General features: G+C 66.1%; 410 protein-coding genes, 5 tRNA genes and 5 pseudogenes (1 of these 420 cut by a window edge). 177 read left to right on the forward strand and 243 right to left on the reverse strand.

All coding sequences use genetic code 11. The annotated features are described in order from the left end of the window. The 5 genes from DB459_RS08210 to DB459_RS08230 all read right to left on the reverse strand — a co-directional run. Positions 1-256 carry the 5' portion of a F0F1 ATP synthase subunit epsilon gene (locus DB459_RS08210; protein WP_253712384.1) on the reverse strand. 155 nt of this gene lie to the left of the window's left edge, so 256 of the gene's 411 nt are visible here — the first part of the coding sequence; its start codon is at positions 254-256; its stop codon lies beyond the left edge, outside the window. Positions 257-270: 14 nt separating this feature from the next. After that, positions 271-1,698 (reverse strand): F0F1 ATP synthase subunit beta, encoded by a 1,428-nt coding sequence (gene atpD, locus DB459_RS08215; RefSeq protein WP_253712385.1) that lies wholly within the window; start codon positions 1,696-1,698, stop codon positions 271-273. Positions 1,699-1,759: 61 nt separating this feature from the next. Then, on the reverse strand, positions 1,760-2,635 hold the full coding sequence (locus DB459_RS08220) for a F0F1 ATP synthase subunit gamma (protein WP_253712386.1): 876 nt from the start codon (positions 2,633-2,635) through the stop codon (positions 1,760-1,762). A gap of 101 nt (positions 2,636-2,736) precedes the next feature. Beyond that, positions 2,737-4,266, reverse strand: a complete 1,530-nt coding sequence (atpA, locus tag DB459_RS08225) for a F0F1 ATP synthase subunit alpha (protein ID WP_253712387.1) — start codon at positions 4,264-4,266, stop codon at positions 2,737-2,739. Then, positions 4,266-4,826: a F0F1 ATP synthase subunit delta gene (locus DB459_RS08230; protein WP_253712388.1), complete on the reverse strand. Its 561-nt coding sequence runs from the start codon at positions 4,824-4,826 to the stop codon at positions 4,266-4,268. The genes atpA and DB459_RS08230 overlap by 1 nt, the downstream gene beginning before the upstream one ends. Positions 4,827-5,589: 763 nt before the next feature. Here DB459_RS08230 and DB459_RS08235 point away from each other — a divergent pair. Continuing rightward, the gene (locus tag DB459_RS08235) at positions 5,590-6,039 is read left to right on the forward strand and encodes a septal ring lytic transglycosylase RlpA family protein (RefSeq protein WP_253712389.1); all 450 of its coding nucleotides are present in this window, start codon (positions 5,590-5,592) and stop codon (positions 6,037-6,039) included. Between the two features lie 214 nt (positions 6,040-6,253). Here DB459_RS08235 and DB459_RS08240 read toward each other — a convergent pair whose 3' ends face one another. Further along, positions 6,254-8,443 (reverse strand): primosomal protein N', encoded by a 2,190-nt coding sequence (locus DB459_RS08240; RefSeq protein ID WP_253712390.1) that lies wholly within the window; start codon positions 8,441-8,443, stop codon positions 6,254-6,256. 248 nt (positions 8,444-8,691) lie between these two features. Here DB459_RS08240 and DB459_RS08245 point away from each other — a divergent pair, with 248 nt between their 5' ends. Together DB459_RS08245 and DB459_RS08250 are read left to right on the forward strand one after the other, a co-directional pair. Further along, positions 8,692-9,594, forward strand: coding sequence for a tyrosine recombinase XerC (locus tag DB459_RS08245; RefSeq protein ID WP_371926965.1), 903 nt, complete (start codon positions 8,692-8,694; stop codon positions 9,592-9,594). A gap of 104 nt (positions 9,595-9,698) precedes the next feature. Beyond that, entirely contained in the window at positions 9,699-10,289 is a 591-nt protein-coding gene (locus DB459_RS08250; RefSeq protein ID WP_253712392.1) for a DUF4337 domain-containing protein, read from the forward strand. 142 nt (positions 10,290-10,431) lie between these two features. On the opposite strand, the gene DB459_RS08255 is transcribed toward DB459_RS08250, so the two are convergent. From DB459_RS08255 to DB459_RS08305, 11 genes are all read right to left on the reverse strand, one after another. Continuing rightward, the gene (locus DB459_RS08255) at positions 10,432-11,007 is read right to left on the reverse strand and encodes a hypothetical protein (RefSeq protein WP_253712393.1); all 576 of its coding nucleotides are present in this window, start codon (positions 11,005-11,007) and stop codon (positions 10,432-10,434) included. A 150-nt stretch (positions 11,008-11,157) separates the two neighbouring features. Continuing rightward, complete coding sequence (gene lpdA / locus DB459_RS08260) at positions 11,158-12,561, reverse strand: dihydrolipoyl dehydrogenase (protein WP_253712394.1); 1,404 nt, start codon at positions 12,559-12,561, stop codon at positions 11,158-11,160. A 38-nt stretch (positions 12,562-12,599) separates the two neighbouring features. Further along, positions 12,600-13,346, reverse strand: coding sequence for an SDR family oxidoreductase (locus DB459_RS08265; RefSeq protein ID WP_253712395.1), 747 nt, complete (start codon positions 13,344-13,346; stop codon positions 12,600-12,602). A gap of 20 nt (positions 13,347-13,366) precedes the next feature. Further along, positions 13,367-14,590 carry a 2-oxoglutarate dehydrogenase complex dihydrolipoyllysine-residue succinyltransferase gene (gene odhB, locus DB459_RS08270; protein WP_253712396.1) on the reverse strand — a complete coding sequence of 408 codons (1,224 nt, stop codon included), beginning with the start codon at positions 14,588-14,590 and terminating at the stop codon, positions 13,367-13,369. A gap of 158 nt (positions 14,591-14,748) precedes the next feature. Next, positions 14,749-17,700 carry a 2-oxoglutarate dehydrogenase E1 component gene (locus tag DB459_RS08275; protein WP_253712397.1) on the reverse strand — a complete coding sequence of 984 codons (2,952 nt, stop codon included), beginning with the start codon at positions 17,698-17,700 and terminating at the stop codon, positions 14,749-14,751. A gap of 310 nt (positions 17,701-18,010) precedes the next feature. Beyond that, positions 18,011-18,895 (reverse strand): succinate--CoA ligase subunit alpha, encoded by an 885-nt coding sequence (gene sucD / locus DB459_RS08280; RefSeq protein WP_253712398.1) that lies wholly within the window; start codon positions 18,893-18,895, stop codon positions 18,011-18,013. A gap of 4 nt (positions 18,896-18,899) precedes the next feature. After that, positions 18,900-20,096 (reverse strand): ADP-forming succinate--CoA ligase subunit beta, encoded by a 1,197-nt coding sequence (sucC, locus tag DB459_RS08285; protein WP_253712399.1) that lies wholly within the window; start codon positions 20,094-20,096, stop codon positions 18,900-18,902. Positions 20,097-20,212: 116 nt separating this feature from the next. After that, complete coding sequence (gene mdh / locus DB459_RS08290) at positions 20,213-21,178, reverse strand: malate dehydrogenase (protein WP_253712400.1); 966 nt, start codon at positions 21,176-21,178, stop codon at positions 20,213-20,215. A 238-nt stretch (positions 21,179-21,416) separates the two neighbouring features. After that, positions 21,417-22,607 (reverse strand): cell division protein ZapE, encoded by a 1,191-nt coding sequence (gene zapE, locus DB459_RS08295; RefSeq protein ID WP_253712401.1) that lies wholly within the window; start codon positions 22,605-22,607, stop codon positions 21,417-21,419. Between the two features lie 193 nt (positions 22,608-22,800). After that, positions 22,801-23,337: an RNA 2',3'-cyclic phosphodiesterase gene (thpR, locus tag DB459_RS08300; RefSeq protein WP_253712402.1), complete on the reverse strand. Its 537-nt coding sequence runs from the start codon at positions 23,335-23,337 to the stop codon at positions 22,801-22,803. Positions 23,338-23,856: 519 nt separating this feature from the next. Continuing rightward, a complete protein-coding gene (locus DB459_RS08305) occupies positions 23,857-24,567 on the reverse strand; it encodes an arylesterase (RefSeq protein WP_253712403.1) in 711 nt (236 codons plus the stop codon). Here DB459_RS08305 and DB459_RS08310 point away from each other — a divergent pair. The 4 genes from DB459_RS08310 (at position 24,566) to DB459_RS08325 (ending at position 29,797) form a co-directional block, all read left to right on the forward strand. Continuing rightward, entirely contained in the window at positions 24,566-25,345 is a 780-nt protein-coding gene (locus DB459_RS08310) for an ABC transporter ATP-binding protein (protein WP_253712404.1), read from the forward strand. The two genes, DB459_RS08305 and DB459_RS08310, sit on opposite strands and share 2 nt — an antisense overlap. A gap of 7 nt (positions 25,346-25,352) precedes the next feature. After that, a complete protein-coding gene (locus tag DB459_RS08315) occupies positions 25,353-27,947 on the forward strand; it encodes an ABC transporter permease (protein WP_253712405.1) in 2,595 nt (864 codons plus the stop codon). Between the two features lie 326 nt (positions 27,948-28,273). Then, positions 28,274-29,065 (forward strand): Bax inhibitor-1/YccA family protein, encoded by a 792-nt coding sequence (locus tag DB459_RS08320; protein ID WP_253712406.1) that lies wholly within the window; start codon positions 28,274-28,276, stop codon positions 29,063-29,065. A 177-nt stretch (positions 29,066-29,242) separates the two neighbouring features. Then, entirely contained in the window at positions 29,243-29,797 is a 555-nt protein-coding gene (locus DB459_RS08325) for a GNAT family N-acetyltransferase (RefSeq protein WP_253712407.1), read from the forward strand. A gap of 8 nt (positions 29,798-29,805) precedes the next feature. Here the strand turns inward: DB459_RS08325 and DB459_RS08330 are convergent, their stop codons facing one another. Then, positions 29,806-30,168 carry a DUF2794 domain-containing protein gene (locus DB459_RS08330; RefSeq protein WP_253712408.1) on the reverse strand — a complete coding sequence of 121 codons (363 nt, stop codon included), beginning with the start codon at positions 30,166-30,168 and terminating at the stop codon, positions 29,806-29,808. Positions 30,169-30,689: 521 nt separating this feature from the next. Between DB459_RS08330 and DB459_RS08335 the strand changes: the two genes are divergently transcribed. Further along, positions 30,690-32,312 (forward strand): mucoidy inhibitor MuiA family protein, encoded by a 1,623-nt coding sequence (locus tag DB459_RS08335; RefSeq protein WP_253712409.1) that lies wholly within the window; start codon positions 30,690-30,692, stop codon positions 32,310-32,312. 51 nt (positions 32,313-32,363) lie between these two features. Here the strand turns inward: DB459_RS08335 and DB459_RS08340 are convergent, their stop codons facing one another. After that, positions 32,364-33,119 carry a DUF1223 domain-containing protein gene (locus DB459_RS08340; RefSeq protein WP_371926966.1) on the reverse strand — a complete coding sequence of 252 codons (756 nt, stop codon included), beginning with the start codon at positions 33,117-33,119 and terminating at the stop codon, positions 32,364-32,366. A gap of 128 nt (positions 33,120-33,247) precedes the next feature. Then, entirely contained in the window at positions 33,248-35,965 is a 2,718-nt protein-coding gene (acnA, locus tag DB459_RS08345; RefSeq protein WP_253712410.1) for an aconitate hydratase AcnA, read from the reverse strand. A gap of 504 nt (positions 35,966-36,469) precedes the next feature. Here acnA and ccmA point away from each other — a divergent pair. From ccmA to trxA (DB459_RS08425), 16 genes are all read left to right on the forward strand, one after another. Further along, on the forward strand, positions 36,470-37,072 hold the full coding sequence (gene ccmA, locus DB459_RS08350) for a heme ABC exporter ATP-binding protein CcmA (RefSeq protein ID WP_253713474.1): 603 nt from the start codon (positions 36,470-36,472) through the stop codon (positions 37,070-37,072). Further along, positions 37,069-37,728 carry a heme exporter protein CcmB gene (gene ccmB / locus DB459_RS08355; protein WP_253712411.1) on the forward strand — a complete coding sequence of 220 codons (660 nt, stop codon included), beginning with the start codon at positions 37,069-37,071 and terminating at the stop codon, positions 37,726-37,728. The genes ccmA and ccmB overlap by 4 nt, the downstream gene beginning before the upstream one ends. Positions 37,729-37,896: 168 nt before the next feature. Next, positions 37,897-39,000, forward strand: coding sequence for an amidohydrolase family protein (locus DB459_RS08360; RefSeq protein ID WP_253712412.1), 1,104 nt, complete (start codon positions 37,897-37,899; stop codon positions 38,998-39,000). Positions 39,001-39,042: 42 nt separating this feature from the next. Next, a complete protein-coding gene (locus DB459_RS08365; RefSeq protein ID WP_253712413.1) occupies positions 39,043-39,774 on the forward strand; it encodes a heme ABC transporter permease in 732 nt (243 codons plus the stop codon). A gap of 5 nt (positions 39,775-39,779) precedes the next feature. After that, positions 39,780-39,953, forward strand: a complete 174-nt coding sequence (ccmD, locus tag DB459_RS08370; protein WP_253713475.1) for a heme exporter protein CcmD — start codon at positions 39,780-39,782, stop codon at positions 39,951-39,953. Next, positions 39,950-40,549 (forward strand): DsbE family thiol:disulfide interchange protein, encoded by a 600-nt coding sequence (locus DB459_RS08375; protein ID WP_253712414.1) that lies wholly within the window; start codon positions 39,950-39,952, stop codon positions 40,547-40,549. Before ccmD ends, DB459_RS08375 begins: the two co-directional genes overlap by 4 nt. Positions 40,550-40,733: 184 nt before the next feature. Continuing rightward, positions 40,734-41,096, forward strand: coding sequence for a helix-hairpin-helix domain-containing protein (locus DB459_RS08380; protein ID WP_253712415.1), 363 nt, complete (start codon positions 40,734-40,736; stop codon positions 41,094-41,096). Positions 41,097-41,323: 227 nt separating this feature from the next. After that, positions 41,324-42,142 carry a CoA transferase subunit A gene (locus DB459_RS08385; RefSeq protein WP_253713476.1) on the forward strand — a complete coding sequence of 273 codons (819 nt, stop codon included), beginning with the start codon at positions 41,324-41,326 and terminating at the stop codon, positions 42,140-42,142. A 1-nt stretch (position 42,143) separates the two neighbouring features. Then, positions 42,144-42,908, forward strand: coding sequence for a CoA-transferase (locus tag DB459_RS08390; protein ID WP_253712416.1), 765 nt, complete (start codon positions 42,144-42,146; stop codon positions 42,906-42,908). 300 nt (positions 42,909-43,208) lie between these two features. After that, complete coding sequence (locus tag DB459_RS08395; protein WP_253712417.1) at positions 43,209-45,737, forward strand: PAS domain-containing sensor histidine kinase; 2,529 nt, start codon at positions 43,209-43,211, stop codon at positions 45,735-45,737. Beyond that, on the forward strand, positions 45,734-47,245 hold the full coding sequence (tsaE, locus tag DB459_RS08400) for a tRNA (adenosine(37)-N6)-threonylcarbamoyltransferase complex ATPase subunit type 1 TsaE (RefSeq protein ID WP_253712418.1): 1,512 nt from the start codon (positions 45,734-45,736) through the stop codon (positions 47,243-47,245). Before DB459_RS08395 ends, tsaE begins: the two co-directional genes overlap by 4 nt. A gap of 81 nt (positions 47,246-47,326) precedes the next feature. Next, positions 47,327-47,641 (forward strand): PilZ domain-containing protein, encoded by a 315-nt coding sequence (locus DB459_RS08405; RefSeq protein WP_253712419.1) that lies wholly within the window; start codon positions 47,327-47,329, stop codon positions 47,639-47,641. Positions 47,642-47,804: 163 nt separating this feature from the next. Next, entirely contained in the window at positions 47,805-48,527 is a 723-nt protein-coding gene (locus tag DB459_RS08410) for a nucleotidyltransferase family protein (RefSeq protein ID WP_253712420.1), read from the forward strand. Between the two features lie 162 nt (positions 48,528-48,689). Beyond that, entirely contained in the window at positions 48,690-51,875 is a 3,186-nt protein-coding gene (addB, locus tag DB459_RS08415; RefSeq protein WP_253712421.1) for a double-strand break repair protein AddB, read from the forward strand. Continuing rightward, on the forward strand, positions 51,872-55,360 hold the full coding sequence (gene addA / locus DB459_RS08420) for a double-strand break repair helicase AddA (protein ID WP_253712422.1): 3,489 nt from the start codon (positions 51,872-51,874) through the stop codon (positions 55,358-55,360). Before addB ends, addA begins: the two co-directional genes overlap by 4 nt. 106 nt (positions 55,361-55,466) lie before the next feature. Beyond that, complete coding sequence (trxA, locus tag DB459_RS08425) at positions 55,467-55,787, forward strand: thioredoxin (RefSeq protein WP_253712423.1); 321 nt, start codon at positions 55,467-55,469, stop codon at positions 55,785-55,787. An 80-nt stretch (positions 55,788-55,867) separates the two neighbouring features. Here trxA (DB459_RS08425) and DB459_RS08430 read toward each other — a convergent pair whose 3' ends face one another. The 11 genes from DB459_RS08430 to aroA all read right to left on the reverse strand — a co-directional run bounded on the left by DB459_RS08430 (position 55,868) and on the right by aroA (position 67,422). Beyond that, positions 55,868-57,112: a folylpolyglutamate synthase/dihydrofolate synthase family protein gene (locus DB459_RS08430; protein WP_371926967.1), complete on the reverse strand. Its 1,245-nt coding sequence runs from the start codon at positions 57,110-57,112 to the stop codon at positions 55,868-55,870. 92 nt (positions 57,113-57,204) lie between these two features. Continuing rightward, positions 57,205-58,107, reverse strand: coding sequence for an acetyl-CoA carboxylase, carboxyltransferase subunit beta (gene accD, locus DB459_RS08435; protein WP_253712425.1), 903 nt, complete (start codon positions 58,105-58,107; stop codon positions 57,205-57,207). Between the two features lie 60 nt (positions 58,108-58,167). After that, positions 58,168-59,007, reverse strand: a complete 840-nt coding sequence (gene trpA, locus DB459_RS08440) for a tryptophan synthase subunit alpha (RefSeq protein ID WP_253712426.1) — start codon at positions 59,005-59,007, stop codon at positions 58,168-58,170. Then, positions 59,004-60,218 (reverse strand): tryptophan synthase subunit beta, encoded by a 1,215-nt coding sequence (trpB, locus tag DB459_RS08445; RefSeq protein ID WP_253712427.1) that lies wholly within the window; start codon positions 60,216-60,218, stop codon positions 59,004-59,006. Before trpB ends, trpA begins: the two co-directional genes overlap by 4 nt. 7 nt (positions 60,219-60,225) lie before the next feature. Continuing rightward, entirely contained in the window at positions 60,226-60,906 is a 681-nt protein-coding gene (locus DB459_RS08450; RefSeq protein ID WP_253712428.1) for a phosphoribosylanthranilate isomerase, read from the reverse strand. A 138-nt stretch (positions 60,907-61,044) separates the two neighbouring features. After that, positions 61,045-61,410, reverse strand: coding sequence for a lipopolysaccharide assembly LapA domain-containing protein (locus DB459_RS08455; RefSeq protein WP_253712429.1), 366 nt, complete (start codon positions 61,408-61,410; stop codon positions 61,045-61,047). Between the two features lie 88 nt (positions 61,411-61,498). Beyond that, entirely contained in the window at positions 61,499-61,822 is a 324-nt protein-coding gene (locus DB459_RS08460; protein WP_253712430.1) for an integration host factor subunit beta, read from the reverse strand. A 184-nt stretch (positions 61,823-62,006) separates the two neighbouring features. Further along, a complete protein-coding gene (sppA, locus tag DB459_RS08465; protein ID WP_253712431.1) occupies positions 62,007-62,987 on the reverse strand; it encodes a signal peptide peptidase SppA in 981 nt (326 codons plus the stop codon). Between the two features lie 386 nt (positions 62,988-63,373). Continuing rightward, positions 63,374-65,083, reverse strand: a complete 1,710-nt coding sequence (gene rpsA, locus DB459_RS08470; RefSeq protein WP_253712432.1) for a 30S ribosomal protein S1 — start codon at positions 65,081-65,083, stop codon at positions 63,374-63,376. 366 nt (positions 65,084-65,449) lie between these two features. Next, on the reverse strand, positions 65,450-66,088 hold the full coding sequence (gene cmk / locus DB459_RS08475) for a (d)CMP kinase (RefSeq protein WP_253712433.1): 639 nt from the start codon (positions 66,086-66,088) through the stop codon (positions 65,450-65,452). Then, a complete protein-coding gene (gene aroA / locus DB459_RS08480; protein ID WP_253712434.1) occupies positions 66,085-67,422 on the reverse strand; it encodes a 3-phosphoshikimate 1-carboxyvinyltransferase in 1,338 nt (445 codons plus the stop codon). Before aroA ends, cmk begins: the two co-directional genes overlap by 4 nt. 204 nt (positions 67,423-67,626) lie before the next feature. Between aroA and DB459_RS08485 the strand changes: the two genes are divergently transcribed. From DB459_RS08485 to DB459_RS08530, 10 genes are all read left to right on the forward strand, one after another. After that, on the forward strand, positions 67,627-68,025 hold the full coding sequence (locus DB459_RS08485) for a TIGR02300 family protein (protein ID WP_253712435.1): 399 nt from the start codon (positions 67,627-67,629) through the stop codon (positions 68,023-68,025). 64 nt (positions 68,026-68,089) lie between these two features. Then, positions 68,090-68,165, forward strand: a tRNA-Ala gene (locus tag DB459_RS08490). 82 nt (positions 68,166-68,247) lie between these two features. Further along, complete coding sequence (locus DB459_RS08495; RefSeq protein WP_253712436.1) at positions 68,248-68,523, forward strand: GIY-YIG nuclease family protein; 276 nt, start codon at positions 68,248-68,250, stop codon at positions 68,521-68,523. Between the two features lie 123 nt (positions 68,524-68,646). Beyond that, the gene (locus DB459_RS08500; protein ID WP_253712437.1) at positions 68,647-69,855 is read left to right on the forward strand and encodes a CaiB/BaiF CoA-transferase family protein; all 1,209 of its coding nucleotides are present in this window, start codon (positions 68,647-68,649) and stop codon (positions 69,853-69,855) included. Between the two features lie 308 nt (positions 69,856-70,163). Beyond that, positions 70,164-71,495, forward strand: coding sequence for a sn-glycerol-3-phosphate ABC transporter substrate-binding protein UgpB (gene ugpB / locus DB459_RS08505; RefSeq protein WP_253713477.1), 1,332 nt, complete (start codon positions 70,164-70,166; stop codon positions 71,493-71,495). A gap of 29 nt (positions 71,496-71,524) precedes the next feature. Beyond that, a complete protein-coding gene (gene ugpA / locus DB459_RS08510; RefSeq protein ID WP_253712438.1) occupies positions 71,525-72,406 on the forward strand; it encodes a sn-glycerol-3-phosphate ABC transporter permease UgpA in 882 nt (293 codons plus the stop codon). 50 nt (positions 72,407-72,456) lie between these two features. Continuing rightward, positions 72,457-73,305 carry a sn-glycerol-3-phosphate ABC transporter permease UgpE gene (gene ugpE / locus DB459_RS08515; protein ID WP_253712439.1) on the forward strand — a complete coding sequence of 283 codons (849 nt, stop codon included), beginning with the start codon at positions 72,457-72,459 and terminating at the stop codon, positions 73,303-73,305. 1 nt (position 73,306) lies between these two features. Further along, positions 73,307-74,395, forward strand: a complete 1,089-nt coding sequence (locus DB459_RS08520; protein WP_253712440.1) for a sn-glycerol-3-phosphate import ATP-binding protein UgpC — start codon at positions 73,307-73,309, stop codon at positions 74,393-74,395. Between the two features lie 140 nt (positions 74,396-74,535). Continuing rightward, positions 74,536-74,961: an Hsp20 family protein gene (locus DB459_RS08525; protein ID WP_253712441.1), complete on the forward strand. Its 426-nt coding sequence runs from the start codon at positions 74,536-74,538 to the stop codon at positions 74,959-74,961. Positions 74,962-75,012: 51 nt separating this feature from the next. Then, positions 75,013-75,279, forward strand: coding sequence for a DUF1150 domain-containing protein (locus DB459_RS08530; RefSeq protein WP_253712442.1), 267 nt, complete (start codon positions 75,013-75,015; stop codon positions 75,277-75,279). 171 nt (positions 75,280-75,450) lie between these two features. Here the strand turns inward: DB459_RS08530 and ptsN are convergent, their stop codons facing one another. From ptsN to DB459_RS08570, 8 genes are all read right to left on the reverse strand, one after another. Next, positions 75,451-75,912, reverse strand: a complete 462-nt coding sequence (gene ptsN / locus DB459_RS08535; RefSeq protein WP_253712443.1) for a PTS IIA-like nitrogen regulatory protein PtsN — start codon at positions 75,910-75,912, stop codon at positions 75,451-75,453. A 304-nt stretch (positions 75,913-76,216) separates the two neighbouring features. Beyond that, complete coding sequence (gene hpf / locus DB459_RS08540; protein WP_253712444.1) at positions 76,217-76,813, reverse strand: ribosome hibernation-promoting factor, HPF/YfiA family; 597 nt, start codon at positions 76,811-76,813, stop codon at positions 76,217-76,219. A gap of 182 nt (positions 76,814-76,995) precedes the next feature. Beyond that, on the reverse strand, positions 76,996-78,666 hold the full coding sequence (rpoN, locus tag DB459_RS08545) for an RNA polymerase factor sigma-54 (protein ID WP_253712445.1): 1,671 nt from the start codon (positions 78,664-78,666) through the stop codon (positions 76,996-76,998). Between the two features lie 480 nt (positions 78,667-79,146). Further along, positions 79,147-80,094 (reverse strand): LPS export ABC transporter ATP-binding protein, encoded by a 948-nt coding sequence (gene lptB / locus DB459_RS08550; RefSeq protein WP_253712446.1) that lies wholly within the window; start codon positions 80,092-80,094, stop codon positions 79,147-79,149. A 194-nt stretch (positions 80,095-80,288) separates the two neighbouring features. Next, positions 80,289-81,023 carry an LptA/OstA family protein gene (locus DB459_RS08555; protein ID WP_253712447.1) on the reverse strand — a complete coding sequence of 245 codons (735 nt, stop codon included), beginning with the start codon at positions 81,021-81,023 and terminating at the stop codon, positions 80,289-80,291. 8 nt (positions 81,024-81,031) lie between these two features. Beyond that, positions 81,032-81,784: an LPS export ABC transporter periplasmic protein LptC gene (gene lptC / locus DB459_RS08560; RefSeq protein WP_253713478.1), complete on the reverse strand. Its 753-nt coding sequence runs from the start codon at positions 81,782-81,784 to the stop codon at positions 81,032-81,034. Positions 81,785-82,235: 451 nt separating this feature from the next. Then, positions 82,236-82,850: a ribonuclease D gene (locus DB459_RS08565; protein WP_253712448.1), complete on the reverse strand. Its 615-nt coding sequence runs from the start codon at positions 82,848-82,850 to the stop codon at positions 82,236-82,238. Positions 82,851-83,071: 221 nt separating this feature from the next. After that, a tRNA-Leu gene (locus DB459_RS08570) sits at positions 83,072-83,156 on the reverse strand. A gap of 224 nt (positions 83,157-83,380) precedes the next feature. On the opposite strand from DB459_RS08570, the gene DB459_RS08575 reads away from it, so the two are divergent. After that, complete coding sequence (locus tag DB459_RS08575; protein WP_253712449.1) at positions 83,381-84,400, forward strand: complex I NDUFA9 subunit family protein; 1,020 nt, start codon at positions 83,381-83,383, stop codon at positions 84,398-84,400. 136 nt (positions 84,401-84,536) lie between these two features. Here DB459_RS08575 and DB459_RS08580 read toward each other — a convergent pair whose 3' ends face one another. After that, positions 84,537-85,343 (reverse strand): undecaprenyl-diphosphate phosphatase, encoded by an 807-nt coding sequence (locus tag DB459_RS08580; protein WP_253712450.1) that lies wholly within the window; start codon positions 85,341-85,343, stop codon positions 84,537-84,539. A 252-nt stretch (positions 85,344-85,595) separates the two neighbouring features. Here DB459_RS08580 and DB459_RS08585 point away from each other — a divergent pair, with 252 nt between their 5' ends. Both DB459_RS08585 and queG read left to right on the forward strand, forming a co-directional pair. After that, positions 85,596-86,288, forward strand: a complete 693-nt coding sequence (locus DB459_RS08585; protein WP_253712451.1) for a glutathione S-transferase family protein — start codon at positions 85,596-85,598, stop codon at positions 86,286-86,288. After that, positions 86,237-87,427 carry a tRNA epoxyqueuosine(34) reductase QueG gene (queG, locus tag DB459_RS08590; protein WP_253713479.1) on the forward strand — a complete coding sequence of 397 codons (1,191 nt, stop codon included), beginning with the start codon at positions 86,237-86,239 and terminating at the stop codon, positions 87,425-87,427. The genes DB459_RS08585 and queG overlap by 52 nt, the downstream gene beginning before the upstream one ends. A 32-nt stretch (positions 87,428-87,459) precedes the next feature. On the opposite strand, the gene DB459_RS08595 is transcribed toward queG, so the two are convergent. Next, positions 87,460-88,254, reverse strand: coding sequence for a carboxylesterase (locus DB459_RS08595; protein ID WP_253712452.1), 795 nt, complete (start codon positions 88,252-88,254; stop codon positions 87,460-87,462). A gap of 255 nt (positions 88,255-88,509) precedes the next feature. On the opposite strand from DB459_RS08595, the gene infC reads away from it, so the two are divergent. The 6 genes from infC to DB459_RS08625 all read left to right on the forward strand — a co-directional run bounded on the left by infC (position 88,510) and on the right by DB459_RS08625 (position 94,850). After that, the gene (infC, locus tag DB459_RS08600; protein WP_253713480.1) at positions 88,510-89,049 is read left to right on the forward strand and encodes a translation initiation factor IF-3; all 540 of its coding nucleotides are present in this window, start codon (positions 88,510-88,512) and stop codon (positions 89,047-89,049) included. Between the two features lie 341 nt (positions 89,050-89,390). Next, positions 89,391-89,591 carry a 50S ribosomal protein L35 gene (rpmI, locus tag DB459_RS08605; protein WP_253712453.1) on the forward strand — a complete coding sequence of 67 codons (201 nt, stop codon included), beginning with the start codon at positions 89,391-89,393 and terminating at the stop codon, positions 89,589-89,591. 62 nt (positions 89,592-89,653) lie between these two features. Further along, positions 89,654-90,013: a 50S ribosomal protein L20 gene (gene rplT / locus DB459_RS08610; protein ID WP_211968734.1), complete on the forward strand. Its 360-nt coding sequence runs from the start codon at positions 89,654-89,656 to the stop codon at positions 90,011-90,013. 126 nt (positions 90,014-90,139) lie between these two features. Then, a complete protein-coding gene (gene pheS / locus DB459_RS08615) occupies positions 90,140-91,222 on the forward strand; it encodes a phenylalanine--tRNA ligase subunit alpha (RefSeq protein ID WP_253712454.1) in 1,083 nt (360 codons plus the stop codon). Continuing rightward, complete coding sequence (gene pheT, locus DB459_RS08620) at positions 91,219-93,639, forward strand: phenylalanine--tRNA ligase subunit beta (RefSeq protein ID WP_253712455.1); 2,421 nt, start codon at positions 91,219-91,221, stop codon at positions 93,637-93,639. The genes pheS and pheT overlap by 4 nt, the downstream gene beginning before the upstream one ends. 260 nt (positions 93,640-93,899) lie before the next feature. Further along, positions 93,900-94,850: an MBL fold metallo-hydrolase gene (locus tag DB459_RS08625; protein ID WP_253712456.1), complete on the forward strand. Its 951-nt coding sequence runs from the start codon at positions 93,900-93,902 to the stop codon at positions 94,848-94,850. A gap of 124 nt (positions 94,851-94,974) precedes the next feature. Here the strand turns inward: DB459_RS08625 and DB459_RS08630 are convergent, their stop codons facing one another. Beyond that, positions 94,975-96,405, reverse strand: a complete 1,431-nt coding sequence (locus DB459_RS08630; RefSeq protein ID WP_253712457.1) for an FAD-dependent oxidoreductase — start codon at positions 96,403-96,405, stop codon at positions 94,975-94,977. Between the two features lie 273 nt (positions 96,406-96,678). Here DB459_RS08630 and DB459_RS08635 point away from each other — a divergent pair, with 273 nt between their 5' ends. Beyond that, positions 96,679-97,557 carry a YiiX/YebB-like N1pC/P60 family cysteine hydrolase gene (locus tag DB459_RS08635; protein WP_253712458.1) on the forward strand — a complete coding sequence of 293 codons (879 nt, stop codon included), beginning with the start codon at positions 96,679-96,681 and terminating at the stop codon, positions 97,555-97,557. A 151-nt stretch (positions 97,558-97,708) separates the two neighbouring features. Then, the gene (locus tag DB459_RS08640) at positions 97,709-98,461 is read left to right on the forward strand and encodes a sulfate transporter family protein (RefSeq protein WP_253712459.1); all 753 of its coding nucleotides are present in this window, start codon (positions 97,709-97,711) and stop codon (positions 98,459-98,461) included. A 21-nt stretch (positions 98,462-98,482) separates the two neighbouring features. Here the strand turns inward: DB459_RS08640 and nth are convergent, their stop codons facing one another. Beyond that, positions 98,483-99,268 (reverse strand): endonuclease III, encoded by a 786-nt coding sequence (gene nth, locus DB459_RS08645; RefSeq protein WP_371926968.1) that lies wholly within the window; start codon positions 99,266-99,268, stop codon positions 98,483-98,485. 22 nt (positions 99,269-99,290) lie between these two features. On the opposite strand from nth, the gene DB459_RS08650 reads away from it, so the two are divergent. Beyond that, the gene (locus DB459_RS08650) at positions 99,291-99,827 is read left to right on the forward strand and encodes a DUF2244 domain-containing protein (protein ID WP_253712461.1); all 537 of its coding nucleotides are present in this window, start codon (positions 99,291-99,293) and stop codon (positions 99,825-99,827) included. Between the two features lie 53 nt (positions 99,828-99,880). Further along, positions 99,881-100,780, forward strand: a complete 900-nt coding sequence (locus DB459_RS08655) for a methylated-DNA--[protein]-cysteine S-methyltransferase (protein ID WP_253712462.1) — start codon at positions 99,881-99,883, stop codon at positions 100,778-100,780. A gap of 108 nt (positions 100,781-100,888) precedes the next feature. Here the strand turns inward: DB459_RS08655 and DB459_RS08660 are convergent, their stop codons facing one another. The 9 genes from DB459_RS08660 to DB459_RS08700 form a co-directional block, all read right to left on the reverse strand. Continuing rightward, positions 100,889-101,512, reverse strand: coding sequence for a 2,3-bisphosphoglycerate-dependent phosphoglycerate mutase (locus DB459_RS08660; RefSeq protein ID WP_253712463.1), 624 nt, complete (start codon positions 101,510-101,512; stop codon positions 100,889-100,891). A 58-nt stretch (positions 101,513-101,570) separates the two neighbouring features. After that, complete coding sequence (gene dapB / locus DB459_RS08665) at positions 101,571-102,386, reverse strand: 4-hydroxy-tetrahydrodipicolinate reductase (RefSeq protein ID WP_253712464.1); 816 nt, start codon at positions 102,384-102,386, stop codon at positions 101,571-101,573. Positions 102,387-102,576: 190 nt separating this feature from the next. After that, positions 102,577-102,882, reverse strand: coding sequence for a DUF1330 domain-containing protein (locus tag DB459_RS08670; protein ID WP_253712465.1), 306 nt, complete (start codon positions 102,880-102,882; stop codon positions 102,577-102,579). Positions 102,883-102,912: 30 nt separating this feature from the next. After that, complete coding sequence (gene pyrF / locus DB459_RS08675) at positions 102,913-103,632, reverse strand: orotidine-5'-phosphate decarboxylase (RefSeq protein WP_253712466.1); 720 nt, start codon at positions 103,630-103,632, stop codon at positions 102,913-102,915. 77 nt (positions 103,633-103,709) lie between these two features. Next, the gene (locus tag DB459_RS08680; protein WP_253713481.1) at positions 103,710-104,291 is read right to left on the reverse strand and encodes an NADPH-dependent FMN reductase; all 582 of its coding nucleotides are present in this window, start codon (positions 104,289-104,291) and stop codon (positions 103,710-103,712) included. Positions 104,292-104,374: 83 nt separating this feature from the next. Continuing rightward, on the reverse strand, positions 104,375-104,977 hold the full coding sequence (locus tag DB459_RS08685) for a class I SAM-dependent methyltransferase (protein WP_253713482.1): 603 nt from the start codon (positions 104,975-104,977) through the stop codon (positions 104,375-104,377). 93 nt (positions 104,978-105,070) lie between these two features. Further along, positions 105,071-106,201 carry a molecular chaperone DnaJ gene (dnaJ, locus tag DB459_RS08690; RefSeq protein ID WP_253712467.1) on the reverse strand — a complete coding sequence of 377 codons (1,131 nt, stop codon included), beginning with the start codon at positions 106,199-106,201 and terminating at the stop codon, positions 105,071-105,073. Positions 106,202-106,359: 158 nt separating this feature from the next. Further along, positions 106,360-108,255 carry a molecular chaperone DnaK gene (dnaK, locus tag DB459_RS08695; protein ID WP_253712468.1) on the reverse strand — a complete coding sequence of 632 codons (1,896 nt, stop codon included), beginning with the start codon at positions 108,253-108,255 and terminating at the stop codon, positions 106,360-106,362. A gap of 172 nt (positions 108,256-108,427) precedes the next feature. Beyond that, positions 108,428-109,741 carry a glycosyltransferase family 87 protein gene (locus tag DB459_RS08700; RefSeq protein WP_253712469.1) on the reverse strand — a complete coding sequence of 438 codons (1,314 nt, stop codon included), beginning with the start codon at positions 109,739-109,741 and terminating at the stop codon, positions 108,428-108,430. A 194-nt stretch (positions 109,742-109,935) separates the two neighbouring features. Between DB459_RS08700 and DB459_RS08705 the strand changes: the two genes are divergently transcribed. Further along, positions 109,936-110,877 (forward strand): hypothetical protein, encoded by a 942-nt coding sequence (locus tag DB459_RS08705; protein WP_253712470.1) that lies wholly within the window; start codon positions 109,936-109,938, stop codon positions 110,875-110,877. Positions 110,878-110,889: 12 nt separating this feature from the next. Here DB459_RS08705 and DB459_RS08710 read toward each other — a convergent pair whose 3' ends face one another. Then, entirely contained in the window at positions 110,890-112,398 is a 1,509-nt protein-coding gene (locus DB459_RS08710; RefSeq protein ID WP_253712471.1) for a hypothetical protein, read from the reverse strand. A 258-nt stretch (positions 112,399-112,656) separates the two neighbouring features. On the opposite strand from DB459_RS08710, the gene pncA reads away from it, so the two are divergent. Beyond that, positions 112,657-113,382 carry a bifunctional nicotinamidase/pyrazinamidase gene (gene pncA / locus DB459_RS08715; RefSeq protein ID WP_253712472.1) on the forward strand — a complete coding sequence of 242 codons (726 nt, stop codon included), beginning with the start codon at positions 112,657-112,659 and terminating at the stop codon, positions 113,380-113,382. A gap of 86 nt (positions 113,383-113,468) precedes the next feature. On the opposite strand, the gene grpE is transcribed toward pncA, so the two are convergent. Continuing rightward, complete coding sequence (gene grpE, locus DB459_RS08720) at positions 113,469-114,083, reverse strand: nucleotide exchange factor GrpE (protein WP_253712473.1); 615 nt, start codon at positions 114,081-114,083, stop codon at positions 113,469-113,471. Positions 114,084-114,362: 279 nt separating this feature from the next. After that, positions 114,363-115,445 carry a heat-inducible transcriptional repressor HrcA gene (gene hrcA, locus DB459_RS08725; protein WP_253712474.1) on the reverse strand — a complete coding sequence of 361 codons (1,083 nt, stop codon included), beginning with the start codon at positions 115,443-115,445 and terminating at the stop codon, positions 114,363-114,365. A 179-nt stretch (positions 115,446-115,624) separates the two neighbouring features. On the opposite strand from hrcA, the gene rph reads away from it, so the two are divergent. From rph to hemW, 3 genes are all read left to right on the forward strand, one after another. Further along, positions 115,625-116,338, forward strand: a complete 714-nt coding sequence (gene rph, locus DB459_RS08730; protein ID WP_253712475.1) for a ribonuclease PH — start codon at positions 115,625-115,627, stop codon at positions 116,336-116,338. Between the two features lie 99 nt (positions 116,339-116,437). Continuing rightward, on the forward strand, positions 116,438-117,088 hold the full coding sequence (rdgB, locus tag DB459_RS08735) for an RdgB/HAM1 family non-canonical purine NTP pyrophosphatase (protein ID WP_253712476.1): 651 nt from the start codon (positions 116,438-116,440) through the stop codon (positions 117,086-117,088). Next, positions 117,078-118,232 carry a radical SAM family heme chaperone HemW gene (gene hemW, locus DB459_RS08740; protein ID WP_253712477.1) on the forward strand — a complete coding sequence of 385 codons (1,155 nt, stop codon included), beginning with the start codon at positions 117,078-117,080 and terminating at the stop codon, positions 118,230-118,232. Before rdgB ends, hemW begins: the two co-directional genes overlap by 11 nt. Before the next feature lie 99 nt (positions 118,233-118,331). On the opposite strand, the gene DB459_RS08745 is transcribed toward hemW, so the two are convergent. Next, positions 118,332-119,537: a penicillin-binding protein activator gene (locus DB459_RS08745; protein WP_253712478.1), complete on the reverse strand. Its 1,206-nt coding sequence runs from the start codon at positions 119,535-119,537 to the stop codon at positions 118,332-118,334. Positions 119,538-119,831: 294 nt separating this feature from the next. On the opposite strand from DB459_RS08745, the gene rsmI reads away from it, so the two are divergent. The 4 genes from rsmI to DB459_RS08765 all read left to right on the forward strand — a co-directional run bounded on the left by rsmI (position 119,832) and on the right by DB459_RS08765 (position 123,277). Next, on the forward strand, positions 119,832-120,806 hold the full coding sequence (rsmI, locus tag DB459_RS08750; protein WP_253712479.1) for a 16S rRNA (cytidine(1402)-2'-O)-methyltransferase: 975 nt from the start codon (positions 119,832-119,834) through the stop codon (positions 120,804-120,806). Further along, a complete protein-coding gene (locus tag DB459_RS08755) occupies positions 120,781-121,206 on the forward strand; it encodes a YraN family protein (protein ID WP_371926894.1) in 426 nt (141 codons plus the stop codon). Before rsmI ends, DB459_RS08755 begins: the two co-directional genes overlap by 26 nt. A 61-nt stretch (positions 121,207-121,267) precedes the next feature. Further along, a complete protein-coding gene (gene gshB, locus DB459_RS08760) occupies positions 121,268-122,209 on the forward strand; it encodes a glutathione synthase (protein ID WP_253712480.1) in 942 nt (313 codons plus the stop codon). Positions 122,210-122,434: 225 nt separating this feature from the next. Then, positions 122,435-123,277 carry a hypothetical protein gene (locus DB459_RS08765; RefSeq protein WP_253712481.1) on the forward strand — a complete coding sequence of 281 codons (843 nt, stop codon included), beginning with the start codon at positions 122,435-122,437 and terminating at the stop codon, positions 123,275-123,277. Positions 123,278-123,382: 105 nt separating this feature from the next. Here the strand turns inward: DB459_RS08765 and DB459_RS08770 are convergent, their stop codons facing one another. From DB459_RS08770 to coxB, 5 genes are all read right to left on the reverse strand, one after another. Next, positions 123,383-123,757 (reverse strand): cytochrome C oxidase subunit IV family protein, encoded by a 375-nt coding sequence (locus tag DB459_RS08770; RefSeq protein ID WP_253712482.1) that lies wholly within the window; start codon positions 123,755-123,757, stop codon positions 123,383-123,385. An 8-nt stretch (positions 123,758-123,765) separates the two neighbouring features. Further along, complete coding sequence (locus DB459_RS08775) at positions 123,766-124,470, reverse strand: heme-copper oxidase subunit III family protein (RefSeq protein ID WP_371926969.1); 705 nt, start codon at positions 124,468-124,470, stop codon at positions 123,766-123,768. Positions 124,471-124,499: 29 nt separating this feature from the next. Further along, positions 124,500-125,204 (reverse strand): cytochrome c oxidase subunit 3, encoded by a 705-nt coding sequence (locus DB459_RS08780; protein ID WP_253712484.1) that lies wholly within the window; start codon positions 125,202-125,204, stop codon positions 124,500-124,502. After that, entirely contained in the window at positions 125,201-126,973 is a 1,773-nt protein-coding gene (ctaD, locus tag DB459_RS08785) for a cytochrome c oxidase subunit I (RefSeq protein WP_253712485.1), read from the reverse strand. The genes DB459_RS08780 and ctaD overlap by 4 nt, the downstream gene beginning before the upstream one ends. A gap of 83 nt (positions 126,974-127,056) precedes the next feature. Continuing rightward, positions 127,057-127,890, reverse strand: coding sequence for a cytochrome c oxidase subunit II (gene coxB / locus DB459_RS08790; RefSeq protein WP_253712486.1), 834 nt, complete (start codon positions 127,888-127,890; stop codon positions 127,057-127,059). On the opposite strand from coxB, the gene DB459_RS08795 reads away from it, so the two are divergent. The 5 genes from DB459_RS08795 (at position 127,878) to DB459_RS08815 (ending at position 134,807) form a co-directional block, all read left to right on the forward strand. Further along, on the forward strand, positions 127,878-128,213 hold the full coding sequence (locus DB459_RS08795) for a hypothetical protein (RefSeq protein ID WP_253712487.1): 336 nt from the start codon (positions 127,878-127,880) through the stop codon (positions 128,211-128,213). The two genes, coxB and DB459_RS08795, sit on opposite strands and share 13 nt — an antisense overlap. 330 nt (positions 128,214-128,543) lie before the next feature. Next, positions 128,544-129,443 (forward strand): DUF2189 domain-containing protein, encoded by a 900-nt coding sequence (locus DB459_RS08800; RefSeq protein WP_253712488.1) that lies wholly within the window; start codon positions 128,544-128,546, stop codon positions 129,441-129,443. A 179-nt stretch (positions 129,444-129,622) separates the two neighbouring features. Then, positions 129,623-131,164: a YifB family Mg chelatase-like AAA ATPase gene (locus DB459_RS08805; protein WP_253712489.1), complete on the forward strand. Its 1,542-nt coding sequence runs from the start codon at positions 129,623-129,625 to the stop codon at positions 131,162-131,164. A 202-nt stretch (positions 131,165-131,366) separates the two neighbouring features. Next, positions 131,367-133,640 carry an ATP-binding protein gene (locus DB459_RS08810; RefSeq protein WP_253712490.1) on the forward strand — a complete coding sequence of 758 codons (2,274 nt, stop codon included), beginning with the start codon at positions 131,367-131,369 and terminating at the stop codon, positions 133,638-133,640. Positions 133,641-133,895: 255 nt separating this feature from the next. After that, positions 133,896-134,807 (forward strand): GNAT family N-acetyltransferase, encoded by a 912-nt coding sequence (locus tag DB459_RS08815; protein WP_253713484.1) that lies wholly within the window; start codon positions 133,896-133,898, stop codon positions 134,805-134,807. 73 nt (positions 134,808-134,880) lie between these two features. Here the strand turns inward: DB459_RS08815 and coaA are convergent, their stop codons facing one another. From coaA to hisB, 7 genes are all read right to left on the reverse strand, one after another. Further along, positions 134,881-135,828 (reverse strand): type I pantothenate kinase, encoded by a 948-nt coding sequence (gene coaA, locus DB459_RS08820; RefSeq protein WP_253712491.1) that lies wholly within the window; start codon positions 135,826-135,828, stop codon positions 134,881-134,883. A gap of 19 nt (positions 135,829-135,847) precedes the next feature. Beyond that, positions 135,848-136,171 (reverse strand): phosphoribosyl-ATP diphosphatase, encoded by a 324-nt coding sequence (locus DB459_RS08825; protein WP_253712492.1) that lies wholly within the window; start codon positions 136,169-136,171, stop codon positions 135,848-135,850. 268 nt (positions 136,172-136,439) lie between these two features. Then, positions 136,440-137,216, reverse strand: a complete 777-nt coding sequence (hisF, locus tag DB459_RS08830) for an imidazole glycerol phosphate synthase subunit HisF (protein WP_253712493.1) — start codon at positions 137,214-137,216, stop codon at positions 136,440-136,442. Between the two features lie 2 nt (positions 137,217-137,218). After that, the gene (hisA, locus tag DB459_RS08835; RefSeq protein WP_253712494.1) at positions 137,219-137,968 is read right to left on the reverse strand and encodes a 1-(5-phosphoribosyl)-5-[(5-phosphoribosylamino)methylideneamino]imidazole-4-carboxamide isomerase; all 750 of its coding nucleotides are present in this window, start codon (positions 137,966-137,968) and stop codon (positions 137,219-137,221) included. Continuing rightward, positions 137,956-138,606 carry an imidazole glycerol phosphate synthase subunit HisH gene (gene hisH, locus DB459_RS08840; RefSeq protein WP_253712495.1) on the reverse strand — a complete coding sequence of 217 codons (651 nt, stop codon included), beginning with the start codon at positions 138,604-138,606 and terminating at the stop codon, positions 137,956-137,958. Before hisH ends, hisA begins: the two co-directional genes overlap by 13 nt. Beyond that, positions 138,603-139,109: a DUF2628 domain-containing protein gene (locus tag DB459_RS08845; protein ID WP_253712496.1), complete on the reverse strand. Its 507-nt coding sequence runs from the start codon at positions 139,107-139,109 to the stop codon at positions 138,603-138,605. Before DB459_RS08845 ends, hisH begins: the two co-directional genes overlap by 4 nt. A gap of 170 nt (positions 139,110-139,279) precedes the next feature. Beyond that, positions 139,280-139,873 (reverse strand): imidazoleglycerol-phosphate dehydratase HisB, encoded by a 594-nt coding sequence (hisB, locus tag DB459_RS08850; RefSeq protein ID WP_253712497.1) that lies wholly within the window; start codon positions 139,871-139,873, stop codon positions 139,280-139,282. 246 nt (positions 139,874-140,119) lie between these two features. On the opposite strand from hisB, the gene hslV reads away from it, so the two are divergent. Both hslV and hslU read left to right on the forward strand, forming a co-directional pair. After that, complete coding sequence (gene hslV, locus DB459_RS08855) at positions 140,120-140,683, forward strand: ATP-dependent protease subunit HslV (RefSeq protein ID WP_253712498.1); 564 nt, start codon at positions 140,120-140,122, stop codon at positions 140,681-140,683. Between the two features lie 46 nt (positions 140,684-140,729). After that, positions 140,730-142,034 carry an ATP-dependent protease ATPase subunit HslU gene (gene hslU / locus DB459_RS08860; RefSeq protein ID WP_253712499.1) on the forward strand — a complete coding sequence of 435 codons (1,305 nt, stop codon included), beginning with the start codon at positions 140,730-140,732 and terminating at the stop codon, positions 142,032-142,034. A 426-nt stretch (positions 142,035-142,460) separates the two neighbouring features. Here the strand turns inward: hslU and DB459_RS08865 are convergent, their stop codons facing one another. Genes DB459_RS08865 through DB459_RS08880 form a run of 4 tightly spaced genes read right to left on the reverse strand, consistent with a single transcriptional unit; the run spans position 142,461 to position 146,489 of the window. Beyond that, positions 142,461-143,459, reverse strand: coding sequence for an aldo/keto reductase (locus DB459_RS08865; protein WP_253712500.1), 999 nt, complete (start codon positions 143,457-143,459; stop codon positions 142,461-142,463). 42 nt (positions 143,460-143,501) lie between these two features. Continuing rightward, positions 143,502-144,098: a Smr/MutS family protein gene (locus tag DB459_RS08870; RefSeq protein WP_253712501.1), complete on the reverse strand. Its 597-nt coding sequence runs from the start codon at positions 144,096-144,098 to the stop codon at positions 143,502-143,504. Next, complete coding sequence (locus DB459_RS08875; RefSeq protein ID WP_253713485.1) at positions 144,095-145,756, reverse strand: murein transglycosylase A; 1,662 nt, start codon at positions 145,754-145,756, stop codon at positions 144,095-144,097. Before DB459_RS08875 ends, DB459_RS08870 begins: the two co-directional genes overlap by 4 nt. A 31-nt stretch (positions 145,757-145,787) precedes the next feature. Further along, on the reverse strand, positions 145,788-146,489 hold the full coding sequence (locus DB459_RS08880; RefSeq protein WP_253712502.1) for a Tim44/TimA family putative adaptor protein: 702 nt from the start codon (positions 146,487-146,489) through the stop codon (positions 145,788-145,790). Positions 146,490-147,207: 718 nt separating this feature from the next. Between DB459_RS08880 and secB the strand changes: the two genes are divergently transcribed. Next, positions 147,208-147,693 (forward strand): protein-export chaperone SecB, encoded by a 486-nt coding sequence (gene secB, locus DB459_RS08885; protein ID WP_253712503.1) that lies wholly within the window; start codon positions 147,208-147,210, stop codon positions 147,691-147,693. A 212-nt stretch (positions 147,694-147,905) separates the two neighbouring features. On the opposite strand, the gene dnaQ is transcribed toward secB, so the two are convergent. The 4 genes from dnaQ to DB459_RS08905 all read right to left on the reverse strand — a co-directional run bounded on the left by dnaQ (position 147,906) and on the right by DB459_RS08905 (position 150,726). Further along, positions 147,906-148,598 (reverse strand): DNA polymerase III subunit epsilon, encoded by a 693-nt coding sequence (dnaQ, locus tag DB459_RS08890; protein WP_253712504.1) that lies wholly within the window; start codon positions 148,596-148,598, stop codon positions 147,906-147,908. A 68-nt stretch (positions 148,599-148,666) separates the two neighbouring features. Next, complete coding sequence (gene coaE, locus DB459_RS08895) at positions 148,667-149,266, reverse strand: dephospho-CoA kinase (protein ID WP_253712505.1); 600 nt, start codon at positions 149,264-149,266, stop codon at positions 148,667-148,669. Positions 149,267-149,276: 10 nt separating this feature from the next. Then, a complete protein-coding gene (locus tag DB459_RS08900) occupies positions 149,277-149,885 on the reverse strand; it encodes a Maf family protein (RefSeq protein WP_253712506.1) in 609 nt (202 codons plus the stop codon). 4 nt (positions 149,886-149,889) lie between these two features. Next, on the reverse strand, positions 149,890-150,726 hold the full coding sequence (locus DB459_RS08905) for a pyruvate, water dikinase regulatory protein (protein ID WP_253712507.1): 837 nt from the start codon (positions 150,724-150,726) through the stop codon (positions 149,890-149,892). A 368-nt stretch (positions 150,727-151,094) separates the two neighbouring features. Here DB459_RS08905 and hemE point away from each other — a divergent pair, with 368 nt between their 5' ends. The 4 genes from hemE (at position 151,095) to ltrA (ending at position 155,983) form a co-directional block, all read left to right on the forward strand. Beyond that, the gene (hemE, locus tag DB459_RS08910; RefSeq protein WP_253712508.1) at positions 151,095-152,129 is read left to right on the forward strand and encodes a uroporphyrinogen decarboxylase; all 1,035 of its coding nucleotides are present in this window, start codon (positions 151,095-151,097) and stop codon (positions 152,127-152,129) included. A gap of 52 nt (positions 152,130-152,181) precedes the next feature. Continuing rightward, complete coding sequence (gene hemJ, locus DB459_RS08915; protein WP_253712509.1) at positions 152,182-152,604, forward strand: protoporphyrinogen oxidase HemJ; 423 nt, start codon at positions 152,182-152,184, stop codon at positions 152,602-152,604. Positions 152,605-152,888: 284 nt separating this feature from the next. Beyond that, positions 152,889-154,154 (forward strand): transcription termination factor Rho, encoded by a 1,266-nt coding sequence (gene rho, locus DB459_RS08920; protein ID WP_253712510.1) that lies wholly within the window; start codon positions 152,889-152,891, stop codon positions 154,152-154,154. Between the two features lie 449 nt (positions 154,155-154,603). Then, entirely contained in the window at positions 154,604-155,983 is a 1,380-nt protein-coding gene (gene ltrA, locus DB459_RS08925) for a group II intron reverse transcriptase/maturase (RefSeq protein ID WP_253711515.1), read from the forward strand. 335 nt (positions 155,984-156,318) lie between these two features. On the opposite strand, the gene DB459_RS08930 is transcribed toward ltrA, so the two are convergent. Further along, the gene (locus tag DB459_RS08930) at positions 156,319-158,361 is read right to left on the reverse strand and encodes a thioredoxin domain-containing protein (RefSeq protein WP_253712511.1); all 2,043 of its coding nucleotides are present in this window, start codon (positions 158,359-158,361) and stop codon (positions 156,319-156,321) included. A 125-nt stretch (positions 158,362-158,486) separates the two neighbouring features. Between DB459_RS08930 and mnmE the strand changes: the two genes are divergently transcribed. The 5 genes from mnmE to DB459_RS08955 all read left to right on the forward strand — a co-directional run bounded on the left by mnmE (position 158,487) and on the right by DB459_RS08955 (position 164,576). After that, complete coding sequence (gene mnmE / locus DB459_RS08935) at positions 158,487-159,803, forward strand: tRNA uridine-5-carboxymethylaminomethyl(34) synthesis GTPase MnmE (protein ID WP_253712512.1); 1,317 nt, start codon at positions 158,487-158,489, stop codon at positions 159,801-159,803. A 385-nt stretch (positions 159,804-160,188) separates the two neighbouring features. Continuing rightward, positions 160,189-162,060, forward strand: a complete 1,872-nt coding sequence (mnmG, locus tag DB459_RS08940) for a tRNA uridine-5-carboxymethylaminomethyl(34) synthesis enzyme MnmG (protein ID WP_371926895.1) — start codon at positions 160,189-160,191, stop codon at positions 162,058-162,060. Further along, positions 162,057-162,707: a 16S rRNA (guanine(527)-N(7))-methyltransferase RsmG gene (gene rsmG, locus DB459_RS08945; RefSeq protein ID WP_253712514.1), complete on the forward strand. Its 651-nt coding sequence runs from the start codon at positions 162,057-162,059 to the stop codon at positions 162,705-162,707. The genes mnmG and rsmG overlap by 4 nt, the downstream gene beginning before the upstream one ends. Before the next feature lie 35 nt (positions 162,708-162,742). Continuing rightward, a complete protein-coding gene (locus DB459_RS08950; protein ID WP_253712515.1) occupies positions 162,743-163,594 on the forward strand; it encodes a ParA family protein in 852 nt (283 codons plus the stop codon). 100 nt (positions 163,595-163,694) lie between these two features. Continuing rightward, on the forward strand, positions 163,695-164,576 hold the full coding sequence (locus tag DB459_RS08955; protein WP_253712516.1) for a ParB/RepB/Spo0J family partition protein: 882 nt from the start codon (positions 163,695-163,697) through the stop codon (positions 164,574-164,576). A 56-nt stretch (positions 164,577-164,632) separates the two neighbouring features. Here the strand turns inward: DB459_RS08955 and holA are convergent, their stop codons facing one another. The 4 genes from holA to DB459_RS08975 all read right to left on the reverse strand — a co-directional run bounded on the left by holA (position 164,633) and on the right by DB459_RS08975 (position 171,051). Continuing rightward, positions 164,633-165,661, reverse strand: coding sequence for a DNA polymerase III subunit delta (gene holA, locus DB459_RS08960; RefSeq protein WP_253712517.1), 1,029 nt, complete (start codon positions 165,659-165,661; stop codon positions 164,633-164,635). 17 nt (positions 165,662-165,678) lie between these two features. Continuing rightward, complete coding sequence (gene lptE / locus DB459_RS08965; RefSeq protein ID WP_371926896.1) at positions 165,679-166,275, reverse strand: LPS assembly lipoprotein LptE; 597 nt, start codon at positions 166,273-166,275, stop codon at positions 165,679-165,681. After that, the gene (gene leuS, locus DB459_RS08970; protein ID WP_253712518.1) at positions 166,262-168,901 is read right to left on the reverse strand and encodes a leucine--tRNA ligase; all 2,640 of its coding nucleotides are present in this window, start codon (positions 168,899-168,901) and stop codon (positions 166,262-166,264) included. The genes lptE and leuS overlap by 14 nt, the downstream gene beginning before the upstream one ends. A gap of 479 nt (positions 168,902-169,380) precedes the next feature. Further along, a complete protein-coding gene (locus DB459_RS08975) occupies positions 169,381-171,051 on the reverse strand; it encodes a diguanylate cyclase domain-containing protein (RefSeq protein ID WP_253712519.1) in 1,671 nt (556 codons plus the stop codon). A 122-nt stretch (positions 171,052-171,173) separates the two neighbouring features. Here DB459_RS08975 and DB459_RS08980 point away from each other — a divergent pair, with 122 nt between their 5' ends. Next, entirely contained in the window at positions 171,174-171,881 is a 708-nt protein-coding gene (locus tag DB459_RS08980; RefSeq protein ID WP_253712520.1) for a YggS family pyridoxal phosphate-dependent enzyme, read from the forward strand. Between the two features lie 35 nt (positions 171,882-171,916). Here the strand turns inward: DB459_RS08980 and DB459_RS08985 are convergent, their stop codons facing one another. Then, positions 171,917-172,480: a L,D-transpeptidase gene (locus DB459_RS08985; RefSeq protein WP_253712521.1), complete on the reverse strand. Its 564-nt coding sequence runs from the start codon at positions 172,478-172,480 to the stop codon at positions 171,917-171,919. Between the two features lie 87 nt (positions 172,481-172,567). Here DB459_RS08985 and DB459_RS08990 point away from each other — a divergent pair, with 87 nt between their 5' ends. Then, complete coding sequence (locus DB459_RS08990) at positions 172,568-173,254, forward strand: response regulator transcription factor (protein WP_253712522.1); 687 nt, start codon at positions 172,568-172,570, stop codon at positions 173,252-173,254. Positions 173,255-173,314: 60 nt separating this feature from the next. After that, the gene (locus DB459_RS08995; protein WP_253712523.1) at positions 173,315-173,761 is read left to right on the forward strand and encodes a cyclic nucleotide-binding domain-containing protein; all 447 of its coding nucleotides are present in this window, start codon (positions 173,315-173,317) and stop codon (positions 173,759-173,761) included. Between the two features lie 58 nt (positions 173,762-173,819). Here the strand turns inward: DB459_RS08995 and DB459_RS09000 are convergent, their stop codons facing one another. Continuing rightward, entirely contained in the window at positions 173,820-174,635 is an 816-nt protein-coding gene (locus DB459_RS09000; RefSeq protein ID WP_253712524.1) for an exodeoxyribonuclease III, read from the reverse strand. Positions 174,636-174,716: 81 nt separating this feature from the next. Then, the gene (locus DB459_RS09005; protein ID WP_253712525.1) at positions 174,717-175,466 is read right to left on the reverse strand and encodes an outer membrane lipoprotein carrier protein LolA; all 750 of its coding nucleotides are present in this window, start codon (positions 175,464-175,466) and stop codon (positions 174,717-174,719) included. On the opposite strand from DB459_RS09005, the gene DB459_RS09010 reads away from it, so the two are divergent. Further along, positions 175,465-175,668, forward strand: a complete 204-nt coding sequence (locus DB459_RS09010) for a hypothetical protein (RefSeq protein ID WP_253712526.1) — start codon at positions 175,465-175,467, stop codon at positions 175,666-175,668. The two genes, DB459_RS09005 and DB459_RS09010, sit on opposite strands and share 2 nt — an antisense overlap. A gap of 105 nt (positions 175,669-175,773) precedes the next feature. Here DB459_RS09010 and DB459_RS09015 read toward each other — a convergent pair whose 3' ends face one another. From DB459_RS09015 to tesB, 9 genes are all read right to left on the reverse strand, one after another. Continuing rightward, on the reverse strand, positions 175,774-178,254 hold the full coding sequence (locus DB459_RS09015; RefSeq protein ID WP_253712527.1) for a DNA translocase FtsK 4TM domain-containing protein: 2,481 nt from the start codon (positions 178,252-178,254) through the stop codon (positions 175,774-175,776). Between the two features lie 5 nt (positions 178,255-178,259). Next, the gene (locus tag DB459_RS09020) at positions 178,260-179,465 is read right to left on the reverse strand and encodes an aminotransferase class I/II-fold pyridoxal phosphate-dependent enzyme (protein WP_253712528.1); all 1,206 of its coding nucleotides are present in this window, start codon (positions 179,463-179,465) and stop codon (positions 178,260-178,262) included. Between the two features lie 156 nt (positions 179,466-179,621). Beyond that, positions 179,622-180,524 (reverse strand): DUF3658 domain-containing protein, encoded by a 903-nt coding sequence (locus DB459_RS09025; protein ID WP_253712529.1) that lies wholly within the window; start codon positions 180,522-180,524, stop codon positions 179,622-179,624. Next, entirely contained in the window at positions 180,521-181,402 is an 882-nt protein-coding gene (locus tag DB459_RS09030; protein WP_253712530.1) for a DUF3658 domain-containing protein, read from the reverse strand. Before DB459_RS09030 ends, DB459_RS09025 begins: the two co-directional genes overlap by 4 nt. 225 nt (positions 181,403-181,627) lie before the next feature. Next, complete coding sequence (locus tag DB459_RS09035; protein WP_253712531.1) at positions 181,628-183,067, reverse strand: ammonium transporter; 1,440 nt, start codon at positions 183,065-183,067, stop codon at positions 181,628-181,630. A gap of 36 nt (positions 183,068-183,103) precedes the next feature. Next, entirely contained in the window at positions 183,104-183,442 is a 339-nt protein-coding gene (locus tag DB459_RS09040) for a P-II family nitrogen regulator (RefSeq protein ID WP_253712532.1), read from the reverse strand. Positions 183,443-183,799: 357 nt separating this feature from the next. Beyond that, entirely contained in the window at positions 183,800-185,116 is a 1,317-nt protein-coding gene (locus DB459_RS09045; protein WP_371926897.1) for an ammonium transporter, read from the reverse strand. Positions 185,117-185,183: 67 nt separating this feature from the next. After that, positions 185,184-185,522 carry a P-II family nitrogen regulator gene (locus DB459_RS09050; protein ID WP_253712533.1) on the reverse strand — a complete coding sequence of 113 codons (339 nt, stop codon included), beginning with the start codon at positions 185,520-185,522 and terminating at the stop codon, positions 185,184-185,186. A gap of 194 nt (positions 185,523-185,716) precedes the next feature. Then, the gene (gene tesB / locus DB459_RS09055; RefSeq protein WP_253712534.1) at positions 185,717-186,577 is read right to left on the reverse strand and encodes an acyl-CoA thioesterase II; all 861 of its coding nucleotides are present in this window, start codon (positions 186,575-186,577) and stop codon (positions 185,717-185,719) included. 202 nt (positions 186,578-186,779) lie between these two features. Here tesB and DB459_RS09060 point away from each other — a divergent pair, with 202 nt between their 5' ends. After that, entirely contained in the window at positions 186,780-188,036 is a 1,257-nt protein-coding gene (locus DB459_RS09060) for a ubiquinone biosynthesis hydroxylase (protein ID WP_253712535.1), read from the forward strand. A 44-nt stretch (positions 188,037-188,080) separates the two neighbouring features. On the opposite strand, the gene DB459_RS09065 is transcribed toward DB459_RS09060, so the two are convergent. The 3 genes from DB459_RS09065 to trxA (DB459_RS09075) form a co-directional block, all read right to left on the reverse strand. After that, positions 188,081-188,275: a Trm112 family protein gene (locus DB459_RS09065; protein WP_253712536.1), complete on the reverse strand. Its 195-nt coding sequence runs from the start codon at positions 188,273-188,275 to the stop codon at positions 188,081-188,083. A gap of 80 nt (positions 188,276-188,355) precedes the next feature. Continuing rightward, a complete protein-coding gene (locus DB459_RS09070) occupies positions 188,356-189,030 on the reverse strand; it encodes an LON peptidase substrate-binding domain-containing protein (protein WP_253712537.1) in 675 nt (224 codons plus the stop codon). Between the two features lie 41 nt (positions 189,031-189,071). Beyond that, positions 189,072-189,974: a thioredoxin gene (trxA, locus tag DB459_RS09075; protein WP_253712538.1), complete on the reverse strand. Its 903-nt coding sequence runs from the start codon at positions 189,972-189,974 to the stop codon at positions 189,072-189,074. 522 nt (positions 189,975-190,496) lie between these two features. On the opposite strand from trxA (DB459_RS09075), the gene DB459_RS09080 reads away from it, so the two are divergent. The 3 genes and pseudogenes from DB459_RS09080 to DB459_RS09090 form a co-directional block, all read left to right on the forward strand. Further along, positions 190,497-190,571: transfer RNA gene (locus tag DB459_RS09080), tRNA-Gly, on the forward strand. Positions 190,572-190,668: 97 nt separating this feature from the next. Then, positions 190,669-191,145 carry a DUF6653 family protein gene (locus DB459_RS09085; RefSeq protein WP_253712539.1) on the forward strand — a complete coding sequence of 159 codons (477 nt, stop codon included), beginning with the start codon at positions 190,669-190,671 and terminating at the stop codon, positions 191,143-191,145. A gap of 228 nt (positions 191,146-191,373) precedes the next feature. Further along, positions 191,374-191,747: pseudogene (locus DB459_RS09090) on the forward strand (IS3 family transposase); the annotation flags it as partial. Here DB459_RS09090 and DB459_RS09095 read toward each other — a convergent pair. From DB459_RS09095 to DB459_RS09125, 7 genes are all read right to left on the reverse strand, one after another. Continuing rightward, positions 191,725-192,393: a GntR family transcriptional regulator gene (locus tag DB459_RS09095; RefSeq protein ID WP_253712540.1), complete on the reverse strand. Its 669-nt coding sequence runs from the start codon at positions 192,391-192,393 to the stop codon at positions 191,725-191,727. The pseudogene DB459_RS09090 and the gene DB459_RS09095 overlap by 23 nt on opposite strands. A gap of 311 nt (positions 192,394-192,704) precedes the next feature. Then, positions 192,705-193,667 (reverse strand): dihydrodipicolinate synthase family protein, encoded by a 963-nt coding sequence (locus tag DB459_RS09100; protein WP_253713488.1) that lies wholly within the window; start codon positions 193,665-193,667, stop codon positions 192,705-192,707. A gap of 67 nt (positions 193,668-193,734) precedes the next feature. After that, positions 193,735-194,790: a branched-chain amino acid ABC transporter permease gene (locus DB459_RS09105; protein ID WP_371926898.1), complete on the reverse strand. Its 1,056-nt coding sequence runs from the start codon at positions 194,788-194,790 to the stop codon at positions 193,735-193,737. 11 nt (positions 194,791-194,801) lie between these two features. After that, entirely contained in the window at positions 194,802-195,707 is a 906-nt protein-coding gene (locus DB459_RS09110; protein WP_253712541.1) for a branched-chain amino acid ABC transporter permease, read from the reverse strand. An 88-nt stretch (positions 195,708-195,795) separates the two neighbouring features. Continuing rightward, positions 195,796-197,022, reverse strand: a complete 1,227-nt coding sequence (locus DB459_RS09115) for an ABC transporter substrate-binding protein (RefSeq protein ID WP_253712542.1) — start codon at positions 197,020-197,022, stop codon at positions 195,796-195,798. Positions 197,023-197,047: 25 nt separating this feature from the next. After that, positions 197,048-197,758 carry an ABC transporter ATP-binding protein gene (locus DB459_RS09120; RefSeq protein WP_253712543.1) on the reverse strand — a complete coding sequence of 237 codons (711 nt, stop codon included), beginning with the start codon at positions 197,756-197,758 and terminating at the stop codon, positions 197,048-197,050. Then, entirely contained in the window at positions 197,751-198,503 is a 753-nt protein-coding gene (locus DB459_RS09125; RefSeq protein WP_253712544.1) for an ABC transporter ATP-binding protein, read from the reverse strand. The genes DB459_RS09120 and DB459_RS09125 overlap by 8 nt, the downstream gene beginning before the upstream one ends. A 421-nt stretch (positions 198,504-198,924) precedes the next feature. On the opposite strand from DB459_RS09125, the gene DB459_RS09130 reads away from it, so the two are divergent. Then, a complete protein-coding gene (locus DB459_RS09130; protein WP_253712545.1) occupies positions 198,925-199,071 on the forward strand; it encodes a hypothetical protein in 147 nt (48 codons plus the stop codon). 76 nt (positions 199,072-199,147) lie between these two features. Here DB459_RS09130 and DB459_RS09135 read toward each other — a convergent pair whose 3' ends face one another. Continuing rightward, complete coding sequence (locus DB459_RS09135; protein ID WP_253712546.1) at positions 199,148-200,032, reverse strand: LysR family transcriptional regulator; 885 nt, start codon at positions 200,030-200,032, stop codon at positions 199,148-199,150. Positions 200,033-200,244: 212 nt separating this feature from the next. Here DB459_RS09135 and DB459_RS09140 point away from each other — a divergent pair, with 212 nt between their 5' ends. Next, complete coding sequence (locus DB459_RS09140) at positions 200,245-201,393, forward strand: MFS transporter (RefSeq protein ID WP_253712547.1); 1,149 nt, start codon at positions 200,245-200,247, stop codon at positions 201,391-201,393. Positions 201,394-201,495: 102 nt separating this feature from the next. Here the strand turns inward: DB459_RS09140 and DB459_RS09145 are convergent, their stop codons facing one another. Beyond that, positions 201,496-201,975 (reverse strand): Lrp/AsnC family transcriptional regulator, encoded by a 480-nt coding sequence (locus DB459_RS09145; protein ID WP_253712548.1) that lies wholly within the window; start codon positions 201,973-201,975, stop codon positions 201,496-201,498. 139 nt (positions 201,976-202,114) lie between these two features. Between DB459_RS09145 and alr the strand changes: the two genes are divergently transcribed. Continuing rightward, complete coding sequence (alr, locus tag DB459_RS09150; RefSeq protein WP_371926899.1) at positions 202,115-203,251, forward strand: alanine racemase; 1,137 nt, start codon at positions 202,115-202,117, stop codon at positions 203,249-203,251. A 9-nt stretch (positions 203,252-203,260) separates the two neighbouring features. After that, complete coding sequence (locus DB459_RS09155; RefSeq protein ID WP_253712549.1) at positions 203,261-204,532, forward strand: D-amino acid dehydrogenase; 1,272 nt, start codon at positions 203,261-203,263, stop codon at positions 204,530-204,532. A 352-nt stretch (positions 204,533-204,884) separates the two neighbouring features. Here DB459_RS09155 and DB459_RS09160 read toward each other — a convergent pair whose 3' ends face one another. Beyond that, positions 204,885-205,349 (reverse strand): Lrp/AsnC family transcriptional regulator, encoded by a 465-nt coding sequence (locus tag DB459_RS09160; protein WP_253712550.1) that lies wholly within the window; start codon positions 205,347-205,349, stop codon positions 204,885-204,887. 151 nt (positions 205,350-205,500) lie between these two features. On the opposite strand from DB459_RS09160, the gene DB459_RS09165 reads away from it, so the two are divergent. Continuing rightward, complete coding sequence (locus DB459_RS09165) at positions 205,501-206,520, forward strand: 1-aminocyclopropane-1-carboxylate deaminase (protein ID WP_253712551.1); 1,020 nt, start codon at positions 205,501-205,503, stop codon at positions 206,518-206,520. Between the two features lie 305 nt (positions 206,521-206,825). Here DB459_RS09165 and DB459_RS09170 read toward each other — a convergent pair whose 3' ends face one another. Genes DB459_RS09170 through DB459_RS09200 form a run of 7 tightly spaced genes read right to left on the reverse strand, consistent with a single transcriptional unit; the run spans position 206,826 to position 214,792 of the window. Further along, the gene (locus DB459_RS09170; protein ID WP_253712552.1) at positions 206,826-207,977 is read right to left on the reverse strand and encodes a M20 family metallopeptidase; all 1,152 of its coding nucleotides are present in this window, start codon (positions 207,975-207,977) and stop codon (positions 206,826-206,828) included. Continuing rightward, entirely contained in the window at positions 207,974-209,422 is a 1,449-nt protein-coding gene (locus DB459_RS09175) for a M20 family metallopeptidase (RefSeq protein ID WP_253712553.1), read from the reverse strand. Before DB459_RS09175 ends, DB459_RS09170 begins: the two co-directional genes overlap by 4 nt. Further along, on the reverse strand, positions 209,419-210,396 hold the full coding sequence (locus DB459_RS09180) for an ABC transporter ATP-binding protein (RefSeq protein ID WP_253712554.1): 978 nt from the start codon (positions 210,394-210,396) through the stop codon (positions 209,419-209,421). Before DB459_RS09180 ends, DB459_RS09175 begins: the two co-directional genes overlap by 4 nt. Further along, a complete protein-coding gene (locus tag DB459_RS09185) occupies positions 210,393-211,373 on the reverse strand; it encodes an ABC transporter ATP-binding protein (RefSeq protein WP_253712555.1) in 981 nt (326 codons plus the stop codon). The genes DB459_RS09180 and DB459_RS09185 overlap by 4 nt, the downstream gene beginning before the upstream one ends. A 6-nt stretch (positions 211,374-211,379) precedes the next feature. Then, entirely contained in the window at positions 211,380-212,288 is a 909-nt protein-coding gene (locus DB459_RS09190) for an ABC transporter permease (protein ID WP_253712556.1), read from the reverse strand. After that, on the reverse strand, positions 212,285-213,202 hold the full coding sequence (locus DB459_RS09195; protein WP_253712557.1) for an ABC transporter permease: 918 nt from the start codon (positions 213,200-213,202) through the stop codon (positions 212,285-212,287). Before DB459_RS09195 ends, DB459_RS09190 begins: the two co-directional genes overlap by 4 nt. A gap of 60 nt (positions 213,203-213,262) precedes the next feature. Beyond that, positions 213,263-214,792 (reverse strand): ABC transporter substrate-binding protein, encoded by a 1,530-nt coding sequence (locus tag DB459_RS09200; protein WP_253712558.1) that lies wholly within the window; start codon positions 214,790-214,792, stop codon positions 213,263-213,265. A gap of 109 nt (positions 214,793-214,901) precedes the next feature. Here DB459_RS09200 and DB459_RS09205 point away from each other — a divergent pair, with 109 nt between their 5' ends. Beyond that, positions 214,902-215,837, forward strand: a complete 936-nt coding sequence (locus DB459_RS09205; protein ID WP_253712559.1) for a LysR family transcriptional regulator — start codon at positions 214,902-214,904, stop codon at positions 215,835-215,837. A gap of 3 nt (positions 215,838-215,840) precedes the next feature. Here DB459_RS09205 and DB459_RS09210 read toward each other — a convergent pair whose 3' ends face one another. After that, entirely contained in the window at positions 215,841-217,187 is a 1,347-nt protein-coding gene (locus DB459_RS09210; RefSeq protein ID WP_253712560.1) for an MATE family efflux transporter, read from the reverse strand. Between the two features lie 697 nt (positions 217,188-217,884). Here DB459_RS09210 and DB459_RS09215 point away from each other — a divergent pair. Continuing rightward, positions 217,885-218,550, forward strand: coding sequence for a glutathione S-transferase family protein (locus DB459_RS09215; RefSeq protein ID WP_253712561.1), 666 nt, complete (start codon positions 217,885-217,887; stop codon positions 218,548-218,550). A 62-nt stretch (positions 218,551-218,612) separates the two neighbouring features. Here the strand turns inward: DB459_RS09215 and ggt are convergent, their stop codons facing one another. Further along, positions 218,613-220,307, reverse strand: a complete 1,695-nt coding sequence (ggt, locus tag DB459_RS09220) for a gamma-glutamyltransferase (protein ID WP_371926970.1) — start codon at positions 220,305-220,307, stop codon at positions 218,613-218,615. Positions 220,308-220,588: 281 nt separating this feature from the next. Between ggt and DB459_RS09225 the strand changes: the two genes are divergently transcribed. Beyond that, complete coding sequence (locus DB459_RS09225) at positions 220,589-221,980, forward strand: MFS transporter (protein ID WP_253712563.1); 1,392 nt, start codon at positions 220,589-220,591, stop codon at positions 221,978-221,980. A 223-nt stretch (positions 221,981-222,203) separates the two neighbouring features. Here the strand turns inward: DB459_RS09225 and purH are convergent, their stop codons facing one another. The 3 genes from purH to DB459_RS09240 all read right to left on the reverse strand — a co-directional run bounded on the left by purH (position 222,204) and on the right by DB459_RS09240 (position 227,250). Beyond that, entirely contained in the window at positions 222,204-223,796 is a 1,593-nt protein-coding gene (purH, locus tag DB459_RS09230) for a bifunctional phosphoribosylaminoimidazolecarboxamide formyltransferase/IMP cyclohydrolase (protein WP_253712564.1), read from the reverse strand. Positions 223,797-224,013: 217 nt separating this feature from the next. Then, positions 224,014-225,768 carry a heparinase II/III family protein gene (locus tag DB459_RS09235; protein WP_253712565.1) on the reverse strand — a complete coding sequence of 585 codons (1,755 nt, stop codon included), beginning with the start codon at positions 225,766-225,768 and terminating at the stop codon, positions 224,014-224,016. 120 nt (positions 225,769-225,888) lie between these two features. Then, a complete protein-coding gene (locus DB459_RS09240; protein ID WP_253712566.1) occupies positions 225,889-227,250 on the reverse strand; it encodes an RsmB/NOP family class I SAM-dependent RNA methyltransferase in 1,362 nt (453 codons plus the stop codon). Between the two features lie 281 nt (positions 227,251-227,531). Here DB459_RS09240 and DB459_RS09245 point away from each other — a divergent pair, with 281 nt between their 5' ends. Next, on the forward strand, positions 227,532-227,756 hold the full coding sequence (locus tag DB459_RS09245) for a DUF1674 domain-containing protein (protein WP_253712567.1): 225 nt from the start codon (positions 227,532-227,534) through the stop codon (positions 227,754-227,756). A 165-nt stretch (positions 227,757-227,921) separates the two neighbouring features. Next, positions 227,922-228,473: a thermonuclease family protein gene (locus tag DB459_RS09250; protein ID WP_253712568.1), complete on the forward strand. Its 552-nt coding sequence runs from the start codon at positions 227,922-227,924 to the stop codon at positions 228,471-228,473. 186 nt (positions 228,474-228,659) lie between these two features. On the opposite strand, the gene DB459_RS09255 is transcribed toward DB459_RS09250, so the two are convergent. Next, the gene (locus DB459_RS09255) at positions 228,660-229,178 is read right to left on the reverse strand and encodes a L,D-transpeptidase (RefSeq protein ID WP_253712569.1); all 519 of its coding nucleotides are present in this window, start codon (positions 229,176-229,178) and stop codon (positions 228,660-228,662) included. Between the two features lie 446 nt (positions 229,179-229,624). After that, complete coding sequence (acs, locus tag DB459_RS09260) at positions 229,625-231,568, reverse strand: acetate--CoA ligase (protein WP_253712570.1); 1,944 nt, start codon at positions 231,566-231,568, stop codon at positions 229,625-229,627. 237 nt (positions 231,569-231,805) lie between these two features. On the opposite strand from acs, the gene DB459_RS09265 reads away from it, so the two are divergent. Continuing rightward, positions 231,806-232,057: a hypothetical protein gene (locus DB459_RS09265; protein ID WP_253712571.1), complete on the forward strand. Its 252-nt coding sequence runs from the start codon at positions 231,806-231,808 to the stop codon at positions 232,055-232,057. Positions 232,058-232,151: 94 nt separating this feature from the next. Here DB459_RS09265 and DB459_RS09270 read toward each other — a convergent pair whose 3' ends face one another. Genes DB459_RS09270 through tsaD form a run of 4 tightly spaced genes read right to left on the reverse strand, consistent with a single transcriptional unit; the run spans position 232,152 to position 235,319 of the window. After that, the gene (locus DB459_RS09270) at positions 232,152-232,832 is read right to left on the reverse strand and encodes a methyltransferase (protein ID WP_253712572.1); all 681 of its coding nucleotides are present in this window, start codon (positions 232,830-232,832) and stop codon (positions 232,152-232,154) included. Next, positions 232,829-233,242 (reverse strand): EVE domain-containing protein, encoded by a 414-nt coding sequence (locus DB459_RS09275; RefSeq protein ID WP_253712573.1) that lies wholly within the window; start codon positions 233,240-233,242, stop codon positions 232,829-232,831. Before DB459_RS09275 ends, DB459_RS09270 begins: the two co-directional genes overlap by 4 nt. A 9-nt stretch (positions 233,243-233,251) precedes the next feature. Next, positions 233,252-234,250 carry an NAD(P)H-dependent glycerol-3-phosphate dehydrogenase gene (locus tag DB459_RS09280; RefSeq protein WP_371926900.1) on the reverse strand — a complete coding sequence of 333 codons (999 nt, stop codon included), beginning with the start codon at positions 234,248-234,250 and terminating at the stop codon, positions 233,252-233,254. Position 234,251: 1 nt separating this feature from the next. Beyond that, positions 234,252-235,319 (reverse strand): tRNA (adenosine(37)-N6)-threonylcarbamoyltransferase complex transferase subunit TsaD, encoded by a 1,068-nt coding sequence (gene tsaD, locus DB459_RS09285; RefSeq protein WP_253713491.1) that lies wholly within the window; start codon positions 235,317-235,319, stop codon positions 234,252-234,254. A gap of 296 nt (positions 235,320-235,615) precedes the next feature. Here tsaD and hemC point away from each other — a divergent pair, with 296 nt between their 5' ends. The 7 genes and pseudogenes from hemC to DB459_RS27545 form a co-directional block, all read left to right on the forward strand. Next, positions 235,616-236,563, forward strand: coding sequence for a hydroxymethylbilane synthase (gene hemC, locus DB459_RS09290; protein WP_253712575.1), 948 nt, complete (start codon positions 235,616-235,618; stop codon positions 236,561-236,563). Positions 236,564-236,565: 2 nt separating this feature from the next. After that, positions 236,566-237,315 (forward strand): uroporphyrinogen-III synthase, encoded by a 750-nt coding sequence (locus DB459_RS09295; RefSeq protein WP_253712576.1) that lies wholly within the window; start codon positions 236,566-236,568, stop codon positions 237,313-237,315. 234 nt (positions 237,316-237,549) lie between these two features. Then, entirely contained in the window at positions 237,550-238,794 is a 1,245-nt protein-coding gene (locus DB459_RS09300; RefSeq protein WP_253712577.1) for a COG4223 family protein, read from the forward strand. A gap of 9 nt (positions 238,795-238,803) precedes the next feature. Next, positions 238,804-240,555 (forward strand): heme biosynthesis protein HemY, encoded by a 1,752-nt coding sequence (locus tag DB459_RS09305; protein WP_253712578.1) that lies wholly within the window; start codon positions 238,804-238,806, stop codon positions 240,553-240,555. An 84-nt stretch (positions 240,556-240,639) separates the two neighbouring features. Next, a tRNA-Thr gene (locus tag DB459_RS09310) sits at positions 240,640-240,715 on the forward strand. A gap of 168 nt (positions 240,716-240,883) precedes the next feature. Beyond that, positions 240,884-241,198 (forward strand): annotated as a pseudogene (locus tag DB459_RS09315) (trans-aconitate 2-methyltransferase); the annotation flags it as partial. 107 nt (positions 241,199-241,305) lie between these two features. Then, a pseudogene (locus DB459_RS27545) lies at positions 241,306-241,536 on the forward strand (hypothetical protein); the annotation flags it as partial. A 25-nt stretch (positions 241,537-241,561) separates the two neighbouring features. Here DB459_RS27545 and DB459_RS09320 read toward each other — a convergent pair. After that, positions 241,562-241,942, reverse strand: a complete 381-nt coding sequence (locus tag DB459_RS09320; RefSeq protein ID WP_253712579.1) for a hypothetical protein — start codon at positions 241,940-241,942, stop codon at positions 241,562-241,564. Positions 241,943-242,764: 822 nt separating this feature from the next. On the opposite strand from DB459_RS09320, the gene DB459_RS09325 reads away from it, so the two are divergent. Next, positions 242,765-244,981 (forward strand): autotransporter outer membrane beta-barrel domain-containing protein, encoded by a 2,217-nt coding sequence (locus DB459_RS09325; protein ID WP_253712580.1) that lies wholly within the window; start codon positions 242,765-242,767, stop codon positions 244,979-244,981. Positions 244,982-246,630: 1,649 nt separating this feature from the next. Continuing rightward, the gene (locus DB459_RS09330; protein WP_253713492.1) at positions 246,631-247,251 is read left to right on the forward strand and encodes a trans-aconitate 2-methyltransferase; all 621 of its coding nucleotides are present in this window, start codon (positions 246,631-246,633) and stop codon (positions 247,249-247,251) included. Positions 247,252-247,274: 23 nt separating this feature from the next. On the opposite strand, the gene DB459_RS09335 is transcribed toward DB459_RS09330, so the two are convergent. Continuing rightward, the gene (locus DB459_RS09335; RefSeq protein ID WP_371926901.1) at positions 247,275-248,264 is read right to left on the reverse strand and encodes a DMT family transporter; all 990 of its coding nucleotides are present in this window, start codon (positions 248,262-248,264) and stop codon (positions 247,275-247,277) included. A gap of 362 nt (positions 248,265-248,626) precedes the next feature. Here DB459_RS09335 and DB459_RS09340 point away from each other — a divergent pair, with 362 nt between their 5' ends. From DB459_RS09340 to DB459_RS09350, 3 genes are all read left to right on the forward strand, one after another. Continuing rightward, positions 248,627-249,106 (forward strand): TerB family tellurite resistance protein, encoded by a 480-nt coding sequence (locus tag DB459_RS09340; protein WP_253713494.1) that lies wholly within the window; start codon positions 248,627-248,629, stop codon positions 249,104-249,106. A gap of 8 nt (positions 249,107-249,114) precedes the next feature. Then, positions 249,115-249,978, forward strand: coding sequence for an SDR family oxidoreductase (locus DB459_RS09345; RefSeq protein ID WP_253712581.1), 864 nt, complete (start codon positions 249,115-249,117; stop codon positions 249,976-249,978). A gap of 212 nt (positions 249,979-250,190) precedes the next feature. Beyond that, positions 250,191-250,934 carry a glutamine amidotransferase gene (locus tag DB459_RS09350; protein WP_253712582.1) on the forward strand — a complete coding sequence of 248 codons (744 nt, stop codon included), beginning with the start codon at positions 250,191-250,193 and terminating at the stop codon, positions 250,932-250,934. Between the two features lie 95 nt (positions 250,935-251,029). Here the strand turns inward: DB459_RS09350 and DB459_RS09355 are convergent. Next, positions 251,030-251,105, reverse strand: a tRNA-Ala gene (locus tag DB459_RS09355). Positions 251,106-251,386: 281 nt separating this feature from the next. Between DB459_RS09355 and DB459_RS09360 the strand changes: the two genes are divergently transcribed. Genes DB459_RS09360 through DB459_RS09370 form a run of 3 tightly spaced genes read left to right on the forward strand, consistent with a single transcriptional unit; the run spans position 251,387 to position 252,931 of the window. Beyond that, positions 251,387-251,677, forward strand: coding sequence for a YggT family protein (locus tag DB459_RS09360; protein ID WP_253712583.1), 291 nt, complete (start codon positions 251,387-251,389; stop codon positions 251,675-251,677). A gap of 39 nt (positions 251,678-251,716) precedes the next feature. Beyond that, entirely contained in the window at positions 251,717-252,037 is a 321-nt protein-coding gene (locus tag DB459_RS09365; RefSeq protein WP_253712584.1) for a DUF167 family protein, read from the forward strand. 9 nt (positions 252,038-252,046) lie between these two features. Continuing rightward, a complete protein-coding gene (locus DB459_RS09370) occupies positions 252,047-252,931 on the forward strand; it encodes a bifunctional methylenetetrahydrofolate dehydrogenase/methenyltetrahydrofolate cyclohydrolase (protein ID WP_253712585.1) in 885 nt (294 codons plus the stop codon). Positions 252,932-252,951: 20 nt separating this feature from the next. On the opposite strand, the gene DB459_RS09375 is transcribed toward DB459_RS09370, so the two are convergent. The 6 genes and pseudogenes from DB459_RS09375 to DB459_RS09400 all read right to left on the reverse strand — a co-directional run bounded on the left by DB459_RS09375 (position 252,952) and on the right by DB459_RS09400 (position 261,334). Next, the gene (locus tag DB459_RS09375; protein WP_256519326.1) at positions 252,952-254,448 is read right to left on the reverse strand and encodes a M20 family peptidase; all 1,497 of its coding nucleotides are present in this window, start codon (positions 254,446-254,448) and stop codon (positions 252,952-252,954) included. Between the two features lie 89 nt (positions 254,449-254,537). Further along, positions 254,538-255,047 (reverse strand): GNAT family N-acetyltransferase, encoded by a 510-nt coding sequence (locus tag DB459_RS09380; RefSeq protein ID WP_253712586.1) that lies wholly within the window; start codon positions 255,045-255,047, stop codon positions 254,538-254,540. Positions 255,048-255,947: 900 nt separating this feature from the next. Next, positions 255,948-257,195, reverse strand: coding sequence for an NAD(P)/FAD-dependent oxidoreductase (locus tag DB459_RS09385; RefSeq protein WP_253712587.1), 1,248 nt, complete (start codon positions 257,193-257,195; stop codon positions 255,948-255,950). Positions 257,196-257,213: 18 nt separating this feature from the next. Further along, entirely contained in the window at positions 257,214-259,043 is a 1,830-nt protein-coding gene (gene typA / locus DB459_RS09390) for a translational GTPase TypA (RefSeq protein ID WP_253712588.1), read from the reverse strand. A 441-nt stretch (positions 259,044-259,484) separates the two neighbouring features. Beyond that, a pseudogene (locus DB459_RS09395) lies at positions 259,485-259,697 on the reverse strand (radical SAM protein); the annotation flags it as partial. Between the two features lie 206 nt (positions 259,698-259,903). Continuing rightward, positions 259,904-261,334, reverse strand: coding sequence for a TAXI family TRAP transporter solute-binding subunit (locus DB459_RS09400; protein ID WP_253712589.1), 1,431 nt, complete (start codon positions 261,332-261,334; stop codon positions 259,904-259,906). 178 nt (positions 261,335-261,512) lie between these two features. On the opposite strand from DB459_RS09400, the gene DB459_RS09405 reads away from it, so the two are divergent. After that, positions 261,513-261,809: a 4a-hydroxytetrahydrobiopterin dehydratase gene (locus DB459_RS09405; RefSeq protein ID WP_253712590.1), complete on the forward strand. Its 297-nt coding sequence runs from the start codon at positions 261,513-261,515 to the stop codon at positions 261,807-261,809. 110 nt (positions 261,810-261,919) lie between these two features. After that, positions 261,920-262,345 carry a YkvA family protein gene (locus tag DB459_RS09410; RefSeq protein WP_253712591.1) on the forward strand — a complete coding sequence of 142 codons (426 nt, stop codon included), beginning with the start codon at positions 261,920-261,922 and terminating at the stop codon, positions 262,343-262,345. Positions 262,346-262,445: 100 nt separating this feature from the next. On the opposite strand, the gene DB459_RS09415 is transcribed toward DB459_RS09410, so the two are convergent. Next, positions 262,446-263,420, reverse strand: a complete 975-nt coding sequence (locus DB459_RS09415; RefSeq protein ID WP_253712592.1) for an NADPH:quinone oxidoreductase family protein — start codon at positions 263,418-263,420, stop codon at positions 262,446-262,448. A gap of 381 nt (positions 263,421-263,801) precedes the next feature. Between DB459_RS09415 and DB459_RS09420 the strand changes: the two genes are divergently transcribed. The 5 genes from DB459_RS09420 to DB459_RS09440 all read left to right on the forward strand — a co-directional run bounded on the left by DB459_RS09420 (position 263,802) and on the right by DB459_RS09440 (position 268,447). Further along, complete coding sequence (locus DB459_RS09420; protein ID WP_253713496.1) at positions 263,802-264,365, forward strand: invasion associated locus B family protein; 564 nt, start codon at positions 263,802-263,804, stop codon at positions 264,363-264,365. 265 nt (positions 264,366-264,630) lie between these two features. Next, complete coding sequence (gene rlmN, locus DB459_RS09425; protein ID WP_253713497.1) at positions 264,631-265,809, forward strand: 23S rRNA (adenine(2503)-C(2))-methyltransferase RlmN; 1,179 nt, start codon at positions 264,631-264,633, stop codon at positions 265,807-265,809. A 12-nt stretch (positions 265,810-265,821) separates the two neighbouring features. Further along, on the forward strand, positions 265,822-266,277 hold the full coding sequence (locus DB459_RS09430) for a hypothetical protein (RefSeq protein WP_253712593.1): 456 nt from the start codon (positions 265,822-265,824) through the stop codon (positions 266,275-266,277). Continuing rightward, the gene (locus DB459_RS09435) at positions 266,274-267,041 is read left to right on the forward strand and encodes a phosphatase PAP2 family protein (protein ID WP_253712594.1); all 768 of its coding nucleotides are present in this window, start codon (positions 266,274-266,276) and stop codon (positions 267,039-267,041) included. Before DB459_RS09430 ends, DB459_RS09435 begins: the two co-directional genes overlap by 4 nt. A 176-nt stretch (positions 267,042-267,217) precedes the next feature. Next, positions 267,218-268,447, forward strand: a complete 1,230-nt coding sequence (locus DB459_RS09440) for an argininosuccinate synthase (RefSeq protein WP_253712595.1) — start codon at positions 267,218-267,220, stop codon at positions 268,445-268,447. A gap of 111 nt (positions 268,448-268,558) precedes the next feature. On the opposite strand, the gene DB459_RS27550 is transcribed toward DB459_RS09440, so the two are convergent. Continuing rightward, positions 268,559-269,791, reverse strand: a complete 1,233-nt coding sequence (locus DB459_RS27550; RefSeq protein WP_371926902.1) for an OmpA family protein — start codon at positions 269,789-269,791, stop codon at positions 268,559-268,561. Between the two features lie 410 nt (positions 269,792-270,201). On the opposite strand from DB459_RS27550, the gene DB459_RS27555 reads away from it, so the two are divergent. Beyond that, entirely contained in the window at positions 270,202-270,519 is a 318-nt protein-coding gene (locus DB459_RS27555) for a hypothetical protein (RefSeq protein WP_371926903.1), read from the forward strand. A 382-nt stretch (positions 270,520-270,901) separates the two neighbouring features. Here DB459_RS27555 and DB459_RS09450 read toward each other — a convergent pair whose 3' ends face one another. The 7 genes from DB459_RS09450 to DB459_RS09480 all read right to left on the reverse strand — a co-directional run bounded on the left by DB459_RS09450 (position 270,902) and on the right by DB459_RS09480 (position 277,075). Next, positions 270,902-271,141: a hypothetical protein gene (locus tag DB459_RS09450; protein WP_253712597.1), complete on the reverse strand. Its 240-nt coding sequence runs from the start codon at positions 271,139-271,141 to the stop codon at positions 270,902-270,904. A 370-nt stretch (positions 271,142-271,511) separates the two neighbouring features. Continuing rightward, a complete protein-coding gene (locus tag DB459_RS09455) occupies positions 271,512-272,294 on the reverse strand; it encodes a succinate dehydrogenase iron-sulfur subunit (RefSeq protein ID WP_253712598.1) in 783 nt (260 codons plus the stop codon). A gap of 71 nt (positions 272,295-272,365) precedes the next feature. Beyond that, the gene (gene sdhA, locus DB459_RS09460) at positions 272,366-274,204 is read right to left on the reverse strand and encodes a succinate dehydrogenase flavoprotein subunit (protein ID WP_253712599.1); all 1,839 of its coding nucleotides are present in this window, start codon (positions 274,202-274,204) and stop codon (positions 272,366-272,368) included. Positions 274,205-274,207: 3 nt separating this feature from the next. Then, positions 274,208-274,582, reverse strand: a complete 375-nt coding sequence (sdhD, locus tag DB459_RS09465; protein ID WP_253713498.1) for a succinate dehydrogenase, hydrophobic membrane anchor protein — start codon at positions 274,580-274,582, stop codon at positions 274,208-274,210. Between the two features lie 20 nt (positions 274,583-274,602). After that, complete coding sequence (gene sdhC / locus DB459_RS09470; RefSeq protein ID WP_253712600.1) at positions 274,603-274,998, reverse strand: succinate dehydrogenase, cytochrome b556 subunit; 396 nt, start codon at positions 274,996-274,998, stop codon at positions 274,603-274,605. A gap of 287 nt (positions 274,999-275,285) precedes the next feature. Continuing rightward, positions 275,286-276,806, reverse strand: coding sequence for a malonyl-CoA synthase (locus DB459_RS09475; RefSeq protein WP_253712601.1), 1,521 nt, complete (start codon positions 276,804-276,806; stop codon positions 275,286-275,288). Beyond that, positions 276,803-277,075, reverse strand: a complete 273-nt coding sequence (locus DB459_RS09480; RefSeq protein WP_253712602.1) for a hypothetical protein — start codon at positions 277,073-277,075, stop codon at positions 276,803-276,805. The genes DB459_RS09475 and DB459_RS09480 overlap by 4 nt, the downstream gene beginning before the upstream one ends. 2 nt (positions 277,076-277,077) lie before the next feature. On the opposite strand from DB459_RS09480, the gene DB459_RS09485 reads away from it, so the two are divergent. The 6 genes from DB459_RS09485 (at position 277,078) to DB459_RS09510 (ending at position 284,619) form a co-directional block, all read left to right on the forward strand. Beyond that, positions 277,078-277,266, forward strand: coding sequence for a hypothetical protein (locus DB459_RS09485; protein WP_253712603.1), 189 nt, complete (start codon positions 277,078-277,080; stop codon positions 277,264-277,266). A 563-nt stretch (positions 277,267-277,829) separates the two neighbouring features. After that, positions 277,830-278,471 carry a cytochrome b/b6 domain-containing protein gene (locus DB459_RS09490; RefSeq protein WP_371926906.1) on the forward strand — a complete coding sequence of 214 codons (642 nt, stop codon included), beginning with the start codon at positions 277,830-277,832 and terminating at the stop codon, positions 278,469-278,471. 12 nt (positions 278,472-278,483) lie between these two features. Continuing rightward, positions 278,484-279,263 (forward strand): molybdopterin-dependent oxidoreductase, encoded by a 780-nt coding sequence (locus DB459_RS09495; RefSeq protein ID WP_253712604.1) that lies wholly within the window; start codon positions 278,484-278,486, stop codon positions 279,261-279,263. Between the two features lie 100 nt (positions 279,264-279,363). Beyond that, positions 279,364-279,903 carry a superoxide dismutase family protein gene (locus DB459_RS09500; RefSeq protein WP_253712605.1) on the forward strand — a complete coding sequence of 180 codons (540 nt, stop codon included), beginning with the start codon at positions 279,364-279,366 and terminating at the stop codon, positions 279,901-279,903. Between the two features lie 345 nt (positions 279,904-280,248). Then, positions 280,249-281,442 carry an efflux RND transporter periplasmic adaptor subunit gene (locus DB459_RS09505; protein ID WP_253713500.1) on the forward strand — a complete coding sequence of 398 codons (1,194 nt, stop codon included), beginning with the start codon at positions 280,249-280,251 and terminating at the stop codon, positions 281,440-281,442. A gap of 9 nt (positions 281,443-281,451) precedes the next feature. Further along, the gene (locus tag DB459_RS09510) at positions 281,452-284,619 is read left to right on the forward strand and encodes a multidrug efflux RND transporter permease subunit (protein ID WP_253712606.1); all 3,168 of its coding nucleotides are present in this window, start codon (positions 281,452-281,454) and stop codon (positions 284,617-284,619) included. A 37-nt stretch (positions 284,620-284,656) separates the two neighbouring features. On the opposite strand, the gene DB459_RS09515 is transcribed toward DB459_RS09510, so the two are convergent. Together DB459_RS09515 and DB459_RS09520 are read right to left on the reverse strand one after the other, a co-directional pair. Then, positions 284,657-284,812 carry a hypothetical protein gene (locus DB459_RS09515; protein ID WP_371926907.1) on the reverse strand — a complete coding sequence of 52 codons (156 nt, stop codon included), beginning with the start codon at positions 284,810-284,812 and terminating at the stop codon, positions 284,657-284,659. 82 nt (positions 284,813-284,894) lie between these two features. Then, on the reverse strand, positions 284,895-286,013 hold the full coding sequence (locus DB459_RS09520; protein WP_253712607.1) for a YbfB/YjiJ family MFS transporter: 1,119 nt from the start codon (positions 286,011-286,013) through the stop codon (positions 284,895-284,897). Positions 286,014-286,329: 316 nt separating this feature from the next. On the opposite strand from DB459_RS09520, the gene leuB reads away from it, so the two are divergent. Next, entirely contained in the window at positions 286,330-287,442 is a 1,113-nt protein-coding gene (gene leuB, locus DB459_RS09525) for a 3-isopropylmalate dehydrogenase (protein ID WP_253712608.1), read from the forward strand. Positions 287,443-287,528: 86 nt separating this feature from the next. Here the strand turns inward: leuB and DB459_RS09530 are convergent, their stop codons facing one another. Further along, positions 287,529-287,885 (reverse strand): hypothetical protein, encoded by a 357-nt coding sequence (locus tag DB459_RS09530; RefSeq protein WP_253712609.1) that lies wholly within the window; start codon positions 287,883-287,885, stop codon positions 287,529-287,531. Between the two features lie 196 nt (positions 287,886-288,081). After that, positions 288,082-288,960, reverse strand: a complete 879-nt coding sequence (locus DB459_RS09535) for a hypothetical protein (RefSeq protein WP_253712610.1) — start codon at positions 288,958-288,960, stop codon at positions 288,082-288,084. A gap of 110 nt (positions 288,961-289,070) precedes the next feature. Between DB459_RS09535 and DB459_RS09540 the strand changes: the two genes are divergently transcribed. Then, positions 289,071-290,105: an aspartate-semialdehyde dehydrogenase gene (locus tag DB459_RS09540; RefSeq protein WP_253712611.1), complete on the forward strand. Its 1,035-nt coding sequence runs from the start codon at positions 289,071-289,073 to the stop codon at positions 290,103-290,105. A 159-nt stretch (positions 290,106-290,264) separates the two neighbouring features. Here DB459_RS09540 and DB459_RS09545 read toward each other — a convergent pair whose 3' ends face one another. Further along, entirely contained in the window at positions 290,265-290,492 is a 228-nt protein-coding gene (locus tag DB459_RS09545) for a hypothetical protein (protein ID WP_253712612.1), read from the reverse strand. Position 290,493: 1 nt separating this feature from the next. After that, positions 290,494-291,159, reverse strand: coding sequence for a carbonic anhydrase (locus DB459_RS09550; RefSeq protein ID WP_253712613.1), 666 nt, complete (start codon positions 291,157-291,159; stop codon positions 290,494-290,496). A gap of 114 nt (positions 291,160-291,273) precedes the next feature. Between DB459_RS09550 and DB459_RS09555 the strand changes: the two genes are divergently transcribed. Further along, entirely contained in the window at positions 291,274-292,152 is an 879-nt protein-coding gene (locus tag DB459_RS09555) for a CoA ester lyase (protein WP_253712614.1), read from the forward strand. 119 nt (positions 292,153-292,271) lie between these two features. Here the strand turns inward: DB459_RS09555 and DB459_RS09560 are convergent, their stop codons facing one another. After that, the gene (locus DB459_RS09560; RefSeq protein ID WP_253712615.1) at positions 292,272-292,970 is read right to left on the reverse strand and encodes an SIMPL domain-containing protein; all 699 of its coding nucleotides are present in this window, start codon (positions 292,968-292,970) and stop codon (positions 292,272-292,274) included. A gap of 8 nt (positions 292,971-292,978) precedes the next feature. After that, positions 292,979-293,755, reverse strand: coding sequence for a GyrI-like domain-containing protein (locus tag DB459_RS09565; RefSeq protein WP_253712616.1), 777 nt, complete (start codon positions 293,753-293,755; stop codon positions 292,979-292,981). Positions 293,756-293,981: 226 nt separating this feature from the next. Here DB459_RS09565 and dapF point away from each other — a divergent pair, with 226 nt between their 5' ends. Both dapF and mtaB read left to right on the forward strand, forming a co-directional pair. After that, positions 293,982-294,842, forward strand: coding sequence for a diaminopimelate epimerase (gene dapF, locus DB459_RS09570; RefSeq protein WP_253712617.1), 861 nt, complete (start codon positions 293,982-293,984; stop codon positions 294,840-294,842). 61 nt (positions 294,843-294,903) lie between these two features. Further along, a complete protein-coding gene (gene mtaB / locus DB459_RS09575) occupies positions 294,904-296,172 on the forward strand; it encodes a tRNA (N(6)-L-threonylcarbamoyladenosine(37)-C(2))-methylthiotransferase MtaB (RefSeq protein WP_253712618.1) in 1,269 nt (422 codons plus the stop codon). Between the two features lie 80 nt (positions 296,173-296,252). On the opposite strand, the gene DB459_RS09580 is transcribed toward mtaB, so the two are convergent. Next, positions 296,253-296,969, reverse strand: a complete 717-nt coding sequence (locus DB459_RS09580; protein ID WP_253712619.1) for an RluA family pseudouridine synthase — start codon at positions 296,967-296,969, stop codon at positions 296,253-296,255. A gap of 99 nt (positions 296,970-297,068) precedes the next feature. Here DB459_RS09580 and ftsY point away from each other — a divergent pair, with 99 nt between their 5' ends. The 3 genes from ftsY (at position 297,069) to DB459_RS09595 (ending at position 300,017) form a co-directional block, all read left to right on the forward strand. Beyond that, complete coding sequence (gene ftsY, locus DB459_RS09585) at positions 297,069-298,013, forward strand: signal recognition particle-docking protein FtsY (RefSeq protein ID WP_253712620.1); 945 nt, start codon at positions 297,069-297,071, stop codon at positions 298,011-298,013. Between the two features lie 48 nt (positions 298,014-298,061). Then, positions 298,062-298,685, forward strand: a complete 624-nt coding sequence (locus DB459_RS09590) for a septation protein A (protein ID WP_253712621.1) — start codon at positions 298,062-298,064, stop codon at positions 298,683-298,685. An 81-nt stretch (positions 298,686-298,766) separates the two neighbouring features. Further along, entirely contained in the window at positions 298,767-300,017 is a 1,251-nt protein-coding gene (locus tag DB459_RS09595; protein ID WP_253712622.1) for an aminopeptidase, read from the forward strand. 70 nt (positions 300,018-300,087) lie between these two features. On the opposite strand, the gene DB459_RS09600 is transcribed toward DB459_RS09595, so the two are convergent. The 3 genes from DB459_RS09600 to DB459_RS09610 form a co-directional block, all read right to left on the reverse strand. Further along, complete coding sequence (locus tag DB459_RS09600; RefSeq protein WP_253712623.1) at positions 300,088-300,465, reverse strand: rhodanese-like domain-containing protein; 378 nt, start codon at positions 300,463-300,465, stop codon at positions 300,088-300,090. 112 nt (positions 300,466-300,577) lie between these two features. Then, the gene (locus DB459_RS09605) at positions 300,578-301,207 is read right to left on the reverse strand and encodes a class GN sortase (protein WP_253712624.1); all 630 of its coding nucleotides are present in this window, start codon (positions 301,205-301,207) and stop codon (positions 300,578-300,580) included. A 4-nt stretch (positions 301,208-301,211) separates the two neighbouring features. After that, positions 301,212-303,443 carry a marine proteobacterial sortase target protein gene (locus DB459_RS09610; RefSeq protein ID WP_253712625.1) on the reverse strand — a complete coding sequence of 744 codons (2,232 nt, stop codon included), beginning with the start codon at positions 303,441-303,443 and terminating at the stop codon, positions 301,212-301,214. Positions 303,444-303,620: 177 nt separating this feature from the next. Between DB459_RS09610 and DB459_RS09615 the strand changes: the two genes are divergently transcribed. Then, a complete protein-coding gene (locus DB459_RS09615; RefSeq protein WP_253712626.1) occupies positions 303,621-304,382 on the forward strand; it encodes a helix-turn-helix transcriptional regulator in 762 nt (253 codons plus the stop codon). Positions 304,383-304,486: 104 nt separating this feature from the next. Then, the gene (locus DB459_RS09620) at positions 304,487-306,211 is read left to right on the forward strand and encodes a methyl-accepting chemotaxis protein (protein ID WP_253712627.1); all 1,725 of its coding nucleotides are present in this window, start codon (positions 304,487-304,489) and stop codon (positions 306,209-306,211) included. Positions 306,212-306,265: 54 nt separating this feature from the next. On the opposite strand, the gene DB459_RS09625 is transcribed toward DB459_RS09620, so the two are convergent. Both DB459_RS09625 and DB459_RS09630 read right to left on the reverse strand, forming a co-directional pair. Then, the gene (locus DB459_RS09625) at positions 306,266-307,282 is read right to left on the reverse strand and encodes a DUF3592 domain-containing protein (protein WP_253712628.1); all 1,017 of its coding nucleotides are present in this window, start codon (positions 307,280-307,282) and stop codon (positions 306,266-306,268) included. Between the two features lie 34 nt (positions 307,283-307,316). Then, on the reverse strand, positions 307,317-307,475 hold the full coding sequence (locus tag DB459_RS09630; RefSeq protein WP_253712629.1) for a hypothetical protein: 159 nt from the start codon (positions 307,473-307,475) through the stop codon (positions 307,317-307,319). 409 nt (positions 307,476-307,884) lie between these two features. Between DB459_RS09630 and ppk2 the strand changes: the two genes are divergently transcribed. Further along, positions 307,885-308,862 carry a polyphosphate kinase 2 gene (gene ppk2, locus DB459_RS09635; RefSeq protein ID WP_371926971.1) on the forward strand — a complete coding sequence of 326 codons (978 nt, stop codon included), beginning with the start codon at positions 307,885-307,887 and terminating at the stop codon, positions 308,860-308,862. Positions 308,863-308,889: 27 nt separating this feature from the next. On the opposite strand, the gene DB459_RS09640 is transcribed toward ppk2, so the two are convergent. The 5 genes from DB459_RS09640 to ubiE form a co-directional block, all read right to left on the reverse strand. After that, positions 308,890-309,102 (reverse strand): PDZ domain-containing protein, encoded by a 213-nt coding sequence (locus tag DB459_RS09640; RefSeq protein ID WP_253712631.1) that lies wholly within the window; start codon positions 309,100-309,102, stop codon positions 308,890-308,892. After that, positions 309,099-309,554 carry a dUTP diphosphatase gene (gene dut, locus DB459_RS09645; protein WP_253712632.1) on the reverse strand — a complete coding sequence of 152 codons (456 nt, stop codon included), beginning with the start codon at positions 309,552-309,554 and terminating at the stop codon, positions 309,099-309,101. Before dut ends, DB459_RS09640 begins: the two co-directional genes overlap by 4 nt. Before the next feature lie 44 nt (positions 309,555-309,598). Further along, positions 309,599-311,023 carry a bifunctional phosphopantothenoylcysteine decarboxylase/phosphopantothenate--cysteine ligase CoaBC gene (gene coaBC / locus DB459_RS09650; protein ID WP_253712633.1) on the reverse strand — a complete coding sequence of 475 codons (1,425 nt, stop codon included), beginning with the start codon at positions 311,021-311,023 and terminating at the stop codon, positions 309,599-309,601. Positions 311,024-311,316: 293 nt separating this feature from the next. Beyond that, a complete protein-coding gene (gene ubiB / locus DB459_RS09655; protein WP_253712634.1) occupies positions 311,317-312,885 on the reverse strand; it encodes a 2-polyprenylphenol 6-hydroxylase in 1,569 nt (522 codons plus the stop codon). Further along, positions 312,882-313,643, reverse strand: coding sequence for a bifunctional demethylmenaquinone methyltransferase/2-methoxy-6-polyprenyl-1,4-benzoquinol methylase UbiE (ubiE, locus tag DB459_RS09660; protein ID WP_253712635.1), 762 nt, complete (start codon positions 313,641-313,643; stop codon positions 312,882-312,884). Before ubiE ends, ubiB begins: the two co-directional genes overlap by 4 nt. Before the next feature lie 156 nt (positions 313,644-313,799). Between ubiE and mutM the strand changes: the two genes are divergently transcribed. After that, positions 313,800-314,681 (forward strand): bifunctional DNA-formamidopyrimidine glycosylase/DNA-(apurinic or apyrimidinic site) lyase, encoded by an 882-nt coding sequence (mutM, locus tag DB459_RS09665; protein ID WP_253712636.1) that lies wholly within the window; start codon positions 313,800-313,802, stop codon positions 314,679-314,681. 64 nt (positions 314,682-314,745) lie between these two features. Here mutM and DB459_RS09670 read toward each other — a convergent pair whose 3' ends face one another. Further along, positions 314,746-316,137, reverse strand: a complete 1,392-nt coding sequence (locus DB459_RS09670) for a serine protease (protein WP_253712637.1) — start codon at positions 316,135-316,137, stop codon at positions 314,746-314,748. 126 nt (positions 316,138-316,263) lie between these two features. Between DB459_RS09670 and DB459_RS09675 the strand changes: the two genes are divergently transcribed. Further along, the gene (locus tag DB459_RS09675; RefSeq protein ID WP_253713501.1) at positions 316,264-317,064 is read left to right on the forward strand and encodes a molybdopterin-synthase adenylyltransferase MoeB; all 801 of its coding nucleotides are present in this window, start codon (positions 316,264-316,266) and stop codon (positions 317,062-317,064) included. Between the two features lie 109 nt (positions 317,065-317,173). Here DB459_RS09675 and DB459_RS09680 read toward each other — a convergent pair whose 3' ends face one another. Next, positions 317,174-318,175, reverse strand: coding sequence for a D-glycerate dehydrogenase (locus DB459_RS09680; protein ID WP_253712638.1), 1,002 nt, complete (start codon positions 318,173-318,175; stop codon positions 317,174-317,176). 355 nt (positions 318,176-318,530) lie between these two features. Here DB459_RS09680 and DB459_RS09685 point away from each other — a divergent pair, with 355 nt between their 5' ends. Beyond that, positions 318,531-319,001: an SH3 domain-containing protein gene (locus tag DB459_RS09685; protein WP_253713502.1), complete on the forward strand. Its 471-nt coding sequence runs from the start codon at positions 318,531-318,533 to the stop codon at positions 318,999-319,001. A gap of 127 nt (positions 319,002-319,128) precedes the next feature. Here DB459_RS09685 and irrA read toward each other — a convergent pair whose 3' ends face one another. Then, complete coding sequence (gene irrA, locus DB459_RS09690) at positions 319,129-319,614, reverse strand: iron response transcriptional regulator IrrA (protein WP_305884156.1); 486 nt, start codon at positions 319,612-319,614, stop codon at positions 319,129-319,131. A 305-nt stretch (positions 319,615-319,919) separates the two neighbouring features. On the opposite strand from irrA, the gene fabA reads away from it, so the two are divergent. The 3 genes from fabA to fabI all read left to right on the forward strand — a co-directional run bounded on the left by fabA (position 319,920) and on the right by fabI (position 322,590). Further along, on the forward strand, positions 319,920-320,444 hold the full coding sequence (gene fabA / locus DB459_RS09695) for a 3-hydroxyacyl-[acyl-carrier-protein] dehydratase FabA (protein ID WP_253712639.1): 525 nt from the start codon (positions 319,920-319,922) through the stop codon (positions 320,442-320,444). Between the two features lie 75 nt (positions 320,445-320,519). After that, positions 320,520-321,743, forward strand: a complete 1,224-nt coding sequence (gene fabB, locus DB459_RS09700; protein WP_253712640.1) for a beta-ketoacyl-ACP synthase I — start codon at positions 320,520-320,522, stop codon at positions 321,741-321,743. 43 nt (positions 321,744-321,786) lie between these two features. Then, the gene (gene fabI, locus DB459_RS09705; protein WP_253712641.1) at positions 321,787-322,590 is read left to right on the forward strand and encodes an enoyl-ACP reductase FabI; all 804 of its coding nucleotides are present in this window, start codon (positions 321,787-321,789) and stop codon (positions 322,588-322,590) included. A 369-nt stretch (positions 322,591-322,959) separates the two neighbouring features. Here the strand turns inward: fabI and pnp are convergent, their stop codons facing one another. The 8 genes from pnp to rimP form a co-directional block, all read right to left on the reverse strand. Next, the gene (gene pnp / locus DB459_RS09710; protein ID WP_253712642.1) at positions 322,960-325,119 is read right to left on the reverse strand and encodes a polyribonucleotide nucleotidyltransferase; all 2,160 of its coding nucleotides are present in this window, start codon (positions 325,117-325,119) and stop codon (positions 322,960-322,962) included. Between the two features lie 314 nt (positions 325,120-325,433). Then, complete coding sequence (gene rpsO / locus DB459_RS09715) at positions 325,434-325,703, reverse strand: 30S ribosomal protein S15 (protein ID WP_253712643.1); 270 nt, start codon at positions 325,701-325,703, stop codon at positions 325,434-325,436. 2 nt (positions 325,704-325,705) lie between these two features. After that, complete coding sequence (gene truB, locus DB459_RS09720) at positions 325,706-326,785, reverse strand: tRNA pseudouridine(55) synthase TruB (RefSeq protein WP_253712644.1); 1,080 nt, start codon at positions 326,783-326,785, stop codon at positions 325,706-325,708. Beyond that, on the reverse strand, positions 326,782-327,204 hold the full coding sequence (gene rbfA / locus DB459_RS09725; protein WP_253712645.1) for a 30S ribosome-binding factor RbfA: 423 nt from the start codon (positions 327,202-327,204) through the stop codon (positions 326,782-326,784). The genes truB and rbfA overlap by 4 nt, the downstream gene beginning before the upstream one ends. A gap of 328 nt (positions 327,205-327,532) precedes the next feature. Beyond that, positions 327,533-330,214 carry a translation initiation factor IF-2 gene (gene infB / locus DB459_RS09730; protein ID WP_253712646.1) on the reverse strand — a complete coding sequence of 894 codons (2,682 nt, stop codon included), beginning with the start codon at positions 330,212-330,214 and terminating at the stop codon, positions 327,533-327,535. Positions 330,215-330,301: 87 nt separating this feature from the next. Further along, positions 330,302-331,072 carry an RNA-binding protein gene (locus tag DB459_RS09735; protein WP_253712647.1) on the reverse strand — a complete coding sequence of 257 codons (771 nt, stop codon included), beginning with the start codon at positions 331,070-331,072 and terminating at the stop codon, positions 330,302-330,304. A 15-nt stretch (positions 331,073-331,087) separates the two neighbouring features. Further along, entirely contained in the window at positions 331,088-332,707 is a 1,620-nt protein-coding gene (nusA, locus tag DB459_RS09740) for a transcription termination factor NusA (RefSeq protein WP_253712648.1), read from the reverse strand. 12 nt (positions 332,708-332,719) lie between these two features. Further along, on the reverse strand, positions 332,720-333,442 hold the full coding sequence (gene rimP / locus DB459_RS09745; RefSeq protein ID WP_253712649.1) for a ribosome maturation factor RimP: 723 nt from the start codon (positions 333,440-333,442) through the stop codon (positions 332,720-332,722). Positions 333,443-333,934: 492 nt separating this feature from the next. On the opposite strand from rimP, the gene DB459_RS09750 reads away from it, so the two are divergent. Beyond that, complete coding sequence (locus tag DB459_RS09750) at positions 333,935-335,038, forward strand: DUF2336 domain-containing protein (protein ID WP_253712650.1); 1,104 nt, start codon at positions 333,935-333,937, stop codon at positions 335,036-335,038. 171 nt (positions 335,039-335,209) lie between these two features. Here the strand turns inward: DB459_RS09750 and trmB are convergent, their stop codons facing one another. The 15 genes from trmB to murJ form a co-directional block, all read right to left on the reverse strand. Beyond that, positions 335,210-335,917 (reverse strand): tRNA (guanosine(46)-N7)-methyltransferase TrmB, encoded by a 708-nt coding sequence (trmB, locus tag DB459_RS09755; RefSeq protein ID WP_371926911.1) that lies wholly within the window; start codon positions 335,915-335,917, stop codon positions 335,210-335,212. Between the two features lie 108 nt (positions 335,918-336,025). Beyond that, a complete protein-coding gene (locus DB459_RS09760; protein ID WP_253712652.1) occupies positions 336,026-336,439 on the reverse strand; it encodes a helix-turn-helix domain-containing protein in 414 nt (137 codons plus the stop codon). Positions 336,440-336,731: 292 nt separating this feature from the next. Further along, positions 336,732-338,342, reverse strand: a complete 1,611-nt coding sequence (gene lnt, locus DB459_RS09765) for an apolipoprotein N-acyltransferase (protein WP_371926972.1) — start codon at positions 338,340-338,342, stop codon at positions 336,732-336,734. Between the two features lie 5 nt (positions 338,343-338,347). Continuing rightward, the gene (locus DB459_RS09770) at positions 338,348-339,445 is read right to left on the reverse strand and encodes a hemolysin family protein (protein WP_371926973.1); all 1,098 of its coding nucleotides are present in this window, start codon (positions 339,443-339,445) and stop codon (positions 338,348-338,350) included. Positions 339,446-339,454: 9 nt separating this feature from the next. Continuing rightward, the gene (ybeY, locus tag DB459_RS09775) at positions 339,455-339,961 is read right to left on the reverse strand and encodes an rRNA maturation RNase YbeY (RefSeq protein WP_253712654.1); all 507 of its coding nucleotides are present in this window, start codon (positions 339,959-339,961) and stop codon (positions 339,455-339,457) included. A gap of 32 nt (positions 339,962-339,993) precedes the next feature. Further along, the gene (locus tag DB459_RS09780; protein WP_253712655.1) at positions 339,994-341,040 is read right to left on the reverse strand and encodes a PhoH family protein; all 1,047 of its coding nucleotides are present in this window, start codon (positions 341,038-341,040) and stop codon (positions 339,994-339,996) included. Between the two features lie 5 nt (positions 341,041-341,045). Beyond that, entirely contained in the window at positions 341,046-342,452 is a 1,407-nt protein-coding gene (gene miaB / locus DB459_RS09785; RefSeq protein ID WP_253712656.1) for a tRNA (N6-isopentenyl adenosine(37)-C2)-methylthiotransferase MiaB, read from the reverse strand. Positions 342,453-342,608: 156 nt separating this feature from the next. Continuing rightward, entirely contained in the window at positions 342,609-343,310 is a 702-nt protein-coding gene (locus DB459_RS09790) for an HAD family hydrolase (protein ID WP_371926974.1), read from the reverse strand. Beyond that, a complete protein-coding gene (locus DB459_RS09795; protein WP_253712658.1) occupies positions 343,307-343,762 on the reverse strand; it encodes a Fur family transcriptional regulator in 456 nt (151 codons plus the stop codon). Before DB459_RS09795 ends, DB459_RS09790 begins: the two co-directional genes overlap by 4 nt. Positions 343,763-343,883: 121 nt before the next feature. Then, positions 343,884-344,369: a ribosomal protein S18-alanine N-acetyltransferase gene (rimI, locus tag DB459_RS09800; protein ID WP_253712659.1), complete on the reverse strand. Its 486-nt coding sequence runs from the start codon at positions 344,367-344,369 to the stop codon at positions 343,884-343,886. 6 nt (positions 344,370-344,375) lie between these two features. Then, positions 344,376-345,059 carry a tRNA (adenosine(37)-N6)-threonylcarbamoyltransferase complex dimerization subunit type 1 TsaB gene (gene tsaB / locus DB459_RS09805; RefSeq protein ID WP_253712660.1) on the reverse strand — a complete coding sequence of 228 codons (684 nt, stop codon included), beginning with the start codon at positions 345,057-345,059 and terminating at the stop codon, positions 344,376-344,378. A 125-nt stretch (positions 345,060-345,184) separates the two neighbouring features. Beyond that, positions 345,185-345,745 (reverse strand): NifU family protein, encoded by a 561-nt coding sequence (locus DB459_RS09810; protein ID WP_253712661.1) that lies wholly within the window; start codon positions 345,743-345,745, stop codon positions 345,185-345,187. A gap of 201 nt (positions 345,746-345,946) precedes the next feature. Further along, positions 345,947-346,438, reverse strand: a complete 492-nt coding sequence (locus DB459_RS09815) for a universal stress protein (protein WP_253712662.1) — start codon at positions 346,436-346,438, stop codon at positions 345,947-345,949. A gap of 355 nt (positions 346,439-346,793) precedes the next feature. Then, positions 346,794-347,834, reverse strand: coding sequence for a tryptophan--tRNA ligase (trpS, locus tag DB459_RS09820; RefSeq protein WP_253712663.1), 1,041 nt, complete (start codon positions 347,832-347,834; stop codon positions 346,794-346,796). 374 nt (positions 347,835-348,208) lie between these two features. Further along, entirely contained in the window at positions 348,209-349,747 is a 1,539-nt protein-coding gene (gene murJ / locus DB459_RS09825) for a murein biosynthesis integral membrane protein MurJ (RefSeq protein ID WP_253712664.1), read from the reverse strand. 332 nt (positions 349,748-350,079) lie between these two features. On the opposite strand from murJ, the gene DB459_RS09830 reads away from it, so the two are divergent. Then, a complete protein-coding gene (locus DB459_RS09830) occupies positions 350,080-351,081 on the forward strand; it encodes an adenosine kinase (RefSeq protein ID WP_253712665.1) in 1,002 nt (333 codons plus the stop codon). A gap of 542 nt (positions 351,082-351,623) precedes the next feature. Here the strand turns inward: DB459_RS09830 and DB459_RS09835 are convergent. Continuing rightward, entirely contained in the window at positions 351,624-352,823 is a 1,200-nt protein-coding gene (locus tag DB459_RS09835; protein ID WP_253712666.1) for a serine hydrolase, read from the reverse strand. Between the two features lie 425 nt (positions 352,824-353,248). Here DB459_RS09835 and DB459_RS09840 point away from each other — a divergent pair, with 425 nt between their 5' ends. The 4 genes from DB459_RS09840 to DB459_RS09855 all read left to right on the forward strand — a co-directional run bounded on the left by DB459_RS09840 (position 353,249) and on the right by DB459_RS09855 (position 355,324). Further along, on the forward strand, positions 353,249-353,521 hold the full coding sequence (locus tag DB459_RS09840) for a hypothetical protein (protein ID WP_253712667.1): 273 nt from the start codon (positions 353,249-353,251) through the stop codon (positions 353,519-353,521). Positions 353,522-353,582: 61 nt separating this feature from the next. Further along, entirely contained in the window at positions 353,583-354,020 is a 438-nt protein-coding gene (locus tag DB459_RS09845) for a hypothetical protein (protein ID WP_253712668.1), read from the forward strand. A 101-nt stretch (positions 354,021-354,121) separates the two neighbouring features. Further along, positions 354,122-354,514 (forward strand): hypothetical protein, encoded by a 393-nt coding sequence (locus DB459_RS09850; protein ID WP_253712669.1) that lies wholly within the window; start codon positions 354,122-354,124, stop codon positions 354,512-354,514. Positions 354,515-354,892: 378 nt separating this feature from the next. Further along, positions 354,893-355,324 carry a hypothetical protein gene (locus DB459_RS09855; protein WP_253712670.1) on the forward strand — a complete coding sequence of 144 codons (432 nt, stop codon included), beginning with the start codon at positions 354,893-354,895 and terminating at the stop codon, positions 355,322-355,324. A 158-nt stretch (positions 355,325-355,482) separates the two neighbouring features. Here the strand turns inward: DB459_RS09855 and leuC are convergent, their stop codons facing one another. After that, positions 355,483-356,907 (reverse strand): 3-isopropylmalate dehydratase large subunit, encoded by a 1,425-nt coding sequence (gene leuC / locus DB459_RS09860; protein ID WP_253712671.1) that lies wholly within the window; start codon positions 356,905-356,907, stop codon positions 355,483-355,485. A 72-nt stretch (positions 356,908-356,979) separates the two neighbouring features. Beyond that, positions 356,980-357,105, reverse strand: coding sequence for a hypothetical protein (locus tag DB459_RS27355; protein WP_256519332.1), 126 nt, complete (start codon positions 357,103-357,105; stop codon positions 356,980-356,982). On the opposite strand from DB459_RS27355, the gene DB459_RS09865 reads away from it, so the two are divergent. Further along, a complete protein-coding gene (locus DB459_RS09865; RefSeq protein WP_253712672.1) occupies positions 357,097-357,282 on the forward strand; it encodes a hypothetical protein in 186 nt (61 codons plus the stop codon). The genes DB459_RS27355 and DB459_RS09865 overlap by 9 nt on opposite strands. A 24-nt stretch (positions 357,283-357,306) precedes the next feature. Here the strand turns inward: DB459_RS09865 and rplS are convergent, their stop codons facing one another. The 5 genes from rplS to ffh all read right to left on the reverse strand — a co-directional run bounded on the left by rplS (position 357,307) and on the right by ffh (position 361,243). Then, complete coding sequence (rplS, locus tag DB459_RS09870) at positions 357,307-357,687, reverse strand: 50S ribosomal protein L19 (RefSeq protein WP_253712673.1); 381 nt, start codon at positions 357,685-357,687, stop codon at positions 357,307-357,309. A gap of 97 nt (positions 357,688-357,784) precedes the next feature. Then, complete coding sequence (trmD, locus tag DB459_RS09875; RefSeq protein ID WP_253712674.1) at positions 357,785-358,537, reverse strand: tRNA (guanosine(37)-N1)-methyltransferase TrmD; 753 nt, start codon at positions 358,535-358,537, stop codon at positions 357,785-357,787. Positions 358,538-358,586: 49 nt separating this feature from the next. After that, on the reverse strand, positions 358,587-359,114 hold the full coding sequence (gene rimM / locus DB459_RS09880; protein ID WP_253712675.1) for a ribosome maturation factor RimM: 528 nt from the start codon (positions 359,112-359,114) through the stop codon (positions 358,587-358,589). A gap of 220 nt (positions 359,115-359,334) precedes the next feature. After that, complete coding sequence (rpsP, locus tag DB459_RS09885; RefSeq protein ID WP_253712676.1) at positions 359,335-359,652, reverse strand: 30S ribosomal protein S16; 318 nt, start codon at positions 359,650-359,652, stop codon at positions 359,335-359,337. A 55-nt stretch (positions 359,653-359,707) separates the two neighbouring features. Continuing rightward, positions 359,708-361,243: a signal recognition particle protein gene (gene ffh, locus DB459_RS09890; protein ID WP_253712677.1), complete on the reverse strand. Its 1,536-nt coding sequence runs from the start codon at positions 361,241-361,243 to the stop codon at positions 359,708-359,710. A gap of 321 nt (positions 361,244-361,564) precedes the next feature. On the opposite strand from ffh, the gene DB459_RS09895 reads away from it, so the two are divergent. Then, positions 361,565-361,810, forward strand: a complete 246-nt coding sequence (locus DB459_RS09895) for a hypothetical protein (RefSeq protein ID WP_253712678.1) — start codon at positions 361,565-361,567, stop codon at positions 361,808-361,810. A gap of 876 nt (positions 361,811-362,686) precedes the next feature. Here the strand turns inward: DB459_RS09895 and leuD are convergent. Next, on the reverse strand, positions 362,687-363,292 hold the full coding sequence (gene leuD / locus DB459_RS09900; protein WP_253712679.1) for a 3-isopropylmalate dehydratase small subunit: 606 nt from the start codon (positions 363,290-363,292) through the stop codon (positions 362,687-362,689). Between the two features lie 111 nt (positions 363,293-363,403). Beyond that, a complete protein-coding gene (locus tag DB459_RS09905) occupies positions 363,404-363,802 on the reverse strand; it encodes a metallopeptidase family protein (protein WP_253712680.1) in 399 nt (132 codons plus the stop codon). A gap of 109 nt (positions 363,803-363,911) precedes the next feature. On the opposite strand from DB459_RS09905, the gene DB459_RS09910 reads away from it, so the two are divergent. Further along, positions 363,912-364,211 (forward strand): hypothetical protein, encoded by a 300-nt coding sequence (locus tag DB459_RS09910; RefSeq protein ID WP_253712681.1) that lies wholly within the window; start codon positions 363,912-363,914, stop codon positions 364,209-364,211. Positions 364,212-364,226: 15 nt separating this feature from the next. Here DB459_RS09910 and DB459_RS09915 read toward each other — a convergent pair whose 3' ends face one another. From DB459_RS09915 to DB459_RS09935, 5 genes and pseudogenes are all read right to left on the reverse strand, one after another. After that, positions 364,227-365,399, reverse strand: a complete 1,173-nt coding sequence (locus DB459_RS09915) for an acetate/propionate family kinase (RefSeq protein ID WP_253712682.1) — start codon at positions 365,397-365,399, stop codon at positions 364,227-364,229. A 4-nt stretch (positions 365,400-365,403) separates the two neighbouring features. Next, a pseudogene (locus tag DB459_RS09920) lies at positions 365,404-367,802 on the reverse strand (phosphoketolase). Positions 367,803-368,060: 258 nt separating this feature from the next. Further along, on the reverse strand, positions 368,061-368,978 hold the full coding sequence (locus DB459_RS09925) for a pirin family protein (RefSeq protein ID WP_253712683.1): 918 nt from the start codon (positions 368,976-368,978) through the stop codon (positions 368,061-368,063). Between the two features lie 151 nt (positions 368,979-369,129). Then, positions 369,130-369,846: an exonuclease domain-containing protein gene (locus DB459_RS09930; protein WP_253712684.1), complete on the reverse strand. Its 717-nt coding sequence runs from the start codon at positions 369,844-369,846 to the stop codon at positions 369,130-369,132. Positions 369,847-369,978: 132 nt separating this feature from the next. Beyond that, positions 369,979-370,383, reverse strand: coding sequence for a YccF domain-containing protein (locus DB459_RS09935; protein ID WP_253712685.1), 405 nt, complete (start codon positions 370,381-370,383; stop codon positions 369,979-369,981). 386 nt (positions 370,384-370,769) lie between these two features. Between DB459_RS09935 and DB459_RS09940 the strand changes: the two genes are divergently transcribed. Further along, on the forward strand, positions 370,770-371,090 hold the full coding sequence (locus DB459_RS09940; RefSeq protein WP_253712686.1) for a hypothetical protein: 321 nt from the start codon (positions 370,770-370,772) through the stop codon (positions 371,088-371,090). Between the two features lie 114 nt (positions 371,091-371,204). Here the strand turns inward: DB459_RS09940 and DB459_RS09945 are convergent, their stop codons facing one another. Next, on the reverse strand, positions 371,205-372,497 hold the full coding sequence (locus DB459_RS09945) for an adenylate/guanylate cyclase domain-containing protein (RefSeq protein ID WP_253712687.1): 1,293 nt from the start codon (positions 372,495-372,497) through the stop codon (positions 371,205-371,207). 429 nt (positions 372,498-372,926) lie between these two features. After that, entirely contained in the window at positions 372,927-373,586 is a 660-nt protein-coding gene (locus DB459_RS09950) for an MBL fold metallo-hydrolase (RefSeq protein WP_253712688.1), read from the reverse strand. A gap of 73 nt (positions 373,587-373,659) precedes the next feature. Between DB459_RS09950 and DB459_RS09955 the strand changes: the two genes are divergently transcribed. Then, the gene (locus tag DB459_RS09955) at positions 373,660-374,139 is read left to right on the forward strand and encodes an MmcB family DNA repair protein (RefSeq protein ID WP_253712689.1); all 480 of its coding nucleotides are present in this window, start codon (positions 373,660-373,662) and stop codon (positions 374,137-374,139) included. 23 nt (positions 374,140-374,162) lie between these two features. Here the strand turns inward: DB459_RS09955 and DB459_RS09960 are convergent, their stop codons facing one another. From DB459_RS09960 to DB459_RS09975, 4 genes are all read right to left on the reverse strand, one after another. Continuing rightward, the gene (locus DB459_RS09960; RefSeq protein ID WP_253712690.1) at positions 374,163-374,810 is read right to left on the reverse strand and encodes a biliverdin-producing heme oxygenase; all 648 of its coding nucleotides are present in this window, start codon (positions 374,808-374,810) and stop codon (positions 374,163-374,165) included. Between the two features lie 36 nt (positions 374,811-374,846). After that, positions 374,847-375,050, reverse strand: a complete 204-nt coding sequence (locus tag DB459_RS09965; protein WP_253712691.1) for a hypothetical protein — start codon at positions 375,048-375,050, stop codon at positions 374,847-374,849. Positions 375,051-375,255: 205 nt separating this feature from the next. Then, on the reverse strand, positions 375,256-375,810 hold the full coding sequence (locus tag DB459_RS09970) for an ActR/PrrA/RegA family redox response regulator transcription factor (protein ID WP_253712692.1): 555 nt from the start codon (positions 375,808-375,810) through the stop codon (positions 375,256-375,258). A 98-nt stretch (positions 375,811-375,908) separates the two neighbouring features. Then, the gene (locus DB459_RS09975; protein ID WP_253712693.1) at positions 375,909-377,231 is read right to left on the reverse strand and encodes an ActS/PrrB/RegB family redox-sensitive histidine kinase; all 1,323 of its coding nucleotides are present in this window, start codon (positions 377,229-377,231) and stop codon (positions 375,909-375,911) included. 172 nt (positions 377,232-377,403) lie between these two features. Between DB459_RS09975 and DB459_RS09980 the strand changes: the two genes are divergently transcribed. From DB459_RS09980 to DB459_RS09995, 4 genes are all read left to right on the forward strand, one after another. Beyond that, positions 377,404-378,150: an ABC transporter ATP-binding protein gene (locus DB459_RS09980; RefSeq protein ID WP_253712694.1), complete on the forward strand. Its 747-nt coding sequence runs from the start codon at positions 377,404-377,406 to the stop codon at positions 378,148-378,150. Continuing rightward, entirely contained in the window at positions 378,147-378,965 is an 819-nt protein-coding gene (locus tag DB459_RS09985; protein WP_253712695.1) for an ABC transporter permease, read from the forward strand. Before DB459_RS09980 ends, DB459_RS09985 begins: the two co-directional genes overlap by 4 nt. 149 nt (positions 378,966-379,114) lie before the next feature. Beyond that, positions 379,115-380,443, forward strand: a complete 1,329-nt coding sequence (locus DB459_RS09990; protein WP_253713505.1) for a polyhydroxyalkanoate depolymerase — start codon at positions 379,115-379,117, stop codon at positions 380,441-380,443. 233 nt (positions 380,444-380,676) lie between these two features. Then, positions 380,677-381,516 carry a M48 family metallopeptidase gene (locus DB459_RS09995; RefSeq protein ID WP_253712696.1) on the forward strand — a complete coding sequence of 280 codons (840 nt, stop codon included), beginning with the start codon at positions 380,677-380,679 and terminating at the stop codon, positions 381,514-381,516. 156 nt (positions 381,517-381,672) lie between these two features. Here the strand turns inward: DB459_RS09995 and DB459_RS10000 are convergent, their stop codons facing one another. The 3 genes from DB459_RS10000 to DB459_RS10010 all read right to left on the reverse strand — a co-directional run bounded on the left by DB459_RS10000 (position 381,673) and on the right by DB459_RS10010 (position 387,429). Continuing rightward, positions 381,673-383,892 (reverse strand): transglycosylase domain-containing protein, encoded by a 2,220-nt coding sequence (locus DB459_RS10000; protein ID WP_253712697.1) that lies wholly within the window; start codon positions 383,890-383,892, stop codon positions 381,673-381,675. Positions 383,893-384,068: 176 nt separating this feature from the next. Next, complete coding sequence (locus DB459_RS10005) at positions 384,069-384,431, reverse strand: DUF1304 domain-containing protein (RefSeq protein ID WP_253712698.1); 363 nt, start codon at positions 384,429-384,431, stop codon at positions 384,069-384,071. A gap of 208 nt (positions 384,432-384,639) precedes the next feature. Then, on the reverse strand, positions 384,640-387,429 hold the full coding sequence (locus tag DB459_RS10010) for a [protein-PII] uridylyltransferase (protein ID WP_253713506.1): 2,790 nt from the start codon (positions 387,427-387,429) through the stop codon (positions 384,640-384,642). 204 nt (positions 387,430-387,633) lie between these two features. Here DB459_RS10010 and DB459_RS10015 point away from each other — a divergent pair, with 204 nt between their 5' ends. Beyond that, positions 387,634-388,143, forward strand: a complete 510-nt coding sequence (locus DB459_RS10015) for an OsmC family protein (RefSeq protein WP_253712699.1) — start codon at positions 387,634-387,636, stop codon at positions 388,141-388,143. A gap of 96 nt (positions 388,144-388,239) precedes the next feature. Here the strand turns inward: DB459_RS10015 and mutS are convergent, their stop codons facing one another. After that, a complete protein-coding gene (gene mutS, locus DB459_RS10020; protein WP_253712700.1) occupies positions 388,240-390,981 on the reverse strand; it encodes a DNA mismatch repair protein MutS in 2,742 nt (913 codons plus the stop codon). Between the two features lie 187 nt (positions 390,982-391,168). On the opposite strand from mutS, the gene pcaF reads away from it, so the two are divergent. Further along, the gene (pcaF, locus tag DB459_RS10025; protein WP_253712701.1) at positions 391,169-392,377 is read left to right on the forward strand and encodes a 3-oxoadipyl-CoA thiolase; all 1,209 of its coding nucleotides are present in this window, start codon (positions 391,169-391,171) and stop codon (positions 392,375-392,377) included. A 267-nt stretch (positions 392,378-392,644) separates the two neighbouring features. Here the strand turns inward: pcaF and DB459_RS10030 are convergent, their stop codons facing one another. The 4 genes from DB459_RS10030 to DB459_RS10045 all read right to left on the reverse strand — a co-directional run bounded on the left by DB459_RS10030 (position 392,645) and on the right by DB459_RS10045 (position 397,054). Next, a complete protein-coding gene (locus DB459_RS10030; RefSeq protein WP_253713507.1) occupies positions 392,645-394,156 on the reverse strand; it encodes an MDR family MFS transporter in 1,512 nt (503 codons plus the stop codon). A 47-nt stretch (positions 394,157-394,203) separates the two neighbouring features. Next, positions 394,204-395,358 carry an HlyD family secretion protein gene (locus DB459_RS10035; protein WP_253712702.1) on the reverse strand — a complete coding sequence of 385 codons (1,155 nt, stop codon included), beginning with the start codon at positions 395,356-395,358 and terminating at the stop codon, positions 394,204-394,206. Next, positions 395,351-395,824 carry a MarR family winged helix-turn-helix transcriptional regulator gene (locus tag DB459_RS10040; protein ID WP_253712703.1) on the reverse strand — a complete coding sequence of 158 codons (474 nt, stop codon included), beginning with the start codon at positions 395,822-395,824 and terminating at the stop codon, positions 395,351-395,353. The genes DB459_RS10035 and DB459_RS10040 overlap by 8 nt, the downstream gene beginning before the upstream one ends. 132 nt (positions 395,825-395,956) lie before the next feature. Beyond that, the gene (locus DB459_RS10045) at positions 395,957-397,054 is read right to left on the reverse strand and encodes a patatin-like phospholipase family protein (protein ID WP_253712704.1); all 1,098 of its coding nucleotides are present in this window, start codon (positions 397,052-397,054) and stop codon (positions 395,957-395,959) included. A 206-nt stretch (positions 397,055-397,260) separates the two neighbouring features. Between DB459_RS10045 and DB459_RS10050 the strand changes: the two genes are divergently transcribed. The 3 genes from DB459_RS10050 to ispG are packed head-to-tail and all read left to right on the forward strand — an operon-like array spanning position 397,261 to position 400,013. After that, on the forward strand, positions 397,261-397,752 hold the full coding sequence (locus tag DB459_RS10050; protein WP_253712705.1) for a Fur family transcriptional regulator: 492 nt from the start codon (positions 397,261-397,263) through the stop codon (positions 397,750-397,752). 26 nt (positions 397,753-397,778) lie between these two features. After that, entirely contained in the window at positions 397,779-398,723 is a 945-nt protein-coding gene (locus DB459_RS10055) for a DMT family transporter (protein WP_253712706.1), read from the forward strand. 12 nt (positions 398,724-398,735) lie between these two features. Continuing rightward, positions 398,736-400,013: a flavodoxin-dependent (E)-4-hydroxy-3-methylbut-2-enyl-diphosphate synthase gene (gene ispG, locus DB459_RS10060; RefSeq protein ID WP_253712707.1), complete on the forward strand. Its 1,278-nt coding sequence runs from the start codon at positions 398,736-398,738 to the stop codon at positions 400,011-400,013. Positions 400,014-400,110: 97 nt separating this feature from the next. Here the strand turns inward: ispG and DB459_RS10065 are convergent, their stop codons facing one another. From DB459_RS10065 to DB459_RS10075, 3 genes are all read right to left on the reverse strand, one after another. Further along, complete coding sequence (locus DB459_RS10065) at positions 400,111-401,718, reverse strand: Na+/H+ antiporter (protein WP_253712708.1); 1,608 nt, start codon at positions 401,716-401,718, stop codon at positions 400,111-400,113. 76 nt (positions 401,719-401,794) lie between these two features. Next, entirely contained in the window at positions 401,795-402,475 is a 681-nt protein-coding gene (locus tag DB459_RS10070; RefSeq protein WP_253712709.1) for a DUF1345 domain-containing protein, read from the reverse strand. A 19-nt stretch (positions 402,476-402,494) separates the two neighbouring features. Beyond that, entirely contained in the window at positions 402,495-403,421 is a 927-nt protein-coding gene (locus DB459_RS10075) for a polyprenyl synthetase family protein (RefSeq protein WP_253712710.1), read from the reverse strand. 146 nt (positions 403,422-403,567) lie between these two features. On the opposite strand from DB459_RS10075, the gene mtgA reads away from it, so the two are divergent. The 3 genes from mtgA (at position 403,568) to DB459_RS10090 (ending at position 405,369) form a co-directional block, all read left to right on the forward strand. Continuing rightward, positions 403,568-404,230, forward strand: a complete 663-nt coding sequence (mtgA, locus tag DB459_RS10080) for a monofunctional biosynthetic peptidoglycan transglycosylase (RefSeq protein WP_253712711.1) — start codon at positions 403,568-403,570, stop codon at positions 404,228-404,230. A 210-nt stretch (positions 404,231-404,440) separates the two neighbouring features. Further along, positions 404,441-404,626 carry a 50S ribosomal protein L32 gene (gene rpmF, locus DB459_RS10085; RefSeq protein ID WP_253712712.1) on the forward strand — a complete coding sequence of 62 codons (186 nt, stop codon included), beginning with the start codon at positions 404,441-404,443 and terminating at the stop codon, positions 404,624-404,626. A 125-nt stretch (positions 404,627-404,751) separates the two neighbouring features. Next, positions 404,752-405,369, forward strand: a complete 618-nt coding sequence (locus DB459_RS10090) for a hypothetical protein (RefSeq protein ID WP_253712713.1) — start codon at positions 404,752-404,754, stop codon at positions 405,367-405,369. Between the two features lie 35 nt (positions 405,370-405,404). Here DB459_RS10090 and DB459_RS10095 read toward each other — a convergent pair whose 3' ends face one another. Next, positions 405,405-405,695 (reverse strand): hypothetical protein, encoded by a 291-nt coding sequence (locus DB459_RS10095; RefSeq protein ID WP_253712714.1) that lies wholly within the window; start codon positions 405,693-405,695, stop codon positions 405,405-405,407. 251 nt (positions 405,696-405,946) lie between these two features. Between DB459_RS10095 and DB459_RS10100 the strand changes: the two genes are divergently transcribed. Beyond that, positions 405,947-407,668 (forward strand): bifunctional diguanylate cyclase/phosphodiesterase, encoded by a 1,722-nt coding sequence (locus DB459_RS10100; protein WP_253712715.1) that lies wholly within the window; start codon positions 405,947-405,949, stop codon positions 407,666-407,668. Positions 407,669-408,124: 456 nt separating this feature from the next. Here the strand turns inward: DB459_RS10100 and phaR are convergent, their stop codons facing one another. Next, positions 408,125-408,736, reverse strand: a complete 612-nt coding sequence (gene phaR / locus DB459_RS10105; RefSeq protein WP_253712716.1) for a polyhydroxyalkanoate synthesis repressor PhaR — start codon at positions 408,734-408,736, stop codon at positions 408,125-408,127. 345 nt (positions 408,737-409,081) lie between these two features. Here phaR and DB459_RS10110 point away from each other — a divergent pair, with 345 nt between their 5' ends. From DB459_RS10110 to DB459_RS10120, 3 genes are all read left to right on the forward strand, one after another. Continuing rightward, positions 409,082-410,257 carry an acetyl-CoA C-acetyltransferase gene (locus DB459_RS10110; RefSeq protein ID WP_253712717.1) on the forward strand — a complete coding sequence of 392 codons (1,176 nt, stop codon included), beginning with the start codon at positions 409,082-409,084 and terminating at the stop codon, positions 410,255-410,257. A 191-nt stretch (positions 410,258-410,448) separates the two neighbouring features. Continuing rightward, positions 410,449-411,174 (forward strand): acetoacetyl-CoA reductase, encoded by a 726-nt coding sequence (gene phbB / locus DB459_RS10115; protein WP_253712718.1) that lies wholly within the window; start codon positions 410,449-410,451, stop codon positions 411,172-411,174. Positions 411,175-411,265: 91 nt separating this feature from the next. After that, a complete protein-coding gene (locus DB459_RS10120) occupies positions 411,266-412,147 on the forward strand; it encodes a DMT family transporter (protein ID WP_253712719.1) in 882 nt (293 codons plus the stop codon). A gap of 406 nt (positions 412,148-412,553) precedes the next feature. Here DB459_RS10120 and DB459_RS10125 read toward each other — a convergent pair whose 3' ends face one another. Both DB459_RS10125 and gloB read right to left on the reverse strand, forming a co-directional pair. Further along, the gene (locus DB459_RS10125) at positions 412,554-412,979 is read right to left on the reverse strand and encodes a cupin domain-containing protein (RefSeq protein WP_253712720.1); all 426 of its coding nucleotides are present in this window, start codon (positions 412,977-412,979) and stop codon (positions 412,554-412,556) included. 4 nt (positions 412,980-412,983) lie between these two features. Then, positions 412,984-413,751 carry a hydroxyacylglutathione hydrolase gene (gene gloB, locus DB459_RS10130; RefSeq protein ID WP_253712721.1) on the reverse strand — a complete coding sequence of 256 codons (768 nt, stop codon included), beginning with the start codon at positions 413,749-413,751 and terminating at the stop codon, positions 412,984-412,986. A gap of 535 nt (positions 413,752-414,286) precedes the next feature. Here gloB and DB459_RS10135 point away from each other — a divergent pair. Next, entirely contained in the window at positions 414,287-415,057 is a 771-nt protein-coding gene (locus DB459_RS10135; protein WP_253713508.1) for a class I SAM-dependent methyltransferase, read from the forward strand. A gap of 110 nt (positions 415,058-415,167) precedes the next feature. Here the strand turns inward: DB459_RS10135 and DB459_RS10140 are convergent, their stop codons facing one another. From DB459_RS10140 to DB459_RS10160, 5 genes are all read right to left on the reverse strand, one after another. Beyond that, positions 415,168-415,914, reverse strand: coding sequence for a DUF4167 domain-containing protein (locus DB459_RS10140; RefSeq protein ID WP_253712722.1), 747 nt, complete (start codon positions 415,912-415,914; stop codon positions 415,168-415,170). An 829-nt stretch (positions 415,915-416,743) separates the two neighbouring features. Beyond that, entirely contained in the window at positions 416,744-417,631 is an 888-nt protein-coding gene (gene prmC, locus DB459_RS10145; RefSeq protein ID WP_253712723.1) for a peptide chain release factor N(5)-glutamine methyltransferase, read from the reverse strand. Continuing rightward, positions 417,628-418,707 carry a peptide chain release factor 1 gene (prfA, locus tag DB459_RS10150; protein WP_253712724.1) on the reverse strand — a complete coding sequence of 360 codons (1,080 nt, stop codon included), beginning with the start codon at positions 418,705-418,707 and terminating at the stop codon, positions 417,628-417,630. The genes prmC and prfA overlap by 4 nt, the downstream gene beginning before the upstream one ends. Positions 418,708-418,734: 27 nt before the next feature. Further along, the gene (ptsP, locus tag DB459_RS10155; protein WP_253712725.1) at positions 418,735-421,002 is read right to left on the reverse strand and encodes a phosphoenolpyruvate--protein phosphotransferase; all 2,268 of its coding nucleotides are present in this window, start codon (positions 421,000-421,002) and stop codon (positions 418,735-418,737) included. Between the two features lie 511 nt (positions 421,003-421,513). Beyond that, positions 421,514-422,812: an aspartate kinase gene (locus DB459_RS10160; RefSeq protein WP_253712726.1), complete on the reverse strand. Its 1,299-nt coding sequence runs from the start codon at positions 422,810-422,812 to the stop codon at positions 421,514-421,516. A gap of 188 nt (positions 422,813-423,000) precedes the next feature. Here DB459_RS10160 and DB459_RS10165 point away from each other — a divergent pair, with 188 nt between their 5' ends. Both DB459_RS10165 and ubiG read left to right on the forward strand, forming a co-directional pair. Then, positions 423,001-423,468, forward strand: a complete 468-nt coding sequence (locus tag DB459_RS10165) for a PH domain-containing protein (RefSeq protein WP_253712727.1) — start codon at positions 423,001-423,003, stop codon at positions 423,466-423,468. 113 nt (positions 423,469-423,581) lie between these two features. Further along, positions 423,582-424,346, forward strand: a complete 765-nt coding sequence (gene ubiG / locus DB459_RS10170) for a bifunctional 2-polyprenyl-6-hydroxyphenol methylase/3-demethylubiquinol 3-O-methyltransferase UbiG (RefSeq protein WP_253712728.1) — start codon at positions 423,582-423,584, stop codon at positions 424,344-424,346. Positions 424,347-424,501: 155 nt separating this feature from the next. Here ubiG and DB459_RS10175 read toward each other — a convergent pair whose 3' ends face one another. Both DB459_RS10175 and DB459_RS10180 read right to left on the reverse strand, forming a co-directional pair. Then, complete coding sequence (locus tag DB459_RS10175) at positions 424,502-424,987, reverse strand: peroxiredoxin (RefSeq protein ID WP_253712729.1); 486 nt, start codon at positions 424,985-424,987, stop codon at positions 424,502-424,504. A gap of 174 nt (positions 424,988-425,161) precedes the next feature. Then, a complete protein-coding gene (locus tag DB459_RS10180; protein WP_253712730.1) occupies positions 425,162-426,004 on the reverse strand; it encodes a protein-disulfide reductase DsbD domain-containing protein in 843 nt (280 codons plus the stop codon). A gap of 362 nt (positions 426,005-426,366) precedes the next feature. On the opposite strand from DB459_RS10180, the gene DB459_RS10185 reads away from it, so the two are divergent. Beyond that, the gene (locus tag DB459_RS10185; protein ID WP_253712731.1) at positions 426,367-427,029 is read left to right on the forward strand and encodes a YqgE/AlgH family protein; all 663 of its coding nucleotides are present in this window, start codon (positions 426,367-426,369) and stop codon (positions 427,027-427,029) included. Between the two features lie 66 nt (positions 427,030-427,095). Here DB459_RS10185 and DB459_RS10190 read toward each other — a convergent pair whose 3' ends face one another. Then, positions 427,096-429,972 (reverse strand): EAL domain-containing protein, encoded by a 2,877-nt coding sequence (locus DB459_RS10190; protein WP_253712732.1) that lies wholly within the window; start codon positions 429,970-429,972, stop codon positions 427,096-427,098. 240 nt (positions 429,973-430,212) lie between these two features. After that, the gene (locus tag DB459_RS10195) at positions 430,213-431,211 is read right to left on the reverse strand and encodes an NAD(P)H-quinone oxidoreductase (protein WP_253712733.1); all 999 of its coding nucleotides are present in this window, start codon (positions 431,209-431,211) and stop codon (positions 430,213-430,215) included. Positions 431,212-431,457: 246 nt separating this feature from the next. Here DB459_RS10195 and DB459_RS10200 point away from each other — a divergent pair, with 246 nt between their 5' ends. Together DB459_RS10200 and DB459_RS10205 are read left to right on the forward strand one after the other, a co-directional pair. Then, entirely contained in the window at positions 431,458-431,649 is a 192-nt protein-coding gene (locus tag DB459_RS10200) for a DUF1192 domain-containing protein (protein ID WP_253712734.1), read from the forward strand. A gap of 373 nt (positions 431,650-432,022) precedes the next feature. Next, positions 432,023-432,535: a DUF1465 family protein gene (locus tag DB459_RS10205; RefSeq protein WP_253712735.1), complete on the forward strand. Its 513-nt coding sequence runs from the start codon at positions 432,023-432,025 to the stop codon at positions 432,533-432,535. Between the two features lie 164 nt (positions 432,536-432,699). Here the strand turns inward: DB459_RS10205 and rpmE are convergent, their stop codons facing one another. Beyond that, positions 432,700-432,921 (reverse strand): 50S ribosomal protein L31, encoded by a 222-nt coding sequence (gene rpmE / locus DB459_RS10210; RefSeq protein WP_253712736.1) that lies wholly within the window; start codon positions 432,919-432,921, stop codon positions 432,700-432,702. A gap of 218 nt (positions 432,922-433,139) precedes the next feature. Here rpmE and DB459_RS10215 point away from each other — a divergent pair, with 218 nt between their 5' ends. Beyond that, the gene (locus DB459_RS10215; protein ID WP_253712737.1) at positions 433,140-434,960 is read left to right on the forward strand and encodes an ABC transporter transmembrane domain-containing protein; all 1,821 of its coding nucleotides are present in this window, start codon (positions 433,140-433,142) and stop codon (positions 434,958-434,960) included. A gap of 17 nt (positions 434,961-434,977) precedes the next feature. On the opposite strand, the gene DB459_RS10220 is transcribed toward DB459_RS10215, so the two are convergent. From DB459_RS10220 to DB459_RS10230, 3 genes are read right to left on the reverse strand one after another with little or no spacing between them, the layout of a single operon-like run. Further along, positions 434,978-435,436 (reverse strand): GNAT family N-acetyltransferase, encoded by a 459-nt coding sequence (locus tag DB459_RS10220; protein WP_253712738.1) that lies wholly within the window; start codon positions 435,434-435,436, stop codon positions 434,978-434,980. Beyond that, positions 435,436-436,461 (reverse strand): peptidoglycan -binding protein, encoded by a 1,026-nt coding sequence (locus DB459_RS10225; protein ID WP_253712739.1) that lies wholly within the window; start codon positions 436,459-436,461, stop codon positions 435,436-435,438. Before DB459_RS10225 ends, DB459_RS10220 begins: the two co-directional genes overlap by 1 nt. 10 nt (positions 436,462-436,471) lie before the next feature. Beyond that, a complete protein-coding gene (locus DB459_RS10230; RefSeq protein ID WP_253712740.1) occupies positions 436,472-437,482 on the reverse strand; it encodes a flagellar motor protein MotA in 1,011 nt (336 codons plus the stop codon). Between the two features lie 545 nt (positions 437,483-438,027). Here DB459_RS10230 and DB459_RS10235 point away from each other — a divergent pair. The 5 genes from DB459_RS10235 to DB459_RS10255 all read left to right on the forward strand — a co-directional run bounded on the left by DB459_RS10235 (position 438,028) and on the right by DB459_RS10255 (position 443,054). After that, positions 438,028-439,020, forward strand: a complete 993-nt coding sequence (locus DB459_RS10235) for an ABC transporter ATP-binding protein (protein ID WP_253712741.1) — start codon at positions 438,028-438,030, stop codon at positions 439,018-439,020. A gap of 157 nt (positions 439,021-439,177) precedes the next feature. Beyond that, on the forward strand, positions 439,178-440,470 hold the full coding sequence (locus DB459_RS10240) for a PotD/PotF family extracellular solute-binding protein (protein ID WP_253712742.1): 1,293 nt from the start codon (positions 439,178-439,180) through the stop codon (positions 440,468-440,470). 78 nt (positions 440,471-440,548) lie between these two features. Beyond that, positions 440,549-441,436 carry an ABC transporter permease gene (locus DB459_RS10245; RefSeq protein ID WP_253712743.1) on the forward strand — a complete coding sequence of 296 codons (888 nt, stop codon included), beginning with the start codon at positions 440,549-440,551 and terminating at the stop codon, positions 441,434-441,436. 5 nt (positions 441,437-441,441) lie between these two features. Further along, entirely contained in the window at positions 441,442-442,326 is an 885-nt protein-coding gene (locus DB459_RS10250; RefSeq protein ID WP_253712744.1) for an ABC transporter permease, read from the forward strand. Further along, entirely contained in the window at positions 442,323-443,054 is a 732-nt protein-coding gene (locus DB459_RS10255) for an aspartate/glutamate racemase family protein (RefSeq protein WP_253712745.1), read from the forward strand. Before DB459_RS10250 ends, DB459_RS10255 begins: the two co-directional genes overlap by 4 nt. Positions 443,055-443,366: 312 nt before the next feature. On the opposite strand, the gene DB459_RS10260 is transcribed toward DB459_RS10255, so the two are convergent. From DB459_RS10260 to tkt, 7 genes are all read right to left on the reverse strand, one after another. Further along, positions 443,367-444,158: an inositol monophosphatase family protein gene (locus DB459_RS10260; protein WP_253712746.1), complete on the reverse strand. Its 792-nt coding sequence runs from the start codon at positions 444,156-444,158 to the stop codon at positions 443,367-443,369. A gap of 458 nt (positions 444,159-444,616) precedes the next feature. Then, positions 444,617-445,786 (reverse strand): tetratricopeptide repeat protein, encoded by a 1,170-nt coding sequence (locus DB459_RS10265; RefSeq protein WP_253712747.1) that lies wholly within the window; start codon positions 445,784-445,786, stop codon positions 444,617-444,619. Next, positions 445,783-446,481 (reverse strand): thiamine phosphate synthase, encoded by a 699-nt coding sequence (locus DB459_RS10270; protein WP_253712748.1) that lies wholly within the window; start codon positions 446,479-446,481, stop codon positions 445,783-445,785. The genes DB459_RS10265 and DB459_RS10270 overlap by 4 nt, the downstream gene beginning before the upstream one ends. Further along, positions 446,478-447,506 (reverse strand): class I fructose-bisphosphate aldolase, encoded by a 1,029-nt coding sequence (locus DB459_RS10275; RefSeq protein WP_253712749.1) that lies wholly within the window; start codon positions 447,504-447,506, stop codon positions 446,478-446,480. Before DB459_RS10275 ends, DB459_RS10270 begins: the two co-directional genes overlap by 4 nt. A 185-nt stretch (positions 447,507-447,691) precedes the next feature. Beyond that, a complete protein-coding gene (gene pgk, locus DB459_RS10280; protein WP_253712750.1) occupies positions 447,692-448,888 on the reverse strand; it encodes a phosphoglycerate kinase in 1,197 nt (398 codons plus the stop codon). Between the two features lie 235 nt (positions 448,889-449,123). After that, positions 449,124-450,131 carry a type I glyceraldehyde-3-phosphate dehydrogenase gene (gap, locus tag DB459_RS10285; RefSeq protein ID WP_253712751.1) on the reverse strand — a complete coding sequence of 336 codons (1,008 nt, stop codon included), beginning with the start codon at positions 450,129-450,131 and terminating at the stop codon, positions 449,124-449,126. A gap of 146 nt (positions 450,132-450,277) precedes the next feature. Then, positions 450,278-452,275, reverse strand: coding sequence for a transketolase (tkt, locus tag DB459_RS10290; protein WP_253712752.1), 1,998 nt, complete (start codon positions 452,273-452,275; stop codon positions 450,278-450,280). Positions 452,276-452,616 lie beyond the last annotated feature (341 nt).

Raw genomic sequence — 452,616 nt, forward strand, 5'->3', positions numbered from 1 at the left:
CGATCGAGGTCGCGGTCTCGGTCAGCACCGTCAGCCCCTTGTCGGAGACTTCGGCGGTACCGCCGAGCACGATGATCTTCTCGTGCTTGCCGTTCACCGTGACGGTCAGGATGCCGGGCCGCACGCTGGCAACCAGCGGCGAGTGTCCGGCGAGCACGCCGAAATCACCCTCCAGCCCGGGAACGTCGACCTGCTCGACCTCTCCCGAATAGGCGATCTTTTCCGGCGATACGAGGTCGAAGTGGAACGTGGCCATGATGCGCCTTCGCCTTACGCCGCTTCCGCGAGCTTCTTGCCCTTCTCGACGGCTTCTTCGATGGTGCCGACCATGTAGAAGGCTGCCTCCGGCAGGTGATCATACTTGCCGTCGCACAGGCCCTTGAAGCCCTTGATGGTGTCGGCGAGGTCGACGAACTTGCCCGGCGAGCCGGTGAAGATTTCGGCGACGTGGAACGGCTGCGACAGGAAACGCTCGATTTTGCGGGCGCGCGCCACGGTCAGCTTGTCCTCTTCGGACAGCTCGTCCATGCCGAGAATGGCGATGATGTCCTGCAGCGCCTTGTAGCGCTGGAGAATCTGCTGGACCAGACGGGCCACCGCATAGTGCTCCTCACCGACGATCATCGGGGAGAGCATGCGCGAGGTCGAGTCGAGCGGGTCCACCGCCGGATAGATGCCCTTTTCCGAGATGGCGCGGTTGAGCACCGTGGTGGCGTCGAGGTGGGCGAAGGAGGTCGCGGGCGCCGGGTCGGTGAGGTCGTCCGCCGGCACGTAGATCGCCTGCACCGAGGTGATCGAGCCCTTGGTGGTGGTGGTGATGCGCTCCTGCAGCGCGCCCATGTCGGTGGCCAGCGTCGGCTGATAGCCCACCGCCGAGGGGATGCGGCCGAGCAGCGCCGACACTTCCGAACCCGCCTGGGTGAAGCGGAAGATGTTGTCGACGAAGAACAGCACGTCCTGGCCCTGATCGCGGAAGTGCTCGGCGACGGTGAGGCCGGACAGGCCGACGCGGGCGCGGGCGCCCGGCGGTTCGTTCATCTGGCCGTAGACCAGCGCGCACTTGGAGCCCTGGCCGCCGCCCTTCTTGTTGACGCCCGATTCGATGAACTCGTGATAGAGGTCGTTGCCCTCGCGGGTGCGCTCGCCGACGCCGGCGAACACCGAATACCCGCCGTGAGCCTTGGCGACGTTGTTGATCAGTTCCTGGATCAGCACGGTCTTGCCGACGCCGGCGCCGCCGAACAGGCCGATCTTGCCGCCCTTGGCGTAAGGCGCCAGGAGGTCGACGACCTTGATGCCGGTGACGAGGATCTCGGCCTCGGTCGACTGCTCGGTATAGGCCGGAGCCGGCTGGTGGATGGCGCGCTTGCCTTCGGAGGCGATCGGGCCGCCCTCGTCCACCGGGTCGCCGACCACGTTCATGATGCGGCCGAGGGTACCCTCACCGACCGGCACCGAAATCGGCACGCCGGTGTCGGTCACTTCCTGGCCGCGCACCAGACCTTCGGTGGTGTCCATGGCGATGGTACGCACCGTCGATTCGCCGAGATGCTGGGCGACTTCCAGCACCAGCCGCGAACCGCCGTTGGTGGTTTCCAGCGAATTCAGAATGGCGGGCAGTTGGCCTTCGAACTGCACGTCCACGACGGCGCCGATGACCTGGGTGATACGACCGACCTGATTGGCGGGCTGGGCCATGGAAACTCTCTCCTCGAAGTCTGAAAATCGGGTGTCTTGTGTCGTTTGCTCGTGATGCCGGTCACACCGCCTCGGCGCCGGAGATGATCTCGATCAGTTCCTTCGTGATCATCGCCTGGCGGGTGCGGTTGTAGATCAGCGTCTGCTTGCGGATCATTTCGCCGGCATTGCGGGTGGCGTTGTCCATGGCGCTCATCTGCGCGCCGTAGAACGAAGCGTTGTTCTCGAGCAGCGCGCGGAAGACCTGCACGGCGACATTGCGCGGCAGAAGGCGCGTCAGGATCTCTTCCTCGCTCGGCTCGTAATCGTAGACCGCGGCGGCGACGGCGTCGCCGGCGGCCTCGATCTGCAGCGGGATGATCTGCTGGGCGGTCGGGATCTGGGCGATCACCGAGCGAAAGCGCGAGTAGAACAGGGTGCAGACGTCGAATTCGCCGGCATCGAACAGCGCGAGGACCTTCTTGGCGATGTCCTCGGCGTTCTTGAAGCCGAGCTGGCGCACGCTGCGCAGTTCGACGTGCTCGATGATCTGCTTCTCGAACAGGCGCCGCAGCTGCTCGTAGCCCTTGCGGCCGACGCAGAAGATCTTGACCGTCTTGCCCTGGGCGATCAGCGCCAGGGCGTGATCGCGGGCGAGACGCACGATCGAGGAGTTGAAGGCGCCGGACAGGCCGCGCTCGCCGGTGCAGACCAGCAGCAGGTGGACGTTGTCGCGGCCGGTGCCGGCCAATAGCGCCGGCGCCGTGCCCGAGCCGTTCGCCGCCGCGGCGATGCTGCCGATCATCTTATCCATGCGCTCGGCGAAGGGGCGCGCGGCCTCGGCGGCGGTCTGGGCGCGGCGCAACTTGGACGCCGCCACCATCTGCATCGCCTTGGTGATCTTCTGCGTCGCCTTGGTCGAGGCGATGCGGACCCGCATGTCCTTGAGTGAAGCCATTCTGCGTCTACCCCTGCGGTCGCCCGATGCGCGAACCGCGAACCCCGGTTTGGCCCGGCCGGCATGATGCCGGCCGTGACCGTCTATTCAGGCGAAATGCCTCAGGCGAAGGTCTTGGTGAAGCCGTCGACCACGCCCTTGAGCTTGGCCGCGGCGTCGTCCGACAGGTCGCGGGTGTCACGGATGGTGTTGAGGAGGTCGGCGTGCTTGCCGCGCAGCAGCGACAGCAGGCCGTCCTCGAAGTCGCGCACCTTGGTGACCGGGATGCCGTCGAGATAGCCGTTGACGCCGGCATAGATCACCGCGACCTGCTCTTCCATCTTCAGTGGCGAGAACTGCGGCTGCTTGAGGAGTTCGGTCAGGCGCGAACCGCGGCTGAGCAGGCGCTGGGTGGCGGCGTCGAGGTCGGAGCCGAACTGGGCGAAGGCCGCCATCTCGCGGTACTGGGCCAGCTCGCCCTTGATCTTGCCGGCGACCTTCTTCATCGCCTTGGTCTGCGCCGAGGAGCCGACGCGCGACACCGACAGACCGACGTTCACCGCCGGGCGGATGCCCTGATAGAACAGGTCGGTCTCGAGGAAGATCTGACCGTCGGTGATCGAGATCACGTTGGTCGGAATGTAGGCCGAGACGTCGTTGGCCTGGGTTTCGATCACCGGCAGCGCGGTGAGCGAACCGGCACCCGCGGTGTCGTTCATCTTGGCGGCGCGCTCGAGCAGGCGCGAATGCAGATAGAAGACGTCGCCCGGATAGGCTTCGCGGCCCGGCGGACGGCGCAGCAGCAGCGACATCTGGCGGTAGGCGACGGCCTGCTTGGAGAGGTCGTCATAGATGATCACGGCGTGCATGCCGTTGTCGCGGAAGTACTCGCCCATGGTGCAGCCTGTGAACGGGGCGAGGTACTGCATCGGCGCCGGGTCCGAGGCGGTGGCGGCGACGATGATGGAGTATTCCAGCGCGCCCTGCTCTTCGAGCACCTTGACGAACTGGGCGACGGTCGAGCGCTTCTGGCCGATCGCGACATAGACGCAGTAGAGCTTGATCTTCTCGTCCGGCTGCGCGTTGAGCGGCTTCTGGTTGAGAATGGTGTCGAGGGCGATCGCGGTCTTGCCGGTCTGGCGGTCGCCGATGATCAGCTCGCGCTGGCCGCGGCCGACCGGGATCAGCGCGTCGATGGCCTTGAGGCCGGTCGCCATCGGCTCGTGCACCGACTTGCGCGGAATGATGCCGGGCGCCTTGACGTCGACGCGCTTGCGCTCGGTCGCCTGGATCGGGCCCTTGCCGTCGATCGGATTGCCGAGGGCGTCGACGACGCGGCCGAGCAGGCCCTTGCCGACGGGAGCGTCGACAATGGCGCGGGTGCGCTTGACGGTCTGGCCTTCCTTGATCTCGCGGTCGGCGCCGAAGATCACGATGCCGACATTGTCGGTTTCGAGATTGAGCGCCATGCCGCGCGTGCCGTTCTCGAACTCGACCATCTCGCCGGCCTGGACGTTGTCGAGGCCGTAGACGCGGGCGATGCCGTCACCGACGCTCAGCACCTGGCCGACTTCCGTGACCTCGGCTTCCTGGCCGAAATTCTTGATCTGGTTCTTGAGAATTGCGGAAATTTCCGCGGCGCGGATGTCCATCAGCCTGCCTCTTTCATCGCGTGCTTGATCGAGTTGAGTTTGGTGCGAAGCGAACTGTCGACCATGCGGCTGCCGAGCTTGACGATAAGCCCGCCGATGATCGAGGGATCGACTTTCACGTTGAGCGAGACATCCTTGCCGGTCGCCGTCTTGAGCGCGGCGCGCAGGGTGTCGAGATTCTTGTCACTGAGCGGTTCGGCGACGGTGACGTCGGCCGAGGCCTCGCCGCGGAAGCGCGCCACCAGGACGTTGAAGGCGCGGATCACGTCGCGGACGACGAACAGGCGGCGGTTTGCGGTGAGCACGCCGAGAAACTTGGCGCCGGTGCCGGAGATGCCGACCTTGTCGAGCACCGCGTTGAGCGCCCGGGCCTGCGCATCGGCGGTGAATACCGGACTGCGCACCAGGCGGGCGAGGTCGGGGCTTTCGGCGATCAGCGCATCGAACTTGTCGAGATCCGCCTTGATGGCATCGATCGACCGCTCGTCGCGGGCAAGTTCGAAAAGGGCAGTCGCATAACGACCGGAGACACCTGAAACGGACTGATCTTCTGCTGCCACGAATGCGCTCTATCTGGCTGTCGGATGGCCAAGCCCAAAGATCGTCGCCACGCGGGTGGCAGGCGATCAAAGTCCTTGGAATTCAAGCTGGACTTTTGTTTTCGGGACGACAGGCGTGCGCCGCCGCCGCTAAAAATCGCGGTTTGCTAACATACGCGACGCGCAGGCGCAACATGACGAGGCCCTGCTGCGACCATTGTCGCGCGGGCCAAAAACCGGCCGCAGCGATACCGCGACGCGCGTCGCGACAGCCCCGGCCACGCCGTTGTGACGGTACGCCGTAACGCAGGGCCGCCCGCCTCGCCGACCGAGCGAAGCGACGGGCCGCCCTCCCTCGGCCGCGCGTTCCCGTCGAGGGCGAGGGACCCGGCTCCACCCACGGCGAACTGCCGGATCACAGCCAAGTACCGAGGTACCGCAAACGGCTTCCCTGCTCCCGCGTGGCGCAATAGTGCATTGCCGCCACCGCATAGCTGGCCCGCCGACCGTCCCCGCCACTTCATCTTGCGGGTGGCTAACGAAATCTTAGCGCCCAAGTCGAGGCGCGGATCTCAACGTTAAAAATTCGTTAAATAGAAGTATTTTTAAAGTTAACCAGATTTGGCCCAGGTTAGCCAAGTCATCCCGCGAGATTAGGGAACAAGATCCTGCGCCGCGTTTCCGCCTCATTGTCCGGTGCACGGTCCTGCCCATCCAAGCCGACCGGCTATAGCCAGGACGGAGACAAAAATACCTTCCATTTACGCTACATAGGGACAAGTTGATGAATTTAAACGTGAACTTTGCGCCGTGGCGCGCCACGACGGGACGCAAGGTCGTGACCGCAGCCATCGCTATTTCGGTCCTCGCCGCCGGCGTCTCGACCGCCTCTGCCCGCTCCCGTCACCATCATCATTCCAACTGGCGCAACGCCAACGCGTCGATTTCCTTGAGCCATGGCTTCTCCGGCATGGCCTCCTTCTACGGCAACGAATCCGGCTCCCGGACCGCTTCGGGCCAGCGCTTCAACCAGAACGCCCTGACCGCCGCCCACCGCAGCCTGCCCTTCGGCACCCGCGTCAAGGTGACCCATGCCGGGCGTAGCGTTGTCGTGACCATCAATGACCGTGGCCCGTTCGTGCGTGGCCGGGTTCTGGACCTCTCCACCGCCGCCGCGCGCGCCGTGGGACTGACTGGCCGCGGCGTCGGCATGGTCTACGCCGAAGTCCAGTAAGCTTCGGTCCAGAACGCTTCGCGGCTTCCATCGCTGAGAAGCCGAACTCGAAAAGCTGAAGTCGAACGAGGTCGGGCGACACCCTCGCCAGCGATCGCGCTGATGGCTGTCCCGATCCGCCCGGTGCGATCAGGGCGGCCGCCGGCGTTTGGGCGTGCCGGCATCGGCCCGCGCGGCACCGCAGCTCACGGTTCGAGACGGGACACGACCCGCCTCAGACGAAACTCTGGGGGTCGACATCGACCTCGAGCTTGAGGGTGCCGGTGACCTTGGGCACGTCCGTCAGCCAGTCCCGCAGATAGGCCGAGAGATCGTAGCTGCGCGTCGTTTTCACCAGCAGGCGAAAGCGGTAGCGGCCCTTGATCACCGCCAGCGGCGCTTCCGCCGGCCCCAGCACCAGCACTCCCTCGGCGGTCGGCGCCAGCGCCGCCAGCCGTCGGGCATAGCCTTCCGCGATCGGCCGATCGCCCGCCGAGACAATCAGGCTGGCGAGGCGGCCGAACGGCGGGTAGCCGGTGCGCTCGCGGGCCTCGATCTCACTGTCGTAGAAGGCCTCGCGGTCGCAGGCCACCAGCGCCTTCATCACCGGATGTTCGGGCTGGTGGGTCTGCAGATAGCCGATGCCGCGGCCCTGCTCGCGGCCGGCGCGACCGATCACCTGGTTGAGGAGCTGGAAGGTGCGCTCGGCGGCGCGGGGGTCGCCGTTGCCGAGGCCGAGATCGGCGTCGATGACGCCGACGAGATTGAGGCGCGGGAAGTGATGGCCCTTGGCCACGAGCTGGGTGCCAATGATCAGATCGACCCGGCCCTCGGCGATCTCGGTGAGCTCCGCGCGCATGGCTTCGATCGAGGTGATGAGGTCGCTCGACAGCACCATGCTGCGGGCCTCCGGAAACAACGCCGCGGCCTCTTCCTGCAGCCGCTCGACCCCGGGGCCGATGGCGGCGAGGCTCTCCTCGGCGCCGCAATGGGGGCAGAGCCGCGGCCGCGGCATCGAGAAGCCGCAGTGATGGCAGACGAGGCGCTGGCGAAAGCGGTGATCGACCAGCCAGGCGTCGCAGATGTTGCAGGAGAAGCGATGGCCGCAGGCCCGGCACAGGGTCAGCGGAGCATAACCGCGACGGTTGAGAAAGAGCAGCGCCTGCTCGCGTCGCTCGATGGCGTTGCGCACCGCCTCGGCCAGAGGCGGGGAAATGAAACGGCCGCGCGCCGGCCCCGCGCGCCGCAGATCGATGGCCTCGATATGGGGCATGTGCTGGCCGCCGAACCGCGCCGGCAACGCGATCCGCTTGTAACGACCCTTGCGGGCATTGACCTCGGTCTCCACCGAGGGCGTCGCCGAGGCCAGCACCACCGGGATTTTGGCGATATGGCCGCGCACCACCGCCATGTCACGGGCGTGATAATGGGCGCCGTCGTCCTGCTTGTAGGCCTGGTCGTGCTCCTCGTCGACGACGATCAGGCCGAGATCGGCATAGGGCAGGAACAGGGCCGAGCGCGCGCCGATCACCGTCTTTGCCTCGCCGGCGGCGATCGCCGCCCAGTTGCGGGCGCGGTTGCGCGGCGTCAGTTCCGAATGCCATTCCAGCGGCCGGACGCCGAAGCGGGCGGCGAAGCGGTCGAGGAACTGACCGGTGAGCGCGATTTCCGGCACCAGGATCAGTGCCTGGCGGCCGCGGCGCACGGTCTCCGCCACCGCCTCGAAATAGACCTCGGTCTTGCCCGAGCCGGTGACGCCGTCGAGCAGGGCGACCTGGAACGCATCCGCGCCGGCCAGCGCGCGCAGCGCCGCCGCCGCCGCCTGCTGGACCGGCGTGAAGTCGGGAACGGCGAAATCCGGGTCCGGCGCCGGCGGCGACGGAGGTTTCGGCATCACCTCCACGGTGAGCGTGCCCTCGTCGACGAGGCCGTCGACCACCCCCGCGGATACGCCGGCTTCGCGCGCGGCCTCGGATTTGGCGTGCAGCAATCCGTCGGACAGCACCTCGATCAGCCGGCGCCGTGCCGCGGTCAATCGTTGCGGCGGCTCGCCGACGAGACGTACGCCGAGGCGGGCGCGTTCCGGGCCGAGATGCTCACCCATGCGCAGTGCCATGCGCAGTACCATGCCGCGGGCCGACAAGGTGTAATTGGCGACCCAGTCGACGAAATTGCGCAGTTCGCCGCGCAGCGGCGGCACATCGTATTTGTCGGCGACATCCTTGAGGCGGTTATGCAGCCGCGGATCGGGATTGGCATTCTCGGCCCACACCACCGCCATGGTGGCCCGGGCGCCGAGCGGCACCGCGACGACGTCGCCCGGCGACAGTTCCATCCCTGACGGCACGCGATAGGAATATGTCTGGTCCAGCGCCACCGGAACCAGGACATCGACGACGCGGGAAGCTGGGCGGGGTGGCGTCAAGGGGCGACTCGGGCGGTAGACATCCTGACCCTATTACATCATCGGCAGCCGCGGTTAAGGCGCCCGGCACAGCTTTTCACGCCACGGGCGAGGCGCCTTAACCAAGGCTGAACCGCCGCGGCCGATGATGGCGCGATCGTTGGCGGGGAAGGATCATGGCGAACCACGGGACAAAGCCAAAACAGGAGGCGCAACAGTCGGCCGAGGCTGTCCTGCTGCCCTGCGCCGGCGCCGATCTCGTCGCCGAGATGACCCGCTGGCTCGGCCATCTGCGCGCCGAACGGCGGCTGTCGCCCAAGACGCTCGAAGCCTATGCCCGCGACCTGCGCCAGTTCGTGCTCTTTCTCGGACAGCACTGGGCGCAAAAGGTAACGCTGGCGCGCTTCGCAGGACTGGAAGCCTCCGATGTGCGCTCCTTCATGGCGGCCCGGCGCGCCGAGGAGGTCGCCGGCCGTTCGCTGATGCGGGCGCTGGCGGGGCTGCGCTCTTTCGCCCGTTTTCTCGAGCGCGAGGGCAAGGGCCGCGTCGGGGCGCTGGCCGCGATCCGCGCGCCGAAGGTCGCCAAGAGCCTGCCCAAACCGCTGCAAATGACCGCGGCCAAACGCATCGTCGACGCCGACCTGCGCGCCGGCGAGGACCGCGAGCCGTGGATTCTCGCCCGTGACGCCGCGGTGCTGGCGCTGCTCTACGGCTCGGGCCTGCGCATTTCCGAAGCGCTCGGCCTCAAGCGCCGCGACGTGCCGGCGCCGGGCGAGGGCGACGTGCTGGTAGTCACCGGCAAGGGCAACAAGACCCGCATGGTGCCGGTGCTGCAGAACGTGCTGCAGCTGATCACCGATTATGTCGCGGTCTGTCCCTATCACCTCGCCCCTGAACAGCCCATCTTCGTCGGCGCCAAGGGCGGGCCCTTGAGCCCGCGCATCATCCAGCTGGCGATGGCGAGCCTGCGCGGCGCGCTCGGACTGCCGGACAGCGCCACGCCCCACGCGCTGCGCCATTCCTTCGCTACCCATCTCCTGGCGCGCGGCGGCGACCTGCGCGCGATCCAGGAATTGCTCGGCCACGCCTCGCTCTCGACCACTCAGATCTACACCGGGGTCGATGCCGAACGACTGATGGACGTCTACCGCTCCGCCCATCCCCGATCATGACGGCTGCTTGACGGCTCGGCGCGACGGTATTTGGCGCTTGCGGACTGGGCGGCGGTTACGGCAAACAGGCGCGCGGAACTCGAACCGGGCGGAGGGAATCGACCATGAGCGCGCATGAAAGTATCGAGCACGCCGAGCATGCCGAGCATGCATCCAGCGAGAACAAGAAGATCGCCCTCCTGATCTCGGTGATCGCGCTCTGCCTCGCGCTATCGGAAACCCTGGGCAAGGGCGCCCAGACCGAATCCATCGGCAAGAATGTCGAAGCGGCCAATCTGTGGTCGTTCTTCCAGGCCAAGACGATCCGCCGCACCGCGGTCCAGACCGCCGCGGAGAGCCTGAAGATCACCGTGCCCGGGATCAGCGACGAGGCCCAGAAGGCGGCGGCGCTCAAGCAGGTCGAGGACTGGCAGAAGACTGCGGCGCGCTACCGCTCGGAGCCGGAGACCAACGAAGGCAGCGAGCAGCTCGCCGAGCGCGCCAAGCATGCCGAGCACGAGCGCGACCTGGCGCTTGCCAAATATCACCACTTCGAGCTCGCTTCGGGCGCCTTCCAGATCGCCATCGTCCTCGCCTCGGCGACCATCATCACCGGCATGCTGGCGCTGGCCTGGATCTCGGGCCTTCTGGCGCTCGGCGGCGTCGCCTTCACCGCACTCGGCCTGTTCGCGCCCCATGCGGTGCATTTGATGTGAGGCGATGGCGCCCGAGGGTGCGATGACGCAGACCGGCGCGGCGCGCACTTGCGGACGACCATAAACCGGGCGACGACAACATCGGGTGTGCTGCGCACTGACATCTCTGCGCGCCGCAGCTCGAAGGATGAGCAGGAACTCGTCAGTCCACCGCGGACTGCTTCGTCGATGTCGCCTGAACCCGCCGGCGGAAGCGCTGCACCAGCTTGAGCCAATGTGACCGCGCTGTCGGACGCAACGCCCTCGCCATCGCGCGCAGATGGGCGATGTAAGGGTCGGCCAGACGATGGGCGGCATCGCGCCAGCCGATCACCAGCTCGTAGCCGCGGCGAAACCAGTCGAGCTGCAGCAACTTGTCGCGGGTGACGTCGAAGGCGAAGGCGGTGATCGCGGCGCCGATGATCTTGGCCGCGGCCAGCACGATCAACGCCAGCAGCCAGTGACCATAGGCCAGCGGCCACAGCGCCAGCAATTCGAGACCGAAATAGATCGCCGCCGGGATCAGGAAGACCACCAGCGTCGCCGTCGGCGACAGATGATCGATGGCAGCGGCGATCTGCTGCTTGAGGCGGCGCCAGGGAATGATGTCGACGATCCAGCGGATCGCCGGCACCAGATGGTCCCACAGCCACTGCTCCAGCAGGAAGAGCAGCGCGAGCAGGAACCAGAGCGGCCTCAGCAGGCGGTGCATGGTCGTCCTCGGCCCCGGCTCAGCCATTCAGTTCACCTGCTCTCTCGGCTGCGCCAATTGGCGCCAACCCGTCGATCATCAGCGCCCGATCAACCCAATTCGCTGATGCCCCCAGGGTTCGCCCCCGGCCCGGAACCGCCATCGTGACGGAACTCCGTGCCGTGCGCCAGCTCACACTTACATATGAATGGCGCGCTTGCCGACCGACAGCGCCGCTTCCTTGATCGCCTCGGAACGGGTCGGATGGGCGTGACAGGTGCGGGCCAGATCCTCCGCCGAACCGCCGAACTCCATCAGCACCGCCGCCTCGTGGATCATTTCGCCCGCCTCGCGGCCGACGATGTGAACGCCGAGCACCCGGTCGGTCCTGGCGTCGGCCAGGATTTTCACCATGCCATCGGTGGTCTGGTTGACCTTGGAACGGCCGTTGGCGGTAAAGGGAAACTTGCCGACGGTATAGGCGATGCCGGCGGCCTTGAGGTCTTCCTCGGTCTTGCCCACCGAGGCGACCTCCGGCGTGGTGTAGACCACACCCGGAATGACGTCGTAATTGACGTGGCCGGACTGGCCCGCGAGAATCTCGGCGACCGCGACCCCCTCGTCCTCGGCCTTGTGCGCCAGCATCGGACCCGCGATCACATCGCCGATGGCATAGACGCCGGGCACCGTGGTGGCGAAATGCGCGTCGGTCTGGATCCGGCCGCGATTGTCGAGGGCGACGCCGGCCTCCTTGAGACCGAGCCCGTCGGTAAAGGGCACGCGGCCGACGGCGACCAGCACGACATCGGCTTCCAGCGTCTCCGCCCCGCCGCCAGCGGCGGATTCGATCTGCGCCTTGAGCTTCTTGCCCGAGGCATCGACCGCCGTCACCTTGGCGCCGAGCTTGAAGGCGATACCCTGCTTCTCAAGGATGCGCTGGAACTGGCGGACGATCTCGCCATCCATGCCCGGCAGGATGCGATCCAGGAATTCCACCACGGTGACCTGCGCGCCGAGGCGCCGCCACACCGAGCCGAGCTCGAGGCCGATGACACCGGCGCCGATCACGACCAGCTTCTCCGGCACCTTGTCGAGCGATAGCGCACCCGTCGAGGAGACGATGCGCTTCTCGTCGATCTCGATGCCCTTGAGGCGGGTGACGTCGGAGCCCGAGGCGATGACGATGTTCTTCGTCTCGAAGATTTCGGTCTTGCCGTCGGCCGCCTTGACCTCGACCCGGCCGGTGCCGAGCACCTTGCCGGTGCCGCGCAGCACATCGATCTTGTTCTTCTTCATCAGGAAATCGACGCCCTTGACGTTGCCGTCGATGCCTTCCTGCTTGAACTTCATCATCGCCGGCAGGTCGAGCTTGGGCGTGGGAACGCCGATGCCCATCTTGGCGAAGGAATGCTCGGCTTCCTCGAACAGTTCCGACGCGTGCAGCAGCGCCTTGGACGGCATGCAGCCGACATTGAGGCAGGTGCCCCCGAGCGTCGGCTTCTTCTCGACCACGGCGACCTTCATCCCAAGCTGCGCCGCGCGGATAGCGCCGACATAGCCCCCCGGGCCGGTGCCAATGACAATCAGATCGTAGCTCGCCATGAGTGCTCCTGTTCGGGACTTGAAGTGCCGCGGCTTCTTCAGCGGCCGCCGGACACGTCGAGGATGGAAGATGTGACGTAGGACGCATCGTCGGACATCAGCCAGACGATGGCATTGGCAATTTCATCCGCGGTGCCGACGCGCTGCATCGGCACGTTCTTGGCGAGGCGGAAGGCGCGGTCGGGCTCCCCGCCGCTGGCGTGAATGTCGGTATCGATCAGGCCAGGCCGCACCGCCGTGACGCGGATACCCTCGGCGGCGACCTCGTAGCCGAGGCCGAGGGTGAAGGTGTCGATCGCCGCCTTGGAGGCGGCGTAGTCGACATAGGTGTTGGGCGAGCCGAGCTTGGCCGCCACCGACGACAGGTTGACGATGACGCCGCCCTTGCCGCCGTGGCGGGTCGACATCCGCTTCACCGCCTCGCGGGCGCAGAGCATGCTCCCGGTGACGTTGACGGTCATGATGCGGGCGATGCGCGCCGCGCTCATGTCTTCCACCCGCGCCGAGACGTCGACGACCCCGGCATTGTTGACCAGCGCGCCGAGCTCGCCGAAGCCGTCCGCGGCCTTGAACAGGCCGAGGATGTCGGCTTCGGAAGCGACGTCGCAACGGGTCGCCATCGCCGCGCCGCCGGCGGACGTGATGGTGGAGACCACCTCCTGCGCCGCTTCGGCGTTGCTGGCGTAGCCGATCAGGACACGCCAGCCGCGCTTGGCGGCGAGCAGGGCGGTGGCGCGGCCGATGCCGCGGCTGCCTCCGGTAATGACGGCAACGCGATCGCTCATGACCTAACCCCTGCGCGCGATCAGAGATCGAGGACGAGGCGCGCCGGATCTTCCAGCGTCTCCTTGATGCGGACGAGGAAGGTGACCGCCTCCTTGCCGTCGATGACGCGGTGGTCATAGGACAGCGCGAGATACATCATCGGCCGGACCTCGATCTTGCCGCCGACCACCACGGGCCGCTCCTGGATCTTGTGCATGCCCAGAATGCCGGACTGCGGCGCGTTGAGGATCGGCGTCGACATCAGCGAACCGTAGACGCCGCCGTTGGAGATGGTGAAGGTGCCGCCCTGCATCTCCTCGATCTTGAGCTGGCCGTCGCGGGCGCGGCGACCGAACTCGGAGATCGACTTCTCGATTTCGGCAATCGACTTGACGTCGCAGTCGCGCACCACCGGCACGACGAGGCCCTTGTCGGTGCCGACCGCAACCCCGAGGTGATAGTAGTTCTTGTAGATCAGGTCGGTGCCATCGATCTCGGCATTCACCGCCGGCACGTCCTTGAGCGCCTGAACGCAGGCGCGGGCGAAGAAGCCCATGAAGCCGAGCTTCACGCCGTGCTTCTTCTCGAACACGTCCTTGTACTGGCTGCGCAGCGCCATCAGGTGGCTCATGTCGACCTCGTTGAAGGTCGTGAGCATGGCGGCGGTGTTCTGCACATCCTTGAGGCGGCGGGCGATGGTCTGGCGCAGACGCGTCATCTTCACCCGCTCCTCGCGGGCGGCGTCGTCGGCCGGCGACGGCGCCCGCACCTGGACGGCGGCGGCCGGCTGGCTGACCGGGGTCGGCGCGGCGGCGGCCTTCTCGATGGCGGCCAGCATGTCACCCTTGGTGACGCGGCCATCCTTGCCCGAGCCCGGCACGGTTGCGGCATCGATGCCGCTTTCGGCCGACAGTTTCCGCACCGACGGCGCCAGCGTCGCATCGGTCGGCGCGAGTTTCGGCGCAGCGGCGGCGACTGACGCGGCCGCAGGCTTGGCGGCGGGCGCCGCGGCGGCCGGCTTGGCGGCGGCGCCGTCCGAGATCTGGCCGAGCAGCGCGCCGACCGCGACGGTCTCGCCGTCCTTGGCGACGATCTCGCCGAGCGTGCCGGCAGCCGGCGCCGGCACCTCGATGGTGACCTTGTCGGTCTCCAGCTCCACCAGCGGCTCGTCGACGGCGACGGCCTCGCCCTGCTTCTTGAACCAGCGCCCGATCGTCGCCTCGGTGACGGATTCGCCGAGCGTGGGGACACGAATTTCGGTCATGATGTTTTCCCTTTTGCGCCGACGCCTGTCGCGGCGCGGCGTTCTAGATCTCTGACTTGAAGCGAACGGCCGGAGACCCGGCCCGGAAAATAATCTGGTGATGCAGCCGGCCGCGCCGCGAGCACTTCGCCCACGGCACGGCCGTCGTCAGACATTCGTCAGTTCAGCGCCTCGTCGAGCAGCGCCTTGAGCTGGGCGAGATGCTTGGACATCAGACCGGTGGCGGTCGCCGCCGAGGCGGCACGGCCCGCATAACGCGGACGCCGGCTGGCGGCGCCAATCTGGTTGAGCACCCACTCGAGATACGGCTCGATGAAGTGCCAGCTGCCCATGTTGCGCGGCTCTTCCTGGCACCACACCATCTCCGCCGTCTTGAAGCGGCCGAGCTCGTGGACCAGGGTCTTCATCGGCACCGGATAGAGCTGCTCGAGGCGCAGCAGATAGACGTCGTTGACGCCGCGCTTCTCGCGCTCCTCGAGCAGGTCGTAGTAGACCTTGCCCGAGCACAGCACGACACGACGGATCTTGTCGTCGGCGACCAGCTTGATCTCGCCGCCCTTCTCCGCATCGTCATGCAGCACGCGATGGAACGAGGTGCCGAGCGAGAGTTCGTCGAGGGTCGACACCGCGCGCTTGTGGCGCAGCAGCGACTTCGGCGTCATCAGGATCAGCGGCTTGCGGATCTCGCGCTTGAGCTGCCGGCGCAGGATGTGGAAGTAGTTCGCCGGCGTGGTGCAGTTGGCGACCTGCATGTTGTCTTCGGCGCAGAGCTGCAGAAAGCGCTCCAGGCGCGCCGACGAATGCTCCGGCCCCTGACCCTCGTAGCCGTGGGGCAGCAGGCAGACGAGGCCGGACATGCGCAGCCACTTGCGTTCGCCCGAGGAGATGAACTGGTCGAACACCACCTGGGCGCCGTTGGCGAAGTCGCCGAACTGGGCTTCCCAGACCGTCAACGCGTTCGGCTCGGCGAGCGAATAGCCGTATTCGTAGCCGAGCACCGCCTCTTCCGACAGCAGCGAGTTGATGACCTCGTAGCGGCCCTGCTTCTCGGAGAGATGGTTGAACGGCGTGTAGCGGCTCTCGTCTTCCTGGTCGTAGAGCACCGAATGGCGCTGCGAGAAGGTGCCGCGCTCGCAGTCCTGGCCGGACAGGCGAACGCGGAAGCCGTCTTCCATCAGCGAGCAGAACGACAGCGCCTCGGCGGTCGCCCAGTCGATCCCCTGGCCGGTCTCGATGGCCCTGGCGCGGTTGTCGAGAAAGCGCTGCGCGGTGCGGTGGACGCGGAAGCCCTCGGGCACCTTGGTGATCTTGCGGCCGATCTCCTTGAGCAGCGGCGCATCGACCCCGGTGACCCCGCGGCGCGGATCCTCGTCGACGTCGGCGATCTTGAAGCCGGCCCACTTGCCGTCGAGCCAGTCCGCCTTGTTCGGCTTGTAGCCGGCGCCGGCCTCGAACTCGGCGTCGAGGCGCGCCCGCCAGTCGGCCTTGGCCTTATCGACCTCGCCTTCGGTGACGACGCCGTCGGCGACGAGGCGCTTGGTGTAGATCTCCAGCGTCGACGGGTGCGAGGCGATCTTCTTGTACATCACCGGCTGGGTGAACGAGGGCTCGTCGCCTTCGTTGTGGCCGTGCCGGCGATAGCAGAACATGTCGATGACCACCGGCTTGTGGAACTTCTGCCGGTACTCGATCGCGACCTTGGCGGCGAACACCACCGCCTCGGGATCGTCGCCGTTGACGTGGAAGATCGGCGCATCGATCATCTTCGCCACGTCGGACGGATAGGGCGAAGAGCGCGAATAGCGCGGATAGGTGGTGAAGCCGATCTGGTTGTTGACGATGAAGTGCAGCGAACCGCCGGTGCGGTAGCCCTTCAGATCCGACAGGCCGAAACATTCGGCGACCACGCCCTGGCCGGCGAAGGCGGCATCGCCGTGCATCAGCAGCGGCAGCACCGAGGTGCGCTGATCCGGCGGATCGCCGTGCTGGTCCTGCTTGGCGCGGACCTTGCCCAGCACCACCGGATCGACGATCTCGAGATGCGACGGGTTCGCGGTCAGCGACAGGTGGACCTTGTTGTTGTCGAACTCGCGGTCGGACGAAGCGCCGAGGTGGTACTTCACGTCGCCGGAGCCCTCGACCTCGTCGGGATTGGCCGAGCCGCCCTTGAACTCGTGGAACAGCGCCCGGTGCGGCTTGGCCATCACCTGGGTCAGCACGTTGAGGCGACCGCGGTGCGGCATGCCGACCACGATCTCCTTCACGCCGAGATTGCCGCCGCGCTTGATGATCTGCTCGAGCGCCGGAATCAGCGATTCGCCGCCGTCGAGGCCGAAGCGCTTGGTGCCGGTGAATTTGAGGTCGCAGAACTTCTCGAAGCCCTCGGTCTCGATCAGCTTCATCAGGATGGCGCGCCGGCCCTCGCGGGTGAAGCTGATTTCCTTGTCCGGCCCCTCGATGCGCTCCTGGATCCAGGCCTTCTGCGCCGGATTGGAGATGTGCATGAACTCGACGCCGAGCGTCTGGCAGTAGGTGCGCTGGCAGATCGCGACGATCTCGCGCAGGGTGCCGAATTCAAGGCCGAGCACGTGGTCGAGGAAGATCTTGCGGTCCCAGTCGGCGTCGGTGAAGCCGTAGGACCGCGCGTCGAGTTCCTCATGGTCCTTCTGGCCCTCGATGCCCAGCGGGTCGAGATTGGCATGGAAGTGGCCGCGCATGCGGTAGGCGCGGATCAGCATCAGGGCGCGAATCGAATCGCGCGTCGCCTGCTGCACGGCTGATGCCGTCAGTTCGCCGCCGCTGGCCTGGGCCTTGGCCTGCAACTTGGCGCCGAGCACCTTCTCGGCCTGGGGCCAGTTGCCGTCGAGGGCGGAGGTCAATTCGTCGCTGGGCGCGACCGGCCAGTTCGCCTTCTCCCACGACGGGCCCTGGGCATTACGGGCGACGTCCGCCGGCTGGTCTTTCAGGCTCTTGAAAAATTCCCGCCACTCGGCATCGACCGATGCCGGATCCTTCTCGTAGCGGCCATAGATCTCGTCGATATAGGCGGCGTTGCCACCGTAGAGAAACGAAGTGAGGGCGAAAGCGGCGTTCGCGTCCTGGCGAGACATAATCGCGTCCTGGGTTCTTTTGTTGTCGCGCGGGAGTACTGGCGGCAAATACCCGGCCGACGAAACCGGCCGAGTCCGTGGCGCCTCCTTTAACCCATTTAGGTCAAACTTACGCGTCGAAAAGCACCTAGAGTTGAATCCAAATTCACGGCAATGTGGATCGGGATTCCAGTGCCAACATCTTGATCGGCAAAGCTTTCCTAAATCGTCCGACAAAAAAATGAGCCCCGGACGAGATCCGGGGCTCTGCTTGAATTTCAGACTTGTGACAGGGCCTCACCAGCCCGGTCCTGGCATGCCAACCGGCCGTTCAGCGGCGCAGCAGTTCCGCCAGCGTCTTGCCAAGGCGCGCCGGCGACGGCGAGACCTTGACGCCCGCCTCTTCCATCGCCGCGATCTTGGAACCGGCATCGCCCTTGCCGCCGGCGATGATGGCGCCGGCATGGCCCATGCGGCGCCCCGGAGGGGCGGTGCGGCCGGCGATGAAACCGACCATCGGTTTCTTGCGGCCGCGCTTGGCCTCGTCCTTGAGGAACTGGGCCGCATCCTCCTCGGCCGAACCGCCGATCTCGCCGATCATGACGATCGATTCGGTCTTGGGATCGGCCAGGAACATCTCGAGCACGTCGATGAACTCGGTGCCCTTGACCGGATCGCCGCCGATACCCACCGCCGAGGTCTGGCCGAGGCCCTCCTGGGAGGTCTGGAACACCGCCTCGTAGGTCAGGGTGCCGGAGCGCGACACAATGCCGACGGTGCCGGGCCGGAAGATATTGGCCGGCATGATGCCGATCTTGCATTCGCCGGCGGTGACGACGCCCGGGCAGTTCGGGCCGATCAGGCGCGACTTCGAACCCGACAGGGCGCGCTTGACCCGCACCATGTCGAGCACCGGGATGCCCTCGGTGATGCAGACGATCAGCGGGATCTCGGCATCGATGGCCTCGCAGATCGCATCCGCAGCGCCCGGCGGCGGCACATAGATCACCGAGGCGTCGGCGCCGGTCCTGGCCCTGGCTTCGGCCACGGTGTCGAACACCGGCAGGCCGAGATGGGTCGAGCCGCCCTTGCCCGGCGAGGTACCGCCGACCAGTTTGGTGCCGTAAGCCAGCGCCGCCTCGGAATGGAAGGTGCCATTCTTGCCGGTGAAGCCCTGGGTAATGACCTTGGTATTCTTGTCGATCAGGACGGACATCGGCTTACTTCCCCTTCACGGCGTTGACGATCTTCTGGGCGGCATCGTCGAGATCGTCGGCCGGCAGCACGTTGAGACCGGATTCGCTGATGATCTTCTTGCCTTCCGCGACATTGGTGCCCTCGAGGCGCACCACCAGCGGCACCTTGAGGCCGACCGCCTTGACCGCGGCGATGACGCCGCGGGCGATCACGTCGCACTTCATGATGCCGCCGAAGATGTTGACCAGGATGCCCTTCACGTTCGGATCGGCGGTGATGATCTTGAACGCCGCAGTCACCTTCTCCTCGGAAGCGCCGCCGCCGACATCGAGGAAGTTAGCCGGGCTCTCGCCGTAGAGCTTGATGATGTCGAGGGTGGCCATGGCGAGGCCGGCGCCGTTGACCATGCAGCCGATGGTGCCCTCAAGCGCGATATAGGCGAGGTCATATTTCGACGCCTCGATCTCCTTGGCGTCCTCCTCGGTGGTGTCGCGCAGCGCGACCACGTCCGCGTGGCGGTAGAGCGAGTTGGAGTCGAACGACACCTTGGCATCGAGGCAGCGCAGCTGGCCCTGCTTGGTGATGATCAGCGGGTTGATTTCCAGCATCGCCATGTCCTTGGCGACGAAGGCGTTATAGAGCTGGGTGATGAGCTGCTCGGCCTGCTTGGCGAGATCGCCCTTGAGCCCCAGCGCCTGGGCCGCGGTGCGGCCGTGATGCGGCATCACGCCGGTGGCCGGGTCGACCGAGAAGGAGACGATCTTCTCGGGCGTCTTGTGCGCCACTTCCTCGATGTCCATGCCGCCTTCGGTCGAGACCACGAAGGCGATCCGCGAAGTCTCGCGGTCGACCAGCGCCGAGAGATAGAGCTCCTTCTCGATGTCGGAGCCCTCTTCGATGTAGAGGCGGTTGACCTGCTTGCCGGCCGGGCCGGTCTGCACCGTGACGAGGGTCGCGCCCAGCATCTGCTTGGCGAAGGTCGTGACCTCGTCGACCGATTTGGCGAGGCGGACGCCGCCCTTGTCGCCGGCACTCGCTTCCTTGAACTTGCCCTTGCCACGGCCACCGGCGTGGATCTGGCTCTTCACCACCCACAGCGGACCGCCGAGTTCCTGCGCCGCGGCCTCGGCCTCCTCGGCCTTGAAGATCGGCACGCCACGTGACACCGGCACACCGAATTCCTTCAGCAGTGCCTTGGCCTGGTATTCGTGAATGTTCATCGTGAACCTCTGGTGGGATCAAACCGTGCGGCGGACCGCGGCGAAGGGCGTTGGAGCATGATCCGGTGCGCGATGGCTGTTCGACTGGAAGCTATCGCGCTCCGGAACGGGACCTCTTACTTCAGGAGATCCGGCGCGATCTTGCGGCAGGCGTCGACCAGGCCCTGAACCGAGGCGACCGACTTGTCGAAGGCCTCGCGATCCTTGCCGCCGAGTTCGATCTCGACGATGCGCTCGACGCCCTTGGCGCCGATCACCACCGGCACGCCGACATACATGTCCTTGACGCCGTATTCGCCGGAAAGATGCGCGGCGCAGGGCAGCACGCGCTTCTTGTCGCGCAGATAGCTCTCGGCCATCGCGATGGCGGAGGCGGCCGGCGCGTAGAAAGCCGAGCCGGTCTTGAGCAGGTTGACGATCTCCGCGCCGCCGTTGCGGGTGCGATCGACGATCTCGTCGATGCGGGCCTGAGAGGTCCAGCCCATCTTGACGAGGTCCGGCAGCGGGATGCCGGCCACGGTGGAATAGCGCACCAGCGGCACCATGGTATCACCGTGACCGCCGAGCACGAAGGCGGTAACGTCCTCGACCGAGACATTGAACTCGTCGGCGAGGAAGTAGCGAAAGCGCGCCGAGTCGAGCACGCCGGCCATGCCGACGACCTTCTTGGCCGGCAGGCCCGAGGCCTTCTGCAGCGCCCAGACCATGGCATCGAGCGGATTGGTGATGCAGATGACGAAGGCGTTCGGAGCGTACTTCTTGATGCCGGCGCCGACCTGCTCCATGACCTTGAGGTTGATGCTGAGGAGGTCGTCGCGGCTCATGCCCGGCTTGCGCGGCACGCCGGCGGTGACGATCACGACGTCAGCGCCGTCGATCGCCTCATAGGCGTTGGCGCCGACCAGGCGGGCGTCGAAGCCATCCACCGGCGACGACTGGGCAATATCGAGCGCCTTGCCCTGGGGCACGCCCTCGGCGATGTCGAACAACACCACGTCGCCCAGTTCCTTGAGCCCGACGAGGTGCGCGAGCGTACCGCCGATCTGACCGGAGCCAATCAAAGCAATCTTGTTGCGTGCCATGGGAAACTGTCCTTTGAGACCAGGATGAGGGGGGACGTCTTGCGGGCGCCCTGGAGGAAATCTGGCAGAGGCTGTTAGCTCTTTCGCCGCACCCGTTCAAGTCGACGCCGCCGCGCCACGCCTCGTCCATTCGGCGATAGCCTCGCGCCCCGCCTGAGACGGGGGCCTGGCCGCGCGGAGATCCGACAAGCCCCGGCGCGTGCCTGAAAACTGGTCAGTTGCGCCTGGATACGCCGGATCAGGTTTCGACCAGACCTGTGCTGGCGCCGCTGGCGGCGGAATCGACGCTGCGGCCGTGAGGCAGTGCCAGATAGGATTCCGAGCCCATTTCGATCAGGCGGGACGAGGTCCGCTTGAATTCATTGGCCTCGACACCTTCGGTGGCGCGATAGAGCGACACCGGATCGGCTGCAGCCGAGGCGAGCAGCTTGACGCCGTTATCGTAAAGCGTGTCGATCAGAGTGATGAAGCGCTTGGCAGCGTTGCGGTCCGCATAATCCATCGCCGGCACATGATCGAGCACGATGGTGTGATACTCGTGGGCGAGGCGCAGATAATCGGACGCCGCGAGCGGCTCTTCGCACAACTGTGCGAAGGAGAACCGCGCCACCCCGTGCGCCGCGCGTGGAACACGCAGCCGCCGGCCCTTGACGAGAAAATCATGCGGCTCGCCGTGGGCGCCGCCGGTCAGCCGCAGGAAGGCCTTGTCCAAGCCGATCTCGGCCTCCGCGTCGTCCGGCACCAGCCAGCATCTGGCGCCGGCGAGTTTCTCCAGGCGGAAATCAGTGCGGGCGTCGAGGCGCAGCACCTCCATATGATTCTTGATCTGCGCAATGAACGGCAAGAACAAAGCGCGGTTGAGACCGCCTTTGTAGAGATCGTCCGGCGCCACGTTCGAGGTCGCGACCACCACGGTGCCGAGCGCGAACAGCCGCTCGAACAGGCGACCGAGGATCATGGCATCGGCGATGTCGGTGACATGGAATTCGTCGAAGCAGAGCAGCCATGCCTCATCGAAAATGGTCTGGGCGGCGAGCCGGACCGGATCGGCCTCTTCGATCTCGCCGGCGACGATCTTCTGGCGAAAACCGTAGATCCGCTCGTGGACGTCGGCCATGAATTCGTGAAAATGGGCGCGGCGCTTGTGACTGACATTGCTGCCCTCGAAGAACAGGTCCATCAGCATGGTCTTGCCGCGGCCGACCTCGCCGTGAATATAAAGCCCGCGCAGCGGTGTCGCGGCTTTCTTGTCGCCGAACAGCCGGCCGAGGAAGCCGTTCCTGGCGCCGGGCCGATAGTCGGAGAGCCGTGCCTCGAGCGCTGTATAGGCTTCGACGATCTGCGCCTGGGCCGGGTCGGCCTCGATCTCACCACTACGGACGAGCGACTGATAACGCGCGCGGAACGAAACGTCGGAGGCAGAGACCATCGCAGCGGCAAGCCCTTCTGGGCAGTGAGGGGGCGGACGGAGCAGAGCGGGCGCCAATTGCCCGACCGACCGGAGGACTGGCCGCTAACGGCCAAAAATTTGTCAAAGATGCAAGGGGAAAAGCCGCAGCCGCGCCATGCGCGGCGACCTTATCGGCCGCGCCGCGGGGCCTGCACGACCGGCCGAATGCGGTTCAGGGGCTCAGGGCGTAGGTATCCTCGATCACATAGGGGCCGCCGCCCACCGACGAGCGCGACGAGAACAGCACGAAGCGCGAGGCGGTGAAGACCCGAGTCGGGAAATAGCCGCGCACCGACAGATAGTCGGCGACGTCCTGGTTCGAGGAGTCGCGCAAGCGCGCGAGCGTCACGTGCGGCGTGAATTTGCGGCCCTCGGGATCGAGCCCGAACCGCTGCATCAGCCGCTCGAGCTCCGCCTGCAATTCCATCAGGGGACGGCTCGGCACCACGGATGCGACCACGGCGCGGGGCTTCTTGCCGCCGAACGACGCCAATCCCTGCAGGGCGACTTCGAACGGCCTGCGGTTGACGCGGAAGAGAGTCGAGGCGATCTCGTTCGCCACCATGCCATCGATGTCGCCGATGAAGCGCAGCGTGACGTGGTAATTTTCCGGATCGATCCAGCGGGCCCCTGGCAGGCCGCCTCGCAAACTCGACAGCGTCTGTCCGATCTCGGCGGGAATTTCCAGTCCGGTAAATAGACGCGGCATCACGAAAACCCTCGATGCAGAGGCTGGTGACGAATCACTCGCACCTCCTTTCTAACGCAGCTCGATGACAGAGCGAAGGGCGGCCACCATCACGTCGCGCGGATCGGGCGAGTCAGTCTTTCGGCGCGGCAGGGCTGCCCATGAAACAGGCTTGGCGCGCCGGATTTGCCGCCAATCCTCGGCACGCAAATCACAGTCATGCGAGTGGTCCGATTCCAACATCGCCATCCCGTCCCGGCCGGCGCCCGTGCGAGTGTCAGAATTAAGGGACCGCTAGTGTCCCGTCTCCGAATTACCGCTTCGTTTGCCTCACCCGCGCACGGTCATTCGGAGACATCGGGACACTAGCAAAATCAAAAAGCTAGTGTGGCTTATGCGGTGGATCTGCCGTTCGTTTCAGCATCGCAGCGAATTCTTCAAACGCGCGTCGGATCCAAAACCGCATTACAATCATAATGATGCGAGTGTCCCTTCGTTTCCAGCGTGCGTGGAAGCGCCTGCTGCAAAGGGATACGAACGTTAGAACCGGGACGCGAGGAGCGCCTCGACGCTGGGCATGATCCGGCCGACGATGACGTCGACGCCGGCGGCGGTTGGATGCAGCCCGTCGGGCTGAGTGAGTTTCGCATCGCCGGCGACACCGTCGAGAAAGAACGGATAGAGCGGCACATCGTGGGCCTTGGCGAGTTCGGGATAAATCGCATCGAATTTGCCGACATAGTCGGGACCGAGATTGCGCGGCGCGTACATCCCGCACAGCATCACCGCGATCCCGCGCTGCTGGAGGCGGGTGATGATCTCGTCGAGGGCGGCGCGCGTCACGCTCGGATCGACGCCGCGCAGGGCATCGTTGGCGCCGAGTTCGACCAGCACGGCGCGCGTGCCGTCGGGGATCGACCAGTCGAGCCGGTCGCGGCCGCCGGAGGCGGTGTCGCCGGACACCCCGGCGTTGATGATGTCAACCGCTATCCCCTTGTCTGCAAGGGATTTTTTCAATCGCTCCGGGAATGCCGCCGCCGCCGGCAGACCGTAGCCTGCGGTCAGGGAATCACCCAGTACCGCCAGCCTGAACGGCGCGCTTGCATCGGCGCGGGCCGCCGTCGCTGCCAACATGGGTCCAAAACCCGCCATCAAGACTCCCGACAACAGGGCCAGCGCCATCACGCTTGCGCGAAGCGCCCGTCGCGGCCACTCGACCCGGCCGGCGAAACTCCCATATGACAGTTCCATGGACAAACTCACCCAAGACAATCTCGCCCAAGACGAACGCAGCCCAGACGTCGACCGCACCACACCTCCAGGCAGCTCCGACCCGATCGTCGTCGCTGGCGTCAATCTTTCCCTCGGCGAGGGCGCCGCGCGGGTCCACATCCTCAAGGATGTGAATCTGCGGATTGGCGCGGGTGAAGCGGTCGGACTGATCGGCGCATCCGGCTCTGGCAAGTCGACGCTGCTCATGGTCATGGCTGGACTGGAGCGACCCGATAGTGGCGAAGTGGTGGTTGGCGGAGTGGCTTTCAATGGTCTCGACGAGGACGGGCTGGCCAGGTTCCGCGGCCGTCATGTCGGTATCGTCTTCCAGGCCTTCCATCTGATCCCGACGATGACGGCGCTGGAAAACGTCGCGGTGCCGCTCGAACTCGCCGGCGCAAGCGACGCCTTCGGCCGCGCCGCAGCCGAGCTTGAGGCGGTCGGGCTCGGCGAACGCCAGCATCACTATCCGGCGCAATTATCCGGCGGCGAACAGCAGCGCGTGGCACTGGCCCGCGCACTCGCCCCCGCCCCGGCGATCCTCGTCGCCGATGAGCCGACCGGCAATCTCGACGAGACCACCGGCAAGCAGATCATGGACCTCTTGTTCGCCAAGCACCGCGAGCGGGGCATGACGCTGGTGCTGGTGACCCATGACGCGGCGCTGGCCCGGCGCTGCAACCGCGTGGTGCGCCTGCGCTCGGGGCGGATCGACAGCACTGCCGCCCATCACCCCACCGAGACGGTGGCTCCATGAGGGTTCCATGAGTATTGCCCTCGATGGCGCAAAGCCGTCGCGCACCGCGCCGGACAAGCGACTGGGCGGCCTTTCGCTACGCTATGCCATGCGTGAATTGCGTGGCGGGCTTTCGGGCTTCTACGTGTTCATCGCCTGCATCGCGCTCGGCGTGATGGCCATTGCCGGCGTCGGCTCGGTGGCGGCGAGCCTGCATGACGGCCTCTCCCGCGAAGGCCGCACGCTGCTCGGCGGCGACATCGCCTTCGCCCTGATCCAGCGTGAGGCAAACGAAGCCGAGCGCGCCTTTCTCGACGCCCACGGCGCGGTATCGGCGGCGGCGACCCTGCGCGCCATGGTGAAGGGGCCGAGCGGCGAATTCGCCCTGGTGGAAGCCAAGGCGGTGGACGACCGCTATCCGCTGCTCGGCAAGGTCGTCCTCGCGCCCGATCAGCCGATTGCCGCCGCGCTCGCAGCCCATGACGGCGCCTTCGGTGCCGTAGCCGACCCGGTTCTGCTCTCACGGCTCGATCTCAAGGTCGGCGACCGCATCAGCATGGGCGCCACATCGCTCGTCATCAAGGCGGCCCTCGAAACCGAGCCCGACCGGCTCGCGGGCGGCGTCGGCTTCGGCCCGCGACTTCTGATCAGCCAGGACGCGCTGCGGGCAACGGGACTGCTTCAGCCCGGCAGCCTGGTGCGCTGGACCTATCGGCTGCGGCTGCCGGACGCGCAGAGCGACGACCGCGCCGAAGCGGCAGTGATCGACGCGGCCCGGGCACAACTGCCCGAAGCCGGCTGGGAGATCCGCAGCCGGAGCAACGCCTCGCCGCAACTGGAGCGCAGCATCACGCGCTTCACCCAATTCCTCACTCTGGTCGGTCTCGCCGCGCTGCTGGTCGGCGGCGTCGGCGTCGCCAATGCGGTGAAGAGCCATATCGACGGCCGGCGCGAGGCCGTGGCGACGCTCAAGAGCCTGGGCGCCACCGGACGCGAGGTCTTCACCATCTACCTTGTCCAGGTGCTGCTGCTCGCCGCCGTCGGCGCGGCCATCGGGCTGCTGCTTGGCGCGGCGCTCCCATTCGTTCTGGTCGCGCTGTTCGGATCGCTTCTGCCGCTGCCCGTCGTGCCGGCGCTGCACCCCACGGCGCTGCTGCTGGCGCTGCTCTACGGCCTGCTGACGGCATTGGCTTTTGGCCTGTGGCCACTCGGACGCGTGCACGACATCCCGGTGGCGAGCCTGTTCCGGGATGCGATCGATGCCGACCGAGCGGGCTACTGGCCGCGGCGCCGTTATCTTGTGCTGACCGCGGCCGTCGTCGCCCTGCTCGTCGCGGTGGTGATCGGGCTCGCTTATGACCGGCTGATCGCGGCGATCTTCGTCGCCGCCGCCGTCGTCGTTTTCGCCCTGCTGCGCATCGTCGCCGCCGCGGTAATGGCGCTGGCGCGCGCCCTGCCGCGACCGCGCGGCACCATGCTGCGGCTCGCCGTCGGCAACATCTACCGTCCCGGGGCGCTGACCCCGACGGTGGTGCTGTCGCTGGGTCTCGGGCTGTCGGTGCTGGTCACCATTACCCAGATCGACGGCAACCTGCGCCGCCAGTTCCTGGCGGCGCTGCCGGACAAGGCGCCATCGTTCTTCTTCCTCGACATCCCGGCAAAGGAGGCCGACCGCTTCGCCGCCTTCGTCCAGGCCGCGGTGCCCGACGGGCACGTGGAGCGGGTGCCGATGCTGCGTGGCCGGATCACGGCGGCGCACGGCGTCCGCGCCGAGGACATCAAGCCGTCGAGCAGCGCCGAATGGGCCCTGCAGGGCGACCGAGGCATTACCTATGCGTATGACGTGCCGAAAGGGTCGACGGTGGTGGAAGGACAATGGTGGAGCCGCGACGATGACGGGCCGCCGCTGGTCTCCATGGAGAAGAAGGTGGCCGACGGCCTCGGGCTGAAGCTCGGCGACACCGTCACGGTCAACGTGCTCGGCCGCGACATCACCGCCACCGTCGCCAACCTGCGCAGCGTCGATTGGCAGAGTCTCGGCATCAACTTCGTGCTGGTCTTCACGCCGAAGACTTTCGCCGGCGCGCCCCACACCCATCTCGCAACGCTGACCGAGGAGCACCCGAACGCCGCAACCGACGCCGCGGTGGTACGCGCCGTCGCCACCCGTTTTCCCATGGTCACCAGCATCCGGGTGCGCGAAGCGCTCAAGACCGTCGGCGCGCTGGTGGAGAACCTCGTGCTGGCAATGCGCGGCGCCAGCGCCATCACTCTGGTCGCGGCCATCCTGGTGCTGGCCGGAGCGCTGGCGGCCGGCCACCGCCACCGGGTCTACGACGCCGTCATCCTCAAGACGCTCGGGGCGACGCGGCTGCGGCTGATCGGCGGCTATGCCCTCGAATACCTGCTGATCGGTCTTGCCACCGCGGCTTTCGGTATCGCCGCAGGCAGCGTCGCGGCCTGGCTGATCGTCACCCGGCTGATGACACTGGGGTTCGTCTGGCAGGGCCCCAGCGCCGCCGCCGTGGCGTTTGCCGCGCTCGTGGTCACCGTCGGCCTCGGACTGGTCGGCACCCTGATTGCCCTGAATCAGAAACCGGCGGCGGTGTTGCGCAACCTGTAAGGGGAACCGAGGCGTAAGCTTGGTGTAAGCTTTGCGATCTTCGCGCGCAGTTAACGAAGGATGTGCGGAAGGCGGTTTTGTCGCAGCTTTAGGCTCGCTGCAAGGGAATGCGAACGTTAGAACCGGGACACTAGCGACATTCGGCCGCGCGTGGACGGTTGCGGCGGATGTGGTAGTTTCCCACATATCAAGTGAGCCAGATGCCATCCTGGCGGCCCGATTTGCACATTGCTTACGCAAATTTAACGCCGCCGACGATGCATAAGGGATAGTTTTCACGCCGGCCTTGCCCAAATCAGGTGCCGGACAACAACGAGGTTTCGACCATGTCGGACTTGGACCGCAATTACTCCTCGCCGTTCGGCCGGGTCGCCGGGCGTGTGGACACCGCGGCTGTAGACGCCGGACTGCGCGCCTACATGCTGAAGATCTACAATTACATGACGATCGGCCTGGCGATCACCGGGTTCGCCGCGCTGGGCGTCTACATGGCCGCCGTCACCACCGACGCCGGCGCCGCCGCCGCACGGATCGGCAACGCCTACCTGACGCCATTCGGCGTGGCGATGTTCGTCAGCCCGCTGAAGTGGCTCTTCATCCTGGCGCCGCTGGTCATGGTGTTCGTGATCTCCTTCGGCGTGCAGCGGCTGCGGCCCGCGACCGCGCAGATGCTGTTCTGGGCCTTCTCGGCGCTGATGGGCATTTCGCTGTCGTCGATCTTCCTGGTGTACACGCACAGCTCGATCGTGCGGGTGTTCTTCATCACCGCAGCCTCCTTCGGCGCGCTGAGCCTGTTCGGCTACACCACCAAGCGTGACATGACCGGCATGGGCTCGTTCCTGCTGATGGGCCTGTTCGGCATCATCATCGCGAGCCTGGTGAATCTGTTCGTTGCCTCGACGGCGCTGCAGTTCGTGGTCTCGGTCGCGGGCGTGCTGGTGTTCGCCGGCCTGACCGCCTGGGACACCCAGCGCCTGAAGAATGAGTACATCTACGGTTATGCCCGCGCCGGCGGCGACGCGGCGGAGCGGGCAGCGATCACCGGAGCGCTGTCGCTCTACCTGAACTTCATCAACCTGTTCACGCTGCTGCTGCAGCTGCTCGGGCAGCGCGACTGAAGCTGACGGCATCGCCGATCGATCAAGCCCCGGCTTTCAGCCGGGGCTTTTTCGTTGAGCGGCCTTGTTCCCCTCGCCCGCTCACGCGGGGCGCCGCGTCCCGCAGTTGACGCCAGTCGCGGCAAACCGAATTACAAGGTGACATTTGAGGACCGCCCGCTCTAAACTTGCGGAACCATGATCGAGCCGCCCTTCTCCGTGGACATCCGTCCTACGACCCCTGCCGACCTCCCCGCCATCACCGCCGTTTATGGCGAAGCTGTCCGCACCGGCACGGCGACCTTCGAGCTCGACCCGCCGGATCTCGCCGAGATGACGGCCCGATTCGATGTCCTGATGCGCGGCGGGTTCCCTTATTTCGTCGCGGTCTCGAATGGCGCGATTGCCGGCTATGCCTATGCCGGCTCCTATCGGGCTCGGCCGGCCTACCGTTTCACCGTGGAGGATTCGATCTATCTGGCGCCGTGGGCGCAGCGGCGCGGCATCGGCTCGAAGCTGCTGACTCGCCTGGTCGACGAGGCAACCACCCGCGGCTTTCGCCAGATGATCGCGGTGATCGGAGACTCCGCCAATGCCGGTTCGATCGGCCTGCACACCCGCGCCGGCTTCGCCATGACCGGCACCTTTTACGCCGCCGGCTTCAAGTTCGGCCGCTGGCTGGATTCGGTGCTGATGCAGCGCGAACTCGGCGACGGCGGCAACTCGGTGCCCGAAGAGTTATCCGCTGGCTGAATGCAGCCTTAAACCACCGACAGCTTGCGGTCGATCACAAGCAGCACACGGTCGAGATCATGGCCGCGGCGCAGGATGTGCCCGCCGGCGGTGATGACGCTATAGGCGCCCTGCTTGCGCGCCAGCTTGGGGGCCTTCTCGATACGGTAAATTGGCACTTCCGAAGCCCGCCGGAAAATCGAGAACACCGCACGATCCTTGAGGAAGTCGATGGCGTAGTCGCGCCATTCGCCCTCGGCCACCATACGGCCATACAGGTTGAGGATGCGGTTGAGCTCGAAGCGGTTGAAGGTGACACGGCTGGCCGGCGGCGACGCGCGCTCCGGCCCGCGAATCTCTCCGGGCTCAAGATCTCCCGAAATCACCTCCATCTGGCGCCTCCTGTCATCGGCACGACATGATCGGTCCACGGCCTGTCCGGCGCAAGCCTGATCGACGCCGGAAATCTTCGGAAACACCACCGCTCATCGCTGCGGCATGTCGATACGAATCGCCTGTCCGATTCACGAACACGTCAGGGAAATCATGAAAGAGCCCAAATTCGGCCAAGCCCGCGCCGCCCTCACTGGGGATAAGAAGCTACTGCGTTGGCCCGGTCCCTTCGGCACCGGATTCCTCAGCCCCCAGCCCCCCGGGGCAGTCGGGACCGGGCCTGACGCAGGAAGACGTGACGATACTTCAGGCCGACGCAAGTCGGCCTTTACTTTTTTCGGTCGTATTTTTCCTTCTTTGCCCTCGACACCGCGACCAAACGTCCCAATTCGGTTGCGATGCGGAACCTGGGCCCTTCAGCCGCCGCAATGTGGAACCTACTCTCCTGCCCGCTAACGCGGCCAGGGAGTAGATGATGAAGCGATCAACGGGTTCCGTAGTGATTCTCGGGTCGGCATTGATGGCCGCATGTCCGGCATTCGCCGGTGACGTCGCGGCAACGTCCCGCATCGACACCGTCACGGTTTACCCCGACGGCGCGAGCGTCGGCCGCATTGCCCATGTCGATCTGCCGGCAGGGGCCAGCGCCATCGTCCTCCGCGGCCTCGCCTCCGCCATCGATCCGAACTCGATCCGGGTGGAAGGCGCCGCCCAATCCGCCCTGACCATCGGCGCCGTCGATCTGCGGACCGTACCGGCCGATCCCGATGCCGCCGCCAATCCGGAGCTGGAGAAGCAGCTGAAGGCCCTTCAGGCCGAGCGCGACGGCATTCAGGTTCGGCTGCAGGCGCTCGAAGCCAAGAAGGCCTCGATCACCACCTTCGCCCAGGCGAGCCCTGAAAAACTCGGCCCGGGCACGGCGCCGCTTCCCCTCGAGCAGTGGCAGGGCGTCTGGGACAAGATCGGTGATGCCCTCGCCGAGGTCGGCAAGGCGCTCGCAGAGCGGACTCACGAGATCGCCGAGATCGATCGCAAAATCGGGGCGCTGGAACAGGCGCGTGGCCGGGCGCCGCGGCCAGGCGCGCCGCTGCGCGACCTCGTCATCGCGGTGGAGGCGGCGGCCGCCACCACCGGCGACCTGCACATCACCTATCGGGTGATCGGCGCGAGCTGGCAGCCGCTCTACGACGCCCGTCTCGACACCGGTTCGAAGGACGCCAAGCCCTCGCTGACCTTCGTGCGCCGCGCCCGCATCACCCAGCGCACCGGCGAGGACTGGAGCGACGTCGCCCTGTCGGTCTCCACGGTGCGCGCCAGCCGCGGCACCGCCGCGCCTGATCCCCAGCCGCTTCTCGTCAATCTCTATGAACCGATCGAAGTGCCCCGCCCGGCGCCGCTGGCGCGCGCGCCGGCCGCGGCAATGTCGGAGCGCCAGTACGACGGCGGCGGCCCGCCGCCCGCGGCCAAGGCCGCCCAGGCGATCGAACAGGTCGCCGAACTCGAGGCCGGCACTTTCCAGGCGAGCTTCAAGGTGCCGGGCAAGGTCAGCGTCGCCCAGGACGGCACCGCCAAGGCCGTCGCGCTGTCGTCCCGCAGCAGCGAGCCCACTCTCGCAGTCAAGACCGTGCCAGCCGCGGACGAGACCGCCTATATCGAAGCCGCCTTCGTCAACGACGAGGACGCGCCGCTGCTGCCGGGTGAAGTGACGCTGACGCGCGACGGCACCTATGTCGGCCGCGGCCGGTTGAAGCTGATCGCGCCTGGCGATCGCGTCGAACTCGGTTTCGGCGCCGACGACAAGGTCAAGGTCAGCCGCGTCACTGTGAAGAAGCGCGAGGCCGACGGCAGCTGGGTCAACAACACCCGCACCGACCAGCGCGAATTCAAGACGGTGATCCGCAACCTGCATGCGACGCCGCTGCGTATCACCGTGTTTGATTCCCTGCCGGTGTCGGAACACGCATCGATCACGGTGGAGCAATTGCCGGCGACGACGGTGCCCACCGACAAGAGCGTCGCCGACCGGCGGGGGGTGATGGCGTGGACCTACGATTACGCGCCCGGCGAACAGAAGGAGATTCGTCTTGCCTATCGCCTGAAATGGCCGGCGGACCGCGATCTCGTCTTCAAGGCGCAGCAGTGACGGTCGAGCGCGCGCAACGAACGAAGGGAGTTCGCGATCTCTGACGCGGGCTCAGTGCAGCGTGGTGAAGGCGGCGCCGAGCATCGGCCCCGGATTGTCGCGGCTGCCGTCCTGAACATAGACCACTGCGGCATCGACGCCGGCGGCCTTGATGTTCTCCAGCGGCACCGACCAGGTGCCGGGCGTGCCCGTCCAGTCGCCGACCTTGAGCCAGCTGCGCACGACGTTGTGATAGGTCACTTCGCGGCCGCGATTTTCGCCGCGGCCAATCAGGATCGGCACTGCGCGCGCTACCGCACAGACCCAAACCTCGCCGTGACCGGTCCGGCCATGTCCAGCGGCTACCGAGACGTTGAGCTGACGATCGGACTGGCGGACGGTGACCGGGACCGACATCACTTCGCCGTCGCTGCGCGTGCGCAATGCGGCGGCCTCAATGCCGGCCAGATCGCTGCCGAGCACATGCATCGCGCCGTTCACCACGACCTGGGGCGTGTAGACCTCGCGGTCGCCCCGCATGCGCGAATAGGCGCGCTGCCGCGCCGAGAAGCGGGAGTCGGCGAGGGTGTCCTTCCAGCCGAGATAATCCCAGTAATCGATTGGCAGGCTGAGCGCGATGATCGACGGATCCTTGGCGAGATCGCCAAGGACCTTGTCGGCGGCGGGGCAGGACGAACAGCCCTGGGAGGTGAACAGTTCGACCACAGCGCGCGGATCGGCCAACGCCCGGGTGGTCAGCGCCAGCAGCAGACAGGCTGCGGCCGCTGTCACCCAGCGCTGGGGGCGATGCTCCGTCACGCCAACGATCATCCGAACTGCTGACGCGGCACGCGCCCTCTCCGTGGAAACCTGCCCTGATGCGCGAAGGCGGCCTGTCTTAGGCCGCCTTCCGTTCACCTGCCACTCACTTCGCAGTGAGGCCTGGTCCCGAAGCGTCAGGCCGCCAGCTGGCGGATGACGTATTGCAGGATGCCGCCGTTGCGGAAGTATTCGAGTTCGTCGAGGGTATCGATCCGGCACAACAGCGGCACCCGCTTGAGCGAACCGTCACTGGAGACGATCTCGGCCGAGAGCATCTGGCGCGGCTTGAGGTCGCCCTGAAGGCCACGGATGGTGACCTGCTCGTCGCCCTTCAAGCCCAGCGACTGGCAGCTCGTTCCCTCCTCGAAGGTCAGCGGCAGCACGCCCATGCCGACAAGGTTGGAACGGTGGATGCGCTCGAAGCTCTGGCAGATCACGGCGCGGACGCCGAGCAGACGGGTGCCCTTGGCGGCCCAGTCACGCGACGAGCCATTGCCGTATTCAGCGCCGGCGAACACCACCAGCGGCACCTTCTCCTCCTGATACTTCATGGCGGCGTCGTAGATCGTCATCTGCTCGCCGTCGGGCCAGTGCTTGGTGAGGCCGCCCTCGGGCACGTTGCCGCCCGCATCCTTGAGCATCTGGTTCTTGATGCGGATGTTGGCGAAGGTGCCGCGCATCATCACCTCGTGATTGCCGCGCCGGGTGCCGTACTGGTTGAAGTCGGCCGGCCGCACCTGATGCTCCGACAGATACTTGCCGGCAGGCGAGGTCAATTTGATCGAACCGGCGGGCGAGATGTGGTCGGTGGTGATCTTGTCGCCGAAGATCGCCAGGACGCGCGCATCGACGATGTCGGTGATCGCCTCCGGCTCCTTCTTCATGCCCTCGAAGTAGGGCGGGTTCTGCACATAGGTCGAGCTCATGTTCCAGCGATAGGTCTCGCTGGCCGTGGTCTTGATCTTGCGCCAGTTGGTGTCGCCCTTGAAGACGTCGGCATAGCGCTGCTTGAAGATCTTCGAGGTCACGAACTTCTTGATGAAGGCGTTGATCTCCTTGGTGGTCGGCCAGATGTCCTTGAGGTAGACCGGCTTGCCGTCCTTGCCGGTGCCGATCGGCTCCTTCGACAGGTCCTTGGTGACCGTGCCGGCCAGCGCATGGGCCACCACCAGCGGCGGCGAGGCGAGATAGTTCGCCTGCACGTCGGGTGAGACGCGGCCTTCGAAATTGCGGTTGCCCGACAGCACCGCCGCGGCGACGATGCCGTTGTCGTTGATGGTCTTCGAGATCTCTTCCGGCAGCGGGCCGGAATTGCCGATGCAGGTGGTGCAGCCGAAGCCGACGAGGTTGAAGCCGACCTTGTCGAGATCCTTCTGCAGGCCCGAATTGGCGAGATATTCGGCGACCACCTGGCTGCCCGGCGCGAGCGAGGTCTTCACCCACGGCTTGGCGGTGAGGCCCTTGGCCGCGGCGTTGCGCGCCAGCAGGCCGGCGCCGATCAGCACGCTCGGATTGGAGGTGTTGGTGCAGGAGGTGATCGCGGCGATCACAACGTCGCCGTGGCCGATATCGAAGTTGCGGCCGTCCACCGCATAGCGATGGTCGGCGTCATCACCCTTCTTGTACTCGGCGGCGAGCGCGGCGGCGAAGCCTTCCGCCACCGCCGGCAGCGCGACGCGGCCTTCGGGCCGCTTCGGCCCGGCCATCGAGGGCACCACGTCGCCGAGATTGAGCGTGAGCGTCTCGGTGAAGACGGGATCCTCGGTCTTGGCCGTGCGGAACAAGCCCTGGGCCTTGGCGTATTTCTCCACCAGCGCCACCCGCGCCGAGGCGCGACCGGAGATCTTCAGGTAGTCGATGGTTTCGGCGTCCACCGGGAAGAAACCGCAGGTCGCGCCGTATTCCGGCGCCATGTTGCCGATGGTCGCCTTGTCGGCCACCGAGAGATGATCGAGGCCCGGGCCGAAGAATTCGACGAATTTGCCGACCACGCCCTTTTTGCGGAGCATCTGCGTGACGGTGAGCACGAGGTCGGTGGCGGTGACGCCTTCGTTGAGCGAGCCGACGAGCTTGAAGCCGATCACTTCGGGCAACAGCATCGACAGCGGCTGGCCGAGCATCGCCGCCTCGGCCTCGATGCCGCCGACGCCCCAGCCGAGCACGGCAAGACCGTTGACCATGGTGGTGTGGGAGTCGGTGCCGACCAGGGTGTCCGGATAGGCGACCTCGAAGGTGCCGGTCTTCCGGCCGATGGTCATCTTCTGCTTCTTGGTCCACACCGTCTGCGCCAGGTATTCGAGATTGACCTGGTGGCAGATGCCGGTGCCGGGCGGCACCACCGAGAAGTTCGAGAAGGCGCTCTGGCCCCACTTCAGGAACTCGTAGCGTTCCTGGTTCTGCTTGTATTCCTCGGCGACGTTCTTGCCGAAGGCCTGCTTGTTGCCGAAGAAATTGACGATCACCGAGTGATCAATGACGAGATCGACCGGCACCAGCGGGTTGATCTTCTCAGCATCCCCGCCAAGCGCCTGCATGGCGTTGCGCATCGCCGCGAGATCGACCACGGCCGGCACGCCGGTGAAGTCCTGCATCAGCACCCGCGCCGGACGGAAGGCGACCTCATGCTCGAGTTTGCGCTTCTTCAGCCACTTCGCCACCGCCTGGATGTCTTCCTTGGTGACGCTGCGGCCATCTTCGTTGCGCAGCAGATTCTCCAGCAGCACCTTCATGGAGAACGGCAGTCGCGAAATGCCCTTCAGACCATTCTTCTCCGCGGTGGGAAGGCTGTAATAGACATAGGTCTTGGCGCCGACCTTGAGGGTCTTGCGGCATTTGAAGCTGTCGAGCGACATGAGGGAAAAATCCTGCGTGGACGGTGAGCCCCGAAGAGGGAGTATTAAAGTACCGCTATGCAGCGCGCGGCGGCAAGTCTCGCAGAGCACAAACGCAGCACTTCGGCCGCGTTTATAATCGTTTTGAACTGGCCGCCAAGGCCTTCGCGGAACAGCACTAAGTCTGACCCGGGGCCCGCCGCGGAACGGCATGAAAATGCACGGATCCGGCGGCCAGCAATGCCGGAGAGCGAGCGGCAACGCAATTGCCTACAGGGGGCTTGCCGCGAAGGGCGTAGGCAATTGCGAGACGCCACACTAGCATCATTATGATTCTAGTGCGGTTTTGGATCTGACGCGCGTACAGAGCGCGCGCTCCAATGCTGATACGAGCGTCAGATCCACCGCGCGAGGCCGGCAGGGCGCGGGTGCTCCGCCTCTATCTTTTTGATCGTGCGTGATCTTTAACGCGTGGGCGGGACCGGGGGCGAATCGGCGCCCCGAAAGCGGAGCGTGGGCGAGATCATGCGGTTGAGCGGCGTCGGCCTGACCTGCATACGCGGCGGGCGCCAGGTCTTTGCCGGCCTGGACGTGGCGGTGAACGCCGGCGAGGCCCTCGCCGTCACCGGCCGCAACGGCGCCGGCAAATCGTCGCTGCTGCGAATTGTCGCCGGCCTGCTGGTCCCCGCCGCAGGCGGCATCGCGCTCGAGGGCGGCGACGACGAACTCACGGTGGCGGAGCAGGCCCACTATCTCGGCCATCGCGACGCGCTCAAGCCGGCGCTTACGGTGGCGGAAAATCTGCGGTTCTGGCGCGACTTTCTCGGCGGCACCGCCACCGATGTCGACGCCTGTCTTGCCGCCTGCGGGCTCGGCCATGCCGCGGCGCTGCCAGCCGCCTACCTCTCCGCCGGCCAGAAGCGACGGCTGTCGATGGCCCGGCTGATCGCGGTCCGCCGCCCGCTCTGGCTGCTCGACGAGCCGACCTCGGCGCTCGATGTCGACGGCCAGGCGCTGGTGGCGCGGCTGATGGCCGATCACCTCGCCTCCGGCGGCCTGATCGTCGCCGCCACCCATCTGCCGCTCGGAATCGCCGCAGGCGAGATGCGGATCGGAGGCGAGGCATGATCGCACTGATCCGCCGCGACCTCGCCATTGCCCTGCGCGCCGGCGGCGGTGCGCTGATCGGCGTGCTGTTCTTTCTCACGGTGGTGGTGCTGATGCCATTCGCCGTTGGGCCGGACCTCGCGCTGCTCAAGCGGCTCGGCCCGGCGATCCTGTGGCTCGGCGCGCTGCTCGCGAGCCTGCTGACGCTCGACCGGCTGTTCACGGCCGATCACGAGGACGGCTCCCTCGACCTCATCGTCATGAGCCGCCGTTCGCTCGAACTCGCCTGCCTCGCCAAGGCCTGCGCCCACTGGCTCGCCGCCGGACTGCCGCTGATCGTGGCGACCCCGGTGCTCGGGCTGCTGCTCAATCTCGACGGATCGACCACCGCGACGGTGGCGCTGACACTTCTCATCGGCACACCGGCGCTGACCCTGACCGGCATGATCGGCGCGGCGCTGGCGGTGACGCTGCGGCGCGGCGGCCTGCTGCTCTCGGTGCTGGTGCTGCCGCTGTCGATTCCGGTGCTGATCTTCGGCGTCGCCGCCTGCAACGCGGTGGTCACCGACGGCGTCGCTCCCGCGGCGCCATTGTCGATCCTGGCGGCGCTGACGCTGGCGGGACTTGTGGTCGGGCCACTCGCCGCCGCCGCAGCGCTGCGACAGGGGCTCGATTGATCCTGAAGCGAAACTGAAACGTCAATGGCGGCGAAGCAGCCGCCATTGACGCCTGCCCGGGCGTGCCGCAAAAACACCCGACTATCCTGCTGATTGCTGATCGCGATAAGTTTTCCCTTCCCCCCAAGAAGCCCTTCCCTGAAACGGCACAGCGGCAGAGTAACCACGATGAAGCTTTTCGAACGGGACATTGCAGGCAGCGCCTGCCGTTGCTGCGTCAGCCGCCGCAGCCTGCTCAAGGGGGCCGGCGCCGTGACCGCCACCCTGGCCGCCACCGCGGCCCTGCCCGGCATCGCTTCGAGCCAGTCCGCGACGGAACAGAGCCCTGCAGCGGAGAAGCCGACACCGTTCCGGATCGACGTGCATCATCATCTGGTGCCGCCCGACTACGTCGGCGCGATCCACGGCAAACTGCCGCCGCTGCCAGCGCCGAGCGCCAACTGGACGCTCGCCAAGAGCCTCGACGACATGGATACCGCCGGCGTGCAGACCGCGATGCTGTCGGTCACGACGCCGGGCCTGTGGCTCGGCGACGCCACCTCGAGCGCCAGGCTCGCCCGTGCCTGCAACGAATATGCGGCAAAGCTGATCGGCGACAACAAGGGCCGCTTCGGCTCATTTGCCGCGGTACCGCTGCCCGCGGCCGACGCCACCCTCGCCGAGATCGCCTATGCGCTCGACACGCTGAAGCTGGACGGCATCGCCGTCTTCACGAGCTATGAGGGCAAATGGCTCGGCGACGCCGTCTTCGTGCCGGTGTTCGACGAGCTCAACCGCCGCAAGGCCGTGGTCTGCGTGCATCCGACCACCGCCGCCTGCTGCGGCAACCTCATTCCCTACATCCCCGACAACGTCATCGAGTTCGGCACCGACACCACCCGCACCATCGCCAGCCTGGTGTTTTCCGGCGCCGCGGACCGCTGGCCGGACATCAAGTTCATCTTCTCCCATGCCGGCGGCACCATGCCCTTCCTGATCGAGCGCTTCGAATTCCTGGCGCGCATGCCCCAGGCAGCGAAAATGCTGCCGAACGGCGTCCGCGCACCGCTGCAGCGATTCTATTATGATACGGCGCAGGCCTCGAACCCGGCGGCGATGGGCGCGTTACGCAAGCTGGTGCAGCCGAGCCAGATCGTGTTCGGCACCGATTTTCCGTTCCGTACCGGCGCAGAGCACGTCACCAATCTGGCCCATTGCGGTTTCGGAGCCACCGATCTGCACCGCATCGAGCGGGACAACGCGCTCGGCCTGCTGCCCCGGCTCCGGGTTTGACCGCACTGACATTACCCGTCCTCCTGTGATAAGGCCGCCGCCATGGCCCTGATCGACCTCGCCAACCCGACCCGCTTTCTGGCACTGACCCGGCGCCTGATGCCCTGGCTCGTCGCCGCCACCGCGATCGTTCTCGCCGGCGGCCTCGTTCTATCGGCGCAGGCGCCCGACGATTATCAGCAGGGCGCCACCGTCAAGATCATGTTCATCCACGTGCCCAATGCCTGGCTGTCGATGTTCGTCTGGGGGGTGATGAGCGTCGCCGCGCTCGGCACGCTGGTGTGGCGCCACCCGCTGGCTGACGTCGCCGCCAAGGCCGCGGCGCCGCTTGGCGCGGCCTTTACCTTCCTGGCGCTGGTCACCGGTTCGCTGTGGGGCCGGCCGATGTGGGGCACCTATTGGGAATGGGATGCCCGCCTGACCTCGGTGCTGATCCTGTTCCTGATGTATCTCGGTATCATGGCGCTGTGGCGCGCGGTCGAGGATCCTTCACGCGCCGCGCGCGCCGTTGCGGTGCTGACCCTGGTCGGCGCCATCAACCTGCCGATCATCAAGTTCTCCGTGAACTGGTGGAACACGCTGCACCAGGGCGCCTCGGTGGTCCGCATGGGCGGCCCGACGCTCGACAGAGCCTTTCTCGTTCCGCTGCTGGTGATGGCCGTCGGCTTCACCTTGCTGTTCGTGACCCTCCACGTCGCCGCCATGCGCAATGAGATCCTGCGCCGGCGGGTGCGCAGCCTGCAGATGCTGCAGGCCAGCCGGCAACCGGCCTGAGGCGCATCGTGCTCGGACCCTACGCCTCCTTCATCGTCAGCTCCTATGCCGTGGCCGCCATCGTGGTCGCCGCCCTGGTCATCTGGGTGATCGCCGACTATCGCCGTCAGAAGACGGTGCTGGCCGATCTCGAAGCCAAGGGCATCACCCGCCGCTCCGGAACAGAGGTCGCGCCATGAGCGAATCGCAAGAGCCGCGCCGGCGCAGCCTGCTGGTGGCACTGCCGCTGGTCGCTTTCGCCGCGCTCGCCGCGGTGTTCTGGTTTCGCCTCGGCTCCGGCGATCCGTCGCGGATTCCCTCGGCGCTGATCGGCCATCCGGCGCCGGCGACGGCGCTGCCCGCACTCGCCGAGCTCACCAGCGACGGAGGCGCCGTGCCCGGTCTCGATCCGGCGCGTCTCAAGGGCAAGGTCAGCATCGTCAACGTCTGGGCGTCGTGGTGCGTGCCCTGCCATGACGAGGCGCCGCTGCTGCTCGAACTCGGCAAGGACGCCGGCCTGCGCGCCCGCGGCCTGCAATTCGTCGGCATCAACTACAAGGACGCGGCCGACAATGCCCGCCGCTTCCTCGGCCGCTACGGCAATCCTTTCGACGCCGTCGGCGTCGACGCCAACGGCCGCGCGGCGATCGAATGGGGTGTCTATGGCGTGCCGGAGACCTTCATCGTCGGTCGCGACGGCACCATCGTCTACAAGCTGGTCGGTCCGATCACCGCGGACAATGTCGGCACCGTGCTCAAGCCCGAGATCGTCAAGGCGCTCGGCGCCGGAAGCTGAATTTTCCTGCTGCTGAGCCGTCGAATTATTTCGCGCGTTTAGCTGGCGTTCATTTGCCGGCCATGGCGCCGCCCCAAATCGGCAGCTAGCTTGGCTCCGCCGCCAGATGGCGGATCGCTTCGGGCGAATTTCAGGGCAATTCGATTCGCTCGTTCCTAATTGGTCTCCAGGAGGGACAACTCGAATGCGTCATTTCACGCTTGCAGCATTCACCGCGCTCGGCCTCATGGTCGCCTCGCCGCTGATGGCCCAGACCCCGGCGCCGACGACACCATCGACCTCGAAGATGGCGCCTGCCGCAACCACCAAGATGGCGCCCGCTGAATCCAAGATGGCGCCCGCAGCCAAGACCGAGCTGCTCGACATCAACACCGCGACCGCCGATCAGCTCGACGCACTGCCCGGCATCGGCAAGGCCTATTCCGCCGCGATCATCAAGGGCCGACCCTACAAGGGCAAGGACGAACTGGTGCAGAAGAAGATCCTGCCGCAGAAGACCTACGACGCAGTCAAGGACAAGATCATCGCCAAGCAGTCGAAGAGCTGAGAGACGGCGGTCGCCACCGATTTTTCAAGCCGCCCTCGATCGCACCGGCCGCCCCGCCGGTGCGATTTTCTTTGATCGATCACGGCAGGCGTTTTTTCATGGCGCCTTCCCGGCCGCGGCGCCTTGACCCCTGGTCGACTTGGCGAAATCATCGCGCCCTCGATCGCATCGAATGCCATCCCTCGGCCGAACGGGCGCGCCAGTCGTCCGCGGCAACGGAGAACGCCATGGGCGAGATCGTCTCGCTGGAACGTCTTGCGGCGCAGGTGCGCCCCGGCATGAAGCTCGCCGTCCCGGCGGACTATGCCGGCGTCGCCATGACCGCCACCGCCGCCATCGTCGCCGCCCGCCCCGCCAACCTTCACCTCGTCGGCGTTCCGGTCACCGGCATGCAGGGCGACATGCTGATTGGCGAAAACCTCGTCGGCACGCTCGAGAGCAGCGCGGTCACTCTCGGCGAAGCCGGCGGCGCGCCGCGTTTCGTCGACGCCGTGCGCCACGGCGCCCTGCGGCTGATGGACGCCACCTGCCCGGCGGTGCATGCCGGCCTCACCGCGGCGCAGAAGGGCGTGCCCTTCATGCCGATCCGCGGCATCATCGGCAGCGATCTGCTCAAGACCCGCACCGACTGGAAGATCATCGACAATCCTTTCGCCGACAACGATCCGATCGTGGTGGTGCCGGCGATCCAGCCCGACATTGCGCTCTTCCATGCCCCGGAAGCCGACCGCTTCGGCAACGTCCGCATCGGCCGCCGGCGCGAACTCGCCACCATGGCCTATGCCGCCAAGGCGACGCTGGTGACCGTGGAGCGGATCAGCGACACGTCGCTGCTGCACGGCGAGGATTCCGCCGCCGGCGTGCTGCCTTCGCTCTATGTCGCCAGCATCGCGGTGGCGCCACGCGGCGCCTGGCCGATCGGGCTGTGGGGCGCCTATCCGGCCGATTCCGCCGAGATCGCGCGCTACGCCGCCATGGCACGCACGGCCGAAGGCTTCGCCGCCTATATGGACGGCTTCGCCCGGCGCTTGCACGAGGCCGCCTGAGATGTCGTCCGCCGCCACCGACTACTCGCGCCGCGAACTCCTGATCGCGACCATCGCCGACCTGCTCGACGGCATCCGCCATGTCGCGGTCGGCGCCTCCTCGCCCATTCCCGCCGCCGGCGCCATGCTGCTGCGCGCCCGCAACGAAGCGCGCGGCCGCGAGCAGGTGCGCATCTCGATTCTCGGCTCGCAGGAGCACAACTTCTTCACCAATGGCGGGGTCGAACTGTTCGACTGCGCCGCCCAGGGCCGGGTCGACGCCTTCTTTCTCGGCGGCGGCCAGATCGACGGTGCGGCCAACATCAACCTGATCGGCACCGGCACCTATCCCAACAACGAGGTCCGCTGGCCGGGCTGCTTCGGCTCGGCGTTTCTTTATTTCGTGGTGCCGCGGGTCATCCTGTTTCGCGAGGAGCATTCGCCGCGGGTCCTGGTCGACAAGGTCGATTACGTCAGCGCGCCAGGGACCAGCGAGCCCGGCATCACGCGCTCGGGCGGTCCCCACGCCCTGCTCACCTCGCTGGCGCTGTTCGATTTCGACAAGGCCCGCCGCCGCTTCAGCCTGCGGTCCGTCCATCGCGGCGTGACCGCGGCCGAGGTCCGGCGCCAGACCGGCTTCGAATACGACGAGCCGGCCAGCGTGCCACAGACCCCCGCTCCCGACGCCGCCACGCTCGCGCTGCTCCGCGGCCGGGTCACCGGGGAACTCGCCGAAACCTATCCGCAATTCGCCGAAACCCTGCGCGGCGACAGCCGCGCCGCGTAAAGCGAAGCGCGCCAGACCGCTTGCGTCGGGCAGGCCCGATCCGACGCACGACGCCGCTGCGGGGAACCAGCGTGGCCAAATTGACTCAACCGTATCCCGTTCACGATCTGGACTCTTACAGCTGGAGTCGGCGTGGGGGTATTGTGAACCGATTCGCGAGGGGCGGAGCGGACGCCCGTCGCGGCGTGATCAGTCATTATCTCCGCGCCAGTGCGCGCGGAGTTGCGAAATTCGACGCCGGATCATGGACCTGTGGCCGCCCGCCCGCGGCCAAGGCGGTGATTGCGGCAGGGGCAAGTCATGTCGGGCGTGGTCAGGGCGATACGTCGGACCTGGATGTCGGGGACATCGCTGGTGCGCGGGCGAGCGCCGTCATACGCCGTGAGAGCGCTCGCCGCCTTCACGCTGGCCGGCCTGACCGAAGCCCACGCCGAGACGGCGCTCGGCGAGCAGGTCGACAGCTTTCTCGGCCTGACCCAGCAGGAGCTTGCGGCGCTGGCCCTGACGCTGGGCGTGCTCGGCTTCTCGGTGGTCGCGACCATCGCCTTGATGCGCACCCGGCTGCAGGCGGCGAAGGTCGAAAAGCGGCTGCGCGCCGATGTCCGGGCGCTGCAGGGCGACAATGACCGACTGCGCGCATTATTGTTCACCGAACCGCAGGTGCTGATCTCCTGGCCGGCCGCCGCATCGCGCCCCGAGATCAGCGGCGATCTCGCGCTGCTGCTGCCGCCAGCAGCGCAGCAACAACCGCAGCGGGTGCTGGCCTTCGGCACCTGGCTGGCGCCCGATCCGGCCCTACGCATGGACCGCGCGGTGGACGCGCTGCGTGCCGACGGCACCCCCTTTGCGCTGCACTTCGCCACGTCGGCCGGTCGCGCCGTCGAGGCGATCGGACGCGCCATCGGCGGCCAGGCCATCATCCGCATCCGCGAACTCGGCGGCGTCCGCCGCGAGCTGGCGGAGACGACCCAGCGCTACAAGAACCTGCAGGAGGAGACCGAGATCCTGCGCGGCTTTGCGGCGGCGCTGCCCTGGCCGGTCTGGGCGCGGCGGGCCGACGGATCGCTGGTGTTCGCCAATGCCGCCTATGCCCATGCCGCCGAAGCCGCGGACATTTCCGAAGCCGTGGTGCGCAACGTCGAACTGCTCGACAGCGGCGACCGCCAGGACATGGCGCGGGCGCTGACCGAGACCGGCCGCTTTGCGGCGCGGTTGCCGATCGTGATCAGCGGCGAGCGCCGCATCTTCGACGTCCGCGCCTTTGCCGTCGGCGGCGGCAGCGCCGGCGCGGCGATCGACGCCAGCGAGGCCGCGGCGCTCAAGGCGGCGCTGACGCGCATGGCGGAGGACCATCGCCGCACCCTCGACCAGCTCTCCTCGGGAGTCGCGGTGTTCGATGCCCGGCGCCGCCTCGCCTTCTACAACGATTCCTATCGGCGGCTCTGGGGCCTCGATCAGACCTTCCTCGATTCCAACCCCGACGATTCCAGCGTGCTCGACCGGCTGCGGGCGACGCGCAAGATCCCCGAGCAGCCGGATTTCCGGCAATGGAAGGCCAAGCTGCACGAGGCCTATCGCGCGGTCGAGCCGGCCAAGGACGTCTGGTATCTGCCCGACGGCCGCGCCGTGAGCGTCGCCACCACGCCCAATCCCGAAGGCGGCGTCACCTATATCTTCGACGACGTCTCCGAGCGCTACAATCTGGCGCGGCAATATGACGGCCTGATCCGAGTCCAGCGCGAGACTCTCGACAATCTCGCCGAGGCGGTGGCGGTGTTCGGCAGCGACGGCCGCGCCAGCCTGTTCAATCCCACCTTCGTCAAGATGTGGAAGTTGTCGCCGGAGGCGATGCAGCAGCGCCCCCACATCGACACCGTCGAAGGCTGGTGCCGGCCGCTGTTCGATGACGCCGCCGCCTGGCAGCGCATCCGCAGCGCGGTGACGGCGATCGACGACCGCCGTCCTGTGCCGCTGAACCTCGAACGCAGGGACGGCAGTGTGCTCGACTGCATGGCGATGCCGCTGCCCGACGGCGCCACGATGCTGACCTTCCAGGACGTCACCGACACCGTCAATGTCGAGCGCGCCCTGCGCGAACGCAACGAGGCGCTGGAAGCCGCCGACCAGATGAAGGTGGATTTCGTCCACCACGTCTCCTACGAGCTGCGCTCGCCGCTGACCACCATCATCGGCTTCGCGCATTTCCTCAGCGACCCGGCGACCGGCCCGCTGACGCAAAAGCAGGACGAGTATCTCGGCTACATCACCAGCTCGACCAACGCGCTGCTGGCGATCATCAACAACATCCTCGACCTCGCCACCATCGATGCCGGCGCGATGACGCTCAATCTCGGTCCGGTCGACATCCGCAAGGCGATCGAGTCCGCCGCCGAAGGCATCCAGGACCGCCTCGCCCGCGATCACATTCGCCTCGCCATCGATGCCGCCCCTGGCATCGGCAGCTTCGTCGCCGATGAGCGCCGTGTCGTCCAGGTGCTCTACAATCTCCTCGCCAACTCGGTCGGTTTCGCCCCCCAGGACAGCACCATCACCATCGCCGCGCGCCGCAGCGACGACAGGATCAGCTTCAGCGTGACCGACTCCGGGCCCGGCATCCCGCCCGACGTTCGCGACAAGGTGTTCGACTGGTTCGAGAGCCACGCCAACGGCTCGCGCCATCGCGGCGCCGGGCTCGGCCTGTCGCTGGTGCGCTCCTTCGTCGAATTGCACGGCGGCAGGGTGCGGGTCGACAGCGTCGTCGGCAATGGTACCGTGGTCACCTGCGACTTCCCGCTCGACCAGGTCGCGCAGCGCACCGCCGCCGAATGACCCTGACCCTCGCCCTCGGCAACGAGACCGCCACCGCCCAGCTGATGGCGGACCTCGCGCTGCTGATCGGCCCCGGCGACGTGATCGCGCTGCGTGGTGATCTCGGCGCCGGCAAGACCGCAGCGGCAAGGGCGCTGATCCGCTATCTCGCCGGCGACGACGAACTCGAGGTGCCGAGCCCGACCTTCACCCTCGCCCAGAGCTACGACCTGCCGCCCTATCCGGTGCTCCACACCGACCTCTACCGTATCGGCGATCCCGGCGAACTGGAGGAAATCGGGCTGGCGCCGCTGCCAGACGGGGCGCTGGTGCTGATCGAGTGGCCGGAACGCGCCGGCGCGCTCCTGCCGGCGGACCGCATCGACATCGAACTGACCCATCGCCCGGCGCTGGGAGCGAGCGCGCGCGCTGCCGCGATCACCGGCCACGGCAAGGGCATCGAGAAGGTCGAACGCCTCGCCGCGTTGCGCGAATTCCTCGAACAGACCGGTTTCATGGCGGCGCAGCGCCGGCGCATGGCGGGCGACGCGTCGACGCGCAGCTACGCCCGCCTGATCCGCGACGACGACTGCCATATCCTGATGAATTCGCCCAGGCGGCCCGACGGCCCGGCGATCTACCACGGCAAGTCCTACAGCGCCGCAGTCCACCTCGCCGAGGATGTCACGCCGTTCGTCGCCGTGGCGGACGCCCTGCGCCATGCCGGCATCTCAGCCCCGACGGTCTCCTATGCCGATCTCGACTGCGGCTTCCTCATCACCGAGGACTTCGGCACCGAGGGCGTGCTCGAAGGCTCGCCGCCGACGCCCATCGTCGCGCGTTACGAAGCCGCCACCGACCTCCTGGTCAAACTGCATGGCGAGCCGCGGCCGGCGCGGCTGCCGCTGACGGCACAACGGGACTACGTCATCCCGCCGTTCGACATCGACGCCATGCTGATCGAGATCAGCCTGATGCTCGACTGGTACCTGCCGGACCGCGGTGTCGCCATCGACGACGAACAGCGCCGGCGCTTTATGACGCTATGGCGCGGCGTGCTGGCAAGAATCGTGGCGCTGCCGCCGACCTGGATGCTGCGCGACTACCATTCGCCCAACCTGATCTGGCTGGCGGAGCGCAGCGGCACCGACCGGGTCGGCGTCATCGACTTCCAGGACACGGTGATGGGACCGCCGGCCTATGACCTCGTCTCGCTGCTGCAGGACGCGCGGGTGGACGTGCCGGAGCCGCTCGAAATCGCGCTGCTGACGCGCTACGCCAAACTGCGCCGCGCCGCCGATGCCGCTTTCGATCCCGCCGGCTTCGCCGCGAGCTATGCCACCATGTCGGCCCAGCGCAACACGCGCCTGCTCGGCACCTTCGCCCGCCTCAACCGGCGCGATGGCAAGCCGCACTACCTCAAGCATCAGCCGCGCATCTGGACCTACCTGCAGCGCGCCCTGGCGCACCCCTCGCTCGCCGACCTCAGGGCCTGGTTCGCCGCCCAGGTGCCGCCACCGGCGGCCTGAGCGGTTTACCCCCGGTTCACGACTTGCCGCCTAGACTGCGCGCCGGTTTGGCCTTCAAGAACATTGACCGGAGCAGCCACCATGGCAGCGGAGCGCCGCAGCGGCGAACGGGTGGTTTTCGAGCGCGGCTTCGCCGCGATCATGATGGGGATCGACGGCACCTGGCGCCGCAACTGCGTCATGGAGGACGTGTCGGAAACCGGCGCCAAACTCACGGTCGAGGGCTCGGTCGAAGGCCTCAACCTGAAGGAATTCTTCCTGCTGCTGTCGTCGACCGGCCTCGCCTATCGTCGCTGCGAATTGTCCTGGGTGAATGGCGACCAGATCGGCGTCACCTTCCTCAAGCAGGTCGACAAGAAAAAGAAAGCCGGCCGCCGCGCCAGCACCGAGGCCTGACCGAAGTCGCGCCCAAGGCGGACCTTCCGCTGTCGCATCCTCGTCATCATCGGATGGTTATCCGATGCCACCGACGCCGATCGTCGCCGGGCGGGCACGAGAGCTGTACCTGCCGCGCCGCGATGCTAGAATTATCCTATCATCATTCGAGAATCACCGCCCGATGCCCGTGACGCCGACCACCGCCATGATCCTTGCCGCCGGCTTCGGCCAGCGCATGCGCCCGCTGACCGATCACCTGCCCAAGCCGCTGGTTCCGGTCGCCGGCAAGCCGCTGCTCGACCACGCCCTCGACCGTGTCGCCGCTGCCGGCGTCCCCACCGCGGTGGTCAATGTCCATTATCTTGCCGACCAGATCATCGCTCACGTCGCCGGCCGCGCACATCCACGCGTGGAGATTTCGGACGAGCGCAACCAGATCCTCGGCACCGGCGGCGGCGTGGTCAAGGCGCTGCCGCTGCTCGGCGATGCGCCGTTCTTCCACATCAACTCCGATACCCTGTGGATCGACGGCGTCCGCCCCAACCTGTCGCGCCTCGCCGAAGCCTTCGATCCGGCGCGGATGGACATCCTGCTCCTGCTGGCACCGACCGCCGCCAGCATCGGTTACAGCGGCAGCGGCGATTACGCCATGGCGCCGGACGGCGCGCTGCGCCGGCGCAAGGAGAACCAGGTGGTGCCCTTCGTCTATGCCGGCGCCGCGATCATGACCCCGTCGATCTTCAGGGAAGCGCCCGCCGGCGAATTCTCGCTGACGAAGATCTTCGACGCCGTCAACGAGCGCGAACGGCTGTTCGGGCTGCGCCTCGACGGCACCTGGATGCATGTCGGCACGCCCGATGCCATTGCTGCCGCCGAGGACGCCTATCTCGCCAGCGTCGCCTGAAGGTTCCCGGCCGGCTCCCTGCGCCTGGTGAAGCGCCCCACGAGGGGTCCGCAGCCTGGCGGCGAAATGGTTGCAAAAAACGCGTCGTAGTTTGCCGGCGGATGCGCTAACCGTGCGATGATCGCAAGCGGCCTCGAATCGGCCGTTAGCACTTGGATCTGCATGCACGTCTTCAATGTTCCCGCCTCGGTGCCTTTCCTGCCCTGCGTCATCGCGGCGCTGGTGGACGGCCGCCTGGTCGCGGGCTTCGAAGCCCGCAGCGATCCCGCCCGCCTCGCCGACGTCACGCTCTATCTGCCGACGCGGCGCTCGGGGCGAATGGCACGCGAGGTGTTTCTCGACGTGCTCGGCGGCGACGCCGCGGTGCTGCCGCGCATCCTCGCGCTCGGCGACATCGACGAGGACGAACTCGCCTTCGCCGATGCCGCCATGGGCGCGACTGCGCTCGATCTGCCGCCGTCGCTCGGCGGCCTGGAGCGGCGGCTGGTGCTGGCGCGCCTGATCGACGCCTGGGCCAGGCGAATCGCGCCGAAGACCGCCGCCGAGGCGCCGCTCGTCGTCGGCGGCCCGGCCTCGACACTGCAGCTCGCCGACGATCTGGCGCGGCTGATGGACGACATGACGACGCGCCAGGTGCCGTGGGACGCCCTCGCCTCCCTGGTGCCGGAAAATCTCGACGTCTACTGGCAGCAGACGCTGCAATTCCTGCGTCTCGCCGCCGATGTCTGGCCGGCGGTCCTCGACGAGCAACAGAAGATCGAGCCGGCCCGGCGCCGCGACCTGCTGATCGAAGCCGAATCTCGCCGGCTCGCGGCGCGCCACCCCGGTCCGGTGATCGCGGCCGGCTCCACCGGCTCGATGCCGGCCACCGCCAGGCTGCTCGAGGTCGTGGCCCGGCTGCCCAATGGTGCGGTGGTGCTGCCCGGCCTCGACACCGATCTCGACGCCGCCGCCTGGCGGCTGATCGGCTCCCGCGCAAAACCCGCAGGACGGCCGCCGGCCGGCCCGGCCACGCCGGGCGATGACGACGGCGCGCCGGCGCCCGGCCATCCCCAGTTCGCGCTCCACAATCTTCTCGCCCGATTCGGCATCGAGCGTCGCGACGTGGTGCCGCTCGCTCTCCCGGCCGCGCACGGCCGCGAGCTGCTGGCCTCGGAAGCGCTGCGCCCGTCCGCTGCCACCGGACTGTGGCACCAGCGCCTGAGCGACCCCGCAGTTGCCCGCGCGATCGGCCTGGGCATGAGCCGCATCGCGGTCGTGGCGGCGCCGACCGCCGAAATCGAGGCGCTGGCGATTGCGGTTGCGATGCGCGAAGCCATCGAACAGCCGTCCATGACCGTGGCGCTGGTGACGCCCGACCGGGCGCTCGCCCGCCGTGTCATGGCCAGCCTCGATCGCTGGAAGCTCGCCTATGACGATTCCGGCGGCGATGCGCTGACCGACACCGCCGCCGGCCGCTTCGCCCGGCTCTGCGCGCTCGCTGCCGCCGATGGCCTTGCCCCGGCGACGTTGCTGGCGCTGCTCAAGCATCCCCTGTTCCGGCTCGGCCGCCGCGACGGCAGCTTCGCCCGTGCCATTGCCGGCCTCGAACGCGTGCTGCTGCGGGGCACGCGGCCGCAGTCCGGCAGCGCCGGCCTCAAACGGGATTTCGAGATCTTCCGCGGCGAATTCGACAAGATGCGCGGCGGCGTGCCGTCACTGCTGCACCGGGGTGAGCCGCGCAGCAAGATCGAAATCGAGATCCTGCCGCTGATCGCCGAGCTGATCGAACGTCTCGGCCGCGCCTTTGCGCCGCTCGAGCGCCTCGGCGACGGCAAGCCTCATGACCTGACCGAATTTGCAGCCGCCCACCGCGCGGTGCTCAACGCGCTCGGCACCGATGCCGACGACGAGATCGTCACCTTCGGCGACGCCGACGGGCTCGCCCTGGCCCAGGGCTTCGACGACCTCGACGCCGCCGGAGGCCTGAGCGGCGTCGTCCTCACCCTCGCCGATTATCCCGATGTCTTCCGCACCGCCTTCGGCGACCGAATCGTGCGGCGGCCGATCACCGCGGCGGCGCGGCTGCGGATCTTCGGCCCGCTGGAAGCACGCCTGACGACGAGCGAGCGCGTCATTCTCGGCGGCCTCGTCGAGGGCGTCTGGCCGCCGGAGCCGCGCATCGACCCCTGGCTGAACCGGCCGATGCGCCACCAGCTCGGTCTCGACCTGCCGGAGCGGCGCATCGGCCTGTCCGCCCACGACTTCGCCCAACTGCTCGGGGCGCCGGAGGTGGTGCTGACCCACGCCGCCAAGGTCGGCGGCGCGCCGGCCGTCGCCTCGCGCTTCCTGCACCGTCTCGAAGCGGTCGCCGGGGAGGCCCATTTTGCCGTGGCGCTGGCCCGCGGCGGTCGTTATCTCGCCTGTGCCGAGGCTCTCGACCGTCCCGCGCAAGTGGTTCCGATCGCCCAGCCGGCGCCGCGTCCGCCGCGCCACGCCCGGCCGCAGCGTCTCTCGGTCACCGAGATCGAGGACTGGCTGCGCGATCCCTACACGATCTACGCGCGGCGCATCCTCGATCTGCAGGCGCTCGATCCGGTGGACATGCCGCTGTCGGCGGCTGACCGCGGCTCTGCGATCCACAACGCCATCGCCGAATTCACGCAAGCCTTTCCCGACCGCCTGCCGGCCGACCCCGCGGCGGCGCTGCGCGCCATCGGCGCGCGGCATTTCGCCCCGCTGATGGACCAGCCGGAGGCGCGGGCGCTATGGTGGCCCCGCTTCCTGCGCATCGCCCATTGGCTCGGCCAATGGGAACGCGAGCGGCGCCAGGGCGTCGCCGAGATCCTCACCGAGATTCAGGGCGGCTTCGTTATTGCGCTGGACCAGGGCCGCAGCTTCCGTCTCAGCGCCCGCGCCGACCGCATCGAGCGCCGCAACGACGGCCGCTACGCCATTCTCGACTACAAGACCGGGATTCCACCGACCGGCAAGCAGGTGCGCATGGGGCTGTCGCCGCAGCTGACGCTGGAAGCGGCGATCCTGCGCGAGGGCGGCTTCGCCGGCATCGACGCCGGCGCCAGCGTCGGCGAGCTGACTTACGTCCGGCTCAACGGCAACAATCCGCCGGGCAAGGAGTGCAGGCTGGAACTGACGCGCGATGCACGAACCGAGCCGCCGCTGTCGCCGGACGAGGCCGCCATCGAGGCTCGCGCCAAGCTGGAGGCGCTGATCCGCGCCTTCGAGGACGAGAACCAGCCCTACAAATCGCTGGTGCTGTCGATGTGGTCGACCCGCTACGGCGATTACGATGCCCTGGCGCGGATCAAGGAATGGTCCGGCGAAGGCGGCACGGGAGAGGCGCCATGAGCTCCGCGCGCAAGATCCCCGACGACGTGCGCGATCGGCAGACCCGCGCCTCCGCTCCGACTGCCTCGGTCTTCGTTTCCGCCAATGCCGGGTCGGGCAAGACCCATGTGCTGGTGCAGCGCGTGGTGCGGCTGCTGCTCGCCGGCGTCGCGCCGGAAAAGATCCTCTGCATCACCTTCACCAAGGCCGCCGCCGCCAACATGGCCGAGCGGGTCTTCACCACGCTCGGGCACTGGATCACCCTCGACGACGCCGCGCTCGATGCCGCGCTCAGGGACACCGCGGTGACCCCCACGGCGGCGATGCGCCGCCGCGCCCGCGAATTGTTCGCCTGCGCCCTCGAAACGCCGGGCGGTCTCAAGGTCCAGACCATTCACGCCCTGTGCACGCGGCTGCTGCAGCAGTTTCCGTTCGAGGCCAATGTCCCGGCGCGCTTTGCCGTGCTCGACGACCGCGACCAGAATGAACTGATGGAGCGCGCCAGCCTCAAGGTGCTGCTCGCCGCGGCGGCCGCGCCGGACAGCAGCGTCGGCCGGGCGCTCGCCACCGCCATGAGCGGCGCCGCCGACGTCACCTTCCGCGACGTGGTGCGCGAGGCGGTGCTCAGCCGCGATCACTTCCAGGCCTGGACCAGCGCGGCGGTCACCGTCGAAACCGCCCAGGCGCAGCTCGCCCAGGTCCTCGACCTTGCCCCCGACGACAGCATCGCCGCCGTCGAACACGAGATCGTCGAAGGTCCCCATCTGGCCCGCGCCGACTGGCGTGCGGTCATCGAGGAGTTCGCGCAGGGTGGCAAGACCGATGCCGGCCAGGCAGAGCGGCTGTCGGAAGCCCTCGCCTCGAGCGGCGCCGAACAGATCGAAGCCTATCTCGGCCTGTTCTTCACCCAGCAGGGCGGCGAGCGCAAATCGCTGATCAGCAGGAAGCTCACGGACGAGGCGCCCGGCCTTGCCGAACGGCTGGCGCGCGAGGCCACCCGCCTCGCGGTCCTGGTGCCGCGCCGCCGCGCCGCTCAGGTCCGCGAGCGCACCTCGGCGCTGCTCGTCATCGCCAGCGCCGTCGCCGCCAATTATCGCGGCGAAAAGGAGGCGCGCGGCCTGCTCGATTACGATGACCTGATCGACAGAACGCTGGCGATGCTGGGACGCACGCCGGCGAGCTGGGTGCATTTCAAGCTCGACCAGGGCATCGATCATGTGCTGATCGACGAGGCCCAGGACACCAGCCCGCGGCAATGGGACATCATCGAACATCTGGTGTCGGAATTCACCTCCGGCAGCGGCGCGCGGCCCGATCGCCTGGTGCGAACCGTGTTCGCGGTGGGCGACGAGAAGCAGTCGATCTTCTCGTTCCAGGGCGCTGCGCCGCGCGAATTCGACCTGCGCCGCAGAGGATTCCAGCAGCGCTTCACCGCCGCCGAGCTGCCGTTCGACGCGCTGTCCTTCACCTACTCCTTCCGCTCGGGCCACGGCGTGCTGCATGCGGTGGAACGCACCTTCCGCGACCAGGCGATCTATCGCAGCATCACCTCCGACACGGAGGGCATGCCGCCACATCTGGCGCTCGCCGATGCCGCGCCGTCGACGGTGGAATTGTGGGAGTTGGAGCAGCCCAATCAGGGCCAGGATCTCGAAGGCTGGCGCGCGCCGTTCGACGCGGTGTCGCAGACGAGTCCCGAGGTGCGGCTCGCGCAGCGCATCCGCCAGCGCATCGCCAGCCTGGTTACCTCGGAAACCGCCATCGGCCCGGCGGGACGGCGGCGGCGCCTGCGCTATGGCGACATCCTGATCCTGGTGCGCCGGCGCGGCGCCACCTTCAACGCCATCATCCAGAGTCTGAAGCAGGGCCGCATTCCGGTCGCCGGCGCCGATCGGCTCAAGCTGACCGAGCACATCGCGGTGGTCGACCTGATGCATCTCGCCGATGCGCTGCTGTTCGCCGGCGACGATCTCGCCCTCGCCGTGGCGCTCAAGGGCCCGCTGTTCGGCCTCTCCGAAGACGACCTGTTCCGCATCGCTCACGGCAGACGCGGCAGCTTGCGCGACGCGCTGCATCAGCACGCGGCCGAGGACGCCCACTTCGCCGCGGCATGGTCGCGGCTGCAGGCCTGCGAGGCGCGCGCGCGCGAATTGGCGCCTTTCAGCTTCTATGCCTGGCTGCTCGGCGGCGATGGCGGCCGGGCCCGCATGCTGGCCCGGCTCGGCCCCGAAGCCAACGATGCCCTCGATGAATTCCTCGAACTGGCGCTCGCCTTCGAAAGCCGCGGCCCGGCCTCGCTGCAGGGCTTCATGGCCTGGCTGCGCGCCGCCGACACCGAAATCAAGCGCGACATGGAAATCTCCCGCGACGAAGTCCGGGTGATGACCGTGCACGGCGCCAAGGGCCTGGAAGCGCCGGTGGTGTTTCTCGCCGACACCACGTCGTCGCCCACCGACAGCCAGCGCCTCAGCCTGGTGCGGCTGCCGCCGCGCCCCGGCCTGCCGCGCGGCTGCGTGGTATGGGCCGGACGCAAGGCCGACGATCCGCCGGCGGTGGCGACGGCCCGCGCCGCCATGGTGGCGGACACCGAGGACGAATATCGCCGCCTGCTGTATGTGGCGATGACCCGCGCCGCCGATCGTCTCATCGTCGGCGGCTGCCAGCCGGGCAACCGCAATGAGGTGCGGGCGAATTCCTGGTACGACCTGATCCGCAAGGGGCTCGACGGCAGCGAACTGAAGCTCGCGACCGAGAGGACGCCGTTCGGCGACGTGCGTTGCTACAGCCATGGCGACGCCGCCGCGCTGCCGGCTCCCGCCGCGCTCGAGGCGGCCGCAGCAGCGCCTGAGCTCCCCGGCTGGTTGCGCCAGGCAGCCAGACGCGAAAGCGCCGAGCTGATCGCGCTGCAGCCTTCCCATGGCGGCGACGACGACAATGCCGCCGCCACGGTGAAATCCGGCGAGGCCGCCGAGAGCCGCCGCCGCGCGCAACGGCGCGGCGTGCTCGTCCATCGCCTGCTGCAGTCGCTGCCCGAGATCGACGCGTCACAGCGCACTGATGCGGCGCAGCGCTATCTGATGCGCCGGGCCGCCGACTGGAGCGAGGCCGAGCGCAGCGCCCTGCTCGGCGAAGTGCTGACTTTGATCGGCGCGGCGCCGTTCGCCGCGGTGTTCGGCCCGGCGAGCCGCGCCGAGGTCGCCATCGTCGGACGTCTCACCCGCAGCGGACGGCCGGCGGCACTGGTCAGCGGCCAGATCGATCGCCTGGTTGAGACCGACGGCGAGATCCTGATCGTCGACTTCAAGACCAATCACGCCCCGCCGCGCCGCCTTGCCGATTGTCCGCCGGCCTATCGCCGCCAGCTTGCGCTCTACCGTGCGGTGCTGTCGCGCCTGCAACCGCGCAAGCGCGTCCGGGCCGCGCTGATTTGGACGGAAACCACTGAAATCATGGAGATTCCTGGCCATGAGCTGGATGCGGAGCTGGCCAGCATCACCGCGGCGTGACCGGGGTCGACGCCACCTTGACCCCACCCCGGCCGGTTCATAGGTTCGCTAGTGAGAGTGCGGCGCGAATCTCCGCGCCCCCCAAATTCAGGCAAAGAGGCACGTGATGTCGGTCGGCAAGGTATCGGACGCCAATTTCGAATCGGAGGTCCTCAAGGCGTCGGGGCCCGTCGTGGTCGACTTCTGGGCCGAGTGGTGCGGCCCCTGCCGCATGATCGCGCCGGCACTCGACGAGATCGCCGGCGCCATGGGCGAGAAGGTGAAGATCGTCAAGCTCAACGTCGATGAGAATCCGCAGACCGCCTCGAAATACGGTGTGATGTCGATCCCGACCCTGATGATCTTCAAGGGTGGCGAACTCGCCTCCCGCCAGGTCGGCGCGGCGCCGAAGGCCAAGCTGCAGCAGTGGATCAGCGCCGCGGTCTGACGCGACCAGCGACGACCCAATCGAACCGGCCGGCGCAAGCCGGCCGTTGTCGTTTCAGCGGCGGATGTCCGTGAGCGCGATCAGCGCGGCGGCGTGCCGTTGGCCTCGAGCACCGCGCCGGCGAGATAAAGCGAGCCGGTGATGAGGATACGCGGCGCGATCTCATAGGCGAGACGGGCGATCGTCGACAGCGCCGCCGCCACCGACGGCGCCGTCTCCACCCGCATGCCGAGCGACCGGGCGGCATCCGCCAACGCCTCGACCGGCATCGCCTTGTCCTGGTCGGGCACCGGCACCGCGATGATATGGCGCGTCAGCCCGGCAAAGTTGCCGAGGAAGCCGCGGGCGTCCTTGTTGCCCATCATGCCGGCGATCACGACCAGCGGCCGCGACACCCGCTCCTCGAGGTCGCCGATGGCGGCAGCGACCACCCGGCCGCCGTCGACATTGTGGCCGCCGTCGAGCCAGATCTCGGCATCCGGCGGCGCTACCGCGAGCAGGGCACCCGAGGTCAGCCGCTGCATCCGCGCCGGCCATTCGGCGCGGGCGATGCCGGTCTCGAAGGCCGACTGCTCGATACGGAAGGCGTCGGTGGCCCGCAGCGCGGCGATCGCCAGCCCGGCATTGTCGAACTGATGGCGGCCGAACAGCCGCGGCGCGGACAGATCGAGCAGGCCGCGCTCGTCGTGATAGACCAGACGTCCATGCTCGACATCGACGTGCCAATGCTGGCCGGCCATGTGCAACGGTGCGCCGGCACGGCGCGCCGCCAGTTCGATCACCGCCTCGGCCTCGGCCGGCTGCGCCGCCGATACCACCGGCACCCGCCGCTTGATGATGCCGGCCTTCTCGCCGGCGATGGCCGCGAGCGTGTCCCCGAGAAAGTCCTGATGATCGATGCTGACGGGGGCGATGACGCTCACCGCCGGCTGATCGATCACATTGGTGGCGTCGAGCCGGCCGCCGAGGCCGACTTCGAGCAGCACCGCGTCGGCCGGATGCGAGGCGAACAGCGTCAGCGCCGCCGCCGTTTCCATCTCGAACACCGTGATCGGGGCGCCGGCATTGACCGCCTCGCATTCGGCCAGCACCGCGCGCAACGCGTCGTCGCTCGTCAATTCGCCGCCGCCGACGCGGCCGAGGCGAAAACGTTCGTTGATGCGCACGAGATGCGGCGAGGTGTAGGTGTGAACGGCGAGCCCCGCGGCCTCGAGAATGGCGCGCAGATAGGCCACGGTCGATCCCTTGCCGTTGGTGCCGGCGACATGGATGACCGGCGGCAGCCGCCGCTCGGGATGGCCGAGGGCGTCGAGGATCCGCAGCATGCGGTCGAGCGTCAGGTCGATGCGCTTGGGATGCAGCGCAGAGAGCCGCGCGAGAATGTCGTCGAGGGGCGCCGGCACCGCCGCTCGCGCGGTCACGAGGCCGGCGCGGCGGCCGCAATGGCCGCATTCCGCCCGGAATTCTCCACCGCCGGCGTCTTCATCAGCAGTCGGCACAGCCGCGCCAGGGTCGACCGCAGCTGGTGACGGTGGACCACCATGTCGACCATGCCGTGATCCTTGAGATATTCGGCGCGCTGGAAGCCCTCGGGCAGCTTCTCGCGGATCGTCTGCTCGATGACCCGGGCGCCGGCGAAGCCGATCAGGGCGCCGGGCTCGGCGATCTGGACGTCGCCGAGCATGGCGTAGGACGCCGTGACGCCGCCGGTGGTCGGATTGGTCAGCACGACGATGTAGGGCAGTCGCGCCTCGCGCAGCATCTGCACCGCGACCGTGGTGCGCGGCAGCTGCATCAGCGAGAGGATGCCTTCCTGCATGCGGGCACCGCCGGACGCGGCGAAGACGATGCACGGCGATTTCTTTTCGACCGCGAGTTCAAGACCCTTGATGATGGCCTCGCCGGCCGCCATGCCGAGCGAACCGCCCATGAAATCGAAGTCCTGGACCACGACCACCGTCGGCGAGCCTTCCAGCCTGCCGAAACCGACTTTCACCGAATCGTTGAGGCCGGTCTTGGCGCGGGCGTCCTTGAGACGATCGACATATTTGCGCTCGTCGCGGAACTTGAGCGGATCGACCGCGACCTCCGGCAACGCAACGTCGAACCAGGTCTCGTTGTCGAAGACCGATTTGAGCCGCGCCACCGCGCCCATGCGCATGTGGTAGTTCGAGCCGGGAATGACGAACTGGTTGCTCTCGACGTCCTTGTAGAACACCAGCTGCCCGGAATCCGGGCACTTGATCCAGAGATTCTCCGGCGTCTCCCGCCGCAGAATGCTGCGGATCTTGGGACGGACGACGTTGGTGATCCAGTTCATGTAAACGAGCTCCTTAGCCGCTTATGTGCGTCCGGCCCGGCGGGCCGGCAAGGGGGCCTTTCAAGCCTTGTTGGTCTTGGCGACGCCGTGCACGCCCTCGGCCAGCGCCCGGGCGAGAGTAGTGACGGCATCGAGCGTGGCCGCCGTCGCGCGGCCCTCGCCATCCAGCGAGCCGCGCAGCGCATCGACCAGCGCCGAGCCGACCACGACGCCGTCGGCGTGACCGGCGATGGCCGCGGCCGCCTCCGGCGTACGGATGCCGAAGCCGACACAGACCGGCAGGGCAGTGTGGCGCTTGATGCGGTCCACCGCCGCGCTCACCGCCTTGCTGTCGGCGCTGGCGCTGCCGGTGATGCCGGTGATCGAGACGTAATAGACGAAGCCCGAGGTATTCGTGAGCACCGCGGGCAGGCGCTTGTCGTCGGTCGTCGGGGTGGCGAGGCGAATGAAGTTGAGCCCGGCCCTGAGCGCCGGACGGCACAATTCGTCATCCTCTTCCGGCGGCAGGTCGACGATGATCAGGCCATCGACGCCGGCCGCCTTGGCGTCGACGAGGAAGCGCTCGACCCCGTAGATATAGATCGGATTGTAATAGCCCATCAGGACCAGCGGCGTGACGTCGTCGCCGGCGCGGAACTGGCGCACCAGGCCGAGCGTCTTCGCCAGCGTCGTGCCGGCCTTGAGCGCGCGCAGGCCGGCGGCCTGGATCGCCGGTCCATCGGCCATGGGATCGGTGAAGGGCATGCCGACCTCGATCACGTCGGCGCCGGCCTTCGGCAGCGCCTTGATGATCTCCAGCGATGTCGCGAGGTCTGGGTCACCGCACATCACGAAGGTGACGAAGGCGGCGCGGCCCTCGTTCTTGAGGGCCTCGAAACGGACGTCGATACGGGTGCTCACTTGCGGCCTTTCAGGATTTCGGCGACCTGCGGGATGTCCTTGTCGCCGCGGCCGGAGAGATTGACGACCATCAGGTGATCCTTCGGCCGCGTCGGCGCGAGTTCCATGACCTTGGCGATGGCATGGGCGGGCTCGAGCGCCGGAATGATGCCCTCGAGCTTGGACAGCAGCTGGAAGGCCGCGAGCGCTTCCTCGTCGGTCGCCGATAGATAGGTGACGCGCCCGGTCTCGTGCAGCCAGGAATGCTCGGGGCCGATGCCGGGATAATCGAGGCCGGCGGAGATCGAATGGGCGTCCTGGATCTGGCCGTCGGCGTCCATCAGAAGATAGGTGCGGTTGCCGTGCAGCACGCCCGGCCGGCCACCCGACAGCGAGGCCGCATGCAGCCCCGACAGGCCGTGGCCGGCGGCCTCGACGCCGAAGATCTCGACCGAGGGATCGTCGAGGAAGGGGTGGAACAGCCCCATGGCATTGGAGCCGCCGCCGATGCAGGCGACGAGGGAATCCGGCAGACGGCCTTCCGCCTCCTGCATCTGCACCCGCGTTTCCTCGCCGATCACCGACTGGAAGTCGCGCACCATCATCGGATAGGGATGCGGCCCCGCGACGGTACCGATGCAGTAGAAGGTGTTGTGCACATTGGTCACCCAGTCGCGCAGCGCCTCGTTCATGGCGTCCTTGAGGGTGCGCGTGCCGGACTGCACCGGAATGACGGTCGCGCCCAGCATCTGCATGCGGAAGACGTTGGGCATCTGCCGTTCGACGTCGACCGCGCCCATATAGACGACGCATTCGAGGCCGAAGCGCGCGCACAGCGTCGCGGTGGCGACGCCGTGCTGGCCGGCGCCGGTCTCGGCGATGATGCGCTTCTTGCCCATGCGGCGCGCGACCATGATCTGGCCGAGCACGTTGTTCACCTTGTGGGAGCCGGTGTGGTTGAGCTCCTCGCGCTTGAAATAAACCTTGGCGCCGCCGAGATGTTCGGTCAGCCGCTCGGCGAAATAGAGCGGCGAAGGCCGGCCGACATAATGCTTGAGATAGCCGTCCATCTCGCGCTGGAACGCCGGATCGGCCTTGGCTTCGGCATAGGCCCGCTCGAGATCGAGGATCAGCGGCATCAGGGTTTCGGCGACGAAGCGACCGCCGAACGGGCCGAAATGGCCGCGCTCGTCGGGGCCGCTGCGATAGGAATTGGGTTTCGGCAGGCTCATACGCGGCTCACGGTTTGGGAGACATCGGATCTGATGCGGGGTGCGGTGCGGCCGCACGGGCGGCCCGAATGAAATCACGGATCAGCGCCGGATCCTTGACGCCGGGCGCGCGCTCGACTCCCGAGGAGACGTCGACGCCCTTCGCCCTGGTGACGCGCAGCGCCTCGGCGACATTGCCGGCATCGAGTCCGCCGGACAGCATGAAATTCAGCGCCGGATCGAGCCCTTCCAAGAGGTGCCAGTCGAAGGGCGTGCCGAGGCCGCCGGGCCGGGTCGCCTCCTTCGGAGCGCGCGCATCGAACAGGATGCGGTCCGCCACCGCGGCGTAGCCGGCGACGGCGGCGAGATCGGCCCGCTCCGCCACCGGGATGGCCTTCATCACCGGCAGGCCGAAGCGCTGCTTGATGTCGCGCAGCCGCGCCGCGCTCTCGCCGCCGTGGAGCTGCAGCAGCTGCGGCTGCAGCGCGTCGACGATATTGCCGAGCGTGGCATCGTCGGCATCGACGCTCAGCGCCACTTTCAGCGCCCGCTTGCGCACCTGGCGGCCGAGATCGCGGGCAAGCCCGAGACCGACATGGCGCGGCGACTTTTCGAAGAACACGAAGCCCACCATGTCCGCGCCGGCCTCGAGCGCCGTTTCCAGCGTCTCGGCGGTGCTGAGGCCGCAGATTTTGACGAGCAGGGGCATTGCGAGCGTTGAACTCTCCCGGCGCATTCCGCCGGGTCCGGATCGGGGGTTTGGGGGCCGGCGGGTTCTACAACGTTGCGGCGGCGTTGTCTCGCCGGATCGCCGCCGGCCGGGCACCGGCGCAGGCCGGCCAGATCGTCAGGACGCGGGGGAGCGGCCGTCGTGCAGCAGTGCCGGAACCGGGCTTTCGGCGCCACCGGGGGCCCGGCTCAGCCGCAGCTCAGCGAGTTGGGCCCGGGCGTCCCGGGCCTCGGCTTCGTAGTGGCGGGCCGCCCGGCGATAGCGGCCCTGGCGCAGCCAGGTGGCGAGGCCGCCCGCCGCCACCCCGAGAATGGCGACCAGAATGATGATCACGAACAGCGGCAGGGTGACTGCGAGCGTGGGCGTGACGCTGTTGAACGGATCGAAGGAGAGGGTCACCAGATGGCGGTTGGCCACTGCGAAGATGATGAAGATCACCGCCAGCGGAATCCAGATCAGGGCGTTGATGATCTTCCGAAACATGATTCTTCACACCGCTGTGCGACGCCCAGGCTCCATTGAGCTCGGCCCCACACCGAAAAATCCGCGGCGCGACCCGCGCCGCAGCACTTCAGGCGGCGGATTCCGACGAGGCCGGCTCCGCCTCGCCATCGGCACCGCGATTGAGCCGCTCGCGCATTTCCTTGCCGGTCTTGAAGAACGGGACGCTCTTCTGGTCGACCGGGACATGCTCGCCCGTGCGCGGGTTTCGGCCTGCGCGCGCAGGGCGGTGCTTGACCGAAAATGCGCCGAAACCGCGCAATTCGACGCGATCGCCGCGCGCCAGCGCTGCGACGATTTCGTCGAGGATCGCGTTCACAATGTTCTCCACGTCCCTCTGATAGAGGTGCGGATTGTGCTCGGCGATTCGCTGAACGAGTTCGGATTTAATCATCGGCAGCGGGGTCCGTGAGAGGTGCGAGCTGTCATTTCCGTGAAAACACGAGGGACTGTCAAGACGTTAATTCTAGGCGCAAGGCGCGGAAATCGCGTGACAAATGCTCTGAAAAACGCCAGAGCACGCGAAATTCAGCCCAACACAACCGGCCAAATCCGGATTCAGCACATGCATCGTCGCCTCACTGCGCCGTCGCCGGCTGCCAGAGCGCGAGCATGCCGTCCAGGGCGGCACGATCGACCGCCTCGACCAGCCCGGTCCGCTCGAGCCGCTCCGCCCAGCTGCCCAGCCCGACCGCTTCCAGGCTGAGCGCGGCGGCGCTGCGCAGGAAAGTGAGGTCGCCGAGGCGGGGATGAAGCTTGTAGTCGCGCACCGGCAGCTCCGATGATATCTTCTTCTCGGCAACGAGCCACGCCACCGCGGTCTTCTCGTCGCCGATCTGATCGATCAGCTTGAGGCCGATCGCCTGGTGCCCGGTGAAAACGCGACCGTCGGCGACGGTCTGCAGGGTGTCGTCGTCCATCTTGCGGCGCTCCTTCACCAGGCCGCGAAACCAGGCATAGGAATCCTTGACCAGCATCTCCAGCGCGGCGCGCGCCTCGGGACTGGTGGGCTCATAGCCGTTAGGTGCGGCCTTCAGCGGCGAGGACTTCACCTCCTCCACCTTGACGCCGACCGTCTTCAGCAGGTCGGTCACATTGGGATACTGAAACAGCACGCCGATCGAACCGACCAGCGAGCTCTGCTGGGCGATGATGTGGTCCGAGGCGAGCGCGGCGATGTAGCCGCCCGAGGCGGCGAGCCCCTCGACCACCACCACCAGCGGCTTCTTCGCCTTCAGCCGCACCAGGGCGTCGTAGAGCTGTTCGGAGCCGGCGGTGGTCCCACCCGGCGAATTGATATGGACGATGACCGCAGCCGCCGACGACTTCTCGAGACGCTCGAGAGCGGCGACCCGATCACGATCGCTGCGAATCAGTCCCTCGATATTGATCCGGGCGATCGAGTGACGCGTCGAGAGCGCGGCGCGGCCGCCGGGCGTCGCCACCAGCGCAACGATGACGACGGCCGCAACGGCGAACAGCGTCGCCGCGACACGCCAGAACGTGAGCTTGCGGCGCAAGCGGCGCCGATCGACGATGGCGTCGGATTCAAATGACATCGGGGTCTCCTGCCCGGCACGGTGACGTCGCGGCGGGGATTGAAGGGTCGTAACCGGAACCGTTCAATTGCAAGCCAATATGAAAAAACGATGGTGGCGGGTGACTTATCGGCAATGCCGGCCGCTCGGCAAGGCTGTAGGCCGACCCGGTACCAAACCAGCGCGCTGCGGCGCGGCGAGACCGGCGCAGAGTGACGCTGAACGCCGTGGCGGGCAATGGGTCAACCGCTAGTGTATCGGACGCTGGGCAGAATTTCTCCAATTCTCGCTCTCAGCGAGAAATAATCCATCATCACAGCCGTTTTTTTGAACCGGACCTGAAATAAAGAGGGCTCCGGCAAACCGCCGGAGCCCTCGAACCGTCGGACGGGGGAACCCCGCGCCGCTTACTTCTCGCCGCTGCGCTGCTTGAGCGCGGTGCCGAGAATGTCGCCCAGCGTGGCGCCCGAATCGGACGAGCCGTACTGCGCGATCGCTTCCTTCTCCTCGGCCACTTCCAGCGCCTTGATCGACACCTGGACCTTGCGGGCCTTCTTGTCGAACTGGATGACGCGGGCATCGACCTTCTCGCCGACGGCGAAACGTTCCGGGCGCTGCTCGGAGCGGTCGCGAGCGAGCTCGGAACGCTTGATGAAGGTGGCGAAGTCGGTGCCGACGATCTGCACGTCGATGCCGCCTTCCTTGACGTCGAGCACTTCGCAGGTCACGACGGCACCCTTCTTGACGTCACCCGGCTCGGCGAAGGGATCGCCTTCGAGCTGCTTGATGCCGAGCGAAATACGCTCCTTCTCGACATCGACGTCGAGCACCACGGCCTTGACCATGTCGCCCTTCTTGTAGTTGTCGATGACCTGCTCGCCCGGCAGCTTCCAGTCGAGATCCGACAGGTGCACCATGCCGTCGACGTCGCCGTCGAGACCCAGGAACAGACCGAACTCGGTCTTGTTCTTGACCTCGCCCTCGACGGTCGAACCCGTCGGATACTTCTCGACGAAGGTCTCCCACGGATTGCGCATGGTCTGCTTGAGACCGAGCGAAATGCGGCGCTTGGTGGCGTCCACCTCGAGCACCTGAACCTCGACTTCCTGGGAGGTCGAGACGATCTTGCCGGGGTGCATGTTCTTCTTGGTCCACGACATCTCCGAGACGTGGATCAGGCCTTCGATGCCCGGCTCCAGCTCCACGAAGGCGCCGTAGTCGGTGATGTTGGTGACGCGACCGGTGAAGCGTGCGCTGACCGGATACTTGGCCTCGATGCCCTGCCACGGATCGTCCAGCAGCTGCTTCATGCCGAGCGAGATGCGATGGGTCTCGTGGTTGATCTTGATGATCTTGACCTTGACGGTCTGGCCGATGCTGAGCACCTCGGTCGGGTGATTGACCCGGCGCCAGGCGATATCGGTCACGTGCAGCAGGCCGTCGATGCCGCCGAGGTCGACGAACGCACCGTAATCGGTGATGTTCTTGACGACGCCGTCGATGACCTGACCTTCTTCGAGGTTCTGCACCAGCTCCTGACGCTGTTCGGCGCGGGTCTCTTCCAGCACCGTGCGACGCGACACCACGATGTTGCCGCGGCGGCGGTCCATCTTCAGGATCTGGAAGGGCTGCGAGTTGTTCATCAGCGGGCCGACGTCGCGGATCGGGCGAATGTCGACCTGCGAGCGCGGCAGGAAGGCCACGGCGCCGTCGAGATCGACGGTGAAGCCACCCTTGACCTGGTTGAAGATCACGCCGGTGACCTTCTCGTTGTTCTGGAACGCCTTCTCAAGCTTGCCCCAGCTCTCTTCGCGGCGCGCCTTGTCGCGCGACAGCACGGCCTCGCCGAGCGCATTCTCGATCCGGTCGAGGAACACCTCGACCTCGTCGCCGACCTTCAGGGTGCTTTCGCGGCCGGGGCCGGCGAATTCGCGAAGGGCAACGCGGCCTTCGGTCTTCAAGCCGACGTCGATGACGGCCATGTCCTTCTCGATCGCGACGACCTTGCCCTTGACGACGCTGCTTTCCTGCAGGCCGGTGCCGCCGAAGGACTCGTCGAGCATCGCGGCGAAATCATCGCGCGAGGGATTGTAAGAGCTGGTGGTGGTGGAAGCCATTTGTTCTCCAGATGCGGGTCTTGCCGGCAGTTCGGGTTTCGGGCGCATCGCGCGCGCAGGGCCAGGGTCCGCAAAAACCTTGGCGACCGCCCCGCAGCACGGCGGCGGAGGAGCCGCCGGACGAGATGCGGAACGGGCCGGCTGAATGCCTGCGCGTTCAATGCGATTGCTAAAGTTTCGCGATTGCTAAAGTTTCATCCGGGAGTTCAGGCGAACCGCGCCCAAAAGCCGATCACCCTAAGACCGAGGGGAGACCGATCGAGGGGGCCATCAGGCCGTTCAATCAGTCAGGCCGTTCAATCAAGAGAGCCAGTGCCATCGCGCCAGAGACCGTGAGCGGGCATTCCTCCAACATCGGCCAGGGCGTCAGACCCCGGACCGGCCCGCTCGGACGGCCTCGACAATTGCGATGGCGGCCCGGACGCCGCCTTCTATATCCAAATGGCTATTATCCAGCAAGTGCGCATCCTCCGCCCGCTTCAGGGGCGCCGTGGCGCGGTCGCTGTCGCGGGCGTCCCGCCGCAGGATGTCGGCGAGCACCTCGGCCTCATTGGCCGCCTCGCCCCGCTCCAGCGCCTCCAGGGTCCGGCGCCTCGCCCGCACCTCCGCATCGGCCACCACGAAGATCTTCACGTCGGCCTCGGGGCAGATCACCGTGCCGATGTCGCGGCCGTCAAGGACCGCACCGGGCGGCTGGGCGGCAAAGCGGCGCTGGAACTGGAGCAGCGCGGCCCGCACCCGGGGCAGGGCCGAGACCACCGAGGCGGCGTCGCCGACCCGCTGGCTCTTGAGCGCCGGATCGTCAAAGGCGGCGGGATCGAGATCTTCGGCGGCGGCAGCCGCCCGATCCTCGTCATTGAGGTCGGCGCCGGCTTCAAGCAACGCCCGGGCGACCGCGCGGTAGATCACGCCGGTATCGAGATGGTGGAAGCGGTAATGGGCGGCGAGTCGCCTGGCGAGGGTCCCCTTGCCCGAGGCGGCGGGCCCGTCGATGGCGATGATCATGACAGATCCGCCCCCAGGCGCTGCATCATCGGCACGAAATCCGGGAAGCTGGTGGCGATGAAGCTGGAATCATCGATTCCCACCGGCTTCTGCGCCGCCAGCCCCATGACCAGGGCCGACATGGCGATGCGATGATCCATATGGGTCTTCACCACGCCGCCGCCGGCGACCGCGCCACGGCCTTCGACGATGAGGTCGTCGCCCTCGATCTCGACCGCGACGCCGTTGAGGCGAAGCATGTCGGCGGTCGCAGCCAACCGGTCGGATTCCTTGACCCGCAATTCATGCAGGCCGCGCATCACCGTACGCCCCTCGGCGAAGGCCGCCGCCACCGCCAGCACCAGATATTCGTCGATCATCGCGGGGGCACGCTCCGGCGGCACGGTGACGCCGCGCAGGCCGGTGGCGCGCACCCGCAGATCGGCCATGGGCTCACCGGCATCGCCGCCGCGCGGCGTTTCCTCGATCACCGCGCCCATTTCGCGCAGGGTGGCGAACAGTCCGGTGCGCAGCGGATTGGTCATCACTTCGGTGAGCAGGACCTCGGAGCCGGGCACGATCAGTGCCGCCACCAACGGAAAGGCCGCCGACGACGGGTCGGCCGGGACCACCACCGGGGCGCCAGCCAATTCCGGCTGGCCGGTGAGGGCGATGCGCCGGCCATGGGTGCCGGACGGCGTCGACACCACCTCGGCGCCGAACTGCCGCAGCATGCGCTCGGTATGATCGCGGCTCGCCTCGGGCTCGATCACCGTGGTGATTCCCGGCGCCGCGAGTCCAGCCAGCAGCACCGCCGACTTGATCTGGGCCGAGGCCACCGGGCTCTGATAGGTAATCGGCAACGGCTCGCGCGCGCCCTGCAGGGTGAGTGGCAGCCGGCCCCCCTCGGCCATCTGCAGCGCCCTGGCGCCCATCAACTCCAGCGGCTCGAGGATGCGGCGCATCGGCCGCTTGCGCAGGCTGGCATCGCCGTCGAAGGTCGCGGTGATCGGGCAACCCGCAACAGCGCCCATCACCAGCCGGCAGCCGGTGCCGGAATTGCCGAAATCAAGCGGCTCCGCGGGCGCGGCAAGGCCGCCGACCCCGACGCCGTCGACCGCCCAGGCGCCGTCCTCCAGCCGCGTCACCGTGGCGCCGAGCGCCCGCATAGCCTTGGCGGTGTTGAGCACATCCTCGCCTTCGAGCAGGCCGGAGATCCGGGTCCGGCCGACCGCCAGCGCGCCGAGAATCAGGGCGCGGTGGGAGATCGACTTGTCGCCCGGTACCCGGGCGGTGCCGTTCAGGGCGGCTCCCCGGCGCGACTGCAGCGGGCGCGGCGCGGCGGAATGTGTCAAGATGGAGGCCTTTCTGCTGACCCGATGGTTCGGCGCGGACATGCGCCCGGCACCCGACTTTGTGCTCCGACGCGGCGCGCTCCGTATCACGGCGGGACCGCCGCGTCACGATCCGCGCGGGCCATGACACATCCCGCTATTGACAGCGGTCCTGTGACTCGCCAAGTGAAGCACCGAATTTCCAGGACAATCCAGGACCGCGACGTGGCCAAATCCGAGCTCGGAACCAAACGCATCTGTCCGACCACGGGCAAGAAGTTCTACGACCTGAACAAGAACCCCGTGATCTCGCCCTATACCGGAGAAGTCGTGCCGATCGCGCCGGTGGCGCCGTCGCGCGTCCGCAGCGACGCTGCCCGCGCCCCGTCGGACGAACTGGCGCCGGAGGCCGCGGAGCTCGAGACCGTCTCGCTCGAGGAAGCCGACGCCGAGGAATCGACCGGGAAGGTGGCCGCGGCGCTGCCCGAATCCGAGGACGATATCGAGATCGACGACACCCTCGATGACGAAGAGGACGATTCGACCTTCATTCCCGATGAGGAAGAAGGGGACGAAGACGTCACCGACATCATCGGCGACGTTTCCGGCGACGAAGAGACTTGAGATTACTTCGGAAGTGTGAAACACACTCGCCGCGCGCCGGCTGATTTCGTCGGCGTCCCACTTCGGGGCCATAGCTCAGCTGGGAGAGCGCTTGCATGGCATGCAAGAGGTCGGCGGTTCGATCCCGCCTGGCTCCACCACGCTTCGCCTTCGGCTGCGTGGCACCGCCACGCAGCCGAAGGCGAAGCGTGCCCGGCATAGCCCGAAGGGCGACGACGGGCGATGTGGTACGTCTACATCATTCGCAGCATTAATTTCCCTGAACAGGAATATATCGGGGCGACCACCGACCTGAAGCGCCGCGTGTCCGATCACAACGTCGGAAAATCCACGCACACGAACAAATTCAAGCCGTGGAAACTGATCTGGTATTGCGCTTTCCCGGATAAGACCCAAGCGCTGGCGTTCGAGAAATATCTCAAGTCGCACTCCGGGCGGGCATTCGCCAAGAAGCGGCTGACCGCGCTGCCCGCTCCCTCCCCCTCGATCCAGCCCTGAGGCTTCGGCCTCGCCCGAACCACGCATGAGCGGCATTGCGCCATGATCGAAATCGGCTGGCTCGCCCACGCCGCGGGCGATAAAGCCTGATCCTCATGACATTCGCCAATCGGGATGGACGGTATGACTGAACAAGCTGCGGCCGGCGCGGGGGCCATGGCCGGCCTGCGCGTGATCGATCTCACACGGGTGCTGGGCGGCCCCTATTGCACCCAGCTGCTCGCCGACCACGGCGCCGACGTCATCAAGGTCGAGCCGCCCGCCGGCGACGAGGTTCGCGAATGGGGACCTCCCTTCCACGACGGCGACGCCGCCTACTTCATCGGCATCAACCGCAACAAGCGCTCGATCGGCCTCGATCTCGCCTCGCCCGGCGGCCGCGAGGTGTTGATGAAGATGCTCGAGGGCGCCGACGTGCTGATCGAGAATTTCAAGCCCGGCACGCTCGACAAGTGGGGCATCGGCCATGACGTGCTCCGCGCCAGATTCCCGCGCCTGATCCACTGCCGCATTTCCGGCTTCGGCGCCGACGGCCCGCGCGGCGGCAATCCGGGCTACGACGCCATCATCCAGGCAATGACCGGCATGATCGCCGCCACCGGCTCGCCGGAGAGCGGCCCGATGCGCATCGGCGTGCCGCTGGTCGATATCTCGACCGGCCTGTTCGCGACCGTCGGCATCCTGATGGCGCTGGCCGAACGCCAGCGCTCCGGACTCGGCCAGTTCCTCGAGACCACGCTGTTCGAGACCGGGCTCGCCATCATGCATCCGCATACGGCGAACTACTTCCTGCACGGCAAGCCGCCGTCGCTGACCGGCAACGAGCACCCCAATCTCGCGCCCTACGCCATCTTCGCCGCGCGCGATGGCAAGATCTTCACCGGCGTCGGCAACGACGGCACCTTCCGCAAGCTGTGCAAGGAGATCGGCAAGCCCGAGCTCGCCGACGATCCGCGCTTCGCCCGCAACCGCGACCGCGTCCTCAACCGCGCCGCGCTACGCACCGAACTGGAAGCGGTGTTCAGCCAGTTCGACGCCGTGCCGCTGTGCGACCGCCTGTTGTCGGCCGGGCTGCCCGCGGGCCCCGTGCAGTCGATCGACAAGGCGCTGCAGAGCGACCATGCCACCTATCGCGGCGATGTCCTCGAAAAGGACTGGTACAAGGGCGTCGCTTCGCCGATCCGCTTCTCGCGCAGCGAGGCGAGCCTGCGCCGCACCCCGCCGAAATTCGGCGAGCATGCCGCGGAGGTGCTCGGCGAATTCGGCTATTCCGAAGGCGACATTGCCGATCTCGTCGCCAAGGGCGCGGTCTGCCCCGAACGCCGGCGCTGAACGACACGCCGAAACGCTCCAGGCCTTTTGCCCCGCCATTCGCCGGCCCGATCGGGTGGTTCGATTCCAACATTCGCATCCCGCTTCTGCAGGCGTGTTTGCAAATGTTGGAATCGAAGGACCACTCGCATGATCAACTTGCTGGTGGAGCTAAGGATTTGACATTCGCTCCACCAGACCGGCGAATTTCCGCTTTGCGTTCAAGACGCCCCGCCCTTACCATCCGTCATCGAACTGTCGCGAAAGCTCGCAATAAGCGGCGCTTCGCAGGGCGGAGCAGGGGGAAACACGTCATGTCAAAGCGCCGGATGTCCAAGCGCCGGATCGGCCTCGGCCTCACCACATCGATCGTCGTGGCTCTGGCTGCCGCCGCGCTGCCGGCGCCGGCCCAGGCGGTCACCGAAATCCAGTGGTGGCATGCGCTTACCGGCGCCAACAATGACGTCGTGGTCAAGCTCGCCGAAGAGTTCAACGCCTCGCAGAGCGACTACAAGATCGTCCCGGCTTACAAGGGCAGCTATCCCGACACCATGAATGCAGGCATCGCCGCGTTCCGCGCCGGCAATGCACCGCACATCCTGCAGGTGTTCGAGGTCGGCACCGCCACCATGATGGCCGCCACCGGCGCGGTGAAGCCGGTCTACAAGCTGATGCAGGAAGCCGGCGAGAAGTTCGATCCGCAAGCCTATCTGCCGGCCATCACCGGCTATTACTCGACCTCCAAGGGCGAGATGCTGTCCTTCCCGTTCAATTCCTCCTCCATGGTGATGTGGATCAACAAGGACGCGCTGAAGAAGGCCAATATCGACACGATCCCCAAGACCTGGCCCGAGGTCTTCGAGGACGCAAAGAAGCTGCATGCCGCCGGCTACACCACCTGCGGCTTCTCCACCGCCTGGGTGACCTGGGCCAATCTCGAGCAGCTCTCGGCCTGGCACAACGTGCCGCTCGCGACCAAGGCCAACGGCCTCGGCGGTTTCGACACCGAGCTGAAATTCAACGGCCCGCTGCAGATCCGTCACCTGCAGACGCTGATCGAGCTGCAGAAGGACAAGACCTACGATTATTCGGGCCGCACCAACAATGCCGAGGGGCGTTTCACCTCGGGCGAATGTCCGATCTTCCTGACCTCGTCGGGCTTCTTCGGCCAGGTCCGCGCCAATGCCAAGTTCGACTGGACCAACGCGCCGATGCCCTACTATCCGGACATGCCGGACGCGCCGCAGAATTCGATCATCGGAGGCGCCTCGCTGTGGGTGATGGGCGGCAAGTCGCCGACGGAATATCGCGGCGTCGCCAAATTCCTCGCCTTTCTGTCGGACACCGACCGCCAGGTCGCAATCCACAAGGCCTCGGGATATCTGCCGATCACCAGGGCGGCCTATGCCAAGGCCAAGGAGCTCGGCTTCTACAAGGAGGCGCCCTATCTGGAGACCCCGCTGAAGGAGCTGACCAACAAGGAGCCCACCGAGAATTCGCGCGGCCTGCGGCTCGGCAACATGGTGCAGCTCCGCGACGTCTGGGCCGAAGAGATCGAGGCGGCACTGGCGGGCAAGAAGCCGGCCAAGGACGCGCTCGACACCGCGGTGTCGCGCGGCAACCAGATGCTGCGCCAGTTCCAGCGCACCGTGGCGAAGTGATCGGCGGACACTAAGTCCGCCGCAGCATCATGGAGAAGCAGTCAGTCTTCCATTCGCGCCTGCTGCCCTGGCTGCTGCTGGCGCCGCAGCTCGTCGTCATCCTGGTCTTCTTCTATTGGCCGGCGGTCCAGGCGGTGTGGCAATCTTTCCTGCTGCAGGACGCCTTCGGCCTGTCGACGAGCTTCGTCGCCTTGGAGAATTACGCCGACCTTCTCACCCAGGACGAATATCGCGAAGCGGTGCTGCGAACCTTCGCCTTTTCGGCCGCGATCGCCGGTCTATCGCTGTCGGCGGCGCTGCTGCTGGCGGTGATGGCCGACAAGCCGCTGCGCGGCGGCGCCATCTATCGCACGCTGCTGATCTGGCCCTATGCGGTGGCGCCGGCGGTGGCCGGCGTGCTCTGGCTGTTCATGCTGCACCCCTCCCTCGGCGTGCTGTCCCGCGGACTGCGGGCGCTCGGCATCGATTGGAATCCGCTGCTCAACGGCGACCAGGCCGTGGCGCTGGTGGTGCTCGCCGCCGCCTGGAAGCAGATCTCCTACAATTTTCTGTTCTTCCTCGCCGGGCTGCAGGCGATCCCGAGGAGCGTGATGGAGGCGGCCGCCATCGACGGGGCGCGGCCGATGCGCCGGTTCTGGACCGTGACCTTTCCGCTCCTGACGCCAACGGTGTTCTTCCTGCTCGTCGTCAACATCGTCTACGCCTTCTTCGACACATTCGGCGTCATCGACGCCATGACCGGCGGCGGCCCGGCCAAGGCCACCGAGACGCTGGTCTACAAGGTCTATCTCGACGGGCTGCTCGGCAACAATCTCGGCTCGTCGGCGGCGCAGTCGGTGATCCTGATGGCCATCGTGATCGCGCTCACCGCGATCCAGTTCCGCTATGTCGAGCGCAGGGTGACCTACTGATGGCGCGGCGACGGCAACGGCAACGGCAACGGCAACGGGCAGGGTAGGTCATGGTCGAACAGGTCGGCATCCGGCGTCTCGTCGCCCATCTCGTGTTGTGGATCGGCATCGCCATCGTCGCCTTCCCGGTCTATCTCGCCATCGTCGCCTCGACCCAGGACAATGCCGCGATCGCCAACGGCCAGATGTCGCTGTTGCCCGGCAGCCATTTCATCGACAACTACGCCCGCACGCTGTTCGTCGGCACCAAGGGCTCGACCCGCGAGCCGGTCGGCCACATGCTGTTCAACTCCCTCGTCATGGCCATGGCCATCGCGCTCGGCAAGATCGCCATCTCGATCCTGTCCGCCTATGCGGTGGTGTATTTCCGCTTCGCCTTTCGCAAGGCGGTGTTCTGGCTGGTCTTCATCACGTTGATGCTGCCGGTCGAGGTGCGCATCTATCCGACCTACAAGATCGCCGCCGACCTCAACCTGCTCGACAGCTACGCCGGCCTCACTTTGCCGCTGATCGCCTCGGCGACCGCTACGCTGCTGTTCCGCCAGTTCTTCATGACCGTGCCCGACGAACTCGTGGAAGCGTCCCGGATCGACGGCGCCGGGCCATTGCGCTTCTTCTGGGACACGTTGCTGCCGCTGTCGCGCACCAGCATGGCCGCGCTGTTCGTGATCCTGTTCATCTACGGCTGGAATCAGTTTCTCTGGCCGCTGCTGATCACCACGCGCGACGACATGCAGACCGTGGTCATCGGCATCCGCAAGATGATCACCACCCAGGACGCACTCACCGAATGGCCGCTGGTGATGGCGACTGCCGTATTGGCAATGCTGCCGCCGGTGGTGGTGGTGGTGGTGATGCAGAAGCTGTTCGTGCGTGGCCTGGTGGAAAGCGAGAAGTAGAATGGCCGAGGTCGAGCTGAACGACGTGCGCAAGGTCTATGCCGGCGGCGTCGAAGCCATCAAGGGCGTCAGCCTGCAGATCGGCGACGGCCGGTTCTGCGTGCTGGTCGGCCCGTCGGGCTGCGGCAAGTCCACGCTGCTGCGAATGGTGGCAGGCCTCGAGACCGTCACCTCCGGCACCGTCGCGATCGGCGGCCGCACCGTCAACGAAATCGAGCCGGCGGACCGCGACATCGCCATGGTGTTTCAGAATTACGCGCTCTATCCGCATATGAGCGTCTACAACAACATGGCCTATGGCCTGCGCAATCGCGGCATGGCCAAGGGCGAAATCGACTCGCGGGTGCGCACTGCGGCGCAGACCCTCGACATCGAGGCGCTGCTCGCGCGCAAGCCGAAGCAGCTGTCGGGCGGCCAGCGCCAGCGCGTCGCCATGGGCCGCGCCATCGTGCGCCAGCCCAAGGTCTTCCTGTTCGACGAGCCGCTGTCGAATCTCGACGCCAAGCTGCGCATCGCCATGCGGGTGGAGATCAGCCGCCTGCAGCGCCGCCTCGGCACCACCTCGATCTATGTCACCCACGACCAGCTCGAAGCGATGACCCTCGCCGACATGCTGGTGGTGATGAATGCCGGCCAGGTCGAGCAGATCGGACCGCCGCTCGAGGTCTACCGCACCCCGGCCACCACCTTTGTCGCCGCCTTCATCGGCGCACCGCCGATGAATCTGTCACCGCTGTCGGGCGCCGAGGCCGCGGCGCTGGCGCCGGAGGCGCCCGCCGGGGCAATCCTCGGCATCCGCCCGGAGGACCTCGTCGTCACCACCGGCGCGGCACCGCAGGGCGGCGTGGCGCTCGACCTCACGGTGGATGCCATCGAGCCGGTCGGGGCGGAAACGTTCGTCTATGCCCGGCGCGGCACCGGCCAGGGTAACGACGGGGCGATCCGGGCGGATATCGATTCCGATATCGTGGTCCGCCTGCCGGGCCAGACCGCGCCGCCGCCGGGCGCGCCGCTGCGGGTCGCGGCGCTCAGGGAGAAACTTCACCTGTTCAGCCCGGACGGCCGCCGGCGGATCGATATCCGCCCGTGATTTCAATCCGGTGGAGGCGATCCGCCGGTTCTTGAACGCTATTCCGCAATGCACATATGATGGGAGCCGGTCGGCGGTTGCTGGCCGGAAGGGGTGCCATCCTGGGCCCCGTCAAAGTCGCTTCGAGAGGACTTTGTGTAATGTCTCGTGTTCCTTCGTTGTCCAGTCCGTTTCTGTTGGGATTCGACGAGATCGAGCGTGCGCTCGACCGCGTCGTCAAAGGTGCCGACGGCTACCCCCCCTACAACATCGAGCGCCTCGAACGTACCGATGGCCAGCCCGAGCGGCTGCGCATCACGCTCGCGGTGGCGGGCTTTACCCGCGACCAACTCGATGTGACCGTGGAGGAAAAGCAGCTCGTCATCCGCGGCCGCCAGCAGGACGACAAGACCCGGCAGTTCATCCATCGCGGTATCGCCGCGCGCCTGTTCCAGCGCACCTTCGTGCTGGCGGACGGGATGCAGGTGCTGAATGCGGATCTGAAGAACGGGCTGTTGTCCATCGACCTCGCCAGGCCGGAGTCTGAACGGGTCGTTAAGACAATAGCTATCAATGAACACGAATAATCTAGGAACCACAGCGGACTCGACCGCTTGTACTCTTGAGGAGTCGAGACCATGACCGAAGTCACTGTCATCCACCCCGACCAGCCCGTCTCACAGGAAGCGCTCGCCGCCATGGGTGAAGGTCATATCGCCTATGTGAAGCAGATCCGCTCCGAGGACGTCCCGCATCTGTTTCCGCAGGCGCCGCAGCTCGCGCCCGGGCTGAAGCTCTTCACCCTGCACGCCGCCGACGGCACGCCGATCATGCTGACCGACAGCCGCGAAGCCGCCGTCGCCAACGCCTGGAGCAACGAGCTCGAGGCGGTCAGCGTGCACTGAAGGTCTCTCGACGCCGCATGTTGCGTCGGCGCACGGGCGCCGACGCGCGCCGCCCTGAATGAGCACGCCCGAGCAGGCGGAGCGAAGTTCGGCGAGGCGCTCTCGAGCCATGAGGCCCGACCGTCTTCAACCCGGACTTTCAGAAAATCACACTTTCAGATTGACGAGAAGTCACGCCGCCGAGGCCGGCGGCAGCGCCAGCACCGAATAGAGCGCCTGGGCATCGGACGAAGCGCGCAACTTCTTGGCGACGTCCTGGTCGCGCAACAGTCGCGCGATACGCGCGAGCGCCTTGAGATGATCGGCTCCGGCGCCCTCGGGCGCGAGCAGCAGAAACATCAGGTCCACCGGCTGGCCGTCCATGGCCTCGAAATCGATCGGACGATCGAGCCGGGCGAACAGGCCGAACAGCTTCTCGAGCTTGGGGAGCTTGCCGTGGGGAATGGCGACGCCGTAACCCACCGCCGTGGTCCCGAGCTTCTCCCGCTGCAGCAGCACCTCGAAGACGGCGCGTTCGTTCTGGCCGGTAAGCGCGGCAGCGCGCGCTGCGAGCTCCTGCAGCGCCTGCTTTTTGCTGTTGACCTTCAACGCCGGGATAATCGCCTCGGGCGCGACCAGATCGGTAATCATCATGGGACGTTCCGAGGATCTCAGCGGGTAAGCTAGACTAGAGCGATGATCGCGCAGAGGCCAGCGACTTGCGACGTTAACGGTTCAGGTCGGCGGCACGGCGCCCGATCTCACCGGTGGGTGGCCTCGCGTCGAGCCGTCCGGTCCTGAAGGCGCCGGACCATAGGGACGGCCCGGCAAGGCGTCAATGCCGATCATGGCGCGCCGGTCCGGAACTCACTATCCGTTTTACTGCCCGTTTCGCAGCCCGCCGGTTCGCTCCTGGATGGCGACGAACGGCGTCGAACTGGCGCGGTTCTCGGCCCGTTCACGCCTTGCCGCCGTCGAGCACCGGCGGATCGATCCACCCGACATTGCCGTCGGCGCGGCGATAGATCACGTTGACGCGTCCCGTCGAACCGTGCCGGAACACGATCACCGGCGCGCCGGTGAAGTCCAGTTCCAGCACCGCCTCACTCACCGACATCGATTTCAGCGCCGTGGTCGATTCAGCGATGATCACCGGATTGAAGGCCAGGACCTCGCCTTCATTTTCCCCGCCGGGAGCTTCGATGACGTAGCTCGGCACGTCGAGCTCGACGGCCGCAGCGGCGGCATGAGCCTTGCGCGCAGAACGATCCTTGAGGCGGCTCTTGTAGCGCCGCAGCCGCTTCTCGATCTGGGACAGCGCCTGGTCGGCGCTCACATAGGCGTCGGACGCGGTCGATTCCGCCTCCAGCGTCACCCCCGAATCGAGGTGCAGGGCGCAATCGGTGCGGAAACCGAAACCGTCCTTGGACAGTGTGACGTGGCCGGAATAATTGCCGTCGAAATATTTCCGCAGAACTTCTTCGGTGCGATCACTGACCCGTCCCCGCAGGGCTTCCCCGACACTGATGCTCTTGCCCGAGACTCTGATGGTCATGCCGTGCCTCGCATTTCGTTTCCTCGCCCAGCGCGGTGGATCTGACGCTCGTATCAGCAGTGCCCGCTTTCCGAAGTTCGTACATCGGTACCGCATCTTCTCCGACGAACTTCGGACTGACGAACTTCTGAGACAGGGTAGGAGCCAGCATTCAAGCTCAGTGAGGCGGCGTCAAGCGGGGATCAGGCCGTTGCGATGTCACGCCGCGGCATCGCCGCGCCGGCAGAAATCAGCGCCTGCTTCTCGCGGCGGCGCTGCACCGACGATGGGATCCGCAGCGCCTCGCGATATTTCGCAACCGTACGCCGCGCGATGTCGACGCCCTCGGAACGAAGCTGTTCCACTATACCGTCGTCGGAGAGAACCGCCGCGGGGCTTTCGGCGTCGATCAGCAGCTTGATGCGATGCCGCACCGCTTCCGCCGAATGAGCTTCGCCGCCGTCCGCCGCGGCAATCGAAGCGGTGAAGAAATACTTCAGTTCGAAGATACCGCGATTGGTCGCCATGTATTTGTTGGCGGTGACGCGCGAGACGGTCGATTCATGCATCTGGATCGCGTCGGCAACGGCCTTCAGATTCAGCGGTCGCAGATGCGACACGCCGTGGGCAAAGAAGCCGTCCTGCTGGCGCACGATCTCGGTGGCGACTTTGAGGATCGTCCGGGCGCGCTGATCGAGGGCGCGCACCAGCCACGTCGCGTTCTGCAGGCAATCGGAGAAATAGGACTTGTCGTCGCTCTTGCGCACGCTCTTCGAGAGTTTCGTGTAGTAGCTCTGGTTGACCAGCACGCGCGGCAGCGTGTCGCTGTTGAGTTCGACCAGCCAGCCGCCGTCCGGCCCCGGCCGCACATAGACGTCCGGCACCACGGTCTGGGCCCGGCCGCCGCCGAAGCGCAGGCCCGGTTTGGGATCGAGGCGGCGGATCTCCGACACCATGTCGACGATATCCTCGTCGTCGACGCCGCAGACCTTGCGCAGCGCGGCGAAGTCGCGCTTGGCCAGGAGATCGAGATGCTCCACCAGGGCCTGCATCGCCGGGTCGTAGCGGTCGCGCTCGCGGAGCTGGATGGCGAGGCATTCGCAAAGATTGCGGGCGCAGATGCCGGGCGGATCGAAGGTCTGCAGCACCGAAACGACCTCTTCCACCTCCGCTTCCGAGGTGCCGAGGCGCTCGGCGGCCTGGCCGAGATCGGCCGGCAGGTAGCCGGCGTCATCGACGAGATCGATCAGATATTGTCCGATCAGGCGCTGGGACAGTGTCGAGAACGCGACAGCGAGTTGTTCGGCGAGATGTCCGCCCAGTGTCGTCTCGGCGGCGACGAAGGCTTCGAGGTTGTAGTCGTCGTCGCCGGAGGCGCCACCACCCCATTCGGTGTAGGTGGTCGGCGCGGCATCCTGGGCGGCGCGGGCGGCGGCCTCGCCGGGCTCTTCCGGAAAGACGTTGTCGAGACCGGTATCGAAGGTCTGCTCCATCTCGCTGCGGCTGCCGAGATCGCGGTTCATCCAGTCCTCGGCCGGCGCGGCGTCGGCGGCGCCTGCACCTGAGGCCTCGGCACTGCTGAAGCCGCCCTCGGCGAAACCAACTTCGAAATCGCCGTCGAGGCCGTCCGCGCCGGTCTCGGCGCCCGCCGCGTCGCTCCCGGCGGTAAAATCGGCATCGGCCCCCTCGCGGCTATCGGCCGGCTCGCCGTTTTCGGCCGCCCGCTCCAGCAGTGGGTTCCGTTCGAGCTCCTCCTCGACGAAGGTGGCCAGATCCAGGTTGGACAGTTGCAGCAGCTTGATGGCCTGCATCAGCTGCGGGGTCATCACCAGCGATTGGGTCTGGCGGAACTCTAATCTCTGCGACAGCGCCATTGGCGTCGGATACCGTTCATTTGGTCCGATTTTTGCTTATACGCTTCTTGCTGACGGAGTCCACGGCTTGACGAGACGAAAATTGCTGCGGTAGCGAAAATGGGTAAATCCCATTCTCCGCCGCCAGCCTCCTCGGAAGCCGGCCTGCAAACCCTACCAGGGCACTCTCGAGTTGAACGCGCCGAGTTGAAGGCGTGACGCCAGCCGCCCCGAAAACGCGGCCTTATGCCGGCTGGCGCGGCGGAGCGCGACAACCTCAACCAGCCCGCGAGGTGGATACCGGTTCGCGCGAAGAAAACGCGTCCGGAGGCAGGACGCTAGTGTCCTGTCTCCGAATGACCGCTCCATTTGCCTCATGCTCGCACGGTCATTCGGAGACATAGGGACACTAGCAAAATCAAAGTGCTAGTGTGGCTTATGTCTCGCAATTGCCTACGAGAGGGTTGCCGCGAAGGCGGTAGGCAATTGCGAGACGCCACACTAGAGGCGGAATTCCTCGCCGAGATAGAGCCGGCGGACATCGGGATCGGCGACGATCTCGTCCGGACTGCCTTCGGTCAGCACCTCGCCGGCATAGACGATGTAGGCCCGATCGGTAAGTCCGAGCGTCTCGCGCACATTGTGGTCGGTGATCAGGACGCCGATGCCGCGATTGGTGAGATGACGCACCAGATCCTGGATGTCGCCCACCGCGATCGGGTCGATACCGGCAAACGGCTCGTCGAGCAGCATGTAGTTCGGCCGGGTCGCCAGCGCCCGCGCGATTTCGACGCGGCGTCGTTCGCCGCCGGACAAGGCGATCGAAGGCGACTTGCGCAAGCGCGTGATGTTGAACTCCTCGAGCAGCGAATCGAGCTCGTGCTCGCGCCGACGACGATCGGGCTCCACCACCTCGAGAACCGCACGAATGTTGTCCTCGACATTGAGGCCGCGGAAGATCGACGCTTCCTGCGGCAGGTAGCCGATGCCGAGCCGCGCGCGCTGATACATCGGCAGCTCCGTCACGTCGTGGCCGTCGAGTTCGACACGGCCACGATCGGCCTTGATCAGCCCGGTGATCATGTAGAACACCGTGGTCTTGCCGGCGCCGTTGGGGCCGAGAATGCCGACGGCCTCGCCCCGCCGCACATAGAGACTGACGCCGCGCACCACCTGGCGCGAGCCGAAGGTCTTTTCGATACCGTGGATGGCGAGGAAGCCGCCGCGCGGCTCAGCCGGCGGCTCCGTGGTCCCGGCCGCAGCCATCCAGCGCGGCTGCTTAACCGCCTCGGCGCGCTCACGCGCAGTGACGGGAACGGCGGCGGTTGCGGTCTTGCGGAACAGCACGGTGACGCGCTCGCTGAAGGAGGTGATGTCGCCGGAACGACCGAATTGTTGCGAGCCGCGGGCCGGCCGGCTTCGACGGAACATGCGCAGCAGGTCCACCATGAGCGAAGTCGATCAGCCTTTCGCGCCGGCCGTGCAGGGATCGCTGCAGGGATAGCTACGGGTACGAATGCAACGGTGCAGGGTGAGCATATGGTGTTCAGACACCCCGAAACGAGTGCCATCGCGCACAATCCTTGTTCCCGCGCGACGACGAGGTCGAGCCCTGATACGCGCTCGGGCAGCGCCGATCAAGCTCAGCGCCGCGTCCCCTCGTTCACATCGTTGAGTTTCAAGGGCTTTCCGCTCTGGCGCGGAGCCGGCGCCGAAGGCTGTGGGGGTGAGCTGGGGAACAGGCCGCCGGCGCCGGGATTGGTCGGGGCTGACGATTTGAACATGCCCTGCACGCCCTTCTTGGCTTCGACGCGGGAAATTCCGGTGGTCATGTCGACGATCAGGGTGTCGCCGCGAAGGATGTTGTCGCCCTGCGTCAGCACGACGTTACCGGTCACGGTGATGGTGTTCGTCTTCATGTCGAACACGCCGTTGTCGCCGGTCACCGTCTGGTCCTTCTGAGTGACGATCACGCCGCCCTTGGCTTCCAGGCGCTTGATCGCCGAACTGCCCGTCGGACCCGGCGTCGCCGAGGTCATGGTCGGCTTGGGTTGCGCGGGCTGCGCGTTGGATTGCGCGCCGGAAGTGGCTGAACCGCCGGCGCCGCCTTCGTAGAAGACCACCAGGATCTTGCAGCGCATGGTGGTGTCGCCCTGCACCACCTTGACGTTGTCCTTGAAGGTCGCGGCCTTCTCCTTGTCGCGCAGCTCGAGGCTGCCGGCATCGATCTGGATCGGCTTGTCGCGGTTCTGCGAGAAGCCCTGCATGGCATTCGGCACACCCTGCACCGACCCCTGCGCGCGCACTTCGCCGCCGAGCGCGAGCCCCGTCACCGCCAGCGCCAATACCGCGCCCGTCAAGCTTCGTTGCAGTCTCATAAACATCCTCATGGCTCGCGCTTCCGGCGCGCCGGCGCCGGGCGCGGCCGCGGCTCGGCGACGCTTTCGACAACCGGCGGCGCCGCCGCGGTTTCGGCGGCACCGGCATCGCCGGCGGGCTTGGGGCCCTCGTCGAGAAACAATGTCATCGACACGCCGCCACCAAAGACGACCAGCACGCCGTTGTCGATGATGCGTAGCTTGTTGGAATTGAGCGTACCGTTGAGCAGCTTGACCGCGACCGGCTCGTCGGAGGAGACGGTACCTTTGGCGAGATCGACCTGGGCCTGGGTGAGACGCGCCTCGTAGCCGGTGGACGACTGCAGGAAGATATCCTGCTTGAGATCGAGCAACTGGGTCTTGGTGTCGAAAAACCCGACCTTCGAGTCCATGGTAACGGTGCTCTTGTCTTCCATCTGCACCTTGGCGCTCATGTCCTGCAATTCAACGTGCACCGGATCGGTGACATCCTGGGTGGCGGTCTTCGCGCGCAGGTCATAGGGGCGCTGGTCGGGCGTGAAGCCGGTGAGATGCGGCGACTGCATGGTGATCTTGGTCCCCGAGACCACCAGGTTGCCGGCGCTGAGCGGCAGTTTGGAGAGCAGCCGGAACGGATTGAAGACGGACGCGGCGACGATCAGCAGAATCGCAAGTCCCACCACGGTGGGGATGGCCCGGCGCAGGAAGCGGACGCGGGCGCTGTGACGGCTCGCGCGGGCAAAACGCCGCTCCATCCCGGCCTGATAGCTCTGCTGGTCCATCAACGTCACGGCGGCTCCGCGGCTCCAGTGCCCGCTTTGCGAAGATCCCCCGGACACAATCCCCGAAGGCAAGTCTAACCCGGCGGCCCCGGCGGTGCAGCCCTCCCACACGCCCGCTTACGCGCGTCGGATCCGAAACCGCACTAGAATCCTATTGATGCTGGTGTCCCTTTGTTTCCAACGTTCGTCGGAGCACCTGCTGCAAAGGAATACGAACGTTGGAAACCGGACACCAGTGTGGCGTCTCGCAATTGCCTACCGCCTTGGCGGCAAGCCTCTCGTAGGCAATTGCGAGACATAAGCCACACTAGCACTTTGATTTTGCTAGTGTCCCTTATGTCTCCGAATTGCCGTGCGAGCGAGAGGCAAACGAAGCGGTAATTCGGAGACGGGACACTAGGACTGTGACCGAAAGGCGGCACCACCGGCCCCGCGGCAACGGATCGCAACGTTACGAATGCGAGAAGATGTCCTGGTCGTGCCAGCCCTGCAGATCGAGCAGCGCCCGGGCCGGCAGGAAGCCGAAGCAGGCGCCGGCAAGCGCGGTGCGGTTCTCCCGCGCCAGCATCGCGTCGAGCCGCTCGCGCAGCTGATGCAGGTGGAGCACGTCGGAGGCGGCATAGGCGAGCTGGGCGTCGGTCAGCGCCGCGGCGCCCCAGTCGCTCGACTGCTGCTGCTTGGAGAGCTCGACGCCGAGCAGTTCGCGCACCAGGTCCTTGAGGCCGTGGCGATCGGTGTAGGTGCGGACAAGCCGCGACGCGATCTTGGTGCAATAGACCGGCTGCGGCATCACGCCGAAAGTGTTGAACAGCACCGCGACGTCGAAGCGGGCGTAGTGGAAGATCTTGGTGACCGCCGGATCGCCCAGCAGCTTCTTCAGGTTCGGCGCGTCGCGGTGACCGGCCGGAATCTGCACCACGTCGGCGGTGCCGTCGCCGTTGGAGAGCTGCACCACGCAGAGCCGGTCGCGGTGCGGATTGAGGCCGAGGGTCTCGGTGTCGATGGCCACCGAGGCGGTGTAGCGGCCGAGGTCGGGCAGATCGCCCCGATGCAGACGGATGGTCATGGCGTCTCGATGTATGTCGGTTGCAAATGAAATATTGGCCGCCTCGTTAGCCGAAAGCGGGCCGAATCGCACGACAATATCGCGGTCGAAGCTTAATCGGGGGTTCCCGGGGTCCGGACGACGTCCATCGGACCTGCCGTTCGGCCGACGCCTGGGGCGCCGCGAGGCGACAGTTTTACGGCCTCGACGATCGGGGAAGCATCATCTTCAAAAGAGAAAGATGGTGCCCAGGAAAGGACTCGAACCTTCACGGCTTGCACCACTGGTACCTGAAACCAGCGCGTCTACCAATTCCGCCACCTGGGCAACGGGGCGACACATAGAGGGGTTGGTTTCGCCTTGTCAACAGCGGCGACCGCAATGCCGCCCGGCCGGTGCGCGAAAGCGCGGGCAAGGGGTCGCCACACCCCGATCCCCTCTTTGCGGACCGGGCGATAGTGTGCGACACCAGCGCCGCGTGGCGCCCCTGCGCCGCCCATTGCCCTTGCCAGGAATGCGACTTCGGACTGTCCGCCGAGGAATTCACGCCGATGACCACACCCGCCGACGCCCCCCGATTCACCGCCCAAGGCTTCAATCAAGGCTTTGGCGACCAAACCCTGGAAACCCTGATCACCGTTTTCGGCGGCTCGGGCTTTCTCGGCCGGCACGTGGTGCGGGCGCTGGCCAAGCGCGGCTACCGCATCCGGGTGGCGGTGCGGCGCCCGGACCTCGCCGGCCATCTCCAGCCGCTCGGCAGGGTCGGCCAGATTCATGCCGTCCAGGCCAACCTGCGCTACCCCGAATCGGTGACCGCGGCGGTGCGCGGCAGCGCCGTGGTGATCAACCTCGTCGGGATTCTCGCCGAATCGGGCGCCCAGACCTTCAAGTCGGTCCAGGACGAAGGCGCCGCTGCCGTGGCGGCGGCAGCGAACGGCGCCGGCGCCCGGCTGATCCATGTCTCGGCGATCGGCGCCGATGCGCAATCGGCCTCGCTCTACGCCCGCAGCAAGGCGGCTGGCGAGGCCGCGATCCGCGCCGTCCTGCCCGGCAGCATCGTCTTCCGCCCGTCGGTGGTGTTCGGTCCGGAGGACCAGTTCACCAACCGCTTCGCCGCGCTGGCGCGCGTCATGCCGCTGCTGCCGCTGGTCGGCGGCGACACCAGGCTGCAGCCGGTCTTCGTCGGCGATGTCGCGGCGGCCATCGCATCGGCCGTCGATGGCAAGGCGCGTGCCGGCGCGACCTACGAACTCGGCGGGCCCGAGGTGATGACCATGCGCGAGATCATCGAACTGATCCTCGCCACCATCCATCGCGAACGGGCGCTGCTGCCGCTGCCCTTGCCGCTAGCGAAGCTGCAGGCCCTGGTCCTGCAATACGCCCCCGGCGCCCTCAAGCTGACGCCGGACCAGGTCGAACTGCTGCGCAACGACAACGTGGTGTCGGAAGCCGCCAAAGCCGCGGGCCTGACCCTCGAAGGCCTCGGCATCGTGCCGGAATCGCTCGCCGCGATCCTGCCGTCCTATCTCTGGCGCTTCCGCAAGACCGGCCAGTTCTCGCACGCGGCGTAAATCGATCGTCGTGCCCGCGCTTGCCGCCGGCATCCACGCCTCGAACATGCTTCAGCAAGCAGGACGTGACTGGCCGGGACAAGCCCGGCTGCGCCTCATGGCAATGAAGGCGCGGCGCGCGACATGAATCGCCCGCTCACTTGCCCAGCGCCAACGCGATCAGCCCGAGCGTGCCGACGGTGACGCGCCACCAGGCGAAGAAGGCGAAGCCGTTGCGGGTGACGAATTCGAGGAAGGTGCGCACCACGATCGCCGCGGTGATGAAGGACACGACGAATCCGATCGCCACGATGGCGATGTGATCGGTATTCATCTCGGCGCGGTTCTTGTAGAAATCATAGGCGAAGGCGCCGACCATGGTCGGGATCGCCAGGAAGAACGAAAACTCCGCCGACGAGCGCTTGTCGGCGCCGAACAGCATCGCCGAGACGATGCTGGCGCCCGAGCGGGAGACACCCGGAATCATCGCCGCGCATTGGGCGACGCCGATGCCGAAATACATCGGCAGCGAGAAGCTGGTGGCATCGTGGTAGCGCGGGTAGAGGTCGATCTGGTCGACCCACAGCAGCACGGCGCCGCCGACGATCAGCGAGAAGCACACGACCCAGGGATTGAACAGGTAGCTCTTGATCAGGCCGCCGGCGAGCGCGCCGATGACGGCGGCTGGCAGGAAGGCGACGAGCACGCCGATGACGAAGCGCCGGGCATCCGGATCGGTGAACATGCCGAGCGCGATGCGCCACAGCCGGCCGAAATAGATCATCAGGATGGCGAGGATGGCGCCGAGCTGAATCAGCACGGCGAAGCTCTTCCAGAAACCGCTGTCATCGAGACCGAAGAAGCGTTCGACCAGCAGCAGATGTCCGGTCGAGGAAACAGGCAGGAATTCGGTGACGCCCTCGACGATGCCGAGAAGAATCGCCCTGATCGTGTCCGACAGCATGTGATGATCCGTGGAAACCTTGGCTTCGCCCCGCGAAAAAGCCGCCCCTTGTGGCTTATTCGCTGCATCGTCGCAACGCCAAAACCGCGCCATGACGGCTTGACAGCGCACAGCATTGCGGCGACCGGAGGCCTGCGCCGCCGCTGCCGCCGAATTGGCGCCTTGCCCGCGGGGACAATGCCGTTAGTTTGGGCGGCGCTGTCATCAAACGGCCACGAACTTTTAAGCTTTTGCCGTCAACCCAGGGGCCTCATGTTCACACTGTTCCATCATCCGTTCTGTCCGCATTCGCGCTTCGTCCGGCTCGCGCTCGGCGAATACGGGCTCGACGTGCGATTGGTGGAGGAGCGGGTATGGGAACGCCGCGAGGCCTTTCTCGCCCTCAATCCGGCCGGCGCAACGCCGGTGATGATCGCCGAGGGCGCGCCGCCGATCCCGAGCGCCGCCATCATCGGCGAATACCTCGATGAGATGCACGGCGAAGGGCTCGAGGACCACCGCATGCTGCCGAAGACCCAGGCCGAGCGCATCGAGGTGCGGCGGCTGATGGCCTGGTTCAACGAGAAATTCTACGAGGAGGCGAGCGGCCCCCTGGTCACCGAGCGCATTTACAAGCGTTATATGACCGAGGAGGACGGCGGCGGGCCGCCGTCGACCGACGTGATTCGCGCGGCCAAGACCAATGTGCGCTATCATCTCGCTTATATCGGCTGGCTGGCGCGGTCGCGGAACTTCCTCGCCGGCGATACGCTCACCTACGCCGATCTCGCCGCCGCGGCGCATCTGTCGGCGATCGATTATGTCGGCGATGTGCCGTGGGCCGAAGACGAAGGCGCCAAGGCATGGTACGCGCGCATCAAGTCGAGGCCGTCATTCCGCCCGCTGCTGAGCGAGTGGCTGGCGGGCGTGCCGGCCTCGCCGACCTACGTGGATCTCGACTTCTGAGCGCGCCGGCGGCCGCGCCCTCCGCTGCCGACAGCCTGCGCGCCGCGCTGGCCCTTGAAGCCGCCGCGCTCGGCTTCGACGCCGTCGGCGTCACCGACCCCGCCGCCATCCGCGAGGCCGGGCCGCGTTTTGTCCAATTCCTCGACAGCGGCGGCCATGGCGACATGGACTGGCTCGCCCGCGAGCCGGCGCGGCGCACCGATCCGCGCGTGCTGTGGAGCGAGGTGCGCTCGATCATCATGCTCGGCGTCAATTACGGCCCCGACGAAGATCCACGCGCCGCTCTCGCCCGGCGCAGCCACGGCGCGATTTCGGTCTATGCGCGCGGCGACGACTATCACGACCTGATCAAGAAACGCCTCAAGACGCTGGCGCGCTGGCTCGTCGCCCGCGCCGGCGGCGATGTCAAAGTCTTCGTCGATACCGCCGCGGTGATGGAGAAACCGCTCGCCCATCAGGCCGGGCTCGGCTGGCAGGGCCGCCACACCAACCTGGTGTCGCGGCGCTTTGGCTCCTGGCTGTTCCTCGGCGCGATCTATACCACCCTCGAGCTGCCGCGGGACGCGGCCGAAACCGACCATTGCGGCACCTGCCGCGCCTGCCTCGACGCCTGTCCGACCGATGCCTTTCCCGCGCCCTACCGGCTCGACGCACGGCGCTGCATTTCCTACCTCACCATCGAGCACAAGGGCGCGATCCCGCGCGCCTTCCGCAAAGCCATCGGCAACCGCATCTACGGCTGCGACGATTGCCTCGCGGTCTGCCCGTGGAACAAGTTCGCGCAGCAAGGCCGCGAAGCCAGACTGGCGGCCCGCGGCGAATTGCGCGCGCCGCCGCTGGCCGAGCTCGCACGGCTCGACGACGCCGCCTTCCGCGCCCGCTTCAGGGGCTCCCCGGTCAAGCGCATCGGCCGCGCCCGCTTCCTGCGCAATGTGCTGATCGCGATCGGCAATTCCGGCGATCCCGCGCTCGTCGAGGAGGCCTTGCGGCTGCGACACGACGACGATGCGCTGGTGCGCGGCGCCGCCGCCTGGGCCCTGACGGAGCTGCTGCCGCCCGACGATTTCGCGGCGCTGGCCGCCATCGCCCGCAGCGAAGAGACCGACCCGGAGGTGCTGGCGGAGTGGACGGGCGGGTGAGCGCCCCGCAGGCAGGCGACGCCGCCGCCGCCTCAGCCCTCCGCTGCGGACAATTCCGCGACGGTGGCGAGCAGGCGGGCGATATCCTGCGGCCGTGACAGGCGATGATCGCCGTCCTGGATCATGGTGAGCACCACATCATCGCTCGGCAGCCGATGGGTGAGTTCAAAGGCATGCTGCCAGGGCACGTCGGGATCCTTCGCGCCCTGCAGGATGCGCACCGGGCAGCCGGTCTCGATGCTGCCGCCGAGCACGAGATGCTGCCGGCCGTCCTCGATCAGCGCTTTGGTGATCGGCTGCGGCGCGCCGTATTCGGACGGCCGCAACCAGACCCCGCTGGTTTCGATTTCGGCGCGGATGTCCGGCGAAAACGCCTTCCACATCAGCGCCTCGGTAAAATCCGGCGCCGGCGCGATCAGCACGAGACCCTTGAGCGGCGCGACCGCAGAGCCGCGCCGGCGCAGTTCGCGCGCCAGCAGCAGCGCGATCCAGCCGCCCATCGAGGAACCGATGACGATCTGCGGCCCGTCGCAGAAGCGCTCATAGACGGCGAGGCTTTCCTCCAGCCAGCGACCGATGGTGCCGTCGACGAAGGCGCCGCCGGACTCGCCGTGACCTGAATAGTCGAAGCGGATGCAGGCGCGCCGGTGGGCCGCGGCCCATTCATCGAGCGCCTGCGCCTTGGTGCCCTTCATGTCGGAGGCAAAACCGCCGAGCCAGAACAGGCCGGGCCCCCCACCCGCGCGCCGACGCACCGCGATGCGACGCTGCGCCGCGCCGCCGCCGACATCGATGAAAAGCGGCGCTGCGGCCTCGAATTCGCTCATGGAAGGGACCCTGCAATAAAGATCCGGATGAACCGCCGGATCTGTTGTCGTGGCCGGACAATGGCTTCGCCGGCGGGTGAATTCAACGGCGGCGGCGCTTGCGCGGCCGCGCGGCCCCCTCTATGTCAGCCGCCGCGGGGTGGTCAAATTACCTCTGATTTGACGGTTTCATGCGCGCCGCACGGATCGGCGCTTGCCCGCTTACGCTTATTCCTTCAAACTACGTTCTTCACCAACAGCATTGGAGTTGACCCCATTCGCCGCCCCAACAGAGCGCCAGCCCCCGTCCAGAAGGACGGACCGCGCACCAACGATGAAATCCGCAACGCCCAAATCCAGCTGATCGATCAGAACGGCACCAATCACGGCACGGTCGAGACCATCGTCGCGATCAGGTTGGCCGCCGAGGCCGGCATGGACCTCGTGGAGATCTCGCCGAACAACAATCCTCCCGTCTGCAAGATCATGGATTACGGGAAGTATAAGTTCCAGGCGCAGAAGAAGGCTGCCGAGGCCCGCAAGAAGCAGAAGGTCGTCGAGATCAAGGAGATCAAGCTCCGCCCGATGATCGACGAACACGACTACAGCGTGAAGATGAAGGCGATGCAGCGGTTCTTCGAAGAGGGCGACAAGGTCAAGATCACCTTGCGCTACCGGGGCCGCGAAATGGCGCACCAGGAAATCGGCACCAAGCTGCTGGACCGGGTCAAGTCGGACGTGGCCGAGCTTGCCAAGGTCGAGCAGGACGCCCGTTTCGAGGGTCGCCAGGTGGTGATGGTGCTGGCGCCGCGCTGACAGCGTCGCGTCCATCCTTGCATCCGTGGCCTCCTGCGTCGTCGGAACGAAAGCACGGCCCGTCTTGGCGGGCCGTTTTGCTGTCCGGAAGCGGCGCAAACATCCATGCCGGCCGCTTTGTCGTTGCCAATTGGCCGCCGCTCTGCCATAAGCCCAGCCTTCGCCGCCCGGCTGATCAAGGGCTGCCGTGGCGACGACCTGCCGGACTTTCGACTGGGACCTGGGCTTTCGAGCCTGTCAAAAATCGAGAAACTTCGGCAATTTCAACGCTCTAGCGAGCATTTAGACCGGCCCGCCCTCGTTTCGGGGGCGCGTTGCGTGCCGGAACTTAGGAGAGCCAAATGCCCAAGTTGAAGACCAAATCGGGCGCCAAAAAGCGCTTCAAGGTGACCGCCACAGGCAAGGTCAAGCACGCCCAGCGCGGCAAGCGTCACGGCATGATCAAGCGGACGAAGAAGCAGATCCGCCAGCTCCGCGGCACCCGCGTGCTGTTCAAGACCGACGGCGACAATATCAAGAAATACTTCCTGCCGAACGCCTGATCACACCCGCGCCGCGGCTCGCGGTGCATCTGTCACCCTGTTGAACTTCAAGGAGAACTGTCATGGCTCGCGTTAAACGCGGTGTGACGGCTCACGCCAAGCACAAGAAAGTCTACAAGGCCGCCAAGGGTTATTACGGCCGCCGCAAGAACACCATTCGCGCCGCCAAGCAGGCGGTGGAGAAGGCCGGCCAGTACGCCTTCCGTGACCGCAAGCGCAAGAAGCGCACCTTCCGCGCCCTCTGGATCCAGCGCCTCAACGCCGCCGTGCGTCCGTTCGGCCTGACCTACAGCCGATTTATCGACGGCCTCGCCAAATCGGGCGTGACTGTCGACCGCAAGGTGCTGTCGGATCTGGCCATCCACGAGCCGGCCGCCTTCCAGCTGATCGCCGAAAAGGCCAAGGCCGCGCTCGCGGCCTGAGCCTTATCGCCCGCTTTGACGAGGCCGCGACGACCGGGGTTCTGACCAGGAGCCCCGCCCCGTTCGGCCGGGCTTGAGAACGACCCCCGCCGGACGCCTTTCACCGCTTTTCCGACGGGGCTTTTGATGTCCGACACCACCACACTCCAGGCCGACCTGCTCCAGGCCGTCGCCGCCGCATCCGACGAAGCCGCTCTCGAGGCGGTGCGGGTCGGTGCGCTCGGCAAGAAGGGCTCGATCTCCGCGCTGCTCGCCACTCTCGGCAAGATGTCGCCGGACGAGCGCCGCACCCAGGGCGCCGCGATCAACGCCGTCAAGGACGCGGTCACCGCGGCGCTCGCCGAGCGCCGCGAGGTGCTGCGCGCTGCCGCCCTCGACGCCCGCCTCGCCCGCGAAACCATCGACGTCACCCTGCCGCTGCGCGATCCGCCGGCGGAGAGCGGCCGCATCCATCCGCTCAGCCAGGTCTGGGACGAACTCTCCACCATCTTCGCCGACATGGGTTTCTCGGTCGCCGAAGGGCCCGACATCGAGACCGACGACTACAACTTCACCCGGCTGAACTTCCCCGAAGGCCACCCGGCGCGGGAGATGCACGACACCTTCTTCTTCAATCCGAAGGAGGACGGCTCGCGCCTGCTGCTGCGCACCCACACCTCGCCGGTGCAGGTGCGCACCATGCTGACCCAGCAGCCGCCGATCCGGGTGATCTGCCCGGGCCGCACCTATCGCATCGATTCCGACGCCACCCACACCCCGCAATTCCACCAGGTCGAGGGGCTGGTGATCGACAAGGAGTCCCATCTCGGCCACCTCAAGTGGATCCTGCACGAATTCTGCAAGGCGTTCTTCGAAGTCGACAACGTCAACATGCGCTTCCGTCCGTCGTTCTTCCCCTTCACCGAGCCGTCGCTGGAGGTCGATATCCAGTGCCGCCGCGACAAGGGCGAGATCCGCTTCGGCGAAGGCGAGGACTGGCTGGAGATTCTCGGCTGCGGCATGGTCCATCCCAACGTGCTGCGCGCCTGCGACATCGATCCCGAGGTCTATCAGGGCTTCGCCTGGGGCATGGGGATCGACCGCATCGCCATGCTGAAATACGGCCTGCCGGACCTGCGCGCCCTGTTCGAGGCGGACGGGCGCTGGCTCGATCATTACGGCTTCAAGCCGCTTGAGATGCCCACGCTGGCTGGAGGGCTGTCGTCGTGAAATTCACCCTGTCCTGGCTCAAGGAGCATCTCGAAACCGACGAGCCGCTGGAAAAGCTCGCCGACAAGCTCACCATGATCGGGCTCGAGGTCGAAAACATCGAGGACAAGGCGAAGGCGCTCAAGTCCTTCTCCATCGCCAAGGTGATCTCCGCCGAGAAGCATCCCAACGCCGACAAGCTGCGGGTCTGCATGGTCGACACCGGTGCCGGCGCGCCGGTGCAGGTGGTGTGCGGCGCGCCCAATGCCCGCGCCGGGCTCGTCAGCGTGTTCTCGCCGCCGGGCAGCTATATTCCCGGCAAGAACATCACGCTGGGCGTCGGCACCATCCGCGGCGTCGAAAGCCGCGGCATGCTGTGCTCGGCCGCCGAACTGCAGCTGTCCGAGGACCACGACGGCATCATCGAACTGCCGGCCGACGCGCCGGTGGGCGCGTCCTATGCCGAGTGGGCCGGCCTCGGCGATCCGGTGATCGAGATCAACCTCACCCCCAACCGCCAGGACTGCACCGGCGTGCACGGCATCGCCCGCGACCTCGCGGCCGCCGGCATGGGCACGCTGAAGACGCCGCCGATCCGGCCGGTGAAGGGCGAGATTCCCTGCCCGGTGAAGGTCAAGGTCGAGGCGCCCGATCTCTGCCCCGGCTTCGCGCTGCGCCTCGTGCGCGGCGTCAGGAACGGACCCTCGCCGGAATGGCTGCAGAAGCACCTCGCCGCGATCGGCCTGCGGCCGATCAATGCGCTGGTCGACATCACCAACTTCCTGACCTTCGACCGCGCCCGGCCGCTGCACGTCTTCGACGCGGCCAAGGTCAAGGGTGATCTCGTCGTGCGCCGCGGCCGCGAGGGCGAAAGCCTTCTCGCCCTCGACGGCCGGACCTACGAACTCGATCCCGCCATCTGCGTCATCGCCGATGATGCCGGCGTCGAATCGCTCGCCGGCATCATGGGCGGCGAAGCCTCCGGCTGTTCCGAAGCGACGACCGACGTGCTGATCGAATCGGCGCTGTGGAACGAGTTCAACATCGCCCACACCGGCCGCCGGCTCGGCGTCAATTCCGACGCGCGCTACCGCTTCGAACGCGGCGTCGACCCGGCCTTCATGGTGCCGGGCCTCGACCTCGCGACCAAGCTGGTTCTCGAACTGTGCGGCGGCACCCCCTCGGAAGCGATTGTGGTCGGCAAGCAGCACGGCGACGACCGCGTGATCGATTTCCCGCTGACGGAAGTGAAGCGTCTCGCCGGCATCGACGTGCCGCTGGTCGAGGTCCGGCGGATCCTCGGCCATCTCGGCTTCATGCTCGCCGGCACCGGGCCGGTGGTGAAGATCGCGGTGCCGTCATGGCGCAGCGATGTTCACGGCAAGGCCGACCTCGTCGAGGAGATCATCCGCATCGTCGGCGTCGAACGCATTCCGATGACGCCGTTCCCGCGCGGCGACAATCCGCGCAAGCCGGTGCTCACCAGCCTGCAGCAGCGGACGCGGCGTGCCAAGCGCGCGCTGGCGACACGCGGCATGGTCGAGGCCGTGACCTGGTCGTTCATCGCCAGGAACGAGGCCGTGTTGTTCGGCGGCGGACAGCCGGAACTCACGCTCGCCAATCCGATCGCGGCCGATCTGTCCGACATGCGGCCGAGTCTGTTGCCGGGACTGATCCGCGCCGCCCAGGCCAATGCCGATCGCGGCATCGCCGATCTCGCCCTGTTCGAGGTCGGCCAGGTGTTCCGTGGCGATCGTCCGCAGGACCAGTTCATTGCCGCGAGCGGTCTGCGCCGCGGCCTCGCCAGCGCGCGCGGGGTCGGCCGCCACTGGTCCGGCACCGCGGCGGCGGACGCCTTCGACGCCAAGGGCGACGCCCTCGCCGTGCTCGCCGCCACCGGCGCGCCGATGCAGGGCCTGCAGATCGTGCCGCTCACCGAGGCGAAGCAGGCGCCCGCCTGGCTGCATCCGGGCCGCTCCGGCACGATCCAGATCGGGCCGCAGAACGTCCTCGGCTATTTCGGCGAACTGCATCCGGGTGCGCTGGAAGCGCTCGGCGCCGAAGGCCCGCTGGTCGGCTTCGAGGTGATTCTCGACCGCATTCCGGAGCCCAAGGCACGGCCGACACGCACCAAGCCGCTGCTCGATCTGTCGGCCTTCCAGCCGGTATCGCGCGACTTCGCCTTCATCGTCGATCGCGCGGTGAAGGCCGGCGACGTCGTGCGGGCGGCCCAGGGCGTCGACAAGAAGCTGATCACCAACGTCAGCGTGTTCGATCTCTACGAGGGCAAGGGCATCGAGGACGGCAAGAAGTCGATCGCCATCGCGGTGACGCTGCAGCCACGCGACAAGACCCTGACCGATCAGGAGATCGAGGCGGTGGCCGGCAAGATCGTCGCCGAGATCGTCAAGAAGACCGGCGGCGTGCTGCGCGGGTGAAGACCGAAGCCGGCGGCACGCGCCTCATCATCCGGTGAGATTTCGGTTCAGGAAGGAATTTCTGAACCGAAATCACAGGCGATCGACTGAATCGGCGGATCTGAACCACATCCCCCCTTCGGACGGCGTGCCGACGCGCCGACGCGCTGAATGGATCCGCACGGCGGGCCCTGGGGCGCTGTCGCGGCGTCGCGTTGTCGGCAGCCTTGAGACACCGGGGCAGTCCCGGGAGCACAAGACTGGCAACATGGAGACGCGCCGTGGTCGATCGTCGAGACGTCCTGAAGCTGATGGCGGCCGGTGGCGCGATCGCGCTGGCGCCTGGATCGCTCGCCTTGGCGCAGACCGGCGGCAAGCCGCGCACCCGCATCGTCTTTCTCGGCACCAAAGGCGGACCAAGGGTCGGGATCGGCGCCTCCAATCCGTCCAATGCGGTGGTGGTCAACGGCACGCCCTTTGTCATCGACTGCGGCATGGGCGTCAGCCGGCAGCTCGTCAATGCCGGCATTCCGATTCCGTCCGTCAAATATATCCTGATCACCCACCACCATTCCGACCACAACCTCGAATACGGCAATCTCGCCTACAATGCCTGGGCCGCCGGGCTGTCGACGCCGATCGAGGCCTTCGGCCCCAAGGGGCTCGAGGCCATGACGAAGGATTTCTGGCAGCTCAACAACTTCGACGTCGAGACACGAATCGCCGACGAGGGCCGGCCCGATCCGCGCAAACTGCTGATCGCGAAAGACATCGACGAGGGCGTCGTGCTGCAGACCGCCGACGTCAAGATCACGGCGTTCAGGACGCCGCATCCGCCGATCAAGGACAATTTCGCCTACAAGTTCGAGACGCCGGACGGCGTCATCGTTTTCTCCGGAGACACCGCCTACAATCCCAAGCTCGCCGAATTCGCCAAGGGCGCCGATGTCCTGGTGCATGAGGTGATGTTCGAGCCCGCGGTCGATCGCCTGGTGCTCAAGACCAGGAATGGCGCGTCGCTGAAGAAGCATTTGATGGACAGCCACACCACCACCGACAATGTCGGCCGCATCGCCGCGGCCGCCGGGGTCAAGGTGCTGGCGCTCAACCATTTCGTGCCGGGCGATGATCCGCAGGTCACCGACGAGGACTGGACCGCGGGCGTGAAGAAGCATTTCTCCGGCCGCATCGTCGTCTCCAGGGATCTGATGGAGTTACCGCTGCCGGTGTAGCAAGGCCGGCTAGTCGCCCCTCGTTTCCAACGTTCGTATCCCTTTGCAGCGAGCACGCATGGCAGGAGCCCCGCGCAGCGGGGCCTCTCGAACCGTGGGACCCAATCGTCGTCTCAGCCCGGAATTACATCCTGGGCCAGCCCAGGACCGGCGCGCGAGGGCTCTCGCGCCGTGGCGGCTTGCGCTTCGCCGGCCGCGCCGGCTTCTCCGGAGCGGCCGGTTTCAGCGCGCCGATCCTGGTCAACGCCGCTTCCGCCGCGCGCTCGCCGCTCTGCCAGGCGCCACCGATGGTGCCGAAGGCAGTCTCGTGGACGGCATCGCCGGCCAGGAACAGCGAACCCATCGGTTCCATCAGAATGCGACGGCCGGCCTGGCCGCCGGGCAGCGCCGCCGACATCGCCCCGAGCGCCCACGGCGCCGCGTTCCACCGCGTTGCCGCCGTACGCTTGACCGCGCCGGCAATGTCGCTGCCGAACAGCTTGGTCAGCCATTCGATGGCGAAAGCGATCATCGCCGCCTCGCCCTGGGCGGAGAGATCTCGCCCGAAGCCGCCGCCGATATCGAGCGAGCACACCGCGGAGCCGCCGAGATTGGCCTGGAGCAGGCCGGTGCGGTTGTCCTGGCTCTGCTCGATCAGCACGTCGTCGCGGGCAAGCCCGAGCGGATTGTTCGGCAGTTCCAGCAGCACGCGGTCGTAGCTGCCAAGGGTCAGCTTCGATGCCGCATCGACGACGCGCTTGGGCAGCTCCGGGGCGAATCTGATCTTGCCCGACAGCAACACCGCGGTAGACGCGGTGAGAACGACGGCGCGAGGCGTCACGGTGCCGGCAGGCGTCTCCACCGCGAGATCGCGACCGCCCCAGACGATGCGGGTTACCGGCGTTGACAGCGCCAGCGGCAGGCCCTCGGCGAGCTTCATCAACAATGCGCCGGTACCCTGGCGCGGCGCCACCAGACTGTCGCGGCGGTCGGCGCGGAACTGATCCGCGGCGGAGAGGTCCTTGAGGTCGCGTCCGGTTGCGGCCGGCCCCAGCAAGAACGAAGTCGCGCCGGCCCAGTCGCCGAGGTCCTTGGGCAGCAGGGCCGCGCAGGCGATATCGCCGCGGCGCCCGCCCTCCTCGATGGCGCGGCTGGCCCGCACCAGCGTGACGAGAAACTCCTCGGCTTCGGCGGCCCGGGCATTGCGGCGCCCGACCCGGACCTTCTGGCCCTGGGGTCCTGCGGCCAGTTCCATGCCGACATCGTGAGCGAGCCGCGCCAGATGCTGGGTATCGGCGTTATAGATCCAGCGCCCGCCGCGGTCGACGGCGACGCCGAAGCCGGTCATGTCGGTGAGACAGCGGCCGCCGACACGATCGCCGGCTTCGAGCACTAGCACCTTGCGCCCGGCCGCCGCGATGCGGCGCGCCGCAGCGATGCCGGCGGCGCCGGCGCCGATCACCACGATCTCGGCATCGCGCGGCAACGGCGCGGCAAACGCCCGGCCGGAACCCGGCACGCTGCCGAGGGCGGCCCCGAGCGAGGCGCGCAACAAGGCGCGGCGGCTGATGCTCATGACCGAAACCTCATGACGGAGAATTCCGGATTTTCATGGCATGATTTCCCGAGCATTTCCGCACAACCGATGGTGCGCCGATGGCGCCGTTCCACCTGCCAAAACGGCAGGCCTTCAGGAACTTGCCGTATTGACGCCGCCCCGGCAACGTTCATGCTGAAGCCCCCGTGACGTTTCCACGCCATCTGCGAACCAAATCGCAAGGGCTTTCGTCCAAGATGAAAGAGGGGCTCAAGGAAGCGGACACGACGAGCCGCCCGGGGAAGTGGCACCATGGGTTTCGTGCTTGATACCATCGGAAAGCTGATCGCCCGGTACCTCCAGAAGGAGCTGCCGGGCTACGAGCCTTTTACGCCGAGCGATCCCGAGCGGCTGCGCGGCCTGATCCAGCCGGGCGACGTCCTGCTGGTGGAAGGCAACAGCCGGATCTCCGGCATCATCAAATATCTCACCCAGTCGACCTGGTCTCACGCCGCGCTCTATGTCGGCCCGGTGGACGGCGCCGTCGAGCCGAACGGCGAGCCTCACGTGCTGATCGAAGCGCTGGTCGGCGACGGCGTCATCTCCGCGCCGCTGTCGAAATATTTTCCTTACCACACGCGGTTGTGCCGGCCTGTCGGCCTGTCGTTCGAGGATCGCACCACCGTCTGCCGCTACGCCATCAACCGCATCGGTTTCGGCTACGACACCAAGAACATCGTCGACCTGATGCGCTACCTGTTTCCCGTGCCGGTGCCGCAGCGCTGGCGGCGACGCATGTTCGCGCTGGGGTCGGGTGATCCGACCAAGATCATCTGCTCGGCATTGATCGCCCAGGCCTTCGGCGCGGTCCACTATCCGATCCTGCCGCGGATCACCGAGGCCGGCAGCCGGCAGGCGCGGCGCGAGATCCTGCACATCCGCGATTCCTCGCTCTACATGCCGCGCGATTTCGATATCTCGCCCTATTTCGCCATCCTCAAACCGACGATCGAGCGCGGCTTCGACTACAACGAGCTGCACTGGGCCGACAAACCGAAGCCGCTCGCGGAGGTAGCGGCCGAAGACGATCCCTTTCCAGCGCGAGACGACCAAGATTCGGAGGCGCCGCTGGCGCCGCAGCAACGCGGCGTGAGCACGCCAATGCCTGTTACCGACGAACCCGTGATGTGACGGCCCTGCCGCGGCATGCCGCCGCAGCCTGCTTTGCAGCCTGCCTTGGCATTCCCGTTGCGGCATCCCGCAACCGGCCTTGCGCCGCGGTTCCGCGATGGCTACCTGTCCCCGGCTGTGCCCGGGTAAGGGCGCCGACGGGAACAGGACGATGCTGAACGACGCCTTCAAGGCCCTGACGCAGATGATCTCGCCGCCGATGCGCGGCATCTTGTGGAGGTCGATCGGCCTCTCGCTGGTGCTGATCGCCGTCATCGGCATCCTCCTGCAGCGACTGATGAGCTGGCTCGCCGGCACCGGCGCCGTGTGGCTGGAAGCGACGCTCGGCCCGTCCTTCGACACCACCGTCAATGTGCTGACCTGGGTGCTGTCGATCGCCGCGTCTTTCGGCATCGTCATCGGCGCGGTCTTCCTGATGCCGGCGGTGACCTCGCTGGTGGCGAGCTTCTTCGTCGACGACATCGCCGACATCGTCGAACGCGAACACTATCCGGCGGAGCGTCCCGGCACGGCGTTGCCGGTCGGACTGGCGAGTGTCGAGGGCGTCAAGACGGCGCTGCTCACCGTGCTCGTCTATCTCGTCGCGCTGCCCTTCGTGGTGTTTGCCGGCATCGGCGTCATCGGCTTCTTCATCGCCACCGCCTGGCTGCTCGGCCGCGAGTATTTCGAGCTCGCGGCCATGCGCTTCCGCCCGCCGGCCGAGGCCAAGGCGCTGCGCCGGGAGAATGCGGCGCTGATCTTCACCGCCGGCCTGTTCATCGCCGCCTTCGTCTCGATCCCGATCGTCAATCTGGCGACGCCGCTGTTCGGCATGGCCTTCATGGTCCACGTCCACAAGCGCCTGTCGGGGCCGCGCGCCGAACTGATCGAGCCGTCACGACCGGCTTCGATCGGGCGGCGGTGAGCCGCGCGAACCGGGCCGGGCTCAGACCGCCACCGTCTTCTCCGGCCAGCGGCAAAGATCGTTGATCAGGCAGCGCTCGCACAGCGGCTTGCGGGCGACGCAGGTGTAGCGCCCGTGCAGGATCAGCCAGTGATGGGCGTGGCGCTTGAACTCCGCCGGGATCGCCCGGTCGAGCCCCAGTTCGACCTCCAGCGGCGTCTTGCCGGTGGCGAGGCCGGTGCGATTGCCGACACGAAACAGGTGCGTATCGACGGCGATCGTCGGTTCGCCGAAGGCAATGTTGAGCACCACATTCGCGGTCTTGCGCCCCACTCCCGGCAGCGCCTCGAGCGCGGCACGGTCGCGCGGCACCTCGCTGCCGTGACGGGTAATGAGCTGCTCGGACAATGCGATCACGTTCCTGGCCTTGGTGCGATAGAGGCCGATGGTCTTGATCAATTCGCGCAACCGCTCTTCGCCGAGCGCCACCATCTTCTGCGGCGTGTCGGCGATTGGGAACAGGTTGCGGGTCGCCTTGTTGACTCCGGCGTCGGTGGCCTGGGCCGAGAGCACCACCGCGACCAGCAGCGTGTAGGGATTGAGATGCTCCAGTTCCCCCTTGGGCTCCGGATTGGCGGCGCGGAAGCGGCGAAAGGCCTCTTTGATCTCGGTTTCGGTCCAGGGCCGGTACGCGGTTTTTTTCGCTTTGCCGCCCGCCACCTTGGCGCGCGCGGGCGATTTCGCGGCGCGCGCCTTGCTCGCCTTCGCCACGGCTGCGCGCGGGCGCACGGCAGGGGTGACCTTCGCAGGGTTGATCTTCTTGGCCATGGTGGAGGTATATTCGACCGCAATGGCGTCGAACACCGAAATTGACCGCGACATCGACCCGGCTGCGGCACGGCGCACCCTGCTGCTGGCGGCACGCCTGACGCCGCACCGCTCGCTCAGCCGCACCGGCTTTACGGTGTTGATGTCGTTCATTGGCCTGGTCAGCTTCGCCGCCGGCGCCGCCTTCTGCGCGATGGGCGCCTGGCCGGTGCTCGGCTTTCTCGGTCTCGACCTGCTGGTGATCGGCTGGGCGTTCCGGGTCAATTTCGCCCGCGCCCGCGCCTTCGAGGAGGTCGACGTCTCCTACGAGGAAGTGCGCGTGCGCCGGGTCGACCACCGCGGACGCAGCCTCGAATGGCGCTTCAATCCCCAGTGGGTGCGGATCGACCGCGAGGCCCATGCGGAGTTCGGCATCGAGCACCTCTACCTGGTCTCGCGCGGCGATCGCATCAGCCTCGCGAGCTTCCTCGGCGCGGACGAAAAAGAGAGCTTCTACAAGGTGTTGATCGGCGCCTTGAACGAGGCCCGGCGCGGCCCGAGCTACAATCCGGTGGTTTGACGCTGATCCGAAATCGGGTGGCGATCCGGCGCAGAGAGACTAGCTTTCCGACCATGATGAATCTTGCCCTGACCGATCACCACCCGGCACGGCCGGGCCCCCAGGACGCCGCGCTGCGCGACTACGACGCCGTTCGGCGCGCCATCGCCTTCATGTCCGAGCGCTGGCGGGTGCAGCCGCCGGTGGATGCCGTGGCGGAGGCCGCCGCCGTCACCACCGACGAGTTGCATCACCTGTTCCGCCGCTGGGCCGGCCTGACGCCAAAGGCCTTCATGCAGGCCCTCACCCTCGATCACGCCAAGACGCTGCTACGCAGCTCCGCCAGTGTCCTCGACGCGGCGCTCGATTCCGGCCTGTCCGGGCCCGGCCGGCTGCACGACCTGTTCGTCACCCATGAGGCGATGTCGCCGGGCGAATGGAAATCCGGTGGCGAGGGCATGACCCTGGCCTACGGCTTCCACCCCTCGCCGTTCGGCACCGCGGTGGTGATCGCCAGCGGCCGCGGGCTTGCCGGTCTCGCCTTCGCCGATCCGGGTGAAGAGGCGGCCGCCCTCGCCGACATGCAGCGGCGCTGGCCGCGGGCACATTACATTCAGGACGCGGCAGCGACGGGCGCGCTGGCGCGGCGCATCTTCGACCCGACCCTGTGGCGCCCCGATCAGCCGTTGCGCGTCATCCTGATCGGCACCGATTTCGAAGTGCGGGTCTGGGAGACGCTGCTGAGGATTCCCATGGGCCGGGCCACGACCTATTCGGATATCGCCCTCAGGCTGGAACGGCCGAAGGCGTCCCGCGCCGTCGGTGCCGCCGTGGGCAAGAACCCGATCTCGTTCGTGGTGCCCTGCCATCGCGTCCTCGGCAAGAGCGGCGCCCTCACCGGCTATCACTGGGGCCTGACACGCAAGCAGGCCATGCTGGGCTGGGAAGCGGGACGGGTCGGCGAACCAGGCTGACGCCGGTAGGCGGGCAGCCAAGGACCTCGCGACCAGAAACGTAGATGGCCGGGACGAGCCCGGCCACGACGAAACTCAAAGGCAGGTGCGCCCGGCAAACGGCCCGCCTCAATCGGCGAGATCGACCTTCGATGCCACCGTGGAGTCGGCGTTGAGGGTGTAGATCACCGGCGCGCCGGTGGCGAGTTCACGCTTGACGATCTGCTCGGGGGTGAGCTTCTCCAGCACCATGATCAGCGCCCGCAGCGAATTGCCGTGCGCGGAGATCAGCGTGCGCTTGCCGCGCAACACGAACGGCAGGATCTCCTGGACGTAATAGGGCAAGGCGCGCGCAAGGGTGTCCTTGAGGCTCTCGCCGCCGGGCGGCGCGATGTCATAGGAGCGGCGCCAGATGTGCACCTGCTCCTCGCCCCATTTCGCCCGGGCGTCATCCTTGTTGAGACCCGACAGTTCACCGTAATCGCGCTCGTTCAGGGCCTGGTCGGCGATCACCGGCAGCGTGCTCTGTCCGAGTTCGGCGAGCATCAGAGTGAGGGTGCGCTGGGCGCGGGTCAGCGCCGAAGTAAAGGCGATGTCGAACGACAGGCCCTGCGCCTTGAGCTTGCGGCCGGCGGCCTCGGCCTCGGCGATGCCCTTCTCGGTGAGACCGGGATCCTTCCAGCCGGTGAACAGATTCTTCAGATTCCATTCGCTCTGGCCGTGGCGCACCAGCACGAGAAGTCGATCGCTCATTCGTCGCTAATCCAGGAGTTGAGAGGTCAGAGGGTTGAGAGGTCCGAGAATTGAGTGATTAGAAGTCGGAGAGGCCGAGGACATCGGCCATGGAGTAGAAGCCCGGCGGCTTGTCCTTGGCCCACAGCGCCGCCTTGAGCGCGCCGCGGGCGAAGATCATGCGATCCTCGGAACGATGCGTCAGCTCGATACGCTCGTAGGGACCGGCGAAGATCACCGAATGATCGCCGGTGGCGGTGCCGCCGCGCAGGGTGGCGAAGCCGATATCGCCGGTCCGCCGCGGCCCGGTATGGCCGTCGCGCGAGCGCACCGAATGCTGGCTGAGATCGATGCCGCGGCCTTCGGCGGCGGCGCGACCGAGCAGAAAGGCCGTCCCCGACGGCGCATCGACCTTGGCGCGGTGATGCATCTCGACGATTTCGATGTCGAAATCATCGTCGAGGGCCTTCGCCACCCGCCGCACCAGCGCGGCGAGAAGATTGACGCCCAGGCTCATATTGCCGGACTGCACCACCTTGGCCTGCTTGGAGACGCTGCGGATCACCGCATCGTCGGAGGCCGACAAGCCCGTGGTACCGATGACATGAACGATGCCGCGCTCGGCGGCGATCGCGACGTTGGCGATGGTGGCGGCCGGGACGGTAAAATCGATGATCCCGTCGGCATTGGCCGATAGCGCCCAGAGATCGCCCGACAGCACGACGCCGCACGGCGGCAGGCCGGCGAGCACGCCGGCATCCTTGCCGATCAGCTCCGAACCGGGGGCCTCGAGAGCGCCGGCCAGCACGACCCCGGGGGTCTCACTGATGGCGCGCACCAGCGCCCGGCCCATCCGGCCGCCCGCCCCGGCAATGATCAAGCGCATATCGGCCATGAAACTGCTCAGCACTCCCGATTGGAAACCTGTGATTTCACCAAACCCCTGATTTCAGGTGCTTCTGATTCGGCGATTCCCGTTGCGGATCCGGAACTCCGGCCGGCGGGCCACAGCTCCTATTTTAGGCATCTATAGGGGATGGGTATAGGGGAAGGGGCCAGCCTTGTCAGCCGGCCCGACCGCCCCGTCAGGGCTGCGGCCCGTCATAGCCTTCGACGATGATCAGATCCGAGATGCCGTGGGGCGCACGCAGCCTGACCAGGCGCTGATAGTCCTCGGATTCGTAGCAAGCCAGGGCGGTCTCGTAGTCGGGGAACTCGAGGACGACGTTGCGGCTGCGGTGATTGCCACCTTCCTTGGCCTCGAATGAACCGCCACGGACCAGGAACCTGGCGCCGAATTTGTGAAACACCGGGCCGTTCTGGGCGACGTATTCCTTATAGCCATCGGGGTTCTGCACATCGACCCGTGCGATCCAGTAGCCCTTCGCCATGACTTTTCTCCCTTGCTGCAAGATCTGTGATCAGACCGCCCGACCGGACGCCTCGGCGATCTCGGCGACGATCGCGTCCGCGGCGGCCCGCGGGTCGGAGGCGGTAAGGATCGGTCGGGCGACCACTAGGTAATCGGCTCCCGCCGCGATGGCGCGCGCCGGGGTCATCACCCGCTTCTGGTCGCCGACCGCGCTGCCGGCGGGGCGGATGCCAGGGACGACCAGCGCCAGTCGATCGCCGACAATGCCGCGCAACCGCGCCGCCTCCTCGCCCGAGCAGACCAGCCCGTCGACGCCGATCGTCCTCGCCTGGGCCGCCCGCTTCTCGACCAGCGCCGAGACGCCGAGGCCGTAGCCGGCTTCACCGAGATCGGCATCATCGTAGGAAGTCAGCACGGTGACCGCGAGCACCTTCAGGGCGGAATCGCCGCGGCCTTCGACTGCTGCCTTCATGGTCTGCGGATAGGCATGCACGGTGACGAAGCTCGCCCCGGATCGCGCGATGCTGGCAACGCCATGGGCGACCGTGTTGCCGATGTCATGCATCTTGAGATCGGCGAACACCTTCTTGCCGGCATCGGCGAGCTTGCGGATCAATGGCAGGCCGCCGGCGAACCCGAGCTGATAGCCGATCTTGTAGAAGCTGACGCTGTCGCCGAGGCGGGCGATCATGGCTTCGGCGAGCTCGACGCTGTCGAGATCGAGACCGACGATCAGGCGGTCGCGGGGAGCAAGCGGGGCGTTCGGCATGTCACCTCTTTGGTTGGGTCGTTCGGGTCAGTTGACGTCGGCTGGCGGCTGCGGTCGCCGAGCAAGACGGCATCGGCTCACGTCATCACCTGCGCGGTCTCGACGAGCTGCCGGACGACGCCCTGCAGCGTCTCGGCGTCACGGGGGTCCTTGAGCGCGTCCATCTCGTCGAAGGCGCGATCGGCGCCGGCGAGCGCAAGCTGATGCGGAATGACATTGGCGCCGCAGCCGAGCGTGAGCACCTGGCGAAGCGCGATCAGCGCCTGCAACCCGCCGAAGCGGGTCTCCGACGCCGCGGCGATGGCGAAGGCGCGGCGGTGAAAGACGGCGAGCGGCGCCTCGCCGCGCTCGCGGACACGGCTGACCCAGTCGATGGCGTTCTTCAGCAGCGGCGGCACGGATGCGTTGTACTCGGGCGTGATGATCAGGATGCCGCGGTGGGCGCCGATCATGTGCTTGAGGTCGACCGCCGCCTTCGGCACGCCGCTCTGCGCCTCGAGATCGGCGTCGTAGATCGGCAGCGGATAATCAGCGAGCGAGATCCGCGTCACATTCACGCCGGCGAGCGTCAGCTCCTTGGTGGCGGCGGCCGCGAGGCGGACATTGAACGAGCCGGTACGCAGCGAACCCGGAATCACCAGGATCCGGGTCGCGGACAGAGGAATCGTGGAGACAGGGATCGCGGTCATCGGCTCCCGGCGTCATCATCGACGCCGGAAACGAAAACCGGACGGCGCCGAAATCAGCCCTTGCGATACACCCAGACGCGGGCGGGCGGAAGATTCATCCAGATCCGGTCGGACGCTTCGGTGTGGACGCCCGACAGCGATTTCGGAATGGGCGGCGTCACCGAATAGGTGAACTGGATGAAGGGGGCGCCCGGCTTCAGGGCGACGAAGGCATCGCGGATCAGCTTGAGGCGGGTGCGCATCGGCTTGGTCACCAGCGGCAGGCCCGATACCACCGCCGAGGCCGGCATCGTCATGACGTCCCACAGCGACGAGCGCAGGGCATAGGCATCGCCCTGGACGATGCGCGCCTGGGGATAGCGCTCGCGCAGCAGCGCGCAGAAGCTGGGATTGTATTCGACGAGAACGAGTCGCTTCTGATCGACGCCACGCTCGATCAGGGCGTTGGTGATGGCGCCGGTGCCGGGGCCGAGCTCGATCACCGGCGCGTCCGAATGGGGATCGACGTAATTCGCCATGGTCCGCGCCAGCAGCTTGCCGGACGGCATCACCGCGCCCATGTGCAGCGGCTTTTCGATCCACGAGCGAAGAAAGCGCACTTCGTCATCGAGACGCAGCGGCTTCTTCAGGACACGCGCAGACGGTTGCGAGGGCATCTCGGGACCGAACAGTTTCCGGCGGGCGGGCATTGATCAGATTTTGGTCACAAATGGGTATCGCCACCGGTCGCCCCGGTCAAGCACAAGGGATCAGGAGGCAGCCGCCCGCGAGCCAAAGAAGTCCTTGACCTTGGCGAAGAAACCGGCCGCCTCGGGCTGGGTTTCGCCCGACGACAGCTTGTCGAATTCCGCCAGAAGCTCCTTCTGCCGCTTGGACAGGTTCTGCGGCGTCTCGACCACCACCTGGACATACATGTCGCCGCTCTGGCGCGAGCGCAGCACCGGCATGCCCTTGCCGGCAATACGGAAACGCCGACCGGACTGGGTGCCGGCAGGGACCTTCACCTTGGTCCGGCCCTTGTCGATGGTCGGCACTTCGAATTCGCCGCCAAGAGCCGCCGTGATCATCGAGATCGGCACGCGGCAATGCAGATCGGCGCCGTCGCGCTGGAACAGTTCGTGGCTGGCCAGCGACAGGAAAATGTAGAGATCGCCCGACGGACCGCCGCGCACGCCGGCCTCGCCTTCGCCAGCAAGGCGAATGCGAGTGCCGTCTTCAACTCCCGGCGGAATATTGACCGACAGCGACCGCTCCCGCGCCACCCGTCCGGAGCCGGCGCAGGCGCCGCACGGATCGTCGATCACCTGACCGCGGCCCTGGCAGCCCGGGCAGGTGCGCTCGAGCGTGAAGAAGCCTTGCGCCTGACGAACCCGGCCCGCGCCGCCGCACAGGCTGCAGGCCTTGGGCTTGGTGCCGGCCTTGGCGCCGGTGCCCGAGCAGGATTCGCAGGTGACCGACACCGGGATGTGAATCTCGGCGGTCTTGCCGTGGAACGCCTCGTCGAGCGTGATCTCCATATTGTAGCGCAGGTCGGCGCCACGCTCGCGGCCACCGCCGCGGGCGCGCTGGCCGGACATGCCGAACAGGTCTTCGAAGATGTCGGAGAACGACGAGGCGAAGCCGGCGCCGAAGCCCTGGCCGCCGCCCGTGCCCTGCTCGAACGCTGCGTGGCCGAAGCGGTCATAGGCGGCGCGCTTCTGGCCGTCCTTGAGGACTTCGTAGGCTTCGTTGATTTCCTTGAAGCGGACTTCGCTGTTCTGATCTCCCGGATTGCGATCCGGGTGCCATTTCATCGCCAGCTTGCGGAAGGCGGATTTCAGACCGGCCTCGTCAATGGAGCGGTCGACTTCCAGGGTCTCGTAGTAGCAGCGTTTCGACATCTACAGTCCCGATTCCGAAATTCGCGTTCGCTTCGCTATGACCTCGCCTGCGAAGGTCGAATTCGAAAGGGCGCCCAACCGGACGAACCAGCGAGACCGGCGCGGCGCCTTTCGAAAAACCTCCCCCGCGAGGAGGAGGTTTTCGGTAGTGACGAAGATTACGCCGACTTCTTCTTATCGTCGTCGACTTCGGTAAATTCAGCGTCGACGACATCGTCCTTGGCCGCATCCTTGGGCGCGCCCTCGGACTGCTGCTGGGCGTACATCGCCTCGCCGAGCTTCATCGAAGCCTGGGCCAGGGTATTGGTCTTGGCCTTGATCGCCTCGGCATCGCCCCCCTTCAGCGCCTCCTTGAGATCGCTGACGGCATCCTCGATGGCGCGACGCTCGGTCTCGCCGATCTTGGAGCCATGCTCGGCCAGCGCCTTCTCGGTGGAATGCACCAGCGCGTCGGCATGGTTCTTGGCATCGACCGCCTCGCGGCGCTTCTTGTCCTCGGCCGCATTGGCCTCGGCATCCTTGACCATCTTCTCGATGTCGCCCTCCGACAAGCCGCCGGAGGCCTGGATGCGGATCTGCTGCTCCTTGTTGGTGGCCTTGTCCTTCGCCGAGACGTTGACGATGCCGTTGGCATCGATGTCGAAGGTCACTTCGATCTGCGGCATGCCGCGCGGAGCCGGCGGAATGCCCATCAGGTCGAACTGACCGAGCATCTTGTTGTCCGCCGCCATTTCGCGCTCGCCCTGGAAGACGCGGATGGTGACGGCGCTCTGGCTGTCCTCGGCCGTCGAGAAGGTCTGGCTCTTCTTGGTCGGGATGGTGGTGTTGCGGTCGATGATGCGGGTGAACACGCCGCCCAGCGTCTCGATACCCAGCGACAGCGGGGTGACGTCGAGCAACAGCACGTCCTTGACGTCGCCCTGCAGCACGCCGGCCTGGATCGCCGCGCCGATCGCCACCACCTCGTCGGGGTTGACGCCCTTGTGCGGCTCCTTGCCGAAGAACTGCTTCACGACTTCCTGGATCTTCGGCATGCGGGTCATGCCGCCGACCAGCACCACTTCGCTGATCTCGCCGGCGGTGAGGCCGGCATCCTTGAGCGCCTTGCGGCACGGTTCGATGGTCTTCTCGACCAGATCGTTCACCAGCGCCTCGAACTTGGCGCGGGTCAGCTTCATCGTCAGGTGCTTCGGACCGGACTGGTCGGCCGTGATGAACGGCAGGTTGATCTCGGTCTGGGTGGTCGAGGACAGCTCGATCTTGGCCTTTTCGGCAGCCTCCTTGAGGCGCTGCAGGGCGAGCTTGTCGTTGCGCAGGTTGATGCCCTGCTCCTTCTGGAATTCGTCGGCCAGATAGTTGACCAGGCGCATGTCGAAGTCTTCGCCGCCGAGGAAGGTGTCGCCGTTGGTCGACTTCACCTCGAACACGCCGTCGCCGATCTCGAGCACCGACACGTCGAAGGTGCCGCCGCCGAGGTCGTAGACCGCAATGGTGCCCTGCTTGGCCTTGTCGAGTCCGTAAGCGAGCGCGGCCGCGGTCGGCTCGTTGATGATGCGCAGCACTTCGAGGCCGGCGATCTTGCCGGCGTCCTTGGTGGCCTGGCGCTGGGCGTCGTTGAAATAGGCGGGAACGGTGATCACCGCCTGGTCGACCTTGGCGCCGAGATGCGCCTCCGCGGTCTCCTTCATCTTCTGCAGGATGAAAGCCGAGACTTGCGAGGGGGAATAGGTCTTGCCGTCGGCCTCGACCCAGGCGTCGCCGTTGCCGGCCTTGACGATCTTGTAGGGAACGAGGTCCTTGTCCTTCTCGACCATCGGGTCGTCGTAGCGGCGGCCGATCAGGCGCTTCACCGCGAAGAAGGTGCGCTCGGGGTTGGTCACCGCCTGGCGCTTGGCGGGCTGCCCGACGAGGCGTTCGCCGTCATCGGTGAAGGCGACGATCGACGGAGTGGTCCGCATGCCCTCGGCATTCTCGATGACCTTCGCCGATTTGCCGTCCATCACCGCGACACACGAGTTCGTGGTGCCGAGATCGATACCAATGACCTTTCCCATGGTCCCTTATCCTTCTCCTGCGGCAGGCTGGCCGGGCCCTGACGGCGCCCTGATCCGACCCCCCAAATTTCATCACATCTCCGCGAGACGCGGCCTCCGCCTCATATAGGAGGGGGGGTGCGCCCCGCAAGGACCGGCGCCGAGATAGGCGCCGGAGCCGAAAGGGTTTTTTTCAGGCCATTTGCGGCTCCGCCGGAGGACGGGGCGCGACATCGTCGGACCGCGGCCCGGACCCTTTCAGACGGTACGTGAGATAGGCAGCGAACAGGGGGGCGATCAAGGCCGCCCCGGGGACCCGGAAGCTCCCGAGCGCAAGCTGCAGCGCCGCCATCCAGTAGACCGCCTGGGCCAGCCGGCGGCCGATGCCGTCGAGACGGCCGGCGGCGAGGAGGGCGACGGCCGCATAGGTCAGCGGCAGCAGATCGTAATCCAAAAGGTAGGGCGAGGCGCAGACCGAGGCGGCGAAAAACTGCGCCCGCGCGAGATCGCGGTCGACCGTGCCGGCCCATCGCGCCGCCACGGCCACCGCCGCTGCGGCGGCGATCGCGATCACGCCCTGGATGGCGAGCGCCACCGACGGCGCCGCGCCGATTCCGCGCAGATTCATGTAGATGGTGGGGAAGAATGGCGTGGCGATGCCGTCCGGATCGGCCAGCACCTGGCCCTGCACCGGCAGGCCGAGTTCAATGTATTGCCGCCAGCTGTCGAGACCGAACACCATCGCCGTGACCGCGGCGAGGGCAACCATCGTGATGCTTGCGGCGACGAAGGCGCGCCATCGACCGCTGGCGAGAAGCAACACCGGAAACAACAGCCCGAGCTGCGGCTTGATCGTCAAAAGCCCGATCAGGCATCCGGCCAGCACGGGCCGCCTGTCGAGCACGGCAAAGATTGCGATCAACAGCGCGGCGAAGAGAAAGGCGCCCTGGCCGCAGATCAGGCAGAACACCGCGGCCGGCGAGACCAGCACCAGTACGACGATACGCCGGTCGGACAGATCGTGGCGCGCCACGCAGGCGAGCAGCGGCGGACCAAGCAGGCTGAAGGCGAGGAGCGCGACGAGATACGGCAGCTGCCCGAACGGCGCCGCAAGCCACATCACCGTCGGCGGATAGGACCAGTTGGGCCCGGTCAATTCCATCCCGAGCAGATCGCGCAAGGCCGCGTGATAGCTCGCGAGGTCGTACCAGCGGCCGGGATCGACGGTGAAGGCTGCGCGCCCGTACATCCACAGATTGATGAAATCGCGACCGATGATCAGCGACGAGCCATCGCGCGGATAGGGATCGCGGAAGGACAGCGTGGCAACATAGGCCACGAGCGAGACAAGGGCGAAGCCGCCGCCGAACACCAGCAGATCGCGATAGAGGCTGCGATCGGCCGGCGCCATGGCCGGCGGCAGAGGCTCCGGCGCACGACCGAGAGGCGCCAGCGCATGATTGCGCGAACGCGTCGCGGCTCTGCCGGTCGCGGTCTGATCAGCCATCCGGGCATTCCTGCCGGAAATCGGTTAAGGTCGGGTCAATCCGGCGTCACCGGGCGTTTCGCGGTAAGCGGAACGTGACGATCGGCCGCGCAAACGGAACGCTGATAGAACCGACGAATCACGGAACCGCCTCATTGCTTGCCCAGACCGATCCAGGTCGGAGGGCCCCCTCCAGATTGCCATCGAGATCCGCCATGCAATTCTTCAGGTCGTTCGCCTTGCTCGCCTCGCTCGTCATGATCAGCCCGGCCATGGCCGCCGATATGGTGTTTCCGAAAGGCGGGCGGGTCGGCGTCGTGCCGATCGATGGTCTCGTCCCCGCGACCAGTTTCCCGGGCTTTCAGGCCACGGACCAGCGGATCAAGGTCGTCGTGACCGAGCTGCCGAAGGACGCCTTCAACTCGGTGGAGACGGCTTTCAAGGCGAACGCCGAACCCGCACCCGGCCGGCCGAAACTCGAGCCGATCGAACTGCCGTCGGGCAACAAGGCCTTTTTCACCCGTGAGACCGCCGTTGACGACGGCGCCAATGTCCGCCGCTTTTCGCTGATCGTCGGTGGCCCGTCCTTCTCCGGCTACGTCGCCGCCCAGGTGCCCGAACCGTCCTCGCCGGCATTTTCCGACGAGGCCGTGCGCAACATGCTGACCTCGGTGACGCTGCGTACGAGCGTGCCGCCCGAGGAGGTCGCCGATCTCCTGCCGTTCCGCATGACCGACTTCGGCGGCTTCAAGAACGTGCGGATGCTGCCGGCCGGCAGCACGCTGGTGCTTACCGATGCGACCGACGAGGACAGCCTCGACACTGCCCCCTATATGCTGATCGGCATCATGGGGAGCGGGCCGGCCACGCCGGACGACCGCGGCCGCTTCGCCCAGCAGGTGGCGGCCTCGCTGCCCGGCCTGCGAGAAGCCCGCATCACCTCGTCCGAGCCGATGCGCATCGACGGCACGCCGGGCTACGAGACGCGGATCGATGCGGTGACCGGAAAGGACAATACGCCGGTGACGGTGGTGCAATGGCTGCGCTTCGGCTCGGGCAACTCGACGCTGCGGATCGTTGCCGGCGCCAGACGAACCGAATGGATCGCGGCCCTGTCGCGCTTCCGCGCGGTGCGCGACGGCATCCAGCCGCGCTGAAGACTTCTTGCGTCAGTCGGCGCGTTTGAGAATGTCGACATCCGCGATGGTCGCGACCAGACGATACGGCGCAAGCAGCGCCTTGACCTCTGGATCGCCGGCGACCCACTCGCCCCACTTGTCGGTGGCGTTGTCGATGAGCACCACATCCGGCGGCGTGCGCCGGAAATCCTCGATCATGTTGGCGCGCTCGCGCGCGGCATAACCGTCAAGCAGTGCCGCTCTCTCCGGGCTGGTGGCCCGCGGCCGCAGATAGCCGACGTAATCATGCACTAGCAGCGCCTGCTGCCGGGAGACCCAGGTGCCTTTGAGGGCGCGCACCAGCGGATGGCCGACGCCGGGTTCGCCGCTCAGCGCCAGCACCCTGGGATGCGGCCCGAGCTCCGCCACCATGGTCTGCAGTTCGGGCACGCGGAAGGTGACGTTGAAGGCGAGCCAGGTGGCGAAAAAGCCGAGCGCCAGCGGGACCGGCCCTGTGAGCGCGCGCACGCGATCCGCCGTCGAACGCGTCAAGATCGCCGCGACGAGCGCCAGCAGCGCCAAGGCGACCATGGGATAAGCCTGATAGGCCCAGCCCTTCCGCTGAACGAGAAAGGCCACGGCAAAGCCGCCGCTCGCTAACGCCGGAATCAGAAACAGCGGGTCTCGCCCGCCGCCAAGCTCGAGCCGCGCGGCGCTCGCCAGCATCGCGAGCATCACCAGCATCGGCGTGCCGACAAGGAGTTCGATGAGCGGACGCTTGAGCTGCAGATAGACGTCGCGCACCATCGGCAGGACGACCGTGAAATAATCCGGCAGCCAGATCAGCGTGGCGAGCGCGTACAGCACGACGAGCGCGGCGGCGAGCAGGCATTCGGGCGCAACCAGCGGCCGAACCGAGCGGCGGCAGAACACGGCAACCAGAGGTGCGGCGGCAACGCCAAGGGCGAAATGCGGCTTGAAGGACAAGGTCCAACCGGCGCCGAGCCCGGCGACGATGATCGACCACAGCGCCGGCCTTTCGCCGACCGCGCGACGGGCGGTGACCGCCAGCGCCGGCAGCAATACGATCAGCGCGATGTGCTCGCGTTGGGCGAAATTCTGCCCCGGCAGGATCAGCAGGACGGCGAGCGTGAACAGCAGCGCAGGCCAGGGACCGCCTTGCGCCCGCAGTGTCGAGCGACGCAGGATCGCCGCCACCATGGCGACGGAGGTCAGCGCGGCGAGAAAGACCAGCGCGTCCGTGACGGTTTCCGGTGCCGGGCCGAGAAGACGGGAGAGCAGGATAGCCGGCAAATAGGTGCCGACCGCCATCGGCGGATTGGTCTCGAGCACCTCGCCATAGAGGGCATGGCCGCCGAGCACCTTTTCGCCGGCGGTAAGCAGCCAGGCGACGTCGATATTGGCCGGCACCAGGAGGCGCTGCAGGACGGCGAGGACGAGCAGCCCACCGAGCGCCAGCCAGGGCGCGATACTCTGCAGCCGGTCGGCGCTCGCCGAAAACGGCGGGGTCCTGGCAGTCGTGCTGAGGTCGACGCTCATGGCGCGATCGGAGGCCTGCTTGGCGCGGCAGTCGTGAAGGGAATTCTCGGTGAAGAGATTAGGAATGCGGCGTTAACAACGCCTTGCCCCGACGCCCGAAGTTTGGGCCCTCGCTGCTTGAAGAAGATGCAGCGATCCGTCTTTACCTCGTACAACCCCACTGATTTTCTGTACCTTTCTTATGACCGGCGGCTCAGGGCCGACGCGCACGCGGCGTGATCGAGCACCAGGCGAGCCGCTTCTTTGAGGGGAATTGCCATGCTCGACAGACGACAGCTTCTCGGCACCATCGGCGCCGCCGCAGCGCTTGGCATCGCCGGTGCCGCAACCGCGACCCGGGCCTTCGCTGCGGACAAGATCAGGATCGGCGACAGCGCCGCGCTCGTCGTGGTCGATGTGCAGAACTGCTTCCTGCCCGGCGGCAGCCTCGCGGTGAAGGACGGCGATCAGGTGATTCCGGTGATCAATCGTATCGCCAAGAGCTTCGGCAACGTGGTGATGACCCAGGATTGGCACACGCCGGGCCACACCTCCTTCGCCACCAGCCATCCGGGCAAGAAGCCGTTCGACAAGATCGACCTCGCCTATGGCAAGCAGGTGCTGTGGCCGGACCATTGCGTCCAGGGCACCGACGGCGCGTCGCTCGCCAAGGACCTTTCAATCCCGCAGGCTCAACTCGTCATCCGCAAGGGCTATCACAAGGATATCGACAGCTATTCGGCCTTCACCGAGGCCGACCGCAAGACCTCGACCGGGCTCGCCGCGTATCTCAAGGCGCACAAGATCAAGCGCGTCTTCGTCACCGGGCTCGCCACCGATTTCTGCGTCGCCTGGACCGCGCTCGACGCCCGCAAGGCCGGGTTCGAGACCTACATCGTCGAGGATGCCTGCCGCGGCATCGACACCCAGGGCTCGCTCGCCAAGGCCTGGGCCGACACCGCCAGGGCCGGCGTCAAGCGCATCCAGTCGGCCGATATCGCCTGATCGGCAGCGGCGCTGCCGGTCAAACGACAACGGCGCGCAGGATGACCTGCGCGCCGTATTGTCTTGCCGGCCGGTGAAAGGGCCGCTTACGCCTTGATGTCCGTGTTCGGAGCCGACTTGGTGCCGCCCTTGGACACCCCGACCAGCGCCGGGCGCAACACGCGTTCGCCGATCATGTAACCGGCCTGCGCCACCTGCACCACGGTGCCCGCCGGCACCGACGCGTCCGGCACCTCGTACATCGCCTGCTGGAAATTGGGATCGAACTTCTCGCCGGTGGGGTCGAACTTCTTGACGCCGTTCCTTTCGAGCGTGGCATGCAGCGAGCGCTCGGTCAGTTCGACACCCTCGATCAGCGCCTTCAGTCCGGGCTCGGCATTCTCGCGCGCTGCCGCGGGCACCGCGTCGAGCGCGCGCTGCAGATTGTCGGCGATGTCGAGCACGTCACGGGCGAAGGAGGCGATGCCGTAGCTGCGGGCATCGGCCACTTCCTTCCTGGTGCGATTGCGCAGATTCTCCATCTCCGCCAGGGTCCGCAGCATCTTGTCCTTGGCGTCGGCGACTTCGCGGTTGAGCGCCTCGACCGATCCGGCCTCGGGCTCGTCCGGCATCACATATGGCTTCGGCGTCACAGGCTCGGCCGGCGCATCGCCGTCCTTGACGTGATCTTCGGAATTATTCTGGCCGTTCGCTTCGGTCATTACTCGCCTTCTTGCCTGCAATGCATCAGAAACCCAGCATGGGGGTTCAGAAATACCCTCATTCCCCAGTCCTCGAAGGGAATTTCTGAACCGCCAAACCGGACCTTGGATTTCCAGCGTCCTTCGTTTTCCGGAGACCTTCCGAATCCGAAGTTCGCTCAAGGGGTTCGCTGCGAATGAAACGGGCTTCGGAGCCGGGACCCCAGGCGGGATATCAGGATTCCTGCGGCGAAAATCAAGCTCCTGGTCGGACGGGGGGCGTTCGGGGGCCGCAAACCGTCAATTGCCCAGCATCTGGCCGACCACGCGGGCGGCATAATCCACCATGGGGATCACCCGTGCATAATTGAGCCGGGTCGGTCCGATAACGCCCAGGACGCCGACGATATGTCCGCCGCCGTCGCGATAGGGCGCGATGATGGTGGATGACCCCGACAGCGAAAACAGCTTGTTCTCCGAGCCGATGAAGATCCGCACGCCCTCGGCGCGCTCGGCGCGGCCGAGCAGATCGATCACCCCGCGCTTGGTTTCGAGGTCGTCGAACAGCAGTCGCACCCGCTCGAGGTCCTCCATGGCATGGAGATCCTCCAGGAGATTGGCGTGGCCGCGGACGATGAGATGGCGCTCCTCGCCGCCCGACCAGCTGGCGATGCCGGCCGTCACCACTTTCTGGGTGAGCTGGTCGAGTTCGCTGCGGGCCGCCTCCAGCGCGGCTTCCAGTTCCAGCCGCACCTCGGCGAGGGTCCGGCCGCGGATCCGCGCATTGAGAAAATTGGAGGCTTCGACCAGAGCCGAGGCCGGCGTGTCCCGCGGCAGGCTCAGCACCCGGTTTTCCACCTGGCCGTCCTCGGCGACCAGCACCGCCAGCGCCTGTTCCGGCTCGAGGCGAACGAATTCGATGTGTTTGAGCCGCACGTTGGTCTTGCCGGTGAGCACCACGGCGGCGGTCCGGGTCAGCCCCGACAGGCGGTGCATGGCTTCGTCCAGCGCCGCCTCGACGGTCTGGCCCTTGTTCACCGAGGCGAGCTGGGCCTCGATCGACTGCCGTTCGGCCTCGCTGAGTTCGCCCATCTGCATCAGGGCGTCGACGAAGAAGCGCAGGCCGAGTTCCGTCGGCAGCCGCCCGGCGGAAGTGTGCGGCGCATAGATCAACCCGAGCTGCTCGAGGTCCGACATCACGTTGCGGACCGAAGCCGGGGACAAAGGCAGCGTGATCAGGCGCGACACATTGCGCGAGCCGACCGGCTCGCCGGTCGCGAGATAATTTTCGACAATCTGGCGGAAGATATCGCGCGAACGCTCATTGAGCTGAGCCAGCCCCGACGGATCGATAAGATGACCGGCTGGATCATGCTGAACCACGGACCTGCTCCTCCACCACCCAATTTGTCCACTATTCCAGCCGGTTTCAAGCAGTTCGCGGTCTGGAGGGCTCAACTGGAGACATCCGCATCCGCCGACCGGCGCCCTTGCCGGCGCCACCCCCTGCCCCTAAAAGCCTCGTCAGCTCTTTTATTCCCATTTCTTTCGGAGGATACCCGATGCGGCCAAGCCGCCGTGCGCCCGATGAACTGCGTCCCGTCTCGCTGGAACGCGGCGTGGTCAAATACGCCGAAGGCTCCTGCATGGTGAAATTCGGCGACACCCATGTGCTGGTCACCGCCACCCTGGAAGAGCGCCTGCCACCCTGGCTCAAGGGCCAGGGCCGCGGCTGGGTGACCGCGGAATATGGCATGCTGCCGCGGGCGACGCTGGAGCGCACCCGCCGCGAAGCCTCCGCCGGCAAGCAGGGCGGCCGCACCGTCGAAATCCAGCGGCTGATCGGTCGCTCGCTGCGCGCCACGGTCAATCTCGAGGCGCTCGGCGAGCGCCAGATCACCATCGACTGCGACGTCATCCAGGCCGATGGGGGCACCCGCACCGCCTCGATCACCGGTGCCTGGGTGGCGCTGGCCGACTGCATCGCCTGGATGACGACCCGCAACATGATTCGCGGCGACGTGCTGCGCGACAACGTCGCGGCGGTATCCTGCGGCATTTACAACGGAACGCCGGTGCTCGACCTCGACTATGCCGAGGATTCGGAGGCGGAAACCGACGCCAATTTCGTCATGACCGGGGACGGTCGCATCATCGAGGTGCAGGGCACCGCCGAGAAGACACCTTTCACCCAGGACGAATTGCTCAAGCTTCTGGCCCTGGCCCAGAAGGGCGTCGCCCGCCTCGTCGACCTGCAGAAGATGGCGGTGGCGTAACCCTCGACAGGCGGCCGGCCTTTGGGCCGGCCATTGCCAAGTGCCGCAAGGACGGGCCGGCGAATTTGACGCCCCGGCCGTTGCGGCTAGGATTCTTTCATGTCTCGCCGAATCACCGGACGCCTGGTCATCGCGACCCACAATCCCGGCAAGCTCGCCGAAATGCGCGAATTGCTGGCGCCGCACGGCGTCGAGGCGATCTCCGCCGGCGAACTCGGCCTCCACGAGCCCGAGGAGAGCGGGACCAGTTTCCGGGCCAATGCCGCGATCAAGGCCGAGGCGGCGGCGAGGGCGGCGCAACTTCCCGCCTTCGCTGACGATTCAGGCCTCGCGGTCGACGCCCTCGGCGGCGCTCCTGGAATCTATTCGGCGCGCTGGGCCGGCGATGGCAAGGATTTCACTGCGGCCATGGCGCAGGTCGAACGCCTGCTGCAGGAACGCAGCGCGACGACGCCCGACCAGCGCAAGGCCCATTTCGTCTCGGCGCTGTGCGTCGCCTGGCCGGACGGCCATCGCGAGGAGGTCGAAGCCCACGTCGACGGCACCATCGTCTGGCCGCCGCGCGGCACCAAGGGTTTCGGCTACGACCCCTTCTTCCTGCCCGACGATCATAGCCGGACGTTCGGCGAAATGAGCAGCATGGAAAAGCACGGGCTGCCGCCGCACGGCATGGGCCTGTCCCATCGCGCCCGCGCATTTCTCAAGCTGCAGGCGAAGTGCCTTGCCCCGGAGGACGGTGATGACCGTTGATGCGCCCGCCTTCGGCGTCTATCTGCACTGGCCGTTCTGCCTGTCGAAGTGCCCCTATTGCGACTTCAACAGCCACGTGCGCCATGCGGCCATCGACCAGGCCCGTTACGTCCGCGCCTTCGCCCGCGAGATCGAGACCACCGCGGCGCGGACCGGACCGCGCACCGTCACCTCGATCTTTCTCGGCGGCGGCACGCCTTCGCTGATGGAGCCGCAGACGGTCGGCGCCATTCTCGACGCGGTCGGCCGGCACTGGACCATCGCCCGCGATGTCGAAGTAACGCTGGAAGCCAATCCGACCAGCGTCGAGGCGACGCGCTTCCGCGGCTACCGCGCCGCCGGCGTCAACCGCGTCTCGCTCGGTGTCCAGGCGCTGGACGACGCGTCGCTGAAGTCGCTCGGCCGGCTGCACACCGCCGAGGAGGCGATGGCGGCGGTCAAGATCGCGCGCGCCGCCTTCGATCGCTATTCCTTCGACCTGATCTATGCCCGTCCCGACCAGACGCCGGCGATGTGGCGCGACGAACTCGCCGCCGCCATCGGCGAGGCCGCCGAGCATCTGTCGCTCTATCAGCTCACCATCGAGCCGGACACGCCATTCTTCGGTCTGCACGCCGCCGGCAAATTGAAGACGCCGGACGAAGCGATGGCGCGAGCGCTCTACGACGTCACCCAGGACGTCTGCGCCGCGCATGGCCTGCCGGCCTATGAGATCTCCAACCACGCCCGGCCCGGCGCCGAATGCCGGCACAATCTCGTCTACTGGCGCGGCGACGAATATGCCGGCATCGGCCCTGGCGCCCATGGCCGCATCGACGTCGCCGGCCGACGTCATGCGGTGGCGACCGAGAAGCGGCCCGAGACCTGGCTGATGCGGGTGGAAGCCTCGGGTCACGGCGTCATCACCGACGACGTGCTCAACAGCGAAGAGCGCGCCGACGAATTCCTGCTGATGGGATTGCGCCTCGCCGAAGGCATTGACCCCCGGCGCTATGAAGCGCTGGCCGGCCGCTCGCTCGATCCGCGGCGCATCGCGCTGCTGAGCGACGAAGGCGCGATCACCGTCGATGCCGCCGGACGGCTGCGGGTGACCCAGTCGGGTTTTCCGGTGCTCGACGCCGTGGTGGCGGACCTCGCGGCGTAAGGCCGCCCTTGATTTGATCGTGGATCGCGGGCCCTCGTGCCGAGGGACAAACGCCGTGCAAGCTCGCCTGCATCCGGAGCCTGCGCCCGGAAAGCTCCTTTAAGTGCTGAAGCTCTTGGGCGACCCGGCCACCGCCTGACCGCCACCGGTGGCGACGCGCATCACCGCGAGGCCGCGCTCGTTGCTGCCGTCGCTCTTGAAGCGGAATAGTCCGTCGATGCCGGCGAAACCCGACGGATTGGTCAGGACGTCCGGCGCAAAGCGCTGCTTGCCTTGCGTGCGCGACAGCGCCGCGACGAGCGCCACCGCGTCATAGGCCAGCGTCGCGGTGCGCACCGGCTCGCCGCCGAAACGGCTGCGATATCGCCCCGAAAAGGCGCGGAATCCGGCCGGATCCGGCGCCGCATACAACCCGCCCTGAAGGGCGGCGCTGGCGAACACGCGCGGATTGTCCCACAACCCCGTGCCGAGCAGCTGCACCCGCTTGAGATTGGCCCCCGCCGCAACCAGAGCGTCGGAGACGCCGACCAGCGCATCGCCGTCGTCGGCCAGGAACAGCGAATCGGCATTGTCGAGCGCCTGGGCGATGTTGCGCACCGCCGTGCTGCGATCGCTACCATATTTCTCGAAGGCGACGATCCGGCCGCCGCGACGTCCGACGGCCTGCTTGAACGCGGCCTCGACCACGTTGCCATAGGCATTCTCCGGCAGCAGCGCCGCGAAGGAGCGCTTGCCGGTAGCTGCAGCATATTCGATGATGCGGTTGACGTCGGATTCCGGCAGGAAGCTGAGCAGATAGACGCCGCGGCCGGCGACGCTCGAATCCGTCGAGAAGGCGATCATCGGGATGTTGCGCGCCCGCGTCAGCTGCGCCGCGCCAGGCACCGATTGCGCGAACAGCGGGCCGAGAATGATCTCGGAGCCTTCGTCGAGAGCCTGCTGCGCTCCCTGCTGCGCCCCCGGACCGGTCCCGGCATCGTCCTTCACCAGAAGCTGGACATTGGGATTCTGAAACTCGGCGAGCGCCATCTCGGCCGCGTTCTTCATCGACTGCGCGGCCACCGCGGCATTGCCCTGGCCCGACAGCGGCAGCATCAGCCCGACCTTGACGTTGCCGGTGCCGAGTGAGCTCGGCTGCTGTGCCGGCCCGCCCAGCGCAGCGCCCTCCGGCCCCGGCGACGAGGAGGTCAGGCTGGACTGGATGCCGGAGCAGGAGGCGATCAGCGGCGATGCCAGCAGGAGCCCGAGCGCCGATCGACGGGTCGCGCCGCCGGCGGGCTTCAGCAAATCGTGCGGACCTTGCATGGCGTCTCTTTTCTTTTCCTTCGTATCTCGCATCGGCCGTCGGCTCTCGGGTCCCTGTGCCGATCAGCGCATGTCTGGTCTGCATCATCGTGCCAGGCACCGGACATGTCCCGGCAGGCCGGTTCCTCGGGGGCCCGCCTGCATGTGGCGGTCGATTGGGGCATATTGTCGTCCTTTGGTTAAACAAGGCAAAAGGATTTTGGCCCGGCGTGGCCCGCCGCTTTCGGCTCAACTGCCTGCGGCAGCACGGAAAAGCCATGCCCTTCCGGGCCCGTGATGCGCTAGATTGCGCCGATGCGTGCCCGTCCCCGCCCCTCGTCCGATCCCGCCGGCCCTCCCGCCAGCGGCAGCTTCATCCTCGCCGGCCAGGCCGTGACCGCCCCGAAAGCGGCGCCCGGCCTCTATCTGGTGGCGACCCCGATCGGCAATCTCGGCGACATCACCCTGCGCGCACTGGAAACCCTCGCCGGCGTCGATATCATCGCCTGCGAGGACACCCGCGTGACCCGCAAGCTGCTCGAGCGATTCGACATTCGCGCCAGCCTCAAAGCCTATCACGAACACAACGCCGCCGAGGCGCGGCCCGCGCTGCTCGCGGCACTGGCCGGTGGCGCCGCGATCGCGCTGGTATCTGATGCCGGCACGCCCCTGATCTCCGATCCCGGCTTCAAGCTGGTGCGCGAGGCCTGCGCCGCAGGCCACCACGTCACCACCCTGCCCGGCCCATCCTCGCTGCTCGCGGCGCTGACCCTCGCCGCCCTGCCGACCGATCGCTTTTTCTTCGAGGGGTTCCTGCCGGCGCGCGCGAGCGCGCGGCGGACCCGCCTCGGCGACCTCGCCCGCATCGCGGCAACCCTGGTGCTGTTCGAGTCCGGCCATCGCATCAAGGAAGCGCTGGCCGATCTTGCCGACATCCTCGGCCCGCGTGAGGCCGCGATCTGCCGCGAGCTGACCAAGCTGCACGAGGAGGTACGCCGCGGGCCGCTGCCCGAACTCGCCAAGACCGCCGACGCACTGGAAACCCGCGGCGAGTTCGTGGTCGTCGTCGGCCCGCCACCGCGACCCGGCGCCATGGCGCAGGACGAACTCGACGACATCCTGCGCGCCGCCCTGAGGCGCGGCAGCGTCAGGGACGCCGTCGCCGAGGCCGTCGACCTTTCGGGCCTGCCGAAGCGCGAAGTCTATGCCCGGGCCCTCGAACTCGCCAAACAGGACGGCGGCGAGCGCAACCAGGAGGCGCACAATGCGCAAGACCATGCGCAAGACTAGCCCCCCGCCCGAAGCGAAGTCCGACACCGTGGCGCCGGACCCGGCGCGGGTGATTGCCTTCCAGACCGGGATCTCCGCCGAGAGCCGCGCCGCGGCCTATCTGCTCGCCAAGGGCTACCGCATTCTCGCCCGGCGCTTCCGCACCCGCTTCGGCGAGATCGACATCGTCGCCCGACGGCGCAGCCTGCTCGCCTTCATCGAGGTCAAGGCCCGTGCCAGCCTCGACGACGCCGCCTATGCGGTAACGCCGCATCAGCGCCAGCGCATCATCGCCGCCGCCGAGATCTGGCTGATGAACCATCCCGAAGATGCCACGCTCGACTGCCGCTTCGATGCCATCCTGATCGCCCCGAAATCGCTGCCCCGCCATCTCACCGCCGCCTTCGACACCGGCGGCTGAGCCGCCTCGCAGCGCGACACCTTCACCTCAAGAGTCTCACCCGACCGACCGGACCCCGCCCATGCCCCTGACCGTCGCCGTCCAGATGGACCCCATCGCCCGCATCAATGTCCGCGGCGATTCCACCTTCGCGCTGCTGCTCGAGGCGCAGCGGCGCGGCCATCAGCTGTTCTACTACACCCCCGACAAGCTCTCGCTGCGCGGCGAGGAGGTGGTGGCGCCGCTGCAGCCGCTGACGGTGCGCGACGACACCAACGACCATTTCACCCTCGGCGAGGCGCGGCGCGAAAATCTGGCGAAGCTCGACGTCATCCTGCTGCGCCAGGATCCGCCGTTCGACCTCGCCTACATCACCACGACCCATCTGCTGGAGCGCATCCAGCCCGGAACGCTGGTCGTCAACGACCCGGCGAGCGTGCGCAACGCACCGGAGAAAGTGTTCGTGATGGAATTCGCCGAGCTGATGCCGCCGACCCTGATCTCGCGCGACATCGACGAGATCAATGCCTTCCGCGCCGAGCACGGCGACGTGGTGATGAAGCCGCTCTATGGCCATGGCGGCGCTGCAGTGTTCCGCGTCGCGCCCAAGGACATGAACTTCGGCTCGCTCTACGACATGTTCTCGGTGACGTTCCGCGAGCCCTGGGTGATCCAGCGCTTCCTGCCGGCGGTGAAGCACGGCGACAAGCGCATCATCCTGGTCGATGGCGAGTTCGCCGGTGCCATCAACCGCGTGCCGGCCGAGAACGACCTGCGCTCCAACATGGTGCGCGGCGGCGCCGCGGCGGCGACCGATCTGTCGCCCCGCGAACGCGAGATCTGCGAGCGGCTCGGCCCGGCGCTGCGCGCCCGCGGCCTGCTGTTCGTCGGCATCGACGTCATCGACGGCCATCTCACCGAGATCAACGTCACCTCGCCGACGGGAATCCGGGCCATCGCCCGGGTCGGTGGGCCGGACATCGCGGCGCGGATCTGGGACGTCATCGAGGCCAAGCGAGGCTGATCCCGCACAACCTCGCGCGCGCCTTAATCAATTGATCAGGAGATTGTGCCATCAGAGCCAGGGGGTGAGGCTGACCGCGATATTTTCCGCGACCGCGAGCCCTGCTGCCCTGCTGAAATGCCGCCGATCCGGATTATTCCGGCGACCGGTCGCCGGCGGGCAACGAACGATTTCAGACGCGACGTTCCCGCCCTTTTCGGGCAACAGGTGGGGTTTCGGTCCAACATGGCGATCGAGGTCTTCTATGGCACGGCCATTCCGCGCGACCTCGCCACGGCTGGTCTCGAATATGTCTGGACCAAATGGCGCACCCTTGCAGGCACCGGCGGGCTGAGCGTCCAGCGGCTGACCGAAGAGAGCGATCCCGCTCTGCGCGACCATTTCCATTACCTGCTGCCGGTCGGCGACGACTTCGCCTATGTCTATGTCGGCCGCACCCTGGTCGACAGCATCAAGCCGGGCACCGGGGGCACGGTGCTGACGCGCAACGACAACGATTTCGCCAAGGATTTTGCCAAGGATTTCGCCGAAGTCTACCGCCGGGTGGTGCGCGACATGGCGCCGGCCTTCGTCCGCTTCACCGGTCCGCGGGCAGGCCCCGGAACCATCTGGCAACAGGTGGCCATGCCGGTGCCACTGACCGCCGACACCACCCTCGTCGTCTGCTATTCCGAGCTCGTCAACCACCAGCTCGAGATCTATGAGCACCTGTTCCGCACCGCGCGCGATGCCATCGCCATCGCCTGTCCGATCACCAACGACGCCGGCCACGTCACCGACGGCTGGGTGCTGATGATGAATGACCGCGCCCGCGAATACCTGAAGTTCGACGGGCCGATCGGCAACCTTCGCCTGCGCGACCTCGAGGCGTTCAACGGCATCGCGTTCTGGGGGCGCATCTATGCCCCGCGCAATGCCGTGACCAGCGGCATCGTCAGCGCCCAGGATCTCGAGATCGAGATCCTGCGCTTCCCCCATGTCTTCGGCCTGCGGTTGCGACCGAGTTCGGCGGCAAGCCCGCCGCTGGCGCCGGACGCTACACCGACGGGCTACGTCGCGGCGAAATAGCTCAGGACGCCGCGACGGCCCGCCCGGCTCTCGCGCGGTGGATCTGACGCTCGTTTCTCGTAGGCAATTGCGAGGCAAATGGAGCGGTAATTCGGAGACGGGACACTAGCTCCCGGCCGCAAAGAACGTGATCCGCGACAGCAGCGTGTAGTCGGATTCGAACATCATCAGGACGGCGAAGACGACGACGAAGACCGGCGGCACCAGGATGGCATAGGCCAGCGCCAGGCGCTCCCAGGCCATGTGCATGAAGATCGCGACGATCAGCCCCGCCTTCAGCAGCATGAACAGAACAATGAGGGACCATCTCAGGTAGCCGTGAAGGCCGAAATAGTCGACGAGAAAGGAGCCCGTGCTGAGGACGAACAGCCACCCCCAGACCACGAGATAGAGCTTGATCGGGTGCTGCTGCCCTTCCGCGTGCGCCCTGGCCGGCGCTTGTACGGCGTGGCTTGCCTGATGGAGCGTGACTTCGGCCATGACGTCCCTCACCACAGATAGAAGAAGGCGAAGATGAAGACCCAGACCAGATCGACGAAATGCCAGTACAATCCGGTGATTTCGACGATCTCGTAGCGGCCCTTGCGGCTGGTGAAGAATCCCCGCCGCTGGGTGTCGAAGTCGCCGCGCCAGACCTTTCGGGCGATGATGAGAAGGAAGATGACGCCGATCGTGACGTGGGTGCCGTGAAACCCCGTGATCATGAAGAAGCACGAGCCGAACTGCTCGGCGCCGAAGGGATTGCTCCACGGCCGCACGCCTTCGCGGATCAGCTTGGTCCACTCGAACGCCTGCATGCCGACGAAGGTCGCGCCGAACGCCGCCGTCGCCAGCATCATGAGCGCGGTCTTGCCGCGATCGCGCCGATAGCCGAAGTTGACCGCCATCGCCATGGTGCCGCTGCTCGTGATCAGCACGAAGGTCATGATCGCGATCAGGATCATCGGAATGTGCCGCCCTCCGAGGTCGAGAGCGAAGACCTCGCTGGTGTCCGGCCATGGGGTCGTCGTCGACATCCGCACGGTCATGTAGGACAACAGGAAGCAGCCGAAGATGAAGGTGTCGCTGAGGAGAAAGATCCACATCATGGCCTTTCCCCAGGACACATTCTTGAATGCACGCTGATCAGACGACCAGTCGGCGACGATGGCCCGCCAGCCGGCGGGTTGAGCCGCGTCTCTCGGCGGAACCATGACGGTTTCTGCCATCGCTCGAGACCTCCTCAGGTCAGTAAATGACTGCACATCGCCAGGAAGTCGGTGGTCCATCCGGTCAGCAGGCCGAGCAGGATCACCCACACCACGAGCAAAAAGTGCCAATAGGTCGCGCACAATTCGACGCTCAGGCGCAGCTCGCGCGGCGCGGCGCCGGTCCAGGCCCTGACCGCGGTCCGGTTCAGCACCACGAGCCCGCCCAGCAGGTGAAGCCCGTGGGTCGCCGTGATCAGATAGAAGAAGGAATTGGCCGGATTGGCCGCCACGACATAACCGGCGGCGACCAGCTGCCGCCACGCCAGGAGCTGGCCGATCAGGAACACGATGGCGGCGACGTCGGCCGCCAGCACCGCGGCGAGGGTGCCGGCGTCGTCGTCCCGCCGCGCCGACTGGACCGCCAGGTGCAGGGCAAGGCTGCTCAGCACCAGCACGCCGGTGTTGAACCACAGCAGCTTGGGCACCGGCAGCGGCCGCCAGTCGATCAATTCCATCCGCATGGCATAGGCGCTGATGAACAGCGCGAACAGCGAACCGACCACGGCGAGGAAAACGCCGAGCCCGAGCTTCGCCCTGGGCACCGACGGCGATTGGCCGCCGGAGAATTCGCCGAGGGCACCCTCCTCCAGCCAGGGCTTGGCCATCAGGCGCTGGTGCGAGAGCCACCATCCCGCCACCAGCGCCACCCCCGCCATGAACACGACGACGATGGTCATGTGGCATGCCCCGCGGCGAGGCCCGTCGGCGGTTCGTTCTGCGGGATGAAGTCACGCGGGGCGCCGGGCACGCTGTAGTCGTAGGCCCAGCGATAGACCACCGGGAGTTCCTTGCCCCAGTTGCCGTGCGGCGGCGGCGTTTGCGGGGTCTGCCACTCCAGCGTGGTCGCGCCCCACGGGTTGCCGCCGGCGTCCTTGCCGTGCCTCAGGCTCCAGACCAGGTTGAACAGGAACATCAGCTGCGCCGCGCCAACGATCAGGGCGGCCACGCTCATGAAGGCATTGAGGTCGTGGGCGGAGGCCGGCACGAAGGCGGTCTCGCCGATGTCATGGTAGCGGCGCGGCACGCCCAGCAGGCCGAGATAATGCATCGGGAAGAAGATCGCGTAGGCGCCGAGGAAGGTGACCCAGAAGTGGATCCGGCCGAGCGTCTCGTCGAGCATCCGTCCCGTGATCTTCGGATACCAGTGATAGATCGCGCCGAACACCACCATGATCGGCGCGACGCCCATCACCATGTGAAAGTGCGCGACGACGAACATCGTGTCCGACAGCGGCACGTCCACCACGACGTTGCCGAGGAACAGGCCGGTGAGGCCGCCATTGACGAAGGTGATGATGAAGCCGAGCGCGAACAGCATCGGCACGGTCAGATGGATGTCGCCGCGCCACAGCGTCAGGATCCAGTTGTAGACCTTGATGGCGGTGGGCACCGCGATGATCAGCGTCGTCGTCGCGAAGAAGAAGCCGAAGCGCGGATTCATGCCGCTGACATACATGTGGTGCGCCCAGACCACGAAGCTCAGCGCGCCGATGGCGACGATCGCCCACACCATCATCCGGTAGCCGAAGATGTTCTTGCGGGCGTGGGTGCTGATCAGGTCCGAGACGATGCCGAAGGCCGGCAGCGCCACGATATAGACCTCCGGATGGCCGAAGAACCAGAACAGGTGCTGGAACAGCAGCGGACTGCCGCCGCCGTATTTCGCCTGCTGGCCCATTTCGACCAGGGACGGCATGAAGAAGCTGGTGCCGAGCAGACGATCGAACAGCAGCATCACCGAAGCGACGAACAGCGCGGGAAAGGCCAGCAGCGCCATCACCGTGGCGGTGAAGATGCCCCACACCGTCAGCGGCATGCGCATCAGGGTCATGCCGCGCGTGCGCCCCTGCAGCACGGTGACGACGTAGTTCAGACCGCCCATGGTGAAGCCGATGATGAACAGGATCAGCGAGGTCAGCATCAGGATGATGCCCATCTCCTGGCCCGGGCTGCCGGACAGGATCGCCTGCGGCGGATAGAGCGTCCATCCGGCGCCGGTCGGGCCGCCGGGCACGAAGAAGGTCGACGCCAGCACCAGCACCGCGAGCAGATAGATCCAGTAGCTCAGCATGTTGACGTAGGGGAACGCCATGTCCCGCGCGCCGACCATCAGCGGAATGAGGTAGTTGCCGAAGCCCCCCAGGAACAGCGCGGTCAAGAGATAGATCACCATGATCATGCCGTGCATGGTGATGAACTGGAGATACTGGTTGGCGTCGATGAAGGAGAAGACCCCGGGGAACCCCAGTTGCAGCCGCATCAGCCACGACAGCACCAGCGCCACCATGCCGATCGACATCGCCGTGACCGAGTACTGGATCGCGATGACTTTGGCGTCCTGGGAGAAGACGTAGCGGGTCAGCCAGCTCCTCGGATGGTAGAGCTCGACGTCGCCGACCTCGGCCGGCGGAACGGTGATGACTGCGTCGGACGGGATATCAACCATGGATCGTTCCTCCCTGGTCTCGTCGCCAGCCAGTCTTTGGCGCGCCGGTCAGCTGCTCGCAGCCGCGGCGCGCGCCGGCATGATCAGTCCCTGTCGGGCCGATAGCTCGCTTTCTGCGTGATGCGCCCGCCGGAGAGCTGCGCGAAGGTCTGCTGCTTCTCCAGCCAGGCGTGATATTGCTTGTCGTCGTCGACGATCACCCTGCTGCGCATCTGCGCATGCGCGATTCCGCAGAGTTCGGCGCACAGCACCTCGAAGGTGCCGGTGCGGGTCGGCGTGATCCAGTAATAGGTCACCGAGCCCGGGATCATGTCCATCTTGGCGCGGAATTCAGGCACGAAGAAATCGTGCAGCACGTCGATCGAGCGCAGCAGCACCTTGACCGGCTTGCCGACCGGCAGATGCAGGTCGTCATTGCTGACGACGATATCGTCCTGGCCGCGGGGATCCTGCGGATTGATCCCCATCGGGTTCTCCGCACTGATGTAGCGGACATCGGTCGTGCCGAGCCGGCCATCCTTGCCCGGCAGCCGATAGCTCCACTGCCACTGCTGGCCCATGACCTCGATGGCGGTGGCATCGGCCGGCACGCTGACGAATTCGTTCCAGACGATCAGTCCCGGCGCCAGCATCGCGGCGACGCCGAGCGCGGTGGCGACGGTGAGCCAGCCTTCGAGCCGCTTGTTTTCAGGCTCATAGGCCGCCCGGTGCCCTTCCCGGTGACGAAAGCGCAGCACGCAATAGGACATGAAGGCGACAACGGCGACGAAAACGAAGCCGGTGATCCAGAAGGTGATGATGATGGTGTTGTCGATGTACTGCCAGTTCGACGCGATCGGCGTCCACCACCACGGGCTGAGAAAATGGAACAGCACCGACGCGACCGCTACCAGGAGCAGTGTGAGTGGTACAGCCATCCCTGTTCGTCCTCGCCGTTACGGGCCGGAATGCGAATGAAGGGGCGGAGCTTGCGTCTTGTGTCGTCGGCTGTTGTCAGTCGGCTGCGTTCAATTCCGGCAAGTTCGAATCTCAAACTCGCCGCCGCTTCGTGCCTCGCCCGTTCAAGCGGTCTCGGCTGGCATCATGGTCAGGCATGATGGAAGCGCAGGTGTCGACCGCAAGTCTCATCGGAACCACGGCCTCGTTGTTTTCGAACCCGCTAATTGAAGATGAAGTCGCGCGCCGCGTCAACGGAGGAAAATCAGGCGAAGAAGATCGAATGAAAGAAAACGGGCGATGAAACCGAACGAGCAGAAGCGGATTCGGCGCGCATCCGTCGCTGCGATGGGCGCAGCAACCCCTGCGTCGCGCAGCGCTAGCGGCCGCGCAATTCACCCAACCGTGAGTGTAATTCTAGCGCAATCCTTCTAACCTTGCCAGATCGGGCTACGGCAGGTTCCGCCGGGGCTCTCGTTCGACTTGCCTGCGACTGGGCGACATGCCTGCGACGCGACTGCCGTGACCGGGCTCGGCGGCGATCTTCGCGCCGGACGATGAAGACGCGCGACGCTTCACGAGCCCGCGTCCAGCCGAGTAGCGAATTCAGATCCACGCCAATAGGAGGTCGGCCATGGCCACACCGTATTCTGACAGACTTGTGCAGAGCACGGCCAGCATCGCGGCACCTGTCATCCGTGACGTTCGACTGCGCGACCTGGGCGACGCGCTGTCCCGGGGCTGGGAAGACTTCAAGGCAGTGCCGAGTCACGCGCTCCTGCTTTGCGTAATCTATCCCGTTCTCGGCGTCGCGCTGTTCCGGCTGGTCATCGGCTATTCGGTGCTGCCGCTGCTGTTTCCTCTCGCCGCTGGCTTTGCCCTGATCGGGCCGTTTGCCGCCCTCGGCCTCTATGAACTCAGCCGTCGCCGCGAGCGCGGCGAGGAGGCTTCGGCGTGGCACGCGTTTTCGGTGCTGAGCGCGCCGTCGTTCGGGGCCATGCTCGGTCTCGGCACGCTGCTGCTGACGCTGTTCGTGATCTGGGTGGCGGCGGCGAATGCGATCTATGTCGGCCTGTTCGGCTATGCGCCGGCGGCCGGCATTCCCGATTTCGCCTCGCGCATTTTCACCACCCGCGAGGGACTGCTGCTGATCGTCGTCGGATGCGGCGTCGGTTTTCTGTTCGCCCTGGTGGCCCTGTGCATCAGCGTCGTGTCCTTCCCGATGATGCTCGACCGCCACGCCACCGTCGCCGCAGCGATCTACACTTCACTGCGCGTGGTGGCGAAAAATCCCGTCAGCATGGCGGCCTGGGGCCTGATCGTCGCCGCCCTGCTGGTCATTGGTTCGGTGCCGCTGTTCCTCGGGCTCACCGTCGTGCTGCCCGTGCTCGGGCACGCCACCTGGCATCTCTACCGCAAGGCGGTGGAGCCGGACCCCAATCCGCCGCGCGAACGCCCGCATCCGCCGAAAGGCCGCCGCTACGCCGCGGAATTTCCGATCTCCCTGCTGCCCTGGGGCCGGCATAAGCCATAACTGGCGAGGTGCGTGGCGCGGTTGGGCGCGGCGGCACCTCATTGAGGCGACAAGGCGCGCCAACCAGCGAGGCGACAAGGCGCCGGGATTTCGGCGTCGGGATTTTGTTCACGCCTTGTTCTTGAACCTGAGATTGTTTTCGGCTAGCCTTTCGCCCATTCGCGACAAACGGGGGGCGAATGGTCCAGCACGTATCCACCGTGGCCTTCGAGGGCGTCGAGGCCCGCGCCGTGGACGTGCAGGTCCATGTCGCGCCGGGCCTGCCCGGCTTTTCCATCGTCGGCCTGCCGGACAAGGCGGTGTCGGAAGCCCGCGAGCGGGTGCGGGCGGCGCTGATCGCCTCGGGCCTCGCCCTGCCGGCGCGTCGCATCACCGTCAATCTCGCCCCCGCCGACGTGCCGAAGGAAGGCAGCCATTACGATCTGCCGATTGCGCTGGGACTGATGGCGGCGATCGGCGCCATTCCGCCGGATGCCCTGAATGGCCTTGCCGTGCTCGGCGAACTCGGCCTCGACGGCTCGATTGCGCCGGTGGCCGGGGTGCTGCCCGCGGCGATCGGCGCCAACAGCCGTGACGAAGGGCTGATCTGCCCGGCGGCCTGCGGCGCCGAGGCGGCCTGGGCGAGCCCGGACACCCAGCAGATCATCGCCGCCGGCTCGCTGATCCAGCTCGCCAATCATTTCAAGGGCACCCAGGTGCTGTCGCGGCCGCAGCCGAAGATGCGCGCGGAGGCCGCCGCGACCCTCGATCTGCGCGACATCAAGGGCCAGGAAAGCGCCAAGCGCGCATTGGAGATCGCCGCCGCCGGCAATCATCACCTCCTGATGGTCGGCGCGGCGGGCGCCGGCAAGTCGATGCTGGCGGCGCGGCTGCCGTCGATCCTGCCGCCGCTGTCGCCCCAGGAATTGCTCGAGGTCTCGATGATCGCCTCGGTGGCCGGCGCCATCGAAGGCGGCGCGCTCACGACACGGCGGCCATTCCGCGCGCCCCATCATTCCGCCAGCATGGCGGCGCTGACCGGCGGCGGCACCCGCGCGCGGCCCGGCGAAGTCTCGCTCGCCCATCATGGCGTGCTGTTCCTCGACGAGTTGCCGGAGTTCGACCCGAGGGTGCTCGATTCCCTGCGCCAGCCGCTGGAGAGCGGCGAGGTCGCGGTGTCGCGCGCCAATCACCGCATCACCTATCCGGCGCGGGTGATGCTGGTCGCGGCGATGAATCCCTGCCGCTGCGGCCACGCCGCCGAGCCGGGTTACGTCTGCCGGCGCGGCCGCGTCGAGCGCTGCGTCGGCGATTACCAGGGCCGGCTGTCCGGCCCGCTGCTCGACCGCATCGACCTGCGCATCGAGGTGCCGCCGGTCACCGCCGCCGACCTGATCCTGCCGCCCCCGGTCGAGGGCTCGGCCGAGGTTGCGGCACGCGTGGCCCGCGCCCGCGCGGTGCAGGCCAGGCGCTACGAAGACGCCAAGCTGCCGCGCGTGCGCACCAATGCCGAGGCGCCGGCGGCAGTGCTCGACGACATCGCGCGGCCCGAGCCGCAGGGCCTGAAGCTTTTGCACGATGCCGCCGAACGGCTGCGGTTGTCGGCGCGCAGCTATCATCGGGTGCTGCGGGTCGCGCGCACCATCGCCGATCTCGACGGCGCCACGACCATCGGCCGGCCTCACCTCGCCGAGGCCCTGAGCTATCGCGCGCTCGGCGACGACGCCCGCAACGCGGCGTAGGCCGATCGGCCGATCGCGCGCGCTCCGCTCCTTCGCCGCCGCCGGCCCACACCAATCCTTAACCGTGTCCCCAGCTTCGGGAACCCGGGCGCGGCGTTTCAAGCACTTCGCAACATCATCGCGGCAGTCTGCGCGCGGGGAATGCGAACCCAGGCGTGCCCGAGAGCACCCGGGATCGCGGACGGCAGACGGAGACACGGGCATGCATCGGCCGAGCATCGGATTGCGACTGCGGCACTTCGCGCGGCGCCATCGCCGCCGCATCGCGGTCGCCTGCGCGTTGATGATCTTCATGGCCGCATTCGGCGCCGGCTACGGCTTCGTCGTGGGCAGCCGGCCGGAAGTCTCGGGCTACAGTGCCGTCGCCTTCGCCGTCGGCGCCAGCGCCCTGTTCGCTCTCGCCTGTTTTGCGCTCGCCCTGGTCGGCTTCCGGCTGTGGACGGCGAAGAAACGACTGCTGCTGTTGGCCGTGCACAACGAGGCGCTGGTCGACCGCAACTGGGAACTCAAGGAAGCGGAAGAGCGGGCGCGGCGCCTGTTCGAGGCCCAGAGCGATCTGATCGTCCAGCGTGATGCCGAGGGCCGCATCACCTTCGCCAACGACGCCTTCTGCCGCCTCGCGCGGAAGTCCCGGACCGAGCTCACCGGCAGCAGTTTTGTGCTCCCGGTGCTCGAACAGGGCGACGCGGCGCTCGAGCCCGACGGCGCCACGGTCCATGACCAGAGGATCGCCAGCCCGCTCGGCGCCCGCTGGATCGCCTGGCGCGAGAGTCTGGTCCGGCGCGACGCCGGCCCGGCGGAGACCCAGAGCGTCGGGCGCGATGTCACCGACCGCACCGAGACCGAACGGGCGCTCGGCGAAGCACGCGACCACGCCAATGCCGCCAACCGCGCCAAGTCGCGCTTCCTGGCCATGGCCTCCCATGAGATCCGCACGCCGCTCAACGGCATCATCGGCATGACATCGCTGCTGCTCGACACCCAGCTCAGCCCCGAACAGACCACCTATGTGCGCGCGGCCAAGACCTCCGGCGAGCAGCTGTTGCTGCTGATCGACGAACTTCTCGACTTCTCCAAGATCGAGGCCGGCAAGATCGATCTCGAGCAGCGCCCCTTCGCGCTGGCGGCCTTGATCGAGGAAGTCACCGAGCTCCTGGCGCCCCGCGCCCAGACCCGCCGGCTCGAAATCGCATCCTATGTCGACGAGCGGCTGCCGCTGCAGGTGGTCGGCGACGCCGCGCGGCTGCGCCAGGTGCTGCTCAACCTCGCCGGCAATGCCGTCAAATTCACCACCACCGGCGGCGTCGCGCTGATCGTCGAGCCCGGCATCTGGCCCGGCGAGATCAGCTTCCTGGTGCGGGACACCGGCATCGGCATCGCCCCGGAGGCGCAAGGCCGTATCTTCCGCGAATTCGAGCAGGCCGACGAAGGCACGGTTCGCAATTACGGCGGCACCGGTCTCGGCCTTGCCATCAGCGAACGCATCGTCCGCCGCATGGGCGGTCGCATCAGCCTGGAGAGCATGGTCGGCCGCGGCTCGACCTTCGAGGTCGCCATTCCACTGCCCGCGGCGCCCGATGCAAGCGCCCCGGCCTTCACCCCGCCCGACCTCGACGACAAGCCGGTGATGCTGGTCGCCTCCGAGACCATCGAAGCCGCGCTGGTGGCCCGTCGGCTCGAGCGCTGGGGCGCGCCGGTCTGCACCGTTTCCGATCTCGACGTCGCCAGGGCACTGCTGCCGGAGCGGCCCTGGCACGCCATCCTGGTCGATCACGCCTTCGGCGCCGAGACGCTGGCGGCGCTGGGCGAGGCGGCGCGCAGCCACGCCACCCATCGCATCGTCATGGTGACGCCGGCGGCGCGGCGCGAACTTCCGCTCGAAACCCTGCGGCATTTCACCGCGTACCTCGTCAAGCCGCTGCGCGCCGCTTCGCTCGCTGTCCGCCTCGCCCTGCCCCGGGCAGCGGATGCGCCGAAGCTCGTCGTCGAGGATGTCGCACACGAGCCCACCGTCACGGCCGATGACCGCCCGACCCATGACGACCCGCCGGCCGCGGCGACGGCGCAGCCCGGCATGTCGATCCTGGTCGCCGAGGACAACGAGATCAACGCGCTGTTGATGCGCTCGCTGCTGACGCGGCTCGGCCACCATCCGGTGATCACCGTCAACGGCGCCCAGGCGGTGGAATCCTGGATCGCGGCTGAGCGCGCCGGCACGCTCTATGACCTGGTGCTGATGGATGTGCAGATGCCCGAGCTCGATGGCATCGGCGCGACGCGGCGCATCCGCGAGGCCGAGCGGTCGAAGCAGCTTCGGCGCACGCCGGTGATCGCGCTGACCGCCAACACCCTGGTCGAGGACCGCTATGCCTGCTTCGAGGCCGGCATGGATGGCTTCCTGGTCAAGCCGCTCGACCGCGACAAGCTCCTGGAAGTGCTCGCCGACATGACGATGTTTCCGCATCTCGCGGCGTGACGCGGCAGCGAGGCTCCGCCTCCGGCAGAGCAGGCCTCGAAGCATGAACGGCCGGTTGCAATTTTGCGGGCGAAGGGCCGGCCCGCCCTGTCATAAATGTTTTGAACGCTCGTGATTTATGACCATCGACGGCCGGTACGAATCACGGCCGGGAGGATGGTCATGACCGGCAAAGAGCTTGCGCGCGCCGCCAAGGTCTCTTTCACCACCGCGACAACGACGCGCCCCGGCGCTGCTCCGCAGATCGCCGCCAGGATGGCGCAGGCCAATGTGGCGCAGATGATGGCCAATGCCCGCGCCGCTGCCGGCCTGCTGCTGCCGAATTTCGCCGGCGCCGCGCCGATCGAGCTCAATGACACGACGCCGCCGCTCGGCCGCATCGGTGCGCTCGAAGTCCGCCTCGCTCGCAGGAAGGGCGAGATCAAGCGCGCCCAGAAGCTGCGTTACAAGGTGTTCTACAAGGACGGCCCGGCGATCGCCGACGCCGCCACCATGCTGGCGCGGCGCGACAAGGACGCCTTCGACGCGATCTGCGACCATCTCCTGGTGATCGATCATGCCGGCAAGCCATCGCTCAGCGGCAAGCTGCCGGTGGTCGGCACCTATCGGCTGCTGCGCCAGGACGTGGCGGAGCGTCATGGCGGTTTCTACACCGACAACGAGTTCGCGATTTCGGCGCTGGTCGAGCGTCACCGCGGCGCCAGGTTCCTCGAGCTCGGCCGCTCCTGCGTGCTGCCGCCCTACCGCAACAAGCGCACCGTCGAACTTCTGTGGCACGGCATCTGGAGCTATGTCCGCCAGCACGGCTGCGACGTGATGCTCGGCTGCGCCAGTTTCGAGGGCACCGATCCCGATCGCCTGGCGCTGCCGCTGTCCTTCCTGCACCATCACGCGCGGGCACCGGAGGCCTGGCGCGCCGGCGCCCATCCCTCGCGCCGCATCGAGATGAACCGGATGCCGAAGGAGGCGGTGAATGCCAAGGCCGCGCTGCATGAGCTGCCGCCGCTGATCAAGGGCTATCTGCGGCTGGGCGCCTTCATCGGCGACGGTGCGGTGATCGATCATCAGTTCGGCACCATCGACGTGCTGATCGTGCTGCCGGTCTCGGCCATCAACAGCCGCTATATCGATCACTTCGGCGTCGACGCCAGCCGCCACGCGGCGTGAGGGCGAACGCCCGCGCTTGTCGCGCTCTCCGTCGTCGCCCGGCCCGCTTCGGCAAAGACAGGCGTCGACGGCCCTACAACCTCCGCAGCCACACCGTCTCGACGACGTGATCGGCGCCCTTCTTGAGGATGAGCTGGGCGCGGGGCCGGGTCGGGAGGATGTTCTCCTCGAGATTGACGAGATTGATGCGCGTCCAGAGCGACAGGGCCGTTCTGGTCGCCTCCTCGTCCGACAGTTCGGCGTAGCGGTTGAAATAGGACCGTGGATCGTGGAACGCGGTGTCGCGCAGTTTGAGGAAGCGCTCGACATACCACTGTCGCAGCACCGGCTCGTCGGCGTCGATATAGACCGAGAAGTCGAAGAAATCCGAGACGTAGGGCACCGCCTTGCCGTCGCGCGGCAGCGGTCCGGTCTGCAGCACGTTGAGGCCCTCGACGATGAGGATGTCGGGCCGGTCGACCACGATCTCGCCGCCGGGCACGATGTCGTAGGTGAGGTGGGAATAGACCGGAGCGGAGACCGGGCGGCGGCCCGCCTTGATGTCGCTGAGAAAGGCGAGCAGCGCCGGCAGATCATAGCTCTCGGGAAACCCCTTCTTGTCCATCAGGCCTTCGCGCTCGAGCGCGCCGTTCGGATAGAGAAAGCCGTCGGTGGTGACGAGATCGACCTTCGGCCGCGGCGACCAGCGCGCCAGCAGCGCCTGAAGCACGCGCGCGGTGGTCGATTTGCCCACCGCCACCGAACCCGCGACGCCGATGATATAGGGCATCTTGCGGTCCTCGATATGGAGGAAGCGCCGCTGCGCCGCGAACAGCCGCCGCTCGGCCTCGACATACATCGACAGCAGCCGCGACAGCGGCAGATAGATCTCCTCGACCTCCTTCAGGTCGAGGCGGTCGTGCATGGAATGCAGTGCCTCGACCTCGTGTTCGGCGAGCGTCATCGGGGTATCGTCACGCAGCATCGCCCACTGGCTGCGCGAAAACACCCGATAAGGATTGTACTCGCGATCCCGGTCCATCGTCCCCCCCCCTGAGCCGTCAGTCGCGCCGGCGCGCCGCTTTTTCTTCGAGGCCGGACATCTGCGTGCGCCGTGCCAGAACCTCTTCGACATCGCCGAGCGAGACGCCGCGCGCCTTGAGCAGCACCAGCAGGTGGAACACCGTGTCCGCCGCTTCGGCGACGAAATGGTCGCGATCGTCCTCGACCGCGGCGATCACCGCCTCCACCGCCTCCTCGCCGAATTTCTTGGCGCAATGGGTGACGCCCTTGTCGAGCAGCTTGCGGGTGTACGAACCCTCGCCGCCCGATGCCGCCCGTGCGTCCACCGTGGCGGCAAGATCATGGATGGTGAAGCGGGCCATGGCGGCTTTCGTCTCCGGTACGTGAGAGCGCTAGTGTGGCGTCTCGCAATTGCCTACCGCCTTTGCGGCCAGTCTGTCGTAGGCAATTGCGAGACATAAGCCACACTAGCGCTTTGATTTTGCTAGTGTCCTTATGTCTCCGAATTACCGTGCGAGGGTGAGGCAAATGAAGCGGTAATTCGGAGACAGGACACTAGTGTGGCGTCTCGCCATTGCCTACCGCCTTTGCGGCAAGCCTCTCGTAGGCAATGGCGAGACACCACGCTAGTCAGGGGTCGAGGCGCATCGGCAGCCCGCAGGCCGCCATGTGCTCCTTGGCCTGACGGATGGTGAATTCGCCGAAATGGAAGATCGAGGCGGCCAGCACCGCGGTGGCGTGGCCGTCACGAATGCCGGCGACCAGGTGGTCGAGATTGCCGACGCCGCCCGAGGCGATCACCGGCACGCTCACCCGGTCGGCCACGGCGCGGGTCAGGGGGATGTCGAAACCCTGGCGCGTGCCGTCACGATCCATCGAGGTCAGAAGAATCTCCCCGGCGCCGAGCGCCACGACCTCCTCGGCATAGTCCAGCGCGTCGATGCCGGTGCCGCGGCGACCGCCGTGAGTGAAGATCTCCCAGCGTGCCGGCTCGCCCTCGGCGCTGACGCGCTTGGCGTCGATCGCCACCACGATGCACTGGTCGCCGAATTTCTCCGCGGCCTCGCGGACGAAGGGCCGCCGCGCCACCGCCGCGGAATTGATCGAGACCTTGTCGGCGCCGGAGGTGAGGAGGGCGCGGATATCGTCGACGGTGCGCACGCCGCCGCCGACGGTGAGCGGCATGAAGCAGGCTTCCGCCGTCCGCCGCACCACGTCGAGCATGGTGCCGCGATTCTCGTGGGTGGCGGTGATGTCGAGGAAGCACAATTCGTCGGCGCCGGCGGCGTCATAGGCGATCGCCGCCTCGACCGGATCGCCGGCGTCGCGCAGGTCGACGAAATTGACGCCCTTGACGACTCGGCCGTCCTTGACGTCGAGACAGGGGATGACGCGAACCTTGAACATGGTCAGGCCGCCGCGTTTGCGGCGCGGATCAGCGCCATGGCCGCGGCCGGATCGAGCCGGCCGTCGTAAAGCGCGCGCCCGGTGATGGCGCCGGCGAGCTTCTTGGCCCGCGGCGCCAGCAGGGCGCGAACGTCGTCGAGCGAGGCGAGGCCGCCGGAGGCGATGACCGGCACCGAGATGGCCTCCGCCAGGGCAATGGTGGCGTCGAGATTGAGACCCTTGAGCAGGCCGTCGCGGGCAATGTCGGTGAAGACGATGGCGGCGACGCCAGCATCCTCGAAGCGGCGGGCAATGTCGAGGGCGGTGACTTCCGAGGTCTCGGCCCAGCCTTCCACGGCGACCTTGCCGTCGCGGGCGTCGAGGCCGACCGCGACCTGTCCGGGAAAGCGTTTCGCCGCCTCCTTCACCAGCGCCGGTTCGCGCACCGCCGCGGTGCCGATGATGACGCGGCTGATGCCCTTGTCGAGCCAGGCGGCAACCGTCTCGAGATCGCGGATGCCACCGCCGAGCTGGATCGGCATCTTCACCGCGGCGCGCATCGCCTCCACGGCCGCCGCGTTCATCGGCTTGCCGGCGAAGGCGCCGTCGAGGTCGACGACGTGGAGATAGGCAAAGCCCTGCTGCTCGAAGCGGCTCGCCTGGGCCGCGGGATCGGTGTTGAAGACCGTGGCCCGCGCCATGTCGCCCTGTTCGAGACGGACACAGGCGCCATTCTTGAGGTCGATGGCGGGAAACAGAATCACGGGGCCCATCTCAGGAAGTTGCCGATCAGAGCGAGGCCGAAGCGCTGGCTCTTTTCGGGGTGGAACTGGGTGCCGAAGGCGCTGTCACGGGCGACGATGGCGGTGACCGGTCCGCCGTAGTCGGCGCGCGCCACCACGTCCGCCGCATCGGCGGCATGGAGGTGATAGGAGTGCACAAAATAGGCGTGGCGGCCGTCTTCGCCGAGCGGCAGGTCGGCGAGCATGGCATGGGGCCGCGCCACGTTGAGCGTATTCCAGCCCATGTGCGGGATCTTCAGCGCCGGATCGGACGGCGCGATCTTCTCGACGTCGCCGGCGATCCAGCCGAGGCCGGCGGTGGTGACATATTCACGGCCGCGCGTCGCCATCAGCTGCATGCCGACGCAGATGCCGAAGAACGGCCTGGCCTTCTGGCGCACCGCCTCGTCCAGCGCCGCCACCATGCCGTCCAGCGCGTCGAGGCCGGCGCGACAATCGGCGAAGGCGCCAACCCCGGGCAGCACGATGCGGTCTGCCTTGGCCACCACCTCGGGATCGCTGGTGACGACGATCGATGGCGGGACGTCGAGTTCACGGGCGGCGCGCTCGAAGGCTTTCGCTGCCGAGTGCAGATTGCCTGAACCGTAATCGATAATGGCGACGCTCATCGCGACGATCCCGGCTGCGGAAACAGGCCCATGATCTCGCCGGCGCCGCCGTTCGGACCGAAGGTTTTCGACGGCGCAGCGCCGGCGCGATCGCCCGGCCGGCTATCGGCGGCCGCGACACGGCCGGCCGTCCAGCGCTCGAAGAAACGGTGCTCGGCATCGTGACGATTGCGCGCCACCACGACGTCGAGCTGACGCCAGTGGCCGCGCGACAGGGTCCAGCGCCACAGGCTGGCGGCCTCGAACCCGATCAGCACCGCGAACAGCGCCAGCACCAGGGTGCGGACCTCGTTGCTGACCGGCAGCATCGCCATGCCGACGCCGGCAAGCGTCATGACGACGAGCCAGGCGATGGACGCCAGCCAGAGACGGTGGACGACAAACCACAGCACGCCGAACACCGCCGCCCACAGATGGAAGCCGTCGCGGACGAAAACGAAGCGGTCGGCGGCGGCATTGCCGTCGCGGCCGGACAGGGGGGCATGGACTGTATAGACCGGCATTGCTCGTCTCCGGAGGACTGGTGGCGCCCTGGTCCGGGCCCCCTGTCCGTCATTTCCATCCGTTGGTTGCGCCAGGCGCGCCTGGCGCGACCGGGTGAGGGGATCAAGTCCTTGCCCGGACATCTATTTGCGGTGTTGGGCGGGCGCCAGAGCCGCGGCCGGAAAACGCTTTAGCCGCCGAGCTGACCCTTGGTCGAGGGGATTTCGCCGGCGCTGCGCGGATCAACGGCGATGGCCGCCCGCAGCGCCCGCGCCAGACCCTTGAAGCAGGATTCGGCGATATGGTGGCTGTTCTCGCCGTACAGCGTCTCCACGTGCAGCGTGATGCCCGCGTTCATCGCGAAGGCGTTGAACCATTCGCGCACCAACTCGGTATCGAATTCGCCGATCTTGTCGCGCGGAAAGGCGGCCTTGAAGACCAGCATCGGCCGGCCGGACACGTCGACGACGACGCGGGTCAGGGTCTCGTCCATGGGCATGTGGATGGCCGCGTAGCGGGTGATCCCGGCCATGCTGCCCAGCGCCTGCTTGACCGCCTGGCCGAGCGCGATGCCGACATCCTCGGTGGTGTGATGATAGTCGACATGCAGGTCGCCGTCGGCCTTGACGGCGAGGTCGATCCGCGAATGACGCGCCAGAAGGTCGAGCATATGGTCGAGAAAGCCGATGCCCGTGGCGACCTGGGACACCCCGGTTCCGTCGAGATTGACGGTCACCGCGATGTCGGTCTCCTTGGTCTTGCGCGCGATCGTGGCGGTGCGCATGAAGGGTCTCCGGCGCCTCTCCTCGGCGCATGAATGGGAGCACGATCTTCTCATAAAACCGGAAATCCGCTTCCCGGCCTGCCCCCGACGGGGAGCCTTGTAACAGGCAGACGACGCCTTCGCTACTGCGGGATGACCGGATGGCGCCTGCGTTTTTGGCTATGGTGACCGGATTTCCCGCCCGCCAGACGAAATTTGCAAGCCGGCCCTGCAATCCCTAGATCAGGGCGGTTCGAGGAACATTTCATGCAAAACACGATCCCAGACCGGGCCGGCCCCTGGCACGGCACCACCATCCTGACCGTCCGCAAGGGGGGCCGGGTCGTGGTCGGCGGCGACGGCCAGGTCTCCATCGGCCAGACCATCATCAAATCCAATGCCCGCAAGGTGCGCCGGCTCGGCAAGGGCGACGTCATCGGCGGTTTTGCCGGCGCCACCGCCGATGCCTTCACCCTGTTCGAGCGGCTCGAGAGCAAGCTCGAGCAGTATCCCGGGCAGCTCACCCGGGCGGCCGTCGAACTCGCCAAGGACTGGCGCACCGACCGCTATCTGCGCCGCCTCGAGGCCATGATGATCGTCGCCGATCGCGACGTCTCCCTGGTGCTGACCGGCACCGGCGACGTGCTGGAGCCCGAAGCCGGCATCATGGCGATCGGCTCCGGCGGCAATTACGCCCTGGCCGCGGCGCGGGCGCTGTTCGAGACCGATACCGACGCCGAGACCATCGTGCGCCGCTCGCTCGATATCGCCGCCGACATCTGCGTCTACACCAACCGCAACGTCACCCTCGAGGCGTTGACCGCGGCGTGAGCCGCATTCACTCGAGCCGCATCCAGGGCCAGGGCCGAACAGCACTATGACCGACTTCTCCCCCCGCGAAATCGTCTCCGAACTCGACCGCTACATCGTCGGCCAGACCGATGCCAAGCGCGCGGTCGCCGTCGCCCTGCGCAACCGCTGGCGCCGGCTGCAGCTCACCGGCAGCCTGCGCGAGGAGGTGCTGCCCAAGAACATCCTGATGATCGGGCCGACCGGCGTCGGCAAGACCGAGATCTCGCGGCGCCTGGCGAAGCTCGCCAACGCGCCCTTCATCAAGGTCGAGGCGACCAAATTCACCGAGGTCGGCTATGTCGGCCGCGACGTCGAGCAGATCGTCCGCGACCTCGTCGAGGTCGCCATCGCCCAGACTCGCGAGCGCAAGCGCAAGGACGTCGCGGCGCGCGCCCAGCTCGCCGCCGAGGAACGGGTGCTCGACGCCCTGGTCGGCGCCAATGCCGGCTCGGCGACGCGGGATTCCTTCCGCCGCAGGCTGCGCGCCGGGGAACTCAACGACAAGGAAATCGAGGTCGAAGTCCAGGCCGGCGGCGGCGGGCTGCCCACCTTCGAGATTCCCGGCATGCCCGGCGCCCAGATCGGCGCCATCTCGCTCGGCGACATCTTCGGCAAGATGGGCGGCCGCACCAAGACGCGGCGTTTGACCGTGGCCGATTCCCACGAGATCCTGGTCACCGAGGAATCCGACAAGCTGCTCGACACCGACAAGCTGGTGATCGAAGCGATCGCCGCGGTGGAGAACAACGGCATCGTCTTCCTCGACGAGATCGACAAGATCTGCGCCCGCGACGGCCGCGTCGGCGCCGATGTCTCGCGCGAGGGCGTCCAGCGCGACCTGCTGCCGCTGATCGAGGGCACCACGGTGACCACCAAGCACGGCGCGGTGAAAACCGATCACATCCTGTTCATCGCCTCCGGCGCCTTCCATGTCGCCAAACCCTCCGACCTGCTGCCCGAATTGCAGGGCCGGCTGCCGATCCGCGTCGAATTGCAGGCGCTGTCCCGCAACGATTTCCGCCGCATCCTCACCGAGCCGGAAGCCTCGCTGATCAAGCAGTATGTGGCGCTGTTGATGACCGAGGGCGTCTCGCTCGTCTTCACCGACGACGCCATCGACGCCCTGGCCGATGTCGCGGTGAGCGTCAACGCCAGCGTCGAGAATATCGGCGCGCGGCGATTACAGACGGTGATGGAGCGAGTGCTCGACGAGGTCTCCTTCACCGCGCCCGACCGCGCCGGCGAGACCATCACCGTCGACGCCGCTTTCGTCCAGAAGCACGTCGGCGATCTCGCCAAGAACGCCGATCTCAGCCGGTTCATTCTGTAGGAGCGCGGGCGCGCATCACGATCTGGCGGCACTGCAGTCTCGGTGGTCGTCGCTCGTCGCAGACCAGGCGACCCAATAATCCATGTCGTTGATGGCGGTGCTCGAGGCGCCATTGATGGAATGCTGACGCACCGTCCTGCCCTTCGCACCCTCGCGGAATACTGGGTCGCCCGCTTTCGCGGGCGACGACAGCAGAATGCGCGTTGGCCCCTGCGCTTACCTCCCCTTCACCGTCGTCGCCCGACTTGATCGGGCGACCCAGTACGCCGCGGCGGTGCCGTTGAAACTCCGCGCCCAACATCACCCGGCGCACAGGATCGTCCGCCTATGCGAAGGCGTAGTCATTGCGGAATTAATTCTTCGTCATGTCCGCGCTGGCGATGGCAGCTGCCACTTGCGCACCCGCGCCCTCGGCAGCGCTCACCTTCACAGATACACGCTTCCCATCTGCCCGGCGGGATAGCGCGACCCGGCGGCCGCGCCCGGCGGCACCGCCGCTGTGATCTCCGCCACCTCGTCGGCGCTCAGCTTCACGGAAAGCGCGCCGAGATTCTCGACGAAGCGCTCGCGATGCCTGGTGCCGGGGATCGGCACGATGTCGTCGCCCTGCGCCAATAGCCAGGCCAGCACCAGCTGGCTCGGCGTGCAGCGCTTGCGGTCGGCGATCGCCTTGACCCGCGCGGCGAGGGCGAGGTTGTGGGCGAGGTTGTCGCCGGAGAAGCGCGGGTGGCTCCGCCGCCGGTCGCTCTCGGCGAGTTCGGTCGGCACCGCGCCGGTCAGCACGCCGCGGCCGAGCGGCGAATAGGCGACGAAGCTGATGCCGAGCTCGCGGGTGGTCTTGAGCGTCTCCTCGGCTTCGCTGCGGTAGAGCAAGGAGTATTCGGTCTGCACCGCGGCGATCGGATGCACCTTGTGGGCGCGGCGGACGGTGTCGGGGCGCGCCTCGCTCAAGCCCAGTGCGCGCACCTTGCCCTGTTCGACGAGCCGCGCCATGGCGCCGACGGTCTCCTCGATCGGCACCCTGGGATCGACCCGGTGCTGATAGTAGAGGTCGATCACATCGGTGTTGAGGCGCTTCAGGCTGGCGTCGCAGGCCGCCATCACATATTCGGGCCGGCCGTCGACCGTGTTGGCGCCGGCCGTGCCCTGGACCTGGCCGAATTTTGTGGCGAGCACGATACGCTGCCGCCGGCTCGCGATGGCGCGGCCGAGCAGGGTCTCGTTGTGACCCCAGCCATACATGTCGGCGCTGTCGAGCAGCGTCACCCCGCGATCGATCGCGTCCTGGATCAGGGCGGTGGCCGCCGCGTCGTCGCTGGCGCCGTAGACGCCGGAGAACGACATGCAGCCGAGCCCCAGCGCCGAAACCGCAATTCCGCTGGCGCCGAGCATGCGTGTGGGCAGCGGGGTCGATGGTGAAGTCATGTCCTTGCGTCCTTCATTGCAAACCGTCGCCTCGAACACGGTTCAGCGCCGGCCGCGTCGCCGGATCCGCACATAGAGCGCTCCGGCGCCGCCGTGGCCAATATGAGCCTCCTCGAACCCGACCACGCAAGCGCGGAATTCCGGCAGGCCCAGCCATTCCGGAACCTGACGGCGAAGCACGCCGCGTTCCGCGCCGGATGCCGCGCCGCCTTTGCCGGTGATGACGAGGACGAAGCTCAGGCCCTCGTCGCTGGCGCGTTCGACGAAACTCAGGAGCGCGCGATGGGCGCGCGTCTGGGTCATGCCGTGGAGGTCGAGCCTGGCCTCGATGTCCTTCCTGCCGCGCGCCAATTGGCTGCGCTCGCGCCGGCCGAGGCTTGCCAGCGGCGGCGGTTGCGACGGGATCGGCCTCGGCGCCGGTTTCGGCGATGCAGGTTGCAGCCCAATGCTTGGCGCCGCCGGCGGCGGCGCGGCATTCTGCTGGACGTGATCTTCGACCGGTGCATGGCGCTTGCGGGCACGCTTGAGCGGCCGCGTCGTACGAGCGACGTCTTCCCACAAGGCGCGCTCTTCGGCGCTGAGCACCCGCCGGCGCCGCAGTGGCGCGGCATCGGCGATCGGTTGAGGCTTGCGGGTCATTGTCGGGGACGCCTGTCGGGGGAAGGGCGGCGCTGTGGCCGGATCGGCCCGATGAAATCCGGTGATGACGGATCCAGCTTCAGCGCGTCCGGGCGCGGCGCCGGCAGCGGCACCTCGGCGACCAGCGTCGCGGCGGAATTCGTCGCCGCGGGTGGATTTGCCCCCGGCGAACCCGACACTGCGGCCTTCGGCCTCGCCACGTCGGATTTGCCGGCAACAGCCCTGGTCACATCAGTCTTGGTAACTTCAGTCTTGGTAACGTCAGTCCCGGCGACCGCAGGCTTGCCGACGTCAGACTTGGTGACATCGGATTTGGTGACATCAGATTTGGTGAGATCGGGCCCGGCGCTGTCAGTCTTGCCGACATCAAATCTGGCGATCGCGGCCGCCGGGCGCGGTTCGGGCAGCCACACGGTATGTTCGCCGGCCCGCGGGTCCATGCTTTTTGGCACCAGCATGGTGAAGTCCGCCCCGTTCTTCAGCCGACCGGCAACCCGGCCTGCTTCCTGGCCTGCGCCGAAATAGATGTCGGCGCGCGCCGGCCCGACAATGGCCGAACCCGTGTCCTGGGCCACCATCAGGCGATGAAAGGCGCTCGGCGACTGCTCGGACTCGAGCGGCAACGCGCCGCTGATGAAGAATGGCGTGCCATAGACATGCAGCGCCTTGTCGACGGCGATGGAGCGCCCGGCCATCAAATGAACGCCTTGGGCGCCGACCGCCTCGGCATCCGCCGCGAGATCGACCTTGCGGAAGAAGACGTAGGAGCGGTTCTGCCGCCGCAGGTCCTTGGCGCCGTCGGGATTTTCCTCCATCCACTGGCGGATGCGCTGCATCGACATCTGCTCGCGGGGAATGATGTTGCGGTCGATCAGCACGCGCCCCACCGGCGTATAGGGATAGCCGTTGTGGGCGTCGTAGTTGAGGCGCGTCACCGAGCCATCCGGCATCCGCACCCGGGCAGACCCCTGGATCTGGATGAACAAAAGGTCGGTCTGATCCTTCAGCCAGCACAGTTCGAGGCCCCGTCCGGCGATGGCGCCATCCTCGATCTCGCCGCGGTCGTAATAGGGCACGAGCTTGCGCCGGCCGATCTTGCGGAACACCTGGCCCTTGTTGGGCAGGTTGGTGGAGCTCTGCGAATAGCCGCGGACGAAGAGGTTCGACGGCCGGCGGTAGATCGGCACCGTGTAGACATCGGTGCGGGTCGGCGAGCCCTCGACCTCCGGCTCGTAATAGCCGGTGACGAACCCCTGGACATCGCCGAGCTTGCTGATCCGCAGCGGCACGAAATGAGCCTCGAAGAATGCGCGCGCGGCTTCGGTGGTGGCGGGATGATGGCGACGCGCCTCCCGGCAGGGCTCGACCAGCGAGCGGCCGAGGGTCTTGGTCTCCGCCGACGCGGGATTGGCGATGATCGCGGCGCAACTGTTGCGAAACGCATTGAAGGCGGCGAGCTGATCGTCGTCCCGCCATCCGGCGACGTCGCCCCAGGCGACGGGCACGTATTGGGCATTGGGAAATTCGAACGGCAGCACTGGCGGCGCCCTGACCACGTGGCGCAGGTGACGATGGGAATAGCCGCCGGACCGACGGGCCTCGACGTCATCGCTCGCGAGCGTCAGCACCAGCGCGGCGCATGCGGCCCCCGCCACCATGCGCAGCCCGACGCGCGGAGGACGGCGCCGATCAGTGGCCGCTGTCGGTGCCAACCAGCTTCCAATTGGGGTCGCGCGAGGAGGTGTCACGGGCGAAGGTCCAGACATCGGTGACGTCGGTGACCTTGTCGGGACTGCCGTCGACCACGGCGCCGGTCTTGTCCCGTGTCACGGTCACCATCTGAGAAACGAAGCGGACGGTCACGTGTGCAATATGGTCGCGCAGCTCGGCGCCGGTCAGTTCGGCCTTGTCGATGCCGATGAAACGCGTCTCGAGCTTTTGCTCGTTGTTCTCGCGCTCGCGGATCGCCGTATCGAAACCGTCATAGACCTCCTTGGACAGGAGATCCTTGAGCGAGCGGCGATCGCCCTGGGCGAACGCAAGCACGATCATCTCGTAGGCGCTGCGGCCGCCGGCGAGGAAATGCTGGGGATCGAAGGACGGGTCGGCAGCGACGACGGCATCGAGGCCGAGGGCGAGCGGCGTGCCGGGCTCGGCCACGCCCCTCCAGCGGTCGGCCGGGGCGGGCGCCTCGGGAGCTGCTGCCGGCGCATGTTCGATCACCTTGCCGGGCAGCGGCACCACATTGCTGTTGGCACCTCCGTTGGCGATGTCCCGGGCGGCACGATCGAGCGGCGGCCGCTCGCTGCCGGTGCGCTGGCCCAGCACATTTCGCAGGCGCAGGAAGATGAACACGGCCAAAGCCAGGAAGATGATGGTGTAAATATCCACGTCACATTCGCTTTCTGATCGACTCCCGGGTCATCTCCGGTGCTGACCACCAAATCTTCGCTTCGGGCCGCCCCTCGTGTCCCGACGGGGCGGTCCGAATCAGCCCACGGCACAGCCGTGCGCTTCTGATGTAAGCACGGAAGCGGGCGAGCCAATGGCGCCTTTCGACGCGTATCCGGCCACCGGGCCTTAGGATCAAGAAGTTTTTCTAACCTCTCGTGTCCCGTCTCCGAATGACCGCGCCATTTGCCTCATGCTCGCACGGTCATTCGGCGACTTAGGGATACTAGCAAAATCAAAGTGCCAGAGCGGTGGATCTGACGCTCGTTTCAGTATTACCTGGACCAAGATTGTTCTGGCGGCGATCGCCAGACGCCCGAAAGCCGTCCTCGTTTCATCATCATATAACAAAACCATTGCAAAATCATATAGATGCATCATGGTCGGAGATCCGGCCCGCCGGCCGTGAACCTCGCTTCAGCTCGGTTGCCGGATCGCCTTGGCGAGACAGGGCCGCGGTCCTGTCCTTGTCGACAGCAGCGCCATTATGATAGCCAACCGGCCGCGACCAGGGCCATCGCCCGTGGGTGCCGCCGGGCGGGAAGGGTTTGTTGATCGTCCGGGCCGGCCTCATCCTTCGATCATCGTTAACAACTGCGCATCGTCTTCACGCGAGCCGGTCGCCACATCGCCTGAAACTGCGTCAGGAGAGATTTCCATGTCCAACGGCAACGGCGCACCGCCCGAAAACGCCCCTCCGCCGCAGCTCAACGTCCTTGCGCAGTACATCAAGGACTTCTCTTTCGAGAATCCGAATGCACCGGGCTCGCTCGCCCCGCAGCAGAATCAGCCCGCGATCAGCATCCAGATCAATGTCGGCGCCCAGAACATCGGCGAGCACGATTTCGAAGTGACGCTGTCGATCGAGGGCAAGGCCGAGAACGCCGACACCCTGCTGTTCGGTTTCGAGCTTGCTTATGCCGGCGTCTTCCGGGTCCAGAATGTACCCCAGGAAAACCTGCACCCGCTGATCATGATCGAATGTCCGCGGCTGCTGTTCCCGTTCGCCCGCGAGATCATCGCCACCGCGGTGCGCAACGGCGGCTTCCCGCCGCTGATGCTGGACCCGGTCGATTTCGTCGGCCTCTACCGCCAGAACCTCGAACGGCAGGCCGACCAGATGCGGCGCGGCACGGCGTCCTGAGCCACAGCGCGACAACAAGAGACGTCATTCAACATTCAAAGGCCCGGCGCGTGACGCGCGCCGGGCCTTTTTCTTTTTACTTCGGCTGGCTCTTCTTTGGCCGGACTTCGGACCGGTGTCCCGGCCGATCGACCTGGGGCAATTTCCGGCGAGGCGGGCACCGGTTCGCGCGAATAAACCGCGTCACGACGAACCCAGCGATCGGCGCCGGCTCAAGCGCCGAGATATTCCTTCCACAGCGCCTTGTCGCCCATTTTAGCGATGAAGGCGCGATGGGCTTCGCGATCGGCCTCGGTGACGCGCGGTGCCAGCGGCTCCGGACGTTGCCGCCGCGGACCATCGGCTTCGACCCGAATCTCGGACTGGCGGGTGTCGGCGAGAATGAGCTGCGACTGCCGGGCACCAATCAGGTCGATATAGACTTCGGCCAGCAATTCGGCGTCGAGCAGGGCGCCGTGCAGGGTGCGGTGCGAATTGTTGATCGAGTAACGCGAGCAGAGATCGTCGAGCCGATTGGACACGCCCGGATGCTTGCGGCGTGCCAGCAGCAGCGTATCGACCAGCCGCTCGCGCGGGATCGCCACGCGCTTGAGCCGCTCGAGCTCCATGTTGATGAAGCTGATGTCGAAGGAGGCATTGTGGATGACGAGCGGCGCCTCGCCGATGAAGGCAAGGAATTCATCCACGACCTCGGCGAACAGCGGCTTCTGGGCCAGAAACTCGGTCGACAGCCCGTGTACCGCAAAGGCCTCGGCGGGCATGTCCCGCTCGGGATTGATGTAGCGGTGGAAGGTCTGGCCGGTGGGCATGCGGTTGATGATCTCGATGCAACCAATTTCGACCAGCCGATCGCCGCGGAGCGGGTCGAGGCCGGTGGTTTCGGTATCGAGAACGATTTCACGCATGGTTTGCAGACCGAGCTGATCTCAAGGACAAAATCCCGGGCGCCAAGGCGGCGGGGCGGGCCATCGAATCACGGCCGGCGCCGCGGCATCTTAGCCATGGCGTAAAGAATGTCCTTGATCTGCGCCCGTACCGGGTCAAGACCGTGGGAGGTATCCACGATGAAATCGGCCCGCCGGCGCTTTTCGGCGTCGGGTATCTGCCGCCCCAGGATGGCGTCGAGCTTCTCCGCCGACATGTTCGGCCGGGCCAGGATCCGCTCGCGCTGCACCTGCGGCGACGTCGTGACCACTGCCACGGCATCCACCCGGTTCTCGCCAGCGGTTTCGAACAGCAGCGGAATATCGAGCACCGCGACCGGCGCGCCCGACCGCTCGGCCGCGTCGAGAAAGGCCTGCTGGTGGGCGCGCAGCATCGGATGCACGATTCCCTCCAGCCGCTTCATCGCCGAGCTGTCGTGAAGGACGTAGGCCGAAAGTTTCTGGCGATCGACCTTGCCATCCACGGTGGTGCCGGGAAAGGCGGCCTCGATCGCCGGCGCGGCCTCCCCTTCATAGAGAACATGCACCGTGGCATCGGCATCATAGACGGGCACGCCCGCTTCGGCGAACAGCCTGGCTGTGGTCGACTTGCCCATCCCGATCGAACCGGTCAACCCGAGCAGCAGCATTCCCGATCCTCTAAAAGGCCAGAAGCCCTGCGCCGCGCAAATACGCAAACAATGGCAGCAGGGGCAGGCCGAGAACCGTGAAGTGATCGCCCTCGACCCGATCGAACAGATGCACGCCGAGGCCTTCGAGCTGATAGGCGCCGACACTGGTGCAGACGACGTCGCCGGCAGTATCGAGATAAGCGGCAATCGCGGCTTCGCTCAGCGGCCGCATGGCGAGACGCGCCACGGCTACGTGGGAAAAACGCACTTCGTCATTGATGACCACCGCCACCGCCGAATGCAATTCGTGCACGGCACCGGCCAGTGCGGCGAGCTGCTCGGCTGCCTGGTCGCGATTCTTCGGCTTGCTGAACCGACGGGATCCGAGCGCCAGGGTCTGGTCGGCGCCGATCACGATCCGGCCGGGATGGCGAGCAGCGACCGCAAGGGCCTTTTCCTTTGCCAGCAGGGACGCGACCTCCCCCGGTGCGGATACAGCCGCGCCGTTTTCCACCGCACGCTCGTCGATATCGGCCGGAATCACCTCGAACGGAATGCCGGCATGATGCAGCAGGGTCTGGCGAGAACGGCTGCTCGAGGCGAGGATCGGTGGCCTTTCACCATACCACAAGGTCATCGTTTCAGCCCCGTTGCCGCTGGCGGTCGGCCAGCAGCTTGAGGATCGCCGCGGCGGTTTCCTCGATCGATCGGCGCGTGACGTCGAGCAGCGCCCAATTGTGCCTGGCACTGAGGCGACGGGAAAACAGCACTTCCTCGGCGACAGCCTGACGATCGGTATAGACGGCATCGTCGGTGTGGGCGCCAAGGCCCAGGAGACGGTTCTGGCGGATCTGGATCAGGCGCTCCGGCGAGGCGTGGAGACTGACGACCAGCGGCTTGTTCAGGTTTTCGAGCTGGTAGGGAATCGGGATACCCGGGACCAGCGGTACATTGGCGGTGCGCACACCGCGATTGGCGAGATAGATCGAGGTCGGCGTCTTCGAGGTGCGGGAGACGCCGACCAGTACCACATCGGCCTCTTCCAGGCCTTCAACGTGCTGCCCGTCGTCATGCATCATGGTGTAATTGAGGGCGTCGATCCGCTTGAAATATTCCGCATTGAGCGTGTGCTGGGCGCCGACCCGATGGGCCGTGGCGGTGCCGAGATAGGCTTGGAACAGCTGAAGCACCGGCCCGATGATCGACAAGCTCGGAATATTCATGTCCTTGCACTTGGTCTCGAGCCGCGACACCAGGTCTTCCTCGAGCAGCGTGAACAGCACGATGCCGGGGGATTCCTCGATCTCCGCCAACACGCGATCGAGTTGCTTCTGGCTCCGCACCAGCGGATAGACGTGCTCGACGGGGGTGACATGGGAGTATTGTGCAGCCACCGCGCGCGCCACCGTGATCAGCGTCTCGCCGGTGGAATCGGACACCATATGAAGGTGAAAATAACTGCCGGTCGCGGGCGGCATCAGGCCGGATATCCTGTGGATCGCTGTGGAGTTTCGGCGGGGGATTCGGTCAAGCGCGGCTGGCCTCGGGAAAAGGGCGGTTTTGCTTCACAGGGCTCAATATGGGAGAAGGCCCGCGAACAGGGCCGATGATAGTGGGGTCATGTGGATTTGTCTCTTGATAATCAGGCCCCAGGACGGAGCCAAGCCCCTCAAGTCATGAGACTTTCTTTCCACCGCGCAACGGGGGCGGATGCCGGGCATAAAGTCTGGCGATGTGGACGGGGGATGGAGAAGGAGTCGACGCCGTTGCGTGAGTCCAATCCACCGTCACATAACTACTAACTAGAATCTTAAAGAATGGTTTAAGAGAAGACTGGTCAGGTGCGATGACGGTGAAGAACTCGATCCTGGATGTGCTCGACGGCAAGCCGGCCGAGGTACCTCCCGTCTGGATGATGCGTCAGGCCGGTCGCTATCTGCCGGAATACCGCGAGCTGCGTGCGAAGGCCGGATCGTTTCTCGAGCTGTGCTTCACGCCGGAGATGGCAACGGAAGTGACGTTGCAGCCGGTGCGGCGGTTCGGCTTCGATGCTGCCATCCTGTTTTCCGACATTCTCGTCATTCCCCATGCCCTCGGTCAGACCGTGCGTTTCGAGGCAGGCGAGGGACCGCGGCTCGAACCTCTCGGCGATGCGGCAGCCATCGATCGGCTGCCGGAGGCAGTCGATGACGATGTGCTGTCGCCGGTGTACGAGACCGTGCGGCGGGCGAAGGCAGCGCTCGATCCGAAAGTCGCGCTGCTCGGTTTCTGCGGAGCCCCCTGGACGGTGGCAACCTACATGGTCGCTGGCCACGGCACGCCCGACCAGGCGCCGGCGCGTCTGTTGGCCTATCGTGAGCCCGAGGTGTTTCAGCGCTTGATCGACCGTCTCGTCACCTGCTCGATCACCTATCTCCACAACCAGATCCGGGCCGGCGCCGATGCGGTGCAGCTGTTCGACACCTGGGCGGGCGTGCTGCCGCCGGAGGAGTTCCGGCGCTGGTGCCTCGAGCCGGCGGCGCGTATCGCCGAGGGCCTGCGCCGTCTGGTTCCCGGTGCCCGCATCATCGGATTTCCTCGCGGTGCCGGTGCCGGTCTGGCCGATTACGTGGCGCAGGTGCCGGTCAATGCAGTGAGTGTCGACTGGGCGGTGGACAGAACCGTCATTCGCGAGCGGATCCAGCCGAAGGTGGCCATCCAGGGCAATCTCGATCCTCTCGCCCTGCTTGCTGGTGGTGATGCGCTCGATCGCAGCGTCGATGCGGTCCTCGAGGCATTTTCGGCTGGCCGTTTCATCTTCAATCTCGGCCACGGCATTCTGCCGGAAACCCCGCTGGCGCATGTCGAGCGGATGCTGGCGCGGGTGCGGGCGCTGGGCTAATAGAACCCGTGCTTCATCCCGCCGTCCGCTAAATCCATCCAAGAAAATCCCGATGTACGAATGGCTGAAGGCCCTGCACGTCATTGCCGTCATCGCCTGGATGGCGGGAATGCTGTATCTGCCGCGGCTGTTCGTCTATCACTGCGAGGCGCCGGTCGGCTCCAAGCAGTCGGAAACCTTCAAGGTGATGGAGCAGCGGCTGCTCAAGGTGATCATCAATCCGGCGATGATCGTGACCTGGGTGGTCGGGCTGTACCTCGCCTGGGCGGGGCGCTGGTATGGAGCCGGCTGGTTCCATGTGAAATTCGTGCTGGTCGTGCTGATGTCGGCCGTGCACGGCTACTACGCCTCGCGGGTCCGCGATTTCGCCCTCGACCGGAATACCAGATCTCAAAAATTATACCGCGTTATCAATGAGATACCTACTTTTCTAATGATTGGAATCGTGATCATGGTGATCGTGAAGCCGTTCTGAGGCAATCCCCGCTCTTTGCGGGGGCAGCTGCTGCCGCGCAAAGCGCCTTGCGGAACTAAAATCGGTTTTCTATATTTTGGCTATCCCACCCAAACGCAGGCGGATGTGGTCGTGATCCGGTCGGTCCATAAACCGGCCGCCGCATCAGGTTCCAGGCCCTCGACGGTCCCCATCTTCAAACCTGGCTGCCAAGACCTGCGGATTTTCCGTTTCGTGTTCTGATCCGCACGTCGTCACACCCCCCAATCGCCAGCCTCCCCTTGCTCTCCACAGGACCAATCCCAATGCGGGAAATGAAACTACAGGACCTCAAGTCCAAGACTCCAGGCGAACTCGTGTCCTTTGCGGAAGAGCTCGGAGTCGAGAATGCCAGCACCATGCGCAAGCAGGAGCTGATGTTCGCCATTCTCAAGCAGCTCGCCATCCAGGAAATCGATATCATCGGCGAAGGCGTCGTCGAGGTGCTGCCCGACGGCTTCGGCTTCCTGCGCTCGCCCGACGCCAATTACCTGCCGGGCCCGGACGATATCTATGTCTCGCCGTCGCAGATCCGCCGCTTCGGCCTGCGCACCGGCGATACCATCGAGGGCCATATTCGTTCGCCGAAGGAAGGCGAGCGCTATTTCGCCCTGCTCAAGGTCAATACCCTGAACTTCGAGGATCCGGAGAGGGCGCGGCACAAGGTCAATTTCGACAACCTGACGCCGTTGTTCCCGGACGAGCGCTTCCGTCTCGAACTCGAGGATCCGACCCGCAAGGATCTCTCCGCCCGGGTCATCGACATCGTCGCGCCGATCGGCAAGGGCCAGCGCGCACTGATCGTGGCGCCGCCGCGCACGGGTAAGACCGTGCTGATGCAGAACATCGCTCATTCGATCACGGCCAATCATCCGGAATGCTACCTGATCGTGCTGCTGATCGACGAGCGTCCGGAAGAAGTCACCGACATGCAGCGCTCGGTGAAAGGCGAGGTGGTGTCCTCGACCTTCGACGAGCCGGCGGTGCGTCACGTTCAGGTCGCCGAAATGGTGATCGAAAAGGCCAAGCGTCTCGTCGAGCATGGCCGCGACGTCGTCATCCTGCTGGATTCGATCACCCGTCTCGGCCGCGCCTACAACACCGTGGTGCCGTCCTCGGGCAAGGTGCTGACCGGCGGTGTCGATGCCAACGCGTTGCAGCGACCCAAGCGCTTCTTCGGTGCCGCGCGCAACATCGAGGAAGGCGGCTCGCTGACGATCATCGCCACGGCGCTGGTCGATACCGGAAGCCGCATGGACGAAGTGATCTTCGAAGAGTTCAAGGGCACCGGCAACTCCGAGCTGATCCTCGACCGCAAGGTGTCCGACAAGCGCACCTTCCCGGCGATCGACATCACGCGCTCCGGCACTCGCAAGGAAGAACTGCTCACCGATCCGCAGCAGCTCAAGAAGATGTATGTGCTGCGGCGCATCCTCAATCCGATGGGCACGATGGACGCCATCGACTTCCTGCTCGACAAGCTGCGCAACACCAAGAACAACGCCGAGTTCTTCGAGTCGATGAACACCTGATCGCGCCTCGTCGCGGTCTCGGATGACAAGCCGGTGTGCAGCGATGCACGCCGGCTTTTTGCTGGTGCGCCCAGCATGGGCGCCCTCTTATGGGTGCAAGTCCCATCGTGAGTTGATCACAACGAGCGAAGCGAAGCGCAACCGCATGAGGGCGACCGAGTGTGGGGAGGAAGCGTGGAGCGAAGCTGCGGGCCGATGAATAAGAAGCGGATAGAAGGCGTTGCCGACCAGGGCGAGCGGGCCAGTAATCGCGAAGCTCTCGTGATCAAGGGGAAGCGGCGTAGATCCGGCGGTCGTGCAGTGAAGGAGTGCGTTCTTACCTGGGGAGGTCTCGCCTCATGCCCGAAAGGGCGACGGTGTCGAGCCGGAGCGAGAAGTCAGCCGAGGTCGTAGTAGCCGGTGGGAAGGCTGCGAAGCCGTCCCGCAGGCGAAGGGCCGAACGAGAGGGAGTGTTCGAGGCCATGTCGATGTGGCGAGCATTGCATCAGATGCCTGCGCAAGCAGGGCGGTCCGGGGTAGGACGCGGTGAAGCCGCGTGTGGCTCGGGCAGCGATGAAGCTCGTCGCCCGCGGCATGAACCGAAGGGCACAGGGTCGGCGCTGCTTTTGGCGGCTCTGGCGAGAGAGAACCTGCAACGGGCGTGGAAGCGGGTGCGGGCCAACAAAGGCGTAGCCGGTGTGGACGGTCTGGACATTGACCAGACCGCCGCGCAGCTGCGTACGGCGTGGCCGGCGATCCGCGAGCAACTGTTGTCGGGGGCGTACCGGCCCAGTCCGGTGCGACGGGTGGCGATCCCCAAGCCCGAGGGCGGCGAGCGTGAGCTCGGCATCCCGACGGTGACGGATCGTCTGATCCAGCAGGCGCTGCTGCAAGTGCTGCAGCCCATTCTTGATCCGACCTTCAGCGAGCACAGCTACGGCTTCCGGCCGGGCCGAAGCGCGCATGACGCCGTCCTTGCGGCGCAGTCATACGTGCAATCGGGCCGCCGGATCGTGGTGGACGTCGACCTGGAAAAGTTCTTTGACCGGGTCGATCACGACATCCTCATCGACCGCCTTCAGAAACGGATCGGGGACACCGGGGTCATCCGGCTGATCCGGGCGTATCTGAACAGCGGGATCATGGGCGATGGCGTGGTCCGGAAGCGAACGATGGGGACGCCGCAAGGCGGGCCGCTATCGCCGCTGCTGGCCAACGTTCTGCTCGATGAAGTGGACAAGGCGCTGGAACGTCGGGGCCATTGCTTCGTGCGCTACGCCGACGATGCGAACGTCTACGTTCGCAGCCGCCGGGCGGGTGACCGGGTGATGGCGCTGCTTCGGCGGCTCTACGGCAAGCTGCACTTGACGGTCAACGAGACCAAAAGCACAGTGGCCAGCGTGTTTGGTCGCAAGTTCCTGGGCTACAGCCTTTGGGTAGCCCCGGGCGGCGTGATCAAACGCAAGGTCGCCGACAAGCCGCTGAGGACGTTCAAGCAGCGCATCCGGCAACTGACCTGCCGCAGTGGCGGGCGCAGCATGCAGGATGTGGTGGATCGTCTGCGGCCCTATGTCCTGGGTTGGAAGGCGTACTTCCGGCTGGCGCAAACCCCACGGGTCTGGCGAGAGCTGGACCAGTGGCTGCGTCACCGGCTGCGCGCCATCCAGCTCAAGCAGTGGAAGCGCGGTACGACCATGCACAGGGAACTGCTGGCGCTGGGAGCCAAGCCTGACGTTGCACGGCAGGTGGCGGCCAACAGCCGTCGCTGGTGGCGCAACAGCGGCATGCTCCTCAACGCCGTGCTAACCCTGAACTGGTCGGACCGGTTGGGACTGCCCCGTCTCTCATGACCTCAACTTCTCGAACCGCCCGGTGCGGACCCGCATGCCGGGTGGTGTGGCAGGGGAGCGACCCAAAAGGTCGCCCCCTATGCCGATGAAGATAGCGTTCGCCGTGATCTCCATAGACGTCTTTCGATGACGTGTGTGGTGCCGACTGCGTCGCAGCATATTCTGCTGTCGCCCTCCACGAAAGTGGAGGGCCCAGTACGGCGTGACGTCGCGATGGGCGCGCGGCAGCTGACGCAGTGCCCTTCATCGGCCTCCCGGCGTACTGGGTCGCCCGATCAAGTCGGGCGACGACGGCTGTGGGTGGGCAGCGTGGGGCCGACGAGAAGCCGGACGGTCTAGCTCTTCACGACATTGACGCGAGCAAGCTCGGCGAGCTTCTCCACCGTCGTCACCGGCAGCGAGCAGGTCTGGCCGCGGCAGACGAAAGCGGCGGCCGCGCCCGCGGCGCTCGCAAGCTTGTCGCGTACCGGATGGTCGGCCGGCAGCGCCGCTGTGTCCGGCGCATGAAGCACGATGACAGTCGCATGGGGCAGCTGTCGCGCGGCGGCGAGCAGCGCTTTTGCCCGATCGCCTGAGCCGGCAACAACGATCTCGGCGCCGGCGAGATGCAGGTCGAGGCCGTTGAGCAGCGACAGATGACCGAAGACGTTTTCAGCGGCGGCCGGCAGCAGCGCGGCGAACAGCGCGTCGCGGCGCGCCGCCCAGCGCGGATCGCCGGTCAGGACCGCAAGCCGCACCAGGTTCTGGGCGATCAGACCGTTGTGATTGGGGATGGCGTCATCGATGGTCGAATGCGGCCGCACGATCAGCCCTTCGGCGTCATCGGCGGTGAGGTAGTAGCCGCCATGATCGGGATCGGCGTAATGGGTTTCCAGTGCCTCCTGCCAGCGCACGGCCTGAGCGAGCCAATCTGATCCGCCGGTGGATTCGAACAGCGCCAGCGCGGCGCGAATCATCGCGGCATAATCGGAGGCGAGGCCGGGCCAGGTCAGGCGGCCCTCGCGCCAGGAATGTCCGACGCGATCGCCGCGGCTCATCTCGCGGACGACGAAGCGAGATGCGGCGTCAGCGAGATCCCGCCAGTGCGGCCGTTCGAAAGCATCGGCGGCGTGGACCAGCGCTGCGATCATCAACCCGTTCCAGTCGGCCAGAACCTTGTCGTCGAGGCCGGGCCGGACACGTTTGCTGCGGGCTTCCAGCAAGACGTTGCGCGACGCCGCGAGGTGCGCTTCCTTGCCCTCGGCCTGCCCGGCGCTGTTGAGACGATTGAGAATATTATGGCCCTCGAAATTGCCGTCGGGGGTGACGTCGTAGATCGCGGCAAATTCTGCGGCGTCGGGGCCGAGCAGGGCGGCGACCTCGCTCGCCGACCAGACATAGAACTTGCCTTCCTCACCTTCGGAATCGGCGTCGAGGGAAGAGGCAAAGCCGCCGCCGGGAAGCTGCATCTCGCGCATCAGCCAGCCGACTGTCTCCTCGGCGCGCCGTGCGTAAAGCGGTGTGGCGATGCGTTGCTGTTCGAGCGCCAGCAGATCCAGGATCTGGGCGTTGTCGTAGAGCATCTTTTCGAAATGCGGCACCAGCCAGCGCTCGTCGACGGAGTAGCGCGCGTAGCCGCCGCCGAGATGATCGTAGATGCCGCCTTCGCTCATCTGCGTCAGCGTCAGATTGGCGGTGGCGAAGAACCGGCTGTCGCCGCTGCGGGCGCCGGCACGCCAGAGATATTCGAGCATCGCGCATTGCGGGAATTTCGGCGCGCCGCGCAGGCCACCATGCGCAGGATCGGTGGCGCGGGCGATCGACGCCGCGCCCTTGTCGAGTTCGGCGACGCCGATATTGCCGGGATTGCTTGCCCGGGCGCGCTGGGCGAGGCGTGCCACCAGGGCGCTGCGGTTCTGCGCGATCTTGTCGGGCTCGTCGCGAAACACGCGGGCGACTTCGCGAAGCAGGTCGGTGAAGGCGGGACGGCCGAAACGCGGTTGGTCGGGAAAATAGGTGCCACCCCAGAACGGCTGGCCGTCGGGCGCGAGAAACATCGTCAGCGGCCAGCCGCCCTGCTCGCCGAGGTGATGCAGGGCACTCATATAGATCTGGTCGATGTCGGGCCGCTCCTCGCGGTCGACCTTGATGTTGACGAACAGCTCGTTCATCACCGCCGCGGTGGCTTCGTCCTCGAAGCTCTCGTGGGCCATGACGTGGCACCAGTGACAGGCGGCATAGCCGACCGACAACAGGATGGGCCTGGCGCTGCGCTGGGCTTCGGCCAGGGCGTCCGGACCCCAGGGCCACCAGTCGACCGGGTTATGGCAATGCTGGAGCAGATAGGGGCTGGTTTCGCCGGCAAGCCGGTTTGTGTGCGGTGCGGCATGATCCGTCATGAGTTTCGTCCTTTATGCTGCAGTGCAACATATTCGCGAGTTTGAGCTGTTTGCATCGCACAATTGCAGCTTGACTTGCCGAACTGTCGTGCTCCTGACAGATAGGCCCCATGAAGGCGAGGGCAATGCACAGCACGGGCCAGACGATCTTTGCGTTGTCGTCCGGTCGGCCGCCGGCGGCGATTGCGGTCGTTCGCCTTTCGGGACCGCGCGCTGCCATGGCGGTCGAAAGTCTGGCCGGCGGACTTCCGCCGGCGCGGGCCGCGCAACGGGTGATGTTGCGTGATCGGCACGGTCAAGCCATCGACGACGCGCTCGCCTTATGGTTCCCGGCGCCGCGGAGCGCCACCGGCGAGGATGTTGCCGAGTTCCACATCCATGGCGGCCGGGCGGTGCTGGAGGCGCTGCTCGGTGCCCTCTCGGCGATAGAGGGGCTGCGGCCGGCGGAACCGGGCGAGTTCACCCGCCGCGCGTTCGAGAACGGCAAGATCGACCTGACTGCGGCCGAAGGCATCGACGATCTGATCCACGCCGATACGGATCGGCAGCGTCGCCAGGCCCTGCGGCAGATGCAGGGGGTATTGGGCGAGCAGGCCGAAGCCTGGCGGAAGCGGATCATCGACGCCATGGCATTGGTGACCGCCGCCATCGACTTCGCCGACGAGGCGGATGTGCCTGCGGGCCTGTTGGATCAGGCCCTCGATGAAGCCGCGGCTTTGCGGGCGGAGATTATCGGGGTTCTGGCCAGCTCTCGCCACGGCGAGCGGCTGCGCGAAGGCCTGGTGGTGGCGATTGCTGGCCCGCCCAATGCCGGCAAATCCACCTTGCTCAACCGACTGGCGCGCCGCGAGGCCGCGATCGTTTCGCCCTATGCCGGCACGACCCGTGATGTCATCGAGGTCCATCTCGATCTCGACGGCTATCCGCTGACCCTGCTCGACACGGCAGGCTTGCGCGACACTGAGGACCCGGTGGAGCAGGAGGGGATCAGGCGGGCGCGGCATCGGGCGGAGGCCGCTGACCTAGTCCTCTGGCTGACCGACCGGGGAGAGCCGCCGCCGGACTTCCCGGCGCCGGTCTGGGTCGTCGAGACCAAGAGCGATGCGGACAGCCCGCCGAGCGCGGGAAAAGCGGCGCGCCGTTTTCGGATCTCGGCCCTGGGGGGCGAGGGGGTCGAGGACCTCAGCGTCGCCCTGGCCCGTTTCGCCGAGGACGCCTTAGGGGCGACCGAAAGCGCCTTGATCACCCGGACCCGCCATCGCCAGCTGCTGAAAGCGACCGTCGAGGCGCTCGGGGCCGCTGCCGTGGTGGGCGACCAGGGCGAGGAGCTGGTCGCAGAGGAACTGCGGCGTGCGGCCGACGCCCTTGGTCGGCTGACCGGGCGGATCGACGTCGAGGACATCCTCGATGTCATCTTCCGGGAGTTCTGCATCGGCAAATAGCTGTTTCACGTGAAACAACGGTAGCGGCTAGGGGTGTTTCACGTGAAACAGGATAGTGGTTCCGTTGTTCCGCCGTTTCACGTGAAACATCCGCCGAGTGTCCCGTCTCCGAATTACCTCTTCGTTTGCCTCACCCTCGCACGGTCATTCGGAGACGGGACACTAGTGTGGTGGATCTGACGCTCGTTTCAGTATTGCAGCGAGTTCTTCGAACGAGCGCCAGATCCAAAACCACACTAGAATCATAATGATGCTAGTGTCCCCTTGTTTCCAACGTTCGTATGACCGCCTGCTGCAATGGGATACGAACGTTGGAAACAGGACACTAGCTGAATCTCTGTCCAGAGGTCTTCCAGGTTTCGTTAGCGCGGGTTAGATGAGCGACATGCCGACCACAGCAGATGTCATCGTCATCGGAGGCGGGCACGCCGGCTGCGAAGCCGCGACGGCGGCTGCCCGCATGGGCGCGCGGACCATACTGCTGACCCACCACTTTGCCACCATCGGCGCCATGTCCTGCAATCCGGCGATCGGCGGTCTGGGCAAGGGCCATCTGGTTCGCGAGATCGATGCGCTCGATGGCGTCATGGGGCGGGTGGCGGACGCCGGCGGCATCCAGTTTCGCCTGCTCAACCGTCGCAAGGGTCCGGCGGTGCGTGGTCCCCGGGCCCAGGCTGATCGCCGGCTCTATGCCGCCGCGATGCAGGCCGCGATCCGCGAGACGGCCAATCTCTGCGTCGTCGAGGGTGAGGCGGACGATCTTCTGGTGGCCGAGAGGCGGGTCAGCGGCATTCGTCTCGCCGACGGCAGGGAGTTCTGTTGCGCAGCGGTGGTCGTCACCACCGGCACCTTCCTGCGCGGCCTGATCCACCTCGGCGAGCGCACCTGGCCGGCGGGCAGGGTCGGGGAGGCGCCGTCGCTTGGTTTGTCCAAGGCGTTCGAGCGGATCGGCCTCAGCCTTGGCCGTCTCAAGACTGGAACCCCGCCGCGCCTCGACGGCAGTACCATCGACTGGTCGGCGGTCGAGATGCAGCCGGGCGATAATCCGCCCGAGCCATTCTCGGTCCTGACCTCGAGGATCACGACCCCCCAGATCGAATGCGGCATCACCCGCACGACGCCGGCGACCCATGCCCTGATCCGGGCCAATGTCCATCGCTCGCCGATGTATTCCGGCCAGATCCAGAGTCGTGGCCCGCGCTACTGCCCGTCGATCGAGGACAAGATTGTCCGTTTCGGCGACCGCGACGGCCATCAGATCTTTCTCGAGCCCGAAGGGCTCGACGACACCACGGTTTATCCCAACGGCATATCCACCTCGCTGCCGGAAGAGGTCCAGCTCGGCATCCTGGCGACCATTCCAGGCTGCGAGCGCGCGCGCATGGTCCGGCCGGGCTATGCCATCGAATACGATCATGTCGATCCGCGGGAGTTGACGCCGACGCTCGAGGTCAAGGTGATGCACGGCCTGTTCCTGGCCGGGCAGATCAACGGCACCACCGGCTACGAGGAAGCCGCTGCCCAGGGCCTCGTGGCCGGTCTCAACGCCGCGCGTCGCGCCGGCGGCGGAAACGGTATCGTGTTCGATCGCGCCGACGGCTATCTCGGGGTCATGATCGATGATCTCGTCACCCGCGGCGTCACCGAACCCTATCGGATGTTCACCTCACGGGCCGAATACCGGCTGACCCTGCGGGCCGACAATGCCGACCAGCGCCTGACCGATCGCGGCATGGCGCTGGGCTGTGTCGGCGAGCGGCGGGCTGCAGCCCATCGCAGCAAGATGACGGCTCTGGCGGACGCCAAGGCGCTTGCCCGCGCGCTCAGCCTGACGCCCAATGAAGCGGCCCGCCACGGGTTGATGTTGAACCGCGATGGCCAGCGCCGCAGCGCCTTCGAATTGCTCTCCTACCCGGAGGTCGACTGGACGCGGCTCGCGGCGATCTGGCCGCAGCTCGGTGCGGTCGATCCCACGATCGCCGGCCATGTCGAGATCGACGCTCGCTACGACGTCTACCTCGACCGACAGGCCGCCGACGTCGATGCCTTCCGCCGCGACGAGGGGCTGGTGCTGAACGGGATCGATTACGGCGACGTCCCCGGCCTCTCCAATGAAGCGCGCCAGAAGCTGTCGGCCGCCAAGCCCCATACCGTGGGGCAGGCGGGTCGAATCGACGGCATGACCCCGGCCGCGCTGGCGATCCTCGCGGCCTATCTGCGGCGCCAGGCCCGCACCCGAGCCATGGCGGTGTCGTGAGCAACGTCTCCACCATCGATGCCGACCGCCGTCAGGCGCTCGCGGCCTTTCACATTTCAAGTGAGACGGCAACGCGGCTGACGCGCTATGCCGAACTGCTGCAGCAATGGCAGGCCAAGACCAACCTGGTCGCCCCTTCCACGCTGCCGGTCCTGTGGACGCGCCATATCGCCGATTCGCTCCAGCTGCTCGAGCTCGCGCCGGACGCCAGGGTCTGGGTCGATCTCGGCAGCGGCGGCGGCTTTCCCGGTGTCGTGCTCGCTTGCGCCCTCGCCGGGGTTGATGGCGCCATGGTCCACCTGGTCGAGCGCAACGCCAAGAAAGCCGCCTTCCTGCGCGAGGCGATCCGGGTGACCGGCGCTCGCGGCTCGGTCCATCTGGCGGATATCGAGGATTTTGTGGATAGCTTCGATGGCCCGGTCGATTGCGTCACGGCACGTGCCCTGGCTTCGCTTAACGTGCTGGTCGGCTTTACCGAACCCTTGGTGAAACGCGGCGCTAAGGCGTTGTTTCTCAAAGGTCAAGATGTAGAGTCTGAATTGACTGAAGCTACTAAATATTGGAAACTAGCTTATCGTTTGCATCCCAGTCGCACCAGTGCGCAGGGCTGGGTCGCCGAAATCGACGAGATCGAGCGGCGGGGCTGAAGCCCATTCGTCACGCGTCGTCCGGATCCTCCGCAATGAGCGAAATGTCTCAAGAACATCAAGAACATAATTCAGACGAGCCGCTGGATCGGCCGCGCATCATCGCGCTCGCCAACCAGAAGGGCGGCGTCGGCAAAACGACGACGGCGATCAATCTCGGCACGGCGCTCGCCGCGATCGGCGAGCGGGTGTTGATCGTTGATCTCGATCCCCAGGGCAATGCGTCCACCGGGCTGGGCATCGATCGGCGCAACCGCGACTGCTCGACTTATGATGTGCTGATCGGCGAGGCGAGCCTGCGCGAAGCCATCGTGCCGACCGCGGTGCCGCGCCTGCACATCGCCGCGTCGACGCTCGATCTGTCCGGCCTCGAACTCGAACTCGGCGCCGCGCGTGATCGAGCCTTCCGCCTGCGCGACGCCATCGCCGCGCTGAACGATCAGCAGCCCGCAGGCAGCGACTACACCTATGTGCTGGTCGATTGCCCGCCGTCGCTCAATCTGCTCACGGTCAACGCCATGGCGGCCTCGGACGCAATCCTGGTGCCGCTGCAATGCGAGTTCTTCGCCCTCGAGGGTCTGTCGCAACTGCTGCAGACGGTCGAGCAGGTGCGCTCGACGCTGAACCCCGACCTGTCGATCCACGGCATCGTCATGACCATGTTCGACTCGCGCAACAACCTGTCCAACCAGGTCGTCGCCGACGTGCGTCAATTCATGGGCGCCAAGGTCTACGACACGATGATCCCGCGCAATGTGCGCATCTCCGAAGCGCCGTCGCACGGCAAGCCGGTGCTGGTCTACGATCTCAAATGCGTCGGCAGCGAAGCCTACCTCAAGCTTGCGACCGAAGTGATTCAGCGTGAACGCCAGCTGCGGACGCATTGAACCCGCGAATCGATGCGTGCGGCGATGACGCCGCGCGCGGTGTGACTCTGGCCCGCCATGCGGAAAGTGGAGCGAGAAGTTGAATCCGAGGGAGACGGTAATGGCCGATGAGTCGCGCTCGCGGCTGGGACGCGGACTGGCAAGTCTGATCGGTGATGTCGGCGGCGAAGCCGCTCATGTCGATCGGCCGCGTCCGCAGCGTCGCGTGCCGATCGAATATCTCAAGCCCAATCCGCGCAACCCGCGCCGCAGCTTCGACGACACGGAACTCAACGAGCTCGCCGCGTCGATCAAGGAGCACGGCGTCATTCAGCCAATCGTGGTGCGCCCGGTGAAGGGCGCGCACGACCGCTTCGAGATCATTGCCGGCGAACGGCGCTGGCGCGCCTCGCAGCGCGCCGGTCTGCACGAGGTGCCGATCGTTCCGATCGAGGTCAGCGACACCGATGCTCTCGAGATCATGATCATCGAGAACGTCCAGCGCGAAGACCTCAACGCGATCGAAGAGGCGCGCGGCTATCATGCCCTCGTCGACGAGTTCAAGCGCAGCCAGGACGAGATCGCCAGGGTTGTCGGCAAGAGCCGCAGCCATGTCGCCAACATGATGCGTTTGACCAAGCTGCCCGAAGAGGTGCAGACGCTGATCTCCTCCGGCGATTTGTCCGCCGGCCACGCCCGTGCGCTGATCGGGGTGCCGGATCCGGTCGCCGCGGCAAAGCAAATCGTCGCCGAGGGGCTGAGTGTGCGTCAGGCCGAGGCGCTGGCCCATGAAGAGGGCGTGCCGGCGCGCAAGCCGCAGAAGCCGCGCTCCGCCAAGCCGGGCAAGGATGCCGACACGATCGCGCTGGAGAAGCGGATCAGCGACGCCCTCGGGCTCAAGGTCAGTGTCGAACATCGTGATCCGGGCGGTATCGTCCAGATCCGCTATTCCGACCTCGATCAGCTCGACGAGGTGCTGCACCGGCTCGAAACCGGACGGTGAGCTGGCCCGAACTCGCTTCGTCGTAGCCGGGCGCAGTTTTGCGGACTTTTCCTCGTCTATCCGCGCCGCCGCGTATTCACCGCGATCGCCATCAAAGCGCGCTGGGCGATGGCGGCGGCGAGGTCCGCTTGCCGGCGGATGTCGAAGGCGGCATCGGCGAGCTGGCCGATGATGCGCGCCAGCCGATCGGCGGACGAATTCTGCAACGCCGCTTCGACCACGCCCCGACGCGAGAAATGCAGGCGGGGAAAACCAGATTCGACCGCGGCCGAAGCGGGCATGCCGTCCTCGACCGACAGCCGCGCCTTGTGCAGCGCCGCGGCCTGACGCTGGGCTGCGAGAATGATGCTGCCCGGATAGGTGCCGGCAGCAATGGCCTTGGCGAAGGCAGCGTCAACATCGGCGGGCCGCCCGGCAAACGCCGCATCCACCGCCGCGTCGAGGGTCAGGGCGGAGGCGTCGGTGACGATGGCTATGACGTGCTCGAGCGTCACTTCGCCGGCGCCGCGGGCGTAGAGCGCGAGCTTGCGGATCTCGTTGCGCGAGGCTTGGCGGTCGCCGCCGAGAAGCAGCATCAGCGCCGAGCGCGCGTCGGAGGCGATGCGCAGCTCGAAGCTGCGCAGCTCTTCCTCGATCAGCCGGGCGATATCGCGCTCGGTGTCCGGATAACAGGCGATCGCCACCGCCGACTTGGCGCGTTCGCAGGACTTGCGCAGCGGCGCGTCCGGCCGCAGTTCGCCGGCTTCGATGACGATACGGCAGTCTCGCGGTGGATTTTCGGCGAGGACGTCGATGCCGCTGGCGAAGGACTTCGAGCCGGCGCGGATGCGGATCGCCCGGCGGCCGCCGAACAGCGGAATGGTATTGGCCTCGTCGACCAGGCGCGAGGGCTCGGCGGCCAGTTCATCGCCGTCGATGCGGACCAGCGAAAATGGGTCTTCGGGATTGTCGACGGCCGACGCCATCAGGGCGTCGGCGCGTTCGCGCACGAGGCCGCTGTCGGGACCATAGAGCAGGATGATGGGACGGCTCGGATCGGGCTTCGCGAGAAAAGCGTCGATCTCCCGGCCCCGCAGCGCGACCACGGGCGATGGTCCCCGGTTCAGGTCCCGGCGTAGAAGAACGAGGCGAGCCGGGTGGTGATGTTGTCGGCGATGGTCTTGGCGGCACGATCCTCGGCATCACGCAGGCCGCGCGACTTGGCGTAGCGCTGCTCCTGGCCGGGAATATTGTAGGACACCCGGGCGAAGGTCTGGCCCGTCAATACCGTCTTGTCGGTGGTGTTGTCCTTCAGCTCATAAACGACGTCGATGCCGTAATTCTCGACTTCGGGGAGCGAGGTGGTGTTATCGACGATGATCGAGCTGCGGCTTGTCGTCAGCCGCATCAGCAGACGGTGGGTCGGCGGTCCGCCGACGCCATCGCCATAAAGGCTGAACATCAGGGCGTTGCGGATGTTGAGGCCGACCCGGGCCTCCCGCGAGGCGTTCGGATAATTGAGCTGCGGGATCTCGATGCCCTGCAGACGCTCGCGCAGCGCGGGCTTGCCGTCGCTGCGCTCGGCATACATCGGCTGGAAACAGCCCGCAGTGAGGGCAGCCAGAGCCGCAATGACCGCCAGCCGGCCCGCGACTTTCATCCCGGCCTGGTTCGCGCCAAGCCGGCGCAGCCCGAAACTGCGCAGTTCAAACCACGACATTCACGATCCTCTGGGGAACGACGATCAGCTTGCGCGGGGCGCCCCCGTTCAAGGCCCGTTTTACCTCATCGAGGGCCAGAACGGCAGCTTCAATTTCCGCCGTCGCGGCATTTCGGGACACTGTGACATCGGTGCGCTTGCGGCCGTTGACCTGGACCGGGAGGGTGATGGTGTCCTCAACCAGCAGCTCCGGTTCGACCTGCGGCCAGGCGACCTCGGAGACCAGGCCGTCCTGGCCGAGTTCCGCCCAGCACTCCTCGGCGAGGTGCGGCATCATCGGGTGGAAGAGGCTGATCAGAATCACCCCTGCCTCGTGGAACGCCCAGGCGAGGTCCGGTGACGGCGTCCCAGGTCTGGCGGCCTCGGCCCTGGCCAGGGCCTCGGTCAGGGAATTGGTGAACTCCCGGATCTGGGCGAGGCAGACGTTGAAGTGCAGTTTTTCGATGCCCGAAGAGACCTTGTCGAGGGCGCCGTGCGCAGCCTTGCGTACCGCCAGTGCATCCGGACCGAAGTTCGTCGGCCGGGTGGCCGGCCGGCCGGTGCTTAGCGCTGCGACATCGGCCGTGATCCGCCACAATCGTTGCACGAAGCGCGCGGCGCCCTGAACGCGCTCCTCGCTCCAGATCACGTCGCGATCTGGCGGTGAATCCGACAGCATGAACCAGCGCGCGGTGTCGGCGCCATAAGTGGCGATGATGTCGTCGGGGTCGACGGTGTTGCGCTTCGACTTCGACATCTTCTCAATGGGGCCGATCTCGACCGGCTCGCCGTCGGCCAGCAGCACGGCACGGCGGCCGTCGCCTTCGACATCGATGCGAATTTCTGCCGGTGCCGCATAGGTGCCGTCTGGCTTGCGATAGGTTTCGTGGACCACCATGCCTTGGGTGAAGAGGCCGGCGAAGGGCTCGTCGAGTCCGACATGGCCGGTCGCCTTCATCGCGCGGGTGAAGAACCGGCTGTAGAGCAGATGCAGAATCGCGTGTTCGACACCGCCGATATACTGATCGACCGGCAGCCAGGCATCGGCAGCGCTGCGCGTCGTCGGCGCCGTGGTGTTGGCCGGATCGGTGAACCGCACATAGTACCAGGACGAATCGACGAAGGTGTCCATGGTATCGGTTTCACGTCGCGCCGGCTTGCCGCAGGTCGGACAGGGCACATTTCGCCAGGTCGGGTGCCAGTCCAGCGGATTGCCGGGCCGGTCGAACTCGATGTCATCCGGCAACTGCACCGGCAGGTCCGCGATCGGCACCGGGACGGTGCCGCAGGCCTCGCAGTGAATGATCGGAATCGGGCAGCCCCAATAGCGCTGCCGCGAGATTCCCCAGTCGCGCAGGCGGTAATTGACCTGACGCTGCGCTACCGGCCGATTGCCGAGCGAGGTTGATTCCAGGCGCTTCGCCACCTCTTCCTTCGCATCCGCAATGGTCATGTTGTCGAGGAAGCGCGAATTGATCATGCGGCCGTCGCCGTCATAGGCGGTGTCGGTGATGACGAAGCTTTTCGGGTCCTGGTCCTCGGGGCACACCACTGGCGTATTGCCGAGGCCGTATTTGTTGACGAAGTCGAGGTCGCGCTGGTCGTGGGCCGGGCAGCCGAAGATGGCGCCGGTGCCGTAGTCCATCAGCACGAAATTGGCGACGTAGACCGGCAGTTGCCAATTCGGATCGAACGGATGGACCGCCTTGATGCCGGTGTCGAAGCCGCGCTTCTCGGCGGTGTCGATCGCCTCCTGGGCTGTGCCGAGATGCCGACATTCCTCGATGAAGGCAGCGAGTGCCGGGTTTGTCTTCGCCGCCGCCTGGGCGAGCGGGTGATCCGGCGACAGGGCGACGAATTTCGCGCCGAACAGCGTGTCCGGCCGGGTGGTGAAGACCTCCACCTCGCTCTCGCCTGACGGCGTCGTGGCGCCGTCGAGGGCGAAGCGGATCAGAAGCCCCTCGGAGCGGCCGATCCAGTTGCGCTGCATGATGCGCACCTTCTCCGGCCAGCGATCAAGGTGGTCGAGTGCTGTCAGGAGCTCCTCCGAATAGGAGCTGATCTTGAAGAACCACTGGGTCAGTTCGCGCTGCTCAACCAGGGCGCCGGAACGCCAGCCGCGCCCCTCGATAACCTGTTCGTTGGCGAGCACCGTCTGATCGACCGGATCCCAATTGACCTTGGACTGCTTGCGCTCGACGAGACCGGCAGCAAGGAAATCCAGGAACATCCGCTGCTGGTGTTTGTAATAGGACGGATCGCAGGTGGCGACCTCGCGCGACCAGTCGAGCGACAGACCCATCGAGCGGAGCTGGGCCTTCATGGTGGCGATGTTGTCGTAGGTCCACGCCTTGGGATGAACCTTGTTGGCCATGGCGGCGTTTTCGGCCGGCATGCCGAAGGCGTCCCAGCCCATGGGATGGAGCACGTTGAAGCCGCGCGCGCGTTTGTAGCGGGCCACGACGTCGCCCATGGTGTAATTGCGGACGTGGCCCATATGGATGCGCCCCGACGGGTAGGGGAACATCTCGAGCACGTAGTATTTCGGCCGCGGATCGTCGTTCCGGGTGGTGAAGATCGCGTGGTCATCCCACTGCCGCTGCCAGCGCGGCTCGGCTTCCCGGGCGTTATATCGGTCTCTGCTCATGGCTGTCAGTCTTGCGGTCGAAACGGGGCCTCGGCGGCGGAAGGCGGCACCGGCTCCGAGGATTGAGGGCGCCTTTGCTTCCCGAACTTCATGGCCGGGAGCCACGCCCCCGCCCGCAGCTCGAAAAGCGGGGCACTGGTGTTTTGGGTTCTAGCGTCCGCCTGCCGTCGCAGCGAGCACTTATTTCGCGGCAACGGTGGGATGGGGTGGTCGCGAATGTCAGATCCACCACACTAGTGTGGTGGATCTGACGCTCGTATCAGCGTTGCAGCGAATTCTCCGTACGCGCGTCAGATCCAAAACCACACTAGAATCATAGCCATGCTAGTGTCCCTTTGGTTCTAACGTTCGTACGAGCGCTCGCTGCAAAGTGATACGAACGTTAGAACCAGGACACTAGGAACATGAAAGTTGATGCGGGGTCAATGGCTTAGACGGATTGCGCGCGCCGCGGTGGTCGTTTGCGGGACACGCCGGCTTCAGCCGGCAAGCGACACCGGAGCGGGGAGGGCCTCTGGCAGGCCATGGCCGACCACGCTGTTGCGGCCGCGGTGCTTGGCTGCATAAAGCGCGGCGTCGGCCGCCTCCACCAGCTCCTCAGGCCGCTGGTCGGATTGCGGCACGGCAAGGCTGACGCCGACGCTGACGGTGACGCGGCCGAAATCGCTGGTGAGGTGCGGAATCAGCATGTCCTCGATGCGCTGGCGCAACGCCTCGCCGATTTCCAGCGCCCGCGGCCGGTCGATATTGGGCAGCAGCAAGCAGAATTCCTCACCGCCATAGCGCGCGGCAAAGCCCATGGTCTCGTTGGCGATCCGGGCGAGGGCGTCGCCGATCCGGGCGAGGCAGGCATCGCCCTCGGGATGGCCGTAACTGTCGTTGTAGAGCTTGAAATAATCCACATCGATCATCATCAGTGCCAGCGGAGCCTGAAGCTGGTGCATCCTCAGCCACTCGAATTCGAGGCGGGCCTGGAACCCGCGGCGGTTGGCGAGGCCGGACACCATGTCGATCGACGCCATCACGGTGAGGTGGTCGTTGCTGGCGATGAGCTCGCGCTCGCGTTCGGCGAGTTGGGCGGCCATGGCGTTGAAGGCGTTGGCGAGCGGCTTGAACTCGGCGGGAAGTTCGCGTGCGGTGGCGCGTGCCGCCCGGTCGCCCTGGCCGAAGCGGTTGGCCATGCCGGTCAGCAGCCGGATCGGCCGGATGATGAATTGCTCGCCGACGAACCAGGCGCCGATCAGCGCCAGGATGGCGACGAAGGCGAGCTGCAGATAGGCCTTCTGGATGTCGCGCTTGATTGGCGCCATCAGGGATTCGTAGTCGATGCTGACGATCATGCGCGTTCCGGTGTCGGCGATCCGGGCCCAGGAGATCAGTCTCTTGCCGCGTGGCGTCGCGATGAGTGCCGAACCGGTGTCGCCGGCGGATTTGGTCGCTTCGGCGACAAGGCCGGCATAGGGCTTGCCGAATGTGTCGGGGTCGGCTGGCTGGCTCGCCAGCACCAGATCTCGACCGTCGATCAACGCGGCCTCAACCCCAGGGCGTTCCGCCAGGCTGGTCATCAGGCCGCCAATCCATTCCATGTTCAGGCCGACCAGGATCACGGAGGGCGAGCCGGCCGCGATGGCCGAGGTCGGATAGGACGCGAGCAGAAGAGGGTGGCCGTTGAGACGGCTGATCACGAGATCGCTGAGCACGAAGCCATGGGTCTCGATCGCCTGGCGGTAATAAGGCCGGTCGCTGATATCGAGCCCGATATAGTTGGGCATTGTGGAGCACGAGATCCGACCGTTCTTGCCGACCACGGAAAGGCTGATGATCCATGGCATTTCGATTCGGATGCTGGCGCGCAGGATAGCGCAGCTCTGGCCGGTTTGTTCCGCCGCGACCTGGATGTAAGCCGCCGAGTGCAACACGGCCTCCACGGAGGACATCACGTCGCGCTGCGCGGCGGCGGTCTGGCGGGCCAGCTTGGTCAGATCCTCGGTGGCGATACGCGTCTGATTGGCGCGCGTGTGTTCCAGGACCATGACGCGATCCAGCATCAATGGCACAACCAGGATCAGCGACAGCACCACCAGGCGCTGACGGATCCCGAAAGACGACTTGAGTCTCGACGCGAGGTCGCGGAAACTGAGGCGTGGCATCGGTGCTGAAATTCCCTGTCCGCCGCAACCATGGGGCAGGAGCACTCAAAAAAACTTTCCGTCCTTTGCTAAAATCCAAACGAGATTGAAACGACCTTAAAAAAGCGAGAATTGATCGCGCGATGAGCGACCCGAACGCCCCGGACGAAACCAATTCTTTACCAATTGCGCTCGCCGCGGTGGAGCGCGAGATCGCGCTGGCTTGCCGCGATGCCCGGCGCGAGCGCGACACGGTGACGCTGATCGCGGTGTCCAAGACGTTCGGCGCCGAGGCGATCGAACCGGTACTGGCGGCGGGGCAGAAGGCCTTTGGCGAGAATCGCGTCCAGGAAGCGAAGGCGAAATGGCCGGCGCTGAAGGCGGCGCATCCAGAGGCGGAGCTGCACCTGATCGGGCCGTTACAGTCGAACAAGGCCAAGGAGGCGGTGGCGCTGTTCGACGCAATTCATTCGATCGATCGACCGAGCATCTGTGAGGCGCTGGCGAAGGAAATTGTGCGGCAGGGGCGGGCGCCGCTCCTGTTCGTGCAGCTCAATACCGGCGAAGAGCCGCAGAAGGCGGGCGTCGCGCCGGCGGACGCCGACGATTTCATCAAGCGCTGCCGTGACGGTTATGGCCTGGCGATCTCAGGCCTGATGTGCATCCCGCCGGTCGACGATCCGCCGGCGCCGCATTTTGCCCTGACGGCGAAGATCGCGGCGCGCAACGGTCTCACGCTGCTGTCGATGGGCATGAGCGCTGATTTTGCCATCGCCATCCAGTTCGGCGCGACCCATGTGCGGGTCGGGTCGGCCATCTTCGGCCACCGCCCGGCGGCTTCGCCGCCGTAAGGCGCGCGCGGGTCTTCGGCTCGAAAACGCTCCGCTCAGCCGATGATGATTTGGGTCCGCGGGCCGATGCAGCCGAGCAGATGGCGCATATTCGTCGCGGTCATGGCAATGCAGCCCGCCGTCGGCGCAAAGCCCGGACGCGCCAGATGCAGGAATACCGCGCTGCCGCGTCCAGCGATCCTCGGCCGGGTATTATGATCGATCTCGATGATGAAGTCGTAGAGATGGTCCTCGCGGGTCAGCCGGTCGCCACCGGCACCGGACCGCAGCCGGATCGGCCGGTTATAGTGCCGGCTCGACGGGTTCTCGTCCCAGCCGTCAGCCGGACCGATCGGTCGGATCGGCAAGGCCGTGCGCGGCCGCACGACCCGGTCGGCGCGAAACCACAGGCGCAGCGGACGAAAACGCCCGCGCGGCGTGCCGCCATCACCTTCGCGCTTGTTGGCCTTAATTCCGCCGCGCCCCAGCGCGACCGGGATGACGCGTCCGGCGAAGGTCAGCCAGCCCCGACAGGGATTGCCGGCCGCCGCTCGGACGTGGATCGCAAGGAGCGGCGTCTGTTGCCGGGGAATCAGGTAACTATCTGAAATATCTGTCATTATTAAAAAGACCCGCAACTCTTCCTTGCGCTTTCAACCGCAAATGCTCTACTCCCCAGACATTGCCTTTCCGAAGGATTGTACCCGATGGCCAACGCCCGCAAGATCCTGATCGTTGATGACGATAGCGATCTCCGCGACGCCCTGGTGGAACAACTCTCTCTCCACGAGGAGTTCGAAGCTTCCGCAGTCGATACCGGCGCCAAAGGCGCCCAGGCGGCCAAGGCCAATACCCCCGACCTTGTTCTGATGGATGTCGGCTTGCCCGACACCGACGGCCGCGAGGTGGTGCGCAGCCTGCGCAAGGGCGGTTTCAAGGCGCCGATCATCATGCTGACCGGCCATGACACCGACTCCGACACCATTCTCGGGCTGGAATCCGGCGCCAATGATTACATCGCCAAGCCGTTCCGCTTCGCGGTGCTGCTGGCGCGCATTCGCGCCCAGCTGCGCCAGCATGAGGCGAGCGAGGACGCGGTGTTCTCGGTCGGGCCCTACAGCTTCCGGCCCGGATCAAAGATGCTCACCGCAGCCAACGCCAAGAAGGTTCGGCTGACCGAAAAGGAAACCGCCATCCTGCGCTTCCTCTACCGCGCCGGCCAGCAGCCGGTGTCGCGCGAGACGCTGCTGCAGGAGGTCTGGGGCTACAATTCCGGGGTTACCACCCACACCCTGGAGACCCATATCTACCGACTGCGCCAGAAGATCGAGAAGGACGCCGCCAATCCGGAGATCCTGGTGACGGAATCCGGCGGCTACAAGCTGGTGCCGTGATACGATTCGGCCACCGATTCGCGGCGCAGTGCTTCTGCGCCGCTCAGGCCGATTGTTCGCATGTCGATTGAGGATGACGTTGCCCTGCTCGAACGCGTTCCGACGCTGCGGCTGTTGGGGCGCGAAGCCTTGCGCAATCTCGTCTTCGGCACCGAGCAGCGCGACGTCGCGCGCGGCGAAATCCTGTTTCGCACCGGTGACACGGCGGATGCCGGCTTCGTGGTCCAGCACGGCGCCTTTCGCGTCTCGAGCGACAGCGAGAGTGGCGTGGAGACGATCGCGCGGCCTGGCGACCTGATCGGCGAGCTCGCGCTGATCGTGCCGATGAAGCGACCCTCAACCGCCATCGCTATCGAACCATCCAGCGCCATCCGCATTTCGCGCAGTCTGTTTCAGCGTGTGCTGGAAAGCCATCCCGACGCCGCGCAGCGGCTGCGTGACGAGATCGCAAGTCGCACCAGCCGGCTCGCCAGCGAGATTCTGCGGGTCGGCGGCAAGTTATCCTGACGGATTGTTTTTGACTTCGTGAGGCCGCTCGGCCGGGCTGATTGTCCGGCCGCCTGGCTCAGACCTCGATCACTGCGGTCACCGGAACGTGGTCGGAAGGGCGCTCCCAGCCGCGTGCGGCGCGGGTGATGGTGAGGTCGCTGACGGCAGCGCCGAGCGCAGGCGAGACCCAGATATGGTCGAGGCGGCGGCCGCGATCGGCTGCGGCCCAGTCAGCGGCCCGGTAGCTCCACCAGGTATAGATTTTCTCGGCGGCCGCGGTGCGTTGGCGCGCCACGTCGATCCATTGCCCGCGCGACTGCACGGCCAGCAGCTTGTCGCATTCGATCGGCGTATGCGAAACGACCTTGAGCATCTGCTTGTGCGACCAGACGTCGTGCTCATGGGGTGCGACGTTGAGATCGCCGACCAGGATGTGGCGATCATCCGGCATCGGATGGAGCGGATCGCAGGCCTTCATCTCGTCGAGGAACGACAGCTTGTGCGCGAATTTCTCGTTGACGGTCGGATCGGGAACGTCGCCGCCGGCGGGGACATAGAAATTGTGCAGCACCACTGGCGCCTTGAGGCCGGCGGCGGCGCCGAATGATACCGAGATGTGGCGGCTGTCGACCTTGTCGCAGAACGTGCGGATGTCGCTGGAGTCGAAGGGAATGCGCGAGACCACGGCGACGCCGTGATAGCCCTTCTGGCCATTGAGCGCGATGTGCTCATAGCCCAGCCGTCGCAGTTGTTTCAGGGGAAAGGCGTCGTCCGGACATTTCGTTTCCTGCAGGCAGAGCACGTCGGGGCGCGTCGCCTTGAGGAATTTGGCCACGAGATCGATGCGCAGCCGCACCGAGTTGATATTCCAGGTGGTGAGAGTGAAGCGCATGACGTCCGCAGCGGCGAGCCCGCGCCATATGCAGCGTTGGAGTCGGGCAAAGCAGGGAAGGGCGAAGGACCGGCCAAGCGGCTACTGGGAGCTGCCGTTGCGGTACTGGTCGACAGCATAATCGATCTTGAACAGGCCGGGGTCGATTTTCTTGCTGCTGTCGAGATTGTAGATCGCGATCGTGGTGTCGTAGCCCTGCGGATCGGTGATGGTCCACTGCTTGAGCTGGTTGTCCTTGGCGCCCAGCATCAGCATCAGCCGGCTGGTGCCGACCAGCGGCTGCTTCTCCTCGATGGTGACCGTGATGTAGAGGTCGTCGGACGTGACGCCAACGACATTGGTGTCGCGCATCAGGTCGAGCCGGTCCGAGAGCAGGAACCGCAGGGGCGTCTGCGACAGAGGATAGAGATCCTGGGTGGCGAGCTTGGTATCGCGCACCACCACCGAGGCGCCGTCGGCGACGATGGCAATCGGGCTCGGCGGATCATATTCGAAGCGTACCTTGCCCGGCTTCTGGATATAGAAGGTGCCGGTCGAGCGTGAACCGTCCGGGCCGACCTGAACGAAGTTGCCTGACAAATTCTGCAGCGATGACAGATAGGCGCTGATCTTTGCCGCCTGGGCGCGTTGGTTGGCGTCGAAGGTGGTGAAAATGCTGGCGGGCGCCCGGTTGCGCGGATCCGGGATGATCGGGGTCGGCGGTGTCTGGGAATTGGCAGGGACCGAGGCCACCGGGCGCAGCTCCGGCGTCACAACCCGCCCGGCATCGCGCGATTTCGGCGCTGGACGCGGCAGCGGGATGGCCTGGGCCATGGCAGAGGGAACCAGCATGCCGGCGACGAGCGTCGTGGCCAGCAGCAGTGCTCCGCAGCGCAGCCGCGGCTGGCGCGATCGCGCCAACACCCGATTCGGCAATGAACTCAAGCGCAAGGAACTGAGCAAGGACTTGATCCGTCGGTTTCCAGAATGCTGCGGCAACGGCCGCTACGGCGATGCGGCCGGTCCGGCGCGCGCTTCGGCTCGCGGACAGTAGCCAATTTCGCCGATTGCGCCAGTGTGGTGTTCAGGGTTCCACCTATCCCCCCGCTGTGGCGAATTCGCGGCCCGAGCCCTGGTGAAACGGTCGTCGCCATGGGCCTCAGAAGCGCTCTTCTTCCTCGCCGACCAGGATCTCGCGCTTGCCGGCGTGATTGGCGGCCCCGACGATGCCCTCCTGTTCCATGCGTTCCATCAGTGAGGCAGCGCGGTTGTAGCCGATCTGCAACCGCCGCTGGATGTAGCTGGTCGAGGCCTTGCGGTCGCGCTTGACGATCTGAACGGCCTGCTGGAACAAATCGTTGCCTTCGCCGCCGCCCATGCCGGTGGCGTCGAATACCGCTCCGTCCTCGTCGGTCTCCTCCTCGGCGGTGACCTCCTCGAGATACTCCGGCGAGCCTTGGGTCTTGAGGTGACGCACCACCTTCTCGACCTCCTCGTCGGAGACGAAGGGGCCATGGACGCGGCTGATGCGGCCGCCGCCGGCCATGTAGAGCATGTCGCCCTGGCCGAGCAGCTGTTCGGCGCCCATCTCGCCGAGAATGGTGCGGCTGTCGATTTTCGACGTGACCTGGAAGGAGATGCGGGTCGGGAAATTGGCTTTGATGGTGCCGGTGATGACGTCGACTGACGGACGTTGCGTCGCCAGGACGACATGCAGGCCGGCGGCGCGCGCCATCTGTGCCAGCCGCTGCACCGTGCCTTCGATCTCCTTGCCCGCTACCATCATCAGGTCGGCCATTTCGTCGACGATCACGACGATATAGGGCAGCGGGTCGAGGGCGAGCTTCTCTTCCTCGTAGATCGCCTTGCCGGTCTCCTTGTCGAAGCCGGTGTGCACCGTGCGCGTGATCTCCTCGCCGCTGGTCCGGGCTTCGGCGAGGCGGTTGTTGTAGCCGTCGATGTTGCGAACCCCGAGCTTCGCCATGTTCTTGTAGCGCTGCTCCATCTCGCGGACCGCCCATTTGAGCGCGACCACCGCCTTTTTCGGATCGGTGACCACCGGGGTCAGCAGATGCGGGATACCGTCATAGACCGAGAGTTCGAGCATCTTCGGATCGACCATGATCAGTCGGCACTGGTCGGGCCGCAGCCGGTAGACCAGGCTGAGGATCATGGTGTTGATGGCGACCGATTTGCCCGAGCCGGTGGTGCCGGCGATCAGGAGATGCGGCATGCGGGCAAGGTCGACGATCACCGGATCGCCGCCGATATTCTTGCCGAGGCACAGCGGCAGCTTGGCCGAAGACTCGGCAGTCTCCTTGGTGGCGAGCAATTCGCGCAGCAGAACCTTTTCGCGGTGTTGGTTCGGCAGCTCGATGCCGATGGCGTTGCGTCCCGGCACCACGGCGACGCGGGCCGACAGCGCGCTCATGGAACGGGCGATGTCGTCGGCGAGGCCGATCACCCGCGATGATTTGATGCCGGGCGCGGGCTCGAGTTCGTAGAGCGTCACCACCGGGCCGGGATGGGCCTTGGTGATCTCGCCGCGGACCCCGAAGTCCTGCAGCACGCCTTCCAGGGCCTGCGAATTGGCCTGCAACTCGGCATTGCTGAGGGTCTTGCGGTCGGAAGCCTTGGACGCCGTGAGCAGCGCCAGCGCCGGCAGCGCGAAGGCCGCTGACGCTTTCCGGACCGGCTGTTTAGGCTGGCGTTTGCGGGCGGCTCGCGGCGGCGGCGCCTCTTCCTCATCAGCCTTCTCGTCCGCCCCGTCGTCGTCGAGGCCGACGGTCTCTGCCGGCTCGTCGTCCTCGTCATGCTCGGGTGCGATCGGCGGGCTGCTGCGCTCGGCGGAGAGCCGCGGCTCGCGGCGCTGGAAGGTTGCTGCGGCGCGCGGCGCTTCGCGGCTGGCGACGAAGAGGCCGTAGAGGCGTCGCAGGCCGAGCCACACTTGCGTCTTGAGGCTCAGCAGGCCGTGAACCAGCCAGCCGAGCGAAACGGAGCGGCGCTCGTCCTCGTCATCGCAGGCGGCATCATCGTCGTCCTCGTCGAAACTGGCAAACGCGTCCGCGTCGCGGGCGCCGAGCCCGCAGGCAAACAGAAAAGCCACGACGGTCGCGGCCAGCAGCAGGCTGCCCAGCGTCAGGCGGTAGATCAGTCCCGGGGGTCCGAAAATCACCGCGGGGGCCCGCAGCAGCGCGTCACCGACCACGCCGCCAAGGCCGGTCGGCAGCGGCCAGGCCGCCGAGCGCGGGAAGCAGCTGAAGAAACCCGCCGCCAAGGCGGCAGCGATGATCCAGCTGCCGAGCCTCAGCGGTTCGCGGTCGAAGGGGCGATGGGTGATCATGCGCCAGCCCCAGACCGCGATCGGCAACACCAGCATGGTTGCGCCGAGACCGGTAATCTGCATCAGCAGATCGGCGCCGATCGCGCCGGGATACCCCATCAGATTGCGGATCGGACCGGCGGTGGCATGGCTGAGGCTGGGGTCCTGCACCGACCAGGTTGTCAGTGCGGCGCCGATGACGCCGGCGAGGCCGACGAGGCCGAGTCCGGCGAGTTCGCGCAGGCGGCGCGCCAGCATCTCCCGGATCGGGTCCGGAAGCTGGCTGACCAAAGGAATGACACGTTCGATTGCCGCCATGCCCTTCAAACCTCACGTCCGCCGTTGCCGCCGAGCGCGTCCACGATGCGGTGAAGCGCCTCCGCGGTGGTCTCGCTGTCCTGCACCAGAGCGACGCGGATATAGCCCGCGCCCGGATTGCTGCCGTCGCTTTGCCGCCGCGCCAGATAACTGCCGGGAACGACCCGCACGCCGCCTTCGGTAAACAGCCGCACCGTCACCGCCTCATCGCCGCCATGGGCGGAGACGTCGAGCCACAGGCAGAAGCCGCCGGCCGGGCGGCGATAGCCGAAACGCGTGCCGAGGATCTGGTCGGCGAGATCGAACTTGGTGCGGTAGCGTGCACGGTTATCCTCGACATGTGCCTCGTCGTCATAGGCGGCGACGGCGACGTGCTGCAGCGGTACCGGCACCGTCGGCGCGGCGACGTTGCGCAACTCATGCAGTTGGGTGAGGAAACGGCGGTCGCCGGCGACGAAGCCGACACGCATGCCCGGCAGGTTCGAGCGCTTGGACAGCGACTGGAAGACTGCGACATTGGCGAAATCCGCGCCGGCATGTTCGAGCATGCTGCCCGGAGCCTGTCGCGTGTAGATTTCCGAGTAGCATTCATCGCTCAGGACGACGAAGCCATAGCGATCGGCGAGCATCTTCAGCCGGCGGAAATAGTCGGGCGAGGCGACGGCGCCCTGAGGGTTGGCCGGCGAGGCGATGTAGAATGCGGCCGTACGCGCCAGTGTTGCTTCGTCGATGGCGTCGAGATCGGGCAGGAAGCCGGTCTCCGGCGGGGCGGGCAGCAGCACGCGTTCGCAGCCCGCGGCGTCGGCGCCGGCGGCATAGGCCGGGTAGAACGGGTTGGGCAGCAGGATTGCCGGCCGGCCCGGACGCGGACCGGCGAAGCGGGCGGCGGCGATCGCGGCGAAGAATAGGCCCTCGCGGCTGCCCGACAGCACCAGCACTTCGCCGTCCGGATCGAGCGGTCGCGGCAGGTCGAAGCGCCGGCCGATCCAGCCGGCGGCGGCGCGGCGGAACGGCTCGATGCCCCTGGCGATGGGATAGCGGGAGAATTCGGCGGTGTGGCGCGCCAGCACCTCGCCAACGAAGTCCGGCATCGGATGCTGCGGTTCGCCCAGCGACAGATTGATCAGCGGCCGGCGCGGCGTGAGCCCGCTCAGCAGGTCGGCGAGCCGGGCGAAGGGCGAACGCTCGCTGTCTGGGGCGGGTGATATCATCTTGAAAACGCCAGCACTTCTGATCCCGACCGGGCGCGGTCGGACAGTTTGGATCAAATCACCATAGATGCGGCGAGGTTAAGACGCGATTAACCATCGGTCTGCGATAGGGCCAGGGATAGAGACGAGCCGGCCGATGCTCGACACCGGGCCAGCTCAAACGAGCCCGGGCGAGCTCGACCGACCATGCACCCGAGGCGGCGGCAGGCGGATGTCGCAGAATCGCATGGCGAAGACATCCTCGCCGAGCATCTCGAGCTGTCCGGCCTTCACCAGCGCGTGCAGCCGGGCGGCCAGCACCATCTCGTTGGGCGGATGGACGGCTTCCTCCTCGACGCCTTCGAGCAGGCACCCACCGACCACTCTGGCGACCTTGCGCCAGGCGGGCTTGCATTGGGCGAGGAGGCCGGCGTCGAAGGTGGTGATGGGAGCGGATTGCAGTCCTTCCGGGCCGATGATGCGGAACGGCGCATTCTCTGCTCGCAGCTGCGCCCAACGGGTGGTCCAGCAATGGCGCAGTTCGTCCGCCAGCGGCTTCGCTTCTGCGAGCAGTTCCAGCACCCTGAATTCCTCCGGCATCAGGGCAGTCAATCCGAGGGCATGGTAAGGCTTGCGGTCACGAGGTTGCGGCGTCGCCAGCACCTCGGTGAAGTCGACGATCTCGCATGGCCTCTCGCCCGCGCGCCGGAGCCACTCCATGACGCCGGCGACATTGCGTGGCGAGCGGCGGGTCAGCCACAGCACGATCCTGTTCGCGGGATCGAGAGCGGCCGTCCAGAACGCGGTTTCGTCGGCTGGTCTGGCGTACCAGGGATGATAGTGGAAGCGATCCTCCCGGCTCGGCAACGGCTCATCGGGCGTCGGAGGCCAGCCTTCGAAATCGAGCGCCTCGGCAATCCAGTTGATCCGCCGCAGGTAGTCCGGCGGTTCGATGGGGCCGATGCTGAGATCGTCGTCGTGGCAGACAACCGCATCGCTCCGGCCACACGCTTCCAGGGCCTCGGTCAGCGTCTGCGAATCTCCGCGGCAGAAGGCCACGTGCAGGGTGGCGGCGGTCACGGCCGGATTTCCGCCGCATCGGCTGACGGCAATTGCAGCTCGCAGGCGCCCGGTGCAAAGCAGCTCCTGCCTAGCATCTCCAGACGACCATCCTTGACCATGGCCTGCAGCCGGGCGGTCAGCACAAGGAAGTCGGGCGGCCGGACATCGCGTTTTCCGAGATCATCGATGGTCCGGTGGACCAGCATTGCAACTTTCTGGGAGCGATATTTGCAGCCTGCGAGCAAAGACTGATCGAATTCGCTGATCGGCGCCGATTGCAGGCCGTCAGGACCGACGATCCGCAAAGGTGCATTCTCGCTCCGCAACCGCTGCCAGCGCTGGCCCCAGGCCGTGCGGAGTTCGTCGCTCAGCGGCACCGCGCAGTCCAGCAGATCGAAAACCTTGTACCGGTCCAGATCCAGAAGATCGAAGACGTGACGTTTCGTCTTGGCGTAGGGGCTTTGCCTGATGTGGAGCTCTGTGAAATCGATGATTTCGCAAGGGCGCCCGCCGGCGCGCCGTAGCCATTCCATCGCACCGCAGAGGTGCCGCGCCGAGCGCTGCGTCAGCCATAGGACGACGCGGGCATAGGGGGCCAGCGCCATCAGCCAGAAGGCCGTCTCGGCGTCGCGGTCGCCGCTCCAGGGATGCTGGCCGAAGCGCTCCTGGCGACTCTGAAAAGATCTGTCGGAATCTGCGTACCAGCCAGTGAAATCGAAGCTCTGGGCCAGCCAATCGATGCGCCGGTCGTAATCGGGGCTGTCGATCGGACCAAAGCTCAGGTCGTCGTCGAAGCAGGCGATCGCGTTCGTGAGGCCGGCATAATCGAAGACGTCGCGCAGCATCCCCTTGTCTTGACGGTCAAAGACCACATGGAGAGCACCGTCATTGGCCATCAAATCAACTCCGATTGAAAATCATTCGGTCTGCAATCAGAGAGCACTCTATCAACAGCGAGAACAAAAAGGAAACAAAATCCGACCATCAAGATGACCCTGAAAAAGTGAAGGGCCCCAGCTTGCGCTGGGGCCCTTCGACGGAGGGGGCATTGCCGGGTTAGTGCCCCAACCGTTGTTGGGGCGCGCCGCCGCGGTAAGGGCCGGGGCCGGCGCGCGATCCGCTTACATGTTGTAGGCGCGCTCGGTGTGCTCGGTGACGTCGAGGCCTTCGCGCTCCTTCTCGACATTGACTCGCAGGCCGACGATCACATCGACCACCTTGTAGAGGATCGCCGAGACGACACCCGACCACACCAGCGTGGTGAGGACGGCCTTGGCCTGGGCGATCATCTGGGTGGCGAAGTCGTAGTCGCCGATCTTGCCGGCCACGTAGTCCATCACGCCGGTGCCGCCGAGAGCCGGGTTCACCAGGATGCCGGTGCCCAGCGCGCCGACGATGCCGCCGATGCAGTGGACGCCGAAGACGTCGAGGGAGTCGTCATAGCCGAGCGCGTTCTTCACGACGGTGCAGAAGAACAGGCAGACGATGCCGACGACGAGGCCGAGCACCAGGGCGCCCATCGGGCCGGAATAGCCGGCCGCCGGGGTGACCGCGACGAGACCCGCAACCGCGCCGGACAGCGCGCCGAGGAGCGAGGGGTGACCCTTGACGATCCACTCCGCGAACATCCAGGCGAGCGCCGCAGCCGCGGTGGCGAGGAACGAGTTGGTCATCGCCAGGGCGGCACCGCCCGAGGCCTCGAGGTTGGAGCCGGCGTTGAAGCCGAACCAGCCGACCCAGAGCAGCGAAGCGCCGATCATGGTCATGGTGAGCGAGTGCGGGGCCATCAGATCCTTGCCGTAGCCGGTGCGCTTGCCGATCAGCAGGGCGCCGACCAGGCCGGCGATGCCGGCGTTGATGTGCACCACGGTGCCGCCGGCGAAGTCCAGCGCGCCCCACAGGAAGACCTGGCCGGCATCGGCCATGACTTCGTCAAGCTTGGCCTGCGCCGCCGCCTTGGCATCGGGCGCCGCCGCGGCGAGAGCCTTGGCTGCGTCGGTGATGGCGTCCGGACCGGCCCAGTACCAGACCATGTGGGCGATCGGGAAATAGACGATGGTGACCCACAGCGGGATGAACAGCGCCACGGCGGCGAACTTCATGCGCTCGGCGAAGGCGCCGACGATGAGCGCCGGAGTGATCGCCGCAAAGGTCATCTGGAAGCAGAAATAGACGAGCTCCGAGATGTTCGCGCCGGCGGTGAAGGTGGCCGCCATCGAGTCCGGCGTGATGCCGATCATGAAGGCCTTGGAGAGGCCGCCGAGATAGGGCGAGCCACCGGTGAAGGCGAGGCTGTAGCCGTAGACCGCCCACAACACGCAGACGATGCAGACGGTGTAGAACACCTGGGCCAGCACCGAGAGCATGTTCTTGGAGCGAACCAGGCCGCCGTAGAACAGGGCGAGACCCGGGATGGTCATCAGCAGCACCAGCACGGTCGAGGTCATCATCCAGGCGTTGTCGCCCTTGTTGACCGTCGGTTCGGCATGGGCGGCAGTGGCGGCGAGAAGGCCGACAGCGAGCGCAGCAAGTCCCGCTCTTGTGGGACGCTTGAACGTCATATGTTTAACTCCTGATTGAAATGAAAGAGCGTGAGATCACAGCGCGGCGGCGTCGGCCTCGCCGGTGCGGATGCGAACCGCATGGTCGAGGTTGATGACGAAGATCTTGCCGTCGCCGATCTGGCCGGTCTTGGCTGCACCGGTGATGGCTTCGATGGTCTTGTCGACCTGGTCCGAGGCAACAGCGACTTCGAGCTTGATCTTGGGCAGGAAGCTGACGGCGTATTCGGCCCCGCGATAGATTTCGGTATGGCCCTTCTGGCGGCCATAACCCTTCACTTCGGTGACCGTCAGACCGTGAACGCCAATGGCGGTCAGGGCGTCACGGACCTCTTCCAGCTTGAATGGCTTGATAATGGCCATAACAATTTTCATGGGTTCATTTCCCCGCTTGGGCCCGGCCGAGGCTGACCGGGCGGACTCGATTGCTGATGTCGCCGCGCGAAGACACTCCACGGGCACAGCCGCGCCCTTAGAATCAAATGCCGTGCCAACCGGGCGGCACTGCCTAACGGTCTCTGAATGTGGAGTTTTTTGCATTGCAGCGGATGCGCCGGCAGGTGCGCTAAACGGTCGCGCCTAAAACATCATCACGATTGCCCGTTAGACGAGCAAAACAGACAATCGACACAATTTTGCATAGGGAAGAAGCAGGTGCGGCCATTCAACCGCGCCCGGAGCGGGCGAACTGCCCGCGAAAGCGACTCTGTGAGTGCGGAGGGAGGCGTGCGCCTACTGCAGCGCCTCGCCATGCTGGGTGATGTCGAGTCCCTCGAGCTCCTGATCGGCGGAGACCCGAAGCGGCACCAGGGCGTCGATCGCCTTGAGCAGGACGAAGGTCATGCCGCCCGTCCAGGCAAAGGTGACGGCCACCCCGTAGAGCTGGCTCAGCAACAGGCGCGAATTGCCCTCGATCAGGCCGGCGCTGCCGCCGATGGCGGAACTGGCGAAGACGCCGAGCAGCAGGGTGCCGAGCAACCCGCCGATGCCATGGATGCCGAAGACGTCGAGGGAGTCGTCATAATTGAAGCGCTGCTTCAGGCTGGTGCAGGACCAGAAGCAGACGCCGCCGGCGATCACGCCGATGACGATACCGTGCCAGGGCGCAACGAAGCCCGATGCGGGAGTGATGGTGCCGAGGCCAGCCACCGCGCCGGAGATCATGCCGAGCACCGAGGGCTTGCGGCGGGTCAGCCATTCGATCGCAGTCCATGTCAGGGCACCGGCACAGGCGGCGAGATGGGTGGCGAAGATCGCCATCACCGCCCGCGAGCCGGCCTGCAGGGCGGAGCCGCCGTTGAAGCCGAACCAGCCCACCCAGAGCAGGCCGGTGCCGATGATCGCCAGCGTCAGATCGAAGGGCGCGAGGTTCTCCGCGCCGTAACCCCGGCGCCGTCCCATCACCAGAGCGGCGACGAGTCCGGCGGTGCCGGCGCTCAGATGGACCACGAGGCCGCCGGCGAAATCGAGCACGCCGGCTTCGGCGAGGAAGCCACCGCCCCAGATCCAATGGGCGAGCGGAACGTAGACGAGGGTGAACCAGCACACCGAAAAAGCGAGATAGGCGGAGAAGCGAAGGCGGTCGGCCACCGCGCCCGCGACCAGCGCCACCGTGATGACAGCGAAAGTCATCTGGTAAAGTGCGAACAGTGCTTCGGGAATGGTTTTGGCGAGCGGATTGGCGCCGTCGATCTCGAGGCCGGCGAGCAGGCTGCGATCGAGCGAGCCGATCCACGCGCCGTCGCCGACGAAGGCAAGGCTGTAGCCGTAGATCACCCACAAGATGGAGATTAGCGCCACCGCGGCCAGCGACTGCGCCATGGTCGCCAGCACGTTCTTCTTGCGCACCATGCCGGCGTAGAACAGCGCGAGGCCAGGGATCGTCATCATCAGCACCAGCGCGCTCGCGACGATCATCCAGCCGGTGTCAGCGGGGCTGATGGCGTTGGCCGGCGCCACCGGCTGGGCCGCGGCGGGAAGCGCGATGGCGATTGATGCCACGGCGGCGAGAGCAGCGGTGATGGCGCTGCGGCCGGTCGGATTGGTCATGGAATGGTCCCCAGCAGCTGACCGGCAGCCGGCGATTGCGGCCCCGGATCGCCCCCTCGAAAGAGCTTCAGAGCGCGTCGGCGTCGGTTTCGCCGGTGCGGATGCGCAGGGCGTGGTCGAGCGGCGTGACGAAGATCTTGCCGTCGCCGATCTGGCCCGTCCTGGCGCCGGCGGTGATGGCCTCGACAGCCTTGTCGGCGAGCTCGGTCGCGACCGCGATCTCGATACGCAGCTTGGGCAGGAAATTCACGACGTATTCGGCGCCGCGATAGATCTCGGTGTGACCCTTTTGGCGGCCATAACCCTTGACCTCGGTCACCGTCATGCCGTGGACGCCGATCCCGGTCAGCGCCTGACGGACCTCGTCGAGCTTGAATGGCTTGATGATGGCGACAACGAGTTTCATGAACGGCGGCCTTCCTGATTTATCCCTGACTCCCGCGCGACCGCCGCGGCTCAGGGCCATCGCGCGCGCAGGCAGCACCATGCCGCATTTAGCGGCACAGATTTCGGCAAATAAGCAGGTTTGCTGCCTTCGATAAAGGCTGTCCGCAGAATTTTACGGCAGCCTGACGTGGCGTTATGGCGGCGCGGGCGACCTCAGCGCTTCTCGCGCAAGGAGCCTTCCTGGGCCACCGAGGCGACCAGAGTGCCGTCGGGTTTGAAGATCGAGCCGCGGGCGAGGCCACGGCCGTTGCGGGCATTGGGGCTGTCCTGGCTGTAGAGCAGCCATTCGTCGGCCCGGAAGGGGCGGTGAAACCACATGGCGTGGTCGAGGCTCGCGGCCATGACGCGGCCGTCGAACAGGGTGCGGCCGTAGCGCGACATCACCGAATCGAGCAGCGAGAAGTCGGAGGCGTAGGCGAGGGCGCATTGGTGCAGCGCCGGGTCGTCCGGCAGCTTGGCCGCGGTTCGGATCCAGATATTGATGCGGCCGGAGGGGATCTTCTCGCCGAAATAGCGCTGATATTCCACCGGACGAAGTTCGATCGGCCGATCGGATGCATAGTAGCGTTTGATGAATTCCGGCATGCCGTCCATGATCGGTGCCTTCATCAGCTCTTCCGGCGTCAGCTCGTCGGCATGGGGCACCTTCGGCATCTCGTCCTGGTGGTCGAATGCCCCTTCCTCCTCGGCATGGAAGGACACCATCATCGAAAAGATCACCTGGCCGTGCTGGATGGCCGAGACGCGCCGCGTCGCATAGCTCTTGCCGTCGCGCAGCTGCTCCACCTGATAGATGATCGGAATCTGCGGATCGCCCGGCAGGATGAAATAGCAGTGCAGCGAATGCGGCATGCGGCCTTCCACCGTGCGGCAGGAGGCGACCAGCGCCTGCCCGATCACCTGGCCGCCGAACACCCGCTGCCAGCGGGTGCGCGGGCTGCGGCCGCGAAACAGGTTTACCTCGAGCGGTTCGAGATCGAGAATTTCGATCAGGTCAATCAGGCTCTTCGACATCGATCCTCCGGACCTCTCAGGCGCCGGTTCAGGGGCCGTTCCGCTTCGCACGGCGATGCGCTAAAACCCGATCGGCGATTTTGCAACGCGGCAAGTGAGCTGCCGAACCATGTTGCCCAAGTGGTGTTTGCCCAAGCAATGTTGCCCAAATCATGTGCCTAACGCCGGTTGGGGAGCAAGGGCGAGAATTGAAAGTCCCGTCATGACCGCAAGCGAGCCCATTCCTCCGGGAAAAACCAAGGCAATCCCGCGGGGTATTGTCATCGCCGGCGGCGCCTTTGCCGGTCTCGGCCTCGCCCTGGCACTGCGCCAGGGCCTGGGTTCGGAGCTGCCGATTACTGTGGCGGACCCGGCGCTGGCGGTCCGGCCGAGCCGCGATCCGCGGGCCTCGGCCATCGTCGCCGCCTGCCGGCGGCTGTTCGAAATCCTGGGGGTCTGGGGTGAGGTCGCCGACGGCGCACAGCCGATCGTCGACATGGTGGTCACCGACAGCCGTCTCGAAGACGCCATGCGGCCGGTCTTTCTCACCTTCGGCGGCGATGTCGAGCCGGGCGAACCCTTTGCCCATATGGTGGAAAACCGCAGGCTGATCGACGTCCTGGTGGCGCGGGCGGAAGCCGCCGGCGTCGCCTTGAAGGCAACGACGGTGACCGATTTCGCCGCGAGGCCCGAGGCGATCACCGTCTCGCTGGGCGACGGCAGCACCATGGAGGCGAGCCTTCTCGTCGCCGCCGACGGCGCCCGTTCGCGCTTGCGCGAGCGGGCCGGAATCGCCACCCACGGCTGGGACTATGATCAGTCCGGCATCGTCGTCACCGTCGCCCACGAGCGCGACCATGAAGGACGGGCCGAGGAGCATTTTCTGCCGCCTGGCCCCTTTGCGATCCTGCCCCTGAAGGGGCGGCGCTCCTCCCTGGTCTGGACCGAGAGCCGGGTGGATGCGGCCCGTCTCGTTGCCCTGCCGGCCGAGGACTTTCATCGCGAGCTCGAGCAGCGTTTCGGCCTCAAGCTCGGCGAGATCACCGTGCTCGATGAGCCGCGCGCCTTTCCGCTCGGCTATTTCGTCGCCCGCGAATTCGTCGGTCCGCGGCTCGCGCTGGTCGGCGATGCCGCCCATCAGATTCACCCGATCGCCGGCCAGGGTCTCAATCTCGGACTGAAGGATGTGGCGGCGCTCGCCGAATGCATCGTCGACGCCGCGCGGCTCGGCATCGACCCCGGTCAGGCCGACGTGCTCGATCGCTATCAGCGCTGGCGGCGCTTCGACACGGTGGCCATGGGTATCGCGACCAATTCGCTGAACGCCCTGTTCTCCAACCGCTCGACGCTGCTGCGCGGCGTCCGCGATCTCGGCCTCGGCCTCGTCGACCGTCTGCCGCCGCTCAAGAGCGCCTTCGTCCGCCAGGCGGCGGGTCTCGCCGGCGAAGTGCCGCGGTTGTTGCGCGGGGAGGCGTTATAGGCTTCACAGCGCGGGAGTCGTGTTGCGGCTGCGCCCGGTCCGGCTCAATCGATCTTGCGCGCCTCTTCCGGCAACATGATCGGAATGCCGTCGCGGATCGGATAGGCGAGATGCGCCGCGCGCGAGATCAGCTCCTGTCGCTGAGCGTCATATTCCAGGCGGCCTTTGGTCACCGGGCAGACCAGGATATCGAGAAGCTTGGGATCGACGCTGTCGGGGCGCGGCGGAGGGGTGGTCATGACGAATGCCTCAGGAAACGTGGTGGTCGCGGGTTGCCGATAATAATCGTCGGCTTGCGGGAGTATTCCTCGGATCAGGCCTACTGCAAGGGCGGATCGCCGCTGGTCTTTTTCTTGGCGAGATCCATTTCGGTCACGGCGATCAGGATCTCGGCGCGGGTCTTGAGATCGCGGGCCTCCAGCAGCGCCTGTTTCTCGGCGACGCCATAGGGCGACATCATCGCCAGCGCGTTGACCAGTGCCTCGTTGGGGGCCGAATCGATGCCTTCCCAGTCCACCTTGAGTCGGTTGGCCTTGAGGAACTGGCGCAGCGCGACCAACAGGCCTTCGCGGTCGACCTCCTCCTCGCCCTTGCGGGCGGTGAAATCGTCGATGAATTCGTCGTAGGCGACGCGGCATTGCCGATAGGGCGTCGTCACCGCGATTTCGTCGATCACCTTGAAGCGCGACACCCCGGTGAGCTCGAGGATGTAGCGCCCGTCGCCGGATTCGGCGAGCTGGGTGATGCGGCCGATGCAGCCGACCTGAAACAGCGCGGGGTGTTCGCTGCCCGGGGAATGCACCTCATCGGGCTGGATCATGCCGATCAGGCGGTGCCCATCGCGCAGCGCGTCGTCGACCATGGCGAGGTAACGCGGTTCGAAGATGTTCAAAGGCATCTGGCCGCGCGGCAGCAGCAGCGCGCCGGACAACGGAAATACCGGAATGACTTTGGGAAGGTCGATCGGCCCGCGATATTCCACATTGATCGGCATCGGCTGGTCCTTCGGACTGGAACGTCGCGGGCGTGTCTTCCTCAGGCGAACAGGATCGAGGACAGCCGGCGGCGGCCCTCGACCGTTGCCTCGTCGGCCGGCCCCCAGGCCTCGAACAACTGGACGAGCTGCTTGCGTGCGCCGTCGTCGTTCCATTTGCGGTCGCGCCGCACGATCTCGAGCAGATGGTCGGTCGCCTCGGCGCGCTTGCCGGCGGCGTTGAGCGCGGTGGCGAGGTCGAACCGGACCTGGTGGTCGAGCGGATCGGCGGCGACTTTGCGCTCCAGTTCGGCGACGGGGCCCACCGCCTGGGCCTGGTCGGCAAGGTCGAGTATCGCCTGCACGGCCTTGACCGCGGCGTCTTCGCGCCTGGCTTCCGGCACCAGAGCCAGGGTCTTGCGCGCCTGTTCGGTGGCGCCGGTCTCGGCATAGCAGCGCGCCAGCCCGGCGATCGCCTTGATGTTCGCGGCATCGTCGCGCAGCACCTCGGCATAGATCGCCGCCGCGGTGGAGGGGTCGCCGGCACCGAGTGCGGCATCCGCCTCGGCGAGCAATTCGTCAGGGCCGCCCGGGGCGCCCTTGGTCAGGCGATTGATGAAGGCGGCGATCTGGCCCTCGGGCTGCGCGCCCATGAAGCCGTCGGCGGGCTGGCCGTTGACGAAGGCGATCACGGCCGGGATCGACTGGATGCCCATCTGGCCGGGAATCGCCGGATGTTCGTCGATGTTCATCTTGACCAGCTTGACCTTGCCCTTGGCATCGCGCACCGCCTTCTCAAGGATCGGCGTCAGCTGTTTGCATGGGCCGCACCACGGGGCCCAGAAGTCGATAAGGACGGGCTGAAGCTTCGATTCCTCAATGACGTCCTTCACGAAGGTCTGGGTGGTGGTGTCCTTGATGAGATTGGCCGCTTGCGCGTCGCCGCCCTGGTCGATGATGGTCACGTGGTCCTCGCTTCGCGCCGCGCCAGCCTAGCGAAATGCACCGGCCGGCAGTCCGACATGTCTTGGGCAATCAATTCGTTAGGCAATCAATGCGATTGCCGGGCCTTGAAGTCTTTCGAGAGAGTCTGTTCCGGACTGTCCGTTCCGTCGCGCCGTGTCCTGCTACCGTGATTGCATCAGCGCCGATCGCATCAGCAACGCGGCACCGATGACGTCCCGGGGCGCGGCCGGGAAGCGTCCCTTCCTAGTGTGGCGTCTCGCAATTGCCTATGCCCTTTGCGGCAAGTCCCTGTAGGCAATTGCGAGACATAAGCCACACTAGCACAGCTTCTGGCGTTACATGGCGGGCAGGTCGGGGATTTTCAATCGGGGCGGAACCGGCCGGCCGCGTCCGCGGGCCGCCGGACAGGCCCCTCCCCGGGCTGTCCGCGACAAAAAAATTAAACCCGTCCATGGCTGTTGCATTGTTGGGCGGCATTTGGCATAGGACTGCCCGGCGGCCGCTACGGCCGGCACTGTGATGCGGGTGTAGCTCAGGGGTAGAGCACAACCTTGCCAAGGTTGGGGTCGAGGGTTCGAATCCCTTCGCCCGCTCCAGTTCTCGCTCTTACCAGTCGATCAATGCCTCTCGAACTGCGAGGGGCTGGCTTGTCGGTCTGATGGCAGCGGTTTTTCAAGCCATGCTCTTCAATTCATGACAGCTCTGGACGGCATCGCGCGTCTGTTTCGCATGACGGACGAGGCTTGGCGCCGCCATGCCAATCCCTGGAGCGTCTGGACGCGTTTTGCCGCGATCCCGGCCATGATCCTCGCCATCTGGAGCCGGGTCTGGATTGGCTGGTGGGCGCTCGTGCCTGTGGCCCTCGTCATTCTCTGGCTCTTCCTCAATCCGCATGTCTTTGCCCCAGTGACGGAGCCGTCGAGCTGGACTGCGAAGGGGATCTTCGGTGAGAAACTCTGGCTGCAGGATCGCGCGCGGCTGCCCGGCCATGATCGTGTCCTTCTGCGCTGGCTGGTCATCCCGGTGCTCTGCGGCGCTGTGCTGCTGCTGTTCGGCCTCGTCCAGCTGCGGATCTGGCCGACGCTGTCCGGTGCGGCTCTGATCGTGATCGCCCAGCTCTGGCGCATCGACCGTCTCGGGCGGTTTTACGAACGGGTGAATGGCAGCTAGTGTCCCGGTTCTAACGTTCGTATCACTTTGCAGCGAGCGCTCGTACGAACGTTAGAACCAAATGGACACTAGCATGGCTATGATTCTAGTGTGGTTTTGGATCTGATGCGCGTACGGAGAATTCGCTGCAACGCTGATACGAGCGTCAGATCACACTAGACCGCGCCCGCACGATCAGTATGTCCCGTACAGGCGATTGAGGTCGGCTAGCTCGCCGACCCCGCACTGAAGCGGCCGAAGGGCCGCGTGCTGGTGCATTCGGACCAGGGGAGCCAATTCACGAGCACGGAGCGGGCTTCGTTCCTGAAACACCACAATCTGGACCTTCGATGAGCCGTCGCGGCAAATGCCAATGACAACGCCGTGGCCGAGAGCTTCCTCAACCTACTCATGCGCGAACGCATCCGCCGCAAGGTTACCGCACGCGGGATGAAGCACGCCAGGACGTGTTCGATTACATCGAGATGTTCTACAACCCCACCCGGAAGCACGCGCGGAACGGGATGCTGTCGCCAATCGAGTTCGAACGGCAGCACAAAGCAAAGCCGAAGGCGTCTAGAAAACTCGGGGCGGCTCAGTTCAGGCTTTGCGCACGCTCATGAGAAAGTGGATCAACGATTGCCCCGCGCCAAGTATGTGCTGACGCGTCAGTTCGGCCGCGCGATCAGCATCACCCGCAATGCAGGCGTCAAGCATCCCCTGGTGTTCACGGCGGGCGCGATCCATGCCGTTGGTCAATGTCAACTGCAGCCGTTGATATCGCTCGATCCGATCGAGTGCCGAATTGACCACCTGCAGATAATAGGGACGCTGGCAATCTCGATATAGCATGTAGTGAAATTGCCGATTGAGCATGCCCCACTTCTTCGGGTCAGCTTCACTACCAAAGCGCCGGCAATAATCGCTGGCCTGCTCGAGAGAGTATCGGGTGGCAGAGTGGACAGAGTGTCGAACGACCTCAGGCTCGATCAATGAGCGGAACTCGAAAATCTCCTTGATCTCGTCAAGGGATAGAGAGGCGACAATGGAGCCACGATAGCGCTGGGTGGTAACCAGCCCCTGTTCCTCCAGCCGTGTCAGGGCCTCCCGCACCGGTATGCGGCTGACATTGAACATTTTGGCAATGTTATCCTGCCGCAGAACTGCGCCCTCAGCGAGGCTGCCATCAGTGATCGCTTCACGCAGAGAGTCGAAGATCAAGTCGGCTGGCGAAGCCAGCTGGGCAAGGTCTTGGGTCTTGATCTGCATAAGTGCTCTCGGCTTCGTATGGAGGCGATTCTTCGCGCAGTACAACCTTCCAATCCCCTGCAAATGCAGCCGCGATGGCGGTTCGTGCTTTGCATATGTATTGATCATCCCACGGCAATCTCTAGCCGCTGCTGCTCTAGCAGGGCGTGAAAACGCGCACAACACGCCGCAAAGCCGTGAACCGCAATGCCCTCGCCACAGCGGAACACGGCCCGACCGCGGGAGGCCTGCCCGTCCAAGGCGCGCGTAGAGCGGCAGCGCGCCTTGGAGTCACAGGCCGGCCCGGTCTTCGCCCGAGGCCGAATAGATGCTCAGATCCGGTATTTTTGCACCGTACCCGGCAGCTTCGACCAGGAAGCATACCAAGTTTCGAACTGGGCCAGTTGCGCCTCCACATAGCCGCGCTGGCTGGCCGACAGAGCGTCGGTCTCGTTGAAGTGCAAGGTGTATTCGGCATCTCCCTTGAGCACCATCATGTGCTTGAAATAGAGGACCAGATCCGAGCCCTCGTCGAAGGAGCAGATCACGCCCATGGCCGCTTCGAGCTCAAGCGCCCGGGCGCGGGCCTCAACGTCGCCCGCGGCCGCAGCCCGGCACAAGGCCAGGAGGTGCAGCACTTCCTTGGGGAGCACGCAGCCGATGCCGGTGATCGCGCCCGAGGCGCCGCAATTGACGAAGCCATGGAACACTGCGGTGTCCACGCCCACCATCAACGTCACGTCCTTGTCGCGGCTGGTGATGTGCTCCGCAGCGTAGCGAAGATCCGCCGCGCCGCCGAACTCCTTGAAGCCGACGAGGCTGGGATGCTCCTCGCGCAGGGCGAAGAAAAGATCGGCGCGAGTGGCAAAGCCGTAATAGGGGCTGTTGTAGATCACCGCCGGCAAATCGGGGGCGGCCGAGAGGATGGCCTTGAAATGCGCCCGCTGCGCCGCCGGCGATGTGCCGCGCGACAGCACGCGGGGGATCACCATCAGGCCCTTGGCTCCCACTTCGCGGGCATGGGTGGCGTGGGCGACGGCAGAGGCGGTGTTGACCGCGCCGGTGCCGACGATCACTGGAACGCCAGCTTGCGTGAGGCGCTGCACGCCTTCCATCCGCTGGGCATCGGTGAGCAGCGGCCAATCGCCCATGGAGCCGCAATACACGACGGCGGACATGCCGGCGGCGATGAGCTGCTGCGCCTTCTTCACCAGGGCATCGAAATCCGGCGTGCGGTCGGCTTTGCAGGGGGTCATCAGTGCCGGGACGCAGCCGGAAAAAATATTCGCAGTCATAGAACACTCCTTGGGTATGTAGTTCGGGCGCTTGGGGCGGTAGCCCGTCCTTGGGCCGTCGCGATATTCAGGCACGGCCGATCTTGCGTTCGCTCCTTGGCGGCGACGCCGGGCGCCGCGGCCTGTGGTGATCCCGCGGGGGAGGCGTCGCCGTCCTTCCGCTTGCGGGCGGAGGCACGGTTCCGCTCCGTCTGGCGATGAATTCCCCCACCAGCCCCCGCCGGAAGAACGACACGCACAGGACGAAGACGAGGCCGATGACGACGCTCACCAGATCGCCGATGGTGGCGAGATAGTTCTGCAGTCCGACCACCAGTGCAGCGCCCACCAGTGGGCCGAAGATGGTGCCGAGACCGCCCAGCAGCGTCATCAGCACCACCTCGGTCGATGTATGCAGCGAGACGTCGTTGAGCGAGACCAACTGAAACACCAGCGCCTTCATCACCCCCGCCAGGCCGGCGATCGCGGCAGACAAGACAAAGGCCACCAGCTTGAAATGATCCACTTCATAGCCCAGCGAGGTCGCGCGCTGATCGTTGTCGCGCAGCGCCTGTAGCACCTTGCCGAAGGGCGAATGGATGATGCGGTGAACGAAGACGAAGCCAGCGACGAACAGCACGAGGGTGAAGTAATAGATCGCCGTGTCGTTCTGGAGATCGATCCCGAACAGAGTGCCGCGTGGGATGCCCTGCATGCCGTCCTCGCCGCCGGTCCATCTGAACTGCAACGCCAGGAAGTAGACGATCTGCGACAGGGCGAGGGTGATCATCGCGAAGTAAATGCCGCGCCGCCGGATGGCCAGCCCGCCGATCACCAGCCCGAGTCCGGCAGCGGTCGCCACGCCGGCGATGATCGCCAGCGGCAGGCCGAACCAGTATTGGCCCATGCGCACCATCACGGCGCCGCAGACATATCCCGCACCGCCGAGAAAAGCAGCGTGGGCAAAGGACACGAGCCCGGTATAGCCCAGAAGAAGATTGAAGGCGCAGGCGAACAGCGCATAGCACATCACCTTCATCACGAAGACCGGATAGATGATCCACGGAACAAAGGGAACGATCGCCAGCGCGGCGACGATCACCACGAAGTAGCGCATGGCCGGGGTATGGAATAGAGCGGACATGAGCGGGCCTTTCAGCTTTCGCGACCGAACAGGCCGGCCGGGCGCAAGATCAGCATGATGGCCATGATGACGAACACGACGACGGTGGAGGCTTCGGGGTAGATGACCTTCGTCAGTCCCTCGATCAGCCCCAGAGACAGGCCGGTTACCATCGCCCCGAGGATCGATCCCAGGCCGCCGATCACCACCACCGCGAACACGACATTGAGCAGGTTTCCGCCCATCAGCGGCGTCACCTGCATGATGGGAGCGGCCAGCACGCCCGCCAGCCCTGCAAGGCCGACGCCGAAGCCGTAAGCCAATGTGACGATGACCGGTACATTGAGGCCGAAGGCCTGCAGCAGCTTGGGGTTTTCCGTGCCGGCACGCAGATAGGCGCCTAGCTTGGTCTTCTCGAACAGCCACCACGTGAAGAAGCAGACCACCAGTGAGGCCACCACCACGAAGGCGCGATACTTCGGCAGCATCATGAAGCCGATGTCGATGGGGCCCCGCAGCAGCGGCGGCGGCTCATAGCCTTGGCCGGATGCGCCGAATGCATAGCGGAAGCCGCCTTCTAGCATCAAGGCTATACCAAAGGTGAGAAGAAGGCCGTAGAGATGATCGAGGTGATACAGGCGCCGCAACAGCAGGCGCTCGATGGCCATGCCGAAGAGGGCGACGATGACGGGGGCGATCACCAGCGCCGCCCAGAAGCCGAAGGAAAAGCCGGGCTGATCGAGCCAGCGCGCCAGTTGGTCGAGGCCGATCCAGGCGATGAAGGCGGCCATCATGAACTGGGCGCCATGGGTGAAATTGATGATGTTCAAGAGGCCGAAGATGATCGCCAGTCCCATGCTGAGCATGGCGTAGAAGCAGCCGTTAATCAGTCCGACCGTCAGCTGGGCGAGGACGGCCTGGATTGGCAAATCAAACATGGTTCACCCGGAGGCGGCCAGGCCGCGAGAGAGAAAGGCGTATTGGGAGAGCCGCGGCGCCGGAGGGCCAGCGCTGCGGCGTCGCGCGTCACTGCACGAGAGGGCAGGCGGCGCTGGGCTTGGGGAAGACGTCGTCGCCCTTAAGGACGGCCTTGACGTTGTAGAAGTCCCAATCGCGCTTTGATTCCGAAGGCGTCTTGACCTGGAGCAGCAGCATGTCGTGCACGAGCGCGCCATCCACGCGTAGCTTGCCGTTGCGGATCACCGCATCGTCGATGGTCATGCTGCGCAACTGGTTCATCACCGCCTTGGCTTCATCGGTGCCGATGGCCTGGATCGCTTTGAGATAGGACAGGGTCGCTGAATAGACCGCCGCCTGCGAGGCGCTCGGCATCTTGCCGGTCTTGGCGAAGAATTTTTCCGCAAAGGCACGGGAGCGATCGTCAAAATCCCAATAGAAGGCTTCCGTCAGATACATGCCCTGAGCCTTTTCTAGGCCGAGGCTCTTGACGTCATTGATATAGGCCAGAAGCGGGGCGATGACTTGCTTGTCGTTGCGGCCAATGCCGTACTCGGCCGCCTGCTTGATGGCATTGATGGTGTCGGAGCCGGCATTGGCGAGCCCGATCACCTGGGCGCCCGACGCCTGGGCCTTCAGCATGTAAGAAGAGAAGTCGCCGCCGGGGAAGGGGTGGCGCGAATTCCCGAGCACCTTGCCGCCGGATGCCGTGACCATGTCACTGGCATCTTTCTCAAGCGAATGCCCGAAAGTATAGTCCGCGGTCACGAAGTACCAGGTCTTGCGGCCCTCGGCGAGCAGCGCCTTGGCCGTGCCAGCCGCCAGAGCGTAGGTGTCGACCATCCACTGGGCATTGACCGGCGAGCATTTGTCGGTGATCGCGGCCATGGCGACACCGGCAGACAGCATGGTCACCCGGTTCTTCTGCTTGGCAATCTCCATCACGGCCAAAGCGGTCGAAGAGGTGGGGAAGTCGGCGATCATGTCGACCTTGCCCTGGTCGAACCATTCACGGGCGAGGTTGGCGGCAATATCGGGCTTGTTCTGGTGATCGGCAGCGATCAGCTCGATGGGCGCACCCGCCACCTTGCCGCCCATCTCGTCGATGGCGATCTGTGCCGCCACCGACGATCCGCGTCCGGTGAAATCGGAATAGATGCCCGACAGATCGTTCATGATGCCGATCTTGACGATGCCGTCACTGATCTTCGCGGGATCGGCTGACTGGGCCAGCACCGGGGAACCGAGGAGCGCCAGAGCGGTCCCCAACATCGCAACTCGAACGGCGGTCTTCATGGAATACCCTTCTAATTGGCGCCCGCTAAAGTCCGAGCAGTTGGTTTAATTCGTCTTCGCGCTTGGTGAGTTCGTGCGCAGCGACCTCGGTTGCGACGCGTCCGTTCTCGATCACGTAGTTCCGATCGGCAATCGTGCGTGCGAAATGAAAGTTCTGCTCGACCAGCAGGATGGTGAAGCCCTTGGCCTTGAGGGCGGCGATCGCTGCACCCAGCGTCTCGACGATGACAGGGGCCAGGCCCTCGGTGATCTCGTCCAGCAGCAGGAAGCGCGCGCCGGTGGTCAGGATGCGGGCCAGCGCGAGCATCTGCTGCTCGCCGCCCGAAAGCTGGCCACCGTAGCTGCCCGCGCGCTCGGCCAGATTGGGGAACATCGCGTAGATTTCGTCCAGGGACATTCCATCGGGCGCCAGGCGCGGCAGCAGTGTGAGGTTTTCCGTCGTCGTCAGCGTCTTGTAGATGCCCCGTTCTTCCGGGCAGTAGCCGATGCCCAGCCGTGCGATCTTGTGCGGGGGCATGCGCACAGTCTCGCGGCCGTTAACGAGGATTGAACCCGTACGGCGCCCGATGAGGCCCAGGATCGACTTCAAGGTCGACGTGCGGCCGGCGCCATTGCGGCCGAGCAAGGTGACACATTCGCCGGCGCGGATCTCAAGATCGATGCCGTGGAGAACATGGGATTCAGCGTACCAGCCGTTCAGGCTGCGTATGACGAGGGGGATGCTGGCGTCAGCCATGAGCGCCTCCCATGTAAGCAGCGCGCACCGCCGGGTTCGCTGCAACTTCGTCGTAGCTTCCCTCAGTGAGAACCTCACCGTGCTGAAGCACGGTGATGGTGCTGCAGATGTCGGAAACAACGGACATGTTGTGCTCCACCATGAGGATGGTGCGCCCTTCGGCGATCTTGCGGATCAGGCGTTTGATGCGGTCCACATCATCGATGCCCATGCCCTGGGTGGGCTCGTCCAGCAGAAGCATCTTTGGTTCGAGCGCCAGGGTGGTGGCGATTTCCAGCGTGCGCTTGCGGCCGTAGGGCAGATCCGCCGCCCGGGCCTCCGCATAATCGGAAAGCCCAACGTCGCTGAGCAGCGCCCGCGCCCTATCGTTCAGCTGATCAAGAATCTGTTCGGACTTCCAGAACTGGAAGGAGACGCCGAGCTTGCGCTGCAGCGCGATGCGCACGTTCTCGAGCGCGCTCATGTGCGGGAAAGTCGCGGATATCTGGAAGGATCGCACCATGCCCCGGCGTGCGGTCACGGCCGGGCGCTCGAAAGTAATGTCCACGCCTTCGTAAGAAATGCGTCCGCTGGTTGGTAGATGAAACTTTGTAAGTAGATTGAAAACCGTTGTCTTGCCCGCGCCATTCGCGCCTATCAGCGCGTGAATCGCGCCCCGCCTTACGGAGAGATCGACGCTCCGAACAGCCGTAAATCCGCCAAAGACCTTGGTTAATCCTTCAGTCTTCAAGACAATTTCGTCCACGTTGCGCCCACATTGCAGTTAGAGCAGAGGGTGATGCACGCTTCGTCCGTCCGAGGTGGCACCATGCGGGCGAGACGCAAAATCCCGACGTTTCAAGGCGGGGCCGATCCATTCGCAATAGCTTAATTAGCAAGCTACCGAAATTGGATCCAATATTCAATAATTGATTTTGCGCGACACGTCACGCAGTTTGGCTTCTGGTGCCTGGTGGTGCCGGGCGGGGCAGGATGGTGCTGAAAAATCTCGTGTCATCAGCGTATTGGCGCATTTCGTCTTTTGGCGTGGACGGAATGGTGCGATCGGCGGCACGTCCCCTAGGTATTTAGTCCCACAGTGTGATGGCGTACGTTTATCGCCATCAGCGAGGGACGCGCGGCTGCCCGGCCATGATCGTGTCCTTCTGCGCTGGCTGGTCATCCCGGTGCTCTGCGGCGCTGTGCTGCTGCTGATCGGCCTCGTCCAGCTGCGGATCTGGCCGACGCTGTCCGGTGCGGCCCTGATCGTGATCGCCCAGCTCTGGCGCATCGACCGTCTCGGGCGGTTTTACGAACGGGTGAATGGCAGCTAGACCGCGCCCGCACTGAAGCGGCCGAAGTCGCCGTCGAGGGGGGCATGTTGATGCTCTGTCTTTGCCAGGCGTTCGGCTATGCGAACAGATGCTCGGCCATATGGTCGATGAACACGCGCAGCTTGGGCGAGACGCCACGGCTCTCGGGCCACAACAGCCGGAACGGCCCGGAATGGTGGGTGAAGTCGTCGAGCACCTTCACGAGGTTTCCCTCGGCGAGTTGCCGGCGCAGGGCGAAATCCGGCAGACAGGCGATGCCGAGGCCCTGTTCGGCAAGATGGATCAGCGGCTCGATCGTGTTGACGACCGCCGTCTCCGGCAGCTCGAGGTCCATGTCCTTGCGGCCGCGCTGGAGCGGCCAGCGCTCCAGTTTGCCGCTCGTGGCGAAGCGGTGATGCAAGCAGGCGTGAACGAGCAGGTCCTCCGGCTCCAAGGGTGTGCCGCGCCGCGTGAAATAAGCTGGTGCGCCGACAAGCACGAGGCGGAACTCGCCGAGCGTGCGGCTCATCAGGCGGGAGTCGCGAAGGCCGCCGGCGCGCACAACGGCGTCGAAGCCCTCGTCGATGATGTCGACCAGCCGGTCGCTGAAATCGAGATCGAGTTCGATTTCCGGCCAGGAGCGCATGAAGGCGGTGATCGCCGGCATCATCAGCATGCCCGCGAGCGGCAGGCTCACCTTCAGCCTGCCGCGCGGTGCGGCCTGGGTCGCGGCGATCTCGAGTTCAGCCGCCTCGATCTCGCAGAGGATGCGCCGGCAGCGCTCGAGAAAGCGGGCGCCTTCCGCCGTCAGAGTAATCGTGCGGGTGGACCGGTGCAGAAGCCGCACCCCGAGGCGCTCCTCCAGCCGTGCCACCGCCTTGCCGGCGGCCGAGGGCGACAGGCCGAGCTGGCGACCGGCAAGCGTAAAGCTGCGCGTTTCTGCAGCCCGGACGAAGGTGAGAAGAGAGTGGATGCTGTCCATGCGCTCCCATTCCTCCCGATTTTGTCGGAAGTAATCGGAATTCGATCTCAATTCTCCCAAATGTAACGAGTGCCTAAGCCTTGCGCCACAGCGGCTCTTCAGCCGGTTTCGGCACAATCAGCACGGGCGACCTCATGACTTGCTTGGACACGACCCATCCTCCCGGAGCCCCTCCGGAGGCCGTTTCGACGCGGACTGACGACCTCCTGCCAATGGGCGGGCTGCTTGCGCTCGCGCTGGCGGCCTTCATCACCGTTCTGACCGAAGCGTTGCCGGCAGGGTTATTGACTCAGCTCGGCGACAGCCTCGGAGTTTCGGAGCCGATGGCCGGTCAGCTCGTGACCCTCTACGCGCTCGGTACGATGGTGACGGCGATCCCGCTCACCGCCGCGACGCAAGGATTTCGGCGTAAGCCGGTGCTGCTTGTCGCTGTCGCCGGCTTCGCCGTCGTCAACACCGTCACCGCGTTGTCGTCGAGCTATCTGTTGACGCTTGCCGTCCGTTTCCTCGCGGGGGTCTTCGCGGGGCTGCTCTGGGCGCTGGTGGCGGGCTATGCGGCGCGCATGGCCCCCGGCCGCCTGCAGGGGCGGGCGATGGCGATCGCCATGATCGGCATTCCGCTCGCGCTCACGCTCGGTATTCCGGCGGGCACCTTCATCGGCAGCCTGGTTGGATGGCGGGTCACCTTTGGCACCATGAGCGCGCTGACGCTCGTGCTGATCGCCTGGATGCTGGCGGGTATTCCGGATTATCCGGGCCAGAAGGCCGGGGAGCGCCTGCCGCTCGGCGCCGTGGTTCGTCTTCCTGGTATCCGCTCGGTGCTGTTCGTGACCCTCGCCTATGTGCTCGCTCACAATACCCTCTACACCTACGTTGTCCCCTTCGCCGCGCCGGCTGGGCTCTCGGGTGCGATCGACCGTGTGCTGCTGATCTTCGGCGCGGCGGCGCTCGCCGGCATCTGGATCACTGGCCTCCTGATCGACCGCTGGCTGCGCGAACTGGTGCTGGCGAGCACGCTGCTGTTCGCCCTCGTCGCGCTCGCCTTCATGTTCTGGCCGGGCCATGCGCCGGTGATCTATGTCGGTGTCGGGGCGTGGGGGCTCGCTTATGGCGGCGTCGCGACGCTGTTCCAGACCGCTTCGGCCAAGACTGCGGGCGAAGCCGCGGATGTGGCGCAGTCGATGATCGTAACCGTCTGGAATATAGCGATAGCCGGCGGCGGCCTGATCGGCGGCGCGCTGCTCGAAAACGCCGGGACAGCGGCGTTCCCATGGGTTCTGATCGTCCTGCTCACGGCCACCTTCGCCGTTGCCTTCTTTGCGCGGGAACACGGCTTCCCGCCGGCGACGCGCAGACGGTGACGCATCGGCGTGCAAGTTGCCTCGGACCCACCAAACTGTGCCGCATCCGCTGCCGCGAAGGGCGGCGGAAAAGCTCCGGGCGAGCGCGCCTGCGCCGGACGCTCAGCGCTCCGATGCGCCGGCCAGCGAACGCGATCCGCCGCTCACCACCGTGCGGATGGCGAAAGACGACTGGATACGCGCCACCCCGGGCAGGCGCGACAGCACCTCCTTGTGCAGGCGTTCGTATTCGGCGGCGTTCCGCACCTCGATCTTCAGCAGATAGTCCGACATGCCGGTCATCAGGTAGCAGTCGGTGATCTCCGGGCAGCGGCGCACGGCCGCTTCGAAGCGGTTGAGAAAATCCTCGGTCTGTCGCTCCAGCGTGATCTGCGTGACGACCACGAGGCGTTCGGCCGGCCCCGGCGTCTCGACGATCGCCGTGTAGCCCCGGATGACGCCGCTGCGCTCGAGCAGCCGCAGCCGCCTCAGGCAGGCCGAGGGCGACAGTCCGACTTTCTCGGCAAGCTCGGCATTTGGCATCCGGCCGTCACTGCGCAGCAGCCGAATGATATGCGCATCGATATCGTCGAGGGTCATCATTCGAATATTATGCGAGCATTTCGCATATAATTGCCGTCAATGTTCCGACGAACAGCACAATATATGAGTAATTAACAGGACATTTCGCAACTTGTGCGTCTAGCATGGGGTATCAAACCACCGCGACCGGAACCGCCCCATGACGGTCATGCCCTCCTTTCCGCAGGCCCGCGAGCACTCCAGCTTGGCGCGCGCCGGCGCCGTGCTCACTATCGACCTTGCCGCCATCGCAGCCAATTGGAGGGCGCTCGCCGCCCGCGTCGGCCCGTCGCGCTGCGGCGCCGTCGTCAAGGCCGATGCCTACGGACTCGGCGCTGAGCACGTCGCTCCGGTTCTCGCCGCCGCCGGCTGCGACACCTTTTTCGTCGCCCATCTCGATGAAGCGATCGCCCTGCGCCGCGTTCTGCCCGGGCCCCTCCGCATCGCCGTGCTGCACGGGCCGTTGCCGGGAACGGAAGCCGAATTCCTCGCCCACGACATTCTGCCGGTGCTGAACTCGCCCGAACAGGTCGCGGGCTTCTCCCGTCACGCTGCAGTTTTGGGACGGCGGCTGCGGGCTATTGTGCAGACCGATTCCGGCATGTCCCGCTTTGGCCTGTCGCGGCCGGAGCTCGAGCGCCTTCTCGCCGGCGACGCCCTGCAGGGGCTCGACCTCGTCCTCCACATGAGCCATCTCGCTTGTGCGGACGAGCCCGGCCACGGCGCCAATGCCGCGCAGCGGCAGGTCTTCCTTGATGCCGTGGCGCGGCTGCCCGGGGTGCCAGCCAGCCTGTCGGCCTCTTCGGGCATCTTTCTCGGGGCGGACTTTCATTTCGATCTGGTGCGGCCGGGCGCGGCGCTCTACGGCCTCGCGCCGCAGCCGGGCATGGCCAATGCCCTGCGTCCTGTGGTCCGCCTTGAAGGGCGTGTGCTGCAGCTGCGCGAGGTGCCATCGGCGACTGCCGTGGGCTATGGCCATACGGCGCGCACTGCGGGGAAGGCCCGGCTCGCCACCGTGGGTGTCGGTTACGCCGACGGATTTCTGCGCAGCCTCTCCAATGCCGGCGCGGCCTGGCGCGGCGGCGTGCGCCTGCCCGTCATCGGGCGCATCTCCATGGACAGCATCGTCATCGACGTCAGCGCGCTGCCCGAGGGCACGCTCTCTCCCGGCGATGCGGTGGACCTCATCGGCCCCGAGCAGGACGTCGACGCCCTCGCCCGCGCCGCCGGCACCATCGGCTACGAAATTCTCACCAGTCTCGGCGCCCGCTACCTGCGCCGTTACGTTCACCACTGAGGGCAATCCATGCGCATCGCAATTCTCGGCAGCGGCGTGGTCGGCACCACGTCGGCCTATTATCTGGCGAAGGCCGGTCATGAGGTCACGGTGATCGACCGCCAACCCGCCGCTGGCATGGAGACCTCCTTCGCCAATGCGGGCCAGGTCTCGCCCGGCTATTCGGCGCCCTGGGCGGGTCCCGACATTCCGCTCAAAGCGATCAAGTGGCTGCTGATGCACCACCGTCCGCTCGTGCTGGCGCCGAGTCTCGACCCCAGGCTCTATGTCTGGCTCGCCAAGATGCTCGCCAACTGCACCGACGAGGCCTATCGCCGCAACAAGGCGCGGATGGTCCGCCTTGCCGAATACAGTCGCAACGCCCTCGACGCCCTGAGAGCCGAGACCGGCATCGCCTACGACGAGCGCACGCTCGGCACGCTGCAACTTTTCCGTACCCGGAAGCAGCTCGATCACGTCCATGCCGATACGGAGGTGCTCGACTCTCACGGCGTGCATTACGAGGTGCTCGATCCGGCGGGCTGCATCCGCGCCGAGCCGGCCCTCGCCCGGGTACGGCAGAAGTTTGTCGGCGGACTTCGGCTGCCTGGCGACCAGACCGGCGATGCGCACATCTTTACCCAGCGTCTCGCCGAGATCTGCGTGCGGCAGGGGGTCGCCTTCCGCTACGGCGCGACGGTGGAGGCCCTGCGCGAACAAGGCGGCCGCATTGCCGCGGTCGCTCTTGCCGGGGGGGAGATCCTCACGGCTGACGTCTACGTGGCGGCCATGGGCAGCTACACGCCGGCCTTGCTGCGGCCGCTCGGACTTCGCCTGCCGGTCTATCCGGTGAAGGGCTATTCGCTCACCCTGCCGATCCTCGATCCGGACGCCGCGCCGCGCTCGACCGTAATGGACGAGACCTACAAGATCGCCATCACCCGCCTCGGCGACCGCATCCGGGTCGGCGGCACGGCGGAGCTTGCCGGCTTCAGCCTGCGGCTGCGGGAGCCGCGGCGCGCGACGCTCGCCTTCTCGGTGGGCGACCTGTTCCCCGCTGGCGGCGATCTCTCGCAAGCCAGCTTCTGGACCGGCCTGCGCCCGATGACGCCGGACGGCACGCCGATCGTCGGGCCGACCAAGATCGCCAACCTCTATACGAATACGGGGCACGGCACGCTCGGCTGGACCATGGCCTGCGGCTCGGGGCGGGTGCTCGCCGATCTGATCGGCGGCCGTGCGCCCGACATCGACACCGAGGATCTGTCCGCGGCGCGCTACGTCCAGGCGGCGGCCGCGTAGCCGCCGTACGATCGGCGCGTCCGCGCTCTAGTGTGGCGTCTCGCAATTGCCTATGCCCTTTGCGGCAAGCCCCTGTAGGCAATTGCGAGACATAAGCCACACTAGTGTGGTGGATCTGACGCTCGTTTCAGTATTGCAGCGAGTTCTTCGAACGAGCGTCAGATCCGAAACCACACTAGAAACATAATGATGCTAGTGTCCCCTTGTTTCCAACGTTCGTATGAGCGCCTGCTGCAATGGGATACGAACGTTGGAAACGGGACACTAGCTTTTTGATTTTGCTAGTGTCCCGATGTCTCCGAATGACCGTGCGAGGGTGAGGCAAACGAAGCGGTAATTCGGAGACGGGACACTAGAAATCCAGCGGCGCGTTGTCGATCACTTCCTTCATGACGAAGAAGGTCCGGGTCTGGCGCACCCCCGGCAGCGCGATCAGCATCTCGCCGTGCAGGCGATTGAAGTCGGCCATGTCGCGGACGCGCACCTTGAGGAAGAAGTCGAAGTCGCCAGCGACGAGATGGCAGTCGAGCACGAAGGGCAGTTTACGGATCGCCCGTTCGAAGGCGGCGAAGCTTTCCGGCGTCGAGCGGTCGAGCACGACCCCGACGATGACCAGAGCGCCGCGGCCAACCTTGTGCGGATCGATTTCGGCGCGGACCGAGCGGATGTAGCCTTCGTCGAACAGCCGCTGGGTGCGGCGGTGGCAGGTCGCCGCGCTGACATGGATGGCTGCCGCCAGGTCGGCATTGGTCATCCGCCCATCTTTCTGAAGATGCTTGAGAATGAGGCGGTCGGTGCGATCGAGCTGATCCGGCATGAAGGTTTCTTCCGCAAACCGCAAACAATAACGAAGATAATCTCACATCAAAGCATATCGCTGCGAATGTAAGCAGGACAATAGGGATCAGTTCGAGAGCACCTTTCGCGGCGGCTGTGGTAGCTGAAAGCTCCTTTCAACGGAGCCTTCCATGCTGCGCCTCGACCGTTTTGAACGCTATCCCCTGACCTTCGGTCCGACGCCCATCGAGCATCTGCCGCGGCTCACCGCGGCTCTCGGCGGCAAGGTCGAGATCTATGCCAAGCGCGACGACTGCAATTCCGGTCTCGCCTTCGGCGGCAACAAGCTGCGCAAGCTCGAATACATCGTCCCGGACGCTATCGCCTCGAATGCCGACACGCTGGTCTCGATCGGCGGCGTGCAGTCGAATCACACCCGCATGGTGGCAGCCACCGCCGCCAAGATCGGCATGAACTGTGTCGTCGTGCAGGAAAGCTGGGTGCCGCACGAAGACGCGGTCTACGACCGGGTCGGCAACATTCTGCTGACGCGCCTGATGGGCGCCGACAGCCGCATCGTTCCGGACGGCTTTAACATTGGCATCCGCAGGAGCTGGGAAGACGCGATCCAGTCGGTCAAGGATGCCGGCGGCAAGCCCTACGGTATTCCGGCCGGTGCGTCGGTCCACAAATATGGCGGCCTCGGCTATGTCGGCTTCGCCGAAGAGGTCCGCAAGCAGGAGGCCGAGCTCGGCTTTCGCTTCGACTACATCATCGTCTGCGTGGTCACCGGCTCGACCCAGGGCGGCATGATCGTCGGCTTCGCCGCCGATGGCCGGGCCGACCGCGTCATCGGTATCGATGCGTCGGGCACGCCGGCACAGACCCGCGCCCAGGTGCGGCAGATCGTCGACAACACCGCCGAACTCGTCGAGCTCGGCCGCAAGGTGCGCGATGACGAGATCGTCATCCTGGAGGACTATGCCTATCCGGCCTATGGCGTGCCGAGCGCCGAGACCAACGAGGCGATCCGTCTCGCCGCGCGGACCGAGGCGATGATCACCGATCCGGTCTACGAGGGAAAATCGATGCAGGGCATGATTGACCTCGTCAAGAAGGGCCATTTCCCGGACGGCTCGAAGGTCCTCTATGCCCATCTCGGTGGTGCGCCGGCGATCAACGGCTACAGCTACACCTATCGCAACGGGTGAATTTCGCGCGATCGCGCCTTTCACATCGTCATGGCCGGGCTTGCCACCGCAAGTCGGATGTTTCCGACTTGCGGCACCTTAAAGAACGCGATCCGGCGAGGGCCGGATCGCTATGCCGATCCACGTCTTACGTGCTTTACTTGCTGAGGCGCCGTTATGGCGTCGATGTCCCGCGACCGGTCTTCGCCTTCGGCTTTCACCCGGCACAACGCTGGGCGCGCCGAAGCTTCTTAGCGAAGGCCGGCAACCGCGGGCATGACGAACGAACCCATGGTGAGTTCGCCGGCGTCTTTCGACTCAGACCGTCACACCTCGAGATCCGCGATGGTGACGGCGAGCGCCTGCGCCCGCGGCACCAGCGTGTCGAGGCGGCAATATTCGCCGTCGGTGTGCGCCTTGCCGCCGACCGGGCCGAGCCCGCACAGCGAGGGCACGCCGAGCGAGGCGGTGAAGCCGGAATCGGCGCAGCCGCCGGTGAATTCGCCATCGACGGCGAAGCCGACCACCGCCGCTGCCGTGCGGTACCGCGCGAATAGCTCGGCCGAGTGGCTGGCCTCGAGCGGCATGAAGAGCTGGCCGCGCTCGAATGTGGCGGTTGTCCCCTTGACGTCTTCCGCGGCGAGGATCGCGCCGACGCGGGCAAGAATGCCGTCGAGCTGGTCGACCGACATGAAGCGGATGTCGAGCTCGGCCTCGGCATGATCGGCCACGGTGTTGTGGGTGCGCCCGCCCCTGATCACCCCGACATTGGTGGTGATGCCGGTCGCGTAATCGGTCATGGCATGCAGCGCGGTGATCTTGGCGGCGAGGGCGCCGATGGCGCTCGCGCCCTCGGCGTGATTGACCCCCGAATGCGCGGCGCGGCCGGTGACGGCGATGTGCAGCGTGATGCCGCCCTTGCGCGAAGTCACCACGTTGCCGGAGGCGCGGCCGGGCTCGGTGTTGAAGGCGGCGCGGGCGCCTTTCGCTGTCGCCTCGATCACCGCGCGGCCCGACGGCGAGCCGATCTCCTCGTCGGCGGTGAAGAGGCCGATCAGCGGAAAGGCGGTGCCGCCGGCGGCCCTGAGCGCACGCATGACGAAGAGATCGACGACGAGTCCGCCCTTCATGTCGGCGACGCCCGGCCCATAGGCGACGTCGCCGTCGCGGGTGAACGGTCGCGTCGCGACCGTGCCCTTGGGAAAGACTGTGTCACGGTGGCCCATCAGCAGCACGGGCGGCCCACCGGCGTGGCCAGGGAGTTCGGCGCGCAGCACGTCGCCATAGGTCTCGTTCGGAATGCGGGTGACAGTGATGCCGTCAGCGGCGAGCAGTTCGATCATGGCGTCGCCGACCGCATCGATGCCGGACTTGTCGCGGCTGCCGGAATCGATGTCGACGAGGCGGCGCAGAAAATCTTCCATCTCGCCCCGGCGGGAGGCGAGCCACTCCGTGGCGCGGGCGGCGAGCGGGGTCATCGGCGGCGGGTCTCCTGAGGTGGTTTCACGATCATGCGGTCGGCTTCGCCGAGATCCCAGAACAGGCCCGCCATGATGCGCAGCCCTTCCTCGGCGACCGGACCGAGCAGATGCTCATCCGGTGCGTGCTGCGAACAGGCCGGATAGGAATGCGGCACCCAGATCGTCGGCAATCCCAGCACTTCGGCGAAGACGTCGTTGGGAATAGAGCCGCCGAGATTGGGCAGCAAGGCCGGCTTCTTGCCGCTGGTCTTCGCCAGCGAGGCGAGAGCCCAGCCGACCCATGGATCGGTGGGGTCGAGCCGCGTCGCAGCGAATACCTCGTTGCGGCTCGCCGAAACCTCGACCTGCGCGAAGTCGTTGCGGGCGAAGTGAGCGCGGATCGCTTCGAGCGCGGCCACTGGATCGGTGCCGACGACGAAGCGCAGCTGCAGCGTCGCCTTGGCACTTGGCGGCACGGCATTGACCGGCGCCGAGGGATTGCCGGTCTCGAAGGCGAGCACTTCGAGCGTATTCCAGCCGAACACCCGTTCCTCCGGGGTCAGGCCGGGCTCGCCCCAGTCGCGATCGATCTGCGGATCGTTCGGCCCGCCGCCGACCTTGACGTCGGCAAGCGCCTGCTTCACCGCGGTCGGAATCTCTTTCGGCCGCAGGGCGTCCAGCAGGATGCACCCGCGGCGATCGACCAGCGAAGCGATGGCATTGGCGAGGATCGTGCCCGGATTGGCAAGCAGGCCGCCCCAGTTCCCCGAATGATGTGCGCCTACGCGCAGCGCGACGCTGAGGTCGATGTTGAGCGCGCCGCGCGAGCCGAGAAAGATCGTCGGCCGCTCGGCGCTGAGCCGCGGCCCATCGGACGCGATCAGCACATCGGCGGCGAGAGCCTCGCGATGGATTTCCGCGATTTTGCGCAGGCCCGGCGAGCCCGCCTCCTCACCCATTTCGATCAGGATCTTCGCATTGAAGCCGAGCGAGCCGCCGCGCTCGGCCATGACCTGCGCCAGGGCGGCGATGTTGATCGAGTGCTGGCCCTTGTTGTCGGCGGTGCCGCGCCCGTACCAGCGCTCGCCGTCGACGGTGATGGTCCAGGGTGAAAGGCCGTCGCGCCATTGGCCCTCGTGGCCACGCACCACGTCGCCGTGGCCGTAGATCAGCGCCGTCGGCAGATTGTCGCCCTCGCGCCGTTCGGCGATCAGGAAGGGGCCGCGCCCGGCCACCGGGTTGTCGACGATGCTGGAGGCAAAGCCGAGAGCCGCCAGTGTCGGTACCATTTCGTCGGTGAGGTAGCCGCGCAATTCGCGGTCGCGTTCAGTGATCTGGCTTTCAGTTCGCAGGGCAACGCGGCGATCGAGGTCCTTGAGGAAGGCGCCGGAGGCGAAGTGCGCGGCAGCGCGGGCGATGGCGCCATCGCGCGAGGGCGGGTGGGGGGGGCGGACGCTCGTCATGGGGACACTCGGCTTTGGTTCATGTGATCGAGGTGACAGGCGGAAAAGCCGTCGGCGAGCGGCGCGGCAGCGGGCGCCTCATTGCGGCAACGGTCCATGGCGCGCGGGCAGCGCGGATGAAAGGTGCAGCCCCGCGGTGGGGCGATCGGATTGGGGAATGCGCCGGTGATCGACATTTCGGGCATGCCGAGGGAGGGATCGGGGGTAAGCACGCAATCGAGCAGCGCCGTCGTGTAGGGATGGCTCGGCGCCGCGAACAGGCCGGACCGGCTGCGTTCCTCGACGATACGGCCGAGATACATCACGGCGACGCGATCGGCGAGATGCTCGACCACAGCCAGATTATGGCTGATGAAGAAATAGGTCAGGCGGAATTCGCGCTTCAATTCGATCAGCAGATTGAGGATCTGCGCTTGCACCGAGACGTCCAGCGCCGAGGTCGGTTCGTCGCAGATCAGCACGTCCGGGCGCATGATGAGGGCGCGGGCGATCGCCACGCGCTGGCGCTGGCCACCGGAGAGCTGGTTCGGATAGGCATCGATGACGCGACGCGGCAGGCCGACCGCATCCAGCATCTCGGCGACCTTCGCCTGCCGGTCTTTCGTCGTGCCGATCCGGTGGGCGAGCAGCGGCAGCGCGATCAGCTCGGCCACCGATTTGCGCGGATTGAGCGAGGAATAGGGATCCTGGAACACCGGCTGGATGCGCTGCGCCACTTCGCGCCGGTCGGTCATGGCGATCGGCACGCCATCGATCAGGATCTCGCCGGCGCTCGGCGGGGTGAGGCCGAGCAGCATCTTGGCGATGGTCGATTTGCCCGATCCGCTTTCGCCGACAAGAGCGTGGATCTCGCCGCGTGCGACGCTCAAGGACACGCGGTCGACGGCCGTCAGTGTCGCGTTCTTGCGGAATAGGCCCTGGGAGGCCGAGAAGGTCCGCGTGACGTTGCGCAGTTCGAGAACCGGGACGCTCATGCGGCCCTTCCGGCGGTAGCATCGCGAACGCAGGCCATGCGGTGATCGCCGCCGAGCCGGCGTTCCGGGATTTCGCCGGCACAGGACGGGCTCGCCAGTTCGCAGCGGTTGCGGAAGGCGCAGCCGGCGACGTCGCCGATCAAGCTCGGCACCTGGCCGGGGATGGTGCCGAGCGGTTCGCCGGGGCGCGTCCGGCCGGGCACCGGGATGGCGCGCAACAGGCCGCGCGTATAAGGGTGGCTGGGCGAGCCGAACACGGCGTCCACCGGCCCGGTCTCCACCAGTCGCCCCGCATACATTACCGCCACCTTGGTCGCGATCCGGGCCACGACGCCGAGATCGTGAGTGACGAGGATCAGCGCCATGCCGAACTCCTGCTGGAGGTCACGCAACAGGCGCAGGATCTGCGCCTGGATTGTCACGTCGAGGGCGGTGGTCGGCTCGTCGGCGATCATCAGGTCCGGCTCGCACATCAGGCCCATGGCGATCATCACGCGCTGACGCAGGCCGCCGGAGAGCTGGTGCGGATACTGGCTGAGGCGCGACGCCGCGGCGGTGACGCCGACCCGCTCCAGCAGGTGGATGGCGCGCTCCCGCGCCTGCTGCCGGCTGATGGCGTGGTGACGGCGCAGCGCCTCGGTGAGCTGATCGCCGATGGTGTAAGCGGGGTTCAGCGACGTCATCGGCTCCTGGAAGATCATCGCCATGCGGTTGCCGCGCAGATCCTCCTTCTGCCGCTGCGGCGCGGCGAGCAGGTCGATGCCGTCGAAGCGCAGCGCGGTGGCTCGCCGCACCGCGCTGGACGGCAGGAGGTCCATCAGGGCCAGCGAGGTGAGCGACTTGCCGGAACCGCTCTCGCCGACGATGGCGAGGGTCTCGCCGCGCTCCAGTGCGAAGGAAATGCCGCCGACGGCGTGCAGCACGCCGGCCTCGGTCGGAATGTCGACGGTGAGATGGTCGACCTCGAGCAGGGCCATCGTTTGTCAGCTCCTGTTCTCGGGCGCGGTGACGTCGCGCAAACCGTCGCCGAGCAGGTTGATGGCCAGCACCAGCAGCGCCAGCGCCACACCGGGGATCGCGATCACCCACGGGCTGAAGAACATGAATTGCTTGCCTTCCGAGATCATCAGCCCCCACGAAGGCAGGGGCGGCTGGACTCCGAGGCCGAGAAAGGACAACGCCGCCTCGAGCAGGATGGCATGGGCCATCTCCAGCGTAGCGACGACGATCAGCGCATTCTGCACGTTCGGCAGAACTTCGGAGAAGACGATACGCTGCGTCGAGCAGCCGATGGCGCGCGCTGCGGCGACATAGTCGGCATGGACGACCTGCAGCGTCGCCGATCTCGCCACCACCGCGAAGCGGTCCCACAGCAGCAGGCCGAGAACGATGATCACCGTGCCCAGCGAGCTGCCCACCAGCGCCGCGGTGGCAAGCGCCACCAGCACGACGGGAAGGGCGAGGCGGACATTGATGATATAGCTGATCATCATGTCGACGCGGCCGCCGAAGAAGCCGGCGGCGACGCCGAGCGCGGTGCCGATGACGCCGGAGACCATTACGGTGGCGATACCGATCAGAAGCGAGATCCGCGCCCCGTAGAGCAGCCGGCTGAAATAGTCGCGACCGAGCTTGTCGGTGCCGAGCCAATGGTCCCAATTGCCCTTGGCCTGCCAGATCGGCGGGATCAGGCGCTTGGCGAGATCCTGGGCGTACGGATCATGGCTGGTGAACAGCGGTGCGGCGAGGGCGAGCACCAGGATCGCGGCGAGCACCACCGCTCCAGCCATGAAGCCGGGATGACGCGCCGCGCGCCTGCCGAAACGTGCGAGCGGCGAGCGACGCAGCGGCGCCGCATCGAGCGCGGTGATGGAAGGGGCCGATGCGGTCATGCGACGCGGATCCTCGGGTCCAGCCAGGCATTGAGAAGATCGGCAAGCAAGGTCAGGCCGATATAGATTCCGGCGAGCAACAGCACGATGGCCTGGACCACCGGGAAATCCTTGCGGCCGATCGCTTCCCAGGCGAGATGTCCGAGCCCGTGCATCGAGAAGACGGCCTCGACCACGATCGAGCCGCCGAGCATGAAACCGAACTGCACCGCCGCCAGCGCGACCACGGGCACCACCGCATTGCGAAGCGCGTGCTTGAACAGCACCGACGGCCAGCGCAGACCCTTGGCGCGGGCGGTGCGGATGTAGTCCGAGGCGAGCACGTCGAGCATGCCGTTGCGGGTCAGGCGCATCACCGCTGGCACGGCGTACCAGCCGAGCGCGATCGACGGCAGCACGTAATGCGCCCAGCTCGAGCTGCCGGAGACCGGCAGCCAGCGCAGGTTCACCGCGAACACGATGATCAGGCTCAGTCCGAGCCAGAAGGTCGGAATGGCCTGGCCGAGCACGCAGAAGACGAGGGCCGCGCGATCGATCCAGCCGCCGCGATGGACCGCGGCGACGACGCCGAGCGGAATTGCGATCAGGAGCGCGACCGTAAGCGAGATCGCGCCGAGAATGAGCGTTACCGGCATGCGTTGGACGACGAGCGAGGCCACGCTATCGCGAAAATAGAATGAGCGGCCGAAATCGAAGTGCAGCGCACCGACGAGCCAGTCGAGAAACTGGGTCGGAAGCGGCTTGTCGAGCCCGTACTGGACGCGGATCTGCGCGACCTGCCCGGGCGAGGCCTCGGGGCCCGCGATCGCCATGGCGAGGTCACCGGAGAGATGAAGCAGCAGGAAAGCGACGGCCGAGACGGTCAGCGCCACCGATAGCGCCACCACCAGCCGACGCAGGAGGAATACGAGCATGACGGCCTCTTGGGTCCCGGGACGGGGACGGCGGGGCGCTGGCGCGCCGCCGTCGGCGGGTTACCTCCAACGGGCGGCGTAGAACCTCGGCATCTCGTCCGGCTGGGCGGTGAAAGCGAGGTCGGCGGTGAAGGCGTAGTTGGTCGGATAGGAGAACAGCGGCAGCAGGTAGGATCTGTCCGCGATCATCGCCAGCGCTTCGGCATAGGTCTTCTTGCGGGCGTCGAGATCGATGGTGGTGTCGGCGGTGTCGAGCAGCTTCTTGACCTCGCCGTCGCGGCTCATGTCGTCGTCGTCGCCCTTGAACCACACGCCGGTGAAGGCGGAAGCATCGTTGATGGAGAAGGAGCCCCAGGTCTGGAAGAAGATCGGCACCTTGCCGGCGCGGCTCTGCTCGCGCACCGCGGCAAATTTTTGGAAGTTGAGCCGGGCCCGGATGCCGACCGCCTGCAGATAGCCGATCACAGCCTCGGCGTAGTCGCGCTCGCGATAAGCGTAAATCTCGATGTCGAAGCCGTTGGCATAGCCGGCCTCGGCCAAGAGGGCCTTCGCCTTGGCTGGATCGTAGGCATAGCGCGGCACGCCCTGGTCGGTGCAGCCGGCCTGATCGATGAAGCAGGCGGAATGCATCACTCGCGCGCCGCCACGCACCAGGCTCTTGACCATCGCGTCGCGGTCGATCGCATAGGCGATCGCCTGGCGGACCTTGGCGTTCTTGAGCGGCGTGTTCGGATTGGTGCGCCCGACCGCGTCGAACTGCAGGAAGCCGACACGCATGGTTTCGGCGGACAGCACCGTGATGTTCGGCACCGTTTCGAGCTGCTTGGCCTGATCGGCCGGCACGCGCCAGATCCAGTCGACGCCGCCGGTCATGAGTTCGGCCATGCGGGTCTCGGCGTCGGGAATGACGCGGAATTCGACCTTGCCGATGGCGACCTCTCCGATCGGGCTGCCCTTCCAGTAGGTCTTGGACTTCTCGAGCTTGACGCCCGTGCCGCTCTCCACCGCGACGATGCGGTAGGGACCAGTACCGATCGGCGCCTTGGCAAAGCCGTCGAGGCCGACTTTCTTGAAATAGCCGGCCGGAAAGATCGGGGTCGGTCCGGAGAGATATTCAAGCGCCGCCGGGAACGGTCCCTTGAGATGGATGCGGACCTTGTAGTCGTCGAGCTTCTCGGCGCTCTGCATCCAGTTGACGTTCTGCTTGGTCACCACCTTCGCTTCGGGGGTGAGAACGTAATTGAAGGTGAAGACGACATCGTCGGCGGTGAACGGCGAGCCGTCGTGAAAGGTGACGCCCCGGCGCAGGTCGAGATCGAGGGTGAGCGGATCGGCCCAGTTCCACGATGTCGCCAGATAGGGCTCATAGGCGCCGGTCGTCGGGTTGCGGTAGATCAGGGTCTCCCAGACATGCCGGGCAATGATCACACCCTCGCGGACACTGTTGTGATAGGGGCTGATGTTCTCCAGTTCGCTATCCGAGGCATAGACCAGGGTGTCATTGGCCTTTCCCGCCTGGGCGACGGACGGCAGGCCCAGTGCTACGGCCGCTGCCAACAGGATCGACTTCCCACCTCGTATTACCGCCATGCCAAGGCTCCGTTTAAATGCAATGCATCAAAATTGGTCATGGCACGGTATTGTGCAGTTCTGCTTGCCACAATTATAATAATTGGAGGTTGGCGTTGCCGGATCGGCAATGATGTGGGAGGCGAGCGACAGTATGGGGGGCGCGGGACTGCGCTACTTCCTCGAGGTGGTGCGCAGCGGCTCGATCGCCGAGGCGTCGAGCCGCCTCAATGTCGCCGCCTCCGCCATCAGCCGGCAGATTGCCAAGATCGAAGGCGAACTGGGTGTCGAGCTGTTCGAGCGTCGTGCCCGCGGCATGGTGCCGAGCGCTGCTGGCGAATTGCTGGCCAATCACGCCCGCCGCGCCCTGCTCGAAGAGGAGGCCGTGGTCACCGAGCTGCGGCGCCTGCGCGGGCTCACCACCGGCGTCGTGCGCATCGCGGCGACCGAGGGCTTCGGACTTAATCTTGTGCCGGCGGCGATCCATCGCTTCCGCGAGACCCGTCCCGGCATTCGTTTCGAGCTGAAGATCGCCGCGCCCGCGGCGGTGACGCGCATGGTGCGCGACGGCGAGACCGATGTTGGCGCCACCTTCTCCCTCGCGCCGGAGCCGGGCGTGAAGGTGGCCGGCGAAGGCCGCGCCCCGATTCTCGCGGTCGTGGCGCCGGATCATCCCTTCGCAGCGCGCCTTGCACTGTCATTGCCCGAACTTGCTTCCGAGCCGCTCGCATTGCCGGAGAAGGATACCACCGCGCGGCAATTGTTCGACATCGCCAGCGGCCTCGCCGGCGTCGCCGTCGAGCCGGCCCTGGTGTCGAATTACGTCGGCGCGCTTTGGGCCTTCGCCGAGCACGGCGGCGGCATCGCCATTGCTTCCGGCTTCACTGTCCACTCCCTGGGAAAAGGCAAGCTTGCCTCGGTGCCGATCGCCGGACCGGGCGTCGATCAGCGCCGCTATGTGGTCGAGACCATGCTCGGCCGTCGCCTGCCGGAAGCGGTGGAGAGCTTTATCGAACTCCTGCTCGAGCTTATCGTCGAAGCGGGCGGCGAGCGGTCCACGGCCTGAACGTCACACCATTCGCACGATCGGCCGCTTCCGCCAGACCAGCAGATAGAAGCCGGCCTGCAGCAGGAAGGTGGCGCAGAAGGTGACCGGATAGGCGATCCACACGCCCTCGACACCGATCGTGCGGCTCAGGATCTGCGCCGTCGGCACCTCGATGGCGAAGATCGCGCAGATCGACAGCGCCATCGGCATGAAGACGGTGCCGCTGGCGCGCATGATGGCCGTGAACACCCCGGACATGCCGAACACGACCATGCTCCACAGCACCATGTGCAGAAGCTGCTGGGCAAGCTCGATCACTGGCGCGGAGGTGATGAACATCTCGATGATCAGCCGCGACAGCGCATAGGCGAGCGCGGCCAGACCGCCGGTCAGCACCAGATTGAGGGCGAGCCCGGTACGGGTGATGTGGGAGAGGCGGTCGAGATCGCCGCGGCCGATCGCCTGGGCGGCGAAGATCGACGCTGTGATGGCGATCGAGATCGCCGGAAACTGGACATAGCTCATGACCTGGTTGACCGCGCCATAGGCCGCGGTCGCATCCGAGCCGAAGCCGTTGACGAGCCCGAGCAGGACCAGTTCGGCCAGCGCCATGGCTGCGATCTGCACCGCCGCGGGAAGACCAAGCCGCATCACCATGCGCGCCACCTGCGGGTCGACCCGCATGTGGCGCAGCAGCTCTGCGTCCGGCGCCAGTGGGTGACGGCGGGCGCGCAGATAGAAGCCGAGCGCAATCAGCGTGGCCACCGAGGACACCAGAGCGGCGACGGCAGCGCTGGCGACCCCGAATTGCGGCAGGCCGAACCAGCCGGCGATCAGCGCCGGCGTCAGCGCCAGTCCGATCACGGTCGAGAGCACAAGGGCCAGCAGCGGGCTCATGGTGTCGCTGACGCCACGACTGATCGAGGTGGCGAGGACGAAGACGAAAGTCGCCGGCATCGTCACCATCATGATCTGGGCATAGAGGGTGGCGTCGTCGAGAATGTCGGCCGGGGTCGCCAGCGCCACCATCATGGCGCGCGCGAATGGCGTCGCGACGGCAATCATGGAGCCGCCGATCAGTGCCAGCGTCAACGCGACCCCGGCCACGGTCTTGACCTTGACGAGATCCTTGGCGCCATAGGCCTGGCCGATCAGCACGGTCGCGCCTGAGCTCAGCCCCATGATGAAGGCGATGAAGAAGAACATGATCGGAAAGAACACCGACACCGCGGCGAGCGCGTTCACACCGATCATCTGGCCGAGATAGATGTTGTTGAGTGTGCCGAACAGCGCTTGCAGCACGTTGCTCAGAAACATCGGCACGAGAAAGACGAGAAAAGACCGCCACAGCGGTTGAGGCTTGGTCACGTCGGAAATCCCTGGGAAGTGTCGGCGCGGCGCGCTTTCGAAGATGAGGTGGCGAGCGGGGTCAGATGGCGGACATCGGCGACGATATGATCATAGACGCAAAACGCGGCCGATCAGCGGCAACAGCGCGCACAATGTCTCTACGTTATACGGCCGGTTGCCGCCAGCGGCGAAGCGATACTGGTCGTATGGATCGGGTTGCATCTTGGCCGGCACTCGCGCGATGCGCATCGTCGGCGAGCTTGGGCGACGCGACGGAGCGCCGAGTTCGGGGCGGCGGTCGTGCAGGTGCGCTGCTGCAGTGACGGCGTGACGGCCGCCTTTGGCCGGGCATGTCGCTCGGAAAGACGATACGGAAGGGACCGTGGGTCATTTGATAATTATATCCGGGTAATACTTCTTATGTCAATATTACCCAGGCTAAATATCTCCGCTCCGTCTATCCTCGTTTTGTCAGCCGCCTCCCTTTGCTAGTGTGGCGTCTCGCAATTGCCTACGCCCTTCGCGGCAAGCCCCTGTAGGCAATTGCGAGACATAAGCCGCACTAGCTTTTTGATTTTGCTAGTGTCCTGCTGTCTCCGAATGACCGTGCGAGGGTGAGGCAAATGAAGCGGTAATTCGGAGACAGGACACTAGGGGTGGGGCATACCGAAGACCCCCCTTTGGGGTATTCCCTGCCCGATGATCCGGAGCTGCCATGCTGACCGTGCACCATCTCAACAATTCCCGTTCTCAGCGCGTGCTCTGGCTGCTCGAAGAGCTCGGGGTTCCCTATGAGATCGTTCGCTATCAGCGGCAGGCCAACCTGCTGGCGCCGCCCGAGCTCAAGCGCATTCATCCGCTCGGCAAATCGCCGGTCATCACCGACCGTGGCCACACCATCGCCGAATCGGGCGCGATCCTGACCTATCTGGTCGAGACCTGCGGGGAAGGGCGCTTGATCCCCGCAGCCGGTTCGCCGGACCGGCTGCGCTACACCTACTTTCTGCACTATGCCGAAGGCTCGGCGATGTTTCCGCTGCTGCAGAAGCTGATCTTCTCGTTGCTGCCCAAGCGTGCGCCCCTGGTCACGCGGCCCGTGGTGACCATGATCTCACGCCAGGTGCTGCGAACAATGATCACGCCGCAGCTCAAGCAGCACATGGCGTTTTGGGAAGGCGAACTGTCCAGGTCGCAATGGTTCGCTGGCGACGAATTCACCGCTGCCGACATCCAGATGAGCTTTCCGCTGGAAGCGGCGGAGGCGCGTGCCGGCCTCGCCGAGGGTCACCCGCACTGCATGGATTTCCTCAAGCGGATCCATGCCAGACCGGCCTATCAACGGGCGCTCGAGAGAGGTGGCCCCTATACGATCGGCCGCTGAAATTCCTTCGGCGAGCATGATCTGATCGGAAGGCCGGTCCCCGGCGGTTTCCGCATCATGCCCTAATCGGCCCCGGCCGCGGTGGCGCCGCGGCTGCGCGGGTCCGGCGCGCCGAGCCAGCCGCGAGGGCTGCGGCCGATCGAATTGGCCGAGGTCTGGCCGAGCGGTTCGACCACCACATGACCCTTGGCGCGCAGGCCGTCGAGCACCTCGGCGGCAAAGCCGTGCTCGACCCTCACTTCGTCAGGCAGCCATTGCTGATGCAGCCGCGGCAGGGCCACGGCCCGCGCGGCATCGAGGTCATAGTCGAGCACGTCGACGACCACCTGCAGCACCGCGGAGATGATGCGGCTGCCGCCGGGCGAGCCGGTCACCAGCACCACCTTGCCGTCCTTGAGCACGATGGTCGGCGTCATCGACGACAGCGGACGCTTGCCGGGGCCGGGGAGGTTGGCCTCGAAGCCGACGAGACCATAGGCATTTGACGCGCCGGGGGCGGCAGTGAAGTCGTCGAGTTCGTTGTTGAGCAGCACGCCGGTGCCCTCGGCGATCAGACCGACACCGTAACTGAAATTAAGCGTCGTGGTATTGCTCACAGCGGTGCCGTCGCGATCGACCACCGAGAAATGGGTGGTGTTGCTGCCCTCGCGCGGCGCCGGTGCGACATTCGCCACCTCGGCCGCGCTGGCGGCACGGTCAGGAGAGATGGCGGCACGCAGCTTCGCCGCGTAATCCTTGGACAGCAGCCGCTGCACCGGCGCATCGGCGAAGGACGGATCGCCGAGATAGCGGGCGCGATCGGCATAGGCGCGCTTCATCGCCTCGATCAGGAGATGGAGCGAGGCGACCGAGCCCTGGGGCTCGGCGGCCAGTCGCGTGCCCTCGAGAATGTTCAAAGTTTCGATCAAGACCATGCCGCCCGAGGACGGCAGCGGCATGGAGAGGATCTCGGCGCCGCGATAGCTGCCGCGCACCGGCTCGCGTATCACGGGGCGATAGCCGGCGAGGTCCTCAGCGCTCACGATGCCGCCGGCGTCACGGACCGCCGCGACGAGCTTGTCGGCGACGGCGCCGCGATAGAAGCCCTCGGGCCCCTTTTGGGCGATGATTTCGAGCGTTGCCGCAAGATCGGTCTGCACCAGGCGGTCGCCTTCACGCAGGGACGTGCCGTCCGGCCGTGCCAGAATCTTCGCGGTCGAAGGCCATTTGCTCAGCCGGCGATGCCACTGTGGCAAGGTGTCGGCGAGATCATCGCTGACGACGAAGCCGTCGCGCGCCAGCGCGATCGCCGGCGCAACGATGTCGGCGAGGGTGAAACGGCCGGAACCATAGTCGCGCAGGGCCAGTGCAAGGCCGGCGACTGTGCCTGGCACGCCGATGCCAAGGGCGGAATCGCGCGAGCGCGCCGGATCAGGTTTGCCGTCTGCGCCGAGAAAGATGTCCTTCGTCGTCGCCGCCGGCGCGGTCTCGCGATAGTCGATGGCGACATCCGGGCCGCCGGCCCGGTGGATGACCATGAAGCCGCCGCCGCCGATATTGCCGGCGCGCGGATAGGTCACCGCCAGCGCGAAGCCGGTGGCGACCGCGGCATCCACCGCGTTGCCGCCGTGCGCCAGGACAGCAGCGCCGACTTCGGCGGCCATCTTCTCCTGCGCCACCACCATCCCGCCGGCGGCGACGACGGTGCGGGACGGGGTCGCCGGCAGCGCGATGCGGGCGTCCTGGGCGCGCACCGCCAGCGGCGATGCGATGAACATCACCAGCACCAACGCAAGGGCGCAGGCCGTCCGGGCAGTTAACAAGACATTGGGGCGCATTATCGCTGTTCCCGACACAATGCAGTCACGGATTAGCGGCACGGAGAGGTGCCGCTTGATATGAAGATCCTCAGCGCATGCTATGACTTGGCGAACCAAAGTTCGACGATTCGGACGGCTGACGCATCGTCGGCCATGTCGCTGCCCTCCTTCAATACCATTCCTCACGCCCGTGCCGAATCACTTGATCTCACCTCGTCGCCATCGCCGGAGCGTCCGTCATGACTGACGCCGTCGCCGCCGCCAACCCAGTCATCGTCGACAGCTATCCACCGCGCGCGGCCCGGATCGGCTGGATTCTGTTCGACTGGGCGGCGCAGCCCTATTTCAGCCTGATCACGACCTTCGTCTTCGCGCCCTATTTCGCCACCCACGTCGCACCGGACCCGGCGACCGGGCAGTCGCTGTGGGGCTTCGCCACGGCCGCGGCCGGGCTTGCGATTGCCGTGCTGTCGCCGGTCCTTGGGGCGATCGCCGATGCCGCGGGTCGGCGCAAGCCGTGGATCGCGGCCTTCGGCGTCTTGCTGGTGGTGGGCGCGAGCCTGATGTGGATCGGCCGGCCGGGAGATCCATCGGTGATTGCGCCGCTGCTGCTCGCCTTCGCCGTCGCCACCATCGGGGTCGAATTCGCCACCGTGTTCAACAATGCGATGATGCCCACCCTCGTGCCGCCGGAGCGGATCGGACGGCTGTCGGGCACCGGCTGGGCGGTGGGCTATGTCGGCGGCATCCTCAGTCTCGTGCTGGTGCTCGGCTTTCTCGCCGGAAGTCCGGAGACCGGGCGCACGCTGTTCGGCCTGTCGCCGCTGTTCGGTCTCGATCCGGTCAGCCACGAAGGCGACCGCATCACCGGCCCGCTCACCGCGGTGTGGTTCGTAATCTTCGTGATGCCGATGTTCCTGTTCACGCCGGACCATGCGGCGAAGCTGCCGGTCGGCCGCGCGGTGCGCCAGGGCCTGCGCGAATTGCGCGATACCCTGGCGACGCTGCCGCGCAACCGCGTGATGGCGACTTTCCTGATCGCCAACATGGTCTACACCGACGCGCTGGTGGCGCTGTTCGCGTTCGGCGGCATCTACGCCGCCGGCACCTTCGGCTGGCATACCATCCAGATCGGTGTATTCGGCATCCTGCTCGCATGCTCAGGCACGCTCGGTGCATGGTCGGGCGGCAAGCTCGATGACTGGCTGGGGCCGAAGCGGGTGATCGCCGGCAGCATGACCGTGCTGCTCGTCTCAATCATGTTGATCCTGACGATCGATCGCGACCGCTTGTTCGTGGTCATTCCGGTGACGCCGCCGCAGCCCGGCGGCGGCCTGTTCGCGGCGCCGGCCGAGAAGGCCTATCTGGCGCTCGGCCTGCTGATCGGCCTAGCGGCCGGCCCGCTGCAGGCGGCCTCGCGCACGCTCCTGATCCGTCTCGCGCCGCGTGCGCGCATTACCCAGTATTTCGGCCTGTTCGCGCTGTCGGGAAAGGTCACGTCGTTCATGGCGCCGCTCGCCGTCAGTCTCGTCACCGGCATCACCATGAGCCAGAAGGCGGGCATGGCGGTGCTGATAGCGTTCTTTCTCGCCGGGCTGTTGCTGCTGCTGCGGGTGAAGGAGCGGGCGTGACGCCAGCGCGGCCCTTCGTCATGGCCGGGCTTATCCTGCCGTCTACGTCTTGTCTGTAGAACGGTCGCTAAGTCGTGAATGCCCGGCAGCGTAGACAAGTTTACGCAGTCTGCGCAAAGCAGACTGCTATGGCCGGGCACGGCGATTGAATGAGCGGCTGATCCAGTTTGCGAGGTCGGTCGGGCCGACGGGATGGGAGACAGCCCGTCACGCATATCCCGCATCAATGCCGGAAGTGGCGAGTCCCGGTGAATACCATGGCGATGCCGTGCTCGTCGGCGGCCTTGATCACCAGGTCGTCGCGGATCGAGCCGCCAGGCTGGATCACCGCGGTGGCGCCGGCCTCGATTGCTGCCAGCAGGCCGTCGGCGAAGGGGAAGAAGGCGTCGGAGGCCACCACCGAGCCCTTGGTCAGCGGCGTCGCCAGCTTCAATTCGGCGGCGGCATCCTGGGCCTTGCGCGCCGCGATCCGCGCCGAATCGACCCGGCTCATCTGTCCCGCGCCGATGCCGACGGTGGCGAGATCCTTGGCGTAGATGATCGTGTTGGACTTCACATGCTTGGCGACGCGGAAGGCGAAGCGCAGGTCGCGCAGTTCCGCCTCGGTCGGCGCCCGCTTGGTCACCGTGGTCAGCGTCATGTCGTCGACCACTGCATTGTCACGGCTCTGCACCAGAAGGCCGCCGGCGACGGTCTTGGCGGTCAGGCCGCTGGCGCGCGGGTCGGGCAGGCCGCCGGCGAGCAGCAGCCGCAGGGCCTTCTTGGCCGCGACGATGGCGATCGCCTCCTCGGTGGCGTCGGGCGCGATGATCACCTCGGTGAAGATCTCGGTGATGGCGCGGGCGGCGTCGGCGTCCAGGGTGCGGTTGAGCGCGACGATGCCGCCATAGGCCGAGGTCGAATCGCAGGCCAGCGCCTGGCGATAGGCGCTGACGAGATCGGGACCCTCGGCGACGCCGCAGGGATTGGCGTGCTTGACGATGACGCAGGCGGCGGTGCGCCTGGGATCGAACTCGCCGACGCATTCATAGGCGGCGTCGGTGTCGTTGATGTTGTTGTAGGAGAGCTGCTTGCCCTGCACCTGCCGCGCCGAGGCGACACCGGGGCGACGGTCCGGCAGCGCATAGAACGCCGCCTTCTGATGCGGGTTCTCGCCATAGCGCAGCGCCTCGATCAGGCGTCCGCCGAAGCTGCGGAAATCCGGCGCGTCGATGGCGAGGCGGGCGTTGAACCAGTTGGAGATCGCAGCATCGTAGGCGGCGGTCCGGGCATAGGCCTTGGCCGCGAGACGGCGACGAAGGCCGCGCGTGGTGGCGCCGTCATGGGCAGTGAGTTCATCGAGCACCGCCTGGTAGTCGGCGGGCTCGACCACCACGGCGACATCCTCATGGTTCTTGGCGGCGGCGCGGATCATGGCCGGTCCGCCGATATCGATATTCTCGATGCAGTCCTCTTCGCCGGCGCCTTTGTCGACGGTGGCCTCGAACGGGTAGAGGTTGACCACCAGAAGGTCGATCGGAACGATGCCATGGGCGGCCATCGACTTGGCGTGCTCGGCGTTGTCGCGGATGGCGAGCAGGCCGCCATGGACCTTGGGATGCAGGGTCTTGACCCGTCCGTCCATCATCTCGGGAAAGCCGGTGAGGTCGGCGACGTCGAGCACCTTGAGCCCGGCTTCGGCGATGGCCCTGGCGGTGCCGCCGGTGGAGACCAACTCGACGCCGCGGCCGGCCAGGGCCCGGGCGAATTCGATCAGGCCCGACTTGTCGGAAACGGAAATGAGGGCGCGGGTCACGCGGCGCGGATGATCGGTCATGGCGATGGGTCCAGGGGGATGATGTTGCCCGCCGCCTAGCACGAATTGGCCGGCCGAGAAACCGCCGGACCGGACTTTCCGGCACGAAACGAAAGAATTGACCGATAATGCACCTTCGTGCCGCGCCTCCTCACAGGCCGGCTGATGCAAGGTCGCAAGCGGGGCGTGGAACCGGCAGCCGCGCCGTCGTCCTGAAGCGCCCGCGCAGCAACCCAACTCAGAGCGGTAGTTCCGGCTCCTTGCGGATGTTGCGCCGCGCCGCGGTGGCGGAGGCCGAACTCGTCGAGCGCACGAAGGTCCAGCGGACGCTGGCCGCGTGCCGCGCGTTCTGGTGGATCACGATCTGGACGGTGCGGCGCGGCCCGTCGGTGCCGGCGAGGAAAACGCTTTCCTCGAGTTCCACCCGGTCGTCCAGCGCCTCGAAGGTCCACACGTCGCGGTTGGGAAGAACCAGCATGACGCCGCGGGCATCGCTCAGGCGGCTCGCCTTGACCGATGGGTGCAGATGAAAGCGCAGGGCGAAATCGTCCGACCCGGAACGGATGCGATGGCCGGGCGGGCTCGTCAGCGTATCTTCGCCGTCGAGCCGGCTGCCGTCGTCGGCCATGACCAGCACCCGGCGGTGCACCAGCCCGAACTGCGACAGATAGCCGTCATGGGAGGCCGTGAGCATGACGCCGTTGCTCACCGTCTCGCGATAGGCCTCGACCGTGGTCGGTCCGCGGCTGATCGGCGAGCCGTGCAGCATCCGCTTCATCGCCGCGAACTCGACGAACTGGCAGGACGAGGTTTCGTGATAGGTCAGGGTCGAATGCGCCGCGGTGCTGCGGGCGAAACTTCGCCAGTTGTCGCGACCGGTTGGCGGCATGCCGCAATTGGTGACGATCCGCGCCGTGCCCGACGACAGTTCGAAGGACAGGCAGCCGGCATGGGCGTCGAGGCTGACGCTGGCCAGCGGCGGCGGGCCGGCGTCCATGATCAGCGTCATCGATGCGGCGTCGAGACGCTGGAAGCCGCTATGCGGCATGCTCGCCATCGGCGTGCCGTGGGTATCGTCATAGGCGAGCAGCGTCGCCACCAGGTCGCCCGACGTCACGCTCATGCCGTTGAACAGCGCGAAACTGCCGTCGCCGTGGCGGAAGAAGCGCAGCATCGGCATCATGCGGTCGATGGCGTTGAGCAGGGTGGAGGGCGGCGCGATGTTGCGGGCCGCGAAGGTCTGGCGCAACGGCAACAGATCGAGCAGCAGCTCGATCATGGCGCCGGGGTTGCGCGAGATGTGGCCGCCGTCGGGGAGGATCTGGCGCAGCAGTTCGTCCGACAGCCGCCGCGTCGCGCCGCGAATATGGCGGCCCTGATTGGCAAGACACAGCGCCGCATAGCACAGCGCGATCTGCACCTGAAGCCGCGGCACGCCGTCGACGATGTCGATCATCGTGTAGCGCAGGTAGCGGATCTCGCGAGTCAGCCCGCGCAGGTAACGGCGATAGAATTTGCTGTCGGTGTCCGACAGCACGAGAGGCGCCTGGGACAGCAGCGAAATCACGCGCCTTGCAAGCACGTCGGCGCGCCAGGCCACGTCGCTGCTGTAGCGGCCATTGGTGAGCCAGTCCTCGATCAGCGAGCGGGCATTGGCCCGGGTCAGCGCCGAATCCGCGGCCCGCAGGTGGCGCAGCCAGCCGAATCCGAGCAGCGCGGCCGCCCAATCCTCCGAGGGCGGCGCGATCTCGAAGATCGATCGGCCGTGACAGGTGACGATCTTGCCGGCGAAGACGAAGCGCCCGGCATAGATCTCGGCCGCGCGGGTGGCGTCGGTGGTGCGCAGGTCCTGCGGGGCGATGATCAGGCGGTCGGCCCGCGAGGGAACGAGTCGCGACAGCGCCACCGATCCTTCGCCGAGGCGTGCCGCGGTCTTGCGCGCGAAGCGCCCCAGCAGCAGCGTCGAAATCTGTCCTCGTTGAGCGGCCGACACGCGCACCTTTGCCGGGGTGAGAATCGATGCGAATCCTTTTAGTCTGGAAACGCGCTGAGCACACCATGGGACGAATCAGGCGGGCCGAATCAGTCTGGCCGGGCCAGACAGCCGGGGACCTTACGTCATCTCTTGGCTTGCCGGGCTCTTGACCAGCCGGGCGGCGTAGAAGCCGTCGATCCCGGCCAGCCGCGGGTCGGCATGGGGCAGGTGGCAGGGCAGGGTGCGAATCTCGCCCAGCGCGGTCAGCAGCTCGGCGCGGCCGCCGACCTCGCTCGGCTCGACCGGCGAGCGGCTCATCCCTGATTCGCCCGCCAGCAGCGCGGCGATCGCCTGTTCGCCCTCCTCAGGTTCGAGCGAGCAGGTGCAATAGACCAAGGTGCCGCCGGGCTTGAGCAGGGTGACGGCCTTCTGCAACAGGCGCCGTTGCAAGCCGACCAATGCCGCGATATCGGCCTCCTGCTTGAGCCAGGCGACATCGGGGTGGCGGCGCAGGGTTCCGGTGGCGGTGCATGGCGCGTCCACCAGGACGCCGTCGAACGGGCCGCCCTGCCACTCGACCGCGTCCGCCACCACGGCATCCGCCGTGAGCGACAGGCGGGAAAGATTGTCGCGCAGCCGCGCCACCCGCGCGGGTGACCGGTCGACGGCGGTGACGAGGGCTCCTGCATGAGCGAGCTGGGCGGTCTTGCCGCCCGGGGCGGCGCAGAGATCGGCAATCGTCCTGCCTTTGACGTCGCCGAACAGTTTTGCCGGGAGCGCGGCGCCGGCATCCTGCACCCACCACTGGCCCTCGGTGAAGCCGGGCAGCAGAGTGATCGGTCCCTGCAGCAGCGTCCGCACCGTGCCGGTGGGCAGCAATTCGCCATGGAGGCGGCTGGCCCAGGCTGCAGCATCGCCTTTCACCGTCAGGTCGAGTGGAGGTTCATGGCTGAGTGCGCGCGCCATGGCGCGCGCAGTATCCTCGCCGTAATGGGCGATCCATCGCGTCATCAGCCAGGCCGGAACGTCGAGCGACTGGGATTCGACCTCGGCGATCAACGGACGTGCTTCACGGGCGCAGCGGCGCAGCACCGCATTGACGAGACCGGCGTAACGCGCCGCGCGACGGTCGGCCTGGACAAGTCGGACCGAGAGATCGACCGCGGCATGATCGGGGACATCCATCCACAGGATCTGCGCGGCGCCGATCATCAACGCGCTCTGGGCGCGCGGCGCGTCGCTCGGCAGGCCCTTGTCAAGAAGCTGGGAGAGGACATGGCGCAGCGTGCCGAGGCGGCGCAGCACGGTGGCCACGAGGCGCCGCATCAGGGCGCGGTCGCGATCCGACAGCGTCCTCAGTGCGGGATGGGCCGCGGCGCCGTCGAGCTGGTCGTCGAGCATGCGCCGCTTGTGCAGCACGCCGTCAAGAATATCCGCCGCGATCCGGCGCGTGGCGAGGCCTGGAACCTCGGAAGGCGGAACGAATCGCGAAGGGCTCATGCGTCAGGAAACGTTGCTGTGGGGGGAAAAGATATCACGACGGTTCGTCGCGGCGGGATGATCACCCTGGCATGCGAATATGCCAAATGTAAGAAGTGCCATCGTTATATCACGGAGTTGCCACCACGATTCCGCGTCGTCATCGCTGCCGCGAGGCGCTATGATGGCGTTCTGCTTGTGTCCTGTCTGCGAATGACCGCTTCATTTGCCGCACGGTCGGACGGTCATTCGCACCGCAAAGGGCATAGGCAATTGCGAGACGCTGCACGAGTGGAGAAGTCATGACGATCGACGCCGCGCCGGACGACAAAGCCGAGCCGCAGACCGAAGCTCCGGCGAGGCCGCTGCCGCCGGCGGCGCAGCGCGCTCTGGCCGAAGCCGCCGAACGGCGCGCGAAGACCGAGCGCGAGGCGCAGGCGCGGCCGAAGGAAATGCAGGGCCCGTCCGGTCCGGAACCGACTCGTTACGGCGACTGGGAGCGCAAGGGCATCGCCTCGGACTTCTGACTTTTCTCGGAGTTCTGGCTTTCCAAGATCGGGCGAATCAATCGAGCGCGGTGCGCATCGGACGCTCCCGCGGCTCTGTTTTGCCTCAAATACCCCACCGACCCTCACAATCGTTCTCGTTTTGTGCTAGATTCGCAACGGTCCAGCGCGCCGAGCTCTTCTCCCATGTGGCTGCATCCTCGCCTGAATTCGCCCTGGCGCCATCGCTTCGCGGCGGCCTTGCCGTGGGTCTTCGTGATCGGAATCGCTGTCGGCACCATGTTGCCGTTGCGCCGGCTTCTCCATCTGCCGCCGGCCTGGCCGGACCGCGCCCAGGAGGTGTTGTGGCAGGGCGGCCACGACGCGCGGTATCAGGTGGATGTGTTGCGCACCGTCGACGGCGATACTTTCGTCGCCCGCGTCCGCCTGCCGGACCGCAGCGTCGTCACGCGGGTGCGGCTGCGCGGCATCGATGCGCCCGAGCTCAAGGCCCAATGTGCGCGCGAGCTACGCATGGCGGAAGCGGCGACGCGGTCGCTGCGCGCGCTGCTCGATCAGGGCGGCGTCACGATCTTCAATATCGGCCCTGACAAATATGCCGGCCGGGTGGTGGCCGATGCGGCAACGACCAGCACCGCCAACATCTCCGCCGCGTTGCTCGCCGCTGGTCAGGTCCGCGGTTATGACGGCGGCCACCGCAGCGGCTGGTGCGGTGGTGCCTGGAGCTTCGGGCGCTGACGCCCGGCCAGCGACATCGGCCGCACTAGTGTCCTGTCTCCGAATTACCGCTTCATTTGCCTCACCCTCGCACGGTAATTCGGTGACATACGGACACTAGCAAAATCAAAAGCTAGTGCGGCTTATGTCTCGCAATTGCCTACAGGGGCTTGCCGCGAAGGGCATAGGCAATTGCGAGACGCCACACTAGTGTGCGGTCACCACCACGGGGGCGCCGACCGAGACGCGCTCGAACAGGTCGGTGATGTCCTCATTGTACATCCGGATGCAGCCATAGGAGACATAGCCGCCGATCGATGACCGCATGCTCCGGCTGGTGCCGTGGATGGCGTAGTGGCCGCCGCCCGACAGCGTCATTGCGGCAACCCCCATGGGATTGGCGGGCGAGCCGCCGGGAATGACGTCGGGAAGCGAGGGCTTGTCGTGCTTCACATCGGCCGGCGGGGACCAGGCCGGATAACGATATTTGCCGTCGATCCGGGCGGTGCCGGCCCACTGCTTGCCGGCCTTGCCGACGCCGACCGGATAGCGCATCGCGCGGCCCTCGCCGAGCACCAGATAGAGTTTGCGCTGATCGGTCCGTATCACAATGGTGCCGGGCTCATAGCTTTGGGAAAAGGCGACCAGATCGGAGTGCGCCTGCGCCGGGCTGAAGGCCATCAGGGTGCCGGCCGCCGCCAGCATCGCGAGGACTTTCGCGGACATTGTCGTCTCCAGTTTCCGTCATCCGGGCGTTCGGCCTGCCGGCCGCCGCGGCCATCAATGATTCGCAATCATCGGCGGTATCGGTAACCAAAGCCCCCCTGCCGTAACGGCCAGAAATAAAATTCGCGTGGCAAAGTAAATGACGTGAAAACAACACCTGCCGGCAAAGCGCCGGGCGAGGGGATTTGGCGTTGATCTGACGCGCGTCCGACGAATTCGCTGCAATGCTGTACGAGCGTCAGATCCTCCGCACTTTGATTTTGCTAGTGTCCCGATGTCTCCGAATGACCGTGCGAGGGTGAGGCAAACGAAGCGGTAATTCGGAGACAGGACACTAGGTTTTTGTTTTGGTGCGTTTTCTTCGCGCGAACCGGTATCCACTTCGCGGGAAAACGTTCTGGCACACCAAAACGCCGAGGTGGTTCTCGGGCCGGCGGGCGCGCCCTTCAGTCCCGCTTGTTCTGGCGGTGCTGCACCAGGTCGTCGACCACGGTGGGATCGGCCAGGGTCGAGGTGTCGCCGAGCGCGCCGAACTCGTCCTCGGCGATCTTGCGCAGGATGCGGCGCATGATCTTGCCGGAACGGGTCTTGGGCAGGCCGGGCGCGAATTGGATGAGGTCGGGCGAGGCGATCGGACCGATGTCCTTGCGCACCCAGGCCACGAGCTCCTTGCGCAGGTCTTCCGTCGGCTCTACGCCCGTCATCAGGGTGACGTAGGCATAGATGCCCTGGCCCTTGATGTCGTGCGGATAGCCGACCACCGCCGCCTCCGAGACGAGGGCATGCGCGACCAGCGAGCTTTCCACCTCGGCGGTGCCCATGCGGTGCCCGGAGACATTGATGACGTCATCGACCCGCCCGGTAATCCAGTAATAGCCGTCCTCGTCGCGGCGGCAGCCGTCGCCGGTGAAGTACTTGTTCGGATAGGCCGAGAAATAGGTCTGCATGAAGCGTTCGTGGTCGCCGAACACGGTACGCATCTGTCCCGGCCAGGACCGCGCGATGCAGAGATTGCCCTGGGTCGCTCCCGCCAGCACCTGGCCGTCGGCGTCGACGATTTCCGGCACGACGCCGAAGAACGGCTGCGTTGCCGAGCCCGGCTTGAGGGCGGTGGCGCCGGGCAGCGGCGTGATCAGGATGCCGCCGGTTTCGGTCTGCCACCAGGTATCGACGATCGGGCAGCGACTCTCGCCGACGACGCGGTAGTACCATTCCCAGGCTTCCGGATTGATCGGCTCGCCGACCGAGCCGAGCAGGCGCAACGACGCGCGCGAGGTCTTCTTCACCGGGCCGTCGCCGGATTGCATCAGGGCGCGGATCGCGGTCGGCGCCGTGTAGAAGATGTTGACCTTGTGCTTGTCGATGACGTTCCAGAACCGCGAATTGTCCGGATAGTTCGGCACCCCTTCGAACATCAGCGTGGTGGCGCCGTTGGCGAGCGGGCCATAGAGAATGTAGCTGTGGCCGGTGACCCAGCCGACGTCCGCGGTGCACCAGTAAATGTCACCCTCGTGGTAGTCGAAGACGTAGTGGTGCGTCATCGAGGCGAAGACGAGGTAGCCGCCGGTGGTGTGGACGACGCCCTTGGGCGCGCCGGTCGAGCCCGAGGTGTAGAGGATGAACAGCGGATCTTCCGCATTTATCTCCTCGCACGGGCAGTCGGCACCGACCTTGGCGGCGGCGTCGTGATAATAGATGTCGCGGCCGGCCTTCATGGGCACGGCGCCGCCGGTGTGGCGCACCACGACGATGCTCTCGACGCCGCCGGCCTTCTCGGCCGCGGCGTCGGCATTGGCCTTCAGCGGCACCTTCTTGCCACCGCGCAGGCCTTCATCGGCGGTGATCAGCACGGTCGAGCTCGCGTCCCTGATGCGGCCGGCGAGCGAATCCGGCGAGAAGCCGCCGAACACCACCGAGTGGATCGCACCGATGCGGGCGCAGGCCAGCATGGCGTACGCCGCCTCGGGGATCATCGGCAGATAGATCGTGACTCGATCGCCCTTCCTGACGCCGTGCGCCTTCAGCACATTGGCGAATTTGCAGACTTCGGCATGGAGCTGCTTGTAGGTGATCTTGCGGTCGTTGGTCGGATCGTCGCCTTCCCAGATGATCGCGACCTGATCGCCGCGCTTGGCCAGATGCCGATCGATACAATTATAGGCAACGTTGAGCGTGCCGTCCTCGTACCACTTGATCGATACGTTGCCGGGCGCGAAGGAGACGTTCTGGACCTTGGTATAGGGCTTGATCCAGTCGATGCGCTTGCCGTGCTCGCCCCAGAACCCGTCGGGATCCTTGATCGACCGCGCGTACATCTCGCGATAGCCGGCATCGTCGATATAGGCGCGTTTCGCCCATTCAGGGGAAACCGGGTAAACCTTCTCTGACATGCGTCCTCCCGTCACCTGTTCGCCGCCATCGAGGGCAGTGCGAGTTTCATTGATTATGCGCTGCCGTGTACGGCGATCTCAAGTCGAAAGGAATAGGACTTTTGTCGGCGCCGCCGCGGCGCCTTCCGCCCGATCCTGCCAGGCCGGAACAAAGGGGGAAGCCCTGGCATTCCTGATCCGACCCGTCCGTCCGCTCCAGTTTTTCAACGATCGCGGCATTGGGCGGAGAGCTGCGTCATGGATCTGCACGGGCCGTCGTCACCGTCTCCTGCGTCCTCGCGCAGGTGCTCCCGGCAGGCGGCGGGAGATCGCGGCAATGGCAGTACGCCGGCGCCGCCGGGCGGTCCGTCGGTCGATCGCCTCGCCCGCAAGCTGGGACTGAAAATCGGCGATCCGGCGGCGCTCACCGTGCTCCGCGTGAACTTGTTGACCTCCATCGCAAGACGCGAGCAGTTGCTGGCGAAGGTAGTGGCCGCTGCGGTGGGATGAGGCGCAGCTCCCTTATGTCTGCGAATGACCGTTCGGGCGTGCGGCAGATGGAGCCGTTATTCGGAGACGAGGACATCAGTGGATCGCCGCAGACCTAATCTCCCACCGCCTCCACACCACGCAGCCCCCACACCACCGTGTGCTTGATCTCGGAGTCCTCGAGCTCTCGCGTCACCGGAACGCGATAGTGGGCGAACTCCGTTAGCCGCGCCTTGGGCAGATAGCTGCGACCGGGATCACCGATCAGCACGAGGGCGCCGGCTGCCTGCATCCGCTCCAGAAAGGCCAGCGCCCGCGCGGCGGTTCCGTGCTCGTAGAAGATGTCGCCGGCCAGCACAGTTTGCGCCATCGGCGCTTCGTCGCCGGCAAGCAGATCCGCGGCGGTGGTCGCGACCGCCACGTTGTTGGCGGCGGCGTTGAGCGCGATGGCGGCGCCGGCGAAGGCGTCGACGTCGGCGGCGAGCACGCGCCTTGCGCCGGCTTTCATCGCGGCGATTGCGACGAGGCCCGAACCCGAGGCGAGATCGATGACATTCCTGCCGGCGACACAGTCCGGATGATCGAGCACATAGCGTGCGAGCGCCTGGCCGCCGGCCCAGGCGAAGGCCCAGAACGGCGGCGGCAGTCCGGCCTGGCCGAGTTCTTCTTCGGTCTTCGACCATAGCGGCACCGCCTCGTCGGCGACATGCAGCGAAATTTCCGGCACAAGCGGAACCGGGCGCAGCCGCGTATTGGCGATGATGAACGAGGTCGGATCCGTGATCAGGTTGTTCACAAGCCGCCGAGCTTGCAGACGTGTTTCCACTGGCTGGCAGTGACCGATTGCACCGATAGGCGCGACAGCTTGACGAGCTCCATGTCGGCAAGCGCCTTGTCGGCTTTGATCGCCGTCAGCGGAACAGGCTTCGGCAGCTTGCTGTCCGCCTTGATGTCGACGCAGACGAATTTGCCGCTCTCGTCGGTCGGATCGGCGTAATGCTCGCGGATGATCTCGACGATGCCGACGATCTCCTTGCCCTCGTTGGAATGATAGTAGAACGCCTTGTCGCCCTTCTTCATCTTCATCAGGTTGAGCTTGGCCGTGTGGTTGCGCACGCCGGTCCAGGCTTCGCCCTTGGCGCCTTTGGCCGCCTGCTGGTCCCAGGACCATACGCTCGGCTCCGATTTCACCAGCCAATAGGCCATTTCTCACTCCTATCCTTCCGCCTTGAACGGCCGCGCCAGCAGGGTCTGGATGGCGCCATCGACGTCGATGCGGCCCTCGAGAATCGCCGCCACTGCGGCGGTGATCGGCATGTCGATGCCGCGCGCGCGGGCGATGTCGAGCAGTACCTGCGCGGTGAAGGCACCCTCGGCGAGCTTGCCGTGCGACGCGGTGGCGGCGCTCTCGCCCTGGCCCAGCGCCACGCCGAAGGAGAAATTGCGCGACTGCGGGCTCGAGCAGGTCAGGATCAGATCGCCGAGCCCCGACAGGCCCGACAGCGTTTCGATCTGGGCGCCGCAGGCGCGGCCGAAGCGCAGCAGTTCGGCGAAACCGCGGGTCGTCAGCGCCGCCAGCGCCGAGGCGCCGAGACTGCGGCCGGCAACGATGCCGGCGGCGATCGCCAGCACATTCTTGGCGGCGCCGCCGATCTCGACGCCGCGCACATCGGTGGTGTGATAGGGCCGGAAGGTCGGCGAGCCCAACGCCTGGCACAGCGCCGCCGCCACCTCCTCGCGCGCCGCGGCGAGCGTCACCGCGGTCGGCAGGCCGCGGGCGACGTCGTCGGCGAAGCTCGGCCCCGACAGGATCGCCGGGATGGTCCGCGGTGCCTCCTCGGCGATCACCTCCGTCATGAAGCGATGGCTGCCGCGTTCGATCCCCTTGGCGCAGGCGACCACCACGGTGCCGTCGCCGAGGACGTCGGCGAGCGGCTGCAGCGCGGTGCGCAAGGCTTGTGCCGGCACAGCCAGCAGCACGACCCCGGCGCCGGCTGCGTCGCTGGCGTCGGCGCTGATGCGGATCGCGGCATCGAGCGTGACGCCGGGCAGGCGTGGTGACTGGCGGCTCGCCGCGATGTGGCGCGCGTCGCGGGCGAGCAGCATAACGGCGCGGCCGGCGCGCGCGGTGGCATTGGCGAGCGCCGTGCCCCAGGCGCCGGCGCCGACCACAGCTACGGAGGCGAACGAGGAAGCGGATGGAGGCACCGTCATTTCAGTGCTGGGCCTTGGTATTGGCGAATTGCGCCGGCACCACCGCGTCGGCGTCGAGCCGCCAGCGGGCCCGCGGTGCCGAATCGAGGCCGTCGACGAGGCCGAGCGCCAGCCGCTCCGCGCCGGTCCATGCGATCATCGCGCCGTTGTCGGTGCATAGCGCCGGCGGCGGCACGATCAGCGGCGTGCCCGCGCGCGATGCCACCCCTTGCAGGGCGGCGCGGATCGCCTGATTGGCGGCGACCCCGCCCGCCGCGACCAGCGCCCGCGGCTTCCCGAAGCGCTCGGCGAACAGCGTGAGCCCGACATCGAGCCGGTCGGCGATCGATTCGGTCACCGCCGCCTGGAAGCTGGCGCAGAGATCGAGGGTGTCCTGGGCGCCGAGCGGCGCGAGGCGGTCGGCCTCGTTGCGAACCGCCGTCTTCAGTCCGGACAGCGAGAAGTTGGCATCCTTGCGGCCCATCATCGGCCGCGGCAGCGCAAAGCGGGTCGGGTCCCCCGACGCCGCCAGGCTCTCGACCTGCGGCCCGCCAGGATAGGGCAGGCCGAGCATCTTCGCCACCTTGTCGAAAGCCTCGCCGACCGCATCGTCGACCGTGGTGCCGAGCCGGACATAATTGCCGACACCGAGCACGGCGACGATCTGGGTGTGACCGCCCGAGGCGAGGAACAGGCAATAGGGGAAGTCGAGCGGGCCGAGCAGCCGCGGTGTCAGCGCATGGGCCTCGAGATGGTTGACCGCGATCAGCGGCGTGTCATGGACCAGCGCGATCGCCTTGGCGGTGGTCAGGCCGACGATGACCCCGCCGATCAGCCCCGGGCCGGCGGCGGCGGCGATGCCGTCGAGCTTGTCAAAGCTCATGGCGGCATCCTTCATCGCGGTCGCGATGATGCCGTCGAGCAGTTCGACATGGGCGCGGGCGGCGATTTCCGGCACCACGCCGCCATAGGGGGCGTGCTCGGCGATCTGGGAGCGCACCACATTGGACAGGATCCTGCCGGTTCCGTCCGGCGCACGTTCCACCACTGCGGCGGCGGTCTCGTCGCAGGTGGTCTCGATTCCCAGCACCGTCAGCGTGGTCGCCGTCGTCAATTTCAGCCCTTGTTCCAACTTTGCCCGTCTCGGCTCTTGCCTTTGCGTCCGATCCGGCGTTCCCCTTCGCCGGGCCGCGGCGTTCCCAGCTGGGTCCGACGGTCGGGCGGGGGCCCGGTCGGGACCGGGTTGCCTCAAAACACCGTGTTTGATCAAAACGATAGAAGGTCCCCGGCAATTCTGCCAGAACCGGCGCAAGGCCAGCGCTGTATCATGACCGCGGCCTCGGCGACAGTAGGGAACACAACAGTGCAGCTGATGAGGGAGAGGTCGTGAGCGCAGCCGGCCAGGACACCGTGGTCACGATCGGAACGCGCGGCAGCCCGCTGGCGCTCGCCCAGGCGCACGAGGTGCGCGGCCGGCTGGCGCGCGCGCATGGGCTCGACGAGGACCGCATCGCCATTCGCATCATCCGCACCTCCGGCGACGCGATTCAGGACCGGCCCCTGCTCGAGGCGGGCGGCAAGGGACTGTTCACCAAGGAAATCGAAGAAGCGCTGCTTGCCGGCACCATCGATCTCGCGGTCCATTCCTCCAAGGACGTGCCGACCTTCCTGCCCGATGCATTGTGGCTGTCCGTCTTCCTGACGCGCGAGGACCCCCGCGACGTCTTCATCAGCCCGAAGGCCGCCTCGCTGCAGGACCTGCCCGCCGGCAGCATCGTCGGTACCGCTTCGCTGCGCCGTCAGGCCATGGTGCTGAGGCTGCGTCCGGACCTCAAGGTTGCGTCCATCCGGGGCAATGTCGAGACGCGGCTGCGCAAGCTCGCTGCCGGCGAGGCTGATGCCACGCTGCTGGCGCTCGCCGGGCTCAACCGTCTCGGCATGGCCGACAAGGCGACGTGCATCCTGTCGGTCGACGAATTCCTCCCCGCCGTCGGCCAGGGCGCCATCGCGATCGAATCGCGCCGCGATGACGATCGCACCAATGCCCTGGTGGCGGCGATCGGCGATGCCGACGCCGAAACTGCGCTCGCCGCCGAGCGCAGTTTCCTTGCGCTGCTCGATGGCTCCTGCCGCACCCCGATCGGCGGCCATTGCCAGGTGAGGGGCGATCGCATCGCGTTTCGCGGGCTGATTATCTCCCCCGATGGTCGCGAATCTTACGAGACCGCGCGCGAAGGTGCGCGCGGCGATGCGGTCCAGCTCGGCGCCGATGCCGCGCGCGAACTGCGCGACCGCGCCGGGGAAAAATTTTTCACCTTGTTCGGCGGGGCTTGACCATGGCTGTCCTTGTCACGCGGCCGGCCCCTGACCACGAGGCGACTGCGGCGGCCCTGCGCGACAAAGGCATCGATGCCGTCCTGGCGCCGTTGATGCGCTGCGAGACAGTGGCGTTTGCCGATGACGGCGCCGACTATGCCGGCGTCATCGTCACCAGCGCCAATGCGCTACGCGCCATCGAGGATCATCCGATCAGGCAGCGGCTGCTCGCGCTGCCGCTGTTCACGGTCGGCGAGCATTCCGCCGCGGCGGCGAAGGCTGCCGGCTTTGACAAAGTGGTGATCGCGAAATCGAAGTCGGCGCGCAATGCGGCGGCGCTCGCCGAACTCGTGGCGCGCCATTCCAAGGGCGCGCCGCCGCCATTCCCGCTGCTCTATCTCGCCGGCGCCGAGGTTACCCGCGACATCGGCGCCGATCTCGCGGCGCGCGGCTTCTCGGTCGTAACCCGCACGGTCTACCGCATGGCACCGCTCGCGCATCTGCCGAAGCTGGCACTCGATGCGTTTGCCGCAGGACGCATCGCGGCGGTGATGCATTATTCTCGGCGCAGCGCCCGGGCGTTTCTCACGGCTGCGCGCATCGAAGGGGTCGAGATCTCGGCCTTGGCGCTGCCGCATTGTTGTCTTTCCGATGCGGTCGCCGAGGTACTGCGTGACGCCGGTGCCGCCCGGGTGGTGGTGGCGCGCAATGCCGACGAGGCGGCAATGATCGAAGCGGTGATGCGGGCGCTGCCGGCGCCGGCGTGCTAAAAGCTCACGCCGAAACCGAACCTTAAGCCTCCGCGACGCACCTCTCCGCGCATGATGATATTTCGGAAAAACCGGGTCACCTGCCGAAGTGGGATGCAAGTCTTGCCATTGCCTACAGGCGGCGGCAGTGGGAGTAGGCAATTGCGAGACGCCGCACTACACTGCGCCTGATCGGCAAGCTTCAGCGAACGTCACGGATCATGCGCAAGCAGAACGCAACAGGAGCACGAGCGAATGGCCGATGACGATACGCCGGGTGGTGGCGATGCGGCGGAGAGCGGCGCCGGAGAGCCGTCCCGTCGTCCGCGCACGCCGCCCACCATCGAGCTGAAGCCGTCACGGGTGGAAACCTCGGCACCGGAATCGACCGCAGAGGCCGGGTTCGAGGCGGCCGGCGAAGGATCTGTCGAAACGCCGGTCATTGGCGCTCAGGAGGTGCCCGGCCGGCGCCTGTCGCCGCTCCTGATCGCCGTTGCTGCATTGTCCGGCGCGGGGGCAGCCCTGCTGGTCGGCATTTTTGCGTGGTGGTCCGGCCTGATCGCCGGCAATTCGCTGCGTGCCTCCACCGTCGCCACCATCGAAACCATGGCTGCGCGCATTGCGCGGCTCGAGGAAGCGCCTTCGGTGCGGACCGATCCGGCCCTTGCCGAGCGCATCGAGGCACTCGAAAAGGCGGTGCTGCCGCTGCGCGACGGCGTCGCCGCGGTGCGCGGCCAGACCGAGCGTCTCGCCCAGACCGTCAACGATATCAAGGCCGCGCCCGCGGCCGCCGTGCCCTCGCCCGCTGCACCGACGCCAGACCTGTCGCCGCTCGAGTCCCGCGTCAGTCAGCTCGAGCAGTCGCTTGCCACCGTGAACGTGCAACTGACGCAGCTCAAGACGGCGCAGGACGAGACCTCGCACCGGACGGCGGAGACGCTGAAATCGGGACCCGCGGCGGATCAAGCGCTGCGACGCGCCGTCGTCGCCGCCGCCCTCGATTCGTCGGTGCGCAATGGCGAGCCCTATGTCGCCCGTCTGCGAGAGCTGAAGGCGATGAGCGGCGACGCCAATGAACTGGCGCCGCTCGAGGTCTTCGCCGCCCACAGCGTGCCCACCGCCGCGGAGTTGTGCGGCGAGCTGCTGGTGCTGCTCCGTCCGGCTACGACGGCGTCGAGCCCCGTTGCGCCGCCGCCGAGCGGCGGTCTGATCGAACGGCTGAAAGCGAGCGCTCTGCGTCTCGTCAGCATCCGGCGTAGCGACGAAGCGGCTCCCCAGTCGGACAATCCTGCGCTGGCGCGGGTCATCGCCGCTGCGCGCGCCAATGATCTCGATACGGCCCGACGCGAGATCGTCGCCTTGCCCGCAGCCGAGCGCAACCGTCTCAAGCCGTCGCTGCCGGCTTGGCTCGACAAGGTCGCTGCGCGTGAGGTCGCGCTCACCGCCGCACGCGAAGCCTCGGCGCAGGCGCTTTCCGCCCTTTCCAAATCCGCGCCGTAAGGCTCATCCATGATCCGTCTCATTCTCTTCCTCGTCGCCGTCGCCATCATCGCCCTCGGCGCCGCCTGGGTCGCCGATCAGGGCGGCAACGTGGTGCTGAACTGGAGCGGCTGGCGCATTGAGACGAGCGTGCCTGTCTTCGTGCTGGCGCTGGTGGTAACGCTGATCGTGGCGCTGCTGGTGTGGTCGCTCGTCACGGTGCTGCTCCGCGCGCCGGCGCGTTGGCGCCGTTGGCATCACGAGCGTCGTCAGGCCCGTGCCCGCCATGCCATCACCCATGGCCTTCTGGCCATCGGCACCGGCGATTCGGTCGCTGCGCGGCGCCATGCGGCGATCGCCCGGCGCGATGCCCATCAGGATCCGTTGACATTGCTGCTGCATGCCCAGGCGGCGCAGCTCGACGGCGACCGCGCCGGCGCCCGCCGCGCCTTTCAGGCCATGGCGCAGCGCGAGGACACCCGCCTGCTAGGCCTCCGCGGGTTGTTCGTCGAGGCCCAGCGCGCCGACGACGCCGCTGCGGCGCTCGCCATCGCCGAGGAGGCGCTGAAGATCGCGCCGGCCTCGCCCTGGGCGTGCCATGCGGTGCTCGGCTTCCGCTGCGCATCGGGCGACTGGGATGGCGCCCTCACCCTCGTCGCCGCGCAATTCACCTCCGGCCGCATCGATCGGGTGCAATATCACCGCGAGAAAGGCGTGCTGCTCACGGCGCGCGCCCTTGAATCGGAGACGGCCGATCGCGACCGCGCCCGCGAGTTCGCCTATGAGGCGGTCAAGCTTGCGCCCACGCTGGTGCCTGCTGCGGTGCTGGCCGCCCGCTTTCTGTCCGAAGCGCATCAGATCCGCCGGGCCATGCGCGTGATCGAGACGGCCTGGCTGGCGCAGCCGCATCCCGATCTCGCCGATGCCTATGCCCATGTCAGGCTCGGCGATTCGGCGCGTCAGCGCCTGACCCGGGTTGAGACGCTCGCCGCCAGGACCCCCGGTCAAATCGAGGGGGCGCTGGCGGTGGCGCGTGCCGCCATCGACGCCGGCGAATTCGGCCGCGCTCGCGCGGCGCTGGCGCCGTTCATCGGCGCGCCGACCCAGCGCGTCGCGATGCTGATGGCCGAGATCGAGCGCGCCGAGAACGGCGATACCGGCCGCGCCCGGGCCTGGACCCTGCGCGCGGTGCGCGCCGCGCTTGATCCGGCATGGACCGCCGATGGCTATGTCTCCGATCGCTGGCGGCCGGTCTCGCCGGTGAGCGGGCGGATCGACGCCTTCCAGTGGCAGACCCCGGTCGCCGCCCTCCCCTCCGACGCAGCCCTGCACCTCGACGCCGTTGCGGCGGACGAGGCTGCCCCGGGTCGTCTCGCGCCGCCGCCGCCGGAAATCCTCGCGCCCGCGGCGGCGCCGGAGGCGGAACCCGCGCCGGCAGCGGCGCCCGCCGATCCCGTCCCGGAGCCGGTCGAGGCTTCCCCGGCGACCGGGGAGCCTGCGGCGGCGGCAGAGCCGGAGAGCACCGAACAGACCCCCGCCGATACGCCGGCGGCCTCCGCCGGCGCGGTACCGGTCACGGAGACGGCCCCGCCGGTGTTCCGCCCGCGGGGCGACATCAAGCCGGAGGCCAGGCCCGCGGTGCCGCCGATCATCCCCCTGGTGCGCCCGCCGGACGATCCCGGGGTCGATGAGGCCGGCCGGAACGACGGCTACGATCCGCTGTATCCGCCTCAGGAGCAGCGCGGCGGCTGGCGCGGTTTCCTCGCCCGCTGGGGCGCCTGAGCCGTCCTGCGGCCGGGCGCCTTTCCTTCCTTGCCAATCGGGGCCTTCGGCTTTATCAGGAGCCGCGCCAGAGCGCATAGGTTCGCCGCAATAGCTCAGCTGGTAGAGCACATCATTCGTAATGATGGGGTCGGGGGTTCGAATCCCTCTTGCGGCACCACTCTTCCAATGTCCGGCCCGGACTCATCGGTAACAGACCGTGCCCAAGACATGGGTGAGGGCCTCGTGCCGGATCTGTCCACCGAATCCTTCCTTTGCTGCCGATCAAGAAATGCCGGACTGTCGCCGCCGCGACAGCCCGCCACCGTGCTACTCTTGTTTGTTCTGATCCTCGCGGCTTGTCGATGCGTTGCTGGCCCGCGGCTTCGAGAACCTTACCGTGCTCGATCTCTCGGCGGGGGCTCTGACCAGCGCGCGCCAGCGGCTCGGCCCGCGCGCCGCCCTTGTCAACTGGATCGCCGCCGAGGTCACCGCCTGGCTGCCGCAAGCGAGCTACGACATCTGGCACGACCGCGCCGCCTTTCATTTTCTCACCGCGCCAGAGGACCAGGCGGTCTACATGGAGCGGCTGCGGAGCGCCCTTAAGCCAGGCGGCCATGCCATTATTGGCACCTTCGCGCTCGACGGACCGGAGAAGTGCAGCGTCTCGCTCACTGGCGGACCACCGCAAAAGTCCAAATCGAGATGACGCGGGACAATGCGGTATCTCTGTTGGGGGACTAAAGAAGGCGTTGGAGTAGCCCGATGACAATGATTGCAACTGCACCGGCATCTCGCATCATCGCGACGAAAGAGGACGTGGAAGCGTTCGCCGGGTCGTGCGTGTGGCTGCGATCTCAATGGGTGCACTTCACAACGTTGTTTGAGGGTACGGACCTTCAGCGCGAGCTTTTGGAGAGCACCGCTCATACGTTCTTCTATGATCTCAACCACATGTTCATCGAGCATTTGGTTCTTCATATTTGCCGGCTGACCGACAATGCTGAATCGCTTGGCCGCGAGAACCTCACCGTAAAATTCCTGATCGAGCATTCGGATTTCTCGAACGCGACGTGGACCGCATCGAATTCCAGCGGATCGGGCAAGGCCGCGCGACCAGATTTGGCTTCCACTCGCCGCCCGCTCCCGCGTTCAAGAACACCACGAGCGTCTTGCCGCGCGCGTAAGACTTACCGTTCTTCCGCTTGTGGTCAATCTGCGTCAGGATCAGTACTTGAAGATCAACCGCCGGGCCGCCGTCGTTCGCCGGCACGATGATGTGTTCCGTCACCCACGCGTCTGCCGTCACGGTGTCGTAGATGATTCCGTCGCCGCCGTTCGGATCGGTCGTCGCGGCGACTGTGATCCGACCGGGCGACCCTCTCGCGTGCTCCAGAACGGCGAACACAACCAATTCGTCAGAAGCTCACGCGGGAGCATGTTGCCGAAGTTCAGAATCTTTTTTCCAGTATGGAGTAGCTTCGGCTGTCGCGCGAACTTCTCCACCTCCTTCAAGCCAACGGTGAGGTTCTTAAGTCTCTTGGTCGGGAGTTTCATGCCCCGCGTCCTGCTTGTGCTCATCAGTGCGAGCGTCCGACGCGTTTGATCGCGACTGATGGCGCCCGCCGGATCGTTTGGTTCGTATACTCATGCGACTGAGTACTGGTCGGAGCGCGTTCGGATGATGCAGGAGTGGTCTGATTATCTCGACCAGTTGCGGCAGGGCGGAACTGTCCTGTCGTTTCCGATGGGCATGGGCGCCGCGTAGATCGCTGGTAGTTCTATTGGGGGGTGATTGGTCACCCCTTCGGCATCAGTCAGCTTTAGGTATCGCGGTGATGTATCGGCAGTGGAGCGGAAACGTCTTCCGAAAAAAACTCCTGAAAGATCCTGAACAGCCGGCCGCACGGCTGTGAACGACCCTGCGCGAAGACTCGATAAGGCAAAAATAAAGGGACCCGATAGCTAGAAATAAAGTCGTGCCACCGAAACACCGCGCTCGTTGAGAGAAATGAAACTGTCGCGGCCGCTGTTCATTGACGAAATAGAGGGCCGGGAGCAAAAACGGTTGTGCCGAAGGGGCGGTGCTCGGCGCTGGCCCACAGTCTCTGGACTGGTCGCCGCGTCTCCGGGGCAACGGGTAGGTGCGGGGTCGTCGCGGTCCGTGACAAAGGGGTCGGTCGTGGCGTTGCAGATTGCGCGCGGGCAGAGGTCGCGGAAACGTACCAGCATGCTGCGCGCGGCGCTTGGCTTGGGCGCTGCGCTGACGCTGGCTCTGCTGGGATCTCCGGGCGAGGCGCAGGCGCAGGCCTGCATAACGAGCGGCACCAATCAGGCTTGCACCAATTCGGTCGCCATTTCAGGCGGTAACATTGGTATTGCGGACACCGCCACCCTCGCCCTCACCAATAGGTCCACCGGCAGCGTCAGTGGAACCGGCGGCTTTGACGAAATTGGCTACGGCATCCTCGCCGGCACGGCTAACGTGAGCAACTGGGGCAGTATCTCCGGAACCGGCGGCGCAGGCGGCTTTTTCGGCGACGGCTACGGCATCTCTGCCAATGGCACCGCCACCGTGAGCAACTGGGGCAGCATTAGCGGAACCGGTGGCGCGGGCGGCTCTTTTGACGGCAACGACGGCCGCGGCATCTCCGCCGGCACCGCCACCGTGAGCAACTGGGGCAGCGTTAGCGGAACCGGTGGCGCGGGCGGCCCTCTTGAGGGCGGCGACGGCCGCGGCATTTCCGCCAGCGCTGCCACCGCGAGCAACTGGGGCGGCATTACCGGAACCGGCGGTGCGGGCGGCACAAACGGCGGCTCCGGCCGCGGCATCGACACCGGCCCTTCCGCTTACGTCGGCAACTGGGGCACCATTACCGGAACCGGCGGCGCCGGCACCTCCGGCAGCGGCGGCTGGGGCATCGGCATCTCCGCCACCACCGCCAACGTGAGCAACTGGGGCAGCATCTCCGGAACCGGCGGCGCGGGCGGCACCTTCGGCGGCAACGGCTACGGCATCCTCGCCACCACCGCCAACGTTTTCAATTGCGGCACCATTACCGGAACCGGCGGCGCAGGCGGTGGTCTCGGCTACGGCATCTTCACTTATGGTACCGCCCATGTGACCAACTGCGGCACAATCTCCGGCAGCACGGCGGCGCTGAACCTCACCAACAAGGCCGACACCCTGACGCTGCTGCCCGGCTCGAAGATCATCGGCGCCATCAACCTCGGCGGCGGCGGCGACACCGTCAATTTCAGGGTGGGCAATCAGAATCTTACCTTCGATACGCTCGCCGGCGCGACCATCACCAGCAACGTCCCGTTCGCGGTTTCGGGCAATCGGGTCGCCACGATCGACCCCACGCCCTTCGCGATGACCGACCGCAACCTGATGGATGTCACGCGCGCCGTCTCCTCGCTGCTGGGCGATCGCCTTGGCGACATGGGCATCGGAGCAGCGGGTCCGGCGCTCACCTTTGCGGGCGAGAGCGGCGCGAACGCACGGATCGCTGACGCCTTTGCCAACATCCCCGGCTCGTCGGCCTATGCCCCGGATGCAGCGGTGTTCAAGAACCCGACCGTGCAATATTCCGACGGCACGAGCGTGTGGGGGCGCGGCTTCGCCGGCGAGCGCGTGCAACAGGCCGAGGATACGCTGCTGCGCACCGTCAATCAGTTTTATGGCGGCATGGTCGGCGGCGACTGGCAGGCGCAGGCCAACCTGCGGCTCGGCGCCTTCATCGGCGCGGGCAGGACGCGCTCCAGCGAAGACCTCACCATGGGCGGCAATGAGGGCGACCTCGTCTTTGGCGGGCTGTTCGGACGCTACGCCTGGGGCGCCTCGTTCCTTGGCCTCGCCGTGCAGGGCGGCCACTCCAGCACCGACACCAGCCGCAACATCAACAACAACCTTGCCCTGGGCGGGCTCGAGACCGCCAAGGCGAGCTATAACGGTTGGTACGTCAGCCCGGAGGCGAGCTATGGCCTGCATTACGGGCTCGGTAGGCTGGCGGGCGCCTCCTACACGCTGACACCGAGCGTGAAGCTGCGTTATCTCTATGCCTCGTTCGACGGCTATACCGAGAGCGGCACGAGCGCGCCTGTGACCGTCGGCACTCGCGCGGTGCAGGGCTTCGAGGAACGCGGACAGCTCAAGCTCACGCGCACGCAGATGTTTGCGCCCACCGAGGCAATCATGACCAACATCTACGGCGGCGTGCTGGGCTTGCAACGCGCAGGCCGCACCACGGTTGACGCCATGTTGCTCGGTCAGGAAATGCCCTTCGCCACACTGGGCAAGAACGATGTGTGGGCCGGCTTCGGCGGGGCGGGCTTGGATATCCGCACCGGGCAGGTCGCGCTGTTCGGCTCGGCGGAATATCTCATTTTATCCGACTCAAGCTCCGTCATCAGCGGCCGGGGCGGCATCCGCCTATTGTTCTGATTTCGGACTTTGCGAGCTTGTTGGCATGAACGGGCAAATTTATCGCTTGAAATCTCGTAAGCTTATGTACGTGAGTACGGCTCCCTCTTGCGCCCCATTTTCTCAAGACTTGGCGCTCACGATTGACCGGCCGCTGCCTCCGCCGCTGTTCCGCCGCCTGAAATCTCCTGCGATGACGCAGCCGGCGCGATGCGCGACGTTGCGCGGCATGGCGGGACCGAGGCTCTCGGCGCGGCGCACAGAAGGTCTGGGCCGTCCGCGATAATGGCACTACAAGAGGTGACACCCGGCCTGCGAGTGTTGCCGCCTTGACGCCCTCTTCGACGCACGGTTCCTGCTCGATGCCTGCCAGCCGGCAGTGGCTGCCGGTTGCGGCGAGTTTCGCCGTATCGATCCTGATCGTCCTGCCGTCCCTTCCCGGGCGCATGAATGCCGATGCGCTCGACATGTATGGCGAGGGCTTGGGCGCGCCGTTCCACGACTGGCATCCGGTCATCATTCCCTGGCTGTGGCGGCAGCTCGGGGCGTCGCCGCAGCTGATCGCGCTGGAGACGATCCTTGTCGCCTTCTGCATGGTCTATGCGGTGGTCGCGGTCCTGCGGGCGAATGGGGTTGCGCCGCTCCGGGCGCTGATCGCCGCGGCCGCCTTCGCGCTGTTTCCGCCGGTGTTCGGTTATCTGGCTGCGGTCTCCAAGGACACCTGGCTAGCAGCCATTCTGGTGGCGATGTTCGCGCTGGCTTCGACGTCAAAAGGCGAGGTCGCCGCATCGGTCCGCGGGCTTCTCGCCGGGCTGGCGCCGTTCATTCGGCCCGAGACGATCCTGCTTGCCCCTGTGTGGGTCTGGAGCGAATATGCGCTGGCCTCGCGCAAAGGCGTGCGCCTCACCGTTGCGCTCGGCGCCTGCGCCTTTGCCGCGCTCGCCTTGACCTGGCTGGTCAACGAAGTCGTGAAGCCGGACCGCCGCCAGCCTGAAAGCGCGATCTTCCTGTTCGATCTCGCCGGCATTTCGGTGCGCACCGGGGAGCTGCTGCTCACGCCGGCGAGCTTTCCCGCACAGGATCTAGACGTGCTCAGGCGCCATTACCGGCCCGCGACCATCGCGCCGATCGCCTGGGACAAGCCCCACAGCGAGACGATCAGGTTCGTCCGCGGCGACGATCTCGCCGAGGTCCGGCGTCGCTGGATCGGCGCGATCCTCGCTCATCCGCTCGCCTATCTCGAGACCCGCGCTGGCGTCGTTGCGCCCTATCTGCGCGGCTACTGGGGCTTTCATCCACGTATCGACGCAAACGACGAGATCCACCTCTTCTGGCCGCGCCTGCACGAATTCGTCAACGCCTATCTCTGGGCGGTGCCGCCGGTCCTGTTCGCGCACTGGCTCCCGCTGCTCGGCGCGCCGCTGCTGCTCCTCGCCCTCTGGCGCTTCAAGCTCGGCGAGGGGCGGCCGGAATGGCGCGTTTATCTTACCCTTGCGATCGTCTACCAGCTTCTCCTGCTGCCGCTGATCAATGCCGCCGACTACCGTTATGGGTTCGTCAGCACCGTGCTATTCTTCCTCGTCCTGACGCTGGCGGCGCGGGACGTCGGACTGCGCCTCCACCGCCAGGCGGCGGCGCCAGCTGGTGCCAGCTCAAGTCTGGAGTGTGAGATGACGGATCCGAGCCGACGGGGGCATTGGGAGGCGGTCTATTCCAGCAAGGGCGAGCAGGAGGTCAGCTGGTTTCAGGACAGTCCCGAACCCTCGCTGTCGCTGATCGCGCTGACCGGCGCCGGACCGTCCTCGGCCATCATCGACGTCGGCGGCGGCGCGTCGCGGCTTGTCGATGCGCTGCTGGCGCGCGGCTTCGAGAACCTTACCGTGCTCGATCTCTCCGAAGCGGCGCTGGCGAGTGCACGCCAGAGGCTGGGCCAGCGTGCCGCGCGGGTCGACTGGATCGCCGCCGACGTCACCGCCTGGCAGCCGCAAGCGAGCTACGACATCTGGCACGACCGCGCCGCCTTTCATTTTCTCACCGCCCGCGAGGACCAGGCGGTCTACATGGAGCGGCTGCGGAGTGCCCTTAAGCCAGGCGGCCATGCCATCATTGGCACCTTCGCGCTCGACGGACCGGAGAAGTGCAGCGGCTTGCCGGTGGTCCGGCACAGCGCCGGCAGCATCGCCGCGCTGCTCGGCTCGGGCTTCACGCTGATCGACAGCCGTCGCCACGAGCACGTCACGCCCTGGGCGTCAGTGCAGAGCTTCCAGTTCAGCACCTTCCTCCGCGGCTGACCGCCGGCGGCGGGTCGTCGACATCACGACGATTGCCGGGCCATCCGCGGCACCAGCGCCGCGCGCCGCATTCGTTCGCGATGGGCGGTGTAGAGACCGCTGGCGACGATTACCGCCGCGCCCACGAACGTCCAGGCGTCCGGCACGTCGCCGAAGACGAGGTAGCCGAACAGCGTCGCCCAGATCGCCTGGGTGTAGCTGAACGGCGCCAGCGCGGACGCATCGCCCCAGCGATAGGCCAGCACCACCAGCCAGTGGCCCGAGGTCGCGGCAATGCCGATGCCGGCGCCGATAGCGACCTCCGTCCAGGTCGGCGTGATCCAGACGAAGGGCGAGAGCACCGACAGCGCGACGAAGCCGACCAGCGCCGACCAGGCCATGGTGGTCACGGAAGGGTCGCGGCCGGCGATGTTGCGCGTCACCACCAGCGAGCAGGCCCAGCACAAGGCGGAGCTCACCGCGAGCAGCGCCGCGGGATGGAAGGCGCTGGTACCCGGCCGCACCACGATGATGACGCCGATCAGCCCGGTGAGGGTGGCGAGCCAACGGCGCATGCCGACGCGCTCGGAAAGAAAGATGATCGACAGCACGGTGACGAAAATAGGCGAGACGAAACTGGTGGTTGTGGCTTCCGCAATGGGCAGGAAGCGCAGGGCCGTGACGAACAGCAGCGACGAGCCGACCAGCGTGGCGCCGCGGACGATCTGCGCCAACGCGTGGTCGGTGCGCAGCGCCTTGCGGGGATGAGCGGCGATTACGCCCGGGGCCATGATCAGGACGAAAACGACATAGCGCAGCCAGCCGATCTCGATCGCCGGCAGGCGGACCGCGAGGTACTTGGCCATGGTGTCGGAACTTGCCAGGAAGATGGTGGAGGCGATCACCAGCAGGATGCCGCGCAGCGGTCGATCGTAAGCGGCGCGGCGCAGGTGCGCGGCCTCGATCGCCTCGAGGTCGGATTCGATGAAGGGGGCGGCGGGGCTTGGCTGTTGTGGGGCGGGCGATGGCTTCACGGCGGGGTCCGGCCCCCCGCGGCGTGAATTGCGATTCGCGGGGATCAGCCAAGGCCTGTCCCATGCCGGCGCGGGCCGGGCAACGAAAACCAGCGCGGCTGGGGGCAGCCATGTCGCCATCGCGTGGCTGCAGCAGGCCGTCCGTCCGAATCCGGCTGATCCATTACCCAATTGTAACAAGCCCAACGTCTTCAGTGCGCTATGCTGACGCTGCGGCGCAGCGACTGACCGCACTGGTTCCGGTTCCCAATTGCATGGCGAGCCCTTTCACGCCATAGAACGGAGCCTCCGTGCTGGCACGGTTCGTGCTGCTTTTTTACGCTGCGAGGGTGCCCGCGGCCGCGGGCCAGATGGTCGATGCGATGCTTGATAAATTGCGCCAGTTCATTGCGGACGTGATCGTGCCCGATGGGCGGGGAGAACGTCATTTCGACGAAAGCGATCACCGCCTAGCGGCCACCGCGCTGCTGATCCACGTCATTTCGCTCGACGGCGCGCCGTCCGAAAATACGAAAGATAAGCTTCACAAACTGCTGGAAAATCGCTTCCATCTCGATCCGGGAACTGCGGACCGCTTGATCCGCGACGCCATGGTGGTGGAGGGCGAGGCCGTCGACCTCTATCATTTCACCAGCGTAATCATGCGTTCGGTCGACGAGGTTGGGCGATTGCGAATCATCGAGATGATGTGGGAGCTGGTTTTTGCCGATGGTCACGCCAGCGAATTCGAGGATAACGTCGTCTGGCGAGCTGCCGACCTGCTCGGCATCTCCTCGCGCGACCGGATCAATCTCAAGCACCTCGTTGAGGGGCGCATGACCGCCACCGACGCCGCCTCGTGAGTCAGGCCATGAACCAGATGCTCGATCAGGCGCTGCTGTCGCCGCGGCCCGGCGAGGTCGCGCCGGTCTGCGGCGCGGCTGCATCGACCCAGGCGGTCGCCGAACGGGTGACCCTGCTCACCGGCGCCTCCGCTGGAATTGGCGCCGAACTGGCGCGGATCTTCGCCGCGGACGGGCACCGGTTGGCCCTGGTGGCGCGACGCGGTGACCGACTGAATGCCCTCGCCGAGGAAATCACCAAGGCGGGCGGCCCGAAGCCGCTCACCATCATCTGCGATCTCGGGCGCAGCGATGCTTGCGACCTCATTGCCGATACCCTTGCCGCGGAGAAGGTCGAGGTCGAATACGTCGTCAACAATGCCGGCTTCGGCTTGATGGGCGAGGCGGTGGAGCTGGATCGCGCCGAACAGCTCGGCATGGTCGATCTCAACGTGCGGGCCATCACCGATCTGACGCTACGCTTCGCCGACAGCGTCATTCGCTGCAAGGGCGGCATTCTCAACGTCGCCTCCATCGCCAGCTATCTGCCGGGGCCGCGCATGGCGGTCTATTATGCGACCAAGGCCTATGTGCTGTCCTTCACCGAAGCCTTGCACCAGGAGCTGCGGTCCAAGGGTGTGCGGGTCACCGCGCTGTGTCCGGGACCGGTGCCGACAGAATTCCAGCTTCGCGCCGGGGTTGAGCCTGGCTTCGATTCTCGCCTGCTCAACATTCCCCCTTATGCGGTGGCCATGGCCGGCTATCGCGGGCTGATGGCCGGTCGGCGCGTCGTTCTGCCCGGCTTGGCCATGCGGCTCATTCCGCTGCTCTTGAGATTGGCGCCGCGACGCCTGGTGCTGTCGGCGGCCCATCGGGTCCAGACCAAGCGCTGAGCGGCCGATCATCTCGCGACATCGATGGCCATCGCCTCATTTGCGGGCAGCATTTGCCCAATAAATCTGTTCCGGTTTCGTTAATGAATTCGCTACTACTCTGACTTCCCGGGGTTGATTGTCGCGAAACGATGTCGTCACAGGCCACCCGTTTACAGCCTTCCTGTTTGCAGCCTTCCCGTTCGCAGGCGCGCGCCCTGCAGCTCCCGCCGATGCCGGCCGCTGCCCTACCGGTCCTCATCATTCTGCACCAGGAATGTTCGTCGCCCGGCCGGGTCGGCAACGCCTTGCGTGCCCTCGGCTTCGCCCTGGACATCCGCAGGCCGCGCTTCGGCGACGCTCTGCCGACGACGCTGGCCGGCCATTCCGGCGCGATCATCTTCGGCGGCCCGATGAGCGCCAATGACGAAGCGGACTATATCCGCCGCGAGATCGATTGGATCGCCGTCCCACTGAAGGAAGGCCGCCCCTTCCTCGGCATCTGCCTCGGCGCCCAGATGCTGGCGCGCCAACTCGGCGCGCGCGTTGCGCCACATCCCGAAGGCCACGTCGAAGTCGGCTATTACCCGATCCGGCCGACCGCCGCGGGCCGTCGCGTGGTGCCGTCGTGGCCGGATGAAGTCTATCACTGGCATGGCGAGGGCTTCGATCTGCCGGCGGGATGCGAGTTGCTGGCGGAGGGCGAGGCGTTTCCCAACCAGGCTTTCCGTACCGGCAGTTGTTTCGGCGTCCAGTTTCATCCCGATGTCACGATGGCGATGATGTACCGCTGGACGACCGGCGGTGGCGAGCGCATGGCGGCGCCGGGTGCCCGCGCGCGGGCCGACCACTTTGCCGCCCGAGCGGTGCACGACCTCGCCGAGCGCGCCTGGTTTGGCGCCTTCCTGCACCAATGGTTCGCCGGCGATTGCCGGCCGGCTCCTTCGGAGCCGGTGCTGCTTGAAGCCGCCGAATAGCCGCAGCGGCGCGGCCACGCCCGCCGCGTCGGCGGCTGGCGCGCTGGATTACAAATCTGCGGGCAGAGTCTAAAAGCAGCGAAACGGGAGCGGGGTGGTGGAGCCGAGGGGAATCGAACCCCTGACCTCCTCATTGCGAACGAGGCGCTCTCCCAGCTGAGCTACGGCCCCCCGCTGTTCCGGCGCAAAAGCGCCGACAGGCGCGCCATTTACAATCGCACCCCTTCGCAAGTCAACAAGAAGGTCCGGCCGGCGACCGTTGCGCGGAAGCCGGCTCGAATTTGAAACAGCGGGCTGTTTCTGAAAGGTATTTTGCCCCGGTCGTCCCTTGTTCCTCACGGGGCGAACCGGTAATTTGCCGCCGCGCCCACCGGACGGGCGCCATTTCCGGTTCCCTCGCGGCTCCCGGAGATCGAGCCCCTCCCGCGTCCGGACCGCGAGCCCGACCTGACATGCGCGCAATCCTCGATATCATCCTGATCGTTCTCGACCTCTATGTGTGGCTGCTGATCGCCTCGGCCATCCTGTCCTGGCTGATCGCCTTCAACGTTGTGAATACGCGCAACCAATTCGTCTCGACGGTCGCCGAGTTCCTGTACCGGATCACCGAACCGGTATTGCGCCCGATCCGCAATGTGCTGCCCGATCTCGGCGGGCTCGATATCTCGCCGATCATCCTCATCCTGATCATCATGCTGATCCAGCGGGTGATCACCTATTACGTCTATCCCAACGTGTTCTAAGCCGATGTATTCTCCGCCGATGCGGCGTGGGGTTCTGCAATGACCACCGCCTGGCGTCCGGCCGCAGATGGTCTGATGGTCGCGGTGCGGGTGACGCCGCGCGGCGGTCGGGATGCCATCGAAGGCGTTGAGGCGCTCTCGGACGGCCGCAAGGTGCTCAAGCTGCGGGTCCGCGCCGCGCCCGACGAAGGTGCTGCCAACGAGGCGGTGGTCGCGTTGCTGGCCGGCGCCCTGAAGCTGCGCCGCGCCGACGTCAGCGTGAAATCCGGCGCCACCGCCCGGCTGAAGCAGATCGCGCTACGCGGCGATGCCGCGGCCCTCGCCGAGGCGCTGGCGCGGCTGTGCGGTCAAGATCACTGAGGAGAAGCCATGACGGCAACCATCATCGACGGCAAGATCATCGCGGCTGACCTGCGCGCGCGCGTCGCCGCGGAAGTGGCGCGCGTGGGGCGCGAGCATGATCTCGTTCCCGGGCTCGCGGTGGTGCTGGTCGGCAATGATCCGGCAAGCGAGGTCTATGTCGGCAGCAAGGCCAAGCAGACCCGTGCCGCCGGCATGGTCTCATTCGAGCACAGGCTGCCGGCGGATGTCGCCGAGGTCGACCTGCTGGCGCTGGTCGGCAGGCTCAATGCCGATCCTTCGGTGCACGGCATCCTGGTGCAATTGCCCCTGCCGAAGGGGCTCGACAGCCAGAAGGTGATCGCGGCGATCGATCCCGCCAAGGATGTCGACGGCCTCAATCCGGTCAATGCCGGGCGCCTCGCCAGCGGCTTCGATGCGCTGACGCCTTGCACGCCGCTCGGCTGCATCATTCTCACCAAGACGGTGCGGTCCTCGCTCAGCGGGCTCAATGCTCTCATCGTCGGCCGCTCCAATCTCGTCGGCCGGCCGCTGGTGCAGCTCCTGCTCAACGAGAACGCCACGGTGACCATCGCCCATTCGCGCACGGTGGATTTGCCGGGGCTGTGCCGTCAGGCCGACCTTGTCTACGCGGCGGTGGGCCGGCCGGAAATGGTGCGGGGCGACTGGATCAAGCCGGGCGCCACGGTGATCGATGTCGGCATCAACCGCCTGCCGACCGCTGACGGCAAGACGCGGCTCGTCGGCGACGTCGCCTATGAGGAAGCGTTGAAAGTTGCCGGTGCGGTGACGCCGGTGCCGGGTGGGGTCGGCCAGATGACGGTCGCCTGCCTCCTCGTCAACACGTTGCGCGCCGCCTGCGCCATCCGTGGCCTGCCCAAGCCTGCGGTCTGAGAAGGCATCTCGCGCCTGTCTCACGACGCGGTGTTCTGCAGCAGCCGGCGATAGAAGCGGATCATGTCGGCGTAATTGTCCACGGACAGGCGCTCGTTGGTGCCATGGAGGCGGCTCAGGTCGACCGTCGTGGCGCGCACCGGCTGGAAGCGGAAGATCTTGTCCGTGATTGCGGTGTAGTGGCGCGAATCCGTGGTCGCGACCATCAGTCCCGGCGCCACCACGACGTCGGGAAACACCTCGCGGATTGTCTGGTTGAGCGCACGATAGGCGAAGCTCGCGGTGCCGGTGATCGGCGGCGGATCGCTGCTGCCGGGCAGGGCTGATATGGCGATGCGGTCGTTGCGGATAGCGCGGCGAACCTCGGCCAGCATGGTCTGCCGGGTGTCGCCGGGCAGCAGGCGGAAATTCACTGTGGCGGTGGCATAGGCCGGCAGCACGTTGTCTTGGCGGCCGGCGTGGAAGGTGGTCGGCGCTGCGGTGGTGTGGATCGCCGCGTCGGTGGTGGGGGCCGAGGCGAGGCTGTGCAGCACCAGCGGCTTGAACAGCCAGAGGTTGGAGAGCACCACGCGGCTGGCGAGGTTCATTTCCGGTGCCAGCACGTCGAACATCTCCAGCGTCGGGCGGCGCAATTGCCGCGGCATCGGGTTCTGCTCGAGCCGGGCGAGTGCCATGGCGAGCATGCCGATGGCGGTGTCATGTGACGGCAGCGAAGCGTGGCCGCCGGTGGCGGTGGCCTTGAATTCGAGGCTGACATAGCCCTTTTCGGCGACCCCGATCAGGGCCGCCGGCCGGCTCAGGCCGTTGATCACGCCGTTGAGGATGAGGAGGCCTTCGTCCAGCACGAAGTCGAGCTTGATGCCGCGCTCCGCGAGCGTCGCGGCGATCGCCGCCGCGCCGCGCTCGCCGCTGACCTCTTCGTCCTGGCCGAAGCCGAAATAGACCGTCTGGCGCGGCTTGAAGCCCTCCTTCGCCAGGAGTTCGGCAGCCTCGAGAATCGCAAACAGGCTTGCCTTGTCGTCCCAGGCGCCGCGGCCCCAGATGAAGCCGTCGCGAACGACGCCGGCGAATGGCGGTGCTTGCCAGTCATCCTCGGTGCCCGGCGCGATCGGCACCACGTCCTGATGGGCGAGCAAGGCGATGGGGGCGGCCCTGGGATCGCTACCCTCCCAGGTATAGAGCAGCGCGCCGTCGCCGATGACCTCGCGTTTCGCGGCGGCGTGGAAGGCGGGAAAGTTCGCCTGGATATAGCTGCGCAAGCCGGCGAAGGCTTCGGCATTCTGTTTGGGCTTGGCGGCGTCGGAGATGGTCTTGAAGCGGACCGCGGCGGCGAGACGTTCGGCGGCCTTGACTTTGTCGATGTCGACAGGCGTTAGAGGCGCCACCGTGATCTGACGCGAGGTCAGTCGCACCGTATTGTAGGTGAGAATGGCCGCCGTGGCGACCACGACCGCCAGCAGCACCATCAGCGCGGTGCGCAAGAAGGCGCCGAGTGCATGCTTTCCGAAGCTCGTCATCCCGCGCCGCAGCTTCTTGCAAGGCGCCGCATCAGGTTCGCCTCAGGGTTGTCCACGCCTGAGGTTTATACGCCAGCGGCGTGTGCGGATCACGCGTTCCAGGCGAATGCAACCTTGTCGAGAGTCTTGGCGCCGAATTGTTCGGAGGAGCGGGCCACCATGCGGCCGCCCAGGGCGCGATAGAAATCCACGGCCGGCTCGTTGTCCGTCAGGGCCCAGATCACCATGCTCTTGAGGCCGCTCTGCACCAAGTCGCGCCGGGCCGCGGTGAACAGCCGTCGGCCGAAACCAAGGCCTTGAAACTCGGGGCGGAGATATAGTTCGTAGATCTCGCCCTCGAACTGCAGGCTGCGGGCGCGGTTGCGGCCGTAATTGGCATAGCCGGCAATTTGATCGCCGAAAGCCAGCACGCTGACGCGGCTTCCCTTGCGAATTGCGCTATCCCACCACTGCGGGCCGCGACGATTGATCAGCTTTTCCAGCTCGGCGCCCGGGATGATGCCCTGATAGGCAGACCGCCACGCTTCATCATGCGTCGATGCCACCGCGGTAGCGTCGGAGATCTTGGCATGCCTGACTTCGATGAGGACCGTGCTCATGATGCAATCAAAGCAAGTCGCCGGGTCGCCTTCAAGGTCCATCATTAATTATCAGTTAAGATGTGGATTTCCTGCATCATGCAGGCAGCGATTTGTGCCGAAACGGGACGTTTGCGGCGGCGCGCTCGCGGTGTTGTGCAGCCGCGCGCCATAATTGCCGGGATGGAGGCGCGTTTCGTGACCAGAATCGGCATCGTGCTCGCCCTCTGCGGCGTCCTGCTTGGCGTACAGGGTTGCGTCGCGGGTGCCGAGGAGGCGGTGCGATTCGGCCCGCAGGGTACCGAATCGGCGCCGGACCGCCGTCAGGCCTGGGCGATTCCCGTGCCCGCCCCCGTCATGGCAGCGCGAGCCGTGCTCTTTCGCCCCCCCCCCCGGGCGCGGGTCCGATTCCCCTCGCCGTGATCGCCCATGCCTCGGTCCAAAGCCCGCTGCGCCGCGCCGAACTGCCGCAGCCGGATCATCCGCAGCTGTCGGCGCTCTGGTGGCCCTCGGCGTTGCGGTGTTGGTGCCGGAGCGGCCGGCGCATGGCGTGACCGGAGGGCACTGTCTCGAAGACCAGGGCCGCGCCACCGCCGCCGGCGACCGGCCACGACAGGTCTGCGCCGAAGAGCGGTTGATGTCCGTGGCCGCCACATTCGGGCGCGTCGCGCGCTGCTGCGACCTGGCTGGTGGCGGCCAATGACAGCTATTCTCCGCCGGGGTTTTCGCAGCGGCTGGCGGCGAGCTTTCACGCCGGCGGCGGTCAGGTGGACTTCCACCTTCTCCCTGCGACCGCCGTGGAGGGGCATGGTCTCGCTGACCTCGGCGGCCGGACCGAGCACGACGCTGCCCTTGACCTTGCGCTCGGCGCAGCTCCACTCCCGCGCGCACGCGGCAGGGGCGGCGATGACCCGTCGCCAGTCAGCGACGGCTGAAACTCGCCAGTGCCTCGCGCGCGGCACGCTCACCGGAATCGCGGGCGCCATGGGCGGTGGTGAAGAAGTTGGGCGAGGTCGCTTCGCCGGCGAAGAACAGCCGGTCATTCACCGGCGCGGCGAGGATGGCGCGGTCGCCGGCATGGCTAGGCAGCGCGTGGGAGTAGGAGCCGCGGGCGAAAGGATCGTGCGACCAGCGCGAGGCCGTGAGCGGCCTGAGCCGCCTGCGCCAGTCCGAACCGAGCAGGGCGACGACCTCGTCGATCGCCTGGGCTGCCAGCGCGCCCTCGCCGGCGTCTGCGAGTTGCCGCGCATGGCTGCCGCCGAAGAAGCCGGAGATGCACGGCAGCCCGAGCGGCCGCAGGTGAAAACTGCCGACGCCGGCCCGGTCGGTGGCGCCGTAGAGGTGGCCGTCCGGCGGCAGGTCATCGAGATGGCTCGTCACCGCCAGCATCACCTTGTCGGCGAGGCCGAGGGGCAGGCCGGCCGCGGCCGCGACTTTGTCCGGCAGCGACGGCGAAAACCGAACGGCCTCGGCGGCGAGGAGATCGGTGGGAATGGTGACGATCACGCGCTCGGCGGTCAGCGTGCCGCGCGAGGTCTCGATCGTGATTCGTGGCCCGGCGTGGTCGATGACGGACGCCACGGTGCCGAGAGCCGCTGGACAAGGTGCTCCATAGGCGGCGATCAGCGCGCCGAGACCGTGTTTTATCCGCCAGTTGAAGTCGGTTTCCTCATACGCGTCCATGTCGTGGACCGACACGGCATGGAGCTCGCAGCCGTTGATGTAGGTGGAAATCGCGTCGATCAGCGGATTCCAGCGGTTGCCGGGCTCGAGCCAGCGGCTTGCCGGCGCGTCCTCGTCCGCGCCGGAGGCGATCTCGGCCCGGGCGTAGAAGGCTTCGATGGCCGCCCTGAAGGCGGCGCGCTCGTCGGCCGGAAAGCCGACATTGAAGGTCTGCTCGCGCCAGCGCGGCCGGCTGGTATCGACGACGAAGCCGAGCTGGTGGGCGATCGGGACCAGGGAGTTGCGGTCGGCCGAATGCAGCCACTCGCAACCGACGTCGAACGGAATGCCGCCCTCGAGTGTCACCGTCCAGCTCCGGCCGCCGAGACGCTCGCGCGCCTCGATCAGCAGAGTTGAACGGCCTGCCGCCTGCACCGTGCGCGCCGCGCCGATGCCGGCCGCGCCGGCACCGATGATCGCGATGTCGACATGTTGCGGCAACGTCACGGCAGCGCCTCGATGGGATCAGCCGACCAGGACTTCCTTCGACTTCTCGGCGCGCTTGCGCTCGGTGGGATCGAGCAGCTTCTTGCGCAGCCGGATCGACTTCGGCGTCACCTCGACGAGTTCGTCGTCCTCAATATAGGCCAGCGCCTTTTCCAGCGTCATCCTGATCGGCGGCGTCAGCCGCACCGCCTCGTCCTTGGAGGTGGTGCGAATGTTGGTGAGCTGCTTGCCCTTGAGCACGTTGATCTCGAGGTCGTTGTCGCGGGTGTGCTCGCCGACGATCATGCCGCGATAGACCTTCCAGCCCGGCTCGATCATCATCGGGCCGCGGTCCTCGAGCTTGAACATGGCATAGGCCACCGCCTCGCCCTGGTCGTTGGAGATCAGCACGCCGTTGCGGCGGCCGGCGATCTCGCCCTTGTAGGAAGCGTAGCCGTGGAACAGCCGGTTCATGATGGCGGTGCCGCGGGTATCGGTGAGCAGTTCGCCCTGATAGCCGATCAGGCCGCGGGTCGGAGCATAGAACACGAGGCGCAGCCGGTTGCCGCCGGACGGGCGCATCTCGATCATCTCGGCCTTGCGCTCGCTCATCTTCTGCACGACGACGCCGGAATGCTCCTCGTCGACGTCGATGACGACCTCTTCGATGGGCTCCTGCCACTGGCCGGTGGCCTCGTCCTTCTTCAGCACCACGCGCGGCCGCGACACCGACAGCTCGAAGCCCTCGCGGCGCATGGTTTCGATCAGGATCGCGAGCTGCAATTCGCCGCGACCGGACACCTCCATGGCGTCCTTCTCGGCGGATTCGACCACCCGCAGCGCCACATTGCCCTCGGCCTCACGCAGCAGGCGGTCGCGGATCATGCGGCTCGTCACCTTGTCGCCTTCGGTGCCCGCCAGCGGCGAGTTGTTGACGATGAAGGACATGGAGACTGTCGGCGGATCGATCGGCTGGGCCTTGAGCGGCTGCTCGACGAGCGGATCGCAGAAGGTGTCGGCGACGGTGCCCTTGGTCAGCCCGGCGATGGCGACGATGTCACCGGCCTCGGCTTCGTCGAGCGGCACCCGTTCCAGGCCGCGGAAGGCGAGAATCTTGGAGACGCGCCCCTGCTCCACGACCTTGCCGTCGCCGCTGAGCACCTTGACTGTCTGGTTGGGCTTGAGCGTACCCGAGCTGATGCGGCCGGTGATGATGCGGCCGAGATACGGGTTGGCCTCGAGGATGGTGCCGATCATCCGGAACGGGCCCTCCTCCACGGTCGGCGGCGGTACGTGGCGCACGATCAGGTCGAACAGCGGCTGCATGCCGAGGTCCTTCGGACCCTCGTAGCTTTCGGCCATCCAGCCCTGCTTGGCCGAACCGTAGAGGATCGGGAAGTCGAGCTGCTCCTCGGTGGCGTCGAGCGCCGCGAACAGGTCGAACACCTCGTTGATGACTTCGCTCGGCCTGGCGTCGGGCCGGTCGACCTTGTTGATGACGACGATCGGCTTCAACCCGACCTTCAGCGCCTTGGACACCACGAATTTGGTCTGAGGCAGCGGGCCTTCGGCGGCGTCGACCAGCACCAGGGCGCCGTCCACCATGTTGAGGATGCGTTCCACCTCGCCGCCGAAATCGGCGTGGCCGGGGGTGTCGACGATATTGATGCGGATGTCCTTCCACTGCACCGACGCCGCCTTGGCGAGAATGGTGATGCCGCGCTCACGCTCCAGGTCGTTGGAGTCCATGGCGCGTTCGGTGACCTTCTGGTTCTCGCGGAAGGTGCCGGACTGCTGCAGCAGCTTGTCGACGAGGGTGGTCTTGCCGTGGTCGACGTGGGCAATGATAGCGACGTTGCGCAAACTCATGGGCGTTCGGTTCTTCCAGCTCGAGGATCGCGGGGCGTGAGCCGACAGCTGTCGGAGGCGATCCGGTGGGCCGGTCCCTTAAGGGCCGGCAGGTCGCCCGAAAAAAGGCGGTGCCCGGCTCTGTCCAAACCGGGCACTCTCACGCGTTGCGCCGCAATATAGTGGCAAATCGCCGAAAAACAACGGCTGCGGGGTGCTCGAAGGGCCGATTTTGACGAACGTCGCGCGAGGGCGCCTGTGGTCTCAAATCGGCCCGTCCGGCCCTCGTCAGCGGCCCGGAGGCCGGAAAGCCGCCCGGATCAGCCAGATTCCAAGGGCGCCGATGGCGAATGTGACCGCAAACATGGTCAGAATGACGCCGACGACGGCCATGAGGGCGACCAGGCCGCCGCCGCTGCGCCGCTCCGGCACCCCTGACGGTGGCGGGGTTCCGGGGGGCCGTCATGGCTGGAGTTCCTCCTGCAGGCGGGCCCGGATCTCATGGATGCGGCCGTCCCGGTAAAACAGGTTGTAGGGGTCGAATGGAATGATCTGTCCTTCGGGCGTGACGAAATGGATGCAGGAGCGCTTGACGTTGCCGACGCAGAAATTGAAGCGGTCGAGAAACTGCACGATCGTGACGCGGAAGGCGTTCTCGTAAGCGAGGCCCCTCGGGCGCCGCGTAGTGTCCCGTTTCCAACGTTCGTATTCCTTTGCAGCAGGCGCTTCTACGAACGTAGCGGCAAGCCCCTGTAGGCAATTGCGAGACGCTGCATTAGCCGTTCGCTTGCCGCTCGATCCGTCGGTTCTGGCGTGGCGGAAGAACTGCACCCGGCAGAAGGCGGCAGCTGATGGTCATGCCTTGGCAGAATCGCCTTCCCTCACGCCCGCAATTGCATGGACGGTCGCGGCGGTAAGGCCATCAGCATGCTGCGGCGGTCGGCGACCGCGGCGTGGAACTGGTCGAGGGCGATATTAAAGGCGGTCAGTCCGCCTTCGTCGATCGCGCCGTCCTCGTAGGCATGCAGCGTTTCCTTGAGGATCTCGTCGGCCTCGGACTGCATCTCGTCGAGTTCTTCGTGGCTGCTCGCCCGCCGGGCGGTCGTCAGCATCTCCAGCAGCCGGACGCGCAGGGACGAGCTGTTCTGCCGCTCGTCTCGCCGCAAATAGCCGGCGAACCAGGCGCCCGCCGAGCCCATGGCCGACAGTCCCATGATGCCCCACCAGATGAAGTCGCTGTAGCGGTCGAGGAAGGTCTTCTCTTCGCCGTCGACATAGGCGGCGGCGCCCGGATGGGCCGGGATGTCGGCGTCCTTGTCGGTGTCGGGCGTCTCGATCTTGGCTGCCGCCGGCATCTCGCTCATCACGTTCTGCCGCACGGCGAAGAGCTGCCGGGCGAGTGTCGCCACGGTCGTGTCCGACAGGCTTTTGCGCACTACGATGTCGTGTGCGAAGCTGATGGTCTTGATGTCGTCGTCGGGGCGTGGCGGCACGCCGCCCAGCGATCCGGCCGTAATCTCGGCGGCGTCGTAGGCCGGGAAATTCTGCGCGATGGCATCGGCGGCATCGATCGTCAGGAACGTCGGCTCGCCGCCCTCACGCAGCGAGGCGGAGATTGCATCGGCGGTGATCCTGCTGTTGAGCGGCCCGGCGGCGAGGAAGGCATCGACCTTCTGGCCGCGCGTCGCCTCGCCGACTTCGCTGGTCGAGAACTGCACGACCTCGACCTTGGCCGGATCGACGCCGTATTGCCGCAGCACGATATTGAGCATCCTGACATTGGCTGGTGTCCGCCCGATCACGCCGATGCGGCGGCCGGCGAGATTCTGGATGCTCTTGATCGGGTTCTTGACCTTCTTACCCTTCGGTCCCGGCGGCACCCAGATCACAACGAGGTTCTTGCGCAGCACGGCGACGCTGGCGGCCTCCTTCGGCACGTCGAGATCGCCGCGGATCACGGCAAGATCGACGCTCTTGTCATCGAGCGCGGCTGCACTCGCCTTGGCGCCGTCGGTGACGATGGTGCGTAGCCGGATGTAGCCGCGCTCGCGGGCGAAGGCGTGGGCGATCGCCTGGATGACCTTGACGTCTTCACTGTTGGCCGGGCCGACGGCAATGCGCAGTGTCACCGGGCGCATTTCGACATAGATGAGCCCGACCACGACCAGCACAACGGCCAGCGCGACCGCCAGCGGCATGAAGATGCCGGCGCCCTTCGGCGGGCGTTTGGCGCGGAGCGGAACGGATTCGCCTTCGGCCGGCGCGCCCGAGGCCAGCGAACGCGAGAACAATTGGCGGAGCCTTGGATTCATTTGGGGCGCCCAGTTGAATGTAGAACTATAGCAAATCTGAGATTTGGGGCACGTGACGGTTCCGTCATGGTTAGCGAGGAGCCCCCGGAACCGGATGATGGTTTGGCCAGTCCCGTTGGGGCGACTTGGATCGGGACGGCATCGAGATGTTAAATTCTTGAGATAACGGGAGGTTCCCATGCGGACACGATTGACGGGTGAGGCTCGGGCCAAGGCGCTGGCGACGCTGTCCGGCTGGTCCGAGGCGACCGGCCGCGACGCGATCACGCGGACTTGTATCTTTACCGATTTCAGCGAGGCCTTCGGCTTCATGACGCGCGTTGCCCTCGCCGCCGAGAAGCTCGATCACCATCCGGAATGGCGCAACGTCTATCGGACGGTGGAGGTGGTGCTCTCGACGCACGATGCCGGCGGGCTTACGGAACTCGACGTCGATCTCGCCCACGAAATCAACCGCATCGCCGGCACGCCATAAGCGGCGGCGGGCTCGATCGCGGCCTTGCGCCGCGGCGGTCCTGTTCCCACTTTTCCCGGCAGGACGTGTCCCGCCGTTGAAGGGCAGGTCGCGGGAGGGTTTGATTGCGCATGTCAGGCGCCAGCACGGACTTCCAGGCTGACGATTTCGAGCCGGCGCGGCGTCTCGCCGAAGATCCGCCGCGGCTGCGCCGCGCGTTCTGGGCGAAGATGAAGCGCTTGGCCGCGCGTATTCCCTTCGCCGAGGATCTGCTTGCGGCCTATTACTGCGCCTTCGACCGGCAGACGCCACGCCATGTGCAGGTGAGCCTGCTCGGCGCGCTTGCCTATTTCATTCTGCCGTTCGACTTCGTGCCGGATCTGTTGCCGGTGCTCGGCTTCACCGATGACGCAGCGATCCTCGCAACGGCGATTCGCCTGGTGGCGAGCCATATTCGTCCGGATCATCGCGAGGCGGCCGGGGCCGCGCTGGCGAAGCTGCGCGGCGAGGCGAGCCGGGTTGCGCCGGACCAGTCGGACGCTGCGCAACAGCTCTGACAGGCAATACGGTTCTTGTTCGCCCGACCGGCGCCCCCGTTTGCTGCACGCGCTGCAATGGCCTGAAGACGCCTGCCGCCGCCGAGGGGTCGGCGTATCCTCACGGACGCAGGATCACCTTGCCCATGGCCTGGCGGCCGGCCAGCACATTCAGCGCGTCGGCGGTCTGTGCCAGCGGGAAGGTGCGGTCGACGTGGGACGAGATCTTGCCGTCGGCGGTCCACTGCACGAGCTTCTGCAGATTGGCGCGGTTTTTATCCGGATTCTGTTTCGCCCAGGCGCCCCAGAACACGCCGCGAATGTCGCAGCCCTTGAGCAGCGCGAGATTGAGCGGGATTTTCGGAATCTCGCCGGCGGCGAAGCCGATGACCAGGAAGCGGCCTTCCCAGGCGACCGCGCGCAGCGCCGCCTCGGCATAGGCGCCGCCGACGGGATCGAAAACGATGTCGACGCCCCGGCCGCCGGTGATCTGCTTCAGCCCTTCCTTGAGATCGTCCTTGGCGTAGTTCAGGCCGACCTCGGCGCCATGGGCCTTGGCGAAAGCGAGCTTCTCGTCGGACGAGGCGCAGGCAATGACCTTCAGCCCCATCAATTTGCCGAGCTCGCAGGCGGCTAGTCCGGTACCTCCGGCGGCGCCGAGCACCGCCAGCGTTTCGCCCGGTTTCGGCCGGGCGCGGTCTTCCAGCGCATGCAGCGCGGTGCCGTAAATGATGATGATGCCGGCGGCGCGGTCATAGTCGAGATTGTCGGGGATCTTCACCGCCTGCATCGCAGCCACGGCGATCTTTTCGCGCGCGCCGTTATAGCCGACCGAGGCGACGACGCGGTCACCCGGCTTGAATTCGGTGACGCCGGCACCAACGCTTTCCACCATGCCGGCGACCTCGGCCGCAGGCGAAAACGGAAACGGCGGCTTGATCTGGTACTTGCCCTGGATCATCAGCAGGTCGAAGAAATTGAGCGCCGCCGCCTTGATGGCGATCACGATCTCGCCCGCAGCCGCGACCGGATCGGGAATGTCGGCGAGCACGAGGTCGTCGGGGCCGCAATATTGCGAGCACAGAATGGCTTTCATGGCAGGCACCTGAATCTCGAAGGATCGAAAGTGCGGCCTATGTCGCGCAATTGCCTGCTGGGGCCCGCCGCCGCGGGGGTAGGCAATGACGAGACGCCGCGCTGGCCCCTTCATGGCGGATTTGAGGCGTGCCGACAATCCGAATCGTGTGCCGCGGCGTGGCGGCAACGTGCGCCCCGGGGGGTGCGCGGGCCGCTTTTCAAACAGGGCTTTCCCGGTTATTCCAGCGCGTCGACTGATTTGCAGCCGTTCGATCGGGACGGCGTCGGGGAAAAGCGAGGCGCGATGACGAGCGTGTGGCGAAGAGGAGCGGTGTCCTTCACTTCTGTCTTCACATCTGCTGTCGCGTCGGCCTCTGCAACGGCTTTCCTGCTGGCATGCATGCTGCCGCTCGCCGCTGTGCCGGCGTCGGCGCAGAGCGCCAAGCAGAAGGCGGCGAAGACTGCTCCGGCGAAACCCGCCGCCAAGCCGGAAGAGAGCAAGCCCTCGCCGACCGCCGGCGCCAGCCTCAGCGGCCAGTTCGGTACCTGGGGCGCCTATACCGCGATGCCCGGCGGCAAGAAGATTTGTTTCGCGCTGGCCAAGCCGTCGTCGTCCAAGACCACCCCGCCGAACCGTCCGCGCGATCCGGCCTACATCTTCCTATCGACCCGTCCGGCGGAAAAAGTCGCCAACGAAGTCTCGGTGATGATCGGCTATCAGCTCAAGCCGGGCGCGGACTCGACCCTCGAGGTCGGCGGCGCGCGTTTTGCGATGTACAGCCAGGGCGACGGGTTGTGGATCAAGAATGCCGCGGAGGAGGAGCGCATGGTCGAAGCCATGCGCAGGGGCACCGAAGCCACGGTCAAAGGCGTCTCGGCGAAGGGCACCGAGAGCACCGACGTGTTCGCGCTCAAGGGCCTCGCCCAGGCGCTCGACCGCGTCGCCCAGGACTGCAGGCGCTGAGATCGGCGCGCGGAAGACCGGTTCCGCAGCCCCGATCCGGTTGCAGGATCGTGGAAAACGGTTATCTGAGGGGCAACCGGCGAGCCGCCGGCGCCGGGCGCTGGTCCGGCGGCGTGGGCAGTGCCCGAGGGCCTTAGTCAGGCTTCTGATATCGTTGAGTAATTTCGCCCTGTGGAGCCCTCCCGCAGCGCCGAGTGCAGGAACCCGAAAGCGGATGACCGAGCTGTCGCACCCGTTGCAGACGCCTGAGAGCGGGCGCCCGGCCATGCCGCTGGAGAAGACACCGCTCGAGAGCTACGTGGCGCTGGCGAAGCCGTCGCTGATCGGCCTGTCGCGCGCCGAACTGATGGAGCGCCTCGCCGAACGCGGCGTGCCCGAGAAGCAGCGCAAGATGCGGGCCCAGCAGTTGTGGCACTGGATCTATGTGCGCGGCGCCCAGGATTTCGCCGCCATGTCCAACATGGCGAAGGAGATGCGCGCCGAGCTGGACCGCCATTTCACGCTGGCGCGTCCGGAGATCGTGGCCGAGCAGATCTCCGCCGACGGCACCCGCAAGTGGCTGCTGCGCCTGCCGAGCGGCCACGCCTCCGAGCGACCACACGAGGTCGAGTGCGTCTACATCCCTGAAACCGATCGCGGGACGCTCTGTGTCTCGTCGCAGATCGGCTGCACCCTGAACTGTTCCTTCTGCCACACCGGTACGCAGCGGCTGGTGCGCAACCTGACCGCCGGCGAGATCGTCGGCCAGGTGATGATCGCACGCGATCGCCTCGGCGACTGGGTAGATCGCGAGACGCCCAACGGCAACCGCCTCGTCACCAACGTCGTGATGATGGGCATGGGCGAGCCACTCTACAATTTCGAGGCGGTGCGCGACGCGCTGCTGATCGTCTCGGACAACGAGGGTATCGGCCTGTCGCGGCGTCGCATCACGCTGTCGACCTCCGGCGTGGTGCCGAACATCGCCCGCGCCGGCGATGAGATCGGCTGCATGCTGGCGATCTCGCTGCATGCCGTGCGCGACGAATTGCGCGACGAGCTGGTGCCGCTCAATCGCAAATATCCCATCGCCGAACTGCTCGAGGCCTGCCGCAACTATCCCGGCGTCTCCAATGCGCGCCGGATCACCTTCGAATATGTGATGCTCAAGGGCGTCAACGATTCGCTCGACGATGCCAGACAGCTCGTGAAACTGCTCAAGGGCATTCCGGCCAAGATCAACCTGATCCCGTTCAATCCCTGGCCGGGCAGCCGCTATGAATGCTCCGACTGGGCGCAGATCGAACGTTTCTCGGAATATGTCTTCAACGCCGGCTACTCCTCGCCGGTCCGCACCCCGCGTGGCCGCGACATTCTCGCCGCCTGCGGCCAGCTCAAGTCCGAGACCGAGAAGCTTACGGCGCGCGAGCGGCAGGCGCTGCGCGCCATGGCCATGACGGACTAGAAGCTGCGGCCAATGGCACTCATCATCCGCATCGTCGTGATCCTGATCGGCTTCCTGCTGGCGAGCTTCGCCGCCGCAGCCGTGGTCATTGCCGCCGTGCTCAATCCCGACTGGAGCGGGGTCCGGCTCGGTTTCGACGAGGACACGATGCCGATCATCGCCACCTTCGGCTTCATCTTCATCAGCGGTTTTTCGCTGCTGCCGGCGATGGTGGTGGCGCTGGTCACCGAGGCCTTCGGTCTGCGCAGCATTCTCGTCTATGCGATCGGCGGCGCCGCCATCGGCGCGGCGTGTTATCTGAGCCTCGTTCCCTTCGATGCCGAGACCATGCGTTTCGTCGGCGTCATCCGCCGCGAACTGGAAGTGATGGTCGGTGCCGGCGTCGTCGGCGGTCTCGTCTACTGGCTGGTGGCAGGCCGCAACGCCGGCCGCTGGCGGCTGCCGCCGACCTCCACGGGGCCGCAATGAATCGCACCGGACTTCTGATCGCGTTGGCGCTGGCGCTCCTTTTCGTCGTTCTATTCGCGGTCTATCCTGACCTCGATCTGAAGGTCGCGTCCTATTTCTACGATCCGAAGACGGTCAGCTTCCCTGTGGCCAGGGGCGCGGTGGCGGCCTTCGCCCGCGACGCGGCGATGTGGATCGTCTGGGGCTTCGCCGCACCTTTTATCGTCGCGGTGGTGGTGAAGTTCGCCCGGCCCTTGAAGCCGCTGCTCCTGCCCGGCCGCACCGTCGCTTTCATCCTGATCACCATCATCCTGTCCGCCGTTCTCATCAGTAATCTCGGCTTCAAGGCTCATTGGGGCAGGCCGCGCCCGGTCATGGTCACCGAATTCGGCGGCCCCTGGACCTTCAAGCCCTGGTACGATCCGAGCGGCGCCTGCCCGAAGAACTGCTCGTTCTTCTCCGGCGAGGGCGCCACCGCATTCTGGACCTACGCCCCAGCCGCCCTGGCGCCCCCGGCCTGGCGGCCGCTGGCCTATGTGGCGGCGACGACCTTCGGCCTCGCCACCGGCGGACTGCGCATCGCCTTCGGCGGTCATTTCCTCAGCGATGTGCTGGCTTCGGGGCTGGTGAGCTTCCTGGTCATCTGGCTGACCTATGCCCTGATCTATCGCTGGCCGGCGACGAGGCTCACCGACGCGGCGGTCGATGCCGCGCTGACCCGCCTGGCGCTGCCCGGCTGGCGGCGGCTTCGCCGTCTGTTCGGCCGCTCCACCGAAGCGCCCTGACCGGCGAAAGCCAAAATCTGGCAGGATCTTACCGGCTATCCGGCGGTGGCCTTCGGCCTCCTGTTTCGTGGCGCATCTGTTGCGGGCCCTCCCGCCTTTGCGTTATCAGAAGCGCAAGATCCGCGCCCGGCGCCGCTGCCCCGGGCTGACATCCCGCCTCGCACCACAGGGACCCGATGACCAAGCACGTGAAGAAGGTTGTGCTCGCCTATTCCGGCGGACTCGACACCTCGATCATTCTGAAATGGCTGCAGACCACCTATGGCTGCGAGGTCGTCACCTTCACCGCCGACCTCGGCCAGGGCGAGGAGCTCGAGCCGGCGCGCAACAAGGCGCTGCTGCTCGGCATCAAGCCGGAAAACATCTTCATCGAGGATCTGCGCGAGGAATTCGTCCGCGACTACGTCTTTCCGATGTTCCGCGCCAACGCGGTCTATGAGGGCCAGTATCTGCTCGGCACCTCGATCGCCCGGCCGCTGATCGCCAAGAAGCAGATCGAGATCGCCGAGAAGGTCGGCGCCGATGCCGTCGCCCACGGCGCCACCGGCAAGGGCAACGACCAGGTCCGCTTCGAACTCGGCTATTACGCCCTCAAGCCCGACATCACCATCATCGCGCCGTGGCGCGAATGGGACCTGCGCTCGCGCGAACAGCTGATCGCCTTCGCCGAACAGCATCAGATTCCGATCGCCAAGGACAAGCGCGGCGAGGCGCCTTTCTCGGTGGACGCCAACCTGCTGCACGCCTCCAGCGAGGGCAAGGTGCTGGAGGATCCCTCCCAGGAAGTGCCGGACTACGTCTACTCCCGCACCATCGATCCGGAGAAGGCGCCGGACCAGGCGACCTACATCACGGTAGATTTCGAGAAAGGCGATGCGGTGGCCATCGACGGCAAGAAGTTGTCGCCCGCCGCCCTGCTGGCGAAGCTCAACGAGCTCGGCCGCGCCAACGGCATCGGCCGGCTCGATCTCGTCGAGAACCGCTTCGTCGGCATGAAGTCGCGCGGCATGTACGAGACCCCCGGCGGCACCATCCTCCTGGTGGCGCATCGCGGCATCGAGCAGATCACGCTCGATCGCGGCGCGGCGCATCTCAAGGACGAGTTGATGCCGAAATATGCCGAGCTGGTCTACAACGGCTTCTGGTTCTCGCCGGAACGCGAGATGCTGCAGGTGGCGATCGACAAGAGCCAGGAATTCGTCACCGGGCAGGTCCGGCTCAAGCTCTACAAGGGCAATGTCATCCTGGTTGGTCGCGACAGCAAGTATTCGCTGTATGACCAGGATCTCGTCACCTTCGAGGAGGGCGCGGTGGCCTATGACCACCGCGACGCGGCGGGCTTCATCAAGCTCAATGCGCTGCGGCTGCGCACGCTCGGCCAGCGTAAGCGCAAGCTGAAGCTGTAAGCTGCGTGGGCTATGAGCCCACCTCTCGGATCAAGAAATCGGCGTGAAGAAATGGCCGGGACGATCGTCCCGGCCATTGTCATGTTGGCGATGTTATGTTGCCGATCCGGCTCAGCGCGGCGGCGCGACGCCCGGAGGCGGGGCCGCCACCGGATTGGTCTGTCCGGTCAGCAGCGGCGTGATGCGCCGGACGGTGACGCGGCGGTTGCGCCGTTCCGGCCCGTCGGTCGGAACCTTGAGATACTGCTCGCCGTAGCCCTGCGAGGTCAGGTTCTCCGCCGGTACCTGGAATTGCTGCGTCAGCAGGTTTGCCACCGATTCGGCCCGCCGATCCGACAGCGACAAATTGTCGACATCGTTGCCGACCGCGTCGGTGTGCCCCTCGATCAGGAACACCTCGCGCGGGTTGCGCGAGATCGCTCGGTTGAGCCCGTCGGCGATCACCTGCAACTTCGCGGCCTGGTCCGGCGCGATGTCCGCCGAGCCGGTGTCGAAGGTGACGGTGTCGAGATCGATGCTCGGCATGCGCTGGCGCACCGATGGCGAATAGCGGATCTCGTCCAGCGAGAAGCGGCGCTGGAGCCGCTCGACCGGCGGCGCCATCAGCGTGTCGTAGATCACCTCCGGCGGCGCGTCCTCCGCCTCGACGATGTAGCGATCCGGCGGAATCCGCAGCACTGGCGGCGGCATGTCGACGTAGTAGCCGCCGATCGCGTTCGGGTCGCGATAGGTGTTGTCGATGATGATCACCTCGCGGCCGTCGCGATCGCGGCGGATGCGACGGAGAAGCCCGCCGTCGGGATCCGTGACGGTGACGATCTGCGTGCCGTCGGGCCGGATGATCACCGTGCGGGTGTCGGCGCCTTGCTGCTGTACCTGGACGTCGCGGGCGCCATAACGGAAGCGGTCGACGTCGCTGTGCCGGATGAACGACTGGCCGTTCGGATCCATGATGATGACCCGGCCGGGTTCGCGGATGACCGTGCGTCCGCCTTCCTGCGTCTGCTGACGCTGGGCGCGGAAGTCCTCGAGCCTGCCTCCGATCTGCGGTGCATTGGCCGGCAGCGGCGTTGCCGCAGCGGTCGGCGCAGCCAGCGCCGGTAGCGGCGCGGCAACTGCGGGTACCGGGGCAGCGGCCGGCGTTCCCGGCGGCATCCCGGGGGGCGGACCGAGATGTTCGCTGCGCTGCTGGGTGGGCGCGGGTGGCTGGCCCGGCGCAGGAGTCTGAACGGGGGCAGCACCGGGCGCGGTGGCGTTCGGCGCAGTGGGCGCCTGATGCGGCGCGCCACCCGGGGCTGGCGCGGTCTGCTGCGCCGGAGCGGCCGGCGCAGTCGGCGCCGGCACTGGCGTGCCTTGCCGCGGCGGCGTCACATCGCGGACGCCCGGAGCCGGCAGTGCATGCGATGGTGCAGGCGCCGTAGCGTTTGGCGGCGGTGGCGGTGTCTTCGGAGCCTCCTTCGGCGCGACAGCGGCGGTCGGCGGGGTGGCCGGCGCCGGCACTGGCGTGCCTTGCCGCGGCAGCGTCACATCGCGGACGCCCGGAGCCGGCAATGCATGCGATGGCGCAGGCGCCGTGGCGATTGGCGGCGGTGGCGGTGTCTTCGGAGTCTCGTTCGGCGCGACAGCGGCTGGCGGCGGTGGCGGCGCCTTCGGAGCCTCCTTCGGCGCGACAGCGGCGGTCGGCGGGGTGGCCGGCGCCGGCACTGGCGTGTCTTGCCGCGGCAGCGTCACATCGCGGACGCCCGGAGCCGGCAATGTATGCGATGGCGCAGGCGCAGTGGCGATTGGCGGCGGTGGCGGTGTCTTCGGAGTCTCCTTCGGCGCGACAGCGGCTGGCGGCGGTGGCGGCGCTTTCGGCACTTCCATCGGCGCAGCAGCGGTCGGCGGCGGCGGAGCCTTCGGTGCCGGCGGCGGAGGCGGAGGTGCTGGACGCGCGGGCGGCTCGGCATGAGGCGGCGCGGCTGGCGGCGCCGGATGAACTGCGGGCGGCGGTGCGGGTGGTGTCGGATGCTGGGGCGGGGCAACGGCCGGAGGCGGCGCAGCCTTGGGCGGCGCGGGCGGCTCGGCCTTAGGCGCGCCTTCGTGCGGCTTCTTCTCGGTCTCCGCCGGCTCAGGTGCCTGCTGTTGCGCGACGACGATCGGCGCAACGGCCGCTGCGCTTTGCGCATGGGCGGGCAACAAGGCAGGACCTGGCGCGATCGAGAGCGCAGTCGTGGCCAGCAGGGCGAAGCGAAGTGTCTTCATGCGAAAATGATTCACGACAATCGTTTGGTAGGAGCGAGGCTGCGAAGCATCCCCGCGGCAATCAACGAATAACGATTCGGCTGGATTGTGGCGCGGTTGCCGCCGCGCCGGAACTTTATTTTGCGCATTCCACGGCGCCATCGTCGCTTCATTCAGGCAGCATTCACACCAGTGGCGTCATCGCGCACGCTGGGTCGCGCACGAAGCCGATCAGTGCGCGCGCATCGTCGGCGGCGGCTGCTGCGGTGTCGGCGGTGTGACGTCAGGTTGCGGCGGCGGAAATTCCTGTGGCTCGGGCTCTTCCGCCGGATCGTCGATCACCGGTGGAATCTCTGGCCGCGGGCTGCCCGGCGGTGTCTCGCGCGGCGGCTCCTGCGGCGTGCCTGGCGTCGGCGGCGGCACGTCGGGCGGGTCGCCTGATGGATTGGGATTGCCGCTCGGCTCCGGCATCATCGCTCTGGGACCTCGCGCATCATGATGTCGCGCGTGACTGGCATCGCCGATGTCTCCAGCATGATTCGGATGACAACGGATGCGCAGACGTCTTGTTCCGTCGAGATCCAAGCGATCGGCAACCGGGCGATGCTACGCGAGAAGCTTGGCATTCGACCAAGGGGGAAGTGATGCCGTTAGCCTGTTGGTGCGCAGTGCCGGCGTTTCGCCAGTGCGGTGGATCTGGCGCTCGTATCGGCATTGCAGCGGATTTGTCGTACGAGCGACAGATCCAAAACCGCAACGGCGCTAAACCCGGCACGCGCACAAAAAAGGCCGGGACGAGCCCGGCCTTTCCACGGCTGTCAGGAACTCTCTCGGAACTCGATCAGACTTGACGCTCGACCATCTTGAGCTTGAGGTCGGCGATCGCTTCGGCCGGGTTGAGGCCCTTCGGGCAGGCCTTGGTGCAGTTCATGATGGTGTGGCAGCGATACAGCCGGAACGGGTCCTCGAGATTGTCGAGGCGCTCGCCGGTCGCCTCGTCGCGGCTGTCCTTGACCCAGCGGCTCGCCTGCAGGAGCGCAGCGGGACCGAGATAGCGGTCGCTGTTCCACCAGTAGCTCGGGCACGAGGTCGAGCAGCAGGCGCACAGGATGCACTCGTAGAGGCCGTCGAGCTTGCCGCGATCCTCGGGGCTCTGCCGCCACTCCTTCTGCGGCGTCGGGCTCGTGGTGTGGAGCCACGGCTCGATCGAAGCGTACTGGGCGTAGAAGTTGGTGAGATCGGGCACCAGGTCCTTGACCACCGGCTGATGCGGCAGCGGGTTGACCTTGACCGCGCCGTCATCGACGTCGTGCATCGACTTGGTGCAGGCGAGCGTGTTCTGGCCGTCGATATTCATGGCGCAGGAGCCGCAGACCCCTTCGCGGCAGGAGCGGCGGAAGGTCAGGGTCGGGTCGATGTTGTTCTTGATCCAGATCAGGCCGTCGAGAACCATCGGGCCGCAGTCGGAAGTGTCGACGTAATAGGTGTCGACGCGCGGATTCTTTCCGTCATCCGGATTCCAGCGATAGATCTGGAACTCACGCAGTTCGCCGGTGGTGCTGGGCTTCGGCCAGGTCTTGCCGCCGGTGATCCTGGAGTTCTGCGGGAGTTTGAATTCGGCCATGGTGTGGCGCCTTCGCAAGGACGATGAGTGGAGGGGCCAAGGCGGGCGCCGCTCGGCACCCGCCTCGTCGGTCAGTAGACGCGGGGTTTCGGTTGCACGTACTGCACGTCGTTGGTCATGGTGTAGCTGTGCACCGGCCGGTAATCGATCGTGACGTTGGCCTTGTCGTCGAGCCAGGTCAGGGTGTGCTTCATCCAGTTGGCGTCGTCGCGCTGGCTATGGTCCTCGCGGGCATGGGCGCCGCGGCTCTCGGTGCGGTTGGCCGCCGAGTCCATCGTCACTATCGCCTGGACGATCAGGTTGTCGAACTCCAGCGTCTCCATCAGGTCGGAATTCCACACCAGCGAGCGGTCGCTGACGCCGATGTCGGGAATGCCGCTGAACACGTCGCGGATCAGCTTCTTGCCTTCGTCCAGCACTTCGCCGGTGCGGAACACGGCGCAGTTGTTCTGCATCACCTTCTGCATGCCGGCGCGCAGCTTCGCCGTCGGCGTGCCGCCCGAAGCATTGCGGAAGCGGTCGAGGCGCGACAGCGCGCGGTCGGCCGAATCGGCCGGCAGGTCGGGCTGTTCGCCGTTCGGCGTCAGCTTTTCGGCGCAGCGCAGCGCTGCGGCGCGGCCGAACACCACGAGGTCGATCAGCGAGTTCGAGCCGAGACGATTGGCGCCGTGCACCGAGACGCAGGCGGCTTCGCCCACAGCCATCAGGCCGGGCACCACCGCGTTGTCGTCGCCGTTCTTCTTGATGACGACCTCGGCGTGGAAGTTGGTCGGGATGCCGCCCATGTTGTAGTGGGTGGTCGGCACGATCGGGATCGGCTGGCGCGTGACATCGACATTGGCGAAGATCTTCGCCGACTCGGAAATGCCGGGCAGCCGCTCCTGCAGCACCTTCGGATCGAGATGGTCGAGGTGCAGGTAGATGTGGTCCTTGTTCTTGCCGACGCCGCGACCCTCGCGGATTTCGATGGTCATGGCGCGCGACACGACGTCGCGAGAAGCAAGGTCCTTGGCCGAAGGCGCGTAACGCTCCATGAAGCGCTCGCCCTCGGAATTTACCAGATAGCCGCCTTCGCCGCGAGCGCCCTCGGTGACGAGGCAGCCCGCGCCGTAGATGCCGGTCGGGTGGAACTGGACGAATTCCATGTCCTGCAGCGCCAGCCCGGCGCGCAGCACCATGGCGTTGCCGTCGCCGGTGCAGGTATGCGCCGAGGTGCAGGAGGCATAGGCGCGGCCGTAGCCGCCGGTGGCGAGGATGGTGGTCTGGGCGCGGAAGCGGTGCAGCGTGCCGTCGTCGAGCTTGAGCGCGATGACGCCGCGACAGGCGCCTTCATCGTCCATGATCAGGTCGATGGCGAAGAACTCGATGAAGAATTCGGCCGAATGCCGCAGCGCCTGGCCGTACATGGTGTGCAGCATGGCGTGGCCGGTGCGGTCGGCGGCGGCGCAGGTGCGTTGCGCCTGGCCCTTGCCGTAGTCGATGGTCATGCCGCCGAACGGCCGCTGGTAGATGCGGCCGTCCTCGGTGCGCGAGAACGGCACGCCCCAGTGCTCGAGCTCGTAGACCGCGTTGGGGGCATTGCGCACCAGATATTCGATCGAGTCCTGGTCACCGAGCCAGTCCGACCCCTTGACGGTGTCGTACATGTGCCAGCGCCAGTCGTCCTTGTGCATGTTGCCGAGCGAGGCCGAAATGCCGCCCTGTGCCGCCACGGTGTGCGAGCGGGTCGGAAACACCTTGGTGATGCAGGCGGTCCGCAGGCCGGCCTCGCTGCAGCCGACGACGGCTCTGAGGCCGGCGCCGCCGGCGCCGACAACGATGACGTCATAGGTGTGGTCTTCGATCGGGTAGGCGTGGCCGTTGGCGGCGGGAGCCGCATTGCCATTCGCGCCGTTGCCGTTGACGGCCATGCGCTACACTCCAGATGATAGTTTGATGATCGCGTAGATCGATGCGAGGCCGACCGCGGCGGCGAAGAAATTGTTGGCGATGATGGTGACGAGCTTGAGCTTCTCGTCGTGGACGTAGTCCTCCAGCACCACCTGCATGCCGATCTTCATGTGCCAGCAGCTGGCAATGATGAACAGGATCATGATGACCGCGACCAGCGGCGAACCGAGGATCTGCGCCGCCGCCGCGTGATTGCGGCCGAGCAGGCTCATGATGATGACGAGGACCGGAATGAAGAGCAGCACGAGACCGATGCCGGTGACGCGCTGACGGAGGAAATCCGAGGTGCCGGAATGAGCGGCGCCGAGCCCGCGGACCCGGCCCATCGGTGTGCGCATGCTGCGCGGTTGACCCTGGCTCATCGTGCGCCTCCCGCGGCATAGGCGATCACCCAGATCACCAGAGTGAGTGTGATCGAGCCGATCACCGTGGCCCTCGTCAGCCATTCACGTTCGTTGGGGCCGAAGCCGTAGCCGAGGTCCCAGATGAAATGGCGGATGCCGCCGAGCATGTGATGCACCAGCGCCCAGGTGTAGCCGAACAGCACCAGGCGGCCGATCCAGCTCGAGGTGAAAGCGTGGATGTTGGCGTAGGCGGCGGGGCCGGAGGCGGTGGCGATCAGCCACCACGCCATCAGCAGGGTGCCGGCATAGAGGGCGACGCCGGTGACGCGATGGACGAAGGACAGGGCCATCGTCAGCGTTCGGCGGTAGTTGAGAAATGGCGAAAGCGGACGATTGGTTTGCACTGTCATCGGGGTGTTTCGCGGTTGCGGAGGCGTCGGTTGCGGAAGGCCCCGCGACGCTGCGGGCGGTGTCGGAATGCACCGCTTTTTACGCAGCGGATGGAACGAGCGCAATGTGGAAATGATCATGTTGCGAATGCCGGTTCATTCATGCATTCGCTGGTATACCAGAGGCTTTTGCCTGCAGGCATCATATCGCAGGGCGGAATTATGAAGTTAGATTCAGATCTTTGTCCGCGCTTTGACCACTTCAATTGCAGTCAAGTTCATTAGTTCCACCGCCCGCGGACAGGCGGTCATTGCGCCTTGACGTAAAGTTCGGCGTAGGAATCACGCAGCACGTTTTTCTGGATCTTGCCCATGGTGTTGCGCGGCAGGGTGTCGACGAACAACACCCGTTTGGGCATCTTGAACTTGGCGAGCCGGCCGTCGAGCGCCTTGATGACCCTGTCCTCGGTGAGGCCGGCGGCCTTGTCGGCCACGACCACCGCGGTGACACCCTCGCCGAAATCGGCATGGGGCACGCCGATCACGGCGCTCTCCACCACGCCCGGCATGGCGTCGATCTCGCTCTCGACCTCCTTGGGATAGACATTGAATCCGCCCGAGATCACGAGGTCCTTGCCGCGGCCGAGAATGTGGACGTAGCCGCGACCGTCGATCTTGCCGAGATCGCCGGTGATGAAGAAGCCGTCGTCGCGAAACTCCGTCCTGGTCTTCTCCGGCATCCGCCAGTAGCCCTTGAACACATTGGGGCCCTTGACCTCGATCACGCCGATCTCGTCGGCGGGAAGCACCTTGCCGGTCTCGGGCTCGGTGACCCGCACCGTCACGCCGGGCAGCGGCAGGCCGACCGCGCCGGGGACGCGGTCGCCGTCGTAGGGGTTCGAGGTGTTCATGTTGGTTTCGGTCATGCCGTAGCGCTCGAGCACCGCATGCCCGGTCCGCGCCGCCCATTCGCGATGGGTGTCGGCGAGCAGCGGCGCCGATCCGGAGACGAACAGCCGCATCCGGGCGGTCGTCTCGCGATCGAGCCGCGGATTCTGCAACAGCCGCGTATAGAACGTCGGAACGCCCATCAGCACCGTGGCCCGCGCCATCAGATCGATCACCTGGTTGGGATCGAATTTGGGCAGGAAGATCATGGCGGCGCGGGCGAACAGCACGACATTGCTGGCCACGAACAGCCCGTGGGTGTGGTAGATCGGCAGGGCGTGGATCAGCACGTCCTTGTCGGTGAAGCGCCAGTAATCGACCAGCGTCAGCGAATTCGACGCCAGATTGTCGTGGCTGAGCATCGCGCCTTTGGAGCGCCCCGTCGTGCCGGAGGTGTAGAGGATGGCGGCGAGGTCGTCGGGGCTGCGCTGAACCGTCGAAAAATCGGCGTCGCAGCGCGCGGCGCCCACGCTGAGCGTGCCGCCGCCGGCGGCGTCGAGCGTCTCGACGACAGCGCCAACCTTCCCGGCCAGGGCGCTGACGCCCTCGAGTCTGGCGGGGTCGCAGACCACCAGCGCCGGCTCCGCGTCGCCGATGAAGTAATCGAGTTCATTGAGGGTGTAGGCGGTGTTCAGCGGCAGATAGACCGCGCCGGCGCGCACGGTCGCAAGATACAGCACCAGCGCCTGCACCGACTTCTCGGCCTGAACAGCGACACGATCGCCCACCTTGACCCCGCGCGCCGCCAGATAATTGGCGAGGCGGCCCGAGCGCTCGATCAGGTTGCCGTAGCTGATCCTGCCGCCATCGGCGGTCTCGATCGCAAGCCGGTCGGGATCGGTGACGGTATCGAACAGGCGCGAGAACAGATTGGCATTCATGGCTGGAAAATCCGCTGCGAAGCTGCGGCGCAGGCCGTGCCGCACGAAAAAGCATCGATGTCCATCGCCCATTTGGCAGGCGAGATCAAGCGGAAGCGGGGGCGAAAAGCGCCGCCGAAAGGTTCAAAACCGCGAAAAACCAAAGCCGAAACCGGCCCGCGAAACTCTCCGTACAGCGCTCGACGGAATGGCCTGGCAGCCTTGCGCCGAAGGGCCGCCCTCGCCACGCGCAGCGGCTGGTCCGCCGCGCGACGATCAAGGGAGTCCATTGGTGTCGAGACCCTCCATCCCCGTTCCGGTTGCAAAGGCGATCTCGCGGTCCGCTGCCCTGGTCTCTGCTACGGCTATCGCCGCACTGGCGATCGCTTCGCCGGCGGACGCCGCGGAAGGCAAGATGAGCGAGAAGGCCGTCACTGTCGGTGTCATCGACGTGGTCGAAACCGTGCTGCTTTCGGGCTGACGGTCGTCTCCCTGGTAAGCGGCTATCGTATTCACAGATCTGATCCGCAGCCAGCTCGCAGGTTTCGTCAGAGGCTGAAAACCGCCGGCCGCATTCGTCGCAACATTTCTTTTCGTCGTGGCCGGGCTTGCCCGCCTTCGCTAAGAAGCTTCGGCGCGCCCAGCCATTGTGCCGGGTCGAAGCCGAAGGCGAAGGCCGGTCCCGGCCACCCCGATGAGGAGCGCAGTGCCTTCCTGATCGAGTTGCGTCCGCCCTAAATGTCGCAAGTGGATAAATCGCAACTTGCGATGACAAGCCCGGTGACGACGAAGTGGCAGTCGAAGCGCTTCCAGAAGACCGCCAGCGTGGCGCGCTCCCAGGATCTGCTTCAGCCAGCTATTGAAATCAGAACCTCTTTTAATGTGTGAATCTGATAGCTGGTAAACGGGGCGGGCCGGCGAGTTCCGGCCCGGCGATCTCGGAGCTGTGATGCCTCGCGTGAAACTGATGCCGTCCGGGCCTGTAACAGATGCTAGTTTGCCGCGTATCACCAGGCAGGAACGGATTCGACGAGGCGCCTGACAATGTCCGAGACGACCATGACCAGCAGCATCGCAGCGCAGGACGCGGCCACCCTGCCGCGCCCGCTGATCCAGCCGGCCTGGGTGCGCGTGCTGCACTGGATCAATGCCGCAGCGATGATCGCGATGATCATGTCGGGCTGGCAGATCTACAATGCCTCGCCGCTGTTCGATTTCACCTTTTCGCCGATGATTACCCTCGGCGGCTGGCTCGGCGGCGCGCTGCTCTGGCACTTCGCCGCGATGTGGGTGCTGATGGTGAATGGCCTGCTCTATCTCGTCCTCGGCCTTGTCAGCGGCCGCTTCCGCCGCAAGTTGCTGCCGCTGTCGCCGGCGGGCGTGCTGGCGGATGCCGGCGCTGCGTTGACCGGCCGGCTCTCCCACGGCGACCTGACTGTCTACAATCATGTGCAGAAACTGCTCTATGCCGGCATCATCGTCGTCGGCATCGTCGTGGTGCTGTCCGGGCTGTCGATCTGGAAGCCGGTGCAGCTGCAGTGGCTGACCGCCCTGTTCGGCGGCTACGATTTCGCTCGCTATGTGCATTTCACCTGCATGGCCGCCATCGTCGCCTTCCTTGCCGTGCATGTCGCGCTCGCCCTGCTGGTGCCGAAAAGCCTGCGCGCCATGATCACCGGCCGTTGAAGGGAGGGAGCCATGAAGAAGATCCGCGAGCTCGTCATCCCCGGCGTCGACAAGCGGCTGCTGGTCAAGGATGCGGTGCGGCTGATGCCGGACCTGACACGGCGCCGTTTCGTCGCCGGCGGCGCCAGCTTCGGTGCGCTGACTCTCCTCACCGGCTGCGATGTCAGCGACAGCCTCTCGGCCGAGTCGGTCCTCGCCCAAGTCTCGAAATTCAACGATGCAGTACAGGCGGCGCTGTTCAGCCCGGAGCGCATGGCGCCGACTTTCCCCGATAGTGCGGTGACCAGGCCGTTCCCGTTCAACGCCTATTATTCGGTCGACGAGGCGCCGGAGGTCGATCCCGAGACCTATCGTTTCGAGGTCACCGGCCTCGTCGACGGCAAGAAGTCCTGGACACTGGACGAGCTGCATGCGCTGCCGCAGGTCAAGCAGGTGACCCGGCATATCTGCGTCGAGGGCTGGAGCGCGGTCGGGAGTTGGACCGGCGCGCCGCTGCGCGACTTCCTCAAGCTCGTCGGCGCCGATACGCGGGCGAAATACTGTTGGTTCCGCTGTGCCGAAGGCTACACGAGTTCCCTCGACATGCCGACAGCGCTGCATCCCCAGACCCAGATGACCTTTAAATTCGGCGACGAGATTCTGCCGCGCGCCTATGGCTTCCCAATGAAGATCCGGGTTCCTACCAAGCTCGGCTTCAAGAATCCGAAATATGTCGTCGGCATGGAGGTCACCAACGACTACAAAGGCGGGTATTGGGAGGATCAGGGCTACAACGATTTCAGCGGCAGCTGATCGAGAAACACAACCGGCATGGGCTTGCGCCACTGCGGGTCATGCCTACAATCGCGCATGGCATATTGGCCGCCGCGCTTCCAATCCAAGGTGAATGTTCATGAAGGTTCGTCATGCGCCTGTTCGTTACGCGCTCGCGTCTTTGGCCATTGTGACCGCCGGACTGGGCATTCTCAGTTCGGGCGGGGCATCGGCGCAGACGGCCAAGGCGGTGGTCAAGGCGGCTGATGGCGCCGCGATTGGCAACCTCGATCTGACCCAGGTTTCCGGTGGCGTGCTGGTCAAGCTCGCGGTGAAGGGACTGCCCCCGGGCGAGCACGCCTTCCATGTCCATGCGGTCGGCAAGTGTGAGCCACCGTTCACCAGCGCCGGCGGTCATTTCAATCCCGATAATCACAAGCATGGTCTGATGGCGAGCGAGGGCCATCACGCCGGCGACATGCCGAACCTCACCGTGCCGGCGTCCGGCGAACTGACGGTCGAAGTCCTCAATGCCGCGGTGACCCTGGAGAAGGGCAAGCCGAATTCGCTCTACAAGCCGGATGGCACGTCGTTTGTCATTCATGCCGCGGCCGACGACTACAGGACCGACCCGGCCGGCAATGCCGGCGGGCGCATCGCCTGCGCGGTGGTCGAGTAGCTCCGTTCTCTCGAGTGAACGCGATCTTCTGAGCGCGTGCTGGCCCCGAGCCCGGTTGCGATGCAGCCGCCTCGAAGGGGGATGCCCGGGCGCGCCTAGTGTGGCGTCTCGCAATTGCCTGCCGCCTTTGCGGCCAGTCTGTCGTAGGCAACGGCGAGGCGCCGCTCTCGCCGGTTCCCGCTGACCAAAATGTCGCTGCGACAATGCGCCGCCAGGGCACACCACGGCTGCGATTCAATCCTATATTGCATTGCAACGGAATGACCTGTGGCGGGGCGGCGTCTGCGCGTGCCGATCGGTGCGGCTTCTCCCCCGGAGACGTGACAGACGAAGTGAAGGATGACCATGCGATTGGCTCTTCGAGCGATGCTGACGGCCGCGGCTCTGCTGCTGGCGGGCGGTCTTCTGGCCGGCTGCAACGATGCGAGCGTAGCGGCGGCGCCACGGCCTGAGCCGCCGGAGGTCAGCACCGTCACTGTGCAGCCCTCGTCACGGGCGATCGTGCGTGAGCTGCCCGGCCGGGTCGCAGCATTGCGCACGGCCGATGTGCGTTCGCGAGTCTCCGGCATCATCGAGGCGCGGCTGTTCGAACAGGGCAGCGAGGTCAAGGTCGGCGATGCGCTTTATCAGATCGATCCCAAGCCCTTCGAGGTCGAACTGCAGGCCGCCGAGGCGGCCCTCGCCAAGGCCGAAGCGGTTCGCGAGCAGGCCATGCACCAGGCGCGCCGCATCGCCATCCTCACCGAAAGCAAGGCGGCAACGCCAGTGGCCAATGAGACGGCCATCGCCAATCTGCGCCAGGCGGAAGCCGATATCGCCGCGCGCAACGCCGAGGTTGCGCGGGCACGCCTCAATCTTGGTTACGCCACCATCCGTGCGCCGATCAGCGGCGTGATAGGCGCGGCGTTGCTCAGCGAGGGCGCGCTGGTCACTCAGAACGACAGTTCCAGTCTCGCCTCGATCCTGCAGCTCGATTCGGTCTATGCGGATTTCACCCAGTCGGTGAACGAAATGACGCAGCTGCGCCGCGAGTTCGAACGCGGCGATCTCGATCGGGTGGAGGGGGCCAAGGTGCGCCTCGTACTGGCCGACGGCTCGCATTACCCGCTGGTGGGCAAGCTCCTGTTTTCCGATGCGCGGGTCGATGCCAATACCGGACAGGTCACCTTGCGCGGCGAGTTCAAGAACCCTCACCGCGAATTGCTGCCGGGCATGTATCTGCGTGTGCAGATCGAACAGGGCATCGATCCCGATGCCATCGTGGTGCCGCCCCAGGCCGTCCAGCGCAATTCGGCCGGCGGGGCCGAGGTCTACGTGGTGAAGGACGACAATCGCGTCGCGGTGCAGTCCGTCGTGACCGGCGGCCTTGTCGACGGCATGTGGCGCATCGTCACCGGTCTCAATCCGGGGCAGCGGGTCGTGGTCGAAGGGTTCCAGAAATTCGTGCCCGGCGACGTGGTTAAGCCGGCACCGTGGCGTGTCGCCGACAGCGAGCCTGTTTCGGTCGGCCGCTCGGCGGCATCGTCCTCCCTGCGCTGACGCCCCGTCATGCCCTCATTCTTCATTGACCGGCCGATTTTTGCCTGGGTCGTGGCGCTGTTCATCTGCCTGATCGGCGCCATCTCGATTCCGCTGCTGGCGGTGGCGCAATATCCGATCATCGCGCCGCCCTCGATTTCGATCAGCACGAGCTATCCCGGCGCCTCGCCGGAGGATCTCTACAACAGCGTAACGAGGCTGATCGAAGAGGAGCTGAACGGCGCCTCCGGCATCCTCAATTTCGAATCGACCAGCGATTCCCTCGGCCAGGTCGAAATCACCGCCAATTTCGTCCCCGGCACCGATTCGAGCCTCGCCTCGGTCGAGGTGCAGAACCGCATCAAGCGTGTCGAGGCGCGCCTGCCCCGTGCGGTGATCCAGCAGGGCATCCTGATCGAGGAAGCCTCGAGCGCGGTGCTGCAGATCATCACCTTGCAGTCGACCGATGGCAGTCTTGATGAAGTCGGGCTCGGTGACTTCCTGATCCGCAACGTGCTCGGCGAAATCCGCCGCATCCCCGGGGTCGGGCGCGCCACGCTCTATTCCACGGAGCGCTCGCTGCGCATCTGGATCGATCCGGCCAAGCTGGTCGGCTACAATCTCACCGCCGACGACGTCACCCGGGCGATCGCGGCGCAGAACGCCCAGGTCGCTTCCGGCAGCGTCGGTGCCGAACCGAGCCGCGAGGGCCAGCAGATTTCGGCGCTGGTGCTGGTCAAGGGCCAGCTTACCTCGGCCGACGAATTCGGCGCTATCGTGCTTCGCGCCAATCCCGACGGCTCGACGGTGCGGTTGCGCGACGTCGCCCGGATCGAGATTGGCGGCATGGGCTATCAGTTCACCACCAGGCAGAACGGCAAGCCCAGCGCCGGCCTGTCGGTACTGCTCGCCCCGACCGGCAATGCGCTCGCCACCGCCGGTGCGGTCAAGGCGAAGATGGACGAGTTGTCCAAGTTCTTCCCGGCCAATATTACCTATGACATTCCCTACAACATCACGCCCGTGGTGCAGGCCTCGATCACCAAGGTGATCGAGACCCTGGTGGAGGCGGTGGTGCTGGTCTTCGTGGTGATGTTCCTGTTCCTGCAGAACATTCGCTACACGTTGATTCCGACCATTGTCGTTCCGGTGGCGCTGCTCGGCACCTGCACCACGCTGCTGCTGTTCGGTTACTCCATCAACATGCTGACGATGTTCGGCATGGTGCTGGCGATCGGCATCCTGGTCGACGATGCCATCGTCGTGGTGGAAAATGTCGAACGGATCATGGCGGAGGAGGGCTTGCCGCCGCGCGAAGCGACGCGCAAGGCAATGACGCAGATCACGGGCGCGATCATCGGCATCACGCTGGTGCTCTGCGCGGTGTTCGTGCCCATGGCGTTCTTCCCCGGGTCGGTCGGCATCATCTATCGCCAGTTTTCGGTGACGATCGTCGCCGCCATCTCCTTCTCCGCCCTGATGGCGCTGTCGCTCACCCCGGCGCTATGCGCCACTCTGCTCAAGCCCGCGGCCCATGGCCATGCCTCGCACCGCGGCGTGTTCGGCGCCTTCAACCGCGCCCTCGAGGCGGTGCGCAACCGCTACGGCCGGGCCGTCGCCTGGTCGATCGGCCGCACCGGGCGGCTGATGGTGATTTATCTGGCGCTCGTGGTGGGCCTCGGCTTCGCCTTCGTGCGCCTGCCCGGCGGCTTCCTGCCTGTGGACGATCAGGGCTTCCTCACCGTCGACGTCCAGACGCCGCCGGAATCCTCCTTCAACCGCACCCTCACTGCGGTGAAGCAGGTTGAGGCGTTTCTGCAGAACCGCGCCGGCGTCAAGGAGGTGACCTTCCTGACCGGCTTCAGCTTCCTCGGCCAGGGCCAGAACACCGCCCAGGCCTTCGTCACGCTGAAGGACTGGAAGGAACGGGCGGCCAACGATTCAGCTGCCGCGATCGTCGCCGACGTCAATCGCTCGATGGCGTCGCTGCGCGATGCCAAGATTTCGGCGCTGCAGCCGCCGCCCATCGACAATCTCGGCAATTCCTCCGGCTTCAGCTTTCGCCTCCAGGATCGCGGCCAGCGCGGCTACGATGCCCTGATGAAGGCCAAGGACCAGCTGCTCGCGGCGGCGCGGCGCAGCCCGGTGCTGCAGGACGTCTATGCCGAGGGCCTTCCCGAGGCTGCGCAGGTCCAGCTCGTGATCGATCGCGAGCAGGCCGAGGCGCTCGGCGTCACCTTCGCCGACATCAACAGCACGATCTCGACCAATCTCGGCTCGAACTACGTCAACGACTATCCCAGCCGCGGCCGGATGCAGCGCGTCATCGTTCAGGCCGATCGCGCCGGCCGTATGAGTGCCGACGAGATTCTCGCCTACAACGTCAAGAACCGCCGGGGCGAGCTCGTGCCGCTGTCGTCCTTCGCGTCGGTGAAATGGGCGATGGGCCCGACCCAGACCGTCGGCTTCAACTACTATCCCACCGTGCGCATCTCCGGCGCGGCGAAGCCCGGCTATACCAGCGGCGACGCCATCGCCGAGATGGAGCGGCTCGCCGCCCAGCTGCCGCGCGGCTTCGGCTATGAATGGACCGGCCAGTCGCTGCAGGAAAAGCTGTCAGGATCACAGGCGCCGGCTCTGCTGGCGCTCTCCGCGCTCGTCGTTTTCCTCTGCCTGGCGGCGCTCTACGAGAGCTGGACCATTCCGCTCGCGGTGCTGATGACGGTGCCGCTCGGCATCTGCGGTGCGGTCGCCGCGGCCATGATGCGGGGGCTACCCAACGACGTTTATTTCACCGTCGGTCTCGTCACCATCATCGGGCTCGCCGCCAAGGATGCCATCCTGATCATCGAATTCGCCAAGGATCTGCGGGCGCAGGGCCGGCCCTTGCGCGAGGCGACGCTGTTGGCCTGTCAGTTGCGCTTCCGCCCGATCCTGATGACCGGCTTCGCTTTCGTCAGCGGCGTGCTGCCGATGGTGATCGCCTCCGGCGCCGGCGCCAAGAGCCAGCAGGCGCTCGGCACCGGGGTGATGGGCGGCATGATCGCGGTGGTGGTGCTGGCGCTGTTGATGGTGCCGGTGCTGTTCGTCTTCATCCAGTCACTGTTTGGCCGCGAACGGCAGGGCGCAGCCGGCGTCTCGCGTTGGAGCTGGCGCAACCTGCTGCGACGCGGCAAGGGCGCATCCGCCGCTTCGTGAATGGCTTCCCGCCGAGCTTTACCGGCCTTGAGCCCGGTCAGAACGTTCCGGCCGCCGTCAGCGGTCGTTGGCAGGCGCAGGCGACGACGCCGGCGAACAGCGTCAGTGCGGAGACGATTAGCGCGTAGTCCAGGCTGCCCATGGCGTCGGAAATGGCGCCGGTGAAGCTCGGCCCTAGTGTGGCGTCTCGCAATTGCCTACCGCCTTCGCGGCAACCCTCTCGTAGGCAATTGCGAGACATAAGCCACACTAGCACTTTGATTTTGCTAGTGTCCCTATGTCTCCGAATTACCGTGCGAGTGCGAGGCAAACGTAGCGGTAATTCGGAGACGGGACACTAGCGTCTGACCGATGCTGAAGGCGATGGTGACGATGCCGATCGCCTTGGGCCAGGATTGGGGCGGATAGTTGAAGCGGACGAAGGCGGTGGTCGCCGCCACCACCGCGAAGAAGGCGCTGCCGAACACCAGTGCCGACAGCCCCAGCCAGAACGGCGAATGGCCGACGAGCGGCAGGGCAGCGCCCAGCGCGGTGATGAAAATCAGGATGGCAGTCGAGACGCCGCTGGCGCCACGGGCCAGCAGCCCGCGCCACACCCAGGGCGAGGCGAAGGCGCCGGCGCCGATCAGGCACCAGAATGCGCTTTGGGCCGCGGCGTCGCCGCCGGAATCGCGCACATAGGCGATCATGAAGGTCATGTAGGCGATGTAGCCGGCACCGAAGCAGAAATAGCCGAACAGGTAGATCGCCGTGGGCATCAGGGCGATACGGTCTTCGCCCTTCATGGCACGCAGCGGCGGGGGTTCGGTGCGGGCCGGCAGCAGAGCCGGCGTCAGCGCCGCGGCCAGCGCGGCCAGCACCGCCCAGACGATCCACCACGAGCCGGGGCCGAAATGCTGCAGCAGGAAAGGCGAGATCAGGCCCGAGAGGATGATCCCGATGGCGGGGCCGGTGTAGAACAGGCCGAGCAGCAGGGCGGACTGCGCCGGCTGCGATTGCGCGATGGTGGCGCCGAGCGCCCCGCCACCGACGAACGAGAGCGCTGCGCCGCCGCCCGCCAGCAGCCGCGCGAAGGCGAGCAGCGTGAAATTCGTCGTGATGGCGCACAGGGCCAGCGAGACGACGCAGGCGATGGTGCCGATCCAGACCGCGCTGAACAGCCCGAAGCGACGGGTGAAGCGGGCGGCGCCGAGCGCGCCCAGCATGTAGCCGGCGGCATTCACGGTGTTCATGAATCCGGCCGCGGAATAGGACCAGTGCAGGCTGTCGCGCATGTCGGGCAGCACCAGCGAGTAGGCGAAGCGGCCGATCCCGAGGCCGATCGCCGGCGCGAGCGCCAGCAAAAGGATGGCGTGGGCCGGGCTGCGGACCGGCGCGGCGGCGACGAGTGTCATGGCATCGACTTTCCGATCGGGAGCGGACCGCGGCATTCTCGAAGGCGACCTGCCGGAACTTGGATGAAGGCTCAATCCGCCGCGCTGCGGAGCGACCACCGCATCATTTGCGGCGCCGCGTCATCGCGCAAGTCCCGCAGGCGATCCAGGCAGCCGACCGATGCGCAATGGTGTCTTGCAAATCCGGCAACAGGCCACTAGTGGTCCCGAAGAGGCCTGTTTCGGGCTTCTGACATCGAAAAGCGGGACCGGAAACTCAGTTGGCGGGGCCCGCGGAGATCCAATCTTTCGGCACTAAATTAAAGAGGCGACGGCCATGGCGACCCACAAGCTGCTCCTGCTCCCCGGCGACGGCATCGGACCGGAGGTAATGGCCGAGGTCGAGCGCCTGATCGGCTGGCTCAACACCACGAACATCGCCCGTTTCGAAATCGAGCGCGGCCTCGTCGGCGGCGCCAGCTACGACGCCGACAACGTCGCGATCACCGACGCCACCATGGCGCTGGCGCAGGCTTCCGACGCAGTGATCTTCGGTGCGGTCGGCGGCCCGAAATGGGACGGCGTTGCTTACGACGTGCGGCCCGAAGCCGGCCTGCTGCGGCTGCGCAAGGACCTCGGTCTGTTTGCCAATCTGCGTCCGGCGATCTGCTATCCGGCACTGGCGGATTCGTCGAGCCTGCGCCGCGAGGTGGTCGAGGGGCTCGACATCATGATCGTGCGCGAGCTCACCGGCGGGGTCTATTTCGGCGAGCCAAAGACGATCACCGATCTCGGCAACGGCCAGAAGCGCGCCATCGACACCCAGGTCTACGACACCTACGAGATCGAGCGCATCGCGCGCGTTGCCTTCGACCTCGCGCGCAAGCGGCGCAACAAGGTGACGTCGATGGAAAAACGCAACGTCATGAAGACCGGCGTGCTCTGGAACGAGGTCGTCACGGCGGTGCACCAGCGCGAATACAAGGACGTGCAGCTCGAGCATCAGCTCGCCGATTCCGGCGGCATGCAGCTCGTGCGCAATCCCAAGCAGTTCGATGTGATCGTGACCGACAACCTGTTCGGCGATCTGCTGTCCGACATCGCCGCGATGCTCACCGGCTCGATCGGCATGCTGGCATCCGCCTCGCTGGGCGAGGTCGATGCCAAGACGCGCAAGCGCAAGTCGCTGTATGAGCCGGTGCACGGTTCGGCGCCGGACATCGCCGGCAAGGGCGCGGCAAATCCGATCGCGATGATCGCGTCCTTCGCCATGGCGCTGCGCTATTCGCTCGAGCTCGGCGATCTCGCCGACAAGATCGAGGCGGCGGTGGCCGCAGTGCTGGCCAAGGGCCTGCGCACCGGCGACATCATGTCGGAAGGCAAGACGCGGGTGTCGACCTCGCAGATGGGCGAGGCGATCCTCGCCGAACTGCAGGCGCAGCTGAGCTGATCCATGAGACCCCGGCAAGTGGCCGGGCGGACCAACAAAAAAGCCCGGCATATGCCGGGCTTTTTCGTATCTGGAACTGGCCGCGCTCAGTAGGGCGGATAGATCGGGAAGGCGGTCGGATAGCCGCCGAGATCATACGGCGTGCTCAGCGGCTGGCGGCGGAAATCCATATGCGAGTTGAGCCGGTCGAGATCCTCGAAGCGGTTCGGCCCGCCGGTGGCGTAATCGGTGAATTTGCGCTCGCCTGGCAGCACCTCGGTGCCGGCATCGAGCCACGAACGCCTCGTCACGAAGACGCGGGTGCGCGGGCCGGCCTGGTAAGAATAATTCACCGATGAGTTGCGGGCCTGAAGGCGCCGCTTTTCGACGGCGCCCGCCTCGGTCGCGAAGGCCGACACCAGCACGGCGGCGGCAATACCAAGGCTGAGATATTTCACGGTCATCTTGTCCTCATCGGCAGTCCGAATGCAGAGTCGGAACCAATTTACCCGCCGGGCCATGGGGGCCACAAGGTAATTTGCGCCACACCGAGGACAATAATGATCTCCTGTAGTGGTTCAGAAATTCCCCTTCCGGTCCGGGCACGCCGGTGTGACGGAATGTTTCGGACGCCCCAGTATGGTTCACCTCTGTGCTGCATCAGAGCGGGCCGCGCAGCGGCGGCGTTTCGGCGGCGCTGACCCAGTCGTTTTGCATGTTGGGCGAGGGGCAATCGGTCCGGCGCAGCTCGGCCCGGGCAAATAGTTCCGCAATCTGCGGATCGCTGCCGGCAGACAGCAGGACCAGACGATCGAGGGTGCAGCCGATCAGGCGGCGCTGGTCCGTGCGGCTCGTGGCCTGGCACGACCAGCCGCTGACTCGGAGCCTCGGCGCCTCGAAGGCGCGCGCGAAGCCGAGGCAGGCCGGCGCAGCCCCGGGCAGGTTCCAGAGCGGGATCGTGCCGAACTTGGTGGCGATGACGCCGGCCGGTTGCGGCTCGGCGGCGGATTCGAGGCCGAAGCGCCGCGCGAGTTCGGCGGCGGCCGGGCGGAACCCCGTGGTCTCGCCTCCGGCACGATAGATTTCGATCGAGGCCACCGGGCGCGATCCGGCATCGGTGCGCCAGCTCAGGGTGTCCTTGCGGCCTCCTTCCCGATGGCGAGTGATGGTGTAAGTCTCTGTTCTGCCGGGGAAATCATTTGATTTCACGGCGAACGCCGGGTGCGGCCTGGCGGCCGCCACCCAGTCCGCCGCCGGCGCGGCCGCATGGGGCAACGTTGCCACCTCGCGCGCGGCCATCTCGCCCTGGCGCTGGTAGAGGTCGGTGGCGATCGTGGCCAGCATGCCGAGGCCGCAAAAATAGGCGAGCAGGCGAACGGTGACGACGCGGCCCTCGATGGCGAGGCCGCTCAATAGGCCGGCGCGGGGCAGGGGGGGGCCGGGATGGAGGAAGGAATGCATCGTGCGGCGGGTGGTCGCTTGCTGGGGCGTGACGGCGGAGGTGGCCGGCTCGCCGTCGCCGCAGGTGCCTCGATGCACCCGCGGTGGCCCGGCCGGCGTTGTCTTTGCGGCATTTCTCGCATAGAAGCGCCCACGCCTGCGTTATCCCGAGTGCGACGGCGCAGGCATTTTTGAGCGGAGAGTCAACGATGGGTTACAAGGTTGCAGTGGTGGGCGCGACCGGCAATGTGGGCCGGGAGATGCTCGACATTCTCGCCGAACGCAGCTTTCCGGCCGACGAGGTGGTTGCCATCGCGTCCCGGCGCAGCCAGGGCGTGGAGGTCTCCTTCGGCGACAAGACCCTCAAAGTCAAAGCGCTCGAGAACTACGATTTCAGCGACGTCGACATCTGCCTGATGTCGGCGGGCGGCAGCGTGTCCAAGGAATGGTCGCCGAAGATCGGCGCCCAGGGCGCCGTCGTCATCGACAATTCGTCGGCCTGGCGCATGGATCCGGACGTGCCGCTGGTCGTGCCCGAGGTCAATGCCGACGCGGTGGCGGGCTTCGCCAAGAAGAACATCATCGCCAATCCGAACTGCTCGACCGCGCAGCTCGTGGTGGCGCTCAAGCCGCTGCACGACAAGGCGGTGATCAAGCGCGTGGTGGTTGCGACCTATCAGTCGGTGTCGGGCGCCGGCAAGGATGCGATGGACGAATTGTTCTCGCAGACCAAGTCCGTCTACACCGCGGACGACCTCGTCGTTAAGAAATTCCCGAAGCGTATCGCCTTCAACGTCATCCCCGAGATCGACGTCTTCATGGAGGACGGCTACACCAAGGAAGAATGGAAGATGATGGTCGAGACCAAGAAGATTCTCGATCCGAAGATCAAGCTCACCGCCACTTGCGTGCGGGTGCCGGTGTTCGTCAGCCATTCGGAAGCGGTCAATGTCGAGTTCGAGAATCCGATCAGCGCCGACGAGGCGCGCGACATCCTGCGCAGGTCGCCCGGTTGTCTCGTGATCGACAAGCGTGAACCCGGCGGTTACGTCACGCCGTACGAGGCCGCCGGCGAGGATGCCACCTATATCAGCCGCATCCGTGACGATGCGACGGTGGAGAACGGTCTGTCGTTCTGGTGTGTGTCCGACAACCTGCGCAAGGGCGCGGCGCTCAATGCCGTGCAGATCGCCGAAGTGCTGATCAACCGCAAGCTGATCAGCGCCAAGAAGAAGGCGGCTTGAGCTCTTCCTGCTGCGAGACAAAAAGGCCCGGCGAAAGCCGGGCCTTTTTGCTTATGGCGGATTGAAATCTCGAACCACCGCGCCGAGGACAGATCATGCCGCAGCCCGCAAGCGGCAAGAGCCCGAAGCGGCCGCGGTGTCAGCCGCCGTCGCCACGGCCTATTTCGCGTCGATGTTGCGCACGCAATTGCCGCGGCTTGCCGCCGCTGCGAGGCAGCTTTGATAATCGTAATAGCGGCAGTCCTGCAGTGTGCTTCCCGGACCGTCGGGGCCGCCGCGCTCGATGCAGAACGGCGGCGGTCCGGCCGGTGGTGCCGGGCGATGGCGCGGTGCGGCGAGCGCCGGCGCTCCGATTGCGATCATTATCAGCGCAGCGAGCAGGCGCATGTCATGCCTCCACTGTTGTGTCGGCGGCGGTCGGGCCGACATTCCTGAATTCGCCGGTGGCATCATCGAGCACCGCCAGCGAGCCGTGAGCGACGCCGAAATAGGCGCCATGGAGGTGAAGCTTGCCCCGCTCGACGAGGATGCGCACGCAGGGGAAGGTCATCAGGTTCTGCAGGCTGGTGCAGACCGCCCGCTTTTCCAGCCGGGTGATGAAGTCCTGGAACGCCTCGTCGGCGTGGCGCGGCGATTGTTTCAGCGTCGGCTCGAGCAGCGCCATCCAGCGGCCGATGAAGTCGCCCGGCGACAGCGGGGCGCTGTCCTGGGCGAGTGCCTTGATGCCGCCGCACTGGGCATGGCCGAGCACCACGATATGCTTGACGCGCAGTACCTGGACCGCGAATTCCAGTGCTGCGGAAACGCCGTGGGCGGCCTCGTCGGGGGCGTAGGGCGGCACCAGGTTGGCGACATTGCGGACCACGAACAATTCGCCCGGGCCGGCGTCGAAAATGACTTCCGGAGAGACGCGGGAATCGCAGCAGCCGATCACCATGATCTCCGGCGACTGACCGCGCTCGGCGAGTTCGCGATAGCGGGATTGCTCGGTCGGCAGGCGCTGGGTGGCGAAGCCATGGTAGCCGGACATGAGCTGCTGCGGAAACGCGGACATGGCGGTCTCCCTGAGAATGTCCCGGCTAAACCACAGGGGGCGTTCAGGGACAAGGCTTTCGCCGGCAGAGCCGGAATGCTATCGCGGCATCAAACACCGTTCTGGAGGGAACCGATGATCCGCCCACGTCGCAGCCATCTGTTCATGCCGGGTTCCAATGCCCGCGCGTTGGAGAAAGCGCGCACGCTCGAGGCCGACGGTGTCATCTTCGATCTTGAGGACGCGGTGGCGCCAGACGCCAAGGCGATCGCGCGCAGCCAGATCGCCGCGACGATTTCAGCCGGCGGTTTCGGTCGGCGCGAACTCATCATCCGCATCAACGGTCTCGACACGCCGTGGTGGGAAGAGGATCTCGCCATGGCCGCGAAGGCTGCGCCGGACGGCATTCTCGTGCCGAAGATCTCCAGCGTCGAGGATATCGCCGGCGTGAGCGCGCGTCTCGCCGCGCTCGACGCGCCTGACAAGGTGCGGGTCTGGGCGATGATCGAGACTGCTTTCGCGATCCTGCGCGTCGAGGCCATCTCGGCGACGGCGCACGACGTCGGCAGCCGCCTCGCCGGCTATGTGATGGGGCCGAATGACATCGCCCGCGAGACGCGCATCCGCATGGTCAGCGGTCGAGCCACCATGCTACCCTTCTATATCAACTGCATTCTCGCCGCCCACGCCCACGGTCTCGAGGTTCTCGACGGGCCCTACAGCGATTTCAGCGATGCGGCGGGCTTTGCGGCGGAATGCGATCAGAGCCGCGACATGGGCTTCGACGGCAAGACGCTGATCCATCCCAGCCAGATCGAGGCCTGCAACGCCGCCTTCACCCCCCCGGAAGCGGAAGTGGCTAAGGCGCGCAGGATCATCGCCGCCTTCGAGCTGCCGGAGAATGCCGGCCGCGGCGCGATCCAGCTCGACGGCCGCATGGTCGAACGCCTCCATGCCGACATGGCCCGGCGCACGATCGCCATCGCCGACGCGATCGCGACGATGCAGGGGTGAGGAGGCCGATTCGAGCTCTTCTCGGTCATCATGGCCGGGCTTGTCCGGCTTGTCCCGGCGATCTGCGTCTGTCTCGCTGAATTGTCGTCAAGAGGCGGATGCCGCGACGACGAAACAGGTTACGGTTGCTTGATGCCGTAGGCGACGGTGACGACGACACGTAGCGTCTCCTCGCCAACCGCCACCGGCGCGGCCGTCACCATCGGCGCGCTGAGCCTGCGCTGGTAGGGCATCGGGCCCGCCGTGGTCTCCTCGGTGATGCTGAGCGGCGCGCCGAGGCTGATGCCGGCGGCCTTGGCCAGCAGTTCCGCCTTGCGCCTTGCATCCGCAATCGCCTGGCCCCTGGCGTCGTCGAGCAGCTTGGAGGCCTGCGACACCGAAAACGCGATGCCGCCGATCTCGTTGGCCCCGGCACCGACCAGCGTGTCGATCACCGCCGCGGCCTTGGTCACCTCATGGAGCGTGACCACCACATGATTGCTGGCGCGATAGCCGGTGATCTGCACGGGCCCGCCACCGACTCGATTAGGCGCGCTCTGTGGCAGCAGGGACAGCCGTGAGGTCTGCATATCCTTCTCGGCGACGCCGGCAGCCTTGAGCGCCAGCAGCACCGCGCCCATCGCCTTGTTATTGGCCTCGGCGGCCTCCTTCGCGGTCTTTGCCTCGGTGGCGACGCCGCCATCGATCGTGGCGGTGTCGGGTGCGGCCGAAACGGTGGCTTCGCCGGTCACGGTCACCGCCGGTGGCGGTGTTTCGGCCCTGGCCGCGCCGGGCGTTGCGACGGCGACGGCGGCACAAAGGATAAGCGCACAGCGCATCGGCGATCTCATTTCAGTGGCACGAAAACGTTGATGACCAGCTTGTCTTCTTCGGTCTTCAGCGGATCGGTGACGTATTCCTCGATGAAGGTGTCCTTGGCTTCCAGCTTGCGGTCGTCGAGATGATTGGTGATGGCCTCATAGGTATTGTCCATGTTGTCGTAGGAGCCGCGATGGACGAATTTCAGCGCCTTGCCCTCGGGTGACTTGATCACCGTGATGGTCTTCGGCGGCGATTTCGGCTCCTGGTCCACCGGGATCTCGGCCTGGAAGGTAAAGCCGGTGTCGTCGGTGGAGGTGTAGACGATCATCTGCGGCCCGGCCGGCCTGATGCCCTGCTTGTCGAGAAAGGCGCCGAGGCTCTTGAGCGTGTCGACGAGGGTGTCGAAAGCGGAATCCCAGTTGGCTGTCCCCTTCATCGCCACCACGGTCTTGGCGGTGAGGGTCGTTTCCTCCCCGAACGGGTCGGCGGTCTGCACCTTCTGGTCGGCAGGCGGCGGGGTCTGGGCGGTGGCCGGCGGCGTCGGGGCGGGCGTGGCTGGGGTGCCGGCTGCGGCTGCCGGCGGCGCAGCCGCCTTGTCGGAACCGACGGGCGCGGGGGTGGCGGCTGGCGGGGTGGCCGGGGCCGGCGTCGCACTCGGGGCCTGGCCCTGGGCGGGTGCCGGCGTGGTCACGGGCGCCGGCGCCTGGGCCAGGGCGGGCGGCACGGCGGCGGTCAGGGGCAGGGCCAGCGCGGCGGCAGTCAGGGGCATGGTGGCAAGGCGAAGAAGGCGGGCGCGGCGCATGTACTGAAGTCTCCCCAGTCTCGATCAGGCGGGCGCGACCCTATCACGCAGTCCCCGCATTGGCTCAAGGGGAGACATCTCACTCCATCATGGCGGCAACATGCCGGCGCATGCCGCTCTGGCCAATTCGCAGCGATTGGCCATATAAGGCCGCAACGGATGCCGGCCTGACCGAAAAACGGGCAGCTTCGTCACAACTTCCGGGACAGGATCTTCGGGACTGCCGATGAGCGCACTCGCCAACCACGCCTATGCCAAGATGAACGGGATCGGCAACGAGATCGTCGTCGTCGATCTGCGCGACGGCGCAGGCGTCGTCACGCCGGCGGAGGCGCGGGCCGTGGCCGGGCCGCTGCCCTATGACCAGCTGATGGTGTTGCAGCAACCCCAGGTGCCGGGCACCGAGGCTTTCATCCGTATCTACAACAATGACGGGTCGGAGGCCGCGGCCTGCGGCAATGGCATGCGCTGCGTGGCGCGGCGGGTGTTCGAATCAAGCGGCAAGCGCGCGCTGACCTTCGAGACCAGGGCCGGCCTGCTCGATTGCTGGCAGCCCGAAGACGGTCTCTATACGGTGGATATGGGCGCGCCGAAGTTCGGCTGGCAGGACATCCCGCTCGCCGAGGAATTCCGCGACACCCGTGCGATCGAACTTCAGATCGGACCGATCGATGCGCCGGTGCTGCACACCCCGTCAGTGGTGAGCATGGGCAATCCCCATGCGATCTTCTGGGTCGACGACGTCAACGCCTACGACCTCGGCCGCTTCGGCCCGCTGCTCGAGAACCATCCGATTTTTCCCGAGCGCGCCAACATCACTCTGGCCCATATCGTCGATCGCGATCACATCACCATGCGCACCTGGGAGCGCGGCGTCGGGCTGACGCGGGCCTGCGGCTCCGCCGCCTGCGCCACCGCGGTGGCGGCGGCGCGGCTGCGCCGCACCAACCGCAAGGTGAACGTAACCTTGCCGGGCGGCGATCTGGCGATCGAATGGCGCGACGGCGACGACCATGTGCTGATGACCGGCCCGGCCGAGCTCGAATTCGAAGGCCGTTTCGATCCGGCGCTGTTCGCCGGTCTGTGATGGGCGACACGACACGTCGCCACGCCAGGATGACGGAGCGACGCCAGCGGACAGCAGGGCCATGACCGTTGAAGTCATCACCTTCGGCTGCCGCCTCAACGCCGTCGAGGCGGAGATCATCAAGCAGGCGGCCGAAGCCGAGGGGCTCGGCGAGACCATCGTCGTCAACACCTGCGCGGTGACCGGCGAGGCGGTGGCGCAGGCCCGTCAGCGTATCCGCCGGCTGCGCCGTGAGCGGCCGGACGCCCGCATCGTCGTCACCGGCTGCGCGGCGCAGACGCAAGGCGCCGAATTCGCCGCCATGGCCGAGGTCGACCGCGTGCTCGGCAACGCCGACAAGGTCGCCGGCAATGCCTGGCGGGCCACCCGAGAGGCTTTCGCCGCAGTGGCGCCTCAGCCCAAGATCGCCGTCTCCGATATCATGGCGGTGCGCGGGATGGTGCCTCACCTCGTCACCGCCAGCCGGCAGCCGCGCGCTTTCGTCCAGGTGCAGAACGGCTGCGATCACCGCTGCACGTTCTGCATCATTCCCTATGGCCGCGGCCCATCGCGTTCGATGCCGATGGGGGCCGTGGTCGATCAGGTGCGCGCGCTGGTCGCAACGGGGCATGCCGAAATCGTGCTGACGGGCGTCGACCTGACGAGTTACGGCGCCGATCTGCCGGGTGCGCCGCGGCTCGGCGCCCTGGCTCGCCAGATCTTGCGCCACGTTCCAGAATTGTCGCGGCTGCGTCTGTCGTCGATCGATTCGATCGAGGCCGATCACGATCTCATCGACCTGGTCGCTACCGAGTCACGGTTGATGCCGCATCTGCATCTGTCGCTGCAGGCGGGCGATGATCTCGTACTCAAACGGATGAAGCGCCGGCATTCCCGCGCCGACGCTGTGACCTTCTGTGCCCAATTGCGCCGGCTGCGACCGGATATCGTGCTCGGCGCCGATCTGATCGCCGGCTTTCCGACCGAAACCGAGGCGATGTTCCGGCGCAGTCTCGCTCTCGTCGACGATTGCGGCTTGTCGCTGCTGCACGTTTTCCCCTATTCGCCGCGGCCGGGCACGCCGGCGGCCCGCATGCCGCAGGTCAAGAGCGATGTCATTCGCGAGCGCGCCGCGCGGCTGCGCGCAGTCGGCGAGCGAAGCCTGCAGCACCGGCTGCTCGCCGAAGTCGGCGCCACGCGGGCGGTGCTGGTCGAGAATGCGCGTCAGGGCCGCACTGAGCATTTTCTCCCCGTGGCACTCCATGGCGGCACGCCGGGCGAGGTGCGCAACGTCACCATCGTCGGTCAGGACGGCGCGCGGCTGGTGGCGAACGAAACTTGCATCCTCTAGTTGTTGGCGCCCCTCATCCGGAGCGCTGACGCGCTCCGACCTCTCGCCGCTTGCGCGCGGCGAGGGACGCGGCGCAATCTTCACGCTTGCCCGGTCCATCCGCAGGCCTTCAGCCGTTCCTGCAGATGCGGCGGCACCGGCGCGGTGACGCACACCGGCGGCTTGTTCTTCGACAGCGGCACGACGATCTCGCGCGCATGCAGATGCAGCGAAGGCTCGCCGAAGCGCGGGCCGTTGCCATAGATGTTGTCGCCGACGATCGGCCAGCCCATGGCGGCGCAATGGACCCGCAACTGGTGGGTGCGGCCGGTGACCGGCTCGAGTGCGAGCCAGGCCAGCGGTTCGCCCGCTGCGCCGTGGCCGCGGCCGAGCACGCGCCAGCGTGACAGCGACGGCAGTCCTGCCGGATCGACCTTCTGCCACCAGCCGCGGTCGGCGCTGCGCGGGGCAAGCGGCAGGTTGATCTCGCCGCTGTCCTCCGCCGGGCCGCCTTCGACCACCGCCCAATAGGTCTTGTCGACCTTGCTGTGCTTGAAAAGCAGTCCAAGGGTTGCCGTCGCCTTGCAATGGCGACCGAGCACGAGGCAGCCGGAGGTGTCGCGGTCGAGCCGATGCGCCAGCGCCGGCGGCCGCGGCAGGCCGAAACGCAAGGCGTCGAAGGAGGCTTCCAGATTGGGACCGCCCTTCGGCCCGCGATGCACCGGAATGCCGGCCGGCTTGTCGATGACCAGCATCAGGCCGTCGCGGTGCAGGACACGGGCGAGCATCTCGTCGGCGGTCGGTTGCGGCGTATCCATGAGCGAATGGTGACTTTCGTTTCCCGGCCGGACCCGTTAACACAGGGCCGGCGGCGGGACCCCTCCCGACCGCGATCGGCCGGAACCTGCGATCTTCTTATGAGCGACAGCGCCGCGGAACAACCCAAACAGAGCTGGTGGCGACGCCTGTCCAGCGGGCTCAAGCGTACCTCGGCCTCGCTTGGCTCGGCGGTGGCGGATCTCGTCACCAAGCGCAAGCTCGACCGCGCCATGGTCGAGGACATCGAGGACGTGCTGTTGCGCGCCGATCTGGGCACCGAGGTGGCGGCGCGGATCGCCTCGGCCGTCGGTCACGGTCGCTACGACAAGTCGATCTCGGCCGACGAAGTCAAGGCGGTGGTCGCCGAGGAAGTCGAGAAAGTGCTGGCGCCGGTGGCGCGGCCGCTCGAAATCGACGCGGCCAAGAAGCCCTTCGTCATCCTCATGGTTGGCGTCAACGGCTCCGGCAAGACCACCACCATCGGCAAGCTGGCGGCGAAATTCACCGCCGAAGGCCGCAGCGTCATGCTTGCCGCCGGCGATACCTTCCGTGCCGCGGCGATCGAGCAGCTCAAGGTCTGGGGCGAGCGCACCAGGGCGCCGGTGGTGGCGCGCAGCCAGGGTTCCGACGCCGCCGGCCTCGCCTTCGATGCGCTCAGCACTGCGACGGCAGAAGGCCGCGACGTGCTGCTGATCGATACCGCCGGCCGGCTGCAGAACAAGGCCGAGCTGATGACCGAACTGGAGAAGGTGGTGCGCGTGCTGCGCAAGCTCGACGCCTCGGCGCCCCATGCGGTGCTTCTGGTGCTCGACGCCACTGTCGGCCAGAACGCGCTGTCGCAGGTCGACGCCTTCGGCAAGACCGCTGGCGTCACCGGCCTCGTCATGACGAAGCTGGACGGCACCGCGCGTGGCGGCATTCTGGTGGCGCTCGCCGAGAAGTATCGCCTGCCGGTTCATTTCGTCGGTGTCGGCGAAAGCATCGACGATCTCGCTCCCTTCACCGCCGGTGATTTCGCCCGCGCCATCGCGGGGATCGAGTGAGGGCCGTGGGCGGCCCATCCCGTGAACCGCCATCAACCCGGACAAAAGATGAAGACATTCTCATCCGTCAGCGACCGCAAAGTCCCGCATCCGCTGTTCAAGCTCGCCACCGAACTCGGTCCTCTGGTGGTGTTCTTCATTGCCAATGCCAAAGGTAATTTGTTCATCGCCACCGCGGCATTCATGGTCGCGGTGGTCGCGGCCATGGCGGTGTCCTATGTGGTGACCCGGCATGTGCCGATCATGGCGATCGTTTCGGGCATCATCGTGCTGGTGTTCGGCACCCTCACCCTGGTGCTGCACGACGAGACCTTCATCAAGATCAAGCCGACCATCATCTACGGGCTGTTCGGCGCGATCCTCGGCGGCGGGCTTTTCTTCAACCGCTCCTTCATCGCCGTCCTGTTCGATCAGATGTTCAACCTGACGCCGGTCGGCTGGCGGCAGCTGACGTTACGCTGGGCGCTGTTCTTCGTCTTCATGGCGTTGCTCAACGAAGCGATCTGGCGCACCCAGAGCACCGATTTCTGGGTCGGCTTCAAGGCCTTCGGAGTGATTCCGCTGACCATGATCTTCGCCATGGCGCAAATGCCGCTGATCAAGCGCTACCATCTCGAGCCGAACACCGCCGACATGTCGGACAGTGAGCGCGGCGATATCGGGAACGCTTGAAGCGGCAACACTTGACCGGCGCGGGCGCGGTCCCCAGATTCGTTTCAACGCCAGTTCCACCCCCACCGAGAAGCCGAACCCATGGATGCCAAAGCGCCCGCCGCCCTCAGTCACGAGACCCGGCTCGACCGCCTCGCCGAAATCGCCGTCAAGGTGGGCCTGAGGCTGCAGCGCGGCCAGGAGGTGGTGATGACCGCGCCGATCGAGGCGCTGCCGCTGGTGCGGCGGATCACGGCACACGCCTACAAGGAAGGCGCCTCGCTGGTCACCACGCTCTATGGCGACGACGAGGCGACATTGTCGCGCTTCCGCTATGCCGATGATGCCACTTTCGATCGCGCCAGCGGCTGGCTCTATGACGCGATGGCGGCGGCCTTCAACAAGGGCGCGGCGCGGCTCGCGATCTCCGGCGAGGATCCGTCGCTGCTCTCAGGCCAGGATGCCGAGAAGGTGGCGCGCGCCAATCGCGCCCGGTCGGCGGCCTACAAACCGGCGCTCGAGGCCATCGTCAATTTCAACATCAACTGGAGCATTGTCTCCTATGCGACGCCGGCCTGGGCCAAGGCGGTCTTCCCCAACGATCCGCCCGAGGTCGCCCAGGCCAAGTTGTGGGACGCGCTGTTCAAGGCCTCGCGGGTCGACGGTGACGACCCCATCGCCGGCTGGCATCGGCACAATGCGGCGCTCAAGGCGCGCACCGACTTCCTCAACGACAAGCGCTATGCCGCGCTGCGCTTCCGCGGGCCGGGCACCGATCTCACCGTCGGCCTCGCCGACGATCACTGGTGGGAGGGCGGCGCCTCGCTCGCCAGGAACGGCGTGATCTGCAACGCCAATATCCCGACCGAGGAGGTCTTCACCACACCGCACCGGTTGCATGTGGACGGTACCGTGCGCAGCACCAAGCCGCTGTCCTACCAGGGCACGCTGATCGAGGACATTGCGGTCCGTTTCGCCGAGGGCAAGATCGTCGATGCCAGTGCGAAGCGCGGCATCGAGGTCCTCAACAAGGTGCTGTCGACCGACGAGGGGGCGCGGCGTCTCGGCGAGGTGGCGCTGGTGCCGCATTCCTCGCCGATCTCCCACAGTGGCATCCTGTTCTTCAACACGCTGTTCGACGAGAACGCTGCGAGCCATATCGCGCTCGGCCAGGCCTACAGCAAATGCATCCGTGACGGTGGCTCACTGACGCCGCAACAACTCACGGAGAAGGGCGCGAACACCAGCCTGATCCACATCGACTGGATGATCGGCTCGGGCGAGATCGACGTCGACGGCGTCCGCGCCGATGGCGGCGTCGAGCCCCTGATGCGCAAGGGCGAGTGGGCGTAAGGCGGCTTCTCGGCGGCGTCTGCGCGGCGCTCCTGGTTGTCGTCGCGCGGTTGCGGCTGCAATCAGCCTGTCACCCCTTCTCCGCTTCGCCGCCGGCATCGAGCCAGCCCTTGAAGCCGCCGAGGTTGTAGACATTGCCGTAACCCATCTCCTTGAGCGTCTTGCCGACCAGGGCGGAGCGGCCGCCGGAGGCGCAATAGGTCACGACGGTCTTGGCGCGGTCGAAGGCGGCGTCGTGCAGTGGCGAGTTCGGGTCGGCACGGAATTCCACGAGGCCGCGCGGCACTGCGACCGCGCCGGGAACCTTCCCGGAGGCCGCCACCTCGGCTGGCTCGCGCACGTCGAGAAACACCACGTCGGGGCGCCCAACCAGGCTCTTGGCCTCTTGTGGGCTGATCCGGGGCACCTGGGCGTCGGCTTCGGCGATCATGGCCTGGACAGTCTTCATCGGTGTTCCCTCCTGCATCTGACGCATCCGCATTAGAGCATGAACCGGAAAAGCGGGCACCCGGTTTTCCGGTGAAGGTCGGGCTCGATCGGCGGGACTGGGGGAAACCGGCTCATTCTGCGCCGTCATGGCCGGTCGGCGTCGCCCACAACAGAAAGCGCAGCGGCCCGGGCGTCACCGCATCGAAGGGCCAGCAGGTCGCGAGCACGAGATGCGATCCGGCAGCGAGCGGATCGATACCGGCCGCGTCGAAGCGCACCACCGCGCCGACCCCGGCGCGATAGCGGATCGTCCGGCCATCGCTGCGCGTGACGATGATCGTATCGCCGGGCGTGATCTTCTTCAGGAAGTCGAAATGGGTATCGCGATGGGCGGCGAAGACCGTCACGCCGCGTTCGCCTGCCGGCGGCGTGCCTTCGAGCTGCCCCGGTCCGAAGGCGAGCGCCTGGCCGTGGCTGCCGGCAAGCACGATGGCCTCGGCCCGCAGCCGGGGCACGCTCAGGCGGGCCACCGGCCAGGTGTCGGCCCATGGCCATGGCCTGACCGGTTCACCGTGCGCGAGGGTCGCGGCAAAGGCGCGCGACAGCAGCGCCTGGGCCAGCGCCGCCTTGGCGTGGATCAACAGCCCGTGGCCGGTGAGCGCCAGCCCGGCGGCGACCAGAGCCGCCGCGGCGCCGCGGACGACGACACGGCGGCGTCGCCCGCGATCGGTTGTGCTGTCGTCGACGACGCTGTTGGCCATGACGTCACGCGGCGAAGCGTCGACGGCAGGCGAACGTGACGAGGCCGAGCAGCGTCAGCACGGCGCCGGCGATCATGGCGAGGTCGGCATTGGTCGCGGTCTTCGGCAGCGTCACCATGGCTTGCGCCTGTGCCGGCGCGAGGTCCGCTTCGGCGCGGCGCTCGCGCGGCGGCGAAAGCTGCGATGGCCGTTCGCCGAACAGCTTGGCATAGTCCCAGCCGGCCGGAAGATTGATCGGCAGCTCGCTGACCTTGAGCGGCACGCCATCGGGCCGGCGCGGCGTGGCGTCAACAGCGACGAGGCTGGTGAGGCGGGTGACGAGCTGGTGCTGCAGGGCAAGAGCGAGGATTGCCTTGTCCGCGTCCTCGGGCGTCATCTGGCGAAGTGTGCGGGCGACTTCGGCATCGGCGATCTTGCGCCGCGCCCACACTTTCGACAATCCTTTGCCCTCGGCCGCGCGATCGAGCGGCAGCGTGACGCTCCAGGGCCGGTCGCCGATCCGGCCGTTGATGGTCACCGATCCGGCAAGGCGTCCCAGCCGCGCCGCCATCACCAGCGGCTCGCCGCGATAGACGTCCGGCAACGTCGCCGGAGTGAGGTCGGCACCGCTCTCGGAGAACTTCGCGGCAAGGCCGGTGACCATCGGATTTTCCAGCTTGGCGAACAACGAGCGCATGCGCTCCTCCACCTGATCGACCGAGCCGATCAGCGTGAAGGCGCCGCGGCCGAGTTCGGCCGCGCGTGTCATCAGATAGGTGTTCGGCGCCGAGCCGATGCCGATCATGAAGATGCGGGAGCGGCCGCGCAGTGCGGCGATGGTATCGAACAGCTGCTGCTCGTTGCCGATCGCGCCGTCGGTGAGGAAGACCACCTGCCGCAGCATGGCGACGTCGTCGGAGCGGCGGTCGCTGAGCGCGGTGCGCATTGCCGGCACCATCTCGGTGCCGCCATTGGCCTGCAGAGCCTCGACAAAGGCCCGGGCGCGGTCGAGATGCGCGGCATCGGCGGCAACGGGGTCCGCAAACAGCATGTCCATGGTGTTATCGAAACGAATGATGTTGAAGCGGTCACCGTCGCGCAGCCGGCCGAGAGCGTAGAGCAGGCTGGCCTTGGCCTGGATGATCGAGGTGCCGCCCATCGATCCGGAATTGTCGATGACAAAGATGACTTCGCGCGGGATGCGCGTCTCGCCGACCTCCTTCAGCGCCGGCGGTATCACGGTGGCGAGGAGATAGTCGGCGTCGCCGACATGCTCGCGGAACAGCCCGACGGACGGCATCTTGCCGGCGGCCTGCGTCCAGGTCAGCTCGAAGTCGCGGTCAGCGGGGACGGTGCCGTCAGCAAGGGTGATGATGCGCGTGGTCTCATCGGGAGCGCTCATGCTGACCGCATGGTGCGCACTCCTGACCTCGCCCAGCGGAAAGCCGGCCTGCAGCTTCACCGAAATTCGCGTCGGATTGACCGGTTCGTGTTCGGCGGGATCAAGCACCGGCGGCGAGATGCGGTCGCGATCCGGCACCGGGTCGGTCACCGTGTCGCCCCAGCCCCCGCCGGGGCGCAGAGCGGCGCTCTGGACCAGCGGCTGCGGATTGTAGCGCGGGCCGATGATCAGCGGCACACGCAGCGAAAAGCCGTCGGCGGCCTGGCGCACCGGCTCCTGATATTCGATCTGCACCAGCACGGTCTCGCCCGGGGCGATATTGGCCACTTCGTTGGTGAAGAGATTGGGCCGCTGCTGCTCGGTCAGCGCAGCTGTGCGGCCGTTGCGCTTCGCATCGTCATAGATCCGGCGTGCCGCCTTTCGCTCCTTGATGTCGCCGAGAATGACGCGATCGCCGACGATCAGCTTGAGGGTGTCGACCGCGGCCCCTTCGGGCAGCGGAAAGGCGTAGACGGCCTCCGCCCAATCCGGACCCGGATTGCGAAAAACTTGCGTGATGCGGGCGCGGATGGTTGGTCCGGACACCGTGAGGTCGACATCGATGCCGAGCCGCGGCGCGTCCGCATAACTCTCGCCGTGCCTGAGGAGCAGCGAGCCGGAGCGCACCTCGCCGGGCTTCATGGCGATCGGTACCGGGCCTTCGGCGCAGTGCCCCGCCGCCGGTGCGAGCATGACGGTGCAGAGGCCGGCGATGAGCGCGCCGATTACGCGCCGCAGTTTCGGCACATTCCAGGCGCGCCGCCAGCCTGGGAGCACGGTGAGGGGATGGATCGCGGCGGTCGCGGTGGCAGTCATGGCGTGAAGGTCCCTTTTGTGGTGGCGATCGGTCACGCCATTGTCGGCTCGCCCCGCCTTGGCGGTGAGCGTAACGATCTGGATTGTTCGCCCGCCGCGCGGCTGGGCTGTGCGGGTTTGTGAGCAAACGTGCGGGTGCTACAATTTCCGCGAATCCACCGGAGATCGCTCAAGGCCATGGCGGCGCCCGACAAACAGCTTTCGGCGGGGCAGAGCCGCGCCATCGCCGAGATGATTCGCGAGGAACTGGCGCGGCGCCGCATCTCCCGCCAGCGGCTTGCCGAAGAGGCGCGCATCAGCCTCTCGACTCTGGAAAAGGCGCTGGGCGGACAGCGCCCCTTCACCCTCGCCACCACGGTGCGCCTTGAGCAGGCGCTCGGACTCGCGCTGCGGGAGTTGCGCCAGAACGCAGCCCCGATGAACGGGGGCGATATCGCGCCCGATGCTCTCGGGGCCTATTCGCGCCGCGCGGTGGCCTGGATCGAGGGCAATTACGTCACGCTGCGGCCGTCCTTCGGCGGCGGCAAGGACGCGATCTACGCCTATCGCACCGAGATCGCCTGGGACGCTGCGGCCTCTTGCCTCGCGTTCCGCGAGAGTGAGCGGCTGGATGCCGCCTTCACCCAGCTCGGGGAAGTTGCGGTGCCGAACCAGTCGGGCCACGTCTATCTCGTCACCAACCGCAACGGACAGCACCGGCTGATCACGGTGTCGCGGCCGACCATCAGCGGCGAGATGTACGGCATCATCACCACGCTGCTCGCCGGCCGAGGCTCGCTGCTGACGCCGATCGCCGCACCGATCGCTTTCCTGCCGGTCGCAACCGTTCCGGCGCCCGGGTTCGGTCGGGTTCAGCCGGGGGAGGGATCATACGAGCTCTATCAGCGGCATCTCCGCCGTACCCTCGACGAGCCCTTCGCCCTGTTCGCTGGCGGATAGGCGCCGACTCGTGCCACCAGATGGAAAAATTTGGCGAAGTTTACCATTTGCTTAAACCCGCCGCTTACGATGCTACCTCTGCAAATCATTCGTAAGACGGCGGCATGGCGCTCTCTCGCTCGCGGAAATTCGGCCTCACCTTGGGCCCCAAGGCGGTGATCGGCGCGACGCTGCTGATCGTGCTCAATACCGCCCTGGTGATCGGCGCCGGCTACTGGTCGCTGGAGAGGGATTTCGCCGCGAGGGCCGAGCACGACATCGCGGTCAACCTGCGGACCCTGACGCTGGCCTTCGGCGAAGCTTTTCCGGAGGCCAGGATCCGGATGCATGACGGCGTGGTGGAGCGGATCGAAATCCCGCGCATGCCGGAGTTCAAAAGCCACGAGCTGGTCGACCGCGCGGTGTCCTATGTCGGCGGCACCGCCACGATCTTTGTCGCCGACCAGGCCGCGAAGCAGTTCGTCCGCCGCACCACCAATGTGAAGAAGGAGGATGGCGCGCGTGCCGTCGGCACCGCGCTCGCGCCCGATCATCCCGCCCAGGCGAGGCTACGCGCCGGCGGGGCCTATCTCGGTCCGGCGGTGCTGTTCGGTCATCGCTTCTTCACTGCCTATCAGCCGGTGATGAATCCCGCGGACCAGGTCATCGGCATCATCTATGTCGGGGTGCCGACCGCCGATCTCGATGCCATGCTCGGCCAGGCGCTGACGGCCATGGCCATCGCCGCCGTCTTCGCCGTGCTGCTCGTGCTCGGCCTGACGCTGTTGCTGGTGCGCCGCGTCACGCGGCCTCTCAGGGCGGTGACTCAGTCGCTGACGCGTCTCGCGGAGGGCCGCACCGATGTCGAGATCGGGCATGTCGACCGCGCCGACGAGATCGGCGCCGTCGCCCGCACCCTGGAAGTCTTCCGCGCGGCGCGGATCGAACGCCATCGGCTCGAGCAGGAGCGCGTCGAAACCGAGCAGTGCACCATGGCGGCGCGCAAGGCGGAGATGAACCGTTTCGTCGACAACTTCCGCGCCCGGGTCGGCGGCATCATCGAGCGGGTTCTCGGCTCGGCCAGTCGTTTCGAAGAAGTCGCGGTCCAGCTCTCCGGCACCGCGCGGGCAACCGCCGACATCGCGCTGCGTTCGGCCGAGGCCTCGCGCCGCGCATCCGATCATGTCCGCGCCGCGGCCAGCGCCTCCAGCGAGCTGTCCGGCTCCATCGCCGAGATCAATCGTCGGGCTCGCGAATCCAGCGGCATCACCGCCGAGGCGGTCAGCCAGGCGGGCGTCACCGGCGAGCGCATGACCGAGCTCGCCGGCGCCGGCAGCCGGATCGGCGAAGTCGTCAAGCTGATCACCTCGATCGCCGAGCAGACCAATCTGTTGGCGCTCAACGCCACCATCGAGGCGGCGCGAGCCGGCGATGCCGGCCGCGGCTTCGCCGTGGTGGCGCAGGAAGTGAAGAATCTCGCCGGCCAGACCGCACGCGCCACCGACGAAATCAGCGCCCACATCGTCAATATGCAGCGCGCCACCGGCGAATCGGTTGCGGCCATCGGCACCATCGGCGCCACTATCGGACGTCTCAGCGGCATTGCCAATTCGATCTCGGCCGCGGTGGAGCAGCAGGGCGCGGCCAGCCACAGCATCGCCGACGCAGTCAATGCCGCCTCCAGCGATACGGTGACGGTGGCCGACGAGGTCGGCGGCGTCGCCGCGCGGGCCGGGGAGACGCAGACGAGCTCGAATGAGATGCTGGCGGCGGCGAAGGAGCTGACGAGCGAGAGCGCGCGCCTGAAGGCCGAGGTCGAGGAGTTTCTCGCCAGCATGCGTGCGGCCTGATCGAGGGCGTCTGGCGCGGGCGGCACGGCGCCCTGTTGCACGGTATGGTCCCGATCAGGACGTAAAGCCGACCTTGACGAAGAAGGCCAGCATGCCGGCGCCGCCGGCGGCGAAGATCAGTGCGAACACGAGCGGCGCCAGGGCAGCCTGGCTGCCGCCAGCTTCGAGCACCGCTGCAGACGGCTCGGCGGGATCGTAATGCACGCTGACCAGCTGGCCTTCTTGATAGCGCGCCGCGGCGGCTTCGGCATCGGCGCGGCGGCCGAACACCGGCGTCCAGCCAAAGCCGATGGCGGTGCCGGTGAGGTCGCGTCCGCCGACGTGATAGGCATAGCGCAGATCGACATGGTAGCGGCGGACCCGACGCGGCGCGGCGGCCTGTTCGCCATCGTCGGGCCGCTCCTCGATGTCTTCTTCGACCACCGCGCAGCGCGTGATGCGGCCGGGGACATTGGGCCAGGCGGCGCTGGCGCGTGAGCGCCGGCGGTCGCCAAAGAACGAGACGACGCTTGCGCTTGCAACCGCAAGACAGGCTAGTGGCAGGCCGAACGCGAACAGCGGCACGCCCTTGGCGGTATAGAGCACGTGGCCGGCGATGGCGTGGGCGACGAGGATGGCGGCGATCGCAGCGAAGCTGAGGGCGAACACCGCCAGCGCGGCGACATTGCCGCCGTGGCCTGCCTCCAGCACGGCGCGGGCTGGATCGCGCGGGTCGACATAGACGTCGACCTTGGCGCCGATCGGATAGCGTGCCGCGTGCTTGGCCGCGAGCATGGGCGTCGTCAGGGCGGGGCCGCCGAAGCCGATCCGGTCGCACTCGTGGAGAGTGCCGCTGGCGTGATAGCGATAGCGGATCACGGCGGCGGCGGCGTCGTCGGTCGCGTCGTCGGAGGTGTGGGTCGACGGCAGGTCGACTCCCGAGGCGATGATTTCGCCTTCGACACGGCTCCAGCCCTTTGCGGCCTGCGCGGTTCCGCGCCGGCGCAGGAAGTTATGGAGGAAGCCGGCGGCGAGCAGCAGGCAGACGGCGGCGCCGACACGGGTCCAGAGCAGTTGGCTGGCGTCGAGCATACGCGGTGCCTCGGAACGGGATTGCCGCCGCGGTCTACTCGTGCGGCACGATCGTATAGGGCGTGGTGTAGGGCGCGACGCGCAGTGCGGCGTTGGCGATCACGCCGATCCTGGTGTCCTGCGCCGAGGCGGCCTGGGCGGTGGAGCCGACGATGATCGCGAGCGCCGCCGCCCGCCACTTTCTCCGTTCCATGATGGCCCTCATGTGCAGCCCGGCCGACAGGCATGGGTTCGCCCCACGCGATCATGCCTCGCCTTCTTTCGTCGCCGAGGGCCGCCGCCCGGTTCATCGCCCGGCCCGGGCATCCACCGTCGGTTCATTGGACGAGGTCATTTCGCCTGACGCAGAGACGCGCCGCGTCAACCCGGCCTTAACCGCATCGATCGATTGCCCGCAGCGATTTGATCGGCGCTAAGGCCAATCGCGTCATGGTCCCGCAAACACGATCGCCGGCACGCAGCGCGTGCCCGCAGAGGCGCAATCGCTAACGGCGGAGCCATACTGACGTGGCCCGACGCAAAGGAGCAACAGGATCATGGCTGACGCCAGCACCATCGCGATCGACACCTCGCTGCGCACAGAGCCGTCGTCGGCATCGAAGATGCAGGCCGTCCGCGCCAGCGATGGCGCGGGGCTGATCGCCAGGAGCGCCGCGGCGCTCGGCGCACCGGCGCCGAAGCGAGCCAGGGGACGCAGCGCGCTGGCGCCCGCGCAGCTGCGTCACGACCCGGAGGCAATCCGTCATGCCTTCGAGAGTGGCGAATATCCGTATCAGTCGCGGGTTCCGAACAAGATCTATCTGGAGCAGATGGCACGGCTGCAGGTGGAGCTGCTCAAGGCCCAGAGCTGGATCAAGCAGAGCGGCGAGAAGGTCGTGATCCTGTTCGAGGGGCGCGACGCCGCCGGCAAGGGTGGCACCATCAAACGCTTCATGGAGCATCTCAATCCGCGCGGTGCCGGCATCGTCGCGCTGGAGAAGCCGAGCGAGCGCGAACGCTCGCAGTGGTATTTCCAGCGGTATGCGGAGCATCTGCCTTCGGCGGGCGAGATCGTGCTGTTCGACCGGTCCTGGTACAACCGCGCCGGGGTCGAACGCGTGATGGGCTTCTGCACCGCCGGCGAGTATCTCGAATTCATGCGCCAGTGCCCGCAGGTCGAAACCATGCTGGTGCGCTCGGGTATCCGCATCTACAAATACTGGTTCTCGGTGACGCAGAAGGAACAGGTTCGTCGCTTCAAGGCGCGCGAGACCGACCCGCTCAAGCAGTGGAAGCTCTCCCCTATCGACCGCGCCTCGATCGACAAGTGGGACGATTACACCGAGGCCAAGGAGGCGATGTTCTTCTACACCGACACCGCCGACTGTCCCTGGGTCATCGTCAAATCCGACGACAAGAAGCGCGCCCGCCTCAACTGCATGCGCCACTTCCTCTCGACGCTGGATTATCCCAACAAGGACGAGCACCTGGTCGGCCATGCCGATCCGCTGATCGTCGGCTCGACCTCCCATGTGATCGGCCGGTCCGAGCATCTCCTCGGCAGGCTGACCCGCCCGCAGATGAAGCGCTCGAGCCCATAAGCCCGCCGCCGGAGCCTGCCAGGTAAGTCAGCTGCGTCGCTCGCCGGCATCCGCCGCCGTCACCTTAAGCTGCAGCACTTCGCCCTTGCGCAGCACGGTCGCGGGCAGACGTCGGCCGATGCGGTCGCGGTTGAGCAGCCGCGCCAGGTCGTCGCTGCCGCCGATGGCGACGCCGTCGAGGCTGAGCAGGATGTCGCCGCGGCGCCTCAGCCTTTTCGGGGCGCCGGCGCCGGAGATCACACGCCGGTCGAGCCGAAACCGCCGCTGCCGCGCGCGGTTTCCGAAAGCGTGATCACCGCGGTCAGTTGCGCCCGAGCCGCCTCGGCGATCACCATCTGCGCGATGCGTTCGCCGCGACGGATGGTGAAGGGAGCGTCGCCGTGGTTGATCAGCAGCACGGCGACCTCGCCGCGATAATCCGCATCGATGGTGCCGGGTGCGTTGAGCACCGTGATGCCGTGCTTGGCGGCAAGGCCGGAGCGCGGCCGGATCTGCGCTTCGAATCCCGGCGGCAGCGCGATCGCGAGGCCGGTGGGCACCAGCAGGCGCGCACCGGGGGCGAGCGTCACCGGCGCGTCGTCGGCGACGGCCGCAAGCAGATCGAGGCCGGCCGCGTGAGCGGTCTGGTAGGCGGGCAGAGGCAGGTCGCGGCCGTGGGGAAGCTGTAGGATTTCGACGGTGACGGGGCGCATGGGATCAATCTCCGGTAACGGTCTTCGAATGGCGGTGGCCGCCGTCAGTTGCTGGGGGCGAGAGCTGCGGCAATCCGCGCGACGAGCTGGGAGGCGACCTCCTCCTTGGACATGGCAGGCCAGGATTCGATCGGCCAGGCGGCGGGATCGGCGCCCTCGTGTTTCAACAGGTGAATGGTGTTGCGGTCGCCGCCCATGATGCCGGTCTGCGGCGAGACGTCGTTGGCCACCAGCCAGTCGCAGCCCTTGCGCGCGAGCTTGGCGCGGGCGTGATCGATCAGGTGTTCGGTCTCGGCGGCAAAGCCGATGACCAGTCCCGGGCGTCCATTGTTGCGGTGGGCGATGGTGGCGAGGATGTCGGGATTTTCGGCGAAGCTCAGCGCCGGCAGTCCGCCCTTCGTCTTCTTGATCTTCTGCTCGCCGGCATTGGCGACGCGCCAGTCGGCGACCGCGGCGGCGAAGATCGCGACATCGGCCGGCAGGGTGCCTTCCACCGCCGCCAGCATGTCGCGCGCAGTCTCCACCCGCTGCACCGTGACGCCGGCCGGATCGGGCAGGCCGACCGGGCCCGACACTAGCGTGACGCGTGCGCCGGCTGCCGCCGCCGCCGCGGCGATGGCGAAACCCTGCTTGCCTGACGAGCGGTTGGCGATATAGCGCACCGGATCGATCGGTTCGTGGGTCGGCCCCGCCGTCACCAGCACATGCCGTCCGGCGAGCGGCATCGGCACGGCGGGGCGCAGCAGCAGAAGTGCAGCCGCGGCGATCTGCAGCGGTTCGGCCATGCGCCCGACCCCGGCTTCACCGGCCTCGGCCATCTCCCCGCTCATGGGACCGATCAGGCGGATGCCGTCGCGCTGCAACTGTGCGGCGTTGCGCCGCGTCGCAGGATTGTTCCACATCTGCGGATTCATCGCCGGCGCCAGCAGGATCGGGCGATTGGCAGCGAGCAGGATGGCGCTGGCGAGATCGTCGGCGTGGCCATTGGCGATCTTGGCCATCAGGTCGGCGGTGGCCGGAGCCACCACGATGAGCTCGCAGTCGCGGGCCAGGCGAATGTGGCCGACGTCGAACTCGCTGCGGGGATCGAACAGGTCAGTGTAGCAGGGCTCGTGGGCGATGGCGCTGACGCTCAGCGGCGTGATGAATTGCTGCGCGGCGCGGGTCAGCACGCAGCGGACTTGAAGGCCGCGCTCCTTCAGGCGCCGGATCAGATCAAGGGATTTGTAGGCGGCGATGCCGCCGCCGATGATCAGCGTGATCCGTCCGCGGCCGCTCCCCGCCGTCGGCGAGGGCGCCTGATCGGCGGCCGGTGCCGCCGCAGGGGGGGCGCCGGCATCCGCCTCGGCCGCGGCGGCGCGCAGGATCATCCGGACCTCGTCCTCGACCGAGCGGCCGTTGCGCGCGGCCCGCAGGCGCAGCTCGGCCTTGATGGCCTCGTCGAGCTTGCGGATGGTCAGGCTGGCCATGGAGCGTCTTCTCTCGTTAATGCGAGAAGCGGTTTCTCGTCATGGCCGGGCTTGTCCCGGCCATCCACGTTTTTCAGGTCGAGAGGCTCCAAAGTCGTGGATGCCCGGCCCAAGGCCGGGCATGACGACGGAGTGAGGAGTGGCGCCACCGGCATCTTTGTCATTCCGTTGTCGCCGCCCGGCCTCTCGGAATACTGGGGCTCCCGCTTGAAGCGGGGGGCAGAGCTGAAAGGTGCCGGAGGATAGCGTAATGACAGCAATGCAATCAATGCCATGATTGCATTGCTAGCACATCAGCTCAGCTTCCAGAGGATGGCCAGGAAGGCGACGGCGATGACCCACAGGGCCAAGGTCTGCCAGCGGTTCTGCCGGGCTTCGGCCCGGCCGATCGCCTGAACCGTTTCGGGTGCCAGAACCAGGCCGTTGCGGGTGATGGCATCGAGCTGTTCCAGCGTCGACACCGTCCGCGCGGCGATCGCCGGCAGCCCCGCGGCCACCCGGCCGAGCTGACCGGCGCCGGCCACCGCGCCCTCGATCCGTCCCACCGGGCCGAGATTGCGCTCGATCCAGGCCCGCACCACCGGTTCGGCGGTCTTCCACATGTCGAGCCGCGGGTCGTAACTGCGGGCGACGCCTTCGACCACCACCATGGTCTTCTGCAGCAGGATCAATTCGGGCCGCGTCCGCATGTCGAACAGAGCGGTTACCTCGAGGAGCAGCGTCAGCAGGCGCGCCATGGAGATCTCGTCGGCGCGGCGATTGTGGATCGGCTCGCCGATGGCACGGATTGCCTGGGCGAAATTCTCGATCGAGTGGTGCGCCGGCACGTAGCCGGCCTCGAAATGCACTTCGGCGACGCGGCGATAATCCCGCGTGATGAAGCCGAGCAGGATTTCGGCGAGAAAGCGCCGTTCCTTCAGGCCGAGCCGGCCCATGATGCCGAAGTCGACCGCCACCAGCCGCCCGCTGGCGTCGACGAACAGGTTGCCGGGGTGCATGTCGGCGTGAAACAGGCCGTCGCGCAGCGCCTGCTGCAGGAAGCTCTGGATGATCTTGCGGCCGAGATCGGGCAGATCGACGCCGGCGACTTCGAGTCGTGCTCGGTCGCTGAGCGGAATGCCCTCGATCCATTCCATGGTGAGGACATGATGGCTGGTGCGGTCCCAGTCGACGTGGGGCACACGGAAGTCGGCGTCGTCGCGGGTGTTCTCCGCCATCTCCGACAGCGCGGCGGCCTCGAGCCGCAGGTCCATTTCCATGGCGACCGAGCGCGACAGCGTCTCGACGATTTCGATGCTGCGCAGCCGTCGCGCCTCCGCCGACAGCGATTCGGCGGTACGGGCGGCGAACATCAGCGCACTGAGATCGCGCCGAAAGCGTTCGGCGATGTGTGGCCGCAGGACCTTGACCGCGACCTCCTGGGGCAGGCCGTCACGCAGCACCTCGGCGCGGTGCACCTGGGCGATCGAGGCGGCGGCCACCGCCGGCCCGAAGTGCAGGAATGCCTGCGCCAGCGGCCGTTCGAGCGACGCCGTCACCACGGCCTCGGCTTCTTTCTGCGAGAAGGGCGGCAGCCGGTCCTGCAGGCGCTCGAGGTCGCGCGCCATGGCGACGCCGACGACGTCGGGTCGCGTCGCCAGCACCTGGCCGAGCTTGACGTAAGTCGGGCCGAGCCGGGTGAGGGCGCGGGCGAGCCGCGGGCCGGACCTGGCGTCCCTCCGTTCGATGATGCGCGCAAGCCGAAGCAGCAGCCGCAACGGCGCCGGCAGCGGCTTGGGGTCGACCACGGCAAAGGTGCCCTCGCGTGCGACCACGAAGGCGGCGCGGGTCAGCCGCAAGACATGGGGTATCGAGGAGATCACAAACGCCAGCCCGAATGCAGCGCGACGATACCGCCCGACATGGCGCGATGGCTGACGCGCGAGAAGCCGGCCGCGGCGATCATTTCGGCGAAGGCGGCGGGCTTGGGAAAGCGGCGAATCGATTCGACGAGATAGCGATACGACTCGGCGTCGCCGGTGACGGTGCGGCCAAGCGTCGGAATCACCTTGAAGGAATAGAAGTCGTAGATGCGATCGAGGCCGGGCATGTCGACGGACGAGAATTCCAGGCAGAGGAAGCGCGAGCCCGGTCGCAGCACGCGATAGGCCTCCTTGAGCGCCTGGTCGACGCGCGGCACGTTGCGGATGCCGAAGGCGATCGTATAGGCGTCGAATTTGCGGTCGGCGAACGGCAGGTCTTCGGCATTGCCTTCGATGAAGTCGACGCGGTCGTCGAGGCCGAGGGCGAGCGCGCGGTTACGCCCCACCTCCAGCATGTCGCCGTTGATGTCGCAGACGGTGGCATGAAAGCCGGCACCGGCGGTGCGCGCGGCTCGAAACGAGATGTCGCCGGTGCCGCCGGCGACGTCGAGCAGGGCGAAAGGCGCATCGCTGCGCGGCGGGTCGAGCGCCGTGACCGTGGCGTCCTTCCACAGCCGGTGCAGCCCGCCCGACATCAGGTCGTTCATCAGGTCATAGCGCGAGGCGACGCTGTGGAACACGTCGTTGACCAGCGTCTGCTTGTCGCCGAGCGGCACGTCGCGGTAGCCGAAATGGGTGGTTGCGTCCTGCTGATCCATCGGGGGTCCTGTTTTCGCGGCGGAACATAGCGCGCCGCCCCGGGGCGCGCTACAAGTCATGATCGTTAACGATCACCCCGTCCGGTGTGGCTGTAGCATGGATTTTGGCATCCACCGCACCAGCTCCGCCGGTCGTCCGCCGCCACCTGGAATCCCATGCCTGAACTGCCCGAGGTCGAAACCGTCCGCCGCGGCCTGCAGCCGGTGATGGAGGGGCAGCGCATTGCCCGGGTCGAGGCGCGGCGCGGCGATCTGCGCTTCCCGCTGCAGAAGGACTTCGTCGCCCGGATCGAAGGTCAGATCGTGCGCGGCCTCGGCCGAAGGGCCAAATACCTGCTGGCCGATCTCGGCTCCGGCGACGTGCTGCTGATGCATCTCGGCATGTCGGGTTCTTTCCGGGTGGAAAGCGACCCCGCCGCGGGTATGCCGGGCGTCTTCCATCATCCCCGCGGCGAGAGTCGCACCCACGATCATGTCGTGTTCCACATGGCGTCCGGCGCGGTGGTCTCGTTCAATGATCCGCGCCGCTTCGGCTCGATGAAAGTGGTGCCGCGGGCCGAGCTCGCCGATGAACCACAGTTGCGCCATCTCGGCCCCGAGCCGCTCGGCAACGCCTTTGACGCGCAATGCCTGGCCTCGGCCTGCGCCGGCAAGGCGACCAGCCTGAAGGCGGCGCTGCTCGATCAGCGCGTCGTTGCAGGGCTCGGCAACATCTATGTCTGCGAGGCGCTCTATCGCGCCCATCTGTCGCCGAAACGGCGGGCATCCACCCTGGCCGATCGCAAGGGCGGGCCGACGCCCCATGCCGGGCGTCTGGTCGAGGCGATCCATGGGGTGCTGGCCGAGGCGATCGAAGCCGGCGGCTCATCACTGCGCGATCATCGCCAGACTTCGGGCGAGCTCGGTTATTTCCAGCATCGCTTTCGGGTCTATGATCGCGAGGGCGAGAAATGCCGCACGTCCGGCTGCGGCGGTATCGTCAAGCGCTTCACCCAGAATGGCCGTTCGACCTTCTGGTGCCCGAGCTGCCAGAAGTAGAAACAAAGAGCACCAATGGAGCGCGCATGCTTGCGGCGCTCGGCCCTCGAGCCTGCGTGGCGGATTACTTCCGCACGCAGATCAGCCGCACCACCGAAGCCTTCGGATCGCTGCGTCCGGCCGCGGGCGACGCCAGTCTGATGTCGGCGGCGGCAAGACGCGCGCGCAGCGCCTCGGCACCGATCAGCGATGCTTTAATCGCGGCAGGAGCGGGGCCCGCCACCACATCGAGGCGAAGTTTTGCCAGTCCGATGAGGTGCCCATCGGCATCGCTCACGGCGGCGCCGTCGAAACCGAGGCCTGGTGCCGGATCGAGTCGCACCTCGTTGCCCGCGGCGGCGAGCTTGGCGCTCACCGTGCTGGTCGCATGGCCGCCGGCCTGACTCTCCGGTTCGGCGATGCCGGTGATGGTGACGTCGCCTTTTGGCGCTTCGGGCGCGAGCGTCGCCGGCGTCAACGGCGGAGCGCCATAGAGCCGTAGCAGCGCAATATCGCTGGACTTCGCGGACTTGTCCTCGCGCAGCCGTTCGGCATTGCCGAGGCCGGCGACCACGACGATCTCGCAGCCCGCGACTGCATAGCCATCGGTGGCGATCAGGCCGTCGCGGCTGACCACCACGCCGCTGGCATATTCCACCTTCTTGCGCGGCGGCGGCGGCGCCGGCGATGCCGTGCCGCCGTCGAACGGCACAAAAGCGCTCGCCATCGCCACCACGACCGGCGCCATGGTGCCTTCGGTGGCCTGATCGTAGAGCACGGTGAAGCCGCGCACCTCGGCCCCCTTGATCTGGCCCTTCACATAGAAGCGTTTGAGACCCTGCAGGCCGGACAGCACGAAGAAGTCGGGCTTGACCACGCTGTATTCGACCTTGCGGCCGGCCGGCTGCTTCTTCTCCTTGCCGGCGACCGCAGCGATGGTCAGTCCGGTATCATTGAGGCGCCAGGTCTCGATCTGGATCTGGCCCTGGGCGGAGCTCCATTTCGAGCCGGTCGCGGCATTGCCCTGCACCGGCGCGAACTTGGTCGGTAGTCCGAGCTTGATGCCGTTGATCGGGTCGAGCACGATCTTCCAGCCGGCATTGGCCTGCAGCGCCTTGGCCGCTGCGGCGAGGGCGCTGCGTTCCGGTGCCGTCAGGGTGCCGGTCGGGGTGCCGCCATTGTCCTTCTGGAAGGCCTTGACCGCGGCGGTGAGGCGGTCGCTCGCCTCGCCATTGATCAGGCCGTTATAGGCCCCGACCCAGGCGAGATCGGACTGCAGGGCGGTGCGCTCGGCATTGGCTTGCGCCGCCGCGGGATTGGGTGTCGCCGGAGTCTCCGGCCTCGCCACGACGGTGCCGTCGGGGCGCACCGCAACCGTGGGCACCGGCTTCGGCGCGGTGGATCTGGGCGTGGCGGATTGCGCGAACGCCGCGGTGGCGGCAAGGCTGGCGATCAGCGCTGCGGCGATCCTCCTCATGACCTGTCCTTCGCGCTTTGTTCCAGCTGGTGCGGCGCCTGCAACTACCATATCTGCTTGGTCGATAACAGTTCGCCAGCGGTTCACGGCGGCGCGAGCGGAAGGCCTGATGCGACAATGATGACGGTGCTGGGCGCGGACGAACTCGAACGTTATGCGCGGCATATCGTGCTGCGCGAGGTTGGCGGGCCGGGGCAGGCGGCTTTGAAGCGGGCGCGGGTGCTGGTGGTCGGCGCCGGCGGTCTCGGCGCGCCGGTGCTGATGTATCTTGCCGCCGCCGGCGTCGGCACGCTCGGGGTGGTCGACGACGATGCCGTCTCGCTGTCCAACCTCCAGCGGCAGATTATCCATGCCACCCCCGACGTCGGCCGGCCGAAAGTGGACAGCGCCGCGGCGCGGATCGCCGCGCTCAATCCCCATGTCGGCGTCGAGACCCATCCGGTGCGGATCACCGCAGCCAATGCCCTCGACCTGATCGGCGGTTACGACATCGTCGCCGACGGCTCGGACAATTTCGCCACCCGCTATCTCGTCTCGGATGCGTGCTATCTCGCGAAGAAGCCGCTGGTCAGCGCCGCGCTCGGCATGTTCGACGGCTCGCTGACGACCATTCGCGCCCACGAAACCGATGCGGCAGGGCGACCCAACCCGACCTATCGCTGCCTGTTTCCGGATCCGCCGCCGCCGGGCACGGTGCCGAGTTGCGAGGAGGTCGGCATTCTCGGCGCGCTCGCCGGCGTGCTCGGATCGATGGTCGCCCTCGAAGTGCTGCGCGAGATCGTCGGCTTCGGTGAGGGGCTGGTCGGTCGGCTGGTGATGATCGACGCCCGGGCGATGCGCTTCGAGACGCTGCGCTATGGCCGCGATCCGGCCAATCCGCTCAATGGCGATCACCCGACCATCATCGACCTGAGCATTCATCGCTGAGCTAGTGTCCCTTATGTCTCCGAATTACCGTGCGAGCGAGAGGCAAACGAAGCGGTAATTCGGAGACGGGACACTAGCGCGCCGGCACTGCCCTGAAGCGGCGCCGCGCCTACAGCATCCCCGGCAGCACGCGGTCCGGCGGCTTGTGACCGTCGAGGAAGGTGCGGATGTTGATGATGACCTTCTCGCCCATTTCGACGCGGCCCTCGATGGTGGCCGAACCCATGTGGGGCAGCAGCACCGCCTTGCCGCTGCGGGCGAGGCGCACCAGCTTGGGGCTGACCGCCGGCTCGTGCTCGAACACGTCGAGCCCGGCACCGGCAATTTCGCCGGCCTCGATCAGCTTGGTCAGGGTTTCTTCGTCGATGACCTCGCCGCGCGCGGTGTTGACGACATAGGCGTCCTTGCGGATCAGCTTGAGGCGGCGCGCCGACAGGAGATGGAAGGTCGCCGGCGTGTGCGGACAGTTCACCGAGATGATGTCCATGCGCGCCAGCATCTGATCGAGGCTCTCCCAATACGTGGCGCCGAGCTCTTCCTCGATCTTCGGCGCGACCGGCCGGCGGTTGTGGTAGTGGATCTGCAGGCCGAAGGCACGGGCCCGGCGCGCCACCGCCTGGCCGATCCGACCCATGCCGACGATGCCGAGGCGTTTGCCGCCGATGCGATGGCCGAGCATCCAGGTCGGCGACCAGCCCGCCCAGTCCTTGCCTTCGGTGATGAAACGGGCGCCCTCGGCCAGCCGGCGCGGCACCGCGAGAATCAGCGCCATGGTCATGTCGGCGGTGTCCTCGGTCAGCACCTTCGGGGTGTTGGTTACGGTGATGCCGAGCTCGTGCGCGGCGGTGACGTCGATATTGTCGACGCCATTGCCGAAATTGGCGATCAGCCGCAGCTTGCGGTCAGGCTGGTTGAGGACCGCTTCGGTCAACTCGTCGGTGACGGTCGGCACCAGGATGTCGGCGGTGCGGACCGCATCGACGAGCTGCTCCTGCGACAGTGGCTGGTCCTCGAGATTGAGGCGGGCATCGAACAATTCGCGCATGCGCGTTTCGATGCTGTCCGGCAGCTTGCGGGTGACCACAACCAAAGGCTTCTTTCGGACAGTCATCGTCTGTTTCCCGCGTTCCTCTCCGGATCAAATCGCACGCCAGTCTCGGCGTTTTCGCGAAGTCCACGGCCCGATTCAGGGCTCATTAACCGGGCTGTCCGAAACTGCCGCTTCCCGCGCCGCCAGTGAGTTCTGGCCGGCTTCTGATCCTCAAAGTCCGGTCCTCTCTAGCAGAAGGCCGGCCCAAGACAAGAACCCAGGATGTCCCGGGCGTGCGGTGGGTGCGGTGCATGATGGTTGTGGGGGCCTCGCTGCCGCGGGGCGTGTGGCCGGGGAAGTGAAGATCTCGGCAAGGGACGAGGCGATGGCGTTCAGGCGTATACGGGGACTGTGGCTGCTTTCGGCACTTTTCTGCATGGTAACGACGGCGGTGACGGTCGCCGGTCCGGCGGGATCGGTCAGCGGTCTGCCCATTCCGCGCTATGTCAGCCTCAAGTCCGATCACGTGAATGTCCGCGGCGGTCCGACCAAGGACAATGATGTCAGCTGGGTTTACACCAAGGCGGGCCTGCCGGTGGAAGTGACCGCCGAATATGAGAATTGGCGGCGGGTGCGCGATTCCGAGGGGGCAGAGGGCTGGGTTTACCATTCGCTGCTGTCAGGCCGCCGCACCGCCGTGGTGACGCTGAAATCGAAAGACGACCTGGCGCCGCTGCGCGACAGCCCGGATTCGGCCAGTGCCGTGGCTGCGCGCCTGCAGGCCGGCGTGGTTGCCAACGTGAAGAAATGCGCTGGCGGCTGGTGCCGGATCACGGGAAGCGGCTTCGACGGCTGGATCGAGCAGCAGCGGCTGTGGGGTGTCTACGCCGACGAGAAGGTCGACTGACCGCGGGCCGGCCTCCTCACGCGGTCGGCGTCGGCAGGCCGGCACTTCGGCCCACCGCCGGAAAGGCCTCATCCGGCAGGGTTTCGATGTGGTCGGAACCTGATTCAGCAGGAAAAACTGCGGCGATTCAGCGCACCTTGCGCAACCGCACCACCATGTCGATGCGGGCGATCTCATAGCCTTCCGGCACTTCCGGGACCTTCTGCAGCACCAGGTGCGGATCGGGAATATCCACCAGCTCGTGGTTGCCCTCGAGATAGAAATGGTGGTGGTCGCTGATGTTGGTGTCGAAGTAGGTCTTGGTTCCGTCGACGCTCACCTGCCGCAGCAGGCCGGCTTCGGTAAGCTGGTTCAGCGTGTTGTAGACCGTCGCCAGCGACACCGGCACCTTGGCCTGGATCGCCTCCTCGTAGAGCATTTCCGCTGTCAGGTGGCGGTCCCCCCTGCCGAACAGCAGCCATCCCAGCGCCATGCGCTGGCGTGTCGGGCGCAGGCCTACGGACTGCAGCATCTCGTTGACGTCGTGCCAGGGACAGCCGGTCAGCGCGGCCTGCTGCTTCTGGCCACGCCGGGCCGCCTTGTCGGATCGTTCCTCGATGTTCAGTTCGCTCATTCTCGCAACGGGCGACGCCCACTCCTGAACCGGAAATTCTGTTGAAACTATAAGGAAGCGGCCTTGCACATGCAAGTATTTCGCAACTACGCCGGGTTTCGGATCATGAAGCCGCGCGTAATCGTGGATGGCCGGTGCCAGCGTTTGACGCCTTCGGCCACTATGTTAGAGAGCGCCCAACCGTCGGCACCTGCAGGCGGCGTTAGGTAAGCAAAATCCGCCGGATAGGGGCGATCTGCCGGGTTAAGGGCCAATCCCCGGCCCAGACCCTCCCCCTCGGCCGACCCACCCGGAGTTGATCAAGCATGCACGAGCAGCGAAGCAGTTACGACTACGAGGACCTGCTCGCCTGCGGTCGTGGAGAGATCTTCGGGCCAGGCAACGCCCAGCTTCCGCTACCGCCGATGCTGATGTTCGATCGGATCACCGAGATTTCGGACAACGGCGGCGAATATGGCAGGGGCGTGATCCGCGCCGAACTCGAGGTCAAGCCGGACCTGTGGTTCTTCGGTTGCCACTTCAAGGGCGATCCGGTGATGCCCGGCTGTCTCGGCCTCGATGCCCTCTGGCAGATGGTGGGCTTCTATCTCGGTTGGCTCGGCGCCGCCGGACGCGGGCGGGCGCTCGGTATCGGCGAGCTGAAATTTTCCGGTCAGGTTCTGCCGAACGTCAAGAAGGTGCACTACCACATCGATATGAAGCGCGTGATGCGCTCGCGTCTCGTGCTCGGTATCGCTGACGGGTGGCTTTCGGCCGATGGCGAGATTATTTATCGCGCCAAGGACCTCAAGGTCGGCCTGTTTCAGCAGGGCGCGGCCATGCCGGCCTGACGCCGTCGTGCGGGGCGATACGGCGATGCGCCGCGGCGTTGCGGCGAGTGATCTTGAACTAAGTGAGGGAGCATTATGAGGCGGGTTGTGGTGACGGGGATGGGAATTGTCTCGTCCATCGGAAACAACACTCAGGAAGTGCTTTCGAGTCTGCACGAGGCGCGGTCGGGGATCTCGCGCGCCGAGAAATATGCCGAGCTCGGTTTTCGCTGCCGGGTGCACGGCGCGCCGACATTAAATCCGGCCGAAGTGGTCGACCGCCGCGCGATGCGCTTCCTCGGTGAGGGCGCGGCGTGGAACCACGTCGCCATGGAGCAGGCAATTCGTGACGGAGGGCTCGAGCCCGGCGAAGTCTCCAACATCCGCACCGGAATCATCATGGGCTCCGGCGGCCCGTCGACCCGCACCGTGGTCGAAGCCGCCGACATCACCCGCACCAAGGGGCCGAAGCGGGTCGGCCCGTTCGCGGTGCCCAAGGCGATGTCGTCGACCGCCTCGGCGACGCTCGCGACCTGGTTCAAGATCAAGGGCGTGAATTATTCGATCTCGTCGGCCTGCGCGACGTCCAACCATTGCATCGGCAACGCCTACGAGACGATCCAGATCGGCAAGCAGGACCGCATCTTCGCCGGCGGCAGCGAGGAGCTGGACTGGACCCTGTCGGTGCTGTTCGACGCCATGGGCGCGATGAGCTCCAAGTACAACGATACCCCGACGCTGGCGTCGCGGGCCTATGACGTCAATCGCGACGGCTTCGTGATCGCCGGTGGCGCCGGCGTGGTGGTGCTGGAAGAGTACGAAGTCGCCAAGGCGCGCGGCGCCAAGATCTACGGCGAGATCGTCGGCTACGGCGCCACCTCCGACGGCTATGATATGGTCGCGCCCTCGGGCGAGGGCGCCGAGCGCTGCATGCGGATGGCGCTGTCGACGGTCAAGACCCCGATCGACTACATCAATCCACATGCCACCTCGACACCGGCCGGCGATGGGCCCGAGATCAACGCCATTCGCAACGTCTTCGGCGCCGGCGAGAAATGCCCGCCGATCTCGGCCACGAAGTCGCTGACCGGCCACTCCCTGGGCGCCACCGGCGCGCAGGAGGCGATCTATTCGCTGCTGATGATGAACAACGGATTCATCTGCGAAAGCGCCAATATCCAGGAGCTCGATCCGGCATTCGCCGACATGCCGATCGTCCGCAAGCGCGTCGACAACGCCAAGCTCGGCACTGTGCTGTCGAACTCCTTCGGCTTCGGCGGCACCAACGCCACGCTGGTGTTCAAGCGTCTCGACGCCTGATCGCGTCGCGTCTGAGGCCGTACACGAACGAAAGGAAGGCGCCATGGCGTCGCTGATGCAAGGCAAGCGCGGACTGATCATGGGCGTCGCCAATGATCACTCTATCGCCTGGGGCATGGCCCGGACCCTGGCCGCCCAGGGTGCCGAACTCGCCTTCACCTATCAGGGCGATGCGCTGGCCCGCCGCGTCAAGCCGCTGGCGCAATCGCTCGGCAGCGACCTGGTGCTGCCCTGCGACGTCGAGGATATCGCCAGCGTCGATGCGGTCTTTGCCGACCTCAAGGCGAAATGGGGCAAGCTCGATTTCCTGGTGCATGCCATCGGCTTCTCCGACAAGAACGAGCTCAAGGGCCGTTACGCCGACACCACGCGCGCCAACTTTTCGCGCACCATGGTGATCTCCTGCTTCTCCTTCACTGAAGTCGCCAAGCGCGCCGCCGAGATGATGCCGGACGGCGGAGCGATGATCACCCTGACCTACGGCGCCTCGATGCGGGCGATGCCGAACTATAACGTCATGGGTCTCGCCAAGGCGGCGCTCGAAGCCTCGGTGCGCTATCTCGCGTCCGATTACGGCTCGCAGAATATCCGCATCAATGCGATCTCGGCCGGCCCGGTGCGCACGCTGGCGGGCGCCGGCATCGGCGATTCCCGGGCGATGTTCGCTTTCCAGGAGAAGCACTCGCCGCTCGGGCGCACGGTGACGCTGGACGAACTCGGCGGCTCGGCGCTCTATCTGCTGTCGGATCTGTCCGGCGGTGTCACCGGCGAGATCCATTATGTCGACGCCGGCTACAACACCATCCTGATGCCACGGATCGAGGCGCTCAAGGGCGAGGCGGAGTAGGCCGCTACCAGTCGCATCGGCCGGCTTGTTCTCCTGATGCCGGAGGCATTCAGGGTGTCGGAACTGTTCGCAGAAGCGAAGTCGCGGGCGGACGCTCTGCCCTTCGCCACCGCCACGGCGAACTGGTTCGTCCGCTTGAAGCCTATCGCATTCAGACATTTGATCCGCAGCCGGCGCGCCGATTTCGTCGGAGGCTGAAAACCGCCGTCAGCACCGCATTCGTCGCACCCTTTCTTTCGTCATGCCCGGCCGTAGCAGTCTGCCTCGCGCAGACGGCGTAAACCTGTCTGCAACGCCGGCTGGTCTGTCCGGACAACAAAAAAGGCGGCCGCGAGGCCGCCTTTTTGCATTGCTGCTGGAGATCGAGGCTCACTCGCCGGCGGCTTCGCGCGGCTGATTGCCGCCTTCGGCCTTCTGCTTCGGCTCGAGATCCTCGCCGGTGGCCTGGTCGACCGCCTTCATCGACAGCCGAACCTTGCCGCGATCGTCGAGGCCGAGCAGCTTGACCTTGACCTTGTCGCCTTCCTTGACAACGTCGGAGGTCTTCTGCACCCGGTTCGGCGCCAGCTGGCTGATGTGGACGAGGCCGTCCTTCGGGCCGAAGAAGTTCACGAAGGCGCCGAACTCCATCACCTTGACGACGGTACCGTCATAGATCTGGCCGACCTCCGGATCGGAGGCGATCGACTTGATCCACTTGATGGCGGCGCGAATCGCTTCGCCGTTGGCCGAGGCAACCTTCACGGTGCCGTCGTCCTCGATGTTCACCTTGGCGCCGGTCTTCTCCACGATCTCGCGGATGACCTTGCCGCCGGTGCCGATCACTTCGCGGATCTTGTCGGTCGGGATCTGGAACACCTCGATGCGCGGCGCGTGCTCGCCGAGCTCGGCGCGCGCGGCGTTCAGTGCCTTGGCCATCTCGCCGAGGATATGGACGCGGCCCTCGCGGGCCTGGCCCAGCGCCACCTTCATGATCTCCTCGGTGATGCCGGCGATCTTGATGTCCATTTGCAGCGAGGTGACGCCCTTTTCGGTGCCGGCCACCTTGAAGTCCATGTCGCCGAGATGATCCTCGTCGCCGAGAATGTCGGACAGCACCGCATAGCGGCTGCCTTCGAGGATCAGGCCCATGGCGATGCCGGCGGTCGGCCGCTTCAGCGGCACGCCGGCATCCATCAGCGCCAGCGACGAGCCGCAAACGGTCGCCATCGACGATGAGCCGTTGGACTCGGTGATCTCGGACACCACGCGCACCGTATAGGGGAACTCGTGGTGCAGCGGCAGCACCGGGTGGATGGCGCGCCAGGCGAGCTTGCCGTGGCCGATCTCGCGGCGGCCCGGCGAGCCGATGCGGCCGGTCTCGCCCACCGAGAAGGGCGGGAAATTGTAGTGCAGCAGGAAGGTTTCCTTGTAGGTCCCGGGCAGCGCGTCGATGTACTGCTCGTCCTCGCCGGTGCCGAGCGTGGTGACCACCAGCGCCTGGGTTTCGCCGCGGGTGAACAGCGCGGAGCCGTGGGCGCGCGGCAGAACGCCGACTTCGGCGACAATGTTGCGCACCGTCTTGACGTCGCGGCCGTCAATGCGCTTGCCGGTGTCGAGAATGTTCCAGCGGACGATCTTGGCCTCGAGCTCCTTGAACACGCCAGCGATGCGCAGCTTGTCGAATTTCGGCTCCTGGCCTTCGGGGAAGAAGTGGGCCATCACCTTCTTCTTCGCCTCGTCGACGGCCTTGTAGCGCTCCTGCTTGACCGGGATGGCATAGGCGGTGCGCAGCTCCTGTTCGATCAGGGCGAGCATCTCGTTCTCGATCGCCGTATTGTCGATGACGGCGATGTCGCGCGGTTCCTTGGCCGCCTTTTCGGCGAGCTCGATGATCGCATTGATCACCGGCTGGAGGTGCTTGTGGCCGAACATCACGGCGCCGAGCATCACCTCTTCGGGGAGCTCCTTGGCCTCGGACTCGACCATCAGCACGGCGTCGGCGGTGCCGGCGACGACGAGGTCGAGCTGGCTCTCCGGCATCTCGTCGAGCTGCGGGTTGAGGACGAATTCATTCTCGATGAAGGCGACGCGGGCGGCGCCGATCGGGCCCATGAACGGCACGCCGGACAGCGTCAGCGCAGCCGAGGCAGCCACCATGGCGACGATGTCGGGATCGTTCTCGAGATCGTGGGAGAGCGTGTTGACGATGACCTGGGTGTCGCAGCGATAGCCGTCGGCGAACAGCGGGCGGACCGGGCGGTCGATCAGTCGCGAAATCAGCGTCTCGCGCTCGGTCGGTCGGCCCTCGCGCTTGAAATAGCCGCCGGGAATGCGGCCGGCTGCATAGGCCTTTTCCTGGTAGTTGCAGGTCAGCGGCAGGAAGTCGATGCCCTCTTTCGGGGTCTTGGCCGACACCACCGTGGCGAGCACGATGGTCTCGCCGTAAGTGGCGAGCACAGCGCCGTCGGCCTGGCGCGCGATCTTGCCGGTTTCAAGCTTGAGGGGACGACCACCCCAGTCGATTTCGACGGAATGCGTAGTGAACATCGGTAATGTCTTTCATGGTTTCTGCGTCGGGCGAACCGCCAGAAACACAAAAACCATGCGCAAGACGGCGAGACGCTGGGCGCGCACGTCGCGCGCCGCCAGCGTCCGGCGATCCTGCCATAGCTTTCGTGTGTCTGGCCTTCATCCTGAAGATGAAATTCGTCCTTCGCGGGTCACGGGCCTGATCGCCCGCCGCCGGCGGCTGTATTGCCGCCCGGCGGTTCATGCGGTTCTCGTGCCTTGGCGAACAAGCGGCGGCACGATGGCGAACCGCACGACGAAACGCGCGCAGGTCATGCGCGCGGGACTTGCCATCAGCGGCGGATGTTGTGCCGCTCGAGCAGCGCCTTGTAGCGCGCCTCGTCCGTCTTCTTCACGTAATCGAGAAGCGAGCGGCGGGTGGAGACGAGCTTGAGCAGACCCCGGCGGGAGTGGTTGTCCTTGACGTGGGTCTTGAAATGTTCGGTCAGGTTGCTGATGCGCTCCGACAGGATCGCGACCTGCACCTCCGGCGAACCCGTATCGCCGGCCTTGGTAGCATTCTTCTTGATGACTTCTGCTTTGCGTTCAGCAGTAATCGACATCGTCAAACACCTTCATTGCGACCGGAGCTGGCTGTCAGTCCGGCTAGGTTGAACACGCGCTTGGGGATGAGTTCGCCATTGCCGATCTCGGCGAGGGCCAGGAGACGGCCTCCGACGGTGACATAGACAGTGCCGCTCGAATTGGGCGCATCCCGTCCGCGCAACAAAACGGCCTGGCCCCGGTGGAGCCTTGCCGCATCCGCCCGTGTGACGGCCAGTGCCGGGATGTCGTCCAGCGCGGTCTCAACGGGCAACAGTGCGTCGGCGAGGCTGACCTCGCCGGACGCGGCTCTATCGCACAAAGCCTCAAGCTGTTCCAGCGGAATCATGTCGTTCTCGACGAACGGGCCGACCAGGGTCCGGCGCAGCGCGCTGATATGCCCGTAGCAGCCGAGCAGGCGGCCCATGTCCCGGGCGAGCGCCCTGACATAGGTTCCTTTGCCGCATTCGGCCTCGAACACCGAATGGTCGCTATCCGGCTGATCGACAAGGATTAATTCGTGGATTTCGACGATTCGCGGCGCCAGCTCGACGACCTCGCCGTCCCGCGCCAGGTCATAGGCGCGTTCGCCCTGGATCTTGACGGCGGAGAACCGCGGCGGGGTCTGTTCGATCCGGCCGGTGAAGCGCGGCAGCAGGGCCCGGATCGCCTCGGCGTCCGGCCGGGCAGCCGAGGTCGCTGTCGGCTGGCCCTCGCTGTCGTCGGTGTCGCGCTCCTCACCCCACCGGACGGTGAAGCGGTAGCGCTTGCGCCCGTCCATGACGAAGGGAACGGTCTTGGTCGCCTCGCCGAGCGCGATCGGCAGACCGCCGGAGGCGAGCGGGTCGAGGGTTCCGGCATGGCCGGCGCGCTTGGCCTGGAACAGTCGCTTGACCACGGCGACCGCATGGGTCGAGGTCATGCCTACCGGCTTGTCCAGCACAACCCAGCCGTGGACATCGCGCCGATCGCGCTTGGGCTTGCCTCGGCCGTGTTGGCGCTGACCGCGCTGCGCCTCGCGGCCGTCGGGCGCGATAGCGGTATCCGGCGAATGATCGAGCGTCTGCGCTTCGATCTCAATATTGGTTGTATTGCCGCTCATTCTTCATCCGATGATTGTGCGATGTCCCGCTGCACTGCGGGTGTTCTCAAAAGCTTCTCGATCCGTTCCGCCTCGTCGAACCGTTCGTCAACGCGGAAGCGAATATCCGGTGCAAATTTTAGGTTTATGCGGTGGGCGATTTCGCCTCGCAGGAAGCGCTTGTTGCGGTCGAGGGCGGCGACCACGCCGTCGATCCTCTCGCCGCCGAGGGGCATCACGTAAATGGTCGCGAGCTTGAGGTCCGGCGACATGCGCACTTCGGGAACCGTGATGATGAGACCCTCGAGGTCCGGGTCGTGCACGCTGCCTTGCGCCAGAATATCGGCGAGGGCATGGCGCACCAGTTCGCCGACGCGCAGCTGTCGCTGCGAGTTGGAGCCCGCCGGCTTGCCTTGTCCGCGTTGCTGATGACGTGACATGAGATCCTGGTTCTTCGCTGTATTGATCAGGTTCGGTTCAGCTTCTGTGTCGCTTCCAAAAATTCCTGAACGCGCCGACGGCGCGAGACAGGAGATGACGACGGTCGGAGCGCCTCGCGGCGCCCCGGAAGATCGTCCGTTAGCTTTGTCAAACGGCAGAGCGCGTCGGTTCGCTCGAATCCGACCTGCTTCTTCTCAAATGACGGAGCCGGCGTCCCCGCCGCTGGTACCGCGTTCCGAAGTTCGCGTTTCGGAAACGGGGTAAACAGGGCGAGGCCCGGACAGCAGCCGCCGTACCGACGAGCCGTGCTGGCTGTAAGGTTTGGACTTACAGCGAGCGCTGGATCGTCTCCACGCGGTAACACTCGATGACATCGCCGGGCCGCATGTCCTGGTAGCTCTCGAAGGACATGCCGCATTCCTGGCCGGCGGTGACTTCCTTGGCGTCGTCCTTGAAACGCTTGAGCTGGGCGAGCTTGCCTTCGTGGATGACGACATTGTCGCGGATCAGGCGAACATTGGCGCCGCGCTCCACGGTGCCGTCGGTGATGCGGCAACCCGCGATCTTGCCGACCTTGGAGATGTTGAACACCTCCAGCACCTGGGCATTGCCGAGCATGGTCTCGCGCAAAGTCGGCGCGAGCAGGCCGGACATCGCCTTTTTCACATCGTCCACGAGGTCGTAGATGATGTTGTAGTAGCGGATCTCGATGCCGTCGCGCTTGGCGAGATTGGCGGCTTCCTTGTGCGCGCGCACGTTGAAGCCGATGATCGCGGCGCCGAAGCCTTCGGCCAGCGTGACGTCGGATTCGCTGATGCCGCCGACGCCGGCATGGAGGATCCGCGCCGCGACCTCCTCGGTGCCGAGCTTCTCCAGCGAGCCGAGGATCGCTTCCAGCGAGCCCTGCACGTCGGCCTTGATCACCAGCGGGAAGTCCTTGCGGCCCGAAGTCTTGAGCTGCGACATCATCTGTTCGAGCGAGCCGCGCATGCCGGCCAGGCTCGCCGCCGATTTCTCGCGCTTCTGGTGGGCGCGATAGGAGGTGATTTCGCGGGCACGGGCCTCGGTCGGCACCACGGCGAGACGGTCGCCCGCCTCCGGCGGGCCGTTGAAGCCGAGCACCTCGACCGGAACCGAGGGACCAGCCTCTTCCAGGGTCTTGCCCTGGTCGGAGATCAGTGCGCGAACGCGGCCCATTTCGGCGCCGGCGACGATGATGTCACCGATCCGCAGCGTGCCGCGCTGAACCAGCACGGTGGCGACCGGGCCGCGGCCGCGGTCGAGCTTGGCCTCGATCACGGTGCCTTCGGCCGGACGATCCGGATTGGTCTTGAGCTCGAGCAGTTCGGACTGCAGCGAGATCATTTCCAGCAGCTTGTCGAGATTGGTGTGGTTCTTCGCCGAGACCTCGACATCGACCACGTCGCCGCCGAAGGATTCGACCTGCACCTCATGCTGCAACAGTTCGGTGCGCACGCGCTCGGGCTTGGCGTCCGGCTTGTCGATCTTGTTGATCGCGACGATCATCGGCACCCTGGCCGCCTTGGCGTGATTGATCGCCTCGATGGTTTGCGGCATCACGCCGTCGTCGGCGGCAACCACCAGGACCACGATGTCGGTGACCTTGGCGCCGCGGGCGCGCATCGCCGTGAAGGCGGCGTGGCCCGGGGTATCGATGAAGGTGATCTTCCTGCCGTCCGGCGAGGCGACCTGGTAGGCGCCGATATGCTGGGTGATGCCGCCGGCTTCGCCGCTGACCACGTTGGCATGGCGCAGGGCGTCGAGCAGCGAGGTCTTGCCGTGATCGACATGGCCCATCACGGTGACCACCGGCGGGCGCTGCACCTGATCGCTTTCCTTGTCGTCGGCGACGTCGAACAGGCCTTCCTCGACGTCCGAGGCGGCGACGCGCTTGACGCTGTGGCCCATTTCCTCGGCGATGAGCTGGGCGGTATCGGCGTCGATCACGTCGGTGATCTTCACCATCTGGCCCTGCTTCATCATCAGGCGGATGACGTCGACGGCGCGCTCCGCCATGCGGTTGGCGAGTTCCTGGATCGTGATCGCTTCGGGGATGACCACCTCGCGGATCAGTTTTTCCTTCGGCTCGTTGGCATGGTGGCCCTTGAGGCGCTGGGTGCGGCGGCGGAACGAGGCCACCGAGCGCTCGCGCACGTCATCGGCGCTGAATGCGGTGACGACGGTGAGACGGCCGCGCTGCTTCTGGGGCGCCGGCTTGGCGGTTGTCTTGGGTGCGGCGACCGGGCGCGCTGCCCCCGGGCCGCGACGCACCTGACGGGGACCTTCGTCCTCTTCGGCCTCGGCCGGCACGCCGGCCGGACGGGGGGCGCCGGCAACCGGTCGGGCGGCGCCGGTCGAGGGTCGGGCGGCACTGGCGGTCGGACGGGCGGAGGTCGACGGGCGGGCCGTCGCGGCGGCCGGAGCTGCCGGCTTGGCCGCTTCCTCGCCGAAACGCTTCTTGGCTTCCAGTTCGGCCTTGCGCTTGGCCTCTTCCTCGATGCGGCGGCGATTGGCCTCTTCGCGCTGCCGCGCTTCGGCGGCTTCGCGTTCGGCCTGTTCCTTGAATTCCTTGGTGCTGCGGCGGGCTGCTTCTTCCTCGGCGCGGCGGCGCTCCTCTTCTTCGCGCACGCGCGCGTCGGCAAGCGCCATGGCGCGGGCACTGCGCTCGTCCTCGGTCAGCTTGGGCAGCACGACGCCGGAGCCGCTGCGCTGCGGAGCGGGCGCACGGGGGGGCGCGCCGCCCGGACGGGTCGGGGCGGCGGCGGGCCTGGGAGCCGCGGCCTCGGGAGCGCGGGGCGCGGCCTCGGCGGCGGGCGCAGGGCCCTCGCCGGGCAGGCGGCGCTTGGTCCGCTTCTCCACCACGACCGATTTGCTGCGGCCGTGGCTGAAGCTCTGGCGCACCACGCCGGTCTCCGCGCGCGGTTTCAGCGACAGAGTTTTGGTACCGACGCTCAACGTCTTGTCGCCAGGATTCTTGGTGTCCGCCATTCAGTCAGTCCTAATCTCGTTCGGCGCGCCCGCGCCTCTATCATTCGCTCGCCGCCCGTCGCCGGGCCTCTTATCGCAAGGTGCCTGTCAAGCACCCTTCAAATCGTCTCGGCCGGGGTCCGAAGGCGCGACGACCGGAGCGTCGAGAACCGCTCCTGTTCCCGCCAGCTTCGTCTCCGGCAGCTTCGCTGTCGCCGTTCTGGTCGCCTCGCGGCGTTCCGGCATGTCGCCGGCCTGCCCACCACGAAACCGCTCGATGCCCTCGCAGCGGGCCATGACGGTTTTGGCCGCCGCACCCGGGCGCAGGGCAGCATGTATCACATTTGTCCGGCCCAGTGCCAAATCCAATTCTACCGAAGTGAGGGCCGTCAGCACCGGGACGGAAGCCGCGCGCGCGATCGCCTCGAGTTTGCGCAACCCGTCCGCAGCGCCGTCGCAGGCATGGAGCACCGCCACGGCCTCGCCCGATCGCAGCGCGGCCTCGACCTTGGCCCAGCCGGGCGCCACCTCGCCGGCCTTGCCGGCGATTGCCACGGCATCGATTGCGGCGCTCACCAGCAGCTTTTCGGTTTCGGTGACCAGTTCGGGCGAAACCCGGACATCGCGACGGAAGCCCCGGCCGAATACCCCCCGGCGCATGGCCTCAGCCACCACGATGCGGCTGGCGGTGAGCCAGAGCCCGCGGCCAGGCAGCTTGCGTTTCACATCAGCGGTGACAGCGCCGTCCGGCGCGACCACGAAGCGGAGCAACCGCTCGATCGGCTCGACCTGCCGCGTCACTGCGCATAGCCGTTCGGTCCCGGGCTTTGCGGCCCGGGGTCCGGTATCAAGCTCTGCGCAGTCGGCGGCGGCAAGCATGCGTGGGCATCGTCCTTACGCCGGATGTTGTTCGGCAGGGGTATCCTCAGCGGGGGCTTCCTCGGCCGCCGGCTTGGCGAGATCGGCCTCGGTGATCCAGCCTGCGGCGACGCGGGCCTGCATGATCAAGGCTTCGGCGTCCTCACGGGATAGATCGGAACTATCGAGGAAGCCCGGATGCTTGACGGTTTCGCCATCCTTGCGCTCGGTCCAGCCGGCGATGTCGTCGGTGGCGCAGTCGGCGAGATCCTCGACCGTCTTGACGCCATTCTCACCGAGCTTGACCAGGACCTTCAGGCTCGCGCCGGGCACCGATTTGAGCGCCTCTTCGACGCCGAGCTCCTTGAGCTTGGCCTCGAGTTCGGCCTCCTGCTGCGCCAGATATTCCTTGGCGCGGCTCTGCAGTTCCTCGGCGGTTTCCTCGTCGAAGCCCTCGATGTTGGCAAGTTCCTTTAGATCGACCAAAGCCAGCTCCTCCACCGACGAAAAGCCTTCTGACGCAAGCAGCTGGCCGACCACTTCGTCGACATTCAGCGCTTCCATGAAGACCCGGGTTGAATTCTCGAAATCGGCCTGACGCCGCTCCGACTCTTCCTGTTCGGTCAGGATGTCGATGTCCCAGCCGGTGAGCTGGGAGGCGAGGCGCACGTTCTGGCCGCGACGGCCGATCGCAAGCGACAATTGGGTATCCGGGACCACGACTTCAATACGTTCGCGGTCCTCGTCGATCACCACCTTGGCGACCTCAGCCGGCGCCAGCGCATTCACCACGAAGGTGGCGATGTCCGGCGACCACGGAATGATGTCGATCTTTTCGCCCTGCAGCTCGTTGACCACGGCCTGCACGCGCGAGCCGCGCATGCCGACGCAGGCGCCGACCGGATCGACCGAGGAATCCCGCGACACCACGCCGATCTTGGCCCGGGAGCCCGGGTCGCGGGCCACCGCCTTGATCTCGACGATGCCGTCATAGATCTCCGGCACTTCCTGCGCGAACAGCTTCGCCATGAATTGCGGGTGGGTGCGCGACAGGAAAATCTGCGGGCCGCGGGTCTCGCGGCGGACATCGAACAGGTAGGCGCGGACGCGGTCGCCGTTGCGGAACATTTCACGCGGCAGCATTTCGTCGCGGCGGATGATCGCCTCGCCGCGCCCCAGATCCACGATCACGCTGCCGTATTCGACGCGCTTGACCGTGCCGTTGACGATGTCGCCGATGCGATCCTTGAATTCCTGGTACTGGCGGTCGCGCTCAGCCTCGCGCACCTTCTGCACGATGACCTGCTTGGCCGATTGGGCGGCGATACGGCCGTACTCCAGCGGCGGCAGCGTGTCCGCGATGGTGTCGCCGACCTGGGCGCCCGGGTTCATGCGGCGCGCGTCCTCGAGCGAAATCTGGTTGGCGGGATTTTCCACCTTGTCGACGACCAGCATGTGACGGGACAGCCGCAGCTCGCCCTTCTTGCTGTCGATCTCGGCGTGGACGTCGGTCTCGCTGCCGTAGCGGGCACGGGCGGCCTTGGCGATGGCGTCCTCCATCGCCGAGATCACGATCGAGCGGTCGATCGATTTCTCGCGAGCGACGGCATCGGCGATCTGCAGCAGTTCGAGCTTGTTGGCGCTGACAGCGGCCATGATTCACTCTCCTTAGTGGTGCCCGCTGCGCGAACGCGCGGCGAGGCGATCTTTCTTGGTTCCAGCAGGCTTGTCCCGGCTCGGCGCCGGCTTGGTTGGTTTTGCAGGCGCGGGCGGATCCTCCTCGTCCGAGGCGGGTTCGCCCCGCCGCAGCGCCCGCTCCGCCGCCTTGCCGCGCCGCATGGATTCGGCGATCAGCTCGTCGGTGAGGACCAGCCGGGCATCGGCAATGTCCTCCATGCGCAGCAACACGTCGGGATCTTCGCCGGCGCGGACATCGTCCCGCCGCAGCTTGACGCGGTCGCCATCGACGCCGGTCAGGGTGCCCCGGAAGCGCTTGCGGCTATCATGGGCCACCGCCATCTCGATCTTGGCGAGATGGCCGGCATGGCGGGCGAAATCAGTGCGGCGCACCAGCGGTCGGTCGATCCCGGGCGACGAGATCTCGAGGCGGTAGGCCCGCTCGATCGGGTCGGCGATGTCGAGTACCGGCGACAGGGCGCGGGACACGGCTTCGCAGTCATCGATCAGCATGGTGCCGTCCGGCCGCTCGGCCATGATCTGGACGGTGCACCCGGCTTCGCCGGTGATCCGGATCCGGACCAGGCGGTAACCCATTCCGTGCAGCACCGGTTCGGCGACGGCGGCCACTCGTGCGGCGACGCCGGGCTCGACCACCAGACGGGGCTCGTCCAGCAGCTCGGTGTCCGTGGCGGTTTCGATCGGTGCGGTCATGTCCTAAAATGCAAATCCGGTCGGTATGATGGTCCGGAGCGGGCAAGGTCGCGGCGCACTCGGTCCTGAAGTTCCGGTTCCCGGTCGCGCGTCGCCCGCGCCCCCGGCTTTGGACCGGGTCGTGCGGGTAATAAAAAAGAGCGGGTCCCGGAAGGGCCCACTCTCAATACGCGACCGTATGAGACGTTCTTTACAGGCGGAATATAGCGGCTTCGCCGCCCAGCGGCAAGGGCGCGTGCGCCGGTAACGGCGCTAAAATTGCGACCCGGCGGATCCGCCGCCTCAGCGAGCGGACTAACGCTTCATTCATACCGAGGCCTTAGTGTCCCGGTTCTAAAGTTCGTATCTCGTTGCAGCGAGCGCCGTTCGCTCATGGGGCCGCTGCGAATGAAGCGAATCTCGGATTCGGGACACTGGTGCCCCACATTCGAAGGGGCGCTCGGGATCGAGGTCGCCGTGCGCCCGGCGCTGGCGAGTAGACAAGGTTAACGCATGGCCGCAGCCGTATCCGCCCTCCCGGAGCTCGACGAGATCGTCAGCAGCGGCGATGTCCGCCGGCAGGTCGAGGTGGTTCGCAAGCTCTCTGATCTGTTTGCCGAGGGCGCAGCCCATTTCAAGCCGCAGCATGTGGAGCTGTTCGACGGCATCCTGATCGGCCTGGTGCCGCTGGTCGAGGTCGACGTCCGCGCCCGGCTTGCCGAGCAGCTCGCACCGATCCCGAATGCGCCGCCTTCGCTGGTCGGGCTGCTGGTCCATGAAGACGAAATTGCCATCGCCGGTCCGATCCTGCGCGCCTCGCCGCAGGTCGACGAGCCGACGCTGATCGAGATCGCGTCCTCCAAGGGGCAGAGCCATCTGTTCGCGATCACCGAGCGCGCTTCCCTGGCGCCCGGTGTCACCGACGTGATCATACGCCGGGGCGACCAGGACGTTGTCCGCAGCGTCGCCAGCAATTCCGGCGCGCGGTTCTCGCCGAACGGCTACTCCGGGCTGATTACCCGGGCGAGCGATGACGGGGTCCTGGCGCTGGCGGTGGGCCGGCGACACGACATCAATCAGCAGCAGCTCAAGGAGCTGCTCGAGCACTCCGCCGACATCGTTCGCCGTCGCCTGTTCGACATGGCGTCGCCGACACGCAAGGTTGCGATCAACCAGGCCATGATCGGCATCGGCTCGGGACCGGCATCGCGCAACGGCGCCCGCGATTTCGCCCGTGCCCAGCGCGAGATCCTCACCTTGAGCCTGGCCGAACAGCTCGACGAATCGGCGCTGCTCGCTTTCGCCAAGGAGCACAAATACGAAGAAACCGTCGCGGCGCTCTCGGTGATGACAGGCGTGAGCCTCACCATCATCGACAATCTGATGCGCGGCGATCGTCATGATCCGATCCTGATCATGGGCAAGTCGCTCGGGCTGCAATGGCCGACGGTGCGCGCGGTCATCATCGTTCGCGTCGGCCCGGGTCGGCCCCAGCCCACGGTGCCCGAAATGGAAGAGGCGCGGCAGAACTACGAACGGCTGGTGTCGGCGACGGCGCAGCGCGTTCTCAAGTTCTGGCAGAAGCGGCCCGGGACCGGCGGCGGCGCCGAAAACTAGTGTGGCGTCTCGCAATTGCCTACCGTCTTTGCGGCAAGGCTCTCGTAGGCAATTGCGAGACGCCACACTAGTGCGGTTTTGGCCCCGACGCGCGTACGACGAATTCGCTGCAATGCTGATACGAGCGTCAGATCCATCGCACTCGGTTTCGGCGGGCGTGTTTGCGCCTTGTCATCGCCGACGGAAGATCAGATAGGCCGCCTTGCGGCCCTCGCGCTCGGCTTTGCGGCCGTAACGCGTCATCGTGTAGCCCGGCCACGGGGCGCGCCAGTCGGCGGCCCGCTCCGCCGTCCAGGTGAAGTCCGGGCTGCGCAGCAGATGCGCCAGCGTCCAGGCGCAGTAATGATCGATATCGCTGACGAAGCGGAATTCGCCGCCACTCGCCAATGCCCGCGCCATGGCGGCGACGGTCGCATCCTGCACGAAGCGCCGCTTCCAATGCCGGCGCTTCGGCCAGGGGTCGGGATGGATCAGGTCGATCCGGCTCAGCGATCCCGGCGGCACCCAGGCGAGCAGCTCGGCGGCGTCGCCGGCGAGGAGCTTGATGTTGTCGCGCGGCTTCGCCTCGATCTGCGCGAGGATCTTGGCCATCCCGTTCACATAGGGCTCAACGCCGATGAAGCCGGTGTCCGGATGGGCGTCGGCCTCGGCGATCAGATGCTCGCCGCCGCCGAAGCCGATCTCGACCCGCACCGTCGCGACCTTGCCCGGGAAGAGCGCGGCAAGGCCGGTCGGTGGCGGCGCGGCGATCTCGAGCGACAGGCGCGGCAGCAGCCCGGCGATCAGCCCGGCCTGGTGGCTGCGCAGCTTGTGGCCCTTGCGGCGACCGAAGAAGGCCCGCGCGGGCCCGTCAGAGCGTTGGTCGGTATCCGGCATCATTGGATCGCGATACAGGATCGCGTCGTCTAGGTGAACCCCGTCGCGGGCGCAAAATGGCGGGAGCGGCCGCGGCAGGCGCCCCATCCCGGCTTCACCCCAACAGCCTGCTCAGGTGTCGGGCGACTCGCGCAGCGCGATCTGCTCGACGAGATCGACGACGCTGCGGCGCAGCTTCGGGTCGCTGATCCGCGTGAAGGCGCGGGTCAGGGCGAGGCCCTCCGAGGTGGCGAGGAAGTCCGCCACATAGGCCGGCGACGCCGCGACACTGCCGTTGTGATTGTGCGTCGAGGCGGTCGGCCCGCCCTCGAACAGGAACGACACCGGGACCTGTAGGATGTCGGCGATCTGCTGCAGACGGCTTGCGCCGATGCGGTTCGTGCCCTTTTCGTATTTTTGAATTTGCTGGAAAGTGAGGTCGAGCGCCTCGCCAAGTTTTTCCTGGCTCATGCCGAGCATGATGCGCCGCATCCGCACACGGCTGCCGACATACTTGTCAACCGGGTTGGGTGCCTTGGCTGTCATTCTTCAAGCTCCTGACGCGGACGCGGTAGACACAACGATCTCCATGGTCCGGTACAGGTGCGGTTAGAGGAATCGTCGGGGAATCTCAACACGGTGATTAACTAGCGGAAAAAACGGCTTTGAGAAATGTTCAAAATCTGCGCCGCGCGCGGATTGGTCGGAATTCATCGTCGCGACAATCGATTTGCGGCTCGGGCAGTGTCGCGTGGGACACAGTGACCCTGCATTGTCACCATGTTGTGTGACGATGTGTTGCTCGCGTGCCGCGCTGTTCAGCGTGCCGAAAAATGCATCAGAGCCGCGGCTTTTTCCGGCGTTGCCGGGCGGCGATGAGGGCGGCGACAGCAATCATGACAGCTGCGGGTACGTCTCTGAGCTTTGTGTACAACGGCGGCGCGATCGGCGACGGCAGGCCGGAATCGAGCACGCCTTCGTGACCCAAACCGAGTTGCGCGATAACCGCGCCGTAAGGGTCGATTACCGCGGAGATACCGGTGTTGGCGGCACGAACGATCGGCAAGCCTTCCTCGATCGCGCGCATCCGCGTCTGCTGCAGGTGCTGATAGGGGCCTGTGCTGATGCCGAACCAGCCGTCATTGGTGAGGTTGACGATCCAGCCAGGTCGTTCGCCCGGCGGCACGATCTCATTCGGAAAGACCGCCTCGTAGCAGATCAGGGGCAGCATGGGCGGCGCCTGCGGCACTTCCAGCGTCCGTCGGACCAGCCCGGGAATGTAACCGCCTCGTAACATCGTCAGTTGGAGAAAGCCGAGCTTTTCCATGAATTGCTGGAAGGGCAGGTATTCGCCAAACGGCACGAGATGGAGCTTGTCGTAGACGCTGCGAACGCCGCCGTCGTCTCCAATAATATATATCGAGTTATAGGCCCGGACGACGGGGGCGGGGCGGGGCATGTCGGGGACCCGCACGGCGCCGGTAATGAGGCTGGTGCCGGGCGGCAAGAGGGCCGCGATCTGAGCCATGGCGTCGGCTTCGCGCGTCAGGAAGAACGGGAAAGCCGACTCGGGCCAGACGAGGATGGTGGCATCCTTGACGCCGCTCGTGCCGGGTCCCGTGGCGCGGTCCGACAGCGCCAGATATTTCGCCATCACCGCCGCCTTGGCGGAGTAGTTGAATTTGACGTCCTGCTGCAGGTTGGGCTGCATCAGGCGGAGCCGCACCTTGTCGACGAGGCCTGCCGGCGGATGGGCGAGCCGCGCCGCGCCGAAGACGCCCATGGCGATCAGCGCAGCGAGGCCGAGCGCCGGCGCGACAAAGCGCCGCGCCGGCGTCGATTTGGGGGCCGGATCGACCAGCACGGCCGGGGTGGCGAAGATCGCCACCGCAAGGAAGGTCAGGCCCCACAGTCCGATCACCGAGGCGGTCTGCGCCAGCGCCAGCGGTTCGCTCAGGGCATAGCCGAAGGCATTCCAGGGAAAGCCGGTCAGGAGGTGGCCGCGCAGCCATTCGCTCGACGTCAGGGCGGCCGCCAGCGCCAGGATGCGGCTCGCATCCGTCGTCCAGATCAGGCGGGCGAGGGCGAAGCCCAGCGCGGTGTAGATCGCCAGGTAGGCGGGCAATCCGGTGACGGCAACCGGCAGCAGCCAGCCGAAGATGTCGGCATCGACCAGAAAGGCGTAGCCGATCCAGTAGAGGCCCGCGACGAAATAGCCGAAGCCGAACCACCAGCCGGCGATGGCCGCGGCCGGCAGCCCGCCGAGCCGTCCGGCGCCGGCGCCGTCGATCAGCCAGACCATCACCGGAAAGGTGAGGAACAGGATCGGCCAGGCGTTGAACGGCGCCATGGCGAGCGCCGACGCCGCGCCGGCGGTGAACGCGACCAGGGCGCGGCGCCAGCCCCAGGCCAGCACGATGGCGAGCGCTGCGGCACGCAGGCGATGCACAAGCGTCACGACGATGCGGTCCCCTCACTCGGTGGGGCGCCGCCGTCACCGTCCCGGCGCCTCGCCTCGCGGCGCAGCGCGGTGCGGTCCTTGCGCAGGCCGATGCGCAGCCGCTTCACCCGGCGCGGATCGGCATCGAGCACCTCGATCTCGTAGTCGCCCGGTCCGGAAATGATCTCGCCACGGACCGGCAGCCGGCCGACATGGGCGACCAGGTAGCCGCCCAGCGTATCGACATCCTCGCTCGCCTCGCCGTTGACGAAGGCGTCGCCGAGCACCGAGCGGACATCGTCGAGGCTGGCGCGGGCATCGGCGATGAAGGTGTTCTCGCCCTGGCGGACGATGGCGGGCGGCTCGTCGCTGTCGTGCTCGTCGTCGATCTCTCCGACGATCTGCTCGACGATGTCCTCGATCGACACCAGTCCGTCGGTGCCGCCGTATTCATCGACCACCAGCGCGAGGTGGATGCGGCTCGCCTGCATCTTGGCGAGCAGGTCGTGCGCCGGCATCGACGGCGGCACGTAGAGCAGCTTGCGGATGATGCCGGCGTCGCGCAGTTGTGTCTTGAGGTTGACGGCGCGCAGGTCGAGCCCGGCGGGAAACGGCTTCTTGCGCTTGGCGTTGATCTCGGGATCGACCTTGGCGTGAACCGCGATATAGGCGAGGAGGTCGCGGATATGGACGATGCCTTCGGGGTCATCGAGAGTTTCATTGTAGACGACGAGGCGCGAATGCCCGGCGCTTTCGAACACCGCGATCAGTTCGCCGAGGGAGATGTCGCTCTTGACGGCGACGATGTCGGGCCGCGGCACCATCACGTCGGCGATGCGGCGCTCGCGCAGGCCGAGGATGTTGCGCAGCAAGATGCGCTCGATGGCCGAGAAGCTGGTCTCGTCCGGCGCCGAGGCATCGAGCACGCCCTGCAGGTTGGCGCGCAGCGAGCCCGGCTTCCAGCCGAACAGCGTGCGCATCATCCGGATCAGCCAGGTGTCGGAGGGACGCAGGATCTCCGCCTGCGGCAGCGCCACCGGCAGATTGCGCGGGTCATGGGAGGCCTCGCCCGCAGTGTCGGGCGCATCGGCGCTTCCCGTCGATTTGACCACCGCTTTCACTCAGTTCCTTTCGTCTGCTTCCGCATAGGGGTCGGCGATGTCGAGACCCGCCAGGATGTCGCGCTCCAGCGCTTCCATGACCTCGGCCTCGGCGTCGGTCTCGTGGTCGTAGCCGAGGAGATGCAGCAACCCGTGCACCGCGAGGTGGCTGAGATGGTCGGCGAACGGCTTGCCCTCGGCCTCGGCCTCGCGGGCCGTGGTCTCGTAGGCGATGGCGATGTCGCCGAGCATTGTCGGCGCGCCCGCGCCCGCGCCCGCACCCGGCTGCGGCGCGGCCGGGAAGGACAGCACGTTGGTGGGCTTGTCGATGCCGCGCCAGTCGCGGTTGAGGGTGCGGATGGTCGCGTCATCGGTCAGCATCACCGCAACCTCGGCGCCGGCCGGCGCCCTGGCGGCGGCGGCCGCGGCGGTGATGGCGCGCTCGACCACGGCCCCGCTGTCCGCATGCGCCTTCCAGTTCTCGGCGTTGACGAGAATGTCGGTCGACAGATGTGGGGCGCCGCTCATCATGGTCGTTGTCGCAGTCGATGGTCCTGGCATCACGAGGCCGGCTTCTTCTGCGGACCCTCATAGGCGGCGACGATCCGCGCCACCAGTTCATGACGGATAACGTCCTCGGCGGTGAACCGCACCTGGGCAATGCCCTCGACGCCGTCGAGCAGCCGTGCCGCTTCCGACAGGCCAGAGGTCTGGCCGTTGGGCAGGTCGACCTGGCTGGGGTCGCCGGTGATGATCATCCGGCTGTTCTCGCCGAGGCGGGTGAGAAACATCTTCATCTGCATCGAGGTGGAGTTCTGCGCCTCGTCGAGGATGATCGCGGCGTTGGTCAGGGTGCGGCCGCGCATGAAGGCCAGCGGCGCGATCTCGATCTCGCCGCTTTGCAGGGCGCGCTCGACGATGCGGGCATCCATCAGGTCGTAGAGTGCGTCGTAGATCGGCCGCAGATAGGGGTCGACCTTCTCGCGCATGTCGCCCGGCAGGAAGCCGAGGCGCTCGCCGGCTTCGACCGCCGGTCGCGACAGGATGATGCGGTCGACTTCCTTGCGCTCGAACAGCTGCGAGGCATAGGCGACCGCGAGCCAGGTCTTGCCGGTGCCGGCGGGACCGATGCCGAATACCAGTTCGTTGCGCTTGAGCGCGCGGATATAGGAATCCTGCGCGGCGGTGCGGGCACGCACCGGCCGTTTGCGCAGGTTGATTTCCTCGAAGGCGGTCTTGGCGAGCTTGGGGTCGAAATCGAACAGCGAGCCCTGGGCGATCACCGCGCGGATCGCGCCCTCGACGTCGCCCTGGACGAGGTCATGGCCGCGGATCGCCTGATCGTAGAGGCCCTCCAGCACTCGCCGCGCCGCATCGCAGGAATCGCGCGAGCCGCCGATGGTGATGTGGTTGCCGCGCGAATCCACCACGACGCCGAGACGGCGCTCGATCAGCGCCAGATTCTGGCCGTAGGGACCGACCAGAGCGGAGGCTGCGCGATTATCGTCGAAAGCCACCACAACCTGGGTTTCGGGCGTCAGCGCGATGTCTCGGTCGGGTTTGCGGCCAGGGGCGAGAGACGTCGAATCCGATGCGCTTTTTGCCAAGGATGTCAGGCTCCGGTTGACACGGTCGGAGACGCGCTCGCGCTCCGGGGCGGGATCTGCTGCGGCCCCGCCAATTGGCCGATCAGGCTGTAGCGTTCGAGGCGGTCGACGGCGACCGGCAGAACCTGGCCGATGATGTCGGGTGGGGCGAGGACATGGGCGGGCTGCAAATAGGCGGTGCGCCCGACGATCTGTCCGGGATAGCGGGCGTCACGCTCGAACAGCACGTCGACGGTTTGTCCGACCATGGCCGCATTGAACGCCGCTTGCTGGCGGTCGATCAGGTCCTGGAGCCGCGCCAAACGCTCGTCCATCACTGCGGTCGCAACCATCTCCGGCATTTCCGCTGCCGGCGTGCCCGGCCGCGGCGAGTATTTGAACGAATAGGCGCCAGCGTAACCGATTTGCTCAATCAGCGCGAGGGTGGCGGCGAAATCTTCCTCGCTCTCGCCGGGAAAACCGACGATGAAGTCCGACGAGAAGGCGATCTGCGAGCAGGCGGCGCGGAACCTGTCGATCACGCGCCGATAATCGTCGGCGGTGTGCTTGCGGTTCATGGCGGCGAGGATGCGATCCGAACCCGACTGCACCGGCAGATGCACGAACGGCATCAGCGACGGCAGGTCGCGATGGGCGGCGATCAGGCTGTCGTCGACGTCGCGGGGGTGGCTGGTGGAATAGCGCAGCCGTGCAATGCCTTCGATGGTCGCAAGATGCTCCAGCAGACGTCCGAGCGGCCATGGCCGGCCATCCGGACCCTCGCCGTGAAAGGCATTGACGTTCTGGCCGATCAGCGTGATCTCGCGCACGCCGTTGTCGGCGAGCCGTCGGACGTCCTCGACGATGCGCTTGACCGGCCGCGACACCTCGGCGCCGCGCGTGTAAGGCACGACGCAGAAGGTGCAGAACTTGTCGCAGCCTTCCTGCACGGTGACGAAGGCGGAGACGCCGCGGGCGCGGATGGTGTCCGGCCGCGGTGCCGGCAGATGCTGGAATTTGTCGTCGAGCGGGAATTCGGTGTCGAGGGCGCGGCCGTCCTGGCGGGCGCGGGCGAGCAGCTGCGGCAGGTGGTGATAGCTCTGCGGCCCGACCACCACGTCCACCACCGGCGCGCGACGGATGATCTCCTCGCCCTCGGCCTGGGCGACGCAGCCGGCGACGGCCACGGTCAGCGCCCGCCCGGCGCGCCGCGCCTCGTCTTTCGCCTCGCGCAGCCGGCCGAGCTCCGAATAGACCTTCTCGGCGGCCTTTTCCCGGATATGGCAGGTATTGAGAATGACGAGATCGGCGTCGTCGACCGCCGCGGTCTCGACGAATCCCTCAGGGGCCAGCGTGTCCACCATGCGCTGCGCATCGTAGACATTCATCTGACAGCCGTATGACTTGATGTGCAGCTTGCGCGGCTCGTTCATGGTGTCCTGAAAACCGGTGCGGTCGCGCCTTGCTTCAAGCCATCAGCTTCCGACCCGCATTTGCCGCGGGCGGGCCTCGGCGCCACCCGGCGACGGTCGCTGAGATATAGGCAATGACCGCCGAAATCCATCGCCCCGCGCCCAAACGGTATCATATTATTGAAGTGACGACGGTCCAGCGAAGTGGCTGGCCACCAGCGCCGGCAGTTCGCGCATGTCGTCGATCACCACCGGCGCGCCCGCGGCAGAGAGCCGTCCGGCATCCGACGGACGGCAATGGCTGCCGCCGATATAGCCGATCACCCCCATGCCCGCCGCCACGGCGGCGGTGACCCCGGCGACGCTGTCCTCGACCACCAGGCAGTCCTCCGGGCGGCGGTCCATGCGGGCGGCGGCGAACAGGAACAGGTCCGGCGCCGGCTTGCCGCGGGCGACCTCCGAGGCCGAGAAGATGTGCGGGGCAAAGCGGGCGTGAAGGTTGGTGCGCGACAGCGTCGTGAAGATCTTGTCGTGCGCGCCGCTCGAAGCGACGCAGGCCGGCAGCGTCAGCCTGTCGAGAATATCGTGGATGTGCGGCACGGCCGTGACCTCGCGGGCGAGTGCCTCGAGCAGCTCGCGCCGCCGTTCGCGGTCGCAGGCCTCCGGCAGCGCCCGCCCGAGTTCCGCCTCGACCTCGCGATTGGCGTCTCGCGCCGAGCGGCCGAGAAAACGCTGCCGCACCTCTTCGGCGGTGATCGGATAGCCGTGGCGCGACAGCACCTGCGCGTGGACGCGGCAGGAGATCGGCTCGCTGTCGACCAGCACGCCGTCGCAGTCGAAGATGACGAGGCCGGCTCGCCGTGGATGCAACGTGCTCAGGAGGGCTTGTCCGTGTCGTCGAGCGGCACGCAATAAAGCTCGAGCCGATGATCGACGAGCTTGTAGCCGAGCTTGCGGGCGATCTCCGCCTGGAGTTTCTCGATCTCCTCGGAGGTGAATTCGATCACCTTGCCGTCACGCAGATTGATCAGGTGATCGTGATGACTGTCGCGCATCTGCTCGTAGCGGGCGCGGCCCTCGCGGAAGTCGTGGCGCTCGATGATGCCGGCGTCCTCGAACAGCTTCACCGTGCGATAGACGGTGGAGATCGAGATCTTGTCGTCGACGGCGACGCAACGGCGATAAAGTTCCTCGACGTCGGGATGGTCGATGGCCTGGGCCAGCACCCGGGCGATCACCCGCCGCTGCTCCGTCATGCGCATACCGGTGGCTGCGCAGCGTTTTTCGATATCGGTGAGGCCGCCATCGGCGACCGGTTTCAAGGCGCTCATGCTCATCTTTCCGTCAGATCCACCGCAACGCCCGCAAAGGCGGTAGGCAATTGCGAGACGCCACACCAGCCGGCGCAGACTTGCCGGTGCGCTGGGTTCCGTTTTTGCCACCCCGCGCCCCTCACGACAAGTCGCGTTGCATGACCAGTGCATTCAATTGTTCCCCGCCGGGGGCACGATAATAACGCTCGCGCCGGCCCACGGCGCGAAAGCCGGCGCGCTCGTAGAGACGACGGGCCGGCTGGTTGTTCTCCTCGACCTCGAGGAAGACGCGGGCGATGCCGCGCCCGGCCAGATGCCGCAGATGGGTCTGCAGCAGGTCGCGGGAGTAACCGCGGCCGCGGCTGCGCGCGGAGAGCGCGATCGACAGGATCTCCGCCTCGTCGGCGGCAAGGCGCGAAATGCAGAAGCCGATCACCTCACGGCCGCGGCGCAGCCGGTGGGCGAGGATGCTGTCGTCGAGCAGCATGCGCTCGAATTCGTCGGCGTCCCAGCCGCGATGGAACGAGGCGCCGTGAATGGCCGCGAACTGTGGCGCGTCGCGCAGCGTCGCCGCTTCCACCGCGATCGGCGCGGTCCCCATCAGATTGGACAGAAAGGCTCGCATCGGCGGCTACACGATGGCGTGGCCGGCGGCCGGCATCGCCTGTGGTTTGGCATCGGGCGCGCGCAGATAATAGGGCCGCGCCGGCGCGATGCTGGGGGACACCGCCGCGCCCAGCCAGGCGACCCAGCCGATATCGGGCGCTGTCTCCTGCCGCACCTCGATCGGCGCCGGCGCCGGCCAGCGCTCGGCGATGAGGCGCGCGGCGTTGCCGACGATGCGCGGCGCGCCGTGTTCGGCCGCCGCAAGCACCTCTGCGATCGGCGCGATTCTCGGCCGCACCAAGGTGCCGCCGTTGCCGCTGACGAGTTGGAAATAGACCTGGTCGTGCCGCGCATCGATGACTGAAAGCACCGGCGCGGCGACGTTATCGCTCACCAGCGGCGCGGCGAAGGCCGACAGGGTGGTGACGCCGACCACCGGCTTGTTGGCGGCGAGCGCCAGCCCGCGCGCCGCCGACAGGCCGACGCGCAAGCCGGTGAAACTGCCGGGCCCGGTGGTGACGGCGATACGGTCGAGCGCGGTGAAAGGCACGGCCGCCGCCTGCATGACGCGCGCGAGCAGCGGCATCAGCGCCTCGGCATGGCCGCGCGCCATCGGCTTCGTCTCCTGGGCGAGCAGGGCGTTGGCGTCGGTGTCCAGCAGCGCCGCGGCGCAGGCTTCCAGCGCGGTATCGATGGCGAGGATGAGCATCAAGGGTTCTTGGAGAGAGGGCGTTATCGGCAAGGATCGTTCGCGAACGATCCTTGCCGGCAAAAGATCATGCCGGCGGCAAAAGATAAAGCGGCCGCCCTGCGGCGACGATGTCCCGGGCCGGGTCAGCCGTTGGTCGGCCGAACCTCGATCACGTCGGGAACGAAATGCCGCAGCAGATTCTGGATGCCGTGCTTGAGCGTCGCCGTCGACGACGGGCAGCCGGAGCAGGCGCCGCGCATGTCGAGATAGACGATCCCCTCCTTGAAGCCGCGGAAGGTGATGTCGCCGCCGTCATTGGCGACCGCCGGGCGCACTCGCGTCTCGATCAGGTCCTTGATGATGGCCACCGTCTCGGCGTCGGCCTCGCTGAAGAACTCGTCGGCATCGGCCGCCGCCTCGCCGTCGCTCAGCAACGGCTCGCCGGACATATAGTGCTCCATGATGGCGCCGAGCACCGCCGGCTTGAGGTGCAGCCAGTCGTTCTCGCCCTTGGTCACCGCGACGAAGTCGGAGCCAAAGAACACGGCGGTGATGCCCGGCACCTCGAACAGCCGCGCGGCGAGCGGCGAGCGGGCGGCGGCGTCGCGGTCGAGGAATTCCATGGCGCCCTGGCCGAGCACATTGCGGCCGGGCAAGAACTTGAGGGTGGCGGGATTGGGCGTCGCTTCGGTCTGGATGAACATGAGGGTCTCCGGCCACGCGCCGGTTCAAGGCCGGCGGGACTGCGGTTCAAGGAAGCAGCTATTCTAGCGGGGCGGTTCCCGCAGGGAAAGTCGTGGCGGAACCGGCTCAAATGCCGGCGCAGCCTGTCCTTGAGATAACCGTCCGGCGGCGGGGATCAAGGGATTTGCCGGCTGGTCAGCCCAGCCCCTTGGCGGCAGCGCTCACGACAGCGCGTCGATTTCGGCATCGCTCAGCCCGCCCGGTACCACGGTGACTGGGATCGGAAAGCCGCCCGCCATGGCGGCAATGGCAGTGATGATCGGGCCGGGGCCCTCCGCGCCGGTCGAGGCCGCCAGCACCAGGAGGACGATATCGGCGTCGGTCTCGATCGCGCCGACGATCTGCTCGCTGGGCGTACCCTCCCGGATCACCCGCTGCGGCACGATGGCGAGCGTGCCGGCGCGGGCCGCGGCCTTGTCGAGCGCGACATTGGCTTCTTCCTCCGCCTCGGCGCGCATGATATCGGCGACGCCGAGCCATTGCTGATTGCGGTCTTCGTTTTCGATCACCCGCAGCGTGACGATGCCGCCGTGATGCCGCGCCGCCCAGCGGCTGGCGTAATAGATCGCGCGGTCGGCCTCGGCGGTATCATCGACCACGACGAGGCATTTCGGCATGTGGCCGGATTCGTAGGCGCGTCGCGTCGTCCCCATGCCAGCCCCGCTTGATGCCAGTCCCGCTTGATGCCGGCCCCGCTTGCCGTCGCAATCGGGCGCCCGTGTGGTGGTTCGCCATCGTGGCGGAGGTCAGAAGCGGCGCAAAGAGTAAGAGGTTCCGCGCGGCGGCGCCAGCGCATGATCCGGAAAAGTGGGAACCGGTTTTCCGATCAGATCATGCGCAACCTGCTAGTGTCCTGTCTCCGAATTACCGCTTCGTTTGCCTCACCCTCGCACGGTAATTCGGAGACATAAGGACACTAGAAAAATCAAAGTGCTAGTGTGGCTTATGTCTCGCAATTGCCTACGAGAGGCTTGCCGCAAAGGCGGTAGGCAATTGCGAGACGCCACACTAGCGCCTGCGGATGAAGCCGACGATGTCCTTGACGTGATTCATGGTGCGGTCGGCGAGCACGCGGGCGCGGTCGGCGCCGTCGATCAGCACCGAATCCACATAGCCGGGATCTGCCGTCAGGCGCTTCATCTCGGCTCCGACCGGACCGAGCTTCTCGACGGCGAGGTCGACGAGGTTCGCCTTGAAGTTGGAGAACTGGCCGCCGCCGAATTCGCGCAGCAGGTCGGCCTTGGAACGGCCGGACAGCGCCGCATAGATGCCGACCAGGTTGTCGGCCTCGGGCCGGCTCTCCAGGCCCTTCTCCTCGCCGGGCAGCGGCTCCGGATCGGTCTTGGCCTTGCGGATCTTCTGGGCGATGGCGTCGGCATCGTCGCTGAGGTTGATGCGCGAGTAATCCGAGGGATCGGACTTCGACATCTTCTTGGTGCCGTCGCGCAGGCTCATCACCCGCGTCGCCGGCCCGGTGATCAGCGGCTCCGGCTGCGGAAAGAACTGTCCGGCGCCGAAGCCGTTGTCGCGAATCTCGTTGCTGAAGTCGTTGTTGAACTTCTGCGCGATGTCGCGTGCCAGTTCGAGATGCTGCTTCTGGTCCTCGCCCACCGGCACGTGGGTGGCGCGATAGACCAGAATGTCCGCCGCCATCAGGTTGGGATAGGCATAGAGCCCGACCGAGGCGTTCTCGCGGTCCTTGCCGGCCTTCTCCTTGAACTGGGTCATGCGGTTCAGCCAGCCGAGCCGCGCCACGCAGTTGAACACCCAGGCGAGCTCGGCGTGGCCGGAGACCTGGCTCTGGTTGAAGACGATGTGTTCTCTCGGGTCGATGCCGGCGGCGATGAAGGCCGCGGCGACTTCGCGCGTCGCCTTGGTGAGGTCGGCCGGGTCCTGCCACACTGTGATCGCATGCATGTCCACGACGCAATAGATGCAGTTGTGGCTCTCCTGCAGCTTGACGAAATTCACGATCGCGCCGAGGTAGTTGCCGAGGTGCAGATTGCCGGTCGGCTGCACGCCCGAAAACACCAGTTCCTGTGTCGTCATTGCTCTGATCCTGGCAGGCTCTTCTTGTCCGCAAATCTTGTCCACCAGGTTGTCCGTCAACTCGGGACACCGGCTGGCGCGCGGCCTAGTGTGGTGGATCTGACGCTCGTTTCAGCATTGGAGCGAGTTCTTCAAACGCGCGTCACATCCAAAACCACACTAGAATCATAATGATGCTAGTGTCCCCTTGTTTCCAACGTTCGTATGAGCGCCTGCTGCAATGGGATACGAACGTTGGAAACGGGACACTAGCAAAATCAAAGTGCTAGTGTGGCTTATGTCTCGCAATTGCCTACGAGAGGCTTGCCGCAAAGGCGGTAGGCAATTGCGAGACGCCACACTAGCGCGCGTCGGGGTCCATTGCCACGCCAGCCTCAGGCGCGCAAGTCGCCGATCGCCTCGGCCCAGCTGACGATGCCAAGCAATTCCAGCAGCAATGCGTAACAAGCGAGCCCGACGGCGACGAGGCCGCCGAGAATGGTGGCCTGCGCGGTGAAATGCGCCATCGCGGTCACCGGGGCGACGAAATGTTCGGCGAGCCAGAGAACCGCGCCCATGGTCAGCGCTGCCACCACGATCCGCGGCAGCCGGCGTCTCGCCTGGGCGTCGAGCGACAGGCCGAAGGCGCGCGCGCCGCGCCATAACAGGATCGCGGCCACGGTCCAGGCGCCGAGTGCGATGCTGCCGGCAACGCCATTGGCGCCGAATCGTGGCTCGCAAATGGAGCCCGTCACCACCGCGGTGGCGAGCCCGGCCAGCATGGCGAGAAGCGGTGTGCCGGTGTCGTCGCGGGCGAAGAAGGCGGGAGACAATGTCTTGACGAGAACATGGGCGGGCAGGGCGAGCGCCAGCACGGTGAGCGCCGCGGCCGTGGCGCGGGCGTCGGCGCCGGTGAAGGCGCCATGTTCGAACAGCACCCGCACGATCATCTGTGCCAGCACCATCAGGCCGAGCGTCGCCGGCAGGACGAGGCCGACGGCGAATTCGACGCCGCGCGATTCGGTCTTCACCAGTGAGGGGCGGTCGCCGTCATGGACGGCGCGGGTCAGCGACGGCACCAGCACGGTGCCCATGGCGACGCCGACGACGCCGAGCGGCAGTTCGATCAGGCGATTGGCGAAATAGAGCCAGGAGACCGATGCCGGCGACGACGAGGCGAGAATGGCGCCGGCGACGATCAGGAACTGCGGGCCGGAATTGGCCATCATGCCGGGGATTCCCTTGCGCAGGAACGCGCGCATCTCCGGGCCGAAGGAGACGCGCAGGGGCGCGGCGAGGCCGGTGCGATGGCGCCGGCGCTGCACCAGCACCAGGGTCTGGGCGAGACCGGCGATGCCGACGGTGCCGGCAAGCACATGCGCGGCGAACGGGGCTTCGCGCCCCTGCCGCAGCAGCACCAGCATCGCTGCAATCAGGATGACATTGAACAGCAGCGGAGAAAAAGCGCTGAGCATGAAGCGATGCTCGGCGTTGAGCACACCCATCATCACCGTCACCGGGCCGACGAAGGCGAAATAGGGCAGCATCAGGCGGGCGTCGTGCACGGCGCGGGTCAGGGTGTCGGCGACAAAGCCCGGCGCCAGGAATCCCATCACCTGCGGCATGAACAGCGCCAGCGTTGCGGCGATGACGATCAGAATGACGCTGACGGTGCCCATCGCCCGTCCGGCAAATGCTGCCGCCGCCGCCGGACCGGCACTGTCGCGCGTGCGCAGGTAAAACGGAATCAGCGCCGCGTTCAGCGCGCCCTCGGTGAGGGAGCGCCGCGCCACATTGATGAACTGGAACGCCACCAGGAAGGCATCGGCGATCGGGCCGGCCCCGAGCAGCGCCGCGACCAGCGAGTCGCGGACGAAGCCGAGCAGACGCGAGGTCATCGTGCCGGAGGAAACCGTGAGGACGTGGCGGATCATGACGGCAAGTGTCCCGGTTTTAACGTTCGTATACCCTTGCAGCGAGCACATATACGAACGTTAGAACCAAAGGGACACCAGTATAGTTATGATTTTAGTGCGGTTTTGGATCTGACGCGCGTACGACGAATTCGCTGCAAGGCTGATACGAGCGTCAGATCCACCGCACTTGCTTTGCGGCGGCAGGTTTTAACGCGGCATGGACGGGCGGCGGGCGGGCCTTGCTGGCGCCGCCCGCGGCGTGATAGGTCGGCCATTCTGCATGAACGGGATCGCAACACAAATGCCGGCCGGCGCGCCATCCGCCCGGGTTTCGGCGCGGAGCGGACGGGATGACCACAGCGCGTTTTGACGTTCTCGGCATTGGCAACGCGATCTTCGACGTGCTCGTGCACACCGACGATGCGTTCCTCGCCGCCCAGGGCATGAGCAAGGGCGGCATGATGCTGATCGACGAGGCCCGCGCGACCGCGATCTATGCCGCCATGGGGCCGGCGACGGAGATGTCCGGCGGCTCGGCCGCGAACACCATCGTCGGGCTCGCCGATCTCGGCGCCAGCGCCGCCTATGTCGGCAAGGTCAAGGACGACCAGATCGGCCGCATGTACAGCCATGACATTCGCGCCGCCAAGGTCACGTTCGCGACGCCGACCGCCGCCGATGGCCCGGCCACGGGCTGCTCCTACATCCTGGTGACGCCGGACGGCGAGCGCACCATGAACACCTATCTCGGCGCCGCGCAGAACCTCACGCCCGCCGACATCGACCCGGCCCAGATCTCGGCCGCGCGCATCACCTATCTCGAAGGCTACCTGTGGGATCCGCCGGAGGCGAAGAAGGCATTCGTCAAGGCTGCGGAGATCGCCCACGGCGCCGGCCGCCAGGTGGCGCTGACGCTGTCGGATGCGTTCTGCATCGGCCGCTATCGCGACGAGTTTCTCGATCTGATGCGTCGCCACGTCGTCGACATCGTCTTCGCCAACGAAGCCGAATTGCTGTCGCTCTACGAGGGGGCGGATTTCGAGGCCGGCCTGGCGCAGCTGCGCCGCGACGTCCGCTTCGCGGTGGTGACGCGCAGCGAAAAAGGCTGCGTCGTCGTCAGCGGCGAGGAGACCACGGCGGTGCCCGCCTCTGTGGTCGCCAAGGTTGTCGACACCACCGGCGCCGGCGATCTGTTCGCCGCCGGCTTCCTGTTCGGCCTGGTGCGGGGCGCCAGCCACGAGATCTGCGGCCGGTTCGGCGCGCTGGCGGCGGCCGAGGTGATTCAGCATATCGGTGCGCGGCCGCAGACTTCGCTCAAGGACCTCGCGCGCCAGCACGGGTTGCCGGTGTAAGGAGCTTACTGCGTTCTCTCGTCATGGCCGGGCCAGGCGTGGCCCGGCCATCGACGTCTTTGTCCCTAGTGTCCCGTCTCCGAATTACCGCTTCGTTTGCCTCACCCTCGCACGGTCATTCGGAGACATCGGGACACTAGCAAAATCAAAAAGCTAGTGTGGTGGATCTGACGCTCGTTTCAGTATTGCAGCGAGTTCTTCGAACGAGCGTCAGATCCAAAACCACACTAGAATCATAATGATGCTAGTGTCCCTTTGTTTCCAACGTTCGTAGAAGCGCCTGCTGCAAAGGAATACGAACGTTGGAAACGGGACACTAGTGTGGCTTATGTCTCGCAATTGCCTATGAGAGGCTTGCCGCAAAGGGCATAGGCAATTGCGAGACGCCACACTAGATGAGCTCGCAAATCGTAGATGCCCGCGACCGGTCTTCGCCTTCGGCTTCGATCCGGCCCAATGGCTGGGCGCGCCGAAGCGTCTTGGCGAAGGCGGGCAAGCGCGGGCATGACGATCGAGAGGGCCGCTGATGTGTTCTCAACCCCTCACGCCGCCTGGCGCGGCGCGTCCAGCGCCGCATAGACGCCGCGCTCGAAGCGGGCGAAGGCGTCGAGACACTTGTCGTCGGCGAACGGCAGCACCTGCATCAGGATCACGCCGCTGACATTGCGCGCCGGATCGATCCAGAAATAGGTGTTGCCGAGTCCGGCCCAGGCGAGGCTGCCGGGGCTGCGCCCCTCCGCTGTCGTCTCGGTGTTGATCATGAAGCCGAGGCCCCATTTCTTCACCATGCCGGGATAGAGGTCGACATCGTTGGTGGCGAAGGCCACCGCGGAACTGAGCCGGGTCATCTCCAGTTCGCCGATATGGTTCCGGCCCATCAGGTCCACGGTTTCGGGCTTGAGGATCTGCTCGCCATTGCCGCGGCCGCGGTTGAGGATCATTTGCGTGAAGGCGATGTAATCGTGCGCGGTGCCGTAGAGGCCGCCGCCGCCCATGTGGAATTCGGGATCCTGCTCCAGCTCGAACGGCATCGGCTGCAGCGAGCCGTCCGGCTGGCGGGCATGCATGCCGACGAGACGCGCGCGCATGTTGTCGGTGATCCTGAATCCGGTGTCGCTCATCCCGAGCGGCGCGAGGATGTTGTCGTGCAGACGGGCGTCGAGCCGCTGGCCGCTCACCGCTTCCACTGCCTTGCCGACGAAGTCGATGTTGCTGCCGTATTCCCAGCGCGTGCCGGGATCGCTCGCCAGCGGCGTCCGCAGCGCGGCATTGCGGCAGCTGATGATACCCGGCGTGCCCGTCGCCTCGAGATAGCGCGCCATGTCGCCGTTCCACATGTCGTAGCAGAATCCGGCGGTGTGGGTCATGAGTTGCCGCAGCGTGATCGGCGAGCGCGCCGGCCGCAATTGCGGTCTGCCCTCAGCGTTGAAACCGTCGAGAACCTTGATGTCGGCGAGCTCGGGCAGGATGCCGCCGATCGGATCGTCGAGCGATAGCCGGCCCTGCTCGACGAGCTGCATTGCTCCGGCGCAGGTCACCGCCTTGGTCATGGAGGCAATCCAGAACACGCTGTCCGGCGTCATCGCGGCGCCGGTTCCGAGATCCCGGCTGCCGAAGGCGCCTTCATAGAGAATGTCCTCGGCGTTGGCCGCAACCGCGACGATGCCGGGGACGGCGCCGCTGGCGGTGGCCTGAGAAAAGTCCTGGTCGATCGCCGTCGGGGTGAGACTCGCTGACGACATCGGGCGCCTCCCTGCGTGCTGGTTATGGTTGGCGCGATTGTCTCCCTGCGTTTGCGTGCCGGCAAGGGGAATGCCCGCCGTGAGCGGTGCTGCATTGCGGCGCGATTCATTGTCGCAATGTCGCGGTGGAACCAGGTCTGCGCCGATCGAATTGCGTTCATGAACCGAATTGCGTCGGCGATATTGTGTGGGCGGCCGTGAGCACCACCTTGCGTTGCATCGTCCTGCGAAAACTGGTGCCGCATGAATCATACTGCCTGCAATCGAGCATGGCCGTCCCAATTGCGGCGGCGCCGTTCATGGCGCATTCACGTTTTCACCAATAGCCTGCGGCGAGGATCATCAAGACTGTCGACTGCGGCATCGCATCGGCCTTGACGTTGCGGTGTCTCGACCAGGAATTCCGTAGGCAAGGAGTCCGCGACATGAAACTCGTCAGCATAAGACACCTCTCCGCTCTCTTCGCCGTCGCTGCCCTCGTGCTGCTGGCGGCGCCGACGCAACGCGCCCAGGCACTGTCGCTCGCCACACCCGGCATCGCGACCTCGAACGACTCCGAAGCGCTCGGCATGACGACCCAGGTGCATTGGCGCCACTACCATCATCGCCACTGGCGGCGGCATTATTATTACCATCACCGGCATTACTGGCATCCCTATCGCCACTACTACCACCATCGTCATTACCGCTACTACTGAGCGCTGCCCGGCGAGTGAATAGCCGAGCTCCTTGGCGGCGAACCTCAACCGTGGGGATGAGATGAAATCATTTGTGGATTGGCTGGGCCTGGTCGCGGTTGCCGCTCTGATGACGCTCGCGGTTGCACCTCGGCAGGCCGAGGCGATGACGGCCTCCCCGGCGGGTCTGGTGAACGCGGCGAAGCGGGTCGGCGCGGGAGGGATCATTCCGGCCCGCGTCGTCATGGGCCATGGCTTTCACACCTATGGCGGCGGCGGTGGTGGATATGGCGGTGGCGGCCACTTCTATGGTGGCGGCGGCCACTATTACGGAGGCGGCGGCCACTTCTACGGCGGCGGCTATCGCTGGCGGCCGCACTACTACGGTCGCAGCTTCTACTATGGGCCGAGCTATTACTACGGATCGGGCTATTATCCCTATCCGCGGCGCTGCCGCGTGGTGTGGACATATTACGGGCCGCGCCGCATCTGCCGCTGGCACCGTCCCTGGTATTGGTGAGGGCCTCGCGCCGCGGCTCCGATGCTAACATCGCGCAGCACGATCGCCTGAACGCGGTCGTGCTGTCGGCGCGTGTCGGATCACTCGCAGGGAGTTCGATCATGGTCAGGAGATTGGGTGCGCTTGGCGCCATGGCGCTGATCGCCGCGGCCGTCGCGATGAAGCCGGCGCAGGCCGCGCCGCCGGTGGCGACACCGTCGCCGGGCTATGACGCGCGGCTGCAGGAGAGTCGCAAGCCGGATGCGGCAAAGCCGGAAGCCAACAAGCCGGACGTGAGCAGTCCCGAGACGAAGAAGCCGGCCATGAAGAAAAGGTCGCGGCGGGCAATTCATCGACAGGTGTGGCGCGGTGCGCAGGTCTATGACGAAGCGGCGCCGGGTCCGCCCTATCCGCCGTATCCCTATTACGAAGCCCGGCCGGAATATTATCGGCCATACCCCTATTATGGTCCCGTGATCCCGCTCTACGGCTTTGGCTTCGAATTCGGCTGGTAAGGCCCGCGCAGGCTGAGCGCCGCGCGTGCTGCCCCGCCATTGAGAGTCGAAGCGCCTGTGCCCATCCAATCTTCGTGAGCCAGTGTGAGGATCTCAGCGGTGGTGACCTGCGATGGTTGTGTGACGAGCGCCTATCACCACTGCGCGTTGCGCTCTGCTGCGACAACACGTCCCACATCGGTCACCTTCTCCGTAGTCAGGCGCATCGGCGCCATTTCCGCCGCATTCGCGTTCCAGCACCTATCCGGATCGTTCGACCGGATCGCTGTCGCTGGCGTCAATATCACTGGCGCTTCGGCCCTTTCATCAGCCACTGGACCATCATCCATCGAGCCGCGTTGGTCGGACCTCCGCGGCTCTGCCAATCGTGAGGTAGTTATGAGACAGCACATCAACTGGCCGGGCGCGCTCGCGTTTGCCGCCCTGATGACGATCGCGGCCGCACCGCGCCAGGCCGGTGCCATGACCGCATCGCCGGTCGCCGTCGCCGGGATGACGAAAGATCGCGGCGCTGGGGCGATCATTCCCGTTCGCGATGTTATCGGCCATGGCTTCCAGCCCTATGGCGCTGGCGCTGGCGCTGGCGGCGGCGCGACCCCGTCCTATGATGGCCGTCGCGACCGTGATGAGGATCGCGGCTATGGGCCGCGCCGTCGCGTTCGGCCGTACTATGACGATCGGCCGAGCTACTACGATGGGCCGCGCTATTACGATCAGCCGAACTATGACGGCGGTCCCCGTTATTATTCCTATCCGCGTCGCTGCCGCGACGTGTGGACCGATTACGGGCCGCGCCGTATCTGCCGCTGAGGAAGGACGAGGTCCGGACGGCGACGTTCCGCGTCGGCGGCATTCGCGCCGGCGATGCGAGGCAGTTAGAAACGGTGTGACAAAGAGACGATGTGAAAAAAGGCGCCCCGGTTTGCGGGGCGCCTGTTTCGCTTTTGCTGGAGTGAGATGTCGCGGCTTCAGCGCCAGTCGCGGATGTCGACGAAATGCCCGGCGATCGCCGCCGCGGCGGCCATGGCCGGCGACACCAGATGGGTGCGGCCCTTGAAGCCCTGGCGGCCCTCGAAATTGCGGTTCGAGGTCGAGGCGCAGCGCTCTTCCGGCCGCAGCTTGTCCGGGTTCATGGCGAGGCACATCGAGCAGCCCGGTTCGCGCCATTCGAAGCCGGCGTTCTTGAAGATCTTGTCGAGCCCTTCGGCCTCGGCCTGCTCCTTGACGAGGCCGGAGCCCGGCACCACCAGGGCGTTGACGTTGGCGTTGACCTTGCGGTCGCCGATCATCTTCGCGGCGGCGCGCAGGTCCTCGATGCGGCCATTGGTGCAGGAGCCGATGAAGACCCGGTCGAGCTTGATGTCGGTGATCTTCGTGCCGGCGGTCAGGCCCATATAGGCCAGCGCCCGATGCTTGGAGGCGCGCTTGGTCTCTTCGGCGATCTCGTCCGGATTGGGCACCACGCCGGCCACCGAGACGACGTCCTCGGGCGACGTGCCCCAGGTCACGATCGGCGGCAGCTTGGCGGCGTCGAGGCGGATCTCGGCGTCGAAATAGGCGCCGTCGTCGGTGCGCAGCGTTTCCCAGTAACGCTGCGCCGCGTCCCAGGCGGCGCCCTTCGGCGCCTTCGGCCGGTCCTTGAGCCAGGCGAAAGCCTTCTCGTCCGGGGCGATGAGACCGGCGCGGGCGCCGCCCTCGATCGACATGTTGCAGACGGTCATGCGGCCTTCCATCGACAGCGCGCGGATGGCTTCGCCGGCGTATTCCAGCACGTGGCCGGTGCCGCCGGCGGTGCCGATCTCGCCGATGATGGCGAGGATGATGTCCTTGGCGGTGACACCGTCCGGCAATTTGCCATCGACGGTGACCCGCATGTTCTTCGCCTTCTTCTGGATCAGGGTCTGGGTCGCCAGTACGTGTTCGACCTCGGACGTGCCGATGCCGTGCGCCAGCGCGCCGAAGGCGCCGTGGGTCGAGGTGTGGCTGTCGCCGCAGACGATGGTCGAGCCGGGCAGCGTGAAGCCCTGCTCGGGCCCGATGATGTGGACGATGCCCTGCCGCTTGTCGAACTCGTTGTAATATTCGATGTCGAAGTCGCGGGCGTTCTCCGCCAGCGTCCTGATCTGCTCGGCGCTTTCCGGATCAGGATTGGGCTTGGTGCGGTCGGTGGTCGGCACATTGTGATCGACCACCGCCAGCGTCTTCTGCGGCGCGCGGACCTTGCGGCCGCTGGTGCGCAGGCCTTCGAAGGCCTGCGGCGAGGTCACCTCGTGGACGAGATGGCGGTCGATATAGATGAGACAGGTGCCGTCCGGCTGTTCGTCGACCAGATGGTCGTTCCAGATCTTGTCGTACAGCGTGGTCGGCGCGGAAGACTTCTTGGCGGAGGACATGGTTCAGGCCTCGAGGAAATTGCGGAGATCATCAACGGGACAAAGGGCCGGCACGCGCGCCGGCGGGCGACGTCAGGCGCGTCGAAGCTGCAGCGACGTCGTGAAGCGGCCGAAGAACCGCCAGGGCAGACGGCTGCGGTCGTCGAGCACAACCCGTGCCGCCGCGCCACCCACCTGATGTGCCGAATAGTGAAGCATCTGGTCTTCTACCACAGCGGCGAGCGGCCGGACAATCAAAGCGACGACACCGCCATGCGGCGGGCCGAGGGCCCGGCCGAAGCCGCTGCGCCGACCCGATCGCCTGTGTTCCACCGTTCCGTGCGCCGTAAACAGAAAGCGCAAAAAGAAAAAGCGCGGCTCGATGAGCCGCGCTGATTTCGTTCCTCAGGGTCGCGAGCGTTACTGGCCGACGGCCTGCTGGCGATCCTGCTTCTCGACGATGCGGGCCGATTTGCCGCGCAGGTTGCGCAGGTAGTAGAGCTTGGCGCGACGCACCTTGCCGCGACGCACCACCTTGATGGCGTCGATCATCGGCGAATACAGCGGGAAGACGCGCTCGACGCCCTCGCCGTATGAAATCTTGCGGACAGTGAAGCTCTGGTGAATGCCACCGCCCTGACGGCCGATGCAGACGCCTTCGTAGGCCTGCACGCGGGTGCGGTCGCCTTCCTTGACCTTGACATTGACGATCACGGTATCGCCCGGACCGAAGTCCGGAATCTCCCGACCGGCGGACAGCTTGTCGAGCTGCTCTTTCTCGAGCTGCTGGATCAGGTTCATTGTGAAATCTCCATCGGCGGCGCTCCCGTCGGTGGGGCGCAATCATCCATTCATCTGGGTGGATTGGGCGCTGCTATACGGCATGGCGGGACCTTTGTCACCCGTCCGTCGTGTTTTTTGGCCCCTTTTTGGCCGGCGCTTCGTCGCTCCGCCGCGCCCACAGGTCGGGACGGCGGGATTTGGTTAAAGCTTCCGCCTCGCTGCGCCGCCAGGCCGCGATTTTGGCATGATCGCCGGACAAGAGTACCGCCGGGATCAGCCGGCCTTCGAACTCCTGGGGACGGGTATATTGCGGATATTCCAGCAGGCCGTCGGAAAAACTCTCGTCTTCTCCAGAGCTTAAGCGCCCCATGACGCCGGGCAGCAAGCGCACGCAGGCGTCCAGGACCGTCATGGCCGCGATTTCGCCGCCGGACAGCACATAATCGCCGATGGAGACCTCGCTGAGGTGCCTCGCCTCGATCACCCGCTGGTCGATGCCTTCGAAGCGGCCACAGACGATCAGCGGAGCGGGCCCCTGCGCCAGTTCCCGTACCAGGTTCTGTGTCAGGGGGGCGCCGCGCGGGCTCATCAGGAGGCGCGGCTGGCCGGGGGCGGCGACTGCATCGATCGCCCGCGCCAGCACATCGGCCCGCAGCACCATGCCCGGGCCGCCGCCGGCCGGGGTGTCGTCGACGCTGCGGTGGCGGTCGAGGGCATATTCGCGGATGTCGTGGGCATCGAGCGCCCAGATGCCGCTGGCGAGCGCCCGGCCGGCGAGGCTTAGGCCTAATGGTCCCGGAAACATCTCCGGGAACAGGGTCAGCACCGTGGCGCGCCAGGGTGCGGTGGTCGGTGAAGTCGTCGTCATGGCGCGGCAAACTGGCGCGTCAAAGGCGCGGCGTCAAACAGCGTGATCGTCAAGCCGCGCCCGGCTCATCGCCTTCGATCTCGCCGGGTGGCACCACGACGATACGGCCGCCGGCGATGTCCACGGTCGGTACCACCGCGTCCGTAAACGGCAGCAACAGGCTGGCGCCGCGGGGCGGGGCGATCTCGATGATGTCACCGGCACCGAAATTATGCATCGCGATGACGCGGCCGAGCGGCGCGCCGGCGTCGCTGACGGCTTCGAGGCCGATCAGGTCGGCATGGTAATACTCGCCCTCTTCCGGTGCCGGCAGCCTCTCGCGCGGCACGTAGAGCTCGAGGCCGTTGAGGCCCTCGGCATCGGTTCGGCTGGCGACGCCCTTGAGGGTTGCGACCAGGAAGCCCTTGCCTTCGCGGGCGCGTGTCACCTCGAATTGGCGGCTGCCGTCGCTGGTGGAGAGCGGGCCGTATTGGGTCACCGCGAAGGGGTCCTCGGTGAACGGCCACAGCTTGACCTCGCCGCGCACGCCATGCGCGGCGCCGATCCTGGCGACACAGATTTTGGTATCCTTCGCCATTGCTCGCGCGGTTTTGCTGATTGCCGATCTTAAGAGCCCGTCATGGCCGGGCTTGTCCCGGCCATCCACGTCGCTCCTTGCTGTCAATACTGCAAAGACGTGGATGCCCGCGACCGGTCTTCGCCTTCGGCTTCGACCCGGCACAATGGCTGGGCGCGCCGAAGCTTCTTAGCGAAGGCGGGCGAGCGCGGACATGACGAAGAAAAGTGGCGGACCGCGGTTACGCCGCGGCGGCCTTGCGCTCCTTGCGAGGCACGGCCTTTTCCGGGTTGTTGCGCGACGGGCGTTTGGCAATGCCGGCGGCGTCGAGGAAGCGCAGCACGCGATCGGACGGCTGGGCGCCCTTGGCGAGCCACGCCTTCACCTTCTCGACGTCGAGCTTGAGGCGCGCCTCGTTGTCCTTGGGCAGCAGCGGATTGAAATGGCCGAGGCGCTCGATGAAGCGGCCGTCACGGGGAAAGCGCGAGTCGGCGACGACGACGTGATAGACCGGACGCTTCTTGGTGCCGGCTCGGGCGAGGCGGATGACGACGGACATTCTTAAGTTCTCCTTGGAATGGCGATGATCGGTTGACGGGTGAAAATCAGTAAGCTCACTTCTTCTTGCCGAAGCCCGGAAAACCTCCGAGGCCCGGCAAAGTCGGTTTGCCGAGGCCCGGCAGGCCCGGCAGTCCGGACGGCGAGCCGCCCGGAAAATCCTTCGGCAGCGACGGCATGCCCTGAGGCAACCCGCCCGGCATCTTCTCGGCCATGGCCTTCATCTGTTCCGGCGACGGCATGCCGCCGCCGAAGCCCATGGCCTGGGCGAGACCGGCGAGCGGTCCGCGCTTGCCGCTGCTCATGGCCTTCATCATGTCGGCCATGGTGCGATGCATCTTCAGAAGCTTGTTGATCTCCTCGACCTTGACCCCGGCGCCGGCGGCGACGCGCTTCTTGCGGCTGGCCTTGAGGATATCGGGATTGCGGCGCTCGGCTCGCGTCATCGAGTCGATGATCGCGACCTGACGCTTGACCACCTTCTCGTCGAGATTGGCGGCGGCGATCTGGTTCTTCATCTTGGCGATGCCGGGCATCAGCCCCATCAGGCCGCTGAGCCCGCCCATGTTCTGCATCTGCAGCAGCTGGTCACGCAGGTCCGACAGGTCGAACTGGCCCTTGCGCATCTTCTCGGCGGCGCGGGCGGCCTTTTCGGCGTCGATATTGGCCGCGGCCTTCTCCACCAGCGAGACCACGTCGCCCATGCCGAGAATGCGGCCGGCGATGCGGTCGGGGTGGAAATCTTCCAGCGCGTCGGTCTTTTCGCCGGTGCCGATCAGCTTGATCGGCCGGCCGGTGACCGCGCGCATGGACAGCGCTGCGCCGCCGCGGCCGTCGCCGTCGACGCGGGTCAGCACGATGCCGGTGAGGCCGACGCGCTCGTTGAAGGCGCGCGCCACATTGACCGCGTCCTGGCCGGTGAGGGCGTCGGCGACCAGCAGCACTTCGTGCGGCTGGCCGGCGGTCTTCACCTGCGCCGCCTCCACCATCATCTCTTCATCGAGGGTGGTGCGGCCGGCGGTGTCGAGCAGCACGACGTCATAGCCGCCGAGCTTGGCCGCCTGCAGCGCGCGGCTGGCGATCTGGGTCGGCATCTGGCCGGCGACGATCGGCAACGTATCGACGCCGACGTCACGGCCGAGCACCGCCAGCTGTTCCATGGCGGCGGGACGGCGAACGTCGAGGGAGGCCATCAGCACCTTGCGCTTGTCGCGCGTGGTGAGACGGCGGGCGAGCTTGGCGGTGGTGGTGGTCTTGCCCGAGCCCTGCAGGCCGACCATCATGATGGCAACCGGCGCCGGGGCATTGAGATCGATGGTCTGGCTGTCGGCGCCGAGCGTGGCGACGAGCTGGTCGTGAACGATCTTCACCACCATCTGGCCGGGCGTCACCGACTTGACGACGGTGGCGCCGATCGCCTGCTCACGCACCTTGTCGGTGAATTCGCGCACCACATCGAGCGCGACATCGGCCTCGAGCAGTGCCCGACGGACTTCGCGCATCGCGGCATCGACATCGGCCTCGGTCAGCGCACCGCGCCGCGTCAGCCGGTCGAGTATGCCCCCGAGCCTTTCCGACAGGTTGTCGAACACGTCAGCCGATCCTCTCGCTCCGGTCACCGGAGCTGTGTGGAGACATCTTTTCCAACGCGCCAAAACAATGTGGCGCCCGAGGGCGCACAGCGCTGTCGGGCGTTGACCTCCGGTCTCTCGGACCGGGCGGCGGGTCGAAAAGAACGTCTTTCCGAGAAAGTTGGCGCTCTTAAAGCCGCTCGGGGCGGCAAAGTCAACTGGCGGAGCGAACCGAGGCGCTGCTGAGCCAGAAATAACCGTTTGTTTTTGCAAATAAAACTGCATTTGCCGGGGCGGGCTGGAAGCTCCTCGCCACTGCCCGCGGCGCGCCGCCGAAACCCGGTGCGCTTCGACGGCGAGACGGTCGTGGTCGCGCGGCCGGCGCGGCTCGGCGAGCATGGCCGCGAGGTGCTCGGCGAGGCTGGCCTGTCGGCGGAGGAGATCGAGGCGCTGGCGGCGGCGGTGCGGTGCGGGTGGCCTGAGGCGCTGCGGCCTCGCCCGGGCCGATCGGGCAACGCCGTATTCCAGGGCGTCGAGACGGCGCGGGGCGCTGCCCCACTCGCCACCACGGACAAATACGGGCGCTGATAGCTGACTGTCGCGGGCGGATGGGGCCGCGCTTAGGTTGTGGTTACAAGATCATTCACGAAAGTGAGTGTCAATTAGTTCAATAACTCCAGGTTGAAAGTGGTTGATATATATCAATGCAGCGCCGTCCGCCCGTAGATGTAATTTGTTATGAAGGTCAGCAGCGACTCTTCGATGGGAGGTTCCAATGCCTAATCTGGTGCAGAAGCCGCTCATGTACTTGGCCGCCAAGGTCGGAAGTTGTGCGACTTGCATGAGGCAATCTCTGGAAGCCGCGCTCGTCGCCTGGATTCTCTTCGCACTCACGGTCACTTACTATCCAGGCGCCACTCTTCTGGTCGCGATCGAGATGGCTGCGTCGGCCTTGAGTGTGCTTTGGCTTGTCCATGTGGCGACTTACGCCGCTCGAACGTTGAACAGATCGCGTGTGACGGATGAGCGGGCTGCCAGAAGGGTGGGGACGAATGTGCCGCCGAACGAGTTGGGGCGCCGAAGTGCAATTGGCGTCTTGCTGCGGGGCGCAGCGATCGGAGCGGTGTCCTCACTTCCCGTGGTCCTAAGGCCTAGCGCTGCGTTCGCATTCTGCGGCCAGTGTACCAACAACTCCGATTGCGGCGTCTCGCCATGTCGTTGCGTAAACACCGCGCCAGTCAACTCGGGTCAGGTCTGCAACGAGTGTAAGTGTTAAATCGCACGTACGGCGGATCGCAAACGGTCTTCAGCAGGAGCTGATACGGCTCTGGCCAGGACGCGTGCGTTTGAACGCCGCAAGCCGGACGCATCCGACTTGCGGGCGACAAGCCGGGCAATGACGCAGACTGGGCGGATAGCTCGTCAAGAGCCGGAGCGGCGGCGGTGATTGCTGCCGCCGCGTCCTTACAGCCAGGGGCGCTCGGCCTTCTCGCGGGTCTCGAAGCTCGCGATCGCCGCGCTCTTTTCCATGGTCAGGCCGATATCGTCGAGGCCGTTGATCAGGCAGTGCTTGCGGAACGGGTCGATGTCGAAATGAATCACGCCGCCATCGGGGCCGCGGATCTCCTGCTTGGCGAGGTCGATGCTCAGCGTCGCATTGGCGCCGCGCTCGGCGTCGTCGAACAGCTTGTCCAGTTCCTCCGGCGAGACGCGGATCGGCAAGAGGCCGTTCTTGAAGCAGTTATTGTAGAAGATGTCGCCGAACGAGGTCGAAATGATGCAGCGGATGCCGAAATCGGCCAGCGCCCAGGGGGCATGCTCACGGCTCGAGCCGCAGCCGAAATTGTCGCCGGCGACCAGGACCTTGGCGTTGCGGTAGGATGGCTTGTTGAGGACGAAATCCGGATTTTCGCTGCCATCGTCCTTGTAGCGCTGCTCCGAGAACAGGCCCTTGCCGAGGCCGGTGCGCTTGATGGTCTTGAGGTACTGCTTGGGGATGATCATGTCGGTGTCGACATTGATGATCTTCAGCGGCGCCGCGACGCCTTCCAGCACGGTGAACTTATCCATTGCCTGGTCCTCAGGTCCGAAAGCGGGCGCACCCGGCCGGGAGCGCGATGAGAGGCTTTAGCCCGATTGAGGCTGACCGCAAAGACCGAAATCGCATGGCTGGCCGCCCCATCAGGGGCTCTGGGTCTCGATCGCCGCCATGTCGTCGTCCGACAGGCCGAAATGATGGCCGATCTCGTGGACCAGCACGTGGCGGACGATCCCGCCCAGGGTCTCGTCGTGCTCGGCCCAGTAGTCGAGGATCGGTCGCCGGTAGAGCCAGATCATGTTGGGCATCGGCGCGATCTCCTCGACGCTGCGGAACGGCAGCCCGACCCCCTGGAACAGGCCGAGCAGGGCGAACTCGCTCTCGGCGTTGAGGGCGTCCAGCACCTCGTCGGTCGGGAAATCGTCGACCCGGATGATCAGCCCCTCGCACAGGGTGCGGAAACGCGCCGGCAGGCGGGCGAATTCCTCATGCGCCATGACTTCGAGTTCGGCGAGGCCGGGGGCTTTGGCAGTGGTCCACATCAGGACTGTTTTAGGCAAGGGATGCCGCCCCGCCAAGATGGCCGGGGAGGTTGACGGAACGGCGGCAATCGGGGACCGTGCCGCCGTTCACGTTCAGGGGTGAGTCAAAATGACGAGGGCGACGGTCTGGCTGACGCTGGCGGCGGCAGGGTTTGTGGGAGCGCTGATGCTGGCCAATGGTCCGGCTGCGGCCCAGAGCGCCCCAGGCGTCGCGGCCGCGGCGCGGATCGACGAAGTCTCGGCCCAGAGCCGGCGCCGGCCGCCGCGCGTGCGAATCTACCGTTCTTATCCAGGGCCTTATCCGGGCCCCAACTCCAAGCGCGAATGCGTCGCCCACTACGAGCAGGAGTTCCGGGTCAGCGGCACGGTCATCGTGCCGCGGATGAACTGCTGGTGGACGCCGGGCTGAGGCGGTTCACCGGCTTCACCCGAAAAGCTTTCGGCAGCCCTCGACGATCACCGCTTCCTCGTCGGTTTTGAGCACCAGCACGGTCACCGCGCTTGCCTCGGTGCTGATCCGGCGCCGCCCGGCGGCATTGGCCTGATCGTCGATCCTCACGCCGAGCCATCCCAGTTCCGCGACGATCCGCGCCCTGATCTCGGCGCTGTTCTCGCCGATGCCGGCGGTGAAGACCAGCACGTCGAGGCCGGCCATGGCGTGGGCCATGGCGGCGACGCCGGCGCCGGCCCGATACACGAACAGATCGATCGCCTCTTTGGCCCGCGGATCGTCGCTCGCCAGCAATGTGCGGACATCGGCGCTGATCTCCGAGACGCCGAGCAGGCCGGACTCATAATAGAGCAGGCGTTCGACCTCGTCGGGGCCGAACCGGTGAAGGCGCTGCAAGGTGAGCACCACGCCGGGATCGAGATTGCCGCAGCGCGTCCCCATCACCAGCCCGTCGAGCGCGGTCAATCCCATGGTGGTGTCGATGCTGCGGCCGTTCCGCATGGCGCAGAGGCTGGCACCATTACCGAGATGTGCCACTACGCTGCGCTTGCCGGTCAACGGCGGCGACTGGCGGGCAAGCTGGCCGGCGATGAATTGATAGGACAGGCCGTGGAAGCCATAGCGGCGCAGGCCCTCCGCTTCGAACCGCCGCGGAATGGCGAAGCGGCTGACCGGCGGCGCGAGATCGCTGTGGAACGCCGTGTCGAAGCAGGCGACCTGGGCAAGCTGCGGCCGCAACGCGCCGATGGCGCGGATCGGGGCGAGGCCGCGCGGCTGGTGCAGCGGCGCCAGAGGGGTCAGCGCATCGAGTGCCTGCAGCACATCGGCATCGATCCGCACCGGGCTGACGAAGCGGCGGCCGCCGTGAACGATGCGGTGGCCGGTGGCGATGAGACGGCCGCCTTGGAGGAATTCGTCGGTCCAGTCGAGCAGCGCAGCGATCAGTTCATGATGGCCGGCCTGATCGGGCCGGTGATCGAACAGCACCGCGCCAGAGGTGTCGTGAATGATCAGGTGCGGCGCCGCCGAATGGGCGTCGAGCAGGCCCTTGCACAGCAGCTTGGCATCGCCCTGCTGCGGCACGGCATAGAGAGCGAGCTTGATGGTGGAAGAACCGGCATTGAGAACCAGAATGGCGTCGCGCATCTCCTCAGTCGCCCGCATTCGCCGCCGTGCCATAGGGCCAGCCCCAGCCGCGGATCTCCGGCATGTCGTCGCCGTGGGCGCGGATATAATCATGATGCGCGCGCAGCCGGTCGCGCAGGTGGTCGAGGACGTCGCCGGCGCGGTCCTTCAGTCCGGGCACCCGCTCGATCGCCGCGATGGCGAGGTGGAAGCGGTCGAGCCCGTTGAGCACGACCATGTCGAAGGGTGTCGTTGTGGTGCCTTCCTCCATGAAGCCGCGGACATGGAAGCCGTCGTGGTTGGCGCGCGAATAAGTCAGGCGGTGAATGAGATAGGGATAGCCGTGATAGGCGAAGATCACCGGCGCGCTGCGGGTGAACAGCCGATCGAACGCGACGTCGCTGAGGCCATGGGGATGTTCGCGCGTCGGCTGCAGCGTCATCAGGTCGATGACATTGACGACCCGGATCGCGAGATCGGGCAGGTGCTGGCGCAGGAGGTCGACGGCGGCGAGGGTTTCGAGCGTCGGGACGTCGCCGGCGCAGGCCATCACCACGTCGGGTTCGCGGTGTTCGCGCTCGGTGCCGGCCCAGGGCCAGATCCCGGCGCCGGCCTCGCAATGGGCCGCGGCCGCGTCCGCATCGAGCCATTGCGGCGCCGGCTGCTTGCCGGCGACGATCACATTGACGCGGTCATAGGTGCGCAGGCAGTGATCGGTGATCCAGAGCAGGGTGTTGGCATCCGGCGGCAGATAGACGCGGACGATGTCCGCCTTCTTGTTGGTGACGAGATCGATGAAGCCCGGGTCCTGATGGCTGAAGCCATTGTGATCCTGGCGCCAGACATGGGAGGTCAGGAGATAGTTCAGCGAGGCGATCGGCGCCCGCCAGTCGAGGCCGCGCGACACCTTCAGCCATTTGGCGTGCTGGTTGAACATCGAATCGACGATGTGGACGAAGGCCTCGTAGCAGGAGAACAGGCGTGGCGACCGGTCAGCAGGTAGCCTTCGAGCCAGCCCTGGCAGAGATGCTCGCTCAGCACCTCCATCACCCGGCCGTCCCGTGACAGGTGGACATCGTAGGGCTCGATGGGCTCCATCCAGATGCGGTCGGTGGCCTCGAATACGGCATCGAGCCGGTTGGAGGCGGTCTCGTCGGGGCCCATCAGGCGGAAGTTGCGCGTCGCGGCGTTGAGCCGCATCACTTGCGCCAGATATTGTCCCATCACCCGGGTCGCTTCCGCCTCGCTCGTGCCGGGCTCCGTCACCGTCACGGCATGATCGCGCCAGTCCGGCAGCTTGAGGTCGCGGCGCAGCACGCCGCCGTTGGCATGGGGATTGGCGCCCATGCGCCGCGCGCCCTGCGGCGCCAGGGCCTGCAACCCGGGATCGAACCGGCCGGAGGAATCGAACAGCGCCTCCGGCTGATAACTGCGCATCCACTGATCGAGCAAAGCAAGATGCTCGGGATTTTGTCGGGGATCGACGATCGGTACCTGGTGGGCGCGCCAGAAGCCTTCGACCTTCTTGCCGTCGACCTCTTTCGGACCTGTCCAGCCTTTGGGGCTCCTGAGAATGATCATCGGCCAGCGCGGCGGCTCGACGCCGGCCCGGCCGTCGCGCGCCGCAGACTGGACCGCGCGGATCGCCTTCAGCGCCTGCTCCAGCGCCGCCGCCATGGCATGATGCATCGGCGCCGGGTCGTCGCCGGTGACGAAAATCGGTTCGTAGCCGAAGCCGGTGAAGAGCTGCCGTAATTCATCGTCGGGCAGTCGCCCCAGGATGGTGGGATTGGCGATCTTGTAGCCGTTGAGGTGCAGGATGGGCAGCACCGCGCCGTCGCGCGCCGGATTGATGAACTTGTTCGAATGCCAGGATGCGGCGAGCGGGCCGGTTTCCGCCTCGCCGTCGCCGACCACGCAGGCGACGATCAGGTCCGGATTGTCGAAGGCGGCGCCGAAGGCATGGACGAGGGCGTAGCCGAGTTCGCCGCCTTCGTGAATCGAGCCCGGCGTCTCCGGCGCGGCGTGGCTCGGGATGCCGCCGGGGAAGGAGAATTGCCGGAACAGTTTGCGCAGCCCTTCGGCGTCGCGGCCGATCCGCGGATAGATTTCGCTGTAGGTACCTTCAAGATAGGTGTTGGCGACCATCCCAGGGCCGCCATGACCGGGCCCGCAGATGTAGATCATGTCGAGATCGTGCCGGCGGATCAGGCGATTGAGGTGGACATAGATGAAGTTCAGGCCCGGCGTCGTGCCCCAGTGGCCGAGCAGGCGGGGCTTGATGTGCTCGGGCCGCAGCGGCTGGCGCAGCAGCGGATTGTCCAGGAGATAGATCTGGCCGACCGACAGATAATTGGCGGCGCGCCAGTAGCGGTCCATGCGCTCGAGTTCATCGGCCGTGGGCAACGCCGTCGACGGAGACATGTTGATGTCCACTTCAAATCTCCGTCGATGCGCGGGCGCCCTGCCTAGTGCGGTGGATCCGACGCCGCAACCGACTCACGAACTTCGGAAAGGGCGAGCTGCCGTAATGCGACACGTGGCATTGCGCTTGTCATTCCGCAACACGTGAGCCCAAGGCTGAAAGGGTGATCCTTTCTCCGCTGCCACTGTCCGGTTCCGACCGTCGACGGCTGATCAGATGTGTGAATACGATAGCCGCATGAGCGGTCGCTCTCGCCTCTACTCCGGCAGCGGAATGAATTCGTGCTCGCCGGGCACATGGGCGAAGCGGCCGGCCTTCCAGTCCGCCTTGGCATCTTCGATGCGCTCCTTGCGCGAGGAGACGAAATTCCACCAGATGTGGCGTGGGCCTTCCAGCGCGGTGCCGCCGAGAAACATCATTCGCGTCGGCTCGACCGCGCGCACGGTGATGCGATCGCCGGGACGGAAGACGAGCAGGCGCGGTCCCTCGAAGCGCTCGCCGGTGATCTCGACTGTGCCGTCAACGAGATAGATCGCCCGTTCCTCATGGTCGGGATCGAGCGGCGCGGTGTGGCCGGCGTCCAGAGTCACTTCCACATAGAACCAGGGCGACACCATGCCGACCGGCGAGGTCGCGCCGAAGGCGGAGCCGGCGATGACGCGGGCGCTGAACCCCGTATCCGTCACCACCGGCAGCCGCGTCGCATCGTAGTGCTGGAAGTCGGGGGCGATCTCCTCGCGGTCGGCGGGCAGCGCGATCCAGCTCTGCAGGCCAAGCATCTTCTGGCCCACGGCGCGCTGCACCTCCGGTGTGCGCTCGGAATGGGCAATGCCGCGGCCAGCCGTCATCAGGTTCATGGCGCCGGGCATGATCTCCTGGATATTGCCGTTGCTGTCACGGTGCATGATGTGACCGTCGAACAGATAGGTGACGGTGGCGAGGCCGATATGGGGATGCGGCCGCACATCCATGCCCTTGCCGGCGATGAACTGCATCGGACCGAAGTGATCGAAGAAGATGAAGGGGCCGACCATCTGGCGCCGGCCGTGGGGCAGCGCCCGGCGGACCGAGAAGCCGTCGCCGAGATCGCGCACCCGCGGCACCACCACGAGCTCCAGCGCATCGCAGGAGGTCGGATCGCCGAGCACCGGATCGGAGGAGGGAAGCCAACTCATGAATGCTCCGTCGAGTTGTCGCGCGCGCTGCTCGGTAACCAGCCTAAGCCGGCGGTCGCGTCGCCGCAAATCACGGAATCTTCGTCACGGATGAGGCCGGTTCCCGGCGGGAGCGGCCGGGAATGACGTGCAACGAGATCGGCAATGAAAATCAGGCCGCGGCGCGCGGACCGTTACGCCGCGCCAGCTCCTCCTGGGCACAGGCGACAGCGTCGGCGTTCATGTCGCTCTGCCGTGCCATCCATTGCAGGTAGTCGAGAGGCACGTCCGCCCATTTCGCCCCGCGGTGCTTGCCGAAGGTGACGGTCGGCAGCGCCTTCGGTCGCGCGGTCCAGTCGATCATCTGCTCCGGCGTGGCGCTCTTGAGCAGCTCGACGAGCAGATGCGCGGTCACCCAGGCGTCGGGACCGGCGCGGTGCGGCGGCATCGCCAGCTCGGCATCGAGGGTGAGCCCGCGCCAGTAGCGCAGCACCTGGTTGGTGTGCTGGGGCGCCTCCGGCCATACCCGCAGCGCCGTCTTCAAGGTGCAGATCCAGGGCAGGTCGTCGGTGATCTCGGCCGGAATGAACGACCGCTCGAACTCGCAGTTGTGCGCCACCAGGGCGTCCGGTTTTCCACCGCTCCAGATCGCCGAGCGCAGCAACTCCTCGGTGCAGGTCGGGGTGTCCGGCTTGAAATCCGCCTCGGTGATGTGATGCACCGCCATGGTCTCGGGCGGAATGCCATGCAGCGGCCGATACAGCCGCGATTTCGGCTTGTCGATCCGCACGCCGCTGTCGTCGACGGTGACATCGACGCGGCCGATCTCGATGATCTCGGCCGGCAGCGCGAGGCCAGTGGTTTCGATATCGATGACCCGGAACAGCACGCGCGTGATCTCGCCTCGTTCGGGCGATGCGCCGCAGGCTGCGGTGATTCGCCTGAAGGGCGACGCTAACTGATTTGGTCAAGCTGCATCAATTCGCCCGCGTGATATCCACCATCGTGGCGGTGGAGAAGCTCAGGCGGGCACGATCACCTTGCCGATCGGCCACAGCGCCAGCCCGGCAAGCTTGAGATGGGCCCATGCGAAGGGGATGCCGATGATGGTGATGGCGAGCAGCAGGGCGGTGACGAGATGGCCGATGGCGAGCCACCAGCCGGCCAGCACGAACCAGATGATATTGCCGATGACGCCGAGCGGTCCGGTGCCGACATCCGACCGCCCATAATACTCCTCGCGCGATACCGCTCTCTGGCCGAACGGCAGCAGCGTGTAGACGGCGATATTGAAGGCGGCGCGCGCCCAGGGCAGGCCAATGATGGTGATCGCCATGATGACGCCGGCAATCGCCCAGCCCACCGCCATGTAGAAGCCGCCAATCACGATCCAGAGAATGTTGAGAAGAAGCGAGACGGGTGACATGGCTCTGAAGTCCTTGATGACGCGAAAGTGGTAATGTTCGAATCATCGTAACACACAGTTCCATCATCTGCCGTTGTGGCCATCCGGTGATGGACATTTCGGGAAGATTGCGCAGCCTCGGGTCGCGCTCGCGACGTCGCAGCCTCGGGCGCGCCGTCACGGAAATGTCACCACCCCGGTGAGATGGCGGCGATATCGGCGAGCGGCGCCTGATTTATTCACCGGTTGCCTCGAATCGATGCGCTGGCGAGGCAGTTTGATGCGGATCATGGCGGGATCACCCTCGCCGAGTCATGAAAGGCTGATATGCGTCAGGCGCGTGCGAAACGCTCGACGTCCGCCTCCGGATATGCGATATCTATTGCACTGCAACATAGAGTCGATCCATGAGCGAAGACTGGCAAACCAAGTACGGCCGGCGGCGCGTCCGCAAGGACCCGCCCACCCTCGAGGAAGCGGTATTCGCCGCCCAGGGCATCACCGATGATGTCCAGGGCCAGATCGAGATCGCGTCCGCGCTGATCGGTTTGCCGCCGGAAAAGGTCCGCGAGCAGGTGCTGAAGTCGAAGCCGACGGCGCCCCAGGTCACCCGTATGATCGCCAACGAGCGCGGCGTCGCCCGCGCCGTGGTGGTCGAGCGCCGTGTCACCCGTCGCCCGGTGGTGGTCGAACGTCGCCCCGCGCGTGGCACCATCGTCAAGGTGTGAGCACTCGGGCGTGACAGCCGGGTTTGGCTGCGTCCCCATGAGTGCGCGTCTCCAATCTGCGGCCGGCAGCGTAGTCTCGGCTCTCGAGTCTCTCAGTTCGTAAAGTCTCAGCTCTCACTCAGCAGCCACTTTCGCCGGGCTGAAGATCGCCATCGGCGCGGCGACGCCGCGCAGGGCATGAGCGCCGAGAAAGTCGAGTGGCGTGTCGAGGTGGCGCGCCACTGCGTCGGTCACCAGAATCGGCCGCTTCAGGGTCTTGTGCAGCGCCTCGACCCGGCTCGCCTCGTTGACCGCCGAACCGATCACCGTGAAATCGAGCCGCTGTGGTGCACCGATATTGCCGAAGAACACCTCGCCCTCGTGCAGGGCGATGCCGGCGCGCAGCGGCCGCCAGCCGCCGACCCGCGCGAGTGGCTCCGGCGGCTCGTCATTGATCGCCGCGAGCCCCGCGATCGCCATGTGCGCCGCTTCCAGCGCGGCGCGCGCGGCAGTTGCGAGTCCGTCGGCCTGTTGCGGCGAAAACACCGCGAGCAGGCCGTCGCCGATGAATTTCAGCACTTCGCCGCCCTGCGCCAGCACGGCGCCTGCCATGACCTCGAAATAGGCGTTGAGCAGGCTGAGCAGATCGGTGGGATCGAGCCGGTCGGAGAGATCGGTGAAGCCGCGCAGGTCGGAGACCCAGATCACCGCGCGGATGGATTCGCCGGCGCCACGCCGGATGGTGCCGGCGAGCACCTTGGCCGCAGCACCGCTGCCGAGATAGGCGCCGAGCGCATTATCGGAAATGCGCAGCGCCGTATGCCGCTCGACATGAAGGGCGAACAGCCGCAGCAGCGGCCGCATCCGGGCCAGCTGATCGTCGGTGAAGCCGCCGGCCTGGCGTGTGGCGATGGTCAGGGCGTTGCGTTCGCCGCCGCCGCTCAGCGGCAGGGCGATGTAGTCCGTCATGCCGGCGGGCGCGAGGTCGTTCATCAGCGGGAAACGCGCCTGGGCCTCGGCGCTCTGCGGATTGCAACGCACCGTCTCGCCGAGTTCGAAGATCAGCCGTAACGGGTTGCGGCGATAGCTGTCGCTGTCGTTGGCGGCATTGGCCACCTGCACCTCGTCGCAAATGCCGTCAGCGTGCGCCCAGTTCCAGGAAAAGCCGATCAGCTGCGGATGCAGCGTGCCGATGTGCAGGCTGAACCGGTCGAGGGGCATGCCGGCGGCGACGAGACGCCAGATGAAGCTCTCGACGAAGGCGAGCAGGTCGCGGTCGCGTCCAGCCTCGTGCAGCAGCCAGTGCTCGATGGCGGCAAGATCGGTCTGGGCCGGTGCGGCCGCCGTGCCGCGGGTCGCGCGGCGCACCAGCGTCACCGCGGCGGGATATTGCCGCGGCAGCGAGCTGGGAAAGGGAATGTCGGGCATGATCGACCGAACGATGTGGAACCGCGTGTTGCCGGCGCGATCATAGCCGCGCTGGAGCCAGCCGTCAGGAGCGCTCGCATGACCTCCGAGGTAGTCGACCGGCGGCAGCCGGTCTGCACTTCCCTAAAGGCACCGAAGCTTGTCGAACGAGGTGCCCCCTGAACAGGATGGCCTCCCCGCCTGCGCTTGAACCGGCTGCCGTCGTCACCTGGCCCGTAGACCCCCGCCGCCGCTGGTTTGTGCTCGCCACCGTGGTGGCGGCGCAGGTGCTGCTCGATGCCGCTCCGTTCAGCCGCGGCCTCATCGTTTTATCTCGTGATGACGCGCTCGGCTGTGTCGCCGTGGCGCTGTCGCCCAGCGCCGGCGGGCTCATCGCCATGCGGCGGGCGGCGGTCACGGTGTCGCCCTTCGTCAGCATCACGACGTGGCTTACGCCGCGCCGGCGAGGAAGGGATTGGTGCGGCGTTCGTCGCCGAAGGTCGAGCCCGGGCCGTGGCCGCAGATGAAGCCGACATCGTCGCCGAGCGGCAGCAGCTTCTCGGTGATCGACTGCAGCAGTGCCGCGTGGCTGCCGCCCGGCAGGTCGGTGCGGCCGACCGAGCCGTTGAACAGCACGTCGCCGACCACGGCGAAGCGCATCTGCGGATTGAAGAACACCACGCTGCCCGGCGAGTGGCCCGGGCAGTGCAGGATCTGGAAAGTCAGTTCGCCGAGGGTGAGGGTCTCGCCCTCGGTGAGCCAGCGGTCCGGCGTCACGTTGCGCATGCCCGAGAAGCCGAACGTGGCGGCGCTGTCGACCACATGATCGAGCAGGAACTTGTCGGCGATATGGGGGCCGACGATCGGCACGCCGAGCGCCTCGCGCAGTTCGTCGGCGCCGCCGACATGGTCGAAATGGCCGTGGGTAATCCAGATCTGCTCGACGGTGACACCGGCCTCATCGATTGCGGCGCGGATGTTGGGCACATCCCCGCCGGGGTCGAATACCACAGCGCGCCTGGTGGTTTCGCACCACAACAGCGTGCAGTTCTGCTGCAGCGCCGTGACCGGAATGATGGCCGCGCGGGCCCTGGCGGATGTCTCGCTCATGGCGCTCCCATGGCGTATTTTTGCGGCAGCGCCAAGGAGAAAGTGCTACACACCCGCCATGCCCTCCCAGTTCATGCCTGTTGCGCAGCCGTTGCCCGTCGACGGCCGCCAATCGGAAACCGCGCTGGCGGTCGCCCGGGGAACGGGTCGTCTATTGCGCAGCTTCGGCTTCTCCTGCGTCAGCGAACTGCCGCTGCCGTCCGGCCGGCGCGCCGATCTCACGGCGCTCAACGCGCGCGGCGATGTCTGGATCATCGAGATCAAGTCGTCCGAGGCGGATCTGCGGGCGGACCAGAAATGGGAAGAGTACCGGGCGCATTGCGACCGCTTGTTCTTCGCCTTCCCGCAGCATCTGCCCTGCGAGCTATTCCCGGCCGATGCCGGCCAGATCGTCGCCGATGCCTACGGCGCCCACCTGCATTGCGAGGCGCCGGAGCATCGTCTCACCGCAGCGACCCGCAAGATGATGCTGCTGCGCTTTGCTCTCGCCGCCGCCCAGCGCCTCAACCGTCTCGCCGACCCGCAGGGTCATCAGGGCGATCTTCTCGGCTGAATCGATTTCGCCTCGATCGTTCGTCAGGTTGGCGCCGAATGGACCAGGCGCAGACTGTCGCGGGCACGATCGAGCGCGCCGGCCATGGTGGGTGTCACCGCGCTGTCGAACATGCCGAAGGCGAGGCGGGCGCCGTCGACGACGCGCTCCGGATGGGCGAGCGCGGCCGGATGGTTTTCCAGCGTGATGAGGAGGGACGGCCAGAAGCGACGCCCGAAACCGTGGCGCAGATAGGCGGTGGCGCCGCGCACCTCGGCTTCGGGACGATCGGCGAGCCGTGCCAGAATGGCGCGGCATGCAAGCCGCATCGCTTCGAGGACATAGACAACGCCGAGCATCTCCGGCACGCAGTCGCCGGAGCCGAGCCCGGGGGCAGGGAGGGGTTCGCAGGCGATGTCCAGCGAGGCGAGATCGTGCTCCAGCGCCGGGGTGCGGACGCGCAGCGGCCAGTCCGGCAGCACCACGTCGATGCCATGCTGCTCCAGGGCCGCCTCCAACGGAAACAGCGCTTCGGCCTGGCCGCGCAAGAAGCCGGCATAGTAATCGGGACGGCCGAGATCGAGGCGCGCCATGGCGGTGTCGATGCGGTCGTGGGCGTGGCGGGTCGCCCTGCGGATCAGGTCCTCGATCGAACTGCTTGAATCGCGGGGACCTGTGCCTGCGCCTGTCATGGCCCGTCCTCGAAAGCTTGCCCGTCTATAGGAGCGTCAGATCCATCGCACGAGATCGGGCGCGAGCAGTGCGGAAGCATAGTTCTTCGTCACCTGGGCGGGCACTGTGGTTCGGCCTTTCACAGTGACGTGAGGCGGCTGAAAGGCGCCGGACCAGTCGATGCGGTAGTCGTCGACGCGGCCATGTCGCTTGGTGATTTCGAGTCGAGTGGAGATCTCGAGATGGCGCGCCTTGCCCATGGTGCACCGGCGCCGCGCGCCGCTCCCGTCAATTGCGTCAGGGAGAACACTCCGGCGAGCGGAAAGTTCCGCGGCGTGCGTTGGCTCAGCGCCGTCGGGCGCTGCGGTCAGACCAGTGTCCTGTCTCCGAATGACCGCTCCATTTGCCTCATGCTCGCACGGTCATTCGGAGACATAAGCCACACTAGGTGAATCGTCAGGAAAATCAGCGCGGCGCGCGCTTGGCGAGAATCCGCTGCAGGGTGCGACGGTGCATGTTGAGCCGCCGTGCGGTCTCCGAGACGTTGCGATTGCACATCTCGTAAATACGCTGGATATGCTCCCAGCGGACGCGATCGGCCGACATCGGGTTCTGCGGCGGCTCGACCTTTTCGCTGCCGCCGGCGAGCAGCGCCGCGACCACGTCGTCGGCGTCAGCAGGCTTCGACAGGTAGTCGACAGCGCCCATCTTCACGGCGGTCACCGCGGTGGCGATGTTGCCGTAGCCGGTCAGCACGATGGCGCGCGCATCGGGGCGCTGACGCTTGAGCGCCGACACCACGTCGAGACCATTGCCGTCGCCCAGTCGCAGGTCGACGACGGCGAAGGCTGGCGCGGCGCGGTCGATTTCGGCGAGACCATCGGCGACGGTGTCGCAGGAGGTGACGGCGAAGCCGCGGCTCTCCATCGCCCGCGCCAGCCGCTCGAGAAAGGCCTTGTCGTCTTCCACGATCAGCAGCGAACGGTCGGTCGGTTCCGCAGTGGCGGCCACGGCAATCATCTCAGGGTTCCTCATTGGCGCATTCGGCGCTGCGGGAAATATGGTCATGATCGGCCGGGATGCCAAGCGGGAAGGGGATGCGGCAAATTGCATCCGCCTCAAGCTGCTGGCGCGGCGGCGTTTTCCTGGTTCGAAGCAGTCTCGAAGCGCTCGCGCGGCCAGGTGATATGCACCACCGCGCCGTGGTCGGGGAAGGTCCGATTGGTGAAGGACAGCCGCGCTCCCGTGCGCTCCAGCAGCGTGCGGGCGATGAAGATGCCGAGCCCGAGCCCGCCGTGATTGCCGTCGGCCGGCCGCCGCGACAGATAGGGCTCGCCGATCCGCTTGAGCAGGTCCGGGGCGATGCCGGGGCCGTCGTCCGAGACGACGATTTCCACCGTTTCGGCATTCCACCAGGCATTCACCTCGACCTCGGTCCGGGCGAAATCGACGGCGTTCTCCAGGATATTGCCGAGCCCATAGATAATCGCGGGATTGCGCTTGCCGACCGGCTCCTGGCTACCAGCCACTGCGATCCGCACCTTGATGGTAATGCCAAAATCGCGATGGGGCGCCACCGTCTCCTCGATCAGGGTGGAGAGCGGCATGCGGTCAAAGGGCGCATCGCTGGCCGAGAGCTGGGTCAACTTGGCCAGAATGTCGCGGCAGCGCTTGGCCTGCTCACTCAGCGTTTTGAGCTCGCCGGCAATAGGGTTGTCCGGCTCGATGCTGCGTTCGAGTTCACGGGAAATCAGAAAAATGGTGGCGAGCGGGGTGCCGAGCTCGTGGGCGGCGGCGGCCGCGAGGCCATCGAGCTGGGTGAGATGCTGCTCGCGCGCCAGCACCAGTTCGGTGGCGGCGAGCGCGTCGGACAGCTTGTGGGCCTGCTCGGTGACCTGGAAAGTGTAGAGACTGGTGACGCCGATGGCGAGCAGGATCGAGAGCCAGACGCCGGTCATGTAGATCGGCGGCAGCGCCAGCGGTTCGTCGCTGTTCCAGGGGAGCGGCAGATGGACGAACCCGAGCGCCGTGGCGCAGGCGATCGCGAGCAGGCCGAGGCCGAGCGTCAGTCGCGTCGGCAGGGCCGTGGCGGAAATCAGCACCGGGGCGAGGAACAGGAAGGAGAAGGGGTTCTGCAGGCCGCCGGTGAAGAACAACAGCGCGGCGAGCTCAATGATGTTGAGGGCCAGGAGGCCGGCGGCATGGAGCGGCTCCAGCGGCCGGCGGGGGTTGAAGGCGATCTGCAGCGCGAGGTTGAGTAGGGCGGAAAACCCGATCACGGTCACGCAGGGAATGAGCGGAAGGTCGAATTCGAGACCCTGGACCACGATGAAGATGGCGGCGAGCTGGCCCAGCACCGCAAGCCAGCGCAGGCGCAGAATGGTGTCCAGCCGGACGAAACGGCGGCGGTAGCGGATGTCGGATTCGGCATTGTCGATCATGGTGGACAGTTTAATCGTTGCGCGCCGCCGCCACAAAGGGGGCACGCCGCCGCAATAATGCTGTCGGGATGCCGCCGCGATGAATGGCGCAGCAATGCATCTTGCGCTCGCGGCGGCATTGGACCAATGAACGATCATGCCTGTGCCCGTGCGCCCTCGCCAGCCTACTGGAATGCTGCCTGACCCGGCCATCGACGTTGACGGCCTGGTCAAGGTCTACAAGGCGACGCGCGCGGTGGATGGCATCTCATTTCGCATCGCGCGGGGCAGCGTCACCGGGCTGCTCGGTGGCAATGGTGCCGGCAAGACCACGACCATCGCCATGATCATGGGGCTTGTGCTGCCGACCTCGGGCCGCATCCGGGTGCTCGGCTGCGCCATGCCGGCGGAAAGCGAGCAGGTGCTTGGCCGGATGAATTTCGAGAGTCCCTATGTGGACATGCCGATGCGGCTCACCGTGCGGCAGAATCTGACGGTGTTCGGCCGGCTCTATGCTGTCCCCGATCTCCAGGCACGGCTCGCCGAGATCGCGGCCGAGTTCGACCTCGGCGAATTTCTCGACCGCCCGAGCGGGAAATTGTCCTCGGGTCAGAAGACCCGCGTGGCCTTGGCCAAGGCCCTGATCAATCGCCCGGAACTGCTTCTGCTCGACGAGCCGACCGCCTCGCTCGATCCGGACACGGCAGACTGGATCCGTGGCCGGCTCGAAACCTATCGCCGCGAAACCGGGGCGACCATCCTGCTGGCGTCGCACAACATGCTGGAGGTCGAGCGACTGTGCGATCGCGTCATCATCATGAAGCGCGGTCGAATCGAGGACGATGGCAGCCCGGCCGCCATGATGCAGCGCTACAACCGCGACACGCTGGAGGACGTTTTCCTCGATGTCGCGCGCGGGCGAGGGGTTGCAGCATCATGAAGCAGGTGCCCCCGTACACCGGCATCGCCCTGCACCGGATCGGTGCCATGATGTTGCGCCACTGGTATCTTTTGACTTCGTCGTGGCCGCGGCTCCTGGAACTGATCTACTGGCCGGCACTGCAGCTCATCACCTGGGGCTTCTCTCAGGCCTACATCTCGCAGAATGCCGGATTCTTCGCCCGCGCCGGCGGCACCTTCATCGGCGCGGTGATCCTGTGGGACATCCTGTTTCGGGGGCAGCTTGGCTTCTCCATGTCCTTCCTCGAAGAAATGTGGTCGCGGAACCTCGGCAATCTGATGATGAGCCCGCTCAAGGTCAGCGAGCTGGTGCTGTCGCTGATGATCATGAGCGTCGTTCGCCTCGCCATCGGCGTTATTCCGATGACACTGCTGGCGCTCGCCTTCTTCGGCTTCAACCTCTACGGGCTCGGCTTCGCGCTGGTGGCCTTCTTCTGCAACCTGATCTTCACGAGCTGGGCTTTCGGCCTGATCGCTTCCGGCCTTGTGCTGCGCAACGGATTAGGGGCTGAAGGCCTTGCCTGGACGCTGATGTTCGTGCTGTTGCCGATCACCTGTGTCTATTACCCGGTTGCAATCCTGCCGGTCTGGCTGCAGTGGCTCGCCTGGAGTCTGCCGCCCACCTACGTGTTCGAAGGCATGCGAGCCATCCTGTCCGACCATGTCTTCCGTGCGGACCTGATGGTCGAGGCGCTGGCCATCAACGTCGCATTTCTGGCGATTGCGACGGTGGTTTTCCTTGTTCTGTTGCGCAGCGCCCGGATCAACGGTGCCCTGGTGCAGACCGGTGAGTGAACTCTTCGTCTAAGCCCCTGTGGCCGCTGTGATTCCATCATTATATCGGTGATATCCGCCTCCGCTGCGGCGAGGGCTTCAAATTGAGCATTGACGCGGTGCCGCGAAGGCGACACCTTCCGCGGTGCAAAAAAATGCTGAGGGATATCATGCCGATTGGCGAGTTTGGCGGCGCACCTGAGTTTGTGGCCGAGGACAGTTCCGCGCTCACGACGCCGATGTACTGGATGTATGAGCTGGGCCAGGCCTCGCTCAATCCGGCGCGCGCCATGTTCGACGCCACCAAGTTGATGTTTTCTCACCCGCTCAACCCATGGACACACACCCAGGTCGGCAAGTCGGTCGCCGCCGCCTGTCAGGTGTTCGAGCGAACGACGCGCCGTTACGGCAAGCCGGAATGGCGCATCGAAGACACCGAAGTGAACGGCGTGCGCACCCCGGTGGAGGTCCGTACGGTCTGGGAGAAGCCGTTCTGCCGCCTGCTGCATTTCGAGCGCCAGTTCGACCGGCCGCTGCGGCTGGTACAGCCGCGGGTGCTGATCGTCGCCCCGATGTCGGGCCATTACGCCACTCTTCTGCGTGGCACGGTGGAAGGATTCCTGCCCGGTCACGACGTCTACATCACCGATTGGGCCGATGCCCGCATGGTGCCCCTGTCGGCCGGCCGCTTCGACCTCGATGACTATGTGGATTACGTCATCGAGATGCTCCATGCGCTCGGCGGCAACGTCCACGTCGTCGCGGTCTGTCAGCCATCGGTGCCGGTCCTTATGGCCGCCTCGGTGATGGAGGCGCGTCAGGATCCTATGGTGCCGCTGTCGATGACGCTCATGGGTGGCCCCATCGACACCCGCAGCAATCCGACGGCCGTCAACAAACTCGCCGAGCAGCGCGGTATCGAATGGTTCCGCAACCACGTCATCACCAAGGTGCCGCTGCCGCACCCCGGTGTCATGCGCGACGTCTATCCGGGATTCCTGCAGCTGAATGGCTTCATCAGCATGAATCTCGATCGTCATGTCGATGCCCACAAGAACCTGTTCGCCAATCTGGTGAAGGGCGACGGCGATCTCGTCGACAAGCATGTGGAATTTTATGACGAATATCTCGCCGTCATGGATCTCACTGCCGAGTTCTACCTGCAGACCGTCGATCAGGTGTTCGTGCGCCATCTGCTGCCTAAGGGCGAGATGCGCCATCACGGCCGCCTCGTCGAGCCGGCGAAGATCGAGCGCATCGCGCTGATGACCGTGGAGGGCGAGAAGGACGATATCTCCGGTCTCGGTCAGACCGAAGCGACCCACCGCCTTTGCAGTTCAATTCCCATGGATCGGCGCGTGCATTACGTCCAGAAGGGCGTCGGCCATTATGGCGTGTTCAATGGTTCGCGCTTCCGCTCGGAAATCCTGCCACGAATTTCGGATTTCATGGTGTCGTCGGCCCAGCAGCGGCCGGCGAGCATAGACGCCGCTGAGTAGGATAGTACCGAAAATGTAATTCGGACTGCTTTTAGTCCGGATCAGGACCGTTTCGCTCGCGTCATGTAAATCATTGATAAGGAAAGATGATTTTCGTTAACTCATCGGGCGATGGGGTGAATATGAGATCATTCCATCAGCCGGCGCTTGCTTACATGGTCTGAATCTAAAATGCCGTTCCGAGCCCCATCATTTGGGAGCCAAATCGGCCGACAATTCTATATCTTGGGCAAATGATTTGTTTTTCCGCCGCCAAATTCCCTTGGCCAAGGATGTGGCAGACTCAGGGTCAATCGCCTGACCCTGGACCTCTCGACATGGCCTTCCGCGCACTCCTCTATCGCCGCCCAGCCGAGCCGAAGACCATTTTGGTGCATGTCGGCTCGGCGATCTACCCTGTTCGCCTGCGCCGCCATCGTCGAGCGCGGCGCTACACCTTGCGCATTCATCCGGTCGACCGGGAAGCGATCCTCACGATGCCGCCACGTGGCACCGTCGCTGATGCCAAGGACTTCGCCCATCGTCACGGGGCCTGGATCGCGGCGCGCCTCGGCGGCCTCGCCAAGGCAGTGCCCTTCGCCCCGGGCATGACCATACCGCTGCGCGGCGCTCCCCATCGCATTGTTCATCGTGCTGGCGAGCGCGGCACGGTATGGACGGAAGTGAGGGACTCGGGCGAGAGGATTCTCTGTGCCGCCGGCGACGTCGCCCATGTCGACCGCCGTATCCGCGATTTTCTGAAGCGCGAAGCGCGCCGCGATATCGCCAAGGCCGCCCATGACTATGCCGAGAAGCTCGGCGTCAAAATCAAGCGCCTCAGCATCCGCGATCAGTCGAGCCGCTGGGGCTCCTGCACTTCGGCCGGGGTGCTGTCCTTCTCCTGGCGACTGATCCTCGGGCCTGGTCATGTCCTGGACTATCTCGCGGCTCATGAAGTGGCCCATCTCGTCGAGATGAACCATTCTCCCCGTTTCTGGCGCGTCGTCGGGCGGATCTGCCCGCACATGGAGCGGTCCAAGAGCTGGCTCGATAATCACGGTAACGACCTGCACCGCTACGGGGTGAAAAAGTAGGCCGCCCGCATCCTTCGCTCCCGAGGCCATGATCAGCCCGGCCTGCATCGGGGCCCCGAGCCTGCTGCTGCTTGCCACCCCTGGACGTCAGCGTTTTAAAGTTGACGACAGCGCCGGCGTCAGAAGATGTCGGACCGGTTACTCTCGCCCGTTGTGTCAACGCCCACCGAACAATCGGTCGACCAGCCAGCCGTCGAGGCCGGAATCCGCTTCGGGCCTGACTGCAGCCCGGGTGACCGGAGCTCGTGGCGCGCCCGCTGGGGCCGCCGGTGTCGCTCCATTCCCCATGGACACGGCCGCGCGCGGCTCGGCCGGCGCACCTTGATTTCCCCCCAACACCTGGCTGACGCCGTTGGCGACGCCGGCGAACAGCCCGCGATCGGAGGCCGGAAGCGCGGCCACCGGAACATTCTGATGCGCCGCGCGCATGAAGCGGGTCCAGACTTCCACCGGCAAGCCACCGCCTGTCGCCTTGCGTGTCGGGGAATTGTCGTCATTGCCGAGCCAGACGCCGGTGACCAGATTGGCGGTGTAACCGATGAACCAGGCGTCGCGGAAATCCTGGCTGGTGCCGGTCTTGCCGGCGGCCTGCCAGCCGGGGATCTCGGCTTTGCGCGCCGTGCCGCTGAGCAGGGTCTCCTGCATCATGGCGTTCATCTGCGCCACATTGCGCGGATCAATCACCTGGTTCGGCGGGTCGGGGTTGCGTACGTAGAGCAGCTTGTTGCCCTCGGTGGTGCGGATCTTCGCGATCACGTGGGGAGCAACGCCGCGGCCGCCGTTGGCGAAAGGGGCATAGGCGCCGACCAGCTCCAGCAGCGTCACCTCAGACGTGCCGAGCGCGATCGAGGGATTGGGGTCGAGCTTGGAGGCGACGCCGAGACGGTGAGCGGTGCGCACGACGTTCTTGGGTCCGACCTCGAGGCCGAGCCGCACCGAGACCGTATTGAGCGACATGGCCAGTGCCTGGGTCAGGGTGACGGAGCCGAAATACTGGTGGGTGTAATTCTCCGGTTTCCAGCCCTTGAGATCGAGCGGCGCGTCCTGACGCACGGTCTCGGGCGTCAGACCCTGCTCCATGGCGGTGAGGTAGACGAAAGGCTTGAACGCCGAGCCGGGCTGGCGCTTGGCGGTGACTGCGCGATTGAACTGGCTTTCGCTGTAATTGCGGCCGCCGATCAGTGCCCGCACCGCACCGTCCGGCGTCATCGCCACCAGCGCGCCCTGGGAGACGTTGAATTTGACGCTCTTGGCGGCGAGCTCGTCGATCACCGCGGCTTCCGCGATGGACTGCAGTCGGGGATCGATCGTGGTTTCGACCGTGACGTCCTGGTCGATCTGCCCGATCAGATCGTCGAGTTCCTCGCCGATCCAGTCGGCGACGTAGTTGACGGTGCCGGCGCCGACCGGTTTCACCGCATATTCGGGATGGCCGAGATTGGCCTTGGCCTGGGCCTCGGTGATGAAGCCGGCATCGGCCATGGCGGAGAGTACGGTCTGGGCGCGCCGCTCGGCGCCGTCGGGATTGCGGTTGGGCGCAAGGCGCGACGGCGATTTGACGAGGCCGGCGAGCATGGCCGCCTCGGCGATGGTGACATTGCGCGCCGACTTGCCGAAATAGCGCTGCGCCGCCGCCTCAACGCCATAGGCGCCAGAGCCGAAATAGACGCGATTGAGATAGAGTTCGAGGATCTGGGCCTTGGAGTATTTGCGCTCCAGCCAGATCGCGAGCTCGGCTTCCTGCAGCTTGCGCTGCATCGTGCGTTCCTGGGTCAGGAACAGATTCTTGGCGAGCTGCTGGGTCAGGGTCGAACCGCCCTGAGAGACGCCGCGATGAAGCAGGTTGGTGACGGCCGCACGGGCGATGCCCATGGGGTCGATACCGAAATGCGAATAGAAGCGGCGATCCTCGATGGCGATGAACGCCTTCGGCAGGAATGGCGGCAGCTCCTTCAGCGCCACATTGGTGCCGGCCATCTCGCCGCGGCTGGCGAGCACGCTGCCGTCGAGGCCCGTGATCTGGATGGTCGGTGGGCGCTTCGGGATTTCCAGCGACTGGATCGGCGGCAGGTGAGCGCCGACATAGACGACGAGCCCGACTACCGCGATGATGCCCCACAAGCCGAGCACTGCGCCCCAGTAGACCAGCCGGCCAAGCCGCGGCCACGACGGGCGTGAACGTGAAGCATTCCCGCGCTTGCGCGGTTTGCGCTCCCGCGGCGCATCCTGGTCGGACGATGCGCGGCGGCGCCTTGGCTTGTCGTCCTCCGATGTCGGCACGCGATCGTCGGCGCCGAGCCGCAGGTCGCCGAGCGAGGAGCTCGGGCCGAACCTTGGCTCGCGGCGTACGCCGCCTTTTCGCCGTGCTGATTCCATCAACCCCGCCTCTCCGAGCATGACCGTCGCGGAGAACCGAAACCCGGCTGTTCCGGCGCATGCCCGCCCGCCGCATGCTAGCGACGCGCGGTTTAAAGCGGGGTTAAGCAGAAGTTAATGGCTGTTTACGGGCGCGGCGCCGGCGGCAGGCTGCAGCTCTTCACAACTGCGCGCGCTCAGGAAAACCACAGCGCCGCGAGCGCCAGCAGCGCCGGAACCGCCTGCACCAGGATGATCTTCGGCTTTACCGAGTAGCCGCCATAGAGCCCCGCGAGGAGAATGCAGATCAGGAAGAACGCCTTGATCTGGAAACCGGTTGTCGCCTCTGGATGGAGCAGGCCCCAGATCAGGCCGGCAGCAAGAAAACCGTTGTAGAGACCCTGATTGGCGGCCAGCACCTTTCCCGCCTCGGCCTGCTCCTTGGTCTGTCCAAAGGCACGCAGCCCGGCAGGCTTGGTCCAGAGAAACATCTCCAGCACAAGGATGTAGACGTGCTCCAGCGCGACCAGCGCGACGAGAACTACGGCGATCACAACCATAAATCAGTCCCCCCCGTTCGATCCGGCGCCCAGACTAGTGTGGCGTCTCGCAATTGCCTATCCCTTGCGGCAGGCTCCTTAGGCAATTGCGAGACCTAAGCCGGACTAGCTTAGTGTCCCTTGCGTCTGCGACTGACGGTCGGACGCGAATGCCCGGCACAGGGCCAAGCATGATAGTCGATGATTGGGCTGCTTGTCCGCCCTGAAATCAAGCTGCCGGCTGAGCGGCCTCGCCGTTGGCGAGCAGATGCACCAGTGCACGCTTGATCGCGGCCTGGCGGGTCGGCGCAGTGATCTGGGCGCCGAGCAGGTCGGTCACGTAAAACACGTCGCGGGCACGCTCGCCGAAGGTCGCCACGTGGGCCGAGGCGATATTGAGGTTGAGCTTCGAAATGGCCGTGGTGAGTTGATAGAGCAGGCCAGGCCGGTCGAGGCCCGAAACCTCGACCACCGTGTAGCGGTCCGACCACTGATTGTTGAGGGTCACTTCCGGCTCGACGGTGAAGGCGCGGTGCTTCGGCTTGGCAGCCGCGCGCTTCGCCACCACCTCGGGTAGCCGCAGCTTGCCTTCCAACACCTGCTCGATCATCTCGCCGATCCGCGTGGCGCGACGCGCTTCGTCCTCGTCGCGATCGTATTCGCGGGAAATGGCGATGGTGTCGAGGGCCAGCCCGTCAGTGGTGGTATAGATCTGGGCATCGACGATATTGGCTCCGGCCGACGCGCAGGCGCCGGCAATCACCGACAACAGCCAGGGGTGGTCGGGCGCCAGGATCGTGAGCTCGGTGACGCCTCGCGCCTCGTCGAAACCGACATTGACCGCGAGCTTGTGGCCGGCCTGTTCGCTCGTCCGCACGAAGCGGGCGTGACGGATCTTGTGCGCCAGATCGACCTTGAGCCAGTAGGCGGGATAATGCCGCGCCACATAAGCGGAGACTTCGGCCTCCGGCCATTCGGTGAATTGTGAGCGGAATTCCGCCTGGGCTGCAGCGATGCGCTGAGCACGGTTGACCTCGGAAAAGCCGCCGGTCAGCACCGGTTCGGTTTCATAATAAAGGGTGCGTAGCAGCTGCGCTTTCCAGCCGTTCCACACCCCGGGTCCGACGCCGCGGATGTCGGCCGTGGTCAGGATGGTGAGCAGCTTGAGCTGCTCCAACGTCTGCACCACTGCGGCGAAATTCTCGATGGTCTTGCGGTCCGAGAGGTCGCGCGATTGCGCCACCGTCGACATCGTCAGATGCTCGTCGATCAGCCAGGCCACCAGTTCGGTGTCGGCGGGGCTGAGGCCGAACCGCGGACAGAGCCGTCGCGCCACCTTGGCGCCGCCCACCGAATGGTCCTCCGGGCGGCCCTTGGCGATGTCGTGGAGGAACACCGCCACGTAGATCACGACGCGATGCTCCGGCCTGATCTTGCGTATCAGGGCGCTGGACAGGACGAATTCGTCATTGCCGCCGCGCTCGATCTCCTGGAGGATGCCGATGCAGCGGATCAGATGCTCGTCGACCGTGTAGTGATGATACATGTTGAACTGCATCATCGATACGATCTTGCCGAAGGCGCGGATGAAGTGACCGAGCACGCCGGTCTCGTTCATTCTTCGCAGCACGATCTCGGCATCGTTCGAGGTCAGGATCTCGAGAAACAGCTTGTTGGCTTCGGGGTTCTCCCGCAGCTTCTCGTTGATCAGCGGTAGCGAACGCGTCGCCGTTCGCATGGCGTCGGGATGAAAGGCGAGGTTGTTCTTCTGCGCCAGATGGAAGATGCGGATCAGATTGATCGGGGCGCGCTTGAAGACGTCGGGTGAGGCGAGATTGATTCGGTTATTGTCGACGATGAAATCCGGATTGTCGCGCAGCCGGTGCCGCCCGGCGCCGGGCCGCAGCCGCGCGATCACCCGGCTCAGCACCGGTGCAGGCTTCGCCTGCTGGTCCTCCAGTTTGGCACAGAGGATGGCGGTGAGGTTGCCGACCTCTTTGGCGACGAGGAAGTAGTGCTTCATGAAGCGCTCGACATCCTGCATCCCCGGATGAGAGGTGTAGCCGAGGCGCTGCGCGATCTCGCGCTGCATGTCGAAGGACAGCCGCTCCTCCGCACGTCCGGTGAAAAAATGAATGTTGCAGCGGACAGACCACAGGAAATCTTCGCAGCGCCTGAAGGTCCGGTATTCATGGGCGTCGAACACGCCGCGCTTCACCAGTTCCTCTGCGTCGCGCACCTGGTAGACGTATTTCGCCATCCAGAACAGAGTATGCAGGTCGCGTAGGCCGCCCTTGCCGTCCTTGACGTTGGGCTCGACCAGGTAGCGGGACTGGCCGGCGCGGCGATGGCGCTCTTCGCGTTCAGCGAGCTTGGCGGCGACAAATTCCGCCGCGGTGCCCTGCACGATATTCTTGTCGAAGCGCAGCACCAGTTCGTCGTAGAGCGCCCGGTCGCCGGTCAGGAAGCGTGTCTCGAGCAGCGCGGTGCGAATGGTCATGTCGGCGCGCGCCTGACGGATGCTCTCGTCGATGGACCGCGTGGCATGACCGACCTTCAGCCCCATGTCCCAAAGGCAATAGAGGATGGCCTCGGCCACCTGTTCGCCCCAGGCGGTCTGCTTGTAAGGCAGCAGGAACAATAGATCGATGTCGGATTGTGGCGCCATCAAGCCGCGGCCATAGCCGCCGGTGGCGACGACGGACATCCGTTCGGCCTCCGATGGCGTTTCGGAGCGGTAGAGGTAACGCGTCGCCGCATTGAAGAGGAGACGGATCACGGCGTCCTGGATATCGCAAAGCTGCTCGGCGCAGCGCCGGCCGTGACGGTCCTTGAGAAGCTGCGCCTGCACTGTCTCGCGCGCCTGCGCCGTCTCGATCTTCAGGAGCTGGGCGAGGGCAGCGCGGAACGCATCCTCCCGGCCGGCATGGGTCTTGGCGAGGTCTGCGATGGCACCCTCGATCCGCGCCGTGTCGAAGGCGGGCGGCGGGGCAGGTTCGGCGATCACGGCGCTGTCCATGACATCGGGATATCGGACGGAGCTCTCGCTGTCACGCGTTTCGCGGCCGGGCACCGGGCCCCGGGCGGGCGCCTTCACGGCCGGGTGATCCTCGCCCCGCCGGTGCCGGGCGGCGGCTACACCGACCGCGGCGGCGGTGCTACAACCCCCTCCTGGGGCGGCCCGCCGGCCTGCCCGCAGCGATCGAAACAACAGGAGACCGGGATGGATGCCGCCGAGTTGCGCGCCCTGCAGGCGCCGTTCAAGGAGCGCTATCGGGCCGATCCGCAGAGCGCGCGGATCACGTTGCGGGCCAGCGGCAGCCTCGATGAGGACGGCATCGCCTGCCGCCTCGAGACCGGGCGGGCGATGGCGGCGGCGGGATTGCATCCCGGCGCCGGCGGCTCCGGGCTGGAGCTGTGTTCCGGCGACATGCTGCTGGAAGCCCTGGTCGCTTGCGCGGGCGTGACCCTCAAATCGGTTGCGACAGCCATCGAACTACCGTTGCGCTCCGGCGAGGTCAGCGCCGAAGGCGATCTCGATTTCCGCGGGACGCTCGGTGTCGACAAGGAGGCGCCGGTCGGCTTCGCCGAGATCCGGCTGCATTTTGCGGTCGACACCGATGCGCCGCAGGAGAAGCTCGACCAGTTGCTCAAGCTCACCGAGCGCTTCTGCGTCGTCTATCAGACCGTCCGCCACGGCGCGAAGACGATCGTGACGATGGAGCGGGGGTGAAACGCTAATTGGCTCAATTCGTCATAGCGGGGCTCGACCAGCACAAGCCCGGGCGTGACGAAAAAGGAGATGCCGAGAGTAACGGCCTCTCCAGCTCTAGTTTTCTTCCGCCGCGGCCTTCTTCAGCGCATAGAGCGCATCGAGCGCTTCGCGCGGCGACATTTCGTCGGGCTGCAGCTTATCCAGTTCAGCGAGCAACTGCTCGCCGGGACCGGGCGGCGGCGGTTCGGCGGCTGGTGCGCGCGAGGGCACCGCGAACAGCGGCAGGTCGTCGATCAGCGCGCGGGCGGTGTCGCTTCGATCCTGCGCCTCCAGTTTCGCCAGCACGCTCTTGGCGCGCGTGATCACCGCCGGCGGCAGGCCGGCGAGGCGCGCCACCTGGATGCCGTAGGAGCGGTCCGCCGAGCCAGGCAGCACTTCGTGCAGGAAGACCACGTCGCCGTGCCACTCCTTCACCCGCACGGTGGCGTTGAACAGCCGCGGCAGCCGCGCCGAGAGAGCGGTGAGCTCATGATAATGGGTGGCGAACAGTGAGCGGCAGCCGTTGGCATCGTGCAAGTGCTCGATCGTTGCCCAGGCGATTGACAGGCCGTCGAAGGTCGCGGTGCCGCGACCGATTTCGTCGAGAATGACGAGCGCCCGCTCGCTGGCCTGGTTCAGGATGGCCGCGGTCTCCACCATCTCCACCATGAAAGTTGAGCGGCCGCGGGCGAGGTCGTCGGCGGCGCCCACCCGCGAGAACAGACGGTCGACCACGCCGATGCGGGCGCGGCGGGCCGGCACGAAGCCGCCCATCTGCGCCATCAGCGCGATCAAGGCGTTCTGGCGCAGGAAGGTCGATTTGCCGGCCATGTTGGGGCCGGTGATCAGCCAGATCTGGCCCTTGCTCTGGCCCGGCACTGGAGAGAGGTCGCTGGCATTGGCGATGAATGACTGGCCATCGCGCTTGAGCGCCTGCTCCACCACCGGGTGTCTGCCGCCTTCGATGGCGAAGGCGAGGCTGTCATCCACCTCGGGCCGGGCATAGTCGTGATCGACCGCGAGTTTCGCCAGCGCGTTGGCGACATCGAGGCGGGCGAACGCGTGGGCGGCCGTGCGCAGGTCGTCTCCGGCGGCGGCGGCCTGCTGGGTGAGGCGATCGAAGATCTCGAGCTCGAGTCCCAGGGCGCGCTCGCCGGCGTTGGCGATTCGGGCTTCGACCTCGCCGAGCTCGGCTGTGGTGAAGCGCACCTGGCCGGCCAGAGTCTGGCGGTGAATGAACAGCGCATTGAGCGGCGGCGCCATCAGCCGCTCGCCGTGCTGAGCCGTGACCTCGACGAAATAGCCGAGCACGTTGTTGTGACGGATCTTCAGGGTCTTGATCGTGGTCTCTTCGGCGTAGCGCGCCTGCATGGCCGCGACCACCTGGCGTGACTGGTCGCGCAGCGCGCGGGTCTCGTCGAGATCGGCATCATACCCTTCCCGCACGAAGCCGCCGTCACGTCGCGACAGCGGCAGGTCGTCAGCGAGCGCGCGGGAAAATTCGTCCTTCAGCACGCGCGAGGGCCGGTGAAGTGCCGCCATGATCTCGTCGATCTCTGTTGGCGGCGACGGCATCCCGGTGAGGATCGCCAGCGCACTATCGGCAGCCGCGACGCCGTCACGAAGGCTCGCGAGATCGCGCGGACCGCCGCGGCCGACCGCGAGACGCGCCAGTGCTCGCGCCATGTCCGGTGCCGCGCGCAAGGTGGCACGCAGGCCCTCGCGCAGGGCAGCTTCGGCGACGAAGGCCGAGACGGCGTCCAGTCGCCGGGTGATCGTCCCGACATCGGTCAGCGGCGCGGCGAGGCGCTGCGCCAGAAGCCGCGAACCGGCTGCGGTGACGGTGCAGTCGAGGGCGTCGAGCAGCGAACCGCGCCGCTCGCCGGACAGCGTGCGGGTCAGCTCGAGATTGGCGCGCGTGGCCGGGTCGATCGCGAGCGTCGCGCCGGAGGATTCCCGCGCCGGAGGCGCCAGCGGCGGTCGTTTGCCGACCTGGGTGCGGTCGATATAAGTCAGCGCCGCGGCGGCGGCCGTCGCCTCGAGCCGGGTCATAGTGCCGAACCCATCGACCGTGGCGACGGCGAAGTAGTCGCATAGCCGCCGTTCGGCAGTGGCGCCGTCGAACACGTCACGGGTCAGTGGCGTCACCGCAGGCAGGCTGCGCAGCATATCGCCGATCTCGGCGTCGCCATAAAGCGCGTCGCTGACGATCACTTCATTGGGGTTGATGCGTGCCAGCGTGGCGCCGAGTTCCGCCGGGGCGCACTCGCCGATGGAGAATTCTGCGGTCGAGATGTCGATCCAGGCGAGGCCGAGCCGGTCGCTGCCGGAGGAGCCACGGGCGCGGCCGATGGCAAGCAGATAGTTGTTGGCGCGGGCGTCGAGCAGGTTCTCTTCGGTGAGCGTGCCGGGCGTGACGACGCGGACCACATCGCGCTTGACCACGCTCTTGTTGCCGCGCTTGCGCGCCGCAGCGGGGTCCTCCATCTGCTCGCAGACCGCGACCCGGTGCCCCTTGGCGATCAGGCGGTGGAGGTAGTCGTCCGAGCGTTCTACCGGCACGCCGCACATCGGGATGTCCTGGCCGAGATGCTTGCCGCGTTTGGTCAGCACGATGCCAAGCGCCTGGGAGGCGATCTCCGCGTCCTCGAAGAACAGCTCGTAGAAATCGCCCATCCGGTAGAACAAGAGCAGGCCGGGATGGGCCGCCTTGATCTCCAGATACTGCTCCATCATCGGCGTCAGGCGGCCGGGGGCCTCGGCAGCTGCTTCGGACGCGGGATCGGACGGCGGTGCGGGTACGGCATGGATTGTCATGGGGCGAAATTAGCAAGTTTCGGCCGGCCAATCCCGCCGGAGCGTAGGGTTTTCCCCGTTTCCCTGCAGGAAATCGGGCCAGAAAACCCATGCATGGCGTCCCGTCCCTGGTCGCATTTGCTTTCCGTGTCGCCACTTTCTAAGACTGCCGACCAAAGCAATAGCCGGCCCCCAAGGAGTTTAGCTCATGCGTGACGTGTTCATTTGCGATGCCGTGCGGACCCCAATCGGCCGGTTCGGTGGTGTGCTCGCCAAGGCTCGCGCTGATGACCTCGCCGCCACCCCGATCAAGGCATTGATCGCGCGCCATCCCAAGCTCGATTGGGCCGCCCTGGACGAGGTCTATTACGGCTGCGCCAATCAGGCGGGCGAGGACAACCGCAATGTCGCCCGCATGGCGCTGTTGCTCGCCGGCCTGCCGGAGACGGTGCCCGGCATCACGTTGAACCGGCTCTGCGCGTCGGGCCTTGATGCCGTGGGCGCCGCGGCGCGGGCGATCCGCGCCGGCGAAATCGATCTTGCCATTGCCGGCGGCGTCGAATCCATGACCCGCGCGCCCTTCGTCATGGGCAAGGCGGCCGAGGCCTTCCAGCGCAGCGCCGAGATCTTCGACACCACCATTGGTTGGCGCTTCGTCAATCCGCTGATGAAGCAGCAATACGGCGTCGATTCCATGCCCGAAACCGGCGAGAATGTCGCCGCGGAGTTCGAGATCTCGCGTGCCGACCAGGATGCTTTCGCCATCCGCTCCCAGCAGCGCGCCGGCAACGCCATCGCCGCGGGCTATTTCGCCGAGGAGATCACCCCGGTGACCATCCCGGGCGGCAAGGCCGGCCCGACCGTGGTCGACAAGGACGAGCATCCGCGCCCCGAGACCACGCTCGAAGCGCTCGCCAAGTTGAAAGCGCCATTCCGCAATCCCGGCACGGTGACGGCCGGCAACGCTTCGGGCGTCAATGACGGCGCGGCCGCCATGATCCTCGCCTCGGAAGCGGCGGTGAAGGCCCACGGCCTCACCCCGCGCGCCCGCGTGCTCGGTCTTGCGTCGGCTGGCGTGCCGCCTCGGATCATGGGCATCGGTCCGGTGCCTTCGACGCGCAAGTTGATGGAGCGGCTCAAGCTCAACATCGATGATTTTGACCTGATCGAACTCAACGAGGCCTTCGCCTCTCAGGGCATCGCGGTGCTGCGCCAGCTCGGCGTCAAGGAAGATGCCGATTTCGTCAATCCGCACGGCGGCGCCATCGCGCTCGGTCACCCGCTCGGCATGAGCGGCGCGCGCCTCGCGCTTACGGCGATCCATGGCCTTGAGAAGCGTGGCGGCAAGCTCGCGCTCGCCACCATGTGCGTCGGCGTCGGCCAGGGTGTGTCGATGGCGCTGGAAAAGGTGAGCTGAGGTGCGCTCGGCCGCGACAGTCTGCTTGTCGTGGCCGGGCTTGTCCGCACGAGCCCGGGCATAACGTCGGAGTGTCGGGACTGGCCTTGTTCTAGTGTCCCGATTCTAACGTTCGTATCCCTTTGCAGCGAGCACTCATACGAACGTTAGAACCAAAGGGACACGAGTATAGTTATGATTCTAGTGCAATTCTGGATCTGACGCGCGTACGACGAATTCGCTGCAATGCTGATATGAGCGTCCGATCCATCGCACTAGCCGCTCGCTTTAATCGATCACCGCCGCGTGGTCCGGGCCTTGCGCCTGCTGGCGCAGCGTGGTCTTGGTCGAGCCGATCAGGATCGCCAGCGGGATGGCGCAGAGCGTCACCACCATCACCAGCTGGTAGTCGCGTGAAAATGCGACGATCTGCGCCTGCACCTGCAGGATCGCATCCATCAGCGCCCGTCCGCTGTCGGTGCCGAGATTGAGCAGCCGGGCGACGTCGGGCATCTTCAGCGCATCGTTGAACGGCGTGACATTTTCGTTAATGACCGCATAGGCGCGCCGACCGCCTTCGGTCAGTTCGGCGATGACCACCGAAATCCCGATCGAGCTGGCGACATTGCGGACCAGGGTCAACATCGAGGTGCCGTCGGTGCGCAGTTGCGGCGCCAGGGTGAGAAAGGCCACCGTGCTCAGCGGCACGAACACGAGCCCGAGGCCGAAACCCTGGGCGATGCTGGTGACAATGATCATCGGGACGCCGGTGAGATCGGTCCAGCCGGTCATCACGAAGAGCGAAAGCGACATCAGGGCGAGGCCGGCCACGATCAGCGTGCGCGCCTCGATGTGGCGCATGATGCGGCCGACCAGCATCATGGCGACGAATGTGCCGCAGCCACGGGTGGCGAGCAGCAGGCCCGCAGTCATGATCGGATAGCCGACGACGTTCTGCAGATAGGGAGAGGCCAGCGCCATGGTCGAGAACAGCACGAGCCCCATCACCGCCATGAAGACGCAGCCGCCGATGAAGTTGCGGTCCTTGAAGATCGCGAACTGGATGAAGGGCTGTTTCGTCGTCAGCGAATGGGCGAAGAAATAGTAGAATCCGACGATGGCGAGAAGGATCTCGACGATGATTTCCGGCGATTCGAGCCAAGCGAGCTGTTCGCCGCGGTCGAGCGCGATCTGCATGGCGCCGATCCCGAGCGCCAGCGCGCCGAAGCCGAACCAGTCGAAGCGCAGGTCGGTGTTGGGCGAGGTCTCATCCATGAACACGGCGAGGCCGAGCACGGTAATGGCACCAAACGGCAGGTTGACGAAGAACACCCAGTGCCAGGAGTAGGTTTCAGTCAGCCAGGCGCCGAGCGAGGGGCCCATGATCGGTCCCATCATCACGCCCATGCCCCAGATCGACATCGCCTTGGCGCGCTCCTGGAGCGTGTAGGAATCCAGCATGACGGCCTGCGACAGCGGCACCAGCGCTGCGCCGAACACGCCCTGCAGCAGACGGAACAGCACCATCTGGGTAATGTCCTGGGCGAGGCCGCACATCACCGACGCTACCGTGAAACCAGCGGAGCACAGGATGAAGATCCGCTTGCGGCCGAAGCGGTTGGCAATCCAGCCGACCGGAGCGGTCATGATCGCCGCGGCGACGATATAGGACGTCAGCACCCAGTTGATCTGATCCTGGGATGCCGACAGCGTGCCTTGCATATAGGGAAGGGCGACGTTGGCGATGGTGGTGTCCAGCGCCTGCATGATAGTCGCCGTCATGGCGCAGATCGTCACCATGTTTCGGCGAAGCCCAGGGACCGCCGCCGTGGAGGTGGCGGCGGCGGTCACTGGTTCTGCTCCTGCGCGGAGGTGGAGGAGAGGCCGAACAGTCCGGCGAGCGTGCGGCGATGGTGGGTGTCGATCCAGACATAAGTGCTCATGCCCGCCTTGAGCCTGCTCACCATCGGATCATTGTCGTCAAAATAGATCCGCACCGGCACGCGCTGCACGACCTTGACGAAATTGCCGGTCGCGTTCTGCGGCGGCAGGATCGAGAATTGTGAGCCGGTGCCGGGGCTGAGGGCGCCGATCGAGCCATGGAATTCGTGGTCCGGAAACGCGTCGACCGAGAGCGTCACCGTCTGGCCGCGGGCCACATAGGTGAAGTCAGATTCCTTGAGATTGGCGTCGACCCAGGGATGGCCGTCGTCGATCAGGCTGAACACCGGCGAGCCGGCGGGCATGAAACGGCCGAGCTGGATGCTGTCGACCTGGGTGGCGACGCCGTCGATCGGGGCGCACAGCACGGTGTGGTCGAGATTGCGCTGGGCCTCGGCGAGCTGCGCCTTCGCCTGGCTATAGGGCGGAAACTCGTCCAGTGGCAGGTCGGGATTGTCGAGCAGCTGGTTCTGGCTGGTCGCGAGCTGCTGCTGCAAATATTGCAGCTGCGCCTGGGCGGTCACCAGATTGGTGGTGCTGGTGTCGAGATCAAGCTGCGAGCCGAAGCTGTTCTTCACCAGAGCGGCCTTGCGTTCGACGTCGCGCTGCTTGAGCTCGACACCCTGCTGGGCGAGCGCCAGCATCTGGGTATAGGCCTTGTAGTTCGATTTCAGCGTGTTGAAATTGGTCCTGGCGGTCTCGACGCCGGCCTGGGCCTGCTGCAGCGCGAGGCGGAATGGCACCGGATCGATCTCGAACAGCTCGTCTCCGGCCTTGACGTGCTGGCCTTCCTTGACGACCACCTTTTCGATCTTGCCGGAGATGTCGGGCGTGATCAGCACCTTCTGGGCGCCGACATAGGCGTCGTCGGTGGTTGCATAGCGGCCGCCCGAGAGATAGAAGCCGATGCCGCCGATCGCGGCGAAAGCCGGCAGCACCACGAGCAGCAGGAGGCGCCGGCGGTTGCGCAGCCGCTGCCACAGCGAGCGACGCCGCGGCGCCGCCTCCGCCTTGTCGGCGCGCTGCTGGTCAGGCGGGAATTTCAATACGGGATCAGCCATAGCGCGGGACCTTCGGCTTGCAGTCCGCGACGGCGTGGAGTGCGTCGCGCACATTGTCCTTGATGGTGGTGAGTTCGGCGACAAGGCCCTCGGCCCTGTGTTTGTCCATGTGGGCGAGGGCGGTGGCGGTGATTTCGGCGCGCAGTTCGGCGAGCTGGTCGAGCAGCGGTCTGGCTTCCGCCAGCAGGTAGAGGCGGTTGACGCGACGGTCATTCGCGTCGGCCCGGCGCTCGATCAGGCCGTGCTCGCAGAGGCGGTCGATCAGCCGGGTCAGGGTGATCGGCTGCATCTCCATCAGATCGGCGAGTTCCGACTGCTTCAGCCCTTCATAGCGTTCGAGCTTGGCCAGCACCGCCCACTGCGCCCGGGTAATGCCATGGCGTACCGCCAGCTTGTCGGCATAGAGCCGCAGCATGCGCTGGGTCTCGAACAGCACGAAGAGGAAGTCGCGGTTGTGCTGAGGCATCATAGTACCTATATCGCCTTCGTAAGCAGAAAATATAATAAGCTTGCTTACGATCTCGGCGAGTCCAGATCCGGCCATCCAGATACGCAAAACTGCATGGCCGGGAAAAACCCCGCCAGGACCTGCCCCGGATCAGGCCCATTCCACCCCGGAGGCTTCGGCGAGGTCCAGGGTGCTGCGCTGGCCGATGTCATCGAAATGCTGGTCGAGGAACCGCCGGGCAGCGCGCTGGCCAGCCCGGCGCAGCAGATCCAGGAACTCGAAATCCGTCTTCAGCTTGCTGGCGCCGGCGAGGCGGGTGGCGAGCACGCCGAGATCGATGCGGTGGAAGTTCAGCCGACGGTAGCGGCCCGGCGGCAGGTGACCGTCGTCGATGAGCTGGGTAATAAAGTCCATGGCCCGTAGCTCCGAAATCAGCGCCGAGTTGAATGTGATCTCGTTGAGCCGGCCGATGATCTCGGAGGATCGCTTCGGCGTCGACGGCCGCGTCACCGGGTTGATCTGCACCACCAGCACGTCGTCGGTCTCGGTCGCCTGCAGGAACGGGAAGATGGCCGGATTGCCCAAATAGCCGCCGTCCCAGAAGGGGATGCCATCGATCTCGACGGCGCGGAACATGAAGGGCAGGGCGGCCGAGGCCATCACCACGTCCGCGGTGATCTTCTCGCGCGGAAAGAGGCGCAGCCGCCCAGTATGGACGTTGGTAGCCGAGATGAAGAGTTCGATATCGCCGTTGCGCACCGCTTCGAAATCCACCGAGCGTGCGATCAGGTCGTTGAGCGGATTGAAGTCGAACGGGTTGAGCTCATAGGGCGAAAAGTAATGCGCCATGGTCTCGAACCAGTTCTGCACCGGCGTGGTGGCAAAGGGCATCATCGACAGCATGCGGTCGGTCACCGCGCGCTGCACGGGAGGGAGCGAGCCGCCAGTACTGGCTGCGCGCCAGAACATCGCGAGGCGCCGCCGCGCTTCTTCGCTACCGCCGCGGGCAAAGCCGTCGGCGATCATCACCGCGTTGACGGCGCCGGCCGAGGCGCCGGAGATTCCCGTGATCTCCAGCCGCCCGTCGGCAAGGATCTGATCGACCACGCCCCAGGTGAAAGCACCGTGAGCGCCGCCGCCCTGGAGAGCGAGATTGATCTTCTTGGTCGCTGGCCGTTGCGGCCGGGTCCCAGCCCGTTTTGTCCAACTGGTGAGGCCATCGAGATAGGATTTGAGATTGCCGGCCACGGCGAGACCTCGCGGGATATTCAGGGAAACCGCCGTCGCGCTGCACGGCTGGTCGGACTCCTAATAATCTGGGGCCGATTTGCTGCAGTGCAACCCAAGACGGCGGCATCGCAAAAATGTCATTCGCGATGTTCATCCGGAATTGCAGAGCCGGGCATCGCAAAAATTGGGGCGCGAATGCCGCAAAGACGCTACATGAATGGACGATGTCGATCGCGCCGCCTGTTTTCCCGCATCCCGACCATGACCACGGTCTCTGTGCCGCGGATGCGCTGAGCCACGCCGAAACCGTGTGCCGCAACCGGGGGCAGAAATTCACGCCGCAGCGCCGCCAGGTGCTGCAGGCTATGCTGCAGGAACATCGCGCCCTTGGCGCCTACGACATCATCGAATTGCTGGCGCGCGAGGGCCCTCGACCCGCGCCGATCACCGTCTATCGTGTGCTCGATTTTCTCATCGACAACGGCCTTGTCCATCGCATCGAAAGCCGGAATGCTTTCATCGCTTGCGCCCACCGCCACGACGATACGGCGACGGTGGCCTTTCTGATCTGCGAAAGCTGCGGGCAGGTCGGCGAAATTCCCGCGGCGCCCATCGCCGCGAAGCTGAACGAGGCGGCGCGCGCCGATGGATTCGCGCCCCGGCTCGCTGTCGTCGAGGTCACTGGCACCTGCGCCCATTGCCAAGCCAAGACATAACGCCAAAGCGATCGGATTCTACCATCATGTCCTCACCCGCTACCGCACCGGCCCCCGCCGGCCGTCCGCTGACCCTCGGCGCGGCGGCGGTGATGGTGGTCCTCTGCCTGTCGTGGGGACTCAATCAGGTGGCGATCAAGCTGGCATTGCCCGACATCCCTCCGCTGATGATGGCGACATTGCGCTCCACCGGCGGCTTGCTCATGGTGATGCTTGTGGCGCGGCTGCGCGGCGTCGACATCTTCGAGCGCGATGACACTCTCAAGGCGGGGATGCTGGCCGGACTGCTGTTCGGTCTTGAATTCATCGTGATCTATCGCGGGCTGCTGTGGACTACGGCGACGCGCGCGGTTGTGTTTCTTTATGTCGCGCCTTTTGTCGTCGCACTGGCCTCGTTCCGCCTCGGTGAGCGGCTGGGGCCGATGCAGTGGGGCGGACTGGCCCTGTCCTTCGCCGGGGTGGCGCTGGCAATCGGGGTTCCCCAGACAGATGTCGACGCCACAGTGATGATCGGCGATCTGATGGTCGTCGCCGGAGGCGTATTGTGGGCCGCTACCACCATCGTGGTGAAACTGTCGCCTTTGCTCAGCGCCCCGGCGGAGAAGACCCTGGCCTACCAATTGGCGGTGTCGATCCCCATACTGGGACTGGGATCTCTCGCGTTCGGCGAGCGGATCACCGGCTGGCCCGGTGTCGTCGCCTCTATGTCGTTGGTCTATCAGACGTTTTGGGTCGTCGGCCTGACCTTTTTGTTCTGGTTCATGCTCGTGCGAAGTTTTTCTGCCAGCAAATTGTCGGCATTTACCTTCATGACCCCGCTGTTTGGCGTGACTGCCGGACACTTCGTGCTGCACGACCCTTTGAGCCCAGCCTTCGTGGCCGCTGCGGTGCTGGTCATCGCCGGGCTGATGCTCGTTAACCGCCCGGTACGCGTTCCCGTCGATCCGTTGTTGACCGTCACCAAAACCTGATATCTGAGCGCCATGAACAAGCCAGAAACGAATTTGTCTGCCGTCGACGTTGCCGGGCCTGCCCCGCGCCACACTACCGCTGCCGTCAAGGTCGGCCACGTCACCGTCGGTGGCGGGGCGCCGATCGTGGTCCAGTCGATGACCAACACCGATACGGCCGATATCGCATCGACCGTGGCTCAGGTTGCGGCGTTGGCCCGCGCCGGGTCGGAACTGGTGCGGATCACGGTGGATCGCGACGAGGCCGCTGCGGCGGTGCCGCAAATCCGCGAGCAGCTCGACAAGCGCGGCGTCAACGTGCCGCTGGTCGGCGATTTCCACTACATCGGTCACAAGCTGCTTGCCGATCATCCGGCCTGCGCCGAGGCGCTGGCCAAGTACCGGATCAATCCGGGCAATGTCGGCTTCAAGGACAAGCGTGATACCCAGTTCAGCGCCATTGTTGAAATGGCGATCAAGCACGGCAAGGCCGTGCGCATCGGCGCCAATTGGGGTTCGCTCGATCAGGAGCTGCTGACGCGCCTGATGGAAAGGAATGCCGCTTCGGCGGTGCCGCGTGATGCCCGCGCAGTGACTCGCGAGGCACTGGTGCAGTCGGCGCTATTGTCGGCGCAGCGCGCGATCGAGATCGGCTTGCCGAAAGACCGTATCATCCTTTCGGCCAAGGTTTCCGCGGTGCAGGACCTGATCGCGGTCTATCGCGACCTGGCCGCACGCTCGGATTATGCCGTCCATCTCGGATTGACCGAGGCAGGCATGGGCTCCAAGGGCATCGTCGCTTCCGCGGCCGCGCTCAGCGTGCTGCTGCAGGACGGCATCGGCGACACCATCCGCGTCTCGCTCACGCCCGAGCCGAACGGCGACCGCACCCTCGAAGTCAAGGTGGCGCAGGAAATCCTGCAGACCATGGGCTTCCGCACTTTCGTGCCTCTGGTCGCCGCCTGCCCGGGCTGTGGCCGCACGACATCGACCGTGTTCCAGGAGTTGGCGCGCGACATCCAGGACTTCATCCGCGACGAAATGCCGAACTGGAAGACGCGCTATCCCGGCGTCGAAACCCTGAACGTCGCGGTGATGGGCTGCATCGTCAACGGACCTGGCGAGTCCAAGCATGCCGATATCGGCATTTCGCTGCCGGGCACCGGCGAAACGCCGGCGGCGCCCGTGTTCGTCGACGGCAAGAAGTTCACCACCCTACGCGGTCCGTCGATCGCCAGCGACTTCAAAGCCATGGTGATCGAATACATCGATCGCCGTTACGGCGTCACCGGTCAGACCGCGGCGGAATAAGCCGCGCACGGGTCGGGTGTTCTTGCCGATGGCCGGGCTCGCTCCGGCCATTTGCATTTTGGGCTGAATAACTGCCGCCTGGAGAAAAACGCGCGCGCTACAGCGGCGTGTTCTTCTCGCGGTTGTTGACCACGGCCTCCTCGAGATCAAGGTCGCGCTCGATCCGGCGTCGCGTCTCGTCGGTGATCTTGCCGTCGCGCAACAGGTCGTGGAGGAACTTGCGTTCCTCGTTGATCAATTCGCGCACCAGTCGTGCTCCATGAGTGGCGGCGTGGGGTTGGCCATCCCTGGCCGGCGGATCGGGAATGGCTCGGCGGCGGGTCTCCTGGCGGGCCTCGAGGAACTTCATGACGCTCTCCGAGACATCGTCCCGGCTGCCGATCGACTCGAGCCTATGCCGCGCTGCCTGCAGGATCTCGCGCCGCGCGGCGATCTCCATTTCGCGCTCATGCACCTCCTCGCTCCGGCCGTGATGGGGCAGGCCGAGCAGCCGCACCAGCGGCGGCAAGATCGTGCCGATTCCGACCAGCGTGAAAAACACGACGCCGAAAGTCGTGAATTGGATCATGTCGCGATAGGGAAATTCCTCGCCATTCGGCAAGCTCAAGGGCACCGCGAGGGCAACCGCCAGCGACACCACGCCGCGAATGCCGGTGAAGCCGACGACGGTGACATGGCGCCAGTCCGGGAGCTCGTCGAGCGCGCGCAGCTTCGGGGTGAGGAAGCGCTCGAGATAGGTGCCGGCGAAGACCCACACGAAACGCGCGGCGATCACCATCACCGTGGTCACTGCCACTGCTGTGACCACATTGTGCAGCGGCACCGCCTTGGTCTTTTCCATGGCGATGCGCATCTGGAAGCCCATCAACAGGAACAGCGTGCCTTCAATCAGCCAGGTGACGAGATCCCAAAAGAAGACGCCCTGCAGCCGCGTCGCCGCCGAGATCAGCAGCGGACCGTTCCAGCTGACATAGAGGCCGGCAGCCACGGTGGCAATGACGCCCGAGCCGCCGAGATGCTCGGGCACCCAATAGGCGAGATAGGGCGTGAGCAGCGACAGCGCGATCTCGACGCGCTCGTCATGGGCCCAGTGCCGCAGCCGCAGGCTCAGCCAGCCGACGGCGATGCCGAAGAACAGTTCGCAGGCGACTATCAGGACGAAATAGCCCGAGGCCTTCATCAGCGAGAAGGCGCCGGTGCTCACCGCCAGCACGGCGAACCGGTAGAGGATCAGCGCGGTGGCATCGTTGGCGAGGCCCTCGCCTTCGAGGATGACGAGAATACGTCGTGGCAGATGCAAGCGCCGGGCGATCGCCAGTGGCGCCACCACATCCGGCGGCGAGACGATGGCGCCGAGCACGAAGCCGATGGTCCAGGGCGCTCCGAGCGCCCAGTGCACCGCGGCGGCCACCGCGAAGGTGGTGAAGACGACGCAGCCGATCGCGAGCAGCGCGATCGGGCGCAAATTGGCGTGGAATTCGCGCCAGCTCATGGCGACGCCGCTGGAGTAGATCAGGGGCGGCAGCACGATCAGCAGCACCACCTCGGGCGCGAGTTCGAAACGGGGCAGCCCGGGAATGAAGGCGAGAGCGAGGCCGCTGACGAGGAAGGCGATGGCCGGGGTCAGGTCGAAACGCCGCGCCACGGCGGCGGTAGCGGCCATGGCGGTGAGCAGGAATAGCAGAAGGAGGAAATCGTGGGTCATTGCTCGGCCAAATTGGCTGCGCCGTGGCGGTGCGTCAATCGACCCGTGGGGTTCCCTGCGATCGACGCGTCAGGCTCTACAATGCGCTGGCGGCGATATTGACCGTGAGCGCCAGCAGGGCCGTATTGAACACGAATGAGGTGATGCCGTGCGCCGTGGCGGTGCGGCGGATCAGTTTGTCGGTGACCCCGACGTCGGAGACCTGCGCGGTCATGCCGATGACGAACGAGAAATAGACGAAGTCCCAGTAGTCCGGCGGCTCGCCGTCGCCCGGAAAAGCGAGGCCGCCTTCCTTGCTGCCGCGATAATATTCGTGGGCGTAATGGAGCGCGAAGGTGGTGTGGATAGCCGACCAGGACAGGGCGATGGTGACGAGCGCGAAGCCGAGGGCGAACGGAGTGCGGTGCGCGGGGCCGAGTTCGCCGACGATTGCGCCCAGGGTGGCGAACGCAGCCACTGCGGTCAGGATCAGGATCGCGAAGCGGCCGTCGTCCTGCAATCTGGCGTTGTGTCGGATGTGGGTGAGGCCGGTGGTCATCACCATCGTATAGGCGAGGATGAGATAGAGCGCGATGGCGATATCCCAGGCGAACAGCAGCCGCACCACCAGGCGTAGCGTCTGCGGCATCAGCGCGAGAGCGACAAGCCCGATCGCGATCGACAGGAAGAAGCGCGGCCGGACCACGAAGATGCGCAGCATTCTCGGATAGGCCCGGATCCGCCTCGCCCTGCGCTCCAGCATTTGGGGATCGCTCATCGGACCCGGCACCGCCGCGTCAGTTCTTGCGCTCGGCCACGAAACGGGCCGCGGCGCGCAGGATGTCGGCGCGCTCGCCAAACGGAGCGAGCGCCGTGTCGGCGGTGGCGAGCAGATTTTGCAGGCGGCGCTTGGCGCCGTCGATGCCGAGCCGCGTCACGAAAGTGGTCTTGCCAAGGGCGGCATCCTGGCCGGCGGGCTTGCCGAGCGCCGCGGCATCGCCCTCGACGTCGAGCAGGTCGTCGGCGATCTGGAAGGCTTCGCCGAAGGCGCGGCCGTAATCGTCGAGGGCCTTGTAGTTCGACGGCGACGCCTTGCCGAGGATCGCGCCGGCTTGGCAGCCGAAACGCAGTAGCGCGCCAGTCTTCATCTGCTGCAGCCGTGCCACGTCGACCGGCTCGCGGTCGCCGAAGCGGCCTTCGCCGGCGAGATCGAGAATTTGGCCGCCAGCCATGCCGCCGATGCCGGCGGCCCGGGCCAGCGCCCGCGTCAGCGCCAGGCGCACGCCGGCCTCGGGATGGATTTCGTCGCGCGTGGTGATGTCGAAGGCGATGGTCAGCAGAGCGTCACCGGCGAGAATGGCGGTGGCATCGTCATAGGCCTTATGCGTCGTTGGTCGGCCGCGCCGTAGGTCGCTGTTGTCCATGGCGGGCAGATCGTCGTGGATCAGCGAATAGCAATGAATGCATTCCAGCGCTGCGCCGGCCAGCAGGGCGCCTGCTGGGGGCACGTCGAACAGTGCAGCACTCTCGACCACGAGGAAGGGGCGCAGCCGCTTGCCGCCGTTGAGGCTGCCATAGCGCATTGCCTCGAGCAGCCGCCTCGGGCGGGCGATCTCGTTCTCGAGGATCTCGTCCGAGAGGACGCGGCCGAGCAGGGCCTCGGTGTCCTCGGCCGTCTTGTCGAGCCGGCGGGCGAAATCCTGCGAGAAAGGCGCTTGCGTCATATAAACTGGCTCCAAAGCAAAATATGGGGGCGACGTACGGGTTTCCGCCGGGCGGCCGTGAACTGGAGCGCAGCGGCAATCCGGGTTATGGGGAGCGGGGACCCGTTCCATATGTCGCAGTTTCGGTGAGCCGGGTAGCACAGCCCTTGCGCGTTGTCCGCAGCCTTCTCCTGATCGTGGTTATCGCGCTGGCGCTGCCCTATGGCCTGGTGCCGTTCTACGGCTCCGGCCATCCGGTCTCGACGCTGATGCTGTGGCGAAAGCTCGTCGGGGCGCCGGTGGCGCGAACCTGGGTCGACCTCGCCGAGGTCGCCCCGATACTGCCGCGCACCGTGATCGCCTCGGAAGACGCCAAATTCTGCAGCCATCATGGCATCGACTGGGATGCCCTGCAGGACGTCATCGACGACGCCCAGGAGGGTGAAGTGAGCCGCGGCGGCTCGACCATCACCCAGCAGGTCGCCAAGAATCTGTTCCTGTGGCCGGGGCGCAGCATCGTCCGCAAGGGCTTGGAACTACCGCTGGCGCTCTGGATCGATCTGGTGCTGCCGAAACGGCGCGTCATGGAACTCTATCTCAATGTTGCTGAATGGGGCCCCGTCGGCCAGTTCGGGGCCGAAGCCGGGGCCCGCTACGCTTTCGGCCGCTCCGCCGCCGACCTTGGCCCCCGCGAGGCGGCGCTGATGGCGGCGATCCTGCCCAATCCGGTTACCCGCAGCGCCCGCAATCCTGGCGCAGGGGTGCGGCGGCTCGCCGGTAAATACGCCGCTCGGGCGCAAGCCGAAGGATCGCGGTCCTGTCTGAGGTGAGCGGACCGCGAGTGCAATTGTTCCGTTTCGGCCCTATTTACCGTCCGCACCCCGGACGGCACCCGCCTTGAGGGGAATTTCTGGGTCGCACACTAGATTTGGCCGAACCCTTCCACTATAAGCCCCGCCATAATCCCGAATTTACAGCGAGCCGGGCCCGTCCTGACGTCAGGGATGGCGAGCGGCGAAGACCTTGCAAGGATACCTCCGATGGCCGTTCCCCGTAGAAAGACTTCGCCCTCGCGGCGTGGCATGCGTCGTTCCGCCGACGCGCTCAAGTCGCCGACCTATGTCGAGGACAAGGACTCCGGCGAATTGCGCCGTCCGCACCACCTCGATCTCAAGACCGGCATGTACAAGGGCCGTCAGGTTCTCAAGCCGAAGAAGGAAGCCTGAGGCTTCCAGGGCGGCGGCGCGCCTTAAGGAGCACCGGCTGACGGCCGGTGCCCATCGCGCCTGAAGATCGCTGAACTTCAGGAAGCGGGACGTCGGAGCCGACAACGAATGCCTGGCCGAGCTGCATGATCGGTTTCCCGCTGCTGCTGATCCCCATCGCGATCGTCAACATCCTCGTCTTTCTGATGCCGGGGGTGTCCTTCACCGATCCGATCGTCACCCTGTCGCTGATGTCGCGTGCCGCCTGGACGGTAACCTTCGGCGACGCGCTGCTCGCACTCGGCCTCCTGCTCCTGCTGCTCGAAGTCGTCAAAGGCTCGCGGCCGGGCGGAAAATATTTCATGGATCACGCCCTGGCGCTGCTGGTCTGCGGCGGCGCGGCCGCGGAATTCCTGCTGCTGCCGCGCTTCGGCAATTCGGTCTTTTTCCTGCTGGTGTTGATGACGCTGGTCGATTTTCTCGGCGGCGTGATGCTGCGGCTGCGCCAGCGGCGTCTGCGCGCAGCAACGGCCGGCCGCAGTGCTATCGTCGTGGCGGAAGCGCCCGCCTCGCAGCCGGCGTCTGCCCAGCCTGCGCCGCTCCCGGTCCAGGACAATGCCCCGCAGCCGCGGCCCGAGCCGGTGGCGCCGCCGCCGCTCGCCACCATCGAGCCCGCGCATTCCTCACCGTCGGCATCGGCCGCCGATCAGGCTCGCTCGGTTCTCGACGTTCGTCCGGGCGCGCCGACAGAGCCGCCGCGCTAACCCCGCCTTCGATCGGGCCGGGGCCGCGGTGACGGTCAGGCCATCCGGCTGGTCCTTGCTTTCGTCTGCGGCGCAGGCCGCTCCTGGTTGGCGACACAGCGGTAGCTCAGCTGCGCGTCCGCGGGGTCGGCCCGGCGAAGACTGCGGGTCTGCGGCAGATGCTCGGCGGTCGCGATCAATTGGGCGATGAAGCCCGCGTCCGGCCGCACCTGAACCAGCCGCCGCGCCTCTTGCGTACCCTCAGCCTCGAGGGTCGGAAAACGCAATACCAGGGCACGTGTCTCGCTGCCGGCTCCTTGCGGAGCGATATCCTCGATCTTGCCCATGATAATGTCTCTTTCCGGGACGCGCGTGGCGTCGACGAAATCAACCTCGCAACAGCCGTGCCGGATCCGCTTCCGCCCGAAAAAGCTCACTGGCGCGAATTCGGCAGTTCTTTAGGATGGCGTCATAGCCCGAGCTGATCGGGCCATTTACCTTTCTTGACGCGAATCGCAGGCGCTGTCCCCGGTAAGAGGCAATCGTGAGCAAGGCTTCCACAGGCGCACAGCCCACGACCGCGAGAAGTGGGACTTCGATGAACGGCTCGTCGGCAAGCGGGACGTCGCCTGATCTGCCCGAGCCTGGCGCTTTGCTGGGGCGGGTGGGCGCGGTGGGTTTTGCCTGGGATCTTGCCACTGATGCCATGGTCTGGGGGGACGCCGTCGCCGACGTACTGCCACATCTTGCACCCGAGGCTCGCGCCAGCGGCGCAGCCTATGCCCGTCAGATCGAGCCCACGCCCGGCGTCCGCTCCGACGCCGTGCTGAATTCGCCTGCCAGCGATGGCGGAGCCGGGGTGCGTTACGCCATCGAATATGGCATCCGCACTGCTTCCTCGACCGAACTCCTCTGGGTGGAGGAGGCCGGCTGCTGGTTTGCTGGCCGCGATGGCCGTCCGGCACGTGTCGAAGGGTTTGTCCGGGTGATCAGCGAGCGTCATGCGCGCGATGAACAATTGCGCCGGCTCGCAAGCCACGACCCGCTGACCGGCGAGCTCAATCGCAGCCATCTGCTCGCGGCGATCGCCGAGACGCTCGAGGAAGCCGCGCGCTTCCACACCTCTGCAGCCTTTCTGCTGCTCGGCATCGATGACCTCGACCACGTCAATGACGCTTTCGGCTTCGATGTCGCCGATGAGGTCATCATCGAGGTGGCCCGACGCATTCGCGTGAGACTGCGCGGTGGCGACGTCCTCGCTCGTGCTTCCGGCAACAAGTTCGGCGTTGTCTTGAAGAATTGCACCGCGGAGGAGATGGCTGTGGCCGCCGAACGATTTCTCTCCGCGATCCGCAACGAAGTAATTCCGACGAGCTCCGGGCCGGTCGCGGTGACGGCATCGATCGGCGCTATTGCCGCGCCGCGCTACGCTCGGACCGCCGATGACGTCGTGACGCGTGCCCAGGAGTCCTTGGCGATCGCCAAGCGCCGCCGCGGCTCCTATCATGCCTGGCGGCCCAACGCCGAGCGCGAGGCCCAGCGTCGAGTGAATATCCGGGTCACCGACGAGATCATCAGCGCGCTGAACGATCGACGCCTCGTGGTCGCCTACGAGCCGATCGCCGACGCGAAGGAGCGTAAAGTCGCATTTCACGAGTGTCTGGTGCGGATGCGCCAGGACGACGGCACGCTGATGCTGGCGCCGGACATCGTGCCGGTCGCCGAGCGCCTCGGGCTCATTCGCCTCGTCGACCAGCGTGTACTCGAACTTGTGATTGCGGATCTCGCTGCAGCGCCGCAGGCCCGGCTCAGCCTCAATATCTCGCCGGACACCACCACCGACCCGGAATGGTGGGCGCGCATCGAGGCGTTGCTTCTCGCCCATCCCGGCGTTGCCGATCGATTGACGGTCGAAATCACCGAGACCGCCGCCATTCAGGACGTCGATGACGTGCGCGGCTTCGTCATGCGCTTGAAGAAATTCGGGGCGCGGATCGCCATCGATGATTTCGGCGCCGGCAATACCTCTTTCCGCAACCTGCGCCGGCTCGGCGTTGATCTCGTCAAGATCGACGGCGCCTTCGTGCAGAATATTGTCCATTCGGCTGACGATCGCGCTTTCGTGCAGACGCTGCTCGATCTCGCGCGGCGGCTCGGTATCAAGACCGTGGCCGAATGGGTGCAGGACGAAGAATCCGCGGCGCTGCTGCGCGATTGGGGTTGCGACTACCTGCAGGGGCGGTTGATAGGTCTCGCTGCGGCGGAGCGGCCTTGGCAGCAGTCTGCGTCCGGCACATCAGCCATCGGGCCAGAACCCTAGTGTGGCGTCTCGCAATTGCCTATGCCCTTTGCGGCAAGCCCCTGTAGGCAATTGCGAGACATAAGCCACACTAGCACTTTGATTTTGCTAGTGTCCCTATGTCTCCGAATGACCGTGCGAGCGCGAGGCAAACGTAGCGGTAATTCGGAGACGGGACACTAGAGCGTTTTCCCGCGAAGTGGATACCGGTTAGCGTGAAGAAAACGCGTCAAACAAAGATCGGAGCGGAGAAGGCTCTCGTGCTGCGTCTTTCGATTGCCTGTCCCCATATGCGCCAGGACATCGGCCGCACTGGATTTTTTTGACTTTGCTACTTACGTCAGGTGTCCGAACACGTTGTCCGATGTGCTTTGGAATGGGTTTCAGCGGCGGCTGGCACCGAATTCGCCGCAACAAAAAAGCGCTCCCACCACGGAAGCGCCTTTCGCATGAATTACGTCGATCCGCTGTCGGTTTTTATTCCTTTAAAGGTTCCTTCGGCGGTTCCTTCGACATCTTGTCGAGGCGCTCCTGCATTTCCTTCATCTGTCGCCGCAGTTCGTCGATGTCACCGCTCTCCGGCGGGGTTTCGGTTTCGGGCGACGGTTCGATTGTGCTTTCCTTGCGCAGCGTGCCGATGCCGAACGGCTTGAACATCGAGAAGGTCCGCTCGAACAGTTCCATATTTCGGCGGACCTGCTCCTCGAGTGGTGCGAAGGCGCCGCTGCCGAAGGCACTCGTCATCTGCTTGCGAAATTTTTCCTGTTCGCGCGTCAGCGTCTCGATCGAGGCTTCGAGATATTTCGGCACCACCATTTGCATGCTGTCGCCGTAGAACCGGATGAGCTGCCGCAGGAAAGTAGTCGGCAGCAGATTCTGTCCTGCCTTGTTTTCCTGCTCGAAGATGATCTGCGCCAGCACGGATCGCGTGATGTCGTCGCCTGTCTTCGCGTCATAGACGAGAAAATCCTCGCCCTCCTTGACCATGGCGGCGAGGTCTTCCAGCGTGACGTAGGTGCTGGTGCCCGTGTTGTAGAGCCTGCGATTGGCGTATTTCTTGATGGTGATTGGGGTTTCTGACTTCGCCATGGGTCTCACACGCTAAGAGAGTTCGGGACGGGAGCTTAAGGACGGTCGCTGGCAGGAACCGGGGTCAGTCAATGCATCGCAACGAAAACAGGAAAGCATGTCCGGCACCGCTCGGCTACCGTTTTATGCAGCACAGTTAATACCCTAGCAGGTGCGTGCGGTGCAGCACGGCGACCGCCGGTGTGCACGGCAATGCTGCGCCGGGCCACGATTGCTGCTTTGCGGGAATGGCATTGACACATCTTCGTCTGGTTAACAGGATAGCTGCGAGACCGCGTGACAAGCCGGCCCCCGGCACGACCTCGTTCCCGTTCCTTCCGAACCCAGAAGCCTAAGGAGATGTCCATGTCCGACGATGTCGTCATCGTCAGCGCTGCCCGCACCCCTGTGGGGTCGTTCAACGGCGCTTTCGCCAATACGCCTGCCCATGAACTCGGGGCCGTGGCGATCAGGGCGGCCCTGCAGCGCGCCGGCATCGAACCCGGCCGGATCTCCGAGGTCATCCTGGGCCAGATTCTTACCGCCGCTCAGGGCCAGAATCCGGCGCGGCAGGCGTCGATCGCCGCCGGCATCCCGGTGGAAAGTCCGGCCTGGGGCGTCAACCAGCTCTGCGGCTCCGGTCTTCGTTCGGTGGCGCTGGGTTACCAGGCCATCGTCAATGGTGATTCCGAGATCGTGGTGGCCGGCGGCCAGGAGTCCATGAGCATGGCGACCCATGCCCAGCATCTGCGCAGCGGCGTTAAAATGGGCCCAGTCGATTTCATCGACACCATGATCAAGGACGGTCTGTGGGACGCCTTCAACGGCTATCACATGGGTAACACCGCCGAGAATGTTGCCCGCCAGTTCCAGATCACGCGTCTGCAGCAGGACGAATTCGCGGTGTCGTCGCAAAACAAGGCGGAAGCGGCGCAGAAGTCCGGGCGCTTCAAGGATGAGATCGTCCCGGTCACCATCAAGTCGCGCAAGGGCGACGTCGTGGTCGACACCGACGAATATCCGCGCCATGGCGCCACGATCGAGGCCATGGCCAAGCTGCGCCCGGCGTTCGAGAAAGAGGGCACCGTGACCGCCGGCAACGCGTCGGGCATCAATGACGGCGCCGCCGCCCTGGTGCTGATGAGCGCCAAACAGGCCGCCAAGGAAGGCCGCTCGCCGATCGCGCGCATCGTCTCCTGGGGCCAGGCAGGCGTCGACCCTTCGATCATGGGCACCGGCCCGATTCCGGCATCGCGCGCGGCGCTCAAGAAGGCCGGCTGGAAGGTCGACGATCTCGACCTCATCGAGGCCAACGAGGCCTTCGCGGCCCAGGCCTGCGCCGTCAACAAGGACCTCGGCTGGGATACGTCGAAGGTGAACGTCAACGGCGGCGCAATCGCGATCGGTCATCCCATCGGCGCATCGGGCGCCCGCGTCCTTGTGACGCTGCTGCACGAGATGCAGAAGCGCGACGCTAAGAAGGGCCTCGCCACGCTGTGCATCGGCGGCGGTATGGGCATCGCGCTCTGCGTCGAGCGTTGAGAGCGCACTGCACAATCGGCGCGTGATACAAGTCACGCGTGACGAAGGCGCGACGTGTGAAAAATGCCCGGCCTGTTGCCGGGCATTTTTGTTTTCATTCCCACAAGCGATTTGGTCTTGCAGTTCGTGGCGCGTGTCGGAATACTTTGTCTGCCGGAGCAGACGACAAGGCTTGCGAGGGAGACGTCGGAATGACACGAGTGGCATTGGTGACGGGAGGCACGCGCGGCATTGGCGCGGCGATCAGCAAGGCCCTCAAGTTGGCCGGTTACAACGTGGCGGCGAGTTATGCCGGCAATGATGACGCTGCCAGCAAGTTCAAGTCCGAGACCGGCATCCCGGTCTTCAAGTGGGACGTCGCCTCCTTCGAGGCCTGCGGTGAAGGCATCAGGAAGGTGGAAGTCGACCTCGGCCCCATCGAGGTGCTGGTCAACAATGCCGGGATTACCCGCGACACCGCCTTTCACAAGATGACGCTCGAACAATGGAGTGCGGTGATCAACACCAATCTCGGTTCGTTGTTCAATATGACGAGGCATGTCATCGAAGGCATGCGGGCGCGGAAATTTGGCCGCATCGTCAACATTTCCTCGATCAACGGCCAGAAGGGGCAATTCGGCCAGGTCAATTACTCGGCGGCGAAGGCCGGCGACATCGGCTTCACCAAGGCGCTGGCGCTGGAAAACGCCAAGACCGGCATCACCGTCAACGCCATCTGCCCGGGTTACATCAATACCGAAATGGTCCAGGCGGTGCCGAAGGACGTCGTCGAGAAGAGCATCCTGCCGATGATTCCGGTAAATCGTCTCGGCGAGCCCGAGGAGATCGCGCGCGGAGTGGTATTCCTCGCCTCCGACGATGCCGGCTTCGTCACCGGTTCGACGCTCACCATCAACGGCGGTCAGTACCTGGTCTGATACCGATCTCCCGACCTCGCTTGCCGACTTTCAGCGCGGTCGTGCGAGCCAGCGTGGCATTGCGGCGCTCGATTCAAATGATTCCCTTTCCATGACAGCGGCAACAGCGACCCTGATCGGACTCTCGGCCATCCTGATGTGGTCGCTGCTGTCGACATTGACCGTAGCCAGCGGCCCGATCCCGCCGTTTCAGCTCGCCGCCATGACCTTTGCGATCGGCGGCTGCGTCGGTCCGGTGACCTGGCTGTGGCGGCCGCAGGCCGCTCGTGCGCTGGTCCAGCCGTCGCTGGTGTGGCTGATCGGCACCGGCGGGCTGTTCGGCTATCACGCGCTGTATTTCCTGGCGCTGCGCCTCGCGCCGCCGGCCGAAGCCGGGTTGTTCAATTACCTGTGGCCGCTGCTGATCGTACTGTTCTCGGCGCTGTTGCCCGGAGAGCGGCTGGCGTTCCATCACATCCTCGGTGCGCTGCTCGGGCTCGCCGGCACGGTGCTGCTGCTGGCAGGTGGCGGAGCGGCCCTGCCGGACGGCGCGGCACCGGGTTTTGCGGCTGCGTTCTGTGCGGCCTTTGTCTGGGCCGGCTATTCGGTGCTGTCCCGCCGGTTCAAGGCGGTGCCGACCGACGCCGTGGCGGGCTTCTGTCTTGCCACCGCGGTGCTCGCCGCGCTGTGTCATCTCGCTTTCGAGACCACTGTCTGGCCGCAGGGTGCGCTGGCCTGGGGCTGTGTCGTCGCGCTGGGATTGGGCCCGGTTGGCCTCGCCTTCTATGCCTGGGACATCGGCATGAAACGCGGCGACATTCGTCTGATCGGTGCCCTGTCCTACGCGACGCCGTTGTTCTCCACCGGGTTTCTGATTGCCGCCGGCTTCGCCACGCCGACATCGCAGCTCGCGCTCGCCGCGCTGCTCATTGGCGGTGGCGGCCTCGTCGCCGCGCGCGATCTGTGGCGTCTGCAGCGGCGGCAGCCGACGTGATCGAAGGCAATCGGTCGCGCGGTGGCGACTGACCGTCTGAGCGTGCGGCAAGTGAAGCGATCATTCTGAGACTAAAGGGACGCTAGTGTGGCGTCTCGCAATTGCCTATGCCCTTTGCGGCAAGCCCCTGTAGGCAATTGCGAGACATAAGCCACACTAGCACTTTGATTTTGCTAGTGTCCCTTATGTCTCCGAATTACCGTGCGAGCGAGAGGCAAACGAAGCGGTAATTCGGAGACAGGACACTAGTGTCCTGTTTCCAACTCGTATCCCATTGCAGCAGGCGCTCATACGAACGTTGGAAACAAGGGGGCACTAGCATCATTATGATTCTAGTGTGGTTTTGGATCTGACGCTCGTTCGAAGAACTCGCTGCAATACTGAAACGAGCGTCAGATCCACCACACTAGCCCTCGGGTACAAAGTCCGGCGGCGCCAGTTCGAAGCCGGCGAAATCGAATCCCGGCGCTACAGTGCAGCCGACCAGCGTCCAGTCGCCGAGACTCTCCGCCGCCTGCCAGGCGCGGGCGGGCACCACCGCCTGGGGCGCCTCGCCGGCGGCCAGCTCGGCGCCGAGGCGCAAGTTGCGCCGGCCGCGCTCGTCGGCGATCGACAGCGCCAGGGGCGCGCCGGCATGGAAATGCCAAATCTCGACCGCGTCGACCCGGTGCCAGTGCGAGCGTTGGCCGCGCGCCAGCAGGAAATAGATCGCGGTCGAGGCGGCGCGGCCGCTGTGATCGACCCGGCGGTCGCGAAATGTCTCGCGGTAGTGACCACCCTCAGGGTGCGGCAGCAGCCCGAGTTCGGCGATGATCTGCGCGGCCGAGATCATAAGCTTACGCCTTGTTCTTGCGCTCGCGCAGTTCGCCGAACACCTCTGCGGCGCTTCGCCCCGTGAGGCCGAGCGCCGCCGCGACCGACGGTACGTCGGCGCGCAGGAAAACGTTGGTCTGCTTCTCCTCGCCGATAGTGGTGGGCACCGTCGGCAGGTGCTGGGCGCGCAGCCGCGCAGCTTGCACGGCGCGCGCCTCGAGCGCCTCGTTATCGCGCTCCACAGAGAGTGCGAATTTGACGTTCGACTGGGTGTATTCGTGGCCGCAATAGACCTTCGTCGCGTCCGGCAAGGCCCGGAGCTTCTTGAGCGAGTCCCACATCATCGGATAGGTGCCTTCGAATACCCGGCCGCAGCCGACCGAGAACAGCGTGTCGGCGCAGAACAGGGCGTGGTCGGCGTCGAGAATGTAGGAGACGTGTTCGAGGGTGTGGCCGGGAGTCTCGAGCACCCGTGCCGCGATAGTGCCGATCTGGACGATGTCGCCCTCGCGGACGCGCTCGTCGGCGTCGGCGATGGCCACGGCCTTGTCGTGCGGCGCGACGACGCGGCAGTCGTATTTCGCCTTCAGCTCCGCAACGGCGCCGACATGGTCAGCATGATGGTGGGTGATGAGAATATCGGTGAGGGTCCAGCCTTCGTGCTGCAGCGCCTTGATGATCGGTGCGGCTTCCGGCGCATCGATCGAGGCCGTCGCCTTGCTGGCGGGGTCATGGATCAGATAGCCGAAATTGTCCGAAAGACAGGGGAACAGGCGGATCTCGGCGGGCATGACGGCTCCATTGGCAGAAGCGCCGACTTTGGAGCGATGCGCCGCCAGGTTCAACCCGGCATCGCGGGACGCCTGATCATTTGAGCGCCTTTGAGTCCCGGCCCGGACGCGGTACGGAGCACCGCCGCTGGCTGGCGGCAACGCGGCGGATCACGGCATTAACCAAGCCGCAGCCAAAATCATGGCGCTAGTGCGGTGGATCTGACGCTCGTTTCAGCATTGCAGCGAGTTCTTCATACGAGCGTCAGATTCTGCGCCGACATCTTCAAGCCCGCCCAATGCGCAAACTACTTCGCCGCATGCGGGTATGATCCACCTTGATCGGAGTCTGCTCTAGTGTGGCGTCTCGCAATTGCCTACCGCCTTTGCGGCCAGTCTCTCGTAGGCAATTGCGAGACATAAGCCACACTAGCGCTTTGATTTTGCTAGTGTCCTTTATGTCTCCGAATTACCGTGCGAGGGTGAGGCAAATGAAGCGGTAATTCGGAGACAGGACACTAGACCGCCAGGATCGGTTAAAATTACCCTTATGACCATGGACGTGATTGACCTGCGCAATTTCTATTCGCAGCGCCTCGGCATCGTGGCGCGACGGCTGATCAATCGCGGCATTCGCGAACAGTGGCCGCATACGCGCGGGCTGCGCGTGCTCGGCATCGGCTATCCGACGCCCTATCTAGGCCTGTTTCGCGACGATTCGGAGCGCTGCATCGCCTTCATGCCCGCCGCGCAGGGGGTGCTGAAATGGCCGACCGCGCGTCCGACCCTGTCGGCGCTGGTCGACGAGTTCTCGCTGCCGCTGCCCGATGCGGCGATCGATCGCGTGCTGCTGGTGCATGCCCTTGAGATGTCCGACGATCCGGCCGGGCTGCTGCGCGAGGTCTGGCGGATCCTGGCACCGTCCGGACGGATGATGGCGGTGATCCCCAATCGGCGCAGCGTGTGGGCGCGCACGGACAAGACGCCGTTTGGCCACGGCCGGCCCTATTCGCGCAGTCAGATCACCGAATTGCTGCGGCAGACCTGGTTCACGCCCTCGGCCTGGAGCGAGGCGCTGTTCGTGCCGCCACTCGACGGCGGCTGGTTCCTGCGTTCGGCGGCGGCCTGGGAGCGCATCGGCGCGGCGGTATCCTCGCCCTTCGCCGGCGTACACATCGTCGAGGCCACCAAGCAGGTCTATCGGGCTATTCCCGCTCGGCGGCCGCGCACGCGCCTCATTCCGTCGCTCGATCCGGTGCTGGTGCCGTCGGCCGCGCCGCGGCGCGATTGCGTGGCGCAGCCGCCGCATCCGTCCCGCGGCGGGTGAAGCGCTGCCTTCATCTGCGTTCAGACCACGCGCCGGAAGAAAGCAGAAAGGCCCGCTTGAGAGGAGCGGGCCTTGATCATTTTTGTTTTGCAACCGGCCTGGCGGATTGCTCACTCGCCCGAGGAGAAATCCTCGCTCGGCGTCGCCTGTGGCCCGCGGCCCTCGGGACGCGGTGCATGCGGCCGCCGGCGGCGGCGCGGCGGGAAGCGGCCGCCTCCTTCCTGGTGTCCACCGGCTTCGAAGCCGGCACCGGGCTGGGTGCCGGTGATGAAGGACGGCAGGCGATCAACGTCGCCGGTTTCGGGCTGGGCGGCGGGCTGCGCCCGGTTCTCGCGATAGGGCTGCTCGCGCGGCTGGTCGCGGAAGCCTGAGTCGCGGTCACGCGTGCCCTGCTCACGCGGCTGCTCGCGGTCGCGCTGGGGGTAGGGCTGTTCGCGCGGCTCTCGCGGCTGCTGATCGCGCTGCTGGTATTGCGGCTGCGGCTGCGGATCGCGCACGAAACCGGGTTCAGCACCGAAATTGCTGAAGTCCTCGCCTTCGTCATCTTCGACTCGTGGCTGCGGCTGCTGCTGATGCTGCGGGAGGTTTTGCCGGAACTGTTCCTGGGCTGCCGCAATCAGGCGGAAATAATGCTCGGCATGCTGGTAATAGTTCTCGGCGGCGACTGGGTCGCCGGAGCTCTGCGAATCACGGGCGAGTTGCAGATATTTCTCGGCGACATGGGCGGCGGTGCCGCGAATCTTGATGTCGGGCCCGTTGGATTCGTAGACCCGGGTCATCGGGTTCTGGCCGCGGCGATTCGGGTTGTGACCGTTATTCCGGTTACGCATCCGCTGTTTATTCTGACCGTTTCGCATGAGGTGCCTTTTCGCCAACCCTGAATTTTGCCGACCGTTAAGCTCGCAAGGTCGAAGCCCGTACGATGAGCCCGCAAGATCCGCCAGCGAGTTCCGCTCGCCCGGCGGGTCTATGAGCCTTGTTCACGAGACGTGTCTCACGAGACGCGTCGGCCGTAGTGAAAGAACGGGCAAATGCGCCCGTCTGGTCTCGAAGGCGGAGGGAGGCGGCGCCTGCCGAGCTCTGGTCTCGGTCGGGCCGGCTCTCGCCGAACTCCGTCGTCGTGACCATGATCCTGATGGACAACCGCCGGCCGCCTTTTTGGATCATGATCAATTTCTGGAATCTTATTCTCCAGCTCGAAGCGCCCTCGCTGCGCCGGTGATGCCTGAAGTTCCGGCCTTGAGCCCGATTTTAAAGCCGCGATTCGAATCGGCGCCCAAAGAAGACTCGCTCAAAGAGATCCGCCCGCGAGCGCTCTCCGGAAGTGCCAATTCGCTGAAATGCCGACCGGACGCGGCGCTCAAGCGGAGCGCGCTGCAACGGAACTGGACGATCGGGACTGGCCTCGTCTGCGCAACGATCCGGCTTTCATTCGCGTGGTAGTCGCGAGCGGCGCAGCACCCTTGGGCTCGCGCTCGGCAGACTTTCTTGGAACCACTTTCCTGGGACCACTTGTTTGGAACCGCTCTACCAGTCCGCCCTTCCCGAGGACCAAGTCCCGCCGGAAAAGGATCCGAGCCTCCAGTCGCGAGCCATTCGCATCCAATGCGTGCGCCAACGGGACGACTTCTAGACCGATGTTGTATTCGGAACCTAGTCGCTCCGCGGGCATATTCCAAGTGATTTTTATTCTATTTCGGGGGCTTGCGGTTCGCAATTTCGTCCCACCACCGCCCGCGGAATACCGCCTAGATCCAGACGTGTCGGCTGGCCGGTTAATCCGGCATCGCTCATCAACCGTGCGACTGGTTCGCTCTGGCCGGCTCCGACTTCGACGATCAGAACCCCTGCCGCCGCCAGCAATGCGGCCGCTTGCGGAATGAGGGTGCGGTAGGCAACGAGGCCATCTTCGCCGCCATCGAGCGCCCGCCTGGGATCGTGCTCACGTACTTCGGGTGCAAGCATGGCGATCTCCGCGGAGGGGATATAGGGCGGATTGGACACGATCAAATCGAAGGGGCCGGCGAGCGCCGCTGCGAAGTTGCACCGCGCGAACTTTGCGCGCTCCGCAAGATTGAGCCGACGGGCATTGGCGCGAGCGGTGCGCAGGGCATCCTCGTCGATGTCGGTGCCGATGCAAAGCGCTTGCGGCCATTCGCTGGCCAGCGCCAGAAGCAGCGCTCCGCTACCGGTGCCGAGATCGGCGATGCGCGCCGGTGTTCGGCCGGCCATGGCGGCGAGGGCGGCTTCGACCACCGTTTCGGTATCCGGCCGGGGCACCAGCGTGGTCGGGGACAGCCGCAACGACAGTCCCCAGAACTCCTTCTCACCCAGGATCCGCGCCACCGGTTCGCCGGCAAGGCGCCGCCATGCGGCTTCGCTGAGGCGCGCGGCCTCATCAGGCCCGAGCGTCCTTTGCGCCGCGACGGCAAGGCCGGTGAGATCGAGGCCGGTGGCATGGCCGACCAGCAGCCGGGCGTCGAGCTCCGGTGTGTCGAGGGCAGCGTCCCGCAGCAGGGAAGTCAGCCGCCGCCGCGCTGCCTCGATGCTGAGGCCGGCGAAATCGCAGCTCACGCTGCGGCGCCTTCGGCGGCGAGCTGCGCCGCCTGGTGCTCGGTGGTGAGAGCGTCGACGAGCTCGCCGAGCGCCTCGCCTGCGATCACCTGCGGCAGCTTGTAGAGCGTGAGGTTGATGCGGTGGTCGGTGACCCGGCCCTGCGGGAAATTGTAGGTGCGGATACGCTCGGAGCGGTCGCCGCTACCGACCTGGCCACGTCGGTCGGCGGAGCGCTCGGCATGAAGCTTCTGCGCCTCGGCGTCGTAGAGGCGGGCGCGCAGCAGCGTCATGGCCTTGGCGCGGTTTTTATGCTGGGACCGGCTGTCCTGCATGCTGACCACGATGCCGGTCGGCAGATGGGTGATGCGGATCGCCGATTCGGTCTTGTTGACGTGCTGGCCGCCGGCGCCCTGGGAGCGCATGGTTTCGATCCGCAGGTCGGTGTCCTTGATGTCGACATCGACTTCCTCGGCCTCGGGCAGCACGGCCACGGTGGCCGCGGAGGTATGGATACGGCCGGAGGCCTCGGTGTCCGGCACCCGCTGCACGCGATGCGCGCCGGACTCGAATTTCAGCTTGGCGAAGGCGCCGCGGCCGCGGATTTCGGCGATGATCTCCTTGTAGCCGCCCATGGTGCCTTCGCTGGCCGAAATGACTTCGACGCTCCAGCCGTGAAGTGCGGCGAAACGTTCATACATCCGGAACAGGTCACCGGCGAACAGCGACGCCTCGTCGCCGCCGGTGCCGGCGCGGATTTCCAGCACCACGTTGCGATCGTCCATGGCGTCCTTGGGCAGGAGCGCAATCCGGATCGCCTGGGCGAGTTCGTCGCGGCGGGCCATCAACTGCGGCCGTTCGGCTTCGGCCATGGCCCGCATCTCGGGGTCGGAGGTCGCGTCGCCGATCATGGCCTCGATGTCGGCGAGTTCTTGCTCGGCCGTGCGATACGCCTTGACCGCCTCGACCACAGGGGCAAGCTCGCTCAACTCGCGGCTGGCGCGCACGAATGCCTCCGAGCTCAATTGTCCGGTGAGCTCGGCTTCCAGCCCGGCGTGGCGCGCGAGCAGCGCGTCGAGTTTGGTTTGCGGCAGCATGACGGCCTCAGGAGGGGGTCGGCCCGGTCACAGCGGCAACCCTTCCTTGTCCGCGAACTCCTTGAGGCGTTCGCGGATCGAAACAGTGCCGGTGGGCGCCTCCAGCAGCGGCTTGATCATCGCCGCGGCCTTGCCGACGTCCAGTTCCAGGATCATCGCCTTGACCGGGCCGTGCGCGGTCGCCGACACCGACAAGGAACGGTAGCCCATCGCAAGCAGCGCCAGCGCGCCGAGGGGCTGGGAAGCCATCTCGCCGCACAGCGAGGCCACCTTGTCGGCCGCTTTCGCCTTGATGACGATGTCACGCAATGCCCGCAGCGACGGTGCCGACAGCATGTCGAACCGGTCGGCAACCTTGGGATTGCCGCGATCGACGGCGAACAGGAACTGGAACAGGTCGTTGGAGCCCACCGAGACGAAGTCGACTCGCTTGAACAGTTCGTCGAGCTGATAGAGCAGGGCCGGCACCTCGATCATGGTGCCGATGTCGATGCGCTCGGGCAGCGTGTGGCCGTGCTGACGCAGATAGGTCAGTTCGCGCTCGACGATATGCTTTGCTTGGTCGAATTCGGCGACGTCGGACACCATCGGGAACATGATCTTCAGCGAACGCCCACCACCGGCACGCAGCAGCGCGCGGACCTGGCCGCGCAGCAGGCCGGGCCTGTCGAGACCGAGGCGGATCGCCCGCCAGCCGAGCGCCGGGTTCTCCTCGGTGATGGTCTCCATGTAGGGAAGCGCCTTGTCACCGCCAATATCGAGGGTGCGGAAGGTCACCGGCTTGTCACCGGCGGCATCGAGCACCGTCCGATAGAGCGCAAGCTGCTCGTTGGAGCGCGGCAGGTTCTGGCTGACCATGAACTGCAATTCGGTGCGAAACAGTCCGATGCCCGAGCAGTTGGTGTCGTCGATGTGCGGCAGGTCGATGACGAGCCCGGCATTGATCATCAACTCGACGGGCTCGCCGTCCCTGGTCACGGTCGGCTTGTCGCGCAGCGCCAGATATTGCGCCTGGCGTCGGGCACGGAAGCGAACCCGTTCGGCGTAGGCCGATTCGATCTCGGCGGAGGGGCGGAAATAGATCGAGCCCGACGTACCGTCGACGATCACCGCGTCGCCGGGGTCGGCGATGCCGGCCGCATTGTCGACCTCGCCGACGGCCGGAATGCCGAGCGCCCGCGCGACGATGGCCACGTGCGACTGCGAGGTGCCTTCTTCCAGGATCAGACCGCGCAGGCGCTTGCGGTCGTAGTCGAGCAGCGCCGCCGGGCCCATGGCGCGGGCGACCAGGATGGCATTGTCGGGCAGCAGTTCGCGTGAGGGGGCGTGATCCTGGCCGAGCAACTGGCGCATCAGGCGATGGCCGAGATCCTCCAGATCATGCAGCCGCTCGCGCAGGTAAGGATCGGTGGAGCGGAGCATGCGGGCGCGGGTGTCCGATTGGACACGCTCGACGGCGGCTTCGGCGGTCAGGCCGGTGGCCACCGCCTCGTGGAGCCGGTGCGACCAGCCATGGTCGTTGGCGAACATCCGATAGGCCTCGAGCACGTCGCGGTGCTCGCCGCCGTCGGCGACATCGCCCCGTTCCAGCATTCGGTCGAGATCGGCACGCAATTTGGTCAGGGAGGTCTCGAGGCGCTTGATCTCCTTGGGCAGGTCCTCGGCGATGTAATTGGTGATGACGACGCGCGGCTCGTGCAGCACCACATGGCCGAGCGCGATGCCCTCGGACAGGATCGTGCCGGTCTTGTGCAGCGAATGGCGGGCCGCGGGCTCGGCGCCGGGCTTGGCCAGCGCCGCCAGCTCGCCCGAGGCGATCATCTCGGCGAGCACCATCGCCGTGGTCTGCAGAGCCTCGACCTCCTCCTCGACATAGGTGCGGTGGGCACGGTTCTGCACCACCAGGACGCCGAGCGTATTGCCGGCGCGCAGGATCGGCACGCCGAGGAACGAGTGATAGATCTCTTCGCCGGTTTCCGGGCGATAGGCGAAGGCTGGGTGGTTCTGGGCGTTGGAGAGGTTGAGCGGGGTCGCCTCGCTGGCGACAAGGCCGACCAGACCCTCGTGGGCGTGCAGCACCGTCTGGTGCACCGCATCGCGGTTCAGACCTTCGGTGGCGTAGAGTTCGAGGGTGTTGTCGATGCGCAGGACGTAAACCGAGCACACTTCCGCCACCATGTTGGCAGCGATCAGCACCACGATCTTGTCCAACCGCTCCTGGGCGCTGACCGGCTCGGCCATGACCTCGCGGAGCCGTCGCAACAAGACGCGGGGGCCTCCCAGCGTGCTCCGCATTGATTCGACACCTCCGCCTGTCACGCCAGCCCCGCGACGGGGCCGGTAAATAATTGAACTATAAGAGCTTTCCGTCTGCCCCGAAAAGGTTGCAACGGTACTGCCGGCCAAATCAGGATCGTTCGATCTCGCCTCGACTGCTGCTGCCTGATCCTTAGGCCGTATAGCGAAAATGCCTTTGCTTTGCCAAGCAAAACGCCTGCCAGACGGAACGATTGCCGTCCTGTGTCCACCGCCCCGGCCGGCCCGCCAGGAGCGTTCAGCCGCGGGAGTTCGCATGGGGTATTTATAGTTGCAGATTGCGTAGAATTATATCTTGAGTTTTAAGCCGGCGCGCTGAGCGCGGTCGCCCCGGGTCCCCCGTGCGGCGGGGCACCGGATTCGCTGCGAACGGGCCAGCAGCAAGACCTGCTTGCGCCCCAGCAGACGGAGCATCGCGGTTGCCGTCGGCCGTGGTGTTTTAGTTCGGGCTCTCGGGTCCGGCGAAACCGAAGCCAGGACATGGTTGCATTCAGACCTTGTCGAGACCGTAGAGCGTGTGCAGCGAACGCACGGCGAGCTCGGTATAGGCGGTATCGATCAGCAGCGAGAATTTGATCTCGGACGTGGTGATCGCACGGATGTTGATGTTGCGGTCCGCCAGCGCCTTGAACGCCTGGGCGGCGACGCCGGCATGGCTGCGCATGCCGATGCCTATGACCGAGACCTTTGCGAGGTCGGTGGCGCTGTCCATGGCCTTGTAGCCGATCTTCTCCCGGGCCTTCTCGATGGTGTCCTTGGCCCGCGAGTATTCCGAGGCAGGCACCGTGAAGGTGAGGTCGGTCGTCGCGCCATCGGAGGAGACGCTCTGCACGATCATGTCGACGTTGATATTGGCGTCAGCCAGCGGCCCGAAAATCGCGGCGGCGACACCGGGCTTGTCCTCGATCTGACGCACGGAGATCTGGGCCTCATCCTTGGAAAAGGCGATGCCGGTCACGACGTGATTTTCCATGATCTCCTCCTCGTTGCAGATCAGCGTGCCCGGCGGTTGGGCGGCGTGCGGATCGATGTCTTCGGGTTTGTCGAAACTGGAGCGCACGAAGACCCGCACATTGTGCACCATGCCGAGTTCGACGGAGCGCACCTGCAGGACCTTGGCGCCCTGTGACGCCAGTTCGAGCATCTCCTCGAACGCGACACGGTCGAGCCGTCGCGCCTTCGGCACCACCCGCGGATCGGTCGTATAGACGCCGTCGACGTCCGTGTAGATATCGCAACGGTCGGCGCGGATCGCAGCGGCGATCGCCACCGCCGAAGTGTCCGAGCCGCCGCGGCCCAGCGTGGTGATCCGGCCGCTCTCGGCGTGGATGCCCTGGAAGCCGGCAATCACCGCGACTTCCTTCCGCTCTGCGAAGCCCTTGACGAGCGCGCTGCCGTCGATGTCGAGAATGCGGGCCGAACTATGCGCGTCGCTGGTGAGGACCGGAATCTGCCAGCCCTGCCAGGAGCGGGCATTGATGCCGAGCGCCTGCAGCGAGATCGCGAGCAGCCCGGAGGTGACCTGCTCGCCGGAGGCGACCACGGCGTCGTATTCGCGGGTCGAGTCGGCCCTGGCGAGGGCAAGGAGCTCCTCGTTGGCGGTGCCGGTCATCGCCGCGGCGTCGCTGGTCCATCCCACCAGCTCGTTGGTCTTGCCGGACATCGCCGAGACCACCACTGCGACCTCGTGCCCAGCGTCGACCTCGCGCTTGACGTGGCGGGCAACGTTGCGGATGCGTTCGATATTGGCGACCGAAGTGCCGCCGAATTTCATGACAAGCCGGCCCATTTACCCTGGCGCAGTCCCTGACAAGCTTTGCTGGATGGCGCCGCGAAAGGCAGATGCGCGGGCCGAAAACGCGCGTATACATAACGGGGCGCGGGGGGGCAAGCGCCCGTGGACAGCCCGGAAAGGGGGGACCCGAGGGTTGCCGGCAGCGTTGGTGGGCCAATGCGGTGCAGGGGGGAGCGGAAAGCATGGGGCGTTATATCGATCAGATTCTGCGGCCCGGCGAGCGGGTGCAGTACTCCACCACCCTCCACGGCATTATCTATCTGCCGGCGGCGCTGATCTGGATCGTCGCCGCTGCCTGCTTCGTTTTGAGCCGCCGGGCCGAGGGGGGTGGCGTCGGCGTGGTTTGGCTGGTCCTGGCGGCGGCCGCCGCCCTGGTCGCGCTGGTCTGGACCGTACGGGCCTGGTTTCGGCGCTGGACCACCGAAACGGATGTCACCACCTTGCGGGTCGTGCACAAGACCGGCTTCATCCAGCGCCGTACCTTCGAGATGAACCTCGATAAAGTCGAACGCGTCGATGTCGATCAGAGCATCCCCGGCCGCCTGATCGGCTATGGTGATGTGACGATTCGCGGGGTCGGCGAAGGCGTCGTGACCATCAGGATGATGGCAGCGCCACTGCAATTTCGTAACAACATCACGGCGCGCTGATCACGACAGGCGTGGATGGGCAGCTTGGCGCCGGCCGATTTCTCAAGCACAATCGCGCTCGCGTGATAGACTCTCCTGCATCGCATCATTCCGCTAGCTGACCTTCGGACAACATGGCCGCCCCCAATCCGCTGTCGTCGACCCCCACCACCTCCACCGTCGACCCTGCCGAGATCGCGAAATTCTCGCGTCTGTCCGACGAGTGGTGGGACCCGAAAGGCCGGATGGCACCGCTCCACAAGATCAATCCGCTGCGCCTCGGCTTCATCCGTGACGCTGCGTGCCGAAAGTTCGGTCGCAACGTCCGCAGCCTGAGCTGCCTGTCCGGGTTGCGCCTGCTCGACATCGGTTGCGGCGCGGGCCTGCTGTGCGAGCCCTTCACCCGGCTTGGCGCCGAGGTGATCGGCATCGATCCGTCGCAGACCAACATTGCCGCCGCCCGTCTGCATGCCGATAGGTCCGGCCTGCTGATCGACTATCGCTGTACCACCGTGGAGGAGATGGATCCGCGCGAGCGTTTCGACGTCGTGCTTGCCATGGAGGTGGTCGAACATGTGGTGGATGTCGGCGCTTTCCTCGCCCGCTGCACAGCGCTGATGAAGCCGAATGGCATCATGGTGGTTTCGACCTTGAACCGGAACTGGAAGAGCTTCGCGCTTGCCATCGTCGGCGCCGAATATGTGCTGCGTTGGCTGCCTCCTGGCACCCATTCCTGGAACAAGTTCGTCACGCCGGCCGAGCTTGCCCGCCATCTGGAGAACAACGGTCTCGTCATCACTGAAGAGACCGGTGTGGCCTACAGTCCGTTTGCCGACAAATGGAGCCTGTCGGCGGATATGGACGTCAATTATATGGTGGTGGCCGAGACCGCGGGTTGATATCGAACAACTGGGCGCGAGTGGGTTGTCACGCAACCGTGCCATTCACCTCATCGCTGATAACGTTCATCGCGGATAGGGTGCCGATGGCGATCCGGTGCTAACCGTATCGCCATCTTTGATAGCCTCAATTGCGAAAATTCGACCCCGCCGCCTCAGAGTTGGCTGAGAAGCGTGTCGCCGCCCGACTTTTCGACGGTGCCGGGATTTTCCTCGATATTGAGCTTCTTCACCACGCCGTCGTCGACCAGCATCGAATAACGCCTGGAACGAACGCCAAGGCCGTTGGCCGAGGCATCGAGATCAAGGCCGATCGCCTTGGCGAATTCGGCATTGCCATCGGCAAGAAACACCGTCTTGGTGCTCGGGTCGGTGTCGCGCTGCCAGGCTTTCATGACAAAGACATCGTTGACGGAGGTGACCGCGATGGTGTCGACGCCCTTGGCCTTCATGTTCTCGGCGTTGATGGTGATGCTCGGCAGGTGCATCTTGTGGCAAGTGTTGGTGAAGGCGCCGGGGACCGCGAACAGGGCGACCTTCTTCCCCTTGAAGATATCGTCGGTGGTGCGCACCTGCGGTCCTTCCTCAGTCATGACGCGGAATTTGGTCAGAGGCAGGCGGTCGCCGATCTTGATGGTCATCGCGGAAACTCCCGTGTTGGCATGTTCTGATCTTTTTGGTGTCAGACGCGGTTCTGCCAGGCCCCCCCTGCGCCGCTTCGAATGCGGCGCTCGACATTGCGAGATTATGAAGTGCGCGTCGCCGTCGAGGGAGTCATAGCACGGTGGCGCGAGGGCGCAATTGCCGCTTCGGGCTCAGTTCAGACGGACCTCGAACTCCCGCGCGCGTCCACCGCCGGTCAGCGTCAGTTTCAGCGCCGCACCGTCCGGCTTGATGCCAAGCGGCAGGCCGTCGAGCGCAAACCGGAATCGTTGGTTGCCGCCAGGCAGGCGCTCGAGCGGTTCCGGCGACGGCAGCGACCAGTCCGCCGTTGGTCCTTCGGCGAACAGGTCGACGGTGACGCCGTCCGGTGCGGATGTGTCCACCACGACCTGGTTGCCGTCGCGCCTGACGTCACGGATCGTCAGTGCGTTTGGATCGCCGAGCTTCGCCGGCTGCGGCACTGCGGCGAGCGCGGTCATCAGCGCGCCGTCCTCGCTGCTGGCCTCGTTGGCGAAGCCGACCTCGGCCTTGGCGTCCACTGGCACACAGAGCTTCTCGCAGACCGCATAACTGACCTCGGCGCGCAGAACGACCGGCCTCTCGGGCTTGACCGGCGTGATCCGCAGCGGCAGCAACACATCGTTGCGGTAGCCGTAGGAGGTGCCGCCCGCCCCATCGGGAAATTTGGTCGGAGCCGGCCACAGGACCGTCACCGAGGCGACATTGTCTGAGCGGGAAAAATCGAACCGGGGCGGCACACCTGAATCGCCAGGCGTGCGCCAATAGGTCTTCCAGCCGCTGTCCAGCTTGAGCGCGAGCCCGCCGAGCAAGATCGCGCCATTCCGCGAGCCGGCGACGAGCCGCAGCGCCGAATGGGCGTCCTTGACCCAGGCCGAAGCGTCGGCCGATTGCGCGCGGACTTCGCCGCAGAGCAGGAGCGGCGCCGTAAAAGCCAGCAGAGCGAAGCGGGGGAGGCGGGGAACCAACTGAATCATCTAGTGTCCCGGTTCTAACGTTCGTATCCCTTTGCAGCGAGCGCTCATACGAACGTTAGAACCAAAGGGACACTAGTGTCCTGTTTCCAACGTTCGTATCCCATTGCAGCAGGCGCTCATACGAACGTTGGAAACAAGGGGACACTAGCATCATTATGATTCTAGTGTGGTTTTGGATCTGACGCGCGTACGACGAATTCGCTGCAATGCTGATACGAGCGTCAGATCGACCGCACCAGCGTCTTCTAGGCGTTAGCGGCGCAGCGCACACCTGAACAGGTTGTGATCGATACCCGCGCCGCTTGATTGACAGAATCCGAGCCCAATATCAGGATGGTATTAGCAGTGAAAGTCCGTCAGCGATGGATCGAATCGAAAAAGGGCCGAAGTCCGATGGAATAGGCCTGCCGGGGCGCGGGGGCGAAAACGGCGATGAGGGCGGCCGGCGCAGCTATCTCGACGGCCAGATCCTGATTGCCATGCCCGTGATGGAAGACGAGCGTTTCGCGCGTTCGGTGATCTATATCTGCGCCCATTCCGCCGAAGGCGCCATGGGCATCATCCTCAATCGTCCCGCCGGTAGTATCGACTTCCCCGAACTGCTGGTGCAACTCGATATCATCGACAAGCCGGACCAGATCGTGTTGCCGGCAAATACCGAGGCGATGAAGGTGATGAAGGGCGGTCCGGTCGAGACCGGTCGTGGCTTCGTGCTGCATTCGAGTGACTTCTTCATCAAGAATGCGACACTTTCGATCGACGATGGCGTCTGTCTGACCGCGACCCTCGACATCCTCAAGGCCATCGCCAAGGGAGAGGGGCCGCGCCACGCCATTCTGGCCCTCGGCTATGCCGGTTGGGCACCGGGCCAGCTCGAGAACGAAATCCAGGAGAATGGCTGGTTGCACTGCCAGGCCGACCCGGAGCTGATCTTCGGCCGCGATGCCAACATCAAATATGAGCGCGCACTCCAGAAGCTCGGCATCGATCTCGCCATGCTCTCCAGCGAAGCCGGCCACGCCTGAGGCCAGTCCTCGCTTATCGCGGCCATTCCCGAGTTCGATCCAAGAGTTTCGATTCAAGAGCTGCCCTTACTGCGCCGCTTCCAGCCGTTCCTCGGTGAGGATGCGCGTCGCCGCATCCGCATCCATCGGCTCGCCGAAGGCGAAGCCCTGGGCGTATTCGCAGCCGAGCTGATAGAGCTCCACCGCGTCGGAGTCGGTTTCAGCGCCTTCCGCCACCACATCCATGCCGAGGTCATGGGCCATGGCCACGATCGACTTGAGGATTACCGGCCGTGTGCCGCGGCTCGTGGTGCGGACGAAGGACTGGTCGATCTTGATCGTGTCGAACGGGAATTTCTGCAGGTAAGCCAGCGATGAATGGCCGGTGCCGAAGTCGTCCAGCGACAGCCCGGTGCCGAGCTCGCGGATCCGCTGGAGCATCTGTGCCGCATGCTCGGGATTTTCCATCACCAGCGATTCGGTGAGTTCGAGCTTGAGTGTGCCGCGGGCGACCGCCGAACGCGACAGGACCGTGCGGATGTCGTGGATCAGGTCGTGTCGAAGGAGCTGGCGGGACGAGACATTGACGCTGGCGAAGACTCCATTGCGGGAGCGGATCGCCCGCTGCCAGAGCGCGAGCTGGCGGGCAGTGCGGTCCATCACGAACAGCCCGAGATCGACGATCAGTCCGATCTCCTCGGCGATGCTGATGAATTCGCTCGGTGACATGCGGCCGAGCTTGGGATGATCCCAGCGCGCCAGAGCCTCGAAACCGGCGACTGCGCGGTCTTCCAGCCGCACGATGGGCTGGTAAAGGATAGTGATCTCCTCGCGCTCGATCGCGCGGCGCAACTCGCCTTCCAGCGTCAGCCGGTCGGTCTTCCGGGACCGCATCGCCTGCTTGTAGACGTCGATGCGGTCGCCGCCGATCCGCTTGGAGTGATACATCGCCAGTTCGGCGTCTTTGATGATCTCATCGGTGAGCGGGGCCTGCGGGTCGCTGAGCGCCAGGCCGATCGAGGCGGTCAGGAAGATCTCACGGTCATTGAAGGCGATCGGGGCGCGGATCGTCTTGCGGATGGTCTCGGCGAAGGCGGTGATGCGGCCGGCGTCCTGCTCGGACAAGACGATCAAGCCGAACTGGTCGCCGGCGAGGCGAGCGAGGGTATCCTGCGGCTTGAGGATGCGGGTCAGGCGGCGGGCCAGCGTCAGCAGGATGGAATCGCCGACCGCGATGCCGACTGAATCATTGACCTGCTTGAACCGGTCGAGATCGATCACCATCACCGTCGGCCGCAGGCTCGGCATGGTCTTGGCAAAGGTCGCGACCGCATTGAGCCGGTCCATGAACAGCTTGCGGTTGGGCAGGCCGGTGAGATTGTCGTGCACGGAATCGTGCAGCATGCGCTCTTCGGCGTTCTTGGTCTCGGTGACGTCGGTGAGGGTGCCGACGACACGGGAGACCTCGCCGTCGGAGCCGACGACTGGCCGCGCCTTCAGCGCGAAGCACATGTAATGCCCGTCCGGGGTGCGAAGGCGGAAATCCTGCACAAGGCGGCCGCGGCGCTGGTCGAGCACGCTGTCGAGGGCGGCGCGGAAGCGGTCCTGATCGAGCGGATGCAGCACTTCGAGCCATTTCGCGGCCGGGCCTTCCAGCGTACCGCGCTTGAGGCCGAGCAAGCTCTCGGTTTCGGGGCTGGTGAAGACCTTGTCCGCGGAGACGTCCCAGTCCCAGATCAGGTCGCCGGAGCCGACCAGCGCCAGTGCCCGGCGTTCGACATCCGACACGATACCCTGGCTGGCGCCTCCGCCGGCGAAGGCATGCTGCATCACCGTGAAGCCGATCAGCATCACGATCAGCACCAGGCCGCCGAGCAGGGCCGGGCCGACGATGTCGTTGGTGACGCTGCCCGCCACGGTCATGCCCGCAGCCACCACCCAGACCACCAGCAGGAACCAGGTCGGGATCAGCAGCACTGCGCGATCGAAGCTGTGGGTCGAGAGATAGACGATCAGGGCGAATCCGGCGAAGGCGATCAGCACCAGCGATATTCGCGCGATGCCCGAGGCGACGGCAGGATCGAATAGCGCCAAGGCGACCAGCGAGCCGAGAAAGACCAGCCAGCCGATGGTGATATGCGAATAGCGTACGTGCCAGCGCGACAGGTTCAAATAGGCGAACAGGAAGACCAGCAGCGTCGCCGCGAGGATTGCCTCGCCCGAGGCGCGCCACACCCGCTCGGCGCCGGCCGACATGTCGAGCACCTTGCCCCAGAAGCCGAAATCGACGCCGATATAGACCAGCACCGCCCAGGCCAGCGCCGCCGCGGCCGGGAACATGATGCTGCCCTTGACCACGAACAGGATAGTCAGCACCAGCGCCAGCAGGCCGGAAATGCCGATGATGATGCCCTGATAGAGCGTGAAGGAGTTGACCTTGTCCTTGTAGGCATCGGGCTCCCACAGATAGAGCTGGGGCAGCTTGTCGGTGCGCAGTTCGGCGACGAAGGTGATCACCGAGCCCGGGTCGAGGGTGACGCGGAAGATGTCCGCGGTGGCGCTCTCCTGGCGTTCGGGCCGGTCACCCGTCGATGGGGTGATGGTGGCGATCCGCGAGGTGCCGAGATCGGGCCACAGCAGGCCCGAGGAGACGATCCGGTAATGCGGCGCGACGATCAGTCGGTCGAGCTGGTCGTCAGAGTTGTTGGCGAGCGCGAACACTACCCAGCTCTGGCCGCCCTCGCGGGCGCGGACCTCGATGCGGCGAACGATGCCGTCGGGCCCCGGCGCCGTGGAGACCTGGATGCGGTCGGTATCGCTGTGCTGGTAGTCGAGAATGCCGGTGAGGTCGATCGCGGGCGCGTCGCCGCGGACGCTGACGGCGTCAACGGCGTGCGCGGCAGGCGCAACGGCGAGCATCATGAGGCCGAGCGCGGCAAGCGCCAGGCACCTGATCAGTCGCAATGGAAAGCTCTCCGCGTTTCTGTGCCCGGTGTCCTCAACTTCGCCGATTGTCGAAGCGAACCCTCATACGAAGATCAGAACCTGAAAGACGCCAGCATCATGATGATTTCGGCGCCGAGCCGGCATGCGCATCGAAGACCCCATCAGCGTGGGAATGCGAGCGCGAAATCAGCCGCACCGAAGTGAGTGATCAATGGCATGAAACCGATGCAAAACCAAGGGGTTCGCCGAATCCTCGCGTCAGACCGTGAGCACAATTTTGCCAACATGTTGACTTGTCTCCATCCGGCGATGGGCATCTGCTGCCCTTTCCAGAGGGAAACTGCTGTCCATCAATGGCTTGACCCGGCCATCGCGAAGCAAGGGCAAGACTTTGGTGGTAATCGCTTCCACCATCGCGGCCTTGTCGGCGACGGACCGCGGCCGCAATGTCGAGCCGGTATGGACCAGCCGCTTGATCATCAGCTTGGTGAAGTTGACCGTCGCTTTCGGTGAGCCGAGGAAGGCGATCTGGACGATGCGGCCGCCGACGGCGGCGGCATCGTAATTGCGCTCGATGTAGTCACCGCCGACCATGTCGAGGATGACGTCGACACCGGCCTTGCTGGTGAATTCCCGCGTCACCGCGACGAAATCCTCGGTCTTGTAGTTGACGGCGCGATCGGCTCCGAGCTTGAGGCAGGCCTCGGCCTTCTCTGCAGAGCCGACGGTGACGACGACCCTGGCTCCAAATGCCTTTCCGAGCTGGATCGCCATGGTGCCGATGCCGGATGATCCGCCATGCACGAGCAGGGTCTCGCCGGCTTTAAGGCCGCCGCGCTCGAAGACGTTGTGCCACACCGTCATCAGGGTCTCCGGCGTGGCGCCGGCCTCGGCCATGGAGAAGGCCTCCGGCACCGGCATGGCGTGGCTGTCGGGGGCGAGGCAGTACTGGGCGTAGCCGCCGCCGGCGACCAGCGACATCACCTTGTCGCCGAGCTTGTGACGAATAACCTCCGAGCCGAGCGACACGACCTCGCCGGCCACTTCCAGCCCGGGCAGATCGCTGGCCCCCGGCGGCGGCGGGTAGACGCCGCTGCGCTGGGCGACGTCGGGCCGGTTGACCCCCGCCGCGGCGACCTTGATCAGAATATCGTGAGGCCCCGGCTGCGGCAGCGGCCGGGTCTCCGGAATCAACACCTCCGGGCCACCGGGCTTGCTGATGCCGACGGCGGTCATTTGGGCGGGCAGCTTGTCCATGGCGATATCCTTAGGCTTCCGGAGGGGTCTGTCTTGGCTTGTATCTGTCTTGGTTTGTGTTGGGTCTGTCTGCGGCTATGGTCCCGTCCGCCTGCTTAGTCAGCCAGATCGGCACTGGCAACAGAGCCGGCGCGGCCTTTTCCGCGGGGCCATCGGTCGTAGCCAGGGACCGGGAGTTAGCCCCGCTCAATGGGCGGAACCGGTCCAGGCGGCCGACGGGAGAGCCGGCAGACAGGAGGAAATCGGATGGCACGCGACGACGACGAGGCGCCCAGGCGCAAGGTCACCCACGACATCGGCCAGGATATATCGCTGTTGTCGGTCGGCGAGATCGAGGCGCGGATAGGGCTCCTGCGTGAGGAGATCGCCCGTCTCGAGACGGCGCTGGGCGGCAAGCGCGCCTCGCGCGATGCCGCCGATCGCTTCTTCAAATCCTGATCGACCGGCCGCGAGGTGACTGCAATCCGTCCGGCTAGCGCGGTGGATCTGACGCTCGTACGAAGAGCTCGCTGCAATGCTAAAAAAGCCTGAACGAAATTATTCATTTACGACGAATTAAGCTTTCCCAGTCATTACTGGCGCCGTCCTTCGTGGACACCGAGTGGCTCCTGTCCACTCTGTTTGACGCCTCCCTGTTATCAACTTTTCAAAGCCGCCGGAAACGGCGGCTCTTTTTTGTTTTTTCGCCGGTGCCGTCACGCCGCCGGAAACCATATCTCATGTTTACATTTGTCCCTGCTGGACTCCGCGGTCCGGCCGCGCAATGATTTGTTCATCATATTTTGGCGTGCAGTTGAGTGAGGCGTTAACCATGTCGGGTACCGTGCGCAGCGAGGCCGATCTCGTGATGTTCAGCGAGCGGCTGGCCAATTCCGCGGCTTTCAATACGCTGTTTCGCGAAGGCATGGATCTCGTGGAGGAGACCGCAGCCTATCTCGACGGCGCCGGCCGCAGCGAGGCCAAGGAGCTGGAGCGCGCCGTCAGCCTGACCTACGCTACCGAGAGCATGCGCCTGACCACACGGCTGATGCAGCTCGCTTCGTGGTTGCTGCTGCACCGCGCGGTGAAGGAAGGCGAGATGTCGCTGGCCCAGGCCAATCGCGAGAAGACCAAGGTCAAACTCACTGCATCCGATCCGGGCGCGCGCGACTTGATCGAGAAGCTGCCCGCTGCGCTGCAGGACCTCATCGAGCGCTCGATGGCGTTGCAGGCGAAGGTCCGCCGGCTCGATCAGACCATGCATGCTCCCGCGCCCGATGCTGCGGTCATGGGCAATCCTCTGGTGCCCCAGCTCAACGCGCTCAAGGCGGCCTTCGAGCAGTAATGGTGGAGTGCCGCTGCCCGCACCGCACCAACGAAAAACGCCCCGGCCGAGCCGGGGCGTTTCGTGTTTGAGGCGTTCGTGATCAGGGTGGTCTCGGACGATGTCCCCGGCGCGACCGGTCTGTCGAGGATGCGACGGCGGCGCTGGGTGTCGGCCGGGCTTCCTTACTTCATAAGGCCGGAGAACTTCTTCTGGAACCGCGAGACGCGGCCGCCGCGGTCGAGGATCTGCTGCTGACCGCCGGTCCAGGCCGGGTGCGACTTGGAGTCGATATCGAGGTTCAGCGTGTCGCCTTCCTTGCCGTAGGTCGAGCGGGTCAGGAATTCGGTTCCGTCGGTCATGACGACCTTAATCGTATGATAATTCGGGTGAATTTCGGCTTTCATGGCAAATCCTCAATGCGCGCGAAAAGCGCAGCCAGTCGTTTTTCGGTTTGTCGGGGACGAATTTGGGCCGCTCTATATCGCAGGATGGCTGCGGAGACAAGCTGGGGGCCGACCGGGGGCGGCCGGTAACGGCGAGGCATGGCATTCCGTTTGCTTCCACGACCGGCCCCGCTTATCTGAGGCGGCGCGTGGGCCATCAGGACGGCGGTCGAACAGATATGAGTGCGCTTGAACATGAGGCGGCCCCCGCTGCCGTCGGGACAACCGAAGTCGAGACTGAAACCCGGCGACGCCGGGGCTTGCGGTTGCGGCCGTTGCTGGCCCTGGCACCCTACGTGGCGCGTTATCGCGGCCAGGCCGTTGCCGCCCTGATCGCCCTGATCATCGCTTCGCTGGCGACCCTCGCCGTGCCGATCGCGGTCCGGCGGATGATCGATCTCGGCTTCAGCCCGTCGGGCGTCGCCCTGATCAATAGCTATTTTGGCCTGATGATTGTCGTGGTCGCGGTTCTGGCTCTGGCCAGTGCCTCCCGCTACTACCTCGTGATCACCCTCGGTGAGCGGATCGTCGCCGACCTGCGCCGCGACGTCTTCAGTCACCTCACCTCGCTGTCGCCGGCTTTTTTCGACGTCAGCCATTCCGGCGAGCTGGTGTCCCGCCTGACCGCCGACACCACCCAGATCAAATCCGCCGTCGGCGCCTCGGTGTCGATCGCGTTGCGCAACATGGTGCTGTTCATCGGCGCTTCCACCATGATGGTGGTGACGAGCCCGCGACTGTCGGGCTTCGTGCTGGCGGTGATCCCGCTGATCGTTCTGCCGCTGGTCGCCTTCGGCCGTCGGGTGCGCAAGCTGTCGCGCGGCGCCCAGGACACGCTGGCCGATGCATCGTCCTATGCGTCAGAGCTGATCGGCGGCATCCGTACCCTGCAGGCATTCACCAACGAGGGCCTCGCCAAGACCCGGTTCGGCGCCGAAGTCAGTCGCGCCTATGATGCGGCCCGCCAATCCACCTTGGCGCGGGCGGTGCTCACCGCGATCGTCATCTTCCTGATCTTCTCCAGCGTGGTGGCGATCCTCTGGGTCGGATCCCACGATGTGCTGAGTGGTCACATCACCGCCGGCCGGCTCAGCCAGTTCGTGCTTTACGCCGCCTTTGCCGCCGGCGGTCTCGGCGAACTCAGTCAGGTCTGGGGCGAAATTTCGGCCGCCTCCGGCGCTTCGGAGCGGTTGTTCGAACTGCTGGGCGTGAAGCCGGCGGTCGCCGCGCCGGCCGCGCCGCGCCAGTTACCGGTGCCTGCCCGCGGCGACATCGCCTTCGATCACGTCCGCTTCGCCTATCCGACGCGGCCCGACCACGTGGCGGTCGATAATGTGTCGTTATCGGTACGCGCCGGCGAGCGCATCGCGGTGGTCGGCCCATCGGGCGCCGGCAAGAGCACGCTGTTTCACCTCCTGCTGCGCTTTTACGATCCGAACTCCGGTAGCATCGGCTTCGACGGGGTGCCGGTGCGCGAGGTGACGCCCCAGGATTTGCGGGCGCGCATCGCCCTGGTGGCGCAGGATGCGGTGGTCTTCACCGGCAGTGCCCGCGAGAACATCCGTTTCGGCCGCCCCGATGCCAGCGACGCCGAGGTCGAGCGCGCCGCCGAGCAGGCCCACGCCACCGAGTTCATCCGCCGCCTGCCCAAGGGCTTCGACACCGAACTCGGCGAGCGCGGCGTGACATTGTCCGGCGGCCAGCGCCAGCGTATCGCCATTGCCCGCGCCATCCTGCGCGACGCCCCATTGCTGCTGTTGGACGAGGCAACCTCGGCCCTCGACGCCGAAAGCGAGACGCTGGTGCAAACCGCGCTGGAAGACCTGATGCGCCAGCGTACCACGCTGGTGATCGCGCATCGTCTGGCCACGGTGCTGTCCTGCGACCGCATCCTGGTGATGGACCAGGGCCGCATCGTCGAGGAAGGCACCCACGCCTCCCTGGTTGCCGCCGGCGGCCTCTATGCCAAGCTGGCGCGGCTGCAGTTCGAGGGCGTCTGAACGAGCGGCGTCGGAGGTTACAGCGTCCAGCGCATCCGTTTCACCGGCCGCCCGGAGGTCGGATTGACGTCGGCGCCGTCGTCGGCAAAGCCGTGCTTGCGGTAGAAGCCGATGGCGCGGCCATTGTCGGCATTCACCAGCAGCGTGATCCCGGCCGGTGACAGACGCTTGGCCTCGTCCATCAGGTTCGCCGCGACCTCGGTGCCCCAGGCTTCGGGCCCGACCACGAGTTGGTCGAGATAGCCGGAACCATCGATGGTGACGAACCCCAGCATCGCGGTGCCGCGTTCCGCCACGACGATGCGGGCGCGCGGCACCAGTTCGGTCGCCCAGCGGGCGCGCCACCAGGCCTCGCGGGCGGCGAAGTCGATGGCGGGATAGGCGACCTGCCAGGTGTGGCGCCACAGGGTGATGGCGGCCTCTTCGTCGGCGGCCTGATAGGGGCGCAGCGTGACCGCGCCGAGGGAGGAGGTCATCAACGTTCGGTCAGCTTGAGTTCGATGCGGCGGTTGCGGCGGTAGGCGTCTTCCGTCGTGCCGGTATCGAGCGGCTGGAATTCAGCAAAGCCGGCGGCGACGAGACGTTGCGGCGACACGCCCTTGGAGATCAGATACTGCACCACCGAAATGGCGCGGGCCGACGACAGCTCCCAGTTCGACTTGAATTGCGAACTGGCGATCGGCCGCACGTCGGTATGGCCGTCGACCCGCAGCACCCAGGCAATCTCGGACGGGATCTTCGCCTCCAGATCGGTGAGCGCGCCGGCGAGTTGATCGAGTTCGGCGCGGCCTTCAGGCAGCAGCTGCGCCTGGCCAGAGTCGAAGAAAACTTCCGACTGGAACACGAAGCGGTCGCCGACGACGCGGATGTCTGGCCGGTTGCCCAGGATGGCGCGCAGCCGGCCGAAGAATTCGGAACGGTAGCGCGACAATTCCTGGACCCGTTGTGCCAGGGCGACATTGAGCCGCTGGCCAAGATCGGCGATGCGGGTCTGGGATTCCTTGTCCTTGCGTTCGGACGCATCGAGCGCCTGTTCCAGCGCCGCGAGCTGGCGGCGCAATGCACTGATCTGCTGGTTCAGCACTTCGATCTGGGCCAGCGCGCGGGCCGAAACCTGCTTCTCGGAATCGAGCGCCTTGCCGAGTTCGGCGGTGCGGCCGGCTGCGTCGTTGCCGGCGCTGGCGAGCCCCTCATAAAGGCCCTTCACCCGGTCGCGCTCGGTTTCGGCCGCGGCGAGGCTGGCGCGCATCTGGCTGAGCGCGTCTTCCAGATTGGATTTGCCGGTCTTCTCCAGCGACAACAGTTCGTTGAGCTGGGCGATCTGGGCGTTGAGCTTCTCCAGTGCCTTATCCTTGCCGCTGACTTCCTGGGACAAATAGAACTGCACCACAAGGAAGACAGAGAGCAGGAAGACGATGGCCAGCACCAGTGTCGACAGCGCATCGACGAAACCGGGCCAGTAATTGAAGCCGGTCTCCGACCGGCGGCGAGCCAGCGCCATAGCGGTTCCTTTAGTTCTGCTCGGGCTGGCGCGCGAGCCGCTCGAGCAGCTTTTTGATCTCGCGGTTCTGCTCGCCCTGGCCGTCGGCCCATTCACGAATCATCTGCTGTTCGGTGCGCATGTGCTGCACCAGGCCCTGGATCGCGTCGGCGAGATTGGCCATGGCGCTGGTGGAGGCGCGGTTCGAGCCCATCTCCTCGACGGTGCCGCGCAATCGTTCGATGGCATCGCGCATCTCAAGACCCTGGCGCGTTGCGACCGCAGGCGGGGAGCCCTGATCGGAGTATTCCCGCACGGTGCCGGCGAGCCAGTCTTCGAGCTCGGTATAGAACCGGTTCTGGGCCTGGCTCGATTGCAGGTCGAGGAAGCCGAGGATCAGCGAGCCGGCGAGGCCGAACAGCGACGACGAGAATGAGATGCCCATGCCGCCGAGCGGGGCGGCAAGACCCTCCTTCAGCGTATCGAACATGGCGCCGGCTTCGCCGCCAACCTTGAGTCCGTCGATCACGCGCCCGACCGACCCGACCGTTTCGATCAGCCCCCAGAAGGTGCCGAGCAGGCCGAGAAACACCAGCAGTCCCGTCATATAACGCGAGATGTCGCGGGCCTCGTCGAGGCGCGTGGCGATCGAATCGAGCAGGTGCCGCATGGTCTGCTGGGTGATGCTCATGCGGCCAATCCGGTCGCCGAGGATGGCGGCCATCGGGGCGAGCAGCGTCGGCCGGCGGTCGATGGCAAGGCCGGGATCGGCGATGCGGAAACTATTGACCCACCGCACTTCGGGGAACAGCCGGATCACCTGGCGGAAGGCGAGGATGGTGCCGATCAGCAGCACCGCACCGATCAGGGCATTGAGGCCGGGATTGGCGAGGAATGCGGTCCAGATCTGCTTGTAGAGAACGACCACCACGAGGGCGCAGAGAATCAGGAAGACCAGCATGCGGACCACAAAGATCCGCGGCGCTGACAGTTTTGTCGGGGCGATGTCGTCCGCGATGCGGGCCGGGGAGGGAGACGCCATGGCGGGGTCTTGAGTTCCTTGCGCGAGAGGGCTGTGGGCTCCCAATATGGCATAGCGGCGGCGGGAGGAAAGGTCGAAAGCCTTGCCTCGAAAGCGCGCGAATCGGAAGGCCGATCCGGCGCTTCGTGATTTGGTAACGGGCGGATATATCGGCCGTGTGATGCCGGTTCGCCGCTGCGCCATCGTGGTTCCGGCGTCGTCACAACAAGGCGCTTGCGCAGTGCAGCAAATGTGCTGACCCGATCGAGGCGAACGTGTTTGCGTTGCTACTTGCGAGCGGTTCTCTGTCGACGGACTGCTGGCTGCAGGATTTGCGGCCAAGCCCGCTTCTCCGCTGCCTACATTCTGCTCGGCTTGCCCGAATCTGCGGCGTCGGTACGCCCTGTTTCCATTGAAAGTCGTCAAATCCCGGACCCGGCGAGGAACTGGCCGGTTCCAACCAATGGCATGGAATTTGGATTGCCCCAGGGGACGCGCGACCGCCGGGAGGCCGGCCGGACGTCGCACGAAGCCAATCGGGAGCGAACTTGACTTGGGGAGAGAAGATGGCGCGGCCGGCAGCACTGGAGCTCGTATGCGTCACGAAGCGCTACGGTGAAACGATTGCGGTGGATCGGATTGATCTCAAGATTCCTGCCGGGACCTATTGTTGCCTGCTCGGTCCGTCAGGGTGTGGCAAGACCTCAACGCTGCGGATGATTGCCGGTCACGAGGCGGTGTCCGAAGGTGACATCTTGCTGGGACCGGCGAACGTCACCGATCTGACTCCGGCCCGCCGCGGCACGGCGATGATGTTTCAGTCCTACGCGCTGTTCCCGCATCTCTCGGTTCTCGACAACGTTGCCTTCGCCCTGAAGATGCGCGGCGTCGATCGGCGCACGCGCCACGCCAAGGCCATGGAGCTTCTGCGTCTGGTCGCCATGGATGGTTATGCGGGGCGCCTGCCGGCGCAACTGTCAGGTGGGCAGCAACAGCGTGTCGCGCTCGCTCGCGCACTGATCACCGAGCCGCAGATCCTGCTCCTGGACGAGCCGCTGTCGGCGCTCGATCCCTTCTTGCGGGTCAGGATGCGCAGCGAACTCAAGCGCCTGCAGCGTGAGCTCGGAATCAGCTTCATCCACGTCACCCATGGCCAGGACGAGGCCATGGCGCTGGCGGATCTGGTCGTGCTGATGAAGGGCGGCAAGATCGAGCAGATGGGCACGCCGCGCGAGGTGTTCAATCGACCACGCACCGAATTCGTGGCGCGTTTCATCGGCAGCCACAATGTGATCGCCACGGCATCAGGCAAGATCGCGGTGCGCGCTGATCAGGTGCGCCTCAACCATGCCGGGAGCGCACGCGAGGGTCTGTCGGTCGTCGCCTCGGTCGCCGAGATCGAATATCAGGGCACCTCCGTGCTCGTCATGTTGAAGGCCGGCGACGGCGCCGACCTGACGGTGCAACTGAGCGAAGAGGATTTCGACAGGAGCCCGGTCGAGATCGGGACGCGTGTGCTGGCCGACTGGGAGCCGGGCGCGGTGCATGTTCTCGGATGAAGCGATCGAGGCCGGTTCGAAGCAAATGGCGCCGAAGCGGAAGCATCGTCCGCCATGACGTCTGAAGACAGCGGTAGCTGCTATCGTGATCCCGTTCCGCTTCCGCCCCGCAGTTCGAGAATATCCAGCTCAAGAATACAACAAGGAGACAGGCAAGATGAGCAAGAGGTCCGATATCAAGGCGGGCATCAGTCGGCGCAATGTTCTGAAGGGAGCCGCTGGAATTGCCGGGATCGCCGCCGGATCCGGTGCGATCACCGGCTTCCCCTATGTCAGGGCCGCCGAACCGAAAGTGCTGCGGTATCTTGGCACGGCGGTCAACGAAGGCGATCTGATCGGTACGCAATGCCTGAAGGACACCGGCATCAAGCTCGAGTACGTCACCGCAACGACCGATGACGTCACCAAGCGCGTCATCACCCAGCCGAATTCCTTCGACGTCCTGGACACTGAATACTTCTCTCTGAAGAAGCTGGTGCCGTCGGGCAATATCCTCGCGCTCGACGCCAGGAAGATCAAGGAATTCGACAATATCACCCCGGTCTTCACCAAGGGCCAGCTGCCGAATGGCAAGAAGATCGGCGGCCAGGGCACGGCGCCGTGGAAGGTGCTCTATCTCGAGGGCAAGGATTCGAAGGTCTTCTCCAAGACGCCGACGGAATACGTGACCTTGATTCCGACGGTCTACAATGCCGACACGCTGGGTATCCGCCCCGACCTGATCAAGCGTCCGATCAATTCCTGGGCCGAGCTGCTGAACCCTGAATTCAAGGGCAGGGCGTCGATCCTCAACATCCCTTCGATCGGCATCATGGACGCAGCAATGGTGGTGGAGGCCACCGGCCAGTACAAATATGCCGACAAGGGCAACATGACCCGGGCCGAGATCGATCTCACCATGAAGATCCTGACCGAAGCGAAGAAAGCCGGCCAGTTCCGCGCCTTCTGGACCGACTTCAACCAGTCGGTCAATCTGATGGCATCGGGCGAGACGGTGATCCAGTCGATGTGGTCGCCGGCCGTGACCGCGGTCCGCAAGAAGGGCGTGCCCTGCGTCTTCCAGCCGCTCAAGGAGGGCTATCGCAGCTGGGCATCCGGCTTCTGCGTGTCAAAAGGCGTCAGCGGCGCCAAGCTCGAATGGGCCTATGAATTTGTCAATTGGTTCCTCTCCGGCTGGCCGGGCGCCTATCTCAATCGCCAGGGTTACTATTCGGCGGTGCTCTCCACCGCGCAGAAGAACATGGAGCCCTACGAATGGGCTTACTGGATGGAGGGCAAACCCGCCGAAAGGGATATCAAGGCGCCCGATGGCTCGCTGCTGGAAAAGGCCGGCACGGTACGGGACGGCGGATCCTACGACGAGCGGATGGGCAACGTCGCCTGCTGGAACGCGGTGATGGACGAAAACGACTACATGGTCCGCAAGTGGAATGAATTCATCGCGGCATAGTGCGAGCAGTCCCGCCCGCGCACCTGATCGCGGGCGGTCTTGCCGCCCGTTCGCCTCCTCCGTTCGACTGAGTCGGGAATGTTAGAGACTTCGTTTCGTCAGAGGGCCATCGGCTGGCTGCAGGCCGGGCCGATGGTGATCATCTTCGTTGGATTCTTCCTGATCCCGCTCCTGTTCGTCATCGTCGTCAGTTTCTGGGATTACAATGACTACGAGATGCTCCCGGTCTTCTCCGGGCGCGGCTATACCGACACGTTCGAGAGCTGCCTCGATCAATTGCCGCAGTTCTGCACTATCTTGAGAACCTATGGTTCGACCCTGAAGTTCTGTCTCATCGTCTGGTCGCTCACGCTGGTGATCGGGTTCACCGTCGCCTATTTTCTTGCCTTCCACGTGCGGTCCAGGACCTGGCAGATCGGTTTGTCGCTTCTGTGCACCATTCCGTTCTGGACCTCGAACGTGATCCGCATGATCGCCTGGATTCCGCTCCTGGGACGCAACGGCCTTGTCAACAACGCGCTGGTGGGTCTGAAGATCGTCGATCGACCGCTTGAGTGGCTTCTGTTCTCGGAGTTCTCGGTCGTTCTCGCCTTCGTCCACCTGTTCACGTTCTTCATGGTGGTGCCGATCTTCAATTCCATGATCCGCATCGACAAGGCGTTGATCGAGGCGGCCTATGACTCAGGCGCCAGCGGCTTCCAGACACTCGTCAACGTCGTCATCCCGTTGTCGAAGCCCGGCATCGTCATCGGCTCGATCTTTGTCATCACGATCGTCATGGGCGACTTCATCACCATCGGGGTGATGGGCGGCCAGCAGATCGCGTCGGCCGGCAAGATCATCCAGACGCGATTGGACGCCATTCAGTTTCCGGCGGCCGCCGCCAACGCGGTGATCCTGCTCGCCGCCACCATGATGATCATTGCCGCCATGACCCGGCTGGTCGACATCCGCAAGGAGCTCTGAGACACATGAGGGAAGGGCGCTCGCGCGCGTTCTACGTCTTGGCGGCATTTTTCGCCGCTTATGTGCTGTTTCTCTACGGACCGATGATCGCAATTTTCACGCTCTCCTTCCAGGGACCGGACGGCGGGCTGACCTTTCCGATGAACGGAATCTCGCTGCACTGGTTCGAGCATCTGTTCTTCGCCGGCACCGGCATCGTCGACATCGGCGCCTCGTTCGTGCGTTCGGCCAAACTAGGTCTCGTGGTCGCGCTGCTGACGATGGTGATTTCGGTCGCGGCGGGCATGGCTTTTCGCAAGGGCTTTCGCGGCCAGGCGCTGGTGTTCTACCTTGCGATTGCGTCTTTGATCGTGCCCTCGATCATCACCTCGCTCGGCATCGCGCTCGAGTTCCGGCTGTTCGACGACTGGATCAAGGCCCACGCCGCGGCGCTGCCGGCATTCGTCGGGCAGGATTTCTCGACGTCCATGGGACTGCTGACCTCCGGGCTTGCGGCGCATCTGACCTGGACCCTGCCATTCGGGCTCCTGATCATGTTCGCCGTCTTCAATCGCTTCGATCGGCGCTACGAGGAAGCGGCGCGCGATCTCGGCGCGACGCCCTGGCAGACGTTCCGGCATGTGGTGCTGCCGATCATCCTGCCCTCGGTCGTCGGCATCGGCCTGTTCGGCTTCACGCTGTCATGGGACGAGATCGCCCGCTCCAGCCAGGCCATCGGTCCGGTGAACACGCTGCCGCTCGATCTGCAGGGGCTGACCACCACGGTGACAAATCCCGACATCTACGCGTTGGGAACGGCGACCACCGGGGTCTCGCTGGTCGCGATCGGGCTCGCGCTGTTCGTGATTGTCTTCCTGCAGCGGCGACGTTCCCGTCAGGGGGAGCCATGAGAATCCATATCGTCAACCCGAACACGACGCGGTCGATGACCGACAAGGTCGCGGCTGCCGCCCGGGCGGTCGCCGGCCCCGGGGTCGAAATCCTGGCTGATCAGCCGGCCATGGGGCCGGCCTCGATCGAGGGCTATTATGACGAGGCCTTCGCCATTCCCGGCATGCTGGCGTGCATTCGTGCCGCCGAATCCCAGGGTGTCGCCGGCCATGTGATCGCATGCTTCGACGACACCGGACTCGATGCCGCCCGCTCGGTCTGCACGACGCCGGTGATCGGCATCGGCGAGGCCGCCTATCACGTCGCCAGCCTCGTGGCGGGACGGTTCTCGGTCGTGACGACGCTGTCGCGATCAATTCCCGCGCTTGAGCACAACCTTCATCGCTATGGGCTGGCCGCCCGTTGCGCGCGCGTCCGCGCTGCTGAGGTCGAGGTGCTGGCGCTGGAAAACGCGGGCTTAGCTGCGGCGGCGCGGGTTTCTGCTGAGATCGCGGCGGCTGTCGCCGAGGATCGTGCCGAGGCGATCGTGCTCGGCTGTGCCGGGATGGCCGATCTCGCCGCCGAATTGTCTAAAGAGCATGGCCTGCCGGTCATCGATGGCGTCGCCAGCGCCACCGCATTGGTGGAGGCCCTGGCGCGTGTCGGAGCAAGAACGTCCAAGCTCGGCGGATACGCGATGCCGCTGACAAAAGCCTATACCGGCAGCTTCGCAGGGTTTGCGCCCTAGTGTGGCGTCTCGCAATTGCCTACCGCCTTTGCGGCCAGTCTCTCGTAGGCAATTGCGAGACATAAGCCACACTAGCGCTTTGATTTTTCTAGTGTCCTTATGTCTCCGAATTACCGTGCGAGCGTGAGGCAAATGGAGCGGTAATTCGGAGACAGGACACTAGAGCCTCCGTTCCGATGGAATCGGAGCGGAGGCTCTAGATTTTTGTTTTGACGCGTTTTCTTCGCGCGCACGAGTGGTCCGATTCCGACATTCGCATCCCATTTTGGGCTACGTGGCTGCCAATGTTAGACTCCACGAAGTGCCGCCGCTTCAGTTGACGATCTTGAGCAGCTTCACCAGTTCGCGGTGGATCATCTCGTTGCCACAGATGACGTCACCGGTGGCGAGCGGATCGTCGTTGCCGAGCATGCCCGAGACGGTGCCGCCTGCTTCCCGGACCATCAGGATGCCAGCCGCGATGTCCCAGGGCTGCAAATCACGCTCCCAATAGCCGTCGAAGCGACCGGCAGCGACGGCGGCGAGATCGAGCGCCGCGGAGCCGAAGCGACGCAGGCCGGCCACGCGCGGCATCACCGTTCCCAGCTCCTTGTGGGCAAGGACGAGGTCGCCGCGACCGAGATGGGGCAGGCCGCAGGCGATCACGCTTTCGTTGAGCTGCTTGCGACCGGCGACGCGCAACCGGTGGTCATTGAGGAAGGCGCCCTTGCCGCGCTCGGCGATATAGAGCTCGTCATTGGCGGGATTGTAGATCACGCCGGCGATCACGGCATCGTCGCGCTTCAGGCCGATGGAGATCGCGAATTGTGGGATGCCGTGGAGGAAATTGGTGGTGCCGTCGAGCGGATCGACGATCCAGGTATGGGTTTTGTCGGTGCCCTCGCGCACCCCGCCTTCCTCGCCGACAAAGCCGTAGCCCGGCCGCGCCTTGGATAGATCGGCGTACAGCATCTCCTCGGCGCGCTTGTCCGCTGCGCTGACGAAGTTGGCCGGGCCCTTCATCGAGACCTGCAGATTCTCGATCTCGCCGAGGTCGCGTTTGAGGCTGCGGCCGGCGCGGCGCGCGGCTTTCACCATGACGTTCATGAGGGCGGAATGGATCATGGCAGGCTTTCGCGGTAGCGCTGGTTGGGGGCGTTCTGGTGGCGTGAACGGTTGGAGAAGGTTGGGTGCCCTGCGGCGGGCGGCGCGTCAAGAGCCGAACGTGAGCGTGGCGGATCGCCTAAGTGGCGAGTGTCCCAGTTCTAACGTTCGTATTCCCTTGCAGCGAGCACTTCTACGAACGTTAGAACCAAAGGGACACTAGTGTGGCGTCTCGCAATTGCCTATGCCCTTCGCGGCAAGCCCCTGTAGGCAATTGCGAGACATAAGCCGCACTAGCTTTTTGATTTTGCTAGTGTCCTGATGTCTCCGAATTACCGTGCGAGGGTGAGGCAAATGAAGCGGTAATTCGGAGACAGGACACTAGCATCATGATGATTCTAGTGCGGTTTTGGTTCTAGCGCGCGTACAGAGAACCCACTCCCAATGCTGATATGAGCGTCCGGTCCGCCGCACCAGGGTCATTTGCCGCCAAACCAGCGGCGTGCGCCGGCTTCGGCCTTGGCGCGGTCTTCCGCTGACAGCTTCCCCAATTCGGTATCCAGCGTCAGGTCGCCGTCGCCCCCTGCCTTGGCGATCAGGTGCCATTTCAGTCCCTCGACCTTGTCCTGGGGCGCGCCGATGCCGGTGACCAGGACGCGGGCGAGGCGGTTCTGGGCGATCGGGCTGCCCTGGCGCGCGGCCCGCCACAACAACTTGATCGCCGCGTCCTCGTCCTTGGGAATGCCGGCGCCGTTGAACAGCGCGATGGCATATTCGACTTCGGCGTCGAGATTGTTGGCGAGCGTCGCCTGCTGCAGCAGGCGCGCCGCCTCGGTTAGGTTCTTCTCGACGCCCCGCCCCTCCTTGTAGAAGGTCGCGAGCGCATATTGTGCCTCCGGACTGCCGACGTCGGCGGCCTGCCGGAACAGCTCGGCGGCACGCTTGACGTCCTGGGGAAAGGTCTGGCCTTCGAGATAGAGCAGGCCGAGATTGTAGGCGGCCGCCGCCTTGCCGAGCTTGGCCGCCGAAGCGAGCAGTTTGGCGCCTTCGCTGCGGTCTGCGGCGCCGCCACGGCCGGCGATGCGAAACATGGCCAGCGCGAACATCGCCTCGCGGTCGCCGCGATCGGCGGCCGCCTTGTACCACAGCGCGGCCTTGGCATCGTCGCGATTGGTGCCGAAACCGTTGGCATAAAGCTCGCCCAGCAAGGTCATGGCGTGGATATCGCCCTTCTCGTTGGCGCGCTGGGTCGCGATCTTGAGGGCCTGGCTGTACTGGCCGCGCTGATACGCGCCAAAGGCGAGGTCGACCCTGGGGTCGTCTGGCGGGGATGCGGCGGGGGCGGTGCTGCTGGCCGAAGGGGGCGATTTTGCCGGCTTGGTCTCGGTTGGCCTGGTCGTGGGTTTTGGCGCCCCGGGCTTCGACTCTGTGGGTTTGGCTTCGGCGGGCTTCTTCGATGCCGGCTTGGTCGGCGGCTTTTTTTCCGCTGCAGTCGGCTGCTGCACGCCGGGTGGCGTCAGCGAGATCTGGGCCGATGCAGGCAAGACGCCGAGCAGTGCGCCAGCGAGTGCTAGGGCGAACAACGACGTAAACCGCGAAGCCGACAGCGCCGAATATGTCGTTAGGCGCCGCTCATGGCGCAGTGTCATGCCGTGATTCCCGCGCCTTCCGCGAGCGCTGTGCCGAAGCCGCCGTCCGCGTTGGGGCCGATCGCCGCCTGCAGACCTTCGAGCGCGGCACGGGCGCCGCGATCATCGGACCAGACGAGGTCGTCGGCAAGGATGAAGTCGGCTCCAGCGGCAGCGAAGCCGGCCGCTTCCGTAAGGTTCGCCGCATAGCCGACGCAGGGCGGCTCAAACAACTCGGCCCACCATCCCAGCCTTTCGGCGATGGCGTCCGGTGCCGGGCGATGGCCCTTGTCGTCGGGTTCGCCGAACAGGACATAATCGGCGCCGATTTCGCCGGCGGTCATGGCTTCGTGTCGCATCGCAAGATGGCCGCAGCCGGCGATGCGGTCGGGCTTGAGGCTCGGCAGCGCCTCCTTGAGCGCCTCAATGCCACGCAGATGCGCGCCGTCGGCACCGGCGCGGGCGACGAGATCGGGCAGATTGTCCAGCAGGCAGGCCGCACCCGCCGCCTGGATCGGCTTCGCCAGCAATTTGGCGCGTTCGATCAAGCTGCGGGGATCGCTCGGCGCGAGCCGCACCAGAACCGCGGCAATGTCCAAGCCGGCAAGCAGGTCGGGCAGGCGAGCCGCCAGAGAGGCAGGGTCGTCCATGACCGGCGTCGCGAGATAGAGTCGCGGCGCCGGTCGGGATGAAGCCGGTTTCGACTTGCCGCTCACGCCGCCTGCTTCTTTTCCAGGTCGGCCTTCCACTCGCCCTTGGAGGCGAGGCTGTTCATGCGGGCCCGGTGGGTGAAGGCCTGCTGCGCGGCAGCGACATTGTCGGTCTTGCCCGACCAGGTCTTCTGCGGCGCCGCCTGAAGTGCGCGACCGTAGGAGAAGGTCAGGCCCCAGGGCAGGCCGCCGATGCGGCTCATGCCGTCGAGATGCGCGGTCGCTTCCTCGTCCGACTGGCCGCCCGACAGGAAGGCGATGCCCGGTACCGCGCTCGGCACGCAGGCCTTGAGCAGCTTCACGGTCTTGCTGGCGACTTCGTTGACCGAGGCCTTCTTTGCGCTCTTCTTGCCGGCGATCGCCATGTTCGGCTTGAGGATCATGCCTTCCAGCGCGACGCGCTGGTAGTAGAGTTGCTGGAACACCTCTTTGAGGACGAATTCGGTGACCTCGTAGCAGCGGTCGATGTCATGGTCGCCGTCCATCAGGACCTCAGGCTCCACGATCGGCACGATCTGCGCCGCCTGGCACAGAGCGGCGTAACGCGCCAGCGCGTGGGCGTTGGTCATGACCGCAGTGTAGCTCGGAATGCCTTGGCCGATATCGATCACTGCACGCCATTTGGCGAAGCGGGCGCCCTGCTCGTAGTATTTTTTCAGGCGCTCGGCGAGGCGGTCGAGGCCGACCGTGATCGTTTCGCCCGGGCAGCCGGGCAGCGCCTGGGTGCCTTCGTCGACCTTGATGCCGGGGATCGATCCGGCCTGCTCGATCAGCTTGACGAGCGGCGTGCCGTCCTTGGCCTTCTGCCAGATGGTCTCATCATAGAGGATGACGCCGGAAATGAATTGGGTCATCGCCTCTTTCGAGCGGAACAGCAGTTCGCGATAGTCGCGCCGACTGTCCTCGGTGGATTCGACGCCGATGACGTCGAAGCGCTTCTTGATGGTGCCCGAGGATTCGTCAGCGGCAAGAATGCCCTTGCCCGGTGCCACCATGGCGAGGGCCACCTTGTTGAGGTCTGCGAGGTTCATCGGGGTCTCCTGACTAAACGATGCGATCTGAAGCGAGATTTCGGTGATTCCGGGGCGGCCCGGCCGGATCGAGCTGATTTTACAACGCCGGCGCGGCCTTCACAAAGCGGCGCGTCACTTTGTCCGTGAACGCCTTGTTCGTGAGCAACGTGTTCTCGAGCATGGCGAGGCGTCGACGCCGGTCTTTAGGATTTCTTCAGCACGTCCACTCCGGGCAGCGGCTTGCCTTCCATCCATTCGAGGAAGGCGCCGCCGGCGGTGGACACGTAGGTGAACGCATCGGCGACGCCGGCCTGGTTCAGCGCGGCAACGGTGTCGCCGCCGCCGGCCACCGACACCAGCTTCTTCGCCTTGGTGCGCGCCGCAGCATGCTTGGCGGCGGCAACGGTGCCGGCGTCGAAGGGCGCCAGCTCGAAGGCGCCGAGCGGCCCATTCCACACCAGCGTGGCGGCGTCTTCGATGGCGGCGTTGACGCGATCGATGGAACGCGGGCCGATGTCGAGGATCATGCCATCTTCAGGGATGGCGTCGAGGCCATAGGCCTGCGACGGCGCATTGGCCTGGAAGTGATAGGCGACGACCGCGTCGACCGGCAGGATGATGGCACAGTTGGACGCTTCGGCCTTGGCGACAATGCGCTGCGCGGTCGGCGCCATCTCCTTCTCGGCCAGCGATTTGCCGATGTTCACGCCTTCGGCGTGCAGGAAGGTATTGGCCATGCCGCCGCCGATCACCAGGGCATCGACCCTGGTGACCAGATTTTCCAGGAGTTCGAGCTTGGTGGAGACCTTGGCGCCGCCGACGATGGCGATCACCGGCCGGGCGGGGCGCTCCAGGGCCTTCGACAGAGCCTCGAGTTCGGCCTGCATGGTGCGGCCGGCATAGGCTGGCAGCTTGTGGCCGAGGCCCTCGGTGGACGCATGGGCGCGGTGCGCGGCGGAAAAGGCGTCGTTGACCCAGATGTCGCCGAGCTTCGCCAGCGCGTCGACGAAGGCCGGATCATTGGACTCCTCGCCGGCGTGGAAACGGGTGTTCTCCAGGCACAGGACGTCACCGTCCTTCATTGCGGCGACGGCCCGCTCCGCCGCCTCGCCGATGCAGTCTTCAGCGAAACCGACCTTGCGCTTGAGCACGGAGGCGAGAACCTCCACGATGGGCTTGAGCGAATTCTTGGTGTCGCGACCCTTGGGCCGGCCGAAATGGGCCAGCAGGATCGCGCGGCCACCCTTATCGGCGATCTCGTTGATGGTCGGCGCGACGCGCTCGAGCCGCGTCACGTCGGTGACCTTGCCGTTGTCCATCGGGACGTTGAGGTCGACGCGCAGCAGCACGCGTTTGCCGGCAACGTTGACGTCGTCGAGGGTCTTGAATGTCTTGGTCATGGCGCAACCCGGATTGTTGTCGTGAGGCCACGGCGAGGCGCCGGGCCGGAGCAGGCCGAAGGCTCTTCCGAAGTTCCGTACGTCGCAGCTGTCACGACGTTCGGGAACCGCGGTGCTGGTCAGGCCCCTGACCGGCGGCCGTCCTGCGAGGCGAGGCCGGGCCGGAGGGGCATCGACGGTATCAAGAACTGCATCAAAAAGGTGCCGGACCGGGCGGTTCGGCACCTTGAGGTGATCAGATCAGCTTGCCGATCGCAACCGCGGTGTCGGCCATGCGGTTCGAGAAGCCCCATTCGTTGTCGTACCAGGACATCACCCGCACCAAAGTGCCGTTCTGGACCTTGGTCTGGTCAAGAGCGAAGGTCGATGAGTGGGCGTCGTGGTTGAAGTCGATGGAGACGTTGGGCGCGCTGGTGAATCCAAGGATACCCTTGAGCTCCTGGGCGGCAGCGCGTTTGACGGCCTCGTTGACCTCGTCCTTGGTGGTGCTCCTCTTGGCGACGATCTTGAGATCGATCACCGAGACGTTCGGAACCGGCACGCGGATGGAGACTCCGTCGAGCTTGCCGTTCAGTTCCGGCAGCACGAGACCGATGGCCTTGGCGGCGCCGGTCGAGGTCGGGATCATCGACATCGCTGCGGCGCGGCCGCGGTAGAGGTCCTTGTGCAGGGTGTCGAGGGTCGGCTGGTCGCCGGTATAGGCGTGCACCGTGGTCATGAAGCCGGTCTCGATGCCGATGGTGTCGTTGAGCACCTTGACCACCGGGGCAAGACAATTGGTGGTGCAGGAACCGTTCGACACGACGAGATGGTCGCGCTTGAGGGTCTGGTGATTGACGCCGTAGACGATGGTGGCGTCCGCGCCGTCGGCCGGGGCGGAGACCAGCACGCGTTTGGCGCCCGCGGTGAGATGGGCCGAGGCCTTCTCCTTGGCCGTGAAGATGCCGGTGCATTCCAGCGCGATGTCGACCCCGAGATCCTTCCACGGCAAGGTCGAAGGATCCTTCACCGCGGTGACCTTGATCTTGCCGGTGCCGAGATCGAGCGAGTCGCCCTCCACCGTCACTTCGCCCGGGAAGCGGCCGTGGACGGAATCGTAGCGCAGCAGATGGGCATTGGTTTCCACCGGCCCGAGATCATTGATGGCAACGACTTCGATATCGGTGCGCTTGGCCTCGAAGATGGCGCGCAGGACGTTGCGGCCGATGCGGCCAAACCCGTTGATCGCGACGCGGACTGCCATTCACTGATCTCCTCGCGGTTGGAATGCTGACACTGTGGGCTGCGTTTTGCCTTGAATGTGGCGTGGTTGCAACGTGCATGAGCGCTTGGGCAGCAAGGTGGCGCCCGAAACGGTTACCGAGCGCCCGGCACCGGTCGGAACCCTGCTCATTTGCGGCCGGCCAGTCGCGCCGCGGCGGCCTCCGCCGCCGCTTCAGCCGTAATGCCGAAGTGGCGATAGAGGTCCTTGGCCGGGGCGCTGGCGCCGAACGAATGCATGCCGATGAAGATTCCGTCCGGGCCGATCACGGCATCCCAGCCGAACCGCACGCCGGCTTCGATCGCTACCTTGACCGGTGCCGTGCCGATCACGGCGGCGCGGTCGGCCGCCTTGGCCTCGAGCAGGGCCTCGAGGCTCGGCACCGAGACGACGCGGGCGCGGATGCCGCGGGCAGCGAGAAGCTTGCGGGCCTCCACGGCCAGCGACACCTCAGAACCGGTGGCGAACAAGGACACCTGGGCCTCGCCCTCCGCCGGGACCAGCTCATAGCCGCCCGCGGTGCAGAGATTGGCGTCGCCGCCGGTGGTGCGCAGCGGCGGCAGGTTCTGGCGCGACAGCGCCAGTACCGTCGGACCCGCGGTCCGCTCTAGCGCCAGTTGCCAGCATTCAAGCGTTTCGACCGCGTCGGCGGGGCGGAACACCCGCATATTCGGCATCGCCCGCAGCGATGCGATGTGTTCCACCGGCTGGTGGGTGGGGCCGTCCTCGCCGAGGCCGATCGAATCGTGGGTCATCACGTAGATCGCGGCGGTGCGGGACAGGGCCGCCACACGCATCGCCGGCCGGGCATAATCCGAGAAGCAGAGGAAGGTGCCGCCGGCCGGTACGAAGCCGCCATGGCCGGACAGGCCGTTCATGGCGGCTGCCATGCCGAGCTCGCGGATGCCGTAGTGGATGTAGCGGCCCTCGAAATCGCCCGGGGCAATCTCCTTGAGATCCTTGGTGCGGGTGTTATTCGAGGGCGTCAGGTCGGCGGATCCAAGAAGCAGCTCCGGCACCTCCTTCACCAGGATTTCCAGGGCCATTTCGCTGGCCTTGCGGGTGGCCACGGTCGGGGCATCGGTCGCGAGCTTGTCCTTGAGTTTCGCCACGACGGTATCGAGATTGGCCGGCCGCTTGCGATCGATCACGCGGCGCTGGAACTCGGCGCGGATTTCGTTCGGCACTGCAGCAAGCCGCTTTTGCCAGGCCGCGCGCTCAACGTCGCCGCGCGTGCCGCAGGCCCGCCAGGCGGCCAGCACTTCATCCGGCACCTCGAAGGGACCGCCGCTCCAGCCCAGCGCGGCCTTGGCGCCGGCGAGTTCCTCGGCGCCGAGGGGTTCGCCATGGGCCTTGGAAGTGCCGGCCTTTTTCGGCGCGCCGTAGCCGATAACGGTCTTGCAGGCGATCAGCGACGGGCGATCGGACGTCTGCGCTGCAGTGATGGCGGCGGCAATAGCCTCCTGATCATGGCCGTCGATCTGCACGGCGTTCCAGCCGTGAGCCTTGAAGCGCGCCACCTGGTCGACGCTGTCCGACAGCGACAGCGGGCCGTCGATGGAAATGCCGTTGTCGTCATACAGGAAGATCAGGCGCGATAGTTTGAGGTGGCCAGCCAAGGCGATGGCCTCGTGGCTGATGCCCTCCATCAGGTCGCCATCCGAGCACAGCACGTAGGTGTAGTGATCGACGAGATCCGAGCCGAATTGCGCGGCGAGCAGCCGCTCGGCAAGCGCGAAACCCACGGAGCAGGCAACCCCCTGACCGAGCGGACCGGTGGTGGTCTCGACCCCCGGGGTCATGAAATTCTCCGGATGGCCGGGGGTCAGCGAATCGAGTTGGCGGAAGTTCTTGATCTGGTTGAGGGTCATCGACGGGTTGCCGGTAAGATATAGCAGCGCGTAGAGCAGCATCGAACCGTGGCCGGCGGAGAGGATGAAGCGGTCACGGTCCGGCCAGCGCGGATCGGCGGCGTCGAATTTCAGGAAGCGGCTGAACAGCACGGTGGCAATATCGGCGGCGCCCATCGGGAGGCCGGGATGGCCGCTCTTGGCCTTTTCAACCGCATCCATGGCCAGCGCGCGGATCGCATTGGCCATCTGGGAGTGATCGACGCGTGCAGTCATGGTCTACCAGCCTGTCTGAAATGGCGCGCAAGGCCGCGGGCCGCGGCTGCCGGATGAGGGGGTGCGCAGAGGCGGGGAATAGCATCTGCATTCCCCAAGTCCAAGCCGAGTCGGGCCTTTCCTCCTACGACCTGTCGGCGGGAGCCGCTTGTCCAGGAGTGAACTCTTTCGCCGTGTTCCGGCGGCCGCCTTAACGGTGCATAGTCGCTGCGCGACATTGCGCTCCGTTGCCGCAGTTTGTAAGTTTCGGTCGCTAAATCGTTGCCGAGGTGGATCTTTTGAATGGAACAGCGCCTGTTCGGCGCGCCCTCGGGGCTATGGTTCGAAGCTGTGGAAGGTGA

This window comes from Bradyrhizobium sp. WD16, from assembly GCF_024181725.1.
GTDB lineage: Bacteria > Pseudomonadota > Alphaproteobacteria > Rhizobiales > Xanthobacteraceae > Bradyrhizobium_A.

What these genes read in the sequence shown, in the direction of transcription:
- atpD (WP_253712385.1), bottom strand. Translation starts at nt 1,698, where the DNA reads ATGGCCCAGCCCGCCAATCAGGTCGGTCGTATCACCCAGGTCATCGGC.
- DB459_RS08220 (WP_253712386.1), bottom strand. Translation starts at nt 2,635, where the DNA reads ATGGCTTCACTCAAGGACATGCGGGTCCGCATCGCCTCGACCAAGGCG.
- atpA (WP_253712387.1), bottom strand. Translation starts at nt 4,266, where the DNA reads ATGGACATCCGCGCCGCGGAAATTTCCGCAATTCTCAAGAACCAGATC.
- DB459_RS08235 (WP_253712389.1), top strand. Translation starts at nt 5,590, where the DNA reads ATGAATTTAAACGTGAACTTTGCGCCGTGGCGCGCCACGACGGGACGC.
- DB459_RS08245 (WP_371926965.1), top strand. Translation starts at nt 8,692, where the DNA reads ATGACCCGCTGGCTCGGCCATCTGCGCGCCGAACGGCGGCTGTCGCCC.
- DB459_RS08250 (WP_253712392.1), top strand. Translation starts at nt 9,699, where the DNA reads ATGAGCGCGCATGAAAGTATCGAGCACGCCGAGCATGCCGAGCATGCA.
- DB459_RS08255 (WP_253712393.1), bottom strand. Translation starts at nt 11,007, where the DNA reads ATGGCTGAGCCGGGGCCGAGGACGACCATGCACCGCCTGCTGAGGCCG.
- lpdA (WP_253712394.1), bottom strand. Translation starts at nt 12,561, where the DNA reads ATGGCGAGCTACGATCTGATTGTCATTGGCACCGGCCCGGGGGGCTAT.
- DB459_RS08265 (WP_253712395.1), bottom strand. Translation starts at nt 13,346, where the DNA reads ATGAGCGATCGCGTTGCCGTCATTACCGGAGGCAGCCGCGGCATCGGC.
- odhB (WP_253712396.1), bottom strand. Translation starts at nt 14,590, where the DNA reads ATGACCGAAATTCGTGTCCCCACGCTCGGCGAATCCGTCACCGAGGCG.
- DB459_RS08275 (WP_253712397.1), bottom strand. Translation starts at nt 17,700, where the DNA reads ATGTCTCGCCAGGACGCGAACGCCGCTTTCGCCCTCACTTCGTTTCTC.
- sucD (WP_253712398.1), bottom strand. Translation starts at nt 18,895, where the DNA reads ATGTCCGTCCTGATCGACAAGAATACCAAGGTCATTACCCAGGGCTTC.
- sucC (WP_253712399.1), bottom strand. Translation starts at nt 20,096, where the DNA reads ATGAACATTCACGAATACCAGGCCAAGGCACTGCTGAAGGAATTCGGT.
- mdh (WP_253712400.1), bottom strand. Translation starts at nt 21,178, where the DNA reads ATGGCACGCAACAAGATTGCTTTGATTGGCTCCGGTCAGATCGGCGGT.
- zapE (WP_253712401.1), bottom strand. Translation starts at nt 22,607, where the DNA reads ATGGTCTCTGCCTCCGACGTTTCGTTCCGCGCGCGTTATCAGTCGCTC.
- thpR (WP_253712402.1), bottom strand. Translation starts at nt 23,337, where the DNA reads ATGCCGCGTCTATTTACCGGACTGGAAATTCCCGCCGAGATCGGACAG.
- DB459_RS08310 (WP_253712404.1), top strand. Translation starts at nt 24,566, where the DNA reads ATGGACAAACTCACCCAAGACAATCTCGCCCAAGACGAACGCAGCCCA.
- DB459_RS08305 (WP_253712403.1), bottom strand. Translation starts at nt 24,567, where the DNA reads ATGGAACTGTCATATGGGAGTTTCGCCGGCCGGGTCGAGTGGCCGCGA.
- DB459_RS08315 (WP_253712405.1), top strand. Translation starts at nt 25,353, where the DNA reads ATGAGTATTGCCCTCGATGGCGCAAAGCCGTCGCGCACCGCGCCGGAC.
- DB459_RS08320 (WP_253712406.1), top strand. Translation starts at nt 28,274, where the DNA reads ATGTCGGACTTGGACCGCAATTACTCCTCGCCGTTCGGCCGGGTCGCC.
- DB459_RS08325 (WP_253712407.1), top strand. Translation starts at nt 29,243, where the DNA reads ATGATCGAGCCGCCCTTCTCCGTGGACATCCGTCCTACGACCCCTGCC.
- DB459_RS08330 (WP_253712408.1), bottom strand. Translation starts at nt 30,168, where the DNA reads ATGGAGGTGATTTCGGGAGATCTTGAGCCCGGAGAGATTCGCGGGCCG.
- DB459_RS08335 (WP_253712409.1), top strand. Translation starts at nt 30,690, where the DNA reads ATGGCCGCATGTCCGGCATTCGCCGGTGACGTCGCGGCAACGTCCCGC.
- acnA (WP_253712410.1), bottom strand. Translation starts at nt 35,965, where the DNA reads ATGTCGCTCGACAGCTTCAAATGCCGCAAGACCCTCAAGGTCGGCGCC.
- ccmA (WP_253713474.1), top strand. Translation starts at nt 36,470, where the DNA reads ATGCGGTTGAGCGGCGTCGGCCTGACCTGCATACGCGGCGGGCGCCAG.
- ccmB (WP_253712411.1), top strand. Translation starts at nt 37,069, where the DNA reads ATGATCGCACTGATCCGCCGCGACCTCGCCATTGCCCTGCGCGCCGGC.
- DB459_RS08360 (WP_253712412.1), top strand. Translation starts at nt 37,897, where the DNA reads ATGAAGCTTTTCGAACGGGACATTGCAGGCAGCGCCTGCCGTTGCTGC.
- DB459_RS08365 (WP_253712413.1), top strand. Translation starts at nt 39,043, where the DNA reads ATGGCCCTGATCGACCTCGCCAACCCGACCCGCTTTCTGGCACTGACC.
- DB459_RS08375 (WP_253712414.1), top strand. Translation starts at nt 39,950, where the DNA reads ATGAGCGAATCGCAAGAGCCGCGCCGGCGCAGCCTGCTGGTGGCACTG.
- DB459_RS08380 (WP_253712415.1), top strand. Translation starts at nt 40,734, where the DNA reads ATGCGTCATTTCACGCTTGCAGCATTCACCGCGCTCGGCCTCATGGTC.
- DB459_RS08385 (WP_253713476.1), top strand. Translation starts at nt 41,324, where the DNA reads ATGGGCGAGATCGTCTCGCTGGAACGTCTTGCGGCGCAGGTGCGCCCC.
- DB459_RS08390 (WP_253712416.1), top strand. Translation starts at nt 42,144, where the DNA reads ATGTCGTCCGCCGCCACCGACTACTCGCGCCGCGAACTCCTGATCGCG.
- DB459_RS08395 (WP_253712417.1), top strand. Translation starts at nt 43,209, where the DNA reads ATGTCGGGCGTGGTCAGGGCGATACGTCGGACCTGGATGTCGGGGACA.
- tsaE (WP_253712418.1), top strand. Translation starts at nt 45,734, where the DNA reads ATGACCCTGACCCTCGCCCTCGGCAACGAGACCGCCACCGCCCAGCTG.
- DB459_RS08405 (WP_253712419.1), top strand. Translation starts at nt 47,327, where the DNA reads ATGGCAGCGGAGCGCCGCAGCGGCGAACGGGTGGTTTTCGAGCGCGGC.
- DB459_RS08410 (WP_253712420.1), top strand. Translation starts at nt 47,805, where the DNA reads ATGCCCGTGACGCCGACCACCGCCATGATCCTTGCCGCCGGCTTCGGC.
- addB (WP_253712421.1), top strand. Translation starts at nt 48,690, where the DNA reads ATGCACGTCTTCAATGTTCCCGCCTCGGTGCCTTTCCTGCCCTGCGTC.
- addA (WP_253712422.1), top strand. Translation starts at nt 51,872, where the DNA reads ATGAGCTCCGCGCGCAAGATCCCCGACGACGTGCGCGATCGGCAGACC.
- trxA (WP_253712423.1), top strand. Translation starts at nt 55,467, where the DNA reads ATGTCGGTCGGCAAGGTATCGGACGCCAATTTCGAATCGGAGGTCCTC.
- DB459_RS08430 (WP_371926967.1), bottom strand. Translation starts at nt 57,112, where the DNA reads ATGCTGCGGATCCTCGACGCCCTCGGCCATCCCGAGCGGCGGCTGCCG.
- accD (WP_253712425.1), bottom strand. Translation starts at nt 58,107, where the DNA reads ATGAACTGGATCACCAACGTCGTCCGTCCCAAGATCCGCAGCATTCTG.
- trpB (WP_253712427.1), bottom strand. Translation starts at nt 60,218, where the DNA reads ATGAGCCTGCCGAAACCCAATTCCTATCGCAGCGGCCCCGACGAGCGC.
- DB459_RS08450 (WP_253712428.1), bottom strand. Translation starts at nt 60,906, where the DNA reads ATGCCCCTGCTCGTCAAAATCTGCGGCCTCAGCACCGCCGAGACGCTG.
- DB459_RS08455 (WP_253712429.1), bottom strand. Translation starts at nt 61,410, where the DNA reads ATGTTTCGGAAGATCATCAACGCCCTGATCTGGATTCCGCTGGCGGTG.
- DB459_RS08460 (WP_253712430.1), bottom strand. Translation starts at nt 61,822, where the DNA reads ATGATTAAATCCGAACTCGTTCAGCGAATCGCCGAGCACAATCCGCAC.
- sppA (WP_253712431.1), bottom strand. Translation starts at nt 62,987, where the DNA reads ATGTCATTTGAATCCGACGCCATCGTCGATCGGCGCCGCTTGCGCCGC.
- rpsA (WP_253712432.1), bottom strand. Translation starts at nt 65,083, where the DNA reads ATGGCTTCCACCACCACCAGCTCTTACAATCCCTCGCGCGATGATTTC.
- cmk (WP_253712433.1), bottom strand. Translation starts at nt 66,088, where the DNA reads ATGATCATCGCCATCGACGGGCCCGCCGCCTCGGGCAAGGGGACCCTC.
- DB459_RS08495 (WP_253712436.1), top strand. Translation starts at nt 68,248, where the DNA reads ATGTGGTACGTCTACATCATTCGCAGCATTAATTTCCCTGAACAGGAA.
- DB459_RS08500 (WP_253712437.1), top strand. Translation starts at nt 68,647, where the DNA reads ATGACTGAACAAGCTGCGGCCGGCGCGGGGGCCATGGCCGGCCTGCGC.
- ugpB (WP_253713477.1), top strand. Translation starts at nt 70,164, where the DNA reads ATGTCCAAGCGCCGGATCGGCCTCGGCCTCACCACATCGATCGTCGTG.
- ugpA (WP_253712438.1), top strand. Translation starts at nt 71,525, where the DNA reads ATGGAGAAGCAGTCAGTCTTCCATTCGCGCCTGCTGCCCTGGCTGCTG.
- ugpE (WP_253712439.1), top strand. Translation starts at nt 72,457, where the DNA reads ATGGTCGAACAGGTCGGCATCCGGCGTCTCGTCGCCCATCTCGTGTTG.
- DB459_RS08520 (WP_253712440.1), top strand. Translation starts at nt 73,307, where the DNA reads ATGGCCGAGGTCGAGCTGAACGACGTGCGCAAGGTCTATGCCGGCGGC.
- DB459_RS08525 (WP_253712441.1), top strand. Translation starts at nt 74,536, where the DNA reads ATGTCTCGTGTTCCTTCGTTGTCCAGTCCGTTTCTGTTGGGATTCGAC.
- DB459_RS08530 (WP_253712442.1), top strand. Translation starts at nt 75,013, where the DNA reads ATGACCGAAGTCACTGTCATCCACCCCGACCAGCCCGTCTCACAGGAA.
- ptsN (WP_253712443.1), bottom strand. Translation starts at nt 75,912, where the DNA reads ATGATGATTACCGATCTGGTCGCGCCCGAGGCGATTATCCCGGCGTTG.
- hpf (WP_253712444.1), bottom strand. Translation starts at nt 76,813, where the DNA reads ATGACCATCAGAGTCTCGGGCAAGAGCATCAGTGTCGGGGAAGCCCTG.
- rpoN (WP_253712445.1), bottom strand. Translation starts at nt 78,666, where the DNA reads ATGGCGCTGTCGCAGAGATTAGAGTTCCGCCAGACCCAATCGCTGGTG.
- lptB (WP_253712446.1), bottom strand. Translation starts at nt 80,094, where the DNA reads ATGGTGGACCTGCTGCGCATGTTCCGTCGAAGCCGGCCGGCCCGCGGC.
- DB459_RS08555 (WP_253712447.1), bottom strand. Translation starts at nt 81,023, where the DNA reads ATGAGACTGCAACGAAGCTTGACGGGCGCGGTATTGGCGCTGGCGGTG.
- lptC (WP_253713478.1), bottom strand. Translation starts at nt 81,784, where the DNA reads ATGGACCAGCAGAGCTATCAGGCCGGGATGGAGCGGCGTTTTGCCCGC.
- DB459_RS08565 (WP_253712448.1), bottom strand. Translation starts at nt 82,850, where the DNA reads ATGACCATCCGTCTGCATCGGGGCGATCTGCCCGACCTCGGCCGCTAC.
- DB459_RS08575 (WP_253712449.1), top strand. Translation starts at nt 83,381, where the DNA reads ATGACCACACCCGCCGACGCCCCCCGATTCACCGCCCAAGGCTTCAAT.
- DB459_RS08580 (WP_253712450.1), bottom strand. Translation starts at nt 85,343, where the DNA reads ATGCTGTCGGACACGATCAGGGCGATTCTTCTCGGCATCGTCGAGGGC.
- DB459_RS08585 (WP_253712451.1), top strand. Translation starts at nt 85,596, where the DNA reads ATGTTCACACTGTTCCATCATCCGTTCTGTCCGCATTCGCGCTTCGTC.
- DB459_RS08595 (WP_253712452.1), bottom strand. Translation starts at nt 88,254, where the DNA reads ATGAGCGAATTCGAGGCCGCAGCGCCGCTTTTCATCGATGTCGGCGGC.
- rpmI (WP_253712453.1), top strand. Translation starts at nt 89,391, where the DNA reads ATGCCCAAGTTGAAGACCAAATCGGGCGCCAAAAAGCGCTTCAAGGTG.
- rplT (WP_211968734.1), top strand. Translation starts at nt 89,654, where the DNA reads ATGGCTCGCGTTAAACGCGGTGTGACGGCTCACGCCAAGCACAAGAAA.
- pheS (WP_253712454.1), top strand. Translation starts at nt 90,140, where the DNA reads ATGTCCGACACCACCACACTCCAGGCCGACCTGCTCCAGGCCGTCGCC.
- DB459_RS08630 (WP_253712457.1), bottom strand. Translation starts at nt 96,405, where the DNA reads ATGAGCATCAGCCGCCGCGCCTTGTTGCGCGCCTCGCTCGGGGCCGCC.
- DB459_RS08635 (WP_253712458.1), top strand. Translation starts at nt 96,679, where the DNA reads ATGGGTTTCGTGCTTGATACCATCGGAAAGCTGATCGCCCGGTACCTC.
- DB459_RS08640 (WP_253712459.1), top strand. Translation starts at nt 97,709, where the DNA reads ATGCTGAACGACGCCTTCAAGGCCCTGACGCAGATGATCTCGCCGCCG.
- nth (WP_371926968.1), bottom strand. Translation starts at nt 99,268, where the DNA reads ATGGCCAAGAAGATCAACCCTGCGAAGGTCACCCCTGCCGTGCGCCCG.
- DB459_RS08650 (WP_253712461.1), top strand. Translation starts at nt 99,291, where the DNA reads ATGGCGTCGAACACCGAAATTGACCGCGACATCGACCCGGCTGCGGCA.
- DB459_RS08655 (WP_253712462.1), top strand. Translation starts at nt 99,881, where the DNA reads ATGATGAATCTTGCCCTGACCGATCACCACCCGGCACGGCCGGGCCCC.
- DB459_RS08660 (WP_253712463.1), bottom strand. Translation starts at nt 101,512, where the DNA reads ATGAGCGATCGACTTCTCGTGCTGGTGCGCCACGGCCAGAGCGAATGG.
- dapB (WP_253712464.1), bottom strand. Translation starts at nt 102,386, where the DNA reads ATGGCCGATATGCGCTTGATCATTGCCGGGGCGGGCGGCCGGATGGGC.
- DB459_RS08670 (WP_253712465.1), bottom strand. Translation starts at nt 102,882, where the DNA reads ATGGCGAAGGGCTACTGGATCGCACGGGTCGATGTGCAGAACCCCGAT.
- pyrF (WP_253712466.1), bottom strand. Translation starts at nt 103,632, where the DNA reads ATGCCGAACGCCCCGCTTGCTCCCCGCGACCGCCTGATCGTCGGTCTC.
- DB459_RS08685 (WP_253713482.1), bottom strand. Translation starts at nt 104,977, where the DNA reads ATGCCCTCGCAACCGTCTGCGCGTGTCCTGAAGAAGCCGCTGCGTCTC.
- dnaJ (WP_253712467.1), bottom strand. Translation starts at nt 106,201, where the DNA reads ATGTCGAAACGCTGCTACTACGAGACCCTGGAAGTCGACCGCTCCATT.
- dnaK (WP_253712468.1), bottom strand. Translation starts at nt 108,255, where the DNA reads ATGGGAAAGGTCATTGGTATCGATCTCGGCACCACGAACTCGTGTGTC.
- DB459_RS08700 (WP_253712469.1), bottom strand. Translation starts at nt 109,741, where the DNA reads ATGGCTGATCAGACCGCGACCGGCAGAGCCGCGACGCGTTCGCGCAAT.
- DB459_RS08705 (WP_253712470.1), top strand. Translation starts at nt 109,936, where the DNA reads ATGCAATTCTTCAGGTCGTTCGCCTTGCTCGCCTCGCTCGTCATGATC.
- DB459_RS08710 (WP_253712471.1), bottom strand. Translation starts at nt 112,398, where the DNA reads ATGAGCGTCGACCTCAGCACGACTGCCAGGACCCCGCCGTTTTCGGCG.
- pncA (WP_253712472.1), top strand. Translation starts at nt 112,657, where the DNA reads ATGCTCGACAGACGACAGCTTCTCGGCACCATCGGCGCCGCCGCAGCG.
- grpE (WP_253712473.1), bottom strand. Translation starts at nt 114,083, where the DNA reads ATGACCGAAGCGAACGGCCAGAATAATTCCGAAGATCACGTCAAGGAC.
- rph (WP_253712475.1), top strand. Translation starts at nt 115,625, where the DNA reads ATGCGGCCAAGCCGCCGTGCGCCCGATGAACTGCGTCCCGTCTCGCTG.
- rdgB (WP_253712476.1), top strand. Translation starts at nt 116,438, where the DNA reads ATGTCTCGCCGAATCACCGGACGCCTGGTCATCGCGACCCACAATCCC.
- hemW (WP_253712477.1), top strand. Translation starts at nt 117,078, where the DNA reads ATGACCGTTGATGCGCCCGCCTTCGGCGTCTATCTGCACTGGCCGTTC.
- DB459_RS08745 (WP_253712478.1), bottom strand. Translation starts at nt 119,537, where the DNA reads ATGCAAGGTCCGCACGATTTGCTGAAGCCCGCCGGCGGCGCGACCCGT.
- rsmI (WP_253712479.1), top strand. Translation starts at nt 119,832, where the DNA reads ATGCGTGCCCGTCCCCGCCCCTCGTCCGATCCCGCCGGCCCTCCCGCC.
- DB459_RS08755 (WP_371926894.1), top strand. Translation starts at nt 120,781, where the DNA reads ATGCGCAAGACCATGCGCAAGACTAGCCCCCCGCCCGAAGCGAAGTCC.
- gshB (WP_253712480.1), top strand. Translation starts at nt 121,268, where the DNA reads ATGCCCCTGACCGTCGCCGTCCAGATGGACCCCATCGCCCGCATCAAT.
- DB459_RS08765 (WP_253712481.1), top strand. Translation starts at nt 122,435, where the DNA reads ATGGCGATCGAGGTCTTCTATGGCACGGCCATTCCGCGCGACCTCGCC.
- DB459_RS08770 (WP_253712482.1), bottom strand. Translation starts at nt 123,757, where the DNA reads ATGGCCGAAGTCACGCTCCATCAGGCAAGCCACGCCGTACAAGCGCCG.
- DB459_RS08775 (WP_371926969.1), bottom strand. Translation starts at nt 124,470, where the DNA reads ATGGTTCCGCCGAGAGACGCGGCTCAACCCGCCGGCTGGCGGGCCATC.
- DB459_RS08780 (WP_253712484.1), bottom strand. Translation starts at nt 125,204, where the DNA reads ATGACCATCGTCGTCGTGTTCATGGCGGGGGTGGCGCTGGTGGCGGGA.
- ctaD (WP_253712485.1), bottom strand. Translation starts at nt 126,973, where the DNA reads ATGGTTGATATCCCGTCCGACGCAGTCATCACCGTTCCGCCGGCCGAG.
- coxB (WP_253712486.1), bottom strand. Translation starts at nt 127,890, where the DNA reads ATGGCTGTACCACTCACACTGCTCCTGGTAGCGGTCGCGTCGGTGCTG.
- DB459_RS08800 (WP_253712488.1), top strand. Translation starts at nt 128,544, where the DNA reads ATGGCCACACCGTATTCTGACAGACTTGTGCAGAGCACGGCCAGCATC.
- DB459_RS08805 (WP_253712489.1), top strand. Translation starts at nt 129,623, where the DNA reads ATGGTCCAGCACGTATCCACCGTGGCCTTCGAGGGCGTCGAGGCCCGC.
- DB459_RS08810 (WP_253712490.1), top strand. Translation starts at nt 131,367, where the DNA reads ATGCATCGGCCGAGCATCGGATTGCGACTGCGGCACTTCGCGCGGCGC.
- DB459_RS08815 (WP_253713484.1), top strand. Translation starts at nt 133,896, where the DNA reads ATGGCGCAGGCCAATGTGGCGCAGATGATGGCCAATGCCCGCGCCGCT.
- coaA (WP_253712491.1), bottom strand. Translation starts at nt 135,828, where the DNA reads ATGGACCGGGATCGCGAGTACAATCCTTATCGGGTGTTTTCGCGCAGC.
- DB459_RS08825 (WP_253712492.1), bottom strand. Translation starts at nt 136,171, where the DNA reads ATGGCCCGCTTCACCATCCATGATCTTGCCGCCACGGTGGACGCACGG.
- hisF (WP_253712493.1), bottom strand. Translation starts at nt 137,216, where the DNA reads ATGTTCAAGGTTCGCGTCATCCCCTGTCTCGACGTCAAGGACGGCCGA.
- hisA (WP_253712494.1), bottom strand. Translation starts at nt 137,968, where the DNA reads ATGGGCCCCGTGATTCTGTTTCCCGCCATCGACCTCAAGAATGGCGCC.
- hisH (WP_253712495.1), bottom strand. Translation starts at nt 138,606, where the DNA reads ATGAGCGTCGCCATTATCGATTACGGTTCAGGCAATCTGCACTCGGCA.
- DB459_RS08845 (WP_253712496.1), bottom strand. Translation starts at nt 139,109, where the DNA reads ATGCCGGTCTATACAGTCCATGCCCCCCTGTCCGGCCGCGACGGCAAT.
- hisB (WP_253712497.1), bottom strand. Translation starts at nt 139,873, where the DNA reads ATGCGCACCGCCACGATCGCGCGCAAGACCAAGGAGACCGACATCGCG.
- hslV (WP_253712498.1), top strand. Translation starts at nt 140,120, where the DNA reads ATGCAAAACACGATCCCAGACCGGGCCGGCCCCTGGCACGGCACCACC.
- hslU (WP_253712499.1), top strand. Translation starts at nt 140,730, where the DNA reads ATGACCGACTTCTCCCCCCGCGAAATCGTCTCCGAACTCGACCGCTAC.
- DB459_RS08865 (WP_253712500.1), bottom strand. Translation starts at nt 143,459, where the DNA reads ATGACTTCACCATCGACCCCGCTGCCCACACGCATGCTCGGCGCCAGC.
- DB459_RS08870 (WP_253712501.1), bottom strand. Translation starts at nt 144,098, where the DNA reads ATGACCCGCAAGCCTCAACCGATCGCCGATGCCGCGCCACTGCGGCGC.
- DB459_RS08875 (WP_253713485.1), bottom strand. Translation starts at nt 145,756, where the DNA reads ATGGTGGCGGGGGCCGCATGCGCCGCGCTGGTGCTGACGCTCGCGAGC.
- secB (WP_253712503.1), top strand. Translation starts at nt 147,208, where the DNA reads ATGTCCAACGGCAACGGCGCACCGCCCGAAAACGCCCCTCCGCCGCAG.
- dnaQ (WP_253712504.1), bottom strand. Translation starts at nt 148,598, where the DNA reads ATGCGTGAAATCGTTCTCGATACCGAAACCACCGGCCTCGACCCGCTC.
- coaE (WP_253712505.1), bottom strand. Translation starts at nt 149,266, where the DNA reads ATGCTGCTGCTCGGGTTGACCGGTTCGATCGGGATGGGCAAGTCGACC.
- DB459_RS08900 (WP_253712506.1), bottom strand. Translation starts at nt 149,885, where the DNA reads ATGACCTTGTGGTATGGTGAAAGGCCACCGATCCTCGCCTCGAGCAGC.
- DB459_RS08905 (WP_253712507.1), bottom strand. Translation starts at nt 150,726, where the DNA reads ATGCCGCCCGCGACCGGCAGTTATTTTCACCTTCATATGGTGTCCGAT.
- hemE (WP_253712508.1), top strand. Translation starts at nt 151,095, where the DNA reads ATGACGGTGAAGAACTCGATCCTGGATGTGCTCGACGGCAAGCCGGCC.
- hemJ (WP_253712509.1), top strand. Translation starts at nt 152,182, where the DNA reads ATGTACGAATGGCTGAAGGCCCTGCACGTCATTGCCGTCATCGCCTGG.
- rho (WP_253712510.1), top strand. Translation starts at nt 152,889, where the DNA reads ATGCGGGAAATGAAACTACAGGACCTCAAGTCCAAGACTCCAGGCGAA.
- DB459_RS08930 (WP_253712511.1), bottom strand. Translation starts at nt 158,361, where the DNA reads ATGACGGATCATGCCGCACCGCACACAAACCGGCTTGCCGGCGAAACC.
- mnmE (WP_253712512.1), top strand. Translation starts at nt 158,487, where the DNA reads ATGCACAGCACGGGCCAGACGATCTTTGCGTTGTCGTCCGGTCGGCCG.
- mnmG (WP_371926895.1), top strand. Translation starts at nt 160,189, where the DNA reads ATGCCGACCACAGCAGATGTCATCGTCATCGGAGGCGGGCACGCCGGC.
- DB459_RS08950 (WP_253712515.1), top strand. Translation starts at nt 162,743, where the DNA reads ATGAGCGAAATGTCTCAAGAACATCAAGAACATAATTCAGACGAGCCG.
- DB459_RS08955 (WP_253712516.1), top strand. Translation starts at nt 163,695, where the DNA reads ATGGCCGATGAGTCGCGCTCGCGGCTGGGACGCGGACTGGCAAGTCTG.
- lptE (WP_371926896.1), bottom strand. Translation starts at nt 166,275, where the DNA reads ATGTCGTGGTTTGAACTGCGCAGTTTCGGGCTGCGCCGGCTTGGCGCG.
- leuS (WP_253712518.1), bottom strand. Translation starts at nt 168,901, where the DNA reads ATGAGCAGAGACCGATATAACGCCCGGGAAGCCGAGCCGCGCTGGCAG.
- DB459_RS08975 (WP_253712519.1), bottom strand. Translation starts at nt 171,051, where the DNA reads ATGCCACGCCTCAGTTTCCGCGACCTCGCGTCGAGACTCAAGTCGTCT.
- DB459_RS08980 (WP_253712520.1), top strand. Translation starts at nt 171,174, where the DNA reads ATGAGCGACCCGAACGCCCCGGACGAAACCAATTCTTTACCAATTGCG.
- DB459_RS08985 (WP_253712521.1), bottom strand. Translation starts at nt 172,480, where the DNA reads ATGACAGATATTTCAGATAGTTACCTGATTCCCCGGCAACAGACGCCG.
- DB459_RS08990 (WP_253712522.1), top strand. Translation starts at nt 172,568, where the DNA reads ATGGCCAACGCCCGCAAGATCCTGATCGTTGATGACGATAGCGATCTC.
- DB459_RS08995 (WP_253712523.1), top strand. Translation starts at nt 173,315, where the DNA reads ATGTCGATTGAGGATGACGTTGCCCTGCTCGAACGCGTTCCGACGCTG.
- DB459_RS09000 (WP_253712524.1), bottom strand. Translation starts at nt 174,635, where the DNA reads ATGCGCTTCACTCTCACCACCTGGAATATCAACTCGGTGCGGCTGCGC.
- DB459_RS09010 (WP_253712526.1), top strand. Translation starts at nt 175,465, where the DNA reads ATGCCGGCGACGAGCGTCGTGGCCAGCAGCAGTGCTCCGCAGCGCAGC.
- DB459_RS09005 (WP_253712525.1), bottom strand. Translation starts at nt 175,466, where the DNA reads ATGCTGGTTCCCTCTGCCATGGCCCAGGCCATCCCGCTGCCGCGTCCA.
- DB459_RS09015 (WP_253712527.1), bottom strand. Translation starts at nt 178,254, where the DNA reads ATGGCGGCAATCGAACGTGTCATTCCTTTGGTCAGCCAGCTTCCGGAC.
- DB459_RS09020 (WP_253712528.1), bottom strand. Translation starts at nt 179,465, where the DNA reads ATGATATCACCCGCCCCAGACAGCGAGCGTTCGCCCTTCGCCCGGCTC.
- DB459_RS09030 (WP_253712530.1), bottom strand. Translation starts at nt 181,402, where the DNA reads ATGGCCAATGACGGTGCTCTCCATGTGGTCTTTGACCGTCAAGACAAG.
- DB459_RS09035 (WP_253712531.1), bottom strand. Translation starts at nt 183,067, where the DNA reads ATGACGTTCAAGCGTCCCACAAGAGCGGGACTTGCTGCGCTCGCTGTC.
- DB459_RS09040 (WP_253712532.1), bottom strand. Translation starts at nt 183,442, where the DNA reads ATGAAAATTGTTATGGCCATTATCAAGCCATTCAAGCTGGAAGAGGTC.
- DB459_RS09045 (WP_371926897.1), bottom strand. Translation starts at nt 185,116, where the DNA reads ATGACCAATCCGACCGGCCGCAGCGCCATCACCGCTGCTCTCGCCGCC.
- DB459_RS09050 (WP_253712533.1), bottom strand. Translation starts at nt 185,522, where the DNA reads ATGAAACTCGTTGTCGCCATCATCAAGCCATTCAAGCTCGACGAGGTC.
- tesB (WP_253712534.1), bottom strand. Translation starts at nt 186,577, where the DNA reads ATGTCGAAGAGCCTGATTGACCTGATCGAAATTCTCGATCTCGAACCG.
- DB459_RS09060 (WP_253712535.1), top strand. Translation starts at nt 186,780, where the DNA reads ATGACCGCAAGCGAGCCCATTCCTCCGGGAAAAACCAAGGCAATCCCG.
- DB459_RS09065 (WP_253712536.1), bottom strand. Translation starts at nt 188,275, where the DNA reads ATGACCACCCCTCCGCCGCGCCCCGACAGCGTCGATCCCAAGCTTCTC.
- DB459_RS09070 (WP_253712537.1), bottom strand. Translation starts at nt 189,030, where the DNA reads ATGCCGATCAATGTGGAATATCGCGGGCCGATCGACCTTCCCAAAGTC.
- DB459_RS09085 (WP_253712539.1), top strand. Translation starts at nt 190,669, where the DNA reads ATGACAGCTCTGGACGGCATCGCGCGTCTGTTTCGCATGACGGACGAG.
- DB459_RS09095 (WP_253712540.1), bottom strand. Translation starts at nt 192,393, where the DNA reads ATGCAGATCAAGACCCAAGACCTTGCCCAGCTGGCTTCGCCAGCCGAC.
- DB459_RS09100 (WP_253713488.1), bottom strand. Translation starts at nt 193,667, where the DNA reads ATGACTGCGAATATTTTTTCCGGCTGCGTCCCGGCACTGATGACCCCC.
- DB459_RS09105 (WP_371926898.1), bottom strand. Translation starts at nt 194,790, where the DNA reads ATGTCCGCTCTATTCCATACCCCGGCCATGCGCTACTTCGTGGTGATC.
- DB459_RS09110 (WP_253712541.1), bottom strand. Translation starts at nt 195,707, where the DNA reads ATGTTTGATTTGCCAATCCAGGCCGTCCTCGCCCAGCTGACGGTCGGA.
- DB459_RS09115 (WP_253712542.1), bottom strand. Translation starts at nt 197,022, where the DNA reads ATGAAGACCGCCGTTCGAGTTGCGATGTTGGGGACCGCTCTGGCGCTC.
- DB459_RS09120 (WP_253712543.1), bottom strand. Translation starts at nt 197,758, where the DNA reads ATGGCTGACGCCAGCATCCCCCTCGTCATACGCAGCCTGAACGGCTGG.
- DB459_RS09135 (WP_253712546.1), bottom strand. Translation starts at nt 200,032, where the DNA reads ATGGACAGCATCCACTCTCTTCTCACCTTCGTCCGGGCTGCAGAAACG.
- DB459_RS09140 (WP_253712547.1), top strand. Translation starts at nt 200,245, where the DNA reads ATGGGCGGGCTGCTTGCGCTCGCGCTGGCGGCCTTCATCACCGTTCTG.
- DB459_RS09145 (WP_253712548.1), bottom strand. Translation starts at nt 201,975, where the DNA reads ATGATGACCCTCGACGATATCGATGCGCATATCATTCGGCTGCTGCGC.
- alr (WP_371926899.1), top strand. Translation starts at nt 202,115, where the DNA reads ATGACGGTCATGCCCTCCTTTCCGCAGGCCCGCGAGCACTCCAGCTTG.
- DB459_RS09155 (WP_253712549.1), top strand. Translation starts at nt 203,261, where the DNA reads ATGCGCATCGCAATTCTCGGCAGCGGCGTGGTCGGCACCACGTCGGCC.
- DB459_RS09160 (WP_253712550.1), bottom strand. Translation starts at nt 205,349, where the DNA reads ATGCCGGATCAGCTCGATCGCACCGACCGCCTCATTCTCAAGCATCTT.
- DB459_RS09165 (WP_253712551.1), top strand. Translation starts at nt 205,501, where the DNA reads ATGCTGCGCCTCGACCGTTTTGAACGCTATCCCCTGACCTTCGGTCCG.
- DB459_RS09170 (WP_253712552.1), bottom strand. Translation starts at nt 207,977, where the DNA reads ATGACCCCGCTCGCCGCCCGCGCCACGGAGTGGCTCGCCTCCCGCCGG.
- DB459_RS09175 (WP_253712553.1), bottom strand. Translation starts at nt 209,422, where the DNA reads ATGACGAGCGTCCGCCCCCCCCACCCGCCCTCGCGCGATGGCGCCATC.
- DB459_RS09180 (WP_253712554.1), bottom strand. Translation starts at nt 210,396, where the DNA reads ATGAGCGTCCCGGTTCTCGAACTGCGCAACGTCACGCGGACCTTCTCG.
- DB459_RS09185 (WP_253712555.1), bottom strand. Translation starts at nt 211,373, where the DNA reads ATGGCCCTGCTCGAGGTCGACCATCTCACCGTCGACATTCCGACCGAG.
- DB459_RS09190 (WP_253712556.1), bottom strand. Translation starts at nt 212,288, where the DNA reads ATGACCGCATCGGCCCCTTCCATCACCGCGCTCGATGCGGCGCCGCTG.
- DB459_RS09195 (WP_253712557.1), bottom strand. Translation starts at nt 213,202, where the DNA reads ATGCTCGTATTCCTCCTGCGTCGGCTGGTGGTGGCGCTATCGGTGGCG.
- DB459_RS09200 (WP_253712558.1), bottom strand. Translation starts at nt 214,792, where the DNA reads ATGGCGGTAATACGAGGTGGGAAGTCGATCCTGTTGGCAGCGGCCGTA.
- DB459_RS09205 (WP_253712559.1), top strand. Translation starts at nt 214,902, where the DNA reads ATGATGTGGGAGGCGAGCGACAGTATGGGGGGCGCGGGACTGCGCTAC.
- DB459_RS09215 (WP_253712561.1), top strand. Translation starts at nt 217,885, where the DNA reads ATGCTGACCGTGCACCATCTCAACAATTCCCGTTCTCAGCGCGTGCTC.
- ggt (WP_371926970.1), bottom strand. Translation starts at nt 220,307, where the DNA reads ATGTTCATCGCATCGCCGCTGGCGGTGCGCGCCCAGGACGCCCGCATC.
- DB459_RS09225 (WP_253712563.1), top strand. Translation starts at nt 220,589, where the DNA reads ATGACTGACGCCGTCGCCGCCGCCAACCCAGTCATCGTCGACAGCTAT.
- purH (WP_253712564.1), bottom strand. Translation starts at nt 223,796, where the DNA reads ATGACCGATCATCCGCGCCGCGTGACCCGCGCCCTCATTTCCGTTTCC.
- DB459_RS09240 (WP_253712566.1), bottom strand. Translation starts at nt 227,250, where the DNA reads ATGAGCCCTTCGCGATTCGTTCCGCCTTCCGAGGTTCCAGGCCTCGCC.
- DB459_RS09245 (WP_253712567.1), top strand. Translation starts at nt 227,532, where the DNA reads ATGACGATCGACGCCGCGCCGGACGACAAAGCCGAGCCGCAGACCGAA.
- DB459_RS09250 (WP_253712568.1), top strand. Translation starts at nt 227,922, where the DNA reads ATGTGGCTGCATCCTCGCCTGAATTCGCCCTGGCGCCATCGCTTCGCG.
- DB459_RS09255 (WP_253712569.1), bottom strand. Translation starts at nt 229,178, where the DNA reads ATGTCCGCGAAAGTCCTCGCGATGCTGGCGGCGGCCGGCACCCTGATG.
- acs (WP_253712570.1), bottom strand. Translation starts at nt 231,568, where the DNA reads ATGTCAGAGAAGGTTTACCCGGTTTCCCCTGAATGGGCGAAACGCGCC.
- DB459_RS09265 (WP_253712571.1), top strand. Translation starts at nt 231,806, where the DNA reads ATGGATCTGCACGGGCCGTCGTCACCGTCTCCTGCGTCCTCGCGCAGG.
- DB459_RS09275 (WP_253712573.1), bottom strand. Translation starts at nt 233,242, where the DNA reads ATGGCCTATTGGCTGGTGAAATCGGAGCCGAGCGTATGGTCCTGGGAC.
- DB459_RS09280 (WP_371926900.1), bottom strand. Translation starts at nt 234,250, where the DNA reads ATGACGGTGCCTCCATCCGCTTCCTCGTTCGCCTCCGTAGCTGTGGTC.
- DB459_RS09295 (WP_253712576.1), top strand. Translation starts at nt 236,566, where the DNA reads ATGGCTGTCCTTGTCACGCGGCCGGCCCCTGACCACGAGGCGACTGCG.
- DB459_RS09300 (WP_253712577.1), top strand. Translation starts at nt 237,550, where the DNA reads ATGGCCGATGACGATACGCCGGGTGGTGGCGATGCGGCGGAGAGCGGC.
- DB459_RS09305 (WP_253712578.1), top strand. Translation starts at nt 238,804, where the DNA reads ATGATCCGTCTCATTCTCTTCCTCGTCGCCGTCGCCATCATCGCCCTC.
- DB459_RS09325 (WP_253712580.1), top strand. Translation starts at nt 242,765, where the DNA reads ATGCTGCGCGCGGCGCTTGGCTTGGGCGCTGCGCTGACGCTGGCTCTG.
- DB459_RS09330 (WP_253713492.1), top strand. Translation starts at nt 246,631, where the DNA reads ATGACGGATCCGAGCCGACGGGGGCATTGGGAGGCGGTCTATTCCAGC.
- DB459_RS09340 (WP_253713494.1), top strand. Translation starts at nt 248,627, where the DNA reads ATGCTTGATAAATTGCGCCAGTTCATTGCGGACGTGATCGTGCCCGAT.
- DB459_RS09345 (WP_253712581.1), top strand. Translation starts at nt 249,115, where the DNA reads ATGAACCAGATGCTCGATCAGGCGCTGCTGTCGCCGCGGCCCGGCGAG.
- DB459_RS09350 (WP_253712582.1), top strand. Translation starts at nt 250,191, where the DNA reads ATGCCGGCCGCTGCCCTACCGGTCCTCATCATTCTGCACCAGGAATGT.
- DB459_RS09360 (WP_253712583.1), top strand. Translation starts at nt 251,387, where the DNA reads ATGCGCGCAATCCTCGATATCATCCTGATCGTTCTCGACCTCTATGTG.
- DB459_RS09365 (WP_253712584.1), top strand. Translation starts at nt 251,717, where the DNA reads ATGACCACCGCCTGGCGTCCGGCCGCAGATGGTCTGATGGTCGCGGTG.
- DB459_RS09370 (WP_253712585.1), top strand. Translation starts at nt 252,047, where the DNA reads ATGACGGCAACCATCATCGACGGCAAGATCATCGCGGCTGACCTGCGC.
- DB459_RS09375 (WP_256519326.1), bottom strand. Translation starts at nt 254,448, where the DNA reads ATGACGAGCTTCGGAAAGCATGCACTCGGCGCCTTCTTGCGCACCGCG.
- DB459_RS09380 (WP_253712586.1), bottom strand. Translation starts at nt 255,047, where the DNA reads ATGAGCACGGTCCTCATCGAAGTCAGGCATGCCAAGATCTCCGACGCT.
- typA (WP_253712588.1), bottom strand. Translation starts at nt 259,043, where the DNA reads ATGAGTTTGCGCAACGTCGCTATCATTGCCCACGTCGACCACGGCAAG.
- DB459_RS09400 (WP_253712589.1), bottom strand. Translation starts at nt 261,334, where the DNA reads ATGAATCCAAGGCTCCGCCAATTGTTCTCGCGTTCGCTGGCCTCGGGC.
- DB459_RS09405 (WP_253712590.1), top strand. Translation starts at nt 261,513, where the DNA reads ATGCGGACACGATTGACGGGTGAGGCTCGGGCCAAGGCGCTGGCGACG.
- DB459_RS09410 (WP_253712591.1), top strand. Translation starts at nt 261,920, where the DNA reads ATGTCAGGCGCCAGCACGGACTTCCAGGCTGACGATTTCGAGCCGGCG.
- DB459_RS09415 (WP_253712592.1), bottom strand. Translation starts at nt 263,420, where the DNA reads ATGAAAGCCATTCTGTGCTCGCAATATTGCGGCCCCGACGACCTCGTG.
- DB459_RS09420 (WP_253713496.1), top strand. Translation starts at nt 263,802, where the DNA reads ATGCTGCCGCTCGCCGCTGTGCCGGCGTCGGCGCAGAGCGCCAAGCAG.
- rlmN (WP_253713497.1), top strand. Translation starts at nt 264,631, where the DNA reads ATGCCGCTGGAGAAGACACCGCTCGAGAGCTACGTGGCGCTGGCGAAG.
- DB459_RS09430 (WP_253712593.1), top strand. Translation starts at nt 265,822, where the DNA reads ATGGCACTCATCATCCGCATCGTCGTGATCCTGATCGGCTTCCTGCTG.
- DB459_RS09435 (WP_253712594.1), top strand. Translation starts at nt 266,274, where the DNA reads ATGAATCGCACCGGACTTCTGATCGCGTTGGCGCTGGCGCTCCTTTTC.
- DB459_RS09440 (WP_253712595.1), top strand. Translation starts at nt 267,218, where the DNA reads ATGACCAAGCACGTGAAGAAGGTTGTGCTCGCCTATTCCGGCGGACTC.
- DB459_RS27555 (WP_371926903.1), top strand. Translation starts at nt 270,202, where the DNA reads ATGTATGCGATGGCGCAGGCGCAGTGGCGATTGGCGGCGGTGGCGGTG.
- DB459_RS09450 (WP_253712597.1), bottom strand. Translation starts at nt 271,141, where the DNA reads ATGCCGGAGCCGAGCGGCAATCCCAATCCATCAGGCGACCCGCCCGAC.
- DB459_RS09455 (WP_253712598.1), bottom strand. Translation starts at nt 272,294, where the DNA reads ATGGCCGAATTCAAACTCCCGCAGAACTCCAGGATCACCGGCGGCAAG.
- sdhA (WP_253712599.1), bottom strand. Translation starts at nt 274,204, where the DNA reads ATGGCCGTCAACGGCAACGGCGCGAATGGCAATGCGGCTCCCGCCGCC.
- sdhD (WP_253713498.1), bottom strand. Translation starts at nt 274,582, where the DNA reads ATGCGCACACCGATGGGCCGGGTCCGCGGGCTCGGCGCCGCTCATTCC.
- sdhC (WP_253712600.1), bottom strand. Translation starts at nt 274,998, where the DNA reads ATGACAGTGCAAACCAATCGTCCGCTTTCGCCATTTCTCAACTACCGC.
- DB459_RS09475 (WP_253712601.1), bottom strand. Translation starts at nt 276,806, where the DNA reads ATGAATGCCAATCTGTTCTCGCGCCTGTTCGATACCGTCACCGATCCC.
- DB459_RS09480 (WP_253712602.1), bottom strand. Translation starts at nt 277,075, where the DNA reads ATGGACTCCCTTGATCGTCGCGCGGCGGACCAGCCGCTGCGCGTGGCG.
- DB459_RS09490 (WP_371926906.1), top strand. Translation starts at nt 277,830, where the DNA reads ATGTCCGAGACGACCATGACCAGCAGCATCGCAGCGCAGGACGCGGCC.
- DB459_RS09495 (WP_253712604.1), top strand. Translation starts at nt 278,484, where the DNA reads ATGAAGAAGATCCGCGAGCTCGTCATCCCCGGCGTCGACAAGCGGCTG.
- DB459_RS09500 (WP_253712605.1), top strand. Translation starts at nt 279,364, where the DNA reads ATGAAGGTTCGTCATGCGCCTGTTCGTTACGCGCTCGCGTCTTTGGCC.
- DB459_RS09505 (WP_253713500.1), top strand. Translation starts at nt 280,249, where the DNA reads ATGCGATTGGCTCTTCGAGCGATGCTGACGGCCGCGGCTCTGCTGCTG.
- DB459_RS09510 (WP_253712606.1), top strand. Translation starts at nt 281,452, where the DNA reads ATGCCCTCATTCTTCATTGACCGGCCGATTTTTGCCTGGGTCGTGGCG.
- DB459_RS09520 (WP_253712607.1), bottom strand. Translation starts at nt 286,013, where the DNA reads ATGACACTCGTCGCCGCCGCGCCGGTCCGCAGCCCGGCCCACGCCATC.
- leuB (WP_253712608.1), top strand. Translation starts at nt 286,330, where the DNA reads ATGGCGACCCACAAGCTGCTCCTGCTCCCCGGCGACGGCATCGGACCG.
- DB459_RS09530 (WP_253712609.1), bottom strand. Translation starts at nt 287,885, where the DNA reads ATGACCGTGAAATATCTCAGCCTTGGTATTGCCGCCGCCGTGCTGGTG.
- DB459_RS09540 (WP_253712611.1), top strand. Translation starts at nt 289,071, where the DNA reads ATGGGTTACAAGGTTGCAGTGGTGGGCGCGACCGGCAATGTGGGCCGG.
- DB459_RS09545 (WP_253712612.1), bottom strand. Translation starts at nt 290,492, where the DNA reads ATGCGCCTGCTCGCTGCGCTGATAATGATCGCAATCGGAGCGCCGGCG.
- DB459_RS09550 (WP_253712613.1), bottom strand. Translation starts at nt 291,159, where the DNA reads ATGTCCGCGTTTCCGCAGCAGCTCATGTCCGGCTACCATGGCTTCGCC.
- DB459_RS09555 (WP_253712614.1), top strand. Translation starts at nt 291,274, where the DNA reads ATGATCCGCCCACGTCGCAGCCATCTGTTCATGCCGGGTTCCAATGCC.
- DB459_RS09560 (WP_253712615.1), bottom strand. Translation starts at nt 292,970, where the DNA reads ATGCGCTGTGCGCTTATCCTTTGTGCCGCCGTCGCCGTCGCAACGCCC.
- DB459_RS09565 (WP_253712616.1), bottom strand. Translation starts at nt 293,755, where the DNA reads ATGCGCCGCGCCCGCCTTCTTCGCCTTGCCACCATGCCCCTGACTGCC.
- dapF (WP_253712617.1), top strand. Translation starts at nt 293,982, where the DNA reads ATGAGCGCACTCGCCAACCACGCCTATGCCAAGATGAACGGGATCGGC.
- mtaB (WP_253712618.1), top strand. Translation starts at nt 294,904, where the DNA reads ATGACCGTTGAAGTCATCACCTTCGGCTGCCGCCTCAACGCCGTCGAG.
- DB459_RS09580 (WP_253712619.1), bottom strand. Translation starts at nt 296,969, where the DNA reads ATGGATACGCCGCAACCGACCGCCGACGAGATGCTCGCCCGTGTCCTG.
- ftsY (WP_253712620.1), top strand. Translation starts at nt 297,069, where the DNA reads ATGAGCGACAGCGCCGCGGAACAACCCAAACAGAGCTGGTGGCGACGC.
- DB459_RS09590 (WP_253712621.1), top strand. Translation starts at nt 298,062, where the DNA reads ATGAAGACATTCTCATCCGTCAGCGACCGCAAAGTCCCGCATCCGCTG.
- DB459_RS09595 (WP_253712622.1), top strand. Translation starts at nt 298,767, where the DNA reads ATGGATGCCAAAGCGCCCGCCGCCCTCAGTCACGAGACCCGGCTCGAC.
- DB459_RS09600 (WP_253712623.1), bottom strand. Translation starts at nt 300,465, where the DNA reads ATGAAGACTGTCCAGGCCATGATCGCCGAAGCCGACGCCCAGGTGCCC.
- DB459_RS09605 (WP_253712624.1), bottom strand. Translation starts at nt 301,207, where the DNA reads ATGGCCAACAGCGTCGTCGACGACAGCACAACCGATCGCGGGCGACGC.
- DB459_RS09610 (WP_253712625.1), bottom strand. Translation starts at nt 303,443, where the DNA reads ATGACTGCCACCGCGACCGCCGCGATCCATCCCCTCACCGTGCTCCCA.
- DB459_RS09615 (WP_253712626.1), top strand. Translation starts at nt 303,621, where the DNA reads ATGGCGGCGCCCGACAAACAGCTTTCGGCGGGGCAGAGCCGCGCCATC.
- DB459_RS09620 (WP_253712627.1), top strand. Translation starts at nt 304,487, where the DNA reads ATGGCGCTCTCTCGCTCGCGGAAATTCGGCCTCACCTTGGGCCCCAAG.
- DB459_RS09625 (WP_253712628.1), bottom strand. Translation starts at nt 307,282, where the DNA reads ATGCTCGACGCCAGCCAACTGCTCTGGACCCGTGTCGGCGCCGCCGTC.
- DB459_RS09630 (WP_253712629.1), bottom strand. Translation starts at nt 307,475, where the DNA reads ATGGAACGGAGAAAGTGGCGGGCGGCGGCGCTCGCGATCATCGTCGGC.
- ppk2 (WP_371926971.1), top strand. Translation starts at nt 307,885, where the DNA reads ATGCAGGCCGTCCGCGCCAGCGATGGCGCGGGGCTGATCGCCAGGAGC.
- dut (WP_253712632.1), bottom strand. Translation starts at nt 309,554, where the DNA reads ATGCGCCCCGTCACCGTCGAAATCCTACAGCTTCCCCACGGCCGCGAC.
- coaBC (WP_253712633.1), bottom strand. Translation starts at nt 311,023, where the DNA reads ATGGCCAGCCTGACCATCCGCAAGCTCGACGAGGCCATCAAGGCCGAG.
- ubiE (WP_253712635.1), bottom strand. Translation starts at nt 313,643, where the DNA reads ATGGATCAGCAGGACGCAACCACCCATTTCGGCTACCGCGACGTGCCG.
- mutM (WP_253712636.1), top strand. Translation starts at nt 313,800, where the DNA reads ATGCCTGAACTGCCCGAGGTCGAAACCGTCCGCCGCGGCCTGCAGCCG.
- DB459_RS09670 (WP_253712637.1), bottom strand. Translation starts at nt 316,137, where the DNA reads ATGAGGAGGATCGCCGCAGCGCTGATCGCCAGCCTTGCCGCCACCGCG.
- DB459_RS09680 (WP_253712638.1), bottom strand. Translation starts at nt 318,175, where the DNA reads ATGACTGTCCGAAAGAAGCCTTTGGTTGTGGTCACCCGCAAGCTGCCG.
- DB459_RS09685 (WP_253713502.1), top strand. Translation starts at nt 318,531, where the DNA reads ATGGTAACGACGGCGGTGACGGTCGCCGGTCCGGCGGGATCGGTCAGC.
- irrA (WP_305884156.1), bottom strand. Translation starts at nt 319,614, where the DNA reads ATGAGCGAACTGAACATCGAGGAACGATCCGACAAGGCGGCCCGGCGT.
- fabA (WP_253712639.1), top strand. Translation starts at nt 319,920, where the DNA reads ATGCACGAGCAGCGAAGCAGTTACGACTACGAGGACCTGCTCGCCTGC.
- fabB (WP_253712640.1), top strand. Translation starts at nt 320,520, where the DNA reads ATGAGGCGGGTTGTGGTGACGGGGATGGGAATTGTCTCGTCCATCGGA.
- fabI (WP_253712641.1), top strand. Translation starts at nt 321,787, where the DNA reads ATGGCGTCGCTGATGCAAGGCAAGCGCGGACTGATCATGGGCGTCGCC.
- pnp (WP_253712642.1), bottom strand. Translation starts at nt 325,119, where the DNA reads ATGTTCACTACGCATTCCGTCGAAATCGACTGGGGTGGTCGTCCCCTC.
- rpsO (WP_253712643.1), bottom strand. Translation starts at nt 325,703, where the DNA reads ATGTCGATTACTGCTGAACGCAAAGCAGAAGTCATCAAGAAGAATGCT.
- truB (WP_253712644.1), bottom strand. Translation starts at nt 326,785, where the DNA reads ATGAGCGGCAATACAACCAATATTGAGATCGAAGCGCAGACGCTCGAT.
- rbfA (WP_253712645.1), bottom strand. Translation starts at nt 327,204, where the DNA reads ATGTCACGTCATCAGCAACGCGGACAAGGCAAGCCGGCGGGCTCCAAC.
- infB (WP_253712646.1), bottom strand. Translation starts at nt 330,214, where the DNA reads ATGGCGGACACCAAGAATCCTGGCGACAAGACGTTGAGCGTCGGTACC.
- DB459_RS09735 (WP_253712647.1), bottom strand. Translation starts at nt 331,072, where the DNA reads ATGCTTGCCGCCGCCGACTGCGCAGAGCTTGATACCGGACCCCGGGCC.
- nusA (WP_253712648.1), bottom strand. Translation starts at nt 332,707, where the DNA reads ATGGCCGCTGTCAGCGCCAACAAGCTCGAACTGCTGCAGATCGCCGAT.
- rimP (WP_253712649.1), bottom strand. Translation starts at nt 333,442, where the DNA reads ATGACCGCACCGATCGAAACCGCCACGGACACCGAGCTGCTGGACGAG.
- DB459_RS09750 (WP_253712650.1), top strand. Translation starts at nt 333,935, where the DNA reads ATGGCCGCAGCCGTATCCGCCCTCCCGGAGCTCGACGAGATCGTCAGC.
- trmB (WP_371926911.1), bottom strand. Translation starts at nt 335,917, where the DNA reads ATGATGCCGGATACCGACCAACGCTCTGACGGGCCCGCGCGGGCCTTC.
- DB459_RS09760 (WP_253712652.1), bottom strand. Translation starts at nt 336,439, where the DNA reads ATGACAGCCAAGGCACCCAACCCGGTTGACAAGTATGTCGGCAGCCGT.
- ybeY (WP_253712654.1), bottom strand. Translation starts at nt 339,961, where the DNA reads ATGAGCGGCGCCCCACATCTGTCGACCGACATTCTCGTCAACGCCGAG.
- miaB (WP_253712656.1), bottom strand. Translation starts at nt 342,452, where the DNA reads ATGAACGAGCCGCGCAAGCTGCACATCAAGTCATACGGCTGTCAGATG.
- DB459_RS09795 (WP_253712658.1), bottom strand. Translation starts at nt 343,762, where the DNA reads ATGAGCGCCTTGAAACCGGTCGCCGATGGCGGCCTCACCGATATCGAA.
- rimI (WP_253712659.1), bottom strand. Translation starts at nt 344,369, where the DNA reads ATGCGAGCCTTTCTGTCCAATCTGATGGGGACCGCGCCGATCGCGGTG.
- tsaB (WP_253712660.1), bottom strand. Translation starts at nt 345,059, where the DNA reads ATGCTCATCCTCGCCATCGATACCGCGCTGGAAGCCTGCGCCGCGGCG.
- DB459_RS09810 (WP_253712661.1), bottom strand. Translation starts at nt 345,745, where the DNA reads ATGTTCATCCAGACCGAAGCGACGCCCAATCCCGCCACCCTCAAGTTC.
- DB459_RS09815 (WP_253712662.1), bottom strand. Translation starts at nt 346,438, where the DNA reads ATGGGGACGACGCGACGCGCCTACGAATCCGGCCACATGCCGAAATGC.
- trpS (WP_253712663.1), bottom strand. Translation starts at nt 347,834, where the DNA reads ATGACGACACAGGAACTGGTGTTTTCGGGCGTGCAGCCGACCGGCAAT.
- murJ (WP_253712664.1), bottom strand. Translation starts at nt 349,747, where the DNA reads ATGATCCGCCACGTCCTCACGGTTTCCTCCGGCACGATGACCTCGCGT.
- DB459_RS09830 (WP_253712665.1), top strand. Translation starts at nt 350,080, where the DNA reads ATGACCACAGCGCGTTTTGACGTTCTCGGCATTGGCAACGCGATCTTC.
- DB459_RS09835 (WP_253712666.1), bottom strand. Translation starts at nt 352,823, where the DNA reads ATGTCGTCAGCGAGTCTCACCCCGACGGCGATCGACCAGGACTTTTCT.
- DB459_RS09840 (WP_253712667.1), top strand. Translation starts at nt 353,249, where the DNA reads ATGAAACTCGTCAGCATAAGACACCTCTCCGCTCTCTTCGCCGTCGCT.
- DB459_RS09845 (WP_253712668.1), top strand. Translation starts at nt 353,583, where the DNA reads ATGAAATCATTTGTGGATTGGCTGGGCCTGGTCGCGGTTGCCGCTCTG.
- DB459_RS09850 (WP_253712669.1), top strand. Translation starts at nt 354,122, where the DNA reads ATGGTCAGGAGATTGGGTGCGCTTGGCGCCATGGCGCTGATCGCCGCG.
- DB459_RS09855 (WP_253712670.1), top strand. Translation starts at nt 354,893, where the DNA reads ATGAGACAGCACATCAACTGGCCGGGCGCGCTCGCGTTTGCCGCCCTG.
- leuC (WP_253712671.1), bottom strand. Translation starts at nt 356,907, where the DNA reads ATGTCCTCCGCCAAGAAGTCTTCCGCGCCGACCACGCTGTACGACAAG.
- DB459_RS27355 (WP_256519332.1), bottom strand. Translation starts at nt 357,105, where the DNA reads ATGCTTCACTATTCGGCACATCAGGTGGGTGGCGCGGCGGCACGGGTT.
- rplS (WP_253712673.1), bottom strand. Translation starts at nt 357,687, where the DNA reads ATGAACCTGATCCAGCAGCTCGAGAAAGAGCAGCTCGACAAGCTGTCC.
- trmD (WP_253712674.1), bottom strand. Translation starts at nt 358,537, where the DNA reads ATGACGACGACTTCACCGACCACCGCACCCTGGCGCGCCACGGTGCTG.
- rimM (WP_253712675.1), bottom strand. Translation starts at nt 359,114, where the DNA reads ATGGCGAAGGATACCAAAATCTGTGTCGCCAGGATCGGCGCCGCGCAT.
- rpsP (WP_253712676.1), bottom strand. Translation starts at nt 359,652, where the DNA reads ATGTCCGTCGTCATCCGCCTCGCCCGAGCCGGCACCAAGAAGCGTCCG.
- leuD (WP_253712679.1), bottom strand. Translation starts at nt 363,292, where the DNA reads ATGGATAAGTTCACCGTGCTGGAAGGCGTCGCGGCGCCGCTGAAGATC.
- DB459_RS09905 (WP_253712680.1), bottom strand. Translation starts at nt 363,802, where the DNA reads ATGTGGACCACTGCCAAAGCCCCCGGCCTCGCCGAACTCGAAGTCATG.
- DB459_RS09910 (WP_253712681.1), top strand. Translation starts at nt 363,912, where the DNA reads ATGACGAGGGCGACGGTCTGGCTGACGCTGGCGGCGGCAGGGTTTGTG.
- DB459_RS09915 (WP_253712682.1), bottom strand. Translation starts at nt 365,399, where the DNA reads ATGCGCGACGCCATTCTGGTTCTCAATGCCGGTTCTTCCACCATCAAG.
- DB459_RS09925 (WP_253712683.1), bottom strand. Translation starts at nt 368,978, where the DNA reads ATGAGTTGGCTTCCCTCCTCCGATCCGGTGCTCGGCGATCCGACCTCC.
- DB459_RS09935 (WP_253712685.1), bottom strand. Translation starts at nt 370,383, where the DNA reads ATGTCACCCGTCTCGCTTCTTCTCAACATTCTCTGGATCGTGATTGGC.
- DB459_RS09940 (WP_253712686.1), top strand. Translation starts at nt 370,770, where the DNA reads ATGAGCGAAGACTGGCAAACCAAGTACGGCCGGCGGCGCGTCCGCAAG.
- DB459_RS09945 (WP_253712687.1), bottom strand. Translation starts at nt 372,497, where the DNA reads ATGCCCGACATTCCCTTTCCCAGCTCGCTGCCGCGGCAATATCCCGCC.
- DB459_RS09950 (WP_253712688.1), bottom strand. Translation starts at nt 373,586, where the DNA reads ATGAGCGAGACATCCGCCAGGGCCCGCGCGGCCATCATTCCGGTCACG.
- DB459_RS09955 (WP_253712689.1), top strand. Translation starts at nt 373,660, where the DNA reads ATGCCTGTTGCGCAGCCGTTGCCCGTCGACGGCCGCCAATCGGAAACC.
- DB459_RS09960 (WP_253712690.1), bottom strand. Translation starts at nt 374,810, where the DNA reads ATGACAGGCGCAGGCACAGGTCCCCGCGATTCAAGCAGTTCGATCGAG.
- DB459_RS09965 (WP_253712691.1), bottom strand. Translation starts at nt 375,050, where the DNA reads ATGGGCAAGGCGCGCCATCTCGAGATCTCCACTCGACTCGAAATCACC.
- DB459_RS09970 (WP_253712692.1), bottom strand. Translation starts at nt 375,810, where the DNA reads ATGATTGCCGTGGCCGCCACTGCGGAACCGACCGACCGTTCGCTGCTG.
- DB459_RS09975 (WP_253712693.1), bottom strand. Translation starts at nt 377,231, where the DNA reads ATGATCGACAATGCCGAATCCGACATCCGCTACCGCCGCCGTTTCGTC.
- DB459_RS09980 (WP_253712694.1), top strand. Translation starts at nt 377,404, where the DNA reads ATGCTGCCTGACCCGGCCATCGACGTTGACGGCCTGGTCAAGGTCTAC.
- DB459_RS09985 (WP_253712695.1), top strand. Translation starts at nt 378,147, where the DNA reads ATGAAGCAGGTGCCCCCGTACACCGGCATCGCCCTGCACCGGATCGGT.
- DB459_RS09990 (WP_253713505.1), top strand. Translation starts at nt 379,115, where the DNA reads ATGCCGATTGGCGAGTTTGGCGGCGCACCTGAGTTTGTGGCCGAGGAC.
- DB459_RS09995 (WP_253712696.1), top strand. Translation starts at nt 380,677, where the DNA reads ATGATTTGTTTTTCCGCCGCCAAATTCCCTTGGCCAAGGATGTGGCAG.
- DB459_RS10000 (WP_253712697.1), bottom strand. Translation starts at nt 383,892, where the DNA reads ATGGAATCAGCACGGCGAAAAGGCGGCGTACGCCGCGAGCCAAGGTTC.
- DB459_RS10005 (WP_253712698.1), bottom strand. Translation starts at nt 384,431, where the DNA reads ATGGTTGTGATCGCCGTAGTTCTCGTCGCGCTGGTCGCGCTGGAGCAC.
- DB459_RS10010 (WP_253713506.1), bottom strand. Translation starts at nt 387,429, where the DNA reads ATGGACAGCGCCGTGATCGCCGAACCTGCCCCGCCGCCCGCCTTCGAC.
- DB459_RS10015 (WP_253712699.1), top strand. Translation starts at nt 387,634, where the DNA reads ATGGATGCCGCCGAGTTGCGCGCCCTGCAGGCGCCGTTCAAGGAGCGC.
- mutS (WP_253712700.1), bottom strand. Translation starts at nt 390,981, where the DNA reads ATGACAATCCATGCCGTACCCGCACCGCCGTCCGATCCCGCGTCCGAA.
- pcaF (WP_253712701.1), top strand. Translation starts at nt 391,169, where the DNA reads ATGCGTGACGTGTTCATTTGCGATGCCGTGCGGACCCCAATCGGCCGG.
- DB459_RS10030 (WP_253713507.1), bottom strand. Translation starts at nt 394,156, where the DNA reads ATGGTGACGATCTGCGCCATGACGGCGACTATCATGCAGGCGCTGGAC.
- DB459_RS10035 (WP_253712702.1), bottom strand. Translation starts at nt 395,358, where the DNA reads ATGGCTGATCCCGTATTGAAATTCCCGCCTGACCAGCAGCGCGCCGAC.
- DB459_RS10040 (WP_253712703.1), bottom strand. Translation starts at nt 395,824, where the DNA reads ATGCCTCAGCACAACCGCGACTTCCTCTTCGTGCTGTTCGAGACCCAG.
- DB459_RS10050 (WP_253712705.1), top strand. Translation starts at nt 397,261, where the DNA reads ATGTCGATCGCGCCGCCTGTTTTCCCGCATCCCGACCATGACCACGGT.
- DB459_RS10055 (WP_253712706.1), top strand. Translation starts at nt 397,779, where the DNA reads ATGTCCTCACCCGCTACCGCACCGGCCCCCGCCGGCCGTCCGCTGACC.
- ispG (WP_253712707.1), top strand. Translation starts at nt 398,736, where the DNA reads ATGAACAAGCCAGAAACGAATTTGTCTGCCGTCGACGTTGCCGGGCCT.
- DB459_RS10065 (WP_253712708.1), bottom strand. Translation starts at nt 401,718, where the DNA reads ATGACCCACGATTTCCTCCTTCTGCTATTCCTGCTCACCGCCATGGCC.
- DB459_RS10070 (WP_253712709.1), bottom strand. Translation starts at nt 402,475, where the DNA reads ATGAGCGATCCCCAAATGCTGGAGCGCAGGGCGAGGCGGATCCGGGCC.
- DB459_RS10075 (WP_253712710.1), bottom strand. Translation starts at nt 403,421, where the DNA reads ATGACGCAAGCGCCTTTCTCGCAGGATTTCGCCCGCCGGCTCGACAAG.
- rpmF (WP_253712712.1), top strand. Translation starts at nt 404,441, where the DNA reads ATGGCCGTTCCCCGTAGAAAGACTTCGCCCTCGCGGCGTGGCATGCGT.
- DB459_RS10090 (WP_253712713.1), top strand. Translation starts at nt 404,752, where the DNA reads ATGATCGGTTTCCCGCTGCTGCTGATCCCCATCGCGATCGTCAACATC.
- DB459_RS10095 (WP_253712714.1), bottom strand. Translation starts at nt 405,695, where the DNA reads ATGGGCAAGATCGAGGATATCGCTCCGCAAGGAGCCGGCAGCGAGACA.
- DB459_RS10100 (WP_253712715.1), top strand. Translation starts at nt 405,947, where the DNA reads ATGAACGGCTCGTCGGCAAGCGGGACGTCGCCTGATCTGCCCGAGCCT.
- phaR (WP_253712716.1), bottom strand. Translation starts at nt 408,736, where the DNA reads ATGGCGAAGTCAGAAACCCCAATCACCATCAAGAAATACGCCAATCGC.
- DB459_RS10110 (WP_253712717.1), top strand. Translation starts at nt 409,082, where the DNA reads ATGTCCGACGATGTCGTCATCGTCAGCGCTGCCCGCACCCCTGTGGGG.
- phbB (WP_253712718.1), top strand. Translation starts at nt 410,449, where the DNA reads ATGACACGAGTGGCATTGGTGACGGGAGGCACGCGCGGCATTGGCGCG.
- DB459_RS10120 (WP_253712719.1), top strand. Translation starts at nt 411,266, where the DNA reads ATGACAGCGGCAACAGCGACCCTGATCGGACTCTCGGCCATCCTGATG.
- DB459_RS10125 (WP_253712720.1), bottom strand. Translation starts at nt 412,979, where the DNA reads ATGATCTCGGCCGCGCAGATCATCGCCGAACTCGGGCTGCTGCCGCAC.
- gloB (WP_253712721.1), bottom strand. Translation starts at nt 413,751, where the DNA reads ATGCCCGCCGAGATCCGCCTGTTCCCCTGTCTTTCGGACAATTTCGGC.
- DB459_RS10135 (WP_253713508.1), top strand. Translation starts at nt 414,287, where the DNA reads ATGGACGTGATTGACCTGCGCAATTTCTATTCGCAGCGCCTCGGCATC.
- DB459_RS10140 (WP_253712722.1), bottom strand. Translation starts at nt 415,914, where the DNA reads ATGCGAAACGGTCAGAATAAACAGCGGATGCGTAACCGGAATAACGGT.
- prfA (WP_253712724.1), bottom strand. Translation starts at nt 418,707, where the DNA reads ATGCTGCCGCAAACCAAACTCGACGCGCTGCTCGCGCGCCACGCCGGG.
- ptsP (WP_253712725.1), bottom strand. Translation starts at nt 421,002, where the DNA reads ATGCGGAGCACGCTGGGAGGCCCCCGCGTCTTGTTGCGACGGCTCCGC.
- DB459_RS10160 (WP_253712726.1), bottom strand. Translation starts at nt 422,812, where the DNA reads ATGGGCCGGCTTGTCATGAAATTCGGCGGCACTTCGGTCGCCAATATC.
- DB459_RS10165 (WP_253712727.1), top strand. Translation starts at nt 423,001, where the DNA reads ATGGGGCGTTATATCGATCAGATTCTGCGGCCCGGCGAGCGGGTGCAG.
- ubiG (WP_253712728.1), top strand. Translation starts at nt 423,582, where the DNA reads ATGGCCGCCCCCAATCCGCTGTCGTCGACCCCCACCACCTCCACCGTC.
- DB459_RS10175 (WP_253712729.1), bottom strand. Translation starts at nt 424,987, where the DNA reads ATGACCATCAAGATCGGCGACCGCCTGCCTCTGACCAAATTCCGCGTC.
- DB459_RS10180 (WP_253712730.1), bottom strand. Translation starts at nt 426,004, where the DNA reads ATGATTCAGTTGGTTCCCCGCCTCCCCCGCTTCGCTCTGCTGGCTTTT.
- DB459_RS10185 (WP_253712731.1), top strand. Translation starts at nt 426,367, where the DNA reads ATGGATCGAATCGAAAAAGGGCCGAAGTCCGATGGAATAGGCCTGCCG.
- DB459_RS10195 (WP_253712733.1), bottom strand. Translation starts at nt 431,211, where the DNA reads ATGGACAAGCTGCCCGCCCAAATGACCGCCGTCGGCATCAGCAAGCCC.
- DB459_RS10200 (WP_253712734.1), top strand. Translation starts at nt 431,458, where the DNA reads ATGGCACGCGACGACGACGAGGCGCCCAGGCGCAAGGTCACCCACGAC.
- DB459_RS10205 (WP_253712735.1), top strand. Translation starts at nt 432,023, where the DNA reads ATGTCGGGTACCGTGCGCAGCGAGGCCGATCTCGTGATGTTCAGCGAG.
- rpmE (WP_253712736.1), bottom strand. Translation starts at nt 432,921, where the DNA reads ATGAAAGCCGAAATTCACCCGAATTATCATACGATTAAGGTCGTCATG.
- DB459_RS10215 (WP_253712737.1), top strand. Translation starts at nt 433,140, where the DNA reads ATGAGTGCGCTTGAACATGAGGCGGCCCCCGCTGCCGTCGGGACAACC.
- DB459_RS10220 (WP_253712738.1), bottom strand. Translation starts at nt 435,436, where the DNA reads ATGACCTCCTCCCTCGGCGCGGTCACGCTGCGCCCCTATCAGGCCGCC.
- DB459_RS10225 (WP_253712739.1), bottom strand. Translation starts at nt 436,461, where the DNA reads ATGGCGCTGGCTCGCCGCCGGTCGGAGACCGGCTTCAATTACTGGCCC.
- DB459_RS10230 (WP_253712740.1), bottom strand. Translation starts at nt 437,482, where the DNA reads ATGGCGTCTCCCTCCCCGGCCCGCATCGCGGACGACATCGCCCCGACA.
- DB459_RS10235 (WP_253712741.1), top strand. Translation starts at nt 438,028, where the DNA reads ATGGCGCGGCCGGCAGCACTGGAGCTCGTATGCGTCACGAAGCGCTAC.
- DB459_RS10240 (WP_253712742.1), top strand. Translation starts at nt 439,178, where the DNA reads ATGAGCAAGAGGTCCGATATCAAGGCGGGCATCAGTCGGCGCAATGTT.
- DB459_RS10245 (WP_253712743.1), top strand. Translation starts at nt 440,549, where the DNA reads ATGTTAGAGACTTCGTTTCGTCAGAGGGCCATCGGCTGGCTGCAGGCC.
- DB459_RS10250 (WP_253712744.1), top strand. Translation starts at nt 441,442, where the DNA reads ATGAGGGAAGGGCGCTCGCGCGCGTTCTACGTCTTGGCGGCATTTTTC.
- DB459_RS10255 (WP_253712745.1), top strand. Translation starts at nt 442,323, where the DNA reads ATGAGAATCCATATCGTCAACCCGAACACGACGCGGTCGATGACCGAC.
- DB459_RS10260 (WP_253712746.1), bottom strand. Translation starts at nt 444,158, where the DNA reads ATGATCCATTCCGCCCTCATGAACGTCATGGTGAAAGCCGCGCGCCGC.
- DB459_RS10265 (WP_253712747.1), bottom strand. Translation starts at nt 445,786, where the DNA reads ATGACACTGCGCCATGAGCGGCGCCTAACGACATATTCGGCGCTGTCG.
- DB459_RS10275 (WP_253712749.1), bottom strand. Translation starts at nt 447,506, where the DNA reads ATGAACCTCGCAGACCTCAACAAGGTGGCCCTCGCCATGGTGGCACCG.
- pgk (WP_253712750.1), bottom strand. Translation starts at nt 448,888, where the DNA reads ATGACCAAGACATTCAAGACCCTCGACGACGTCAACGTTGCCGGCAAA.
- gap (WP_253712751.1), bottom strand. Translation starts at nt 450,131, where the DNA reads ATGGCAGTCCGCGTCGCGATCAACGGGTTTGGCCGCATCGGCCGCAAC.
- tkt (WP_253712752.1), bottom strand. Translation starts at nt 452,275, where the DNA reads ATGACTGCACGCGTCGATCACTCCCAGATGGCCAATGCGATCCGCGCG.